The organism is Citrobacter sp. RHB35-C17 (genome assembly GCF_013816795.1).
Taxonomy (GTDB): domain Bacteria; phylum Pseudomonadota; class Gammaproteobacteria; order Enterobacterales; family Enterobacteriaceae; genus Citrobacter_A; species Citrobacter_A amalonaticus.
In genome coordinates this window covers 3684082-4145454 of sequence record NZ_CP057150.1, presented here as the reverse complement: position 1 = coordinate 4145454, position 461373 = coordinate 3684082, and the positions used below count along the sequence as shown (strand labels likewise).

The window sequence follows — 461373 nt, the reverse complement described above, 5'->3', positions numbered from 1 at the left end:
GCTTCTTTGTGCGTCTGGACGAACTGTTCATCGATGGCCTGGTCCACGTTTCTTCGCTCGACAACGACTACTACCGTTTTGACCAGGTTGGGCAGCGCCTGACCGGCGAATCCAGCGGCCAGACTTATCGTCTTGGCGATCGCGTGGAAGTGAAAGTCGAAGCTGTAAATATGGATGAGCGCAAGATTGATTTCAGCCTGATTTCCAGCGAGCGTGCGCCGCGTAACGAAGGTAAAACGGCGCGTGAAAGAGCGAAGAAAGGCGATGCGGGTAAAAAAACCGGCCGCCGTCGTCAGGTTGGTAAGAAAGCCAATTTCGAGCCTGACAGCGCTTTCCGTGGCGAGAAGAAACAAAAACCAAAGGCGGTGAAGAAAGAGGCCAGAAAAGCGAAAAAGCCTTCTGAGAAAACGCAAAAAATAGCGGCGGCGACAAAAGCAAAGCGTGCCGCTAAAAAGAAAACGGCACAGTAAGCCGGACAGTGTAAGCCGGGGAAGCATTGCGTCACCCGGCATGATTAACTATTAACGAGTGATTTCATGAGTGAAATGATTTACGGCATCCATGCGGTGCAGGCCCTGCTAGAGCGTGCTCCTGAACGTTTTCAGGATGTCTTTATTCTCAAAGGCCGTGAAGATAAACGCCTGCTGCCGCTGATCCATGCTCTGGAAGCACAGGGCGTGGTCATCCAACTGGCAAACCGTCAGTTTCTGGATGAGAAAAGCGAAGGAGCCGTCCATCAGGGCATTATCGCTCGCGTGAAGCCGGGTCGTCAGTATCAGGAAAACGATCTACCGGATCTGATTGCTTCGCTGGATCAACCGTTCCTGCTGATCCTTGATGGCGTGACCGATCCGCATAACCTCGGTGCCTGTCTGCGTAGCGCCGATGCCGCTGGCGTTAATGCGGTGATCGTGCCGAAAGATCGTTCTGCGCAGTTGAATGCCACGGCGAAGAAAGTCGCCTGCGGTGCAGCGGAAAGCGTCCCGTTGATTCGGGTGACTAACCTGGCGCGTACCATGCGTATGTTGCAGGAAGAGAATATCTGGATTGTCGGCACGGCGGGTGAAGCTGACCATACTCTCTATCAGAGCAAAATGACCGGCCGTATGGCGCTGGTGATGGGGGCGGAAGGTGAGGGGATGCGTCGCCTGACGCGTGAACATTGCGATGAGCTGATCAGCATTCCAATGGCCGGAAGCGTCTCTTCGCTCAACGTTTCTGTCGCGACAGGCATCTGTCTGTTCGAGGCTGTGCGGCAGCGCAGCTAATAGACGATTTCTGAAGCCATCCAGCAGGATGGCTTTTTTGTGCCCTCCTTTCCAGGCATTCTCCCCTCAGACTGACCATACTTATTGAGATGCCATTGAAGGAGGGAAACACAATGCACTGGCAAACTCACACCGTTTTTAATCAGCCGTTACCCCTGAATAACAGCAATCTGTTCCTGTCTGATGGCGCGCTCTGCGAGGCCGTAGCGCGTGAGGGGGCAGGCTGGGACAGCGAACTTCTCGCCAGTATCGGTCAACAACTTGGCACTGCGGAATCGCTGGAGCTGGGACGGCTGGCGAATACCTGGCCGCCAGAATTGCTACGTTACGATCCCCAGGGGCAGCGTCTGGACGACGTTCGCTTCCATCCCGCGTGGCATCTGTTGATGCAGGGACTGTGTGCCAACCGTATTCACAATCTGCCCTGGGTAGAGGCGGCGCGAGACGGATCGTTTGTCGCCCGGGCAGCCCGCTTTGTCCTGCATGCGCAGGTGGAAGCCGGCACGTTATGCCCCATCACCATGACTTTTGCCGCGACACCGCTATTGCAGCAAATGTTGCCCGCCGTATTTGCCGACTGGCAAACGCCGCTACACAGCGATCGCTATGATTCGCATCTTGCGCCGGGGGGCCAAAAACGTGGCCTGCTGATCGGCATGGGGATGACGGAAAAACAGGGCGGTTCTGATGTGTTGAGCAACACCACCCGCGCCGAGCGTCTGGCGGATGGGTCGTATCGGCTGGTGGGACATAAATGGTTTTTCTCTGTGCCGCAAAGTGATGCCCATCTGGTGCTGGCACAGGCAAAAGGTGGCCTCTCCTGTTTCTTCGTCCCGCGCTTTTTACCTGACGGCCAGCGCAATGCGATCCGCCTTGAACGGCTGAAAGACAAGCTGGGGAATCGTTCCAATGCCAGCGCGGAAGTCGAGTTTCAGGATGCCATCGGCTGGCTTCTTGGTGATGAGGGAGAGGGCATTCGTCATATCCTGAAGATGGGCAGTCTGACGCGTTTTGACTGTGCGCTCGGCAGTCACGGACTGATGCGCCGCGCCTTCTCGGTGGCGATTTACCACGCGCACCAGCGTCAGGTGTCCGGCAAGCCGCTGATTGAGCAACCGATGATGCGTCAGGTGCTTAGTCGTATGGCGCTCCAGCTGGAAGGACAAACCGCATTATTGTTTCGTCTGGCCCATGCCTGGGATCGGCGTAGCGATGCCAAAGAGCGACTCTGGGCGCGTCTGTTCACGCCTGCGGCAAAATTTGCCGTTTGTAAAGGCGGCATTCCGTTCGTGGCGGAGGCAATGGAAGTGCTTGGCGGCGTAGGATATTGCGAAGAGAGCGAACTGCCGCGACTGTACCGGGAAATGCCGGTCAATAGTATCTGGGAGGGATCCGGTAACGTCATGTGTCTCGACGTCTTGCGGGTTATCAACAAGCAAACCGGGGTCGATGAGATGCTGAGTGAGGCATTCTCTGAGGTCAGGGGGCAGGACAGGCATTTTGATCGCGCGGTACGCCAGCTTTTGCCGCGACTGCGCAAACCTTCCGAAGAACTGGGTCGTGAGATCACCCAGCAGATTTTCCTGTTGGGATGCGGAATAGAAATGTTACGGCACGCATCACCGCCTGTTGCCCAGGCCTGGTGTCAGATGATGCTGGATACGCGCGGCGGAATGCGGTTATCAGAACGGGTACAGGACGCGTTGCTGCTGCGGGCGACGGGGGGATTGCGCTGATACGTTGCCGGATGCGTTTACGCCATCCGGCAATCTGTTATGCGTAGAGTATGGCTTGTACGCGCCAGTTATCAGGCTGCTGCTCTTCATACATCTGAATAATGCGATACCACGATGCGCCTTGTTCATCGGCTTTTAACGCGACAATACGCTCCACATCCTGTGGGTTTCCGGAAATATTACTGACAGAGATCAGGCCAATTTCATTGAGGCCAGTCACGCAATCCGCACTCGCGAATTCAGCAGACTGCGCCGTCGTACTCACCAGTCCGGCAGTTAACAGCAGTGAGGATAAGGCAAGAGATTGTTTCATCGTCAGCTCCATTTTACGTTTCCCCGCAATGCGCAGGGCATTCCATCGCCGAAATAAACGTCCAGCCTCCTGCTGTCGGTTTATTGTGCACAGGTAAACGTATAGAGGCGTAAAGCTACGTGAAATTGGCTTAAATTCCATCAATGATTATTTACGATATAAGACGGCCTGTGAGTACCACTGACCCGTCACGATAGTTTCATCAACCATGACAATAACGTAATAATCGGCTTTCGCTGCGGCGGCTTTCGCTCTGACTTCATCAACTGCATCATCCGGAGAGCCTCTGACCAGAGAGGTCACGGTTCCCATTCGCTGCAACCCTTGTGTCTGGTCGCGACGAATTTCCTGCGGATGATCGGCGACGGGCGGTGCTGGCTGTGGCGTTCCCTGAAGAATGCTACATCCACTTAACAGCATCACCAACATCAAAGAGGTAAACCGACGCATCACTCTATCTCGTTTCCTGATAGCCATAGTGTAGTGCCTTATTAATTTCCCTTTGGGGGAATGTTCCCAAAATGTTACCTTCCGCGCGATTTTCGAATGAAAATGTCGTGAAAGCGTAATCCAGTTCTCAACATTATGAATCGTTGTTGAATACGTCACCTTGTTTAATAATGTGACCTATAGCATACCCGCGCCAAAAGAGGTGCAAATGATTGAAATTGAAACATGTCAACTGGCGGAACATCATCTGCTTCACGCCTTTCCTTCGGGGCAACGCAGTACACTTTTGCCGTGTATTGTTTTCTACCACGGGTTTACCTCTTCCAGCCTGGTCTACAGCTATTTTGCCGTGGCGCTGGCGCAGGCCGGATTTCGGGTCATTATGCCAGACGCCGCCGGGCATGGGGCGCGTTTCAATGGTGACGAACAGGCGAGAATGGGCCACTTCTGGCAGATTTTGCAGCAGAGCATGCAGGAGTTTACGGCGTTACGTGCGGCACTGCGTGCAGAAAACTGGCTGCTGGAGGAACGTCTTGCGGTTGGCGGCGCATCGATGGGGGCAATGACTGCGCTGGGGATCATGACTCAGCATCCGGAGGTCAAATGTGTCGCCAGCCTGATGGGCTCGGGTTATTTCACCCGTCTGGCGCGAACGCTGTTTCCCCCTTGTGCCCTGGACACGCCCGCCCGTCAGGAGGAATTCACGCATATCATTGCGCCGTTGGCGAAGTGGGATGTGTCGCAGCAGCTCGCCCGACTGGCCGACAGACCGCTGTTGTTATGGCATGGCCAGGACGATGATGTGGTGCCAGCGGCGGAAAGTTTCCGTTTACAGCAGGCAATGATTCAGGCCGGCCTGGACCACAATTTGACCTGTCAGTGGCAAGCAGGCGTACGCCATCGCATTACGCCCGAAGCCCTGGCCGCAACGGTGTCGTTTTTCCGTCAGCATCTCTGACGCAGGCGCTAGCTAGCCATACGTCATCATGCAAAAAAAAGCCCCCTGAACAGGGGGCAAGTCAAGCTATGGCTTTCTTTTCGTTGGACTTTCCTGGTGCTAGCGATAAATATCCGCGCTGGCGTGGATGTTGCCGTTACTACCGGGTTCCCGCATCAGGATCACGTGGTAGTACGTTGCGCCCTGCGCATCGGTCTCTTCATTCAGGGCCCTTTCTGCATCACTTTCAGTGGCGAAGTTATGATTGATGTAAATGACGCCTAAGCTCTGCACATCATCCATGTTTCGGGCTTGCTGGTGGTCTATTTCAATGGCGGCGAATGTATTTGCACTGAGCAACAGTCCCGCCAGAAGGGTGACAAAACGGATTCGCATACCTACCTCCTCGACAGCTGACTCTGGTTAGCGATTTCTCCTGTTAGTCGATAACGTCTGATTTAATTTTAATCGCTACTTTGTCGGTCGATAGCGACCATTTCTGATGCAGTTGTTCAAAAAATTACCGCGATCCGTTCTTTCTGAATGTAAACAATCGGCTAGCCCGTTTTGCTGTGGCGAAAAATACCTGTTTTTCTGACAAGAACACTTACCGAATCGTCAATATCACTGTCGGCCATCGCCGCTTATAGTGAGCCGAAACATAAAGCTAACTTTATGATAATAAGGAAAAAAGATATGGATATTTCATTCATGAATTTCAGCTACTTCGCCATTATGTTTATGGTGGCGCTGATAGCGGGTTTTATTAATGTAGTTTCAGGCGGCGGTGGGTTTTTATCGATTGGAGCGCTATTGCTCTCAGGATTGCCGCCAGCCAATGCGCTGGCCACCAATAAGATTCAGGCGCTGGGCAGTTCATTGACGTCGGGGATCTACTTTCTGCGTCGCGGACATATCAACATCCAGCAGCATAAGTATGTCTTTTTATCCGCGTTTGTGGGATCGGCTCTGGGGACGACGCTTATCCAGTTCATTGAACCGGAACTGCTGAAAAAACTGTTACCGGTACTCATCATCGCGGTAGCGCTGTACTTTATTTTTGCCCCCAATCTCACTGAACCAAAAAAGAAGCAGCAGGTGTCACTGTTTCTCTTTTCCCTGATAGGGGGAGGGTGCGTTGGTTTCTATGATGGATTCCTCGGCGCCGGGGCCGGTTCCTTTTATACCCTGTGCTACATCCTGCTGTGGGGATACAGCATCGATAAAGCGCAAATTCACTCTAATTTCATTAATCTTGCGTCCAACATCGCCTCTATTCTGTTCTTCATTTTCGGTGGCAAAATGATCTGGTCGCTGGGACTGGTGATGTTCGCCGGGCAGGCGCTTGGCGCACGCCTGGGGGCGACGGTAGTCCTCACGCGCGGCAAGAAAGTGATCAGGCCGATGATCGTGATTGTCTCTATCTGCATCAGCGGCAAAATGCTATTGGATATGTATTAAGGGCGTCCTGACAAATATTCCTGGAATCACCTTGAGTTTGCGGCCTGACACCAGTATTATGATGCGTCAATTTTTCAGCCGACCTTTAACACGTTCCTTGCCTCCATGGGCCGCGGCTGACCCAGACAGGAGGCTGAATAATCCGTAAGGAGCAATTCGATGCGTCATTACGAAATCGTTTTTATGGTCCATCCTGACCAGAGCGAACAGGTTCCGGGTATGATCGAGCGTTACTCTGCTGCCATCACTGGTGCAGAAGGCAAGATCCACCGTCTGGAAGACTGGGGCCGCCGTCAGCTGGCTTACCCGATCAACAAACTGCACAAAGCTCACTACGTTCTGCTGAACGTTGAAGCACCGCAGGAAGTGATCGATGAGCTGGAAACAACTTTCCGCTTCAACGACGCCGTTATCCGCAGCATGGTAATGCGTACTAAGCACGCTGTTACCGAAGCATCTCCGATGGTTAAAGCGAAAGACGAGCGCCGTGAGCGTCGCGATGATTTCGCAAACGAAACCGCAGATGATGCTGAAGCTGGGGATTCTGAAGAGTAATTTCTGATGACCAACCGTCTGGTGTTGTCCGGCACCGTGTGCAGGACCCCCCTTCGAAAGGTCAGTCCATCAGGAATTCCGCACTGCCAGTTCGTGCTTGAGCATCGTTCTGTGCAGGAGGAAGCCGGATTTCACCGGCAGGCGTGGTGCCAAATGCCCGTGATTGTTAGCGGACACGAAAACCAGGCCATTACTCACAGTATAACGGTCGGTAGCGCAGTGACCGTTCAGGGGTTCATCTCTTGCCACAAGGCAAAGAACGGCCTGAGCAAAATGGTTCTGCATGCCGAGCAGATTGAATTGATAGATTCTGGAGACTAGCCATATGGCACGTTATTTCCGTCGTCGCAAGTTCTGCCGTTTCACCGCGGAAGGCGTTCAAGAGATCGACTATAAAGATATCGCTACGCTGAAAAACTACATCACCGAAAGCGGTAAGATTGTCCCAAGCCGTATCACCGGTACCCGTGCAAAATACCAGCGTCAGCTGGCTCGCGCTATCAAACGCGCTCGCTACCTGTCTCTGCTGCCGTACACTGATCGTCATCAGTAATCGGTCACGGTCCATTAATACGACTTTGAGAGGATAAGGTAATGCAAGTTATTCTGCTTGATAAAGTAGCAAACCTGGGTAGCCTGGGTGATCAGGTTAACGTTAAAGCGGGCTATGCTCGTAACTTCCTGGTACCACAGGGTAAAGCTGTTCCTGCTACCAAGAAAAACGTTGAATACTTCGAAGCACGTCGCGCTGAACTGGAAGCTAAACTGGCTGACGTTCTGGCTGCTGCAAATGCACGCGCAGAGAAAATCAACGCACTGGAAACCGTTACCATCACGTCTAAAGCAGGCGACGAAGGTAAACTGTTCGGTTCCATCGGTACCCGCGACATCGCTGATGCTGTAACTGCAGCTGGCGTTGAAGTGGCTAAGAGCGAAGTTCGTCTGCCGAACGGCGTTCTGCGTACCACTGGTGAGCACGAAGTGGACTTCCAGGTTCACAGCGAAGTATTCGCTAAGCTGACCATTAACGTTGTTGCAGAATAAGTTTTTATTCTGATAACGTCGTAAGAAACGCCGACCTTGTGTCGGCGTTTTGCTTTTCTGCTCCCCTCATTTTTCGCTCTGGCTATTCTTTGTCCTTTTCGGGATAATCACTAAAAATAAAACATAATTTCAATCTGGTGATGAATGGATACTCCGCACCCGCAACCTTTGTTTGCGCGTAAAAATGTTGTCTGGCTGAGCGCGGCGTTTTGTTGTCTGCTCTGGGGCAGCGCCTATCCGGCCATAAAGAGCGGTTATGAGATCTTCCAGATCGCCGCTGACGATATTCCGTCCAAAATTGTTTTCGCTGGTTACCGCTTCCTGTTCGCAGGTCTGCTGTTACTCTTGCTGGCGATAGCGCAGCGTAAGCCGATTGGCCGCCTGAGTTCCCGGCAGTTCGGGCAATTGACGCTGCTGGGAGTGACGCAGACCTCGCTGCAATACATCTTCTTTTACATCGGTCTGGCGTTCACTACCGGCGTGAAGGGATCGATCATGAATGCCACGGGCACCTTCTTCAGCGTGCTGTTGGCGCACTTCATCTATCAGAACGACAAACTGAGTTACAACAAAACGCTGGGATGCATTCTCGGTTTTACCGGCGTGATGGTGGTGAACTTCAACAGCGGGCTGCTGGATTTTAATTTTACCATGGCGGGCGATGGCTCGATTGTGCTGGCGGCATTTATTCTCTCCGCCGCGACGCTTTACGGTAAGCGACTCTCTCAGACGGTCGATCCAACCGTGATGACGGGGTATCAGTTAGGGATTGGCGGGCTGGTGTTGGTGATCGGTGGTTATGTCTTTGGCGGCACACTGGCGGTTCACGGTCTCGCATCGGTGGCGATTCTCGGTTACCTGACGTTGCTCTCTTCAGTGGCGTTCGCGCTGTGGAGTATTTTGCTTAAGTATAACCGTGTGGGGATGATTGCACCGTTTAACTTCCTGATCCCGGTCTCCGGCGCGGTGCTGTCCGCGATTTTTCTCGGTGAGAATATCCTGGAGTGGAAATACGCGATTGCGCTGGTTCTGGTGTGCTCGGGGATCTGGTGGGTTAATAAGGTGAAGCGGTAACGCCGCCAATGCCGTGGTAGGCCGGATAAGGGCAAGCCGCCATCCGGCACGGCGCTGATGTGCCTGATGGCGCTACGCTTATCAGACCTGGCAGACCCCGGCACGATGAATTAACGTACGCGGATAAAGCTGCCGTCAGGTTGACGAGTAAACAGTACCTGCTGATTGTTGCCGGTGTCGATAGTCAGTCCGGTCACCACGCCATTCGCGTTCTGGCGAATTTGCACCATCTGCCCGCTCTGGAGAGTGCTTAGCGGTTTCCCCGCACCTTCAACCTGCGCCATCGCATAAACATCTGTAGGTGGCAGTCCGTGGTCGCGGAACAGTTGTGCCATGGTTTTACCGGGCTCTACGCGATAGGAGCGCCATTGCTGCTCAATGCCGCTATCCTGCTGGAAAGGCTGGGTTTGCGGTTGCTGTGACTGAGGTTGCTCTTCCGGTTGCCCTTCCTGAATGGGTTCCGGCGCAACGGGAGCGACCTGGCCTGGATCGTTTTGCGGGGCCACAAGCTGGGCCTGAAGCTGCGCTTCCGTCGGGGGTTGAGACTGCGACTGGAGATCCAGTTGCGCGTTACGGGTTACCGCTGGCGTATCGTTCGTGTCGCTTGAGGGGAGAAGGAAACCGACGACCAGCACAATCGCTGCAATGATAATGCCGCGGCGATGCATAGACGGAAGCGGATCCATAATGCGAAAATTGTCCGGTGCATGCCAGATTTTCGCCAGGGTTGATTTTAATTCAAAGCGCCCGGGCATGGCTTTCCTCCTGCTCCGCGTCTCGTTCCTCAATCATAGAGTATAGACAGCTAACGCTATGATGTTCGTGATATTCCCCGTTTTTGGCACATATACAGGGGGATATCCCTATTGTTTCTTTTTCGTCGTGATTTGTCATCCACCCCGAGACAACATTTTACCGGGAGAAGCCTGGCTGTTATGCTGCCCGCTACTTTTTTATATCCGATGAAAGGAAATACGATGGCAACCCCGACTTTTGACACTATCGAAGCGCAAGCAAGCTACGGCATTGGTTTGCAGGTAGGACAGCAACTGAGCGAATCCGGACTGGAAGGGCTGTTGCCTGAAGCGCTGGTTGCCGGTATTGCTGACGCGCTGGAAGGCAAGCAGCCAGCCGTGCCGGTTGATGTGGTACACCGCGCGCTGCGCGAGATCCATGAACGTGCGGATGCCGTACGTCGCGAACGCTTCCAGGCGATGGCCGCAGATGGCGTGAAATATCTGGAAGAAAACCGTGAGAAAGACGGTGTGAACAGCACGGAATCTGGTCTGCAATTCCGCGTCCTGACTCAGGGCGAAGGCGCTATCCCGGCTCGTACTGACCGCGTTCGTGTGCACTACACCGGTAAACTGATCGACGGTACCGTCTTTGACAGCTCTGTTGCGCGCGGCGAACCGGCTGAATTCCCGGTAAACGGCGTGATTCCTGGCTGGATTGAAGCGCTGACCCTGATGCCGGTTGGCTCTAAATGGGAACTGACCATTCCTCAGGAACTGGCTTACGGCGAACGTGGCGCCGGTGCGTCGATCCCGCCATTCAGCACCCTGGTGTTTGACGTCGAACTGCTGGAAATTCTGTAACTAGTCACTTCTGTTCCCCCTCCACGCCGGAGGGGGACGAAAAATGCGCAATAACGCTGCTCGATTGCCGGGTATCGGAGTTTTATCTTGCAAATGCATCAGTTGCGTGTATTTTTGTGAGCTAATTCGCGTTACCAGAGTGATATGACACTCACTTTAAACATATAATTAACATAATATCTAAATCTTAGTATTCATCCCGCCGATTCTTACCTAATATCGATAAGTCCTGAAAACAGGATCGTCGTATCATAGATGCACAACAGACGCATTAAAGGCCGCAGAGCCCGCACAACACAGACAGGTACAGGAAGAATAAAATATGGTAGATCAGGTAAAAGTCGCCGCCGACGAACAGGCTCCGACTGAACAGTCGCTACGGCGCAATCTTACAAACCGACATATTCAGCTTATCGCCATCGGCGGTGCCATTGGTACGGGCCTGTTTATGGGGTCGGGTAAAACGATCAGTCTCGCCGGGCCGTCGATCATTTTTGTTTATATGATCATTGGTTTTATGCTTTTTTTCGTGATGCGCGCAATGGGAGAATTGCTGCTCTCGAATCTGGAATACAAATCTTTTAGCGACTTTGCTTCGGATCTGCTGGGACCGTGGGCAGGTTATTTCACCGGCTGGACCTACTGGTTCTGTTGGGTGGTGACCGGGATGGCGGATGTCGTCGCTATTACGGCCTACGCGCAGTTCTGGTTCCCCGGTCTTTCCGACTGGGTCGCCTCGCTGGCGGTAGTGATCCTGCTGCTGAGCCTTAACCTTGCCACCGTGAAAATGTTCGGTGAGATGGAGTTCTGGTTCGCGATGATCAAAATCGTCGCTATCGTGTCGCTGATTATCGTCGGCCTGGTGATGATTGCCATGCACTTCCAGTCGCCAACCGGTGTGGAAGCGTCGTTTGCTCACCTGTGGAATGATGGCGGCTGGTTCCCGAAAGGCATTAGCGGCTTCTTTGCCGGTTTCCAGATTGCCGTGTTCGCCTTTGTCGGGATCGAACTGGTCGGGACGACGGCGGCGGAAACGAAAGATCCGGAGAAATCGCTGCCGCGCGCCATTAACTCGATTCCGATTCGTATCATCATGTTTTACGTCTTTGCGCTGATCGTCATCATGTCCGTAACGCCGTGGAGTTCAGTGGTGCCGGATAAGAGCCCGTTCGTTGAGTTGTTCGTGCTGGTAGGTCTGCCTGCCGCTGCGAGCGTGATTAACTTCGTGGTCCTGACGTCCGCTGCTTCCTCTGCAAACAGTGGCGTGTTCTCTACCAGCCGTATGCTGTTTGGTCTGGCGCAGGAAGGTGTGGCGCCGAAAGCATTCGCTAAGCTGTCTAAACGCGCGGTTCCGGCGAAAGGGCTGACCTTCTCCTGTATCTGCCTGCTGGGCGGCGTCGTGATGCTGTATGTCAACCCAAGCGTGATTGGCGCATTCACCATGATCACGACAGTGTCGGCGATCCTGTTTATGTTCGTCTGGACTATCATCCTGTGCTCATACCTGGTGTATCGCAAACAGCGTCCACATCTGCATGAGAAGTCAATCTACAAAATGCCGCTTGGCAAGCTGATGTGCTGGGTGTGCATGGCGTTCTTCGTCTTCGTGCTGGTACTGCTGACGCTAGAAGATGATACCCGTCAGGCGCTGCTCGTCACGCCGCTGTGGTTCATTGCGCTGGGTCTGGGCTGGTGGCTGATTGGTAAGAAGCGGATGGCAGGCGTTCGTTAAAAAAAGAGCCGCGACGCGGCTCTGCAATTACATGAATCAGGGCGCTCTCGGGCGCCTTTTTTATTCGCCTGCGAGGGCGCGCGGGAACAACACATTATTTTCCAGACTGATGTGTTCCATCAGATCATCAATCATCTCATTGATGCCGTTGTACATCGCTTTCCAGGTGGTGCACGCTTCTGGCGGGATCGTCACGTTCTGGGTGGTATGTTTAATCACTTCCAGCAGTTCCCCCGCTTCATCATGCTCACTTTCCATGACGCTGATCGGCCCCATCGCCTGGCTACCCATGCCCTGTTTGATCATCGGGAACAGGATCTGCTCCTCTTTCATCATGTGGCTTGAAAGCTCCTGATGCAGCATGGTCAGATACTTCGCCAGACCTTTTGGTACGTTGGGCTTATCAGCATGAACGCGTTCAACTTTGGTGGCTTGCAGGATCAGTTCCGGCAGTTGCTCGCGGTGTCTGTCGTGATAACGCACGATGATGTGGTCGATAATTTCGGCCAGCGGCGCGGTACGCCAGTCTTTATCGATCGGTTGTTCTGCCAGTTGTGCCAGTTGCGCTTCGATAGCATCAACGTCCAGCTCTTTACGGGCGGCAGCACGCGCCAGCGTCTGCTTACCGCCGCAGCAGTAATCCATATCGTACTTACGAAACAGGGCCGACGCGCGAGGGATAGAGAGCGCCAGTTCACCTAAAGGTTGATCGCGATAAGCCATAGCCATTACCTCATTCTCAATAATATAAGGTGCATTTTAAATGCACCTTTAATCGAGCGCTATAACCCTTTCGAGGGGGGGGGACGGATTAACGGCCTGGCTCTGAAAGCGGAATGACGCGTGGTTTTTCCGGTTTTGCTCTGACTGCCACCACCACGCCGATAACCAGCAAAGCGATACCGCTGAGCGTCAGCACAGGGGGAAGGGTCTGGCGCAAGATGAAGGTGTAGAGCAAACCCGCCAGCGTTTCGAACACGATCAATGGGCCGAGGATCACCGTCGGTAATCGCTGGCTGGCAATGTTCCAGCACAGCGCGCCTACCCATGAGCACAGCACCGCAATCGCCACCATTAGGCCTACAAACACCGCAGGGCGCGGGCCGAACGGCAGGGCGAAGTCGGGCATTTTCCCATGCAGCCAGAAGCAGGCGACGAGGTAGCCCAGCAGCGAAACGGGCAGGGTTACCAGCGCCTGCGCCGTCGCCCACATCATCGGGTGTTTTTCCGGGTTCTCCCGCAGCCAGCGGGCATTACGCAGCGCATACCAGGCCCAGCACACCACTGATACCAGCGCCAACGCGATGCCAGAACCGTAGCGCCAGCCGCTAAAATCAGGCAAGTCCTGGTTGAGTTCCGCAATGTTCACGCACAGCAATCCGATGCCTATCAGCAGCAGTGCTGGGGCCAGCCGTAGCCAGGAGAGCCTGCCATCGCGCTGGCTGTACAGCAGGTTGGCAAATACCGGAATGACGACCGGCAGCGTGCCGATGATCATCGTTGAGACCGGTGCGCCGGTGCGCTGAATGGCGCTGGCAAGGCAGACGTAATAAATCAGGTTGCCCATCATGGTCAGCGCCAGCGCGGTCAGCCAGTCTTTCGCCGAAAGCTGCCGCAGGCGCATACGTCCGAGCCATGCCAGCGGCAGGGCAATCAAGCCTAATGCCAGATAACGCCCCATCGACTGCAGCACCGCCGGATATTCCGGCACGATCAACGGTCCGACAAAAATCAGTCCCCACATCAACCCTGCCAGCAGGGCGTATAACACACCGCTAATCATGCTTTACATCCACATCGTTAAACATGACGCAAAGTGTAGGCAGGGAACCGGGGCGCGTATTGTATGAGCTTGCGCATTAGCGTGAATAAACCTGCTTTTGATAGCGAACGGGAGTGATGCCGTAGCGATGGGTAAAGGCGCGGGTGAGATGGGATTGATCGGTCAGGCCGGTCGCGGCGGCAACGTCCGCAGCGGGCATACCGAGAGTCAGAAAACCTTTTGCCCGCCACAGACGGATCGCCATCAGCATCTGGTGCGGCGTCACGTGGAAATGGGCTTTGAACTGACGTTGAAAGTGCCAGGGGCTTAGCGAGGCAACGCGTGCCAGTTCATCGAGGGTGACCGGGCGCATGTAGTTGTCATGCAAATAGTCGCGCACGCGCTCAAAGCGATGCGCGCCTTCCCGTGGCACCGGGGCATGACGTGCCAGCGGCTGGAAGGTGTCGATCAGATCCAGCAACAATCCTTTTTGCGCTAAAGGATCGTCAGTGTGCCATAGTCCGTGGATCAGCGAACAAATCTGACGGGAGCGGCGCGGATCGTGACGCGTGACGTCGTGAAACCACCAGTGACGAATGCCGGTCACCTCTTCCAGCAGGTCGGGCTCCAGATAGATCATCCGGTAACGCCAACCGTCGGCGGTTTCGGCCTCGCCGGTATGCAGCTCATCCGGATTCATCGTCACGACCGAGTGGGCTGGGGCAACGTACTGCGTGCCACGATAGCGAAAGCGCTCGGCACCGGCTTCTATCGCGCCAATGCCGAACGCTTCGTGGGTGTGTGGCTCAAAGGCGTAGCGTGAAATATGGGCGTGATACAACTCAACGCCCGGCACCTGCGCCAGATGGCGAAAGCGGGCGCTGTCTTTTTCATCGCTAAACTGCTCGGGTACACCTTGCACGTTGTCTCTCCCCACGCATCGTCCTGTCATTATCAGAGAGGATGCGCGGGGATGCCACCATAATTAACCGATTTTTAACACTTACAGAATACCGTTGACGCTTTCGGCCAGCGACGTGGTCGGACGACCAATCAGCTTGCTCAGCGTGTGGCTGTCATCGAACAGACCGCCTTTGGATGCCCCGATGTCTGAATCGGCCAGCATCTCCGCCAGTCCTGCTGGCAAACCGACCCCTTTCAGCACGGCGGCGAAATCGGCTTCGCTCATGTTCTGATAAACGACAGGTTTGCCACTCTGTTTACTCAGTTCTGCGGCCAGCTGGCTTAGTGTCCAGGATTCATCACCCGCCAGTTCATACACTTTCCCGGCATGGCCTTCGGTGCTGATGACCTGTGCGGCGGCAGCGGCGTAATCCGCACGCGTTGCACTGGCAATTCTGCCCTCGCCCGCCGCGCCGATAAATACGCCATGCTCCAGCGCAGCAGGGGCGCTGGCGAGATAGTTTTCGGTATACCAGCCGTTACGCAACAGCGCGTAGGCAATACCGGAGTCAGCCAGCATCTTCTCGGTATCGACGTGTTCAACGTGCAAAGCGAGGGGAGAGCGGTCGGCATGCAACAGGCTGGTGTAGGCGATAAATTTTACTTTCGCCGCCTTTGCCGCATTAATGACGTTACGGTGCTGAGCGGCACGCTGGCCGACTTCGCTGGAGGAGATCAACAGCAGCTTGTCCACACCCTGTAACGCCTGGGTAAATGCCGCTTCGTCACTGTAATCCGCCTGACGTACGGTGATTCCCTGTTGGCTTAACGCGGTGGCCTTCGCCGGGTTGCGAACGATGGCCACAATCTGGCTGGCAGGAACGGTTTTCAGTAGGTTCTCAATAACGTGTTGGCCCAGTTGGCCCGTCGCGCCGGTAATAGCAATCATGAGGTGACTCCTTAATGTGTCGCTTGTGTTTTATAAAGCTAGCACTTAAACTTACTTTTAGTAAGTACGTACAAAAAGGTAAGTATAAAGATGAGTGCATCGACTCTTTCTCAACAACTGCGCGACGGCAATTTGTTTGCCGAGCAGTGTCCGTCGCGTGAGGTGTTAAAGCATGTGACCAGTCGCTGGGGCGTCTTGATCCTGGTGGCGCTACGTGACGGCACACATCGCTTCAGCGATTTGCGGCGTAAAATGGGCGGCGTGAGCGAGAAGATGCTGGCGCAGTCGTTGCAGGCGCTGGAGCAGGATGGGTTTATCAACCGGGTTTCGTATCCGGTCGTGCCACCGCACGTGGAATACAGTTTGACTCCGCTGGGCGAGCAGGTCAGTGATAAAGTCGCCGCGCTGGCGGACTGGATTGAGCTGAATTTGCCGCAGGTGTTAGCACAACGGGAAGAACGGGCAGCGTAAAACGTTGCCGGATGGCGGGATGTCATCCGGCATTAACGTTACTTGCTTAAATCCATCTGATAAATTGCGAAACCGATCTCATCGGTCGCCACTTTTTGCATCGGGTACTGGCCTTTCTCTTTGATAAACGCAGCGGCTTTATCCCCCGGTGAGGTTTCGAAGCGGATATCCAGTTTTTTCTCACTGTGAATCGGCGCCAGACGCCAGTTGTTATCGGCCGCCGGATGAATTTCCCCGGCGCGTTGAGATTCCGCGCCCATCCATGCCGCCAGCACCGAGCGATTCTCATCCGGTGACGCAAAGGCAATATGGTTGTCGCCGGTTCCGGCAAACTTACCGCCATAGGCGCGATAGTTATTGGTAGCGACAAGGAAAGTGGCATTCGGGTCAATCGGCTTGCCGTTGAAGGTCAGATTTTTAATCCTTTCTGCGGACGGATTTACCGTCTGGCATTCACCGTCATAGCGTGCGGGCTGTGAGACATCAATCTGGTATTCCACGCCGTCGATCACATCGAAGTTATAGGTGCGAAATCCATCCCAGTTGATGAGCGATTGCGGTTTGCTACTGGTGACATCGATCTGATTAAACTGTCCGGCTGAGCATTCCAGCCACTCTTTCACCTCTTTACCACTGGCTTTAACGACCACCAGGGTATTCGGGTACAGGTAAAGGTCAGCGGCATTGCGGAAGGTCAACGGGCCTTTTTCGACTTCGACAAAACTGGCCGGATCGTTCTTGCGTCCGCCAACTTTAAACGGAGCGGCGGCGGAAAGCACCGGCAGTTTCGCCAGATCCGGATCGCCCTGAATGAAATGTTCGACATAGGCTTTCTGTGCGTTATTGACCACCTGAACGGTCGGATCGTCCTGCACCAGCGCCAGATAGCTGTACATGTTATCTGCGGATTTGCCGATCGGCTGGCTGACAAATTCGCGCGTCGCGTCGTGGTCGGCTTTCAGAATCTCCGCCAGTTTGCTGTCTTCGGCAGCGAGTGATTTCTTCGCAGCGGTGTCGTAAATGGGGCGCGCTTCGGCTTTGGCCTGCGTTACCTGCCATTTGCCGCTGTCGTTATTGAGCACCAGATCCACCACGCCCAGATGATCGCCCCACATGCCTGGCATCACCGCCGGCACGCCGTTCAGCGTCCCTTTTGCGATATCCGCGCCTTTGATGTTGGCAAAGTCTTTACCGGGGAAGACCGCGTGGGCATGACCAAACATAATGGCATCCACGCCGGGCACTTCACTGAGATAATAAACCGAGTTCTCGGCCATGCTCTGGTACGGGTCAGCAGAGAGTCCTGAATGCGCGATCACCACCACCACATCGGCCCCTTTTTCACGCATTTCTGGGACATAGCGACGTGCGGTTTCGGTAATGTCGTTAACCGTCACTTTGCCGCTCAGGTTCGCTTTATCCCAGGTCATGATCTGCGGAGGGACAAACCCGATATAGCCGATTTTCAGCGTCTGCTTATGGCCTTCCTGATCGACGACATCCGTCTCTTTAATAAGATAAGGGGTAAACAACGGCTTTTTGGTCTTAACGTCGATGATATTGGCGTTAACGTAAGGGAATGACGCGCCTGCCAGCGCTTTTTGCAGATATTCCAGCCCGTAGTTGAACTCATGGTTACCGAGGTTACCAACCGCGTAATCCAGTGTATTCAGCGCTTTGTAGACCGGATGGATCTCGCCTTTTTTCAGTCCCTTTGCCGCCATATAATCGCCCAGCGGACTGCCCTGAATCAGATCGCCATTGTCGACCAGCACGCTGTTTTTGGCTTCATCGCGCGCGGCGTTAATCAGGCTTGCGGTGCGTACCAGTCCGAATTTTTCGGTTGCGGTATCTTTGTAATAATCGAAATCCATCATGTTGCTATGCAAATCAGTGGTTTCCATTATCCGTAGATCAACGGTCGCGGCATTCACGCTGGCCGCGATCAGCGTGGCCAGAAGCGTTGCACTAAACTTAATCATCAGAGGGCATCCTTTTAAGATCTGAAACACAGTAAAAAATGTATTTATATCTTCTTGCTTACAGAACTGTGAAGCATGCATCAGTTTAGCAAGCAAAACCGCAGACACTATCACAGTTGGCGGATTCGCTTTTGATCGGGTATAAGTAAAACAATGAGTTAAGACCACTGCCACAAATGAGGTGGAGAATGCTAGAACACGTATGCCAGCTTGCACGGAACGCGGGCGATGCCATTATGCAGGTTTATGATGGAGTCAAACCGATGGAGATTACCAGCAAGCCGGACGACTCCCCGGTGACAGCGGCCGATATCGCGGCGCACGCGGTGATTCTTGAAGGGTTGACGCAATTGACGCCAGATATTCCAGTGCTCTCCGAAGAGGACCCGCCAGCCTGGGACGTGCGTCGGCACTGGCAGCGCTACTGGTTAGTCGATCCGCTGGATGGCACCAAAGAGTTCATCAAACGCAACGGCGAGTTTACCGTAAATATTGCGCTTATCGAGAAGGGCAAACCGGTACTGGGCGTGGTCTACGCGCCGGTGATGAAAGTGATGTACAGCGCGGCGGACGGCAAAGCCTGGAAAGAAGAGTGCAATGTGCGCAAGCAAATTCAGGTCCGTGACGCGCGTCCGCCGCTGGTGGTGATTAGCCGCTCCCACGCAGACAACGAACTGAAAGAATATTTACAACAGCTGGGCGAGCACCAGACGACGTCGATTGGTTCGTCGCTGAAGTTCTGCCTGGTCGCGGAGGGACAGGCGCAACTGTACCCGCGCTTTGGACCGACCAACGTCTGGGACACCGCTGCGGGCCATGCTGTCGCGGCGGCAGCCGGGGCGCACGTTCACGACTGGCAGGGTAAACCGCTGGACTACACCCCGCGTGAGTCGTTCCTCAACCCCGGCTTTCGGGTCTCTATTTATTGAGTAACTTATGCAGCAGGGTAATCACCTGCTGCACCTCTTCCTGGGTTAGCGCGCCGTCTTTTGCCCACTGTACGCGACCGTCTTTATCAAGCACCGCGATAGCAGAGCTCTCTTCATCCAGTTGCCAGGCTTTACGGGCCACGCCGTTGCTGTCGACAATAAACTGCGACCACGGGTAGAGCTTCTTATTGCTCTCGAGGCTGCTGCGCACAAACATACCGGAGCCAGGAATCGCGTCGTCAGTGTTGACGATCGTCGTGGTCTGGTAAACGTCATGGGGCAGTTTTGCTGCTTTGATCGCTTCAATCAGCGTTGCATTTTTTTCTTTCGCAGAGGTGCGTCCGGCGATGTGCTGAAGGATTCGCACCTTCCCGGGCAACTGTGCGCTGTTCCAGCTTTTATAGCTGAACTTATCATTTTCAAGAATCAATTCGCCGCGATCCGCAATCCCTACCGGCGGGACGCGCTGGCCCGTTTCGAAGCTATGCGCGGAGGCCATCATTGGCGCTAACAGGCACGCCAGCGCGAGAATCTTACGTAAGGTCATGGTGTTTCCTTCTTATTGTTTGCAGGTGATCCGACCACTTGGGTCTGATTTTTAATCATATGTGCGAATGATGCTTTTTCCCGCAAGAGTGATGCCAGTTTGCGGACGGGCGCACAAATCCTGCGAAAAACGAAGGCTTATACTGAGGACCGCACCCTGATTCAGAGATGATTCTGATTAACTGTAATGAAAAGGTAAATAAACTTATACGCGCTGGAAACATCGTACAGATAGTCTATAGTCAAATGGCATTAAATTTTGCGCCTTAGAACGGTTGGACCGATTGTGGGACCACAAGGGCGTGACTTAAGCAGGAGATAACAATGAAAATTTTCCAACGGTACAACCCACTGCAAGTGGCGAAGTACGTGAAGATCCTGTTCCGTGGACGGTTATATATCAAGGACGTTGGCGCTTTTGAGTTTGATAAGGGCAAGATTCTTATCCCAAAAGTGAAGGATAAACAGCATCTGTCTGTGATGTCCGAAGTTAACCGTCAGGTTCTGCGTCTGCAAACTGAGATGGCTTAACCAAAGTGCTATGCAGTAGTTTAAAAAACGGCTCCCATTGGGAGCCGTTGATGTTTCTGGAGCAGGCAGAATAAGCGAATACTACGCTTTAACGTCTCCCTGAACGTCCGGCAGTTTCGGCACCAGTACGCTTGGTTTACTGTCCAGGCGGGTCACCAGCAACTGATCGATACGGTAGTTATCGATATCCACCACTTCGAATTTGTAGCCCGAGAACTTCACGGAGTCGGTCCGTTTCGGGATTTTACGCAGCATGAACATCATAAAGCCGCCAATCGTTTCGTAGTTACCTGATTGCGGGAACTCGTCGATATCCAGCACGCGCATCACGTCATCGATCGGCGTACCGCCGTCAATCAGCCAGGAGTTCTCGTCGCGCGCCACAATCTGCTCTTCCAGACCCTGGCCGACCAGATCGCCCATTAGCGTGGTCATCACATCATTCAACGTGATGATCCCCACGACCAGCGCGTATTCGTTCATGATCACCGCAAAGTCTTCACCGGCGGTTTTGAAGCTTTCCAGCGCTTCAGAAAGGGTCAGCGTATCCGGAACAATCAGGGTGTTGCGGATCTGCACGCCGCTGTTCAGCGCCATGCTCTGATTCGCCAGAACACGATTCAGTAAATCTTTCGAGTCAACGTAACCAATGATGTGGTCAATATCTTCGTTACAGACAAGGAACTTGGAGTGCGGATGTTCCGCCACTTTGTTTTTCAGGCTCTGCTCGTCTTCATGCAGATCGAACCAGATCACGTTTTCACGCGACGTCATCGATGACGGCACAGTGCGCGACTCCAGCTCAAACACGTTCTCAATCAGCTCATGTTCCTGTTTACGCAATACGCCTGCGAGCGCGCCAGCTTCCACTACCGCATAAATATCATCAGACGTGATGTCATCCTTGCGCACCATCGGCAATTTGAAGATGCGAAAGATCACGTTCGCCAACCCGTTGAAGAACCACACCAGCGGCGTGAAAACGAACAGACAGAAGCGCATCGGGTTGATGATACGCAAAGCCACAGCTTCTGGTGCAATCATACCGATGCGTTTCGGGGTTAAGTCCGCGAAGAGGATAAACATACCGGTGACCAGCGAGAAGGAGAGAATAAAGCTCAACTGCTCAGAGAGTTCCGGCGACATATAGCGAGAAAATAACGAGTTAAAAGCGGGAGAAAATGCGGCGTCACCGACGATACCGCCAAGAATGGCGACCGCGTTCAGACCGATTTGCACCACCGTGAAGAACATCCCCGGGTTTTCCTGCATTTTCAACACGCGTTGCGCATTGAGATTGCCTTCATCGGCCAGCAGTTTGAGCTTAATTTTACGTGAGGCAGCAAGTGAGATCTCGGATATCGAGAAGAACGCACTCACAGCGATCAGGCAAAGAATAATGAAAATACTGTTTAACATATCTTATCCGGCGTCACGCCAGATCCTCGGAAGGGAAGTTGATAAATCCATGTGGTAAAACTTAATGAAAACCGGCCCGTGGAGGTGAGCCGGAAAGTTCAGGGGCTAGTATAGCGTAAGGGCGGGGCAGGCCGCTAGCGGTGGGTAAACGTCGATCTCTTTCTGTTGGCAAGTGAGAAAACCATCAGCGATAAATCATATCAAATGTCGCCGTTGCGTTGACGTCTCCGGCCTCGATGGCATCGCTCAGACGAATCAGCCACGCCTGAAAAGGCAAGGTAATCGTCGTTGAATCTGCATTGCTCAGTAAATAAACCTCTTTTCCGAATGTGACGGGCTGGTAGTTATACATCACTTGTACGCCAACACCGCGAGCGGAGGAACTCTGATTAGGATTATCCAACGCCAACGTCTTTTTTTGACCGTCGGTGGTGGTGCCGTCAAATTTTATGTTCACATTCGTGCCCTGTTCGCAATTTAGAACAATATCAAAGCTTACGGGAGAGGTGGTGTTGCCGGAACGAGGAAGTGATGTGATAGCAATCCCCTGTGATCCTGTTAATGGGACGGTAATATCTTTGGTTTCAATATCACAGCCAACAGATTGCACGAACACCGAGGTTGGATTAAAGGACATTAAATACTGACGGGCAGAGCCAAACACACGTTCAACGCTGTAATTAGTTAAATTCAGGACACCGGTAGTAATTCGTGACCCGGTAGCAATTAATTGAACTTTAAAGTAATTTTGTTGCTTGTAAGCGTAACTCGCCTTAGCTTGCTCAGTCCCATGCGGCCAGGCCATGGGGATTAAATTGGACATATCCTGACCGGCCAGGATTTTTATACCAATGCCAGGATTGTTCGTTTCATAAACATAGGAAGTAGAAATGTCACTTACCGGTGTCTTTGCTGATTGATCGCCTGATTCAACCACTTGATCAGTATAACAATAGATATCCGCCATAGTGGAGGCAGTGATAACGGGGCTTTCCCAAAGAATAGTATCTGCCGGGTTAGTATAATTTAACCTTAATGCAGGTATATTGATTTGCTGTAAAACGGTACTTGTACCGTTCCTCAGGGTACAATCTGCCCATGCTGAGCAGGATAAAGATATTGCACAGACACTAAAGAAAATACGCAGTATCCAGGTCAGTATAAAACGTGAAATCATAATTAATCCGTAAAGTAGTAACGCTAAATCATATCGAATGTCGCCGTTGCGTTGACATCTACGGTCTTAATAGCGCGGTTAAGTCTATTAAACAGGTCTGACAGGACAAGGTCACTTGTGTTGTTATGTGAGTTAATAAATCATATTGTCCAATGAAATAAACAGGTTGGATATTGGATGGAATTTGAATACCGCCCCCTTGAGCAGAGGAGGGTATATCAACATTATCTAACTGAAGCATAGTGTTTTTTCCATTTATCGTCGTACTATTAAATTTTATGCTGGTACGAATCATTTTCAGACAGGTAACATTAATATCGGCGCGTACCGGTGTTGTGGTATCTCCATGAGGAGAAAGAGACGTTATCACGGTGCCACGGACTCATTCTTTATTTCGCATCTTGTCACCTGGCAATATTAATGGCATTCCAGCGAGAGGCGCATTACGGTCGCTTCGCTGTCAGCGCTTTCGGATAATGAGGGGACGTGCGTCTCACAAGTATGATCACTGCCATTTCCCCATAGGGCCACCAGTTTCATCCCTTTGGAGACACCGGTGATATAAACCTGACCATGATCGTCGACGAGGCTGGTTGGGTTCTCTTCCTCTTGCGGGGTTGAGACCAGAGCGCCAAAGGGAACAGTACTATTACCGTGCAGCAATGTAAAAAGCACACGTGCTCCGCTGCGCACTTTATAATCCGCGAGAGCCACTGCACCACGAGTCGGTACGACAGTTTTTACCGGATCGCTAATATCACTATTTCTACTGCCACTGGTATTCAGCGATATAGTGTTTTGCCGATAGGGATTACTGTAAGGAACTACGGCATAACCACGTTTATCCGTATAAATACCTGATGCGCCGCTGACGTTAATATTTGCGGCACCGGGTGCGCGAACTAATGTCATGGTTTCCGGTAAGGTTTGCGCTAAGGTTACACCAAAAGGATGAGCGATTATGCCGCCCTGTGCACTGTAATTCACGCGCTGACTATTATTATCATAACTGTAACCACCGCTCAGTGTACCGGATGAGCCGCGATAAGCGGCATTCATGCTGCCGCTTGTTGCGTTGTTCTGCTCTGAGTATGACTGTTGTATATTGTAAGTTAAGTTATTGTCTTTCAGCGCAATGCCATTAATACCAAGCTGGTGTCCCGCATTGCCTTGCTGTGAAGAGTTAAGTGCATAAGTCGCCCAGGTTTGCGGCAACCATTTATCCAATGGAATACCAATGGTTAATAAATATTGCGTATCCGTTTGGCTGGTGGGCATCTGCGTTTGTGACGCGTTAAATGAGTACGAAACATTATTGAGCATCACGTTATAGCCTAACGTGAAATTACGCTCAGACTTATTCAGTTTCCAGTAATCCTGCTGATAAGCCGACAGATATAAGCTACCCCATTCTCCCAATGCTTGACTGATGTTGATTTGTGCACGGCTCCGGCGGTTATAGAGATCTCTGTAGGAGTACATATCATCGGCTATATCCGCTGAGTCTCGATGGTTAAGTGTTTCCGCAAAAGTGTAAAAATTTGCAGAAGAATAGCGATAACTGGCGATAGTCAGGTTAGTGTTAGTCGCATCTATGTTTTTCGCATACTGAAGACGGTATGACATACCGGTTTCATTTTGATCATCATTAAGCTGGCTTTTGGCCTGAGTGGCATCAAAAGAAATTGAGCCCACAGCGTGCAAATCCATACCAATACCCAGAGCAGCAGACTGATATATATCGGTACCAATCAGCCCACCATAGACAGTCATTCCCCATGGCATACCATAAATAAGCTGAGCCTGGCCGAAATCAGGCGCGTCGGAAACATCATTGCTCTGATATTTGCCGTAGGCCACGCTATAACTATAACTGCCACTACGCAGCATGACCGGTAAGGAGGAAGACGATTGGGTAAAAGTATGTTCGCTGCCGTCAACTTCGGTCACGATAACGTCGAAGTCACTCCCGGATGAAACCTGATTAATATCCCGAATTTCAAACGTGCCAGGAGCGACGTAGGTTTCGTAAATTTTATAGCCATTTTGTTTGATGGTGACTTTAGCATCACTGTGCGCGATACCACGAATCAGCGGCGCAAATCCTTGCTCGCTATAAGGATGCATAGTGGAATCAGAATAGACTCTGACGCCGCGAAACTGAATGCTATCAAAAATGTCCGAAGGTGTGCTGCTGTCCCCGGCTAAAAATTGGCTGCGCAACGTTTTAATATCATGCGTCAACGTTGTTGAAAGCTCGTCCCACTTTTCGCCGGAATAGTTCGATACATTGCGCAGCCGCCATCCGCCAAGATTAGCACCCGAGTTTAAACTTAAAAAATTACTGTTTGTATTTCCGTCGCTACTGTTTCGGGCGTACAACTGTGATCCACTATAATAGTAGCCTAACAGGAGGGCAGGTAAGCCATCATCCCATAATTCGGGTGAGACCGCGTCTTTCGCTTCCTGATTTAAGGCTATCTGTGGTACGCGGATATCCAGACGCTGCGTTTTCTCGCTATAGGTATAACTGGCACCGTCTATATATTGCCCAATATTCCCAATGGTGTCTTCGTCCTTCACTTTTTGAAAGCCTGAGAGCACATCAACGTTGACACCGTAACGACGTAAATCTGCTTTGGTGAGAGCAGGAACAAGTCGGTTTCTATCTGTAGAGAGTTTGTAGTTGATTTCTTTTTTCTCTACATAATTAGAATTAAAATAAATAGTTGATAAAAAACTGCCTTCCAGCATTTCGTTATCGGCAATATACTTTTGCAGGATATTGCTGTCGGCGAGTGGCGTATCATGGCTTAAGGCGTTCAGATTAAACTGGTCTTCCGCAACGGCATAAGTGCTCAAGAGCATTACCGCTAAGGCTAATGCAGAATAAGCAAACCTTTCCGAACGATTTTGACTGCTTATATCGCCTCTGGCCATTCTATTCAACCTTATTTTAATACAGATTCTTTACTCGGTGTGGCGCTGCCGTAATCGCTAATAGCGTTCCATTTGATCACTGAATTCGCTTTTAATGCTGCTGGCAGTGAAATATGCCCATACGGTGCCACCATCATTGTCATGGCTGTTAAGGTATCTTTTGGGGCAGTGACAGGTTTGCCATCAACAGTAATAGAGTTAAATGTCACATAAAAAGGGGTTGGGTTGGTTATATTCAGTGCATTACCCTGCCTTGAAAAATTAATTTTTTCGTAGGCGCTAAAAGCCTCGTTATCCTTAAGAGATGTCGGGCGATAAAAAAGTTTAATGCGCGTTCTGGATGCAATCTGCAATTTACTCTGATCGCGCATGTTTTCAGGCGTGCTGGCGATAAATTTAATATTAGCCCAGAATACGGACTCCCTGTCTTTAGGAAGTTCAGCTCCTTTTTTGGCATAAATAAAATGGAAAATAGTTTCCTGGCCTGCTCCAAGCTTCATAAGAGGGGGGGTAGCAATAAAAGGCGCATCACCTTGATCGTCTATATTACTTACCCATGCCTGAACCAGATGATTCGTTGATGTGTTTTTACTTTGAACAGTCAACTGAACCTCATCACTATTGGATGGGTACACAATACGGGTTGCGCCAACCTGCACACCTGAAATCGCTGGCGCGCACGTTAATATAGATGTTAACAAAAAGGAATTACGTATTAATTTTTTCATCATTCACAAATCATAAGGCAAGCCAGAAAGGCATATCATTCAATATGCCTTCTCTACGCTTTTATCATTAAGGATAGGAAATGGTATAGGTTGTATCTGCCGTGAAATCGCCACCTTTGATATCCGCTGGCGTGACAGTTGCAACAACTTTAGCCTTATAATTAAACGCCAGGTCACTGGCTTCACCGGCTGGCGTGGTTTGTGCAAAGGCCGCATCCGGCTTGTTGTCAAAAACAACTTTTGTACTGGCTGCACTGCCAGTTCCATACATGACAATACCGACACCCGTGGCATCCGAACCTGTCATTGCTTTCAGCTGATCGCTGGTCGTGGCAGTCGCACCAGAGAACGTCAGGTTGATGGTGGTATCGGCTGGACAGGATTTCAGATTAATCACTACGTCCTGGGTTTGCGGATTTTCAGAGCCGATAGCGGCAAAGGTAGTTGCGACCATAGGCGTGAAAGTCACGTTTACCGTCTTTGAATCTGTTGATACTTCACAGGGCGGATTAATAATTTTCCCCTGGAAATGTACAGTTCCCTGATCATCCGTCAACGCAGCATGCGCATTACCGATGGCAACTGATGATAATACCATTGCTGATATTAATTTTAATTTTCTATTCATAGCCTGGCTCCATAGAATAATATATAAGTGATATCGTGATCGTATGTTATTTCCATAAGGTGTATCTATGGGTGGCAATATGGAAAAATCCCATGCTCACTTGAAGTTTTGTAATTAAGTGTTTCTGTTTGAAAATTAAATTATGACATTCTATGTAAACCATTCAAGGAGATTATAATCTAATTTTGGATGAAATTATTATTGCTATATGGTTGGTTTACTTGATTATTACAATTTTGCAGCGAGGTGTTAAAATTTTATATTTGTTATCTACGATGTTGGATGAGCCCATCATACAGACGTTCAAGGGGTAATCGGGCCTGGTGCACGAGGCATGATGGCAACGAATGATTAATTGCAATAGCTAATAAATATATAGTTATTTTTTAGTTATTGCTTTGTAGGGGAAGTGAACAATCTGTTGGTTCAAATGGTATGTAGAGTATTGAAAATAGTTATTAACTATTAGTTTTGTCTATTTGTTTATCTGAAACGCGGCTGGCGATGGCTCATGGAGAGAATGCCATTAATTATCGCTTACGGGGCTGATGAAAAAGAAAGGGTCCCTCAGGACCCTGATAATCTCTATTTTGTTCCAGGCGGTAAACAGACGCCAATCCCGCCGATACCGCAGTAGCCGTACGGGTTTTTGTGCAGATACTGCTGATGGTCTTCCTCAGCGTAATAGAACGGTGTCGCGTTGCTGATTTCGGTGGTGATAGGACGGTCGTCGCCCGCTGCGCGCATGGCTGCCTGGAAACGCTCCAGGCTTGCGCGCGCGGCGCTGTCCTGTTCCGGCGTCAGCGGATAGATAGCCGAACGATACTGAGTGCCGTGGTCATTGCCCTGCTGCATGCCCTGTGCCGGATCGTGGTTTTCCCAGAACACCTGCAGCAATTGCTCATAACTGATGACCGCCGGATCGTACACCACGCGCACCGCTTCGGCGTGGCCCGTTTCACCGGAGCAGACTTCCCGGTAGGTGGGGTTGGGCGTATAGCCACCGGTGTATCCTGCCGCGGTGCTGTAAACGCCAGGCAGTTGCCAGAACAACCGCTCTACGCCCCAGAAACAGCCCATGGCGAAAATGGCGATTTCCATCCCTTCGGGGACATTTGTCATCGAGTGTTCGTTGACGGCATGCAGCGTCGCCACGGGCATCGGGGTATTGCGCCCAGGGAGGGCATCTGACGGTGAAATCAGATGCTTTTTATCAAATAAACTCATGGTGCCGTTCTCCCGAAAATCAGTAATTGGGGTTAAGGTTGTAACAAGACGCGTATTTGCACACAATAACCGTTACGAATACGTCTACAGTAAACATAAGAAATATTTGGGGTGTCGTCTGTTTTTCAACCCCAATTGTTGGGTTTTTGTTAAGCCGTGGAGCGGCGTTATGATTTTTTTCCAGGGGTGGAAATAAGGGATTTCAGGAGAAAAAGTGCCACATATCCGTCAGTTATGTTGGGTGAGCCTGCTGTGTTTGAGTAGTTCTGCTTTTGCCGCGAACGTCCGTCTACAGGTCGAAGGGCTATCAGGAGAACTGGAGAAAAACGTCCGGGCACAACTCTCAACTATCCAGAGTGATGAAGTCACGCCGGATCGGCGTTTTCGCGCGCGCGTGGATGACGCTATCCGCGAAGGGCTGAAGGCGCTCGGTTATTATGAACCGACCATCGATTTCGATCTGCGTCCGCCTCCGGCGAAAGGGCGTCAGGTGCTGGTAGCCAAAGTGACACCCGGTGAACCGGTGCGCATTGGCGGAACAGAAGTCATTTTACGCGGCGGCGCGCGTACCGACAGAGATTACCTGGATCTGCTGAAAACGCGTCCGGCAATCGGTACGGTGCTCGATCATGGGGATTATGACGCCTTTAAAAAATCCCTCACCAGCGTGGCGCTACGTAAAGGGTATTTCGACAGCGAATTTAATAAGAGCCAGTTGGGTATTGCGCTTGATCGCCATCAGGCGTTCTGGGATATCGATTACGACAGTGGTGAACGTTATCGCTTTGGTCACGTCTCCTTTGAAGGTTCGCAGATCCGCGAGGAGTATCTGCAAAATCTGGTGCCCTTTAAAGAAGGGGATGCATACGAGTCAAAAGATCTCGGCGAGCTGAACCGTCGACTCTCGGCGACTGGCTGGTTTAATTCCGTGGTTGTGGCGCCCGAATTCGACAAAGCGCGAAAAACCAAAGTACTGCCGCTGAAGGGTGTGGTTTCACCGCGAACGGAAAACACCATTGAGACCGGGGTGGGGTATTCCACCGACGTGGGGCCGCGCGTGAAGACCACGTGGAAAAAACCGTGGATGAACTCCTACGGTCACAGCCTGACGACCAGCGCCAGTATCTCATCGCCTGAACAGCAACTGGATTTCAGCTACAAAATGCCGCTGCTGAAGAACCCGCTGGAGCAGTACTATCTGGTACAAGGCGGCTTTAAGCGTACCGATCTCAACGATACCGAACAGGACTCCACCACGCTTGCGGTTTCCCGCTACTGGGACCTTTCCAGCGGCTGGCAGCGCGCCATTAACCTGCGCTGGAGTCTCGACCACTTTACGCAGGGGCAGGTGACGAACACTACCATGCTGCTCTATCCCGGCGTGATGATCAGCCGAACCCGTTCGCGCGGCGGACTGATGCCCACCTGGGGCGATTCCCAGCGTTACTCTATTGATTATTCCAACACCGCCTGGGGCTCTGATGTCGACTTCTCGGTCTTTCAGGCGCAAAACGTCTGGATCCGTTCCCTGTACGATCGTCATCGCTTCGTGATGCGCGGCAATCTTGGCTGGATCGAAACCGGTGATTTCGACAAAGTGCCGCCGGATCTGCGTTTCTTCGCCGGGGGCGACCGCAGTATTCGTGGCTACAAATATAAATCCATCTCACCAGAGTACAGCAACGGCGATCTGAAAGGGGCCTCGAAGCTGGTGACCGGATCGCTGGAATACCAGTACAACGTGACCGGTAAATGGTGGGGGGCGATGTTTGTCGATAGCGGTGAAGCGGTCAGTGATATCCGCAAAAGCGATTTCAAAACCGGCGCCGGGGTGGGGGTACGCTGGCAGTCTCCGGTCGGGCCGATCAAGCTCGATTTTGCCGTGCCGGTCGGCGACAAAGAGGAACACGGTTTACAGTTTTACATCGGTCTGGGGCCTGAATTATGAGTTTATGGAAGAAGATAAGCCTCGGCATCCTGATTTTTATCCTGCTGTTGCTGGGAACGGTGGCGTTTCTGGTCGGAACAACAACCGGCCTGCATTTGATCTTCAATGCGGCGAATCGCTGGGTACCGGGGCTGGAAATTGGTCAGGTCACCGGCGGCTGGCGTGATTTGTCGCTGAAAAATATCCGCTTTGACCAGCCTGGTGTAGCGGTTAACGCCGGGGAAGTGCATCTGGCGGTCGGGCTGAATTGCCTGTGGAACAGCAGCCTGTGCGTGAACGATCTGTCGCTCAAAGACATCAATGTGGCGATCGACAGTAAAAAAATGCCGCCTTCTGAGCAGGTAGAGGAAGAAGAGGACAACGGGCCGCTGAATCTCTCCACGCCGTATCCGATCACGCTTTCTCGCGTGGCGCTAAATAACGTCAATATTAAAATCGATGACACCATCGTGTCGGTGATGGATTTTACCTCCGGCTTGCACTGGCAAGAGAAGGATCTGACCCTGAAACCCACGTCGTTACAGGGATTGCTGATCGCACTGCCGAAAGTGGCGGAGGTGGCTCAGGAAGAAGTGGTCGAGCCGAAGATCCAGAACCCGCAGCCGGATGAAAAACCGCTTGGTGAAACGCTGAAAGATCTGTTTTCGCAGCCTGTTCTGCCGGAGATGACGGACGTTCATCTGCCGCTCAATCTCAATATTGAAGCGTTTAAAGGCGAACAACTGCGTATCACCGGCGATACTGACCTGACGGTGTATAACCTGCTGCTGAAAGTAAGCAGCATCGACGGCAACATGAAGCTCGATGCGCTCGATATCGACTCCAGTCAGGGTACGGTGAATGCCAGCGGTACGGCCCAGTTGACCAATAACTGGCCGGTAGACATCAGCCTGAACAGCACGCTGAACGTCGATCCGCTGAAAGGCGAGAAGGTGAAGCTGAAGGTGGGTGGGGCGCTGCGTGAACAACTGGAAGTGGGTGTTAACCTTTCCGGGCCGGTGGACATGGATCTGCGTGCCCAGACGCGTCTGGCGGAAGCCGGCCTGCCGCTGAATCTGGAGGTGGTCAGTAAGCAGATTTACTGGCCCTTTACCGGCGACAAACAGTTCCAGGCCGACGATATCAAGCTCAAGCTCACCGGCAAGATGACGGACTACACGCTGTCGATGCGTACGGCGGTGAAAGGGCAGGATATCCCGCCGGCGACCATTACCCTTGATGCGAAAGGCAACGAACAGCAAATTAATCTCGATAAACTCAGCGTGGCGGCGCTGGAAGGGAAAACCGAGCTGAAAGCGCTGGTGGACTGGCAACAGGCGATCAGCTGGCGAGGCGAGTTGACGCTGGACGGCATCAACACCGCGAAAGAGATTCCGGACTGGCCGTCGAAGCTCAATGGCCTGATCAAAACCCGGGGCAGCCTGTATGGCGGCACCTGGCAGATGGACGTGCCGGAGCTGAAACTGACCGGGAACGTTAAGCAGAACAAGGTTAACGTCAACGGATCGCTGAAAGGCAACAGCTATTTGCAGTGGACCATTCCGGGCCTGCATCTGGAACTGGGACCAAACAGCGCCGATGTGAAAGGCGAGCTGGGCGTAAAAGATCTCAATCTGGATGCGACCATCGACGCGCCGGGACTGGACAACGCGCTGCCGGGACTCGGTGGTACGGCAAAAGGGTTGGTCAAGGTGCGCGGTACCGTCGACGCTCCGCAACTGCTGGCGGATATCACCGCCCGCGGGCTGCGCTGGCAGGAACTGTCCGTGGCGCAGGTGCGTGTGGAAGGCGATATCAAATCGACGGATCAGATTGCCGGTAACCTCAATGTACGGGTTGAACGTATTTCGCAGCCCGACGTGAACATCAACCTTGTGACCCTGAACGCCAAAGGCAGCGAGAAGCAACACGAGTTGCAATTACGTGTTCAGGGCGAGCCGGTCTCCGGCCAGCTCGATCTGGCGGGGAGTTTTGATCGTAAAGAAGAGCGCTGGAAAGGATCGCTGAGCAATACCCGTTTCCAGACGCCGGTCGGGCCATTGACCCTGACTCGCGCCATCGCGCTGGACTACCGTAACAAAGAGCAGAAAATCAGTATCGGGCCGCACTGCTGGGCCAACCCGAATGCTGAACTGTGCGTGCCGCAAACCATCGATGCGGGTGCCAAAGGGCGGGCGGTAGTGAATCTTAACCGCTTTGATCTGGCGATGCTGAAACCGTTTATGCCGGAGGCGACGCAGGCCAGTGGTGTATTTACTGGCAAAGCGGACGTTTCGTGGGACACCACCAAAGAAGGGCTGCCGCAGGGTAATGTTACGCTCTCCGGGCGTAACGTGAAGGTAACGCAGACGGTGAACGATGCGCCGCTGCCGCTGGCGTTCGATACCCTAAACGTGACAGCCGATCTGCGCAACAATCGAGCAGAACTGGGCTGGCTGATCCGCCTGACCAATAATGGTCAGCTTGACGGACAGGTGCAGGTGACCGATCCGCAGGGGCGTCGTAACCTGGGCGGCAACGTCAACATTCGCAACGTGAATCTGGCGATGGTCAACCCGATCTTCGCGCGCGGCGAAAAGGCGGCGGGGATGCTGAGCGCTAATCTGCGTCTGGGCGGCGATGTACAGAGCCCGCAAATGTTTGGGCAACTACAACTAAGCGGGCTGGATATCGACGGCAACTTTATGCCGTTTGATATGCAGCCGAGCCAACTGGCGATGAATTTCAACGGTACCCGCTCGACGCTTGCCGGGGTGATACGAACCCAGCAGGGGCAGATCAACTTAAGCGGCGACGCGGACTGGAGTCAGATCGACAACTGGCGTGCGCGTGTGGCGGCGAAAGGCAGCAGGGTACGTATCACCGTACCGCCGATGGTGCGACTGGATGTTTCTCCGGATGTCGTGTTTGAAGCGACGCCGAGTCTGTTCACTCTCGATGGCCGGGTGGACGTGCCGTGGGCGCGTATTGTGGTTCATGACTTGCCAGAGAGCGCGGTGGGCGTCTCCAGCGATGAAGTGATGCTCAATAACGACCTGCAACCTGAGAAGCCGCAGAGCGCCGGGATCCCGATCAACAGCAATCTGATTGTGCATGTGGGTAACAACGTGCGGATGAATGCGTTTGGTCTGAAAGCCCGTCTGACAGGCGATCTGAACGTGGTGCAGGATAAGCAAGGGCTGGGGCTGAACGGACAGATCAACATTCCGGAAGGCCGTTTCCACGCCTACGGTCAGGATCTGATTGTGCGGAAAGGCGAACTGTTGTTCTCTGGACCGCCGGACCAACCGTTGCTGAATATCGAAGCTATTCGTAACCCGGAAGCCACCGAAGATGACGTGATCGCGGGTGTTCGCGTCACCGGAACGGCAGATGAACCGAAGGCTGAGATCTTCTCTGATCCGGCAATGTCGCAGCAGGAAGCGCTCTCTTATCTGTTGCGCGGCCAGGGTCTGAGCAGCGATCAGAGCGACAGCGCGGCGATGACCTCCATGCTTATTGGCCTGGGGGTTGCACAAAGTGGTCAGGTTGTGGGTAAAATCGGGGAGACATTTGGCGTAAGCAATCTGGCACTGGATACTCAGGGGGTGGGCGACTCCTCCCAGGTGGTCGTCAGCGGATACGTACTGCCAGGTCTGCAGGTGAAATATGGTGTGGGTATATTTGACTCACTGGCGACACTCACGTTACGTTATCGCCTGATGCCTAAGCTATATCTGGAAGCCGTGTCTGGCGTAGATCAGGCACTGGATTTGCTCTATCAGTTTGAGTTTTAGCAATGCGAATATTTGTCTACGGCAGTTTACGAACCAAACAAGGCAACAGCCACTGGATGACCAACGCCCAGTTGCTGGGCGATTACAGTATCGATAACTACCAGTTGTATAGCCTGGGCCACTATCCAGGCGCAGTTCCGGGGAACGGAACGGTACACGGTGAGGTTTATCGTATTGATAACGCCACTCTGGCCGAACTGGATGCGCTGCGCACCCGCGGCGGTGAATACGCGCGCCAGTTGATCCAGACGCCGTATGGCAGTGCATGGATGTACGTGTACCAGCGCCCGGTGGAGGGATTAACACTGATCGAAAGCGGTAACTGGTTAGACAGAGACCAGTACTGAGTAGCGCGCAGGGTAGGCCTGATAAGCGTAGCGTCATCAGGTATTTCCTTGTTTGCCAGCACTTTTATCACGCCACCTTCGGGTGGCGTAGTTTTTTGTGTCGGTGACTCGCGTTTACGGACACAAAAAAGCCCCGACATGCGGGGCTTCGCTCGACAGGACGAATTACTTCTTCGCCGCACGCTCGAAGGAGGCAACGATTTCAGCTTTCGCCGCTTCAGCGTTGTCCCAACCGTCGACTTTCACCCATTTGCCTTTTTCGAGATCTTTATAGTGCTCGAAGAAGTGCGTGATCTGCGCTTTCAGCAGTTCCGGCAGGTCGTTCACATCGTTGATGTGATCGTACTCTTTGCTCAGCTTGGTGTGCGGTACAGCAACCAGTTTCGCATCTTCACCGGATTCGTCGGTCATTTTCAGTACGCCAACCGGACGGCAACGGATAACGGAGCCTGGCTGCAGCGGATACGGGGTCGGGACCAGTACGTCAACCGGGTCACCGTCCAGGGACAGGGTGTGGTTGATGTAACCGTAGTTGCACGGATAGAACATCGCGGTGGACATGAAGCGGTCAACGAACAGTGCGCCGCTCTCTTTGTCGACTTCGTATTTGATCGGATCGGCGTTAGCCGGGATCTCGATAACAACGTAGATATCTTCCGGCAGGTCTTTGCCCGCAGGGACGTTGAGTAAGCTCATGTCTGTTTCCTTTAACTGTGTCGTAAACAAGTGGCGAGTATTATAGCTATCTCGCGCTGAATGTCTCCGCCTGATTTCGTTTTCACTCGTCTCCCGCTGGTCTTTTCAGACCACTCGCATGACAGAAAAATCCATATCTTCAGCCGCTTTTTTCATAGGTAAATGAAAGCGATTACAAACTTGTGATTAACGTTCTATTTACTTTTTTGAAGTGTGATGTAACGCAATCCGTTACATGTTCGATTGTCTATAGTTTTTTCGCGACTGTTTCTTAACCAACAATAACCTACCCTACGAGGACACAGTTATGTGGAAGCGCTTACTTATCGTCACAGCAGTTTCGGCAGCCATGTCGTCTATGGCCATGGCCGCCCCATTAACCGTAGGATTTTCGCAGGTCGGCTCTGAGTCCGGCTGGCGCGCCGCAGAGACCAACGTGGCGAAAAGCGAGGCCGAGAAGCGCGGCATCACGCTGAAAATCGCTGACGGTCAGCAAAAGCAGGAAAACCAGATTAAAGCCGTGCGTTCCTTTGTCGCTCAGGGCGTCGATGCCATCTTTATTGCGCCGGTAGTGGCAACAGGGTGGGAGCCGGTGTTGAAGGAAGCGAAAGATGCTGAGATCCCGGTCTTCTTGCTCGATCGTTCTATCGATGTCAAAGACAAATCTCTCTATATGACCACCGTCACTGCTAACAACGTGCTGGAAGGTCAACTGATCGGCGACTGGCTGATCAAAGAGGTGAACGGCAAGCCGTGTAATGTGGTTGAGCTGCAGGGTACCGTCGGGGCCAGCGTGGCGATTGACCGTAAGAAAGGGTTTGCTGAAGCCATCGCCAAAGCACCAAACATCAAAATTATCCGCTCTCAGTCCGGCGACTTTACCCGTAGTAAAGGTAAAGAGGTGATGGAGAGCTTTATCAAAGCCGAGAACAACGGCAAGAACATCTGCATGGTTTATGCCCATAACGATGACATGGTGATCGGGGCTATTCAGGCGATCAAAGAAGCGGGGCTGAAACCGGGCAAAGATATTCTGACCGGTTCTATTGACGGCGTACCGGACATCTACAAAGCGATGATCGACGGTGAAGCGAATGCCAGCGTTGAACTGACGCCGAACATGGCAGGCCCGGCCTTCGACGCGCTCGAGAAGTTCAAGAAAGATGGCACGATGCCTGAGAAGGTCACGATCACCAAGTCGACGCTGTATCTGCCGGATACCGCGAAAGAAGAGTTAGAGAAGAAGAAAAACATGGGCTACTAAGTTCAGACCCTTTCTGGGGGCATACCTAACACCGTAGGCCTGATAAGCGAAGCGCCATCAGGCAAAGGTTCTGCCGGATGGCAACGTAACCGCCTTATCCGGCCTACGGGCCTCCAGAGCCACACTCTTGTCGCGGAGGGCTATTATGATCGCGGAACAACACCAGGAGATCCTCCGTACAGAGGGATTAAGTAAATTCTTTCCTGGCGTCAAAGCGCTGGATAACGTCGATTTCAGTCTGCGTCGCGGCGAAATTATGGCGCTGCTCGGTGAGAACGGGGCCGGAAAATCCACGCTCATCAAAGCACTGACCGGCGTCTATCATGCCGATCGCGGTAGTATCTGGCTGGAAGGCAGTGCCATCTCCCCCAGAAATACCGCACATGCCCAACAGCTGGGCATTGGCACGGTGTATCAGGAAGTGAACCTGCTGCCGAATATGTCGGTGGCGGATAACCTGTTTATTGGTCGTGAACCGCGTCGATTTGGCCTGCTACGGCGCAAAGAGATGGAAAAGCGCGCTACGGCGCTAATGGCGTCTTACGGTTTTTCCCTCGACGTGCGCGAACCGCTGAACCGCTATTCGGTGGCGATGCAACAGATCGTCGCGATCTGCCGGGCTATCGATCTTTCCGCCAAAGTTCTGATCCTTGATGAACCTACCGCCAGTCTCGATACGCAAGAGGTTGAGATGCTGTTCGGCTTAATGCGGCATCTGCGCGATCGCGGCGTGAGTCTGATCTTCGTCACTCATTTTCTTGATCAGGTTTATCAGGTCAGCGATCGGATCACCGTCCTGCGTAACGGCAGTTTTGTCGGCTGCCGGGAAACCCGCGAGCTGCCGCAGATTGAACTGGTCAAAATGATGCTGGGACGCGAGCTGGACACTCATGCGCTACAGCGTGCGGGACGTACCTTATTGAGCGATAAACCGGTGGCCGCGTTCAAAGGTTTCGGTAAGAAAGGGACGATCTCCCCGTTCGATCTCGAAGTACGACCTGGTGAGATCGTCGGTCTGGCGGGACTGCTTGGATCCGGGCGCACCGAAACGGCCGAGGTGATTTTCGGTATCAAACCGGCGGACAGCGGCAGCGCGCTGATCAGAGGAAAACCGCAGACGCTGCGATCCCCTCATCAGGCATCATGCCTGGGGATCGGTTTTTGTCCGGAGGATCGCAAAACGGACGGTATTATTGCCGCCGCCTCGGTGCGCGAAAACATCATCCTGGCATTGCAGGCCCAGCGCGGCTGGTTGCGGCCGATTGCACGCAAAGAACAAAACGACATTGCCGAGCGGTTTATCCGTCAGCTTGGCATTCGCACCCCCAGCGCAGAACAGCCGATCGAGTTTCTCTCCGGCGGCAACCAGCAAAAAGTGCTGCTATCGCGCTGGCTGCTGACTAAACCACAGTTTCTGATCCTCGATGAACCGACGCGAGGGATCGACGTAGGCGCGCATGCCGAGATCATCCGCCTGATCGAAACGCTGTGCGCCGATGGTCTGGCGCTGCTGGTGATCTCCTCGGAGCTGGAGGAACTGGTAGGCTATGCGGATCGGGTGATCATCATGCGTGACCGCAAACAGGTGGCGGAGATCCCGCTGGCTGAACTGTCCGTTCCGGCGATCATGAACGCCATCGCGGCGTAAGGAGACTCTTGTGATGCCCCAATCTCTCCCGCAAACCACGCCGCCAAAGCGACGCTTTCGCTGGCCGACCGGTATGCCGCAGCTGATTGCGCTGCTGCTGGTGCTGTTGGTGGACAGCCTCGTCGCCCCCCACTTTTACCAGATTATCTTGCAGGACGGTCGTCTGTTCGGCAGCCCGATCGATATCCTGAATCGCGCCGCTCCCGTCGCGCTGTTGGCGATAGGGATGACGCTGGTTATTGCCACCGGCGGCATTGACCTTTCCGTTGGCGCGGTGATGGCGATTGCCGGCGCCACGACCGCGGCGATGACCGTCGCCGGTCACAGCCTGCCAGTGGTCCTGCTTGCCGCATTGGGGACCGGCGTGCTGGCTGGCCTGTGGAACGGCGTCCTGGTGGCGATCCTCAAAATTCAGCCGTTTGTCGCCACGCTAATCCTGATGGTGGCGGGTCGCGGCGTGGCGCAACTGATCACCTCTGGACAGATTGTCACCTTCAACTCGCCCACGCTCTCCTGGTTCGGCAGCGGCTCGCTGTTGTTGTTTCCCACGCCGGTGATTATCGCGCTGATCACGCTGCTGCTGTTCTGGCTATTGACCCGGCGAACGGCGCTCGGGATGTTTATTGAAGCGGTGGGGATTAACATCCGGGCAGCGAAAAATGCCGGCGTCAACACACGAGTCATCGTTATGCTCACCTATGTGTTGAGCGGGCTGTGCGCAGCAATTGCCGGGATTATCGTCACGGCGGATATTCGCGGTGCCGATGCCAACAACGCCGGCTTGTGGCTGGAGCTGGACGCCATTCTGGCGGTGGTGATCGGCGGCGGTTCCCTGATGGGCGGGCGCTTTAATCTGCTGCTGTCAGTGGTGGGCGCGCTGATCATTCAGGGGATGAACACCGGGATCCTGCTGTCCGGGTTTCCGCCGGAGATGAACCAGGTGGTCAAAGCCATCGTGGTGCTGTGCGTACTGATTGTGCAGTCACAGCGCTTTATCAGTTTGCTAAAAGGAGTGCGTGGTCGTGATAAAACGTAATTTACCGTTAATGATCACCCTCGGGGTTTTCGTGCTGGGCTATCTCTATTGTCTGACGCAGTTTCCCGGCTTTGCCTCCACGCGCGTGATCTGCAACATTCTGACCGATAATGCCTTCCTGGGGATCATCGCCGTGGGGATGACCTTTGTGATCCTCTCCGGCGGGATCGATCTCTCCGTGGGATCGGTGATCGCCTTCACCGGCGTATTCCTGGCGAAGGCCATCGGCTACTGGGGGATCTCGCCGTTACTGGCGTTTCCGCTGGTGTTGGCGATGGGCTGCGCGTTTGGCGCGTTCATGGGGTTGCTGATTGATGCGCTGAAGATCCCGGCGTTTATCATCACGCTTGCCGGTATGTTTTTCCTGCGCGGGGTCAGTTACCTGGTATCGGAAGAGTCGATCCCGATTAACCATCCCATCTATGACACGCTTTCCAGCCTGGCGTGGAAAATCCCCGGCGGTGGGCGTCTGAGCGCGATGGGCCTGCTGATGCTGGCGGTGGTGGTCATTGGGATTTTCCTCGCGCATCGCACCCGGTTTGGCAATCAGGTGTATGCCATTGGCGGGAATGCGACATCGGCGAACCTGATGGGGATTTCCACCCGTAGCACCACGATCCGCATTTATATGCTGTCAACCGGGCTGGCGACGCTGGCCGGGATTGTCTTTTCTGTTTACACCCAGGCTGGCTACGCGCTGGCGGGAGTGGGCGTAGAGCTGGATGCGATCGCTTCGGTGGTGATCGGTGGTACGTTGCTGAGCGGTGGGGTCGGTACGGTTCTTGGAACGCTGTTTGGCGTGGCGATTCAGGGGCTGATCCAGACCTACATTAACTTCGACGGCACGCTCAGTTCATGGTGGACGAAAATTGCCATTGGCGTTTTGTTATTTATTTTCATTGCGTTGCAGCGCGGTCTGACGGTGCTTTGGGAAAATCGACAGAGCTCGCCGGTAACACGAGTCGGCCCGGCCGCGACGCCGAAGTGAGACACAGATTTTACTTAAACACCTAAACTTTTTCCGGTTGTTGTCGATAGTTTCTGTATATCTTACAACCGGAAAATAACGATGCCAAAATCCCTCTCCCTACGAAATACCCTGTTGGTTTTATTGTCGCTTATTACCCTGTTACTGCTGCTAACAGGCAGCATGGGGATTTACGCCTCCACGCGAATCATTACCTCATGGATTTATTACGGAGTGATGACCGCGACGACGCTGACGGCCATCGCCCTGTTGGCAGTGGTCTGGCTGTTATTGCGTAATAAGCTGCTGAAACCGCTCGATAATGTGGTTGAACAACTGGAACGCCTGGCAACGGGAGATTTGTCGGCGGCAGAAAGCCGTTATGCCAGCGCCGAGTTTAATCGCCTGCAGGCCGCGCTTGAAGGGATGCGCATGGCGCTGAGTGAATCTGTCAGACGCGTTCGCGATGCCAGTTCGCAGATAGACACCGGCAGTCGTGAACTGACGGCGGGCAATATTCATCTGGCGACACGCACCGAATCGACGGCGACCTCGCTGGAACAAACTGCCGCCAGCATGGAGGAGCTTACCGCAACGGTGAAACAGAATGCGGAAAACGCCGATCAGGCGCATCAACTGGCGAAATCGGTTTCTGATACCGCCGATCGCGGCAGTGAAATGGTCTGTTATGTCATTGAAAAAATGCGCGACATTTCCGGGAGTGCTAATCGTATCGCCGATATTCTTGGCGTGATCGACGGGATTGCGTTCCAGACCAATATTTTGGCGCTGAACGCCTCGGTTGAAGCGGCGCGCGCGGGAGAGCAGGGACGCGGTTTTGCCGTGGTGGCGGGCGAAGTGCGCAATCTGGCCAGCCGTAGCGCGGAGGCCGCAAAAGAGATTCGTACGCTGATTGGCGACTCGCAGTCACAAGTGGGAGAGGGCAGCGATCTGGCGATGCAGGCAGGCGAAACGATGGATGAGATTGCCAGCGAAGTCATGCGGATGACCAAACTGATGCGGGAAATCGCCAGTGCGTCGCAGGAGCAGAGTCGCGGTATCGAACAGGTGAATATCGCGGTGAGTCAGATGGATGAAACGGCGCAGCAGAATGCGGCGCTGGTACAACAGTCTTCTGCGGCAACCCGTTCCCTGGAAGAGCAATCGCATGCGCTGATTGAAGCGATGGCGTCGTTTAAATTGCAGACCGCCTGACAGAAAAACGCCTCTCCGGGGAGAGGCGCTTAGTGTGTAGTTGGATAAAGCGTCAGCCTATCCGGCAAGGGTTTTAGGCGTCCGGGAATTCCCGGATAAAGCGTTCTACATCTTCAACCATATGGTTGTTGCCGACGAAGAACGAACGACGCTGGTGCAGGCTTTCCGGCGTGATATCCAGAATACGCTCTTTCCCGTCGCTCGCCTTGCCGCCCGCTTGCTCCGCAAGAAACGCCATTGGGTTGCACTCGTACAGCAGACGCAGTTTACCGTCCGGGTGGCTGGCGGTGCTTGGGTAAAGGTAGATCCCGCCTTTCAGCAGGTTACGATGGAAGTCAGCAACCAGTGAGCCGATGTAGCGCGAGGTATACGGGCGCTGCGTGGATTTATCCTCTTCCTGGCAGAACTTGATGTACTTCTTCACGCCATTCGGGAATTTGATGTAGTTGCCTTCGTTAATGGAGTAGGTGTTGCCTTTCTCCGGGAAGCGCATCCGCTCCTGACACAGGCAGAACACACCCAGCGACGGATCGTAGGTAAAGGCGTGGACGCCGCAGCCGGTGGTGTAAACCAGCATGGTGGAAGAGCCGTAAACCACGTAACCCGCAGCAACCTGCTTGTTGCCTGGTTGCAGGAAATCTTCTTCCGTGACCGGCGTGCCGACAGGCGTCACGCGGCGGTAGATAGAGAAAATGGTCCCGACAGAGACGTTAACATCGATGTTGGACGATCCATCCAGCGGGTCCATCAGCACCACGTATTTCGCGTGTTCACAGCCTTCGAAAACGACGATTTCATCTTCTTCTTCAGAGGCAATACCCGCGACAATATCACGCGCCTTGAGTGCAGCTTTCAGTTTTTCGTTCGCGAACAGGTCGAGTTTCTGCTGAACCTCACCCTGTACGTTCTCAGCACCGCTGGCACCCAGGATATCGACCAGACCGGCCTTGTTGATATCGCGGTGGATGATCTTGGCGCCCAGCTTTATTGCCGACAACAACGCAGTGAGCTCACCTGTAGCATGAGAGAACTCGTGCTGCTTCTCGACAATAAATTCACCTAACGTTTTCATAACACTTTCCCTGCAATTAATATGGAGTAAAGCGACCGTAACAATCTTAACAAATATTTCAGTGGCTGCGCTCAGGTGAATCGCGCCAGCAAACTACGGATTATCCTGAAATGCGTTTCTCACTTGGCTGACATATGCGTAAAATGCCCCCTGGGTTAAATTAGGATAGTGACGTATGCGCATTCATATTTTGGGAATTTGTGGCACGTTCATGGGCGGTCTGGCGATGCTGGCGCGCTCGCTCGGTCATGAAGTAACGGGTTCGGACGCCAATGTGTATCCGCCGATGAGTACCTTGCTTGAGAATCAGGGCATTGATTTGATTCAGGGTTATGACCCCAGTCAACTCGACCCGCAGCCGGATTTGGTGATCATCGGCAATGCCATGACCCGTGGGAATCCGTGCGTTGAGGCGGTGCTGGAGAAAAACATTCCGTTCATGTCCGGCCCGCAGTGGCTGCATGATTTTGTGTTGCGCGATCGTTGGGTGCTGGCCGTTGCGGGAACGCACGGTAAAACCACGACCGCCGGCATGGCGACCTGGATTCTGGACGCTTGCGGTTACAAACCCGGTTTTGTGATTGGCGGCGTGCCGGGGAACTTTGACGTTTCTGCGCGTCTGGGCGAAAGCAACTTTTTCGTGATTGAAGCGGATGAGTACGACTGCGCCTTCTTTGATAAACGCTCCAAATTCGTACATTACTGCCCGCGTACGCTGATCCTCAATAACCTTGAGTTTGATCATGCGGATATCTTTGACGATCTGAAAGCGATCCAGAAGCAGTTCCACCATCTGGTCCGCATTGTGCCTGGGCAGGGGCGGATCATCTATCCTGAGCACGACATTAACCTGAAGCAGACGATGGCGATGGGCTGCTGGAGCGAACAGGAGCTGGTGGGCGAGCAGGGCCACTGGCAGGCGAAAAAGCTGAACGTCGATGCTTCTGAATGGGAAGTGTGGCTGGACGGTGAAAAGGTCGGCGTTGTGAAGTGGTCGCTGGTCGGTGAGCACAACATGCACAACGGTCTGATGGCAATCGCCGCAGCCCGTCATGTTGGCGTACAACCGGCGGATGCGGCTCAGGCGCTGGGATCATTTATTAATGCCCGTCGCCGCCTGGAACTGCGCGGTGAAGCAAACGGCGTCACGGTGTACGACGATTTTGCCCATCACCCAACGGCGATTCTGGCAACGCTTGCGGCGCTGCGCGGAAAAGTAGGCGGCACGGCGCGCATCATCGCCGTGCTGGAACCGCGTTCCAACACCATGAAGATGGGGCTGTGCAAAGACGACCTGGCACCGTCATTGGGCCGCGCAGATGAAGTGTATCTGCTGCAACCACCGCATATTCCGTGGCAAGTCGCGGAAGTGGCGGACGCCTGCATTCAGCCTGCTCACTGGAGCGGGGATGTGGATACGCTGGCAGAGATGATCGTGAAAACGGCGCAGCCGGGCGATCACATTCTGGTGATGAGTAACGGCGGATTTGGTGGAATTCACCAGAAACTGCTGGATGGTCTGGCGAAGAAAGCCGAAGCGGAAGCTGAAGAGTAAGAAAAATGCCCGGTGGCGCTGATGGACTGCCCCCCAAAAGTTGGACACTCAACTGAGTAAGGTGCAGTTTTTTATGGCAAAGCCAAAATATTCCCCTGAAACAAAACTGGCTGTGGTTAATCATTATTTGTCCGGAAAAGACGGAGAAGAGCGTACAGCCGACCGTTTTGGTGTTGAAAGAACTTCCGTCCGTCGCTGGGTCAGGGCGTGGCAACTCCACGGTATGGAAGGGCTGTCAGGGAAAAATAAACATCATTCAGCTGAATTTAAACTCGTCGTCGTCCGGGCGGTTATCCGTGACCACCTGACGATGCGTGAAGCAGCTGCCCGGTTTAATCTCTCTGCAGAAACGCTTGTCCGACACTGGGTCTGCGTGTACAACGATGCCGGAGCGGAAGGACTGCTAAACATTCAACGCGGACGGCCTGGAAAAATGACAAAACAAAAAATCCCCCCATCCCCTACAGATAAAGAACTGGAAAAACTCTCCCCCGAAGAACTCCGGGCTGAACTCCGTTACCTGCGGGCAGAGAATGCCTATCTAAAAAAGTTGAAGGCCTTGGTTCAGAGCGAAAAAAACGGCAGCAAGCCCTGATAATCAGTGAACTGAGGCATAAGCACGCTCTGCGAGACCTCCTGCGCGCGGCAGGCATGTCCCGCAGTACATGGTATTACAATATGAATGCCCTGAAGCAGGTGGACAGGCATGCCGGGCTGAAAGATAAAATCCGTGAGATATACGCCTGGCACAAAGGCCGTTATGGCTACCGCAGGATCACGCTTTCGCTGAGAAAGCAGGGTCTGCTGGTGAACCATAAAACCGTGCAGCGGCTGATGACAGAGCTGTCGCTCCGGTCTCTGATAAGGGCGAAGAAATACCGCTCATGGAAGGGGGAAACAGGCAAGGCAGCCCCCAATATCCTGAGCAGGAACTTCAGTGCATCAAAAGCCAATGAAAAATGGGTTACGGATGTTACAGAGTTCTCGCTGCAGGGTAAAAAGCTGTACCTGTCGCCGGTACTCGATCTTTTTAACCGGGAAATAATCTCCTACAGCCTGTCGGAAAGGCCGGTGATGGAGATGGTTAATACCATGCTGCGGGATGCGTTCTTAAAGCTCGGACCAGACGACGCCCCCTTGCTGCACACAGATCAGGGCTGGCAATATCGGATGGCAGGCTATCAGGCAAAGTTAAAGGCGCAGGGCATGACGCAAAGTATGTCCCGAAAAGGAAACTGTCTGGATAATGCCGTGATGGAAAACTTCTTCGGGACGCTGAAATCGGAGTGTTTTTACCTGAGTCAGTTCAGCAATATCAGCGAACTGAGGAAGGCGATAGAGGATTATATCCGTTACTACAACAACGAGCGGATAAGCCTGAAACTAAAAGGCCTGAGTCCGGTAGAGTACCGGGCCCAGGCTCTGAAGGCCGCTTAATATAAACTGTCCAGATTTATGGGGTCAGTCCATGACGCTTACCGGGCCTATTTAGCGTACGGGATTACTCTTCGTTTTCCGCCAGTTCGCGCAGATACTGGAAGATCTGACGTGCGGACTTCGGCGGCTTATTCCCTTCTTTCTCTTTCTTCGCATTGCGGATCAGCGAGCGTAACTGCTGACGATCGGCGTGCGGCCACAGATTCAGCACCTCTTCTACCGCGTCATCGCCTTCATCGATCAGACGATCGCGCAGATGCTCAAGCTTGTGAAACAACACCACCTGCTGGTTGTGGCGGTTTTTCAACTTATCCAGCGCCTGACGGATAGGATCCACCTCGCGTTGGCGCAGCATTTTACCAATCAACTGCAACTGGCGGCGGCGACCTTCCATCTTGATACGCTGGGCCAGCTCAATGGCGGCACGCAGGTCCGCATCAAGCGGGATTTTGTCCAGCGCGTTTTTCCCCAGATCCACCAGTTCCGCGCCCAGGCGTTTTAGCTCCTCGGCGTCGCGTTTAATTTCACTTTTGCTGACCCAGATAATTTCATCGTCTTCGTCTTCGATGTCATCACCGGGAACGTCGTCGAGCCAGTCTTCGGGCTGCTTTGTCATGTCAGGCTCCTTAAAAAAAGAGGCTAATGTTACCAGTTAAGATGCGCACTGAAAAACGGTTCTCTGTTAGACTTCAAAGAAACTCTCTCTACATTATGGCATTTGCGATGAAAGTAATCTCACAAGTTGAAGCGCAGCGTAAGATTCTGGAAGAAGCAGTTTCGACAGCGCTGGAGTTAGCCTCAGGCAAATCGGACGGGGCGGAAGTCGCCGTAAGCAAAACGACCGGCATCAGTGTCAGCACCCGTTATGGTGAAGTGGAGAATGTCGAATTCAATAGCGATGGTGCGCTGGGGATTACCGTCTACCATCAGAACCGTAAAGGCAGCGCCTCATCGACCGATTTAAGCCCACAGGCGATTGCCCGTACCGTCCAGGCGGCGCTGGATATCGCACGCTACACCTCACCGGATCCGTGCGCCGGTGTAGCCGACAAAGAACTGCTGGCTTTTGACGCGCCGGATCTGGACTTGTTCCACCCGGCTGACATTTCCCCGGACGAAGCCATCGAACTGGCAGCGCGTGCTGAACAGGCCTCTTTGCAGGCCGACAAACGCATCACCAATACGGAAGGCGGCAGTTTTAACAGCCACTATGGCATTAAAGTGTTCGGCAACAGCCACGGTATGTTGCAGGGCTATTGCTCCACCCGCCATTCACTGTCCAGTTGCGTAATTGCCGAAGAAAACGGCGATATGGAGCGTGATTACGCCTACACCATTGGTCGCGCGATGGGCGATCTACAAACGCCGGAATGGGTAGGCGCAGACTGTGCTCGCCGCACGTTATCCCGCCTGTCTCCGCGTAAACTCTCGACCATGAAAGCGCCGGTGATTTTTGCTAACGAAGTGGCGACCGGGCTGATTGGACATCTGGTTGGCGCAATTGCGGGCGGTTCGGTGTACCGCAAATCCACATTCCTGCTGGATTCGCTGGGCAAACAAATTCTGCCTGAATGGCTGACCATTGAGGAGCATCCGCACCTGCTGAAAGGACTGGCCTCCTCACCGTTTGACAGCGAAGGTGTGCGCACGGAACGTCGTGACATTGTGAAAGACGGCGTTCTGACTCAATGGCTGCTGACCAACTACTCCGCACGTAAGCTGGGGCTGAAAAGCACCGGTCATGCGGGCGGCATTCATAACTGGCGTATTGCCGGACAAGGGCTGAACTTTGAGCAGATGCTTAAAGAGATGGGCACCGGTCTGGTGGTCACTGAACTGATGGGCCAGGGCGTGAGCGGCATTACCGGGGATTATTCCCGCGGCGCAGCCGGTTTCTGGGTTGAAAACGGGGAAATTCAATACCCTGTGAGCGAAATTACCATCGCCGGAAATTTAAAAGAGATGTGGCGCAATATTGTGACGATTGGTAACGATATTGAAACACGTAGCAATATACAGTGTGGTTCAGTACTGTTGCCGGAGATGAAAATCGCCGGGCAGTAAACATCCATGGCGCGACCTGCCGCGCCATAACAATAAAAAAAGGAAGTGAGCAATGCGTAAACATCTGTTAGCAATCATCGCAGCTTCAACGTTAGTTTTGGGCTCTTCCGTGTTCGCCGCTGATCTGGAAGATAATATGGAAACGCTTAACGATAACCTGAAGGTAATCGAAAAAGCGGATAACGCGACGCAAGTGACCGATGCGTTAACCAAAATGCGCGCCGCTGCGCTGGACGCGCAAAAAGCGACGCCGCCAAAACTGGAAAGCAAGGCCTCAGATAGCCCGGAAATGAAAGATTTCCGTCATGGTTTCGACGTTCTGGTCGGCCAGATCGACGGGGCGCTGAAGCTGGCAAACGAAGGGAAGGTCAAAGAAGCGCAGGCCGCGGCGGAACAATTCAAAACCACCCGCAACGCGTATCACAAGAAGTATCGTTAATTAGTAATAAGGCGGTGATTTCACCGCCTTATTCGTTTATTCTTTATTTAAATCCCTTTTCTATTATTCAAAAAATTTATAGGTAAACGACTTTACTAAGGAAAAGTATAATGGAATATGCGATATTTATCGTTGTAGCATTGTTTGTTATTTTCTTCGTGAATAAAAAAACCGCCAAGAAGAAATATTTAAATTATATCGATCCGACGAATCAGTTATCCATTGTTGCTCAGGGTGACTTTTATAAGCGTAAGCTTATGAATAAAGAGGAATCATACCTTTACAGAAAGCTTGAAAACACGATAAAGAGAAACAAATTAGAACATATGGTTTTCGCTCAGGTAAGTTTTGGAGAAATTATAGGCTCGAAAGATAAAGCGGCCTATGGTTGTATTAACAGCAAACGTGCTGACTTCGTTATCGTTACGCGATATGGCGATCCTCTTGCGGTTTTTGAATATCAGGGCGGTGCTCATTATCAGGGAAATGCCATTCAACGTGATGCAGTTAAAAAAGAAGCTTGCCGTAAAGCTGGTATCGCCTATTTTGAAATTACGCCTGGATATAGTGACAGTGATATTGATATATGTTTGAAACGTATCACGGTTTAATACCTTAACTTATGTCCCAGACACTCAAAAACGTTCTGGGTCATAAGGCATTCTTATCAAGAACCTCAATCCCCTCCTGAAGTCACAATTTTGCTTTTTTTTTAACGCTCGTAAATTCGTAGTCAGAGCTAATAATCTGTGAATAAAATCACACTTTTCCAGCGATAAATCATCAAAACCCCCTTTTCTGTGGAACAGATCACTATTGCCACTCGCCTTTCCACTTCGAAGTGGAAAACAACTCGCTACAAACTTTTTACCCCCACCGCTAGTTTTAACTCAGAGCCATTAACGGGGTAAGACGAGTGAATAACGGAGCAGTAATGAACGACATGGGGGAACAGGTGGCGCAGATTGGTGAACTGGCCGATCGCATGCTGGCGCAAGTGTATGCCTTGCTGCGTGAACATCACATCATTCCCAACGCCGTACAGGAACAAATGCTGACGTCTCACGTTCGCGCCATGGCGCACCGGTCGGTGACCGGCGAGCCTTTGCCGGAAGTGGAAGCCAGTTTGTTTGATGAAATTTCAGCCGACTCAATGGCGCTTGCCCGCGACGTGGTCGCAGCGTTTGGCAACCTTCCCGAGGAAGAAGCCTGGCTGCTGTCCGTCCACTTTGAAGTCGCGAAAGACAACCTTTAAGGAGCAACAACATGGAACAGATTACAGTCGTGATTGGCGATCGTCTGGGTAAAGGCCAGAAAGTGGCGGCAGGCGTCGAGAAAGCCGGTGGTCGTGCGGTGGTAGTACCGGGCGTTGCCGCGGATATGAAACTGGGGGACGTGATGAAAGCGGAAAACGCCACGTTCGGCATCTCTTTTTGCGGCAGCGGCGGCGCGGGCGCCATCACTGCACAGAACAAATACGGTTACAAAGCCAAATACGGGATGCGCTCTGTGGATGAAGGCGTAACGGCGATTAACGAAGGCTGCAACGTGCTGGGGTTCGGCTTTATGGATAAAGAAGAGCTTGGCGAGCGCCTGGTCCAGGCGTGGCAGAAAAAATACGGCGCGTAAGTATGAAAGAACAATTCACCACAACGGTGAGAGTCACCGGTAAAGGCGAAGCCAAAGCGCGCGCCTTTGCCGATGCCCTGAACCACGTTCAGGCCGCGGTCATGAAGGCATCGCCGCACATTTTACTGCGTATTGAGCCACAGGATGTGCAGGTTGTTCAAGCGCGTGAAGCGGTGCGCAAAGAAGCGTTTTTGTTCTTCTTTCTGCGCCGGGAACGACGCACTTACAGCGTGGAGCTGGATGTGACCATCAACGTGACAGCCATCAATCTGGACAAGGTGGATTTTGTCTCGCAACGCTGATTCTTGTTAAGAAGGCATAATTATGTTCCTGATAATTTTAATAAAATCGCTCATCATCGGTGCCCTCGTCGGCGTGGGTGTGGGGGCCGGGGCTGCACGCATGTTTCATGCGCCTACCACACAGGGGATGGGTGCGTTTCGAACTCTGGGGGAACTGAATTCCTGCGAAGGGGATCCGGCTTCTCACTTCTCGTTTGGTCTGGGCTTTTTCTTCAACGCCTGGGCCTCATCCGTTGCGGCGGGCTCGTTCACACAGGACGTGGATCACCGCATCATTCCTAACTGGGGCGCGGCAGCGCTGATGATCAAAAACCGTAACGTCGGTGAAACGCTGCATGACCCGAAAAAAATGGCGATTGCGTGCGGCGTCATCGGCATGATCGTCGTGACCTTCCTGAACCTCACGGCTTCTTCCGTACCGGAAGCGTTGCAGGTGACCGCCGTTAAGGTGCTGGTCCCTGCGGCAAACCTGCTGGTCAACACCGTGATGCCGGTGATCTTCTGGCTGGCGGCGATCGATGCCGGTAAGAAATCAGGCTTCTGGGCAACCGTTTTCGGCGGCGCGGCACAGTTGATCATGGGTAACGCCGTACCGGGTCTGGTCCTCGGCATCCTGATTGGTAAAGGCGTTGAAGAGAGCGGCTGGAACCATGTGACCAAAGTGATGATGGCGGCCATCGTTCTGCTGTTCGTCCTGAGCGGCTTCTTCCGTGGCTTCGACATGAAGATGATCGAATCCTTCCACATGACCGTGCCGAACTGGCTCGAACTGATCCACAACTCGCTTAGCGGCAAATAACGGAGGCCACAATGGAACAGAATAAAGGTTTTTGGTTTGCCGACTGGTCGTTCCCGATCTTCGTTGGCCTGCTCTCCTCCGGTGTGTTTGCCGGGACGCACATGTACTACCTGTACGGGATTGGCGCGTTTAACGAAGTGGCGTTCGTGGCCATGCTGAAAGCGGGGATTGATACCGGATCGTACGGCGCAGTGGCCGCGTTTGGTGCCAGCTTCCTGTTCGCCCGCATTATCGAAGGCTCCCTGGTGGGGATTCTGGATATCGGCGGTGCGATTCAGACCGGCGTTGGTCTGGGGGTTCCGGCGCTGTTGTTGGGCGCAGGCATTGTGTTCCCGGTTGAGAACTTTATCGCTTCTCTCGCTACGGGGCTGGCGATTGGCCTGGCGATTGGTTACGTCATTATCCTGGCGCGTAAGTTCACCATCAATCAGAGTGACTCGACCTACGGGGCGGACGTGATGATGGGGGCCGGTAACGCCTCGGGGCGTTTCCTCGGCCCATTGATCATCCTCAGCGCGATGACGGCGTCGATCCCTATCGGCGTGGGTTCTTTGGTCGGCGCACTGCTGTTTTACATCTGGCAGAAACCGATCACCGGGGGCGCTATCCTTGGCGCCATGATTTTAGGTTCAATCTTCCCGATTGCGATTAGCTAATTACCTGATGGCAAAGCGCTTATCAGGCCTACGGATAAGCGCGTCTTTGTTGGCCGGATAGGGTGGTTATGCCGCTATCCGGCAAAAGGAGAGAGACATGTTTGATTTACTCCTTCGCCGTGCGCGTCTGGTTGACGATACGGTCTGTGATATCGCCCTGAAGGACGGCAAAATCGCCGCGTTAGGCGAGATAAACGACCCGGCGGTGAAAACCGTTGAGCTCAACGGCGAGTACTACGTCAGCGCCGGATGGATTGATTCACACGTTCACTGTTATCCAAATTCCCCGATTTATCACGACGAACCGGACAGCGTAGGCATTGCCACCGGCGTGACGACCGTTGTGGATGCGGGCAGTACCGGTGCCGATGATATTGATGATTTCTATGCCCTCACGCGCGACGCCGCGACGGAAGTCTATGCACTTCTGAATATCTCCCGCGTCGGGCTGATTGCACAAAACGAACTGGCGAATATGGCCAACATCGATGCCGACGCGGTACAGCAGGCGGTGAAACGCTACCCTGATTTCATCGTCGGCCTGAAAGCGCGTATGAGCAGCAGCGTGGTGGGTGAAAATGGCATCACGCCGCTGGAACGCGCCAAAGCGATGCAGCAAGCGAACGGTGATTTGCCCCTGATGGTCCACATTGGCAATAACCCGCCGGATCTGGATGAGATCGCGGAGCGCCTGACGGCGGGCGATATCATCACCCACTGCTACAACGGAAAACCCAATCGCATTCTGACGCCGGAGGGTGAACTGCGCGCCTCGGTCACCCGGGCGATTCAGCGCGGCGTGCGTCTGGACGTCGGGCACGGCACGGCCAGCCTGAGTTTTGCGGTGGCGAAACGTGCCATCAGCTTAGGCATTCGGCCGCACACCATCAGTTCTGATATCTATTGCCGCAACCGTATTAACGGCCCGGTGCATTCGCTGGCGAATGTGATGTCGAAATTCCTCGCCATCGGGATGTCGCTGCCGCAGGTCATCAACTGTGTGACGGCGAATGCCGCCGACGGCTTGCGTCTGAAATCCAAAGGTCGCCTCCAGCCAGGTCTGGACGCTGACTTAACCCTCTTTACGCTGAAGCGTCAGCCAACCGTGCTGATCGATGCCGAAAATGACAGCTTACAGGCTGAAAAACTGCTGGTGCCGCTTGCCGCAATACGTGCGGGCAAGGGCTATATGACCGAACAAGGGAGCGCGGAACATGCCTTCGATTTTTGAGAAATACCATTTAAAGCAGGTAATTAATACCTCCGGACGAATGACGGCGCTGGGCGTGTCCACGCCGCGCCCGGAAGTGGTGGAAGCGGCGATAGCCGGTATGAACCAGTACTTTGAGATGAAAGATCTGGTGAATAAAACCGGGGAATACATTGCGAAGCTGCTGGATGTGGAAGGGGCGACGGTGGTTTCCTGTGCGTCTGCGGGCATTGCTCAGTCGGTGGCCGCCGTGTTGGTCCAGGACAGCGACTGGCTGCTGGAGAACCTGCACATCACACCGATTGAGAATAACGAAATCGTGCTGCCGAAAGGGCACAACGTTAACTTTGGTGCGCCGGTTGGCACGATGGTGGCGCTGGGCGGTGGCAAGCTGGTGGAAGCCGGATATGCCAATGAATGCTCTGCCGCACAGCTGGCGGCGGCAATCACCCCGCGCACGGCGGCGATTCTTTACATCAAATCCCACCACTGTGTACAAAAAAGCATGCTCAGCGTTGAGCAGGCCGTCGTCGTGGCGCGTAAACACAATCTGCCGCTGATTGTTGATGCGGCGGCGGAAGAAGATCTGCAGTGCTACTACCGTTCGGGGGCCGATCTGGTGATCTACAGCGGCGCGAAGGCGATCGAAGGCCCTACCAGCGGACTGGTCATCGGCAAAACCCAGTACGTCGAGTGGGTGAAACGCCAGACGGCGGGTATTGGTCGGGCGATGAAGGTCGGCAAAGAGGGGATTCTCGGCCTGACCTGTGCCATTGAACTCTATTTGAATGCGCAGAAAGAGAGCGGCGCGGAGATGGTGGAAAAAATGACGCCGTTTATTGATGCGCTGAATGTGCTCAACGGTGTGACCGCTCGCGTGGTGTGGGACAGCGCGGGACGGGATATCGCCCGCGCAGAAATTAAGTTTGATGAAGCTGTTACCGGCATCGCGACAGGCGAACTGGTGGATGCGCTCAAGCAGGGTGAATACGCGATTTACTTCCGTGGTTACAAAGCCAACGAAGGAATTATTGAAGCAGATGTGCGCAGTGTTGATCGTGCACAGTTGGACATTGTGGCGCGCCGGATTGGCGACGTGATTAATCAGGAGAAACAAGCATGAAATTGACCCCGAACTTTTATCGCGATCGCGTCTGCCTGAATGTACTGGCCGGCTCGAAAGAGAACGCGCGTGACATTTACGACGCGGCGGAAGGTCATGTGCTGGTCGGTGTACTCTCCAAAAATTACCCGGATGTCGAAAGCGCGGTGGCGGATATGCGTGACTACGCGGCACTTATCCACAATGCGCTCTCCGTAGGGCTGGGGGCGGGCGATCCGAACCAGTCGGCGATGGTCAGTGAAATCTCTCGCCAGGTTCAGCCGCAACACGTCAACCAGGTGTTCACCGGCGTGGCAACCAGCCGCGCCCTGCTCGGGCAGAGTGAGACGGTGGTCAATGGTCTGGTATCGCCAACCGGTACGCCAGGTCTGGTCAAAATTTCCACCGGGCCGCTGAGTAGCAAAGCGGCGGACGGCATTGTCCCGGTCGAAACGGCTATCGCGCTGCTGAAAGATATGGGCGGTAGCTCGATCAAATACTTCCCGATGGGCGGTCTGAAATGCCGTGACGAGTTTAACGCGGTGGCTGAAGCCTGTGCGCGTCATGATTTCTGGCTGGAGCCAACCGGCGGGATCGATCTGGAAAACTACGCTGAGATTCTGCAAATTGCCCTCGACGCTGGCGTCAGTAAAATCATTCCTCACATTTATAGTTCTATTATTGATAAGGTAAGCGGAAACACCCGTCCGGACGATGTGCGCCAGTTGCTGGCGCTGACCAGGGCGTGTGTAGGTTAAAAACGAGGAGAGTGATGTGCGATTCCCCAACCAACGTTTGGCGCAACTATTTACGATGTTGCAAAACGAGACGCTGCCGCAGGATGAGCTGGCGCAGCGGTTGTCGGTTTCCACACGAACTGTTCGTGCTGATATTACAGCGCTCAACGCCCTGCTGACTCAGCACGGCGCGCAGTTTATCCTCAGCCGGGGCAACGGTTATCAGCTCAGGATCGATGACCCGGCAAGCTATCAGTCCCTGCAATCGCAGCAGCCCAGCGCGCTGCGAATTCCGCGCACCAGTCAGGAACGCGTACATTACCTGATGGTACGTTTTCTGACATCCGCCTTTTCTCTCAAACTCGAAGATTTAGCTGATGAATGGTTTGTCAGTCGGGCGACGCTACAAAACGACATGGCAGAAGTGCGTGAATGGCTGCAACGCTATCATTTGACGCTGGAAACGCGTCCGCGCCATGGCATGAAACTGTTCGGCAGCGAGATGGCGATCCGCGCCTGTCTGACTGACCTTCTCTGGACGCTGGCGCAGCAGGATCCCGCTAATCCGCTGGTGACCGAAGAGGCGCTGTATGCCGGGGTGCCATCGCAGCTTCAACCGCTGCTTGAGGAGATTTTCAATCGCTTCCATATTCGCCTTACTGACGAAGGCGAGCTGTTTTTACGTCTGTACTGCGCGGTCGCGGTACGCCGTATCAGCGAAGGGTATCCGTTGTCGGAATTCACCAACGAAGAGGTGGAAGAGAACGTGTGCCTGGCGGCGCGTGAGATTGCCGCTGTCGTGCAGCATCTGGCAAATCATCCGCTCTCGGTGTCGGAAGAGAACTGGCTGAAGGTACATATCGCGGCGCGGCAGGTGCAGGAGATTGCGCCCAGTGCGATCAATGCCGACGACGAGGAGGCGCTGGTCAATTACATCCTGCGGTTTATCAACAGCCAGTACAACTATAACCTGTTGAATGATAACCAGCTTCATGCGGATTTACTCACTCACATCAAAACGATGATCACCCGGGTGCGCTATCAGATCATGATCCCGAACCCGCTGTTGGAGAACATCAAGCAACACTATCCCATGGCATGGGATATGACCCTGGCGGCAGTCTCCAGTTGGGGTAAATACACCCCTTACGCCATCAGCGAAAACGAGATCGGCTTTCTGGTGTTACACATCGGCGTTGGGCTTGAACGTAGTTACAACATCGGTTACCAGCGGCAGCCAAAAGTTCTGCTGGTCTGCGACACGGGAAATGCGATGGTGCGGATGATTGAAGCGGTACTGGCGCGCAAATATCCGCAGATCGAGATTGTAAACACGCTGACGCTGCGTGATTACGAACAGCGCGAGAGTATCGCGGAGGACTTTGTGATCGCCACGGCGCGGATCGGTGAGAAAGACAAGCCGGTCGTGCAGATCGCCCCGTTTCCTACCGACTATCAACTGGAGCAGATCGGTAAGTTAGTGCTGGTGGACAGAACCCGTCCGTGGATGCTGAACAAATACTTCGATGCCGCGCATTTTCGTATTATCGAAGGCGAGATGGACCAGCAGACGCTGTTTAAAACCTTGTGCGATCAGTTGCAGCGTGAAGGGTTTGTCGACGCGGAATTCCTCGATTCGGTGGTGGAACGTGAGGCGATTGTCAGCACGATGCTCGGTGACAGCATTGCGCTGCCGCACGCCCTCGGACTGCTGGCGAAAAAAACGGTGGTCTACACGGTGCTCGCCCCGCAGGGTATCGCCTGGGGGGACGAAACCGCACATGTGATCTTTTTACTCGCTATCAGTAAAAGCGAGTACGAAGAGGCAATGGCCATCTACGATATCTTTGTCACTTTCCTGCGTGAACGCGCTATGACGCGACTGTGCGGCAGCCAAAACTTCGCCGAGTTTAAAGCGGTGGCAATGGAGTGTGTGAGTCGTTTTTGATGGGAGGGGCAGGAAAGACGGAAAGCAGATGCTGTCCGCCATAGTGTTTACCGTAAATGATGGACAACCTGGTTGCTGCTGCCGCGCCAGATCAGCGCCGGGTCTTTCAGATCCTGCACAAATTTGCCGTCCACCAGCACGTTAATGAGGTCCACAACCTGCAGTTGCGCGGCGTTGAGTTCATCCAGCTTATAGCCGGTCCACACCCAGATATCTTTACCTGCACATTCAGCACGAATGCGCTGCACCAGCTTCAGGATATCCGGTACGTTCTGCGGATGAAGCGGATCGCCGCCGGAAAGGGAGATCCCCTGGCGGTGGATCCGCGTATCGTTTAGATCGCTAATGATCTGGTCTTCCATTGCTTTTGTGAATGGCTGACCGGAATTCAGCCGCCAGGTGCTTTTGTTGTAGCAGCCAGGGCATTCGTGCACGCACCCTGAAACAAACAGGGTGCAGCGGGTACCGGGGCCGTTAACGATATCGACGGGATAATACTGGTGATAATTCATTTTTCCTCGTTGCATTTGGCGCTGTAGCTGTGTTGGCCGCTCTCACTCACCCGGGTCACTTACTGATGTAAGCTCCCCGGGATTCGTTCGTTTGCCGCCTTGCTACAACACCAACTGCTTAGAGGAAAACCACGACATTGGAACTGTAGTTAGCGGTAGTAGGCCGGATAAGGTGCTTGCACCGCCATCCGGCAACATTGTGATGCCTGATGGCGACGCGATGGCGTCTTATCAGGCCTACGGCCTTTGCAAACGGAAATTAACCGATCTGCCCATTCCCTAAATGTTTAACGCGACGCTTCACTTCTTCTTGTTTACCGGCGTTAAACGGACGTGCGTCCGGGCTGCCTAAATAACCGCAGACGCGGCGGGTTACCGACACGCGTGCCGCGTCGTGATTACCGCATTTCGGACAGGTGAAGCCTTTGCTGGTGCATTCGAACTCACCGGTAAAGCCGCACTCGTAGCATTCATCGATTGGCGTATTGGTGCCGTAATACGGCACATGCTGATAGCTGTAGTCCCAGACATCTTCCAGCGCTTTCAGGTTGTGCTGGATGTTCGGGTATTCGCCATAGCAAATGAAGCCACCGCTCGCCAACGGCGGGTAAGGCGCTTCAAAATCGATTTTGTCGTACGGGTTCACCTTCTTCTCCACATCAAGGTGGAAACTGTTGGTGTAGTATCCTTTATCGGTGACGCCCGGCACGACGCCAAACTCGGCGGTATCCAGACGGCAGAAGCGGTCACACAGGTTTTCACTCGGCGTGCTGTACAGGCTAAAGCCGTAGCCGGTCTCTTCTTTCCATTTATCGACGGCCTGACGCAGATGCTCAACAATGGCAACCGCTTTCGCGCGCAGCGCTTCGCTGTCGTAGACATGCGTATCACCAAACAGGGCGTTGATGGTTTCGTGGATACCAATGTAGCCCAGTGAAATCGATGCACGACCGTTTTTGAAGATTTCCGCGATATCATCATCGGCTTTCAGACGTACGCCGCAGGCGCCTTCCATATAGAGGATCGGCGCGACGCGAGCCTTAACGCCTTCCAGACGGGCAATACGGGTCATTAGCGCTTTACGCGCCAGCGTCAGACGATCGTCCAGCAGTTTCCAGAACGTCGGCTCATCACCACCTGCTTCCAGCGCGATACGCGGCAGGTTAAGGCTTATCACGCCGAGGTTGTTACGCCCATCGTGAACCTGTTCGCCTTTCTCGTTTTCCCACACGCCGAGGAAGCTGCGGCAGCCCATCGGGGTTTTGAACGAACCGGTGACTTTCACGACCTGATCGTAGTTCAGGATGTCCGGATACATGCGCTTGCTGGCACACTCCAGCGCCAGTTGTTTGATGTCGTAGTTCGGATCGCCAAATTTGTGGTTCAGGCCGTCACGAATCGCAAACACCAGTTTCGGGAACACGGCGGTTTTGCGATTTTTGCCCAGACCGGCGATACGGTTACGCAAAATGGACTGCTGAATCAGGCGCGATTCCCAACTGGTGCCCAGGCCGAAACCAAAGGTCACAAATGGCGTCTGGCCGTTGGCGGTATGCAGCGTATTGACCTCATACTCCAGAGACTGGAAGGCGTCGTAGCACTCTTTCTCGGTACGGGAATGCGCGTAGCCGTCGGCATCCGGAATTTGCCACTCTTCCGCCGTCTTACGGTGCTTGTTAAAGCTGGCAGTCACGAATGGCGCCAGTACTTCATCAATACGGTTAATGGTGGTGCCGCCGTAAATATGGCTGGCGACCTGCGCGATGATTTGCGCGGTCACGGCGGTGGCGGTAGAGATGGATTTTGGCGGCTCGATTTCTGCGTTACCCATCTTAAAGCCCTGCGTCAGCATCCCTTTGAGATCGATAAGCATGCAGTTGAACATCGGGAAGAACGGGGAATAGTCGAGATCATGGTAGTGAATATCACCGCGCTCGTGCGCCTGTACCACATCACGCGGCAGCAGATGCTGACGGGCGTAGTGTTTGGCGACGATACCGGCCAGCAGGTCGCGCTGGGTCGGGATGACTTTACTGTCTTTATTGGCGTTTTCATTGAGCAACGCGGAATTGGTCTGTTCTACCAGGCCGCGAATTTCCTGGTTCAGACGACCGCGTTTCTCTCGCTGAATATCACGGTCATGGCGATATTCAATGTAGGCGCGCGCCAGCTGCTTGTAAGGGCCTGACATCAGTTGGTTTTCAACCGCCGTCTGGATCTCATTAATATCGACCTGGCTACGCGCGTCCATCTGACTGCTAACGACTTCTGCGACGGTGGCGCAGTAATCTGCGTCATCGACTCCCGCTGCTTTAGCTGCACGCAGAATGGCTTCTTTGATGCGCTCTGATTTAAACGGCACTTTACAGCCATCTCGTTTCATCACATGCGGTGTCATGATCACTCCATAATGTATAAGAACAGGTTATCCACAGAGGCTCGGGAGGCGTTGATATGGTTATTCATCTCTCTATCCAATCACTTCCCGCAATCCAGTCCCATGTTATCCACAAAGTCACCTTGACTGTGGACATCATTGTTGTTGTAAATGTAGTTGATTAATACAACATGTTGGGGCGGATTGCATTTTAAGTTCTATATATAGTGATTTGCATCAAAAGTGTTTGCGATTTTTTTGATATAGCGCAAGGTAAAAAGCAGAGCGTACAGTTGGCGGGCGTTATAGCGATTGTAAATTGTGATATAGAAAAATCTGATTATTTATTCAACAAAAACAGTAAGCTAACGCGGGGCGACCTTTTTGCCCGGCATCGAGAGTTTGCCGGGCAAAATGTGTTCAGTTTATGACTTCTGCAACCACCAGATCGCTTCGAAAGGACGCAGCGTCATCGCCGTTGGCAGTGGTGAAACTTCATCATAGTTGTGCATCAACACCTGCCAGTTACCCCGGTACGATTCCGGGAACCAGGCCTGACATTCACCGCTCAGATTGGCAATGACCAGCAGCCGCTGTCCTTGCCACTCGCGCTGATAACACCATACGTGTGGGCTGTCTGGTAACAGATCCTGATAGTCACCCCAGGTCAACACAGGTTCGGATTTACGCAGCGCAATCAGCCGTTGATAGGTATAAAACACAGACGAATTATCGCCGAGCGCGTTCTCCACGTTGATGTCCGCGTAGTTATCGCACAGGGAGATCCACGGTTCACCCTGGCTGAAACCGGCGTTCTTGCGGTTATTCCACTGCATTGGCGTACGGCTGTTGTCACGGGATTTACTGGCCAGGATTGCCAGCAGTTCATTGGCATCGCGACCCTCCGCCCGCAGCCCGGCAAACATGTTATGGCTTTCCACATCGCGGTAGTCGGTGATCCGGGTGAAGTGAGGATTGGTCATGCCGATCTCTTCCCCTTGATAGATGTACGGTGTGCCCTGCATACCGTGCAGCACCATCGCCAGCATTTTCGCGGCCGGCACCCGATATTCGCCTTCGTCACCAAAGCGCGACACAATGCGCGGCTGATCGTGGTTACACCAGAACAGCGCATTCCACGCGACGTTGTGCATTCCTTGCTGCCAGTGGCGGAACAGGGTCTTCAGTGCGACAAAATCGGGCTTCGCCAGCGTCCATTTCTCTCCATTGGGATAATCGACCTTCAGGTGATGAAAATTGAAGGTCATCGACAGTTCGCTACCGTCCAGCGCGGCGTAGCGCTGGCAATGTTCCAGCGTGGTGGAGGACATTTCACCGACCGTCATCAGCTTGCGCGGCGTAAAGACGTCGCGGTTCATCTCATGCAAAAATTCATGCGCTCGCGGCCCATCGGTATAAAAACGGCGACCGTCGCCGTCCAGATCATTGGGGAAGCGCTGATCTTTGGAGATCAGGTTGACGACGTCCAGGCGCAGGCCATCCACGCCGCGATCGGCCCAGAATTCGCAGACTTTTTTCAGCTCGGCGCGGACGGCAGGGTTTTCCCAGTTCAGGTCCGCCTGTTCCGGGGCGAAGAGGTGCAGATAATACTGTTCGCTCTGGGCATGCCATTGCCAGGCGTTGCCGCCAAACTTGGAACGCCAGTTATTGGGCAGCGCATCAGGCGTGCCGTCGCGCCAGATGTAAAACTCGCGATACGGGCTGTCTTTGTCGAGCGCTTCACGAAACCAGGCGTGCTGCGTGGAGGTGTGGTTAAACACCATGTCGAGAATAATGCGGATGCCGCGTGCTTTTGCCTGGGCGACCAGTTCATCGAAGTCATCCAGCGTACCGTAAGCGGGATCGATAGCGGTGTAGTTAGCGACATCGTAGCCATTATCCACTTGCGGTGAGATATAGAACGGGGTCAGCCAGAGGGCATCTACGCCCAGTTTATGCAGGTAATCGAGGCGCTGAGTCACGCCGCGTAAATCGCCGGTGCCGCTGCCGGTCGTATCCTGAAAGCTTTTGGGATAGATCTGGTAGATGACGCCGTTTTGCCACCAGTGGGGAAGGGTATTCATAGTCAATTCCTGGTTATGCGAGGGGCGCAAGTGCGCCCCGAATAAAATCAGACAATCTGTAACGTGCCCTGACGGAATTTGCGCTGGTAAACCATAGAAGTCAGCACGATCGGGATGACAATGGCGATGGCTATCGCGACGGCGTAGACCTGCCAGTAAGTCGGTTGGATAGAAAGGATGCCCGGCAGGCCGCCAACGCCAATACCGTTCGCCATCACCCCGTACAGGCCGCAGAGCAGACCGGCGAGACCGGAGCCGATCATTGCGCAGAGCATCGGGAAGCGGTATTTCAGGTTGATACCGTACATTGCTGGTTCAGTGACCCCAAGATAGGCGGAGATCGCGGCAGGAACGGAGATCTCGCGTTCGTTCTGTTTACGGCTGGCGATAATAATGCCGACCACCGCAGACGCCTGCGCGATGTTGGAAAGGGCAATCAGCGGCCATACCGGCGTTCCTCCCATGCTCTGGATCATCTGCATGTCGATGGCGAGCGTGGTCTGGTGCACGCCGGTAATCACCAGTGGGGCGTACAGGAAGCCAAACAGCGCGGCACCAATCGGCGCGAAGCTGCCGGTCATCAGATGGCGAACCGCAAAGGCCACACCGTCGCCAATCAAGCGGCCAAACGGACCGATCAGCGCATGAGCGAGGAAGACCGCGAGGATCAATGAACACACCGGCACCACCACGAGATACAGATAATCCGGCACGATGCGTTTCAGGCGCGTTTCAATCACGCCCAGCGCCAGGCCAGCCAGCAGCGCCGGAATGACCTGCGCCTGATAGCCTACTTTCGCGATGGTGAACAGGCCGAAGTTCCATACTTCCGGTACCTGCTGCCCCAGCAGATACGCGTTCATCAACTGTGGCGATACCAGCGTAACGCCAAGCACGATGCCGAGGATCGGCGTACCGCCCATTTTTTTCACCGCCGACCAGCAGATGCCCACTGGCAGATAGAAAAAGATGGCTTCGCCAATCAGCCACAAGAAGTCATAGATCGTTTTCAGCGCTGGATACATCTGCGCCAGCGTCTGACCGTTGCTCATTGGCAGGTCGCCAATGACGTTGCGGAAACCTAAGATCAAGCCTCCGCTAATCAGCGCCGGCAGCAGCGGGAAGAAGATTTCAGCGAAATGGGAGATGAGTTGCTCATGCCATTTCATGTTCTGACGAGCCGCTTTTTTCGCCTGCTCTTTATCGGCGTGTGCCTGCCCGGTGGTGGCCAGCAGCGCCTTGTAATAATCGCCAACCTCGGTGCCAATCACCACCTGGAACTGACCGGCGTTGGTAAAGCAGCCTTTAACCATCGGTAAGGCTTCAATTTCTTTCGGTCTGGCGTTTGCTGGCTGATTCAGCACAAAGCGCAGGCGCGTAATACAGTGACTCACGGTGGCGATATTCTCTCGCCCGCCTACCAGCTCTATCAGCCGGTCAATATCCGCTTGTTTAACTTTGCTCATCATGAAGCCTCGTGGCGATGACAGTGAAAAGGGGGGGTTATGCGATGGCCACAGAGTATATCCGGGATAAAAAATTAAAAATGGGAACGTTCCCGAAACGCAGCGAAGATCACAAATTATCGTTCAGAAAGCGATCAGCAATGCTTCAGGAAAGGGTGGAAGGAATGACGATCTGGCGCAGCTCGCTGCGTCCGTTGATCTGCTCGATCAACTGGGAAGCCGCCTGGCGTCCGGCTTCGGCATAGCCGGGATCGACCGTGACGATCTCCGGATGCAGGAATTTCATCAACGGCGTATTACCGACGCTCGCCAGTTGCAGATTATCGACCCGCTGTTCTTGCAAATACTTACTGGCACCGAGCGCGAGAGTATCCGTGGCGCAGACCAGCGCGGTAGTGTCTGGTGTAATGACGCTCGCGGCATGCTCATAGCCTTGCTTCATCGCCAGACCCGGCAGGGCCGCGACGGGATGTAACTTATGTTGTTTGCAAAACGCGAGATAGGCGTCATGGCGGCGTTTCCCGGTGGTGACGTCACTGTGCGGCACACCGAGAAAGCTGATGTGGCGATGCCCCTGATCGTACAGACGTTGCATGAGGATTTTAATCGCCCCGTCGTCGTCGTAGCAGACGGAGGCAAAGCCTTTCGCATCACGAGCCAGCAGCACCAGCGATGCCTGCCACGGGGCGATCATCGTGTCCGTGATGCCGGTAAAACCGAACAGCACCACGCCGTCGATATTGCGGCGTTTCAGCATACCTAAGTGTTCTTCCACTTTTTCCGGGGAAAACTGACTTTCCATCATGATCGGATCGTAACCCTGCTCATAAAACACCGGCAGCATCGTCTGTACGGCAAGGTTTTCCGACAGGGAGTCGAGACGGGTCACAATGATGGCGACGACTTTATCGCTCTGGCCCCGCATGGCGCGGGCTGAACGGGAAGGAGAAAATCCGTGCTGATTCATCACGGCTTCGACACGCTCGCGAGTCCGTTCACTGACGCCGCTTTCGTTGTTCAGCACACGGGAAACAGTGGATTTCCCCACGCCGCTTAAGCGGGCGATGTCTTTGATAGTCAGCCGATTTTGCATCCTGTTTTCCCGTGGTACGCAACAAAAGATGATAAGAGGGTAACTTTACTTATAGAAACCACAATGGGCAAAGTCTGGTTTATACACGTCATCCTTCACGCTGCTTTTGCGTTGGCGTCGTTCATTTTCTGCCGGGATGCGAACCGAATGATTTTGCGTATATGTTTTGTTTAATTGCCGGGGGTTATTATAACGCCATAAATGCCACAAATATTATGATCTACAACTTATTATCTGTGAGCTAACTCATTCAATTACCGGAGGCTTTATGGATCCCGATCCCACCCCTCTCCCGACCTGGAGAACACGCGCTTTCCGGTAAGCCTGCCTTTCGCTGTCTTACCGGTGATGTAAGACAGTGACGCATTAACGTCCCTGTTTAAAAATGATGTTACCTGTCAGGTAAGGTTTTGCCACGCCTGAAGGATATTTCTGCGTCTGTCTTATTGGCGCGGAGGGGCTTCCTATGTTTAAAAATATCACTCGCCAGCTGTTTGCCCGGCTTGGACGCCATTTGCCCGATCGCCTGGTGCACCGCGATCCATTACCTAATGCACAGTCGATTGCCAGCACCCCGATACCTTCTTCACTGAGTGAACACTGCCTGAAAGTGGCCGTGATGGATGAAAAGACGCTATGGAAAACGTTTCATGCGCATCCGGAAGGACTCAATGTGGCAGAGGTGAACGCCGCCCGCGAACAACACGGTGAAAACCTTCTGCCGACCCAGAAACCGTCACCGTGGTGGAAGCATCTGTGGACCTGTTATCGCAACCCGTTCAATATGTTGCTGACTCTTCTGGGCGCGATCTCGTATGCCACGGAAGATCTGTTCGCCGCCGGGGTGATCGCTCTGATGGTGGTGATTTCCACGCTGCTTAACTTTGTCCAGGAAGCGCGCTCCACCAAAGCGGTAGACGCGCTGAAAGCGATGGTCAGCAACACCGCGACGGTGCTGCGGGTCATCAATGAGAAAGGGGAAAACGGCTGGGTGGAGCTGCCTGGCGATCAACTGGTGCCCGGCGACATCATCAAGCTGTCGGCGGGGGACATGATCCCGGCCGATCTGCGGGTGATTCAGGCGCGAGACCTGTTTGTTGCTCAGGCGTCATTAACCGGCGAATCGCTGCCAGTGGAGAAAGTGGCGCACACCCGCGACGCCAGCCAAAGCAACCCGCTTGAGCGCGATACCCTGTGCTTTATGGGCACTAACGTGGTGAGCGGCACGGCGCAGGCGATGGTTATCGCCACCGGCGCCCATACCTGGTTTGGTCAACTGGCGGGGCGCGTCAGCGAACAGGAAAGCGAGCAAAACGCGTTCCAGAAGGGTATCAGTCGCGTCAGTATGCTGTTGATTCGCTTTATGCTGGTGATGGCACCAGTGGTGCTGCTCATTAACGGTTATACCAAAGGTGACTGGTGGGAAGCGGCGCTGTTTGCGCTCTCCGTCGCCGTAGGCCTGACGCCGGAAATGCTGCCGATGATTGTCACTTCGACGCTGGCACGCGGCGCGGTGAAACTGTCCAAGCAAAAAGTGATCGTCAAACATCTGGATGCCATTCAGAACTTCGGCGCGATGGACGTTCTGTGCACCGATAAAACCGGCACGCTGACCCAGGATAAAATCGTGCTGGAGAATCATACGGATATCTCCGGTAAGCCCAGTGAACGCGTTCTGCACGCGGCATGGCTGAACAGCCATTACCAGACCGGACTGAAAAATCTGCTGGATACCGCCGTGCTGGAAGGTGTGGATGAAGGCGCTGCGCGCACGTTGTCTACCCGCTGGCAGAAAATTGATGAGATTCCGTTTGATTTTGAGCGCCGCCGGATGTCGGTGGTGGTGGCAGAAGAGACGGATGTGCATCAACTGGTGTGCAAAGGCGCGTTGCAGGAGATCGTCAGCGTCTGTACGCAAGTACGTCATAACGGCGAAATTGTGCCGCTGGATGACAACATGCTGCGTCGAGTGAAGCGCGTGACTGATACGCTGAACCGTCAGGGGCTGCGCGTGGTCGCCGTGGCGACCAAATACCTGCCAGCGCGGGAAGGGGATTACCAGCGTATTGATGAATCCGATCTGATCCTTGAAGGTTACATCGCCTTCCTCGATCCGCCGAAGGAAACGACCGCACCGGCACTGAAAGCGCTGAAAGCCAGTGGCATTACCGTGAAGATCCTGACCGGCGACAGCGAACTGGTCGCCGCGAAGGTATGCCATGAGGTAGGTCTGGATGCCGGAGAGGTGATTGTCGGAAATGATATCGAAGACATGAGCGACGACGTGCTGGCCGCGTTGGCTCAGCATACAACGCTGTTCGCACGCCTGACGCCGATGCATAAAGAGCGGATCGTCCGCCTCCTCAGACGTGAAGGGCACGTGGTGGGCTTTATGGGCGATGGAATTAACGACGCGCCAGCGCTACGTGCGGCGGATATTGGCATTTCGGTGGATGGCGCGGTCGATATCGCCCGTGAAGCGGCCGATATTATTCTGCTGGAAAAGAACCTGATGGTGCTGGAAGAAGGCGTAATTGAAGGGCGTCGTACGTTCTCCAATATGCTGAAGTATATCAAAATGACCGCCAGTTCTAACTTTGGTAACGTCTTTAGCGTGCTGGTGGCGAGCGCCTTTTTACCGTTCCTGCCCATGTTGCCGCTGCACTTGCTGATTCAGAACCTGCTGTACGATGTATCTCAGGTGGCGATCCCGTTTGATAACGTTGATGATGAGCAGATCCAGAAACCGCAGCGCTGGAATCCGGCGGATCTGGGCCGTTTTATGCTCTTTTTTGGCCCGATCAGCTCCATCTTCGACATTCTGACATTCTGCCTGATGTGGTGGGTATTCCACGCCAATGTGCCGGAAGCGCAAACGCTGTTCCAGTCTGGCTGGTTTGTGGTGGGGCTGCTGTCGCAAACGCTGATTGTGCATATGATTCGTACGCGCCGCGTGCCGTTTATTCAGAGTCGCGCTGCCTGGCCGCTGATGCTGATGACGCTGGTGGTAATGATTGTGGGAATTGCGCTACCGTTCTCACCGCTGGCAGGTTATCTGCAATTGCAGGCGTTACCGCTGAGTTATTTCCCTTGGTTAGTGGCGATTCTGGTGGGATATATGACGTTAACGCAATGGGTTAAAGGCTTCTATAGCCGCCGCTACGGCTGGCAGTAAACAAAATAATGGCTGCTTCGGCAGCCATTCTCTTTTTTATCGCGCAAGAATATATTCTTTCCCTCCGTCGTGTTTTATTTTTTTTGAAAAACCAAAGAGGTGTGGTCGATCACAATTTAAGCCCGCTTCAGGACATCTTTTTTCCAGGAAAAAGACCTTCATTGCAAAAATGAAACAGCGTGCTAAAAAAAATTCCATCCATCGTCATTTTATGAACATAATCATCGTAATACTTTGTTACACCGACGAGTCTGCCTGGGCAATGTCATTCCTTACTGTCCCTTTTAATTAAGGCGGCCCTCTATCCTGCAAGTCGTTTGTATTAATGAAAATTATAAACCTCTGGAGATGGAAAAATGAAACTGACCAAAACCTTGTTAAACCTGTGCGTGGGGACTGCTTTAGTGCTGGCAGCGCAGGCGGCGTCTGCACAAACGCTGCGTGCGGCAGATGTCCATCCGGCGGATTATCCGAACGTAGTTGCTGTGAAGCATATGGGCGAAAAACTCAGCGCTGCGACCGACGGACGTCTGGATATTAAAACCTTCCCGGGCGGCGTACTGGGGGATGAAAAGCAGATGATTGAACAGGCGCAACTGGGCGCGATTGATATTATTCGCGTGTCGATGTCTCCGGTTGCCGCAATATTGCCAGAGATTAACGTCTTTACGCTGCCCTATATCTTCCGCGATGAAGATCACCTGCATAAGGTTCTGGATGGGGCAATTGGTCAGGAAATTGGTGACCGGCTGACCGCCAACAGCCAGTCCCGACTGGTGTTTCTCGGCTGGATGGATGCCGGAACGCGTAACCTGATTACCAAGGCTCCGGTGGTGAAACCGGAAGACCTGAAAGGGATGAAAATCCGTGTTCAGACCAGCCCGGTCTCGCTCGATACCTTAAAAGCGATGGGCGCGAATGCGATCGCCATGGGAACCAGTGAGGTGTTCAGCGGGATGCAGACCGGGGTTATTGATGGCACAGAAAATAACCCGCCGACCTTTGTCGCGCATAACTATCTGCCGGTCGCCAAAAATTACACCTGGAGTAAGCATTTCATTATTCCTGAACTGTTCCTGTTTTCAAAAGCCAAGTGGGACAAGCTGAAAAAAGAAGATCAGGAATTAATTATTAAACTGGCAAAAGAAGCGCAAATAGAACAACGTCAACTCTGGGAAGCCTATAATGCGAAATCACTGGAAACCATGAAAGCAAATGGGGTGAATTTCCATGACATCGATACGGATTATTTTTATAAAGCCACACAGCCCGTCCGGGATCAATACGGTAAAGACCACCAGGATTTGATCAAGCGAATTCAGGATGTGAAGTAATTCATCAGGCGGATGACGGAGGTCATCTGCCTGAATCGGTTATTCGTTCGAGGTGATGATTATGGGTGAAGGTTATTCATCGGTAATGGATGTGCTGTATCGAATTTCAATGTGGATTGCCGGGCTGGCTTTATTGGTGATGGTGGCGGTTATTCCCGTGGGGATATTCGCGCGCTACGTGATGAACAGCGCGCTGTCCTGGCCCGAGCCGATCGCCATATTGTGCATGGTGACGTTCACTTTTATTGGCGCGGCGGTTAGCTATCGTGCGGGTTCGCATATTGCGGTCAGCATGGTAACCGATCGTCTTGGTGAAATGGGGCGCCGGATCTGTTTTATCGGTGCCGATTTGATGTTGCTGGCGATCAGTATTTTTATTCTTTGGTACGGTTCGACGCTCTGTTATGAGTTGTGGCAACAACCCGTGGCAGAATTCCCAATTTTGACTGCCGGGGAAAACTATCTTCCGCTCCCTATCGGTTCGGCGATCATGCTGCTTTTCATCATCGAGAAGATCTGCCGTGGCGCTCAGTATCAACGTCCTGTGGTCATGCTGGGTTCAACCAGTTGATGACCGAACCGACTTCATAGGGGAAAGCAAATGGATGCATTTATTCTCGTTTTTACGCTCGGCATCATGCTGGCGATTGGGGTGCCGGTGGCGTACGCGGTGGGGATCAGCGCGATCGTCGGGGCGTGGTATATCGATATCCCGCTGGAAGCGGTGATGATCCAGTTGACCAACGGCGTGAACAAATTCTCATTGTTGGCGATCCCGTTCTTTATTCTGGCCGGGGCTATTATGGCGGAAGGGGGCATTGCGCGCCGGTTAGTCAACTTTGCCTATATCTTTGTTGGCTTCATTCGCGGTGGTCTGTCGCTGGTGAACATTGTCGCATCAACCTTTTTTGGCGCGATCTCAGGATCGTCGGTGGCGGATACCGCATCGATCGGTTCAGTGATGATCCCTGAAATGGATAAGAAAGGTTATCCGCGAGACTTTGCCGCAGCGGTCACCGCCAGCGGTTCCGTGCAGGCAATCCTGACGCCGCCCAGCCATAACTCGGTGATCTACTCGCTGGCGACGGGCGGTACTGTGTCGATTGCCGCGCTGTTTATTGCCGGGATCCTGCCTGGGCTATTGCTGAGTTTTACCCTGATGGTAATGTGCGTGGGCTTTGCGCATAAGCGCGGCTACCCGAAAGGGGAGCGCGTGCCGTTCCGACAGGCATTGAAGATCTTTCTCGATACGCTGTGGGGGCTGATGACGGTCGTCATCATTATGGGCGGGATCCTTTCCGGTATTTTTACCGCGACGGAATCGGCGGCGATCGCCTGCCTGTGGGCGTTTTTCGTCACCATGTTTATCTACCGCGACTATAAGTGGTCTGAACTGCCGAAACTGATGTATCGCACTGTGAAGACCGTGACCATCGTGATGATCCTGATCGGTTTCGCGGCAGCGTTTGGCGCCATCATGACCTATATGCAACTGCCGATGCGCATTACCGAAGCGTTTACCAGTATCTCGGATAACAAGTATGTCATTCTGATGTGTATTAACATCATGCTGTTGCTGATTGGTACGCTGATGGACATGGCGCCGTTGATTCTGATCCTGACCCCTGTGCTGCTGCCGGTCACCAACGCCCTCGGCATTGATCCGGTACATTTCGGGATGATTATGCTGGTGAACCTGGGAATTGGCCTGATCACACCGCCGGTAGGGTCGGTGCTGTTTGTTGCCAGTGCGGTGAGTAAACAGAAGATCGAGCAGGTGGTGAAGGCGATGCTACCGTTCTACGCGGTACTGTTCCTTGTGCTCTTGCTGGTGACTTATATCCCGGCGATTTCGCTGTTCCTGCCGAAATTCTTTGGCGTGATGTGATAGTGATGCAGTGACGAAAATCCGGGCTGGTATGCCCGGATTTTTTTATCGCTTAACGACGAACGGCGATCGCTTCGATCTCGATCTTCACGTCTTTTGGCAGACGCGCGACTTCCACGCAGGAACGTGCCGGGAAGGTGGCGTTGTGCTCGGTGAAGAACGCTTCGTAAGTGGCGTTGACGGTCGCGAAATCGTTCAGATCTTTGACAAATACGGTTGTTTTCACGATGTCGCCTACTTTCAGGCCAGCGGCTTCAACGATAGCTTTCACGTTTTCCAGCGACTGACGCGCCTGCGCGGAGACGTCGTCCGACACGCTGCCGGTTTTCGGGTCAACCGGGATCTGACCGGAAGTGATGATCATGCTGCCCAGATCTACGCCCTGAACATATGGACCGATTGCTGCGGGTGCATTTTCCGTCGCGATAGTTTTGCTCATGATTTCTCCTGAAGTACAGCGGTTAATGAAATTTCTCTGGCATTATAGGGAGCCACGAATTTTTAACCAACTGCAATTAGTTGGCCAGCACCACATAATGAGAAAACTCTTTTTCGCAGTATTTGCATTTAAGCGCGATGTCATCCGCGCGTTTTTTCACTGAAAAACTGGAAGAAACCGGTTCAGCGTGGCTGATGCAGTTACTGTTCGGGCAGACCAGCACGCTGTCGATGTGATCCGGCAGGCTTGGACGCGATTTACCCACCACGTCGTAGTTGTCGATACGGTTGACAGTAGCCTGTGGCGCATACAGTGACAGTTGATTAACCTGTTCGGCGGTCAGGAAGGTGTTCTCGATCTTAATCAAGTCTTTACGTCCCATTTCACCGGAAGGCAGATTAAGGCCGATAGTGATGCGCTGGTCGGTTTCGGTTAGCTTGAACAGAGTCAGCAATTTAAAGCCGATTTGCGCGGGAATATGGTCGATTACGGTGCCGCATTTGATCGCTTCAACCTGCAGTTTATTATCGTGTGTCATCTCGTTATCTCCCCTTACAGTGCCAAATCGCTAGTCAGAACCAGTGCCAGTAACGCCTGGCGCGCGAAAATCCCGTTGCCTGCCTGCTGGAAATACCAGGCGTGAGGCGTTTTATCCACGTCCGTGGCGATTTCATCTATACGCGGCAGCGGATGCAGTACCTTCATGTTTTCCCGTGCTCCCACCAGGTCGCTGGCGCGCAGGACAAACTGGGCCTTCACGTTGGCGTATTCTGAAGGGTCCAGACGCTCTTTCTGTACGCGGGTCATGTACAGAATATCTACCTCCGCCATCACCTCTTCGATAGAGGCGTGCAGGCTCCAGGCAATGCCTTTTTCGTCGAGCATATCAAGAATGTACTGCGGCATTGCCAGCGCATCCGGAGCGATGAAGTAGAAGCGGTTGCCGTCAAACTTCGCCAGCGCCTGCGTCAGGGAGTGCACGGTACGGCCATATTTCAGGTCGCCGACCATCGCCACATGCAGGTTGTTCAGACGCCCCTGCGTTTCCTGAATGGTGAACAGATCCAGCAGCGTCTGGGTCGGATGTTGATTTGAACCGTCACCCGCGTTCAGTACCGGCACCTTACCGGAGAATTCGGTCGCCAGACGCGCCGCGCCTTCCTGTGGGTGACGCATCACGATCGCGTCAACATAGGTGCTGATCACCGAGATGGTATCTGCCAGCGTCTCACCTTTCTTACCCAGCGACGTGTTGGCGCTGTCGGAAAAGCCGACCACGCTGGCGCCCAGGCGGTGCATGGAGGTTTCAAACGACAGGCGGGTACGGGTCGAGGCTTCAAAGAAGCAACTGGCGATGACCTTGTGTTTGAGCAGCTCCGGTTGAGGGTTCGCTTTTAATTTCGCCGCCGTCGCCAGCACCAGATTGAGGTCGTCGCGACTGAGGTCGTTTATGGAAATGATGTGTTTTTGATATAGCGGGTTAGCCATGTTTATCTCCTGACGCCAGGGCAAAAAAAAAGCCCCTCATTTGAGGGGCTGGGAATAGGTGATCAACGGAAAGAAAAACGGCAGGCCAGCGTCTGTTTTCAGACGCGGTAAGACAGAATGTCGTACACACTGGACCATACTTCCTCCCGGCAAATTGTCCGCGATTATACTCAGCTCCGTTTGTGGATCAAGCAAAAAATGCCGTTTTTATTCAACGCAAACGGTTTTAATGAATATTAATTCATTTTTAGTAAATAGTTAATCTGTTTGTGGACAAGGCCAGTGCGCTGCACCACCCGTGGCGCAACCCAGACAATACTGCTACCCGCTACCACACCCAGGATTTCCGGCAGGGCATGATAATCGAGGATCCGGGCGACGGCGCGGCCATAGCCTGCCGCCGTATGGATAAGGATAAATTCGCTGTTATGCTCCACGCTCACCACCATTTCAGAAATGGAACGGGCGGCATCGGGGGCTGGACGCAATTGCGGATTGACGGAATAAATTTTTTGTCCTTTCGTATTTCTAATTTTTATGACGCCAAGAATTTTCAGCAGGCGGGAAACCGTTGACTGGCTGATGGTTTCAAAGCCGTAGTTTTGCAGATCGCGGCGGATCTCCTCCTGTGAGAGATAGCTTTTTTCGCCAATCAGGCGCTGACAAACAGAGAGTTGTAGTTCTTCTTTTTCTGAAGCGGGTTGGTAAAGTTTCATCATCAGTTAGTCCAGTGTAATCAGCCGAAGATAACAACCTGTAGATCTGCCCAATGTTTCTATTTTTATTTGATGACGCACTAAGCAAATGTTCTCCATTTCAACCGGGATGTGTTTGATCGGCTTATTGAAATTTGACTGGAGCGCGCTTCAGCATCCTGACGGATGGCATCTGCATGAAAAAATATTCCACTTAGTCGTCTAAGGGAAGGCGGAGTTTTGCCGCTTCGTCTTCCCTGTGTTGACGTGCATCAACTGAGCGTGAGCACGCCGGTCGCCAACAGATAGACCGCGTAGATCCCTGCGACCACCACCATAATAGCCAGAACGATCTCTATTGGATTGAAAAGTCTTCCATTTTTCTCTTTCCTCGCCCAGACATAAAAAACGATACCGAGGGCGTAGAGGATCATCGACAGCAGCAGATATTCCATCCCGGCGGCATAGACCAGCCAGGCACCATAGAGTGTTGCCAGCGCGCCGATGATGATGTCGCGGGTGATGGAATGCTGTTCATCACGGTTATAACCGTCCTTCTGCCACGCCACTTTCAGGGCATACAAACCGCTGAGAAAATAGGGGATCAGGATCATTGAGGTGGCCAGCAGCAGCAGCGCAAGATACCCCGCCTGTTGAAAATGGGCGATGATCAGGAACAGTTGGGTCAGCCCATTGGTCAGCAGCAGCGCATTGACCGGCGCTTTGTTGGCGTTTTCTTTGCCCAGGAATTTGGGCATGGTGCCGTCTTTACCGGCCATATACGCCGTTTCCGCAGACAATAACGTCCAGGCCAGCAGCGCGGCGCCGACGGAAACGATAAGACCGATATTCATCAGGGCTGCGCCCCACGGCCCGACCGCCGCTGCCAGTACGCCTGCAGTAGAAGGGTTCTTCAACTGTGCGAGTTCTGGCTGAGACAGAACGCCGAGCGACAGCACCGAGACGGCGACAAACAGCAGGATTGAGATGAAAAATCCAATCATGGTGGCTTTACCCACGTCTGATTTTTTCATCGCCCGGCCCGAGTACATGGCGGCGCCTTCAATACCGATGAAAACCCAGGTGGTGACCAGCATGATGTTTTTCACCTGGTCCATAACAGAGCCAAGCTGTTCATTGCCCCAGAATTCAATCTTAAAGGTGCGAACCTGAAAGGCGACGCTGACCAGCACAACAAACATGATCAGAGGAACCACTTTCGCGACCGTGCCGATCAGATTGAGCAGGGCGGCACCCTGTACGCCGCGACAGATCAGGAAATGCAGACTCCAGAGCAGAATTGATCCCACAATCAGCGCAGAAAGGGTGGTGCCATCGCCAAAGAAACCGAGCGCGCTGAAGGAGCCGAGTGCGGAACAGATCACCACATAGTATGAAACGTTGCCGATCCACGCCGAGATCCAGTAACCCCAGGCGGAGTTAAAACCGATGTACTCGCCAAAACCCGCGCGGGCATAACCATACACGCCGCCTTCCACTTCGCTTTTACGGTGCGCCAAGGTCTGGAAGACGAAGGCGAGGGTTAACATGCCGATAAAGGTAATTCCCCAGCCGATCAGAATCGCGCCAGCGCCTGCTTTGGCCGCCATGTTCTGCGGCAGAGAGAATACCCCGGCGGCGATCAGCGCGCTGACCACAAGCGCCGTTAGCGCCGGAAGTTTGAGCTTACCTTCGGACTGGGAGGTCGAAGCGTCCGCAGCCGGTTTGCTGGTATCAAGAGTAGTCATGAAGAGAGTCCTCAATCTGACAGAAAGTGATTTTTTAGAAGTAGCTGTATTGTTTGCCGACGTATTCGGAGGTCATGCACTGCAAGACGCCGCTGTATCCCAGGGAGAAATAGACGATGTCGCCCACCTGATATCCCGATGCGGCGTGGGTGACGTCGAGGATCAGGTGATCGGAACTGGCGCCGAGCACTTTGACGCCGGGATCAAATGGCCGGAGCTGGGAGAAGGAGACGTCCTGTTCGCCGAGCGCGGCCAGCGCCCGGTGATGTACGCCAAGATCTTCGAATACCGGCTTTCTCCCCATGGCATCCAGCGCCGTGGAGTGTTGCGGAACGGAGGGCTTGTCTTTCAGCTCGATGATCTCCACGCCGAGCTTGATAGCGTCCTGGCGGGTGTCGGGGATAGGCTCGTCATTCAGGCCGAACCCCATGATCAGCGACGCGCCAAGTCGCAACTGGTTGACGCCCGTCGGCAGCCCACCGTTGATCAGCAGGAACAGGGCGGCGGAGCTGGCGCCGGAAATCGTGCGCAGTGCAATACCCAACTCGTCTTCGATCTGATGGGCGAGATCGACCAGCGCCTGTTGGTTTTCGGTGGTGGGTTCCACTCCGCCGTAGCAGGCAAGATTGGCGCCCAGACCTTCCAGCGTCAGCCCCGGCAGTTCTTTGTGTACCAGACGCGCAAGGCGTCGTGTCTCCAGCGGATCCACGCAGCCTTCGCGCAGATCGCCCAGGTCATGCATCAGAATGACCCGGTGCGTTTTGTTCTGCGCTATGGCTGCCGCAGAGAGCGCCTGCAACGTATGTTCTTCGGAGTTCAGCGAGATATCCGCATAGGCCACGATGTCGTGCGCAAGGCTTATCTGCGGCAGACGCAGCAGCAGTTTGTCGACGGGCAGATCGGCGATTTTTTTGAGATTCTGGATGCGGGAATCTGCAATCGTGCTGATTCCTGCATCAATCATGGCTCTGGCGACATTTGCCGCTTCGCAGCTCAGCTTATTGACGCCGACAGGCTCTACCCCGTGCTGGCGACATAGCGCAATCAGCGTCCGGGTGTTGTCACGAATGACCGAAAGATTAACGAAGAGGCAGGGAAAGTCCTGATTTCGCATAATGGGTCTCCTAACGTGGGCGCGGGTCAGGAAGGCACCCGCACCCGGTGCATTCGGTTCAGTCGCTATCGTGTGAGTGAGTCGCCGAGCGTCGCCACCATCACCGCTTTGATGGTGTGCATGCGGTTTTCCGCTTCGTCGAACACGATGGAGTGTGCGGATTCGAAAACGTCTTCCGTCACTTCCAGCCCTTTCAGGCCGTAGGCGGCTTCAATTTCACGACCCACTTTGGTGTGTTCGTTATGGAAGGCGGGCAGGCAGTGCATGAACTTCACGTTTGGGTTGCCGGTGGCGTCGATGACCTTCTGGTTGATCTGGTACGGCGTCATCAGGCTGACGCGCTCAGCCCAGGCCTCTTTCGGTTCACCCATGGAGACCCAGACGTCGGTGTACAGAAAATCGACGTCGTAGACGCCTTCTTCCACGTCGTCCGTCAGCGTGATGCGTGCCCCGGTGGTGCTGGCGATGCTGCGGCATTGCGCAACCAGCGCTTCATCTGGCCAGAAGGATTTTGGCGCGACGAGGCGAATATCCATGCCCATCTTCGCGGCGCCGACCATCAGGGAATTGCCCATGTTGTTGCGCGCATCGCCAAGGTAGGCGAAGCTCAGTTCGGGCAGCGTTTTCCCCGGCGCGTGCTCCAGCATGGTCATCAGATCCGCGAGGATCTGCGTGGGATGGAATTCGTCGGTCAGACCGTTCCACACCGGCACTCCGGCGTATTGCCCCAGTTCCTCAACGATCTGCTGACCGAACCCGCGGTATTCGATGCCGTCGTACATCCGACCCAGTACACGAGCGGTATCTTTCATCGACTCTTTATGACCGATCTGCGAGCCGCTTGGGCCGAGGTAAGTGACCTGCGCGCCCTGGTCGAATGCCCCAACTTCAAAGGCACAGCGGGTGCGGGTGGAGGTTTTTTCGAATATCAGCGCAATGTTTTTCCCGATCAGCGTTTGCTGTTCGCGACCGGCTTTTTTCGCCGCTTTCAGTTCAATCGCCAGATCGATAAGGAACTGGATCTCCGCTGGCGTAAAGTCGAGAAGTTTTAAAAAGTTTCTATTTTTCAGTGAAATAGCCATCAATGTATCCTTGTTAAAATGAACTGCCTGATGACGCTGCGCTTATCAGGCCTACGGACGTGAATCGGTGTAGGCCGGATAAGGCGAGGCCGCCATCCGGCAAAAAAGCCTTAAGCGTCAACATCGGCGGTTTCGCGCCGAATCAGGGTGCCTTTATCGCCGGCGAGAATGGCCGGGCCATCGGCCAGCGAACCGATGCCCGCAATGCCGTGGCAGCGGCTGACAAAGTCGGCGCAGGCGCTGACTTTTGGCCCCATCGAACCGGCGTCAAATTGCATTTCGCTTAAGCGTTCCGGCGTCACCTGTGCCAGCGGACGTTGGGTCGGTTTGCCCCAGTCGAGGTACACCGCGTCGGCGTCGGTCAGGATCAGCAGCGCGTCAGCGTGGATCTGGCTGGCGAGCAGCGCGGCGGAAAGGTCTTTGTCGATCACCGCTTCCAGGCCGTGGTAACCGTCTGCTTTCTCGACGACCGGCACACCGCCGCCACCGTTACAGATGACCAGATGATCGCGGGCGATCAGCGCCTGGATGGCGTCGCTCTCTACGATGCGTTTTGGCTGTGGTGAAGGCACCACACGGCGGAACGCTTTGCCATCCGCTTTGAAGACCCAACCTTTTTCAGCCTGCAACGCGTCGGCCTGGGCAGGGTCATAAACCGGACCGATATACTTGGTCGGGTTATGAAAGGCCGGATCGTCAGGGTCCACTTCCACCTGCGTGAGCAGGACACTGATTTCGCGCTGCGGCAGTTGGTTCTTCAGCGCCTGTTGCAGCATGTAGCCGATCATTCCCTGGCTTTCTGCCCCGAGAATGTCCAGCGGGTAGGGGGTGACGCCGTCGTAGGCGCTGTTTTGCAATGCCAGCAGGCCCACCTGCGGCCCGTTGCCGTGAACCAGCACCACCCGCCATTGCTGTGTGAGTTGGGCGATGGTTTTCGCCGCCAGGACGATGTTCTTGCGCTGGATGTCGGCTTCCAGCGGTTCGCCACGCTTGAGCAACGCATTGCCGCCGAGGGCAACAACCAGAGTCGGTTTGTTTTGCATGGTGGGTTCCTTAAATGCCATCGCGTTCCAGTGGGCAACTCATGCAGCGTGCGCCGCCGCGTCCGCGCCCCAGTTCATCGCCAGGGATTGGCAGCACGGTGATGCCGGCTTTGTCATATTTCTCGTTGGTCCAGATGTTGCGCTCGTAGCCCACGACGACGCCGGGGCGCAGCGTGAGGACGTTGTTGGCGTCGTTCCACTGCTCACGCTCGGCTTCAAAGGCGTCGCCGCCGGTGGTAATCAGACGCACCTGATCGATGCCGAGCGCTTTCTCAATGGCGTTAATCAACGTGCGTTCTTCGGTACGTTTCAGGCCACCGCGCCCGTCTGGCGTTAAGGTCCAGCACTGCACGTCCTGGCGCACCACTTCCGGGTAGACGGAGAAGGTGTCGATATCGATGTGGGTCATGACGGTGTCGAGGTGCATACAGGAGCGGTGTTTGGGAAGCTCAACGGCAATCACCCGTTCGGCCTGACGATGGTTAAAAAGCGACTGGGCAAGGAACTCAATTCCCTGCGGCGTCGTGCGTTCAGACATGCCGATTAGTACCGCACCGCGCCCGATGACCAGCACATCGCCGCCTTCTAAGGTGGCATGGTCGTAATTGATATTCTCGTCGCCGAAATATTTAATAAAATCGCCGTCAGCAAATTGCGGATGCCAGCGATAGATGGCCCGCAGATTATTCGTTTCACGCTGGCGAGCCGGTTTAGCCATTGGGTTAATTGATACGCCGTTATATATCCAGCAGGAGGTATCGCGGGTAAATAAATGGTTTGGCAATGGCTTCATAATAAAGTCATTAATATCGTGGGTATCCACCACCATATTTTTAATTGAGGCGGGAATTTCACCGTAGGTGAGTCCGCCGCTTAAATGACGGGCCAGTTCCCGGTGCGGCATATCGGCCAGCCAGGCGCGGATGTCGGTGGCGAAAGTCGGGCCAAGTCGGTAATCCGAGATTTGCGTTTCCAGTAGCCAGCTTTTGGCATCCGCGATATCCAGAGTTTGTGTCAGTAAATCAGTCAGTAACAGAACTTCGATACCCTGCTCGCGTAACGTGTTGGCGAAAATATCATGCTCTTCACCTGCACGTTCGACGGACAGTACGTCATCAAACAGCAGCTCCTGGCAGTTAGACGGCGTGAGGCGTTTCAGGCTGAGATTAGGGCGATGCAACATCACACTGCGTAGTTGGCCGATTTCAGAACCGACATAATGTTTTTCCATTACGATACCTTTCACTCTATTTCAGGAATAAAAAGGGGGTGGCTGCGAATAATGAAAATGCTCGCAGTCATAACTGTTCCGATATTTTTCGAGAGGCATCATTGAATTATTTAGAAGTCAGGAATGTGATGAATTTCACATCCATTCGGTTATTTGTTTTTTCTTAATTAATATATGACGGAGGTCTGAGAAATAACAAAAATAAAAAGTCTTTACCTGAATTACTACGCATTTATACGTCAGATTATTCTTTTGTGTTAATTGTTTGTTGGCTAAAGCAAAGAATGATGTCAATGTAACATCATGATTTTTATAGACTAATAATAATTTACTGCATAGATATGCGTATTGTGAATTATATTATTTTCGCTATAAAGTAAATTGAGCAATAAATATGGCGATTGTCATTGATTAAGCAGTGGAAATGAATTGTGATCGACTAATGGTTTTTCTTGTAAATCCTTATATAACAATAGCTTGATAGCATTGTCTATTGGGCGTGTTTACATTTTATGCATTAAAGATGCATAGATCGCTGTTTAGCGTTAACAGACAGTCAACAACTTCAGCGATAAACATGCGCTGACGCAAAACTTTGCATGATAGCGATGGCACGCTCGGGTTTTTTTCCGTATAACAACTAAAATTGAAACGATGTTTTGAATGAGGGGTATGAGATGATCGTTGGTAATATTCACCATCTGCAATCCTGGCTTCCTGAAGAACTCCGCCAGGCGATTGAGTACATTAAGGCAAACGTCACCGAGGCGACGGAGAAGGGGAAACATGAGATTGACGGTAGCCGTCTGTTCTACCTGATTTCTGAAGATATGACCGAACCGTTCGAGAAGCGTCGTGCGGAGTATCACGCGCGCTATCTGGATATTCAGATCGTGCTGAAAGGGCAGGAAGGAATGACCTTCAGCGTACTGCCTGCCGGTAAACCGGATACCGACTGGCTGGCTGATAAAGACATCGCCTTTTTAGCGGAAGGGGAGCAGGAGAAAACGTTGATCCTGAATGAAGGTGACTTTGTCGTCTTTTATCCGCAAGAAGTGCACAAACCGCTGTGCGCCGTCGGCACGCCTGCGCCGGTGCGTAAAGCGGTGGTTAAACTGCTGGTGGCTTAAACAGAAAGGCAGGCATTGCTCAGCCGCTCCGTGAATCGGAGCGGCTGTCCTTTTTATGATTGATCCTGCATTCGTCCGTAACGATCCTTGCGTCTGCGCATGCGGTAAAAATAATAAACTGCATTTATCTTCATTCAGATGTTAACCGAACGGTAAAAACGGTTTATTTCAGGCATTAATAGTGCACCGCGATCACATTATTTACTTATGTATTTAAATATATAACGGTGGCTTGATTTTAGTTAGTCGTTATATATTTAATTTCATATCGCTATCGCCATAACTTCAGTCACAACATACCGTTAGCTGTAACCTTTCCTGTTAACTTTCAAAAACTCGATCAAAAGCACGTTTAACTCTTTCTGGTTAATAACACTTTTGTGTTACATCAATTCTTGTTGAAAAATCATCCAGCAAAATACATTACACAAAATTAAATATTAACTTTTGAATTAATTTCAGGGCAAGGTATGAATAAAAAATGGAAGTGGATAGCGGGTCTTGTATTCGTGGGCATTCTGCTGGGGGGAGCACTCGTGCTGTCATCTATGTGGATGATGCATAAAACGTCAGACACCTCGTTTTGTCTCTCCTGCCACACAATGCAAGCACCCTATGAAGAGTACCAGGGATCTGCGCACTTTATGAACCAAAAAGGTATCCGTGCGGAGTGCCGTGATTGCCACATTCCGCAATCGGGTATGGATTACCTGATCACCAAAGTTCGGGCCAGTAAGGATATCTGGCATGAGTTTGTCACCGGCAAAATTGATACACCGGAAAAATATGAGGCGCATCGCCTTGAGATGGCGGAGACCGTCTGGGAGCAGATGAAAGCTAACGATTCGGCGACCTGCCGCTCGTGCCATCAGTTTGACGCCATGGATCTTCAAAAGCAGAGTGCCGATGCACAGAAAATGCATGCGCTGGGTATTAAAGAAAAACAAACCTGTATTGATTGCCATAAAGGTATCGCGCACTTCCCGCCTGAAATCACCATTGACACCAAAGCGCATGATGCGCTGATGGAAAACGCACGCCAGACGCCGGTTGATGCGAAAGAAGTGTACCCCGTCGCGCCTGCCGCACTGGGTAACCTGGGCACAGTTTATCCGGCCACCAAACTGAACGTGGTGGGACATTCCGGCGATGCGCGGGAAGTGGAGATTATCGGTAGCCAAATGCAAGGCGCTGAACAGGTGATTTACTTCGCGGTGGGTCAGCGTTTGGTCCTTGCCACACTTACCGACGAAGGTCAAAAAGCGCTCAAAATCTCCAGCGACTGGGAAAAGGATCCCTACGGAAACGCATGGCGCAATGTGTCTCTACGCGCACCTCTGGCTGAACCCGCACTGAGTAAACCCGACGTGATCTGGGATTACGCCAAAACTCTCGACAAAACGTATTGTTCCGGATGTCATGCGCCGATTTCCTCCGAACATTACACCTTAAATGCCTGGCCTTCCGTAGCAAAAGGGATGGGCGCGAGAACGGATATTAGCGCCGAGGATTTAGACATCCTGACTCGCTGGTTCCAGTATCACGCCAAAGATTTTACCTCTAAGGAATAACTAACAATTACGATTAAAGGAAAACCTATGAACCTTACACGACGTAACTTTATTAAGTATGCTGGCGGTTCCGCTGGCGCGATGATGATTACCTCGGCAATCCCGATGCCAGCGTGGGCAGCAGACGCGCCGGGTAATGCCATCCTGACCGCAGGACGTTGGGGGGCGATGTACATCGACGTTAAAGACGGCAAAATTGTGTCGTCGCGCGGTGCGCTGGCGAAAACGATTCCCAACGATCTGCAAACTACCGCACCCGATCAGGCGCATACCCCGTGCCGTATTCAATCTCCGATGGTACGTAAAGGCTTCCTCAATGCGCCGGGCAAACCGGATGGCAATCGTGGTAAAGACGAATTCGTCAAAGTGTCATGGGAAGACGCTCTGAAGCTCATCCACGAGCAGCACGCCCGTATCCGTGCCGAGCATGGCCCATCTTCCATTTTTGCGGGATCTTATGGCTGGCGCTCCAGTGGTGTGCTGCACAAAGCGCAGACGCTGCTGCAGCGTTACATGAGCATGGCGGGCGGCTATACCGGGCATACCGGCGACTACTCCACTGGCGCGGCGCAGGTGATCATGCCGCACGTCGTCGGCTCGGTAGAAGTTTACGAACAGCAAACGGCATGGCCGCTGATCCTCGAACATAGTCAGGTGGTGGTCCTGTGGGGTCTTAACCCACTGAACACCCTGAAAATTGCCTGGACCAGTACGGATGAGCAAGGCCTCGAGTACTTCAATAAACTGAAAGCGTCCGGCAAAACTGTTATCGCCATCGATCCGCAACGCTCAGAAACTATCGATTTCTTCGGTGATAAAGCACAGTGGATTGCGCCGAATATGGGTACCGACGTGGCGCTGATGTTAGGTATTGCGTCCGCGCTGGTAGAAAAAGGACTGCATGACAAAGCCTTCCTCGATAAATACACCACTGGCTATGGCGAATTCGAAGCGTATCTGACGGGTAAAAACGACAACACGCCGAAAAATCCGGCCTGGGCCGAGAAGATTTGCGGCGTTCCGGCGAAGCAAATGGAAATTCTGGCGGAAATCTTTGCCAAGAATAAAACCATGCTGATGGCGGGTTGGGGCATTCAGCGTCAGCAGTATGGTGAACAGCGCCACTGGATGCTGGTTACCCTGGCGGCGATGCTCGGCCAGATTGGTACCGAGGGCGGCGGTTTTGGTTTCTCTTACCATTACTCTAACGGCGGCAACCCAACTCGCAGTGGCGGAGTGCTGTCGGCCATTTCAGCGACAATCGCAGGCGGCTCGTCTGCTGGCAACGACTGGGCAACCTCCGATGCGGTGGAAGCGTTCCCGGTTGCGCGTATCGTTGAAGCCCTGGAAAACCCCGGCGGCAAATATCAACATAACGGTAAGGAACAAACCTTCCCCGATCTGCGCATGATCTGGTGGGCCGGCGGTGGCAACTTCACTCATCATCAGGATACCAACCGCCTGGTAAAAGCCTGGCAAAAACCGGAACTGGTGGTGATCTCCGAGTGCTACTGGACGGCTGCCGCCAAGCACGCGGATATTGTTCTGCCGATCACCACATCGTTTGAACGTAACGATCTGACCATGACCGGTGACTACAGCAACCAGCATCTGGTGCCGATGAAACAAGCCATCCCCCCACAGTTCGAAGCCCGCAATGATTTTGACGTGTTCGCGGATATGGCTGAGCTGCTGAAACCAGGCGGTAAAGCTGTTTATACCGAAGGCAAGAGCGAAATGGACTGGCTGCGCGAGTTCTACGACGTGGCGCAGAAAGGCGCGCGCCAGCAGCGCGTCAATATGCCGCAGTTCACCGCCTTCTGGGAAGCGAACAAGCTGATCGAAATGCGTAAGAACCCGAAAGAAGAAGTTTTCGTGCGCTATGCCGATTTCCGCAAGGACCCGGTGATGAACCCACTGGGTACGCCGAGCGGTAAAATCGAGATTTACTCGAAAACCATCGAAGGTTTCAACTATAAGGATTGCCCGGCGCATCCGACCTGGCTGGAACCAGACGAATGGGCTGGCAACGCTAAAGAGGGTGAACTGCAGCTGTTGACCGCGCACCCGGCGCACCGTTTACACAGTCAGCTTAACTATGCGTCGCTGCGCAAACAGTATGCGGTGGCCAACCGCGAGCCGTTATACATCCATCCAGAAGATGCGAAAAAACGTGGCATTGCCGACGGCGATTTGGTGCGTGTCTGGAACACGCGTGGACAGGTGTTAACCGGCGCGAAGGTTACTGATGGCATCAAGCAAGGTGTGGTATGTATCCATGAAGGCGCATGGCCGGATCTGGATTACGCAGGTACCGGGATCTGTAAAAACGGTGGAGCTAACGTGCTTACCAAAGACATCCCGACCTCGCGTCTGGCGAATGGCTGCGCGGGCAACACTGCGCTGGTGATGGCGGAGAAATACACCGGACCGGAGCTGGAACTTACCGCGTTTACGCCGCCAATGGGCGCATAATTCACGGTTGTAATACTGGGCGAAAATGGTGATTTTCGCCTCAGACTGGTGATGAACCCCACAGTGTTATGTCGGGTTTTTGTTTGCGAACAATATTACTGCGCCAGCGTCGCCACCATCACTGCTTTAATGGTGTGCATCCGGTTTTCAGCCTGGTCAAACACAATACTGGCCGGGGATTCAAACACCTCATCGGTGACTTCCATTCCGCCGTGCAGACCAAATTCCTCCGCCATTTTTTTACCGAGCGAGGTCTGATCGTCATGAAATGCGGGCAGGCAGTGCAGAAACTTCACCTGCGGATTCCCGGAAAGCGCCATCATCTGGCTGTTGACCTGATAGTCGCGCAGCATGGCGATACGTTCCGCCCACATCTCTTTCGGTTCGCCCATCGACACCCAGACATCGGTGTAGATAAAGTCCGCCCCTTTCACGCCCGCCGCGATATCTTCGGTGAGCGTAATGTTACCGCCATTTTTCTTCGCCATTGCGCTGCATTCTGCGACCAGCGACGCTTCCGGCCAGCAGCTTTTGGGGGCCACCAGACGCAGGTCCAGCCCGGTGAGCGCGGCGGCTTCCAGCATTGAGTTACCCATGTTATTGCGCGCATCGCCCGCGTAAACCAGCGTCATCTCGTTAAACGCTTTACCTGGTAGATGTTCCTGCATCGTCAGCAGGTCAGCCAGTAATTGCGTAGGATGGAACTCGTTGGTCAACCCATTCCATACCGGTACACCGGCATATTCGGCCAGCGTTTCGACCACTTCCTGACCGTAACCGCGATACTGAATGCCGTCATACATCCGGCCCAACACGCGCGCGGTGTCTTTAATTGACTCTTTATGCCCAATCTGGCTGCCGCTGGAACCGAGATAAGTGACGCGAGCCCCCTGGTCGTAAGCGGCAACTTCGAAAGAGCATCGTGTACGGGTCGAGTCTTTTTCGAAGATGAGCGCGATGTTTTTGCCAGTAAGCTTTTGTTCTTCTTTGCCATTTTTCTTATCAGCTTTCAGTTTTGCGGCAAGTTGGACGAGTGCGGTGAGTTCAGCAGGGGTGAAATCGAGTAACTTTAAAAAATGCTTCTGATAAAAACCTGACATAGTTCCCTCCTATGGCGAATGCCATCTATTGAATTAAAATTCAATTTATATGGATGATTATGCATTTGCAACCCCGTTTCACAAATCTTTTCTGGAAAGGTGGAGGCAATGACGGCGGTATGTGACAATAAGAGTATCGGCAGGACATTATGAGGAACGAGCCATGGCAAACCCGGAACTACTGGAAGAGCAGCGTGAAGAGACGCGCCTGATTATTGAAGAATTACTGGATGATGGTAGCGACCCGGACGCGCTGTACACCATCGAACACCACCTTTCCGCAGACGATTTCGAAACCCTGGAAAAAGCGGCGGTAGAAGCGTTTAAACTCGGCTATGAAGTCACTGAGCCAGAAGAGCTGGAAGTCGAAGAAGGCGACACTGTGATTTGCTGCGATATCCTCAGTGAATGTGCGCTGAAAGCTGACCTTATCGACGCGCAGGTTGAACAGTTGATGAACCTGGCCGAGAAATATGACGTCGAATACGATGGCTGGGGCACCTACTTTGAAGATCCGAACGGTGAAGACGGTGAAGAGGGCGACGACGAAGACTACGTCGACGAAGATGACGACGGCGTGCGCCACTAAGATTACCAGGCGTTAAAAAGTACGGCAGCGCCTGCTGTCGTACTCTTCCAACAGGTTACTCATGAACTACCCGCAAATACTTTCTCCGGTGCTTAACTTTCTGCACTGTCCGACCCCGCAGGCATGGATTGACCAGGCGCGCGATCCGCAAAACCTCCCTCTGCTGCTCACCGATCATCTGATATGCGAACTCAAGGCGGCGCAAACGGCGATGCTATTGGTGCGTAAGTATGTAGCGGATAAACCGGGTGCGGATGCGCTGCTCGCCTGGCTACAGCCGTATGAAGCCTTTGCCTTCCGGGAAGGGCCGGAACCGGACTTTGTTGCGCTCCATAAACAGATTGGTAAAAGCGTAATGCCGGAAACGGACGATCCGTGGGGCCGCCAGCTTATCGACAGCATGGTGTTGTTGATAAAGGAAGAATTGCACCATTTCTGGCAGGTGCGCGAAGCGATGCAGGCCCGCAACATTCCTTACGTGAAGATCACCGCCAGTCGCTACGCGAAAGGGATGCTGAAAGCGGTGCGCACGCACGAGCCGCTGACGCTGATTGATAAGCTGATTTGCGGTGCTTACATCGAAGCGCGCTCCTGTGAACGCTTCGCCGCGCTGGCTCCGTTTCTCGATGACGATCTGCAAAAGTTCTATCTGTCGCTGCTGCGATCCGAAGCGCGCCACTATCAGGACTATCTGGCGCTGGCGCAACAGGTTTCGCAGGAAGATATTTCTCCCCGCGTCCGCTATTTTGGCGACGTGGAAGCGGCGCTGATCGTCTCGCCGGACAACGAGTTTCGCTTTCACAGCGGTGTCCCCGTCGCCTCTTAATTTCGGTAGTTCTGCCCGCCGCAAGGTGACATCCCGACGTGGGCAGTGAAAAATGTCTCTTTTTCAGGGCAAGGAATACCAATACCGATGAACTGGACACATGTACTTCTCGCAGGCTACGTCGGCGCGGTCATCGCCGCGGTGATAGGGCTCATGCGTAAAAAAGGCTGGGTAGGGAAGGCTTCTGGCGCGGTGCTGATGATTGTGGCGATCGTCGCGTGGAACCTGTTTGACGTGCACTACCTGATCCCGCGAGAAAAAGCGGCGTCCGGTCAGACGGAAGAGCAGCAGTTTGATGCCGCGCTACTGCAAATGCCGACGTTTCAGGTACTGAAGGAACAGGAGCCGGCATTTTGGGTCCATCTTCGCACCCAGGCTCTGCAGCTGAAAAATGAAGGCAAAACCGAACAACAAATAATCGATACCATTCAACCGCAGGTGCTGCAAATTCAGATGTCGCGTTTACAGCAGGCGCCGGACAGTAATGTCATTGACTATATGAAGATCAATCTCGAACAGACTGCGGCGGTGCAGAAAAAAGGCGACGATGAGTGTTTCCGCTTTCTCTTCCCGCAGGTCAAAGGCGGCATTAACCCGACGCGTCTGATCTCACCGGATATTCTGAAACGGCGTATGGAAGGCGATGCGGCGATGATGCGAGCGGCATACGGTCCTAATAAACACACGGTAACCGACACCGAGAAGCAGCAGGCCATGCAGGATCTGCAAAGCGTCGTACCAGTACTGGTGCAGCGCTACGGGCAGGATGTTCAGCTTATGGCTGAGCCGGAGAAGGGGATCGGGAAAGAAAAGGTCGTCTGCAATCTGGTGCAGGATATGTGGACGGAAGTGCTGAAATTGCCAGCCGCGCAGGCCGCTGGCGTGATTCGACTTTCGGTATCGCCTGAGATGCAATAGTCGGTATTACAGGGGTTTGAGCATCCGCACTTCGCAATCGACGTGCCCGGTGCAGCCAAGCGGTTCGCTGATATGCTCAAACCCTAAATGTTCGTACAGACCAATCGCCTCGCGTAAAAAGGCGGTCGTTTCCAGATAGCAATGTTTAAATCCCAGCGCGCGGGCGTGATCCATCGCCATCAGCGCCAGCTTTTTCGCCATGCCTTGTCCTCGCGCCACGGGTAAAAAGTACATTTTTTGCAGTTCGCAAATATCGGGTTCGCTACAGGTTAACGGCGCAATTCCGCCGCCCCCCACCACTTCGCCATTACGCTCCACCACCCAATATGCATGTCCTGGTTGCGAGTAGAGCTGATACAGCTCATCAAGATTTGGATCGGCAACGGTATAGCCTTTATCAGCGGTAAGGCCATATTCGGCGGAAACCTGACGGATAACGGCAGCGATGACCTGGTTATCCCCGGCCGTCAGGCGACGTAACGTGAGCGCGTCAAAAACATTCATTTTACTACCCGGTTAAACAATACTAATAATTTGAACTAATAGCATCCCCGGCCAGGTGATGCAAGCACCTTATAACATAGCGGGTGGATGTTATTTATGCAGATAATAAGGTAATATCTCTATTGGCTGGTATTTCTATTGCCTGCTAATAATGTGTATTTTTAAGGATGATTAACGACAGGGATTTATTATGCAGGAATATCTTATAAAAGAAGAGGCACCATCACACGCTTTTGAATTTCGTGGCGATGGCGGAAGTTATTTTCTTATTTGTCTGGTCAATTCGTTGCTGGTACTGGTGACATTAGGAATTTACCTGCCGTGGGCATTAATGAAATGCCGTCGCTATATTTATTCCAATATGACCTTAAATGGACAGCCGTTTAGCTGGAAGGTGACAGGTGGCGATGTGTTCCTGAGCTGGTTTATGCTGCTGGTGATTTATATTGCAGGCATGACATTGATAAGCATGGAATATTTTGTCATTGGCGCGGCCTTACTGGCAGCACTGATCTTAGCAATACCTGTCCTGGTGATGAAAAATCTGCAATATCAGGCAGTGAAGACCTCGTTAAATAGTATCCGTTTTGGTTTTCGTTTCTCTGCGCTTAAGGCATTCTGGAATATTCTGTGTCTGCCCATGCTGTTGCTTATGGCGCTGGGGGTGGTGATATTTTGCCTGCTACAGGTGTGTCCAACAGAAAGCCCGGGAGAAGTGATTTTCACGGTAATCGTGCTGGGGCTGACGGGCCTTGCCGGCGTGGGAGTGGTCAGCGGGGTGACGTACAGTCGGTTGATGAGGATGGTGGGGGATGGCGGCCGCTTTGGTGTCCACGCATTCTCTGTGCAGATAAATGTCTGGCATTGTATTAAATCCGCGATTCTGGCCATGGCAGCGCTGCTGCCTTTTCTCGCCGTGGTCGGTTTTATCGCGATCGCGCTGTTTAAATCGATATACGAACTCGATGTGACGGGGATGGCGGAAGAGGAAATTGAAGCGTTAATCCTCATCGAATATCAACGACAGATTGTGATAAGCCAGATTATCTATTATCTGGGCATTGCCATTTCAATGAGTTATTTGATTGTGGCGTTTCGTAATCACTTTCTGAATAACCTGCAACTCGCCGACGGACACATTCGTTTTCGTTCCACGCTGACTTTCCATGGCATGGTTTATCGCCTGGGGGGGTTATATGTGATTTCTGCTATCACTGGTGGGCTGGCGTATCCACTGCTGCGCATGTGGCTGATTACCTGGCTGGCGAAAAATACGTACGTGGTGGGCGATCTCGATACGTTACCACTTGCTGACAGCGATGAGCGCGTGGATAACGGTCTGGTATCGCGACTCTCACGCGGCGTGATGCCGACGCTCAATTTTATGTAGTGATAAAAAAGGCCGGAGCAAGCTCCGGCCTTTATACATTATCGCTTTCCGCGATTACAGCGCGGCGATAACCGCCTGCTGCTCAATCAGTTTCGCTTTCGCCTCGGCATAACCTTCCAGCTTCTCACGCTCTTTGGCGATCACCGCTTCCGGCGCACGCGCCACAAAGCCTTCGTTAGCGAGTTTGTTTTCGATACGGCTAATTTCGCCTTCGATTTTCGCCACTTCTTTCGCCAGGCGCGCCAGTTCATCGTCTTTATTGATGAGACCCGCCATCGGGATCAGCAGTTCGGCGCCGTCGATGATTTTAGTCACGGAGACCGGACCCTTGTCATCAGCAGGCAGTACGGTGATGCTTTCCAGACGCGCCAGGTTCAGCAGGAAGCTGCGGTTGTCGTTTACGCGACGCATCGCGTCATCGCTGCAACCCCGCAGCAGCAGCTCAAGCGGTTTGCCCGGCGCAATGTTCATTTCCGCACGGATGTTACGTACGGCAACGATCGCCTGCTTCAGCCATTCGGTGTCCGCGAGTGCGGCTTCATCAACCTGTGCGGCGTTATATTCCGGGAACGGCTGCAGCATGATAGTGTCAGCGGTAATGCCGGCAATCACTTTCACACGCTGCCAGATGGTTTCAGTGATGAACGGGATGATCGGGTGCGCCAGGCGCAGCAGACCTTCCAGCACGGTCACCAGCGTATGGCGGGTGCCACGCAGTTCAGCTTTCGTTCCGCCGGTCATGACCGGTTTGGTCAGCTCCAGGTACCAGTCACAGAACTGGTTCCAGGTAAACTCATACAAAATGCCCGCGGCGATATCGAAGCGGAAGTTATCCAGTGCTTCACGGTACGCTTTGGTGGTCTGGTTGAATTCCGCGAGGATCCAGCGGTCCGCCAGCGACAGTGTCATCTCGCCGCCGTTGAATCCGCAATCCTGTTCTTCGGTGTTCATCAGCACAAAACGGCTGGCGTTCCACAGCTTGTTACAGAAGTTACGGTAACCTTCCAGGCGCTTCATGTCCCAGTTGATGTCGCGACCGGTCGAAGCCAGCGCGGCGAGGGTGAAACGCAGGGCATCGGTGCCGTGCGGTTCAATGCCGTCCGGGAACTGTTTTTCGGTACGTTTGGCAATTTTTTCAGCCAGTTGTGGCTGCATCATGTTGCCGGTACGTTTTTCCAGCAGTTCCGGTAACGAAATACCGTCGACCATATCCAGCGGGTCAATTACGTTACCCTTGGACTTGGACATCTTCTGGCCTTCGTCGTCCCGGATCAGACCGGTCATGTAGACGGTTTTGAACGGAACCTGCGGCTTGCCATTTTCATCTTTGATGAAGTGCATGGTCATCATGATCATGCGGGCAATCCAGAAGAAGATGATGTCGAAGCCGGAAACCATCACGCTGGTTGGGTGGAACTGACGCAGCGCGTCGGTGTTTTCCGGCCAGCCGAGGGTGGAGAAGGTCCACAGCGCGGAGGAGAACCAGGTATCCAGCACGTCGTCGTCCTGACGCAGGGCAACGTCTGCGCTCAGGTTGTTTTCCTTACGCACTTCGTCTTCGTTGCGACCCACATAGACGTTACCGTCGTTGTCGTACCATGCAGGAATACGGTGACCCCACCACAGCTGACGGGAGATACACCAGTCCTGAATATCGCGCATCCAGGAGAAATACATGTTTTCGTACTGCTTCGGCACGAACTGAATATCGCCGTTCTCAACGGCTTCTACCGCCGGTTTTGCCAGTACATCGGCACGGACGTACCACTGGTCGGTCAGCATCGGTTCGATGACCACGCCGCCACGGTCGCCGTACGGGACGGTCAGGTCGTGCGGTTTAATTTCTTCCAGCAGGCCCAGCGCGTCGATCGCCGCAACCACCGCTTTACGTGCGGCGAAGCGCTCCAGTTTCTGGAATTCCGCCGGAATTTCGTTGGAGTAGACGTCGGACTCATTGCCTTTGGTGTCGTACACTTCCGCCGTTTCGCGGATATCGCCATCAAAGGTGAAGATGTTGATCATTGGCAGGGCATGACGACGACCGACTTCGTAGTCGTTAAAGTCGTGCGCCGGGGTGATTTTCACGCAGCCGGTGCCTTTTTCCATGTCGGCGTGTTCATCACCGACGATCGGAATGCGGCGGTTCACCAGCGGCAACACCACGAATTTGCCAATCAGATCTTTATAACGCGGATCTTCCGGGTTAACGGCCACGCCGGTATCGCCCAGCAGGGTTTCCGGACGGGTGGTCGCCACCACCAGGTAATCTTTGCCGTCAGCCGTTTTTGCGCCGTCGGCCAGCGGGTAGCGGATGTGCCACATCGAGCCTTTAGACTCGCGGTTTTCCACTTCCAGATCGGAAATGGCGGTGCGCAGTTTTGGATCCCAGTTCACCAGGCGTTTGCCACGGTAAATCAGATCTTCTTTGTACAGGCGGACAAAGACTTCTTTCACGGCATTGGAAAGACCTTCGTCCATGGTGAAGCGCTCGCGCTCCCAGTCCACGGAGTTGCCGAGACGACGCATCTGACGGGTGATGGTACCGCCGGATTCCGCTTTCCACTGCCAGATTTTATCGATAAAGGCATCGCGACCGTAGTCGTGGCGGGTTTTTCCTTCTTCAGCGGCAATTTTACGCTCAACCACCATCTGGGTCGCGATACCGGCGTGATCGGTCCCGACCTGCCACAGGGTATTTTTCCCCTGCATGCGCTGATAGCGGATCAGCGTATCCATGATGGTTTGCTGGAAAGCATGACCCATATGCAAACTGCCGGTGACGTTCGGCGGCGGGATCATGATGCAGAAGGACTCTTTGCTTTCATCGCCGTTAGGCTTGAAATAGCCCTGCTTTTCCCAGTGCTCGTAAAGCGGCTGTTCGATATCTTGGGGGTTGTATGTCTTTTCCATTATTTCCAGGTTGCCGTATTCAGGTTAAAACCAGCCACGCGGTAGGCTTTGTAGCGTTCGCGTGCCGATTGTTTCAGAGAATCTTCGTAAGGGACGAAGTCTATCACTTCTGTGAAAGCGGTGGCAAAATCTGCAAAGCCAACGCGCAGGCTGATGAGCAGATCGCGCGGACTGCTGTTGCGTTTTTCCGGCCAGGCGATTTCTACCGGCGCACCGCCGCGCGGCCCTTCACCGGCCAGATTGTGCGGGACGAAACGGTCAGCCGGTCTGGCCCATAGCGCCTCATCCAGGCGAATCGCCTGTTTTTCGTCTTCGCAGGCAATCAACACGCGTTTGCCGCTGCGCCAACGTTCTGCGGCAATCTCACACACCAGTTGCTCGACGGCGCTAAGGCCATCGTGTTGTGTGTCGTTGTCCAGAAGATAGAACGTTGCGTTTCTCATGATATGGGGCTTCTTGTGGTGGATTTAAATGCGTTGTCTTCTTGCACACCGTAGGCCGGATAAGCGCTGCGCTTATCCGGCCTACGGGGCAATTTCAAACTTACTCTTCGCCAGAAAAACCGGCACGATTGAGCAGGAACTGCGACAACAGCGCCACCGGACGACCGGTTGCGCCTTTGGCTTTCCCGGAACGCCATGCGGTACCGGCGATGTCGAGGTGCGCCCAGTTGTACTTGCGGGTAAAGCGCGACAGGAAACAGCCTGCGGTGATTGCGCCGCCAGGACGGCCGCCGATATTCGCCATATCCGCGAAGTTGGATTCCAGCTGTTCCTGATACTCATCACCCAGCGGCAGACGCCATGCGCGGTCGCCCGCTTGTTCGGACGCGCCGATCAGCTCGTGCGCCAGCGGGTTATGGTTCGACATCAGACCGGTAATGTGGTGGCCCAGCGCAATCACGCAGGCGCCCGTCAGGGTCGCCACGTCGATTACCGCTTCTGGCTCGAAACGCTCAACGTAGGTTAAGACGTCGCAGAGTACCAGACGGCCTTCGGCATCGGTGTTCAGCACTTCAACCGTCTGACCGGACATGGTCGTCAGCACGTCGCCCGGACGATAGGCGCGACCACCAGGCATGTTTTCACAGCCTGCCAGCACGCCGATGACGTTGATTGGCAACTGAAGCTCCGCCACCATGCGCATTACGCCATACACTGCCGCCGCACCGCACATGTCGTACTTCATCTCGTCCATGCCTTCAGCTGGCTTGATGGAGATACCGCCGGAGTCAAAGGTGAGCCCTTTACCGACCAACACAATCGGACGCACGTCTTCGGACGGACTGCCTTTGTACTCAATCACTGACATCAGCGATTCATTCTGCGAACCGTGACCGACGGCGAGGTATGCGTGCATTCCCAGCTCTTTCATCTGCTGTTCGCCGATGACGCGGGTGACCACATTCTTGCTGTAGCTGTCAGCTAACTGGCGCGCCTGAGAGGCTAAATAGGCGGCGTTACAGATGTTCGGCGGCATGTTGCCGAGATCTTTCGCGGCCTTAATGCCGGCAGCAATGGCCAGACCGTGCTGAATCGCACGCTCGCCGCTGGTCAGCTCACGGCGGGTCGGCACATTGAAGACCATTTTACGCAGCGGGCGGCGCGGCTCGCTTTTGGTGGTTTTCAGTTGATCGAAGCTGTACAGCGTCTCTTTGGCCGTCTCGACAGCCTGACGCACTTTCCAGTAGTTGTTGCGGCCTTTGACGTGCAGTTCGGTCAGGAAGCAGACGGCTTCCATTGAGCCGGTATCATTCAGAGTGTTGATGGTTTTCTGAATCACCTGCTTATACTGACGTTCATCCAGCTCGCGTTCTTTGCCACAACCGATGAGGAGGATACGCTCGGACAGTACGTTGGGGACATGGTGTAACAACAGGGTCTGACCCGGTTTGCCTTCCAGTTCGCCACGACGCAACAGGGCACTGATGTACCCGTCGCTGATTTTATCGAGCTGTTCTGCAACCGGAGAAAGGCGGCGTGGTTCAAAGACGCCCACGACGATGCAGGCACTCCGCTGTTTCTCCGGGCTACCGCTTTTTACACTAAACTCCATGCACTACGCTCCTGAATCTTAAAGACAACGGCGGCGCCTGCGGTTAGAATTGCAAGCTTTCGTAACTCATATCCGCAGTTGCGGTGACTTCGTGTTAATCTTAACGTTATTACGGCATTGGCACATCAGAACGCGTTCTGAGTGGCGAATCCGCTGAGTATAATAATTTTAGCGACGATTTCGACGACTCAAGAGAATAAATGACGTTTAAGCCATGAAACAAGCTAAATTCCTGCAAAAGACGAGTTTTTACGGGCGTATTTAAAGTGATAATCATAAGATATCTGGTGCGGGAGACGCTCAAAAGCCAGCTTGCCATCCTCTTCATTCTGCTTTTGATCTTCTTTTGTCAAAAGTTAGTGAGGATCCTCGGCGCAGCGGTTGACGGTGACATTCCGGCAAATCTGGTGCTCTCGCTGCTGGGCCTCGGCGTGCCTGAAATGGCGCAGCTTATCCTGCCGCTCAGCCTGTTCCTCGGACTGTTGATGACGCTGGGCAAACTGTATACCGAAAGTGAAATTACGGTGATGCACGCCTGCGGTCTGAGCAAGGCCGTGCTGGTGAAAGCCGCCATGATCCTGGCGTTGTTCACCGGGATCATCGCCGCCGTTAACGTCATGTGGGCGGGGCCGTGGTCGTCAAAACATCAGGATGAAGTGCTGGCCGAGGCGAAAGCCAACCCCGGTATGGCCGCACTGGCGCAGGGGCAGTTCCAGCAGGCCACCAATGGCAGCTCGGTACTGTTTATTGAAAGCGTTGACGGTAGCGATTTCAAGGATGTGTTCCTCGCACAAATTCGCCCGAAAGGTAACGCCCGTCCTTCTGTGGTGGTCGCCGATTCCGGACATCTGTCGCAGATGCGCGACGGTTCGCAGGTGGTCACGCTGAACAAAGGCACCCGCTTTGAAGGCACCGCACTGCTGCGTGATTTCCGTATTACCGACTTCCAGGACTATCAGGCGATTATCGGTCACCAGGCGGTGGCGCTGGATCCGAACGACACCGACCAGATGGACATGCGCACGCTGTGGTCCACTGATACCGATCGCGCCCGTGCGGAACTGCACTGGCGTATCACGTTGGTATTCACCGTATTTATGATGGCGCTGATGGTCGTCCCGCTGAGCGTGGTCAACCCGCGTCAGGGCCGCGTGCTGTCGATGCTGCCCGCGATGCTGCTCTATTTGATGTTCTTCCTGATCCAGACCTCCCTGAAATCCAATGGCGGGAAAGGAAAGCTGGACCCGGTTATCTGGATGTGGGTGGTCAACCTGCTGTATCTGGCGCTGGCGGTGGGTCTTAACCTGTGGGATACAGTGCCGGTGCGCCGTCTGCGCGCCCGTTTTTCGCGTAAAGGAGCGGTGTGATGCAGCCATTTGGTGTCCTTGACCGCTATATCGGTAAAACCATTTTCACCACCATCATGATGACGTTATTCATGCTGGTGTCGCTTTCCGGCATCATCAAGTTCGTCGACCAGCTGAAAAAAGCCGGGCAGGGGAGCTACGACGCGTTGGGCGCGGGGATGTACACCCTGCTCAGCGTGCCGAAAGATGTGCAGATTTTCTTCCCGATGGCGGCATTGCTTGGTGCGCTATTGGGACTCGGGATGCTGGCGCAGCGCAGCGAGCTGGTCGTGATGCAGGCGTCGGGTTTTACCCGTATGCAGGTTGCGTTCTCGGTGATGAAAACCGCGATCCCACTGGTGCTGCTGACCATGGCCATCGGCGAGTGGGTTGCGCCGCAGGGCGAGCAGATGGCGCGTAATTACCGTGCGCAGGCGATGTACGGCGGTTCGCTGCTTTCCACCCAGCAGGGGCTGTGGGCGAAAGACGGCAATAACTTTGTTTACATCGAACGAGTGAAAGGTGACGAAGAGTTAGTCGGCATCAGCATTTATGCCTTCAACGATCAGCGTCGTCTGCAATCCGTGCGCTATGCTGCGTCGGCGAAGTTTGACCCGGAACAGAAGGTCTGGCGTCTGTCGCAGGTGGATGAGTCGAATCTGACCGATCCGAAGCAGATCACCGGTTCGCAAATGGTGAGCAGTACCTGGAAAACCAACCTCACGCCAGACAAACTGGGCGTGGTGGCGCTGGACCCGGATGCGCTCTCTATCAGCGGTCTGCACAACTATGTGAAATACCTGAAGTCGAGCGGCCAGGAGGCCGGGCGCTACCAGCTCAATATGTGGAGCAAAGTCTTCCAGCCGCTGTCCGTTGCGGTGATGATGCTGATGGCGCTGTCGTTCATCTTTGGTCCGCTGCGTAGCGTGCCAATGGGTGTGCGGGTGGTGACGGGGATAAGCTTTGGTTTTGTTTTCTACGTGCTGGACCAGATCTTTGGCCCGTTGACGCTGGTGTACGGTATTCCGCCGATTATCGGCGCCCTGCTGCCGAGCGCCTCGTTCTTCTTGATCAGTCTCTGGCTGATGATGCGTAAGTCATAATCGTTCGCCGCCATCCGGCAACGTAAAGCGCAGTGCCTGATGGCGCTGCGCTTATCCTTGGTACTAGCGTTTTCTGCCGCCCATCAGGCTGCCTAACATCCCGCGAATGAGCTGATTGGTGACCTGACGCGCTGCGCTTTTTGCCACGCTCTGCACTACGCCATCGCGCTTGCCACCGCGCGGTCCGGTACTGCCGAAGAGAATATCCTTCAGCCCGCCGAGGATCCCGTCGTCAACCGCCACCTCTTTGCCTTTCGCCGTCGGGTTACTTTGCGCTTCGGTCGTCGCCTTGACACTTTTTTGCAGCATTTCAAACGCGGATTCACGATCCAGGTCGTCTTCATATTTGCCATAAACCGGAGAGTGGTTGATAAGCCCATTGCGCTCATCATCCGTCACCGGTCCCATCCGTGAGCACGGGGCGATCACCATCGCCCGCTCGACGACCGATGGACTGCCTTTCGCATCGAGGAATGAAACCAGTGCTTCACCGGTGCCCAGTTCCTGAATCGCTTTCTCTGTATCAAACGCCGGATTGGCGCGCATGGTCTGCGCGGCGGTTTTCACCGCCTTCTGATCTTTCGGCGTAAAGGCGCGCAGGGCATGCTGAACGCGGTTGCCCAACTGACCGAGGACGTTATCCGGAATATCCGCCGGGTTTTGCGAAACAAACCAGACGCCAACCCCTTTCGAGCGGATCAGACGGATCACCTGTTCAATTTTATCCAACAGCACCTGCGGGGCGTCGTTGAACAGCAGATGCGCTTCGTCGAAAAAGAAGACCAGCTTCGGTTTTTCCAGATCGCCGGCTTCCGGCAGTTGCTCGTAAAGCTCGGAGAGCATCCACAGCAGGCTGGCTGCGTAGAGTTTTGGCATCTGGTAGAGCTTCTCGGCGCTGAGAATATTGATGATCCCTTTGCCACTGGCATCGGTCCGCATCCAGTCTTTGATGTCGAGCATCGGCTCGCCAAAGAAGTGCGTCGCACCTTGCTGTTCAAGCGTCAGCAGCCCACGCTGGATCGCTCCGACTGAAGCGCTGCTGATGTTGCCATACTGATTCTGGAAGGATTTAGCGTTATCGCCGATGTATTGCGTGATGGCCCGCAGATCTTTGAAATCCAGCAGCAACAGACCCTGGTCATCGGCAATACGGAAGATAATGTTCAGCACGCCGGACTGCACCTCGTTGAGGTTCAGCAGACGCGCCAGCAGCAGCGGCCCGAGGTCTGAGACCGTGGCGCGAACCGGATGACCTTTTTCGCCGAAGATGTCCCACAGTACCACCGGATTGCTGTGCGGTTGCCAGTCGGTAATGCCGATATTTTTCAGTCTGGCGAGCAGTTTTTCGGAAGCCTGGCCTTCGGCAGCGATGCCCGTTAAGTCACCTTTTACATCGGCCATAAAAACCGGTACGCCAATTTCCGACAGCGACTCGGCCAGCTTCTGTAGCGTGACGGTTTTCCCGGTCCCGGTCGCCCCGGTAATCAGCCCGTGGCGGTTCGCCATCCCGGGGAGTAAAAACAGTTCAGTGTCTGGCGTGCGGGCAATCAGCAGGGGTGAGCTCATGAGATTTCCTCCATTTATCCTGCGTCGAGTATAGGCAATGTGAGTGCAAGAGAATATGCGCCGGGGAGAGAAAATCACTTATAGCGTATTGCCGTGGTAAATCTGGTATCCCAAATCGATCGTATTGTGGTTGTGGTCGTTGTTCTTGATTTTGCTCAGCAACATCTGCGCCGCCATGCGGCCAATGTCAAAGCGGGGGGTGATGACGCTGGCAAGACTTGGGATCATCTGTCGGCCCATCTCCAGACCGTGGAAACCGGCAATGGAGACCTGTTCCGGCACGGACAGGTCGCGTTCCCGGCAAAACAGCAGCGCGCCCATCGCAATATCATCATTGGTGCAAAACACACCGTCTAAATCCGGGTGGGCAATCAGCGCGTCGCGCATCAGTTGCATGCCCAGACGAATCGACGAGATCGCTTTCGGGTTCACGCGCAGCGGCGTCAGGCCTCGCCGCGTCATCGCATCGCAGTAACCGCGAAAACGCTGTTCATCACGGATATCGTCTTTCGAGCCGAGATAAAGAATTTTGCGCCGCTGGCGTTTATCCAGCATGGTGCTGACCATATCAAATGCCGCCTGGCGGTTATCAAACCCGACTTCCATATCCAGCCGATCGCCCTGAATATCCATTAGCTCGATAATGGGAATGGCCGCCGAGCGCAGGAATTTCACCGTGCGCAGGGTGTGATACTTCTCGGAAAGAATGATGCCGTCGATATTGTAGGAGAGCAGATTGATCACCGACTCTTCTTCCGACTCACGATCGTAGTTGTAGTTGGCAATCAGCGTCTGGTAGTTATGGTCGGACGTCACCGATTCGATACCGGCAAGAATGTCGGCGAAGAGCTGGTTCTGAAAGGAGGGAATGAGCACGCCAAGCGTGTAGCTTTGCGCGTTCAGCAACATGGCTGGCGCACGGTTCGGGATGTAGTTGATCTCCTCCATGATCTGCGCGATACGCTCGCCAGTTTCCTTTGCGACCTTTTTCGGCGAGCGGATATAGCGGCTCACCGTCATTTTGGTCACGCCCGCGAGCGTGGCGATGTCCTGCAAAGAAATTCTGTGGTTCCTCATCTTCTCTCCGGTACCGGGGAGCGGCGGCGACATCGCCCCCCGGTGGTTAATCACGCCTTAATGCAGAACCGCATTCAGTGCCAGCACGCCCAGCAGTCCCATGATTGAAATCAGCGTTTCCATCACGGTCCACGTCCGCAGCGTTTCACCGACGCTGAGGTTAAAGTAGCCCTTGAACAGCCAGAATCCCGGATCGTTTACGTGCGAAGCGATTACGCTACCGGCCCCGGTCGCCAACACCATCAACGCCGGATCGGCATGGGTGACGTTAATGATCGGCAATACCACGCCAGCGGTCGTGATCGCGGCGACGGTCGCTGATCCCAGAGCAATACGCAGTAACGCGGCCACTGTCCAGCACATCAGCAGCGGCGACAACGAGGTGCCGGTCATCAGGTGCGAGATATACTGACCTACGCCGCTGTCCACCAGAACCTGTTTAAACGCGCCGCCACCGGCGATGATAAACACAATCATGGCGATGGCACCGATAGAGTCACCGACGATATCCATGATCTGTTCAATCGTCCTGCCATTGCGTCGGCCGAGAGTGAAAATCGCCAGCACGATGGCGATAAACAGCGCGACGGCAGGGTTCCCGATAAACTCAAAGAATACCCGTACCGAGTTGGTTTTGGGCAGTGTAATTTCGCACACGGCGGCAACGGCCATCAGTATGACGGGGATCACCGCCGCAAAGATACTGTTCCAGAAGGACGGCATCTCCTCTTCGGTGAACAGGTGCGGGTTAAACAACCCTTCCGGCGGCGCTTTTTCAAAGCGGGTCAGCAGTTTTGAAAACAGTGGGCCTGCGACAATCACCGTAGGAATGGTGATAATAAACCCGTACAGCAACGTGGTGCCGAGGCTGGCTTCAAAAATCGTCGCAATGGCTGTCGGTCCCGGATGCGGTGGCAGGAAGCAGTGGGTGACCGAAAGGGCAGCGACCATCGGCACGCCGACATACAGCAGCGGCAAACCGGATGAGGCCACCACCGTAAATACCAACGGCAGCAGCAGTACAAAGCCGACTTCGAAGAACATCGCCAGCCCAACGACCAGTCCGGTGACGACCAGCGCCCACTGCACGCGTTTTTTACCAAACGTTCCGATCAGGGTGGTCGCGATGCGTTGCGCGGCCCCCGTATCAGAAATCAATTTTCCCAACATTGCGCCAAAACCGAGGATCATCGCCAGCCCGCCGAGCGTGCCGCCGATCCCGTTTTGAATGGAATGTAAAACGGCCTGTGCGTCCATCCCTTCGGCGAATCCCACGACGGCTGCGACCAGGACCAGGGCGATGAAGCCATTGACTTTAAAGCCAATCATCAGGACCAGAAGCAGCGCGACGCCTGCCGCAATTATGATTAATGGCATAATCTTATCTCTTATGTGTGCCAAAAAGGCAGCGCTGGCGCGCTGCGTAGGGTTGTTCAGTGGTTACACTGCGACCAGCATGCCGCCGTCGACGAACAGCAAGTGTCCGTTGACGAAGTCCGAGGCTTTGGAGGAGAGGAATACCGCCGCGCCAATCAGCTCCTGCGGATCGCCCCAGCGGGCGGCAGGGGTACGTTTGCATAACCATGAGGTGAAGGCTTCATCTTCCACCAGCGCTTTAGTCATTTCCGTTTTGAAGTACCCCGGTGCGATGCCGTTAACCTGGATGTTATGGCGCGCCAGTTCAACGCACATACCGCGAGTCAGCATCTTCACCGCACCTTTCGAGGCGGCGTACGGGGTGATGGTGTCGCGACCCAGTTCACTTTGCATCGAGCAGATGTTGATCACTTTCCCGGCCTGGCGCTCCACCATTCGGCGGGTTACCGCCTGGGAGACGAGGAACACGGCGGTCTGGTTAACGGCGATCACGTCGTTCCATTCCTGTTCCGGAAATTCGGTAAACGGATGACGGCGCTGGATCCCGGCGTTATTGACCAGCACATCAATCGGGCCAATATCTTTTTCGATATGATCAATTGCGGCGTCAATATCCTGTTTATGCGTCACGTTAAAAGGAGCGGCAACGGCACGGATCCCTTCCTGCTGCAGTTTAGCAACCGCGGCTTCTGCCCGCTCTGACGTAATATCGTTGACGATAATCTGCGCACCATACTGACCAAGACCCGTTGCCAGCAAATAACCGATCCCCTGGGCGGAACCGGTGATCAGAATATTTTTACCTGCCAGTGAAAAAAGATCGTTCATGATGTTATTCCTTATTTTTCATTCTCAAAGACGAGCTGAACTTTCGCCGCCTGGGTTTTGTCGCTGGCGAAAATCAGCGCCTGTTCCAGGTCGGTAAACGGATATTCCGCACTCAGTAGCGGCAGCGGATCGATAACGTTATGCGCCAGCCAGGAGACTGCGGTGTTAAATTCAGTGGTAAAGCGGAACGAGCCTTTCAGGGCGATCTCTTTGCCGATCAGCATCATCATCGGGAAGTCTGGAACGGCACCACCCATACCAACCTGCACCATCACCCCTTTTGCGCGGGTGACTTCCAGACAGGTGGTAATGGAGGAGGGATGACCGGAGACCTCGAAACTGATATCGAAATAGCCCTTCTCCGTTTTCCACTGGTCGAGCGCGTCATGCTGGGGATTAACCAGCGTATCCGCGCCCATTTGTTGAGCCAGCGATAGCGAACGGGGGCTGACATCGGCACAGACCACTTCCGCTGCACCCAGCGTTTTCACCGCGCTGACGATCAGGCAACCGATGGGGCCGACGCCGGAGATAAACACTTTCTTACCCTGGAGATCGCCAGCCTCATGCGCAGCATGGATGGCAACGGCCAGCGGTTCAGCAAAGGCCATGACCTTTTCGTCCGCCTGTTCCGGGTAAGGAATACACTGGGCGGTATCGACCGTTTTAAACTGGGTAAAGCCGCCGTCGACGTGCGGAAAATACATCGCACTGCCAAAAAAGCGCATTTCAGTGCACTGGTTTTCTTCATGTTGAAGACAGTATTTACAATGACCGCATGGTTTAGACGGATTAATGGCAATCGACTGCCCTTCGCGTAATGTTTCTGAATCGCTATGGACCACTTTACCAATAACTTCATGGCCTAAAATCATCGGTGCTTTGACGGTAAAATTACCGACTTTACCTTCCTGATAATAATGTAAGTCGGAACCGCAAATTCCTCCGCGGGTTATTTTTACGAGCGTGCCTTTATTATTCCATTCGATATTCTGTTGTGTTACGGCAACAGAGCGCTTACCCGCGACAACGCAGGATTGAGTTTTCACTTCCATAAATGCCTCACTGGGTCAGGTCTTCATCTCCGGTGCATTTAAGCGGTTTTAATTGTCCTTATTTGTGAGTTAGATCACACTGGAAAATTGTTACACTACAATGTTACGCATAACGTGATGCGCTTTATAATTCTCATCTATAGAAACAAAAAAGCGTGAAATTGCCGATTGTGCAGGCGTAATATCGCGCCATGAAATATGACGCAGAGGGTTTTACATGGCCGGGGAAAGCTATATTTTGATGGGCGTTTCAGGAAGTGGTAAATCGTTAATTGGTAGTAAGGTGGCGGCATTATTATCGGCGAAGTTTATTGATGGCGACGATCTCCATCCCGCCAAAAACATTGATAAAATGTCCCAGGGAATACCGTTAACTGATGAAGATCGACTGCCGTGGTTAGAGCGCTTAAATGATGCGTCTTATAGTCTGTATAAAAAGAATGAGACCGGATTTATTGTCTGTTCATCATTAAAAAAACAGTATCGCGATTTTTTACGTAAGGGCAGTCCTAACGTCCATTTTCTCTGGCTGGATGGCGACTACGATATTATTCTGGCACGGATGCAGCGTCGGGCAGGGCATTTTATGCCGGTTGGTTTGCTGAAAAGTCAGTTTGATGCGCTGGAGTGCCCATTGGCGGAGGAGGCCGATATCGCGCGTATCGACATTAATCATGATATTGAGAATGTGACGGCGCAGTGCCAGCAGGCGGTTCTGGCGTTTCGCCAGGCACGAGAGCGACTCAGCGCCTCACTCTGAGCAGGGAGGCGCTGAGTCAGACCGTCAGAAATCGGCTTTCAGTACCACGCGATAACGGGCTTTACCGTCTCGCACGTGCTGGATTGCCTCGTTGATTTTCGACATCGGGAACAGCTCGGTGGTCGGCGAGACCTTGCTGCGTCCGGCAAACTTCATCAGCTTACGAAGTTCATACGGTGTACCAGTCGCCGAACCGGAGACGCTGCGATCGCCTGCAATCAGCGTGAAGGCAGGAACCGGAAGCGGCTTCAGCACTGCGCCGACGGTATGGAAGTTGCCGCCGTAGGCCAGCGCTTCGAAGTAGGGCTGCCAGTCGAGATCAACATTGACGGTATTGATGATGAGATCGAACTGGCCCGCCAGCGCCGTTAATGCCTGCGGATCGCGGCTGTTCACCACTTTATCGGCACCCATCGCCAGCACTTCTTTCTCTTTCGCCGGGTTAGAGCTGAACGCGGTGACTTCACATCCCATTGCATGCAACAGCTTGATAGCGATATGTCCCAGTCCGCCAATACCGATCACCCCAACGCGGCTGGTGGCAGTGACGTGGTGCATCAGCAGCGGTTTAAACACCGTGATACCGCCGCACAGCAGCGGACCGGCGGATTCAATATCGATGCATTCTGGAAGCGGGATCACCCACTGCCAGTCTGCGCGCAGCTTCTCGGCAAAGCCGCCGCGATTAAGAATGGTGGGCACCGCTCCTTCCAGGCAGTTGATCTGATTACCGCTGATACAAGCATCGCAGTGACCACAGCTGCGCGCCGTCCAGCCAATCCCCACGCGCTGGCCGATCTTCAGGCCTTTCCCCTGCGCCGCGCTACCGAGGGCGGCCACGCGACCAATCACCTCATGTCCGGCAACCAGTGGATACTGAGAGAATCCCCACTCGTTGTCGATCATCGACAAATCGGAATGGCAGATACCGCAGTAATCGACCTGCACCTCGACATCTTCCGGCTTGAGTTCGCCTGCATCGTATTCAAAGAGTTCGAGTTCGCTGCCCGCCTCTTTTGCGGCATAGCTTTTAATCATCGACATCGTGTTTCCCTCAGTGTGGTGTTGAACAGAAAAGTGTAGAGCATGGGAAACGGCGTCGCTTTGCAGAAGGGGGGATTAAGAAGAGCGCGGGATGGATGTATGCTGATTTTTTCGACACTTAACGGAGAAGACACACGCTAGCGCTTGCATGGTTGCGTGCTACAGGTATAATCCACAACGTTTTCCGCATACCTCTTCAGTGCCGAAGTGGCGAAATCGGTAGACGCAGTTGATTCAAAATCAACCGTAGAAATACGTGCCGGTTCGAGTCCGGCCTTCGGCACCATACAAAGCTTTTTTTAAGTCTACCAACGTCTACTTTAGTCCATAAAAACAGTAAGTTAAGCAGGGTTTTGGCCTTTCTTAGTCTGTTCACGTCTACTTACTTCTATCCACATATACCAACGAATGATGGTATAACTGGTGGTATCTTCGGTTCGATTGATTTTGATACCAACAGCGGAGGTATCAACTGATGGCACTTACTGATATCAAAGTTAGGACTACCAAGCCCTCCGACAAACCTTTCAAACTCACAGATGGGCAGGGTATGCACCTGCTGATCAACCCCAATGGTTCAAAATACTGGCGACTCCAATACCGTTTCGATGGCAAACAGAAAGTTTTAGCATTGGGGGTTTATCCAATAGTCTCTCTTGGTGAAGCTCGCAGGAAACGAGATGAGGCCAAAAAGTTGGTATCTGATGGTATCGACCCTTCCGAGAAGAAAAAAGCCGACAAGATCGAGCAGAGCGAAGCTCTTACTTTTGAATCTGTTGCCAGGGACTGGCATAAGGCTTGTAAAAGAAAATGGTCAGATTCCCACAGCGAGAGAGTTCTAAAAAGCATGGAAGATGGTCTCTTTACTGCCATTGGTAAAAGAAAAATATCCGAGCTTAATACCAGAGATCTTCTTGCCCCTATCAAGGCTGTTGAAGCTTCCGGGCGATTGGAAGTTGCTTCCCGCCTACAGCAAAGAACAACAGCAGTAATGCGATATGCCGTCCAAAATGGGCTGATAGATTACAATCCTGCTCAGGAGATGGCAGGAGCTATTGCGGTAGCTAAAAGAGTCCACAGGCCAGCTTTACCATTCGAACGATTCTCAGAACTTTTAGAACGAATTGATAGTTTCAAGGGTAGAAAACTCACGAAGTTAGCCGTGAAACTCACATTGCTCATTTTCATTCGGTCAAGTGAACTCCGGTTTGCTCGTTGGTCCGAGATAGATTTCGACAATGCCATGTGGACTATCCCTGGGGAACGTGAGCCATTGCCAGGGGTCAAACATTCTCATCGAGGCTCAAAAATGAAGACCCCACACCTCGTGCCGTTAAGTCGTCAGGCTTTAGAACTCCTCAAAGCTATCAGAGAAATCAGCGGTGAATGTGAACTTGTGTTCATTGGTGATCATGATTTTAGAAAGCCTATGAGTGAAAACACGGTAAACAAGGCTTTAAGGTCTATGGGCTACGACACTACTGTTGAAGTATGTGGACATGGTTTTCGTGCGATGGCATGTAGTGCGTTGATCGAATCGGGAAAATGGTCAAGGGATGCTGTTGAACGGCAGATGAGCCACCAAGAGCGAAACTCCGTTCGTGCTGCCTACATTCATAAAGCAGAACACCTTGATGAAAGAAGGCTTATGTTGCAGTGGTGGGCTGATTACCTTAATGCCTTGAAAGATAGGTTTATCAGTCCCTTTGATTTTACAACAAAGTAGCTTGATCAACGATTAACTATCCACTGGCATAGCCGTGTGATATGATTACAATGGCTATATTTTTAATATAAATTTAATAGGTAAAAAATGTCCACAATTAACCCCGCAATTTTTTCTTTTTTCTCTGGTTCAGGATTTCTTGATCTTGGATTTGAAAAAAATGGTTATGAAGTGGTTTTCGTGAATGAATACCATGCTCCGTTTATGGATGCATATAAACATTCGAGGAAAAAATTAAATATAGCACCACCTCGTTTTGGGTATGCAGAGTGCAGTATTGAAGATGTAGAACATGAAAAAATTAAGTCTTCTATGCTTCAACTTAAAAATGAGGGGCGATTGACTGGATTTATTGGTGGTCCACCATGCCCGGATTTCTCTGTAGCGGGTAAAAATAAAGGTCGAGATGGTGAAAACGGTCGGCTTTCACAAAGCTATATTGATATCATTCTTGAAATGAAACCAGATTTCTTTCTTTTTGAGAATGTTAAAGGTCTATACCGCACCAGTAAACATAGGGAGTTTTTTGACCATTTAAAAACTCAATTAGAATCGGTTGGTTATTGTTTGCATGAAAAACTAATAAATTCTATTGAGTATGGTGCTCCTCAAGATAGGCAACGAATCATATTGATTGGTTTCCTTGATGAAAAATATGCAAGTCAGTTCAATTGGGGGCAAAGAGTCTACCCTGAAAGAACTGCATTTGAATATAAATGGCCGACGACAAACCAATTTTCAGAAAACACTTCTGTTATAAAACCAAAGGGTATCCCAGAAGAGTTAACAGTAGAGCATTGGTTCAAGAAAAACCAGGTTGATAATCATCCAAATGCAAAGCATGTATTCGCGGCAAGAGCAGGGCTTGCGAGGTTTTTGACTGTCGAAGAAGGGGACGATAGTAAAAAATCCTATAAAAGGTTGCATAGATGGAGATTTTCACCAACTGCTGCTTATGGTAATAATGAGGTACATTTACATCCTTATAAACCAAGAAGAATTACTGTTGCCGAAGCATTAGCAATTCAGTCTTTACCAAAAGAATTTGAATTACCTGCTTATATGACTCTGTCTAATATGTTTAAAACAGTCGGTAACGGTGTACCCTACTTAGCAGCGGCCGGTATTGCCAAATCTATTATAGAGCATTTAGGAATCGAATATGAGAGTAACTGCGGCGAACTTAGCACAGGCGATTGCCAATCTACCAAGAAACACGCAGTTTAATTATGTAAATGTGCGAAATTCGGGAAGAATCATTGTAACGAATGTCCAACTTCCCGAAGGCCCAATAGAATTTAAAAGATTCGATCCAAAAAAGGGTGAGACACTACATAGTTCTAAATCGGAAAGCATCTCCACACAAATGCTGTGGAGATTGGCTAATGCTTTACAGGAAGATGTCCCTGTCAATTTGGATCGTATTTTTGGTGCAAGCTATAATACACGTGCTGTTCTCGAAAGCCTTTTGGCCCATACTCCTGAGTTTTATTGGTGTAAGCTTGATCGCCTTGAGGTAATGAACACTCAGAAAAACATTAAAAAAGGTCACAAGCACCTTATTTATAGACCAAATGACCCACATGAAAATGGTGTAGCAATAGAACATATTACTAATGTTATAATTTCTGAAATGAATTTAGATGTTGTCCATCAATCAGTTGATATAGAGACAATCTTACCTACTAAAGGAATGACGATTGAGGAAAAAAGACGTCATGCACAAATTCAAATCTCATTAGTAAAAATAGGTCATTACTTAGGTTATCGAACATGGGTTGCAGCAAATGATCGAGGCCTCCAATATAATGGAAAATCTATAGCCCAAATGGATGGGGTCATAGATAATTTAAGAAATGAACAAGTGCTTCAATCATATGATAAAGCTATCAAGGAAGCTCGGCTTATAGATTGCATTTGGTTTCGAAATGGAAAATTAATGCCTGCAGTTATGGAGATTGAACATAGCACTGGTATTAAAAGTGGTTTGGTAAGAATGAAACAATTTTATGATTATGCACCACAGTTAAAAAATATACGTTGGACCGTTGTGGCACCTGACGAATATAGAAATAAAGTTATAGAGTTTTCTAATATGCCACAGTTTAAAGAATTAGATACTCGATTCTTCCCCTATTCAGCTGTAGAGGAACTCTATTCATTATGTGCAAGAAGGAATCCTCAAGGAATTACAGACGATTTCCTCGATGCATTCATGGAAAAGTGTGTGACACATTAGTACTCCATAATCAGTTACCAGAGCAAATTACTTTGCTCTGGTTGGTTAACTGAAAATTAGTATTAAAATATGGAGGTGTTTATTTTATAAATAAATATCAAATTTAATGTTATTTTCAATAATTATTTCTAAGAGCGGTTTATGAGAGCAATTAGCCCCTTTGAGGAATTGAAGAACTGGTTTAATCTTGATAACTACGAACCGATAAAATCGTTTACAATCAAGGAACTACATAGAGAAATTGTCTTTAGAGAAGTGATTTTTGATAGCATAAATTTTGAATGGGAAGATGAAAATCAAAATTTGAAGTCAATCCTTGACGGTAATCCCATTTTAAGTAGACAAGAAAATTATTATGATCCCTATGTTAAGGGACAAAAACATGTTGTACAGATAAGTTTCGGTGATATAGAAAAATTAGAGAAAAAACTAATAATGTTTGATATGGATTTCTTTGAAAAGAATGGTGATTTCAAGAAAGAATTAAAAAATAAACCCATAACACAAACCATGAGAGACTTTTTTCTCAACAAAAATAGCAGCAAGATGTATGTATCATTTGATTTGGGGTTATCTAGTGATGAGGAAATTATATCAGCCCTGCAAACTATGCTTCCAACTCTAAGGAAAGAATACGAGATTGATCCAGTAAAAACAGAAAAGATAGGGCTCGCAAAAATAAGAAAACTTGTCGATTACAACATTATTCCTATGATGGACCTACTAATTTGGTCAAAATTCAAAAAAGCAAAAATCTCAAATATGGTCTTGTCTCGTGTGTTGTATCCTGATTTCACTCACGAGATTAGAGGCGAAGATCACATTAAAGATACAGATAGGCCCGTTGCTGAGAAGGCTTTAAATGGAGAGATAACTCGTAGTTTGGAGTACTTTCTTAGTAAAAACAGTCATCTCATCAACATACCGATTTCAGAACTCGGATCTCTCTAGCTATAAATCATCATGCAATTGTCAAGGGGATGGCGAAAATATTTTTCTTCCCCTAAATTTCTCTCCATTCTTCCCTCATCTAAATTTTCAGTTATCAGCACTCCCTTCATAGATACAAATCTGTGTGGCTAATATCTCCTTAACGGAAGCGGAGGAGACAGCCAAATGAATACAACTAATCAAAGCTTAATTCGTTTACCAGAAGTCTTGAAACGAACTGGTTTCGGCAAGGCCTGGATCTATCGTCTGATCAGTGAAGGTCGGTTTCCGGCACCCGTTAAGATCGGAGTTCGTGCCGTTGCTTTTGTCGAGAGTGAAGTTGACGAGTGGATTCAATCAGTTATCGAAGCAAGCAGAATTAAAGTTGCTTAATTAAACCTGGGAGAGATTTTTATGAATATAGAAGAATTTATGAATGAAGAAAACCATATGTGCAATTTAGGCGAGGATCTTTTTTGCAAGATCTTCGAACCCGGAGCGATTTATGATTTGCCGAATAGCGATTTTAATAAAGAAATCATTTACTGGCTCAGTCAGTATCTTGTCGGAAATTTGAGACAGCCTTTAGACGCGATCTCTGAGCTTGATATTTTCGAGCAGTTTTATGTTTATGAGACATGGTTCTCACTAATTAAATGCCCAGATGAAATTAGAAATTTATCGAAGCGAATAATCCAATACCACATTGGATTGAGAACTCTTTTGTGAAAATGTAAAGTTTTACTCCATATTTTAACTTAAAACCTTACAAAATTACTTACATTATTTTGGATGCCGTTTATTAGCAAGGCAGTGAGATAGTTTCCCAAGTATTAGGTGTACATAATCTATACTAGATCTACCAGATGATAATTTGACAGGAATAATCGCCTATCTCACTGTTTTAATTTAAATAAATAGTTCTAACGATTCAAATAAATTTGTAAAACTACGAAATGCTTATTATTAATATATTGGAATTATACTTTTTGTAAGGTTTAGGAGGAAAATATGAGCAGTATTTGTGTAGATTCGTTTATGTTGGAAAATGGGGAGAGGTATTGTCATGTTGTAAATAAAAAAACTGGTGAGCCATTGTATTATCCAAATTTGTATATAACAACACAAGTCAGAAATCGGTCAGAGTCTATATCAACAATGAAAGTTATTGCCGGTAGCATTTCATTGTTATATCGATTCTTTATGAGGAAAGAGATCAATATTGATGAAAGAATTCAGAAAAGGATATTTCTGGCTCATCATGAAATTGATGATTTGATTGAGTTTACTTCATTCAATTTTAAAAGTGGTGTAGATAGTTATTTTGGCGTTTCAAATGTCAAAAAACCAACTAAGTATTTTCGGATTACAACAATAGCTAACTATCTGGAATGGCTATGTAAAATACTTCTTTCTCATACAGGTCAGAAAGATACAATTAAAGAGATACTTGTTTTCATTAACAACATAAAAAGAAAGAAACCAAGAAACAATGACAAATATGTTATGGATATCGAAAAGAGCTTAGACAAAGCTCAACTGGATTCTTTGTTTAGCATTCTTTCGCCAGGAAGTAACTTGAATCCGTTTACGGAAATAGTACAAAAAAGAAACAACCTAATATTCCTATTATTACATTGCTTTGGCATGAGAGCCGGTGAACTTTTGAATCTGCGAATTGGTGACATAGATTTTGCAGAATCAACAATAGCAATAAGGAGGAGAGCAAATGATAAAACAGATTCACGAGTTTATCAGCCATTAGTGAAGACTTGTGAGAGGAAGTTAATTGCTGATCCGAACCTTATATATGAAATTTCAGATTATATCTTGAATGATCGTAGGAAAGTCAAAAATGCTAATAAGCATGACTTTCTTTTTATTACCTACAAAGAAGGGAAGACTCAAGGGCAACCGCTGTCATTTTCATCATACCATAAGATAGTGAGTGTTGTTCGTCAATCATCCTCGCTTTTAAGTGGATTAACAGGCCATAAATTACGACACACATGGAATTATGAGTTCTCGAAAACAATAGATAAGGCTAAGGACATATCCGACGAAAAAGAGCAACGAATCCGTTCTTATCTAATGGGATGGTTACCAGGTTCAGACACTTCAATAATCTATAATCGCAGGCATATTTTTGAGCTATCGAAAAAAACTGCACTTGAGCAGCAAGAGCAACTATTCAAAGGAGGATTTGATGAATAATTTAATTAAACAAAACTCTGATAAAATGTCAATTCATGAACAAAAAGTCGTCACTTTGATTGAGAGCTATGGAATCAATATTAGAGACTTGATATGTGTTATGAACAAAAATTTGGTTTGTGGATTTGTGAATACATTACAGTATTATTTTTGTAGTAAAAGCCATTTGTATGTAAAAACAATAGTTAAAAATATGAAGAATTTTATTAACAATGTTTCTCCTAATTACATTGATGATAAAGTAATAATCCAATATCAAAATATGCAATCAGCAAATAAACTATCATATTTTCGAGGTTTACGGCCATTTTTTACTAAATGGTTTGAATTAGGATACCCCGGAATAGATGAAAGTGCTGTTGAAATAGCAAAGCATTTTGACCTAAAAATAAAAAAAGCTGGTCAACCTATATTACAAGATGATCCAACTGTGGGTCCACTGACTAAAGAGGAACACACTTCCTTGATCAAGGCTATGAGTCACGCATATAGCATAGGTGAACTGTCACTGTCAGATTATGCGATATCGCTATTAATAAGTCTTACCGGTAGAAGACCTCAGCAGTTAGTTATGTTGAAATATAAAGACCTTCTTCAAAAGAAGTTAGATAATGGTAAAGTAGAATATTTAATTTCAGTACCACGAGTTAAACAAAGGGGTAAACAACTACAATATCGAGAACTGCCAATAATCTCAGAGGTTGCATCAATTGTTCAACTTCAAGCTAATCATTCCGTGAGGCTTGTTGAGCAAAACCTTGGCAAAACCCTTGATGATCATGCCAAAGGCAAGGTTCCAGTTTTCTTGAACGAGGAAAAACTGCTTGATTTAGCCATAATAGATATTAACTTCCTGGAATCTAATAAAATATATGCAAAACCAACAATTGCTAATCGAGCATTAAAGAATATTGTTAATACTGGGAACTTAATTTCAAATCGTACAGGTTCTCTACTCAATGCTACTCCTCGCAGGCTTCGTTATACAATAGCAACTATGCTGGCTAAGGATGGTCATAATGCCAATACTATAGCTGAGTTGTTGGATCATTCTTCTACTTCAAGTACGGGAATTTATATTAAAAATCTTGCTGAGAGTGTTGAAAGGATTGATTCCGCTGTTTCAGAACAATTGTCATTTGTGGCTGAAATTTTTATGAATGGAATAAAGTCAAAAGAGATGACGAATTTCAAGTTTTGCTCTTCTAGAAAATGCCAAAGTCAGAATTTAAATGTAAATTTTCCTTGTAATGAATGTGCTTTCTTTATGCCAGTTGATATTGACGAGGTAAATCCCCGATGAACAATATTATTTTATTTAAATCTAAAAAACAACTTACGGCCGAAAATAATTATAATGAATTCATAAATTTTTGTCGCTATCAACTATCAGGACTCACCCAAACTCAGGATTGGGAACAATATGTCTGGAAAGGGTATGTAACCTTTAGAAAGATAGGGGTTGGACATAAAGCATTTAACTCCAAAGATGCAATGCATGAAGATTTTCTCGATTTTGCAAAAGCATATATCAGATATCAACACTCATTGAAACCCTTGAAAAATTATGGGGCTACAATGATGGCTTTGAGATGTCTCGAACAGGCTCTTTTGCAAGTTCTGAACAGTGGTCTCATTTATAATGTTACAGCCGTTGTTTTTGATGAGGCAATGCAAATCGGAAGTAAATATTTTGAAGGTAATGTTCTCGCTCAATGTGGGATACAGCTTGAAAAATTATCAAAATTTCTATGTGAACATAACCTTGTGAAATCAGGATACATATCTTGGAAAAACCATGTGAAGCAGAAGGTCAAAAACAACTATCTTCCTGAGATTGAGGACTATCACAGAAATGATAAGTTACCCGATGAAGCAGCATTACTTGCCATTGCTGATATTTTTTCTAAAAATGATGAGCTACTGAGTCCAAGGGATAAATTCACCAGTGCAGTATTTGCACTTCTGCTTTGTTGTCCGAGCAGAATTTCTGAGATTTTAGCCTTACCTGCTGATTGTGAGATTACACAAAAAGATGAGAAGGGTATCGAAAGATATGGTCTGAGATTCTATTCGGTTAAGGGGTATGGCCCCAATATCAAGTGGATTCCACAGGTTATGATACCAGTTGCGAAGAAAGCGATTAGAAGATTGCTTTCCTTATCACAAAATGCAAGGGAGTTTGCTCAATGGTGCGAAAAATATCCTGATAAATTTTACCAACATGAACTTTGCCCAAAAGTTGATGAAAAATCAAAGTTGACAGTTATACAGGTTTGTCATGCACTTGGTTACCCTTTACATGATCACAAATCTTGCGTTCTAAAAATTAAAAAGACAAGTCTGGATGGTGGGAAAAGTTTCTTAAACCCCAATGATTATAACTATTCATTGAGTGAGTTATGGGAAATGATTATCTCTGGTTTTAGTAAAGACTTTCCTTGGTATGATGAAGAAAAATCCATAAGATTTAGCAATGCATTATGTTTATTAAATCCTCGCCAATTTACTTTATCCCAAATGATTGATATCTACTTATTTCATAAGCCAACTAAAGGATTCTTTTTTAATGATATCCAAAATAAAAAACGTAATGAGCATGGATTTAAAAATATTTTCGCACGACACGGGTATTATGATATTGAAGGTCAGCCACTACTTATTCGCTCACACCAACCAAGACATCTTTTAAACACAATAGCCCATTATGGTGAAATGTCTGAACTGGATATAGCTAAATGGTCTGGTCGTGTCAATGTGAATCAGAACAGAGTTTATAATCACGTGTCAGAAGAAGATATGTTAGATAAAATCAAAACTATTAAATTGACCATGGAAAATTATTGTCAAAGGAAGTCAATACCCACAAATGAATTGACAGTTGATTTTGATAACCTGAATCAAGGAGCAATTCACTTAACAGAATTTGGCTACTGTGTGCATAACTATTTAGTTCGTCCTTGTACTAAAATCAATGAATTTATAGAATATGATAATAAAAGACTGGACATGAAACCAGTAGATAGAATTAGACTGGAATCAATCCGAGAAAAATTAGTGAAATTGATAAATATAACTCAGATCGCTTTTGAAAATGGTGACTATGGGGCTGATAAATGGTTGCAGCACCACGAAAAAAACTTGGAAAGAATTAATAAACTTTTGAATAATTGAAACAGGAGATGCATATGGCAAAACATTTAAACAGGAGTGAAATAAAAGCAATTACACACATGATATTGACTTGGGACGGCAAAATCACATGGAGTGATTTATGTGAATCAGTTTATAAAAATTTAAACAGAACTATCACAAGGCAATCTTTAAGTGCTCATGATGAAGTTGTTGAAGCATATAGAACAAAGAAAAATTTGTCCAATTTGAAAAAATCAGGCTTAAAGAAACCAGCCAATTTAACAATTGCGGCACAACAAATATTAAATCTTAAAGCCGAAAATGAAATGTTGAAAAAACAGAACAATAGATACAAAGAGCAATTTAGCTATTGGCAGTACAATGCTTACAGACACGGTCTTACTATGGAACAGTTGAATCGGCCATTTAATAAAAAATGACAATTGATAGGTTACGTCTATTGACAAGCTAAATAAATACGATAAATATAAATATATGGTCAGGAAGACTATTTCAATTATGCAAGGATGCATTTTATGGACAAAAGCAACATCAATCCAGAATTTACTCTGGAAGAGCAACTTATTATTATTGTCGATAAGTATATCTCAAAAAGATACCAGCCAGGCGATAAAAGTTTTTCATACCAGCTTTACTTAATTTTTGTGGGATACCATTTAAAATATTTCTACCCTAAAAGGATTTATTCCAAATCCAATCGTAATATTGATAACATAATGGCTATGTTTAGCTCGGTATACAAAAGTCTGACAAGCAATCTATTACAACGATTAAATAACAAAGAAGGGGTCCTAAGAGAGCTAAACTCGCTTGTGAATTTCATAGATAACAATCAGGAAAAAGCAGAAGAAGTTTATGCTGTTGTAAGAACACAGTATGAAGTGAAGGTTATCGAGAAAGAGTTAACCCATGAGGTTGTTAGAGCAAGAAATGTTAGATTATAAAAGCTCCCGAACGGGAGCTTCATTTTACTAATTTACTTTATTAATAACTTCCTACTTGCCAGCCATCATCTGATTTTATTAATTTAACTGTTCCAGCTTGCTTTGTTCCGCTCATATCCATAATTATATTGCACTTATAGCTTTTATCAGATTCTTTTGTGCAATCTACTTTTTTTACTGAAGTCAGATAGCTTCCAGTCCATTTTCGCATAGCTTTAAAAATATCATCTTGGGAAGGCTCACTGCTACATGCAGTGAGAACAAATGCAGAAATAATAACAGCAAGGACCGAAGATATTTTCATTAGACTTGTTCCTGATTAAGTATTTTACTGGAGAATGCCAGATTTTGTATTGTTATTATCAGTAGAGAATGTCCATTTGCCTACGGTTTCTCCATTGAAGTAGATTTCGAGAGTTCTAGACTGAGTCTGGGAACCGCCAGTTAGCAAACCGACAACAGGGATAAAAGTCGAGGCATTGAACTGATTGTTATACATGAAATATCTCCATTGCTCGTTGCCATCGTCAAGAGTCGTTCTAGTGTCAGGCTCACCAAGTTGAGCAAGTAGCTCTGCCTTAGTTGTTTTGTTTTTAATTATTTTTGATTGTAGACTTTGAGCAGTTTCATTTTTAATCTTTTGGTTCCCGGATGTTGAGCAGCCAGAAATTAAAAATATTGCAATGAAAAAGGCGGTAACAATAGATTTATTCATTCTATCTTCCTTATTATATTTGGTCAGGGTTAACTTTTATGTGTGAAAACGGCTCTGTGGGCAAATTTCTTGCGTAAATAAAATCTTAAAGAAATTGCTGAGGCAAAATAGATAACGACAGTTAATATAAAACTTTGACTGATAGCGAATATGAAGAAAGCAATTACTAACAGCACAATTCCTATGAGTAAAGCTAACCAGGCCGAAGGTTCACCATAATTTATTGTTGCGTGACAGCCGATACAGACACGAACTCCGAACGGACTCTCTTTGAAGCAGAACGGGCACTTAATGGTCTCTTTACTCATACAAACTCCGTTTATTCAACAGGTTCCTGATACTACAAATTGTTTAAAAATCATCAGGTTCTTTTCAGGGATTCTCGATGAATAATTATCTTTAGTAAAATCACTTGTACCGATCGATGTTTGAATCACGATAGGTAAAAGCTATCATAACTAGATTATCGATCTGTATTAACGATCAATAATTTCTTGACATAATATAAATTAGTTACTGTATAGTTAAGAGTGTTTGAGAGTAATCAATGCAAGTGATTGTCTATAAACGAATTTTTATCGCCTTGTTTAAAGGTTTCATTGCGTAGATATTTGAGAAGGTCGTGTGTGTTTTGTGAAGAATGGTCTTACCAAAGCTTCTCAGAAGCTCGATGTAATGCTTTATGGAAGCAAGCCACTCTACGAATCTGAGATGCTTTTGCCGTTGTACTGCATTTTTTCGAAGAATCTTTCCTACGATTTCGTTTCGTTTGTCTTCTCTAAGCCGTAATTCCAGTTCTGCAATTTTTTCAACGATACTTTCCTTTCTCTCAGTGGTTTTCAACACTGTTGCAGGAGCAGGAGCAGGAGCAGGAGCAGGAGCAGGAGCAGGAGCAGGAGCAGCAGGTTGGTCTTTTATCGATATGTCGCTTCGCAGAGCTTCTAAGTGGTCGGGGTTGTAGTTAAGCCGATTACTGAGATTTGCCCAGGAGTAGCTCTTGCCCAATTGTGAAGCTTTGAAAGCTATGCCTGTGTATTCGAAAGAGAAGCCGTTCATTTTACCGGTAGAGGCAATATTGGCCTTCAAAGATACTTCAGCTTCTTCCAGCCTCTTGATAAAAGTTAGAAGGTCCGGCTTATCAGATAAACTTTTATCAAGTATCTGCTGCAGAGCTTCTCTTGGTGAAAGCACCCCGGTTCGTTCCGATAGCATTTTCTCATTACGGGACACTCTCTTCCGCTTCGGTTGTGCTTGCGAGGGGGGAGATGCAGTTTTGGTCACTGTCAGGCCATGAGCGATTTCGAGTTTACTGATGATCTGTGTGCTGATGAGGTTTTCGTTCCTACCCAAGTAGAGCTTCCCACCATTGAGATCTATGCGACTTGCGATAATGTGTATGTGCTGACCAGCCGGATCGTCATGAAGCACATAGCAACAGAGGTGAGTATCACTAAACCCCATCTTTTTCATATAGTCGTCAGCTATCTTTGCCCATTGGTCATTCGATAGTGATTCACCATCAGGTAAGCGAAGCGAGTTGTGCCAAACTGGTTTTGCGACATCCTGGCGAAGATACTTGGTGCTATCGAATTCAGCGATCAGTTCAAGGGCTGAATCACCTAACATGTTCCCGCCAATGACGACTGGATCACTTTTGTGGTGTGCTCCCGGTTTCAATGCGTATTGGACCACACCAGTAAAGTTCTTACCCCTGCGAATCTTCCGCATACCCTTCATTCGGGAGGCTCCATATACCGTCACTTAGAAGGTTTCTGCGAAGCTCTTCCAATTGTCGCTTCACAGCGAACAATTCAGTATGAGTAAGTTGACTGTCTTTGCTTTTACAATCTATATGTTTCGCAATTCGATTTAGCTTTTGTGATATGTCAGTTAAAGCTTTCCAGGTTTCGGTATTGATAGTTGGTATAACAGGAGGTGATTTTTGAAGTAATACCATACGGAGCCATTCACCTTTACTATATCTTTTACGCTGAGAATTGAGTATATCTAATTCTTTTTCATTCAACCTTACACTAATACAGTGAGTTCTCAAACTTGTAATGCTTTTAGTCTCAATATCCTTATCTTTTTTATCAAAGTGAAACTTTTCATTACTGTTTTTATTATTTTTATCTTGTCTCATTATATAAACTCCTTTTTATATTTTCAATAATCCCAATTAATTGTGGTGGTAATGTAAAATATAGTTTAAATAATAGCTTGTCAATAATGTGTAATTAATTATACTTAGTAATAGTTTCGAATTAAGCACATAATTATTTTCATAGTATGTTATTCACAATAGAGACATATCACAGCAATCGAAAAGGTTAGTACAAGTAAAAATGTTTACCATTGATCTTAATGGTGTTATAAATAATCCTCTGGATGAAAAGTGACATACTTTGATCGTAAAAGACTACGCAATATTTCTCGTTGGTAATTATTAGCTTGCTTATTGTTGTGTTTATCAAGCTATGACCTTCTACAAGGATATATAATGTACTCATTAGCCCCTTACTTTATCCGTTGCTACAACAAGAATAATGAATCGAAAAATGTTGAAGAACGTTACGATTTTTTGAACAGAATAGGCCAGTATGATTTATTCTCTTTACTCGAACAATTTATGTTGTTGCATAAAGATTTTGAAAAAATTGACGATAGCAAAGAAACATATAAGTTTCATCATGTCACTTCGAAACCTAAAGAAAGATTCATTTCGGGCTGGATGAGTTTAGGCCATTATGGTATTAAAAATGATATTATTAATACTGATGATAATCAATTAGCTTTCTCTAAGGAAGAAAATCATGCTGATGTCAAAAACTATTATTTCCGGTTTTATATTCCTTTAGAGTCAAGAAAGGGTATCTGTCTGTTATATGCTTATAAGAAGGATGGTATAAAATCGATTTTCCAGACAGAGTTCTCTAAGTTTTTCAATGCTATGACAAATAAAAACATTCAAATAAATCCACTTACATATGATAAAGCCGTGCTTCCTTGGCTGGAAGCCGAAACAAAAGAAATAAGAGTTATTGGATTTACTGCCCCCCGGTCTATTGAAGATAGTATTTCATCGCTTGGTGACATTGATAGAGAATATGTTTTAAAACCGAAAAAGAATGGTACCTTTGGTAAATTTAAAAAGTTCAAAAATAAAGGGAGTGAGCAAGGCAAACTGATCGAGATGTTGAGTGAAGAATCAACTCAAATTAAAGTTAAAGTTGTTATGGAGGGGGGGACTAAAACTTTCAATGTTGGGAAATCAGAAAGAAGCACTATGTGCCAAATTGAGATTGATTTAGAAAAGGTTAAAGTAATTGCGGGTAATCCTGAGTTTGACTCATTGGATTCCTGGGCATCTGATTTAATAAAAGACTTACGTAAACAAATTGGTCTATAAAGGGCTTCTATAATGAGTAATAAAATTAACATATTATGTATTGTGAAAGCACACTTCAATACATTGAAAGATATTTCAAAGAAAGGAATATCAAAGTTAGATATTACTACGTTTATTATTATGCCAATATCACTGTCTCTCTTTTCGGCTTATAAAAACTTCAATCTTAATAAAGACCTTGATTCCCTTTTAGTGAATTTTGGGGCTATTTTTACGGCTTTATTGCTTTCTGTTATTGTATTGATTTATGATCAAGAGAATAGAACTATAGAAAAGGTTAGAAATAATGCTGATAGTGTTGGTGAAGTTTCTCAAAATAAATTACTTTTATTGAAAGAACTATATCATAACATTTCGTATGCGATTCTATGTTCACTCGCCTTGGTAGTTTTAACTTTTATACATTCAACTCTTCCCCCAGTGACTCCAGAAATCATAGAAAACAGCCGGGTTTTTATAGATTACAAGATTAGAGGTTTTAGTATTAACTTCAGTTTTACATTTACATGGGCAACAACAATAATATCTCCATTGATAATATTTGTAACTGCAAATATCGTCCTTACAATCGTAATGATTGTCAAAAGGCTTTATCTCATTTTAATAAATAACACAAATTGAAATTTTCCATTTTGATGAAGATTGAAAAAAATTATCGAATGGAGAAAAGGATAAATAATATTATTATTGCTTATTTCTTTTTCAATCGAAGAGCGGAAAAAGCAAGACGACCAAAAGAAGCTCCGCTTCTTTTGGTTAGCTCTTGCTCTTATAAAATATTTTATGCCAAATCAATAATAAGTTTTCGGCCTGATATAGTCACGATTTTTGGCCCGGAAATTTCATTTAACGAGGAAATGAATTTCTTTAATTTAGTTTTGCGTCTTAACGTAAGATTGACACTCTTCGCTCTATTTCTGAAAATATCTAGTGCTTCTTTTGTAGCAAGGGATTTAGCTTTAGAAATTATCTTTTTGGATCTAATGAATTCAATTTTGTCTGTTGATATGATTTGAAGCAATTTTTCAACGGAGTCAATTTTTTTATTGATAAAGTTTAAAGCTTCGACTTCATTTGTTATCCCCACACCTTTCCATAAAGGCTCATGATGTGATAATCTATTACGGAATGGTCGTAATTCACTTACCAAACCAAATACAGCATTTCTAGTATCCTGTGAACTTTGATATGGCCAGTTTTCAAAAACAGAAGTTAATAGAAGGGGCCACAAAAATTTAGAACCAGTTGGGGGAGATAATTTATAAAAACAACTATGAAGTGCAAATTCCCATGTACTAAAATCAGTTTCTGCAACCACACAATTAAAATCGGGTTTATGATTATTAGGAAGTTTAACCAGCCCGGCAGATAATCTTCTTTTGTTTTCTTTGCGTAGCCAGTTTTTCCTAGCTTCCTCAAAATTTGATTTTAAATTAGTATAATTATAATCATCACTACCGCTAAAATGAGGCACATGATCGATTAATTCATGCCAGTATGGACCAAATTTGCTAACTGCTGCATTATTAATGGTATTTCTAATGGTGATCTCAACAGCCTGTAGTAGGGGGTATATAGCTCCACATAATACTTTATTCCAAATATAGACACCGTAAATTTCTTCTTCAGTATGATCTACAAAAAAGTTTTCATACGTACCGATTCTTGGTGCTGAGAGGAGCTTCTTCAGTTCAATGTAATGATAGTTCATAAACTTTCTGCTATAGTAATTTATCTAAGTTATTGGATAGATAATATCTAGACTTCTAATGAATCGCCAGCAATTTATCAAAAAAAACTCTCTTATGTGTTGACATCCTGAGTGAGAGCAAGTATATTGTAACTCAGCTAGTGCAGATCCCTCATCTCGCGATGAAATCTGGCACAATGGCAAAGGTTCAAAAACAAAGAAATTTTAGCTGGTGTGGAACCCTGCGTAAGCATTTCCGACACAATGGCACAAGAGGCAAGCCCCCGCACAGAGATGTGCGGGGGCTTTGTCTTTGTATAAGCCAATGATATTAATAATTTCACGTTGAAATAAAATTCGCTCAATATTCCAATAATTCAGCTAACCGTATCGTCATTTTTCTAAGCATATGCTTCAAAGATGATTACCTATATGTGCAATGGCTATTCTCGGTATTGATCCTTTAATTTTATTGATGAATCCAAAATAGATTCTATTCCCGCTATATCGTTTTCCTCTTCTATTCATTCCGTCTTCATAAAGAAGTTTATAATGAAATTCGCAATTTACATTTGTATACATCACATTATCTATAACAAAATCCCTATTTAACTCACCAGCTTTACGAGCCGATTTACCACCACCTTCTTCACATACTATATATATGAGTGCTGCATTCATATTTTTTAAGTTTTGAATTGAGTCCCCTGGGATTACTTGGTAGTTATTGCAGAAGAACAAGAAATCGGTTATGCTTTTATGAAATAACTCAAATCCTCCTTCAATCTTATCCATATTATTGAAGGTCTTAAACTTAGGATGTGCGTTATTTTCAAGGAAAATCAAATTTTTGAATATATCCTTTATGTGCTCTCCATATTCAACGGAATTTCTTGGGTATTTATCGAGAATATAACGACATATCCTAACTAATTCTTCTTCATTTAATATGGTTGATTCTCTGGTTTTTGTTGATGTAGTATTACCTATACTGTTATACATATACAACATTCTTGAATTGTATACGGGTGGTTCGCTATCAATGATTTTCATTAAATCATCGCAATTCATTGGTAGGATATCTATCTTACCTATATCATAAAATTGTCCCATCATCCAAGCCATGTCAGGTGATGTTGAATAAAACATTGTTGCTAATTTACAATCATATTCATTTGATTTATAGAAGTTTATGAATTCAGAATTCATTCTCGCCATCAAGCCTCTTAAATGAGATAGCTGTTCGAGAATAATTTTTTCTCCCTTATCTAATGAGAAACTTTCTAAGAATAAGCAGACACCAGCTTTCATGGAATATCCTTATTTCATTGAGTCAGGAGTATCAAAAGAGCCTGTCATAATTGTGTACATATCAATCGATTGCTGGTCAAAGAATCCTTTCGGCCAACTTGAAAGTTTTCCATCTTTGCCAATAGATATCTTTTCTGCAGTAGATTCATTATTCTCATGTGAAATATAAAATAACGAAATTAGCTCAGGTGAAAAGTCAGGAGATGTTCTTGCTACGACACGGATTCCGTTGAGAAGGTGATCGCTATGAGTTTCTATCAATACCTGTACTCCCGCTTGAGCAGTGTAAGCTATTAATCTACCCATATAGCTTTGTCCTCTAGGGTGCAAATGGGCTTCCGGGTTTTCTAAAACTACTAATTCGCCCGGTTTTGCTAAAAGTAATGCTGAAACAATACTCAAAGCATAGCTATAACCAAAACCAATGTTTTTGGGTTTAGTTTGTTTTCCTGACTCAGCCTGTATTGTGTTATAAGCAATGTTTGCACTAACTTCCAATTTTGGCTGTATTTTATAATTTGGGGATATTTCATCCATCCATGCCTGTATATTATTCGCAACCCTGACATTATTATAATTATGATGTATTCTTGGGTCGTCTTTGTTTGGATTACCATCTTTCAGTATTAGTCTATCTTGTCTATTCATTATATTGTCTAATACTTCGATGACATATTCACCTTTTTTCCCCAACCAATCGCTATGAAAATTGTGTTGTGATAAAGAAATATTGTCTCTTGGACCAATACGTTCGGCTTCAATATATTGAAAATTACTTGCATTTATAAAGTCTTTAATTTTTTTAATGCTATCCATACCTGAAATACATGGAAGTTCATTACGAAGATTTGCTGAGTCCTCTTGTGTAACCCCCCAACTGACTTCACATTCTTTAACTGATAGAGTGATTTTCAGTTGATCATCATCTGAAATAAAGTCATTAATAATATCGTCAATACGACCAATGTTTATCAGTTCACCATTTAACTTTATATCATTTTTACTACCAAAATCAGACTGTAACACCATACCTATGGCTTGCATTACTGTACTCTTACCGACAGAGTTATTACCACAAAATACATTTAGACCTGACAAATCAAAAGATTGCTCTTTGTATGATTTAAAATTTTTGAGTTTTATCGATTTAATAGGGAGCATTATCAATTACCCTCATTAGCATTAACAATCTTAATGCCTGTGCTTTGTTCAAGAATTTTCGCAAAAGAATTGAATCTATATAATATAGTTATTTTCTTTCCTGTTGAGGTAGAGATAGAGTCCTTAAACCCTCGCTCTGCTTCAATGTAAGTCTGTGAATCCCATGTGGCATATTCTTTTGAATTGCTATCAATAGCAGAATAAAGGGTATCAACCAATTTATCAGAATTTTTAAGCAATAATTCTTCTTGTTCCTCAGTAACATAATAGAAATAGTAAATTATCACTTCATAAAGTTGCTTACTTATAGGCGATGTATTAGAGCCAATCTCTTTTATGAAAGCTAAATCACCGAAAACATCATAGGCGAGGTTTAAAGCCCTCAAATATTTTCTTTCTATTTGAAGATACTCGTTGCATTCATTCGAAATGTACGCACTTCCTAAATCTATTTCTTTTTCGTTTAATAAGTTTAGTTTATATAGATTTAAGTTTTCCATGGCTTTTGATAAAAACTTATCATAGGAATTAAAATTATAATTTTTAAAGCCAATATTTATAAATGCAAGAGCAGCAAGGCAAAGCTCCATATCCTTTTGTCTATCAGGCTTAACCTTACCATGCGTTGCTTGTTTGAATTCGTTTTTGGATGCCAGATACCGTAAAAACTTAACACTTGAACCTTGATTCAGGGCCGAACGAATTTCTTGATCACTTAACTTAACACCATATGTATTGATACGGTGGAATAATTCAACTATGAGATCAGTGCTATCTTTATTCATTTCTATAAAGTAAGCCGTGATTTCATATTCTCTTATGGCTCTTTGTTCAGTGCGAGTAAGCTCACCAAACTCTTTACCATTTAAATCCTCAAGGATATCAAGTTTAGAAAGTTTAAATTCTCCACTCATAAAATCATAAATTGTTGTGATCCGTTGTAAACCATCAACAACGACCCACTTATCTTCTGCGATTCGATTACCAAAATAAAATACAGGAAGTGGGAGTTTTAAGAGAATAGACTCGATTAATTTAGACTTCTTCTCATTATTCCAAATACGATCTTTTCTTTGGAAGTCAGGTTGTAGTTCAATATCACCAAAATGAACCCGATCAAAAATGAGAGATAAAACCGGAGTCTTGGAGGTAATTCTTGCAACACCAAGTTTAGCTTGTAGAGTTTTTAATTCCAAGTTCAACTGTGATGATGTTGTATCATTTTCACCCTCATCTACTCCATAAGTATTGGGTGACTCTATAAGTTCTTCTACAGTAGTATTATTACTAATTTTTAATGTTGGCACCTCTATATTATAATCAAGAGTCACAACTGAGTTAGCCATATCTGCGGAAAGCTCTTTAAATCTATTAAGAGTAACCTCAACCTTTTTTGAAGCAATTTCAGATGGGAATTTCTTCAAAACTATTTGATAAGCATCATCAAGGCTTTGAACTAATTCAACCTGCTGTTCATAAATTTTCCCAAGATTCAAGTTGAGAAAATTATCAATTTTTTTTCTTAAAACCCTAAATTCAGAGCCTTGAACTTCTGATAATGTCGCTGCCTCATGGACATTATGACTACGCAATAACAGATGTTTTTTGTTTTCATACTTGAAATGTTGAATATAGGGTAAGTTAGCAAATATTGTTTCTGGTTGGTTCCTGCTCGAAGAACTACCGTAAAGAACCTGCTCTACATTACAAAAACCTCTAATATTTAAATTGCTGTAAATCGATTCAAGCTCTGATAATGAACGTGTTTTAGATTCAGAATTAGAAGAGACTTTATATTTACCGTTTTCACGATCAATGCTTATAATACATAGTGGAGGCGTCGAAGGATTAATTGGCTGTAGCTGTTTGCCAAAAAGAAGATTTTCGATGTCGTTTAGCACTTGTTCAAAGTTAAGCATTAGTGCTTCCTAAATCCATGTTAGAATTGAAAACCATCCTGTAGGATACCATCATTTGGGTATTGGTTCAATTTTTATCTTTACTTCAATAAAAAATTGCGTTATGCGTTTAAATGACTATGTTGCGTGATGGTATTTATGATGGTATTGATTATATTGTATTCAGAAAATGACATATAAACCAATGAGGTAAGTGCGATGTTCGAGTCCGGCCTTCGCACCAAATCTAAATATAAAGCCCTTAAAAGCAGTTTTTGTACCTTAAATCCGCGCCACGCAAGATTTCTCTTTCAATCTTAGCCAGCTTTCATCCTTGTCAAAAAAATTAAACGAATTCATCAAGGTACTGCCCAAAAACGCCCCATCCAGCAGACCCCCTCATCACCCCTTTGCTGAATGTATCGTCATTAGCCAGTGAGTGATGTTTTCATTCAACGCATCGTTTTTGAAGAGGGCGCTGCCGGATACTACGCGATCGACGCCGCTGGCGATTATCTCCGGCAGTTCTTCCAGTGCTAGCGAACCGTCGATGGCCAGCAGAATGGAATCCCGCTTCCCGGACGCATTGAGTAATGCGACAACCTGAGCGATGCGCCTGAGTAAGGCAGGCTTGCTGAGCTTGCTCCCGTAGCCCGGATTGACCGCCAGAATTTGTACGATTTCAACGTCTTCAATGACCGGCAGAAAGTGTTCCAGCGGTGTTGCCGGGCACAGACTGACTCCTCGCAACACCGGCATTGTGCCGCCGGAGACTTCCGCATTTTGCTCACCCAGCCAGTGGAGCATATGGTGCAGATGCGGCGAGTTTTCTACCTGCAACGTGACGCAGTGTGCTCCCGCCTTTACGCTTGCCTGCACGACGGCCCAGGGATTATCCACCATCAGGTGAACATCCTTAATTATCTGCGCTGGTAATTGCGTGATAGCCCAGGGACCGACGGTGAACTGAGGGCAAAAATGCCCGTCCATCAGATCCAGGTGAAGAACGGGTTGTTCAAGCGCGCGAAGCGTTTGCAGGTACTCACCGAGTTTGAGCCACTGACCGGCAAGAATACCGATGCTTAACGGGTAACGCTTCATTAACGAGACGCACTCTGCGCGATTCAACCCGGAAAAGGGACGGTTCATTTTGAGATCCTTATGGCATCAATCCATTGAAGACGCGTTTTTTTCGGGGGCAGCTCATCAGCGATTCCAGTTTTTCCACGCAGGCAAGGTAGTGGGGCGTGGTTTTATGGAACGCAACGGCGGCTTCATCCTTATAGGCTTCATAAATATAAAAGCGGCTCTTCACTTCCGGATCCTGTAACACGTCGAAGCGGAGATTTCCCTCTTCACGCACCGATCCCAGATGATTGAGGCGAAAGACGTCGATAAATTCATCGACTTTATCGTCGTGGACGTTAATTTCCACCAGAGTGACATGCATACTGTTCTCCTTGAAACGCATGGGCCCGCCTGGCAGGCCCATGACTTCTTAGTTTTTCTCGCTCAGATAGAGTTCATACGCGCGGTCTGCGGTTTCATTACGATGTACCACCGCGTGGACGGCCTTCATCATGGCGACAGGGTGTTCGGACTGGAAGATGTTACGTCCCATATCGACACCGGATGCGCCCTGGTCGATGGCCTGCCAGCACATCTCAAGCGCTTCGCGTTCCGGTAATTTTTTACCACCGGCGATAACAATCGGAACCGGGCAACCTGCGGCGATGCGCTCAAAACCTTTATCGACGTAGTAGGTTTTGATGATCTGAGCGCCCATCTCTGCGGCGATACGCGTGGCGAGCGAGAAGTAGCGCTGATCGCGCACCATGTCTTTCCCCACGCCAGTTACCGCCATCGTCGGCATGCCGACCTTGATACCGGCATCAATCAACTGAATGATATTTTTGATCGACTGGTGCTCATACTCACTGCCGATATACACCTGTGCCGCCACGGCGCAGCTGTTGAGACGAACCGCGTCATCGATGGAGAGCGCAACCGCCTCATTGCTTAACTCGGTGAGAATCGAGTTAGCGCCTGAGGCGCGCAGGACTACCGGTTTGTTGGTGGCGGGCGGTACCACACTGCGCAGGATACCGCGTGTGCACATCAGCACATCGGCGAGCGGGAACAGGGGAGCGATATTGATATCGATACGTTCCAGTCCCGTCGTCGGCCCCTGAAAATAGCCGTGGTCAAACGCGAGCATGACCGTTCTTCCCGTCTCAGGATTAAAAATGCGCGACAGTCGGGACTGCATCCCCCAGTCAAGTGCGCCGCACCCCTTTAATGTGAATGGGGTATTGCGTTGCGGCGTATCGGTATGGAAATCCTTACCATCTTTGATGTCATCTAAATCAGCCATTTTTTACTCCACGGTTAAGGAATGAAACTCAAAAATCGTACTTATCGATATTCTCTTTGGTGAACACCACGCGCTCAGGCAGCAGCACAATGCCGTTGCCTTTCGCCTCATAGCTGTAGCCCTGTACGCTGTTCGGCGAGACTTCAACCTGGCCCACGCCCGGAATGTCCAGCTTGTCGCCGGTATTCATGTCGCCTTTTTTCAGCAGCGCGTCAGCCACGTACACGGAGATCTTGCCCTGCTGGACCACGTCCCAGAGGCCAAACTCTTTCACCGTGCCGCGCTCAACATAAGGGCGCATCACGTTTGGCGTGCTGAAGCCGACAATCGCCACGCTGGTGTTTTTCAGGTTTTCAGCAGCCTGAGCGGCGGCGGGAAGGGCGTTGGCATCCGGCGCGATGATGGCGTCGAGATCGGCATAAGCCTTAATAATGCCTTCTGCGGTTTGCAGCGATTTGGTGGCGTCGTTATAACCAAACTGCGTGGTGACGACTTCCCAGCCCGGATGATCTTTGGCGATCTTGTCTTTCGCTTCTTTTACCCACTGGTTTTGATCGGTCACGGTCGGACTGGAGTAGAAGAAGGCCACTTTGGCTTTCTCTTTTTTGACCTGATTTGCGGCCATATCGACCAGCATGCCGCCTAACTGGGCAGGAGTGCCCTGGTTGATGTAGTACGACCGGCATTCCGGTTTGGTGTCAGAATCCCAGGTCAGCACCTTCACGCCGCGCTGCATGGCACGCTTTAACGCCGGGCATAAGCCATCAGGCGACACGGCGGACACCACAATGGCGTTATACCCCTGGTTGACGAAGTTATTGATGAGCTGAACCTGGCCGGACACGCTGGGCTCCGTCGGGCCATCGTAGGTGACATCGACGCCCAGCTCTTTGCCTGCCTCGAGGGCGCCGTTACCGCCGCTGGTAAAGAATCCCACGCCAACCAGTTTTGGGATAAACGCGATTCGCTCTGCGGCATAAGCGTTGAGAGTGAACGCCGCCAGGCTAAGGGTACTGATTACGGCAATTTTTTTAATGCTCTGAATAGTCATGTACTTTTCCTTTATGGCAATGGGTTTTAGGCCTGCCGGATAGCGCGACGACGCGCCAGCCAGTCTTTGATTTGCTGACGATGCAGGCTGACAGAACGACCTACGACAACGACAATGAGCAATGCGCCGGAGAGGGCGCTGGATACCTGATTGGGCACGCCAGCCATCTGCAATCCCTGCTGCAGATAGCCCACCAACAGCGCGGCGATGGCGGTACCGAGAATTGACCCGGAGCCGCCGTAGATATTGGCGCCGCCCAGGACGACCGCTGTAATGGCTGGCATCAGGAAAGAGGCGCCCAGATCGGAACGTGCAGAGCCGAAGTAAGAGACCAGCAGCACCGCCGCGACCGCCGACGCAAAGCCGGTCATCGCGTACAGCGCGTACAGCGTCCGGTTCACCGGGATAGCGCTATACAGCGCCACGCGGGGGCTCTGCCCAATCAGGAAGACATTGCGTCCGGCGTGGGTCCGGTGCATCAGCAACCAGAAAAAGATCACGCTGACGAGAAAGAAGATCAGGGGGACGGGCAGACCCAGCACATCGAGATTGGCAAAATCGGTGAAGCCCTGCGGGAAGCCGCCGATACCTTCATAACCGGTCGCTCCCGCCATCCCCGACAACAGCAGTGCGCTGCCGCCGAACAGGTATAACGTTCCCAGGGTGATGACCAGCGGGTTCACACCAGTGTAGATAATCAGTCCGGCGTTGATCAGTCCGCACAGTGCGCCCAGCGCGAGCGTCAGAATAATGGCCAGCGGCAGCGGTACGCCGCCCTGGAACATCACGCCCAGCGCGATGGCGCACAACCCCATCGTCGAGCCAAAGGAGATGTCGATCCCGCCGCTGACGATCACCATGGTTAAAGGCAGGGCGACAATGCCAATGCAGATAAAGTCGCTGGTGCTGAACAGCAGGACGTTCAGATCCAACAGGCGTGGGTTCAGGGCGCCGAATCCCAGAATTTCAATCACCAGTAGCGCGGCGAGCGCCAGTTCCCAGCCGTAACGATGTAAACGAGTCATCAGGCAACCTCACGTTTTTTGGCAGTGCGCACAGAGTCGGTGTTTTTTGCCGACGGACGCGGTTGGGGCGGCGGCGTGAAGCGGGCATATTTTTGCCGACGGATATTGCGTTCCAGCGCGCAGCGCAACCGGCCGTCAAATACCAGCACCGCCAGCAGGACCAGACCGGCAATAAAGTCATTCCACCACGCCGGAATGCGCAGCAGGACCAGTACGCTGTCGATTTGCGTCAGGAAATAGGCACCGAGCACGGCACCAATGATCGTCCCGGAACCGCCCAGCAGGCTGATGCCCCCCAGCACGCAGGCGGCAATGGCTTTCATTTCCAGCCCGGTTCCCGTCTGATTCGGGATAAAGCCAATCTGTGAGGCAAAGACGATCCCGGCCAGCGCTGCCATGCAGCCATTGAGCGAAAAGGCCAGAATCCGAATGGCTTCGGTACGCACGCCCAGTTGCCGCGCGCCCTGTAAATTATCCCCGGTGGCATAAAAACAGCGACCAAAAGCGGTTTTTGCCAGCAGCCAGGCCATCAGCAACATCAGCAGCAGGGTCAGCCAGCCAATGGCGGAGATACCGAGGAAAACCGGGGCGGAGAGTTGCTTGAGTTGTGCCGGTAATCCTTCAATCCATTTACCGCCTGTCCACAGCAGCATGACGCCGCGATACAAGCCAAGCGTGCCCAGCGTGGCGACAATCGCCGGGATCTTCAGCCAGGCGACCAGCACGCCGTTGATAAACCCTGCCAGCAGTCCCAGCAGCAGCGTCGTTAGGCAGGCCACCGGCAAGGGATACCCCGCGTTCAGCAACAGCCCCAGCAGTACCGCGCACATCCCGGTGATTGAGCCGACTGACACGTCGATGTTGCGGGTCAGCATCACCAGCGTTGCGCCCATCGCCAGCAGCATGAGGATTTGGGCGCTGCTGAAAATCATTGTCAGCGTCTGAACGCTGAGGTACTGGCTGTCCAGCATCCCTGGCAGCACGAACAGCAGCAGCACGGCTAACAGGGCGGTGGCCTCGCGGTTATTCTGGATAAATTTCAGCATGGCGCCTCCCCGGAATGTGGTGTAGCCCCTGACGTGCGGTCGCCGAACGCCACGTGCATGATGGTGTCGACATTAATCTCGTCGCCTTGCAGAGCATCGTTGCCCGTTTCTCCCTGGTGCATGACGTAAACGCGATCGGCCATCTGTTCTATCTCCTCCAGATCAGAAGAGATGAACAGCACCGCGACGTTCTGGGCGGCAATACTGCGGAGCAACTGATAGATGTCATTACGCGCCGAGACGTCCACACCGCGCGTCGGCTCATCCACGATCAGCACCTGCGGCGAGGCTTCAAGGCATTTGGCGATCAGGATTTTTTGCTGATTACCGCCAGAGAGCGTGCGGGCAGGCTGTTCAGGATCGTTGAGCTTGATATTAAGCGCGCGGCGATAGCGTTCGAGCGTGGCGCTGTCTTTGGCCGGATTAGCCCAGAAACCGCTGTGGTTGTGGGTTAATGCGCAAACATTCCACGCCAGCGAGGCATCCAGATTCAGCCCTGACGATTGCCGGTCCTCCGGCAAATACACCAGACCGTGCTGTAGACGTTCGCGGGTGGAAAGTGAGGAGATATCCTTGCCGCCGAGTACGATGCTTCCGGCCCGTAGCGGTCGTAGCCCGTAAAGCGTTTCGGCAAGTTCGGTACGTCCGGCGCCGACCAGACCGGCCAGCCCTAAAATTTCCCCGGCGCGAACCTCGAAACTGACGTTCATAAACCCTTCGCCGGTCACATTCTCAAGACTCAACACCGGCGTGCCCGCCTCGTGCTGCGGACGGTTGCCGGGCAATTCCAGCCACAGTTTTTGCGTCGCGCTCAGCGCGTTGGTGCGTGAGGCAGGCGTGATGGCCTGGATAATCTCGTCAGTGGTCAGATCCGCCGTTTTTCCGGATAGCGCAATGATGCCGTCCCGCATCACGCTAATGTAATCCGCTATCTGGCGTATCTCTGGCAGCTTGTGGGAGATAAAGACGATCCCTACGCCAGTGCTCAGCAATTCACGCAGGCGGCTGAATAAACGATCGGTTTCCGCAGGCGTCAGTGAGGCGGTGGGTTCATCGAGGATCAAAATTCGTGAATCGCGCATCAGTCCGCGCATGATTTCGACCATTTGCCGGTCGGCCACATCCAGTGAACCCGCCGGGCTGTTGATATCAAACTGGCAACCCAGCGCGGTCAGCATCGCCGCCATTTTTTGCGCCGAGCTCTGGTGTTTGGGCAGGCCAAAGAGAATATTCTCCTTTACCGTCAGGCTGGGGAAGAGCAGAGGCTCTTGCGGGACAAGGTAGATGCCTAACTGATGCGCCAGAATGGGCGTCAGTTTTGTACAGCGGGCTCCCTCAATCTCAATGATTCCGCTATCCGCAGGGGTAATGTCGGCGATGATTTTCATCAGCGTGGATTTCCCGGCGCCATTCCCGCCCAGGAGCGCATGGACTTCGCCTTTGCGTAAGACAAAATCAATCCCTTTCAGGACGTTGACGCCGGAATACTGCTTGCAGACAGACTGCGCGCTGAGTAGTGGGGCGATCTTTTCTTGACTCATTTGCATGCCACCTCCGTTCGGCCTGGGTAGAATCAGGTTGAACAAATGTATTGTGCGATTCGAATTGTTCATAACCTTATGACCTAACTGCTCATAAAACCGACGAATAGATCACGTTTCATGCTAAAATGATCGTCAATATTAAATTTGTTCAAACGAAAGCCACTGAATTGTGGGTTTAATCACAGTTATTAACGACCAATGAATGAACAATTGTGTTCAGAAATTCGATATGTTCAAAGTGAAGACAGAATGATGACTATTAATGACCCGATGATTTCCGAGCAAGGGATGTGTGAAGAAGAGCTGGTGGCACGTATTGCGTGGTTCTATTACCACGACGGTATGACGCAAAGCGACATCAGCAACAGACTGGGGTTGACGCGGCTTAAGGTGTCGCGCCTGCTGGAAAAGGGGCATCAGTCCGGGATTATTCGCGTACAGATTAATTCTCGCTTTGAAGGCTGTCTGGAATATGAAACCGAATTACGTCGTCGCTTTGACCTGAATAATGTGCGGGTCATCCCGGGACTTCCCGGCGCGGATGCATGTGTTCGCCTGGGGATCGGCGCTGCGCATATGTTGATGGAGTCACTCCAGCCACAGCAGATTCTGGCGGCGGGCTTCGGCGAAGCGACCATGAATACCTTAAAACGGCTCAGCGGGTTTATTTCTGCTCAGCAAATTCGCCTGGTGACGCTGTCGGGTGGCGTGGGGCCTTACATGACCGGGATTGGACAACTCAACGCGGCCTGTCCGGTCAGTATTATTCCGGCGCCGCTTCGCGCCTCTTCTGCGGAGATTGCCCGGACGTTAAAAAATGAAAATAGCGTCCAGGATGTCCTGCTGGCCGCCCAGGCAGCCGATGCGGCCATTGTCGGTATCGGCGCTATCAACCAGAAAGATGAAGCCACCATTATTCGCTCAGGCTATATCACGAAGGGTGAACAACTGATGATTGGCCGCAAAGGCGCGGTGGGCGACATTCTGGGTTACTTCTTCGATGGTGAAGGGCAGGTGATCCCGGAGATGAAGATTCACGATGAACTGATTGGGTTAACCCTCAATACCCTGAAGACGATCCCGACCGTGATTGGCGTCGCCGGGGGCGTGAATAAAGCGGAAGCGATCGCCGCCGCGATGAAAGGGGGCTATATCAACGCATTGGTCACCGACCAGGAAACTGCCGCCGCCATTGTCAGCGGACAGTAATGCGTATCTGTCGTGCAGGCGTACGGCAGGGGAGTAACAGAATTTCCGTTTGTACCGTGGAGAAAGCATTGACGACCTGACAGATATAATAAGCCGAGGACTAAAACGATGGCCCGACTCTGTACCCTCTCTGACTCAGAACATTACCTGATGGCACTGGACGCCGGAACTGGCAGCGTCCGCGCCGTGATTTTCGACCTGGAAGGCAAACAAATTGCGGTGGGACAAGCGGAATGGCGACACCTTGCCGTACCGGATGTGCCCGGCTCGATGGAATTTGATCTGGGAAAAAACTGGCAACTGGCCTGTGATTGCATTCGCCAGGCACTGCATATCGCCGGTATTGCGCCGGAAGCAATAGCTGCCGTTTCCGCCTGTTCGATGCGCGAAGGCATTGTGGTCTATGACGCAGAGGGAACGCCGGTCTGGGCCTGTGCCAACGTGGATGCCAGAGCGGCACGGGAAGTCAGCGAGCTTAAAGAGATCCACGACTACACCTTCGAAAGCGAAGTCTATCGCAGCACCGGCCAGACGCTGGCGTTGAGTGCCATTCCGCGTCTGCTCTGGCTGGCGCACCATCGTTCGGACATCTATCGTCGCGCCTCGACGGTCACGATGATCAGCGACTGGATGGCCTATATGCTCAGCGGCGAGCTGGCGGTCGATCCTTCCAATGCCGGAACCACGGGCCTGCTGGATCTCAAAACGCGCGACTGGAAACCCTCACTACTGCAAATGGCCGGACTGCGGTCGGATATTCTCTCGCCGGTCAAAGAGACCGGCACGCTGCTGGGTAGGGTGACGGCTCAGGCTGCAGCCCTGTGCGGGCTGAAAGCCGGCACGCCGGTGGTGGTGGGCGGCGGGGATGTGCAGTTGGGCTGTCTCGGCCTTGGGGTTGTTCGTCCGGCGCAAACCGCCGTACTGGGTGGCACATTCTGGCAGCAGGTGGTGAATTTACCCGCGCCGATTGTTGATCCTGAGATGAACGTGCGCGTTAATCCGCACGTCATTCCGGGGATGGTACAAACCGAATCGATCAGCTTTTTTACCGGCCTGACGATGCGCTGGTTCCGTGATGCCTTTTGTGCCGAAGAAAAGCTGATCGCCGAGCGCCTGGGCGTCGACACTTACACACTGCTGGAGGAGATGGCTTCCCGGGTACCGGCAGGGGCATGGGGCGTGATGCCGATTTTCTCCGACCGGATGCGTTTCAAGAGCTGGTATCACGCGGCCCCCTCATTCATCAATCTGTCCATCGACCCGGAAAAATGCAATAAGGCCACGCTGTTTCGCGCGCTGGAAGAGAATGCGGCCATTGTCTCGACCTGCAATTTACAGCAAATCGCCGATTTTACCGGGATCCATCCCACGTCGCTGGTGTTTGCCGGGGGAGGCTCGAAGGGCAAACTCTGGAGCCAGATTCTGGCGGACGTGTCAGGGCTGACGGTCAACGTTCCGGTCGTCAAAGAGGCGACGGCGCTGGGCTGTGCGATTGCCGCTGGCGTGGGGGCCGGGATTTGGTCATCCATGGCTGAAACGGGCGAACGACTGGTGCGCTGGGAGCGGGAGCATGTTCCGGACAAGGAGAAACATGCGCTTTATCGGGAATCGCGCGAGAAATGGCAGGCGGTATATCAGGAACAGTTAGGTCTGGTCGATCACGGGTTGACGACCTCTTTGTGGAAAGCGCCGGGTTTATAACAGGAGATCGTCATGATTAAATCGAATGAAGCGCAGCATGAGTATCGTTTTGGCGACAGTGGCCCGAAATACCTCATTCGTGGCCCGGTATGTGACATGGGCGTCGTCATGCTCCAGCCCGGTCAGTCTTTTCCCAATCATCGCCACATCGAGGCCTGCGAAATTTTTTATACCCTGGCAGGCGAAGTGACGCTGTACCTGAACGGTGAACCCTACACATTAGGCTCGGGAGACGTGATGCACTGCGATCCCGGTGAAGCGCATTTTCTGGTGAACAAAGGGGAAGTGCCGTGGAAAGGGGTCTTTGTGAAATCGCCTCATATACCGGGTGACAGTCATCCGGTTGAGCCTGCCGGGTATTAGCTTTCGGGATCATCAACGGTCGGATAGTCAGTGGCTGTCCGACCATTTCGTTAGCGTAACCTTCTCGTTACATTTCGTTGCTTACCGTTTTGTGATCAAGGCTAAAAAACGCACAGCCTGCTCCTCTCTCTGATTTACCTCTACGCATGGCCTGCATTACAGTGAATCTATAAATAAGAACGTTGTTCTATAATGTAGAACAATAATGGAGCGACCTGAACCCCGACGCTCGGGAGAGTGAGACAATGTCTATCAACACCATTTTTACGCCGCAGGATGAACCGTTCTATGCGGTGAAAACCCACGCTGCCGGCCCCCAGGGGGCATTGCCGCTGACGCCGCAAATGTTACTGGAGTCTCCCAGCGGTAACCTTTTCGGCATGACGCAAAATGCCGGAATGGGCTGGGATGCTAACAAACTCACGGGCAGAGAAGTGTTATTGATTGGCACGCAGGGTGGTATTCGCCATTCAGATGGCCGCCCTATTGCTCTCGGTTATCACACCGGGCACTGGGAGATTGGCCTGCAAATGTCGGCGGCGGCAAAGGAAATTACCCGTCTCAGTGGCATTCCTTTCGCGGCATTTGTCAGCGATCCGTGTGACGGTCGTTCGCAGGGGACGCACGGCATGTTTGATTCGCTGCCTTATCGTAACGACGCGGCGATTGTCTTTCGCCGTTTGATTCGTTCGCTACCGACACGGCGGGCGGTCATTGGCGTGGCGACCTGTGATAAGGGGTTGCCCGCAACGATGATTGCGCTGGCGTCAATGCACGATCTGCCGGTGATCCTCGTACCGGGCGGGGCGACATTACCGCCCACCTTCGGCGAAGATGCCGGAAAGGTACAAACCATCGGTGCTCGTTACGCTAATAATGAGTTGAGTTTGAAAGAGGCATCCGAACTGGGGTGTCGCGCCTGCGCGTCGCCCGGCGGCGGATGCCAGTTCCTGGGGACCGCAGGGACATCACAGGTAGTGGCGGAAGCGTTAGGACTGGCGCTGCCGCACTCAGCGCTGGCGCCGTCGGGCCAGGAGGTGTGGCTGGAGATTGCGCGTCAATCGGCGCGGGCAGTGATGGCGCTGGATGAAAAAGGGATTACTGCCCGCGACATCCTCACCGACAAAGCGATAGAGAATGCGATGGTGGTGCATGCGGCCTTCGGAGGCTCGACGAATCTGCTGCTGCATATACCGGCGATCGCCCATGCCGCCAGATGCCGCCTGCCGGATGTGGCGCAGTGGAGCGCGATCAACCGCAAAGTGCCGCGCCTGGTCAGCGTGTTGCCCAACGGCCCGGATTATCACCCGACGGTGCGTGCATTCCTGGCGGGGGGCGTGCCGGAGGTGATGCTGCACCTGCGTCGACTGGGACTACTGCATGAAGATGTGATGACGGTAACCGGGCAAACACTCGGTGAAAACCTCGACTGGTGGGAGCACGCCGAACGTCGGGCGAAATTCCGTCAGTGCCTGCGCGATCAGGACGGTGTGGATCCTGATGACGTAATCCTGTCGCCGGAAGGGGCAAAAGCGAAAGGGATGACCTCCACAGTGGCGTTCCCGGTGGGTAATATCGCGCCAGAAGGGTCAGTGATCAAAGCGACGGCGATCGACTCGTCTGTGGTGGATGATGACGGTGTTTATCGCCATACGGGCAAGGCGCGCGTATTTGTCTCGGAAGAGGCGGCGATCAAAGCCATCAAACAAGGGCAGATCCAGCAGGGCGATATCATGGTGATTATCGGCGGTGGGCCATCCGGCACTGGCATGGAGGAGACTTACCAGCTCACTTCGGCGCTGAAGCATATCTCATGGGGGAAAACCGTATCGCTCATTACCGATGCCCGTTTTTCCGGCGTATCCACCGGCGCTTGCCTGGGGCACGTTGCGCCGGAAGCGCTCGCGGGCGGGCCGATCGGCAAATTGCGCACGGGGGATGTGATTGAAATTGTGGTCGATCGCTTGTCATTGAAAGGAAGCGTGAACTTTATCGGCAGCGCACAAGCACGACTGACACCGGAAGAGGGCGCGACAGTTCTGGCGGAGCGCGAGTTACATCCCGACCTGAAACCCCATGACTATCTGCCTGACGACACCCGACTGTGGGCTGCATTGCAGGCGGTAAGCGGTGGAACCTGGAAAGGGTGCATCTACGATACGGATAAAATTATTGAGGTGATTAACGCTGGGAAAAAAGCACTTGGGCTTTGAATAATTAAAATTAATTAATCAGTCGCCGGAACACTATTTTCGGCGACGAATAATATTGTCCTGAAATATATTATCCTTCACGGGAGGATGTCTTTTTTTTATTTTCTTGAAAAGTGCATCGTTATCACAGAAGTTAAAATACATAACCGCTAAAGCAAATATGACAATTGTTGTCTCATCGAATCCCTCTCTACAATCTTCCTCGTAAGCATCATCTGGTAAGCATACGGATAAAGGGTGTATTCCTCACAAAGTTCACGTTCAGATATTTAATTTTGTAGGTCCCGGTCATTCGGAACGTATTTCTCTCATATTCTCTGGAGGTAGAAATGCAGTTAACAATGAAAGATAAAATTGGTTATGGACTGGGGGACACCGCCTGCGGTTTCGTCTGGCAGGCCACGATGTTTTTACTGGCCTACTTTTATACCGATGTTTTTGGTTTGTCGGCAGGCGTAATGGGCACATTATTCCTGATTTCACGCGTGCTGGATGCGATAACCGATCCATTAATGGGGTTAATGGTTGACCGAACGCGTACCCGCTACGGCCAGTTTCGTCCCTATTTGTTGTGGGGAGCGATCCCGTTTGGCATTGTCTGCGTATTAACATTTTATACGCCTGATTTCTCCGCTCAGGGCAAAATCATTTATGCCTGCGTCACCTATATTTTATTGACGCTGGTTTATACCTTTGTGAATGTCCCTTATTGTGCCATGCCCGGCGCCATTACCGCTGACCCAAAAGAGCGCCATGCTTTACAATCGTGGCGTTTTTTCCTGGCCGCTGCCGGTTCATTAGCCATTAGCGGCATTGCCCTGCCGTTGGTAAAAATTATTGGCCAGGGGGATGAACAGGTCGGCTATTTCGGCGCGATGTGTGTATTGGGTATTTGTGGCGTAGTGCTGCTGTTCGTGTGTTTCTTTACAACGAAAGAGCGTTATACGTTCGAGATTCAACCTGAATCATCGGTTAAGAAAGACCTTAAATTGCTGATGGGGAATAGCCAGTGGCGAATTATGTGCGCCTTTAAAATGATGGCGACCGGTTCGAACGTGGTTCGCGGCGGCGCAACACTCTATTTTGTCAAATACGTGATGGACCATCCTGAGCTGGCAACGCAGTTCCTGCTCTATGGCAGCCTGGCGACGATGTTTGGTTCTCTTTGTTCGTCTCGTCTGCTTGGCAGATTCGATCGCGTGACGTCGTTTAAGTGGATCATCGGCATTTATTCACTGATCAGCCTGAGTATTTTCTTTATTCCGTCGGACAATATCGCGCTGATATTTGCGCTGAATATTGTGTTCCTGTTTGTCTTTAATACCACCACACCGCTGCAATGGTTAATGGCCTCTGATGTGGTCGATTACGAAGAGAGCCGAAGTGGACGTCGCCTCGATGGTCTGGTGTTCTCTACCTATCTCTTCAGCCTGAAAATCGGTCTGGCCATTGGCGGCGCGCTGGTGGGCTGGATCCTTGCCTTCTCCAGCTACTCGGCAAGCAACGCCGTGCAGCCAGATAACGTCCTGATGACCATCAAAATCCTCTTCTGCATCGTACCGGTTGTGCTTTACGTCGGTATGTTCACACTGCTTTCGTTCTACAAACTGAGCAGCAAGCGTGTGGAAGAGATCAGCCAGCAGCTGCAACGTCAGCGCACCGCGCAGCCTGAGAGCAAACCTGCCGATGCCGCTGTGGCAGTGAACTGAGGAGAGAACCATGTATCAGATTGAAAACCCGATCCTGACCGGCTTCAACCCGGACCCGTCGCTGTGTCGTGTGGGCGAGGATTACTATATCGCCACCTCAACCTTTGAATGGTTTCCCGGTGTGCGAATTTACCATTCTCGCGACCTGAAACACTGGTCTCTGGTCAGTACTCCGCTCGACAGCGTGGCGCTGTTGGATATGAAAGGCAATCCGGATTCTGGCGGCATCTGGGCGCCTTGCCTGAGCTATGCCGATGGCAAATTCTGGTTGCTGTATACCGACGTAAAAATCGTTGATTCGCCGTGGAAAAATGGCCGTAATTTCCTGGTTACCGCGCCCTCTATTGAAGGGCCGTGGAGCGCTCCTGTGCCAATGGGTAACGGCGGGTTTGACCCTTCACTCTTTCATGATGCGGATGGACGAAAGTATTACATCTATCGCCCGTGGGGGCCGCGTCATCACAGTAATCCTCATAACACCATTGTGTTGCAGGAGTTTTTTGCTGACACGCAAACCCTTTCGCCGCAGCGTTCAACGCTCTTTACGGGTACTCCATTGGGCTATACCGAAGGGGCGCATATTTATCGTCGCGAGGGCTACTACTATCTGATGGTGGCGGAAGGGGGAACCAGTTACGAACATGCCGTGGTGGTATTGCGGGCAAAAAATATTGATGGGCCGTACGAACTGCATCCCGATGTGACGATGATGACCAGTTGGCATCTGCCGGAAAACCCCCTACAGAAGAGTGGTCACGGTTCACTGCTGGAGACCCATACCGGCGAATGGTATCTGGCGTATTTGACCAGCCGTCCGTTACATCTTCCGGGAATTCCGCGATTAGCGGCGGGCGGGCGGGGATACTGTCCGCTCGGGCGTGAGACAGGGATTGCGCGTATCGAGTGGCGTGACGGTTGGCCCTATGTTGAAGGGGGCAAACACGCGGCGCTGACGGTGCCGGGGCCACGTATGACAGAGCAGGCGAGCGTTGGAACGGGAGCGTGGCGAACGGATTTTGACAGTGAAAGGCTCGATCCGGAATTGCAGACCCTACGTATTCCGTTTGATGACCAGCTTGGCTCGCTGACCGCCCGACCTGGATTTTTACGTCTGTATGGCAATGATTCGCTGAACTCCACCTTTACCCAGTCAACGGTCGCTCGCCGTTGGCAGCATTTCTGTTTTCGTGCTGAAACGCAGATGGCCTTTTCCCCGCGCTACTTCCAACAAAGTGCGGGGCTAACCTGTTACTACAACAGTAAAAACTGGACGTACTGCTTTATGGACTGGGAAGAGGGGCGCGGACGAACGCTGAAGATTATTCAACTCGATCACAACGTGGCGCACTGGCATCTTTACGATAATCCGATTCTGGTGCCGGAGAATGCGGAAAACGTCTGGCTGCGAGTGGATGTGGACAATCTGGAATACCGCTATAGCTATTCATTTGACGGTGACCAGTGGCAGACCATTCCGCTAACGTTTGAGGCGTGGAAACTGTCGGATGACTATATTGGCGGCAGAGGCTTCTTTACCGGGGCATTTGTTGGTTTGCACTGTGAGGATATTAGCGGCGACGGCTGCTACGCCGATTTCGCCACCTTCTCTTATCAACCGAAAGTTTAGCGAGACACAGGGTCAGGGTTGACGATAGCCCAGCGTTATCGACAGCCCCAGCCCGGCATCCATCAGTTTCTGACGCCAGGCGGCCAGCTCGGCGTCGTTTACGCGAGAAGTGAGAGTGGAGAGGCTAAGGGCTGCGATAACCCGTGATTCATGATTCCAGACCGGTACCGCGACGCAGCGCACGCCGGGCTCATTCTCTTCGTTATCCATCGCATACTGGTTATGGCGGGTTTCTTTCAGCGCGGCAAGTAGCGAGGCGCGATCGGTAAGGGTGGCGGGGGTAAAGCCATTGAACTGATACCCCTCCAACACCGCAGCAAGTTCTTCCTCATCCAGCCAGGCGAGCAATACCTTACCGATAGCCGTGGCGTGAACAGGCAAGCGGCGACCAATTCGTGAATAAGCGATGGCAGCCTGCTTACCTTCTATTTTCTCAATATAGACGCCTTCGTTGCCGTCCAGAATACCCAAATGGGTGGTTTGTCCCGTTTCCTGCGAGAGCCGGATCAACCAGCTTTTTGCCTTCTGGCGAATATCCATTGTGCCAACGACAAAGTGGCCACGCTCGACCAGTTTCATTCCCAGACGGTATTTTCCGTTTTCCGGGTTCTGATCGATATAGCCATGCAACTGAAGCGTTTTAAGAAGAGAGTGGAGGGTACTTTTGCTCAATCCCATCAGTTTGCTTATCTCGGTGATTTTGAGTTCCGTAGCCTGTTCATTAAACAAGTCGAGGATCTGCAAAGCACGTTCAACAGACTGAATTATTGGCATAATTTTCCACCGTCCACGAAGAATTCTTCTTGTGTGACCGTACTATTTTCGAGGGTGAAAAGCAATGCCGGACATGCTTGCATGATGCAGGTTTCAGGCCGGATAAGTGCAGAATTCCCCGGCGTTTTTGAAATGATCCTGGAATATATCATTGCTCTCCCACATCAATAACATTCTGATTATATTTTCGCCATAAACTCATTTTGCTGATCCCCAGATGGGCGGCGACTTTCTCTTGATCCTGTTCAAAAAGATCCATGTAGAACGCAATAATCTGTCGCTCGAGATCTTTAATGATGACTTTCAGTTGTCCTTTACTCAGATCCGCGACGATCCTCCCATTTGTCTGTGACGCGTTGCAGGATTTAAGCGCGTTAAAACCGGTCAGATTTAATATCTCAAACAGCGAAGCGTCCGGAAATCCGGCCGATAATAGTGCCAGCCGCTCAATAATAAAATTCAGTTCACGCACGTTTCCCGGCCAGTTGTAAGTGGAAAACAGGGCGATGAACTGCGCCAGTTTATGCCCGCAGCCCGATTTTTCGAGGAAGTGCCCAGCCAGAAAACGGACGTCGCCGTCTCTTTCCCGTAGCGGCGGCACCATTAGCGGTAAGACGTTCAACCGATAGTAGAGATCGCCGCGAAACGAGCCTTCCTCCGCCATTTTTTCCAGCGATCGATTAGTGGCGCCGATAATACGCACATCGACAGGGATAATATCCTTTCCCCCCACCCGCATAATTTCGTATTCCTGTAAGACGCGTAACAGGCGGCTCTGAATAGGCAGTGGCAGTTCACCAATTTCATCGAGAAATAAGGTTCCCTGGTGCGCCAGTTCTATCAGACCTTCTTTTCCTTCGCGCCGCGCGCCGGTAAAAGAGCCCCCTTCATAGCCAAACAGTTCGCTTTCCAGCAGGGTTTCCGGAATGGCGGCGCAGTTAATGGCGACAAATGGACCCCGGTGGCGTTTACTCTGGTTATGAATACTCTGCGCGAATAGCTCTTTACCGGTGCCGGATTCCCCATAAATCATCACCGGGGAGTGGGTATTGGCATAAATTTTTGCCAGATGAATGACCGACTCCATGTGTTTATTTTGCGTGAGGATATGCTCAAACCGGTAACGGGCAGTGAAGCCTTTTTTCATCAGCTTGCCGCGAATAATCCGCTCCACTTTTTGGATTTGCGGCGTATCGGTAAACGAACACACCACCCCAATACACTGCGTACCACGAAATATTGGCACCCGGCTGGTAATGATGGAGGTATTGTCCAGATCCATAATCTCCCGGATCTCGGGGGATTTTGTCAGCAATACCTGGTTAATCCGCGTATTTTTAATGACCGTATCCACCGGTTTGCCAATCACCTGCGAGGCCATCAGGCCAAATATGTTCTCGGCGGATTTATTGAAGATCTGGATCTCGTTATTTTCGTTGGTGACGATGATCCCTTCCGTAATTGAAGAGAGGATGATCTCCAGTCGCGCCATATCCTGCTGCTTGCGACGGGTCGTCTCCACGATTGCCATCGCTTCGCGTAGCGCGCTGTTCACCGATTCCAGACCATTTTCGATCAGAATCCCGTGCATCTCATAGTGTTCCGCCGTGTCTGAAACCGGTAATCCTCCCGCCACCGTCTGGAAATTACGTGCACGGCATTTTTTGAGTTTATCGACCATATCGGCGTGCGACAGGAAGATAAATTCTTCGATCTCCACGTCCAGCGCGGTTGCCACCAGATTTACGTCAGATAAATAGTTCTGATAATTAAAAAAGGCGATTTTATGCGGATGTTTTTTCAGTGGCGTGAGCGATTTAAGCAAATCCAGCGCGGACGTGAGAATACGTACTACCGGAATTTTGGTTACGCGATCGATATAGTCCGCCGTACCGCCACGGCTGATAATGATGTCATAAAAATCAGGGTCGAGATTTCGCGCAATCCCCGCGGCTTTTTCCAGGCTTCCGTGAAAAACATGGCAGTTAAAAATACCGGCGCACTGCTCAGTCACCACGGCTGCCAGTGCCGGATAGGGGGTTATTAAGGCCAGATTCGGTAACGTTTTATGTGACATAAATCACCATGGAAAATTTGTGGCTATCATAAACCAATATCACAACTGTTATGAATTTCAAAATTGAAAGCCATTTTTCTTTCTCTCAGATAAATAGCAAAATGCAATAAATGTATTTGTTTCATTTGGTTAGATTAAATACTTCCGATTTATTCATTCCTGGCACACATATTGGATTAGACAATCTATAAGGCAAGCGGCCTTGTGCTTTATCTACTAAAAAGTGAGGGAAGGAATGAACAAACAGTCTGGTGTATTAAGCGGTGTTCGTGTGCTGGATTTAACCCGGGTGCTGGCTGGCCCTTATTGCGGAATGATGCTGGCGGATTTCGGCGCGGATGTGATTAAAATCGAATTGCCGGGGAAAGGAGATGATTCGCGGGCCAATGCGCCGCAAATTAATGGCGAAAGCGCCTACTTTATGAATTTAAACCGCAATAAGCGCGGAATGACGCTGAATCTTAAATCTGAAGAAGGTCGGCAGATATTTCTCGATTTAGTTCGCGACAGCGATGTGGTTCTGGAAAACTACCGTCCGGGTGTGATGGAAAAACTGGGACTTGGCTATGAGGATTTGCGTAAGGTGAATCCGGCGATTATTTACGGCGCCGTTTCCGGCTTTGGTCATACCGGCCCGTATTCGAAACGCGCGGGTTACGACATCATCGGCCAGGCCATGAGCGGACTGATGAGCACCACCGGTTGGCCTGATACGCCGCCTACGCGCACCGGGACAGCTATTGCGGATGTGGTCGGGGGGATGAGTTGCGCTATTGGCGTGCTTGCCGCTTACGTCAATCGCCTGAAAACCGGTGTCGGCGAAAAAGTGGATATTGCGCTGGTCGATTCGATGGTGTCGTCGCTGGAAATTATCAACATTATTTACCTTAATACAGGACGTATTCCGACACGTATTGGTAACCGCTATGAAGCGATTTACCCGTATGACTCTTTCCAGGCGCGTGACGGTTACGTCATTATTGCCTGCGGCAACGACAAATTATATGGCCTGCTGAAAAACGTTCTGCAAATCAGCGCGCTGGAAGATGAGAAATTTAAATCTAACCTCGACCGCGTCGCTCATCACGCCGAGCTGAAAGACATTATCGAATGCTGGACCCGCGATTTAGATATCGACACCATCGTGTCGATGCTACTGGATGCCGGTATACCTTCTGCGCCGATCAATACCATCGACCGCGTGACTCAGGATCCGCATATTGCTGGTGCCCGCGAAATGTTTGTCGATATTGAACACCCCGTCGCCGGGAAAATTACCATGACCGGCAATCAGGTTAAATTCACGAACAACAAGGCGACAATCAGAATGCCTGCGCCCACGCTTGGTCAACATAATTACGAAGTGCTTAAAGAACGTCTGGGCTATTCAGATGAAAAAATTGAGCAGCTTATTCGTTCCGGCGTTCTGTAAGGGGTTCTGCCATGTCGACATTTATCCAGATTACTGAAGTCGGGCCAAGAGATGGTTTTCAGAACATCAAAGCGTTTATTCCTACCGATTTAAAAATAAAAATTATCGATCGTCTGGTCGAGTCGGGGATCGGCGCGATGGAAATCACCTCGATGGTTAGTCCTAAGGCGATTCCACAAATGAGCGATGCCCGTGAGGTTATTCAGCATGTTCTGAACACGCATCCGCATATTATTCCGTCAGTGTTAGTACCGAACGTGAAGGGGGCCAGTCTCGCCAGTGAGGCCGGCATTAAAAATATTAACTATGTGGTTTCGGTCAGTCCGGCGCATAACAAGGCCAACATTAACCGGACGCATGCCGAGTCGCTGGAGGATCTTTATAAAATTCGCCACACGTTCCCGGATATGACTATTACGCTGTCGCTGGCGACGGTATTTGGCTGCCCGTTTATTGGCGAGACCAGTCGTGAAACGCTGATGGATATGATCAAGTTTGCCGATGATCTCGGGATTTCGGCGGTAACCCTGTGCGACACCATCGGCGTCGCCAATCCGACTCAGACATTATCTGTACTGCGCGGGATCCAGCAGAAATTCCCCAAAATGGACATTGGTTTGCATCTGCATAACACCCACGGTATGGCGCTGGCCTGTATGTTTGCTGGCGTTCAGTCGGGCATAACGCGCTTTGAGACCGCTGTCGGTGGACTGGGCGGGTGCCCGTTTGCGCCTGGGGCCGCCGGTAATGCCGCCACCGAGGATGCGGTGAATATGTTTAACCGAATGGGGTTCGATACCGGTATCTCACTGCCTGACCTGCTGGATATCGCAAACCTGATCCGCAGCACGATTGAACCGACGTTGTTGAGCAGTCTTTCGCGAGCCAGAACCTACAGTGAATTTGATTTTTGCAGCGAAAAAATCTGACCTCTGATACGGAAACAGACATGATGAATAATAATATCGGGAAGCCGAAGATGACCCATTACAGATGGTGGGTCATGAGTTTTATTTTTGTAACCTACACCGTAGCTAACGCCGATCGCGCAAATATCGGCTTTGCTATTCCGTTTATTCAGGAAGAATTTCAAATCTCAAATACCATGGCAGGACTGTTAATCAGCCTGTTCTTTGCCGGCTATGCGTTTTTTCAAATTCCTGCCGGGTACTTGATTAAGAAGTTCGGCATGCGTAATGCATTTGCGATGGGGATGTTATTAACCTCCGTATTTACGGGGTTGATGGGGATGGTGAATAACATTTTCCTGCTGAAGATCCTGCGTTTTATGGTGGGCGTCTGTGAGTCACCGGTGGTTATTGGCTCGACGGTGACTATCAACCAGTGGTTTCCCCCGAAGGAAAAAGGGACGGCAACCGGGCTGTTTCTGGCAGGATCCAAGTTTGGTCCACTGATCGTCCCGCCACTGTGCGCCTGGATCATCACCGTCTGGGGATGGCGCTATATCTTTGTCTTCTTTGCCATTCCGGGCTTGCTGTTGGCGATCTTCTGGTATCTGATGGTTCGCAATAAGCCGGAAGAGAGCCGCTTCGTGAATGAGCAAGAGGTCGCTTACATCCGCGAAGAACAGCTTCCGGCGACGACTCAGGAAGCCGCCGCTCCGGCCGTTCCTGAGTTCAATTACTGCTGGCTCGACAAGCTAATTCGCACAAAGCAGGTTGAAGAACTCTCCTGTTCAAAACAGGTCTTCCGCTGCTGGGATATTTATGGCGTCGCGCTGGGATACTTCTCGATGGTGGGGATTGTCAGCGTGCTGATGTCATGGCTGCCCAAGTATCTGATCACCGAACGCGGATTCGATCTGACGAGTTCTGCCGCACTGGCAGCCGCACCGTTTCTCGGGACGGTCATGGGCAACTTTATTGGCGGCGTGCTCTCTGACCGGGTGCTGAACAAGCGTCGTAAACCGCTGATGTTGCTCAGCGCCGGGGCGACGATCTTCACCATGTACTCACTGGTTTATGCGCCAGAAAGCAAAATCGTTCTGTCGCTGATGCTGTTCCTGCTGGGGCTGATGCTGTCGCTGGGCTATTCGGCTTACTCGGTCTACGCGATGGGGCGGGCGAATAAAGACATTTATCCGATCGCTTACAGCGTGATCAACATGGGCGGGCAACTGGGTGGCATGTGTATGCCGCTGATCGTGGGTATTATTCTGGATGCTTACAACTGGGATGCGGTATTCATGGCGATGACCGGGTTCTGTGTTCTGTGCTTTATTCTGGTCTCCACGGTCATTGAACCGTTGTCGAAAAATATGAAGGTCAACTACCGGTAACCCGTAAGATACTGTGCGGGTAAGCGCGTGGGCTGCTTACCCGCACGTTGAACGGCGCATCTGTAGGCGCTATCGCGTCAGGTCAATGAAAGGTATGAAACGGCACGCGCTGATTACAACTTTCCTGTTATGGAGCGCGGCCGCAGAGTTCATAAAAATTAGTGTTACCCCTTCTGTTCGTCATCGTTTTATCCGGGCGGCCTTTGGCGGCCTGCATAACTGTGTTTGCGCAAAGGTGATGATGTATGGTTGATCGAATGTGCGTTCCGCCACTGGCTTCACGACGGGTGAAGCGAACTCAAATTCGCTCACGCGATAAATGGGTTGAAACGGAGCTGTTTGTTGAGCAGGGCGTCAGGTATTTCTTTCATGTCACCGGAAAGTGGTGCGATATGGGGCATTATTGTGACGCGAACGGTTACACCGTCGGCTATTTGAATTTTGCCCGACTCTGGCTGCGTTGCCGCCACGAATCTGCGACCTGGTTTACCCTGATTGGTACTATTGATAAATCAACCGATACCATGTTTGTGATTGGCGACGGCACCCGGCTCAATAATGGCTGGATTGCGCCCCGCAGCGGTGAGTTAGTGGTGTTTGCAAATGATATGTCGGGGATGTACTGGAATAACTTTGGTTCCGTCGTGCTGGAAGTGTGGCGATGAAAAGTAAAGTCAATATCACCCGCGGATGACAGGCATGTCTGGTGGCGTAAAATTTAGTGTACAAAAGCAGTCGGTATTTGTGCGCTTCATCAGATTCTTACCAAAATCTGGCAAAATTCAGCTTTTAAAATTGATCCATATCAATTGATACGCACTTAATTTGCGTCGTTAAAAAATGTCCTTATTTACGACTTGTTTACCTTTATTGCGTTTATGGTGGCGGTGGTAAGACGTCTGATAACAAAGAAAAGAAGTGACGTTAGCGAAAATTATTGAAAGAGATCGTCGTAACTCTCTCTAAAAAAGCCAGTTATTGCCTTCAAAGTAAACATTTATCCTGTAAGTAACTTATTGGCGCATAGGAATTTTCAATAATCGTGGTGAATGTTTTGCCGGAAGCGCAGGGGCTGAAATGCACTGAATTAATCAGAACATGTAAATAAACCCTGACATCATTAGCCTGCTACGGGCTATCTTTCACTTGAAACAGCGTTCCATTTTAAGGCGTTTTCTTAACATTTCTATCACCCGGCTGCTGAAATTTTGTACGTTGACTTGTTATTCGACCAACTGCATATTCCTCCCCAGTTAAGACGACATAGCCTTCAGGAGCCGACGATGCCTTCCCGCGATTATCCCGATACCCGTAAAGCCAGGGGAACCCGTTCTAAAGATATGGTGCTGTTAAGCGCCCGTGTTGAGACTACGCTATGGGACTACGTTCGGGCGTTGGCGTTAGAAACGCGTAAAAGCAAACAGGACATTATTGCCGAAGCGCTCATGCTGCATCGCACCGCCAATGAAGGCGGCCGTGAATAAGTGCGGGCGGATTTTACAGGATGATGTTTTTACCTCTCTGGCGCGCCATGGCGTGTATTACCGTCACCGCATTAGGACTGACCCTGGTCGTGACAACTGTCTCGCTCATGACGTGGGAACTCAGCGTAACGCTCTTTCCCTGGTCAACCGCGACAACCAGTAAAATCGTCACGGCTTCGCTGCTTTACGAATTACTGGAGTGGATCCACCAGGTCCCCCGTATTATGGTCAGCGCATGTCTTTGATGCGGCACGTCAACAAACGCTTTTGTTTATAGAATTGCAGGGCGCTGATCGTCGCGGCGATAAATAACGCCAGCGCGCCGCACAGCGTGGCATCGGTAATCGCCTGCGTGCCACTGCCTAACAGCGTGGTTAACAGCGGACCCAGAATCTGGCCGATACCGTAGGTCAGCGTCACAAACCCGAGCAGGTTGAGGTTTCCCGGCACAATAAGCTGTCGCGCGAGGGTCATGACCAGCGAGGTGGTGCCCATAAACGTTGCGCCGAACCCCACGCTGCTCAGCACCAGCAACAGCGGAGAGCCGCTGGCCAGCGTCAGGATCACACAGGCCCCCTGAATCACCAGGTTTGCCGTCAGGCATTGCAGCACTCCCCAGCGTTTCGCGGCCCACAGCCAGGCGAAGCAGCCCGGCACAATTGAGACACCGACCAACGTCCACAGATGAACCGTCAGCAGTGGAGAACCCACCCCTTTCGCCATAAGCGGTAAATAGGTGGCAACGATGATGTAACCGAATCCTGCCAGTCCGTAGAGCAGCGCCAATAGCCACCAGCGCATCGGCTGTGGGTCACTTTTTGCCTGGGTGGCGGCAGGCAGCGTGTGGGCGTGGGACGGAAGCAGCAGCACCAGCAACATCGCCAGGACGGCCGAGAAGGCCACCGCCCCGATCCACAGCGCGTGGGAGGAGAGCGCAAAGTGCAGACCAGCAATCACGTACTCGTTACCCAGCGCAATCCCGACGCCGACGCCAGAAAACAGCGAGGCAATGACAAAAGGATTGCGGGTATGTTGTAGCACCAGCGTGGAGCCAAAGATCAGCATCCCGGCGCTGGCGACTCCCGCCAAAAAGCGCACCAGCATCACCACCATGGGATTGGAGAATAGCGCCATCGCGAGGATCAGTGCGCCGGTCGCCACCGCTGAACTCAACAGCATAGGGCGTAAACGTCCCGGCAGATGAAAAAGCCCGAACGAGAACAACAGGCTGCCGACCAGGTATCCCGCATAGTTGACGCTGGCTATCCACGACAGTTCGGAAAACGTGAAGCGCCCCTCAGCCAGCAGTACGGGCAGCATTGGGGTATAGAGAAAACGGCCAATTCCCATGCCCAGCGCGAGGACCATCATCCCGAAAAGGGCGGTGCGCAGTGAATACCGGTCTGCGATGTGCGGTTGCTGGCTCATGCCGTACCCATTGTTATTTGTCGTGAGCGAAATGCGAGAGTAACAAATTTATAACAAATGGGTAAGGCGATGGCGGTATTATTGTGCGCTCTCAGACGTGAAGCGGTAAAACAGGTTGGGCTCTGCCACGATAAACAGCGTCCCCTGGTTATCCATCGCGATCCCTTCAGCCTGCTGTATGGTGTGCGCCAACCCGTGGTGACCTTCGGTTAGCGGCATGACGCCGAGAACGTTGCCGTCGGTTCTGACCTCTTTGAGCACTCGTGATTCGTGAGATAGGATCAGCAGGCTGTTCCGCTGCGGATCAAACTCCGCGCCTGAAATATCCTGCACACCTAGCTGTTGTTGCAGCGCATGGTCTTTACTGATGGTCAGATTGTCATTATTGAGCAGCCCCGTCACTTTATAGATCCCAATCGGTCTCTTTTCTTTAAAAAACCAGAATGTCTCTTTTTCACGTGACCAGGCGAGGCCCTCAAAACCGTCGTTGGTCGGGGTTTCATAGAGATTAAGTGTTAACTTTTTGACGATGTTGACCTGTGACTGCGCATTGAGGGTAATCACGTAGATGGAATAGTCACTTTCATCGCTGATGACAAATGTGTCGTTACCAATGAACTCGATCGTCTCCAGATCGCGAATAAAATCGAGTGGGATGGTACGCAGCAGTTGACCCTGGCGGGTTAATTCAATAATCGCGGCGGGTTTATTGATTGTGCTGAACAACGTATTCGTTTTATCGGACCAGGTGAGTGAGGAGACATTTTTTTTCACGCCCGCGATCTGTTTAGCGTCTATCGTCGCGCGATAATCGGCAAGGGAGTTATTGTCATTGTCGGGCATGGCGTTACCCGATATGACATAACTCGCCCCCGCAATGAGTAAAGTAAGAAGAAGCATGATTCTCAGAGGTGAATTCAGATATCGGGCGGACAATCTCATTATTCTTCCTTAAATAAAATCAAAGACATTAAGGGAGAAAGTATAAAGATTAATCTTAATGAATCCTTAAACGGGTGATAATTGCATAGTGACATTTATCGTGGTTTCGCGGGGCAACGTGCTGGCGCGTCGAAGGTTGCCACACATTGCCAGTCGCCCTGCTCAAGGCGGTAGATTGATTCGGTGTGACCGGGGATCACCCACCGATCTTGTTCACCGGGCTGGCAATGCAGGTAGACGCACAGTCCGCAGCCCCCGCGCAACTGGCGGGGAATGTCGGCGACCCGAAAGGTCACGCCTGCGGCCTGCAACGCTTTGCGGGTCTGGATCACGCCAACCGTCGAATGAAATAAAAACAGGTATTCCGTCATCCGCGCGTTCTCTGCCGCTGGCCGATCAGCGCCGCGCCGATGGCGCCGGCAAACTGCGCGTCCGGGTGGGTGTTTACCGGGATACCGACATGGCCTTCCAGCATCCGGGCAAACGCTGCACAGTGGCTGACGCCGCCGGTAAACAGCAGTGGCCCTTCTGAAGAGAGTCGACCAATGAAATTGGCGCTGCGTCGCGCCATGGCATTGATCACCCCCGCGAGGATCGCTTCCGGAGCGATACCCGCAGAGCGCAGGCTAATCACTTCGGATTCGGCAAAAACGGTGCACATACTGCTGATGGCGTGCGGCGCAACGCCAGCGGTAATGGTATCGAGTTGCTCCACGCTGGCGCCCAGGGTGCGTGAAATGACCTCCAGAAAGCGCCCGGTGCCCGCCGCGCATTTGTCATTCATCAGAAAGTCGGTGAGGTTACCATCGTCATCCAGTTGGATCACCTTGCTATCCTGTCCACCGATGTCAATGATCGTGCGGGTGGCAGGTGCGAGCAGCCGCGCACCCAGTCCGTGACAGGAGATTTCCGTCACCTGCTTGTCGGCAAAATCAACCAGCTGGCGGCCATAGCCGGTTAAGGTCAGGTAGGGGCGCGTTTCCAGACCTTCCGCGAGAACCTCCCAGGCCTCGCGGATGGCATCGGCAGGGCGGAATGGCGTCGGGCACAGGAAACGGCGCTCAATCACACCGCCGGTGAGTAAAATGCCTTTGGTCGCCGTCGAGCCGGAATCAATTCCTATCGAATACGTCACGCCTGCTCCTCACAGCATTTCAATAAAGGCCGCGACGCGGGTGCTGAGCTGGCCGACATCCGAGGTAGAGTAGTCGGTTTCAATGGCGATATAAGGAATGTTGTGTTGCTGGCGAACATGGCGCTTAATTGCCAGTGATTCAACGGCATAGGTATGACAGGCCTGCAAAATCACGTCCACCACGCCGTCTGCATGGTACTCTTCCACCATCTGGCTGAGCAGCGTCAGGCGCTGATCGTTTGGAGAGATGCACGAACAGCCGATGGCGAGATATTTGTCGGTGAGCGCCTCGTATACGTCACCAGTTTCCGCGACGCACTGCTCGGTCGCCTTCGCGCCGGTACAGTTTTCGTATCCCACCACCCAACCGCCGTTTTCCTCAATGGCGCGCACCACTTTTTCTGCCGCGCCGCCGATCGGACAGCCGGTGATCAGAATACGCGGACGGGCGTCCAGTCGTTTACCATCCTGCCATGCCTGGCGCACGCGTTCAGCCATGCTGTTCAGTTCGTCGATAAGGGCTTCTTTATCAAAGCGGAAGGTCGCGCCGTACACCACTTTCAGGATATCGCTGCCGCTCAATGCAGGGGGATTAAGCTGCCCGAGACGATAGAAATTCGCCAGCGCACGACGCTCACGGTTTTTGAGGACAATGGCGTCACGCAGTGCCGCTTCGGTAACCGGCGTCCCAAAGCGTGCTTCCACAGCCTGTTGCAGACGCAGAATTTCTGCTTTCCACAGCGCGCGTGAGGCGGCATCCTGGCTGCTGTTTGGCAACTGCATGACGTGAACGGCTTTGAACTCCGCCATATATTCGTACATTTTCTTTTTGCCATCGCAGGTGGTTTCACCCACTACCAGGTCGGAAAAGTAAAAATAGGGGCATTTGTCGGTTTTGCCGAAGCCGTAGCTGCTTTTGATCAGCGGGCAGAGGTTGCGCGGTAGATCTTTTTCGGCTTCTTCGATGGTTTCATCCGACGTTGAACACAGCGAGACCACCACCGCACCCGCCGCCATCGGGATCTCCTGCGGCATGAAGGTGCAATAGATTCCCACCAGCGGGATACCCTGCTCTTTGAGATCCATCACGGTGAGAAAGCCTTTCTGGCGGGCTTCAGAGAACTGGTCGAAAATGGCGGGCAGATCGGTGATAAGCGACATGGATTTTCCTTCCCCGTGACACGGGAGATGTTAAAAGTGCTCGCATTATAACCATGTCAATGTTATGGGTTTATTGATCTCCCGCCAGGTAAGGCATTATAAAATCTTCTTCAGATCCATCTCTTCCTGGATGCGCTCGCTCCAGGCCAGATGCGTGCGAATCGCCTCCTCAATGCCCGCGTTGTAGTACACAGGCCCTAGTTTTTCGCTAATGAAATCAATAAAAAACTCAGCGTCGAACTGTTCCAGCTCCAGTTCGAAATGATCGCGGCAGTAGTCTCTGAGCGCATCGCGCAGACCGTCGCGCTGCGTCGGGGAAAGGGTAATGTCAGCCATTTTTTCTCCTTAAAAAGTGGACAGTGCGGGCAGCAGTGAGGGAAGTTGCGATAACAGGTATAAGACCAGCCCGATCGTCCCGCCCACCAGCGTGCCGTTGACGCGGATAAACTGTAAATCTTTCCCGATGTTAAGTTCAATCTGCCGCGACATATCGCGGGCATCCCAGCTTTTCACCGTATCGCTGATGTGGCGGGTCAGGAAGGCGGCAAACTCCGGCGCCACCCGATGGGCGGCCTGCTCCAGATGGCCGTTGAGCGAAGCGCGCAGCGCATCGTCGGCGATCAGCGTTTCGCCAAACCACTGTCCGGCATGGGCGATTCGCTGCTTCACCCTGGAATCGTCGGCGTTGATATCCTGCTTCAGCCACTGACGTAAATCTGCCCACAGCTCGCCGAGGTAGCGGTTAAAGGCTTCATCTTCTTTCAGGTAATCTTTGATGCTTTCTGCCCGGTTCGCCATCTCCGGATCGTTTTTCAGTTTGTCGATAAGCCTGAACGTGGCGCGATCGAAGGCGTGGCGGATTTGATGCGCGCGATCGTGGCTGATGTCGTCGAGCAGCGAGTTCACCGCTTCCGATACCAGCTCCGCGCTGTGCTCGCCCAGCCATTCGGTAGGCAGAATTTTAGCCTTCAGCGGATGCTCGGTCTCCAGCCAGTGGACGATTTGCCGGGCGATAAAGGTCCTCGAACTGTCGCGCTGTAGGAGGGATATCAACTGGGCGATCAGCGTATCGAGCAGAACCTGATGTCGATCGTTTTTGGTCATGCTTTCCAGCATCAGGGCGCTGGTGCCGGAGAGATCGACCTTATCAATCGCCTTATGCACCGCCCGTTTTAGCAGGCGCTGGATACGGGCATCGTCGGTCAGTTCCAGAAAGCCGCTCATGATCTGCAACAGATGCTGTCCGACCCGCTGGGCGTTTTCCGGCTGGCTGAACCAGTTGCCAATCAGCAGCGCGGGTTGATGGCGGCGGATCAGCGCAACCAGGGACTGGGTGTCGAGGAATTTCTCCTGCACAAACTGCCCCAGATTCTCGCCGATGCGGTCCTTATTGCGGGGAATAATCGCCGTGTGCCGCGAAATGAACGGGAGAGGGACGCGGCGAAACAGCGCCACCACCGCGAACCAGTCCGCCAGGGCACCGACCATCGCCGCCTCGGCAATGGCTTTGATCCCGCTGACCCAAAAACCAGGCGGCAGGAAGAGGGTGATGACGAACGTGGTGGCCGCGATCAGCAGTAACGAAAGCGCCAGCAGTTTGGCGCGTTTGAGTTCAGCAATTTTATTCATACGCTTAAGGATAGAGCCAGACGGAGGGATCGTGCAAAAACAACCGGGGATCAGCCGGGGATCCAGTTGTCCCACGCTGGCAGTGTCCCTAACTCCGCGACCAAAAAATCAATAAACGAACGCACCTTCGGATTGCTGTATTTGCTGGGGAAATAGAGCGCGTAAAGGGTGTGCGTTTCGCAGGCGATCGTGCCGTCGAGCATCAGCGGGGTGATCTCCTCTTTCTGGATATGATCGCCAATCAGATAGGTCGGCAGATAGGCCACGCCCTGATCTTCCAGCACCGACTTCAGCAGGACCAGGCTGCTATTGGCCTGGATCGGCATATGCAGTTTTAGCTGATGCAGGCGATCCTGCTCGTCGGCAACCTTCAGAACCGGGGTCAGGCCAGGATAAACCAGACAATCGTGATCGACCAGATCGGTACGACGCAGCGGCATCCCTTTCTTCGCGAGGTAACCGGGGGAGGCGCAGTACGCCCAGCGGATCGGCACCAGTTTACGCGTGGCATAGTTTTGCGGCGGGGCGGTGGAGATGCGCAGGGCGATATCGAAATCCGTGTCGTTCAGATTGACGAAGTTATCGTTGAGATCGATATACAGGTTCACATCCGGGTACTGGGTGCGATATTTGTCCACCAGATTGACCAGTCGGGAATAGCCGAAGGCAATCGAACAGGTAATGCGTAATTCACCCTGCGGATTATGATAATAACCAGAGGTGGTATTAAGCGTTTCATCAAATTCTTTCAGTAATTTATTGGCCCGGTTAAACAAATATTGCCCGGCGTCGGTCAGCGTAATACTGCGGGTCGTGCGCTTAATTAATGTTGTCCCCAGCGTATCTTCCATTGCCGCCAGACTTTTACTGACCGCGGACGGTGACACGTTAAGTTGCACCGCGGCTTCAGATAAACCTCCGCAGTCCACAATCCGGACAAAAAATTCTAAGTGCTTGAGAGAAATGGGTGCGCTCATTGTTTCCTTTTGCTCATAAGTGATTTGCAAAAACGGTACGAATAGGCCGTTACATTGGGTTTTGAAACATGTAACTATTGAATCACAGGAAACGACATGCGCACAAAATGAAAAAATAACAACTTAAGTGAGGTGCGTCACAAATAGTAAGGAGGCAAAAACAGAACGTCGCCAAATTGTGAATTTACTCTCATTTAATTCCATTCTTATAAAAGGTACCGATTATGTGGACACGACTCGAACCCTACAAATCGTCAATTATTTTATTACTTGCTCTGGTGGCAGGTGGTTTATTAGGGATTTTAGCCCCCGCGTTTGCCAGTAAACTCCAGCCAATAGGTCAGATTTTCCTGAACCTGTTATTTATGATTATCGTTCCGCTGGTGGGAATCAGCGTAATGTCCTCTATCGCCAGTATGACCGACCTGAAACGCTTAGGGCGAATTATGGCGATTATCTTTATCGTTTCCATCGCGATGGCGTTTATTCCGGCGGCCGGCATCGTGGCGTTAGCCCTGTGGTACAACCCGGCGCAGGGGGTCACTATCGATCTCTCGCAGTCTGTGCAGGCGGGCAGCGGCAAGATGGATTTTGTCAGCATGATCACCACCAACGACTTTATTGGTCTGTTTTCTAAGTCGAATATTCTCGCGCTGATCGTGATGGCGATCATTGCCGGGATCGCGATTGGTCAGTCAGAACAGCCGGGTAAACGTATTGCCTCGCTGCTGGACGATGCCAACACCGTCATTATGAAGATCGTGTCGATCATCATGAAGGTCGCGCCGCTGGGGCTCGGTTGCTACTTTGCGGCGACGATGGCCAGCCAGGATTCCGGACTGCTGCTCACCTTTGCCCGGGCAATTGTTCTGTTCATGGTTGCCACGCTGGCTTACTACATTTTCGGCTCTATTCTCTACTCTTACATTGGCGGCGGCATACCGGCGGTGAAGGCCTTCTGGCGTCACGCCATTGAGCCTTCTGTCACGGCGCTGGGTACCTGTTCTTCGCTGGGCACGCTGCCGGTGACGCTGCGCGCGGGCAAAGCGATGGGGATTAACCCGGAAATTGTGGATGTCTCGATCCCACTGCTGGTCAACCTGAACAAAGGCGGCGTGGCGATGATTGCGGCGCTGAAGATCGTCTTTATTTACTCGGTGCTGGGGATCCCATTCACCACGGAAACCTTCTTCCTGACCATGCTGATTGCCGTGCTTTCCGCGATTATCGTCGGCGGCGTACCGGGCGGGGCGTTCCTTGGGGAGATCTTTATCGTCACCACGCTGGGACTGCCGATGGAAACCATTCCGATGTTGGTGGTGCTGGGTACCATTACCGATGCCCCGGCGACGCTAATTAACGTGATTCATGATTTGAATGCGGCACAAATTGTAGAACGCTTCTCCGGGAAAAAGTCGGTGAATGCAGAGATGAATGCGACGGCGACGGCCGCCGAGGTTTAACGCACGGATTAAGGATAAGAAGGTTATGAAAGATTCAGTGAAACTCGAAACCCAGTTGGTCATCGCCGGACGCGATAAACGCTATACTCAGGGCGCGGTAAACCCGGTTATCCAGCGCGCCTCTTCGCTGGTGTTTGATACCGTGAAGGACAAAAAATTCGCCACCGCCAATCGCGCAAACGGTGAGTTGTTTTATGGTCGTCGCGGCACTTATACCCACTTCGCGTTTCAGAAAGCGATGAGCGAACTGGAAGGCGGCGTCGGCTGTGCGCTCTATCCGTGCGGTGCGGCGGCGGTGACAAACGCGATCCTCGCGTTTGTACAACGTGGCGATCATCTGCTGATGACCGGGGCGGCATATGAACCAACACAGGATTTCTGCAATAAGATCCTGAGCAAATTCAACGTCGAAACGACGTACTACGATCCGATGATCGGCGCCGGAATTGTCGATCTGATCCGCCCAGAAACCAAAGTGGTGTTCCTTGAATCACCGAGCTCGATCACCATGGAAGTGCAGGATGTGCCGGGAATGGTGAAGGCTATTCGTGCGGTGAACCCGGAGATCGTCATTATGATCGACAACACCTGGGCGGCTGGTGTGTTGTTTAAGGCGCTGGACTACGGCGTGGATATCTCGATTCAGGCAGGCACCAAATACACGATTGGTCACTCTGACGGCATGCTGGGAACGGCGGTATCCAACGCCCGTTGCTGGGACCAATTGCGTGAAAACTCGTATCTGATGGGGCAAACGCTGGATGCCGATACCGCGTATAACGGCAGTCGCGGCCTGCGTACGCTGTCGGTGCGTCTGAAGCAGCATCAGGAGAGTAGCATTCAGATTGCCAGTTGGCTGTCGGCACGCGCAGAAGTGGCGCGGGTGAATCATCCGGCACTGCCGGAATGTCCGGGCCACGAATACTTCACGCGTGATTTCAGCGGCAGTTCTGGTTTGTTCTCGTTCGTGCTGAAAAAGCGACTGACGGATGAACAGTTAGCGAACTTCCTCGATAACTTCTCGCTGTTCCACATGGCTTACTCATGGGGCGGATTTGAGTCGTTGATTCTGGCGAACCAACCGGAAGAGTTGAACAGCATTCGCCCGGCCGGTGAGGTTGATTTCAGCGGGACGCTGGTGAGGGTGCATATCGGCCTGGAAGATGTCGGCGATTTGATTGCCGACCTTGAAGCCGGATTTGCCCGCATTGCTTAAAAAAACGGCCCCGCATGGCGGGGCCTGATTTTACTTCTCTGTTGCCAGTTCCGTTGCGTGATACTGGCGTACCCGCGTTAACAACCCTTTCAACGTGAATACCACCGCCACTCCCGCAATGACTGCCAGCAGGTGAAACGGGATCCGGCCGCCGTTAAACCACAGTCCGCGACCGATTTCGACGGAAACGGCCATCACCGCCAGAATGACCATGTTCAGCGAGGCCGACACGGTTCCTTTCGGCAGGTTGTTGGTAAACAGCGTGAAGCGGAACAGCGTCGGGAAGATTAGCCCAATGCCAAACGCATACAGACTGGTGCCCAACACCGACCACAGCCACACGTGAGGCCAGAGCAGGTTCCCGGCGATCAGTACAAACAGGCCGCTGAGCTGAATGGGCACCGCACGCCAGATAAAGCGCGGGTTGGTCGGATCTTTCACAAAACGAGCAACGACCATGTTGGCGACGATGACCGCACCGAACACAGGAACCTGTACCCAGGCGAACTGGGAGGACGTCATGCCACCCGCGTCGATCAGGATCACCGGGGAAACGGCGACCCAACTCATCATTGGGATGTAACTTAGCGAGATCGTGGCGACGCCAAAGAGGAACACGCGGTTGCGAAAGACATCGCGAAAATCGCGTACGACGCTGATCGCACTAAACGGCACCGCGCCGCGCTGGACCGTCTCCGGCATCGCCAGCAACAGGCCCATAAAGGCGATAAAACCCATTACCGCAATAATGGCGAACAGCACCTTCCAGTGGACGAAGTGCATCAGCGCCGCACCGGAAAGCGGGCCAATGATCGGCGCTACCAGCACGATAGAGGTGATGATTGCCATCAGCTTGATGGCTTTCGTTTGTCCGAACGCCTCCTGCACCGTGACGTAGCCGACCGTCGCGATAAAGCAGATGCTGGTGCCCTGCACCACGCGCGCGACCAGAAACTGTGTCATTGAAGTGGTGAACAGCGTGGCGGTACAGGCGAGGGAAAAAATGAGCGCCCCCGTGACCAATACCGGACGACGACCGATCCGGTCGGAAAGCGGCCCCAGCAGCCATTGCAGCGCCATCCCTCCGGCGAGATAGAGACTGACCGCCGTCGGTGCCAGACTGACATCGGCGTCAAACTCACGCACGACGTTGATGATGCCCGGCTGAATCAGGTCCGTCGACAGATAGGCGGCAAAATCGTACAGAATCAGCGCCATCGGAAAGAACAGCGTCGTGGCGTGCCGCTTAAAAAACTCAATAATCCATTGCATACAAAACGAACTCCATGTGGAGAACCCCTTAACGGGAACAACGAAATTCAATACTGTCACAGGGACATCAGGCAGAAAAGAGAGAACAGCAGACTGCGGATGTACTGAATTTCATGTAATCAAAAGCACTGCCCATGAGAATCACAGACAGGGGAACACATTCTGACGCTTGTCAGAATGTGTAGCGATTACAGATGGTTATCAGCACATCACACCTCGGGAAAAGTAAGTTGAACGGAAAATATACACCTTAAGTGTCATTATAATTTGATGTTAGTCAATAGAATGGGCTGAATTCATTCAGTATCTCAATGAGCTACGGGAAGAGAAAGCGCCAGACGATCCCGCAGCCAAAGGCGATCAACACGACCCCGGCGAGACGTTCGATCCACACGATCCCGTGGCTTAGCCGTCGCTGGATAAACGGCAGGCCAATCCCCATCACAATCAACAGATCCCAGCACAGTACGACGCTGGTCATCCAGATCCCGCTGACGGCCTGCTGCACCAGCGTCACTGACGGGCCAAGCAGGGCGGTCATCAGCGCCAGATAGAACAAGGCGTTTTTCGGGTTGAGCAGCGACGAACCCAGCCCCAGCAGCACTTGTTTGCCCAATCCCGGACGCGTGGACTGGGCATCTGCGCCCGTCAGCGTTTGCGGACGACTGCGTAGCAGCAGGCTGCCGATCCACATTAAATAAAGTGCGCCCAATAGTGCGATCAACGTGAAGAGCTGGGGAAGCTGACGGAGGATCCCCCAGCCGGCAATCGCCAGAAGGATATAAATGCCGTTACCGGCGGCGATCCCCAGGCACAGCCCGGCGCTGCCGCGCAGTCGATAGCGAACGGCGTAGCCCACCAGTAAAAAGAAATCCGGTCCGGGGCTGAGCAGCGCCACAAAGTGAGCCAGCGCCAGGGCGGGAAAGGCAGGGGGAAAGAGTACAGACAACGGTTCCATAGTGACCTCAGTGTGTAAACCTGAGTTCACGCTACGCCCGGTGAAACGCTAATTATTGTCTGATATTGATCGCCCCCGCGCATACTGACGCGGTGTGGCGGCGGTATAGCTGACAAAGGTGCGGTGGAAATGGCTCTGGTCGGCAAAACCACTCTGATAACCGACGTCGGCGATATCGTCTCCGGCGCGCAGTCGCGTCCTGGCAAAATCGATCCGCGCGATGTTCAGATAGCTGCCCGGCGTCAGACCGGTGTCCTGCTTAAAGGTGCGAATCAGCGTCTCTTTGCGCATGCCGAACTCTTGCGCGACATCATCTAGCGACGGTGGAGAGAGCAAATTGTTGTGCAGCCGCGCTTTCAGAGACTGACTGGTCGCTCGCGTGCGCGGCGGATTTCCTGACTGCAAGGGGAGTGCGCGCAGCAGGAAACGGACGGCATCGATAAGCGGCGCGGTTTGTCGTTTCTCCATTAACGCCACAAGGTCGAGAAAGTGCTGAAAGCGTTGTGGATCGCGGATCACCGGGTTCGGGGCGAAAAACGGTGCAGGGATTGTCTGTTCGGGCAACTGGGCAACACACCAGTCCGCGTCCAGGTAGAGCATATGGTAGCTGCGACACTGTCCATCGACCGGATTACAGCTGTGCGGCACATGCGGTGGGATCACAATCAGATCGCCTGCCTGCAAACGGTATTCTTTGCCATCGCTGACACAGCAGGTTTCACCTTCCAGAATGGCCCCAATGGAGAGCTGCGGATGATGATGGCGCTTATAGGCCTGATGGCTGCGCCAGGTGCTGCGCAGCTCCAGCCATGCAAGTCGCTCATCGCGCCAGAACGATTGTGGAATATCTCGGGTGTGGGTCACAATTAGTGCCTCCGGCATAGTCATGCTTTGTTATATCACGGTACAAAGACTTACCGGACTTTCCGCAGAAGAGCTGCAGAGTGTGATTCACTGAATACGTTGTGTCGCGTTCAGGCCGTCCGGTAAGTCGAATGTTTACTCCATCGCGACTTTGATCGCCTCGCCCAGCTTCTGCATCACGTCCCGGTGCTTCTCGCTGGGCGGGAGCGCACAGTTTATGCGCACACAGTTGCGGTATTTCCCTGATGCGGAAAACAGTGAGCCCGGCGCGACCTGAATTTTCAGGCGGCAAAGCTGTTTGGCAACGCAAACCATATCCACTTGTTCCGGCAATTCGACCCACAGCATAAAACCGCCTTTTGGTCGCGTAACGCAGATGCCGCAGGGAAAATATTCCCGCGCCCAGCAGGTATAAATCTCCATATTACGCTGATAAATCTGGCGCATACGCCGGACGTGGCGATGGTAGTGTCCTTCCCGGACAAACGTCGCAGCCGCCAGTTGTGTGGCGGGAACGTTGGTGCCAATGACCGCATATTTCATATGCAGTAATTTGTCGTGATAACGACCCGGAGCGACCCAGCCGACGCGCAGGCCAGGGGCGACCGATTTAGTGAATGAACTGCAAAGGATAACCCGACCGTCGATATCCCAGGAGTGAATGGTTCTGGGGCGGGGATACTCTGTCGCCAGTTCACCGTAAACATCATCCTCGAAAATCACAATGTCGTGGCGTTGAGCGAGCGCCAGCACCGCCCGCTTACGGGCGTCCGGCATGATAAAACCGAGCGGGTTATTGCAATTGGGCACCAGGATAACGCCTTTGATCGGCCACTGTTCAAGCGCCAGCTCCAGCGCTTCAATACTGATGCCGGTATCCGGATCGGTCGGGATCTCAATCACTTTGATCCCTAAACCGCGCAGCAATTGCATGGTGCCGTAATAAGCCGGGGATTCCACAGCGACAATGTCTCCTGGCTGGCAGACGGCCAGCAGGGCCAGTGACATGCCGCTTTGACTGCCGCTGGTGATCACCAGATCGTCGGCGTTAACCACCGATCCGCCATCCAGCATCAGCCGGGCGATTTGCTGGCGTAGTGCGAGGCTGCCAGCCAGTTCATCGTAGCCCAGAACCGCACTCAGATTGTGTTGTGCTACGCGACTGAGTTCGCGCCAGAGCGGTTTCAGGCTGGGTTGGCTAACATCCGGAATACCGCTGCTAAGCGGGATAACCGATTGGTCGTGATGGCCTTCCAGCATGTTCAGTACCTGCTCCCATTGGGTAATCTCAACCGGACGCTGTACCGGACGCGACATCGGCGGGACCGGCGGCAGCGCTTTCTGAGGCGCGACGAAGTAGCCTGAACGGGGCTGCGGCGTAATGAGCTGCAATGATTCCAGTACCTGATACGCCTGCTGTACGGTGCTGATACTGACACCGTGCTCCTGACTCAGACTGCGTACTGACGGCAATTTCTCTCCGTGACGATACAGCCCTTGTTCAATACGCTCGGTCAGCAGGTTGGCCAGATGTTGGTAACGGGTCATGCTGTATCCCTCGAAGATGCCATACAGATGTAAAAACCAGTACAGACAGGTGCAAAATGTGCGATGCAGAGACAGTATTAGCGAATCTGTATGTTAAATAAAAGCTGTTTTTGAATCTGTATTGATCCACTCGAAAACCGCCAGAATACAGGCTCTGGTATGAGAGGGGGTGGAGTATGGAATTTCATGAAAACAAAGCAAAGCAGCCGTTTATTGGTTTTGTCCTGATCTGGCGAGCGTTTAAAAAATGGCATCTGCAGGCGCAAACCCGACGGATCCTGCAACAGATGAGTGATGAGCGACTCAAGGATCTGGGATTACGCCGGGATCAGATTGAATAGCGTGACTGTAGCAGTCAGAGGCTGGAGGTTGAACCCGTCCGGCCTTTGTTACATTCATAAAATTTATCAATTCATGCTTACAGACAGTGTGTTTCTTGATACTTATCATGATAAGTATTATTTTCCTTTCGCTTAGAGAGGAAAGAGACATGACTGAAGATGAGCTGTTTGCCCGCCGCCCGTTGGGGATGCGTATGGCGATGGTCGTGCGTCAATGGCGGGCCATTATTGATGCGGCTATTACCGATACCGGCCTGACCCAGTCCAGCTGGACGGTGCTGATGCAACTGTATCAACTGGGCGATAACGTTTCGGTCAGTGAACTGGCACAGGTGCAGGGTATTGAACTGCCACCGCTGATGCGCACGCTCACACAACTGGAAAATCAGGGCTATCTGGTGCGTTCCACATCGCCTTATGACAAACGCATCCGTCTGCTAATGCTAACTGCGGAAGGCCGTGCCCGGCTGGTAGAGTTGAACCGGATGATTGAAGCCTATCAATGTCGCGTCACGCGTACCATTCCTGAAGCAGATCTCGCTTCCTTCAGCGCCACCTTAAATGTAATCGCCTGCAATCTGCGGACAATCCGCGAAGAAGATAATCAACACTAAAAACTATGATGACCCCAGAACAAAAATTTGCCCGTTGGGTAAGGGTGAGTATTGCCGCTTTCCTTGCCATATTCGCCTGGTTTATCGTTGCCGATATTTGGATCCCGCTGACGCCAGATTCCACGGTGATGCGTACAGTTACGCCGGTTTCAGCACGCGTTTCCGGGTATGTTTCTCACGTCTACGTGCAGAACAACAGCACGGTAAAAAAAGGCGATCTGCTTTACGAGCTGGATCCCACGCCATTTATCAACAAAGTCGAGGCCGCGCAAATCGCCTTTGCGCAGGCCAGACTGAGCAATCAGCAACTGGATGCACAGATTGCTTCTGCCCGCGCCAACCTGCGTACTGCTGAATATACGGCGCGTAATGACAAACTGACGTTCGATCGTTATCAGCGGCTAAGCGCGATGCAAAACGTCTCGCAGGCGGATCTCGACAGGGTGCGGACGACCTGGCAGACCAGCGAACAGTCGGTAACCGCGCTGCATGCCAACATCCAGAATCTGCTGATCCAACGCGGCGAGCGCGAAGACAGCCATAACGTGACGCTGCAAAAGTATCGCAACGCGCTGGAAGAGGCGCAGTTGAATCTGGCATGGACAAAAGTGCGCGCAGAGACGGACGGAACGGTGAGTAATCTCCAGCTTAACGCCGGGCTTTACGCTACCGCCGCCACGCCACTGCTGGCGCTGGTCAGTAATCAGACGGATATCGTGGCCGATTTCCGCGAGAAGAGCCTGCGACATACCCGCGTCAATACCGATGCCGCCGTGGTGTTTGATGCCATGCCGGGTAAAGTGTTCCGTGCGCGTGTGACCAGCAGCGATGCGGGGATCCTCGCCGGACAGGAAGAGGTCAACGGTCAACTGTCGCAGCCAGAGCAATCCACCCGTTGGGTGCGCGATGCGCAGCGGATGCGTATTCACGTGACGCTGAGTGAACCACTGGACAAACCGTTACCGACCGGTGCCCGCGCCACGGTGCAGTTGTATAACAGCGAAGGCCCCTTTGCCCGTACTTTTGCTGGCGCGCAAATCCGCCTGGTCAGTTGGCTGCATTATGTCTATTAACACCCTGGCGCGCGTATTCACGCCACATGACAACATCGTCTATACAGCCAACGACTTTCACCAGACTCTGCGGATAGCCGTTGCCGGGACGATCGCGCTAAGTATTTCGACCTTTTACAACGTCCAGTACGGCGTTTTCTTCGTGGTCTATCCGTTGATGCTGATGTCGCTGGTACCGGTGTTTAACCGCCACGTAGCGCGGCAGTTTGTGTTCAGTGCGGCGGTGAACTGCGTCGAAATGGTATTGATTGTCGGTTATCTCTCGCAGTGGCCAGTGATCATGACGCTGGTGGTGTTTGGTCTTTACGTGATGCGCTTTCGCTTTATGAGCAAGGGGCCGCTGTTTCTGCTGGGGTCAATGGGTGTGGTCTGCCAGAGTACGATGCTCAATTTTATGAGCTATCCCACCACAGACTGGCACACGCTGATGTTTTCCAACATGGAAGCCTGCGTGATGGCGGTAGCGCTGAGTGCGCTGCTGCACTATTTGATCCCCGATGTGGAACCGCGTAACTCGCCGCCGCGCATTGAGAAAGACGACGCCCGCATTCGCCACGAATCGCTGCTTTCCGGCACCGTGGCGACGATGATCTTTGTGATCTTCCAGATTTGCGATCTGAGCGATTCGCTGTCAGCGCTGATGGCGGGGATTTTGATCCTCTTTCCGATGCACTATCGCGGCGCGGTCCTGAGTTCCCTCTGGCGCGTCGTCGGTGTGGTACTGGCCTGTCTCTATATTCTGGTGGTGCAGTTACTGATTTATGATTTCAGTAATCACATGCTGTTAATGATGCCGCTGATCGGTCTTGGATTGGCTTTTAGCGCCCGTCTGCACGTCATGGAAAAAGTGGGTGCAGGCGTGGGGTTCGCCAGCATCACCACAATCGGTATTATGTTCGGCCAGAACCTGCACCCGAACAGCGATTTAGTGTTCAGCGACCTGTATCGCATCACCTCAGTCACCGTCGCGCTGCTGGCAACGCTGACGATGGTCTTTCTGGTCCACCGAATACTGAACTGCTTTGCGGCGACGCGATTTGTGGTGGAGTGAGTGTCGGATGGCTGCCGCCCGGGGAAGAACCGTAGGCCCGTTAAGCGTAGCGCCATCGGGCACGGGAATCACGACTTCTTCAGCCCCGCAAAGGCGGCTCTGATGTCGTCTTCCGGCAACTGAATGCCGATAAACACCAGCGTGCTGTGCGGTTGTTCGTCGCCCCACGGGCGGTCCCAGTCGGCGCTGTACAGGCGTTGCACCCCCTGGAACAGCAGACGGTTCGGTTCGCCTTCAATCCACAGCATACCTTTGTAACGCAGCAGTTTTTCGGCGGATTCCAGCAGCAGGTTTTCCATCACGCGGGAGACGTCGCCGATATCCACCGGATAATCCAGTTCCACCACAATGGAAGAGATATCGTTCTGCTTGTCGGCGATAAAGTGAAAGCGCGGTTTGGCGCTGACGACGTTCTCTTCCAGCATAAAACCGTTGGTGTCGAATAGCAGAGAAAGATCGATATCGCCGTGCGTAACGGTATACACCGGGGCGCGGGCGTTGATGCGCGCCAGACGTTCGCGAAGCTTTTCACTTTCGCCAGCGACGTCGGTTTTAGTCAGCAGAATGCGATCGGCATAGCCGACCTGCGACTGGGCGATGGTGAACTGGTTCATTTGATCGTCGGCATGGACCGCATCAACCAGCGCAATCACGCCGTCCAGCAGATAGCGCTGACAAATCACGTCGTGGGAGAAAAAGGTCTGAATAATCGGGCCGGGGTCGGCCATGCCGGTGCACTCGATCACCAGACGATCAAAATTGATGGCGCCCTTATCGAGGTTATCGAGCAGGTCTAACAGCGCGTCTTCCAGCTCGTTGGAACGGGTACAGCAGATGCAGCCGTTGGTCAGGGTTTTGATCTGCGTGGCGCGATCGCCAATCAGCTGATCGTCCACGGACACTTCGCCGAATTCGTTTTCGATAACGGCAATCTTGTAGCCGTGTTCTTCGTTGAGGATGTGGCGTAGCAGGGTGGTTTTACCTGCGCCAAGAAAACCGGTGAGTAGGGTGACTGCAATCGGGGTCATTCACTTCTCCTTCTAACAGCAGCGCATGCCGCCTTTACCGTCGCCGCCGTAGCGCGCCTGCTGGCGCTCGCGGAAGAATTCTTCATAGCTCATGTACGGCTTGTCCGGATGGTTGGTTTGCATATGCTCGACATAGTTGTCGTAGTCTGGAATACCAATCAACATCTTTGCCGCCTGGCCGAGATATTTTTTTGCCTGACCTAAGTTACCAAACATTGTGCCGCCTCGTGAATGATTAAAGCCGGATGGCGGCTTTCGCCTTATCCGGCCTACGCTTACAGCATTTTGTAGGCCGGGTATGCGAAGCGTTACCCGGCATCAGCTTAGTGATGTGAAGAGGTCTTCACGCCGCCTTCAGGAATCGGAACGTACGGTGTTTCTTTATCGGTACGCTTGTCGACGTTGCGCACATTCATCCAGGTTTTGAAACCATAGAAGATGATGCTGTACACCACCACCAGGAACAGAATACTCAGGCCGGCGTTGGTGTAGTTGTTCACAACGATGTGATTCATGTTAGCAATCTGCTGTGCGGTCAGTTCGCCGCCGTTGGCAATCTTCTCTTTGTACTGGTTAGCCATGTAGAAGAAGCCTTCCATCTGCGGGTTGGAGCTGAACAGTTTCAGGCCCAGCGCCCAGGTGGTGCAGATCAGCAGCCATACTGCCGGGATAACGGTCACCCAGATGTATTTGGTGCGCTGCATTTTAATCAGTACCACGGTACCCAGAACCAGCGCCACGGCTGCCAGCATCTGGTTAGAGATACCGAACAGAGGCCACAGGCTCTTCACGCCGCCCAGCGGATCGACCACGCCCTGATACAGCAGGTAACCCCACAGACCCACGCAGCCCGCCGTACCGATGATACCGGCAACCAGAGAGTCGGTTTTCTTCAGGAACGGCACGAAGTTGCCCAGCAGGTCTTGCAACATAAAGCGACCAGAACGGGTACCGGCATCCAGCGCGGTCAGGATGAACAGCGCTTCAAACAGAATACCGAAGTGGTACCAGAAGCCCATGTCCGCCATCGGCAACACTTTGTGGAACACGTGCGCGATACCTACCGCCAGCGTCGGTGCACCACCAGCACGGTTCAGAACGGACGGTTCGCCGATGTCTTTCGCCGTTTGCAGGATCTGCTCTGGCGAAATCACGAAGCCCCAGGAACTGACGGTTGCCGCCGCATGCGCGGTCACGTCTTTCAACTGTGCCATAATCAGCGGCGCGTTCTCACCCCCCATTTCATGCAGGTTCGGCATGGTAATGCCCAGGCCTGCCGGTGGGGTGTTCATTGCAAAATAGAGACCCGGCTCGATAATGGAGGCTGCAACCAGCGCCATGATCGCCACGAAGGATTCCATCAGCATCGCGCCGTAACCGATGAAGCGGGCGTCTGTTTCACAGGCCAGCAGTTTCGGCGTGGTACCGGAAGAGATCAGGGCGTGGAAGCCAGAGACCGCACCACAGGCGATAGTAATGAACAGGAACGGGAACAGTGCACCTTTCCACAGCGGACCGGTACCATCGATGTACTGGGTCATGGCCGGCATTTTCAGCTCTGGGTTGAGGATCACGATACCCAGCGCCAGGCCGACGATCACGCCGATTTTCAGGAAGGTGGCCAGGTAGTCGCGTGGAGCGAGGATCAGCCATACTGGCAGCAGTGCAGAAACGAACGCATAGCCGATCAGTGCAAAGGTAATGGTGGTGTCTTTAAAGGTCAGCGCCGGGCCCCAGTACGGGTCGTGAGCAATCACGCCGCCGAAGTAAATAGACGCAACCAGCAGAACAATACCAATCACCGACACTTCACCCACACGCCCCGGACGCAGGAAGCGCATGTAGATCCCCATGAACAGCGCGATAGGTACGGTGGAGCAAACGGTGAAGACCCCCCACGGGCTTTCGGCCAGCGCTTTTACGACGATCAGCGCCAGTACCGCGAGGATGATGATCATAATTAAGAAGCAGCCAAACAGGGCAATGGTCCCCGGCACGGAGCCCATCTCTTCTTTAATCATCTCGCCAAGCGACGCGCCGTTACGGCGAGAAGAGATAAACAGTACCATGAAGTCCTGGACCGCACCCGCCAGCACCACACCCGCCAACAGCCACAGGGTACCAGGCAGGTAACCCATCTGCGCCGCCAGAACCGGACCGACCAGCGGACCAGCGCCCGCGATTGCGGCAAAGTGGTGTCCGAACAGGACATAGCGGTTGGTCGGAACGTAGTTCAGGCCATCGTTATTGATGACCGCAGGTGTCGAACGTGTAGGGTCGAGCTTCATCACCTTCTGGGCGATGTACAGGCTGTAGTAGCGGTAAGCCACCAGATATACCGACACGGAAGCGACCACGATCCACAGGGCGCTGACGTGTTCACCCCGGCGTAAGGCGACAACCGAGAGGCAGAATGCCCCGATGATCCCGAGGATCACCCAGGGTATGTGCTTGAATATCTTTTTCGTATCCATAGTAAAACCTGGTTTTATAAGATGAATAATTGGCCGAAGCCGTTTGGTTTGGGTTGCGTTTGAAGAGGTAATTTGACTGCTATGTTGGTGACGATCTTGCCAGAGAGTCGCGCGTGTAAAGTAAGGTAAATAAGTGAGCGGTCAAATGGTGAGTTAAGCGGTCAGAAGTGTCAGTAAGCGGTAAAGAGGATCGCCGGGCGGTAAATATTATGTGACTGAGATCACAAAGAAAAATCCGCCAACGAAGGGTGAATACCGACTACGCTTATTGCCGACAACATTCTAAGGAGAACAACATGGAAACAGTAAACCTCACTTTATCTGAGGCTTACACGCTGGCGCGTGAGGTGCTGAGCAGCAACGGCTTTAGCGCGGAACATGCGGATGCTATCGCGCGCAATGTGACGGCGGGCGAGCGCGACGGCTGCGCGTCTCACGGGTTATGGCGCTTGCTGGGGATCGTCGAGACCCTGCGTAAAGGAAAAGTCTCCGCTGATGCCCGTCCGCAGATTTTCGATCAGGCGCCCGCTATCGTCAAAGCAGATGCTGGCGGCGCGTTCTCGCTGGTGGCCTATGAACAGGCGCTGCCGTTGCTCATCAGTAAAGCCAGCGCATGCGGAATTGCGGCGCTGGCGATCAACCGCTGCGTTCACTTTTCCGCATTATTTGCAGATATTGAACCTCTGACGGACGCCGGACTGGTGGGCTACGCCTGTACGCCAAGTCACGCCTGGGTCGCACCGTCAGGCGGTACGCGTCCGCTGTTTGGCACCAATCCCATCGCGTTTGGCTGGCCGCGCAAAGGCAAACCGCCTTACATTTTTGATATGGCGACCAGCGCGGCGGCGCGCGGCGAGATCCAGTTGCATCTGCGAGCTGGAAAAGCGATTCCGGAAGGGTGGGGTATCGACAGCGAAGGGCGACCGTCAACCGATCCTCAGGCGGTATTAAATGGCGCGATGCTGACCTTTGGCGGACACAAGGGCTCGGCGTTTGCGGCAATGGTTGAACTGCTGGCAGGGCCGCTCATCGGTGATATGACCAGTGCGGAATCGCTGGCCTGGGATGAGGGGGCAGGCGGTCTGCCATACGGCGGCGAGCTGATTCTGGCACTTGACCCGTCCCGGTTCCTCGGGGATGAGGCGCATCATCATATGGATCGCGCCGAAACCCTGTTTGCCGCAATGCAAGAGCAAGGCGCACGCTTACCAGGAGAAAGACGCTTCAGTTCGCGTGAGAAATCGTTGCTGGAAGGGGTGACGATTACCCGTTCCCTGTTTGAGGACATTTCCGCACTGAGATAAGGCAGAACGGGCGAGGCATCCTCGCCTGATTCCCGTTCGGGTAGAGGGTAATCGCATTTTTTGCCAGTTAATTGAACAAATTTCCTGTGATACCCCTCGCGATTGCATAAAGTTTTCTCGTTCCAGGCCGACAACCAGAGTATCTGTCTAGCGGAAAGAGAAAACATGTTAAAACGTATCAAGATTGTGACCAGCTTATTGCTGGTTCTGGCTTTATTTGGCCTTTTACAACTCACTTCGGGCGGTTTGTTCTTTAACGCATTGAAAAATGACAAAGAGAATTTCACCGTTCTGCAAACTATTCGCCAGCAGCAGTCTACGCTGAACGGCAGTTGGGTGGCTCTGCTGCAAACGCGTAACACCCTTAACCGTGCGGGTATCCGCTACATGATGGATCAGAACAATATCGGCAGCGGCGCGACCGTTGCGGAGCTGATGCAGATTGCCAGCGCCTCTTTGAAACAGGCGGAGAAAAACTGGGCGGACTATGAAGCGTTACCGCGTGACCCACGTCAAAGCGAAGCGGCATCGGCGGAAATTAAACGCAATTACGATATCTATCACAACGCGTTAGCCGAACTGATCCAGTTGCTGGGGGCCGGGAAAATCAACGAGTTTTTCGATCAGCCAACCCAGGGGTATCAGGATGGTTTTGAGAAGCAGTATGTGAACTACTTGCAACAGAACGACCGTCTGTATGACCTGGCGGTAGAGGACAACAACAGCTCTTACAGCCAGGCGATGTGGGTTCTGGGCAGCGTGTTGTTAGCGGTGCTGGTGGTCATTATTGCCGTCTGGTTTGGCATCAAACTGTCGCTGATCGCGCCAATGAACCGCCTGATCGCGAGCATTCGTCACATTGCCAGCGGCGATCTGGTGAAGCGGATTGATGTAGAAGGCACCAATGAAATGGGCCAACTGGCGGAAAGCCTGCGCCACATGCAGGGTGAACTGGTGCGTACCGTGGGTGATGTGCGTAACGGCGCGAACGCCATTTACAGCGGTGCCAGCGAAATCGCGATGGGTAACAACGATCTCTCTTCCCGTACCGAGCAGCAGGCGGCCTCTCTGGAAGAGACGGCGGCGAGCATGGAAGAGTTGACGGCGACCGTTAAGCAAAACGCCGAAAACGCCCGTCAGGCCAGCCATCTGGCGCTGAGCGCGTCCGAAACGGCGCAAAAAGGCGGAAAAGTGGTGGATAACGTGGTGCAAACCATGCGCGATATCGCCTCCAGTTCACAGAAAATTGCTGACATTATCAGCGTGATCGACGGCATTGCCTTCCAGACTAACATTCTGGCGCTGAACGCAGCGGTCGAAGCGGCACGTGCAGGTGAACAGGGACGCGGCTTTGCGGTGGTTGCCGGTGAAGTACGTAACCTCGCGCAGCGCAGTGCGCAGGCAGCGCGCGAGATCAAGAGCCTGATTGAAGACTCCGTGAGCCGTGTTGACGTCGGTTCTACGCTGGTAGAAAGCGCCGGTGAAACCATGGATGAGATTGTGAATGCGGTAACCCGCGTGACCGACATCATGGGCGAAATCGCGTCGGCTTCCGATGAGCAAAGCCGTGGGATTGACCAGGTCGGTCTGGCCGTGGCGGAAATGGATCGCGTAACTCAGCAGAACGCCTCGCTGGTGGAAGAGTCAGCCGCCGCCGCTGCGGCGCTGGAAGAGCAGGCCAGCCGTCTGACGCAGGCCGTCGCCGTGTTTCGTATCCAGCAGGAACAGCAGCGTGCGCGTGACGTTGCCAGCGTGAAGTCCGTTTCCACAACGGTTCAACCGCGTAAAGCCGCTGTAGCGGAAACCGGGGATAACTGGGAAACGTTTTAATTAAGCATCAGGCGCATGGCACAACGCGATTCAAACGGGATGCCATGCGCCGTTTCTTCCTCTCGCTTCTGGCGTAATGCCGCCGGCCACGCGTTCTCTTCCAGTATTTCAAATCCCAGATGTTGATACAGCGGTGCGTTCCAGGCGACATGGCGAAACGTGGTGAGCGTCAGGGAGGTAAAGCCCTGCTCACACGCCCATTGCGCGACGGTGTTGATTAACTGGCGGCCAATGCCTTTACCTTGCCACGCCAGATGCAGCGAAAATTCGGCAATATACAGCGACGTCTCCATCGCTTCGCCCAGCAGAAATCCAACGGGCCGATCGTCAACCAGCGCCAGCCAGCTCAATCCTTTAGCGGCATATTCACGGTGCAGTTCCGCACTGACAATGTGATCGTCCGCGATCCATGCCAGCGCTGGCACCGTTAAAAAACGCTGTCCTGCTGAGCGTTCAATCGCAGGCAGAACGGCAGCGTCTGCCAGTGTAGTGGGGCGAACCGTAATGTGCATAACGATACCGGGAATAAGGTGACAATGAGGGCAGTATAACGCGCTGTCCGGTCACAGGGAAAAGTCCCCGCGAGCGGGGACACTATGGGGTTAACAGATTAGACGAGAAATAACGAAATAGCCGGTATGTAGGTCACCAACATCAGCATGAGTAACAAGGTACCCAGTAACGGTAGAGACTGGCGGAAAAACTGACCGACGGAAACCTGCGTAATATTGCAGACCAGTAACATGACGGTACCAACCGGCGGCGTGAAGGCGCCAATAGAAAGGTTGAAAATCATGATGATACCGAAGTGTACCGGGTCGATTCCAAAATGCGCCACGACAGGTTTAAGCAAGGGAACCAGAATCAGCAGAATGGCATTCCCTTCAAGAAACATCCCCAGTGTTAGCAAAAGAATATTGATAATTAACAGGAATATGTATTTGTTTTCTGTCAGCGTCGTGACAAAGTTCGCCACCGCGACGCCAGCATGTTCCATTGAGAAGATCCAACCGAGCGCGGCACTTGCCATGATGACTAACATGACCGATGCCGTTGCCCGTGCCGTTTCTCCCAGCGCTTTCACGACATGGCCGAGAGTCATTTGACGATAAATGAAGAAACCGATAATCAACACGATGAGCACCGCTGCCGCACCGGCTTCTGTTGGGGTGAAGATATTGGCGCGAATCCCCCCGACGACGGCAAAAATCAAAAACAGAGCGGGCCATGCCTGCCCAAGCGAGAAGAGCGCTTCCTTACCGGTAGGCCAGGTGTCGCGTGAGGGCTTAGCGTTGGTTTTACGGGCAACCAGATAAACCGTAAACATTAACAACACCGCACAGAGCAGGCCCGGAATCAGACCAGCCATGAACATTTTCCCGATGGAGACGTCTGCCACCAGCCCATAAATAATCAGGGCAATTCCCGGTGGGATAATCGGGGTGACAAGCGAGCCCCCGGCGGTGATCGCCGCTGCAAAGGCGCGGTTGTAGCCTTTACGCTCCATCTCGGGGACCATCATGCGTGACAGCATCGCTGCGTCGGCCAGGTTTGAGGCGCTGACCCCTCCCATCATGGTACTGACCAGAATATTAGCGACACCGAGTCCGCCCCGCATTTTACCGACCAGAATATTCGCCACCTGCAGGATACGTTCTGCAATACCGGTATAACTCATCAGCGTACCCAACAGGATAAAGAAGGGTATTGCCAGCAGGGATGGGCTTTGGGTGGGCGCAATCAAACGCTGAACCGCAATTTCAATCGGAACCGTGGAAAAGAAGAGGAAATAGGCAATAATGCCGATAAACATTGCCAGATAAACACGAATATTCAGAAATAAGCACACGATCATTAGTGGAATAATTAATAACCAGCTCATTGTTTTTCCTCACCGACATCGGCCTGTTTAACGTCATTAATTAACCAGTAGAGCGTGTACGCTGCCGTTGCCAGGGTACCGACCGGAACGGCGACATCAATCCAGAACCAGGACACTTTTAAGATTTGCGTGACCTTGTACTGCGCCATTTCCGCCAGTCGATAACCCAGCCAGGCCATATAAACCAGCAATCCGATGGACAGCACGGCAACCAGCGAGGCAATAATGCGTTTGATTTTATGCGGGAGCATATCGACGACAAAAGGAATCGTCAGATGCGCCCGGTCGCGCTCAGCCACCACGCCCCCCAACATCACTACCCAAATCATCAGCAGTCCGGACATTTCCTCGGTCCATTGAATGGGCTGTCCGACAAAATAGCGCATGAATACGGCGGCAATGGTCATTATCACCAGGATAAACAGTGCCAGTGCTGCGCTCAGTTCTACAAGCTTGCCAAAGAAACGCATTAATCCTCCTTCAGAGAGTCGCCCTGGCCTTGAGAAAAAAAGGTTTAGGGCGATCTGGGCCTGTATTTATTGCAGTTGCTGTTGAATGGTTTCATACAAACCCGGCGTCCACTCCGGGAATTGCGTGTACACGTCGCGAGCTTTCTGGCGGAATGCTTCAGTATCCGGGTAAATTACTTCGACGCCTTCCGCTTCCATGGCCTTCAGCATTTCGGCGTCGCGTTCAATCGTTAATTTCTGGCTATAGAGACCTGCTTCATAACCCGTTGAGTGAATCAATTCCAGCTGCTCAGGAGAGAGCGTACTGAAAAAGGCTTCGCCACCAATCCATACCGAGGTGTTGGTCAGGTAATTGACCATCGACAGATATTTTGCCTGCTCAAACAATTTTTGCCCTTGCAGAACAGAAATCGGGTTTTCAACGCCATCAATAACGCCCTGAGTCAGTGCAGGGTAAACTTCACCCAGCGGCATAGGGGTTGGCGTGGCGCCCATTGCCTGAATGGCTTTAATTTGCATGACGTTATTTGGTACGCGGATTTTCATCCCCGCCAGATCTTCCACTTTGCGAATCGGTTTTTTAGAAATAATCTGACGGGTGCCGTACAGATAATTGTTCATCACCACATGAATCCCTTTTTTCTTCAGGTCTTCATTTTTTTGACGGAACCAATCGCTCTCATAGATTTTGAAGAGTTTTTGCGGATCGTCAGTCAGATAAGGTCCAAACAAAATACCTAAATCAGGTTCATAATCGGCAAGGAAAGCCACGTCGGTGAGCGTGATGACGTTCATTCCCATCATGGCTTGTTCAGTCACATCTTGTTTTGACCCTAGCTGTGAGCTGGGATAGAGAACCAGGGTTATTTCTCCATTACTTTTTTTATTCAGAATGTCAGCCCAGTAGCGCATCACCACATCTAATGGCTCGCCTGGATTATTCTCATATGCGACTTTAATAGAAAGCGGTTTAGCCTGAATGGTGAATGGCAGAAAAAAAGTACAAACAGTAATCAGCACGGCTATTATCTTGTTCATTTTCTACTTGCTCCCAGGGGTCAACGAATAAAACCAACTTTTTTACTGGCGAAAAAATTCAGAGTGAATCCTGCCTAATCAGAAAGTAAGCAGAAAGTCATCATGGTGCTGTATGCGTTGTATGAAATCGTGCTCTTGCTAAAGGTTTGTTGTTTTTAATGTGTTTTTAATTTACTCGTTTTCTTGTCGAATAGAGCGAATCATCGATTGCTTCGCCGTATTCAGGTGGTTACGCAGTGCAAGGAGCGCATCGAGATCGCTGCGGCAAATCAGCGCGCTGAGGATGGTCATGTGCTCATCAATGGCGATGATATTGCGTTGTTTAAGATCGCGCTCATCCCACTGGTAATGGAAATGGAAGATCACTGAAATAATCTCAAGCGATTGATTAAAAAATATATTATCGGCAGCGGAGAGCAGCAGTGCGTGAAAATCACGGTCCAGCAGGGAGAACATACGGAAGTCGCTGCCGACGCTGTCGCGCAGCGTACGGTGGCGTTCCAGCAGCATTTTGGCCTGCAGCCAGCGCGGATCGTCATCCGGCAGATTGAGAAAATGCTGTAGCGCATGGGTTTCCAGCATCTCACGCAGCTCAAAAAGCTGTTCTGCATAGGACTGATCGAACTTTTTCATGCTCCATTGGCCGCGTTTCTCGCTCTGGATGAGATCGTAACGTCCAAATTTTAAAAGGTATTCTCGTACCACCACCGGGCTGACCCCAGCCGCTCTGGCCAGTTGAAGTTCAGAGAACGTCTCGCCAGCGCGAAGCTGGCGTTGGTTAATCATCGTATAAAACGCCTGCTCAAAAATACGGTTCTGCTCGGCCATGGAGGCGGTGGTACAGGCAAAACCATCATCATGTTCGGGGCTTCGGGTAATGACGTGGTCGTTGCCGACCAGAGTCAGCACGCCGCACTCGCTGAGGTGGTTCAGCATGTGGCGCACGGTGGTACGGCTGATGTTGTACATCTCAGCTAAGGCGCTTTGCGACGGCAACGGTGAAGGAAGGTGGCCGCGCGCCATATCATCGATCACCTGGTTAATAACATTGTGACGTAAATTTTGCGAACGGCTCATCGGGATCTCCTTTTGACTGCATTAAAACCCGATTTAAAACATTTTAATGCGCAGAGTTTCACAAATTAGCTTTCTCGTTACGCGGCTATTTCTATTTTCATCAATATCTGAAGCAACAAAGAAACAGGAGCGCATAACGATGTCCACAATGAATATGTTGATTTGCCAGGAACCCAAAAAATTAATTCATGAGAAACGCGAAATTCCAATTCCGGATAAACAGGAAGCGCTAATTAAAATTAAGTCTGTCGGTATTTGCGGAACCGATATTCATGCCTGGGGAGGTAATCAACCTTTTTTTAGCTATCCGCGCGTGTTAGGCCATGAAATATGTGGGGATATTGTGACGCTCGGCGAGAAGGTGACGCAGTTTAAAGTGGGTCAACAGGTAGCGGTGATCCCGTATGTCGCCTGTCAGCAGTGTCCGGCGTGCCTGGGAGGACGAACGAACTGCTGCGAGAAGATCTCGGTGATCGGCGTGCATCAGGATGGGGGGTTTAGCGAGTATCTCAGCGTGCCGGCGACCAATCTGCTGTTGGCGGAGGGGATTGATCCTCAGGCTGCGGCGTTGATCGAGCCTTACGCGATTAGCGCGCATGCGGTACGCCGTGCCGCTATCGCCCCCGGTGAGCAGGTATTGGTCGTCGGAGCCGGACCGATTGGGATTGGCGCGGCGGCCATTGCCAAAGCAGAAGGGGCGCAGGTGGTGGTGGCCGATACCAGCGCTGCACGTCGCGAACACGTTGCTTCTCGTCTTGACCTGCCGGTAGTGGATCCCTCTGCGGCAGATTTTGAGGCTCAACTGCGCGCGCTGTTTGGCGGTTCACTGGCGCAGAAAGTGCTTGATGCGACGGGGAACCCGCATGCCATGAACAATAGCGTTAACCTGATCCGCCACGGCGGCACCATCGTTTTTGTCGGGCTGTTTAAAGGCGACTTGCAGTTCTCTGACCCGGAATTTCACAAGAAAGAGACCACCATGATGGGTAGCCGTAACGCCACGCCGGAGGATTTTGCGAAAGTGGGACGACTGATGGCAGAAGGCAAACTGAGCGCTGAAATGATGCTTACGCATCGCTATCCGTTCAGCCAGCTTGCGAAGATCTTCGAACAGGATGTGATTAACAACCGGGCGTTGATCAAAGGAGTGATTACGTTCTGACGATTGCCATGCAGCGCCCGGAGTGGTGTTGGGCGCTGTTTTTTTTATTGTCGGTGGTCAGCCCTGAGCGCTGACCACTTTGATTTCAACCATTCCGATCCCCAGCTTACGCGGCGAGTGACCGAGGATGTTGCCTTCGTTGGTCGGGACCGGATCGGGCGGGACAATCACCAGCGTATCGGCCTCTGTCGGGTTGTCGAAATGCAGCGTGGTGGTGGTGACATCGTGACCTAGCACCAGCGTCTGCTCTTCCTTGCCTACGCGCACCGGAATGGGGCGATTCGCATTGTCGCCGAAGGCTTTCGCGGTGATCACCAGATCGAATTTTTTCGGCAGCGGCTGTTTGTACTCGATCTTCACTTCTTCTGCCAGTTGCGCGTTAGACCAGCGTCCCCAGGATTCCGGACGAGAAATCCCGCTGAACTGCTTCACCTCTTCCGGCGCGCCTGCCACGTTGAAGATAAAGCTGTCGGCTTTATAGCGGATGTCGTTGTCGACAATTTTCAGGGTATCGACGTTGCCTTTATAGCGTTCCATGTCGATCATTGTGTCTTTAAAGGCCGTCCTACCTTTCCACTGCGCTTTATCAACATGCTGGACGATTTGCTCGCCGCCAAGCTGCCCCTGCGAGACACACCAGTCGGTTGAGAGCGCCAGTTCCGGTGACCACAACTGGCCCATCTTGTAGCAGCGATCGACCCAGACGAAGTTATCGCGTGGGGCAAAGTCGGCAAGCTGGTAGCGCAGCGGAGCGGAGTATTCACTTTCCGGCAGTGGCTCGACGCGCTTATCCGACACCCGCAGCAGCAGCGGCAGACGGAAATGGCTGCCGGAGAAGGCGATCATATTTTTATCCCGGTCGACGGTGAAATCTTTCATCTCTTTCGGGAAGTTCCACAGGCGAATGATGTCCGGCTTCATGGCGAGGATCTTTTCTTTGCTGTTGAGGAACACTTCCGACATCGACTGACCTGACAGGCTACTACGCCCCAGGCCAATAAAGTTATCGCCGCCGAGAATATCCAGCACCGTGGCGCCGTTATCCATGGTGTTACGTTTGACCGCCAGCGTCTCCTGCTGAGGCTTGTCGCCACGAATCACGAAAAACAGATTGTTGCGGTCCTGTTTGTTCAGGTATTTCCATGCGCTGTTGTTCATCGCCAGATGGTCCGAAGAGACCACGATCACCGTATCTTTAAACCACGGTGATGCTTTGATTTTATTGATAAATGCCGCGATATTTTCCTGGCTACAGCTGACGGCGCTAAAAGACTGGTTAGGTTTACCGTCGAAATCATAGCGTTTTCGCTGACAGGCACGTGAGATAAAGCCGTCCGGATGATGGGTATCGACGGTCAGGGTAAACAACGAAAAACGCTGGCCGGAACGGGAGAGCTCTTCGAACTTCTTCCACGCTTCATCCAGTACCGTATCGTCATAGAAGCCCCAGTCATTGCGGTAATTCGGATCGGCGACGACGCTTTTTAACTCTTCGGCGCCATACAGATAATCGAAGCCGTGGGACTTCAGGAACACGTCTTTCCCGGCAAAACGCAGGTTTGCCCCTTGCACAAAGTGGTTTTGATAGCCGGAGTTTTTCAGGATATCCCCGAGGCAGATATTTTGCGGGAAGAAGCTGGAGACTGACGCTGACGCGTTGCCTTCAAACGGCGCGAACAGGGGAATGCCGCACTGGGAAGCGACCATTCCGGCGATGGTGTAGTCTGTACCCGGTAACTGCTGGGTATGGCTGAAATCCATGCCTTCGTTTTTCAACGCGCCGAGTTCCGGGGTGAGTTCCGGGAAGGCCTCATTGTCGAAATAGGTACGCTCCAGGCTTTCACCGTAGATGTACACCAGATTCAGTTTCGGATTGGGGATGCTTTTCGCCGGTTCTTTATAGTAGGCCGCGAAATCGGGATCGCCCTCGCGGGTTTGAGATTTAACCAGCTCGCTTATCTGACGAAATGCCGGGCTGGCATCGACGGAGCCCAGCGCCAACAGCAGTGCCAGCAGGCTGTAACCAAAATGGTGGGGATGATGGCGACGACGACGCAGCACCCAGCCCAGCGTGCCAAAGACCACCACGAGCGCTAATGCAATGCCGATGCCCGGCAGAATGTATTTGCCGACACCGGCCCCTGTCAGACTGTTCGTCAACGTGTAGAGTACGGCATCGTTAATTCCATCACCGGTGAAATAGTCGCTGGCGAAAAGCGTGATATTCAGAATCACAAAAAGTCCCAGCACCGTCAGGGTAGCGATAAACCACCAGGTGTTGCGACCCGCTTTGCAGGCATAAATCAATACAGAGGCAAGAAACAGCGCGATGGAGAGTAACTCAGACAACGGACGATCCTCACAAATAGCCTTGTGATTAGGCTTTAAACCAGGCCTTCGACTGGCAGATTAGCGTTTACAGAAAGTACAATGTAATGGGGTTGTCACTTAGCTGCAATTCTAGTGACATTTAATTACCTTGTTATTCAGAATTGGTTTAGAAAGAGGCTTTTTTGATCGCCGTCACTTCCCGCCATGCCTGGGATGAGCATGAAAGAAGGGCGAAAAGGGGGGAGAAGCGCCGCGACTGGCGGAAAACGACCAAAACGCGGCGTCGGGGATCAGGAAATAAAGTTCATACCCTGTTTGAGTACCAGGTCGCAGGCTTTGGTTTTCACCTTTTCTGCGAGCGGCGTGCTGCCGATATTGTTCAGGTTAAGCTGCTGACCGTCTTTGGTATTGAGCAGACCCTGAATGCCGTCCAGATAGTTGGTGTCCTGCTTTTGCTCGGTAGCGCCGAGGCCAAGCTTATCCAGTACCTGATTTTTCACATTTTCCGCATCGGTAACGGACGCCAGCTTCTGCTTCGCGCAGTATTGCAAAATCCCGGCGGCGTTATTCATATTGTTCGCACTCAGCGCCTGGTTGCCGCCGTTCAGCAGGCTGGTCAGGGAAGAGAGCGAGGTGCCGCTTTGCGATGAGGTGGTACTCTGCTTGCTCAGTTCGCTGGCGGCGCTGGAGAGCGAGTCTTGCCATGAGGCGGCGAAAGTACTGGCTGCGAAGCAGGCGCTGGCCGCGATCGCGCAGCACAGCAAACGTTTTGTCGTTTTCATTGTGATTACTCGTGTATAGAACTTTGTCGGAGTATAGCGCCGCTCAGTCTAAGAATGGTCTTAATACTCTTTGCCGGTTACCCGACTGCGGAAACTGTCCCAATCGAAAGTTACCCACAAGCTGTTGCCCAATCGCATGCGATCCATCACGCGTTCACCCAGCAGTTTGGTCATCTCTTCCATACTACTGTTAGTGAGCATGCCAGTCGGGCGCTTTGAAGAGGAACGACGATCGACGATCTGGTTGATGATCACCTTTTCATAGCGTGATTCGGTTTGCATACCAATTTCATCGATGACCAGCAGATCAACATTGCTCAAATCGTTGAGCAACTGCTCTTCGCTGGTTTGGCGATTGCTGAACGTCTCTTTCATCGCCGACATGATGTCCGCCACGGTGATTATCAGCACTGACTTCCCGCGCAGCAGCAGCTCGTTGCAGATTGCCGCAGCCAGGTGGTTTTTCCCAGTACCTGGTTTACCATAAAAAATAAAGCCCGCTATATTACCATCGAAAGCTTCAACATATTGTCGTGCTTTGCTTAAGGCATTCATCTGACCATCATTCTCAACGTGGTAGTTATCGAACGAGCAGTTTTGATGTAATGGACGGATGCCGGAACGGTTAAAAGTGCGCTGCATTTTCATCGCCCGGTTTTCGCGAGCCAGTGCGGCGGCACGAATTTCACCTTGCTCCTTCTGCCATGCCAGCAGCTCTTCACCCGTTTTGAACGCCGGTTCGATATGGGCGGGCATCATTTTTTGCAGACGTTTCATTAGATCGCCAACGTTTTTCATTATTACCCCCTAAAGCCTGGCGGAATACGAGTATCAATTTCCGAGATCGTGTTCACATCGCGCTTCGGCAGGCCGCCGTTGCTTGCGCGGCCGATCTGGACGCTGCGCGCCAGTTTTTGCTGCCACTGCACATGATGAAACACTTTGCCTTCCGCTTGCCAGTAAGTCACGAACGAAGCCAGCTCTTCAGCGGTGACCGGCTCTCTTAACGCCACGCCCCACAGTGCGGCCTGACGCTGAAAGTCGGCATCCGGCTGCCAGGCGGGATACATGGCGAATTTCCCCAGCGGTACGGCGACCGGCACCGGTTGCGGTTCTTCATAAAACTGTGCATCCAGCGTCACATCGCTCCCAGGACGAGCGAGCTTTTCTTCGAGCGCCAGCAGTTGCGCCAGGCGTGCGGGGGTCAGCGCATAAAAAGCCGGGGCGTTATTGGCAAACACCGCCACCGCGCCAGCTTCAGACTTCGCCAGCACCGTCTGGTGATCGTGTAATAAGGCGTCAATACCAATGACGTCCGGGGTCAAAATTCTGGATGACATAACGTTTCTCAATACCGACTACAACCGAGAAGGGACACTGCTTCTATAGTAACACACCGATGAGGAGGAGCGGCAGGGATGCGCCTGCCGCGGCGATTAAACGCGTGGGCGTTTTCGGTAGAGCCACAAGCCGGGCACGGAGAGTCCGATCGAAAGCGCGCCCACAATCGACGAGGCTTTCAGGAAATTGGTCAGCAGCGTAATCATCAACGGTTCGCTGTAGCCGAAGTGGCCGATTTTCACCGCAGAGATCATTGCCGTGTAGGCTGAAATTCCGGGGAACATCGGGATCACCGCCGCAACGGTAAACACTTTGGGATGCGCCAGATACCAGCGCGACCATTGGATGCCGATGCTGCCGACAAGCAGCGAGGCAACAAACGTTGACCATTCAATATTAAACCCGGCGGTCATCATCACCATACGCGAACCGTGACCGAGCGCACCGAGCAGCGCGCACCAGGGCAGGGCGCGGTGGGGGACGTTAAAGACCATCGCAAACCCCAGTGCCGGGATCGCGGAAAGCAGCATGTCCTGCATCAGCGCGAGAATGAAATCGATTATACCCATCCGCGAAGCCCCCAAAGTGTCAGCGCCATGACCACGCCCACGCAGGTTGCGAGCGTCAGCAAGCTGGCGATCGCCCAGCGCGCCAGACCGGTATTGATGTGTCCTTTAAACATATCCGCCACCGCGTTGATCAGCGGAAAACCGGGAACCAGCAGCAGGACGCTGGCGGCCATCGCCACCGTGGGCGTCTGGCTAAAGGCGGGAAGGTGTAACATCAGGCCGGAAATGGTGGTCGCGACAAAAGCCGTGACGCAAAAGTTGATCTGTGGATGCAAATGACGATGCGCCAGGATTTGACGAATATACATAGCCACCATGCTGGCAAAAAAGGTAATCACCGCGCCGTCCCAACCGCCGTTATTCAGCTTACAGAAGCAGGCGCAGGAGAGACCGACCATCAACGCGACCAGCCAGCGCGGATAGCGCAGGGGCCTGACCTGGCTGAAACGTTTCTCGACGCCTTTGTAATCCAGCAGCTTATGTTCGGCGAGAATGACGATGTGCTGAACCTCAGTGACCACATGCATATTAATGCCGCGATCCTGGTTTTTTCGCGTGGAGGTCAGGCATTGCCCATCTTTAATAGTGGTCAGAACGATAGCATTGGAGGAGATAGCGCTTTCGACGCTGTCCATCCCCAATGCCAGCCCAAGTCGGGTAGAGAGTTCATCAACCAACGCGCTCTCCGCGCCGTGTTGCAGTAAAAAAAGCCCACACTGAATGCATAACCGTGTAACCGTTCGCTGTAATGACTGCTCTTCTTGCATGACTCGCCCTGGCTGAAAAGACGCGTTACGTACTGTCGAATGACGAAAGACATCTTTGTATCACGAAGTGCGCGTTTTTTGGCTCCGGCTGAGATCAATCTTTCTGTTGAAAAAAGAACCCGCTCTACGGCGGTCGGAATTTGAACTGCGCCACAGTTTTGCTAAATCGGTGAAAAGTGCAATTTTTAACCGCATTTAGCCCTTCTTTTTCTGTGTCTGCTTATCAAAAATGCAATTTGAAACTTTTATTCAACATTGATTAAACAAATAATCAACGATGCAGACGAGGAATGTGATGAAAACTCAGGTCGCAATTATTGGGGCAGGACCTTCCGGCCTGCTACTGGGGCAATTACTGCATAAGGTGGGGATCCGCACACTCATCATTGAACGTCAGACGCCGGAGTATGTGCTGGGGCGCATCCGGGCGGGGATCCTCGAGAGTGGGACGGTTTCGCTTTTGCGGGAAGCTGGTGTGGCGCAGCGCATGGACAGCGAAGGTCTCGTACATCATGGCGTTGAGTTTATTTTTGATGGCAAACGCATTCCCGTCGCGCTGAGTGAATTGACCGGCGGCAAAAGCGTGATGGTCTACGGACAAACGGAAGTCACACGGGACCTGATGCAAGCGCGTAGCGACTGTGGTGCGCCTACGATTTATGGCGTTCAGCAGGTAGACATTCACGGTGCTAAAAGTGACCGTCCTTTTGTCACGTTTGAGAAAGAAGGGGAGAAGTGCCGCATTGAGTGCGACTTCATTGCCGGGTGTGATGGATTCCACGGCGTTTCCCGACAAAGTATTCCGCGTGATGTCATTCGCGAATACGAAAGCATCTGGCCGTTTGGTTGGCTGGGGCTGCTGGCCGATACGCCGCCAGTCAATCCGGAGTTGATTTATGCGCATCATGAGCGCGGATTTGTACTTTGTAGTCAGCGCTCACTAACACGAAGTCGCTACTATTTGCAGGTCCCGCTCAGCGAGCAGGTGGACTCCTGGAGCGATGAGCGTTTCTGGGGCGAGCTGAAACGGCGTCTGCCTGATGAACTGGCCATGAAGTTAGTGACTGGTCACTCACTTGAAAAGAGTATCGCACCATTACGTAGCTACGTGGTGGAACCGATGCAATATGGCAAGCTCTTTCTGGTTGGTGATGCGGCGCATATCGTGCCGCCGACCGGTGCAAAGGGACTGAATCTGGCCGCGTCTGATGTGAATTATTTATGGCGTATTTTGACGCAGTACTATCAGCACGGGCGTAACGACCTGCTGGCGACCTATTCCCGACTGGCCCTGAACCGGGTATGGAAGGGGGAGCGTTTCAGCTGGTTTATGACCCATCTGCTGCATGATTTTCAGGGAAAGAGCGATTTTGATCGCAAGATGCAGGAGGCGGACCGTCAGTACTATCTGGGCTCGCAAGCGGGACTGACGACGATCGCGGAGAACTATGTCGGACTGCCTTACGAAAAGATTGGTGAGTAATGAGGAAAAATGATGCCACCGGCTGACATTGTCCCTGTTTTTAAATTGTATGGTGAACACCAGGGATGGCCCACTCCCGACCTGCTGCACTGCGAATCAATTCATCAGCGCAGCAGTTTATATGAGTGGCATATTCGGGTGCATCAGCATGCGGAGATCGTCCAGTTGCTCTACTTGCATCGGGGGGAGGCAACGATTGAAATCGAGGGGCAGACGACGGTGATGCGTGATGCCTGTATTCAGGTCGTCCCTGCGCTTTGTGTCCACGGTTTTCGCTTTTCCCCCGGAACGCAAGGTTACGTTCTTTCTCTGGCGTTACCGCTGATTGGCCGCCTGGAGTCTCAGTTCCCACAGCCGTTGTCATTGCTCACTACCCCTCAGTGCGTGCCGGTGGCTCAGTCTCGCAGCCACATCCGCACGTTGTTTTCCGCCTTGCAGAGGGAGTATCAGACGGATAACGAGGCGCGGGAAATGATGCTGTTTTCATTGCTGAGCGCGCTGCTGGTCTGGCTTCGTCGGCAGCGTCTGCCGGTTCAGCCACCGAATGACACCCTGGCGCGCCGGCGTAGCGCAATACGCCTTTTTGCCCGGCAGATTGAGAGCCACTATCGCGAACATCTTCCCCTTGCAGAATACGCGCATCGAATCGGGCTTTCCGCAAATTACCTGAATCAGTTATGCCGTGAATTTCATCATTGCAGTGCATTAAGCGTTTTGCATCAGCGGTTGATGCTCGAAGCCAAACGTAGCCTGCAATATACCAGCATGACGGTAAGCCAGATCTCCGACTATCTGGGATTCAGCGATGTTACCTATTTTTCCCGCTTCTTTAAAAAACACGCCGCGTTGTCTCCGAAGGCATACCGGGAATATATTAAGAATAAATAGCTTGTCCAAATTTGGATAAATAAAAAATTCATATATAAAATAAGAATGTTTAATATCCTGTTCTGGAATGCGACGTATCTATCGACAATATCGACTTGTATTATACCCCGTGATAGTTGTATAACCGCATTTTACGGAATTAACGTTAAAACACCAGGGATAAACAATTCATATTGTCTATTGTTTTGTTTTTTGTATTGCATAATTGTATGTGTTAATTCAAATGCGATTCATTAATAACAGAAAGATAAAAGCATATGAATATGGAGGATATATGTTGCCAGGATGCTGCAAAAACGGAATTGTCATCAGTAAAGTTCCCGTGATACAAGCGGGACTCCACGGGGTTATGCAACTGCATTTCCCGGAGTATGAACTCACCATCTGTAGTGTCGTAGAAGAACTCACGCCACTACAACTGCGTCGGACGGAATTGGTGATCGTGGATTTAACCGGTGACTGCCATCACCCGCGCACTGTCTGCGAGCGATTCTACGCACTTCTTTCTCAATACCGTGATATCCACTGGGTTTTCATGGTGTCGCGCGCGTATTACGCGCAGGCGGTCGAATTGTTGATGCGCCCCTCCAGTACGCTGCTGTCTGATGTCGAACCGATTGAGAGTCTGGTAAGTACTATCCGCTCGGGACACAGCAGCCCTGACCGAATCAGCAAAATGCTGTTGTCACCCCCAGAATTAGAACCTCTGGAATTTGGTTCTCACGCCATTCTTTTAACGCTATCAGAGCGAAAAGTACTGCGCCTGCTGGGGAAAGGTTGGGGGATTAATCAGATTGCGGCATTACTTAAAAAAAGTAACAAAACCATCAGCGCCCAAAAAAATAGCGCGATGCGCCGATTATCAATACACAGTAATGCGGAAATGTACGCATGGATTAACAGTTCTCAGGGAGCCAGGGAGCTGAATTTACCTTCAGTATATGGAGAGACAGCAGAATGGAAAATAGAAACTGTACGCGAAATGTCGCACTCATAGAAAAATGTGTTATGAGTGGTATTGGTATTCAGAGTTTATTTAACGCAACGTTTGATAGCCAATATAAATTACACCTCTATTTGACGCTGGATGATTTTCAACAGGCGATGGGTACGACTGCTTTTTCTGCCATTATTTTCTCTCTCTCCTCGATCAGAAAAGACAGGCGGGTGGGGTTGATGAGTCTGATCGAACTGGCTGAAAATTATCCCGGCATGCGTCGCCTGGTGATCGCGGATGATGATGTTGAAGCGCGTTTAATCAGCGCACTGTCGCCCTTACCGTTGGATGGCGTACTGAGCAAAGCCGCTTCGCTCCCCGCGCTGCAGGAGGCGTTATTTACTGCGCTAGGCGGTACGCGGCGGATCAGCGAAAGTAACAGCAATCTCTGGTATCTCAATCAGAGTCGTATGCTGAGCCCGACAGAGCGTGAGATTTTGCGCTTCATGTCCTGCGGTTATTCAATGCCGCAAATCGCGACAGAACTGGCGCGAAATATTAAAACCATCCGGGCGCACAAGTTTAATGTGATGTCGAAACTGGGCGTCAATTCTGACGCCAGTTTACTGCATGCGGCGGATATTCTGCTTTAATCGCCGCGAAAGCAAAGGGTTGATGTTTACTGGCACACATCAACCCAGGTGGCGGAAGTCAGCTCAGCCATGCGCTCTGGCGTAATACGCACTGCGCTATGAGTGGCACCGGCGGCCGGAAGGACTTCGGTGAACGATCGTAAAGAGACGTCACAATAAACAGGCAACGGGGTTTCCAGCCCGAAAGGACAAACCCCGCCAACGGGATGTCCTGTCGCGTTGACGACTTCATCACTGCTCAGCATACGGGCTTTGGCACCGAAAGTGCTTTTGAGTTTTTTATTGTCCAGTCTTGCATCGCCTTTGGCGACGACCAGGATGATAGCGTCCTTAACCTTCAACGAAAGGGTCTTCGCTATCTGTCCGGGCTGTACGTTATGCGCTTTTGCCGCCAGCTCAACCGTCGCGGTGCTTTGATTTAATTCAATGATTTCAATATCCGGGGCATGTTCGGCTAAAAATTGCCGTACCGATTGCAGACTCATTTGATTCTCCTGACACCATTTCTACAGTCCTCAACGCTTCAGAAAACTGCTGGCGTAATTTGGCATAAGTCTTCCAGTACTGTAAATATTTTAATGTAACAAACCAGCAACATGGGCGATTTTTCGATCCTCTTCACATTCACGGAAACCGGTTACCGTAACCGGTTGCAGTCCTCGAAAGAGCGATTAATACTGGAGCTGTCACTTCCTCTGTATCACATAAAAAGAGCCACTTATGAAATCTACCAACCATGCAGTCTTTAATGTGATTTTCCGGTTTGTTGAAAACTATGTCAGCCCGATTGCCGGGCGCATTTCTTCACAGCGTCATGTTATGGCTATCCGTGACGGCTTTATCTCTGCGATGCCATTTATGATTGTCGGATCGTTTTTGTTGGTATTTGCCTATCCTCCGTTTTCACCCGATACCACCTGGGGCTTTGCCCGGACCTGGCTGGATCTGGCGAAGCAGTTTGAAGGGCAGATCCTGACCCCCTTTGATATGACCATGGGGATCATGTCGATCTACATCTGTGCCGCCATTGCCTATAACCTGGGCAAACATTACGTCAAGTCATATCAGTTGGACCCGTTCATGTGCGCCATGCTCTCTATCATGGCGTTCTTACTGGTCGCCGCGCCTAAAACAAAAGGCACTCTGCCGGTGGACAGCCTCGGCGGAACGGGGATTTTTACGGCGATTCTGGTGGCGCTTTACTGCGTAGAAATGATGCGCTTTCTGAAAGCGCATAACATCGGCATTCGTTTACCCGATCAGGTCCCGCCGATGATCAAAAACTCATTCGATCTGCTGATCCCGGTGCTGGTGGTGGTGTTGACATTATACCCACTCAGCCTGCTGATTCAGGCACAGTTCGACATGCTCATCCCACAAGCCATTATGTCCATCTTCAAACCGCTGGTATCCGCTGCCGATTCTCTGCCAGCGATTTTACTGGCGGTACTGATTGGTCATCTGTTGTGGTTTGCCGGTATTCATGGTGCGGCGATCGTCTCCGGGATGCTGCAAATGTTCTGGCTGACCAACCTGGGTATGAACCAGACTGCGCTGGCGCAGGGGGCACCGTTACCGCATATTTTCATGGAGGCATTCTGGACGTTCTTCATCGTGATTGGCGGGTCGGGTGCGACGATGGGGCTGGTGATTTGCTATCTGCGCAGTCGTTCCGTACATCTGCGCTCAATAGGCCGACTGAGCGTAGTACCCAGTATCTTTAACATTAACGAGCCGGTGATTTTCGGTACGCCAATTGTTATGAATCCGGTGTTCTTTATTCCTTTCCTGTTAGCGCCGATGGTGAACGCCGTGCTGGCATGGGCGGCGATGAAACTGGATCTGATTGGTCGTGTAATTTCGGTTGTGCCATGGACTGCGCCAGCGCCAGTCGGAGCCGCGTGGGCATTAGGCTGGGATTATCGTGCTGCAATTCTGGTGGTGCTTCTGGCAATCGTTTCAGCCGTCATCTACTTCCCGTTCTTTAAAGTGTACGAGAAGCAACTGCTGGAACAAGAGGCGGAAGAGGCACAACGTTCAGACGCGGAAAACGAGCAGATTGCGTAGTTATCATCAGGGGGCGAACGCTCCCTGACTACTTCAGCGTACAGTCACCACACTGCTGAACGTCCGGCAGACGATAACGCTGACAGCATGTTCTGCGTACCAAGACGCCTTCACGAGGGACGACCGTACGCCAGAGCGGGTTGTCAGCCCCACAGGACAACTGCTTTTCAAAGAAGCAGGTCTGGCGCAGCGTATTCAACAATGTTTCACCCAGCAGCGGTTTCATTTCAGTGAGATACCAGTTAATCAGATAGCCGGTATTGCTCCAGATAAGTTTGCCGTTGATCTCTCCGGTCGCCTCTAGTGCCTGGATGACCGGCGTCAGCGCCTGCTTAACCAGCGTTTCCATGCGTGCCTGCGGGGATTGCGTTGTCGCCAGTTGATCCTGATGTACGTCGATCCAGAAGCACGCAGCACGCCCGGTTTCGTGAAACTCAACGTGGATATGTTCGGGCGAGACATCAATGGCTGTTTCCTGCGTGAGCAGGGCTAGCATGAGGGGAGGTACCATCAGACCGATGTACCACTGCGCCCACAGCGAGATTAGCGGCTTATTTTCGCGCGACTGCGTGGGATGGTTACGATAAATATGATCGGAGTAAATTGCCAGCAGAGACTGAAGCTCGCTGGGGCGACACCATTGTGCCAGCGTCATCGCACTTTGTGGTGCGGGTTCATCCAGACGGATAAAATCCAGCAGATGCTCACGCGTCTGGGCTATGGTTGCGCGTACGGCTTCGGCCAGCGAGGGCATCTGTGGCTGGAGATGCGTTCGCCAGATGACATCGTCAATGATCGGTGCGGAACGATAGGCCATAGTCTGGATAGTAATCTAAATGATAATGATTGCCAATCCTAACGATAGCGATAACCGATAGCAAGATCTTTGTCAGCTGACGTTTAACGGCGCACGAATGCGCCATCGTTCGTCAGGCGATACCCGGATCGTCACTGACTAAAATATGGTTACGACCCAAATCCTTAGCTTTATAGAGCGCCTGATCGGCATGAAGAATGGCTCCTTCGACATCGCTCCCCACCAGAGGCGCAATACCGATACTGATCGTGACGTGAGTTGCGACGCTCTCATTGAACATATGGGGAATTTTGAGATCGTAAACATTCTGTCGGATGCGTTCCGCTACCGTGCGGGCGGTTTGTGGGTCGATCGCCGTCAGTAACACCATAAACTCTTCTCCCCCAAACCGGGCGACGACATCACGTGAACGCACAGCGTTGCGGATCGCAGCAGAAACGCGGATCAGCGCCTGATCGCCCATCATATGCCCATAGTGATCGTTGTAGGCTTTGAAATGGTCGATGTCGATCAGTAAAACGTAATGTTCATGCGTGTCGAGTTCCAGCACGGCTTTCAGCTTATGCTGGAGTCCCCGCCGATTGTACAGGCCCGTTAATGGGTCAAGCATGCTCAGGTCAGTCAGTGTCTCTTTTTCGGCGAGCAGTTTGAACATCAGTTGCTGGGCGAAGTCGTCATAGCGCTTTTGAATCACATGCTGAATCGCGATACCGGCCATGGGCAGGGCCATAAAAAAGAGTAACTGCAGGCCATGTTCGTGGCCGTTTAGCCATAAACAGACGAATAAGGATGGCAGCGAATGAAGGGTGAAAGCGATGATATTATTGGCAAAAGCAATTGAGCCAATAAATAACACCGTCAGCAGTGCAACCAGCAAAAAAGAATAGTCAGGATTCTGCTGAGCCAGGTATTTCAGCGTAATGTGCGCTGCCCATAACCCACCAAAGAGTAGCGAGATAGCATGGAGATTAATCCGCTTCTTCGCATACTTTACATGCCATGTCAGTAACGCAGTGCTCAGCACAAGGATGAGAGATCCTGGTGTGGAGATGGTTTTACTGGGAAAGATCGGAAAGGCTACGGCAAACAACGCGGAAACAGCGTTGAGAAACAAAAAGAGTCGCAGAGAGAGTTGGTATTTTTTCGTGCGCAGAGTTTGCCAGGATTGTGCAGTCATATCTTAACGTCATTATTTATCTAACAATTACACTGTTCAGGTCACACAAATAATGGGCGAGAAGATGCTCGCTTAAGTTCAGATTATTGTGTCTCTATGTTTACCGCTGTGCAATTTATCACCTTAAATAATTCGTGTCATCATTACTTAAGTAAAGCTCATGTAAGTGGTCTATGGATTACTGACAAATGAGAAAATTTATCATATGATATTGGTTATCATTATCGGTATGAGAGGTGAAACCATGTTGCAACGGGCGCTGGGCAGTGGATGGGGAGTCTTGCTGCCGGGGATCGTGATTGCCGGGCTGGCGTTTGCCGATCTTTCTCTCGGGGCATGGAAGACCATTATTGTATTCGGGTTACTGCTGACACCGGCTATGCTTTATCACAAACATTTGCGGCACTTTGTATTGTTACCATCATGCGTTGTGTTGATCGGCGGAATGATGCTGGTGATGATGAACTGGAATCAGGGATGAATTTTGGAGAGGAAGGTAAGATAATTGGTGCGAGGGGGGGGACTTGAACCCCCACGTCCGTAAGGACACTAACACCTGAAGCTAGCGCGTCTACCAATTCCGCCACCTTCGCACAGTCATCTTACTTTTTGATATCGCCTCGTTGGTGCGAGGGGGGGGACTTGAACCCCCACGTCCGTAAGAACACTAACACCTGAAGCTAGCGCGTCTACCAATTCCGCCACCTTCGCCCAGTGCGAGCAATATCAACGTGGTTTATGGTGCGAGGGGGGGGACTTGAACCCCCACGTCCGTAAGGACACTAACACCTGAAGCTAGCGCGTCTACCAATTCCGCCACCTTCGCATACCATCGATTCTTAAAAAGAATCGCTACCACGGAGGCGCATTCTAGTGGTTTTCAGTTTTTCGTCAATAGTTAATTACGTAGGATAGCGGTGATTGCTGCAAAAACGGCCATTCGCATGGCCGTTCAGGCTACTGACAAAGAAGGAAAAAACGTGGTTTTTCCTTCTTTGTGGTTATCAGACGAAAATCAATGAGTTGATTTTCCTTGTTTTTAATGAGGTGATCTCTGCTTGTTCGGTATCGGGATGAGGTTTGTCATCCCTCTCAACGGCCATTCGCATGGCCGTTATCGCGACTAGGCTTTTTTCGCCTGGCGGGTCATGACCGTACGATACACTTTGAAGCGTCCGGTTTGGGCGATGACCTCGTGGAAGCCAAAGGTCTCATCCAGTACCTGCGGATACGGCAGGAAGGCGTTAGCAACAATGCGCAGTTCGCCACCACTGTTCAGATGACGTACGGCACCGCGAATCAGAGATTGTGCGGCATCAAGGCTGGTTTGCATGCCGTCATGGAACGGTGGGTTAGAGATGATCATATCAAAGCGCCCCGTCACTTCAGAGAAGACGTTGCTGGCAAAGACTTCGCCCTCAATGCCATTCGCCGCCAGGGTGGCGCGACTGGCTTCCACCGCCGGCGCGGCGACGTCACAGAGCGTTAAACGCACTTTCGGTGAGTGACTGACCAGCGCGACAGAAAGTACACCTGCGCCACAGCCGACGTCCAGCACTTTACCTTTAGTGTGTGGTGTCAGCGTGGAGAGCAGTAACTGGCTGCCGACATCCAGACCATCGCGGCTGAAGACGCCAGGCAAGGTTTTGATCGTCAGCCCATCAACGTGGTACTCGCCCCAGAATTTATCGGCATCAAACATCGGCTGCGTTTCCAGACGACCATGATACAGGCCGCAACGACGCGCGCTGTCAATTTTGTTCAGCGGGGCATATTCCGCCAGCATTTGCTCGGCGCTACGTACGCCACTGCGGTTTTCACCGACTACGAAAATGTCGGTTCCCACAGGAAGCAGCGACAGAATATTCATCAACTGGAACTGGGCTTCCGGCTTGTTTTTCGGCCAGTAATAGATAAAGGTGTCACAGTCGGCAACGTCTTGCGCTTGTGCGACAAGGCTGAAACGTGCGTTGTCGCCCATCTGGCGGCTCAGCACCTGCCAGTGGTGGAACTGTTGGGTATGCACGCGGCGGTCTGCGCTTTCAAAGCGCGCGGGCAGGTCATCCTGCAAGTCTCCGGCAAACAGAATACGGCTTTGTTCGAAATCATCACTGTGGCGCAGCAAGACTTCACTTGCCGGGGTAAAAGCAGACATGGAAAACTCCTTAATTCATACAGCGGGCGATTATAGACGTTTGATGGCGTCTATTCGACTAATTTGCTATATTTGCGCCCCTGAATACAGGAGCGATTCGCTATGACAACCCGACGAGACTGGCAGTTACAGCAACTGGGCATTACCCAGTGGTCGCTGCGTCGCCCCGGCGCGTTGCAGGGAGAGATCGCGATTTCCATTCCTGCGCACGTCCGTCTGGTGATGGTCGGTGAAACACTGCCGCCGCTGACAGAACCTCTGGTCAGTGACATTCTGCGAGCCTTAACGCTGAGCCCCGATCAGGTATTGCAGGTGACGCCCGAACGCGTCGCGATGCTGCCGCAGGGCAGCCGCTGCAACAGCTGGCGACTGGGTACAGATGCGCCGCTGACGCTGGAAGGCGCGCAGATTGCAACGCCGGCATTTGATGAATTGCGGGTAAACCCAACGGCACGCGCCGCACTATGGCAACAAATCTGCACACATGAACACGATTTCTTCCCTCAGTCAGAGTGATTTACCCGCCGCGTTTCAGATTGAAAAGCGCGCCCATGCGTTTCCCTGGAGTGAGCACACGTTTGCCAGTAATCAGGGGGAGCGTTATCTCAACTATCAATTGACGGTAGAGGGGAGAATGGCGGCGTTTGCCATTACGCAGGTAGTGCTGGATGAAGCTACGCTGTTCAACATTGCCGTTGATCCCGATTTTCAGCGCCGGGGATTAGGGAAAGCGCTGCTGGAACATCTCATTGATGAATTAGAAAAACGCGGCGTCCTGACGCTGTGGCTGGAGGTTCGCGCTTCCAACGTTGCCGCCATCGCACTGTATGAAAGCTTAGGCTTCAACGAGGCAACGATTCGCCGCAATTATTATCCGACCGCTGACGGTCGTGAGGACGCCATCATAATGGCACTGCCAATCAGTATGTAAAAGAAGGTGTAATGATGAAGTGGGACTGGATTTTCTTTGATGCCGACGAAACGCTGTTCACGTTTGACTCGTTTACTGGCTTACAGCGGATGTTTCTCGACTACAGCATCACCTTTACCGCTGAGGATTTTCAGGACTACCAGGCCGTGAATAAACCGCTATGGGTGGATTATCAGAACGGCGCGATCACCTCATTACAGCTTCAGCATGCCCGCTTCCAGAGCTGGGCAGAACGGTTAAAGGTTGAGCCGGGCTCGCTTAACGATGCCTTTATGAACGCGATGGCCGAAATTTGCGCGCCGCTGCCAGGGGCCGTTTCGCTGCTCAATGCGATACGCGGCAAAGCCAAAATTGGCATTATTACCAACGGTTTCACCTCCTTACAGCAGATCCGCCTGGAGCGCACGGGACTACGCGACTATTTTGATTTGCTGGTCATTTCTGAAGAAGTGGGCGTGGCGAAGCCGGATCCGAAGATTTTTGATTACGCCCTGGCGCAGGCGGGCAATCCCGATCGTGATCGGGTGCTGATGGTTGGAGATACCGCCGCGTCCGATATTCTTGGCGGCATCAACGCCGGGCTTTCTACCTGCTGGCTGAATGCGCATCATCGCGAGCAGCCCGAAGGCATCGAGCCGACCTGGACCGTATCGTCATTACACGAACTGGAGCTGCTCCTGTGTAAACACTGATTGCCTCCCCCCCGCTGATGGGTAAAATAGCCGCAATTTTTCGTATTCAACATGCGCGGTGCGATGCCGCGTTTACTCAAGAAGAATGAACTATGACGTTGTCTCCTTATTTGCAGGAGGTGGCCAAGCGCCGCACTTTTGCCATTATTTCTCACCCGGATGCGGGTAAAACGACTATCACTGAGAAGGTGTTGCTGTTCGGACAGGCGATCCAGACTGCCGGTACGGTAAAAGGCCGTGGTTCCAGCCAGCATGCGAAATCAGACTGGATGGAAATGGAAAAGCAGCGTGGGATCTCCATTACCACCTCCGTGATGCAATTTCCGTATCACAACTGCCTGGTTAACCTGCTGGACACCCCGGGGCACGAAGACTTCTCCGAAGATACCTATCGTACCCTGACGGCAGTGGACTGCTGTCTGATGGTGATCGACGCCGCGAAAGGCGTCGAGGATCGTACCCGTAAGCTGATGGAAGTCACCCGTCTGCGCGATACGCCGATCCTGACTTTTATGAACAAACTCGACCGCGACATCCGTGACCCGATGGAGTTGCTGGACGAAGTTGAGAACGAGCTGAAAATCGGCTGTGCGCCGATCACCTGGCCGATTGGCTGCGGCAAGCTGTTCAAAGGGGTTTATCACCTCTATAAAGATGAAACCTATCTGTATCAGACGGGTAAAGGCCATACCATTCAGGAAGTGCGCATCGTTAAAGGTCTGGATAACCCGGATCTCGACGCGGCCGTTGGCGAGGATCTGGCGCAGCAGTTGCGTGACGAACTGGAACTGGTGAAGGGCGCCTCTAACGAGTTTGATAAAGCGCTGTTCCTGGCGGGCGAAATTACCCCGGTCTTCTTTGGTACCGCACTGGGTAACTTCGGCGTTGACCACATGCTGGATGGTCTGGTGGAGTGGGCGCCAGCGCCAATGCCACGCAAGACCGATACGCGCGTGGTGGAAGCGGAAGAAGAGAAGTTCACTGGCTTTGTCTTTAAAATTCAGGCCAACATGGATCCGAAACACCGTGACCGCGTGGCATTCATGCGCGTTGTTTCCGGCAAGTACGAAAAAGGCATGAAGATGCGTCAGGTCCGTATCGGCAAAGACGTGGTGATCTCTGACGCGCTGACCTTTATGGCCGGTGACCGTTCGCATGTAGAAGAGGCTTACCCGGGCGATATCCTCGGTCTGCACAACCACGGTACAATCCAGATTGGCGATACTTTCACCCAGGGTGAAATGATGAAGTTCACCGGTATACCGAACTTCGCGCCGGAACTGTTCCGTCGTATTCGCCTGAAAGATCCGCTGAAGCAGAAACAGTTGCTGAAGGGGCTGGTACAGCTTTCCGAAGAAGGTGCGGTACAGGTGTTCCGTCCGATCGCCAATAACGATCTGATTGTGGGCGCGGTCGGGGTACTGCAGTTCGACGTGGTTGTTGCCCGTCTGAAGAGCGAGTACAACGTTGAAGCCATTTATGAATCTGTCAACGTGGCGACGGCACGCTGGGTGGAATGTGCTGATGCGAAGAAATTCGAAGAGTTTAAGCGTAAGAATGAAGTTCAGCTGGCACTGGATGGCGGTGATAACCTGACCTACATCGCACCGACGATGGTGAACCTCAACCTGACGCAAGAGCGTTATCCAGACGTTCAGTTCCGTAAGACGCGCGAACACTAATTACCCCTTCAGGGCGCGGCTGTCGCTGCGCCCTGCGACTTTTCCAGCCTTATTATCCCCTTGCGGAATGTTCTTAAATCCCTCTGTTTTGCTTATGACTGCCTGTTTTTTATGCAATCCTACGCGCTTTTTCAAAATTGTGATCTATATTTAACAAAGTGATGACATAAACATTGGCTTTAAATACCGTTCAACTCGTGAATATAAGTAGTTAAAGCTAATGTCTGGTGTAGTCACGATATTAATAACTGACTCAGAGGGGCACCTGTCAGCGTATCATCATCACCTTTTCTGTTGCGTGATTGTGACCGCCGCCATTGACTTCTGAGCTGGGTGAATTTTTCACCACATTCAGCAATGCAACCTTATGTTGCCTGAGCTCAAATTATGAGCAAACCATACAGGAAAAAATCGATGACTATGACAAGACTGAAGATTTCTAAAACTCTGCTGGCCGTGATGTTGACCTCCTCTGTGGCAACGGGTTCTGCGTATGCAGAAAACACCACAATGGATAAAGCGCAATCCGGTGTAGAAAGCGCAGGGCAGAAAGTCGATAGCTCTATGAATAAAGTCGGTAATTTCATGGATGACAGCGCCATTACCGCCAAAGTGAAAGCGGCACTGGTGGATCATGAAAACATTAAGAGCACCGATATTTCCGTCAAAACCGAGCAGAAAGTCGTGACGCTGAGCGGCTTCGTCGAAAGCCAGGCGCAGGCGGAAGCGGCCGTGACCGTGGCGAAAGGTGTTGAAGGCGTAACCTCCGTCAGCGACAAACTCCACGTGCGCGACAGCAAATCAGACTCCGTGAAAGGCTATGCCGGCGATACGGCAACCACCAGTGAGATCAAAGCGAAACTGCTGGCGGATGACATCGTTCCTTCTCGCAAAGTGAAAGTAGAAACGACCGATGGTGTGGTCCAGCTTTCCGGCACCGTGGATTCCCAGGCGCAAATCGAGCGCGCTGAGAGCATCGCGAAAGCCGTTGATGGCGTAAAAAGCGTCAAAAACGATCTGAAAGCGCAGTAAGTCTTCGTTTTCTCCTCCGGCCCCGGTCGGAGGACGTCATGAGCACTAGCACTACACAAACAATAGCGTGAATGAGCAGCCTGAGCGCTCATATCAAGCGGTCGACATTAACTATGGTAAAGGAGAAGCGTATGTTTCGTTGGGGCATTATATTTCTGGTTATCGCGTTAATTGCCGCCGCTCTGGGATTTGGTGGACTGGCCGGTACGGCAGCGGGCGCGGCGAAAATTGTCTTCGTCGTCGGGATTATTCTCTTCCTGGTCAGCCTGTTTACAGGGCGTAAGCGGCCCTAGCGCGTAAGGCGTACAATGATTTTGCTGTCAAGCCAGTCCAGTGGACTGGCTTTTTCGGTTTTAGCCGCCGTCTATTTGCGTTATTTTGACACATTACGTAATAAGAAACAGGAAGGCAGAGGTGGGGCAGCGTATACCCGTCACGCTCGGCAATATTGCGCCGTTGTCATTAAGAAGGTTCAAACCGGGTCGCCTGGCGTTGGTCTGCGAGGGCGGCGGGCAGCGTGGCATCTTTACCGCAGGTGTACTGGACGAGTTCATGCGCGCGCAGTTTAATCCGTTCGATCTCTATTACGGCACCTCGGCGGGGGCGCAAAACCTGTCGGCCTATCTGTGCAACCAGCCCGGCTACGGGCGCAAAGTCATCATGCGCTATACCACCAGACGGGAATTCTTTGACCCGGTACGCTTCGTGCGCGGTGGGAATCTGATCGATCTCGACTGGCTGGTGGAATCTACGGCCAGTCAGATGCCGTTACAGATGGATACCGCCTCGCGCCTGTTCGAAACCGGGAAATCGTTTTACATGTGCGCCTGTCGGGGTGATGACTACACGCCCTACTATTTCTCTCCCAATACGCAAAACTGGCTCGATCTGATCCGGGCGTCCAGCGCGATCCCAGGGTTCTATCGTAGTGGCGTATCGCTGGAGGGGATCAATTACCTGGATGGTGGGATCAGCGATGCCATTCCGGTGCGTGAGGCCGTGAAGCAGGGGGCGAAAACGCTGGTGGTGATTCGAACGGTGCCTTCGCAAATGTATTACACCCCGCAGTGGTTCAAGCGGATGGAGCGCTGGCTGGGCGAAAGCAGCCTGCAGCCGCTGCTCAATCTGGTTCAACACCACGAAGCCAGCTATACGGAAATTCAGCGATTCATTGAAAAACCGCCGGGCAAGCTGAAGATCTTTGAAATCTACCCGCCGAAGCCGCTAAAAAGTATGGCGCTGGGAAGCCGGATTCCGGCATTGCGGGAAGATTATAAAACCGGGCGGCTGTGTGGGCGCTACTTCCTGGCGACCGTGGGAAAACTACTGGCAGCGGAACCGCCGTTATCACGCCATCTGCCGCAAATCGTCACGCCGACGCCAGTGGTGGTTCCACCAGCACCGGTGGCCAACGATACCCATGCGGCGGTGGTGAGCGATGCGCCGCAGGCTAACGATACGACATTCAGCAATGAGGATCTGGCGTGAGTTTTCGCTTTATCGATACCCACTGTCACTTTGATTTTCCGCCTTTTACCGGGGATGAAACCCACAGCCTGCAACTCGCGGGTGAGGCGGGCATTGAGAAGATCATCATTCCGGCCACCGCAGCGGAAAACTTTGCCCGCGTGCAGGCGCTGGCGGAACGCTTTTCCCGGTTGTATGCCGCGCTGGGGCTGCATCCCATCGTGATTGAGAAACATACCGATGAGGATCTTGCACGTCTGCAGCAGGCGCTGGCGACGCGCCCGACAAAAGTGATCGCCATTGGTGAGGTTGGCCTGGATCGGTATCGCGACGATCCGCAGTTCGCGAAGCAGGAACGGTTTCTGGAAGCCCAGTTGCGGTTAGCAAAACGCTACGATTTACCGGTGATCCTGCATTCCCGACGTACGCATGACACGCTGGCGATGCACCTTAAGCGCCAGGATTTGCCGCGTACCGGGGTGGTACATGGTTTTGCTGGCAGCCTGCAGCAGGCAGAACGTTTTGTGCAACTGGGCTACAAAATCGGGGTGGGCGGGACGATTACCTATCCGCGCGCCAGTAAAACCCGTGACGTGATGGCACGATTGCCGCTGGAGGCGCTGCTGCTGGAGACCGACGCGCCGGATATGCCGTTGAATGGTTTTCAGGGGCAGCCAAATCGTCCGGAACAGGCGGCGAGAGTGTTCGATGTGTTATGCGAACTGCGCCCGGAACCCGCAGAGGCGATCGCTGAGACGCTGTATCGCAATACGACAGCATTATTTACTCTAGAGATATAGTGCAGGGAAGATAAGCTCAGTCACGCCGCGTTCCCGTAATGCCTGCGCCAGCGTCTCCACCTCTTGTGGCGTCGCGCTCGGCCAGGATTTTGCCTCACCGTATACCCCGTGCGCATGAAAGGCATTCAGTCGTAGCGGGACATTTCCCAGTTGTCCGATGAATGCGGCGAGTGAATCAATGTGCTGCAGATAATCCACCTGCCCGGGGATGACCAGCAGGCGCAGTTCTGCCAGCTTTCCTCGCTGCGCCAACAGCGTAATACTGCGCTTGATCTGCGCGTTATCCCGACCGGTGAGTGCGATGTGGCGCTCACTATCCCAGGCTTTGAGATCGAGCATCACGCCATCGCAAACCGGTAGCAGTTTCTGCCAGCCGGTTTCGCTCAACAGCCCATTGCTGTCGACCAGACAAGTCAGCGACCGGAGCTGCGGGTCGGCCTTAATCGCCGTAAACAAATCCACAACGAAAGGCAACTGCGTCGTGGCTTCGCCGCCGCTGACGGTGACACCCTTAATGAACAATGATGCTTTGCGGATCTGGCGCAATACCTCGTCCACGCTCATTGTTTGCGCCATCGGCGTTGCCTGCTGCGGGCACATCTGCAAACAGGTATCACACTGTTTGCAGGCCTCGGCATGCCAGACAACATTCCCGTCACTGAAACTCAGCGCCTGGTGCGGGCACTGCGGAACGCATTCGCCGCAGTCGTTGCAGCGTCCCATGGTCCACGGGTTATGGCAATTCTTACAGCGCAGATTGCACCCTTGCAGAAAGAGGGCCAGACGACTGCCCGGCCCGTCCACGCAGGAGAACGGGATAACCTTACTGACTGAAGCGCATCTGCTGTTCATGACTGACGACACGAGGTTGGCGTTCCTGAATATGCGTATTGCGTGCGGCCTCTTCCCCCAGCCAGGTGGTATTGGTCCGCGAGCCTTCGGCGCGGTATTTTTCCAGATCCGACAGGCGCACCATGTACCCGGTAACGCGGACCAGATCGTTGCCGCTGACGTTGGCGGTAAACTCGCGCATTCCCGCTTTGAACGCGCCCAGACAGAGTTGCACCAGCGCCTGCGGGTTACGCTTGATGGTCTCATCGAGCGTCAGAATGTCGCTGATACCGGACTGATAATGCGCGTGGTGTGGTGCGACGGTTTGCAGGTGGGTGATCGGATCCGGTTCATCGCCATAGGGCAAACGTGCGCCCGGCGTAGTGCCAATATCTGAACTGATCCCCGACTGGGCATGCAGCATGGCGCGCTGCTGCCAGCCATATTTCACCGGCGTGTTTTCGACAAAATCCGCAAGCTGGGCGCTGATGCGATAGCCCAGATCGTTCGCCGTCTCATCTTTGCCGTAGCGCGCATTCATACCCGCTTTTTCGCACAACAGGTTAACCGCCTCCGCCAGGCCGTACATACCGAACATCGGCACAAAACGTTGTGGATCGATCAGACCTTCTTGCACCAGGAAGCTATTCTCAAAGAAATGTGATTTTTCATAGAGGAACTCACATCGCGCATCGATGATGGCAATTTGCTGCTGACAATAGTACGGCAGTGTGCGGTTAAAGAAGTCATAGACAGAAGTGCTGCGCTCGGCAATGGCTTTCAGATTGAGACGAACCAGCGTGCTGCCGCCACCGGCAAGCGGCAGAGAGTTGTAACAACTGACAATACCATAATGACCTTTTGTGAAAATTTTATCATTTGCCGGCCCATTGGAAATATGCGGCTTGCTGCATTCACAGATGTTTGTTGCCACTTCCAGCAGCAGATCATCGGGGGTGATTTCCGGGTCGTAGATGAACGTCAGATTAGGCGCAACCTGCTTTAACTCTGCGTCGGCGCGTAAAATAGCCCGGGTGATGGGGGTATCTGCCGGGCCAATGTTGGCGTGCATAAAAGCGTCAGGCAGCGTTCTGTCGAGATACCGCCAGAAACGTTTTATTCGAATATCGATCGCTTCTTGTGTTAGAATTTTCACATATGGTTGCAGCAGCGTATCCAGTTGCCCCAGGTAAACCGGCATCGATGTGACGGAAGGCACGTGGTGATACAGAATGGTCAAAAGAGACAGTGCATCGTCCAGATCTTTCGCCCCTTCCAGTTCCAGCCATGCTGAACCGTTGGCCAGAAAACGCGCGTAATCGGGAAGCACATAGCGCGGTTTATACGGTGCGTGACCTTCGAACATATCGCAGATAACCCCGTCGTCCAGCGCCTGGCGCGCCCCGGCGGGCAGTGAAGGGTAAGGCAGGTTGTTCTCTGCTTCCAGCGCGAGAAAATGACGTTTCTGTTCCGGACTGAGGAGTGAGCTGGTGACGATTTGTTGGCAACGTTGTTGCAGCGCGGTTTCATGGGTCGTAGGCATCGTAATTCCTTTATAGGCCGAAGATCATAACGTCATTGTAGAAAGATGTGCTGTCAGCACTTTGATCCTGATGCGCCTGAGTGGAGAAGAAATCGACAGAAAAGGACTATTTTTTGAAGTTGATCTCATTACAGTAATGCAAATTTGTACGTAGTTTTCATTAACTGTGATGTATATCGAAGTGTAACGGTGAGTCGATGTTAGAATACTAACAGACTCGCAAGGTGAGAATTTTATACGGCGACGCCGTTGGAGAATGTTATGAGCGATTTAACTGCAAGCAGCCTGCGCGCACTGAAACTGATGGACCTGACCACCCTGAATGACGACGACACCAATGAAAAAGTGATCGCCCTGTGTCATCAGGCGAAAACTCCGGTTGGCAACACGGCAGCAGTCTGCATCTATCCGCGTTTTATCCCGATTGCGCGTAAAACGCTGAAAGAGCAGGGCACCCCGGATATCCGTATTGCGACGGTGACTAACTTCCCGCATGGCAACGACGATATTGAGATCGCGCTGGCGGAAACCCGCGCGGCGATTGCTTACGGGGCGGATGAAGTGGACGTGGTCTTCCCGTACCGTGCGCTGATGGCTGGTAACGAGCAGGTCGGCTTCGATCTGGTGAAAGCCTGTAAAGATGCGTGCGCGGCGGCAAACGTGCTGCTGAAAGTGATCATCGAAACCGGTGAGCTGAAAGAAGAGCAGCTTATTCGTAAGGCCTCTGAAATCTCTATCAAAGCAGGTGCGGATTTCATTAAAACCTCTACCGGTAAGGTACCCGTAAACGCCACGCCGGAAAGCGCTCGCATCATGATGGAAGTGATCCGCCATATGGGCGTATCCAAAACTGTGGGCTTCAAACCTGCGGGCGGCGTGCGTACCGCCGAAGATGCTCAGCAGTTCCTGGCTATCGCTGATGAACTGTTCGGTGCGGACTGGGCGGATTCTCGTCACTATCGCTTTGGGGCATCCAGCCTGCTGGCAAGCCTGCTGAAAGCGCTGGGTCACGGCGATGGTAAGAGCGCAAGCAGCTACTAAATTTGAATTGCCCATCGTAGGCCGGATAAGGCGTTAGCCGCCATCCGGCATCAATACGACTCGCCGGGGAGCACATGGCTTACCCGGCCCTAATCGGGAGGTTATCGTGTTTCTCGCACAAGAAATTATTCGTAAAAAACGTGATGGTCATGCGTTGAGCGATGAAGAAATTCGTTTCTTTATCAATGGTATTCGTGACAATACCATCTCAGAAGGGCAGATCGCCGCCCTGGCGATGACCATTTTCTTCCACGATATGACGATGCCAGAACGCGTTTCGCTGACCATGGCAATGCGGGATTCAGGAACCGTCCTGGACTGGAAGAGCCTGAATCTGAACGGCCCGATCGTGGATAAACACTCCACCGGCGGTGTGGGCGACGTGACGTCGCTGATGCTCGGCCCAATGGTCGCGGCCTGTGGCGGCTACATTCCGATGATCTCGGGTCGCGGACTGGGTCATACCGGCGGTACGCTCGACAAACTGGAAGCTATTCCGGGCTTCGATATCTTCCCGGACGACAACCGTTTCCGCGAAATCATTAAGGACGTGGGTGTGGCGATCATCGGGCAAACCAGCTCGCTCGCACCGGCGGACAAACGTTTTTATGCCACCCGCGATATTACCGCAACGGTGGATTCCATTCCGCTTATCACCGGCTCCATTCTGGCGAAAAAACTGGCGGAAGGGCTGGATGCGCTGGTTATGGATGTGAAAGTCGGCAGCGGCGCGTTTATGCCGACCTATGAGCTCTCTGAAGCGCTGGCGGAAGCGATTGTGGGCGTGGCGAACGGTGCTGGCGTGCGCACCACCGCGCTGCTGACCGACATGAACCAGGTACTGGCGTCCAGCGCGGGTAACGCGGTGGAAGTACGCGAAGCGGTGCAGTTCCTGACCGGCGAATACCGCAACCCACGCCTGTTCGATGTGACGATGGCGCTGTGTGTTGAAATGCTGATCTCCGGCAATCTGGCGAAAGACGACGCTGACGCGCGGGCGAAATTGCAGGCGGTGCTGGATAACGGTAAAGCCGCTGAGATCTTTGGCCGGATGGTTGCCGCCCAGAAAGGCCCGACCGACTTCGTGGAGAACTACGCGAAATACCTGCCGACGGCAATGCTCAGTAAAGCGGTTTACGCTGATAGCGAAGGGTTCGTCAGCGCGATGGATACGCGTGCGCTGGGTATGGCGGTGGTGTCGATGGGCGGCGGTCGTCGCCAGGCGTCGGATACCATTGATTACAGCGTCGGCTTTACCGATATGGCGCGTCTTGGCGACAGCGTAGACGGGCAGCGTCCGCTGGCGGTGATCCACGCGAAAGATGAAGCCAGCTGGCAGGACGCGGCGAAAGCCGTCAAAGCGGCAATTATCCTTGACGATAAAGCGCCTGAAAGCACACCAACGGTCTATCGTCGTATCACCGAATAGCTATATACTGATCTGATCGCTTTTTTGCAGCGCAGATGAATGGAGAACAAGATGAAACGTGCATTTATTATGGTGCTGGACTCCTTTGGTATTGGTGCGACGGAAGACGCAGATCGCTTTGGCGACGTAGGTTCCGACACCATGGGGCATATCGCTGAAGCCTGTGCCAAAGGCGAGGCTGACAAAGGGCGTAAAGGCCCACTGAATCTGCCAAACCTGACCCGCCTGGGTCTGGTGAAAGCGCATGAAGGGTCTACCGGTAAAATCGCAGCCGGTATGGACGCTAACGCACAAGTGATTGGCGCATACGCCTGGGCGCATGAGCTCTCTTCCGGTAAAGATACGCCGTCTGGCCACTGGGAAATCGCCGGTGTGCCGGTTCTGTTTGACTGGGGTTATTTCAGCGACCACGAAAACAGTTTCCCGCAGGAACTGCTGGATAAACTGGTCAAACGTGCGAACCTGCCGGGCTATCTCGGTAACTGCCACTCTTCCGGTACGGTGATTCTGGACCAGTTGGGCGAAGAGCATATGAAAACCGGTAAACCGATTTTCTATACCTCCGCGGATTCCGTGTTCCAGATTGCCTGCCATGAAGAGACGTTTGGCCTGGATAAACTTTACGAGCTGTGCGAGATCGCCCGTGAAGAGCTGACCGAAGGCGGTTACAACATCGGTCGCGTCATCGCGCGTCCGTTCATTGGCGACAAAGCGGGTAACTTCCAGCGTACCGGCAACCGTCACGATCTGGCCGTTGAACCGCCAGCGCCGACCGTGTTGCAGAAACTGGTTGATGAGAAAGACGGCCATGTAGTTTCCGTCGGTAAAATCGCGGACATCTACGCCAACTGCGGCATCACTAAAAAAGTGAAAGCCACCGGCCTGGACGCGCTGTTTGACGCCACTATTAAAGAGATGAAAGAAGCGGGTGACAAGACGATTGTCTTCACTAACTTCGTTGACTTCGACTCCTCCTGGGGCCACCGCCGTGATATCGCCGGTTATGCGGCCGGTCTGGAATTGTTCGACCGCCGTCTGCCGGAGCTGATGGAGCTGGTGGGTGAAGATGACATTCTGATCCTGACCGCTGACCATGGCTGCGATCCGAGCTGGACCGGTACCGATCACACCCGTGAACACATTCCGGTGCTGGTGTACGGCCCGAAAGTAAAACCGGGCTCGTTAGGCCACCGCGAAACTTTTGCGGATATTGGTCAGACTCTCGCTTCGTACTTTGGCACGTCGCCAATGGAATACGGTAAAAACATGCTGTAATACCCGTTGTCTTTCGCGCTGTAGATGCGTTGACTTCATTCGCTCACCCCGGTCACATAGTTAATCTATGCTCCCGGGGATTCACGAATTCGTCGCCTTCCTACAACGCGAAATCCTTAGGGTATTTGAATACATTTTGTAGGCCTGATAAGGCATAGCCGCCATCAGGCAATAACAACGAAATAAGGATAAAAGATGGCAACTCCTCACATTAATGCAGAAATGGGTGATTTCGCTGACGTCGTTTTGATGCCGGGCGACCCGCTGCGCGCAAAACACATTGCGGAAACTTTCCTTGAAGATGTACGCGAAGTAAACAACGTTCGCGGCATGTTAGGTTTCACCGGGACTTACAAAGGCCGTAAGATCTCCGTCATGGGTCACGGTATGGGTATCCCGTCCTGCTCCATCTACACCAAAGAGCTGATCACTGATTTCGGCGTGAAGAAAATCATTCGCGTAGGGTCCTGTGGTGCTGTGCGTCCGGACGTAAAACTGCGTGACGTGGTAATTGGTATGGGTGCCTGCACCGATTCCAAAGTGAACCGCATTCGTTTCAAAGACCATGATTTTGCCGCGATTGCTGATTTCGGCATGGTACGTGACGCGGTTGACGCGGCAAAAGCACTGGGTGTGGACGCACGCGTTGGCAACCTGTTCTCTGCGGATCTGTTCTACTCTCCGGACGGCGAAATGTTCGACGTGATGGAAAAATACGGCATCCTGGGCGTGGAAATGGAAGCGGCGGGTATCTACGGCGTGGCGGCAGAATTTGGCGCGAAAGCACTGACTATCTGCACCGTGTCTGACCACATCCGTACGCACGAGCAGACGACGGCGGCTGAACGTCAAACCACGTTCAACGACATGATTAAAATCGCGCTGGAATCCGTTCTGCTGGGCGATAAAGCGTAAGACCTGGGTGCCGGGGGGAGGCTTCGCCTCACCCGGCCTACGGTTTTCCAGGCCCGCTGAGCAGTGCCAGCGGGCTTTTTATTAGCGCACCGCCTGTGCAATCCACGCTGACAATTCCCGCAACTCTTTTTCCTGCTCCGGAAAATCCCTCGTCAAAGATTCGCACTCCTGCTGTACGACACTGGCACGATACAGGCAGCCCTCAAGACGTGCGGCCAGCGCTTCTAGCGGTGCCGGATTGAGACTGTCCGTAAACACCTGCGCACGGGTGATATGCCCTTTCTCAACGTCAAAGTGCAGTTCGACGCCTCCCCAGGTAAAACGTTCATCCAGCAGATGCGAGAAGGCCGGTGCCTGCCCGAAGTTCCACTCCCAACTGCTCTGGCGGGCGAAGGTTTCGACAAAGTTCGGCAGATCGGGCGTGTTGTCCGGGGAGATCACCTCCGCTTCAACGCGTTCGCCGTAGTGGGCAAAAAAGGCCTCGGTTACCGCCGCACACACCTGATCATGGGTGATGCCTGGCAACAGTTCGGTGAGATTCGCCACGCGCGAGCGTACAGAGGTAATGCCTTTGGCCGCCAGTTTCTTTTTGTCTGGATTCAGGTAGTTTGCCAGTCGGCTGAGATCGGCGTTCAACAATAGTGTGCCGTGATGAAAACCGCGATCTTTGGTTTCGCGGTAGGCTGAGCCAGAAACCTTACGGTCGCCATCCGCCGTTTTCACCACCAAATCGTTACGTCCTGAAGCTTCAGCCGTCACGCCCAGTGCGTTAAGCGCATTCAGGACAATGGACGTCGAGATGGTCTTATCGTATTCCGGCTTCCCGGCCATAAAGGTGAAACAGGTATTGCCGAGATCGTGGAAGACCGCGCCACCGCCGCTGCTGCGGCGCGCCAGGCGCACGTTGTCCTCTTCCATCCGCCGCGTATTGCACTCTTTCCACGGGTTTTGCGCACGCCCAATGACGACCGTATCGGCATTGCGCCACAAAAACAGCACGCGCTGAGTGGCGGGCATCTGACGAAAAATACACTCTTCGACCGCCAGGTTAAACCAGGGGTCATAAGAGTCAGAAATAAGCAGGCGAAGTGTCGACATGTCAGTTTTCCTTTCCTGTAACGAATGACTCTTTTTTCTCGCTCTCTTCCTCTTCCGGCACCGACTTGTTGGCGGTGAGCAGGAAGGGCGATTGCTGCCAGCGGGTTCGTTTACCCTGCAGCAGAGTGCGGGTCAGCACTACGCCGATGGCCAGTGAAAGCAGCAGCATCAGGCGTAAAATGTTGGTGGTATTATCCACCTGCCGGGCTTCAGTGGCTAAGGTATGCGTATCCAGCGTCAGGCGCAGATAGCCCAGTGGGCCATTTTTCCCCTGGATGGGTTCTACAATCTGCTGGTTGAAGTAGCCGCCGGCTTTTTTACCGTCCAGCGCCAGACGGTCGCGCACATTTACGCTTTCGCCTGCGCGGGCAATCATATCGCCTTGTTCATCATAAACGCCGGCATCAAGTATGCGGCTTTCCTTCGTCAACTGCTGCAGAATGGTCTTGATGCGTTTTTCGTCAGGCGTTTCGGTACGCATCAGCGGCGCGATGTTCAGCGTGACCTGGTGCGCCAGCGTGCGCGCCAACTCTTCAAGCTGCGGATTACGCTGTCTCTGGTGATTTTGACTGAACCAGGAGGCGCCCTGCATGAGCGCAACAAGCAGTGCGAGACAGAACAATACAATCACTGCACGATGAAGTCGGAATTTCAGTTTTGCGCGAGCCATATTCCACCTGCTGAAAATTTGAGGCTTAATGTTGCCAGAAGCGATGGTTACAGGGTAGCCTCATGCGTTATTTTCCCCGTGAACCTTCCCGGCCCGAACGATTTTACAGGAGCTTTAATGCCTAACATTACCTGGTGCGATTTGCCTGAAGATGTCTCTTTATGGCCAGGTTTGCCCCTTTCTTTGAGTGGTGACGAGGTGATGCCACTGGATTACCACGCTGGACGTAGCGGCTGGCTGCTGTACGGACGCGGGCTGGATAAACAACGTCTCACTCAGTACCAGAGCAAACTGGGCGCGGCGATGGTGATTGTCGCGGCGTGGTGTGTCGAGGACTATCAGGTCATTCGCCTTGCCGGTTCGCTCACGCCTCGCGCGACGAAACTGGCGCATGATGCGCAATTAGACGTTGCGCCGTTGGGGAAAATCCCGCATTTGCGTACGCCTGGCCTGTTGGTGATGGACATGGACTCCACCGCGATTCAGATCGAGTGCATTGATGAGATCGCCAAACTGGCCGGTACCGGCGAAAGGGTCGCGGAAGTGACCGAACGGGCGATGCGCGGTGAACTCGACTTCACCGCCAGCCTGCGCAGTCGTGTGGCGACGCTGAAAGGCGCGGATGCCAATATTTTGCATCAGGTACGTGAAAGTCTGCCGCTGATGCCAGGCCTGACGCAACTGGTGCTGAAGCTGGAAACGCTGGGCTGGAAGGTGGCAATCGCCTCCGGCGGCTTTACCTTCTTTGCCGAGTATCTGCGTGAGAAACTGCGGCTAACGGCGGCAGTGGCGAATGAACTGGAGATCATGGACGGTAAATTTACCGGCAACGTGATTGGCGATATCGTCGATGCGCAGTATAAGGCCAAAACGCTGACCCGACTGGCGCAGGAATATGAAATCCCGATCGCGCAGACCGTGGCGATTGGCGATGGCGCCAACGATCTGCCGATGATCAAAACGGCGGGGCTGGGGATTGCGTACCATGCCAAGCCGAAAGTGAATGAAAAGACGGAGATTACTATCCGTCACGCTGACCTGATGGGGGTGTTCTGCATTCTCTCCGGCAGCATGAACCAGAAATAATTGAGATACCGGCTGGTATTAAGGTGTAGGCCGGGTAAGGCGCCGCCGCCATCCGGCACACAGGCGGTACAGAGATAACGAGGTAAACCGTGGCAAAAGCTCCAAAACGCGCCTTTGTATGTAATGAATGCGGGGCGGATTATCCGCGCTGGCAGGGGCAATGCAGCGCCTGTCATGCCTGGAACACCATCACCGAGGTGCGCCTGGCTGCATCGCCGACGGTGGCGCGTAATGAGCGACTGAGTGGTTATGCCGGGAGCGCTGGCGTTGCAAAGGTTCAGAAGCTTTCCGATATCAGCCTGGAAGAGCTGCCGCGTTTTTCCACCGGTTTTAAAGAGTTTGACCGCGTGCTGGGCGGCGGCGTCGTTCCCGGCAGTGCGATTCTGATTGGCGGTAACCCCGGCGCGGGTAAATCCACGCTGTTATTGCAGACGCTGTGCAAGCTCGCGGAGCAGATGAAAACCCTGTACGTCACCGGGGAAGAGTCCCTGCAGCAGGTGGCAATGCGCGCGCACCGTCTCGGTTTGCCGACCAACAATCTCAACATGCTTTCGGAAACCAGTATTGAGCAGATTTGCCTGATTGCAGATGAAGAGCAGCCGAAGCTGATGGTGATCGACTCCATTCAGGTTATGCACATGGCGGATATCCAGTCATCACCCGGCAGCGTGGCGCAGGTGCGTGAGACGGCGGCCTACCTGACGCGCTTTGCCAAGACGCGCGGCGTGGCGATTGTGATGGTGGGCCACGTGACCAAAGACGGCTCGCTGGCCGGGCCAAAAGTGCTTGAGCACTGCATCGACTGCTCGGTATTGCTGGATGGCGATGCCGATTCCCGTTTTCGTACCCTGCGCAGCCACAAAAACCGTTTTGGCGCGGTGAATGAGTTAGGGGTCTTCGCGATGACCGAACAGGGACTACGCGAAGTGAGCAACCCTTCGGCGATCTTCCTGAGTCGTGGCGATGAAGTCACCTCCGGCAGTTCGGTGATGGTGGTCTGGGAAGGGACGCGACCGCTGCTGGTGGAGATCCAGGCGCTGGTCGATCACTCGATGATGGCCAACCCGCGTCGCGTCGCGGTGGGGCTGGAGCAGAACCGTCTGGCGATTCTGCTGGCGGTGTTGCACCGTCACGGCGGTCTGCAAATGGCCGATCAGGACGTGTTCGTTAACGTGGTGGGCGGCGTCAAAGTCACAGAGACCAGCGCGGATCTGGCGCTGCTGCTGGCGATGGTCTCCAGCCTGCGCGACAGGCCGCTGCCGCAGGACCTGGTAGTGTTTGGCGAAGTGGGGCTGGCAGGAGAGATTCGCCCGGTGCCCAGCGGTCAGGAGCGTATTTCCGAGGCCGCAAAACATGGTTTCCGTCGCGCGATTGTTCCGGCAGCTAACGTGCCGAAAAAACCGCCGGAAGGGATGCAGGTTTTTGGTGTCAAGAAGCTGGCGGATGCGTTAAACGTGTTTGACGACTTATAATGAGTGAAACGGAGGTTACCCATGTCGTCATTTGATTATCTGAAAACCGCGATCAAGCAAAAGGGCTGTACCCTGCAACAAGTGGCGGATGCCAGTGGAATGACCAAGGGCTATCTCAGCCAACTTCTCAATGCCAAGATCAAAAGCCCCAGCGCGCAAAAGCTGGAGGCGTTGCACCGTTTTCTGGGGCTGGAGTTTCCCCGGCAGCAGAAAAATATCGGTGTGGTGTTCGGCAAATTTTATCCGCTGCACACCGGTCATATCTATCTGATTCAGCGCGCCTGTAGCCAGGTGGACGAGTTGCATATCATCATGGGCTATGACGATACGCGCGACCGCGCGCTGTTTGAAGACAGCGCCATGTCCCAGCAACCGACCGTGCCGGATCGTCTGCGCTGGCTGTTACAAACGTTCAAATATCAGAAAAATATCCGCATTCATGCCTTCAACGAAGAGGGGATGGAGCCGTATCCGCACGGCTGGGACGTCTGGAGTAAGGGCATCAAAGCGTTTATGGCGGAGAAGGGGATTGCGCCAAACTGGATCTATACCTCAGAGGAAGCCGATGCCCCGCAGTACCTGGAACATCTGGGTATCGAAACGGTGCTTATCGACCCGAAACGGACCTTTATGAGCATCAGCGGCGCGCAAATCCGTGAAAACCCCTTCCGCTACTGGGAATATATTCCTACCGAAGTGAAGCCGTTCTTCGTGCGTACCGTGGCGGTGCTGGGCGGAGAATCGAGTGGGAAATCGACGCTGGTCAATAAGCTGGCGAATATCTTCAATACCACCAGTGCGTGGGAGTATGGCCGGGATTATGTCTTCTCTCACCTCGGGGGGGATGAGATGGCGCTACAATATTCTGACTACGATAAAATCGCGCTGGGCCACGCGCAGTACATTGATTTTGCAGTGAAGTACGCCAATAAAGTGGCGTTTGTCGACACCGACTTCGTCACGACTCAGGCCTTCTGCAAAAAGTACGAAGGGCGAGAACATCCGTTTGTGCAGGCGTTGATCGATGAATACCGCTTTGACCTGGTGATCCTGCTGGAAAATAACACGCCGTGGGTGGCGGACGGTCTGCGCAGCCTCGGTAGTTCAGTGGATCGCAAAGAATTTCAGACGCTGCTGGTGGAGATGTTGCGCGAAAACAATATCGACTTCGTGCATGTCGAAGAGGCGGATTACGATGGCCGTTTCCTGCGTTGCGTCGAGCTGGTCAAAGAGATGATGGGTGAGCAGGGGTGATCCTCGCCAGGGGTGAACGCGATGTTTAAGCACTTGCAGGATATGGCGCTGTTTGCCCTGGTCGCCGAACACGGCAGTTTTACCGTCGCCGCGCAAAAGGCGGGGCTGCCGAAGTCGAGCGTCAGTCAGCGTATCAGCCAACTTGAGCAGCACGTTGGCATTCGCCTGATCAACCGTACCACCCGCAAACTGAACCTGACCTACGCCGGTGAACACTATCTGGTGCACTGCCGGGAAATACTCGCTGCCAGCGAACGCGCCGATTATGCGGTTCAGCGCCTGCGCGACAACCCCAGCGGACGATTGCGCATCACGTCGCCGGCGGGCATTGGCGCGACACTGCTCGCGCGCCTGAACACGCAGTTCCAGCAACGCTACCCCGATGTTTATCTTGAGGTCAGTATCTCCGATGAACTGCTGGATTTGGTGGACAGCGGTTTTGACGTCGCGTTGCGCACTGGTAAGCCGCAGGATTCCTCGCTGATCGGACGTATGATTGGCCATTGCCCGCGCTATTTGCTGGCCTCGCCCGATTATCTGTCACGTTATGCGCCGTTGAACCATCCCCGTCAACTGGTCGAACACCATTGCATCGCGCACAAAGCCTGGGCTGAGTGGTTATTTCATCGCGGTGATGAAGACTATCAGTACATGCCTGAGCGGGTGCATCTGACGGATAATTTGGTCTATGCCCGCGAAAGCGCCATCGCAGGGGCGGGGATCACACTGCTGCCGGCGTTTATGCTGGAAGATAAAATCGAAAAGGGCGCTCTGATACCGGTACTGGCGCCATGGACAGTGGCGGGAAACGATCTCTGGCTGGTGTATCCCAGCCGTAAGCTGAACTCTCCCGCGCTGATGAGCTATATCGAATTTGCCATGCAGTTCGATGAGCTCAGACACTTCTACACCGCAGAATGAGACCGGCTCAGTCCTGACGCAGCACCTTGTGACCGTAGGCCAGCAGCGCGTCGGTGACGTTGCGCATCATGCGGCTTTCAGGCGCAAACCGATGCCAGTAGAGCATCCGGCGCTGAAACAGGCCTGGCGTGAGATCGATCAGTTCACCGCTTTGCAGCTCTTTTTCAATCTGCAGGTGCGGGATCATACAGCAGGTGGTGCCCTGACGCGCCAGTTGCACAAAGGCTTCCGAAGAGTTGACGATGTGGCACGGAACGCTGCCCGGCGGCAGATCAAAGTTCTGTTGCAGGAAGGCCTGGTGCATATCGTCCAGATGGTCAAACGCCACCGCAGGCGCTTTCAGTAGCGCGGAGCGGGTGACACCGTTCGGGAAGTAGCGTTCGGCAAACGCTTTGGATCCCACAAACAGATAGTCGAGCGCGCCGAGTTTATCCACCAGACAACTGGGCAGCGCCTGATGCTGAATACTCACCGCGCCTACCACTTCGCCGCGACGCAGACGTTCCTGGGTGCGGGTTTCATCTTCCACCTGCAGGTTAAGACGAATAGGGGAGTCAGCCAGTACCGGCGCCAGGGCCGGTAACAGCCAGGTCGCCAGACTGTCGGCGTTAACCGCCAGCGACAGCAGCAACGGCGTGGAACCGGTCTGCTCATCGCCCAGCCATTCCTCTTCCAGCAGTTCGACCTGACGAAGCAGCGCCAACAGTTTTTGCCCCTGCTCGGTCGGACGCGGCGGAACGGTGCGGACCAGCAGCGGTTGTCCGAACATATTCTCAAGCTGCTTGATGCGTTGCGAAACGGCAGATTGGGTGATGCACAGCTTTTGCGCCGCGCGCTCAAACCCGCGTTCACGTATAACGGCATCCAGTGCTTGTAGTGTTCTGTAGTCCGGACGTTTCATTGATCTGACACACTCCTGAAATTTTTGCTTATTCTGCACTATGACATAAATTTGCATTGGGTAAAGACGAAATCCGTAGCCTGCGAGCGGGTCGGGAAGATTTTTCCGCGCAATGGTCTATAATGCGCGTGAATTTTTCTCCACAAAGGCGAGACAATCATGACGCAGGATGAACTGAAAAAAGCAGTAGGATGGGCGGCACTTCAGTATGTACAGCCCGGCACCATTGTAGGGGTAGGTACCGGTTCAACAGCCGCGCACTTTATTGACGCGCTGGGCACCATGAAAGGTCAGATTGAAGGCGCGGTTTCCAGCTCGGATGCCTCAACCGAAAAACTCAAAAGCCTCGGCATCCCTGTGTTTGATCTCAACGAAGTGGACAGCCTTGGCGTTTACGTTGATGGCGCGGACGAAATTAACGGTCACATGCAGATGATTAAAGGCGGCGGCGCGGCGCTGACCCGTGAAAAAATCATTGCCTCCGTGGCGAAGAAATTTATCTGTATCGCCGACGCGTCCAAGGAAGTGGATATTCTGGGTAACTTCCCGCTGCCGGTTGAGGTTATCCCAATGGCGCGCAGCGCAGTGGCTCGCCAGTTAGTCAAACTGGGCGGTCGTCCGGAATACCGTCAGGGTGTGGTGACTGACAACGGTAACGTGATCCTTGATGTGCACGGCATGGAGATCCTCGATCCGGTGGCGATGGAAAATGCCATTAACGCTATTCCCGGCGTGGTGACTGTCGGCCTGTTTGCTAACCGTGGCGCGGATGTGGCGTTAATCGGGACCGCTGACGGCGTCAAAACCATCGTGAAATGATCTGACCAGGGGAGCGCTTCCCCGGTTAAAATTTTTTTGCAGGGCAAATTTGGTGACATGTATCACGTTTTGAATCTTGCCCTGCTGATTTCTCCAAAGAAAAACTTATCCCCAGCATTTTCCTCTGGCATTTGCCACTGAATGAACGTTCCTCAACAGAGCGACGCAAACGTTCATATTGCCGCAATAATTATTTTTGATATGTTGAAAGGCGGATGCAAATCCACACACACAATATCAGATTGCATAAAAAGACAGGGTCGGGAAATGGCAAAGGTATCGCTGGAGAAAGACAAGATTAAATTTCTGCTGGTTGAAGGCGTGCATCAAAAGGCGCTGGATAGCCTTCGGGCAGCAGGTTATACCAACATCGAATTTCACAAAGGGGCACTGGATGCTGAAGAGCTGAAAGAGTCCATCCGTGATGCCCACTTCATTGGCCTGCGATCCCGTACCCATCTGACAGAAGAGGTGATCAACGCGGCGGAAAAACTGGTCGCTATCGGTTGTTTCTGTATCGGCACCAACCAGGTAGACCTGAAGGCGGCAGCAAAGCGCGGTATTCCGGTGTTTAACGCGCCGTTCTCTAACACCCGTTCTGTGGCGGAGTTGGTGATTGGTGAGCTGCTACTGCTGCTGCGCGGCGTACCGGAAGCAAACGCCAAAGCGCACCGCGGTGTGTGGAATAAACTGGCTGCCGGTTCGTTTGAAGCACGTGGTAAAAGACTCGGCATTATTGGCTATGGCCACATCGGGACTCAGTTGGGTATTCTGGCGGAATCGCTGGGGATGCACGTTTACTTCTACGATATTGAAAACAAGCTGCCGCTGGGTAACGCCACTCAGGTTCAGCATCTGTCTGAACTGCTCAACATGAGCGACGTGGTCAGCCTGCACGTGCCGGAAAACGCCTCAACGAAGAACATGATGGGCGCGAAAGAGATCGCGCTGATGAAGCCTGGCTCGCTGCTGATCAACGCCGCACGTGGCACCGTGGTAGATATTCCCGCGCTGTGCGATGCGCTGGCGACCAAACACCTGGCAGGGGCAGCAATCGACGTGTTCCCGACCGAGCCGGCAACCAACAGCGATCCGTTCACTTCACCGCTTTGTGACTTTGATAACGTGATTCTGACGCCGCATATCGGAGGTTCCACTCAGGAAGCGCAAGAAAACATCGGTCTGGAAGTGGCAGGTAAACTGGCGAAGTATTCCGATAACGGCTCTACGCTTTCTGCGGTTAACTTCCCGGAAGTGTCGCTGCCGCTCCACGGCGGGCGTCGTCTGATGCACATCCATGAAAACCGTCCTGGCGTGCTGACTTCCCTGAACCAGATTTTTGCCGAGCAGGGCGTCAACATTGCCGCGCAGTATCTGCAAACGTCGGCGCAAATGGGCTATGTCGTTATCGATATTGAAGCGGATGAAGCAGTCGCCGAGAAAGCACTGTTGGCGATGAAGGCCATTCCGGGCACTATTCGCGCGCGCCTGTTGTACTGATCCTTACCGATGCGGGCAGGCGCTGAGTCTGCCCGTCATTTCTTCCTTTCTCCCTTCGTTTTCCCGACATCGCCATCCCTTGTTGTAACGCATACATCCTGTTTTCGAGCCTTGCCGCAATTGATGATTAAAGGCTTCGCTACGCGTTGTACATCAACAAAAGGAATTTACGATAGAGGCGCAGCACAGCGCTGAAACGGGAAAGCCCCTACCGAAGCAGGGGCTCTAAAAAGGAAAGGGACGATGATGAGTTATGTCATCATGCTGCTTATCCTGTTAATCATCGCCTGGCCAGCATATTAACAGCGAAAACGCAGGAGGGAGGTTCGCCTCCCTCACCCTTACCGAGGAAATTTAGGTCAAAAAAACGGCGGTGTCAATCAGCAAAGAAGCGCTTACCACTCCCACACTTTTGACGGCGTTACGACGGCCGGTAAGGGGACATCCCACTCTTCTGCCGGCAATTTCTCCACACGCTGACAGTCGTGGGCATACCCTACGGGCGTCAGACCATGCTGTTGCCAGTTTTGCAAGGTGCGATCGTAGAATCCGCCACCCATCCCTAAACGCTGACCGTACTCATCAAACGCCACCAGTGGCGTGACCAGCACGTCCAGTTGCGAAAGCGGCAGAACATCACGAACGTCGAGTTTAGGTTCCTGAATCTTCAGCCGATTAGTGATCAGTTCACTGTGCGGGTGATAGTGCAGAAACAGCAAATTACCGGGGCTGAATGGGTGCAGGACCGGGAGATAGACGCGTTTTCCCGCGTGCCAGAGTTGTTCGATTAGGGGCTGAGTATCGAGTTCGCCATCAAATGACAAAAACACGGCGACCGTGTGCGCCATCACTACGGGAGGGTATGCAAGCATGCGTGTTGCGGCCTGCTGACCGAAGGTGATTTGCTGCGAAAGTGTGAGCGCACGACGACGTTGCCTAATCATCTGGCGAATGGTTTGTCGTGATAAAGGGAGTTCAGAAAGTAATGTCATGGCTGTCGCCAGGTAGAAGGAGAATCTCCGAGATGCCGCCGCAGGCTGTAACCCTTGAACCCTTGGTTCAAGGTGAATGCGTCGTCACAGTTTTAAGGCTTCTCGGACGGACCGAGCATGCTCACCAACCATGGATCGCCACATTCTTGTGGTATGAAATATCGGCTCAGGGGACTGGCCCGCTTGCAAACATCTCAGAGAAATTTTTGTCTTCACGGTCACTCTACCATAGTAAACCGAAAAGTGTTATTCAAAGTTTTGGTTCGTTTTTTCGGTTATGCGACCCTGATCAAGCAGTGCCTGTTCAATGGTCTGTTGGAGCATCCGAATACGTTGTTCCATGCTCGCCGCGTAGTCGCGGGTCTTCGCTTTTTCCTGAGCCAGTTCGTAGCTAATATTCAGTGCAGCAATGAATACCAGTTGCTCAGTATTTGTGACTCTAGTGCGAACTTTCAGATCTTGCAACCGCTGATTCAGATCGTCCGCAGCCTGATTCAACGCATCCCTTTGTTCAGGCGGGCAATTCACTCGCAGTGAACGGCCAAATATTTGGATATCGACGGGTTGTGCAGACATGCCACCTTCCTGCTGATTGACTGTGCTGCCTTCGTCTCCAGACCCTGGGTCCGCGAAGGGGCGACACTATAGCTACCCTGGTGTGAAGATACAAGCCCTATTCTGGTTCACCAGGGTCCAAAGTGGTAGCATACCATGAATATCCTCCCTTTGATGACGAATGCTTATGTCTATACAGAACGAAATGCCTGGTTACAGTGAAATGAACCAGTATTTGAACCAACAAGGGGCCGGACTGACCCCAGCGGAAATGCACGGTTTGATCAGCGGGATGATTTGCGGTGGTAATAACGACAGCTCCTGGCAGCCGCTGCTTCACGACCTGACGAACGAAGGGCTGGCCTTCGGTCATGAACTGGCTCAGGCGCTGCGTAAGATGCACTCCGCGACCAGCGACGCGCTGGAAGATGATGGTTTCCTTTTTCAGCTTTATCTGCCTGAAGGCGATGACGTGAGCGTTTTCGATCGTGCAGACGCACTGGCGGGATGGGTTAATCACTTCCTGCTTGGCCTCGGCGTTACGCAGCCGAAGCTCGATAAAGTGACCGGAGAAACGGGCGAAGCCATCGACGATTTGCGCAATATCGCGCAGCTCGGCTATGACGAAGATGAAGATCAAGAAGAGCTGGAGATGTCGCTCGAAGAGATCATCGAGTATGTGCGTGTCGCGGCGCTGCTGTGCCACGATACCTTCACTCGTCAGCCGCCGACCGCACCGGAAGTGCGTAAACCGACCCTACACTAAAAAGTAAAACGATAATGGAGGCCACGTCATGACACCGCAGGAATACCAACGTCGTCGCCAGGCACTGCTTGCGCAAATGCAGCCAGGCAGCGCCGCGCTGATTTTTGCCGCGCCGGAAGTCACGCGCAGCGCGGACAGTGAATACCCGTATCGCCAGAGCAGCGATTTCTGGTATTTCACCGGTTTTAACGAACCGGAGGCCGTTCTGGTACTGATTAAAAGCGACGATACCCATAACCACAGCGTGTTGTTCAACCGCGTTCGCGATCTGACTGCAGAAATCTGGTTTGGTCGACGTCTGGGGCAAGATGCCGCGCCGGAAAAACTGGCGGTGGATCGCGCGCTGGCCTTCAGCGAAATTAATCAACAGCTTTTTCAACTACTTAACGGTCTGGACGTGGTGTATCACGCGCAGGGCGAATATGCGTATGCGGATGAGATTGTCTTCACCGCGCTGGAAAAACTGCGCAAAGGCTCACGCCAGAACCTGAAAGCGCCGTCGACCCTGATCGACTGGCGGCCGATGGTGCATGAAATGCGCCTGTTTAAGTCGCCTGAAGAGATTGCGGTGATGCGTCGCGCCGGAGAAATTACGGCACTCGCGCATACCCGGGCGATGGAGAAATGCCGTCCGGGGATGTTTGAGTATCACCTGGAAGGCGAAATTCACCACGAATTTACTCGCCACGGCGCACGCTATCCGTCCTACAACACCATTGTGGGCAGCGGTGAAAATGGCTGTATTCTGCATTACACCGAAAATGAAAGTGAACTGCGCGACGGCGATTTGGTGCTGATTGATGCAGGTTGTGAGTACCAGGGCTATGCCGGGGATATCACCCGAACGTTCCCGGTGAATGGCAAATTTACCCCGGCGCAACGTGAAATCTACGACATCGTCCTGGAATCACTGGAAACCAGCCTGCGTCTGTACCGTCCGGGCACCTCGATTCAGGAAGTCACCGGCGAAGTCGTGCGCATTATGATTACCGGGCTGGTGAAGCTGGGTATTTTGCAGGGCGAAGTGGATCAACTGATCGCCGATAATGCGCATCGTCCGTTCTTTATGCACGGTCTGAGCCACTGGCTGGGGCTGGATGTCCATGATGTCGGCGAATATGAGCAGGATCGTTCCCGCATCCTGAAGCCAGGAATGGTGATTACCGTTGAACCAGGGCTGTATATTGCGCCTGATGCCGATGTCCCGGAAGCGTATCGGGGGATCGGGATCCGTATTGAGGATGACATTCTGATCACCGAAAACGGCAACGAAAATCTGACCGCTGGCGTCGTCAAAAAGGCGGATGAGATTGAAGCGTTAATGGCGGCGGCGAAAAAGGCATGAGCGTGATCATTGTTGGCGGTGGCATGGTGGGCGCGACGCTGGCGCTGGCGATTTCCCGGTTGAGTCAGGGGACGCTGCCGGTTCATCTGATTGAAGCGACTGCCCCCGAAGCGGACAGTCATCCCGGGTTTGATGCCCGGGCGATTGCGCTCGCGGCGGGGACCTGCCAACAACTGGCACGCATTGGCGTCTGGCAGGCAATTGCCGACTGCGCCACCGCGATCAATACCGTCCACGTCAGCGATCGGGGTCATGCCGGTTTTGTGACGCTCCACGCTGAGGACTATCGCATTCCGGCGCTGGGTCAGGTGGTTGAGCTGCATGACGTGGGGTTACGCCTGTTTGCTCTGCTGCGAAAAGCGCCTGGCGTCACGTTGCACTGCCCGGATCGGGTTGCCAGCGTGTCGCGTACCGAAGACCAGGTGAATGTCACGCTGGAGACGGGCGAAACGATCGTCGGACGCGTTCTGGTGGCAGCGGATGGTACCCGTTCAGCGCTGGCCACCGCCTGCGGCGTTGACTGGCAACAGGAACCCTATGAGCAGTTGGCGGTGATCGCTAACGTCTCAACCGCCGTTGCACATAATGGCCGCGCGTTTGAACGGTTTACGGCGCATGGACCATTGGCGATGCTGCCGATGTCTGAAGGGCGCAGTTCGCTGGTGTGGTGCCATCCGCTGGAACACCGTGAGGAGATTCTGAGCTGGTCAGATGAACGTTTCTGTCGCGAACTCCAGACGGCATTTGGCTGGCGGTTGGGGAAAATCACGCACGCAGGCAAACGGAGCGCGTATCCGCTGTCGCTCACCACGGCGGCGAAGGCATTCACGCACCGTACCGTGCTGGTGGGTAACGCCGCGCAGACGCTGCATCCGATTGCAGGGCAAGGGTTCAACCTCGGACTGCGCGATGTCATGAGCCTCGCCGAAACGCTGACTGAAGCGCAGGCAACGGGCAGGGACGTCGGTGATTACGCCGTGCTCTCGCACTATCAACAGCGTCGTCAGGGGGATCGCCAGGCTACGGTCGGCGTGACGGACAGTCTGGTCCATCTGTTTGCCAACCGCTGGGCGCCGCTGGTTGTTGGGCGCAACATGGGACTGATGACCATGGAATTATGCCCTCCCGCCCGCAATGCGTTTGCGCAGCGGACGTTAGGCTGGGTGGCGCGGTAAACATCTCCAGACCGGATAAGCGAAGCGCCATCCGGTATTTATACGAACATGACGCCCGATGGCGGTTTCCGATTTCCAGGAGTAAACAGTGCAAAGTGTTGATGTAGCAATCGTGGGTGGAGGCATGGTTGGCCTGGCTGTCGCGTGCGGGTTACAGGGCAGCGGTTTACGTGTCGCTGTGCTCGAACAGCGTGAACCGCAGCCGTTGGCGATGGATGCCGATCCTGCGCTTCGCGTGTCGGCAATCAATGCCGCCAGTGAAAAACTGCTTACCCGTCTGGGCGTCTGGTCAGACATTGTGGCTCGTCGCGCCAGTTGTTATCACGGGATGGAAGTGTGGGATAAGGACAGCTTTGGCCGCATTGAATTTGATGACCAAAGCATGGGCTACAGCCATCTGGGCCATATCGTAGAGAACGCCGTGATCCATTACGCGCTGTGGCAAAAAGCGCAGCAATCCTCCGATATCACGCTGATGGCGCCTGCCGAATTGCAGCAGGTGGCGTGGGGGGAAAACGAAGCCTTCCTGACGCTGAAAGATGGCGCAATGCTCACCGCGCGTCTGGTGATTGGCGCCGATGGGGCGAATTCGTGGCTACGCAATAAGGCAGACATCCCGCTGACCTTCTGGGATTACCGCCATCATGCGCTGGTCGCGACTATTCGCACCGAAGAAGCGCACGGTGCTGTTGCCCGTCAGGCGTTTCACGGTGAAGGCATTCTGGCGTTTTTGCCGCTCAGCGATCCGCATTTGTGCTCCATCGTCTGGTCGCTTGCGCCGGAAGCGGCTGGACGGATGCAGCAGCTTAGCGATGAGCAATTTAATCAGGCGCTGAACATCGCCTTTGATAATCGTCTGGGGCTGTGTCAGGTGGAAAGCGACCGCCAGGTGTTTCCGCTGACAGGACGCTATGCGCGCCAGTTTGCCGCGCATCGTCTGGCGCTGGTGGGCGACGCTGCGCATACTATCCATCCGCTGGCCGGACAGGGCGTAAACCTCGGTTTTATGGATGCAGCAGAACTGGTGGATGAACTCAAACGTCTGCATCGTCAGGGTAAAGATATCGGTCAGTACCTTTATTTGCGTCGCTATGAGCGTAGCCGTAAGCACAGCGCCGCGATGATGCTCGCGGGCATGCAGGGATTCCGCGAGCTGTTTGCGGGGACGAATCCGGCGAAAAAACTGTTGCGTGATATAGGGCTGAAACTGGCTGATACGCTCCCTGGCGTTAAACCGCAACTTCTCCGTCAGGCAATGGGATTAAACGATCTGCCTGAGTGGCTTCGCTAAGCATTCCCTCTTTTTAAAGAATTTGAAACCCGTCACATTTCCTTCTCCCGGCGTCTTCGCCGGGAGGTTTCCCTCATTTGAAATAAACTAATTTCACTCTTCTTTTCGCATTATATTTTCTAATGTCATGATTTTCTCGCAACGCCAGTTTTGACATTTTTTTAGCGTTTAATATTGATATGTGCGGCTGTTATGGATGAGTGCTTATCATTTATCTGTATTAATGGCCTTTTCAATGGTTTTTTATGCTGATGGTGTTTTGGCGGTTTTTGGTCATAAGCTAATGTGATGGTTAATTTTGTTTTATGGTTTAGCGTGGATTTCGGTGGTAAGTTCAGGGGCAAAGAGAACGTTTGCGTCGGAGTCCAGGAGTGACGTCGATGCCGGGTTTCGTGGCGACAATTTTCGCTGCGAAAGGGTGGTCAGCCCCGCTTATTCAATGAGGACAAGATGGCTCAACAGACGCCTTTGTACGAACAACACACGCTATGCGGCGCGCGCATGGTCGATTTCCACGGCTGGATGATGCCGCTGCATTATGGTTCTCAGCTCGATGAACACCATGCGGTTCGCACCGATGCCGGAATGTTTGATGTGTCGCACATGACCATCGTCGATCTACGCGGCAGTCGCACTCGGGAGTTCTTGCGTTATCTGCTGGCGAACGATGTGGCAAAGCTCACGAAAACCGGCAAGGCGCTTTATTCCGGTATGCTTAACGCCTCGGGCGGCGTGATAGATGACCTGATTGTCTATTACTTTACCGAAGACTTCTTCCGCCTCGTTGTTAACTCCGCCACTCGCGAAAAAGACCTCTCCTGGATTACCCAACACGCTGAACCTTATGCCATCGACATTACCGTGCGTGATGACCTGTCGCTGATCGCGGTGCAGGGGCCTAACGCGCAGGCGAAGGCGGCATCTCTGTTTACTGATGAGCAGCGCAAAGCCGTTGAAGGCATGAAACCGTTCTTCGGCGTGCAGGCCGGCGACCTGTTTATCGCCACGACCGGTTATACCGGTGAAGTGGGCTATGAGATTGCGATGCCGAATGAAAAGGCGGCGGATTTCTGGCGTGCGCTGGTGGAAGCGGGGGTGAAACCGTGTGGTCTGGGCGCGCGCGATACGCTGCGTCTGGAAGCGGGTATGAACCTGTATGGCCAGGAGATGGATGAGGGGATCACTCCACTGGCGGCTAATATGGGCTGGACTGTTGCCTGGGAACCCGCCGATCGCGACTTTATCGGTCGTGAAGCACTGGAAGCGCAGCGTGAAAAAGGCCACGAACAGTTGGTTGGCCTGGTCATGACCGAAAAAGGTGTGCTGCGTAACGAACTGCCGGTACGTTTCACCGATGCCCAGGGCAATCAGCAGGAAGGCGTTATCACGAGCGGTACCTTCTCACCGACGCTGGGCTACAGCATCGCGCTGGCGCGCGTCCCTGAGGGAATTGGCGAAACGGCCATTGTGCAGATTCGCAACCGCGAAATGCCGGTAAAAGTCACTAAACCTGTTTTTGTGCGTAACGGCAAAGCCGTCGCGTGATTCATCCTTTTCTGGAGATTGATTGATGAGCAACGTACCAGCAGAACTGAAATACAGTAAAGAACACGAATGGCTGCGCAAAGAAGCTGACGGCTCTTACACCGTTGGCATTACCGAACACGCTCAGGAACTGTTGGGCGACATGGTTTTTGTTGACCTGCCGGAAGTCGGCACGACCGTGAGCGCGGGTGATGACTGCGCGGTTGCCGAATCGGTCAAAGCCGCTTCTGATATCTATGCGCCGATCGGCGGTGAGATCGTGGCCGTTAACGATGCCCTGAGCGACTCCCCGGAACTGGTGAACAGCGAGCCGTACGCCGATGGCTGGATTTTCAAAATCAAAGCCAGTGATGAGAGCGAACTGGACTCGCTGCTGGATGCCACTGCGTACGAAGCATTGTTAGAAGACGAGTAAATCTGCCTTTGCCGGATGGCGCTGCGCTTATCCGGCCTGGAAGGCATGCGTAGGCCCGGTAAGCGTTAGCGCCACCGGGCTCGCAGACAGAGACAATCACGATTCACTGCACGTTTCAGGAACCATCGCCCATGACACAGACGTTAAGCCAGCTTGAAAACAGCGGCGCTTTCATTGAACGCCACATCGGACCGGACGCCACGCAACAGCAAGAGATGCTGAATGTCGTTGGTGCCGGGTCGTTAAACGCGCTGATCGGCCAGATTGTGCCGAAAGACATTCAGCTCGCAACCCCGCCGCAGGTGGGCGAGGCGGCGACCGAATACGCCGCGCTGGCAGAATTAAAGGCCATCGCCGGGCGTAACAAGCGCTTCACGTCATACATCGGCATGGGTTATACCGCCGTGCAACTGCCACCGGTTATCCTGCGTAACATGCTGGAAAACCCGGGCTGGTACACCGCCTATACGCCTTATCAGCCGGAAGTGTCTCAGGGCCGCCTGGAAGCACTGCTGAACTTCCAACAGGTGACACTGGATCTGACCGGTCTGGACATGGCTTCCGCTTCGCTGCTCGATGAAGCCACTGCGGCTGCAGAAGCGATGGCAATGGCGAAGCGCGTCAGCAAACTGAAAAACGCGAACCGTTTCTTTGTTGCCGCAGATGTGCATCCACAAACGCTGGATGTTGTTCGTACGCGTGCGGAAACTTTTGGTTTTGACGTGATTGTGGATGATGCGGCGAAAGTGCTGGATCACCAGGATGTGTTCGGCGTGCTGTTACAGCAGGTGGGTACCACCGGTGAAGTTCACGACTACAGCACGCTGATTAGCGAACTGAAATCACGCAAAGTGATCGTCAGCGTTGCTGCCGATTTTATGGCGCTGGTGCTGCTGACCGCGCCGGGCAAACAGGGCGCGGACATTGTTTTCGGCTCTGCGCAACGCTTTGGTGTACCGATGGGCTATGGCGGTCCACACGCGGCATTTTTTGCTGCAAAAGATGAATTCAAACGCTCCATGCCGGGTCGTATTATCGGCGTATCGAAAGATGCGGCGGGCAATACCGCGCTGCGTATGGCGATGCAGACGCGCGAGCAGCATATTCGCCGCGAGAAAGCGAACTCCAACATTTGTACCTCACAGGTACTGCTGGCAAACATCGCCAGCCTGTATGCCGTGTATCATGGCCCGGTTGGCCTGGAACGCATTGCGAATCGTATCCACCGTCTGACCGATATCCTGGCCGTGGGCATGCAACAAAAAGGGCTGAAACTGCGTCATGCCCACTATTTTGACACACTGTGCGTGGAAGTGGCGGACAAAGCCGCAGTGCTGGCGCGTGCGCAAGCGGCAGAAATCAACCTGCGCAGTGATATCCATAACGCAGTCGGCATTACGCTTGACGAAACCACCACCCGTGAAAATGTCTTGCAGTTGTTTACGGTTCTGCTGGGTGACGGCCACGGTTTGAACATCGACACCCTGGACAAAGAGGTGGCGCACGACAGTCGTTCAATTCAGGAAAATATGCTGCGTGATGACGCCATCCTGAGCCACCCGGTATTCAATCGCTATCACAGTGAAACTGAGATGATGCGCTACATGCACTCGCTGGAGCGCAAAGATCTGGCGCTGAATCAGGCGATGATCCCGCTGGGTTCCTGCACGATGAAGCTGAATGCGGCAGCGGAAATGATCCCAATTACCTGGCCGGAATTTGCCGAACTGCATCCGTTCTGCCCGCCAGAACAGGCGGAAGGCTACCATCAGATGATTGGTCAGCTTTCTGACTGGCTGGTCAAACTGACCGGTTACGACGCCGTCTGTATGCAGCCGAATTCTGGTGCGCAAGGGGAATACGCCGGTCTGCTGGCGATCCGCCATTATCACGAAAGCCGCAATGAAGGGCATCGCGATATCTGCCTGATTCCGGCCTCTGCGCACGGGACTAACCCGGCTTCCGCACAGATGGCAGGGATGCAGGTAGTGGTCGTGGCCTGTGATAAGAACGGGAATATCGATCTTGGCGATCTGCGTGAAAAAGCCGCTCAGGCGGGCGAAAACCTCTCTTGCATCATGGTGACCTATCCGTCTACCCACGGCGTTTACGAAGAGACGATCCGCGAAGTGTGCGAGATCGTGCATCAATTCGGTGGTCAGGTTTATCTCGACGGCGCAAATATGAATGCTCAGGTGGGTATCACCTCGCCGGGATTTATCGGCGCTGATGTTTCGCACCTGAACCTGCACAAAACCTTCTGCATTCCGCACGGCGGCGGTGGCCCAGGCATGGGACCGATTGGCGTGAAATCGCACCTTGCGCCGTTTGTACCAGGCCACAGTGTGGTGCAGATTGAAGGGATGCTGACCCGTCAGGGCGCGGTGTCTGCCGCACCGTTCGGCAGCGCATCAATTCTGCCAATCAGTTGGATGTACATCCGCATGATGGGCGCTGAAGGACTGAAGCAGGCAAGTCAGGTGGCGATTCTGAATGCCAACTACATTGCCAGCCGTCTGAAAGACGCATTCCCGGTGCTCTATACCGGTCGTGATGGGCGCGTGGCGCACGAGTGTATTCTCGACATTCGTCCGCTGAAAGAAGCGACCGGCATCAGTGAACTGGATATTGCCAAACGCCTGATCGACTACGGTTTCCATGCGCCGACCATGTCGTTCCCGGTCGCGGGTACGCTGATGGTTGAGCCAACGGAATCGGAAAGCAAAGTGGAACTGGATCGCTTTATTAACGCGATGCTGGCGATTCGTGCGGAAATCGATCGCGTGCAGAGCGGCGAATGGACGCTGGAAGATAACCCACTGGTTAACGCGCCGCATACCCAAAACGAGCTGGTAGCAGAGTGGAATCACGGTTACAGCCGTGAAGTGGCGGTCTTCCCGGCGGGTGTAGCGAACAAGTACTGGCCAACCGTGAAGCGTCTTGATGACGTTTATGGCGACCGTAACCTGTTCTGCTCCTGCGTGCCGATGAGCGAATACCAGTAATTTTGCCACGGTAGTAAATCATTTGTAGGCCGGGTAAGGCGAAGCCTCCACCCGGCTTTTTCATATCGGGAGAACGCTATGGGAATCGCACTGGTTACCGGCGGCAGTCGTGGCATTGGGCGCGCGACCGCGTTGCAGCTGGCAGATGAGGGTTACACGGTTGCCGTTAATTTTCATCATAATATTCGGGCTGCCACCGAGGTGGTGAATAAGATAGTCGCCGCTGGCGGGAACGCGTTTACCCTGCGCGCAGATATCAGTGACGAAGCGCAGGTCGTGGCGATGTTCGAATCGATCGACCGTGAAAATGAGCCGCTGGTGGCGCTGGTCAATAATGCCGGAATTTTGTTTGAACAAAGTACAATCGAAAACCTCTCTGCCGAGCGGATTAACCGCGTGTTAGCGACCAACGTGACGGGGTATTTCCTCTGCTGTCGCGAAGCGGTCAAGCGGATGTCGCACAAACACGGCGGTCACGGCGGGGCGATTGTGAACGTGTCGTCAGCGGCGTCGCGGCTGGGCGCGCCGGGGGAATATGTTGACTATGCGGCGTCGAAAGGGGCTGTCGATTCTCTGACGACGGGACTGGCGCTGGAGGTGGCGGCGCAGGGTATACGGGTCAACGGTGTACGTCCGGGGTTAATTTACACCGAAATCCACGCCTCCGGTGGCGAGCCTGGACGGGTGGATCGCGTGAAGTCGATGTTACCTATGCAGCGCGGCGGACAGCCGGAAGAGGTGGCGCAGGCCATAGCCTGGCTGCTGAGCGAGAAAGCGTCGTATGTCACGGGCAGTTTTCTGGAACTGGCGGGCGGGAAGTAATGTAATGTTTGCCGGATAACGCTGCGCGATATCCGGCTTATATTCCCTTTCCCGAAAGAGCATGTAGGCCGGATAAGGCGTTTACACCGTTATCCGGCAAAAGCTCACAGCACCTCGCCGTTGCTGGCGATCACGGCTTTGTACCAGTCGAAACTCTTCTTGCGTGAACGGGACATGTCACCCGTGCCGTCGTCGTGCTTGTTCACATAGATAAAGCCATAACGTTTGCTGTACTGGCCGGTGGTGAAAGAGACGCAGTCGATACAGCCCCATGGCGTGTAACCCATCAGATCCACACCGTCATACGTGACCGCCTTCATCATCTCTTCGATATGGGCGCGCAGATAGTCAATGCGGTAGTCGTCGTTAATGCTGCCATCGTCTTCTACTTTATCGTAAGCGCCAAAGCCGTTTTCAACGATGAACAACGGTTTCTGGTAACGTTCATACAGTTCGCACAGCGAGTAGCGTAGACCCACCGGGTCAATCTGCCAGCCCCAGTCGGAGGCTTTGACGTGCGGATTCGGTACGCTGCCTTCGAACCCCGAAATGGCATCGCCACTGCCGCCTTCGGCCTTCACTGCGTTGGTCATGTAGTAACTGAAGCCGAGGTAATCGCAGGTACCTTCACGCAGAATCGCGGTATCGCCGTCTTCCATTTTAATGTTAAAGCCGCGACGCTCCCACTCGTTGAGGACATAGGACGGGTAGTAACCGCGCAACTGAACGTCAGTGAAAACATAACGCTCGCGCATGGATTCCTGTGCGAACATGACGTCTTCTGGCTTGCAGGAGAATGGATACAGCGCGACCATCGCCAGCATACAGCCCACCTTCATCTCCGGATTGATGCGACGCGCCGCCTTCACGGCTAACGCGCTGGCAACAAACTGGTGGTGCAGCACCTGGTACATGGTCTCTTCCGGGTTTTCGTGCTCGGTATAAACAACGCCAGAGCAGCAATAGCCAAACAGCGGCGCACGCCAGTTGCGCTGGTTGTTGATTTCGTTGAAGGTCATCCAGTATTTGACCTTATGCTTATAGCGTTCAAACACCACTTCGGCAAAACGAACAAAGAAATCAACGACCTTGCGGTGAGTCCAGCCGCCGTACTGCTGAACCAGGTGCAACGGCATTTCAAAGTGAGAAAGGGTAATGACCGGTTCGATATTGTACTTGAGCAATTCATCAAACATGTCGTCGTAGAATTTCAGCCCTTCTTCATTTGGCTGTGTTTCGTCACCTTGTGGGAAGATTCGGGTCCAGGCGATGGACGTGCGGAAGCATTTAAAGCCCATTTCGGCAAACAGCTTGATGTCTTCTTTATAGTGACCATAAAAATCGACCGCTTCGTGGTTCGGGTAATATTTACCCGACACCACCTGCTGAGTGATTTCACGGGGTACGCCATGCGCGCCGCCGGTCAGAACGTCACAAATGCTCGGTCCTTTACCGCCTTTGCTCCAGCCGCCTTCAACCTGATGTGCAGCAACCGCGCCGCCCCAGAGAAAATCTTTTGGTAAGGTGAGTTTTTTCATCGTTGCGTCATCTCAAATTAATACAAACTGATTTGAGTCTAACAAAGGGAAGGTAAATGTCACGATATAACAAAATAGCGAAACGGTAATTTGTTACCGCCAAAAAACAGTCTGTTTTTTTACGCTATTTTTTTCGCCAGCTTTCGGCCAAGGGATTCGAGAATATAAATAACGGGAATTTGCGTGGTGATATCGTACACGCCAGCAATGCGGGTTTGCGGCACATGCCAGGAGAGATTAAAGTCCGCCAGTTTGGCGAGGCGCGAGTGTTCATGGCTGGTAATCGAAAGCACTTTGCAGTTATGCAGGCTGAACTGGCTGGCAAAGCGCAGGATCTCTTCGGTTTCGCCAGAGACCGATAACACAATCGCCAGCGCATTACGTGCCATATCGTTCGTCACCGGGAAATAAGGATCATCAATGTGGTTGCTGAATTTCCCGACGTTTGAGAAAAAACGCGCGCCATATTTCGCCAGGGCACCTGAGGTTCCGGCACCGACAAATATAATGCGCTCGGACGATAAAATAATCTCTACAGCCTGATCGAGTAATTGATCAAATTCATCGTTATTTACGCCTTTAAAGAAACTGATAATTTCGCTGGCGCCAAAATTAGCCTGTTGCGGTTCGTTCTGCTCTAAATATAATTTAAAGCGTACGCGAAATTCAGAGTAGCCTTCACAATTAAACTTGCGACAGAAACGCAACACGGTGGTGGTCGATACTCCCGCCGCTTCAGCCAGCTCCCGAATGGTCATGTACATGACTTTGTCACGGTTCTTGATGACATAGTTGTAGACCAACATCTCAATGTTGTTGAGACTGGCGATGGCAGCGTGGGAGAACATACTCACTATGGCAATACTCACTCATCAGATTTTACCTAAAGGGAATAATAACATGCAGCCAAATGACATCACTTTTTTTCAGCGTTTCCAGGACGACATTCTGGCAGGGCGTAAAACGATCACTATTCGTGATGAGTCAGAATCTCACTTCAGGACCGGTGACATTCTGCGGGTAGGGCGTTTCGAGGACGATGGCTATTTTTGCACAATTGAGGTGCTGGGAACGTCAACCGTCACGCTCGACACGTTGACGGAAAAACATGCACAACAGGAAAACATGACGCTGGAGGAACTGAAGCGGGTGATTGGCGAGATTTACCCGAATCAGTCACAGTTTTATGTGATTGATTTTAAATGCCTTTGAATTAAATGAACAACTGTTAGTTTAAAAGTGCGTTTCAACATTTTGATTTATAACGATTAGTTTTAAAATGATATTTATTTTAGCTAACAGGTGTTCACTGGAACCATTCTCAGTTACGCTAGAGGCGCAATCACGAACAAGTTCGTTTCTCCGGAGTAAGTTATGGTCCAGAAGCCATTAATCGCGCAAGGATATTCACTGGCAGAGGAAATCGCCAACAGCATCAGTCATGGCATTGGGCTGGTGTTTGGTATCGTCGGTCTGGTGTTGTTGCTGGTGCAGGCGGTGGACATGAATGCCAGTGCGACAGCGATTACCAGTTACAGCCTGTACGGCGGCAGCATGATTTTGCTGTTTCTGGCATCGACCCTGTATCACGCGATACCACATCAGCGGGCGAAGATCTGGCTGAAAAAATTCGACCACTGTGCGATTTACCTGCTCATTGCCGGGACCTATACGCCGTTTCTGCTGGTTGGGCTAAATTCACCGCTGGCGCGTGGGCTAATGATCGTTATCTGGAGTCTGGCGCTGCTCGGCATTTTATTCAAACTGACGATAGCCCACCGGTTTAAAGTGCTGTCGCTGGTGACCTATCTGACGATGGGGTGGCTGTCACTGATTGTGGTGTATCAACTGGCGATCAAACTGGCGGCGGGCGGCGTAACGCTACTGGCCGTAGGCGGCGTGGTCTATTCGCTGGGAGTGATTTTCTACGTCAGTAAGCGTATTCCCTACAACCATGCTATCTGGCACGGGTTTGTGCTGGGCGGCAGCGTATGCCACTTTCTGGCCATCTATTTGTACGTAGGACAGGCGTGATGTGATGCTTTACCGTCTTATCCGGACTACGACTTTTCCCCGTAGACCGGATAAGCGAAGCGCCATCAAGTGCTGATGAATTACTCTTCCAGTGAATAGGGCAGCGGTTCGATGTGCAATGTGTTGGCATCGTCGCGCACGCGGAATACGTTGTCGGCCTCCATATCGTTGTTCATCACCACCTGTACCCGTAGCTGACCGTCATCCAGTTGCACTGCCGCGAGGACGGTGCCAGTACGACGCCAGTTCTCACCCATTTTCATTTCAAGATCGTCACCCGCTTCCGGTACACGACTGGCCTTACCCGCCAGAGACCATAACGCGCGTTTGTTCGCCCCGCGGAATTTCGCTCGCGCCACCATCTCCTGACCGGTATAGCAGCCTTTCTTAAAGCTGATACCGCCCAGCGCCTGGAGGTTAGTCGCCTGCGGAATAAACTGCGCGCTGTTCGCGGAATCAATCACCGGCAGACCGGCCTCAATATCCAGCGCCAGCCACTGCTGACTGTTATTCAGTTCGGCTTCACCACGCAGTTTTTCGGTTACAGTTTCTGCGGTTGTGACATCGGTAACCAACAGAAAGCGTTCTACCGGATGTTCAAACCACAGCAGGGTTGTCGCTCCTTCACGCGTGACAGGCTTTCCGCTGTCGGGCAGTTCGCTGAACAGATTCACCAGTGCGGCACGCGCCTGGAAACCCGCCACACCCAGCAGTATGCGTTCGTCGTCTGGGGCAATCGTCACTTTCGAGAACACAGCGTATTTTTTCAGTTCGCCCACCTGCGCATCACGCAGACTACGGCGTTCAATCCAGGCAAAACCGTCGCCGTCGCGGAACAGCCGCAGGTTGCTCCACATTTTTCCTTTAGCGTCGCAGTGGGCGGCCAGGACGTGTTGGTGTTCAGTCAGTTGACTCACGTCAGCTGTCACCTGACCCTGGATATACTTCTCGCTGTCAGCCCCGGTAATCGTGGCCAGCGCCCAGTCATCTAACGTCATCAGCGTCAAGGGCAAACGCGCTGAAGCTGAGGGTTGACGAGGTGGAAATGGAGTAAATGCCATAAAAATGTCCTGATTTGCTTAACGCAGTGATAATGACTAATGGTAAAAGAGCTATGGCCCAATGCAAGCGCTTTGATAGTCCCATTTGTGCCTTATCTTACAGATTGCGAGGCGGCATCCAGAAAACATGAACCCATTGACTTATTGGGGATTTAATTAGCGATCGCGCTTGTGGTTACGGATATTCCCGCAAAACAGGATGAAAAACACGTTACAATAGCCGGGTAGTTCATTTGAGTGAGACAGGAAGAAGAACATGGATATTAACAATAAAGCACGTATTCACTGGGCATGCCGACGCGGTATGCGTGAACTCGATATTTCCATCATGCCGTTTTTCGAACATGAATACGACACGTTGAGTGATGATGAAAAACGTATTTTTATCCGCCTGCTGGAGTGTGATGACCCGGATTTATTCAACTGGTTGATGAATCACGGTAAACCGGCAGATGCTGAACTGGAGCAGATGGTACGACTCATCCAGACACGGAATCGGGATCGTGGTCCTGTGGCAATCTGATCTCCGCGTCTCATGGCGCGCACAGTGGCTATCACTCCTTCTGCATGGGCTGGTGGCCGCGGCTATTCTATTAATGCCATGGCCGCTGAGCTACACGCCGCTGTGGTTGATACTGCTTTCGCTGGTGGTATTTGACTGTGTCCGCAGCCAGCGGCGAATTAACGCCCGTCAGGGAGAGGTCAAACTTCTGATGGATGGACGACTCCGCTGGCAGGGGCAGGACTGGCTTATCGTCAGTGCACCGTGGATGATCAAAACCGGCATGATGCTGCGCTTGCGCTCAGAAACCGGTAAACGCCAGCATTTGTGGCTCGCGGCTGACAGTATGGATAAGGCGGAATGGCGGGATTTACGCCGCCTGATGATGCAACCGTCGACGCAAGGGTAGCGCCGACGAATGCCTGATGGCGGGCAGCTTTAAGGTCTACTATGCGGTGTGTCATGTAGGCCGGATAAGGCGTTCACGCCATCATCCGGCAAAACGGTTATCAGGAATAGTGCTCGGCCATTTCACCGAGAATCTGCTCGCACCACGCCTGAATACGCTCATCGCTGAGATCGTATTGATTGGTTTCATCCAGTGCGAGACCGACGAACAACTGCCCATCGGCAATGACCGGTTTAGGGCTGGTGAACTCGTAGCCTTCGGTAGGCCAGTAACCGACGAATTTGACGCCTTTGGTCGACAGTTTGTCATACAACATGCCCAACGCGTCAAGGAACCACTCGCCGTAGCCTAACTGGTCGCCCATACCGTAAAGCGCGACAATTTTGCCTTCGAGGTTGAGTTCGTCCAGTTGATCCCAGACGGCTTCCCAGTCCTCCTGAATTTCACCGAAATCCCAGGTGGGAATGCCTAAGATCAGCACATCGTACTGCTCCATCAGGGCCGGGGCATCATCTTTCAGATTATGCAGCGTCACCAGTTCCGGGCCGATGATGTCACGAATTTTCTCCGCAGCCATCTCGGTGTAGCAGGTGCTGGAACCGTAAAAAAGACCAATATTCATCGCGTAAACGTCTCAATACTTGCTATGACTTTGCGCGTAGTGTACCAGAAACCCGTATCATTGAGTCATAATGGCAGACTGCAGAATCAAAGGAGCAGATGTGGAACAGGATCTTGCGCGCATCGAACAATTCCTTGATGCGCTCTGGCTGGAGAAAAATCTGGCGGAAAATACGCTGAGCGCCTATCGCCGCGATCTGACCATGCTGGTGGAGTGGCTCGCGCACCGTCAGGTGTCGCTGGAAACCGCGCAAAGTGATGATCTGCAGGCCTTGCTGGCCGAGCGGATGGACGGTGGGTATAAAGCTACCAGTACCGCACGACTGCTGAGCGCGGTGCGGCGGCTATTCCAGCATCTTTACCGCGAGAAAATTCGCACCGACGATCCAAGCGCGACGCTGGCATCGCCCAAGCTCCCGCAGCGTCTGCCGAAGGATCTCAGTGAAGCGCAAGTAGAACGGTTATTACAAGCTCCCGTGGTTGACCAACCGCTGGAGTTACGCGATAAAGCCATGCTTGAGATTTTATATGCCACCGGACTGCGCGTGTCTGAACTGGTCGGACTGACGATGAGCGATGTCAGCTTGCGTCAGGGCGTAGTGCGGGTGATTGGTAAAGGCAATAAAGAGCGTCTCGTGCCATTGGGCGAAGAGGCGGTGTACTGGCTGGAGACGTATCTGGAACATGGGCGTCCGTGGCTGCTGAACGGCGTGTCGATTGACGTGCTGTTTCCCAGCCAGCGCGCGCAGCAGATGACGCGCCAGACCTTCTGGCACCGCATTAAGCACTATGCCGTCTTAGCGGGAATCGACAGTGAAAAGCTGTCGCCGCACGTTTTACGCCACGCATTTGCCACGCATTTGCTCAATCATGGCGCCGATTTACGCGTGGTGCAGATGTTGCTGGGTCACAGCGATCTCTCCACCACGCAGATTTATACTCATGTTGCGACAGCGCGCCTGCGTCAACTTCATCAACAGCATCACCCAAGAGCGTGAATGCTGAGCGAACAGGAAAGGTTATGAAAAAAGGTTTAATGCTGTTTACCCTGCTGACCACTGCGTTTTCCGGCCTGGCACACGCCGACGACGCCGCGATCCGTCAGTCTCTGACGAAACTGGGCGTGCAGAGCACGGATATTCAACCCGCCCCGGTTGCCGGGATGAAAACGGTGCTGACCAACAGCGGCGTGCTGTATGTGACAGAAGACGGTAAACACATCATTCAGGGGCCAATGTACGATGTCAGCGGCGCGACGCCAGTCAACGTGACCAACCAGCTGCTGATGAAGCATCTGAACGCGCTGGAAAACGAAATGATCGTCTATAAGGCGCCGCAGGAAAAACACGTCATTACCGTCTTTACCGATATCACCTGCGGCTACTGCCACAAGCTGCATGAAGAGATGAAGGACTACAATGCGCTGGGCATTACCGTGCGCTACCTCGCCTTCCCGCGTCAGGGACTGGAAAGCCAGGCTGAGCAGGATATGAAGTCCATCTGGTGCGCGCAAGACAAAGCCAAAGCGTTTGACGACGCGATGGCAGGCAAAGGCGTGAAAGCGGCGACCTGTGAGGTGAACATCGCGGATCACTATGCGCTGGGCGTGCAGTTTGGCGTAAGCGGTACACCGGCGATTGTGCTGAGCAACGGCTATGTCGTGCCTGGCTATCAGGGACCGAAAGAGATGAAAGCGTTTCTTGACGAGCACCAAAAACAGACCAGTGGTAAGTAATTCGCGTGAAACAACAGATACAACTTCGTCGGCGGGAAGTCGATGAGTCGGTAGAACTGCCTGCCGACCTTTCGCCGCTGCTACGTCGCCTGTATGCCAGCCGTGGCGTACGCAGTGCTCAGGATCTTGAGCGCAGCGTCAAAGGCATGCTGCCATGGCAGCAACTGAGCGGCGTCGAAAAAGCGGTCGAAATTCTCTATAACGCCTTTCGCGAGGGGACGCGCATCATTGTTGTCGGCGATTTCGATGCGGATGGGGCGACCAGTACCGCCCTGAGCGTGCTGGGTATGCGCGCTCTGGGCTGCGATAACATCAGCTACCTCGTGCCAAACCGCTTTGAGGATGGTTACGGCTTAAGTCCGGAAGTGGTCGATCAGGCCCATGCGCGTGGCGCGCAGCTGATCGTCACCGTCGATAACGGTATCTCTTCCCATGCCGGTGTGGATCACGCCAGGGCGCTGGGGATCCCGGTCGTGGTCACCGATCACCACCTGCCGGGCGAGACGCTGCCCGCCGCCGAAGCCATCATCAACCCGAATCTGCCCGATTGTGATTTCCCCTCGAAATCGCTGGCCGGTGTGGGCGTGGCGTTTTACCTGATGCTCGCCCTGCGTACCTTCCTGCGCGACAAAGGCTGGTTTGACGAACGCGGCATTGCGCCGCCAAACCTGGCGGATCTGCTCGATCTGGTCGCGCTGGGCACTGTGGCGGACGTGGTGCCGCTGGATGCCAACAACCGAATCCTCACCTGGCAGGGCTTAAGCCGCATTCGTGCCGGGAAATGCCGTCCGGGGATCAAAGCGTTGCTGGAAGTGTCCAACCGTGATACGCAAAAACTCGCCGCCAGCGATTTAGGGTTTGCGCTTGGCCCGCGTCTGAATGCGGCGGGTCGGCTGGATGATATGTCCGTCGGCGTGGCGCTGCTGTTGTGCGATAACATTGGCGAAGCGCGGGTACTGGCTAACGAACTGGATGCGTTAAACCAGACCCGTAAAGAGATTGAACAGGGAATGCAGGCGGAAGCGCTGACCCTGTGCGAGAAGCTGGAACGCAGTCGCGAAACGCTGCCCGGAGGTCTGGCGATGTATCATCCTGAGTGGCATCAGGGGGTGGTCGGGATCCTCGCCTCGCGCATTAAAGAGCGTTTTCACCGCCCGGTGATCGCTTTCGCACCGGCTGGCGATGGCACGCTAAAAGGCTCCGGACGTTCCATTCAGGGACTGCACATGCGTGATGCGCTGGAGCGGCTGGATACGTTGCATCCGGGGTTGATGATTAAATTCGGCGGCCATGCGATGGCGGCGGGACTGTCGCTGGAAGAGGCAAAATTCGACCTGTTCCAGCAGCGTTTTGGCGAGCTGGTCACGGAATGGCTGGATCCCTCGCTGTTACAGGGGGAAGTGGTCTCTGACGGCCCGCTCAGCGCCGCGGAGATGACGATGGAGGTCGCGCAACTGCTGCGTGATGCCGGTCCGTGGGGGCAAATGTTCCCGGAACCGCTGTTTGACGGGCGTTTTCGCCTGCTTCAGCAGCGTCTGGTTGGCGAGCGACATTTGAAAGTGATGGTCGAACCCGTTGGCGGAGGACCGCTGTTAGACGGCATCGCCTTTAACGTCGACACTGCCTGCTGGCCGGATAACGGCGTGCGCGAAGTCGAGCTGGCCTACAAACTGGATATTAACGAATTTCGCGGCAACCGCAGTTTGCAGATCATCATCGATAATATCTGGCCCGTGTAATCTGACCAATTTCCCGTCACTATTCTCTATAAATAAGCGCGTGGATTGGGTACAATCCCGCTCTTATCACCGCATTTTGACAAGTCCAATAAAAGAAATCAGACCATGTTTGAAATTAATCCGGTAAAAAACCGCATTCAGGACCTCACGGAGCGCTCTGACGTTCTTAGGGGGTATCTTTGACTATGATGCCAAGAAAGAGCGTCTGGAAGAAGTAAACGCCGAGCTGGAACAGCCTGACGTCTGGAACGAACCCGAACGCGCACAGGCGCTGGGTAAGGAACGTTCCTCGCTTGAAGCGATTGTCGACACCCTCGACCAAATGTCTCAGGGTCTGGAAGATGTTTCCGGCCTGCTGGATCTGGCTGTAGAAGCCGACGACGAAGAAACCTTTAACGAAGCCGTTGCTGAACTCGATACGCTTGACGAAAAACTAGCGCAACTGGAGTTCCGCCGTATGTTCTCCGGCGAATATGACAGCGCCGATTGCTACCTCGATATCCAGGCCGGTTCCGGCGGTACTGAAGCGCAGGACTGGGCAAGCATGCTGGAGCGTATGTATTTGCGCTGGGCAGAAGCACGCGGCTTCAAGACCGAAATTATTGAAGAGTCAGAAGGGGAAGTGGCCGGGATCAAGTCCGTGACCATTAAGATTTCTGGCGAATATGCCTACGGCTGGCTGCGTACGGAAACCGGCGTTCACCGTCTGGTGCGTAAGAGCCCGTTCGACTCCGGTGGTCGTCGCCATACCTCGTTTAGCTCCGCGTTCGTTTACCCGGAAGTGGATGACGATATTGATATCGAAATCAACCCGGCGGACCTGCGAATTGACGTGTATCGCGCATCCGGCGCGGGCGGTCAGCACGTTAACCGTACGGAATCCGCGGTGCGTATTACCCACATCCCGACCGGGATTGTGACGCAGTGTCAGAACGATCGCTCCCAGCACAAGAACAAAGACCAGGCCATGAAGCAGATGAAAGCGAAGCTTTATGAACTGGAAATGCAGAAGAAAAACGCTGAGAAGCAGGCGATGGAAGACACTAAATCCGACATCGGCTGGGGAAGCCAGATCCGTTCTTACGTCCTTGATGACTCCCGCATTAAAGACTTGCGTACCGGGGTTGAAACCCGCAACACGCAGGCGGTGCTGGATGGCAGCCTGGATCAATTTATCGAAGCAAGTTTGAAAGCAGGGTTATGAGGAACCAACATGTCTGAACAACACGCACAGGGCGCTGACGCGGTAGCCGATCTTAATAACGAACTGAAAACGCGTCGTGAGAAACTGGCTGGCCTGCGTGAGCAGGGTATCGCCTTCCCGAACGATTTCCGTCGCGATCACACCTCAGACCAACTGCATACTGACTTCGATGCGAAAGAGAACGAAGAGCTGGAAGCGCTGAACATCGAGGTGTCCGTTGCAGGCCGCATGATGACCCGTCGTATCATGGGGAAAGCGTCCTTTGTGACGTTGCAGGACGTGGGTGGCCGCATTCAGCTGTACGTTGCCCGTGACGATCTGCCGGAAGGTGTTTACAACGAGCAGTTCAAAAAATGGGATCTCGGCGACATCCTCGGCGCCAAAGGAAAGCTGTTCAAAACCAAAACCGGCGAACTGTCTATCCATTGCACCGAATTGCGTCTGTTGACCAAAGCGCTGCGTCCGCTGCCGGATAAATTCCACGGTTTGCAGGATCAGGAAGCGCGTTATCGTCAGCGCTATCTGGATCTCATCTCTAACGATGAATCCCGCAACACCTTTAAAGTGCGTTCTCAGATCCTGGCAGGCATCCGCCAGTTCATGGTCGGTCGCGGCTTTATGGAAGTTGAGACCCCGATGATGCAGGTGATCCCAGGCGGCGCGTCTGCGCGTCCGTTTATCACCCATCACAATGCGCTGGATCTGGACATGTACCTGCGTATTGCGCCGGAACTGTACCTGAAGCGTCTGGTGGTTGGCGGCTTCGAGCGCGTATTCGAAATCAACCGTAACTTCCGTAACGAAGGGATCTCCGTGCGTCATAACCCAGAGTTCACCATGATGGAACTCTACATGGCCTATGCGGATTATAAAGATCTGATCGAACTGACCGAGTCTCTGTTCCGTACGCTGGCGCAGGACGTGTTGGGTAAAACGGAAGTGCCTTACGGCGATGAAGTGTTCGACTTCGGCAAACCGTTCGAAAAACTGACTATGCGCGAGGCTATCAAGAAATACCGTCCGGAAACGGAAATGGCTGAACTGGATAACTTCGACTCCGCCAAAGCGATTGCTGAATCTCTCGGTATCAAGGTCGAGAAGAGCTGGGGTCTGGGCCGTATCGTGACGGAAATTTTCGAAGAAGTGGCCGAAGCGCATCTGATTCAGCCGACGTTCATCACCGAATACCCGGCAGAAGTGTCTCCGCTGGCGCGTCGTAATGACGAGAACCCGGAAATCACCGATCGCTTTGAGTTCTTCATCGGCGGTCGTGAGATCGGTAACGGCTTTAGCGAGCTGAACGATGCGGAAGATCAGGCGCAGCGCTTCCAGGATCAGGTTGACGCGAAAGCGGCGGGCGACGACGAAGCGATGTTCTTCGACGAAGACTACGTTACCGCGCTGGAGCATGGTCTGCCGCCGACCGCGGGTCTGGGTATTGGTATCGACCGTATGGTGATGCTGTTCACCAACAGCCACACCATCCGCGACGTGATCCTGTTCCCGGCGATGCGTCCGGTCAAATAAGCTTCACGGCGACGGCTAATAAAAAAATCCCCGGCTGACATGCCGGGGTTTTTTATTGCTGACGGCTAAAGTTAAGGAGTGACGCTCGCGCCGTATCGTTTGACGCCTGCATCACCATCCACGGACTGAAAGCCCACGGCGTCGCGTCAATTCCGCGTAAAACCGCCTCCAGATCGCTCCACTGATAATCCATCACCTCATCGCGATTGACCTGCAGTTCACTGGTCACCCGTGCTGCATAGACCGGGCAGACCTCATTCTCGACGATCCCACTGGGATCGGTCGCGCGATAGCGAAATGTCAGGTAGACGGGAGTCAGACTGGCAATCTCTACGCCCAGCTCATAACGACAGCGGCGGATAACAGCCTCTTCGTGACTTTCACCTTGTTGAGGGTGGCCGCAGACCGAGTTAGTCCAGACGCCTGGCCACGCTTTTTTTTCCAGCGAACGGCGAGTCACCAACAGCTGTCCCTCTGTATTGAACAGCCAGGAGGAGAAGGCGAGATGCAATGGTGTGTTAACGGTGTGGGCGGTATATTTTTCCAGCGTGCCGGAAGGGGTGTCCTGTGCATCCAGTAAAATGACGTGTTCCTGTCGCATAATGTCTCACTGTCAATCTCAAGCGCACACCAGTATATGAGATCTCACGATGAAATGATTAACGCCGGGAGCGTTTAACACAGGAATGTGACATCCGCATCTTGCGGTACGGATGTCGGGAGCGGGGCGTGATTTTAGAAAAACAGCAGCATAAACCGGAAGCGACTTTCGATACCCAGCGCAATGCCGTCAGAAATGGCGGGTATCGACATCAGCATGAGCAACAGCAAGGTAATCAGGCAGCGCCAAAAGAGATTCATACTATTCATCCTGCTGATTTTTTTTCAACTTGCGCATCAGTAACCACATTCGAACCGTTCTGACCTTCAGGTTTTTATCCGAGACGGATTCCTGCACCAGCCCGGTATGGTGGTGGTAGCCATTGAAAAACAGATTCAGTACGACAGCGCTGAAGGTGGCAAGCATAATTCCGCTGTGCAGTAACGGCTGGAGAACGGCAGGCAGGCGAGAGAAAAAGTCATGCGATAACGTCGGCGTCATGCCGACGCCCAGGCTGATGGCCACAATGTAGAGGTTGTAACGGTTCGTGGTGTAATTGCAGCGCGAGAGAATGCGGATCCCGGTTGCCAGTACCATACCAAACATCACCAGACCCGCGCCGCCGAGGACGAACTGCGGAATGGAGGCGACCAGAACCGCCATTTTCGGCACCATGCCAAACAAAATTAAGATGACGCCGGAAGCGATGCAGACCCATCGACTGTGCACGCGCGTGACGCTGACCAGGCCAACGTTTTGGGAAAATGAAGTGTGGGGAAAGCTGTTAAACAGTCCGCCAATCATTGTCCCGACGCCATCCACGCGCAGGCCGCGAATGATATCCTGCGATGAGAGTTTGCGACCGACGATTTCGCCGAGCGCCAGGAACATCCCCATCGATTCAATAAACACAATGATTAACACAGCCGTCATGGTCAGAATCGACACCGGATCAAAGACAGGGGTGCCGAAGGCCATCGGTGTGACAATCGCGAACCACGAGGCATCGTGCAGGCCTGACAAATTCACTTCATTCATCATCCATGACAACGCAAAGCCAAAGATGATCCCCAGCAGGACCGCGACGTTGGACATGAAGCCTTTGGCAAATCGGGTGATTAATAAAATAAAGATTAAGACCGCAAATGAAATCCCTAAATAGACCGGATTCCCATACTCAGGATTACCTTTTCCGCCAGCAGCCCAGTCAACGCCCACCTGAATAATGCTCAGACCAATCGAGGTGATCACCACGCCCGTTACCAGCGGTGGAAATAAGGGCATCAGGCGACCGACAAGCGGCGCTAAGAGTGTGGTGATCGCGCCAGCGGCAATGGTTGAGCCAAAAATGCCCAACAGACCGATATCCGGATTGATGCCAATCGCAATCATCGGCGTCACCGCGGCAAACGTCACCGACATAATCACGGGCAGGCGAATCCCCATAAAGCGACCGATGCCAATACATTGCAGCAGGGTCACGATCCCGCAGCAGAAGAGATCCGAGCTGATTAACAGCGCAATAGCTTCTTTGCTGAGGCCGAGTCTGTCGCCAATCATCAGCGGTACAGCGACCGCGCCCGCGTACATGACCAGCACATGTTGCAGACCGAGGACGACCAGCTTGCCAGGCGATAATATACGGTCGACCTCATCGGTGGCGCGGCCCTGCCCCGACGGTGAGGGAAGTTGGGAATCTATGGCGCTCATGCGTTTTCTCCTGAATGGCGAGGCCGATAGAACAGCTCCGCGCGCGTTGGCGCGGAGCCTCGCTTAAATAGCCCATCCGCCGGCGTAAAACGCCACCAGCGCGACGGTAATGATGACGGTACCGATGTTCAGCTTCTGCCATTCCCGGGCAAAAACGCGACCGACAACCAGCGTCACGAAACCGAGCATAATGCCGGTGACGATATTGCAGGTCAGGACGATAAAGACCGCGCAGACCAGACCGGCCATCGCATCGATGAAGTCATTGAAATCCAGTTTTGAGACATTACTGAGCATCAGTAAGCCGACGTACATCAGCGCAGGCGCCGTCGCATAGCCGGGTATCAGGTAAGAGAGAGGCGATAAGAACAGGATAAGCAAGAACAAACAGCCGACGATGGCGGCGGTCAGTCCTGTTTTTCCACCGGCGGCGGTTCCCGCAGCGGATTCAATATAGACGGCGGCCGGCGCTGCGCCCACCAGACCGGAGAATACGGAGCTGATGGAGTCGCTGGTCAACGCTTTACCGCCGTTGATGATTTGGTTGTCTTTATCCAGCAGATTCGCTTGTCCGGCGACGGCGCGAATGGTGCCGGTGGCATCAAATACCGCCGTCATCACCAGCGCCAGTACGCTGGGCAGCACCGCAGGCTGTAAGGCGCCCATGATATCAAGACTGAAAATCAGAGACTTACCGTCTTCACCGCTCAGGCTGGGCATGGCGACCAGGCCGTGATATTTAACGGCAGGGTCAAATATCAATCCGATAATCGAGATGGCGATAATCACCAGCAGGATCCCGCCAGGGACGCGGCATTTCTCCAGCCCGAAGATGACCGCCAAACCCAGCAGACTCATCAGAACCGGAAAAGAGGTAAATGCGCCGAGTGCCACCGGAAGCCCTTCCAACGGGTTTTTAATCACCATACCGACGCCGTTCGCCGCGATCAGCAACAGGAACAACCCGATGCCAATCCCTGTGCCATGCGCGATACCCATGGGTAAGTTTCGTAAGATCCAGGTCCGGACGCCGGTGACCGAGATAGCGGTAAAAATGACCCCCATCAGGAAAACCGCGCCGAGGGCGACAGGAATCGAAATGTGTTGTCCCAGCACCAGGCTGAATGCGGTGAAGGCGGTCAGCGAAATAGCACAGCCAATCGCCATCGGCAGGTTGGCCCACAGGCCCATCAACAGCGAGCCGAAGCCTGCGACGAGGCAGGTGGCGACAAAGACGGCGGCGGGTGGGAATCCCGCTTTCCCCAGCATTCCGGGCACGACTATGACCGAATAGACCATCGCCAGAAAGGTGGTCAACCCGGCCAGTATTTCCTGACGCACGGTACTGCCACGCGCCGTAATCTTGAAGTAATTATCCAGCGCGCTGCGTGGTTTCGACGCGCCGGGGGTTTGCAGAATATCTCCAGACATAATGATGTCCTCAGCAGGATGTTAGCGTTCTGTCAGGTCCGTTCGTACACCAGACGTCCGTCGACGTAAGTGCGGTAAATTGAGCGATCGTCGCCCAGCGTCATCATCACGAACAATTTGTCGACCAGGGATGTTGAGTTGTCATAGCGCAGTTGTTGCAGCGGCGTCGCTGTCGGTTCCAGCACCACAAAGTCCGCCTCTTTGCCCGGCATAAAGTTACCAATCAGATCGTCGAGGCCCAGCGCTTTCGCGCCGCCGAGCGTCGCCAGGTAAAAGGCTTCGTATGCCGAGAGTCGGTACCCCTGTAGTTGCACCACTTTGTAGGCTTCGTTCAGCGTTTGCAGCATGTTGAAGGTGGTACCGGCGCCGATATCGGTTCCCATACCGACGTTGATCTTCTTCCTCCAGGCTTTTTGCAGATTGAACAAACCGCTGCCGAGGTAGAGGTTTGAGGTCGGACAAAAGGCGATGCTGGAGTGGGTTTCGCTCAGGCGATCCCACTCTTTCTCTTCCAGATGGACACAGTGGGCGAAGACGCAATTTTTGCCGGTCAGCCCGTACTGGTGGTACACATCCAGATAGCCGTCATGTTCAGGATAGAGTTCTTTAACCCAGGAAATTTCGTCTTTGTTTTCACAGAGATGGGTATGTACCCAGGTGTCGGGATATTCTTCCCGCAGACGCTGCGCCATCGCCATCTGTTGCGGTGACGAGGTCGGGGCAAAGCGCGGCGTGATGGCATACAGCAGGCGGCCATTTTTATGCCACCGCTCAATCAACGCCTTACTTTGCAGGTAGCTGCTCTCGGCGTCGTCCAGAAGGTAATCCGGCGCGTTACGATCCATCATCACTTTGCCGGCGATCATGCGCATATTGATATGGCTGGCGGCTTCAAATAGCGCATCCACGGACTGTGGATGCACCGTGCCAAAAACCAACGCGCTGGTGGTGCCGTTACGCAACAGTTGCTTGATGAAAAAAGCTGACATCTCGCGTGCGTATTCCAGATCCTCATAGCGTCTTTCGGTCGGGAAGGTGTGCTTATTCAGCCATTCCAGCAGCTGTTCGCCATAGGCACCGACCATTTCGCTCTGGGGGTAATGGATATGCGTATCAACGAATCCCGGCACGACCAGTTTTCCGCGATAGTCACGGACACGGATGGCGTCAGGGATCCGCTGTTTTCCTGCTTCCCACTCACCAAACCATTCGACTTTTCCCTGGCGAATCAGCAGCAATCCGTCTTCCAAAAATCGCAGCGCTGAGGCGATCTCTTCCGGGTTTTCAACGGTGCGGATGACATCAATAAAGCTGCCGCGTACCGCTTTCAACGTGTGTTCTCCAGACATCGTAAACTCCTTTACCGTTAATCCGTTTCCTCCGGGGAGACGATGCCCGGCAGCACTTCTTCAGGCCGGTAGCCTCCTGGGAGAATGATATTCAGTAGAATGGCGGTCAGACCGCCCGCGCAGATGGGGTTTTCCACCAACACATAAATTGAGGCCGGCAGGATTTTGAATATTTCCGGGTCATAGGAGACGCCCAGCCCCAGTCCCAACGAGGTGGCAACAATCAGCGTTTCACGGCGCTTAAGCCCGTTCGTGATGATGATGCGGATCCCGGCGATTGCGATCATCGAGAACATTAGCGTCATCGCGCCCCCCAGCACCGCCGAAGGAATAGTGGTAAAGAAGCCGCCAATCATGGGAAACAGTCCAAGCAGCACCAGCATGACGGCGATGGTACGGCCGATATAGCGAGAGGCGACGCCGGTCATCTGGATAACGCCGTTGTTTTGCGCAAAGGTCGTCAATGGCAGTGAACCTACCGCAGAGGCAATAACGGAGACCAGCCCATCGGCCAGCACGCCGCCCTTCAGGCGTGACTGGTATTCATCTCCCTGAATGGGGCGTCTGGACACCATCGCGGTCGCGGTAATGTCGCCGACGGCTTCCAGCACGCTGAGCAGATAAATGGTCCCCACCACCAGAAAGTGATGAAAGTTGAACTGGAAACCGTACTTAAAAGGGGTCGGGATGGTGACCCACGGCAGATTGCGCATACTGCTGAAATCCACCATGCCCAGGCACAGAGAGACGATATAACCCACGCACAGCCCGATCGCGATACCGCCCATTCTCAGTAACGGACTGCGGCAGCAGTTAAAACCGATCACCACGATCAGCACCAGCAACCCGACGCCGATATTCTCGTAATTTCCGTAGGTGCCGCTGCTTTTCGCCGCAAAGCCGCCGCCAAAATCGATAATCCCGACTTTAATCAGGCTCAGGCCAATCATCAGCACCACAATGCCGCTGACGGTCGGCGTGATGACCCTGCGTAAGTAAGGCAAAATGAAAGACGAGCCCACCACCAGAAATGCCCCGACAAATGAAACGCCGAGCAGCGATGACATGATCAACTCTTCGTGGAATCCATCGTTTTTCATCCCGCTGCCCAGTGCAATCATCACCGTAACAAACGAAAAGTTGACCGACTGAATCGAGAGTAAGCCGGAACCGACCATGCCATAGCGATTGACCTGCAGCCAGGTGCCGATGCCAGATGCAATCATCGCCATTGAGACCAGATAGGCGGTGGTTTCCGTTGAGAGCTGTAGCGCGGTGCCAACAATTAATGCGGGCGTGACCATGGGGACAAAGATGGCCAGCAGGTGGGTGATCGCGCCGATAATAGACTGATGAAAGGGAGGGCGATCCTCCAGTTCGTAAATCAGATCTGAGCCTGCACGTGATATATCAGACATCCCTTCACTCCTTAATAAGTAAATTTGATCATCTGAATCAGCAGAATTAAATTCTGCGAATTTGAGGCGCAGGTTGCCCTGAGAACGGCTTATCTCATTTCCGCAGACGGCATTTAATCGTTATTGAGTCATGTGAGCGGGCCGCCTGAGCGGCCCACGTTGTTACATTTTTTCCAGCGCGGTCAGTATTTTCTCCGGTGTGAAATGCCATTCGCGTAACCATACGCCACAGGCATCATGAATAGCGGTGGCAATGGCCGGTGCCGCGCCGTTAACGCCAATTTCTGAGATCGATTTGGCACCAAAGGGGCCAACCTTATCGTCGCTTGGCACCAGAACGGCACGAAAATCCCGAGGGATGTCGCCAATTTTTGGCGCACCGTAACTGCGCAGATCGCGGGTCAGCGGATGGCCTTCGGCATCATAGAGGATCTCTTCGCTCAGACTATGGCCAATGGCCCGCATTGACGCCCCGTAGATTTGCCCGAGTGCGAGTTCCGGGTTGACCGGTGTGCCACAGTCCAGCAGTGCGTAGAACTTGTCGAGACGGATTTCGCCGGTTCGGGTATTCACCGCGACTTCGGCGAAGTTCGCCCCATACGGAAATGCGAAGTCTGCGGTGATGTAACTGGCCGTGGCGACCAGCGTGCCAAAACCAGTTCCCGTCTCCGCTTTGTGCGCGATCTCAACGTAACTCACTTCGCCCTGCTTGCCGCGTACAACGCCAGGTGCTACCAGTTGAACGTCAGCAACGGGTTCACCCAGCATCTGCGCCCCATGAAAGAGGATTTTCTCACGCAGGTTTTCTGCTGCCTTACGCGCCGCGTTCCCCGAGAAGCAGGTGCCGGATGAGGCGTAAGCGCCTTTGTCGAAGAGTGCATGGTCAGTATCGCCGGAAATGACATGCACTTCCTCTGGCGCACAGTGCAGCACTTCCGCCGTCAGTTTAGTGACAACCGTATCCAGCCCGGTGCCAATATCTGCGCCGCCGGAGTGGACGATGAAAGTGCCATCGGACTCCAGTTTGATCATGCAGTTCGCCTGATCGATGTCCGGGATCCCTGATTTCTGCATAATAATGGCGACCCCGCGACCGGTACGCCAGTCACCGTTCTGTGGTTTGGGCGACGACCAGTCGATCATCTTCCGTCCCTGACGCAGGATCGCTTCCAGTGCGCAACTGGCGGCGGAAGGAACGGAGGTTGGCGCTTTCCCTTCACCGATCGCGCCGAGAATTTTCAGTTCCTGTCCCTCGTGAACCCGATTGCGCTCGATGATCTCCAGTTGATCAATGTGCAGTTGTTCGGCAAGTTCGGCTAACGCCATCGTCATCGCAAAGGTGCCTTTCGGCGCGCCATAGCCCTGATACGCCCCCGTCGGACAGATATTGCTGTAGTAGGTGGTGACCTGGAAATCGACGTTGTCGCAGGGGTACAGCGGTAACGAGAGCGCCGGGCCGTTGCTCGGCACGGTCAACGAATGGTTGCCATATGGGCCAGTATTGGCGCGGAAGTCCATTTTGACCGCCGTCAGGCGACCATCTTTCTTCGCGCCAAGTTTGACCGTGACTTTTGCAACGTGACGGGAGGTATTGGCAATAAACTCCTCTTCACGGGTATAGCGGAAATAGACCGGGCGTCCGGTCACGCAGGTCGCCCATGCGCAGACTTCTTCCAGCAGGATGTCCTGTTTAGAACCAAAGCCGCCGCCGACGCGTTCCTTAATGACGTGGACTTTGTGCTGCTTCATGCCAACGAGACGGGCAACCTGGCGGCGAAGGTGCCACGGTACCTGAGTTGAGGCGTGAATGATCAGGCGATCGCCGTCCATGCGCGTAAAACAGATGTGAGGCTCTGCCGGACACTGCTGCGCCTGTGTGGAGTGATAAGTGCGCTCGATGATCACATCCGCTTCGGCAAACCCTTTCTCCATATCGCCGATATGACCATGAATGCTGGCGGCGATATTTTTCCGCGGGCGTGAACCAATCGGGAAGTTGATGACCATGTGCTCGCCACGTTGGGCGGCATGGCGGTTATCTTCTTCCAGTGTCTGTGGCGCGCCTGCGACGTACACCACCGGTTCATCGTGTACGACGGGTGCATCGTCTGCCATGGCTTCGTCTATCGACAATACCGGCTTAAGAACATCATATTTCACATCAATGAGTTCGAGCGCAGCCAGCGCAATCTCTTCGCTCTCTGCAACCACGGCGGCAACACGATCGCCGACATGGCGCATTTTTTTGCCGAACATGCGGCGGTCAAGCGGGGAGGGTTCCGGCGCGCTCTGCCCGCCGGGCGTATAATAGATGTCCGGGCAGTTGCGGTGGGTGATCACGTGAACCACGCCAGGCAATGCTTCGGCTTTGCTGACGTCGAGATGAGTGATCAACGCATGGGCGTGCGGACTGCGCAGCATTTTAATTACGCAGGCGTCTGGGGTGATACGGTCTTCCACATAGCAGGGTTTGGCCTGGACCATTTTGGCCGCATCGGTTTTTGGCCAGGGTTTACCAATCACCGCGAGATCGTCGCGGAAAGTGGGGGCGACAGTCATACGGGCTTGCGGATCGTTTTTACGCGCCACCGCCAGTTCGATCACCTGATAATATTGCTGCCAGCCCGCATCACGACTGAACAGGCCGGACAACGCATCGTCAATCTCTTCACGGGTAGGATTCGCGATTCGTTCCAGCAGATCGGTGATGATCAATGCGGCCGCCGGATCGTTATAACCGGACTGCACGACGCCGACATCCACCATCGCCTGTTGTACCAGGCTCAACGCATTCCATTGACCGAGTGATTCGCTGGTGCGGATCTCCGCGTGATCCAACTGCGCGGCAATCAGTAATGAGGCATTGACGATGCGACCGTTGTAGAGAATCGCGTCCGAACCGGCGAAACCGAATCCGTCGTCACTGTTGCGCACGGAGTGCATGCCGAGGCTAAACAGCAGCTTCTGTACGTTTTCGCCCGGGTTAATCTTCATTTCACGGGCCATGCCGTTCAATGTGAAGTGAATCATCATACAACGTCCTCCCCGGCCATCAGACAGTCGGCATACAGATCGGCGACAACCACGCCGGTGATATAGCGCTTATAGGCCGCGCTGCCCCGAATATCATCCTGTGGGAACAGGGCGTTTGCGACCGCCTGTTCCAGTTCCGTACCTTCTCGCGTTTGTGTTTCCACGTCACGCAGGCGCAGTGCTTTGTCCGCCACGCCGTCCAGCGCGATGCACATGCCACCGTGTTCAGTCAACGCGACCGCCGCTGTCACGACGGTTAATCCGGCCTGTGAACGGCTCACTTTGCGCGTGGCGCAAGGGCGGAAGGGATCTTTAATGATAATTTCGGTGAGCAGGCGATCGCGTGGATCGACGAGATAGCTTTCCAGCGACAGAGTTTCGCCATCACCACACACCAACTGGGCGTCCAGCGCCAGCAGGACGGGGAGTAACACGGACTCTTGCTGTTGCGCGGCAATCTCGCCGCCGAGGGTCGACTGGTTGCGAAGATGGCGGGAGTAGATAAAGCCTATCGCCTCACGCAGTGCCGCCGGGAGATAGCGGGCGTCATGCAACGGTTGCAGGCGAGTCATCGCCCCGATACGCAATGCGCCATTGTCCCAGTCGATCCACTCCAGTTCCAGATCCTGCAATGAAATGGCAATCCGCTTATCGGTACGCGTTGGCGTGGCGTTAAGTTTGCTGCCCCCGGCAAACCAGACGGCGTCCTCCTGATAGCGGCGCTTGAGTTCCAGCGCCTGGTCAACGGAGTCGGGCCTGAAAAATTGTTCAATCATCATCATTCCTCATCACTCCCTCTCCCGTTCAGGAGAGGGTATGGGCTATGCCAGCGCATCCATTCGCCGCCACATGTTGGCGGCGGCTTTTCGGGCCTGCGCATAAATGGAATCGGTATCGAAAGTGAACTGACGGTCTTCATACACCATCACGCCATTCACCATCACGCTGTGCACGCTGCCTGAACCGAGACCGAAAGCGATATGCCCGGCAACGTTTTCAGCGATCAGCGGCGTCGGCGACGAATAGTCGAGAAGGGTTAAATCGGCTTTATAACCGGCTTCCAGTTGGCCAAATTTTTCTCCGAAGTTGCGGTGCAACAGTTCGTTGCCGTTCGCCAGTGCTTTCGCAAAGCTGTCAGGCCACAGAGGACCGCCCGCGTCGCGATGTTTGAAGAAGGCAAATTTCATCTCTTCAAGCATGTCGGAGCCGATACCGTCCGTCCCCAGCGCCAGATTGCGAATATGGGTAAGGTGGTGGTTATAGCCCACATGGTTATTCATGTTGGAGCGGGCATTGTGTACCAGGAAGGCATCTTGCTGATTCAACAGCGCGATATCTTCAACTGACAGGTACAAGCCGTGTGCGACCAGCGTTTTACGGTCAATGAGCCCATATTCCGCCAACCTGACCAGCAGGTCTTTACCGTACAGATGATGACTGTGGGAGACATCGTAGCGGTCTTCCGCCGCATGGATGTGCAGCCCGCGCCCGGTCGCGTTGATGGCCTCGCGTAGCATCTCCAGACCGGCATCGGGCACGGTAAAGGGGGCATGCGCGCCAATGTGCGCTTCCACCAGGTACGGCTCGCTACCGCTCTCTCGCGCATGGTCTATCTGACGGGCGAAGCGAATATTCTCTTCGACGCCTGCCTGTAGCTCTTTGATACCTTCGTTACGGTCGGTGGTTTCAAAGCAGGTCATTGCCCGAAGACCGACTTTTAAAAAGGCTGAACGCAGCGTAGAGAGCGAGCCCTGGATGTAGCCCGGTGAAGCATGGTGATCGATAACCGCAGAGCATCCGCTCTTAATCGCCTCCAGCGAGCAAATTAGTCCGCTGTAGTAGAGCGACTCTTCGTCCAGCGCCCGATCCAGACGCCACCACAGGTTTTTCAACGTTGAGATAAAGTCCGGGCTGGGGGCGATATTGGCCTGGATCCCGCGCGATAAACCGGAGTAGAAGTGGTTATGCGCACAGACCAGGCCTGGCATCACGATTCGCCCATGCATCTCTTTCCATTGCGCTTGCGGATAGCGCTGCGTCAGGGCGTCACCCACCTCAACAATAACGTCTTTGTCGATTGCAATATCCACCCCTTCACGCACGCTGGCCGGATGAAGTTGTACGGCGGTGACATTTTTCAGAATCAACATGATTACCCCTCCACGCGGCCTAACAGGTAATGGTGATGCTGGTGGACATAGCTAATGACGCGGCACATGTCATCCAGTTCCGGCGGGATGCTGGCGAACTGCCCATCATGGCTGATGTTTAATACCCAGATTTGGTCATTCAGCCGGACCCTGACCCGATCGTCTTCCACCAGGAAACCCGGGTTACTGCTGTTGTCGAAATCCTGTGGCAGGCTAAAGAGCGTGACTTTGTCTTTATACGGCTTGCCCTGCCACGGACAGAATTGAGCGCAGTTACCGCATTCGTTGCAGTAAGCATCCAGATGTAGCGTCTGGAAGCGATTCTGGAATCCCGGCACGGGAATTGACACATTGGCGCGGTTCGGACAGACATCCACGCATTTGCTGCAGACATAGTTGCATTCAAGGCAGCGGGCCGCTTCCTGGGCGACAAAGGCGTCACGGTCATCTTTATCGACCTTCGCGACCGCGATCTCGCCTTTACGCTGATAGATTTCAGCGGGGCTAACGTTATTCCAGCGTTTATCGCCATGGTGGGAGCGGATATTTTCCCGCCAGAGGATGGTATCCGTGGCCCGACGCGCAGAGCCGATGGCGGCAACAATGGATGATGGACCACGCTGGACGTCGCCAATCATGAACACGTCGGTGAGGCGGGTTTCGCCGTTGTGATTCACCTCTGGCCAGCCTTTGCTGTCAAGCGGAACACCCATTGCATTCAGTGCTTCGGTATCCTGCTGTTCACCAATGGCGGTAATCAGACTATCGATGTACAGCGTCAGCGTTTCGTCGGTTTCAACCGGGCGGCGCCGTCCTTTCTCATCCGGCTCTCCGAGCGTCATGACGCGCAGGGTGAGTGTGCCATCCGCATCAAAACGTTCAGGGTTGTTGAGAAAACGGAACTCAACCCCATCGTGCAGGGCTTCTTCATACTCTTCACGCCAGGCGGGCATCTCCTGCAACGAACGGCGGTAGACCACGGTGACTTTCTCCACACCCGGCACGCGCAGTGCCGCACGGGCACAGTCCATCGCCGTGTTGCCCGCGCCGACGATCGCCACATGCTTACCGAGCGTCAACGCAGTTCCCTGATTGTATTCACGCAGGAAGGGAAGCGATTTCCAGATGTTGGGGTTATCGCCGTCGAGCTTCACGCCGCTGTTTTTATCCGTACCGGTTGCGATCAGAACGTAGTGGAACCCCTTTTCTTTCAGGCTCTGTACGGTCAGATCTGGCGCACAGCCATATTCGAACTTCACGCCGTGATCGGCGACAAAATCGATATCGTGCTGGATGAGTTCTGCCGGAATACGGAACTGAGGAATGATATTTTTCACCACGCCGCCCGCGTTGGCTTCGCGTTCAAATAGCGTCACCGGGTGTCCTGCCCGGGCAAGGAAGTAACCGGCCGCAAGCCCGGCCGGACCCGCACCGATGACTGCAACCGGATGACGTGAGCCTGAGCCTGCGGGTTTGTGCCAGCGCTGTTTGTATTCATCCCACCCCTTTTCCAGCGCCACTTTTTTCAGTTCACGGATGTTCAAAGCGCTGTCATAGTCCAGACGGGTACAGTTGTACTGACACTGATGATCGCAGATATGACCGGTGATTGCCGGGAGGGCGTTTCGCTGATAAATCAGTTCCAGCGCGTCGGCATAACGCTGCTCGCCCAGCAGGCGAATATACTCCGGAATGTCCTGTTTGATGGCGCAGGCCGTAATACACGGGGCGACGTAGCAGTCGGTCAGCGGCAAGCCGCCGGCCACGTCAATGCGCTCTTCAGGTTTCCAGTGTTTTTGGGTATAGGCCATCGTGACGGCCTCTTCCGCCAGTCGATTCAGTCGTTCGACATCGACATGTTCCATTCCCCACGCATCTGAAGACTCCAGCTCACGCATACAGGCGCTGAGTCGCAGGTAACCGCCTGGCTTTAACAGGTCGGTCGCCATGGTGATCGGACGAATGCCGGTGTCAAAGATATCGCGGATGGTCAACTGGCTGGCGCCGCCGGAATAGGAGATGGGCAATTGGCCGTCGAAGGCCCGGGAAAGCACTGCCGCCACGTTGATTGAGAGCGGGAACAGCGCCCGGCCAGACATATACATCTCTTCGCCGGGAAGCGCACCTTTGTTATTGACGGTGCCCAGGGTGTTGGTGAGTTTTACGCCAAAACCCAGCGACTTTTCTTTTGCCAGCGCCATCAGGCGCTGCAACATTTCCAGCGCCTGGGTGAGCTTCAGATCGTGCTCAAATGACTCTTCTTTTAAGCCGATATAACCGAAGCCACAGCTGTCCAGAATTTCACGTACGCGTGAATAGCCCAGCAGCGTCGGATTCAGCTTCACAAAGGTATTCAGCCCTTTTTCTTCCAGCATATAGCGGCAGATGGCTTCGATTTCGTGCGGTGGGCAGCCGTGCATCGTGGACAGCGTGACGCCCTGCACCAGTTTTGTGGGAATGCGTCCCGGCAGCGCCTGTAGACGTTCCCGATGTGCGTTCAACCCGTGGCGCGCGAGGAATGTTTCATCATGCAGCCATCGCTGTAGCGTGTCGCGGTACTGCACAAATTTAGGGTGCGCGGATGCGTCCATCATGTTGTCGATGAACGCCTGCATGGGCGGTTGCTTGATGCCGTCGAGGTTATACCCGACGCTCATATTAAAAATGAACGATTTACCGGTCTCGCTACCTGAAGGTTGCAGCAGTTGCTCCAGTAAATGCAGGGCGAACCAGGCTTTAAGATACTCATCCCATGCTTTCAGCAGGGTAAATTCCGTCGACCATTCGGTATTGAAGCACTCATCTTCCGCATCAATACAGGGTTTTTCCAGTTCGAGCCGATCGAGAATTTGCACTGTTTTGAGTTCAATAAACCGACCGCCAGTCAGCCAGGAGGTGATGATATTTTGTGCGAGCTGGGTGTGCGGGCCGGCGGCGGGGCCGACGGGGGTGGCACAGGTTTCACCAAATACGCTTATCGATTTGCCTTTTTCCGGTGAATAGAACTGCTGCTCAGGAATACCAAAGATCGAGCGCTGCTGCTGATATTCATCAAATAGGCGCGTCAAAAGTTCCTCAAACGGAATCGGACGCATTATATCCCCCATACCCCTCTCCTTAGCTTTACTCGGCTTTCTTCAGGTCGTGGCAAGACAACCGGAAGGTGCGCGTGTTCATAGATGTCATTGGTTGACCGGGACTGATAAAGCCGGCGGTTTGGAGAAATAGAGCAACATTCGCACCACTACTCACAAAGCAGAGCCATAAAAATATAATTTTGTGAGGCGCTTCTAATCTTAAGTCTGCTTTGTGAAATATCTCACAAACGCTAAATGAGAATGAAAATCAGCCGGGAGAGGTATGGCGATAAGGTATTTCATCATCGCATTCTGTTTTCTCAAAAATGGCGATCGCTTATCATTATGATAAGTGAAAAATGAATCGGGAAATATTTGAACGCAATCGTTTAACTCCGTATTTCCTATTTATCTGTGTCGATTCTGCGCATTGATAAAATCCTCTGGTGTATCAATATCCAGAGTGATTCGGGCATCGTTTATTTCAATAAGATTATGTTTTCCGCGCAGCAATGCCTGACGCATATTGCTGACATCCGGTTGTGAGATGGCCTGCAACAGGCATTTTTTGGAAAGTAATACAGGATGGCCGGGCTGGCCCTGATAGCAAGGGATAAGTGCGTTATCGTTACGTAACGCCCAGATTTTATGGAAAATATCGTTATTCAGTTCAGGCATGTCACCGTGCGTGATGAAGCAGTGCCCGCTGTTCACGGCGGCAGCGCCAACCTTAATTGACGTAAATAAACCCTGAGCATAATCCGGATTGTACGTAATAATAATATTAGGCTGATTCGCATAGCGATTATGTATCTCCGTGGCGCGGTAACCGGAAACTAATATCACCCGGTTACAAAATTGCAGCGCGTTTTTGATACTTGCATCAAGAATTGTTCCTGCGTGCCAGGGTAACATCATTTTCCATTTTCCCATTCTGGATGATAACCCAGCAGCAGTAATTATACAGTCGACGACAGGCATGGCGATTCCATAATGTCTATTAGATGTTATCTCACTTCAGAGAGGCTTATGAGTATACCGGGGCATGCTTCTTTATTCTTTGATTTAGGTGCACAGAAACGGCCAACGGTGATTTCAATTATCGGTGCGGGTGGGAAAACCAGTACACTTTTCTGGCTCGCTCATCTCTTTCAATTATCAGGTCGACGGGTATTCATCACCACGACGACGCATATGTTTCTGCCTGACCACTCCTGGCCGACCCTTTTCTGTCGGGAGCCCGCCGGGTTGCCGTATCACGTGTTAATGCAACCCATCATTACCTGCTTTCGGTCGTGGAAAGCCCCATTGGGAAAAGCACGTGGTTTCTCACCCGACGCCATCGATGCCTTAGCCAGACGATCGGAATGTGACGTGGTTCTCGTGGAGGCAGACGGCGCCCGCGGAATGCCGCTTAAAGCGCCAGATGAGCACGAACCTTGCATACCTGAAAGCAGTTGCTGCGTGATTGCCGTGATGGGTGGACACCTGCTGGGGAAACGCGTGGGGGCAGAGCAGGTGCATCGCTGGTCTCCGTTCGCCGGGATGACAGGCCTGACGGAGGGATCCCCCTTATCGCTGAAGGCGCTGGTTCGTCTGGTTCAGCATCCACAGGGGGCATTCAAAAATGCCCCGCCAGCCAGTCGACGCGTCTGGTTTCTCAATCGTTTTTCTCAATCTGAGAATGCCATTGATGAACGCGAGCTCATCCAACTGTTGTCAGACGGTGATGTGCAGGCTATCTGGCTCGGGAATGCACAGGAAACGCCTGCAATCACGCGCAGATTTGTGAGATAGCGACGCCGGGAACACCGGGTTCCTGAAAAGATATCCATTGAGGTCTGTATGAATATTTTCACAGAGGCTGCAAAACTTGAAGAGCAAAACCGCCCATTTGCGTTGGCGCAGATTGTCGATAGCCGGGGGTCCACGCCCCGCCATTCGGCACAGATGCTGGTACATCAGGATGGGTCTATCGTCGGGACTATCGGCGGAGGCATGGTGGAGCGCAAGGTGATCGACGAAGCGCTGCTGGCGTTACAGGAAAGAAAGCCGCGTATGTTTCATGGCCGGATGGCCCGCAACGGCGCCGATGCCGTTGGCTCGGACTGCGGCGGCGCGATGTCGGTTTTTATTAGCGTGCACGGCCTGCGCCCGCGACTGGTGTTAATCGGCGGCGGGCATGTCAACCGGGCGATTGCCCAGGGGGCAGCGCTGTTAGGGTTTGATATTGCCGTAGCGGATGTTTATCGCGAAAGCGTTAACCCGGACGCTTTTCCTCCCTCGGTACAGTTGTTACATGCCGATTCTTTTACCGCGGCAGTGGATGCGCTGGAGATCCGTCCGGACAACTTTGTGCTTATCGCGACGAACAATCAGGATCGGGAAGCGCTGGACAAATTGATCGAGCAACCCGTCGCGTGGCTGGGCTTGCTGGCAAGCCGTCGCAAAGTACAGTTGTTTATGCGTCAGTTGCGGGAGAAGGGCGTCGGTGAAGAGCACATTGCCCGCCTGCATGCGCCGGTGGGTTACAACATTGGTGCTGAAACGCCGCAGGAGATTGCGGTCAGCGTGCTGGCGGAGATCTTACAGGTTAAAAATAATGCGCCCGGTGGACTGATGATGCGCACCGCGCATCCGTCCGGCCATCAGCGGGTGGTGATTCGTGGCGCGGGAGATATCGCCAGCGGCGTGGCGCTGCGATTGTTCCATGCCGGTTTCAAAGTGATCATGCTGGAAGTGGAGAAACCGACCGTCATTCGCCGTAGCGTTGCGTTCGCGCAGGCCGTCTTTGATGGTGAAATGATCGTGGAAGGCGTGACGGCAAGACTGGCCACCTCGTCAGCAGAAGCGGCGGCGTTAGCTGAGCGTGGTTTTATTCCGATTCTGGTCGATCCTGCCGGTTCGCTGATTGACGCACTGAAACCCGTCTGCGTGGTGGATGCGATTCTGGCAAAACAAAATCTGGGTACGCGAAAAGATATGGCTCCCGTGACCATTGCGTTGGGACCTGGATTTTCTGCGGGTGAAGACTGCCATGCGGTGATTGAAACAAATCGTGGACACTGGCTGGGGCAGGTGATTTACGCCGGTTGTGCACAGGAAAATACCGGGATACCCGGCAATATCATGGGGCATACCGCACGACGGGTGATTCGTGCACCCGCCGCAGGCATCATGCGCGCCAGAGTGAAATTAGGCGATCTGGTAGAAGAGGGCGAGGTGATTGCCTGGATTGGCGAAAACGAAATCAAGGCGCCGCTGTCGGGGATGGTGCGCGGCCTGTTAAGTGACGGGCTGGCGGTGGTGGGCGGTTTTAAAATCGGCGATATCGACCCGCGCGGCGAGACGGCGGATTTTACCAGCGTCTCTGATAAAGCGAGAGCGATAGGCGGCGGAGTGCTGGAAGCGCTCATGATGCTGATGCATCAGGGGGTGAAGTCAACGAATGAGGTGCTTGAAGTGGCGTAATGCGAATGACCAGATGGCGCTATGTTTATCCGGCCCGGGAGGCGCCAGGCCGGGTACGCAAAGCGCCCCGGCGAATAAAACGCATCAGATTACTGGCAGATAACCGTTCCGGTTTTTCCCTCAATCCCTTCTTTCGCTTTACTGAGCACCGTGATCAGGGCTTCCCGACCGGGACGGGAGCGGGCGAACGACGCTGCGGCCTCCACTTTCGGCAACATAGAACCTTTAGCGAAATGCCCTTCGCTGATAAAGCGTTCCGCATCGCTCAACGACAGGCGATCCAGCCATTGCTCATTTTCTTTACCGAAGTTAATAGCCACTTTTTCGACCGCCGTCAGGATGATGAGCATATCCGCGTCGATCATCTCTGCCAGGCGGGCACTGGCCCAGTCCTTATCGATCACCGCGCTGGCCCCCCGCAGATGGTTGCCTTCGCGAATCACCGGAATACCGCCTCCGCCCACGGTAATAACCACCTGTCCGGCCTCAACCAGCGCCTTAACGGTTTCTTTCTCAATGATGTCCACCGGCTTAGGCGAGGCCACGACACGACGATAACCACGTCCGGCATCTTCTCTAAGCGTATAACCTTGTTTTTCCAGCTGTTCCGCTTCCTGCTGTGTGAAGAATGAACCGATGGGTTTGGTGGGGTTCAGAAACGCAGGATCGTGGGCGTCGACTTCTACCTGCGTCACCAGTGTGGCGACAGGTTTGTGCATCCCGCGTGAGAGCAATTCTTCGCGCAGCGCGTTTTGCAGATCGTAACCGATATAGCCCTGGCTCAATGCCACGCAGACGGACATCGGTAGCATTGGCGAGTGCGCCTCTGTTTTTGCCGCGGCTTCGAATGCCTGGTTGATCATACCCACCTGCGGCCCGTTACCATGAGTCACGATAACCTCATGACCCTGCGCAATGAGATCCACAATGGCCTGCGCGGTGATTTTGACGGCCTGCATCTGTCCGGCCAGATCCTCACCCAACGCGTTACCACCCAGCGCGAGAACAATTTTCTTCCTCATTTTTCCTCACTTATCATACACAGTTATCTGTTTCACCCACGCCGGGCGGGGTAAACGGCTTACGTCGTAAGAAGCGGCCCCGGCCTGCTTTCCCTGTAAAGACGCCATCGCAGAAGATCGTTTCACCACGCGACAGCGTTCTGACAATCGCACCCTGACAGCGGAACCCCTCCCAGGGCGAATAATCAGCGTTATCGTGCAGGTGAGCATGATGGATCGCCTGGCTCTGGCGGGGATCGATAATCACCACATCGCCATCAGCGCCAGGTGCCAGTTGCCCCTTCTGCGGCCATACGCCGAACAGCCTGGCAGGCGTCGCGCTGGTTAACGCGACAAAGCGTTCAGGGGTAATTCGCCCGCTCATCACACCTTCAGAAAAGAGCAGTTGCAGGCGGTTTTCCACGCCGGGCAAACCATTCGGGCAGCGGCTGAAATCGCCGCCTGAGATCTGCTGGCGCTGCGCCATTGAGAAGGTGCAGTGGTCAGTCGCCACCACGTCAATGGCGCCGTCACTGATGCCGCACCAGAGCTTGTCCTGCTCGCGTACATTGCGTAACGGCGGGCTGAGAATGAAGTTCAGACCGTCTTCCCCGTCATAACGGCGTTCATCCAGTAGCAGATATTGCGGACAGGTCTCTATCCACACGGGCTGATGATTCGCTTTCGCCAGGCGTAAATAGTCCAGTCCCAGGCCATTGGACAGGTGGACGATATACAACGGTGCGTTTCCCGCTAACTGCGCAAGGTTAATCATCCGGGCGATGGCTTCGGCTTCACATTCCAGCGGTCTGCTCAGGGCGTGATAGCGTGGCGACGTTAAGCCAGCGGCAATGAATTCGGCCCGTTTACTGGCGATGGCGGCGTCGTTTTCCGGGTGGACGGTGGTCAGCGCGCCGGACTTGTGCAAACGGCGCAGCACCTGCAAGGCTTCATCATCGTTGAGTTTGTACTGGTAGGTCAGATAGAGCTTGAAGCTGCTGATGCCTTCTTCCACCATCATCGGGATCTCGTCGAGGATGGCATGATTGACGTGCTGAATGACGCCATGGAAACTGTAGTCGATCGCCGCTTTATGCGCGGCGTACCCCTGGTAGACTTCCAGTTGATGGCGCAAGCGACAGCCTGACGGGCCAAATCCCATATGGTCAATAATGGTTGTTGTACCGCCACACGCCGCGGCGCGGGTGCCGGTAAAAAAATCATCACAGCTACGGGCGAGGCCGGTGTCGATATTGAAATGCGTATGTACATCCACGCCGCCGGGAAAAACGTAACATCCCGCAGCATCAATCACTTCACACGAAGGGGGCGGCGTAATCTCCGCATCCCGTTGACGAACGATACCGTTCTCAATCAGCAGGTCCTGTTTAGCCTGTCCGTCGGCGTTAACGACAATGCCATTTTTAATCAATACGCGCATAGCACACTCCAGAAATCCCCCGGTAAACCGGGGGAGACAGATGGATCGTTATTTCGTTGCCAGCCAGGACAGTGGAATGGCAGCGTACATCGCGGCGCAGGTCACCAGATGTGATTTCCAGGTTTTTTCATTTGGCGCGTGGGCTTCGGGTTCTTTACCCGGACCAAAACCGATCACCGGAATACCGTGACGTCCCATAATCGATACGCCGTTGGTGGAGAACGTCCACTTGTCGACCACCGGTGCTTTGCCGAACAGACCTTCATAGGCATTGACCAGCGCTTTGACGGTGAAGTGATCTTCTTCCACTTTCCAGGTTGGGAAGTAGCATTCGGTCGGGTAAACCAGCCCGGTCCAGGAAGGGCGGTCATAGTTGTACATCGAGACCACCGCATTGGCTTTTTTTACAGCCGGCAGGGCGCGAATCTCTTCCAGCGCGCCTTCCCAGGTTTCACCCCAGGTCAGACGACGGTCGATGGAGACGGCGCAACTGTCCGCCACTGCACAGCGGCTTGGCGAGGTGAAGAAGATTTCGGAAACGGTTAAGGTCCCTTTACCGAGGAATTCGTCATAAGCCAGATGTTGTGACAATTCCTGTAACTCGTTGAGGATTGGTCCCATTTTAAAAATGGCGTTATCGCCGCGTTCCGGGGCGGAACCGTGACAACTGACTCCCTGCACATCAATACGTATTTCCATGCGCCCGCGCTGTCCACGATAAACCTGGCAATCAGTCGGTTCGGTACTGACAACAAACTCCGGACGGATACCGGATTGCTCAATGATGTACTGCCAGCACAGACCATCGCAGTCCTCTTCCTGTACCGTGCCGGTGACCAGCAGCGTGTACTCATCTTCCAGACCGAGATCTTTAATGATCTTCCCGGCGTAAACCATGGACGCCATGCCGCCTTCCTGGTCAGACGTGCCGCGTCCACCGATCAGTTCATCGGTCTCCATCCCTTCATAGGGATCAAAATTCCAGTTGTTGATGTTGCCGATACCGACCGTGTCGATATGCGCGTCCATTGCGACCAGGCGCGGGCCATGGCCGATGTATCCCAGAATGTTGCCCATCGGGTCGATCTCGACTTTATCGAAACCGACTTTCTCCATTTCTTGTTTGATGCGATGGATAACCCGTTTTTCATCGCAGCTTTCGCTGGGAATGGCGACCATGTCGCGCAGGAAACGCGTCATGTCTTCTTTGTAGTCGTTTGCTTTTTCAAGAATCAGTTTAAAAGGAATGTGCTTAGCCATGACTTTTCTCCAGTGTTCGCTCCCGAATCTCCTGGGGAGCGTTTTCCAATAGGGGGTTACAGTGCGACCGGATGTTTGCCTTCCCAGACCACTTCCCGGTAGTGCTTCACATCGGTATCGCCTTCGGTACTGATGACCAGCACAACGGCATCTTTATCTAACGCCAGTTTGTCCATCAGGGCCTGGCGCTGTGGGTGATGATGGACGGCAGCCAGAACGCCCAACCCTACGGCGCCGGACTCGCCGGAGATCACCCGTGGGTCGCTGCCAAAAGGATTACCCAGCACGCGCATGCCCAGCGCGGCGACGCTGTCCTGGCAGGAGATAAATTGGGTGGCGCAGTTGCGCAGAATTTCCCAGCCGAGCGGGTTAGGTTCACCACAGGCCAGACCGGCCATGATGGTTGCCATATCTCCCCCAACGTTGACGATGTCGCCTTTCACGCCGGAACGATAAATGCAGTCCGCTTTGTCCGGTTCGACGATAATGCTGTGCAGGTTTTGCGGGCCATAGACGTCGACCAGATAGCCCAGCACGCCGCCCGCCATGGCGCCAACGCCAGCCTGTAACAGCACGTGGGTCGGTGTGACGTCCAGGGCGCGCATTTGCTCAACGGCCTCATCGGCCAGCGTGGCGTAGCCCTGCATAATCCAGGTGGGGATTTTGGTGTAACCTTCCCAGGCGGTGTCCTGCACCACTTCCCAGCCGTTTTGTTGGGCGTGCTGCATGGTCAGACGAACGGTATCGTCATAGTTCATGTCGGTGACAATGCACTCCGCGCCGAGGTTGAGAATGGCGTCCACGCGTTCTTGCGCTGAGCCTTTCGGCATGTAAATCACCGCATGTTGTCCGAGCTGTTGTGCCGCCCAGGCAATACCGCGACCGTGGTTACCGTCGGTGGTAGTGGCAAACGTCATTTTTTCGCCGATGGCGTTTTTGAGCTGTTCGAAAGAGAGCGTCTCAATATCAAGATGATATTTCTCACACAACAGGCAGGCGATGGCAAAAGCCCCGCCGAGCATCTTGAACGCGTTCAGTCCAAAGCGTTTTGACTCATCTTTGACGAGGATTTTCTTCACGCCAAATAGTCGGGCGAGGTCATCCAGCGCACAGAGCGGCGTTGGATGGTAGCCCGCGATCTTTTGATGGAACTGGCGAGCCACTTTGGCCTGTTTTTGCGAAAAAAGGGGCGATGTTTCACCGTTGTAAAAGCGGTTATCGGCAATATCGATCTTCAGTGAGAAAACGGACATATCCTATCCTTTTGGCCTCCGGAAAGGAGAGCCGACCGGCAGGTCGGCTCAGGGGGTTATTTCACGCGCGGTTGCGCTTCTTTCAACAACTGCTCCAGCAGTACGCCAGGCTTCGGATATTTGCGGGAGAGGATCATCGCGGCGATGATGTAGGGCTTCCAACTGGCTTCTTTGTACGTTGCGATGCGGTATTTTTCGAATACGGCGTCGGTGACTTCCCCTTCTTTGCAGGAGACGCCGCTGATATCCGCGGGCAGGCAGTGCATATACAGCGCTTCGCCGTCGCGGGTGAGTTGCATCATTTCTTCAGTGCAGTGCCAGTTTTTATGCTTTGCGTTTTGCTCAAGACACTGTCTTTCCAGCTCTTTCAGGGCCGCGTGATCGTTAGCGCGCAGAAGTTCGGTACGTTCTTCCATTACTTTGTAAGGCGCCCATGATTTCGGATAGACGATGTCGGCATCTTTGAAGGCTTCTTCCATGCTGGTGACCTGGCGGAAGCTGCCGCCGGACGCGTTCGCATTGTTTTTCGCCACTTCAATCACGTCCGGGATCAGGTCATATCCTTCCGGATGCGCCAGGGTGACGTCCATACCGAAGCGGGTCATCAGACCGATAATGCCTTGTGGCACAGAGAGGGGTTTGCCGTAGCTGGGTGAGTAGGCCCAGGTCATGGCGATTTTTTTACCCTTAAGGTTTTCCAGCGAACCAAAATGTTCACGTAGCCAGGCCAAATCCGCCATCGCCTGTGTTGGATGGTCGATATCGCATTGCAGGTTAACTAACGCCGGACGCTGCGGCAGCACGCCCTGTTTGTAGCCGTCATCCAGCGCGGCGCCGACTTCACGCATATAGGCGTTGCCCGCACCAAGATACATGTCGTCGCGAATACCAATGGCGTCGGCGCAGAAGGAGATCATATTGGCCGTTTCGCGGACGGTTTCGCCGTGCGCGATTTGTGATTTTCCTTCGTCCAGATCCTGCTGAGCCAGGCCGAGCAGGTTAAGGGCGGACGCGTAAGAAAAGCGGGTACGGGTGGAGTTATCGCGGAAAACGGAAATCCCTAATCCACTATTGAAGACTTTGGTCGCGATGTTTTCGGCACGCAGCATCTTCAGCGCAGCAGCGACGTCCAGGACTTGTTTCAGTTCATCCGGCGTCTGTTCCCACGTAAGCAAAAAATCCTTCTCGTGAAGGTGTGAGGTCAGCGAATTGATATCCTTTATCAGCTCATTAACAGTTTTCATTGTAAGGTCCTGGTAGTGGAATGACGGCAAGGTGGCTTATTCGCGGTAATGACAAGCGGCATCACCGATATACCAAAGACAAACAATAAGCGTGCCAAAATGAATCCGACGGCGGATAAATAGGAAATCATCAGGCAATATGTGGCACTGATCACAGAATAAAGCTATCTGTAATTCGTCATGAATATACGAAAACGTTTGGCTTAATAAATAACGCAATGTGTCAATGAACTGACTGACAGAATAATACCCGGATGAAGAGTAAATACCGTCAGTTTGATAAACTCACTGCGCTGATTCTCATATTGATATAGAAATGTGATTTCTCTTGCATATTTTCATTATAAAATGATAAAGAGCCTGTGTTTTTATCAAAGCAAATTTTGTCTGAGTTAGTATCCTTATATTCTACGAACCATCAATGTCTTCAATGATCAATCATTTAAGTGATTCCGGAAGGTAAGACTATGGTGCTTGCAACAACGCAGTCCATTTTGATGCAGATTCAACCTACCATTCAGCGTTTCGCCAGAATGCTTGCCAGCGTTTTGCAACTCGAAGTTGAGATCGTCGATGATAACCTCTGCCGCGTCGCGGGAACCGGCGCTTACGGGAAATACCTCGGACGCCCGTTGAGCGGTAACTCCAGACTGTTGCGCTATGTGCTGGAAAGTAAAAAAGAAAAGGTTGTGACGCATTCCCGCTTTGACCCGCTCTGTGAAGGCTGCGATAGCAAAGATAACTGTCGCGAGAAGGCTTTTCTGGGAACCCCCGTCATTCTGCAGGACCGCTGTGTAGGAGTGATCAGTTTGATTGCCGTAACGCATGAACAGCAGGAACATATCAATGACAACCTGCGCGAGTTTTCAGACTATGTTCGCCATATATCCACTATTTTTGTTTCAAAACTTCTTGAAGATCAGAGTGGGAGTGACAACATCAGTAAAATATTTTCGACAATGATCGAGAATATGGATCAAGGTGTATTGGTCATTGATGAAGACAACCGCGTACAGTTCGCGAATCAAACCGCGTTAAAAATTCTTGGTGCGGTGCAGAATAATATGGTGGGAAAGTCGGTCAGGTTTCGGCCATTAACGTTTGAAAGTAATTTCACGCACGGGCATATGCAGCATATCGTCTCCTGGGATGATAAAAGTGAACTGATCATTGGTCAGTTGCATCATGTGCAGGGACGGCAGTTATTCCTGATGGCCTTCCATCAGTCGCATACCAGTTCCTCTGTATCGATTGCCACCGATGAACCGCATATTGAACAACTGGTGGGTGAATGCCGGGTTATGCGCCAGCTTAAGCGGCTGATCGGCCGTATTGCCCCCAGTCCGTCCAGCGTCATGATTGTGGGGGAGAGCGGCACCGGAAAAGAGGTGGTCGCGCGCGCCATTCACAAACTCAGCGATCGACGCAATAAACCGTTTATCGCCATCAACTGTGCGGCGATACCGGAACAGTTGCTGGAAAGTGAACTGTTTGGCTATGTTAAAGGCGCATTCACCGGCGCCTCCGCCAATGGGAAAACGGGCCTGATTCAGGCGGCAAACAGTGGAACGCTATTTCTCGATGAAATTGGCGATATGCCCTTGATGCTACAGGCTAAACTGCTCAGGGCGATTGAAGCGAGGGAAGTGTTGCCGCTTGGCGCGAGCAGTCCGGTTCAGGTCGACATCCGCATTATTTCAGCTACCAATCAGAACCTCGGGCAGTTTATCGCCGAAGGCAAATTCCGCGAAGATCTGTTCTATCGACTGAACGTCATCCCACTGACTCTGCCCCCGCTACGTGAACGACAGGACGATATTGAGCTACTGGTGCACTATTTCCTGCATCTGCATACTCGCCGTTTAGGGCTGGTCTATCCGGGGATTGCACCGGATGTAGTGACCCTGCTCAGACACCATCAGTGGCCAGGAAATCTGCGTGAATTAAGCAACCTGATGGAATATCTGGTCAACGTGGTCCCTTCAGGCGAGGTGATCGACAGTACGCTTTTACCGCCAAATCTGATCAACAACGGTAAAGCGCCGGAATCCGTTGGAGCGGTCGCTCATGCGGCGCAGTTGCTGTCTGAGGATACCGGCGGAACCGCGCTGGAAGAGATGGAAAAGCAGATGATTCGCGAAGCGCTATCTCGCCACTCCAACAAAAAACAGGTGGCGGATGAGTTAGGCATTGGGATTGCCACGCTTTATCGCAAAATTAAAAAGTACGAGCTGCTGAACGCATAACTCAACGCACAACCGCGTTCAGGTTGCATCAGGGGGCGAGTATGTGAACGCTACTGACCCGGAGGCAGCCTGAAGGATGCGGTGTTAATTATTCAGGCTCAGTGCAGCGCTGGACGGTATCGACAATCATCTGATAGCCAGTACAACGGCACAAATTCCCCGCCAGACCACGACGGATCTCCAGAATGGTTAATGGTTTTTCCCGCGGTTTTGCCAGCAATGCGGTGGTCGCCATAATCAGACCCGGCGTGCAAAAACCACACTGCACGGCACCGGATGTCGCATAAGCCATCTGAACACGCGAGAGCTGACTGCCAGCCGATTCACCTTCCAGGGTACGGATCTGTTTTCCGGCTGCCCACGCGGCAAGGTACAGGCAACTGTCGATGGCCGTACCGTCAACCAGCACCGTACAGGCTCCGCATTCACCGACACAGCATCCCTGTTTGACGCTCAACAACCCTTGTTCGCGCAGGAGTTCAGAGAGCGGCATCCCCGGCATGATGCTGAGCTGAAAAGGGTGATCATTAATGACGCATTCCAGCGTGATTCGGTTAGTGTCATTCATTGCAGCTTTCCTCCCGCCGCGACAACGGCTTCAGTAACCACTTTCCGGGTCATCGTCTGGATGAGATGCAGACGAAATTCCTTACTTGCCCGCCAGGAAGATCGCGGGGCGACGTCCTGCAGAACGGATTCAGCGATCGCGTCCAGCGTCTGGTGGGTCAATGGCGCATTTTGCGCCGCGCTCTCCGCATGCTGACAGCGAACTGGCGTCGGAGCCGCAACGCCGAATGCCAGACGAAGTTCTTTAAAACCGCCGTTATCCAGTTGGCATCGTGCCGCACAACCAATGGTCGAGATGTCCATCGCATCGCGCATGGCATATTTAAAATGCGCGCTGCCAGTATGCGCCCTCGGCTGCGGTGGAAAATGAAAGGCGACAAGGATTTCATCTTGCTCGAGAGCAACTTTTCCGGGGCCGGTGTGAAAACCGTTGATGCTGGTAAAACGCACCCCTTTTGGCGAGGCGATCTCAAGCGTGGCGTCATAAATCAGCGTTGGCGTCGCCGAGTCTGCGCTGGTTGCGCCATTACAGATATTCCCGCCGTAGGTCGCGACATTACGGATTTGCGGTCCGGCGATGGAGGTAGCTGCCGCACACAGGGCTGGCAGATGTCGTTGCGCGACGGGATGCTCGATAATCTCGCTAAAGGTGGTGGCGGAACCGATACGCAGCCTTTCTTCCTTCGACAGGGTAATGCCTCGTAATTCTGGCAGATCATGGATATCGACGATATGACGGTAACGCGCATTGTGATGATGAAGTTGGATCAGTACGTCGGTTCCGCCGGCGAGCAGTTTCGCCTGCGGATAGCGCGCCAGCAGGCTGACAGCCTCGGCAATGTCTGAAGCGCGATGATAAGAAGCAAAGTCAAACATGATCATATCCTCAAATCAAGCCAGCCTGGTGGAACTCCGCATATAACCGTTTTGGCGTCAGTGGCAACGTATCAATTGCAACGCCTGTGGCCATTTTCACTGCGTTACGAATGGCGGCAGCAACAGGAATAATGGGCGGCTCGCCGAGGGATTTATGTCCATACGCCGACTGCGGCTCCTGCGTTTCAACGAATGCGCTCTCCAGTTGCGGCAGGTCAGGCATGGTCGGCATTTTGTAATCAAGGAGATTCGGGTTACGCACCAGACCACTTTCCCCATCGATGATCATCTCTTCAAACAGCGACCAGCCAATGCCCATTCCCATCCCGCCATGCACCTGACCTTCCGCCAGTTGAGGGTTCAGAATATGGCCGGAATCGTGGACATTGAGGATGCGGTTGATGGTGACCTTGCACAGGGCGATATCGACGCTCAGATCGACAAACGTGCAGCCAAACGCCGGTGGGTTAGTGGTGGTTTTCACCGAGCATTCCGCAGACAACTGACCGCCGCGCTCCGGATGATAAAACGCATCCATCGCCAGCTCTTTTAAGGACACCAACGGTGAGTCCGGGCGATCGATAAGGACGATGTGGCCTGCCGTCAGCGTCAGGCTCATGACGGACTGATGCAGCATGTCGGCAGCGTGAAGAAGGATCTTATCGCGCAGTTGAAGTGCTGCCTTGCGCAGTGCCGGTGCAGTGACATAGCTTTGGCGAGAGGCGAAGGCGCCAGGGTCGAAGGGGGTAATGTCGGTATCCTGGGTGGAAATAACGTGCACATCGCTGACCGGTACGCCGAGAGTTTCCGCCACCATCTGTGAGAAAATGGTATCCGCCCCCTGACCGATTTCCGTCGCTCCGCTCTGCACGTTGATCGTTCCGTCCTGATTCATCAGCAGACGGGCACCGGCGATCTCCACGCCGACCGGCCAGGTGTTGGAGGTATAACTAAAACAGGCGACGCCGACGCCCCGGCGGATGTTGCCTTGCTGGTGCAGACATTCAGCGCGACGGGCGTCCCACTCAAACAGCGCGCGGCCTTTTTGCAGACATTCCGGGAGCCCCGCGCTGTAGATCCGTTTGCCAGTAATCGGGTTCGTGTCGCCTTCGCAGGCCGCATTGCGCAACCGAACCTCGACCGGATCGAGACCCAGCGCCGTCGCGGCGTCATCCAGCATCGATTCTACGGCAAAGATCACCTGCGGCGCGCCGTAGCCGCGCATCGCGCCAGCGGAAGGTAGATTGGTATAGCAGGTGGTGGAACGGTAAGCGTATGCGCTACGGGGATAGAGGTAGGCCACTTTGTTGCCGCCCGCCGAGGCGATGGAATGCCCGTGTGAGGCGTAAGCGCCAGTATTTGACAGAACATCCAGACGATAGCCTTGCAACGTGCCGTCGCGATTGAGCCCTATCTGTCCATCCATCGTGAACGCATGGCGGGTACGGGAAGCGAGAAAACATTCTTCACGGCTGAGAGAGACTTTCACTGGAATACCGCCCAGTTTGCGCGTCAGGAAAGCGGCCATGGGTTCTTCCAGCACATCCTGCTTGTTTCCAAATCCGCCGCCGACGTAAGGTTTGATAACCCGCACGCATGACCACGGAATGCCCAATGCCTGGCCCACGACCCGACGTACGATGTGTGGGATCTGCGTGCTGGAGACGATGGAGATTCGCGAGTCATCTTCCATCCAGGCCAATGAAGTGACGCTTTCCATATGGCAATGTTGAATCACCGGCGTCTGGTAATGTCCCTGGAGTTGGTAATCAGCGGCATCAATGGTCTGCTGGACATTCCCGGTGGTCATTTCACTGCGATTGAGCAAATTACCGCCTGGGTGAATAGGGACAGCATCATCCGCCAGAGCTGCTTCTGGCGTGGTGATCACCGGGAGTTTTTCCCATTCCACATTCACCAGTAAGGCCGCTTTCTCTGCGGTTAACGCGTCCCTTGCCACAACAATCGCGACCGCATCGCCATGATGGCGTACGTGGCGGGTCAACAGAAAACGGTCGGCGGTGTCACGTTTGTTCTCATCCAGCGTCCAGGCGTGCCCTGCCGTGGCGAAGGGAATATCCGGTACATCTTCCCAGGTAAACACGGCCAGTACACCGGGCAGGCTTTTCGCCTCGTCACAGTTGATGCTGGTGGCGTAACCGTGGGCAATCGGACTGCGAACGTATTTGGCATAACACATGCCCGCCATCATGTAATCATCAGTATATCGAGCCCGCCCGGTCACTTTAGCGATGGCATCCACGCGCATGCATGACTCTCCGGTAGCGGTTGCTTCCCGCGCATCCATAAACGTCCCCTTGATTTAACAATTCGGTTCCTGAACAACCGTTAAATCAGGCAAGAATTACGCCAGAAGCGCAAAGTTGCGCCGTGAGAAAAGGGAAGTGTGACGGAGATAATAATATGGTCTGTCGGGAGAGGGATCCGACCTTTGACGATGAGCACTTTGCGTATCATTATGAGTTTAATCAACTCATTGTGATACACGGTAAGTGGCGGTGATAGCGTTTATCAGGCGGTCAATGAGGGGACTTACCGATTCAATAAATTTGGCATCCGGATTATGGCTGTTATCATATGGCGTCTGTGAATATTGCGAGGAACGGTTTTGAGCGCAGGACGCCTGAAGAAAAATAGCCTGGGTATTGCCATGCTGCTTTGTGCGGGATTGCTTGTCGTGGGCTGCTCGGGGAGCAAATCGTCTGATTCTGGCGCCGTTTATACCGTCAAACGGGGAGATACCCTTTACCGTATTTCACGCACGACAGGCACCAGCGTCAAAGACCTTGCGCGTCTGAACGGCATTTCGCCGCCGTACACCATTGAAGTTGGGCAAAAGCTGAAGCTCGGTGGTTCGAAAACGGCCTCATCGAAATCCACTAAAAAGTCGTCTACCAAAACAGCCTCCGCGAGACCGTCTTCTTCCGTGCCGCAATCGTCCTGGCCACCGGTAGGGCAACGTTGTTGGCAGTGGCCTGCCAGCGGTAAGGTGATCCTGCCTTATTCCACTGCGGATGGAGGGAATAAGGGGATCGACATTTCCGCTGCCCGCGGTACGCCGGTTTATGCCGCCGGGGCAGGGAAGGTGGTCTACGTGGGCAACCAACTGCGGGGCTACGGTAATCTCATTATGATCAAACACAGTGAAGATTACATTACCGCCTACGCTCACAACGACACGATGCTGGTGAATAACGGGCAAAGTGTGAAGGCGGGACAGAAAATCGCCACGATGGGCAGTACTGATGCGGCCTCGGTGCGGTTGCACTTCCAGATTCGCTACCGTGCGACGGCCATCGACCCGCTGCGTTACCTGCCGCCGCAGGGCAGCAAACCGAAATGCTGACGGTGAATTAATCGCCAGTCAGCTGGTCTGTCCCTTGCCAACAAGAGCGTAAGGTTTATAATGCCTTACGCACTCCAAAGCGGGCGTAGTTCAATGGTAGAACGAGAGCTTCCCAAGCTCTATACGAGGGTTCGATTCCCTTCGCCCGCTCCATGACACTTCATACTTAAAACTCTCCAGTTTACTGAATCCAAAGGGAAATAGCTTAAAGCCTCTTTGCTGAGTTCCTTACTGTAACCGACGGTATAACCCTCACAGGGTCAGTGAGAAGTCTTGCTTTATTCATATATGGAAATTCAAATATAATTTGACACTGTACGGTTACAGCGAGATATTGCGAAACAATAGCCGGGGGGACTTATGCCACAATTATCATCTCTACAACTCTTCAAAAACCTCTCCGATGAAACCCGCTTGGGCATTGTGTTGCTGCTCAGGGAGATGGGAGAGCTGTGCGTGTGCGATCTCTGTACGGCACTGGAACAGTCTCAGCCTAAGATTTCCCGCCATCTGGCGATGCTTCGGGAAAGTGGTCTATTGCTGGATCGTAAGCAGGGGAAATGGGTTCATTATCGCTTATCCCCGCATATTCCTTCCTGGGCCGCTCGGGTGATTGAGCAGGCCTGGTTAAGCCAACAGGACGACGTACAGGCCATCGCCCGTAAGCTGGCATCGGCAAACTGCTCGGGTAGCGGTAAGGCTGTTTGTATCTAAAAAATTTGCCTGTACATATATGTTTTTACGGATGTGAGGTGTTAAAGATGAAAACGTTAACCGTGTTTGATCCTGCGATGTGCTGCAGTACCGGCGTTTGTGGTTCAGATGTTGATCAAGTTCTGGTTGATTTCTCTGCGGATGTGCAGTGGCTGAAAGGACGTGGCGTACAGGTTGAACGTTACAACCTGGCGCAGCAGCCCATGAGCTTTGTTCAGAACGAGAAAGCGAAAGCATTCCTCGAAGCATCTGGAGCAGAAGGGCTTCCGCTGCTGCTGTTGGACGGCGAAACGGTGATGGCAGGGCGATACCCAAAACGCGCTGAGCTGGCTCGCTGGTTCGGCATTCCGCTGGAGAAGGTTGGGTTAGCGCCCACCAGCTGCTGTGGTGGTAATACTTCCTGTTGCTGAGTATGTCAGGAGGACATATGAAATTCTTACAGAACATCCCGCCTTACCTGTTTTTTACCGGTAAGGGAGGTGTAGGAAAAACGTCCATTTCCTGCGCGACGGCTATCCGCCTTGCCGAACAGGGGAAGCGGGTTTTGCTGGTCAGTACCGATCCGGCTTCCAATGTCGGCCAGGTATTCGATCAGGCTATCGGTAATACCATTCGCCCAGTGACAGCAGTTCCTGGACTTTCCGCTCTGGAGATCGACCCGCAGGAAGCCGCCCAACAATACCGCGCCAGAATCGTTGATCCTATCAAAGGTCTTCTGCCTGATGACGTTGTTAACAGTATCAGCGAGCAGCTTTCAGGAGCCTGTACCACTGAGATTGCGGCGTTTGATGAGTTCACCGGCTTATTGACAGACGCTTCCCTGCTGACCCGCTTCGATCACATTATTTTTGATACAGCGCCGACGGGCCACACGATTCGCCTTCTCCAGCTTCCCGGTGCCTGGAGTAGCTTCATTGAAAGTAATCCAGATGGTGCTTCCTGTCTTGGCCCAATGGCCGGTCTGGAAAAGCAGCGTGAGCAGTATGCTCATGCAGTAGAGGCGTTATCCGATCCTGAACGTACCCGCCTGGTTCTGGTTGCACGACTGCAAAAATCTACGCTGCAGGAAGTCGCCCGCACCCATGAAGAACTGGCTGCAATTGGCCTGAAAAACCAGTATCTGGTGATTAATGGTGTGCTGCCTAAAGCCGAAACTGAATATGACGCCCTGGCCGCTGCGATATGGCAACGTGAGCAGGAGGCACTGGCAAATCTTCCTGCCGGTTTATCTGAGCTACCGACAGATACCCTATTACTACAGCCAGTCAATATGGTTGGTGTTTCAGCATTGAAGGGACTGCTGGATACCCGTTCTGAGGCATTACCGCTCCCGGTAACGAACGTCCTGTACACGCCTGAAAACTTATCGCTCTCTGGCCTGGTCGATGATATCGCTCGCAGTGAACACGGCCTGATTATGCTGATGGGCAAAGGTGGCGTAGGGAAAACCACGATGGCTGCTGCCATCGCCGTCAGGCTGGCAGACATGGGATTTGACGTGCATCTCACGACCTCTGATCCTGCTGCGCACCTGAGTACAACGCTGAACGGCAGCCTCAAAAACCTGCAGGTCAGCCGCATCAACCCTCACGATGAAACCGAACGCTATCGCCAGCATGTTCTTGAGACGAAGGGAAGAGATCTGGACGAAGCAGGGAAACGGCTACTGGAAGAGGATTTACGCTCTCCCTGTACTGAAGAAATTGCCGTGTTTCAGGCCTTCTCCCGCGTGATTCGTGAAGCGGGTAAGCGCTTTGTTGTTATGGATACCGCCCCTACGGGACACACGCTTTTACTGCTGGATGCGACCGGGGCTTATCATCGTGAGATTGCTAAGAAGATGGGGGATAAAGGTTATTTTACTACCCCAATGATGCAGCTTCAGGACCCGGATAGAACCAAAGTTCTGCTGGTTACGCTTCCTGAAACCACACCGGTGCTGGAAGCGGCAAACCTGCAGTCTGACCTTGAAAGAGCGGGGATTCATCCGTGGGGCTGGATTATCAATAACAGCCTTTCCATTGCGGATACGCGTTCTCCGTTGCTTTGCCAGCGCGCCCGGCAGGAACTGCCTCAGATTGAGGCTGTTAAGAATCAGCATGCTGACCGTATAGCGCTCGTTCCGGTATTGGCGTCAGAGCCCGCCGGTATTGAAAAGCTCAGAGAGTTGATGAGTTAATTTTTTTGTATTTACAGGGCGGCAAAGTCGCCCTGTCAGGAGGATGTATGTTACTGGCAGGCGTTATTTTTGTCCTGACCATTGTTTTGGTTATCTGGCAGCCTAAGGGTTTAGGGATCGGCTGGAGCGCGACGCTGGGCGCAGGACTGGCTTTGATTTCTGGCGTTGTGCATGTAAGCGATATTCCGGTGGTGTGGAATATCGTCTGGAACGCGACGGCAACATTTATTGCCGTAATTATTATCAGCCTGCTGCTCGATGAATCTGGTTTTTTCGAATGGGCGGCACTGCATGTTTCACGTTGGGGTAATGGTCATGGCCGTTTGCTCTTTACGTATATCGTTCTGCTCGGTGCGGCGGTGGCGGCACTGTTTGCCAACGATGGTGCGGCATTGATTCTGACGCCGATAGTCATCGCCATGCTGCTGGCATTAGGGTTCAGCAAAGGCACCACGCTGGCATTCGTCATGGCTGCCGGGTTTATTGCCGATACTGCCAGCCTGCCGCTTATCGTGTCGAACCTGGTGAATATCGTCTCGGCGGACTTCTTTGGTCTGGGATTCACTGAATATGCATCGGTGATGGTGCCGGTGGATATTGCCGCTATTATCGCCACGCTGGTGATGCTGCATCTGTTCTTCCGCAAAGATATTCCACCGACTTACGATCGGGCTCTCCTTAAGGCACCGACAAAGGCGATTAAAGATCTGGCAACCTTCAGAACTGGCTGGATAGTGTTGATTCTTCTTCTGGTTGGCTTTTTCGTCCTTGAGCCGTTGGGTATCCCGGTCAGCGCGATTGCTGCTGCAGGCGCTGTCATTCTGTTTACTGTGGCGAAACGAGGCCATGCCATTAACACCGGCAAAGTGCTGCGCGGTGCGCCATGGCAGATCGTCATCTTCTCACTGGGGATGTACCTGGTGGTCTACGGTCTGCGCAACGCCGGACTAACCGAATACCTTTCAGGTGTGCTGAACGTACTGGCGGATAAAGGACTCTGGGTCGCGACGCTGGGGACTGGCTTCCTGACAGCAATCCTGTCTTCCATTATGAACAACATGCCTACGGTGCTGGTTGGCGCGCTCTCTATCGAGGGAAGCACTGCCACCGGCGTTATTAAAGAGGCGATGATCTACGCTAACGTGATTGGCTGCGATCTGGGGCCGAAAATTACACCTATTGGTAGCCTTGCAACGCTGCTCTGGCTGCATGTACTTTCACAGAAGAATATGACCATCACGTGGGGATACTATTTCCGCACAGGGATTATTATGACTCTGCCTGTGCTGTTTGTAACGCTGGCGGCGCTGGCGCTACGTCTCTCTTTCACTTTGTAATGAGATACTGATATGAGCAACATCACCATATATCACAACCCGGCCTGCGGCACGTCGCGTAATACGCTGGAGATGATCCGCAACAGCGGTAATGAACCGACCGTTATTCATTACCTTGAAAATCCACCGTCTCGCGATGAGCTGGTCAAACTTATCGCAGATATGGGGATTACAGTACGGGCGCTGCTGCGTAAAAACGTCGAGCCTTATGAAGAACTGGGGCTTGCGGAAGATAAGTTTACTGACGACCAATTACTAGACTTTATGTTGCAGTATCCGATCCTGATTAACCGTCCGATTGTGGTGACGCCGTTGGGAACGCGTCTGTGTCGTCCTTCCGAGGTGGTTCTGGATATCCTTCCAGATGCTCAGAAAGCGGCTTTCGCTAAGGAAGATGGCGAGAAAGTCGTTGATGAAACAGGTAAGCGATTGAAATAAAGATGAAGGGGGCTGATGCTCCCTTATTCCTGCCTCAGAGCATAAGACCCGAATCTTCTGGCAGAGTTCTATTCCCTTCACCAAGTTGCAGTTGCAGCAAAACTGTGTCAAGCCAGCGGCCATGCTTGAAACCATCCGGAGGTTCGGTTTCGAAGCGACCTGTACCATGCAGGACATGGGGCCGTAGCCCCATCTATTAGCCTGCCAATTTTGCTGGCAGAGCCGTAACTCATATTCTCAGACGGTCTGATTCAGATGTTGCTGGCGTAGTTTTAACAAACGAAAAACCAGTATCATGACGATAATTCCTGCCACCATCGCCAGAAAATGGAAAGCTATCCTGCCACCAGCCTGAAAATAGAACCAGCGGGCCAGCTCTACTGAGGTCGCCATAAAACTTAATGCAATAATGTTAATGGTTGCTGATACGGTGCCTTTAGGCAGGGAATGAGAAAAAAGCGCAAAACGGAACAGGACGGGATACAGCATTCCTGTCCCGAGGGCATAAATACTTATTCCCATCACCGACCATAACCAGACATGCGGCCAACCCAGATTACCAAGCAGAAGGATACACAGCCCGCTTAGTTGAATTGGAACGGTACGCCAGATAAAGCGCGGTGAAGTGGGGTCTTTGATAAAATTCGCGACGATGATGCTGGCAATAATCACCCCGCCAAATACAGGTACCTGAGTCCAGGCATACATACCGGGTGACATCCCGCCATCCTCAATCAGGATCACCGGAGAGAGAGCGACCCAGGTAATCATCGGCAGGTTACCGAACGACAGGGCCAGGGCACCCGTCAGTACCACCGGATGTCTGAAGGCGCTGATAAAATCGGATAATACATCTCCAGGATGAAACCCCTGGCCCTGACGTTTGACTGTCTCCGGCATTTTAAACATCAGCAAGGCCCAGGCCATCAGACTCATCCCTCCGATGATCGCAAATAACAGCTTCCAGTGCATAAAGGACATCAAACCTGCTCCAGCCAGTGGGCCGATGACAGGCGCAAGCAATACGATTGAGGTCAGCGCCGCCATGATACGGATGGAGTCCTTTTCATCAAAGGCCTCCTGTATTGACACATAACCAACGGTGGAGATGAAGCAAATACTGGTTCCCTGTATAAAACGGGCAATAAAATATTGCTCGATCGTGGTGACAAACATCATGCCCAGACAGGCCAGGGCAAAGATCATTGCACCAGTGAGCAGGACGGGACGGCGACCAATCCGGTCAGAGAGAGGACCGAGGAGCCACTGGAGCGCCAGACCTCCGGCCATATAAAGACTGACAGAGGCAGGCGCGAGAGTGATATCAGCCTGAAGCTCACGGATGATGTGGATGATGCCCGGCTGGATGAGATCCGTGGTCAGATAGGCTGAAAAATCGTAGATGACCATCGCCAGTGGAAATAATAGAACGCTGCCATACCTGTTAAGGCGTCCCGTAAATGGCTTCATAAACGGGTTCTCCGTTTTTTATAATCCCTTGATTTTAATCAACTCAGATCGTGCAGTTCTTTATCCATCGCAGGAGTCAGTCTGAGATCAAGAAATTCTACCTCCAACCCCTGGCGCTGAGGTGTACAACACATGACGCCCGTTCTTACTGGGCCCATGGGAAAATAACATAAGCGAAGTAATGGCCAGTGTTGTCCATCTGACGAGTACTGCAATCGTAACGCATCTTTCTTACGGGTCAGACGCAGCCAGAATTCCTTCGGATCCCCGGGAAAGAGTCCTGTAGCCCAGTCGGAATATCCCTGCGTGAGTACACTCCCGATTGCAGGTGCTCCATCGTTAAATTCGATGCCAGCTTTGAGCCAGTGCTGTTCGTCAGAGAGAATCATAATTCCGGCCTGGTCATAGAGTGTGGTGAAGTCTGCGCGGATCCTGACCTGAAAAGTAAAATCATCTGTTACGTCAGTGGCGTAGATATGACCTGAAAAACGCTCAAACCCGTACCAGGTATGACGCCAGAAATCGGTGTGATCATCAGTGATTACCGACAGGGTATTATTCCCGTAGTGCCATTTAGCGGGCTCATTGATCCATTCAAACTTGCAACTCATCATTATTCTCCTGTCATCCGGAATGCAGCATAACGATAGTTTAAAATGTCAGTTCCATCTCAAACTGGCATAACGGTTCAGCCTGATAACCCGCCGCAGTAAATAATGGTGCCAGCATTTCTGGCATAGATACATCAGCATTGTTTTGCCAGTCCCTGGCTCCGGTACTCGGGCAGCACACCAAATTCGGTCAGACGCGCTTTGTCCATTCTGTGGGTTACGATGGCTATTGCCACCGGGTTATCATTGATCAGCCAGACAAACGAGTCTTTAGCTGATACCGGAATAACGGTCATAGATAAAGCTCTACATTGCGGTTTTCGGGAGCTACAGGGGGAAAATATGCTCCCTGTTTTCTCAGACAGTGAAGCTGATTTCTACAGAGCGGGCACTGCGATCGCCCTCACCATGGTAAACAGCTTCAATATTGTTACCGTCCGGATCCAGAACAAAAGCGGCATAGTATCCGGGATGGTAGGTTCGTTCGGCGGGGGCGCCGTTATCACGTCCGCCATGATTTAGCGCTGCGCGGTAAAATGCGTCCACCGATTCACGGTCTGTGGCCTGAAAGGCCAGATGGTGCCGTCCTGTAGGCACCCCTCCAGGCCCCGAACTTTTTACCGATGAAATGACCAGTTCGTCAGCCCAGATATAATCGTCATCTGTGATAACCAGGGGGATCTTAAGTTCCGCCAGCACAGCAGTGTAAAATGCTTTGCTTGCGTCAAAGTTGTTTACCACGAGCTGGATATGGTCGATAAGTCTGCCACGATGAAGCGTATAGTTTTCCACGGCTCATTTCCTTATTCACACTCTGTCAGTCAGGCCTGTATCTGTGAAATTGAACAAAGGTACAACCCTACGTATAACTTATATTGCTGAAAAAATACGTTAATATTTGTGCTCTGTACCCGACAGGTATCAGAAAATCATTCCAGATTGAGTCTTTGGACAGGAATTACTATTCTGCTATTCGCTTAAGAGCAGGCTCTCAATTGCCAGTTGTAAAATAAATAGCAGAGATGAGATGAGAGCAAGCCATTTTAGGGGGCGCAGTTTACGTTCAGGTATAGAGAGCGTATGGAGTATGGCATGACGCTTCATTTTATTGAGTGGCATGCCACCTCCTTGAAAAAGAGCCGCCTGCGCAGGCGGCTAAGCAATGAAAACAAGAGTTATTCCACAAACCAGGTCACTGTGAGCAAGGCCAGTTGTCATGGGGCTAACATAACGGTTGGGACGGTAGGAAAAAAGGCCACGGGTGGCCAAAAGTTTTCCATTTCGAGTCGACAGCTTCCTCCAGGAGTGCTGTTCGTTTGTTAGCCAGAACAGCTTAACGGATAAAAGCAGTATCTCCATGTTAAATGAGTGGTTGTTTAGCGTTTATTTAAACAATGCCGATCAAATAATACGTACTCAAATAATAAACCGAGCAGGACTATCCAGTCCTGCTAATTGACATGCGTTCATGAGAACTGGAGAAATAATTCCTTCTGATGTGCCACAATGCAATCACACCCCGGTCAGGGGATTCCCGGGTTTAAGTAGCGTGATTAACCGGCACTGTATCTGAAAGTTATCACTTAACGAATAACGGCGTTCTTTTTTCAGCGTACTGAAGAACGATTTGACCACCGCAGTATCCCAGCAGTTACTACGTCGGCTCATACTGGAGGCCAGGTTATTGGTCCAACAGAACCGCCGCCAGTCGCCACTGTCGTACTGGCTGCCCTGGTCTGAGTGCACGATAACCTCGTCGTCAGGTTTATGTCACCAGACTGCAATCAGCAGCGCATCCAGTGCCAGCGAGTGGTTCACTTGCTTAATTATGCCTGATACATTGCATTGACAGCTCCGTCTGTAACGTTACACTAAACCGTTGTAGTTCATAATTCCTGAGAAGATGGCGATGCCGGGTATGTGTGTCTTCCGCCATTCATCGATTGCCGCAAAGGAGATGTATGGCGAATATTCGTGATGTCGCAAAGCATGCTGGCGTTTCCGTCAGTACGGTATCCAATGTGCTCAACGGTCGGACCGATCAAATGCGGGCTGAAACCCTGGCGCGTATCCAGCAGAGCATGCAGACGCTGAATTACTTTCCAAACCGGGTGGCGCAACAGCTCAAGACCGGTCAGGCCAAAATGATTGGTTTGCTGGTGCCGTCCATTGTGAATCCCAGCTTTGCTGCCCTGGCCCGTGAAGTCGATCTGGCCGCCAAAAAGCGCCAACTGCGGGTGCTGATTGGAAATACCTACCGACAAATTGAAGAAGAAGAAGCCTTTCTGGACGACATGTTTTCCCACGGCGTCCGCGGGATTATCGTTGCCGCCTGCGATATTGAAAAAGCGCATTTTGCGCAAGCGGCAGAGCAGGGCATGGTGATGGTGAACTATGATGGCCGTATGCCTGTGCGTGCTCAGTCGGGTCATTTTGCGCTGGACAGTGTATCAATGGATAACATTGAGGCCGGGCGAATGGCAGCAGAACACCTGATTGCACAGGGGTGCCGTCGCCTCGCGTTTGCCACGGTGGAAGGGATGACCCCCAGCCGTGCGCACAAAATTGAGGGCTTTCTCCGCGCGGTGCAAGACCACGGGCTTTATCGGGAAGGGATGATCGTTGAAGGCCAGGCCATGGCGGCCTATGGCGATACAGAAATGACAGAACTCGGGCGGGCGCTGGCGTTAAAAATCAGCCAGCAGCCGGTGTTCCCGGATGGTATTGTCGCGATCAACGATGCGTTGGGCATTGGGCTGATGGCTGGTCTGCATCAGGCCGGGATCCATGTGCCGGAACAGATCTCTATTGTGGGCATCGACAATATTCCGCTCTCCGGACTGGTTTTCCCTGGCCTGACGTCCATCATGCCGCCGCTTCGGGAGATGGCAGAAGTGATGGTGGAGCGGTTGATCGAGCGGACTGAAAATCCGGCCATTCCGCCAGCGGAGTTTCTGTTCCCTCCGTCGCTGGTTTCCCGACAATCGGTACAGTAGCGGCGAGGCACGAGAAGAACGATACGTTCTTCTCGCTCTGTCATACCAGCGTTGGGGCTACGGTCAGCAGAATATTGGCGAAGCGGCGGGTTTCGCCGGAGGCGATGACCAGGAGCGTGTCAGACGATTTGGCCAGCGAATAAAACGCGTTACGTTCAACATGTTCAACCTCGATCGCCTCAGAAAGCATGCCACGGTATTCACGCTCGACCGTATTATCAAAATCCGCCGGGCTTGCCATTAACGTGGCTTTTTCCACATTAATATAGCCAAGGATTTTCTCCAGAATGACGACGCTCCCGATCATCCCTGGAGTGAAATTAAGCCAGATAATCCGTGCCTGCGCAGAAGTATTGGTTAGAAAAGAGTAATTGGCATCGGTGATTAAAATATTCGCCTTGTGTCCGCACTGTGCCAGCGCCTGTAATAAATCAGGATGAATAATATCTGACTTGATCATATGTCATACCTTTTAAAACTGGCGGGCATTATCGCCCGCCGCATTTTTATGCCCGGTAAATACCGCCGTTAATATCGATGGTGGCACCGGAAACGAAGCCATCATATTCAGAAGCGAGGAAACAGATGACCCTTGCCACATCTTCCGGGGTGCCCGCGCGTCCCAGAGGAATGGCCTGGATTGTCTGCTCGGCAGAGGCCTGCGTAGTATGCTGATTATGAAAACGCGTGCCGAGAATCAGTCCCGGCGCAACGGCATTGACGCGGATGCCGTGTTCACCGAGCTCCGCGGCAAGCGAGCGAGTCCAGGTCAGCACCGCGCCTTTGGTGGTGGAGTAGACCAGAGAACCCGCATGGCCGCCAGAGCGCCCGGCCAGGGAGGCCAGGTTAACAATACTGGCGCCGTCTGGCGCGGCCTTCAGCCACGGTAATGCCTGCTGAGTGACATTCAGCATCGTCGTCATATTGACGTCGATCACCGTGCGCCAGAAATGTGGCTCAATCTCACCCAGCCATTTGCGGGCAATAATGCCGCCAACGTTATTGATCAGAATATCGATACCGCCGAGGAATTCCGCTGCCTGTGCCACACAGCGGGCTGCATCTTCTTCATCGGTTAAATCGGCGAAACCACAGGCCGCGCGACAGCCTTGCTGTTCGGCGAGCGCCATTAATTCCCGTGGGCCTTCTTCGCCACTGAAATAATGAATATAAATATCGCATCCCGCCTCAATCAGTTTTTTCGCGCTCTCTTTACCAATGCCTTGTTCTGCACCTGTAATAAACGCTTTTTTACCCGTTAATAATCCCATTTCATACTCCCATTATTCATATTTAAACGGCATCAGGTAATGACGTGACATCGTTTTACCGTTTTTTGTGCGTGGATATCCCTGCCACCTGAGCGTGGCAAATACAGGACTTCATTATCAGTAGCCGGCCAGTCCGGGCAGCCAGGTGGTTAATGGTGGCGCCATGGCGACAATAATGATGCCGACAAAAACCACCGCCAGATATTTCGCCATCGGTTTGATGACGTGCTTCATCTCCACGCCACAAATGGCGCAGGTGGTATACAGACCCAGGCCGATCGGCGGTGAGAACAGACCAAAGCCCATCGCCATGATCATCACAATGCCAAAGTGCAGCGGGTTAAAGCCAAGCTGAATGGCTATTGGCACCAGAATCGGGGCGAAAATGATCAGCGCAGGCGCACCTTCAAGAACCGCGCCAAAGATGATCAGAATAACAATGGTCAATATCAGGAACAGCCAGGCCCCTTGCTCCATGCCAATGCCAACCAGCAGTTCCGCGATCTGTTGTGGGATCATTTGAATGGTCAGGGCATAAGAAAGGCTGGTCGCACAGGCCACGATGAACAGCAAGACGCCGGACATTGCCGCAATATCAACGAACATTTTCACTGTGGCTTTCAGCGTCAGCTCACCAAACGCCAGGCGACCCACCACAATGGCGTAGATCACTGCGAAGGCGGAAATTTCCGTGGAGGTGGCGATCCCCATCATGACCCCGCGGCCAATCATGAAGATCATGACCAGACCGACAGCGGCACCGAGGTAAAGCTGAGTCCGCGGGCGTAATACCGGATAGGCTTCGCTGACGTTAATTTTCCCGCCGAAACGGTTGGCGGCGACCATTAACAGTACCAACAGGCAAGCTGCAGGGATGAGGCCTGCGATAAACAACGCGCCGATGGAAATATTGGCGACAAAGCCCATCACGATCAGGTTCACGCAGGGTGGAATGGTTTCCGCCATTACCGCGGAGGCGGCAAATACCCCGGCGGCTTCTTCGCTGTCCTGCTTCGCGCGACGTACCGCAGGCATTAACACTCCGCCGACGGCGGCCACATCCGCCAGTTTGGAACCGGAGATGCCTGAGAAAAAGGCCATCGACAGTACGGTGGTCATGTTCAGACCGCCGCGAAAGCGTCCCATACCACGCACAATCAGTTCGACCAGACGCGTGGACATGCCGTTGATTTCCATTGCCGCACCGGCGAGTAAGAAGAACGGAATCGCCAACAGAACAAAGTGGTCAACGCCCGCCGCTACCTGCTGGGAGAAAAAGACAAACGGCAGGGAAGGGTCGCAGATAAAAAAGACCATTGCCGACATGCCGAGTGTGAAGGCGATTGGCACACCGGCCAGAATGCCAAGCACGAAGCAAATCAGCATCAGGCCCGCCGCCGCGCTGGCCGGATCGGCCATCAGCGACAGTTTCAGATAACCCAGCGCCGCCAGCACAATGATCCCTGCGCCGCTAAGCAACACCACTTTTGCGCGTTCATGCAGCGCATGTTCCAGCGCAGCCACCATCATCACCACGGAACCGATTAATACCGGAATCACGTAAATGGTCTGCGGCAGGCCCGTCTCGGTGGTTTGCAGTCGCGCGGCCTGCACCAGATCGTAACTGGAAACGACCAGTCCAACGGAGACCAGAAACAGGATCCAGCGGCTGGCATGAACAACGTAAGGGCGAACGCTTTCAGGCAGGAAGCGTAAGAACAGATCGACGCCAATGTGTCCGCCTCGGCCGGTTGAGGTGGCGACGCCAAAAAAGACCAGCGCAATCATCAACGCTCGCGCCACCTCTTCCGCCCAGTGGATCGGTGAATGCAGGGCGTAGCGCCAGATCACCGAAGCAAATACCACCAGCACGTTGATAAACAACACCAGCGCTCCGGCCCAGGACGTTAACGTGGTCAGAAATCGACTCAGCCGCCCCAACAGCGTCAACAAAGACTTTTCATCCTTTGTTTTCATCGGGATATCAGCCATGATGAACTCCTTTCATGGTTTGTGTGGGCAACATCGCCGACCCGCTAAACGCCACAGGCCGACGATGCTCGGCTTATGGTTTGTCGCTCGGCGCGGCGGCGCTGATCTCGTCCACCATCGGTTTCAGATCCGGGTATTTATCCAGGAAGGCTTTCCAGACAGGCTGTACGGCCTGTGCGAAGAACGCGCGATCGGTTTCCCGGAAAGTGACGCCTTTCGCCTCCAGGTTTTTAATCGCTTCCAGTTCTTTCTGGCTGGCCTGCTGGCGTTCGTATTCCGTGGCCTCTTTCGCTGCGGCCAGCACGTCGGCACGTAATGACTCTGGGATCTGCTCGAAGCTCTTCTTGTTCATGGCAATCATCAGCGGGTTATAGCTATGGCGGGTCAGCGTGCCATTTTTGATGATTTCATAATATTTGCTGGCGTAGATGGTGGGGGCATCATGTTCGACACCATCGATCACGCCCATTTGCAGGCTGGAATAGACTTCCCCGCCCGGCATGGGAATGGCCACCGCCCCCATGTGATTCAGCGTGGCGATAAAGTTAGGCACCGGCAGTACGCGGATTTTCAGATTCTTTAAATCCTCCGGCTTTTCAATTGCCTTTTTGGTGTACACGTTGCGCGCGCCAAGGTTATAGCCATAGCCCAGCACCATTACGTTTGCTTTATCCATCATCAGTTTAGAAAGCTGCTCACCGGCTTTGCCGTCCAGCGCTTTCCCGACCTGGTCATAGTCTTTAAACAGATACCCCAGATCCAGCACACCGACTTCCGGCACCAGCGTGGCCCAGATTGAGGTCCCTGAAATCATCATGTTAATGGCGCCGATACGGACCTGCTGTGTTGCATCGGCTTCTTTTCCCAGCATGGCGTTGGCAAAGTAATTAAGCTTAATCTGTCCTTTTAACTTCTCGTTTTTATTAAGGTTTTCCTGGAAGCGGTTGAACCAAATATAGTGCGCAGAGGAGTCATCTCCTGGCAGAGACGAGTAAACACGAAAATTGATGGCTGCCTGTGCTGAAGTGCTCAGCACACTGCCTGCAATCAGGGCGCTACTGAGGCAAGCGAGTGCCAGAAAACGTCTGGCTGAACGAAACGGGGTTGTTTTCATCATGATTATCCTTTCTCACAGTGTAGAGGTCGTGATAACGCCATCTGGCAAGGTGGACGCAGCCAGCTGGTTTAACGAAAAAGTCGCTGATTCTGTTTTCTGTAACGTTTTAGTGTAACGTTACAGACGCTATCCGACTCACTGTGCAAATGCAATATGCTTCCTTTCATCAAGATGAGTGATATGTGAATTTTGTGGCGGGTATCGCTAATTTCCGGGCGCGTGTTACAAAACCGAAACGGGGTGTTCGCTGTTTAGTCACTGTTTAGTGAGGCAGGCTACAGAAACCGGTACGTCGTTGGTGCCCGGGAGCGCAGACAGCAGTCTGTGTAAACCGATTCGCGTCTGTCAGGTGATAACTTTTACGCATAGCTGCTTAGAAAATGGCATTTTTTACATAAGCATCAAGGTGATAGTGTCAATTGAAATGACAGAGAAAGCACGGTGCAGATGATGAAACATACCATTGGGATTCTGGGCGGCATGGGGCCCGCAGCAACGGCGGACATGCTGGAAAAATTTGTTGAATTGCGCAGCGCCAACTGCGATCAGCAACATATCCCGCTCATCGTTAGCTCAATCCCGGACATTCCCGATCGTACAGCCTGTCTGCTTTCTGGCGGCCCCTCTCCCTTGCACTATCTGGAGCGTTATCTGCATATGCTGGAAGATGCAGGGGCTGAGTGTATCGTCATACCCTGTAACACTGCACACTACTGGTTTGATGATTTACGGGCAGTGGCAAAGGCGGAAATGATCAGCATTCTGGATGCCACGCTGAGTGAGATTCCTCCCGGCGTGACTCGCGTCGGCCTGCTGGCAACAAACGCCACGCTTGCGACAGGGTTATACCAGAAAAAAATGACTGCGCAGGGGCTCTCACTGATTCAGCCGGAAGAGGCGGGGCAGGCGCAGGTGATGCAGGCAATTTACGCATTGAAAAGCGGAGATAAAGCCACCGCGCAAAGGTTGCTGTTTCCACAAATTGAGCGACTGATTTCCCATGGCGCGCAGATCATTATTATGGGCTGCACTGAGATCCCGTTAATTGTGGCCGGGCATGAGAGCAATTTTGGGTGCCGGTTTATTGACTCAACCGCGTCTCTGGTACACGCCGCCATTCGCTGGTATGAGTCATGGCCAGATACGCAGATGGATGAGCCTGTGCAGCAGGTTGCCTGCGTTTAAATTGCGCTCAGGGGACAGTATGCAGATGGTGCAGTTCTTTCCAGAACCGCTCCGCCAGGGGCGTCATCCGCGTATCCATCCGGTAAGCATAAGCCTGAATAGGAATAATCAGCTCGTCCTGGTTCAGCACAATGAGCTGTCGATTACGAATCTCCTGACGAATCGCATACTCCGGGAGCCAGGCGATTCCACAACCGTCCAGCGCAACCTGCTTAAGCAATTCACTCATCGAAGAGACAAAAAATGTACTGAAACTCAGCTCGGTATAGCGGGTTAACGTTCGGTTGATAAGCCGCCCCATATAGGAGTTCTGGCTATAGTTGAGCAACGGGAACGCGGGTTGGTCGAGTGTGTATCGCGGTTTTCCGTTTTCATCGCTTGCACAGACGGGAAACAGTTGTGACTCAAACAAGTGAATATTGGCAAACGGTGGCTGGAGCAGGTTTTCGTCATAATAAGAGAAGATAAAGTCGCTTTGCCCCTCCCGCAACATATCGACCGCCTGATCGACATCGATCGCCTCAACCGACCAGGTAAACTGGGTTGGCATCTGGCTGACGATACCGGGTAACAGCCCCAGTGAAAGGGAGTGCGCAGCGGCAATCTTAATTTTACGCAGTGTGAAATCGCTGCCGCCACGGAGTTCAGCCAGGTTACTTTCCAGCTGTTGTAGCAGATGACGTATCTGAGAGTGAAAGATTTTGCCCTGTTCGGAGAGTTGCAGCGGCGAGACCTGACGATTGAACAATTCAACCCCGACCGCGTTTTCCAGGGCGCGAATACGACGGCTGAAGGCGGGTTGCGAGACATTACGAATAATCGCGGCCTGGGAGAAGTTTCGGCACTTTTCCAGCGTCAGAAAGTCATAAAGCCATTTCGTTTCAATGTTATACAAACCTGCACCACTCACATCCATTTATCATCACCTGTCAGCCGTCTGTCTGCGCCATTTTACGGGCATTCACACGGCTGACAACCGATTGCGCTTACTCGAAAGTACCCTTCACGCAGGCTTTCCCGTCAACCACCATGCGTTTGCCGTGAGCATAAACCTGCTCAATACACAATTCCGGCGTCATCACCAGCAGGTCGGCATCCTTACCGGGGGCGATTTCGCCTTTAGTGGACAGGTTAAGAAAGGTAGCCACACTGGTCGTCAACGGACGCAGTGCGTCGGTCAGGGTAAATCCGTAATCGTTGATTAGCGATTGCACGGTTTCAAGCAAGCTCTCGAAGCCCGCCACGCCAATTCCGGTGAGTTTTCCGGCATCATCAAACAACGGCTGACTACCATTACCATCAGAACTGACCGTTATCCGGGCAAGCGGTACACCGGCTTTGACTGCGCGAGCAACCCCCTCAGCCGGTGCAACCGGATCGGGGATACCGCTGGTGATGTCGATGGTGCCGCCCTTGAGCGCAAAGGCCAGTGCTTCTTCGAACAACGCCTCATTGCGGTTTACGTGGGTGGGAAGCAGCTTACTCATCGGCACATCGCTATTTTCGAGAATGTCGTACAGCGGTTTGAGCCCCTTTTTACTGTCGCCCATATGGAACACGCTGACACCCGGTTTGCCGCCCAGCAGGCCACCCACACGAGATTCTGCTGCCATGTTTGCCAGTTGATAATCGCCAGGCGCGGCAGAGCGGTGGTCAGAGACGGCGCATTTTACGCCGATAACGCGATCGATCAGCGCCACATCTTTTTCGACGGAACCGGTGATCGTCGGTGAAGGGACATGATAAGCGCCGGTTAGCATCCAGGCGGTGATCCCTTCTTCATTCAGCGCCCGGGTTTTCGCCAGCAGTGATTCCGGATGACGGGTTACGGAGTCGGTGCCGAGCAAACCAATGACGGTCGTGACCCCGGCTTCGGTCAGTCTGCTCAGTCTGACTTCTGGTGTTCGGGTCGTGGGGCCCGCTTCACCACCGCCACCAATCAGGTGTACATGCTGATCGATAAAGCCAGGACACAGGATCCGTCCCTGGAGATTGATAACCTTACAATCCGGCACAATGTGAGGCGAGATATCGCGTGCAACGGCAATAATCTTGCCGTTGGCGAGAAACACGTCGCAAATCCCCTGATCTTCAGGGGTATAAAGGTGCGCACCTTGCAGTAACGTAAATTCTGCGAAGGATAAATCAGGCATGATAATTCCCTTTTTAAACAATAAGCTGCATAACCCAGATCGACAGTAATGCGTTGATGGCACATACCGCAATGATGTGGGGGTAATATTTGGCGTTCACTTCGGCGGTACCGAGGCAGCGACCCACGTTTTGTACCGGGTTACCCATCAGGTATATCGCCGGGAGCAGAACCGTGACGTCGTGACCATTTAATGCTCCTGCAGTGAGCAAACTGGCGGAAACGCCTACCGCGCCGCCCATACTCATCAGCGACGCTAACAGCACGGTGGCGGCTTCACCAGGAAGTCCCCAAAGTGCCATGACGGGCTGACAAATGTGTCCAACCCAGTCAAGTAAACCGGTGATTTTCAGCGCCTGAATAATGACGAACGCCATCACCACGTTTGGCAGCAGGTTAGTGGTGGCAATTGTAAAGCCGCGGCGGGCACCGTCGATAAACATGTCCATGACATTTTTGCGTACCTGAATGGTCATGCTTGTGCTCCTTGCGTTGGGTTACGGCGTTCTTCAAAGTTGATCCAGATACGTAGCAGGTTGGCGCCGACAAATTTAAACACCAGAATCACGGCCAGCGGGACGATAACAGACGTTCCCAGAAACGCGAAGACGGCAACGCCAGAGGAAAAATAGTTGGTAATAATCGCGCTGCCGCTGGTCTGGTATGCGGCAAAAATGACTTTATCGCGCTCGGTGATTTCACCATCCTGCGCCAGTTCTTTCGTCATACCTGCAGCCGCATCGGTATTTTGTAAGTTAGCGATAAGCGCCAGCGAGCAGATGCCCGGAATGCCCAACAGCGGCTTCAGGATCGGCGTCATCAGTTGTTGCGCCGCACGCAATCCGCCAAGACCGTCGGTGATAGAAATAATGCCCAGTGACAAAATGACTGACGGCGCAAGTTCCAGCGCGAAAAGAAAACCATCTTTTGCGCCCGTACCGCCCGCGCCCCGGAAGGTGACGGTCGTTTGTGCCGCGCCATTCGCGATCTGGCCAAACGAACCGTTCAGCACGCTAAAATCAAAAACACGCCACCAACCTTCCGTTCCGGAAAATACGCCGGAAAAGAAAATGATGGTCAGAAAAAATGCCAGATATCCCTTAAGTCCGACCTTTTCTGTTGCAAGCGGCAGCGCCGCCTGTTCCCCTTGTTGCGCCATAGCGAACCCCGTTATTTTTTTGATAATGTGTGTTTGTTGCGACAGGCCAGAAGTGGCCCGAACTCAATGACCTTACCAGCCATAGGGATATGGGGAAAATGCCAGAATGTTTCGCGCTATGCGTTTCTTGCATAGGGTGACAGAAATATCAGGATTAAAACGACCCGCCAATTTCTGCCTCGTTTTAACATTGCCAGATAATTTCTTTTCCATTTTTGTAAGGATAGTGGATTCAACGGCATGGTTTTAAACATTCAGAACATCGCTTCATGATGTGCAATAGCCTCAGTCATCACGATCGCATATGAGTGAGTATCCAGTGAAATATATACAGCCAGGGTGGGGGAAGTGATGAGAACAGTGAAGTACTCCGCACGACAAAGGTTAATGTAGAGGGTAATCTACCGTATCGTTTACGCTATTATTAATGACATAGCGTGTTTAGAACATCACGATCTTTGGGGGAATTATGAGTGGAATGCGTTCCCGCACGGCAATTATCGTGGACGACCATCCTCTGGCGCGTATGGCTATTCGTGGTGTACTGGAGAAAGATCGCGTTACGGTTCTCGGAGAGTATGAGGACGGGGCGATTGCGCTGAAGAGTTTGCTAAAAACGACTGCGGATATTGTGGTTATTGACGTTGAGATCCCCGGCGTCAATGGGGTAGAGCTGGTGGAGAAACTCAGAGCGAATCACTATCACGGCGTGTTAGTGGTCGTCTCAGCGAAAAACGATCGTTACTTCAGCAAGCGCTGTGCACAGGCGGGAGCGAACGCGTTTATCAGTAAAAAGCAGAACATGGATAATATCCTGGCGGCCATTAATGCCGCACAGAATGGGTATACCTATTTTCCATTTTTCTCCGAAGAAGCCTCCGAAATCCTCACCGATGCGCAGCGTCTGGAATCCCTTTCGACACAAGAGATGAAAGTCATGGGGCATGTGCTTAACGGTCTGGACAATTCGCAAATTGGTGAGGCGATGCATATTAGTGGTAAAACCGTCAGTACTTATAAAACGCGGCTCATGGAAAAACTCGGCTGTAAATCATTAATCGAACTGCTCTCGTTTGCTCATCAGAATAAGCTGACATGATGATAAATAAATGGCTGATGGCGGTGCTCATTATTTTATCCATCGGCGGGCGTGCTGTTTACGCACAACTAAGACTTCCCGTTGAGCTGGAACTATCAGGATTCAATTATATATCGCCTGTACCGGTTTATTTGAGTGAGGATGACAAACGCTGGTTGCAGCAGAAAAAAAGTCTCAGAGTCGCCGTTTATGAGCCCGTTCAGCCGCCGCTTGTTATGACAACGCTGACTGGACGTTATCGGGGAATGAATGCTGATTATCTGGCATTGATTCAACATTCCCTTAATACACGAATAAGTGTGATGGCGTATCCGGATCAGGCTGACGCTGTTGAGGCGTTAAAAAAGGGAGAGGTCGATATGGTATTGACCGGGCTGGAGAGTCAATCCTGGCGTGAAGCAAGTGTTCAGGTTTCTCTGCCACTGATTCATTCCTGGCCCAATTTAGTCACCTCTCTTGGCAACGTTATGGCGCCATTGCAGAGCGCACAACGTACGGGGGTAGCGATTGTTAATCACTATCCAGATGTCGATTTTATCCGCCAGTCCTTTCCCGATGCCGAGATCGATAACTATGGCAGTTACCAGGAAGCGCTGAATTCTGTTAATAATGGGCGCAATGCCTGGTTTTTCGGCGATTCACTCACGACCAGCACCTGGCTTTCCCAGGAGTTCAGTCTTGCGCTGACAACGGTGAAGTATTGGCCTGCGCCACAGAGAAAGAGCTACTTTTTATTTTTGCCCGCACAGCAACGGCTGCGGGAAATTGTGAACAATACCCTTAGCGCAATTGATGAAAACATCCATGGGCAAATTGCCCAGTCGATGATTGATAAAGGCAATCTCTCCTTCCTGATTGAACCTCTGGACCTGACGCCACGCGAAAAGCAGTGGTTAAATAATCACAAAACACTCCGTGTGATTATCAATCCCTGGTTTGCCCCTTACACGATGGTTGATGGAAGCCAGCAAACGCGGGGTATTGTTGGCGATGTCCTTAATTTGATTGGCTTACAAACGGGGATTCAGTTTGAGACGGTGGTCGTCAAATCGAATAAAGAGATGGTCGCAGAGATGAAGAAAGGTAACTGGCATATTGTGCAGGCAGCTACCTATGATCTCAGCCGAGAAGATTATCTCTCTTTTACGCATCCATTTATCACCACACAGTTCGTGGCCGTGATCAGAAAAGAGGAAAGTAAAGAGCATGCGCTGCGGCCCGGTAACCATGTTGCAATCAGCGCCGATCACACTTTACTGGCCACACTGAAGGCGAAATATTCAGGCATTGTGTGGGAAGAGGTGGAAAATTCCAGCGTGGCATTGAATCTGGTCGCAACAGGAAAAGTGGATGCCGCCATTTCGAATCAGCTGACCGCGCGTTATCTGAGCGAGCATTACTATCCCGATCAGCTTTCCTGGATACCGCTTACCGGAGAAGAACCCGCGGCAATCAGTTTCGCGGTGCCCCGCTCTGAGCCGGAGTTACGGCAAATTCTGGATAAAGCGTTAGATGATATTCCGCAAAAAGAGGTCCTGCAGATCGTCAGTAAATGGATTCGTCTGCCGGATGTCAAAATAGATACATGGGAATTATATAACAGGCCTTTTTATCTGGTGGCTACCTTAGCGTCGTTACTGGTACTCAGCACCTTGTTATGGGCAGTCTATCTGGTGCGGGAAGTTCGTATCAGAAAACGTTCTCAACGCTTACTGCAAGAGGAACGAAACCGGGCTCTCAGGGCCAATGAAGAGAAGCGGGAATTTCTTTCTCACATGAGCCATGAGATACGAACCCCGGTAAGTGCCATTATGGGATTTCTTGAACTCCTGCAATTTTCTCCTGCGAAGTTTAGCCCGGAAGATAAAGCATCAGTGGACCAGGCGGCCCAGGCCTCACGTTCGTTATTAAAACTTATTGGCGAGATCCTCGATCTGGAGAAGATCGAATCGGGCTTATTAGAGACCGTTCCCCAGTGGAAATATCCGGACAGCCTGATACAAGACAACATTGCATTATTCAGCGCGCTGGCGGCGCAAAAAGGGATCGCGCTACGTTACGATTCTCGTTTAGAGGCACGCGAGGCGATGCGACTGGATCCCCAATTACTGGGGCAGGTTCTCACCAATATTATCGGTAACGCGGTGAAATTTACCGAACGTGGTGATGTGCGAATTTCTGCGGTCAAGCATGAGCAAACGCTGGTGATCTCAGTGCGTGATTCTGGGCCGGGAATGAGCGAAGAAGAACAACGTCGTTTATTCACCGCCTTTAGCCAGGGAATAGCGGGAGAACATCACCGCGGTTCGGGGCTCGGATTAGCCATTAGTCGGGGATTAATGAGGCAAATGGGAGGGACAATCGAACTGCAAAGTGAGGTGAATCGGGGGACGACCGTTACGTTGAGCCTACCAGTCCAGACGTCGTTTGATATCACGCCTACCGTTGCGGACGTTGACGCGCCTCTGCCAGTATTGCAAGGAACAACACTCCGGGTATTAATCGCGGATGACCTTCCTTTCAGCCGATTACTTTTGAAACGTCAGCTTATGACGCTGGGTATCATCGCTGATGAAGCCGACAATGGCGAGATTGCATTGCATTATCTTCAGCAAGGAAATTATGACTTGTTGATTACCGATCTCAATATGCCGGTTATGGATGGTATTGAGCTTGCCCGCCAGGTCAGAAAAAGTAATACGACGCTTGTCATCTGGGGGCTCACGGCAACGGCGCAGGAGCACGAGCGCGAACGTTGTCTGTCGGCGGGCATGAATGCTTGTCTTTTCAAACCCATCACGTTGTCACAACTCTCTCATTTACTCTCCGGCGTCAGTGATACCCACGACACGGCATTTGATCTCGAAAGACTGGCGATGCTGGCGCAAGGGAATCGGGCATTGATGCTTCGCGCATTAAAAGATGCGCAGGAAGAAAATCGCTGTGATTTAACGGCGGCTTATAACGCCAGTGAGTCTGGTGATTATCGTCTGGTTAAACATCATATTCATCGCATTAACGGGACTGCTCAGTTATTGGGGGTTGAGACTTTAATGAAGGCTTCACAGTCTCTGGAGGATAAACTCCCGGACGCAATGACTGTCACCGAACTGCCTGCTGAGCTTGAGTATATCCAGACATTACTGGACGAGCTGGAGCAGGCAATCGAGAAATTCACACCTTAATTTCCCTTCCTACACGTGTAGGTGGTGCCTGACAGAATAATAAGGCACCGCTGATGTTGCTCCTGTGTTAACCAGGTAAAATAAGCCCTGTTCCGACAGAATAAAATTAGTTAATTAAACCTGGTATATTTCCTAAGAAAAATCCATGTTTTGGTTTATTACAAGTTTCAACTATCAAACCTGCCTGAATCATTAAACTAAACCTATCCATATAGCTAGTGTTTAATTCTGTTTTTTGTTGCATATCCTGGGTTTTTGTTTTGATAAAAATAGTCAGGTATGGATCGTTGTTCTTTTGAAAGTAAAAAGATAGTAGAAACGATCGTTTTTATGTTTTCTTACGAAATCCACGACTTTTGTGATGTCATGCTGAATTATTTTCTGTAAATTTTACAGCGAAACATGTGGCGACTTACAGACGTTAAAACAGCAAGCAGGAAGTGTCGAAAAGGGAAGTTCTATGAAATTGTCAGACTCCGTTTTTTCTGATGATTATTTTTTTATTGTCGGCATAAGTGCGTTGTTAACGCCGGAGTTAATTGATGAAAATTACACTATAGTCGATGTCGATGAGTCGCTCCTTCAACGGAGTACAGAGTATTTGTTTCCTGGCAGGAAGATCATTGCATTTATCACCAATGATCTCGACTACTACGCGTTATGCCATTTGAGAGATATAACTTTCATTGATAAGAGACGCCGGATAAATGAAATCCTCTCATGCCTGTTTGTCAATGACTCCAGGTATGCTTATCGGGTGAAATACACGCTTTCATTCCGGGAAAGTGAAGTTCTTGATTGTATACAAAAAGGAATGGAGGCGAATGAGATTGGTGAGTTATTGGGCATGTCGATGAAGACATTCTATGCACACCGTCGCAGTCTGATATTTAAACTTCAACTCGGTAATCGTGTATCTCTGTATCGAAATATCGCGCGAATAAGAATGTGCAAACCCTGTGTTCATGAGCCTGACCTTACATAAATTGTTGCGTTAATGTCGGGAAACGAGAATATGCAGAGGAGGTGAGTGCAGAAATAATTGTTTTTAACATCAACGCTTTTAATTAAATATTAACTTAACTATCAGGATTTTACGATATGAAAAAATTAGCACTGATTTCTGCGATTTTATCGCTGTCTGCTCTACAGGCGACATATGCAGCCGATGGCGTAATTAACTTTAACGGAACCATTACGGGAACGGCGTGTGTGGTGGATCCTTCCGCGATTTCACAACCCGTTGAGCTTGGAACCGTTTCAACGGCGGCATTTTCTGGTGGAAGTGGTGCAACAGCTGCCGCTAAGCGCTTCAACATTGTGCTGAAATCCTGTCCGGCAAGTGTAACCAGCGCCAGTGTTCGATTTGACGGTACCACCAATACGACTAACCCTTCGATTCTGGCGTTGACCACAGGTCAGACTGCGACAAATGTTGGCGTCGCTATTTATGAACAGGACAGCGCGACATTGATCCCGGTCGGTACTTCTTCGGCTAGCGTGGCATTGCAGGAAGACATCGATAATACGTTGACCTATTTCGCGAAATATATGGCCACAGGCGTTGTCGGAGCAGGGTCGGCCAAGTCGTCAACCTCTTTCACCGTAACTTATCAGTAAAAGCAGGGCCACTCGTGGCCCTGAGTAATTAAGCAGGAATTCTCATGTTTCAGCAATTATATAACACGGTTGCTATAGGGATGATATTTATCTCAACAGCGGCAATTAGTGGTGTTGAAATAGGCGGTACTCGTCTTATTTATAATGGTAATGCCAGTCAGGCTGCAATCAGTGTTAAAAATCCGGACAATAAACCGTATTTAATTCAGTCATGGGTGAGTAAAAGTGAAAATGGTGATGAGAGTGGTAGCGAATTCACTACTACACCACCTTTGTTTAAATTAAATCCAAATGCGCAGAACTCTGTTCGCGTCATGTTGGCTGAAAATAACTTACCAACCGACAGAGAAAGCGTTTACTGGCTGAATATCAAAGCGATTCCCTCATCCTCACCGGATGCGAAAAATGAATTGTTGATCGCGGTAAAAAGCAAAATGAAGCTGTTTTATCGTCCCACCGGGTTAAAAGGCGATCCGTCATTGGCATACCAGCAGTTAATTTTTTCACGTGAGGGTGGGAAATTAACTGTAAATAATCCAACGCCTTATAGCGTGTCGCTCAATGAAATAAAGGTGAACGGCAAGACGATCACTAAGCCTCCAATGGTATTACCATTTCAAACCGTCACGCTACCGCTATCGGGGATAAACGGCGGTGACGTATCGTGGCGTGCGATTAATGATTTTGGAGGCGTCACGACTGAACAAAAAGTTAAAATGTAGGTTAAATGCTTATGCTCCAGCTCAATACGGTTTCAGGTTTTGCAACGTTAACGAAATTATCAGTCATGGTCTATCTGTTTACACAAGCATCAACCGTGTTGGCTGAGGATTATTTTTCACCCGATCTCATTGAAACCCGAGGGAATATTCCACGTGATATTGATATCTCCCGTTTCAGCAAAACTGACGGACAGGTTCCCGGTATTTATCACATTGATGTCTATCTGAACGGAAATTATATCGAATCTCGTGATATCAGCTTTCTGGGTAAAGAGAGTGAATTGGCACCATCCTTAACCTACGCCGATTTCGTGAAATGGGGTGTGAAGCGTAACGCACAGCCTGACTGGATGAGTATGGAGGATTCCGCGACCATCGATAATATTGGTGCGTTACTCCCCGGGAGCCAACTCAATTTTCAGTTTGATGGGATGCGTCTGGATATTTCGGTGCCGCAAGAATATATGCAGCGCGATCCACGCGGCTCCGTTGCACCGGAACAGTGGGACGATGGACTGAATATGCTGTTCCTGAATTATAACTTCTCTGCTGCCAACAGCCATGGCAAGGGAGATTCGCGTAATGACAGCTATCTAAACCTGCGTAGTGGGATTAACGTCGGTCCCTGGCGGTTGCGTAATTACTCGACATATAACAATAACGAAGGGGACGGGCGCTGGAATACCCTCAGCACGTCACTGGAGCGTGATATTAAAGTGCTGAAAAGCCAGTTCAGTATGGGGGATGGTTATACGCAGTCTGGTGTATTCGACAGTGTTCACTTCCGTGGCGCGCAAATTTATTCGGATGACACCATGTTGCCGGAAAGCGTTCGGGGGTTTGCGCCTGTAGTCCGTGGCATTGCGCAAAGTAACGCACAAGTCACCATTCGTCAGGGCGGGAATATTATCTGGCAGTCTTATGTTCCGCCAGGCCCGTTTGTGATTGATGATCTCTATCCTACTGCTGCCAGCGGTGATCTTACCGTGGTTGTGCGTGAGGCAGATGGTTCGGTGCATCAGTTTATTCAGCCATTTTCGGCTGTGCCGATCATGCAGCGTGAGGGCCAGTTTAAATATGCTCTGGCAGTGGGAAAATATCGTGCATCAAACAGTACAGATAAAGAACCGGATTTTCTTCAGACCACAATGAGCTACGGGTTGCCGTGGGACACCACAATATATGGCGGCACGCTGGCGTCGAGAGATTACCAGGCCGGGGCTATTGGTATCGGCAAAGGATTGGGCGATTTCGGTTCGTTCTCTTTTGACACCACCTTTGCTCATACGCAGATGCCAGGCAAAACGGAAGGCGGTATCTCGCTTCGCGCGCAGTATGCCAAAGATTTTTCATCAACGGGCACCTCGCTGAGTCTGATGGGATATCGGTATTCCTCTTCCGGCTTTCATGATTTTCAGGAAGCGAATGGTGATGTCAATAAATACCGGATGGCGAGCGATAACGTTCTGGAAGGCAATGACTGGCGTTATCAGCGTAACAAACGCAGTAAGGCACAGGTGACATTGAACCAGCAGCTTGGCGATTTCGGGAATATCAACCTTTCGGCCTGGCACCAGGACTATTGGGGCGGTGATACCGAGCGTAACGTCAGTCTGGGTTACAACACCAGTATTAACAATATTAATTATGGCCTGAACTATAGCTATTCCCGTGGTCCCTGGAACAACGACAACGATCATATCGTCTCTTTTACGATGCAGATTCCGTTCTCACGTTTCTTGCCAAACAGTTGGATGACGCTATCGGCAAACGCGAATAAAAAAGGCGACGCCACTTCACAGGTTGGGCTGTCCGGTACCGCGCTGGAAGACAACAATCTGAACTGGAACGTACAGCAGGGATACAACAGTAAGGGTGCAGATGTGACGGGCAGTGCGTCGGCGAATTATAAGGGCCGGCATGGTGAATATCAGCTTGGTTATAACTACTCTCGCGATAATCGTCAGGTCTCGGTTGGCGCAATGGGGGGACTGGTGGTTCATCCGTATGGCGTCTCCGCGACTCAACCTCTTGGCGAGACAATGGCGTTGGTGAAGGCCGAGAATGCCGCTGATGTGAAAGTGGCAAATAACAGCGGCATTTACACAGACAGTAAAGGTTTTGCCGTTGTGCCGTACGTTGCGCCATATCGACAGAACAGTCTGACGCTAAATACCGACAGGTTGAACAACAATACGGATGTGTTGAATGACACGCAGACCGTCGTACCAACAAAAGGCGCGCTGACCCTGGCCGATTTCCCGACCGTTACCGGCTACCGAATCCTGCTGCAATTGACGGGCAAAACGATTCCGTTTGGGGCGACGGCCACAATTAACCATCGCGACAATACACCAGAAGGGATTGTTGACGATCGTCAGCGAGTCTGGTTTAGCGGCGCACCGGAAAAAGGCTCCGTGGTGGTGAACTGGGCTGGGGAAAGTTGTCTGGCAAATTATCAGATTGCGCAGGCTTCTGACAAAACGCATAACGTCACCGCAGAGTGCAGGTAAGTGGAGAGTAAGATGAATCGAATTATAGTGAGTTTATTGTGGGTGGCTCTGGGACTGTTTTCACGGACTGCGCTGGCGTGGGATTGTTCGACGGTCACGCCATCAACAACCTTATCGCCGCAGAATATCACTATCTCCAGGGATTTGCCGGTGGGGGCCGTTATTGGTACGCAGATAATGACGCCGACAGTGAATGCGTTCAGTTGTTTTGATTCAGCGGACGGGGTTATTTCCAATCAAACATTTGGCGTAAAGGCGATAGGTACCTTCGATTCGATGGTCAATGGGGTACGGGTCTATAAAACCAACGTTGACGGTATTGGCTATGCGATTTCCGGCTCGACGGCAAAGTGTGCCGGAGGGAATGCCGCCGTAACGGGGGCGAATACGATTCGGGGCGATATTAACACCGCCAGGCTTTGTCAAAATACCACGGGAATGATAAGTCCCGGATTGAATGGTTCGGTCACGGTGACATTTTATAAAACGGCGACGGAGACCGGTTCTGGTACGATATCGGCAAGAATGGTGGGGTCGTTGATATTGCTGAATAACTCGCTGCTCTGGCAATCCCCAGAAGCCGCAGTCAATATCAATGCGTTCACGGTGACCACGCCAGCCTGCAAACTGACCACGGCATCCATCCCTGTCGATATGAAAGAGGTTGATAAAAACGCCTTTAATGGCAAAGGAACGACGCCGGGAGAGACATATACCCAGTCATTCAATTTGCCGATGACCTGCAATGCCGGAACCGCCGTCAGCGTCAGGATGGAAGGCGATATTAATGACGCAACGAAAGGCGTCATCAATACGACCAGCGGGAGTAACGCCGCCACAGGGGTCGGGATCCAACTGCTTTATAACAACCAGCCAATGAGGTTAGGCTCCGATGTGGCGGCTGGGACATCGAGCACAGGGGGCGGTTTCACGGTCCCGCTTAAGGCGCGTTACTACCAGACGGGCGATCACATCACCACAGGGACGGCGAATGGCGTACTGTCTTTTACGATGACATACCAGTAGTTGCCGAATAACTAACATATGGATGAACAGCAGAACAGATTAACCTCAACCTGTTCTGCTGTTCATCACGACATATTTAATGCGGCTACGTTGGTGATGTCGTGGGGGATAGAGTAAGCCGCCAACGGCAGGTCTGTTCTGTCTTCGCCATTACAAAATCATCTGTGCCAGTAAAAAGCCAAATGGTACCGAGAAGATAATCGATAAACATCCCGGCAGGAAGAAGGGGTGATTAACGATCTTTGAGCCATTCCAGCGCGAACTGAGAAATGAACCCGTATCATCAGTGGCTATCGCAAACGCGGTTGTCGGGTAAATATTCGTGATATAAAGTGCGCTGACCGCGACAAAACTGGCTAATATTGCCTCCGGGCTAATTCCGATGGAAGCGGCGATAGGCATCAGCAATGCGCTGGTTGCCCCCTGGCTAAACAGCATGGCGCTGGTACAGAAAAATACCGCCGCCAGTAAGAACGGCCAGGCGCGTAATATGTCGCTGGCTTCCATTTTGATCTCATCGATATGGGCACCAATCAGCGTGCTGCTCAGCCAGACAATCCCTAATACCACCACCAGTGATTCCGCGCCGGATTTAAATATCGGTGAGTTCTTCAGCTCTTTCATGTCCAGCTTGCAGGTGAAAATAATGATCGTGGACACGACAAACATCGTAATAATGATTAAGTCGCGGGAATTAATGGTATGCCCAATCAGGGATTTAAACAACAACATACAGACCACGAAGACCACTCCCACCAGAAATATGGCAACCGAGGATTTTGCTCCGGCGGGAATAGGGCGGCTGGCATATTTATTCAGCACAATTTTATTTTCCTGCATGATTTTTTGACACACAGGATCGTCGGCCAGTTTGGCACCTTGTCTGCTGGCAATGAACGCCGCGATCAGCATGGCAAATAACGCGGTGGGCAGGATAATCAGCATTGCATCGCCGAAGCTCACGCCCATCACCTCAACGGTGCCGTACATAATCGCCGTGGCGGCAGAGATCGGGGAGGCGGTAATCCCGAGTTGCGAAGCCACAACCGCAGAGCTTAACGGCTGGCTGGGTCGGATACCGTTGTCTTTCGCCACTTCCTGAATCACGTTCATCACCGACATGGCGGTATAACCAGTACCGGACAGTACCGTCAGAATAAACGTTACGGTGGGGGCAAGAATATTAAGATAGCCGGGATTATGGCGCAGTAATTTTTCGGTCAGGGTGACGAGATAATCCATTCCGCCGGCCTGTTGCATGGCTGAGAGCGCCACAATGGTAGATAGAATAATCAGCATCACGTCGACAGGTGGAGAACCTGCCGGAACGCCAAAAATAAATACCGAAATCGCTAATCCGATCCCGCCGGCAAACCCGACGCCAATTCCGCCCCAGCGGGCGGCAAGCATGATGGTTCCCAGTAATAAAACGACATGTAATATCACCATATAATTAACCTGCTCTTTGTTATATTTTATTTATCGGCAACGAGAGGGCGAGGTAATGAATAGGGAATATTCATTACCTGCAGTTAACGCTTATTTCTCGATAACAGATGATTACGACATATTCATTTCTGTTTGATAACGTTTAATCGCTGCCGTACTCTTTTGCGGATCGGTCATATTCATCGGATCAAGCAGATAATCCGCCTGTTCCGGTGTCAGCAGTTTTTCTGCCAGCACGACCTGCTTTACGCTGCACTGCTGTTGATACGCGGTTTTTGCAATTCGCGATCCTACCTGATAGCCAAACAGGGTTGCCACGACGGTGGCCAGCGCCGTACTTTCCTCTGCGTAGCGAGCACTCACTTCTTCATTTATCGCGATATCTTTCAGACATTTATCGATGAACAGCGGTATCCCCCGACTCAGTAACGAGCAGGATTCGAAGAGCGCCTTTAGCAACACCGGTTCCCACACGTTCAGGTCAAGCTCGCCGCCCTCAACCGCCATGGTTACCGTGACGTCATTACCGATAACCTGATACGCAATTTGATTCATCAGTTCGGGCATGACCGGGTTAATTTTGCCCGGCATGATGGACGAACCCGGTTGCACGGCAGGGACAATAATTTCATTAAAACCGGCGCGCGGCCCTGAACCCTGAATACGAAAATCGGTCGCCATTTTAGAGAGAAAGGCGGCGATTTTCTTGAGCTGTGCGGAGAATTCAATATAGAAGTCACCGTGTTGCAGACCATCGAAAAAATCCGCTTCCGGGCGATATTGCTCGCCAGTGAGGGTCTCCAGCCATTGATACACCGCCGGAAGATATCCCTCATGGGTGGACAACCCCGTACCAATCGCCGTCGCTCCCAGGGGTAAATACAGCGCCTCCTCGTTGACCTCGGCCAGTTTTTCCCTAAGCCGGTTGACCTGTGTGCGATAGGCGCCAAACTGTTGGCCAAACGTCATTGGCACCGCATCCTGTAAGCAGGTGCGGCCTAATTTCACTTTGTCGGCAAACTCACGGCTTTTATCCGCCAGTACGGCTTCCAGTTTTTCCAGTTGCACCAGCAAATGCTTGATATTCATGCGACTGGTCATTTTCATCGCCGCAGGAATGACGTCGTTGGTCGACTGTCCCATATTAACGTGCGTATTTGGGTGAATCGCATCATATCCCCGTACGCCGGTGAGCAGTTCATTCGCGCGGTTAGCCACCACTTCATTCATGTTCATATTGGTCGAGGTGCCGCCGCCGCCCTGAAAAATATCAATCGGGAAATGGGCGTCAAAATCGCCGTTCATCACCTCCTGCGACGCCGTCACGATGACGGCGGCTTTCTGCTGATCCAACGCGCCAATTTGCGCGTTGGCCTGAGCGGCCGCCTGTTTTATCGCGGCGATTGACCACAGGAAATGCGGAATGTCCCCGGCCGTTTTCCCCGAAACTGAAAAATTCAGTACCGCCCGTTGCGTTTGAATACCGTAGTAGGCTTCCTCCGGCACCATTAACGTTCCTAATAGATCCTTTTCTTCACGCATCGTTATGTCTCTTCCTGTATTAAGGTGTATCGCTACCTTAATTGGCTGGCAGTACAGATAATTTGAAGTGGCTCAAAGAAAAAAAAGCATTGAAAAGATAAATACTCATTATTAAAAAATGTAATAGTAGAGGCAGTAATGAAGGATATTAACTTCGATTTTAAGCAGTTACAGGCGTTTTTAGCAGTCATTGAGACGGGGTCATTTACCGCTGCGGCAAAGAAACTCAACCTGACTCAATCCTCGATTTCTCAGCAGATCGCGAATCTGGAAAATGGCTTAAAGACTGAAGTGATTAACCGTTCACAGCGACCCATTCAGATGACGATAGCCGGGCAGGCGCTGTACCCGCTGGGAAAAAAGATTATCGATAGCGGTGTTTATCTGCAGGAACATATCAACGCGATCAGTCACGGGCATATTTCACATTTGAAAATCGGCTTTGTGGATTCGATCGGTAAATCTATCGGCCTGGATATCCTGACCTTCCTGCAACCGCAGGTGAAACATATTTTTCAGGTTACCGGTACAGCATCGGGGCTGCTTTCCGCGCTGAATACGGGCAGCATTAACCTGGCCATCACGATGCTGCATACCGAGATGCCGCCTAATGTCAGAATGTACCCGCTGATTGAAGAGGAGTTTCTGTGCGTTTGTCCCAAAGCCTGGCCGGAAACGCGGCTGGAAGAGTTGTGTAAAAACAGGGACTACATCGCCTATACCCGCAATACGCCGACCGGCATCCAGACGCTCAACTGGCTGAAATGGAATAACCTGTCTCCGTCTATCCAGTTTGAAATGGATAATGCTGATGACATTCTGAAATTAATTTCCTGCGGCTACGGATGGACGCTGACCACGCCGCTGTTTATTACCACACTTCCCGCCTTTACTGACTCGCTGAAGATCATCCGGATCAACAATCGCAAAGAACGCCGCAAAATTGTCCTGCTCTGTAAGGATGATGAACTGTCTGAGTTCTATAAAAACCTGGCGATTGAGGTCCAGTCAATACTGGAAACGAAACTGGAACAGGGGTTCTACAATAAGCTCAATGCGGATGTGCCGTCATGATCCCTAACCAGGCATGATTCGGTCTTCAGCGAAGTATTGCCCGGTACTTACCGCTAAAGTAGCGGAAATGCTAACCCAGGAGATTGTTATGATAGCGGTGATTTTTGAAGCGGATGCAGTACCGACTCAGCAGGAGCGATATTTACAGCTTGCCGCTGAACTCAGGAACGAACTTGTTAATATTGAGGGCTTCATTTCGATTGAGCGTTTCAAAAGCCTGAGTACGGAAGGGAAGATTTTATCGCTTTCCTGGTGGGAGAGTGAAGACGCCGTCGCGGTGTGGAAGAGCAACATGAAACACCGGGCAGCGCAAAGGGAAGGCCGGGAGTCGATATTCTCTTTTTACCGCATCCGCGTTGCGCACGTTCTGCGAGATTATTCATCGGAAGGATAAAATTCGACCATCTTACGGAAGCGTAACTTCCGCTGATCTCACGCAATCTTTGCAAACAGGACTATTTTATTACAAGAGAGAAATAAGGATGGAGGTAGAGGGACAGAAAGAGAAAATGGCGCGTGATGTAAAAGGATGTGATCGAGCGAGGAACAGCATTGAGCTTAATAGTTAACTCAACCTTAAATATTACCCCTTGAAAATACAAGGGGCAATATAATAAGGTAAAATATTTGATATTTGTCGTGTTTTAATAGTTTTTTATTGATTAAGTGCTTATTGCATTCTGTACCCGGGAGTCTAAATGTTAGATAATCTCGGGTGGATTTATCCCTGGTGTTACGTTGGTCTTTGACCGCCTGACTAGTATGTGCCGCGAGCGCTATTAGTCAGGTATTTTTTAAGTATAAGGAAGACCCGACCTGAAAAAAAGCTGTCCTAAAAGACAGGGGATAATAATTTCGGAATGTTATTATCAGGAATGAATAAATGAACTCTTTTGTTGAGTTTTTTTTGCTTGATCGCGATGAGTTGCCGTCAGGTTTTGCCACTGAACTCTACCGCCTGAGAAACCGAACATTTCGTGAGCGGCTCAACTGGAAAGTAGAATGTACTGATGGCCTGGAAAAGGATCAATTTGATAACGAAAACACGACTTACCTGTTAGGGATGCATGAGGGAGAAATCCTGTGCGGCGCCCGATTTATCGATGCCACGCAACCGACGATGATCAGCGAAATATTCCATGAGTACTTCGATAATATTACGCTCCCTACGGATATTCCCTGCTGTGAAGTGAGCCGCCTGTTTTTAGATAAAGAGAGACGTGATTGCGGAAACCTTCGTGGGATGCCCGCCAGTAAGGCACTGTTTCTGGCAATGATCGTCTATTGCATGAAGAAACAGTATCGGGGCATGTTCGCCGTTGCCAGTCGCGGTATGTATGCCATTTTCCGTCATGCGAACTGGAAAATTGACGTGATTCAGAAAGGACTTTCTGAGAAAGGTGAAACTATCTACTATATTTTTATGCCGGCGAGTGAAAGCGCAATTGAGAGCATCATCAGCAAAGATAAGGCCAGCCACTGGCTCCGCGAGATACTTCAACAACTTCGCCGTCTGTAATCCCGCACGGAGTTCAGTTATCCAGTAATCTGAGCTCCATTCCAAGTTTTACCGCATGCCTGGCGTTGTTTACGCCCAGCTTTTTCATTGCATTGCTCATATGAAATTTCACGGTTCGCTCTGCAATTGACAATATAACCGAGACTTCGGCATAGGTTTTACCCGCACTAACCCACTTCAAAATTTGTCGTTCGCGCGGTGACAAAAAAACGTTCTTTTTCTGATGCACTTTACTGTAGAGATTAAGGGTCTTTTGATGTAACTGAATGAGAAAATGCATGAAGTGCGCGCGGCAGGCTTCCATCTCAATCCCCGAATCCTTCTGGCTGATGATGGATAATACGACAAGATTATTCAGATAGTCATGCAGGGGAAACGTCTGACCCTGATAAATATTGTGTTCAGAACTTTCACTGAAAATGCGCGTCAGGTTATAACCGTTCGCCAGCAGCACCTTGTTCTCCCAGAAAAAATCTTCAACACTGCTTAAAGCCCTAATAATAACAGGGTCAATAAACTGGTATTTTCTTTCAAGATAGATGTTAAACCACTCAGGATTATTATTGATAATCTGCATTTGCGAGGGATCTTTCTTGTTCATAATCGCATATGCGTAGATCGTATTTTTGTAGTCCTTAATGAACGCATTCAGTTCATTCTGGATTAACGCATTGATCCCTTCATCGTTGTAATACATATCCTTCACGCCAGTTGCTGCCTTTGAGATGAGTGTTTGAAAGAGTATAGCCTGCCTCGTTACCTGACAAAATGGACTTACCCCACAACAGTCGATATTTCCTGCCCTTATGTCAAATTGTGTATAAAAACACCAGGGCTTAGGTTCACGGAATGACCGTCAAGTTGGCCCTAAGGTTCGTTGAGCCGAGCGGCACAATCGGATGCCAGACATCACGAACAGAGGAGCGTAAAAACAGAGTGTGGGCCAATGTCAGGCCATTGCGCCACCCGTACTGTCGGTGGCGGAAATTGAACCAGGGTCACAAATATGAATATTGTCCAGCGGCGCGTTTAATCAATGCCGGTTACGGCTGCGGAATAAAAACTGAATAATTACAAAATATTATTTACCCACGCGATGCGCAGGCGCGGGGGATTATAGGTTTTTACTATAGGTTCAGGATGCAAACAATTGTCGTCCCGAGTCTCTCTTTTTTAACAATAAGGAGGCCATACAAAATACAAGGACAATAAAATGGAACGTCTGACGGTCTCTGACAAACTCTGCTACGCGATGGGGGGCGGATTTGCCTCCAACCTCAGTTTTTACGCGATGCTGGTTTTCTTTATTACCTATGCTTCTGATGTCTATGGTGTGAATCCGGCCACGGTGGGCGCCATCACGCTTGCCGCACGGGGGATTGATGCGTTTATCGATCCGGTGATGGGCGCGATGGGTGACAGAACCCGGACGCGACTGGGTAAATACCGCTTCTGGATAATCACATCAGCACCGGTACTGGGTTTTACAACCTGGATGGTTTTTGCCTCTCCGGATTTCTCCGCGACGGGCAGGGTGGTTTATATCGCCTGCGTTTATATGCTCTACTCCCTTGTCTCTACCGTGTCGAATATCCCGTACCACTCATTAACGGCCTACATTACAGACAAGGTCAATGAACGCAGTAATATTGTGTTATTCAAGCAATTTACCGGGATTATCGCCCAGTTTATCGTCAGCGCGGGCGGCATTTATATTTTATCTGCATTCAGCCAGTCCCGGGATGCGACGGGCAATGTGGTGGTTGATTTTCATAGCTATCACTACCTCGGCATTTTATTTGGGGTCGTGACCACGCTGGGATTCTGGATTTGCGCTTACGGCGCCCGTAGACAGGATAACTGGCAACGTATTGTGCACGATGAAAAGGGATTACAGACCGACCCGGCGGGTGAACAGCAGAATATTGTGGTGGCCGTTTTCAAACAGCTGTCGCTGGCTTTTCGTAGTCGTTCACTGGGATGCCTGGCGTTGGCCTCTTCGGCGAACACGCTGTCCTTAGCGATTACCGCCGGGGTGACCGTTCAGTTTTATACGTGGGTTCTCCACAATACAAAGCTGGTTGCGACGGGAGCATTACTGAATATGCTGTTTGGCGCATCAATATATCTGCTGGTTAAGTGGTTAGTATCTCGCTATGGAAATAAAACGGCATTTGTGATCATCTGTTTTATTGCCATGGTTCCCTCGCTGATACTCTGGCTCACCTTCTCGCCTGAAAATGTCACCTTTACTTTGATACTTCTCGCCTGCGTGATGGCGTTTTGTCAGGGCGGGTCGCTGATTACCTGGATGATGGTCACTGATTGCGCGGATGAATTACGCTGGAAAACGAAAAAGAATGCCGCCGGAATTGCCTCCTCCACATTAACGTTCTCCAACAAATTTGGTTCTGCGCTGGGTGCCTTTGTGCTGGGCGGCGTCCTTGATCTTATTGGATATCTACCCGGCGCGCAGGCGCAAACGGCGGGAACATTACATGGATTGCTTATTTTGATGGTCCTGACGCCGGTTTGCGGGCAACTCCTGTCACTGTTTTCGATGATTTTTTATACCCTGAACAAAAAAAATCATCAGGCGATCTGCATGAAACTGCTCGGGGATGGAGAGTAATATGAAAGTTGTTATGCTGATGTTTGATACCCTGCGTCGTAATAAGCTCCCGGCTTATCAGGCCGACGCATTTCCTCTGCCTAATTTTAAACGACTGGAGGGGAAAACCGTTCGTTTTGATAATTTCTATGTTGGCTCAATGCCCTGCATGCCAGCCCGACGCGATTTGCATACCGGACGGCTGAATTTCCTGCATCGCAGTTGGGGGCCGCTGGAACCCTTTGATGACTCTATTTTTGAAATCATTAAAAAGCACGGCGTCTATTGCCATTTAATTACCGACCATCAGCACTACTGGGAAGATGGCGGGGCGACCTACCATAATCGCTACAGCAGTTATGAGTTTATGCGCGGGCAGGAGGGGGATCTCTGGAAAGCGAAGATTGGCTTCGACGGCGCCCGTGAACTGGATTCATGGAAAAACGCCGAACCGCTGCGCCGTAATATGATCGAGCACGATCAGATTAACCGCAGTTATATGCGTGAAGAGAAAGATTTCCCGCAGGCGCGCTGTTATCAGGCCGGGCTGGCTTTCCTGGCGGAAAACTATCAGCAGGATAACTGGTTATTGCAAATAGAGAGTTTTGATCCGCATGAGCCCTTTTATGTGCCGGATCGTTTCAAGCGCATGGTCGATCCTGAACTGGTCAATAACCCTGACGACTGGCCGGAATACAGTTCGACAGAGAGGATCAATAATCCGCAGAAAGTGGTGAACGGTGAAAAGCATTATCAGGCGCTGATGTTGATGTGCGATGAATATCTTGGCCAGGTGCTGGACTTTTTCGACGCACATCATCTGTGGCAGGACACAATGCTTATTGTGAATACCGACCACGGCTTTATGTTTGGTGAAAAAGAGTGGTCGGGGAAAAGCGTTATGCCGGTGTATAACGAGATTGCGCATGTCCCCTTCTTTATTTGGGATCCCAGAAGTCGACGGGCTGGCGAGTCGCGAACCCAACTGGCGCAGATGCACGATCTGGCGGTGACGTTGCTGGAGGCGTTTGGCATTGAGAAAACGCACAACATGACAGGCAAGGCATTGTCTCCGGTCATAGCGCGACAAATGCCGATTAAATCAGAGGCTATTTTTGGCTATTTCGGCGCGCATGTGTCGATCACCGATGGTCGCTATGTCTATATGAGAGGGAGCCAGTCGCCGGAAAATAGCCCGCTATACGAGTACACGCTGATGCCGATGCGCATGCGCAGGATGTTTAATCTCGCTGAATTGCAGGAAGCCACTCTGCATCCTGGTTTTGTCTTCACCCGTGAGACACCGGTGCTGAAAATCCCGGGTTCCGCCGGTTTTTACAGTTCTTATGCGCACGGCAATTTGCTGTTCGATTTAGCTCACGATGCGAAGCAGGAGCATCCGCTCTGCGATCCTGAACGTGAAGCGCTGTTTATCCGCAAACTGTCGCAGGCAATGCGTGAGGCGCAGGCTCCGGAAGATGAATGGCGGCGTCTGGGGATCCCCGTCGACGACGCGCATATTGACGCGGAGTTCGTGCGACAGGAACATGAAATGCGCAAACGGGTGATGCAGCAGTATTTAGGCTCTCTTGCCTGCCTTGATATGCATCCGGATACCCGGGCATTGCTCCTTGAGATAGCGGCCTGCCCCGGAGGGGATAAATTCCTTCAGGATCTGGCAACGATCTCCGGGCAGCGCAGCATCACCAAGCAGGCGGTGAAAGCGCTGTATGACAGCGGTGATTATGAGTCGGCACTTTACGGACTGTTCAATAAACCCTACTGAGTCTGCATGCCTCACTCATCCGGGAGCCCGATTTTGCCGGAGCTCCCGTCTATCTTCATCGCTACGCATCAGGCAGGCATCATCAATCCCGGAAACCGTGGTGAGGCGAATGTATTTACACAAATTAATTTTTCAGTTCAAAGTGCTGGTAGATAAAAAGACCTTTACCTCGGCGGCGGAAAGTCTGTTTATCTCTCAACCGACCCTAACCCAAAATATGCAACGACTCGAGTCGGAGTTGGGGATCCCTTTGTTGTTCCGTGAGGGGAAAAAGATTTCCTTAACGGTTTATGGCGAAAGCCTGTATCAGCATGCCTGCCTGCTGGATCGCAATTACCAGCAGGCTTTACTCAGTATTGATGCGATAAAGCATAGCCACAGACAGCAACTGGTGATCGAGTGCGGGCACGCGTGGAGTCATGGCGTCTTATTTCATCTGATGAAGGACTATGTGAGGCTGTATCCGCAAATCCGGATGGTGATCAAAAACAGTAATACTGCACTGGGGCAACAGCATTTACTGAAAGGCGAATGCGATCTTGCGTTAGGGGCGATACCCGCTGCGGAAAACAGAATTGCGGCAATAAATTACCTTCCCATCTTCACGACCCGGTTTGTCCTGTATTGCGCGAGCGATCATCCGCTTGCGTATGTGCCGCAGATTACCGAAGCGCAGCTTAATCACTGTGAGTGGGTCATTCTTAAGCATGAATCGGAAAACGAAGAGTTTAACGATCCTTTGCTTTGTCCTATTTCGCCAGAAAAGGTCAGATTTGAAGTCTGTTCGGTATCGAATGCTATTGCGCTGGCGAAACAGACGCAATGCATTCTGGCGCTTTCCATACATCTGGAAGCCGAAGCGCGTCACCGTGGTCTGCGTCGCCTCAATCTGGCGAAGAACATTCCCTCTTTTGATACCGGCATCATGTACATAGACGATGTGCTGAAGTATGACCATAAGAAAAAATTTATTGAGACCATCATTTCGTCAAAAAGCATGTTTGATCAGAATGATATGTAGCGGTCCACAAACCGTTCAAGCATATTCCCGCCTACCGGCGGGGAGATGAGATATCCCTGAAAGCGATCGATACCTAATGCTTTCAATATCGTAAATTTCTCTTCACTGTCGACCCCTTCGGCAACGCAGCGACTACCGGTCAGCATACAGTAATAGTTCAGGCTTTTTATCAGCGCCAGCGCGTGTGGATCGCGTTGCATCTCATTGATAATACACATATCCAGCTTATATTCGTTAAACTGGATCTGCCTGACCGGAAACATCACGCTACCTTGTGAGAAACAGTCATCGAGCATAATCCGAAAGCCGAGCCGTTTTAATTTGTCGATGTTCGCGGCGGTTTTTCCCCTTTGACTGAACTCGATGGTCTCAGCAAATTCCAGCACCAGTCTGTCCGTTTGCTGTGGCGACACCAGTTGCTGTTTCGCCGCTTCCAGCATTCGTGGAAGGCATTCATGGCTGGCGAGGGCGGCAGGGACATTAAGTGAGAAATAAAACTCCCCGGGATGCTGGTTGATTTTCTGTATCGCTTCCTGCAAAACAAATGCGGTCAGCACCTGCCAGGCGTATTCAGCACGTATTTGTGGCAAAAATGCGCCGGGTTGCAGGACCGTACCCTCGCGCCGCCAGCGTGAGAGTATTTCCATCCCTTGTAAACGGTGGTGGCTATCCACAATCGGTTGAAACACCGGAAAGAGTTGCCGGCAACGGATGGCATGGACGAATTCACGTTCGAAGGCGGATAACGCATCGCTACCGCTTCTGTTCAGCCGCGTTTCTGGGTTGCCGGGAAAGTGTGTCGCCAGTTGCGGGAAATGTTCCGCCATCTTTTTAAGTCCTGAAGTTCTCTGATTATAAAGGGTTTTTTGGCTTATGCCTCGCTGTTGCGCCCGTTCAGGGATGTTGTATCCGTGCAGCAAATCCACAATGGCGTTGAGCTCTGGTTTGCTGAGGCCGATTGTCGGCTTGCCATAAATCAACGTCTGGTTATCTGCGCATTGGCCCAAAGGAGGGACATCCTGCAACCCGTGCCCGCGCAATAGCGCGGCAATGCAGCGTGTCGGTAAATCCGAGGCGACGGCCCGGATTTCCGTCAGTAGACGGCGACGCGTCACAAGATGCTCCAGCGTGTGCCACAACCAACGGTCAGGACAGCGGCTGAGGATAAGCATCGGCAGGGGGACAGCGGCCTGTTCCAGCAGAAGCGCCGCCTGCTGCAACGTGGTGAGCAGCCAAAGGGGATCGTCAGGAAGAAACACCACGATCCGGCGTGCTGACGCCAGTGCAGGAAGCGTTGAGATATCCAGCGACGGTGAGTTAAACAGCACCAGACGCTGGCGGTCTGGCGTCATCATCCTCGCGAGACCTTCGGCGGCACAGGGGCAGGGGGACAAAATGTAGTCCATCCCCGGCTTTCCCACATCACTGATAAACAAACGTCACCCCAATGATTGACTGAACATTGCCAGCCGTCACTTGTCCGCTGGTTCGCGCGTAGTTAGCCGTTAAGCCGAGGCTCACGGCAGAGGTGCCGACTGTGCCTAATGACACGGTGCTGTTGGCGGGGACGATGGTACCGTTGCGCGTGAGCTGAACACCGATGCCCTTCGCGGGCGAAGACGACGCGGTATTGGTAAAGATCGAATTGGCGGAATCTGCGGTGGTGCCGGAGAGGTAATACGTCAGATTTTGGCTCTGCGCGCAGTAGACCGTCAGCGGAACGGGGGCGGAGCCCGGATAGTCCGGCAGCGTAACCGTGACGTTGCGGGAGGAGACATCGCAGCCGCCAGTCGGAATGACCACACTATTGTTCGCATAAATGCTCCAGACGAACTGAAAGTCATCGCTGTTTTTGTTGTTGGTCTGGCGGAGAATGAGTTTAGCAATAAGCGTTCCTGCACTGATTGCGACGCCGCCCGCAGAGCTGATTGGCGTCAGATACAGGACGGTCGGCCACGGCTTATCGACTCTCGAGTCATAGATCATCCGTGCGGTTTCGCTGGTGGTCGGAAACGGGTAGCTGGAGCCGTTGTATCTTACGGAGCCGGAAAAACTCGATAACACGCCGCCGTAAGCGGACCCCTGCTGAAGGGTGACATAGTCAGTGATGGTTTCGGGATAATCGTTATGACAAAAAATCTGCGTTGAGAGGTCGACCACCAGGTTTTGCCCGACGTTAACCGCAGGCGAGAGATCAACGTAGACGTTCGCGCTACCACCGCCAATGGGAATGGTCGCGCCGCTGGCGGTTTTGCACGCAAAGGACCAGGCATTGATTGACCAGCCCATCAGCAACAGTGTCGTCAACAGGGTTACGACTCTTTTCATCAACATACTCTCCTGGTCATGCATAGGTATAGGTCACGTTAATCACCGCCTGGATCGTGCCCTGGGTTGCGCCGCCGTTGACCGATAACGCTCTGACCTGCAAAGGAAAACGGGCGGATTGCGAGGCGTCATCCACCACCACTGATTTTGTCGCGCCGGTGTTCAGTCTGTTACCGCTGTCATCCTGGAGTTCAAGCTGGATATTTCCGGCAGTCCCCTGGTTTTTGTAGTAGCCCGTGCTGTCGGCGGTACCGCTGAAGCTGGCGGTGACGCGCGAGGTGCCCACCGGACAATTGCTTAGCTCAAGCGCCACGCTGTGCCACGCGGAGGAGGAACCGGCATTGACCAGACTGAAGGTGTAGAGATCGCCCAGTTCGACGGTGGCAGTGGTGGTCGACACCGTGCACGGTTTGGCGACCACTTTCCCGTTCACGGTAATGGTCACGTCAGCCGCCTGCACAACAGCAGAAGCGGCAAGGATGACTGTCAGTAGCCACCGGGGTTGAAACCATTTCATCAAAGCCTCCGCTTACTGAAATTCAAGAGTGAACGTCGCTGTTGCATTGACGTGTCCCGGCGTGACGGGGAGCTGCGTTGCCATCAGGCGGGCATAAAAGTTAAGCGTATTGGTCTGACCGGGCGTCAGGGTCGTCCACGGAAGGGTGGCGGACCCGGCATTCAGCGGCAGTGTCGTTTGCTGGCCGTTGAGGATCTCGATTCCCATCCCTGCCGCCGCCGATGTTCCGCTGTCGAGTTTCAATAAGCGGGTGTTATCGTTGTCGGCAATACCGATAAAACCGACTTTTACCGCCGTGACCGACGTGCCGCAGGGAGAAAGCACAATACGAAACGGGACGACAGGCGTGGTGGCGCCGATATGGCTGAACTGTTTAGCGGCGTTATCCAGCAAATCGACGGTAAAATCTTTCGATTCGCCCGCCACGGCGCAGGCGTTATCCCTGACATATCCGCTGATCGTGATTGTGCTGTCGGCGGCGAACGCACTGGCGCTGACCAGCGAGAAGATGGCACCCAGCAGATAAAGACGTTTGTTCATCATCTTGTCCTTAGCGGCATTGCGCCGTGAGCTGGCTGAGCAACTGTTGTTGGTTTTCTGCGGATAAGCGGTACTCCGCCACACAGCTGGCGTTTGCGCCGTCACCCCATTTCACCCGAACCTTGCCTGCCAGCGGCATACCGCTCAGATAAACCTGACCGTTATCGGCGACGATGCTGCTGCTTTGGCTGCTGTCGGCGGTTACCATTGCGCCGAATGGCACCGGCTTGCCGTTATGGATGAGCGTCATTAGCAGTTTCATCCCGACGTGGGCGTTAAATTCCGCCCGGACGATCGCGCCGTGCGTGGGGACGACGTTGACCACTGCCTCATCCAGATCAACGTTATCGGCGAGCGTATTGGTATCCAGCGCCACCCGGTTTTCCCGGTACTCGGTGGCGTAAGGCAGCACCGCATAGCCACGCCAGTCAGTGCGTACTCCGGTCTGGTTTTCCACTTTCGCGCCCTCAGCGCCGGGAGCCTTAATCAGCACAACCGTGTCATTGAGTGGTTGACTCAGCGTGACGCCATTAGCATGTGCCAGCACGCCGCCGCTCATCCCGTAATAGAACTGTTTGAGTCCGTCGCTACGGCTGTAACCGACGTTGGCATTGCCAGAATCGCCGCGATAGTTCAGCGTGGCATAGCCAGTGCTGCTGCTGTTACCTTCACCACCGCCCGCATAGCCGGTTTGCACGCTGTAGCTGAGGTTATTGTCTTCCAGCACGGTGCCATACAGCCCCGCCAGGTTGGTCATTCGACCGTTGAGGTCATTCGACATGCTGTAGCTGGCGCTGGCGTGTCGCCAGACGGACTGACTGTCCGAGCGCAGCCAGTGGCTGAAAGGAATATTGACGTTAATAGCCAGCATCTGGTCGCGACCATCCTGCCAGGCGTTTTTGGTCAGGCTGTAGCTCAGCGTCCAGTTGATATCGCCGATGGCGGTATTCAGACCGGCCTGCAATTGTTCATCAGCGCTGTCGGTGCCCCAGTAAGTCTGGTGACTTCCGCTCAGATAGAGCGTGGCGGTGCGGCCTAACTGCTGGGTCAGGCTCACCTGCACTTTGCCGCGCTTGTTATAGGCGAGGTTGTAGTAGTCCGTGAATTTCGGCTGAACCTGAATCACGCCATCCTGCGTTTCGACGTCATGGCCGCTCATCCGACGGTAAGTGGTATCGGCAAAGCTAAAATATCCGCGTGTGGAGTAGCGATAGCCCACCAGTTGGATATTCGTGCCAACGTCGCTGAGTGATTTGTTATAGAGGAAACGCACCGATTGTCCCTGATGTTTGCTGTCATCGGGCAGAGTGGCATTGGCCTGAGTGATGTCCACCGACAGCGCCCCCAGCACCCCCATGTTTTTCCCCACCCCCAGATTGAAGGCGCGGTAGCGGTCTGCCAGTTGTGTACCGCCGTACAAGGTCCAGCCAGCCGGGAGGCCGTGGAGTATGGTGCTCTGAAAAAAGGTCGGTTCTTCCTGCTGATCGTTACCGCTACGATACTCTCCGGCGGTGACGGCATAGCGGGTATGGCCTTCACGTTGCAATACCGGGACTGAGGAGTAAGGAACGGTGAAGTTCTGGCTGCTCCCGTCGGCTTCCTTGATGGTAACCTGCAGATCGCCGCCGTTACCCGCGGCATACAGGTCGCTAATGCTGAAGGGGCCAGGCGGTACCGTACTGTGATAGATCTCATAGCCATTCTGTTTGATGGAGACCTGTGCCGTCCCGCGCGCAATCCCATGGATCACCGGGGCAAAGCCTTTCTGGCTGTCCGGCAGCATATTGTCATCAGATGCGAGCTGCGCGCCGCGGAAGTTAATACCGTCAAAGACATCGCCGTTGGTATAGCTGTCGCCGAGTGTCAGGCGTGAGCGCAACGGCGTGATGTCTCTTTCCAGCCAGGTATTAACGTGCTGCCATTTGTTTTCATTGCTCGAGGCACTCCCGCCGCTGCTGTAGCTCCAGGTGGTATTGTCGCGCAGACGCCACGCGCCCAGATTAAGGCCACTTTGCAGGTTTAAGTAGGCGTAGTTGCTGCTGCCGCCGACGTCGTTCTGGACATTGTTGCCGGTGAAGTTGTAATTCAGTAGCCCGGCGGTAATCCCATGATCCCAGCGTTCCGGCGGGATATAACCGCGAGCCTGATTTCCCATAAAGGCCTGAGGAATCGTCAAATACAACCGCTGCTGACCCACATCTAAACGGGTGGTGGCGTCAGGGATCATTTCCGTTAACGGGACACAGGCATCCGCTGCCAACACGTTCATTCCACTGACGGCAGCGGTGTTCAGCCCCATTGTGGCGAGCTGTTCACGCGTCAGGCACGGGGTTAGTTCGCGGTGGTTGTCGCTGGCATGAAAAGTGACGTCGCGGGTGGTCATAAACCCCTCGTTCAGATAAATATCGACGCGATACGTGCCGGGGGGGAGCTCATGTCCCTTTTCAAAACCGGAAAGATCCGCGACGGCAGCCGGATCGTCCGCCAGAAAGCGCGGGTTAAAATAGAGTTCTGCCTGCGCGGAAAATGTGTGTGAGGCAAGCAAAAAGGCAAAGGGGATCTGCGCCATTGCGCCTGACAAAAGTGGTGCATAACGCCGCCTGTGGACGAGTCCAGGTTTCAGATATGACATAGTCCCTCCGGTTCAAAATCGCCCGGCTGTCAGTTCTTTTTTTATTCAGGGATCACGCGGATTCCCTGTTCGTTATCGCAGTGCGCCTTTCATGCGCGGCGTGAGTGCGCCATAGTCATTAATGGTTTTATAAGTAATCTCGCTGCCCGCATCGGCTGGCAACTTCACGCGGGCTTCGCCCAGGGGAGGCACAAGGGCATTTTCCAGTACCCGGGTGCCGGCATTGAGTTCGGTCACCGTCAGGTAGTACGGCGTTGGGTTGATCAATGTGAGCGTGCCTGCGCTGCGGCGGAAAGTGAGTTTTTCTGCGGCCTGATCTGGCGGCAGCGCGAGACCGGCTGGACGGTAATACAGCTTGATACGGCTGATAATGGCCAGTTGCAGGGTGTTATCGCTGAGCCTGGATTTGTCCATCGACGGAATGGCTTTGACGTTCATCCAGAACAGACTCTCGCGGTCCTGTGGTAACTGATTGTTGGTTGCATCAAGGATGCGTAAGGTGTTCTCCTTTTTTCCCTGCATGGCAAACAGCGGTGGTGTGACCACAAAACGTCCGTCTTTGACGCCCTCGGCATTTTCTACCCAGGACTGGATCAGATACGTGCTGCTGTCATCATTATTGGTGACCGCCAGTTGCACCTGTTTTTGACCCGCCGGATAAATCACCCGTGTTGCCCCCAGCGCAACGCCAGCTTCAGCCGGTGTGAATAATCCCATGACGGCTATCATCAGCATCCCGCCCAGCAGGTTGCGCATCATGGTGCGTGTTTTTTTCATGTTTATCCTTGCTGTATTCACCGTCGTTTCCTGTATTTGCTATCTCTGCGGGGTTGTTACTGGTAGGTCAAAGAGAACCAGGCTTGTGCATTCGCGACCCCACCGGTGACCTGACGTCCGGTAGAACGGTATTTCGCAACGAAATGCAGTGTGGTTGGCCCGGAGTAAAGCCGTGCCCAGCTCGTCGGTGGGCCGTTAAGTGGGAGTTGGCTACCCTCTTTATCAAATAACGCTATCCCGATACCGCTGGCGATCCCCGGACCTTCTCCTACGGAGAGAACGTCAGGGTTTTTACCATCCGCGACGCCATGAAATGCCACGCCGACGCGTTGACTTACGGCGGTACTGCACTCCTGAAGCTGAATATCGAAAGAAACCGGATTGATATCCTCCCCTGGCGCATGAAATCGATTGCTGCTGATCTGCCCCATTTGCACGGTCATCTGGCGATCGCCAGCTTCAACGCGGCAAGATTCGGCAATAATGACCCCCTGGAAACGCATGTTTCCGCCAGGTAACGTCACGTTCCACTTGTTGCCGGCCAGCGCGCAGGCGGGAAGTAAAAGCATCAGCAGACCTGATTTCATCCTTTGCATCGTTATCACCTCAGTCCCATTACGGATAACAGGCCTTCCTGGCCCCTGGTGCATCCTTGCGTGATGAATTACTCGTATTGAACTTTGAAGGTGGCGTCTGCGTTAGCGGTACCGGCAGTTGCGGCGCCCGTGGCGTAGTAACGTGCCTGGAACGGGATGATATTCGTGCCATCGTTCAGGGTTGTTGCTGCGCTAAAGGTTGCGCCGTCCAGCGCCAGTGGGGTGCCTTTGTTGTCGAGGATCTGGACGCCAACGTTAGTGGCGCTACCGGCAGCAGAGCCCTGCAGTGCCAGTACGGTGTTGTTGGTGGTATCAACGGCCGTGCCAGAAAACGCGACAGAGGCTTTGGTTGACACGCTGGTATCACAATCATCAAGCTGAATGTTGAAACCGACCGCAGAACTGGTGCTGCCCGCAGTAGCCAGTTTTGCCGAACGAACCTGACCAAGCTGAACGGTTTGTTCGACTGAACCGGCGTCGACGGCGCAGGCTGCGTTAACGACTTCTCCTTTAAAATGCACTGTACCGCCGTTTACCGTGGTGGTATCGGCCAGAGCCGCCGCGGAGGTCAGGGACAGGGCTGACATAGCAACGATAGCCAGTGTTTTAATTTTCATGCTGTTTTCCTTTAAACAATGTCGATATCACGAACCGAAATGGCCAGTCGTTGTGCCTTCCAGGCATTCCATATTTCAGCCGAATGGGGCGACTGCCGGTTCTGCACAGTTTTTACCCAATGAATGAGTCAATTGGGGCCATTTTGACTCGTTGGTATAAACGGCTTTAAATGGCATATTATTTCTTTATTATTGGTTTTTTGTTTCTTATGGTTGCAATTTTTTGATATAAAAAACTGAAAAATAGTTTTATGTAGATGACTGAAATGGTGCAGGAGTCAGGTGGAGAAATGGTGAAAGCGCGTAAACGGCGGTGGTAAATGTGAAAAAATGTTGGAGGTAATACTATTCTAATCAATGAGATAAAGAGTGTTTATCGATAATTCCTAACTTGTTAGTTGCAAAGCTTTACTAATTCTTTTTATGATATAAACAGTTTGGCCCCAATTGACCTGTTCAGGTAAAGACTTTCCTTTTTATATCAATCCGTTAGCTTATTTCTTTTTCTCCTGCGAAATGACCTCTAACAGGCTGCTTCTCTCCCATAATCCGGCGAAACGTGCGGCGTTGCTGGCGGTATAACGGACGGTATGACGAATATTTCGATGGCCAAGATAATCCTGAATCAGTCGCGTATCGGCTCCCCGTTCGGCAAGTTCATAACCGCAGGCGTGACGGAGCATATGGGGGTGAGTATGGGTAACGGTGCCAGCATCAACCCCCGCAGCCCGAATAATGCGATATGCCTGCTGGCGAGAAAGCGGTGTCCCCCGGCGGGAGATAAACACGGCGTCAGTGCGGCCTGCGCCTCTCCAGCCTGCGCGTTCCTGACTCCAGCGTTCAACGGCCTCACGCTCATCAAAACGCAGTGGATGAATGGTGGAAAATCCGTTTTTCAGTCGACGGACATTGATTCGTCCCTCGTTGAGATCGAGGTCGCGATAATGCAAATCGAGGAGTTCACTGATGCGCATGCCGTGACGGAACGCCAGCAAAATAAGACAATAATCTCGCTCTCCGGTTGCGCCATGTCGGGCAGCCTGCATCATGGCTTGTACTTCTTTGCCAGTAAGATAACGACGTCGATTCACAATGCATTACTCCTGAAATATGTTTCTGTTAATGAACACCTGTAGAAAACATCATGCGATTAAAAAATAATCCACGATGTTAAAGGCATATTATATTTGAGGGATTAATCACCGTTGGTGATTACATCACTTTTACATACGTAGCTATTATTACCACGTGATAAGTCTTATTTTTATTGATTTTATCAGGTGCGACAATAGCGGCTGTTGTAGACAAAGTCAGGTGTATAAATTTAAACGAAAAATAGTTACAGAGGTGAGAAGGTGGCGAAGGTTTGTTTGACGAAAAGGTCATGTTGAAAAAAGTATCCTGATTCATTACATGGATATAATAAAACTGTTTAATTCTGCTGCAAATAAGGATGGAAGTGAACAATAAGCATAATAAATATATGGTTAAATATTATTAATGCTTTGTTTATCGTGGTTTTAACACCATCCATGGTGTTGTATCTGTCACAGTGAAATAGCATTATGCTGTTTGAGTTTAGCGTCATCCCAGATACCGTAAAATCGACCAGCGTTACTGGCGGTGTACCAGACGGTATGGCGAATGTTACGGTGTCCCAGGTAATCCTGGATGAGACGGGTGTCGATCCCCATATTGGCTAATGCAAAACCGCATGAGTGACGAAGCATATGCGGATGAATTTCAAGCGGGAGCCCAGCGTGATCGCCCGAGGCTGAAATGATTTGATAAAACTGTTGGCGAGAAAGAGGGTTTCCTTTTCTTGATAAAAATAGCCACTCACTGTTGGCATGAGGATAGTCAGTTCGTATAGTCAGCCAGTTTTTTAACGCCTGAATTTCTTCTCTTAATAATGGATGTGTTGTCGAAAAACCTTTTTTCAGGCGGTGAATGTAAATACATCGAGATTTAATATCAATATCTGATATTTGCAGGCGACAGATTTCACTGGCACGAAATCCATGAATAAAACACAATAAGGTCAGACAGTAATTGCGGGCAGCGTGTGGTCCCGTGTTTGCTGCTTTGAGAAGTGACTCTATTTCATTTTGAGTCAGGAAATTCCTCTTCTTATTATCGGCGTTATTTTTCATTAGGTTCCCTTTTGATTGCAGGTGCGCAAGCGTTCTGCTGATTTCCATTAATCCAATGGTCTTATCCGGTTTTAACTCATGATTTATTTGTACTGCACGGTAGGCGCTAATCGTATGCAACGTTGCTTCGCTACAGAAGGACGTAAGCGGATAATGAAAATGGCTGTATGTTGTTTCGTCATAACGTCGTGACATTATCGACTGGGTGCCTCCTCTGGTCTTGTGTTTTTGCTTATCTTACTGAATCAATAAACGTTATTGCTGTTCTACGATCGAGCCCATTCCGGAATACCCCGAATGATGAGCAAAAGGCTTTGCTAAGGACGAAAAACGACATGGCAACCTCGCTAGCATTCACTGTAGAACTACAACAATGAGTAAACAATACTGCAAAAAACACGGTGAGAATAGCAATAATAAGTCATATAACCGCTTTAGAGGCGGGGGCTGGTATTTAGCCGTGAGCAGATTGATTCCCGTTAACCCGCAGGAATTGCATTAGTACGGGTATATTTGGCGGATGAGGGCGTGTGGCTGAAATTAGCCTGTCTTTAAGTGATGAAATGTTTTGCGACAAATAAAATGCGAGCGAGGGAATAATAACGCCTGAAACTACTCTTATTCATCTAAGGCGTTTATGCGTATCGTTCTGGTAATTACTGGAAATCACCTGGTCAGTACTTTCATCTGGCCGATCTCACATAGTGTATTGAGCCCCTTTGCATTATGCTGTTTCGACATTGAGTGAATGAAGATTTACGGATTAAGTAATTCCCAAAGGAAATTATATGAAGTCTATCGGTATTTTTTGCGGTTCATCTGAAGGCCATTCTTCGGTTTATATGCAGGCTGCGCGCGAAGCCGGAACCTATCTGGCTCAGGCCGGGCTGGGCATTGTTTATGGCGGTGGCCGGGTCGGATTGATGGGGGCCGTGGCGGATTCCGCCCTGCAACACGGCGGGCACGTGACGGGGGTGATGCCCGTGTCTTTGGTTGAACGTGAAATTGCGCATACCGGGCTGACTGATTTGCAGGTCGTTGAGAACATGCACCAGCGTAAAGATCGCATGGCGGCATTGTCTTCTGCTTTCATCGCCTTACCCGGCGGGGCAGGCACGTTGGAAGAGATTTTTGAGCAGTGGACGTGGGGACAATTAGGCATCCACCACAAGCCCTGTGCGTTTTATAACATGAACAATTTTTATCAACCGCTGCAGGTCATGGTACAGAAAATGGCCGATGAAGGTTTTATGAAGCAGAGCTACGTGGATATGCTGTTTTTCTCCGATTCGTTGCCGGAAATTGTTGAATATTTTTCGACATATACGCCGCCGACCTCCAAGTGGACCGTGACCCAGAAATAAGACGACTCATTGTGCTCCTGAAGAGCAGAGGATGACACCTGTCACTGACATGCCCCCGCCCAGGCTATGGCCTTCCGGGGGCATTTTTACGCCGGATTCATATCGATGGTTAAAAGGGTGCTTCCCCCCAGGAATATTCTTAATTTCACTTAGGCCAGATGCCCGTCGGGCAAAAAAAAGCCCAGAAAATGATCTCTTTTCTCTCTATATGTTGCCATTATGTTTATTTTAACCGTTGCCCCAGGGGATGTTGATACAGTTAATAAAAAAATGGCCGCGAATATTAATGTAGACTTTTATCTTACGGTGTTGGAGAAAATTCAGTGGTATTGCAATTGGTAACATAGAAAAATATTATTTTAATCACGGCTAACATGGCAGCGATGCAAGTTTTTATTAAAAGGCCATGTTTTGTCTTTGCCACATTACCACAGTAAGTAAAGCCTCGTATTATCACGACGGGATTGTGAATATTATCAGCAGGAGCATGCGAAGGGAGAAACGCCAGAACAATTTTTGTATTGGCGAAAGTAAACATTAATAATACGTTTAAATGAGCGAAATAATGAAGAGTCAAATTCGTATAGCCGCGTTTCTGGTCAGCGCAATGGCGTCTGGTGTCGCGCTGTCAGCGGTTTCTGGGGTGCAGGGGACCGGTGGTACAGTGGAATTTTCCGGTGAGATTGTCGACAGTTCCTGTAATGTCACTACGGGGTCAAAACATCCCACCGTGGATTTAGGTCGATGGGCAAAAACCTTTTTTACCGGTACAGGGGTGGAAACCACGAAAACGCCTTTTACCATCAGCGTAGATAATTGTCCGGCGTCGGTGAAAACGGTGGCCGTGTTATTTACGGGGGTGACAGATGCGAATAATCCCGCACTGCTGGCATTGAATTCCAGCTCCATCGCAACAGGTGTCGGTATCAAATTATATAACGCCGGTAGCGCGCCTACGCCAATTACGCTGGGCTCAGTGTCTGCCGCTGCGAATGTGGTATCAAATAAAGCCGACCTGAAATTTATGGCCGATTATGTTTCCACGACCACGAATGTGACAGCGGGCAGCGCTAACGGCACTGCTGACTTCCTGATGGTATACAACTGATCGACACTCTGAGCAGGCTTCCGGTCTGCTCAACTCTTTTTTCTTCTTTTCCTGATGGTCACACTTCATGAAACAGTTTATCGCCGCAATGACGGCATCGTTAATTCTGCTGAGCGCTACCGCGCAGGCAGGCATTGTCATGGGTGGAACCCGTGTTGTTTATCAGGAAGGGAAGCGCGAAGCCACCATGACGGTGACGAATGCCGATACGCAGACGCCGTATCTGGTGCAATCATGGGTGGAAAACGCGAACGCAGAGGATAAGCGGCCAGTGCCGTTCGTGGTCACGCCGCCGCTGTTTCGTCTTGAGCCAGAACAGCAAAACGTCCTGCGTATTACGTTTACGGGGGGCGCATTGCCTGCCGATCGGGAGTCCATGTTCTGGCTGAACATTAAAAGTATCGCCCCGACGCAAAAAGAGGACGCCAATAAACTGCAGATTAACGTGAAGTCTCGCTTCAAACTTTTTTATCGCCCGCAGGGGCTGAAAGGCGAGGCAAAAGACGCCTGGACACAGTTGACCTTTACCGTGCAGGGAAACCAACTGGTGGCGAACAACCCGACGCCGTATCACATCTCCTTGTTCTCCCTGACCGTGGGCGGCAAAGCGCTTGCCGAGCCGGGGATGATCGCCCCGTTGAGCACGCGTCGCTGGACGATCAACGGCAGCGGCCCGGTGACATGGCGGGCAATCAATGATTTTGGCGGCGTGACCGACTCCGCGCAACAGTGATGTCAGGCAACCTTCCCGTGAAAAAGAGAACCGTCCTGTTATCGGCGGACAGCGCGACGCTGCTGCTGACGATCATCCCTGGCGTTTTACTGCTGTTTTGCGATCAGCGTCAGGCGTGGGCGGATGACTATTTTGATCCTGCCGCGCTGGAATTACGCGATCCGCAACAGAAACTGGCGGACCTGCGCTATTTTGCCAAAGCGGGCGGACAGCAGCCCGGAACGTACCCGGTCAGTGTCTGGCTCAACGAACAGGAGGTCACACAGCAGAATGTGACGTTTGTCGAGGAGAATGGGCAACTGAAACCGGTGCTCACCCCTTCGCAACTGGCGGAATACGGGGTTAACGTCAGCGCGTTTACCGCCTTCAGTCAGTTGCCTGATGGAGGCACTTTCACCGATATCGAACGCTACATTCCCGATGCCCGCAGCCAGTTTGATTTCTCCACTCAGCGTCTGAACCTGAGCATTCCGCAGGCGGCGATGAACGTGCAAAGCCACGGTTATGTCGATCCCGCGCGTTGGGATGACGGCATTCCGGCCGCCTTCGTCGATTACACTTTTTCCGGCTCGCAGACCCGGCAGTCAACGGATGACGGGCGTTCCAGTTATCTGAACCTGCGCAGTGGCGTTAACCTCGGCGCATGGCGCCTGCGTAACATCTCGTCGATGCAGTACGATAAAACCCGACGCTGGGACTCGCAAAGTACTTACCTGCAGCGCGATATTGTCTCACTGAAAAGTCAGCTGCGGATGGGGGATACCTACACCCGTGGCGACGTCTTTGACAGCGTGCAATTTCGCGGTGTGCAACTGATGTCTGATGACGAAATGCAACCGGACAGCATGAACGGCTTTGCTCCGATTGTGCGCGGCGTGGCGCACAGTAATGCGAAAGTAACCATCGCGCAGCACGGCTATGTGATTTATGAAACCTACGTGTCGCCGGGGGCATTTGCCATTCAGGATCTCTATCCCACCGCCCAGAGCGGCGACCTGGAGGTCACTGTTAAAGAGAGCGATGGTTCTGAGCGGCGCTGGACACAGCCGTTTGCTGCGGTTCCATTTATGCTGCGTGAAGGACGCGCCAGATTCAGCCTGAGCGCCGGGCGCTACCACTCGACCTCGCAACGCAGTCGTTCGCCGACGTTTATGCAGGGAACGCTTTTTTATGGTCTGCCCGCTGAGTTCACCTTCTATGGCGGTTCGCAGCTGGCTGAAGATTATCATGCCGTCGCGGCAGGGCTGGGGCGTGGTTTTGGCCTGCTGGGCGCGCTGGGGTTGGATACGACCTGGGCGGCGACCACGACGCCTTCAGGTAAGCGTTATACCGGTCATTCGCTGCGCGCGCAGTACCAGAAAAGCGTTGCGCAAACGGGGACCTCGTTCAGTCTGGCCAGCTATCGTTACTCTTCCAGCGGATATTACGATTTTAGCGAAGCCGCGATGCTGGAAAGCCGCTACGGTCAGACATGGAGCAAACGCAGTCGCGAAGAGATTTCCGTTAATCAGGCGCTGGGAGGGGTGGGTACGCTTTCGCTGTCAGCGTATTCGCAGGACTACTGGCATAACGCGGATCGCGATCAAACCCTGCACGCCGGATTTTACAGTACCTGGAAGCGTGTTGCCTGGAGCGTCGGCTATTTCTACACCAAAACGACAGGACACAGCGCGCCGGATCGCTCATGGTCATTGAACGTCACGCTGCCGCTGGGCGGCGCGTGGTCAGACAGCACCGTAAGCTACAACACCTCTTCCGATAATCACGGCTACACCTCGCAACAGGTGGGGATATACGGTGCGCTGCCGCAGAACCAAAACCTCTACTATTCGGTACAGCAGGGGATTGCAAATCAGGGGCAGGGTAGCAACAGCAGCGCATCGCTGGACTATCACGGTGGATATGGGACGACGCAACTGGGGTATCGCCGCGATCGCGACAGCAGCCAGATGACCTGGGGGGCGTCTGGCGCTCTGGTGGTACATCCGCACGGCATCACGCTCGGACAGAACGTCGGTGACAGCTTCGCCATTGTTCGCGTGCCGGGCGCGGCAAACGTCGCGATTCAGAACGCAAACAATGTTCATACCGACTGGCGTGGTTATGCCGTGGTGCCCACGCTTACGCCCTATCACAAAAACGTGATCGCGCTGGATGCCCAAACGTTACCGGATGATGCGGATGTCGAGTTGCAGGGGGCGACGGTGATCCCTGGCGGCGGCGCAGTGGTGGAAGCACATTACCAGACGCATATCGGCAACCGCGTACTGTTCACGCTTCGCCGCAATCAGGATGTGGTGCCTTTTGGTGCCAGCGCCCGGCTGGTCGGTGATGGCGGTACCGCCAGCGCGATGGTGGCCGAACGCGGGCAGGTCTACCTGAGCGGGGTGCCGACGGCAGGCACTCTTGCGGTGAAATGGGACGACGCGGGCGTGAGCCGCCAGTGCGTACTGCATTTCCGGATAGCGGATGCACAGGACCGGAACCCGGTGAAAGAGGTGGCGGGACAATGTTTATGAATCATGAGGAACTGACGATGTCAGGGGTTTTTCGTCTTATTTGCGGGTTAATGCTGCTGGTAGCGAGCCTGTTTAGCCAGTACGTTCAGGCCGAAACCTGTCAGGGTAATACCGGACAAATGACCCTGAACTTTCAAAACATCAAATATCTGCCGACGCTGCGGGTCAATACTCAGATGAGCAGTATTATGCCGGTGAACGGTGGGGGGATTCGCTTTACCTGCGATCGGCAAGGGACGACATCGTCGTGGAAAAAAATCGTCTATCAGCAGTTGAATACCCAGGGTGGGCAGATAATTGACGGACATGCGGTGTTCAATTCGGCCTTGCCCGGGATCGGCTACTCACTCAGTTTCCAGTGCGACGGGGGGCCGATCCATTTCCTGGAGTCAGTGGGCAGTCGGTCGGTTACGGTTTGCGACAGCACAGAGAGCCCGTCGATGCTGACGCAACGGGAAGTGGAGGTGAAAGCGTGGGTGACCTTCTATAAAACCGCTGATATTCAACTGGTAAGTAATAACCATGCTTTCGCCAACACGCTGGCAAATGTCGGGAACCTGTCGATGACGTACCCGAATGCGGGGGGAAATGGCGATCAGGTCAGCAGGCCGGTGATTCTCGATCTTGCGGCGATGAACGTGGACATCGGCAGTCGCGGTAGCTGTAGCGTCACCCGCGCCAGTATTTTTGTCGATCTGGGCAAAGCGAACCGGAGCGATTTCAAAGGCCCGGGTACCTCTGGCGGTTCGGCGGTGCCGTTTAGCATCCCTGTGTATTGCGCTACGCCCACGGATATCCGTATTGGCTTCTTCGCGACCCCGGCGACGACCGGGGCGACGGATACGCTGGATATTACGCACTTTCCCGGTGGTGCGGACGGCGTCGGGATCCGGATCCGCTATGGCGATAATGGTGGTAACGGGCCGGTAAAGGGAACATCGGTGACGCTGAATGAGCCCGCAAATCTGCCAGTGGTACAGAAAGTTCCCGCTTCCAGCGCCGCAACGGCAGTGCCGGTCAATTTTATGGCACAGATGGTGCAGACAGGATCGACGGTCACCGCGGGACGGGCAAATGGCACTGCCACCTTTGTGCTGGAATATAACTAAGAAGCCATAAAAGCGTGCGGTAAGGGGTGAAAAATATTTACGTAGTGAATATAAAAACGTAGTTTCTTTATGGCTACCCAGGCGCCCGACGTGGGCAAGAACGGCAAGGAAGCAGGAGAACGGATGAAATTTATCGCCACCATTACCGGGCAACACATCGATTACGGTGATATTCGACCGGAGCATATTGTGATTGAAGATATTGCGGTCGCCCTTTCGCACCTCTGTCGCTTTGCCGGACATGTGCCTGAATTTTACAGTGTCGCCCAACACGGGGTTCTGTGCAGCCAGTTAACGCCACCTGAGTTCGCGCTTGAAGCGCTGCTGCACGATGCCGCTGAGGCCTATTGTCTGGATCTTCCCTCACCGTTAAAGCGCTTGCTTCCCGCGTACAAAGAGATTGAAGCACGGCTGGATAACGCCATTCGTCAGCGTTTCGATCTTCCTCTCACCCCGAGCAAGGTGATTAAACAGGTGGACCTGATGATGCTGGCAACCGAGCGGCGCGATCTCAATCTGGATCCCGGTAATGACTGGCCGATGCTGGCAGGGATCTCGCCCACGACGCGGTTGACCGTCACGCCACTGATGCCACGAGAGGCGTGCGCGCTTTTTTTATCCCGCTTTCAGGAACTGACAACCGGTTAAAGATGGTATGCCGTCACGGTTCGGCGCGTGCCGGTCAGTGAATCGAACACCTCGACATCTGACGCCAGAATCGGCATGCCTGACGCGCGGAGTCGCTGAATATCGGCGGCAATACGCTGGATCCCCAGCCAGAACAGCCCATCCAGGGCGTTAACCTGCAAACCACTCTCCAGTGCCAGGCGAAGCCGTTCCTCGGGATGCTTTGTCTGACTGGCAACCTGCTGATAGGGCGCCGTGGTAATGGTTTCCTCATCCATACGGCGGATACGCGACGACAGACGATAGCGAAAGGCATCGGGGACGCGACTGAGATCGGCATTGATGCTGTAAACCTGGCCACGGCGTTTATCATTAATCAGCACATTTTTCTGGGTGAGGGCAAATTCTTTCCGCAGCTTGTCGATCAGTTGCGGAGTACGGGTGAGGAGCAAACGGAAGGGCAGTTCAAAGCTGGTTACGTAATCGACATTAAGCAGCGCAATACGCAGTCGTTCTTCAACACCGGCATTTTCTTGTTGGCACTCCGCCAGAACCTCTTTCCATTGGCTGGCAATGCGCGGCGACTCGTTGATTTCAGTGAAATGATATTTTTCAATCAGGTAATCGATACGCCTGGTCATTTTTTTCCATCCCATCCGCCCGTTCGCTAATGGCACAACATAACATAGAGAAAGAGACAGAATACAGAGACAAACGAATAATTGTCTACTTAAGAGTGTTTAAGAAATTTAATTAAAATGCACATTATCAATAAGTTATAAATGTCACACCAGTTAAGACTATTTAATTGTATTATTCGTAAGCTTATCAATATAATTTTTTACATGTCTCGCTAAAGCTGGATATAGAAGAACGGAAACGACCTGTGAGTTAAATTATTAATACGGAAATAAAGCGATGGCGATATATATTATAAGTAATGATAACTATTTGCAGGAGGGTATTGTCTTATTGGCAAAAGAGGCCAACCTGGAAATCGTGAAAGAAACCATGCCTCATTTACCTGTTGAAAGACTCACATTCGACGATACCGTGATTTTGCATCTTAATTTGTTCAACAAATGTTGTGCTAAAGAAATCTCCAGACTCAACAAAAAATGTAAGTTGCTGGTTATACTGGACTCAGAGCGGAGTGCATTGGTCCTGGATGCCGATGTGATTGTCAGCGCACAGCAGTCTCTGCTATCGCTGATAATGATCATTACGCGTCTGGTCGGTATGGAAAAACGCCAGGCTATCAGGAATCATGTTCTCAATCGTGTTGAAAAAAGGATTATTTGTGAATCGCTGTTGGGTAAAGATATTAACCTGATTGCCGAATCATTGGCGCTACCGCCGAAACGGGTATACACCTATCGCAACCTTGCGTGTAAGAAATTAGGTGGGCACCGGGTTCACGATCTACTGCTGATCAAAGAGAATTTACTCGAAGAGAGTATGTTTCTTTAAAACGCGTCAGCCCTGTTGAGCACAGAGCTGACGGTTTTCTCCCGTTTATCGGGCGCAATAGAGCAGGGGACGTTTCCCGATGGTGAACAGGAACCCGTGAACACCCTGATTGAGAATGGAGTAACTCACATCTTTATCGGGGTAAACGTAAAAATCAGGCAGAATATCGGCTAGCAGATCATCCGGCAACGTTTCGATAATTTCGAACTTGTTGATTCTGCTTGAGTGTAAGTGATACGAATCCTGATTTTCTGTCCAGTTATAGGCCACATCTCGTCTGATGCGCCCTTTCAGTTTGTTATCTTCAATATAGGTTCCGCTGACGGCTACGATGCCGTTCTGGTTTTTCAGCGAATACATGTAGTTCAGCGTGATATTTGCGCGGGCGTTTTTATGAAACACCACCAGCGACATCGAACATTCCTGTTTATCGTAATGTTTTGACAATAAAAAATTGTATAACGCGCTGATGAGCACACCCGCGAGTAAAAATATGGCACTCATCGTTATGACTGTTCTTTTACTCACTTCCTACTCCACGAAAAGAGAGTGTAATACAACCTGGAATGGCTGATTTCAGGTAGTTCTGGCGGCAGACAAGAACCGCTAAGCCTGGCGACGTTTGTGATAGCGGGAAGTACACCCAGGGGTACTTTTCGCAATCGAGTCCAGAACCCAGAATCAGCGCCTTAAAGTGTGCAAAGCTGTTTTTGTTATCGTGGCTGTCATCTTTGGTATAGAAACGACAGCCTTTGTCTTGCTCGACGAAGGTGTAATCAGCGAAGAATGGCTTCGTATCGCTAAAGTGCCAGAAATAGTTCATGCCGATAGCGCCAATAAAAAATGCCGCTACCATGGCGAGAATGCTAACGAAGAGCGGCAATCTGCTGCTCTTACTTACCGTCATCGCACGGGCAGGAGGGGCGATTTCTTCTGGCGTAAGCGCGGGATCCGCCTCAGTGCGGTACTCCACATCCAGTTCATCTTCACCCTGCAGAGAATCAGGGGCCACTTCAGCCTCCTGAACCGCAGCAACGCGAGTAATTTTAACGCTTTTGTCGATTTGGAAACCTTTGCGCGGGACTGTGGCGACGAGGATCCGGTCAGTCTCGCCAACGGCGCGTAAGCCTCGACGGACAATAGAAATATTTTGGTAAAGGGTGTTGGCAGGCACCAGCATGCCTTCATCTTCCCATACCTTTTTAAAAAATTCCTGCTGAGTGACGACGTCCGGTGAAGCGTCAAGCAGCAAAAGCAGACAACGACTGGCAGGCGTTGTCAAAATCACGTTAATTTCTGGGTTAGTGACAGAAATTAACTTTTTACTGTCTGGTCTGAATTCAATATTATCGTTAATAATCCAGTACATATGGGTTCACGGTGTTCGAAAGTTATAAACAGTAGAGACTTAATTGTAGAAAATTCTGAACATACTATTACGTATAGTATAAATGAGTTCAGTAAGTCGTTTAATTTATGAAACTAATGTTTTTGTTCTGAAGTTTCACATAAGTGCATATAAAACAAAGCAATTTATTAACAAGGTCGGTGGATTCTGCCGCAATGAATAATCAGCTACTGTAATCATTTAAACATCCCAATGCCGCATTCCGGAGAAATTATGGCCTGATTATCAACAAAGTGGCGTTGAAATCTGTTTCAACGTCGTGATTTAAGATTCGGTATCAGACAGGTATACTTTTCTGTAACTCACTATTTTTAATGAGTATTCTTGAATAAAAACAGATTTTTTTAATGAGTCATTTGAAAGATTTATTATGCCGACCTGATGTTAAATAGTCAATTAGAGCGAATAACCTTAAATATCATTAAATGCATAATATAAAATCTTAAATGCCACTATAATTGGTTTTTTATGCTTAAACATAAGGAGCAGATGAGTATTTACTCATCTAACATTAAAGTGGTGGCGGGTGATATTCACGCGCTATGCTTAAGGGATAAACAAAAAATGAGGCAATGTCATGGATAAGCAACTTGAGGATGCGGGTTATCGCGTCTATACCGGTGAGAAAATCGATGTCTACTTCAATACAGCAATTTGTCAGCACTCTGGAAATTGTGTACGCGGTAGCGCCAGACTTTTCAATCTGAAACGTAAGCCGTGGATTATGCCTGATGAAGTGGATGTCTCAACGGTGATCAACGTTATCGATACTTGCCCAAGCGGGGCGCTACAATATCGTCGTAAATAAGCGAGGGGAAAATGGAAATACTGGAAGGTCACAATAAATTCTATGTCAATAATGATCAGGGGAATCAGGTCGCTGAAATTGTTTTTGTTCCAACCGGTGAGCATTTAAGCATTATTGAGCATACCGATGTCGATGCCAGCCTGAAAGGTCAGGGGGTCGGAAAACAGCTGGTGGCGAAAGTCGTGGAGAAAATGCGCCGCGAAAAACGCAAAGTTATTCCTCTTTGCCCGTTTGCCAAACACGAGTTTGATAAAACTCGCGAGTATGACGATATTCGGGCCTGAAATATGCCGGGCAAGGCGCGTAAGCCGTCCGCTACGGGAGACGCGAGACGGCTTTATTGTAATGCCACAGGGTACCCTGGTCGTTAATGACGTCATAGCGGACCGATGAACATGGTGCTCCTTGTCCCTGTAGCGGGACCGATACCGTCGTCAGCGGCGCAATCATGATGCCGCTTGCACTGCCGGACTCACAGCTTATTCCGGCCAGCGTGATATGCCACGGGGTGGGGTTGGTTAACTGCAACTGATTTTGCGCCCCGGCGTATATCACGTGCAGCTTCTCCGCATCGCTTTCCTTAAGCGCACCGACGCCTTTCGGGCGAATGAACACCTTCATGCGGATGCGTAACGGCAGAACCACTTTCTGCACCACCTGGGCGTCGGTCTGCGTCATGGGCGGGATCTGATACACGTTCAGCCAGTAAAGCGCTTCGCTATCGCGCGGCAGTACCGAGGTGTCGGTCAGTTGCAGCGTAATGCTGCGCAGTTCGCCGGGCTGCATTTTAAATACCGGCGGTAGTACGATGACGGGCGTCGTCTCCTCATTGGGCTGGCTCGAGGGATTACCCGTATCGGTCCAGACCTGAACCAGGGCTGGCTGCTGCGGGGAATTGATCAGCGCCAGCGAAGCGCTTTTGTCACCCGCATTAAAAATTACCCGGGTCACTTCGCTATTCACCACCGCATGAGCGGAGAACGGCAGAACGTTCAACAGCAACGCGCTACTGAAAACTAACCACCACCTGAAGTTGTGCATAAACCGATCCTGCTGTTATGGCTTCGCCTGGAATGGCTTCCAGCGAGGCGGTGAATTCCCCGTTATACAATTCGGTCGAACCGCTTGTTGAAGTTTTACTGGTTAAATCGGCATAGCCGTACCATCCTCCGGTGTTGCCCGTGGCGGTTGACGTCAGATTTGGCAGCAGGTTGATAGCGCTACCGCCCAGTTTTTCGCTGTAGATGCGAATGCCCACGCCGGACGCCACGCCGCTGACGCCATAGTGGTTATCGAGCAGCCAGGTCCAGGCTCCCGATCCGGTCTTAAGCCCTAACTGATTTGCCGCATTCGCCGCCGTCTGGTTATTCACCAGAAAACCCATCGCCACGTTCGCTTTGCTGGTTGTCGAGACCGCGGTGCCGGAAATCGCGCCGGTTTCGCATTCGACGGTAATGTTAAACGGGGTCTGCGCTGTGCCGCCGCCGCTCAGCTCACCGACGCTGATCGGCGGCAGACGGACAATAGCGGGATAGTCATCGATTCGACAGGCGGCGCCGCGCACAAAGTAACTCTGGCTGGTGAGCGTCCAGCCGCCAGGCCACTGCATGGCGCCCCAGCCGTCGTAGTTGGTTCTGCTGTCAGCACCGTCAAACAGCCCGGAGCTCATGCCGCCGCCGTGGAAGGCGATATAGCCAGCCGGCCCGGCGTAGGTATAACCATAGCGGTTTGAACCGTTCACCCCTTTTGATGCGTCATCAACCCGAAACAGCTCAACGAAAACATCGCTGAAGGCGCTGCCCGGGATGTAAATGTAGGTCCCATCATTGAACATCTCGTTTTCAGGGATGAGGCGTGTTTGCCAGTAGCGCGAATAGTATTGCCCGGTTTTCAGGTTTGTCAGTCTGAGCGCCACGTTTTTGACGTAGGTGTAGTAAGCGCCTTCAATCCCGGCAACCGCTTCTCTGCCGCCCCAGGCATCATCGCCGTTGGTGGCGTAATACTCATACACCTTGCCGATTTCGGCGACGTCGCAGCGAAAATAGATCTGATTGGCGTTGACGCCCTGGGTGCGACCATTAGGCACAAAGCTGGCCGTCGAACTGGCGAGCAGTGTGCCTTCCGTTTGAAATCCGGCGCCGCTGCTTAAGGTGATAACGCCAGGCAACCCCAGTTTGCCTTTGACTTCGCTATCGCCAACGCCTCCCCAGCTGGCGCCGATGTAACCGGCATCTTTCGCTGTCTGAGACAGATCGTTGGCAGAGGTTACCCTTTTACAGGCAGACCATGCCGGCTGTGCCAGTACGACGCCAACTAACAGCAGCGGGAAAAAAGAAGATAATTTCATAAGCCATCACTCCTGGCGGCAAGGTAGCGTAAGTTGGTACAGCGGCGCGTCGCGCGTCGTTGGCAATTGATACCAGACCTGGCACTGCTGGGCGGCGGTTTTACCCCACTTAACGAACAGCACGCCGGACTGAGCGGCGAGTCGGGCGTAGATTTGCCCGCCCTGGCCCATGATGCCCACGGCTTCGCCATTGCTGTCCGTGACGTCCGCGCCCATCGGTGGCTGGCTGCTATCGGGCAGAGTGGTGTTAATCAACGTTGCTTTCCCGTGAGTGGTCTTAAACGTTACGCGAGAAATTGCGCCCGCATAGGGGACCAGCCGCTTGCTGCCGCCCTGAAGTTCGACGTCATCGGCCATATTCTGGCTGTCGAGACTAATGGTGTTATAGCGGTAGGGCGTTAATGACGGGAGGATCGCGTAGCCGAAACGGTCCACCGTCGCGCCCTGCCCATTACGAATCTCGGCTCCGCGTGCACCGGGAGCCTCCACCAGTGCGAAGGTGTCGCTGGTATACGGACCGGCGGTAATCCCACCGCGATGGGCGACCAGCGTACCGGACATCCCCAGTCCATACTGCTGATAACTGTCGCCCCGGGAGGCATAAGCGCGGAAGGCGCCGACGGAGGTGCGATGTTCAATATTTCCGCCCCAGGTCGAGCTGTCGCCACTGTCGTTGTTGTGCTCAATGCCGCTGTAGAGCGCCCACGAGGTAGAACTCTTTTCACCCGTCGTCCCGCTCATCCCAACCGTGGCCGTCCGGCTGTCGCGACTGCGGTTCATGTCGAGGTTGATTTGCGAGCGGCTGGAACCAAAGTCGAATGGAATCGAAATCCCCAGCGATACGGTGTTTTCCGTGTATTTTCGCTGGTTTTCGTTATCAAAATCGCGATCGTTGACGCTGCTGAAGTAGCGGCTGGAGTAGGTACTCCGCTGGCGTGCGGCGCTGATATTGAAGCTGATGTCACGCCAGCTATTACTGTAACCGAGTTGCAACTGGGTGATGCGTGAGGCGTTATTATAGTAATCCGAGGTGCTGCCGGTAAAGCTCAGCATGCCCCAGTCACCCATCGGCTGGCTGACGGTCGCCGAGAAGTTGTTCCGCTGATTGAGCGTATCAGAGTAGTAGAGGGTGCCGTTTTTCTCCTGGCGACGTACGCCGAGTACGTCCTGCAGATCGCGATAGCCGCTGGTGGAATAGCGATAGGCCGCGAGGACCAGGTTGGTGCCGGTGGTGAAGGTTTTACTGTAGCTTGCCTCGACGCGCCAGCCTTGTTGTTTTTCGTTATTTTCTACATGAGCGCTGGAAAAAACCGTGTTCAAACCGAATGCGCCGACGGAGGTTGCCAGCACGCCGCCGGCGAGGAAGGCCTGATAATTATCTGCCAGTCGTGAACCCATGTTGGCCGTCAGCACGTTGCTCATCCCGCGCTGCAGTACACCTTCAATAAACTTATTTTCTACGCTGTAGTACTGACGAACGTAGCCCATCGCCAGTTCGTAATTCCAGTTACCGGGACGAATCGAGTCCGGTACGGCGGAATAGGGGACGGTGAAGCGCGAAACTTGTCCGTTTGCTTCAACGACATCCACCGTCAGATCGCCCTGGCCGCGGGTGTTGTACAGATCGTTAATCACGAAGGCGCCGGGCGCGACGGTAGTTTCGTAAATCACTTTTCCCTGCTGGCGTACAACCACACGGGCCGTCGTGGTGGCGACGCCGCGCACTTCCGGGGCATAGCCTCGTTTACCCTGTGGCCACATGCGTTGGTCAGTGCTGAGCTTGACGCCATTGAATGACAGATTGCCAAACAGACTGCTGTTGGTGTAGTTGTCGCCGAAGGCAATGATGCTGTCCAGTTGCGGTAAAGGCCGTTGTACCGAGGTGGCAACCGCATTGTATTTATAGTGTCTTCCCGTCTGATTGTCATCGGCGTAGCGCAGGTTGCCCTGATGGCGAACCTGCCACAGGCCAAGGTTGAAGCCAGCATTGATGTTGCTCCACAGATAGTCATAGCGCAGATGGCTGTCTGTGTTTTCGGTGTGGTAAAAGTTGGTATTGTGGCGCAGAAACAGCGCGGTTTCCCCGGCGTCCCATTCGGAGACCGGGATGAATCCTCGTGGCGAATGTAACAGCCCCGCCTGGGGAACCACCATGTTCAGGCGCAGCGAGCTTAAATCCACCTCCCAGCTGATTTTCGGGCCCAGAGCGTCGATCGGCAGACAGATGTTAGGGGTTACATTTTGCGTCGTACGTATGGCGCTGAGGGCAATCAGTTCCGGTGACAGGCAGGGTTGCACATCAGTTTTGTCGCCTTCGGGTTTGACCAGGGCGATCGATGCCTGGCGACGAATCAACTGGTTGTTAAGATATACGTCGAGCACATAGTCGCCTGTCGGAAGGGCGTTGTCCCGCTGATTAAAACGATCCAGATCCAGTGACTTACCAAAATCAGAACCCTGCAAAAGCGCCGGGTCAAAGTAGTATTCCGCACACGCCGTCGCCGGAACTAACGCCAGGCCGATCAGGGGCGCGACGACGGTGTTACAGCGGATAGTCGGCACTGATGCGTGCTCCCTGATCGTTGATCAAGGTAATGCGTACGCGCTGCGCGTCAGCGGTTCGCGGAAAGTGAAACGTTTCGCTGGCAAAAGGCGAGATCATGTCATTTTTAGGGTGCTGGATTTGCGACGACCCGCCAGGTTGCAGGGCCGCGACCGTAACGAAATAAGGCTGATTGTTCTTAATACTTATCGCCAGTTCTTTATTTCCGTTAATCCGTTTGACCTGCAGATTCTCCAGCATTTTTTGCGGATCGCCGACCAGTCCTGCCGGGCGATAAAAAAGTTTGACCCGATTGCGCAACATAATCAGCAGGCTATTTTGTTTTTCGGTTTGGCTCGCTGATTGTCCGGCATTGGCGGGAGGAATTTGCATGAAATTAAAATAGACCAGTGACTCCCGGTCCTGTGGTAATTTTTTCCCGTGAGTGTAAACAATACGAATGATTTGTCCTTCGCCTGGTTGAATGCGAAATGCCGGAGGCGTGGCAATAAACGGAACCTGCGCAGACTTTTCCGGGCCATCGGCCATATTACCGTTATCGAACCAGCTCTGGACAACATAAGGAATGGCATCTTTATTTTTTAGATGCACATCAGTCGATTTCGCCGCACCATCATAAATGATACGCGTTCCTGTCATCGTAATACTGGCATTGGCATGGCTACAGCATGCGACTAAAAAAAGAAACAGGCAGCCTGAAATAAGCGTGCGATGACGATGAGAGGTTCGCATAGTATTTTCCCTGAATGTGGATGGCGGGAGTACATTCCCGCCAGAACGACGTTTACTGATAAGAAACGGCGTATTGCAGTGAAGCCAGTACTGTACCGGTCGTGGCCGCGCCGGCGCTGTAATACTGGGCTTTATAGGTCGCGCTCGCTGAGGTCTGGTTAGCCGCGAGAGAGAGGTCGCCGGTGCCGGTAAAGGCGCTGCGGAAATCAATTTCGGCATCACTGGTATCGAGAATTTGGATCTCTACATTCGTCGCAGAACCTGTGCTGCCAAGGTTTCCGGTAGCAGAACTGATGTTGTTACCCACGAAGACCGTCGAGATCTGCACGCCAGAAGACGAGCCAGTACAGTTGCTCACACCGACATCAAATGTCGTTGCGCCAGCCACCTGATTGGCATTCAGTTCGGTAGCCGTCACGGTCGGCAGTAATACCACCGGAGAAGCATCAGAGCCATTTACCGATATTGAACAGGTCTCATCACTCACTTCGCCCATAAACGTAATGGTATTGTCAGAGGCCAGTGCATTCGTGGAAAAAAGCGCAGAAGCCATCAGCGCCGAAAGGAAGGCACGATTTAAGGTCATAATATAAAACTCCATTTTTTATCAGTCGTGTTGATTTACCCTGTGAGTCAGGGTTCTTCCATGCGCAGGGACATTTATCGTGATGGCTCTGTGCGGGAATGAAGACAAAATAAAATTATTGGTAATTTTCTTAAAGGTGAGTTTTTTTGCGCTGAGAATATCTTCAACACCATGATTTTATTCTCGTGGCGAGATTCATTTCACCCGAATGAATAAATTAATTTGTCTGTGAGGATATTAGCCGGAAAATTCCTGGAGAGGAAAATCGTTTAAAACGAACAGATGGAATACTCGTGATAGGTTGGGTCTATTGAAATCTGGAAATAGATCGGCTGTAACTTCTTTAGGAATTTTAGATTATTAGATGATTAATATTGAAGTGTTGAGCCGGACGTAAAACGTATTACGACTTAATTGATTGCCAGGTTAAGATAATTCACATTTAATGCATAAGGAAAAATGAATGATTAACCGTGCTAACCATTTTTATGATGCTATGCCGGGATAAGAATTTTATGTGATTACCTGTCTTCTTTTGGAAGCTAAGTAAGATGGGTTCCAATAATAGCGGGTTGTTTGACATCAAAAAATGGGAAAAAAATTTTTGCTCTGTAATTGATATTGAGATGCTTTCCTCATTTTCATCGCAATAAACAGTAAGAACCAGCCCTGAAAATGGTCACTGACAAGGGATTTTCAGCCCAACGTGGTGTGCCTTATGGTGATGCAAGGAAATATTTATCGAGAAAATAGTTGCAACTCGCAACTAAATGGATGGTTTTTTGGAAAGGGAAGTGAGCACAGCGGCAGGCGCTGTGCGTCAGAAATATGTGTTCAGGAGGTGTGAACAATCCCCATGTAGCCGTGAATTCCCATATACAGACCGACCAGACCGATCAGCAGGCTGGAAAAATAAGGCGCTTTTCTTGCCAGTGCATTGAATCCACTCCAGCGTTTAGCGACCTGATGGACGCTGACTGCTGCGCCCACGCCGACGGTCACCAGCGTAATCGCCAGCCCCAGGCTAAAGCCGAGCACCATTGTTGCGCCGAGCGTGAAGGCCTTTAACTGGATACAAATCAGCAGTACGGTAATCGCGGCTGGACAGGGGATCAGTCCGCCGGTCAGACCGAACAATAAGATTTGCCCATTGGTCACCTCTTTGTCGTGAAAGCGGCGTTGAATATCGCTGGCATGCGCGCGTTCATGGGCATCCTGATATGCTTTCGACCCCTCAGTCAGTCCCGCCAGATCGCAGTGGTCATGATGATGGTCGTGATCGTGGTGTTCGTGGTGTTCGTGGTGGTCATGATGATCGTGATGCGCATGATCATGGTGGTTATGGTGGTGATCATGCTGCGTGGCGGTGAGCCAGTTTCGCTCACCCTGCCATGTCCGCCGGAACATCCAGGTTGCGGTGCCCAGAATAATAAACGCGGAAATCAGTTGCAGCCAGGGCTCCACAGATTCTGCGGTAAACGCCCGACTGATGTACATGCCACCGAGGGCGATCAGCCAGACCACGGCGGTATGGGAGAGCGTTGCCGCCAGTCCCAGCATCACCGCCTGCTTAATGGTTCCTTTAATGGCGATGATAAATGCTGCCATCATCGTTTTCGAGTGACCGGGTTCCAGTCCATGCAGCACGCCGAGAAGAATCGCGCTGGGAATGAAAAACCACGCGTTACCTTGCTGAAGAAGTGTTGAAAATTCACCCATGATAATGATTCTTAGTTGCTTGTCTTTGCCCGATTCTACTCCCCCCCAGTACTAAATACTACCCCCCAGTAGATACATAATGCTATAATTCACCACGTTTTATGTTAAGGAGGTGTTGCGATGTCACACACAATCCGGGATAAACAGAAGCTTAAAGCCCGAACCAGCAAAATTCAGGGGCAGGTGGTTGCGCTGAAAAAAATGCTCGATGAACCCCATGAGTGCGCCGCTGTGTTGCAACAGATCGCCGCAATACGCGGAGCCGTGAATGGTTTAATGCGAGAAGTGATTAAAGGGCATCTGACCGAGCATATCGTCCATCAGAGTGATGAAGAGAAGCGGGAAGAAGATCTGGACGTGGTACTGAAAGTTCTGGACTCCTATATAAAATAGTCGGGAACGCTGTCCCGACTCGGTGTCTTAGCAATACACGACCGCCTGATTCCGTTGGGCAATATAGCGCTCAACGTGCTTATAGCCACTGATCGATTCCAGTGCATGCAGCAGGCAGCAAACCGCCCGGGCATTCGTCCGATCGGCTTCGTCTTCACTATGACTTTGCAACGCCTCTTCACACAACCTGCGAACAGCAGGCGGGAAGGCGAGTTTTTGCAGAGAGCACTCCAGCTCACCGAAAGCTATCTCAGCACGGGCCGTAAACAGTGATAACAGTACTGCACTCAGCGCGCGCGTTTCTTCTTCGTAGTATCCCACTTTATAATCCTTGTCCATTTCGTTCCCTGTTGTCGGACTCATCTGCGTCTTTGCAAATGCACTGCTGTACCATCCATCTCTTTGAGCAACAGCGGATAAGACGACTTATCGCCAGAAACCGCATGAGAGTGAATAAACAACGAATTGATTCGTCCACCCATTCTTTTTTCAATTCGTTGCTTGTAGGCGTAGATGCTGCGGATATCCATGTTCAACAGTTGAGCGATCTGGTGCGGATTACTGCCTGCAACCATGTGGCCCAGAATGGTGAACTCCATCTGCGTCAACGTATTCCCCTTGGTGAACGACAAATGCCGTCCGATAAACACCTGCCTGATCTTCTCATTGGCGACATCCAGTCCGTCATCATGGTAAATGATAGCGGAAACAGCAGGATGATTTTTGCGCCAGTAGTTGGCGAGCGACTGCATGTTGCGATCGCTGATCAAAATAATGCCCATGCGGGTGCTTGCGAGATATTCTATCCACTCTTTATCCAAAAACAGGCGTAAAAAGCTAATAGAGAAATCCACAAAAATATAACCACTAAGTCTGGCGTTGTGATTGTGATTTAAAATACCTTCAATGACCCCTTTATTAAAATAAATGCTTTCTTCTGGCCACATGCAAAAACAGGCATTGGCGCAATACTGTAAGCGGGGTGATTTTTCGGGCATTATTTTACAATGCAAGGTACAACTGCTGCATGTCAAATTCTTTAATTTAACGTCCAGCCCCATATTGAGAGCCTCCCTATCCGTAGATGATTTCATAATTTCATCCGTTTTAAAACATGTCAATACTCTACAAAATGCAACTTTGATAGAGAGGAAATCCGAAATTTTATTTATTGCTATTATTCTTAATCACGAATTTTTTAAGGGTTTTCCCTCTGTATCAATTCAGGTTTCTGGCGGGGTCATTGTTCCGTTGAGGAAGCATGAAAAAAAGCCTCCAGGAATTTTGTAACAACCACCAGGAAAATCTATATTGCAAAAATGTTTAAGTTTTATCGCTAAATGGCATTAATGGCAAAAAGTTGATCTTATGTTAAATTCTCTGAAAAAATTGTAACAATGCTATTGTCTTTTATTAAGTAATGCTATTTATCTGTTTGTCCGCTTTTTAAACGTGAAACTATAATAATGAGTGCTGAGTGATAACGCACCTAAAATGGTCTTAATTAAGAACACCTGATCTTTTTCAGATTGAAGTGTATTGATTTATAAGAATTTTTGTTTGTAGGTTATGAGCGTCCAAACATATCTATTATATATTTAGTGATCTCTGTATAAGATTTTTGTAGCATGACATTCATCATGTAAATGCGAGAACGCACACAGTGTTTGAGAAGTACACACACACTACAGTATACACAATTAATAACCTGGTTGACTTTCACCCGGGTGACAGAAGTCTGACGAATAAAAATACGCAAAAAACTGTCATTCTTCAAAATCCTGCGAGTTTCATCCTTTTATATCTCCTTACAAATTGTGGGGTTGTTATTCCGCAAGCCCAGCTCGTAAAGATTGGCTGGGGTGATAAAAACACTATCACCTCCGTCAATACGTTATATCAGACGGTGCTCATGCTCAGAAATGCATTATCGGAGGTTGGGTTGCCGCGCGACCTGATTAGAACCGTCGCCCGGCGGGGTATGATGATCACCGCAGAGATTCAACGTACGGAGACGGAATCGGTTGAAAATGTGGAAGAGGGCGAAAGCAGGGAGGAGCCTGTATGGCCTGCTCTGACAGCGGTAGCGCTTAAATTACGGCCTTCAAGAACAACACTAAAGATGGGGGCTATTTTACTGTCGGCATTGCTGATCGGTGTCAGCGTTTCTTTTGGCTTTTTATATCCGACGGCCGAATCGCTGTTCTCTTCCTATGCCATTGTTGACTCTGTCTCCTTTTCATCCTGTACCCTGTTAATGAAAAGCAAAAGTACCTTTAATACTCGCTATACGGTATTCCTGACGAGACACCCGGATATCTGTCAGAATCATAACTATGTCTATCTCTCGGGAATGAGCAGCGCGAAGAATATTGCGGCAATTGCTTGTCAGTTGGATATAAGGGAACATCCTCTAACAAAATGTACGACCTGGTATTCAATTAATGATAAAAACTAAAATAGTTATCTTCATTGTATTGGTGGTAATAGTAACCCTGGCCGGTGTGGGGTTCTGGTATGCACATAAAAGCAAAAATAATATTGATTGCGAGGGGCGTGTGGTATGGGAAATTAATAATGAGGAGTTTCGGGGAGATGTAGCCTATCAAATGCAAAATAATCAGGGGATCGTCACGATTACCGGTGATTTGCATACGCCGCAAAATAAAAAATTTAAAATTAGCCGGATTGTGTATTTCACCTATTATAAGGTTCGTGACAACTATATTATCAGCACCAATAACCTCGTGCGGTTTCCGAGCGACAATTTAGAGGTGAACAAAGGATACCGTTCGTTGCCTGCGCTTTATCTCACTGAGCGCGCTTCTTTCTCGCTATCGATTAAACGCTATCGGGAAGGGTGGGCCTTTACGACGGTAGGCGCCCCCTCGTTGTTATGCCGCAGTAGTGAGTAAACGGCCCGGACGAGCCGTTTACGCCAGTATTAGCCAAGGAACATCACGGACACGCACAGCAGGCCGACAATCAGGGTGACCAGATTGCCGAACGAACGGTGCGGTTTTAACGCCGGGATCAGGTATGTCGACAGGGTCGGCATAATGAACAAAATCATGGCAATGAGCGGCCCGCTGATGGCGTAAATCATCGAGATCGCATTCGGATTGATGCAGCAGATAATAAAGGTGATGGTCGATACCATCATGATCGACAGGGCGCGGTTAAAGGCCCGGCTTTTCTTCACCCCAACCTGTTGCAGACCAGTTTTGACCACCTCGGTTGCCCCTTCGATGACGCCAAAGTAGGTGCCGAGAAAGGATTTCGACATCGCCACCACGGCGACGATGATACCTGAAATCGAGAGCCACGCCGGGGCGGCAGGCATCATGGATAAGGCCGAAAGAATGGTGACACCTTCATTTTTAGCGGCTTCGATGTACGATGTCGGAATCGACAGCAGGCAGCTAAAGACGAAGAACAGCACGCTTAAGCAGATGATAAGATACGCTACCTTCATGATTTTTTTGCATTTACCCATGGCCAGCTCACCATATTTCTCACGTCTGTCGATGGCAAACGTAGAGATAATAGGCGTATGGCTAAAAGCAAAAACCATCACCGGAATTGATATCCATACCTGATGCAGCGTGTGCTGATCGAACGCCATTTGTCCGGTAAGCAAAGAGGGTTGCCAACTGCCGGTCAGATATAGCGAGAGAAACAGGAAGTAAGCGATCAGCGGGAACACCAAAAAGCCCATCACTCGTATGGTCGCATGGCGGCCCATCAGGAAAATCAGGTTCAGGATCAATACCACGCCAAGGCTGACTCCCATGCGGATGCCGAGGCTAATCTCAAGATAGCGGGCGAGCTGTTCTGTCAGGGAGTTGGTGATGGCGACGGCATAAATCAGAACCACCACGAAAAAGGCAATAAAGTACAGCGTGGTAATCAGGCTGCCGATCTTCTTACCGTAATAGTGCGTCACTGCACCGGTGATCCCTTCTCCCGCAGAGGTTTTCGACGAGAGAATGAACTGACATAACGCTTTATGCGGCCAGTATGTGAGAGGCCAGGCGACCAGAGCGGTGACAAACAGGACAATCGCGCCCGCGGAGCCTAGCTGGATGGGGAGAAACAGGGTTCCTGCGCCCACGGCAGTTCCATATAACGCAAAGCTCCAGAGCGTCTCTTCTTTTGACCAAATTTTAGACATTTCTTGAACGTATCAACTATAAAATAAACAAAAAGAAGCGCAATTTACCATAAATGAGCGGGTGGGCGTGAGGACTGAACGGGAGAAGGGGGGCAACAGGTTTTGCCGGAACCGCGTGGATTCCGGCAAAAGTGTGAGTTATCAGGCAGTCACGCGCGGTTCGCGACGCCTCACAAAGCGTACGCGCAACGTGTCATAAGCCCAGTTATAGAACATGGTGTAGGGCAGGAAGAACAGGAAGAAGCCGATCTCCAGCGTAAAGGCCTGTATCAGGCTAACGTTCAGTACATACGCCACGATACTCACGCCGATGACGATAAAGCCGCTTTCAAACCCCAGCGCGTGAAACGCACGCACTTTCGCCGTTCGTGTCACCAGATGTGAAGGCCAGAAACGGTCAAACAGCGCGTTGTAGATGATGTTCCAGATCATCGCCGTGGTCGCCAGCAGGATCGTCAGTCCGCCCATTTTCAGCACCGATCGTTGCATCAACCAGGCCGTGGTGGGAGCCAGGATCGCCGTAGCGATCCCTTCAAAACAGACGGCGTGAAAGACACGCTCCAGTAATGAACGACGTTGAACTGCATTGTGTTGCATAACTTACCTATCTTGAAAACGCCCGGATAACGGAATAGGGGGAATTTTATCGTTTTATGTGATATCTAAAAGATAGTATCCATCGATAAAGTAGATAGTTCATGCGTTACTCACCTGAAGCCTTAACCGCATTTGTCGAGACCGTTTCCTGTGGCTCTTTCTCGGCGGCGGCACGCAGACTGCGGAAAAGTCAGTCCACCATTAGCACGGCGATCGCTCACCTTGAAGCCGATCTTGGCGTTTCGCTTTTTGACCGCTCTTCGCGTCAGCCGTTGCTAACGGAAGAAGGCAAGAAAGTACTTGGTTACGTTCAGGCGATTCTGTCGGCCAGCGAACGTCTCGATGAGGTGGCGCTTTCGCTGGCTGGCGAAACCGAAGCGCGTCTGACGTTTGTGCTCTCCGACACGTTACACCCCGACGTGCTGGAGGAACTGATGGTGCAGTTTGATCGCCAGTTTCCACATACCGAATTTGAATGTCTGATTGGTGAGGATGTGGACGTTATCGATCTGCTGCAAAAAGAGCGGGCGCAGGTTGGTTTGATTGAAGCCAGAGACCACTATCCCACCGATATCGGTGCGACGCGCTTGCCGATGCAAACGTGGATGGGACTTTACGTTGCCGCGTCCCATCCGCTGGCGAAAGAGAAGAAACTGCAATGGGATCAACTGCATACCTGGCGTGAATTGCGCCTTAACACCTATATCGACCATGGTGCCCAGCTTGCCCGCGGCCCGGTCTGGTCTGCGCCGAACTATTTGTTGTTGTTGAGTATGGCGGTACAGGGGTTTGGCTGGTGCGCGCTTCCGTGTGCACTGGTGGAGGAGTTCGCGGCGGAAAAACCGCTGGTGCAACTGGCTGTCCCGGGATGGCCGAAAGCGATCGCCATCGATCTGCTCTGGAACAAAAAATCCCCGCCCGGTGTGGCAGGGAGTTGGCTGAGATACCATTTACAGCAAGGCAGTGTCCCGGGCAGAGAGGCGTGATAACGATTTCCTTTGTGATAAAACTCACCTTTCTTAAACAATCAGGATAACTATTTTTAACAATCCTCTACTATTGCGGTGTTATTTTGCGCTGAGGTCGTAATGAAAGAGGTGGTGATCGTCGGGGCGTTGCGTACGCCAATTGGTTGTTTTCAGGGGACGCTGGCGCGTCATTCTGCCGTTGAACTGGGCAGTATGGTGGTCAAAGCGTTGATTGAAGGCAGCGGCGTGAATGCGCATGCCGTTGATGAAGTGATCCTCGGACAGGTGTTGACGGCGGGGGCGGGACAAAACCCGGCGCGTCAGTCAGCGATCAAAGGGGGATTACCGAACACGGTTTCTGCTATCACCATTAACGACGTCTGCGGCTCGGGGCTGAAAGCGCTGCATCTTGCCACGCAGGCGATCCAGTGCGGTGAAGCGGATATTGTGATTGCCGGTGGGCAAGAGAACATGAGCCGTGCGCCACATGTACTCACCGACAGCCGAACCGGCGCGCAACTGGGCAACAGCCAGCTCGTCGACAGCCTGGTACACGACGGCCTGTGGGATGCCTTCAATGATTATCATATGGGTGTGACCGCAGAGAATCTGGCGCGTGAATATGGCATCAGCCGGGAACTGCAGGATGCGTATGCGCTCAGTTCACAGCAAAAGGCACGCGCGGCCATCGATGCTGGTCGCTTTAAAGCGGAAATCGTCCCGGTCACCACCCAGCGTAATGGGCAAACCGTGATCATTGATACCGATGAGCAGCCGCGTACGGATGCCAGCGCAGAAGGCCTGGCGCGTCTGGATCCGGCGTTTGAACTGCAGGGGTCGGTAACCGCCGGCAATGCCTCTTCTATAAACGATGGCGCGGCAGCGGTAATGATGATGAGCGAGTCCAAAGCGCTGGAGTTGAACCTGCCTGTGCTGGCGCGCATCCGCGCCTTTGCCAGCGTCGGCGTGGATCCTGCGTTGATGGGGATCGCCCCCGTGTATGCCACTCGCCGTTGTCTGGAGCGGGTCGGCTGGCAACTGGCCGATGTGGATCTCATTGAAGCAAATGAGGCGTTTGCCGCCCAGGCGCTTTCGGTTGGCAAAATGCTGGAATGGGACGAGCGACGGGTGAACGTCAACGGCGGCGCGATTGCCCTTGGCCACCCGATTGGCGCTTCCGGCTGTCGTATTCTGGTTTCTCTGGTTCACGAAATGGTCAAACGTAATGCCCGCAAAGGTCTGGCAACGCTGTGCATTGGCGGCGGGCAAGGCGTGGCGTTAGCCATTGAGCGCGATTAACGACTCTTTTTTCTCCTCTTCACTCCCCCCGTTATGCCGCACGATAATCGTGGCGGCATGGCTGCGTTTTGTTTCTCCTTCCTTCTGATTTTCGCGTTAAGCGAATGAACTGACAGCCGTTTACCCGCAAGTCAGGGCGTCGAAAACTCAGGGGTAACGCCTATTTCCTTGTTTTTCTATACCATTTTCCTCCTGCTCTTAATCACGGAATGAATCGATCGTGATCGGAATTACACTTTTGATAATAAGATGCAGAAAAAGTGAAACGATGTTTTATTTGTAATTGAAAACGGTTCCCCGGAAGACTATCATGGGCGCATAACGTAAAACGGAACAGCGTTTCGCTCTCCGTTGAGGGATTCCCGCTCAGTACATCACTGGAGGTAAATGTGGACGTAAGACAAAGTATTCACAGCGCGCACGCCAAAACACTGGATACCCAGGGGCTACGCAAGGAGTTTTTGGTTGAGAAAGTGTTCGTGGCTGACGAATACACGATGGTTTACAGCCACATTGACCGCATCATCGTCGGTGGCATTATGCCGGTGGCAAAAACGGTCTCCGTTGGCGGTGAAGTCGGTAAACAGCTTGGCGTAACCTATTTTCTGGAACGTCGAGAACTGGGTGTGATCAACATCGGCGGCGCGGGCACTATCACCGTCGACGGTCAATGCTATGAGATCGGCCACCGCGATGCGCTGTATGTTGGCAAAGGGGCGAAAGAAGTGGTTTTCGCCAGCGTCGATAGCGCAACGCCAGCCAAGTTCTATTATAACTGCGCACCGGCGCATACCACGTATCCCACCAAAAAAGTGACGCCTGCTGATGTTGCGCCTGTGACATTAGGTGACAATCTCACCAGCAACCGTCGCACCATCAATAAATATTTCGTGCCGGATGTACTGGAAACCTGCCAACTGAGTATGGGCCTTACCGAACTGGCACCGGGCAACCTGTGGAACACCATGCCGTGCCACACCCATGAACGCCGTATGGAAGTGTACTTCTATTTCAATATGGAAGAAGACACCTGTGTCTTCCATATGATGGGGCAGCCTCAGGAAACGCGTCATATCGTTATGCATAACGAGCAGGCCGTCATTTCGCCAAGCTGGTCGATCCATTCCGGGGTGGGCACCAAAGCCTATACCTTCATCTGGGGCATGGTCGGTGAAAACCAGGTCTTTGATGATATGGACCACGTTGCGGTGAAAGATCTGCGTTAGTCGCGGGCGCTCATAACGCCTGTCCGTGACAGGTATGAAAAACTAAGGATTTACAATGATTTTGAATGCATTCTCTCTCGAAGGTAAAGTCGCTGTCGTGACAGGTTGTGATACCGGTCTGGGCCAGGGCATGGCGCTCGGTCTGGCGGAAGCGGGCTGCGATATCGTCGGGATTAACATCGTTGAACCGACCGAAACCATCGAGCGTGTGACCACTCTGGGCCGTCGTTTTTTGAGTCTGACCGCCGATCTGCGTCAGATCGACGGGATCCCGGCACTGCTGGAGCGTGCGGTTGCTGAGTTCGGCCATATCGATATTCTGGTCAATAATGCGGGTCTGATCCGCCGCGAAGACGCGATCAATTTCAGCGAAAAAGACTGGGATGACGTGATGAACCTGAACATCAAGAGCGTGTTCTTTATGTCTCAGGCGGCGGCCAAACACTTCATCGCACAGGGTAACGGCGGCAAAATCATCAATATCGCCTCCATGCTCTCCTTCCAGGGCGGTATCCGCGTCCCGTCTTACACGGCTTCCAAAAGTGGCGTAATGGGGGTGACCCGTCTGATGGCGAACGAGTGGGCGAAGCACAACATCAACGTCAACGCGATTGCACCGGGTTACATGGCGACCAACAATACCCAGCAACTGCGCGCCGATGAGCAGCGTAGCGCTGAAATCCTCGACCGTATCCCGGCAGGACGTTGGGGTCTGCCGAGCGATCTGATGGGGCCGGTGGTCTTCCTGGCCTCCAGCGCATCTGATTATATCAACGGCTATACCGTGGCGGTTGACGGTGGTTGGCTGGCACGTTAATTCGCGCCCGCTTGCTGACAAAACCCTGCCTTCGCGCAGGGTTTTTTTATTGATGAAATCAGGCGTTGAGAAAATCTTCGCGAACCGGCGTAAAGGTATCCAGCAGTGTTCCCGGCTTCAGGCAGACACAGCCGTGAACGATATTTGGCTGCTTATACAACGTATCTCCCGCGCGTACCACCTGCTTCTCGTCACCGATAGTAAATTCAAATTCACCGGATAACACGTAGGTCAGTTGTTCATGTGGATGGTGATGCAGCGGGCCAATCGCCCCTTGCTCAAAGTTAACCTCGACAGCCATCAGTTTGCCGTTATGCGCGAGGATACGGCGAGTGACGCCATTACCCAGATCGTCAAGCGTCGTCTCGTTATGGAAAACAAACATGTGGGATCCTATTGTTTGAAACAATGTTTCATTAAAGCTAACTCAGGTGCGTGGCAAAGAAAATGGGAGATCAAATGAACTGGAAACTTGATCACAAGTTTGCTTCACTGCTGTAAATCACTGATGAAGGAGCAGGTAATGAAGACGATCGGCTTGTTGGGCGGGATGAGTTGGGAATCGACCATCCCGTACTACCGGTTAATTAACGAAGGGATCAAACAACAACTGGGTGGGCTTCATTCTGCGAGTCTGCTGTTGCACAGCGTTGACTTCCACGAGATCGAAGCGTGCCAGAGTCGCGGTGAGTGGGATAAAGCCGGAGACATTCTTGCGCAGGCCGCGATCGGGCTGCAGCAGGCGGGGGCGGAAGGGATCGTCTTATGTACCAACACGATGCACAAAGTGGCGGAGGCCATTGAATCGCGCTGCTCGCTGCCTTTTTTACACATTGCTGATGCGACCGGGCGCGTCATCTCCGCGCAGGGAATGCGCCGGGTTGCGCTGTTGGGAACGCGTTACACGATGGAGCAGGATTTTTATCGCGGCCGCCTGGAACAACAGTTTGCCATTGAGTGCCTGATACCCGATGCGGATGCGCGGGCGACGATCAACCAGGTCATCTTTGATGAGCTTTGCCTCGGACAGTTTACCGAAGCGTCACGTCAGTACTATGTGGAAGTGATTGAAGCCCTGGCGGCACAGGGGGCTGAGGGCGTCATTTTTGGCTGCACGGAGATTGGTCTGTTGGTGCCGGTGGAGCGTAGCCCGATCCCGGTGTTTGACACCGCCGCGATCCATGCCGCAGACGCCGTGACGTTTATGCTGTCGTAACCGGCCCGAGGATCTGCTCCAGCGCTGTCACCAGGAGGTGATGGCGGGTTTGCAGATGATGGCTGAAGGCCTCGACCAGCGCGGAGGCGGGTCGGTGAATGGGACGCACCAGGCTGACGGTAAACGGCACGGAAATACTGAAACGGCGCACCACCACGCCACTCGCCGCATAATCCAGAGCGGTGAACGGGTTTACCACCGAAAGACCGGCTCCGGCGCGCACCATGGCGCACACTGACGCCGCGCTGTGAGTCTCCACCACCATCCGCCGTTTAACGTCGTGCTCATTAAACAGGGTGTCCAGTAGTTGCCGATAACTGTCCGTGCGCGACAGGCTGATGTAATTCTCCCCCTGAAAATCCTGCGGCGTTAATACTGACTTTTCCGCCAGCGGATGCCCCGGCGGCAGCACGCAGACTTCATCAAGCGAGAAGAGCTCCGTACGTTCAGTACCGGCAGGCGTGTGCAGTGTTTCCGTCAACCCCAGATCGTGGCGCTGGGCAGAAAGCCACTCTTCAAGCAGCGGTGACTCCTGCGGGACAATATTCAGGCTGACGTCCGGATAGCGGGCGAGAAACGGCTGAATCAACGTGGGCAGCAGCGACTGCGAAAAGACCGGCAGGCAGACTATCGACAGTTCCCCCTGGCGAAACTCCCGCAGGCTTTCCGCTGCGCTGACGATCCTGTCCAGCCCGTACCAGGATCGCTGGACTTCTTCGAACAGACGCAACCCCTGAACCGTCGGATGCAGGCGACCGCGCGTACGTTCGAACAACGTTAATCCCAGCACTTTTTCAAAGCGCGCCAGTTCACGGCTGACGGTGGGCTGTGACGTATGCAGCAACCGCGCGGCTTCGGTCAGGTTTCCGGCGGTCATGACCGCATGAAAGATTTCAATATGACGTAAGTTAACGGCAGCCATCATCACCTCGCAGGATTAAAACCATATCATTTTTGCATAAAGTCGGTATAAAACGATATTTTTTATTCTCTTCGTACTGTGGCGTAATCATAAAAAACGTCATGTCCGGAGCCTGTTATGCCTCATTCACTGTATTGCACCGATACCGATCTCACCGCAGAAAACCTGCTCAGGTTGCCAGCCGAATTTGGTTGCCCGGTCTGGGTTTACGACGCGCAGATCATCCGTCGTCAGATTGCGGCACTGCAACAGTTTGATGTGGTGCGCTTCGCGCAGAAGGCCTGTTCCAATATTCATATTCTGCGCTTAATGCGTGAACAGGGCGTCAAAGTGGACTCCGTATCGTTAGGCGAAATTGAGCGTGCGCTGGCGGCGGGATATGATCCGCAAACGCATCCGGATGACATCGTATTTACTGCCGATGTGATTGATAACGCCACCCTGGCCCGCGTCAGCGAATTACGCATTCCGGTCAACGCCGGTTCCGTTGATATGCTCGATCAGCTTGGACAGGTCTCTCCGGGCCATCGCGTCTGGCTGCGCGTTAATCCGGGCTTTGGTCACGGCCACAGCCAGAAAACCAATACCGGCGGCGAAAACAGCAAACACGGTATCTGGCATACCGATTTGCCGCAGGCGCTGGCGGTGATGCAGCGCCATCAACTGAAGCTGGTGGGTATCCACATGCATATTGGTTCAGGTGTTGACTATGGTCATCTGGAGCAAGTGTGCGGCGCGATGGTGCGTCAGGTGGTGGATTTCGGCCAGGATCTGGAGGCGATCTCCGCCGGCGGCGGTCTGTCGATCCCTTATCACGATGACGATGAGGCGGTGGATACCCGGCATTACTTTGGTCTGTGGAATGCCGCGCGCGAGCAGATCGCCCGTCATCTGGGGCATCACGTAAAGCTGGAAATTGAGCCAGGACGTTTTCTCGTCGCTCAGTCAGGCGTGCTGGTCACTCAGGTTCGCAGCGTGAAGCAGATGGGCAGTCGTCATTTTGTGCTGGTGGATGCGGGCTTTAACGATCTGATGCGCCCGGCAATGTATGGCAGTTATCACCATATTACCGCGCTGGCGGCGGATGGTCGTTCACTGGAGAACGCGCCGCGGGTCGACACGGTCGTCGCAGGACCGCTGTGTGAATCCGGCGACGTCTTTACCCAGCAGGAGGGCGGCAAGGTGGAAACCCGCGCGCTGCCAGCGGTGGTGCCGGGCGATTATCTGGTGTTGCATGATACCGGCGCCTACGGCGCCTCAATGTCGTCGAACTACAATAGCCGTCCGCTGCTGCCGGAAGTATTATTTGACAACGGTCAGGCGCGACTGATTCGCCGTCGCCAGACCATTGAAGAGCTGTTGGCGCTGGAAGTGTTTTGATTTCTTGTCGGGCGGCGGCTTATCCGATCTGCGGAGTTACCGTCGTCTGCAGGCCTGATAAGCGAAGCGCCATCAGGCCTTGCATCGCGCAGATAGCGTTACGATTTATGCCTTAAAATACGGCCCGGTGGTGACCGAATCACGCAACACCAGCGTGCCGGTAAAGGGCGGGATCGGTTCAATTTCTTCGCCATTGACCATGCGGATCGCCTGATCGATGGCTGTGGTGATCATCGTGTCGATGGGGAGATAAACCGTCGACAATCCCGGTTCAAGCCATTTTGCACTCGGCGCATCGTCAAACCCAAACAGCGACACATCCTGCGGAATGTTAAGCCCGGCCTGGTGCAGGGCTTTCGACGCACCCAGCGCCATGTCGTCGTTACAGGCAAACAGGGCGCTGAACGTTACCCCTTCCTGCAACAGTTCATTACAGGCGTCATAGCCGCGCGTCATGCTGGAATCACCATATTTCACCTTCGCCGGATCCCAGTCGATACCGTTTTTTTCCAGTGCCTTGCGATAGCCCATCAGACGCGACTTCCCGGTCGGGGTGTGTCCCGGTACGGTAATACAGGCTATCTCGCGATGTCCTTGCGAAATCAGGTAATCCACCGCCTGAAATGCCGCGTCTTCCTGTTCAAAAAAGATGGCGCGTTCGCGGGCCAGGCTGACATCGCGGTTAATGATAATCAACGGCATCGTGATCGAATCCGCCAGCGCGAGGATCGCTTTTTCGCTCATGTAACGGGTGTAGAGAATGATGGCGTCGCACTGTCGATCGGCCAGCATCTGCACCGCTTCTTGTTCGCGCTCCGGCGTATCGTGACCATCGGTCACAATCAACTGCTTGCCGTGAGATTCAGTCTGCCGCGAGGCCTGCTGTAGCAGGCGGCCAAAGTAGAAGCCATCAAAGGTCGACACAACCAGCCCAATGCTGTTGCTGGTTCGGTTCGCCAGCGAGCGGGCCAGAAAGTTCGGACGATAATCCAGCGCCTGCATCGCCTTAAACACTTTCTGACGCGTACTTTCTTTGACCTGACCGGTGCCGTTCAGCACACGAGAAACGGTGGCTTTCGAGACACCGGCACGACGGGAAACATCCAGCATTGTTATCATGACGCGATCCTGATTACTCGTTTGATGACGCATTGCCCGGCTCCGCTGGCGTCGTCACGGAATGGCGACGGACCAGGGTAGGGCTGAAAACATGGGTGACATCCGGTAGCGGGCGCTTTTCCGCCAGCGCGAGCGCCAGTTCTGCGGCCTGTGTCGCCATTGTCACGACAGGATAACGCACGGTGGTCAGGCGCGGACGAACGTAGCGCGAAACCAGCACGTCATCAAAGCCTATCAGCGAGATCTCTGCCGGGACGTCCACACCATTATCATTTAGCACGCCCATCGCGCCAGCGGCCATGGAGTCGTTATAACAGGCCACCGCGGTGAAGTTTCTGCCGCGGCCTAACAGTTCGGTCATCGCCTGCTCACCGCCGCTTTCGTCCGGTTCGCCAAACGTCACAAGGCGATCGTTGACCGGGAGATGGCTCTCTTCCAGAGCATCGTAATAGCCTTTGAGACGATCTTCCGCATCCGAAATAGAGTGATTCGAGCAAAGGTAGCCAATGCGCGTGTGGCCCTGTTGGATCAGATGACGGGTCGCCAGCCAGGCGCCGTAGCGGTCATCCAGCGCCACACAGCGCTGTTCGAAACCGGGCAGGATCCGGTTGATTAGCACCATGCCGGGCATTTGCTTCATTAATGATGCCAGGTCGGCATCCGGGATCATCTTGGCGTGAACGACGAGCGCCGCGCAGCGGTGACGAATAAGCTGCTCGATTGCCTGACGCTCTTTTTTTTCATTATGGTAGCCGTTGCCAATCAGTAAAAAATTGCCGGTGTTATAGGAGACCTGTTCGACGGCTTTCACCATCGCGCCGAAAAAAGGGTCAGAAACATCGCCAACCACCAGACCAATCGTTTCGGTGGACTGCTGCGCGAGCGCGCGTGCATTCGCATTGGGATGGTAGCTGAGCGACTCCATCGCACTGGCCACCGCCAGGCGCGACGCCTCGCTGGCTTTGGGGGAATCATTGATGACGCGGGAAACGGTGGCGACTGATACACCAGCCAGTCGGGCTACATCCTTTATGGTCGCCATGACAGTACCTATTGTGGGTAAACGCTTACATTCTGTCAGTGTTACGGAAAACGGCTGCTGGTTCAAGCAGATTGCCTGTTGCGACGCGGCAAATGTGAGCAAAATCCTTGGAATTACGCCAAAAATCGAATGATGCAAACCATTAGTTACACTTTGCGAAGGGCTGTTGCGATTGTTCGCTGGCGACGCTTCCTGGCAGCTTGATAAAGTTGAGATCCCAGAGGTATTGATAGGTGAAGTCAACTTTCGGGTTGAGCACACGAATTACACCAACCTGCGCAGTCGCGCAGGTTTTTTTTTACTGTTTCGGCAATCTGTAACAGTAAGCGAGAATTTACACAACTGGTTGCATTTCCCTTCATTCCTTTGCGTTTTCTCGCTGGCGAAGCGGTCATGCACAGACCACAATCAAGATCCCAGAGGTATTGATTGGTGAGATTATTCGGTACGCTCTTCGTACCTTGTCTCTTGCACCAACCTGCGCGGATGCGCAGGTTTTTTTTCGCCCCGAGTTTACTGTCGCTCCTGTTGCCTTGTTCGTGTAATCTGCCACCATTATTTTACCGAATCGTGCGCAAAGGGAGTTGAAATGTTATTTAGCTTTTTCCGTAACCTGTGCCGCGTGCTCTATCGGGTTCGCGTGACGGGGGATATGCAGGCGTTGCGGGGAGAACGCGTCTTAATCACCCCCAACCATGTCTCGTTTATCGACGGCATTCTGCTGGCGCTATTTCTACCGGTACGTCCGGTGTTTGCGGTTTACACCTCGATTAGTCAACAGTGGTACATGCGCTGGTTAACCTCGCTGATCGATTTTGTGCCGCTCGACCCAACGAAGCCGATGGCGATTAAACATCTGGTTCGACTGATTGAGCAGGGTCGCCCGGTGGTGATTTTCCCGGAGGGGCGCATTTCGGTGAGCGGCTCGCTGATGAAAATTTACGACGGCGCCGGATTTGTCGCCGCGAAATCTGGCGCGACGCTGGTACCGGTACGGATTGAAGGTGCAGAACTCACCCATTTCAGCCGCCTGAAAGGGCTGGTGAAACGCCGATTCTTCCCGCGGATCCACCTGCATGTTTTACCACCCACTCATCTGCCTATGCCCGATGCGCCGCGCGCGCGCGATCGCCGTAAAATCGCCGGTGAAATGCTGCATCAGAAAATGATGGAAGCACGGATGGCGGTGCGTCCGCGCGAAACGCTGTATGAATCGCTGCTGGCGGCGATGTACCGTTATGGCGCGGGCAAGCACTGTATCGAAGACATCAACTTCAAGCCGGACAGCTACCGACAGTTGCTCACTAAGACGCTTTTTGTCGGGCGTATTCTGGAAAAATATAGCGCGGAAGGCGAAAAAATTGGCCTGATGCTGCCCAATGCTGCGATCAGCGCGGCGGTGATTTTCGGCGCGGTGTCTCGCCGTCGTATCCCGGCAATGATGAACTACACGGCGGGCGTCAAAGGGCTGACCAGCGCTATCACCGCTGCGGAAATCAAAACCATTTTTACCTCCCGCCAGTTCCTGGATAAAGGCAAACTCTGGCACCTGCCGGAGCAACTGGCGCAGGTTCGCTGGGTCTATCTGGAAGATCTCAAAGCCGATGTGACCACGGCGGACAAACTGTGGATCTTTGCGCACCTGCTGATGCCGCATCGGGCGCAGGTCAAGCAGCAGCCGGAAGAGGCGGCGGTGATCCTCTTTACCTCGGGTTCCGAAGGTCATCCCAAGGGGGTGGTGCATAGCCACAAGAGCCTGCTGGCTAATGTCGAGCAGATTAAAACCATTGCTGACTTCACCGCCAATGACCGTTTTATGTCGGCACTGCCGCTGTTTCACTCGTTCGGTCTGACGGTAGGGCTTTTTACGCCGCTGCTCACCGGCGCTGACGTGTTCCTCTATCCCAGCCCGCTGCATTACCGCATTGTGCCGGAACTGGTTTATGACCGGAACTGCACGGTGCTGTTCGGTACCTCCACGTTCCTCGGCAACTATGCGCGTTTTGCCAATCCGTATGATTTCTATCGTCTGCGCTATGTGGTGGCGGGAGCGGAGAAACTCCAGGAGAGTACAAAACAGCTCTGGCAGGATAAGTTTGGTCTGCGGATTCTCGAAGGCTATGGCGTAACGGAGTGTGCGCCCGTGGTTTCGATTAACGTCCCGATGGCGGCGAAGCCTGGTACCGTTGGGCGGATCCTGCCCGGCATGGACGCGCGTCTGCTGGCGATCCCGGGTATTGAAGAGGGCGGTCGTTTGCAGTTGAAAGGGCCAAACATCATGAACGGTTATCTGCGCGTGGAAAAACCGGGCGTACTGGAGGTGCCGGTGGCGGAAAACGCCGCCGGGGAACTGGAGCGCGGCTGGTATGACACCGGCGATATCGTGCGCTTTGATGAGCAAGGATTCGTGCAAATTCAGGGACGCGCCAAACGCTTTGCGAAAATTGCCGGTGAAATGGTCTCTCTGGAGATGGTTGAGCAACTGGCGCTCGGCGTGTCGCCGGAAAAAATGCACGCGACGGCGATCAAGAGCGATGCCAGCAAAGGCGAAGCGCTGGTGCTCTTTACCACCGATAGCGAGCTGACGCGTGATGTATTACAGCAGTATGCCCGTGCGCACGGCGTGCCAGAACTGGCGGTGCCGCGCGATATCCGTTACCTGAAGCAACTCCCGTTACTCGGCAGCGGTAAGCCGGATTTCGTGATGCTGAAAAGTTGGGTTGATGATCCGGAAAAACAAAATGCCTGAGTCAGTACATACCAATACCTCTGTCTGGTCGAAAGGAATGATGTCGGTTATCGCGGCGCAGTTTCTCTCTGCGTTTGGCGATAACGCCCTGTTGTTTGCCACGCTGGCGCTGCTGAAGGAACAGTTCTATCCGGACTGGAGTCAGCCGATTCTGCAAATGGTGTTTGTGGGCGCGTACATCCTGTTTGCGCCGTTTGTGGGGCAGATCGCTGACAGCTTTGCCAAAGGCCGGGTGATGATGTTCGCCAACGGCCTGAAACTGCTGGGGGCGGCAACGATCTGTTTTGGCTTCAATCCGTTTATCGGCTATACGCTGGTGGGGATTGGCGCGGCGGCTTACTCGCCGGCCAAATACGGCATTCTGGGGGAACTGACGACCGGCGATAAGCTGGTGAAAGCGAACGGCCTGATGGAAGCATCCACGATTGCGGCGATCCTGCTTGGCTCGGTGGCGGGCGGCGTGCTGGCCGACTGGCATGTTATTGCCGCGCTGGTTGTCTGTGCGCTGGCCTACGCCGGAGCGGTGGTGGCGAACCTGTCTATTCCCAAACTGGCTGCCGCTCGTCCTGGGCAGTCCTGGCATCTGATGAAAATGACTCGCAGTTTCTTCTGCGCCTGCGTTTCACTGTGGCGCAACGGCGAAACGCGTTTTTCGCTGGTGGGCACCAGTCTGTTCTGGGGGGCGGGAGTCACGCTGCGTTTTCTGCTGGTCCTGTGGGTACCGGTGGCGTTAGGCATTACCGATAACGCCACGCCAACCTACCTGAACGCGATGGTCGCGATCGGTATTGTGGCCGGGGCCGGAGCTGCTGCCAGACTGGTCACGCTGGATACCGTGGTGCGTTGTATGCCAGCAGGGATCCTGATTGGCGTCGTGGTGCTTATTTTTTCTCTTCAACACGCGCTGTTGCCTGCCTATGCGCTACTGATGCTGATCGGTGTGCTGGGCGGTTTCTTTGTCGTGCCGCTGAATGCGTTGTTGCAGGAGCGCGGTAAAAAGAGCGTCGGGGCGGGTAATGCGATCGCGGTACAGAACCTCGGTGAGAACAGCGCGATGCTGTTGATGCTGGGGCTCTACTCGCTGGCGGTGTGGGTAGGAATTCCGGTTGTCGCCGTGGGTATCGGTTTTGGCGGTCTGTTTGCGCTGGCGATAGCGGCGCTGTGGATCTGGCAGCGCCGCCAGGCATAATCAACGCGCCGGAATTCCTCCGGCGCGCTTCTGTTACGGTGCAGGATAGGTGTAAACCTGATGCACCGCTTCAATCTCTGCCAACACCTCTTCGCTTAATTCGAGATGCAGACTCTCGACGTTGGTTTTCAGCTGTTCCATGGTGGTGGCGCCCAGCAGTGTACTGGCAACAAACGGTTGACGACGAACGAACGCCAGCGCCATCTGCGCCGGATCAAGGTTATGCCGTCTGGCGATATCGACATACGCCGCCACGGCTTTTTGCGTCTGCTCGCCGCTGTAGCGGGTAAAGCGGCTAAACAGTGTATTGCGCGCACCGGCAGGTTTCGCGCCATTCAGGTATTTACCGGTCAGCGTGCCAAATCCCAGGCAGGAATAGGCCAGCAGTTCGACGCCTTCATACTGGCTCACTTCCGCCAGCCCCACTTCAAAGCTGCGGTTGACCAGGCTGTAAGGGTTCTGGATGGTGACAATGCGCGGCAGATCATGCTTATCCGCCAGATGTAGATAACGCATCACGCCAAAGGCCGTTTCATTCGAGACGCCAATGTAGCGGATTTTGCCCGCCCGCTGGAACTCGGCCAGCGCATCCAGCGTATCCAGTAGCGACACCACCGGGGCGGCGTCACTCCAGCTATAGCCGAGTTTGCCAAAACAGTTGGTGGGGCGCTGCGGCCAGTGAACCTGGTAAAGGTCCAGATAATCGGTTTGCAGACGTTTCAGGCTGTCGTGCAGCGCTTCACGAATGTTTTTACGATCCAGTGCCTGATTCGGGCGAATACTGTTGTCATTATTGCGCGACGGGCCGCTCACTTTGGAGGCGACAATCAGCTTTTCTCTATTGCCATATTTGGCCAGCCAGTTTCCGACGTAAGTTTCGGTAAGCCCCTGGGTTTCCGGGCGTGGCGGGACCGGGTACATTTCGGCCACGTCGATCAGGTTAATGCCGTTGGCGACGGCATAGTTGAGCTGTGCATGTGCGTCGGCTTCGCTATTTTGTTCACCAAACGTCATTGTGCCCAGCCCCAGTGTACTGACTTCAAGCGAGCTGTGGGGTATACGGTGATATTGCATAGCCGTTTCCTTTTTATAATCACGACATAAGGATTATAAAAATGGCTGAGGGAAGGGAAAAAGGGAAGAAAAATTGTTAAGGCCAGCAGCGCGGCTGACCTCAATCTTCAACGTTCAATGATTTGAGAAACGTCGTCGCGGTTAATTTGCATGGCGTTGCCCTGCTGGTCGTGGTAGCTCACCAGACCGGTATCGTCATCAATCTCGGGTTTCCCGTCGGTCAGGATCATCCGACCATCTTTGGTCGCCATGACATAATCGCTGCTACAACCGGAAACAGCAAAAGCCAGTCCTACTGCGGAAATTATCACTGCCCATTTTTTCATCCATTTATCCTCACGTGGCCTGCGTCTGATAACAGTCTAGTAATAACCTGAAGTTGTGGGCAGGAAAAGCAGGAAAATCTTAATCTGAGAGGAGAAAAGGGGAGAGGTTCGCTCCCCGCAGGGAGCGAAAAGGACAATTACAGCGGGTTCTTTTTGTTTCGCAACAAGTTCAGGCTCTCAACCGCAATCGAGAAGAACATGGCGAAATAGATATAACCCTTCGGCACGTGAACGTCGAAGCTTTCCAGGATCAGGGTGAAGCCCACCAGTATCAGAAACGACAGCGCCAGCATCTTCACGGACGGGTGCCTGTCGACAAACTCGCCTATAGGACGCGCCGCAAACATCATTACGCCAACGGCAATTACCACCGCCGCCATCATGATGAACAGATGATCGGACAAGCCAACCGCCGTGATCACCGAGTCCAGACTGAAGATGATGTCGAGCAGCATGATCTGCACGATGGCCCCCAGAAAGGAGCTGACGCGCATGTTCACCCCTTCTTCTTCACCTTCAATGGATTCGTGGATCTCCTTACTCGCTTTCCAGATCAGGAACAATCCGCCGAGCAGAAGGATCAGGTCGCGGGCGGAAATGGCTTCACCAAACACCTCGAACAGCGGATTGGTCAGCCGGGTCACCCAGGCGATGGAGGCCAGCAGCGCCAGTCGCATGATCATCGCCGCTGCGAGACCGAGACGACGGGCGTGCGCGCGTTGCGCAGTCGGGAGTTTTGCAACCACCAGTGAGAGGAAAATAATATTATCGATCCCAAGCACGATCTCCAGCAGCGTCAGCGTACCGAGCGCAAGCCAGGCGTTAGGATCGGTTATCCATGCAAATAACATTGAACAAAGTCCTGCCAAAAAAAGAAACGCTAATTATATGCTTCCCGGACACAAGGCGAAAGTCTAACGCTGCTGTAACAAAAAGTGGCGTTCCAGCAGGGCGCGCGTGAAGTTCTTTTTCAGGTAAAAACCACGCGGCAACGTCAGTATTGGCTCGCCCTGGGCGCCGATCGCCTCGGTGAGCGCTTTGGCGTTTGCCGCCTTCGGTCGTAGTTGTAAAAATTCGCCATGGCGGGCAGTGATACGTTCAACCTGACCGAGCACAATCATGTCCATTAATTCTTCCCAGTCGAGCCGTAACTGACGGTCTTCTTCTTCATCAGGGCTCCACAGTACTGGCGATCCCACCCGCCGCTGCGCGAGGGGAATGCTGCGTTCGCCTTCTACCGGGATCCACAGTACCCGCTTCAGTTTGTGTCGTACGTGACTGGTTTCCCACGTCACGCCGCTGTTTCCGGTCAGCGGTGCAACGCAGACAAAGGTGGTTTCAAGCGGCCGGCCGAGGCTATCCACAGGAATGGTTTTCAATTCGACGCCTAATGCGGCGAAATCCTGTTCAGGCTTACTTCCGGCGCTGGCCCCCAACCAGAGTTCCAGTAATACGCCGATCCAGCCTTTGTCCCGCTTGAGATCTTTCGGTGCAACAATACCTGCCATCGCCGCCAGTTCGCCCAGCGAATAGCCTGAAAGCTGCTGCGCTTGCTGGAGCAGAAGGGCTTCAGATTTCGGTGGAAAGCGTAAAGGATGGAGTCCGGACATGGCGTTACACCTTAGGTGAAAAAATGAACAAGGATTTTATACCGTGAGAAAGAAGTTTATCGTTTTCCACATGTCATATTCAATGTCATGATTTATATTGGTTTTTAGTTTCTGACGTCACGTGTTGCGCAACATAAGAATGGGTTTTCCATTTCTGGTCACTGAATTTAAACAGGATCTTACACCATGTTATCCACAGAAAGATGGGATAACTGTGAAAAACCCCGACTACTGTTTCCATTTACAGCCTTGACGTGCGACAAAAATCGAATTTTCACACAATTTGTGTTTAACTTATTGGCACAATCTGTGGATAAAGTCGGCGCTGTTCGATCTTTCATCAGCCTGAGGATCGTCAGTGTGATGGCTATCACCTTTTTGCCTGGTTATCGCTAAAGCGAGCCAGTAACCTCATGAATAAAAGAAAATATTTTTTTCACCCTCTTGTCCGTTTATTCAGACTGTTCCGGGTTTTCCCGGAGTAATTCCGTACTTCTTCACAACTCTATCCACAGAAAAGGTGAATAAAATCGCCCGAATGGGTGAGTGTCTGTTTATAACTTTGTCTTTAACTGTGAGTTATTCAATTGTTATTAGATGCACACCGCCGTAACTCAGTGGTTTACCGTCTGTCAGGAGTGTGAAACAATCATTCTCATATAAGGTTTATGTTGAGGTAGTCCGGTGATTGATGACGATGGCTACCGCCCAAATGTAGGTATCGTAATTTGTAATCGTCAGGGGCAAGTGATGTGGGCCCGGCGGTTTGGTCAGCACTCCTGGCAGTTCCCACAGGGTGGGATAAATCCAGGAGAATCAGCAGAACAGGCGATGTACCGGGAACTGTTTGAAGAAGTAGGGTTAAGCCGTAAAGATGTGCGAATCCTTGCCTCTACTCGCAACTGGTTGCGTTACAAGTTACCGAAACGTTTGGTGCGTTGGGATACAAAGCCGGTGTGTATCGGCCAGAAACAAAAGTGGTTTCTTTTGCAGTTGATGAGCGGGGACGCGGAAATCAATATGCAAACCAGCAGCACTCCTGAGTTTGACGGCTGGCGTTGGGTAAGTTACTGGTATCCGGTCCGGCAAGTGGTTTCATTTAAACGCGATGTCTACCGCAGGGTGATGAAAGAGTTCGCAAGTGTTGTGATGGCGCTTCAGGAAGCGACGCCAAAACCGCAAAATACACCTGCTTATCGACGTAAAAGAGGTTAAGCCACGCAAATTATGCTCACCCGCCTGCGCGAAATAGTCGAAAAGGTGGCCAGTGCTCCGCGTCTTAATGAAGCGCTGAATATTCTGGTTACTGACATCTGTCTTGCGATGGATACAGAGGTCTGCTCGGTTTATCTGGCCGATCATGACCGGCGTTGTTATTACCTCATGGCGACGCGGGGGCTTAAAAAACCGCGCGGTCGTACTGTCGCACTCGCATTTGATGAAGGTATCGTCGGCCTGGTTGGCAGGCTGGCGGAACCTATTAACCTCGCTGATGCGCAAAAACACCCCAGTTTTAAATACATCCCCTCGGTAAAAGAAGAACGCTTCCGTGCCTTCCTCGGGGTGCCGATCATTCAGCGTCGTCAACTGCTGGGCGTCCTCGTTGTACAGCAGCGCGAACTGCGCCAATACGATGAAAGCGAAGAATCTTTCCTGGTGACACTTGCCACGCAGATGGCAGCGATTTTGTCACAATCTCAGCTTACCGCCCTGTTCGGCCAGTATCGCCAGACGCGAATTCGTGCGCTACCGGCGGCGCCGGGCGTGGCGATTGCCGAAGGCTGGCAGGATGCGACGCTACCGCTGATGGAGCAGGTGTATCAGGCCTCGACGCTGGATCCCGCTCTGGAGCGTGAGCGCCTGACCGGTGCGCTGGAAGAGGCGGCAAATGAGTTTCGCCGTTACAGCAAGCGGTTTGCCGCTGGGGCGCAGAAAGAGACCGCCGCGATATTCGATCTCTATTCGCACCTGCTTTCCGATGCCCGCCTGCGACGCGAGCTGTTTGCCGAAGTGGATAAAGGGTCTGTGGCCGAATGGGCGGTCAAAACGATCATCGAAAAGTTTGCCGAACAGTTTGCCGCGCTGAGCGACAACTATCTCAAAGAACGTGCAGGCGACCTGCGTGCGCTGGGCCAACGCCTGCTGTTCCATCTCGATGATTCCATACAAGGGCCAAATGCCTGGCCAGAACGCTTCGTGCTGGTGGCTGATGAACTCTCGGCCACCACGCTGGCGGAAATGCCGCAGGACCGGCTGGCGGGCGTTGTTGTCCGCGACGGGGCGGCCAACTCCCATGCCGCGATCATGGTCCGTGCCATGGGGATTCCCACCGTGATGGGCGCCGATATTCAGCCATCGGTGCTGCACCGGCGTACGTTGGTGGTGGATGGCTACCGCGGTGAGCTGCTGGTCGATCCTGAACCGGTATTGATCCAGGAATATCAGCGGCTTATCAGCGAAGAGAACGAGCTCAGCCGACTGGCGGAAGATGACGTCAATTTACCCGCACAGCTGAAAAGCGGTGAGCGGATCAAAGTAATGCTGAACGCGGGACTCAGCCCGGAACATGAAGAAAAGCTGGGCAGTCGTATCGACGGCATTGGCCTGTATCGCACCGAAATTCCCTTCATGCTGCAAAGCGGTTTCCCTTCGGAAGAAGAGCAGGTGGCGCAGTACCAGGGCATGTTGCAGATGTTTAATGACAAGCCGGTGACGTTACGAACGCTGGACGTTGGCGCGGACAAACAGCTGCCGTACATGCCAATCAGCGAGGAGAATCCCTGCCTGGGCTGGCGAGGCATCCGCATTACGCTCGATCAGCCGGAAATCTTCCTTGTCCAGGTGCGGGCGATGCTGCGCGCCAATGCGGCGACGGGCAACCTGAGTATTCTGCTGCCGATGGTAACCAGTATCGATGAGGTGGATGAAGCGCGCCGCCTGATTGAACGTGCGGGCCGCGAAGTGGAAGAGATGATTGGGTACGCGATCCCGAAACCGCGTATCGGCATCATGCTGGAAGTACCGTCGATGGTCTTTATGCTGCCGAATCTGGCGAGTCGTATCGATTTTGTCTCCGTCGGGACTAACGATCTGACCCAGTACGTGCTGGCGGTGGATCGCAACAATACGCGCGTTGCCAGCATTTATGACAGTTTGCATCCAGGAATGCTACGCGCGCTGTCGATGATTGCGCAGGAAGCTGAGCGTAGCGATATCGACCTGCGCGTATGTGGCGAAATGGCGGGCGATCCGATGTGCGTCACCATCCTGATTGGACTGGGTTTCCGCCATCTTTCAATGAACGGTCGTTCTGTGGCGCGCGTAAAATACCTGCTGCGTCGCATTGATTACGAAGAGGCAAAAATCCTTGCCCAACGCAGCCTTGAGGCACAACTGGCAACGGAAGTGCGCCATCAGGTGGCAGCGTTTATGGAGCGTCGCGGCATGGGCGGCCTGATTCGAGGGGGGTTGTAAAAGCGCTATACAGATCTTTTACATCTTCCCGACAGCCTCACAGAACCTCGTATGCTATCATTCGCTCCTTTGGAGCGCCTGTAAGTAGTGGGTGTGCATATCGCTTGCTGAAATTTTTCAGCGAAATAACAAGAACTTGTGGTGACAGATGACCAGTAGCTATCTGCATTTTCCGGAATTCGATCCGGTCATTTTCTCAATTGGACCCGTCGCACTTCACTGGTACGGTTTAATGTATCTGGTCGGCTTTATTTTCGCGATGTGGCTGGCGACGCGCCGAGCCAACCGTCCGGGCAGTGGCTGGACCAAAAATGAAGTCGAAAACTTACTTTATGCAGGTTTCCTCGGGGTCTTCCTCGGGGGGCGTATTGGCTATGTACTGTTCTATAACTTCCCGCTGTTCCTGGATAATCCGCTGTACCTGTTCCGCGTCTGGGACGGAGGTATGTCCTTCCACGGTGGGCTGATTGGTGTGATTCTGGTGATGATTATCTTCGCCAAACGCACGAAGCGCAGTTTCTTCCAGGTCTCTGATTTTATTGCGCCGCTGATCCCCTTTGGGCTGGGGGCCGGGCGTCTGGGCAACTTTATCAATGGCGAACTGTGGGGCCGTGTCGACCCGAATTTCTCTTACGCAATGCTGTTTCCCGGGTCGCGCACTGAAGACATTCTGCTGCTGCAAACCAACCCGCAATGGCAATCTATTTTTGATACCTACGGCTCTTTACCGCGCCATGCGTCTCAGCTCTATGAGATGGCGCTGGAAGGCGTAGTGCTGTTTATCATTCTTAACCTGTTTATTCGTAAACCGCGTCCGATGGGGTCAGTCTCCGGGCTGTTTTTGATTGGTTACGGCGCGTTTCGTATCATTGTTGAATTCTTCCGTCAGCCGGATCAGCAGTTCACCGGTGAATGGGTACAGTACATCAGCATGGGACAGATCCTCTCGATTCCGATGATTGTCGCTGGTGTGATCATGATGGTTTGGGCCTATCGCCGTCGCCCACAGCAACACGTTTCCTGAGGAACCATGAAACAGTATTTAGAACTGATGCAAAAAGTGCTGGATGAAGGCACACAGAAAAACGACCGTACCGGAACCGGAACGCTTTCCATTTTTGGTCATCAGATGCGTTTTAACCTGCAGGAAGGATTCCCGCTGGTGACGACAAAACGTTGCCACTTGCGCTCCATCATCCACGAGCTGCTGTGGTTTCTGCAAGGTGACACCAACGTGGCCTATCTGCACGACAATAACGTCACCATCTGGGACGAATGGGCGGATGAAAACGGCAACCTGGGCCCGGTGTATGGCAAACAGTGGCGCGCCTGGCCAACGCCGGACGGTCGCCACATTGATCAGATCACGACGGTACTGAACCAGTTGAAAAATGATCCTGATTCGCGCCGTATTATCGTTTCGGCGTGGAACGTCGGCGAACTGGACAAAATGGCGCTGGCACCATGCCACGCGTTCTTCCAGTTCTATGTCGCGGATGGCAAACTCTCTTGCCAGCTGTATCAGCGCTCCTGCGATGTGTTCCTCGGCCTGCCGTTTAACATCGCCAGCTATGCGTTGTTGGTGCATATGATGGCGCAGCAGTGCGATCTGGAGGTCGGCGATTTCGTCTGGACCGGTGGTGACACGCATCTGTACAGCAACCACATGGAGCAGACGCATCTGCAACTGACTCGCGAACCGCGCGCACTGCCGAAACTGGTGATTAAACGTAAACCTGATTCCCTCTTCGACTATCGCTTCGAAGATTTTGAAATCGAGGGTTACGACCCGCATCCGGGGATAAAAGCGCCGGTTGCTATCTGACGGCTTTATCCTGTCATAACCGACGCCTTTGCGCGTCGGTTTTTTTTACCCAAATTTTGGTTTTTCGGCGCGGGTTCCTGAAATGATGCAACCTGCTGTAACAGAGTAAATTTCTTTCGTAACGCGCCGAAAAACCTGAATTCTCGCCTCGTGATAACCTCCCGACGCGTCATACTGCCGCCATGAATACACAACAGGGCTATACGCTCATTGAAACGCTGGTCGCGATGCTTATTATTATCAGCCTGAGTGCAACAGGACTCTATGGTTGGCAGCAGTGGCAGCAACAGCAACATCTCTGGCAGACCGCCTGTCAGTTGCGCGATTTCTTGCTGCAGCTACGGGAAGATGCCAACTGGCATAACCGCGATCACATCATTACCGCCATCAGGGAGGACGCGTCATGGTGTCTTGTCAGTTCGACAGCCTCACGAAATACCTGTACGCCGCGCTCGGCGCTCGTTTTTGTGCCGCTCTGGCACGATGTCGAGCTCGTCGGGATTACGGCTTCACTGACGTTTTATGGTCAGCGCAATACCGCGTGGCCGGGGAATATCCGTCTGAAAAATGCGACAGGCGAATGGCGGGTAGTGGTTTCACCGTGGGGACGCATCCGCTTGTGCGAGCGCGACGATACCCAGGGTTGTCGGTGAGTGAACGCGGTTTCTCTCTGCTTGAGGTGCTGATTGCAATGGCGATCAGCAGCGTACTGTTGCTGGGAGCCGCCCGTTTTTTACCGGCATTACAGCGCGATATTTTGCAGCAGACCCGCAGACTCGCGCTGGAGGATGACATGTGGCAGCGGGTGTACACCATTGCGAAACACCTCCAACGCGCAGGATATTGCCACGGTAGCTGTAGTGGTGATGGAGTAAACATTACCAACGCGGGACAGTGTGTCATCGTTCAGTGGGACGCCAACGCGAATGGCGTCTGGGAAAGCGAGCCGGTAAAGGAAGCTGAACAAACCGGGTTTCGCCTGAATGATAACGTGCTGGAGACGCAGCGCGGCGCGAAAACGTGCAGTGGAAAAGGATGGGATAAAATGACCGATCCTGACGTCGTACACATTACGGCATTTGAGGTTGTGCCTCAGGATATCGCGGGCTTTGCACCCGAATTGACCATACATCTGCGCGGCATTAGCCGGAGGGATCCGCAAACCGTGGTCGATGCACGCTACAGCGTTACCGGGTTTAATTTATGAACCACGAACGGGGCGTCTCCTCTCTGGCGCTGGTTCTGCTGCTGTTGGTCCTCGGCAGCTTACTGTTGCAGGGCGTTAACCAGCAGCAGAGCAGTTTTGCTTCACGGGTGACGATAGAAAGTCAGGCTCTGCAACGCCAGGCTGTCGTACAGTCAGCCATGGAGTGGGGCAGGATGCAGCCATGGTCGATAAGCTCGTATAAACCGTGTCGGTACTACGGGGAGGCTAATGTCCCCGTCTGCCTGCGCAGACTCGCCAACAATCGCGTTTTGCTTATTGCCAGCTATCAGGGAACCTCCCTATGGCGAGAAGGCGAGCAACAGGAGGAAAACGTCGTCTTTTCTCTTCATGGCTGGAGCGATTTCTGTCCGCTACGGGAGGTCGCGCTATGCCAGCTCCCCTGAGCCGCCAGTGCGGATTTAGCCTGCCAGAGGTGATACTGGCAATGGTTCTTATGGTGATGGTGGTGACGGCGCTTTCCGGATACCAGCGCGCGCTAATGAACGGTTTTTTCATCAGGAGCCAGTACCTGCAACTCTGGCGTCAGGGCTGGCAGCAGACGCAACTGCGTTCGTTTTCGCCACCTGTTAACTGGCAGGTTAACCGGATGCAGACAACGCAGGCGGGATGTGTCAGCATCAGCGTTACGCTATCTTCACCTCAGGGCAGGCAGGGGAAAATGACGCGCCTGCACTGCCCAAACCGTTAGTTGCCAGGAGTCTCTATGTTAAGGGTCTACCACTCAAATCGTCTGGATGTGCTGGAAGCATTGATGGAGTTCATCGTCGAGCGCGAGCGGCTGGACGATCCTTTTGAGCCGGAAATGATTCTGGTACAGAGTACCGGGATGGCGCAGTGGCTACAGATGACCCTTTCGCAGAAATTTGGTATCGCCGCCAACATAGAATTCCCACTCCCGGCAAGTTTTATCTGGGAAATGTTCGTCCGCGTACTGCCGGAGATCCCCAAAGAGAGCGCTTTCAGCAAACAAAGCATGAGCTGGAAGTTGATGACGCTGCTCCCGCAACTGCTGGATCATGATGATTTCGCGTTACTACGCCACTATCTGACGGACGATACGGATAAACGTAAGTTGTTTCAGTTGTCGTCGCGCGCGGCGGATCTTTTCGATCAGTATCTGGTGTACCGACCGGAATGGCTAACCCAGTGGGAAGCGGGGCGAATGGTCGACGGGTTAGGAGAGGCGCAAAGCTGGCAGGCGCCGCTATGGAAAGCGTTGGTGGAATATACCGATGCGCTGGGACAACCGCGTTGGCATCGTGCCAATCTCTATCAACGGTTTATCCAGACTCTCGAAAATGCTGAACGCTGCCCGCCAGGACTTCCTTCTCGTGTGTTTATCTGCGGGATCTCCGCGCTGCCACCGGTATACCTACAGGCACTGCAGGCGCTCGGTAAACATATCGAGATTCATCTGCTCTTCACCAATCCCTGCCGCTACTACTGGGGCGATATTAAAGATCCGGCGTATCTGGCAAAACTGCTGGCACGTCAGCGGCGACACAGTTTTGAAGACCGTCATTTACCGCTGTTTCGTGACAATGCGAATGCCGAAAGTTTGTTTAACGGCGATGGCGAACAGGATGTCGGTAACCCGATGTTGGCCTCGTGGGGGAAACTGGGGCGCGACTATATTTATCTGCTCTCTGAACTGGAAAACAGCCAGGAGCTGGATGCGTTTGTCGACATTACGCCGGATAACCTGCTGCATAACATCCAGGCCGATATCCTTGAGCTGGAAAACCGCGCAGTGGCGGGCGTGAGTCTGGAAGAGTATTCCCGCAGTGACAATAAGCGACGCCTTGATCCAAACGACACCAGCGTCACCTTCCATGTCTGTCATAGCCCCCAGCGTGAAGTCGAAGTCCTCCACGATCGTCTTCTGGCAATGCTGGAGGCAGACCCAACGCTCACCCCGCGTGACATCATCGTGATGGTGGCGGATATCGACAGCTATAGCCCGTTTATTCAGGCCGTCTTTGGCAGCGCCCCTGCGGAGCGTTATCTACCTTATGCGATTTCCGATCGTCGGGCGCGTCAGTCACATCCGGTGTTGCAGGCGTTCATCAGCCTGCTGTCATTGCCTGACAGCCGTTTTGTTTCTGAGGACGTGCTGGCGCTGCTGGATGTCCCGGTGCTGGCGGCACGCTTCAATATCAGCGAAGAAGGATTGCGTTACTTGCGGTTGTGGGTCAATGAATCGGGCATTCGCTGGGGTATTGATGACGACAATGTGCGCGAACTGGAACTTCCGACAACGGGACAGCATACGTGGCAGTTTGGCCTGACGCGCATGCTGCTGGGCTATGCCATGGAAAGTGCGCAGGGCGAGTGGCAGTCCGTTCTGCCTTACGATGAGTCCAGCGGACTCATCGCCGAACTGGTAGGGCATCTGGCGTCGTTACTGATGCAGCTTAATCTCTGGCGTCGTGGCCTGGCACAGGAACGTCCACTGGAAGAGTGGCTGCCAGTGTGTCGCGAGATGCTCAACGATTTCTTCCTGCCTGACGCTGAAACCGAGGCGGCCATGACGCTGATTGAGCAGCAGTGGCAGGCGACCATCGCCGAAGGTATAGAGGCTAAGTATGGTGATGCGGTTCCGCTATCCCTGCTGCGCGATGAACTGGCGAAGCGGTTGGATCAGGAGCGAATTAGTCAGCGCTTTTTAGCCGGGCCGGTAAACATCTGTACGCTGATGCCGATGCGCTCCATTCCTTTCAAAGTGGTCTGTCTGCTGGGAATGAACGACGGTGTTTATCCGCGCCAGCTTGCGCCGCTCGGTTTTGATCTCATGAGCCAGAAACCAATGCGTGGGGATCGCAGTCGTCGTGATGATGATCGTTATCTGTTCCTTGAAGCCTTAATTTCTGCCCAGCAGTCGCTTTACATCAGCTATATCGGGCGCTCGATCCAGGATAACAGCGAACGGTTTCCTTCCGTGCTGGTGCAGGAGCTGCTCGATTACATCGGACAAAGCCACTACCTGCCGGGTGACGACGCGTTAACCAGCGATGAGAGCGAGAAACGGGTGAAAGCGCATATCGCCCGCCTGCATACCCGTATGCCGTTCGATGCGCAAAACTTCCTGCCCGGTGAACAGCAGAGCTACGCCAGCGAATGGCTACCGGCGGCAAGCCGTCGTGGAGAAGCCCATAGCGATTTTGTGCAGCCGTTAGCCTTTGATATGCCAGAGACGCTGAGTCTGGAAACGCTGCAGCGCTTCTGGGCGCATCCGGTGCGGGCGTTTTTCCAGCAGCGTCTGCAGGTTAATTTCCGCTCCGAAGAGCGTGAGATCCCGGACACCGAACCGTTTACCCTGGAAGGGCTGACCCGTTATCAGCTCAACCAGCAGTTACTGAATACGCTGGTTGAACAGGATGATGCCGAACGTCTGTTCCGTCGCTTCCGTGCGGCGGGGGATCTGCCGTATGGGGCCTATGGCGATATCCTCTGGGAAGCTCAGCATCAGGAAATGCAGACGCTGGCGGACAGGATCGTGGCTTGTCGTCAGCCGAGCCAAAGCCTGGAGGTTGATCTGCACTGCAATGGCGTACAGTTGACGGGCTGGCTGTCGCAGGTGCAAGAAGATGGTCTGTTGCGCTGGCGGCCTTCGTTAATCAGCATTTCACAAGGCGTGCAACTTTGGCTCGAACACCTTGTCTATTGTGCCTGCGGAGGAAAAGGTGAAAGCCGGCTGTTTTTGCGAAAAGACGGAGAGTGGCGATTCCCTCCGCTGGAGCAAGAGCAGGCATTGGGGTATCTGGCGCAATTGATTGACGGATATCGCGAAGGGATGTCCACACCGCTGCTGGTGCTACCGGAAAGCGGCGGCGCGTGGATAAAAACCTGTTATGACGCGGCAAATGATGCCATGTTAGATGACGATGATACGCGTCAAAAAGCCCGCGTGAAGTTTATGCAGGCTTACGAAGGCAACATGGTCGTGCGTGGCGAAGGCGAGGATATCTGGTATCAGCGCCTGTGGCGACAACTGGACTCTGAAACCTTTGAGGCCATTATTTTGCAGTCACAACGTTACCTGCTTCCGCTTTTCAGATTTAATCAGTCGTGATGATTGTATAAAAATTGCGCAATTTTGATGCTTCCTTTATGATGCGTTGCCCTGCTCAGAGAAGCATCCAATGTGTCTTTGCGCAGAAAGAAAGTTAATGATGAGGTTCTTGAATGCCCCGCAGCACCTGGTTCAAAGCGTTACTGTTGTTGGTCGCCTTTTGGGCGCCTTTAAGTCAGGCAGATACCGGTTGGCAGCCCATTGCGGAAACCATCCGTAAAAGCGACAAAGATACCCGCCAGTATCAGGCCGTCCGTCTCGATAATGGTTTGGTGGTATTACTGGTATCCGACCCGCAGGCGGTGAAATCGCTTTCTGCGCTGGTGGTGCCCGTGGGGTCTCTGGAAGATCCCGATGCGCATCAGGGGCTGGCACATTATCTTGAACACATGTGTCTGATGGGATCGAAAAAGTACCCACAGGCCGATAGCCTTGCGGAATACCTCAAATTGCATGGCGGCAGCCACAATGCCAGCACTGCGCCGTACCGCACGGCGTTCTATCTGGAAGTGGAAAACGACGCGCTTACTGGTGCCGTTGACCGCCTGGCCGATGCCATTGTTGAACCGTTACTGGATAAAAAATATGCCGAGCGTGAGCGCAATGCAGTAAACGCTGAGCTGACGATGGCGCGTACCCGTGACGGGATGCGAATGGCGCAGGTGAGCGCGGAAACCATCAACCCGGCTCACCCCGGTTCACGTTTTTCCGGCGGCAACCTGGAAACCTTAAGCGACAAACCGGGTAATCCGGTGCAACAGGCGTTGCGCGATTTTCACAGCAAGTATTACTCCGCCAATCTGATGAAAGCGGTTATCTACAGCAATAAGCCGTTGCCGGAACTGGCAAAGATTGCTGCAGAGACCTTTGGGCGAGTGCCCAACAAGAATATCGAAAAGCCGGAAATTACCGTTCCGGTCGTCACTGATGCGCAGAAGGGCGTTATCATCCATTACGTACCTGCGCTGCCGCGTAAAGTGCTGCGCGTTGAGTTCCGAATCGACAACAACAGCGCGCAGTTTCGCAGTAAAACCGATGAACTGATCACCTATCTGATCGGTAACCGTAGCCCGGGTACGCTTTCTGACTGGCTGCAAAAACAAGGGCTGGTGGAAGGTATTCGCGCGGACTCCGATCCGGTAGTCAACGGCAACAGCGGTGTGTTAGCCATTTCCGCTACCCTGACCGACAAAGGGCTGGCGAACCGCGAAGAAGTGGTCGCGGCTATTTTCAGCTATCTCAATCTGTTACGCGAAAAGGGCGTCGATAAACGCTACTTTGACGAGCTGTCGCATGTGCTTGATCTGGACTTCCGTTACCCGTCGATCACCCGTGATATGGATTACGTCGAATGGCTGGCGGATACCATGATCCGCGTGCCGGTGGCGCATACTCTGGACGCAGTGAACATTGCTGATCAATACGATGCGAAAGCCATTCAGGCGCGTCTGGAGATGATGACGCCGCAAAATGCGCGAATCTGGTACATCAGCCCAAAAGAACCTCACAACAAGACCGCTTACTTTGTTGATGCTCCTTATCAGGTCAATAAAATCAGCGAGCAGACGTTCAGCGAGTGGCAGAAGAAAGCGCAGGAGATAGCCCTGTCTCTGCCGGAACTGAACCCTTACATTCCTGACGATTTCACGCTGATCAAGCCGGAAAAGAAATACGACCGTCCGGCGCTGATTGTCGATGAGCCTAATTTGCGCGTGGTATACACCCCGAGCCAGTATTTCGCCAGCGAACCGAAAGCGGACGTGAGCGTCATTCTGCGTAATCCACAGGCGATGGACAGCGCCAGAAACCAGGTCATGTTTGCGCTGAACGATTATCTGGCGGGAATTGCGCTCGATCAGTTAAGTAACCAGGCGGCGGTGGGCGGCATCGGTTTCTCAACCAACGCCAACAATGGCTTAATGCTCAATGCTGACGGCTATACGCAGCGTCTGCCGCAACTTTTCCAGGCATTGCTTGCAGGTTATTTCAGCTATACCGCAACTGAAGAACAGCTTGAGCAGGCGAAATCCTGGTATAGCCAGATGATGGATTCTGCCGAAAAGGGGAAAGCCTACGAGCAGGCAATTATGCCGGTGCAGATGATCTCTCAGGTGCCTTATTTCTCCCGTGACGAACGGCGTGCATTGCTGCCGTCGATCACCCTGAAAGAGGTGATGGCCTACCGTGAAGCATTGAAAACGGGCGCTCGTCCGGAGTTTCTGGCGGTTGGCAACATGAGCGAAGCGCAGGTCACGACGATGGCGCGGGATATCCAGAAACAGCTGGGGGCGAACGGTTCCGAATGGTGTCGCAACAAAGATGTGCTGGTGGATAAGAAACAGTCTGTCATTTTTGAAAAAGCGGGCAGCAGTACCGACTCCGCGCTGGCGGCAGTCTTTGTCCCTGCCGGTTATGACGAGTATGCCAGCTCGGCCTACAGCGCCATGCTGGGCCAGATTGTCCAGCCGTGGTTCTACAATCAACTGCGAACGGAAGAGCAGTTAGGGTATGCGGTGTTTGCCTTCCCGATGAGCGTCGGACGCCAGTGGGGAATGGGTTTCCTGCTGCAAAGCAGCGATAAACAGCCGCCGTATCTCTGGGAACGCTACAAGGCGTTTTTCCCCACGGCGGAAGCAAAACTGCGGGCAATGGAACCGGAAGAGTTCGCCCAGATTAAACAGGCGATCGTCGCGCAGATGTTGCAGGCACCGCAAACGCTGGGCGAAGAAGCGTCGAAATTAAGCAAAGATTTCGATCGCGGCAATATGCGTTTCGATTCACGTGATAAAATTGTGGCTCAGATAAAACAGCTGACGCCGCAAAAGCTTGCTGATTTCTTCCATCAGGCGGTGGTCGAGCCGCAAGGCATGGCGGTACTGTCGCAGATTTCCGGCGGTCAAAACGGGAAGCCGCACTATGTGCACCCGGAAGGCTGGAAAGTGTGGGACAACGTCAGCGCGTTGCAGCAAACTTTGCCCCTGGTGAGAGAACAGAATGAATGATGTCGCCGAGTCCCTTGATCCCCTGCGCTTGCCCCTCACAGGCGAGCGCCTGATTGAAGCCTCTGCGGGCACCGGCAAAACCTTTACTATCGCGGCGCTCTATCTGCGCCTGCTCCTCGGGCTCGGCGGGTCTTCCGCCTTTCCCCGTCCCCTGACCGTTGAAGAACTGCTGGTGGTAACCTTTACTGAGGCCGCCACCGAAGAGTTGCGCGGGCGTATCCGCAGTAATATTCATGAGCTGCGTATCGCCTGCCTGCGCGAATCGACTGACAACCCCCTTTATGCCCGTCTGCTGGATGAAATCGACGATAAAAAGCAGGCGGCGCAGTGGCTGCTGCTCGCCGAAAGACAGATGGATGAGGCGGCGGTATTCACCATCCACGGTTTTTGTCAGCGCATGCTGAGTCTGAATGCCTTCGAATCCGGCATGTTATTTGAACAACAGCTGATCGAGGATGAATCGCTGCTGCGTTATCAGGCCTGTGCGGATTTCTGGCGCCGTCACTGTTACCCCCTGCCGCGTGAAATTGCCGAGGTGGTGTTTGAAACGTGGAAAGGGCCACAGGCGCTGCTGGCGGATATTAACCGTTACCTGCAAGGGGAAGCGCCGGTTATCAAAGCGCCACCGCCGGATGACGAAACGCTGGCGTCCCGTCATCAGCAGATCGTGCAGCGAATCAATGCGCTTAAGCAACAATGGTGTGATGTGGTGGGTGAACTTGAGGGATTGATGGAAGCCTCAGGCATCGACCGGCGTAAATTTAACCGTGGCAACCAGGGCAAATGGATTGAGAAGATCAGCGCCTGGGCGCAGTCCGCAACGCAAAGCTACCAGTTGCCAGAGGCACTGGAGAAATTCTCTCAGCGTTTCCTTGAGGACAGAACCAAAGAAGGCGGCGTTGTGCCGCAGCATCCGCTGTTTGTCGCGATTGATGAATTACTGGCGGAACCGCTGACGCTCAGAGATCTGATGATCACCCGCGCGCTGGCGGAGATCCGTGAAACGGTGGCGAAAGAAAAACGCCGCCGGGGTGAACTGGGGTTTGACGATATGCTCAGCCGACTGGATAGCGCGCTGCGCAGTGAAAGCGGCGATGCGCTGGCGGCGGCGATCCGTACCCGCTTCCCGGTAGCAATGATCGATGAGTTCCAGGATACCGATCCGCAGCAATACCGTATTTTCCGTCGCATCTGGCAGCATCAGCCAGACACCGCGCTGCTACTGATTGGCGACCCGAAGCAGGCGATTTATGCGTTTCGCGGCGCGGATATTTTTACCTATATGAAGGCCCGCAGTGAGGTCAGCGCGCACTATACCCTCGACACCAACTGGCGTTCCGCACCAGGCATGGTGAACAGCGTCAACAGGCTGTTCGGCCTGATGGACGACGCCTTCATGTTCCGCGAGATCCCGTTCCAGCCGGTGAAATACGCTGAAAAAAACCAGTCGCTGCGTTTTGAATTTTACGGCGAAACTCAGCCCGCAATGACGATGTGGTTGATGGAAGGAGAAAGCTGCGGAATAGGCGATTATCAAAGCTATATGGCGCAGGTGTGCGCTGCGCAGATCCGCGACTGGCTGAAGGCCGGGTTGTGCGGAGAGGCGATGCTTATCAGCGGTCACGACGCGCGTCCGGTGAGCGCGGCGGATATCAGCGTGCTGGTGCGTAGCCGCCAGGAAGCGGCGCTGGTACGCGATGCCCTGACACAACTGGCGATTCCGTCCGTCTATCTTTCCAACCGCGACAGCGTGTTTGAAACGCTGGAAGCGCAGGAGATGCTCTGGCTATTACAGGCGGTGATGGCACCGGAAAAAGAAAATACGCTACGCAGCGCGCTGGCGGCCTCAATGATGGGGTTGAACGCGCGCGACATTGACATGCTCAATGGCAATGAAAACGCCTGGGATCGGGTAGTTGACGAGTTTGTCGGCTACCGTCAAATCTGGCAAAAACGTGGCGTGATGCCGATGCTGCGTGCGCTGATGTCAGCGCGACAGATTGCGGAGAACCTGCTGGCAACGGCGGGAGGTGAGCGTCGCCTGACCGATATTTTGCACATCAGTGAGCTATTGCAAGAGGCCGCTTCGCAACTGGAAAGCGAGCATGCGCTGGTGCGCTGGCTCTCGCAGCATATTCTTGAGCCTGACAGCAATGCTTCCAGCCAGCAAATGCGTCTGGAAAGCGACAGCCATCTGGTGCAGATCGTCACCATCCACAAGTCAAAAGGGCTGGAGTATCCGCTGGTCTGGCTGCCGTTTATCACGAATTTCCGCGTTCAGGATCAGGCGTTTTATCACGACCGCAACTCGTTTGAAGCTGTTCTGGATCTGAGCGAGGCGGACGAAAGCGTGGCGCTGGCGGAAGCCGAAAGGCTGGCGGAAGATTTGCGTTTACTGTACGTGGCGCTGACGCGTTCAGTCTGGCACTGCAGTCTGGGTGTCGCACCTCTGGTTCGTCGTCGGGGCGATAAAAAGGGCGATACCGATGTGCATCAGAGCGCGCTGGGGCGTCTGCTGCAAAAAGGCGAACCGATGGATGCCGTCGGGCTACGCTCGGCGATAGACGCAGTTTGCGATGAGAACATCGTCTGTCGTATCCCGGACGCGGTCAGTATGGAGCCGTTGCCTGGCACCGTTGCGAGCGAGGCGTCTCTGAATGCCCGACGGGTACAACGAACGCCGGGCGACAACTGGCGGGTGACCAGCTATTCCGGCCTGCAACAGCGTGGTCACGGCATTGCACAGGATCTGATGCCGCGACTGGATATCGATGCGACAGGCGTGGGTGAAGTGGTTGAGGAGCCGGAACTGACGCCGCACCAGTTCCCACGCGGCGCATCGCCAGGAACATTTTTACACAGCCTGTTTGAAGATCTCGATTTTACCCAGCCGGTTGAGGCTGCCTGGGTGCAGGAAAAACTGGAGCTTGGTGGCTACGATGCCGACTGGGAACCGGTCATCACCGCGTGGGTGACGGCGATTCTCCATGCGCCACTCAATGAGACTGGCGTCAGTCTGAGCCAGCTTTCTGCGCGTGAAAAACAGGTCGAGATGGAGTTTTATCTGCCCATTAGCCAACCGCTTATTGCGGAAAACCTGGATGCGCTGATCCGCCAGTTTGACCCGCTCTCGGCGGGCTGTCCGCCACTGGAGTTCACCCAGGTTCGCGGGATGCTGAAGGGCTTTATCGATCTGGTATTTCGTCACAACGGGCGCTATTACCTGCTGGATTACAAATCGAACTGGTTGGGAGAAAACAGTGCCGCTTACACCCCAGAGGCGATGGCGGCGGCCATGCAGGCGCATCGCTATGATTTGCAGTATCAGCTCTACACCCTCGCGCTGCACCGGTATCTGCGCCATCGCATCGCAGATTACGACTACGAGCGCCATTTTGGCGGCGTGATTTATCTGTTCCTGCGCGGCGTGGACAGCAAACAGCCGCAGCAGGGGATTTACACTACACGCCCGGCGGGTGAGTTGATTACCCGGATGGACGAGATGTTTGCCGGGGTGGCGCTGGAGGAGGCATCATGACGCTACAGAAGCGATTGCTTGAGGCCGTCGGGCAGAAGCAACTGCGCCCGCTGGATGTGCAATTCGCGCTGGCGGTGACCGGCGAACATGAACCTGCCGTGACGCTGGCAGCGGCGTTACTCAGCCGGGATGCCGGAGAAGGGCACGTCTGTTTACCGCTTTCTCAACTGGCGCTGAATGCAGATAATCCCCCTTTCTATTCTTCATGCCTTAGCGACATTGGCGAACCCGAGAACTGGGAAGAATGCCTGCTCGCTTCCGACGCCGTCAGTCATGGAGAGCGGCCATCGCCGATGGTCCTTTATGGCGACCGTTTGTATCTGAACCGGATGTGGTGCAACGAACGTACCGTTGCTCATTTCTTTAGCGAGGTGAATCGACCCATTGAGGTGGATGAAACCTTGCTGACGCAAACGCTGGAAGCGCTGTTCCCGACGACAAACGAAATCAACTGGCAAAAAGTCGCCGCGGCGGTCGCGCTGACCCGCCGTATTTCGGTGATTTCAGGCGGGCCGGGAACGGGGAAAACAACCACCGTGGCCAGGCTGTTGGCGGCGCTGATCCAGATGGCGGAAGGCGAGCGTTGCCGTATTCGCTTGGCGGCGCCGACGGGTAAAGCAGCGGCGCGTTTGACGGAGTCCTTAGGCAAGGCGCTGCGTCAGTTGCCGCTGACGGATGAACAAAAGAAACGCATCCCGGATGATGCCAGCACTCTGCACCGGTTGCTGGGCGCGCAACCCGGCAGTCAGCGTTTACGCCATCACGCGGGCAACCCGCTACATCTGGATGTGCTGGTGGTGGATGAGGCGTCTATGATCGACCTGCCGATGATGTCGCGCTTGATCGACGCATTGCCGTCGCACGGGCGTATCATTTTCCTTGGCGATCGCGATCAGCTTGCTTCGGTCGAGGCGGGGGCGGTGCTGGGGGATATCTGTGCCTGGGTGAATGCGGGCTATACCCCTGAACGGGCACAGCAACTGGCTCGCCTGACGGGGATGCCCGTTCCGGCAGGTGCTGGAGAAGACGCCGCCACGCTACGGGACAGCCTCTGTCTGCTGCAAAAGAGCTACCGTTTTGGCAGCGATTCCGGCATCGGGCAACTGGCGGCGGCGATTAACCGTGGCGATAAGGCGGCGATAAACGACATTTTCCTGCAAGGCTTCAGCGATATCGATAAACGGACGCTGGAGAGCAGTGAAGATTACACCGCCATGCTTGAAAACGCACTGGCAGGTTATGGACACTATCTGCAACTGCTTCAGGCGCGCGCGGAGCCTGCATTAATCATTCAGGCATTCAATGAGTTCCAACTGCTGTGCGCGCTGCGCGAAGGGCCGTTTGGCGTGAGCGGACTGAATGAACGTATCGAACTGGCTATGCAGCAAAAGCGCAAAATTCATCGCCTGCCACATTCCCGCTGGTATGAAGGACGGCCAGTGATGATTGCCCGTAACGACAGCGCGCTGGGCTTGTTTAACGGCGATATCGGTGTGGCGCTCGATCGTGGGCAAGGATTAAGGGTCTGGTTTGCGATGCCGGATGGCAGTATTAAGTCTGTGCAGCCCAGCCGCCTGCCGGAGCATGAAACGACCTGGGCAATGACGGTGCACAAATCTCAGGGCTCGGAGTTCGATCATGCCGCGCTGGTGTTACCCACGCAGCGCGCGCCGGTGGTGACACGGGAACTGGTGTATACCGCCGTGACCCGCGCACGTCGCCGCCTGTCGTTATATGCCGATGAACGCATACTTGGCAGTGCGATTGCCACCCGAACCGAACGACGCAGTGGGCTGTCGACGTTGTTTAAATGAGAGGTTGCCGGATAAGCCGTTTGCGTCGCTATCCGGCAATGCGATAACCACTACCCCAGATCCGCCATCAGGACTTTGGATTTCCGCTGATAGTTGTACATCTCTTTCTTGCTTTCCGGCAGCAGGTCGATATCCACCGGCGTGAAGCCGCGTTCCTGGAACCAGTGAATGCTGCGGGTCGTCAGGACGAACAGCTTGCTCAGGCCAATCTGCTTCGCCTGGGCGGCGATCCGCTCCAGTAGCACTTCTCCCCTAGAAGAACTGCGGTAGTCCGGATGGACAGCCACGCAGGCCATTTCGCCGATTTTTTCTTCCGGGAAGGGGTACAGTGCGGCACAGGCAATGGTCATATTATCGCGCTGGATAATGGTGAACTTGTCGATCTCCATTTCCAGTTGTTCGCGTGAACGACGCACCAGAATGCCCTGCTGTTCCAGCGGGCGGATCAGCTCCAGGATCCCGCCGATGTCGTTAATGGTGGCGCGGCGGATCTGCTCGGCGCTTTCCATCACAATTTGTGTCCCGATACCATCGCGCGAAAACAGCTCCTGCAACAACGCGCCATCTTCCTGATAGCTGATCAGGTGACACCGACGGACGCCGCTGCGACAGGCTTTCACCGCGCCACGCAGAAAGCGTACGGTACCCGAGTTGTAATCGCCTTTTTCTTCCTGTGCTTCTACGCGCGCCTGGGCCTCGTTCGGGAACAGTTCGGAGACGATATCACCGTCGTCGTTGGTCACCCCTTGCGAAGAACAGAATCCGATCATCTTTTCGGCTTTCAGTTTGATCGCCAGTTGTGTGGCGATCTCTTCTGAAGTCAGGTTAAAGCTTTCGCCAGTGACAGACACCGCAACGGGGCCCATCAGCACAATGGCGCCGCTGTCCAGTTGACGATGGATCGCCTCTTCATCGATGCGACGGATACGTCCGCTGTGGCAGTAATCTACGCCGTCATCGACGCCCAGCGGCTGCGCAATGATAAAGTTGCCGCTGACCACGTTGATATGCGCCCCCTGTAGCGGCGTATTGTTCAGGCTCATCGACAGGCGAGCGGTGATATCCAGTTGCAACGTTCCCGCCGCCTGCTTTACCAGCTCCAGCGTTTTGGCGTCGGTGACGCGGGTATTTTTGTGATACATCGGCTCATGGTGATGAGTGGCGAGGTTGGCGTCAATTTGCGGACGCGCGCCATAAACCACGACCAGGCGAATGCCGAGGCTGTGAAGAAGCCCAATGTCATTGACGATGCTGGAAAAGTTTTCATGCTCAATGGCTTCGCCGCCGAGCATAATGACAAACGTTTTTCCCCGATGGGTATTGATATAGGGAACAGAATGGCGGAATCCCTGTACCAGTTCGGTTCTACGCTCCTTCACCACGGCATATCCTCATTGCATGATTATTCGTAATTAGTGTATTTTTATTCTGTTTTTCCGCCGCGCGCAAGTGCAAATTTTGACCCTGACAAAGTTTTTTCTCAGTAATACCGTGAATACAATAAGAATGTTTACCCTTTTATAGATGACAGATTATGCGTCATTCGTTAAAGTTTCCGGTCAATTTAGACGTTTACTATCTCATCACCAATACGTTTTATTTTGCTCGGGAGAAGCATGTCAGGATCCAATCCACCTATTAGCCGCCGTCGTTTACTGCAAGGGGCGGGCGCCATGTGGCTATTGAGCGTCAGTCAGGTCGGTCTGGCTGCGGTCAGTCAGGTCATTGCGGTTCGTATTTGGCCAGCATCCAGTTACACCCGTGTGACGGTGGAATCGAATCAACAGCTGAAGTACAAGCAGTTTGCGCTGAGCAATCCTGAACGTGTGGTGGTGGATATTGAAGGTGTGAACCTGAATTCCGTGCTGAAAGGCATGGCGGCGCAAATTCGCCCCGACGATCCTTACATTAAGTCGGCACGCGTGGGACAGTTCGATCCGCAGACCGTGCGCATGGTGTTCGAACTGAAGCAAAATGTGAAACCACAGCTGTTCGCGCTGGCACCGGTGGCGGGTTTTAAAGAGCGTCTGGTTATGGATCTCTATCCGGCCAATGCGCAGGATATGCAGGATCCGCTGCTGGCGCTGCTGGAAGATTACAACAAAGGCGATCTTGATAAGCAGGTACCGCCCGCGCAGAGTGGGCCTCAGCCGGGCAAAGCGGGGCGCGATCGCCCGATCGTGATCATGCTCGATCCAGGGCATGGCGGTGAGGATTCTGGCGCTGTCGGTAAATACAAGACGCGTGAGAAAGATGTGGTGTTGCAGATTGCCCGTCGGTTGCGCGCGTTAATCGAGAAAGAAGGCAATATGAAGGTCTATATGACGCGAAATGAAGATATTTTCATTCCGCTCAAGGTGCGCGTGGCGAAGGCCCAGAAGCAGCGTGCGGATCTTTTCGTCTCGATTCATGCGGATGCGTTCACCAGTCGCCAGCCCAGCGGTTCGTCCGTGTTTGCGCTATCGACCAAAGGGGCGACCAGTACGGCGGCGAAATATCTGGCGCAAACGCAGAACGCCTCGGATTTGATCGGCGGCGTGAGCAAAAGCGGCGACCGCTACGTCGACCACACCATGTTCGATATGGTGCAATCGCTGACCATCGCCGACAGCCTGAAGTTTGGTAAAGCGGTGCTCAACAAACTCGGCAGGATTAACAATCTGCATAAAAATCAGGTGGAACAGGCCGGGTTTGCGGTGCTGAAAGCGCCGGATATCCCGTCGATTCTCGTTGAAACGGCGTTTATCAGTAACATCGAAGAAGAGCGAAAGCTGAAAACAGCCACCTTCCAGCAGGAAGTGGCAGAGTCGATTCTGGCTGGGATCAAAGCGTACTTCGCCGATGGGGCGACGCTGGCGAGAAGGGGATAATAAAAAAGCGCTGAAAAGCGCTTTTTTTACGAACCGCAGATACAAAAAAACACCCGTTAAGGTGTTTAGTATTGGTTGCGGGGGCCGGATTTGAACCGACGACCTTCGGGTTATGAGCCCGACGAGCTACCAGGCTGCTCCACCCCGCGTCCGTCTTCCTGCTTCGCATTTTTAAACTGCTTTGCAGAATTAGATACTGCATCAAAATTTGATTGGTTGCGGGGGCCGGATTTGAACCGACGACCTTCGGGTTATGAGCCCGACGAGCTACCAGGCTGCTCCACCCCGCGTCCGCCATTCTGCTGCGCATTTTAAGCTGCTTTGCAGAAGCATGTACTGCATCAAATTTTAATTGGTTGCGGGGGCCGGATTTGAACCGACGACCTTCGGGTTATGAGCCCGACGAGCTACCAGGCTGCTCCACCCCGCGTCCGTGGATGCGCACTATACTCTGCTAACATTTTCATGCAACCCTTTTTTCACCTGGATCACGGTTTCGGGATGAAAATGAACAAAAACAAGGCATTTCAGTTTAAATAATGTGCAAAATTTGCGTCTGGGCAGCGGTGCTCGTTTCATTAGCGGGCCGGGTTTGTTATCTTCATGACGCATGATTTACAGCTAAAAGAAGAGAACAATGAAAGGACGTTGGGTAAGTTACCTTCTCATGGGCGCGGTGGTTGCAATGCTGGCTGCCTGTTCCTCTAAACCAACCGATCGCGGACAGCAGTATAAAGACGGGAAGTTTACCCAGCCTTTCTCACTGGTGAACCAGCCGGATGCCATCGGCGCACCGATCAACGCCGGCGATTTTGCCGAGCAGGTCAATCAGATCCGCAGTGCTTCTCCGCGTCTGTACGGCAATCAAAGCAACGTTTATAACGCGGTGCAGGACTGGCTGCGCTCTGGCGGCGATACGCGCACCATGCGCCAGTTTGGTCTCGACGCCTGGCAGATGGAAGGTGCCGATAACTACGGCAACGTGCAGTTTACCGGTTACTACACGCCGGTGATTCAGGCGCGCCATACGCGTCAGGGCGAATTCCAGTACCCAATCTATCGCATGCCGCCGAAACGGGGACGCTTGCCGTCTCGCGCGGAGATTTACGCGGGCGCACTGAGCGAGAACTACATTCTGGCGTACAGCAACTCTCTGATGGATAACTTCATCATGGACGTGCAGGGTAGCGGCTATATCGATTTTGGCGACGGCTCCCCGTTGAACTTCTTCAGCTATGCCGGGAAAAATGGGCATGCCTATCGCAGCATCGGCAAAGTACTGATCGATCGCGGTGAAGTGAAGAAAGAAGATATGTCGATGCAGGCGATTCGCCACTGGGGCGAAACCCACAGCGAAGCAGAAGTGCGTGAGCTGCTGGAGCAGAATCCGTCATTCGTCTTCTTTAAACCGCAATCTTTTGCCCCGGTGAAAGGCGCCAGTGCTGTACCGCTGATTGGTCGCGCGTCGGTGGCGTCTGACCGCAGTATTATTCCGGCAGGCACCACGCTGCTCGCCGAAGTCCCGCTGCTGGACAACAACGGGAAATTTAACGGGCAGTATGAACTGCGCCTGATGGTGGCGCTGGATGTCGGCGGGGCGATTAAAGGCCAGCACTTTGACATTTACCAGGGCATCGGGCCAGACGCCGGACACCGCGCAGGCTGGTACAATCACTATGGTCGCGTGTGGGTGCTGAAGAGCGCACCGGGCGCAGGTAACGTGTTCAGCGGCTAGTTGTCGGATGGCGCTTCGCTTATCCGTCTACATCATCGGGTAGGCCTGATAAGGCGCAGCCGCCATCAGGCAGTCATACCGTTCGATATTAATGAATTTGAGGTGTTATGTCTGTGGTTATCAGTGATGCCTGGCGTCAGCGTTTTGGCGGCACCGCGCGTCTGTATGGTGAAAAAGCCCTGCAATTGTTTGCCGATGCGCATATCTGCGTGGTTGGGATCGGCGGCGTCGGTTCCTGGGCGGCAGAAGCTCTGGCGCGAACCGGGATTGGCGCGATTACGCTCATCGATATGGATGACGTGTGCGTGACCAACACCAACCGCCAGATCCATGCTCTGCGCGACACTGTTGGGCTGGCGAAAGCCGAGGTGATGGCTGAGCGTATCCGCCAGATTAACCCCGAGTGCCGGGTGACGGTAGTCGATGATTTTGTAACGCCGGATAGCGTCGCAGAATACATGAGCGCAGGCTTTAGCTATGTGATTGACGCGATTGACAGCGTGCGGCCAAAAGCGGCGCTGATTGCGTACTGTCGGCGCAATAAGATCCCGCTGGTGACCACCGGCGGCGCGGGTGGGCAGATCGATCCGACGCAGATTCAGGTTGTTGACCTGGCGAAAACGATTCAGGATCCGCTGGCGGCGAAACTGCGCGAACGACTGAAAAGCGATTTTGGCGTCGTGAAAAACAGCAAAGGCAAACTCGGCGTCGACTGCGTGTTTTCAACGGAAGCGCTGGTGTATCCGCAGTCTGATGGCAGTGTGTGCGCCACGAAGGCGACGGCGGAAGGACCCAAACGAATGGACTGTGCGTCGGGGTTCGGTGCGGCAACGATGGTTACCGCCACGTTCGGTTTTGTAGCAGTATCCCATGCGTTAAAAAAGATGATGGCAAAAGCGGCGCGTCAGGGCTGAGATTCACTTGCGCGGGGCAATGCGTCGCAGGCCGGAAGACGAGCCTGCGTCGTCATCCGGCAGCGTGAGCCGCTTCGACGATCGCTTCATTGAGTGCCTCCAGCCCCTGACTGCGCGACGCGCTGAGCTGAGTGCGTAATCCCAGTTCATCAAACAAGGCCAGCGGCGAATGGGCCAGCAGTTCCGCTGCGGTTTTCCCTTCTGCGGCGGTCAGTAATACCGCCAGCAGTCCGCGCACGATGCGACCTTCACTGTCGCCGAAAAAGTGTAAAGTGCCCTTTTCAGAGCGCGTATATCCCAGCCAGACGCGATTTTCGCAGCCCGCGATCTCTTTAGCCTGCGCTTTGAGATCGTCGGGCAGTGCCGGCAGCTGTTTACCGAGCAAAATCAGCTGTCGATATTTGTCTTCCCACTGGGTCAGCGGGATAAAGGTATGACGCAACGTCTCTTCGGTTACGGTTGTGCCAAACGGGTGTCCGGCAAACATTGGGCTAGTCATTAATCCACCAGTATTTCCAGGGCGCGATCAACGGCGTTGATCAACGCATCCACATCACTTTGGGTATTATACGGTGCGAATGAGGCACGTAGCGTACCCGAGACGCCAAGTTCAGCCAGCAGCGGCTGCGCGCAGTGCTGACCGGCACGTAGCGCAATACCATATTCCGCCAGCAGGGTGACCATATCGCTATGATGAACACCAGCAAAATCAAAGGCCAGCAGACTGGAGTCCTGACAGCGAAATGAGCGAAATCCCGGACGCTGGGCCAGCGCCTCTTCCGCCAGTGTAGCCAGCCCCCGACTCCAGCTTTCCGCCTGGGTGATATCAACATCGGCTAGCCATTCCAGCGCGGCGCTCATGCCAATCACGCCAGCGACGTTAGGGGTACCTGCTTCAAGCTTCCACGGTGCGGCCTGGGTAGTGAAGCCCTCGAAACTGACGTCGTTGATCATCTTACCGCCACCGAGCCATGGCGACATGGCCTCCAGCAGCGCCGGTTTGCCGTAAAGCACGCCGATACCGGTTGGACCGTACAGCTTATGGCCTGAGAAGGCGTAGAAATCGATGTCGAGCGCCTGGACATCCACCGGGAAATGGACGGCTCCCTGCGCGCCATCCACCATCACTACCATGCCCGCGGCATGGGCGAGGGTAATGGCACGGGCTAAGTCCGGGCAGCCGCCGGTCACGTTCGACATCTGCCCCAGCGCGAGAATTCGGCTGCGCGGGGTGATGGTTGTCTGCAGACGTTCAACGTCAGGCAGGTGCTGGGCATTGAGCGGCAGCTTGACCACTTTCGCCCCAGTTTGCTCTGCGAGCATCAGCCACGGCACGAGATTCGCGTGATGCTCCGCGACGCTGACGATGATTTCATCGCCCGGTTGCAGGCGAGGGCGGGCATAACTCTGCGCCACCATATTGATGGCCTCCGTCGTGCCCCGGGTCCAGACGATGGTTTTGTCATCTGGCGCATTCAGCAAATGCGCCACTTTTTCCCGTGCGGCCTCATAGCGCGCGGTCAGGCGCTGGGCTTCGGCGAACTGGCTGCGATGGACGTTGCCAGCGCTCAGGCTATAGAACTGCCGGGTCGCCTCGATGACGGCCTGCGGTTTAAGGGCCGTCGCGGCGCTATCCAGATAGACGCCCGCGTCAGCGAGTGCCGGAAATTGCGCGCGAAACTGCGCGGGATTGAAAGCGTTCATGGTATTCCTCGGTTCAGTAATCCGATCGTGGCGCAAATTGGTCGTTGATTCAAGAAGTGTACGGTCACCAGGAATCTTCTGGATGTTGTGGCGAAATCAGACCAGTAGCTTATGCTGAATTATGTTAGGCAAATCTTTTTGCCTGTTACGGAGTACGTTTTTAATAGCATAAACAGCTTTAAGGAGAAGAAGATGAAAAAGACTGCCGCAATTATTTCCGCATGTATGCTGACTTTTGCCCTGAGCGCCTGTTCCGGTCCGAACTACGTGATGCACACCAATGACGGGCGTAGCATCGTTGCGGACGGTAAGCCGAAAACCGATGATGAAACCGGGATGATTTCGTACAAGGACGCTAATGGCAACAAACAGCAGATCAATCGTACCGATGTGAAAGAGATGGTCGAGTTGGATCAGTAGTCGGTAGAGAGTAGGTAAAAAAAAGCACCGCAAATTGGCGGTGCTACATTAATCACTATGGACAGACAGGGTAAATGTACAGGAAGTGAAAAAGGGTAGCGTTGCTACCGTGGTCTGAATCGCAGACCAATTGCAAACACAACAACACAACATCACAACCGTAAGCCAAAAGCCCACCAGAACACGCATTCCGATAAAACTTTTCGTTCCGGCTCAGGAAGTGCCGCCACTATAGGTATTTGCTGGTAGTTCCTCAACGGACAAATTATAATGGCTCAGATTAAAAAAACTAATAGGTTACACAGTGTAGCTTAATTGTTAAATTCTTTTAACATCAAAGTTTAAAAGCCATGTCAAAACGACTTCCACCTCTGAACGCATTACGTGTTTTTGATGCCGCCGCACGGCATCTGAGCTTCACCCGCGCAGCAGAAGAGCTTTTTGTGACGCAGGCCGCAGTAAGCCACCAAATCAAGTCACTTGAGGATTTTTTGGGGCTTAAGCTGTTTCGCCGACGCAACCGTTCTCTTCTTCTTACTGAAGAAGGACAGAGCTACTTTCTCGACATAAAAGAGATTTTTTCGCAATTAACCGAAGCGACGCGTAAACTTCAGGCGCGAAGTGCAAAGGGGGCGTTGACGGTCAGTTTATTGCCCAGTTTTGCGATTCAGTGGCTGGTGCCCCGACTCTCTAGCTTTAACTCAGCTTATCCGGGAATTGACGTCAGAATCCAGGCCGTGGACCGTCAGGAAGACAAACTGGCGGACGATGTTGACGTGGCGATTTTTTATGGTCGCGGTAACTGGCCTGGACTGCGCGTAGAGAAATTGTACGCCGAATATCTGTTGCCGGTGTGTTCGCCGTTGCTGTTGACGGGCGATAAACCCCTGAAATCGCCAGAGGATTTGGCTTCGCATACTTTGCTACATGATGCCTCACGTCGTGACTGGCAAACTTACACGCGACAGCTAGGGTTAAATCACATCAACGTCCAGCAGGGCCCTATCTTTAGCCACAGCGCGATGGTGCTGCAGGCCGCTATCCACGGACAGGGCGTAGCGCTGGCGAATAACGTGATGGCGCAGTCAGAAATTGAAGCGGGGCGACTGGTCTGCCCGTTTAATGATGTACTGGTCAGTAAAAACGCATTTTATCTGGTTTGTCATGACAGTCAGGCAGAACTGGGTAAAATAGCCGCCTTCCGTCAGTGGATACTGGCGAAAGCGGCCACGGAACAAGAGAAATTCCGCTTTCGTTACGAACAATAACTTACGTAGGGTATTACCATGACCAGCCGTTTTATGCTGATTTTTGCCGCTATCAGCGGCTTTATTTATGTCGCTCTGGGGGCTTTCGGTGCGCATGTCCTGAGCAAAACCCTCGGTGTGGTTGAAATGAGCTGGATCCAGACCGGCCTGCAATATCAGGCGTTTCATACGCTGGCGATATTCGGGCTGTCGGTTGCGATGCAACGCCGGATCAGCATCTGGTTTTACTGGAGTAGCGTTTTCCTCGCGCTAGGAACGGTGCTGTTTAGCGGCAGCCTGTATTGCCTGGCACTGTCTCATCTGCGCCTGTGGGCGTTTGTTACCCCTGTCGGCGGCGTCAGCTTCCTGGCAGGTTGGGTGCTGATGTTAATCGGCGCTATCCGTTTGAAGCGTAAGGGCGTAGTTCATGAATAAGGTTGTGTTGTTGTGTCGCCCGGGCTTTGAAAAAGAGTGTGCCGCAGAAATCACCGATAAAGCAGGGCGTCGGGAGTATTTCGGTTTTGCCCGCGTCAAAGAAAATGCGGGCTATGTCATCTATGAATGCTATCAGGCCGAAGACGCCGAAAAAATTATCAGCGAGCTGCCATTCAGTTCGCTGATTTTTGCACGCCAGTGGTTTGTGGTCGGCGAGTTGCTCCAGCACTTGCCGCCGGAAGATCGCATTACGCCGATTGTCGGCATGTTGCAGGGCGTGGTGGAAAAGGGTGGCGATCTGCGCGTGGAAGTGGCGGATACGAACGAAAGTAAAGAGCTGATGAAGTTCTGTCGCAAATTCACGGTGCCGCTGCGAGCCGCCCTGCGCGAGGCTGGCGTGCTGACGAATTATGAGACGCCGAAGCGCCCGGTGGTGCACGTCTTTTTTATCGCGCCAGGCTGCTGCTATACCGGTTACTCGTATGCCAGTAATAACTCGCCGTACTATATGGGCATTCCGCGCCTGAAGTTCCCGGCCGATGCGCCCAGCCGCTCGACGCTGAAGCTGGAAGAGGCGTTGCACGTGTTTATTCCGCAAGATGAGTGGGATGAGCGTCTGGCAAACGGGATGTACGCGGTGGATTTAGGTGCCTGCCCCGGCGGCTGGACCTATCAACTGGTCAAACGCAATATGTGGGTGTATTCGGTCGATAACGGCCCGATGGCGCAAAGTCTGATGGATACCGGACAGGTTACCTGGCTGCGCGAAGACGGCTTTAAGTATCGCCCCAACCGCAACAACATCTCGTGGATGGTGTGCGATATGGTTGAGAAGCCGGCGAAAGTGGCGGCGTTGATGGCGCAGTGGTTGGTCAACGGCTGGTGCCGGGAAACTATCTTTAACCTCAAGTTGCCAATGAAAAAACGCTACGAAGAGGTCTCGCAGAATCTGGCCTATCTCCAGGCGCAGCTTGATGAGCATGGTGTGAATGCGCAAATTCAGGCGCGGCAGTTGTACCACGACCGTGAAGAAGTGACGGTGCACGTGCGTCGCCTGTGGGCCGCCGTAGGCGGACGTCGCGACGAGCGCTAGCTCGCGCCGTTGCAGATCTGATGCACTGTTGTTCATCAGGTCTGCAACCCATTCCCGTTAGTGGTTATGACTGCGGCGTGTCCGACACAATATGCGTTACGTCGTCCAGATGACCGAGTCGGGCTTCTCCGGAACGATTGAATTTGCTTTTGTCGATCAGCAATAACGACTGTGACGCGCGTTTCAGCAGGACTGATTTGAAATCCGCGTTGAAGGTGCTGGAATCCCACAGTACGCCGTGGCGGTCGATCCCTTCGCAGGAAAAAATGAACAGATCGATATCAAGAAATTTGAGTTGTGAAATGAGTGCGGGGTTGACGTAGCAGCCGTGTTTGCGCTCCAGCCTGCCACCAGAACTGATGAGCTGAAGTTGTTGGCGTTTGCCGAGCTCCTGACAAATCGGCTGGCTGTTGGTGAAAACCTGTATATTGATATCCGGTAGTTGCCGCGCCAGATACCAGCAGGTGGAGCTGGCATCCAGCGCAATCACCATCCCTTCTTCAATCCAGCTCAGCGCCTTTCGGGCAATATCGGCTTTGTGCGCGTAATGGCTCTTCAGCCGTATATGGAAGGGATCGCCACTGTCCGGGTTTTCCCGGGCGATTCTTTTAACGCGCCCGTGGTTGCGCAGAACCTTCCCTTGTTCCTGTAGTTCACTGAGATCGCGGCGGATCGTCTCTTTACTGACGTTGAGCTGAACGGCCAGTGCTTCGGTGGTCAGGCTTTTATGCTGACTGAGCAGATCCACAATCGTCTGCTGGCGTGCCGCTTTCATCTCTTCTCACCTCTCAATCAAATGCCCTGACCGCGATTGAGATTACGGGGTTACCCCTTTTTTTAAAAGAATATTCCCGTACTTTGCGCACTCGCCGGTGATAACAATGGCAAAGGCCTTTTGTGCACGGGCGTAGAAGGCGAAACGATCGATTCGCGCGATCTCCGGGCATGGCGCCTGTAGGGAAAGCGCTTCGCGATAGCGTGTTTCAACGTGCGGGTCAAGGGTATCGCCCTCGACGGCAGCCATCATCACCAGCGGTGGCGCATAGCTGTCGAGTTCAAACAGCGGGATCACGGCTCGCAGTAAGTCGCTGACGCTGAGACCATCCGCACGGATCACCTGCGGTCCCATGCTGTGCGCCGGGAAGTGCGCGTCTGAGAAAATAATCTCATCGCCGTGTCCCATTTGCGCCAGTACTTTAAGTAACTCCGGCGAAATGAGGGGAGAAATCGTTTTAAGCATGCGAGATTCCTTTACAGTGTTTCGGGATAGAAATAACGGTACTGGTAGCGCACTTGTTCTCTGGCCTGTTGCGGGCTGGAAAACGCACCGATACCGTACCAGCCGTACATCGCCGCGCCGGCAACGGTGGTTTCTGCGTCATCCAGCACTTTGATGGGGATCTCCAGGGTGTTGGCCTTAATCTGATTCCATAGCGTATTGCGACTCCCACCTCCGACCAGCAGCAGTTCTGTGGCGTTGAACTGGCCAATTTTTTCCAGCGTATGCAGGTTATGTCGCAACTGGTCCGTTAATCCTTCCAGCGCCGCGCGATAGAAATGACCGCGGGTGGTATTCAGGGTGACGCCACGCCAGCCTGCATCCACAGAGGAGAGCAGCTCGCACTGCATCCGCACGCCATCGGCCCCGGCGGGAACCGCTTGCGCTTCCGCAATCAAGGTTTGCCACGGGGTTTCGGGTGTCCACAGCAGCTTGCGCACCCATTCAAGGATGCCGGAGGCAAGCCATTGCATCCCCGGATTGTAAAGCCCCGGCTGGCTGTCCAGTTCACAGGTTGAACCGGCATGACTGCTCAGTAACGCTGTATTGACTCTGGTGCTACGCACCATCAGGATTTCCCACGTGCCGGAAGAGAGAACTGGCTCATCTTGCCCCGCACCGGCGCCAAACAGCGCGAACTGGGTATCGTGTCCGGCAGAGATCACGGGAATTCCCGGTGGGAGACCGAGCATCGTTGCCATTGCGGGCCGCAACGAACCTACCAGTTCACCGGCTTCCACGAGTCGCGGGAAGAGCCGTCTCGGCAACCCTGCGGCCTGCAAGATATCGGCGCTGAAATCCCGCTGCTGAATATCCAGCATTTGGCTGGTGCCCGCCATGGTGATGTCAGTGGTGAATTCGCCGGTCAGGCGATGAGTAATGAGTGAGGAGATAAACAGCCAGGCGTGGGCTTGATCCAGCCGTTGCGGGTGATTTTCTTTAAGCCAAATCAGCTTATATAAGGTGTTGAAGCTGAATGCGCCGACGCCGGAAAGCGTCTGCAACTGACGCGGCGGCATAAAGCGGCTGATATTTTCCATTATCGCGGCAGTGCGCGGGCATTTCCAACTGATGATTGGGTAGAGCAATTCGCCGTTTTCATCGACCAGCGCGCCGTCAACGCCAAAGGTGGTGACGGTGATAGCGCGGATCTGAAAGGCCGAAAGTTCAGCCGACAGTGTCCGGCAGCACTGTGCGAAACGTTGCAGGATGGCGTCCAGCGACCACTGATGCCAGGCGGTGTTTTCCGTGGCTACCTCGCTGGCATTAGCAACCGCCGCACGAGCAACGATGTGTCCCTGACGATCTACGGCAATGGCCCGCACGTTGGTCGCGCCACAGTCGAGAACCAGGATGATTTCATTTTTCATAATGACTCCCGTTGCCGGATGGCGCTGTGCTTATCCGGCCCACGAGTCATTCCCCGTAGACCAGATAAGATGTGCCAGCGTCGCCATCAGGCAGTTGCGCGATCCTTAACGTTTATACAGTGGCCCGTAGTTCTGACAGGCGCGGTAGTCCTGGCCTTCTGTATCCATCCCGTGTGCGGCCCAGGCGGAAGGGCGGTAAATTTTCGCCTCTTCCACATTGTGCATGCAGACTGGAATGCGCAGCATCGCGGCGAGGGTGATGAAGTCTGCGCCGACGTGGCCGACGGTCAGCACGCCGTGGTTTGCCCCCCAGTTCGCCATCACGGAATAGACGTCGGAGAACGGTCCTTTGCCGGTAAGACGTGGCGCAAACCAGGTGGTAGGCCAACTGGAGTCGGTGCGTTTGTCGAGGGTGTCATGGACCTCTTTTGGTAGCTCGACGCTCCAGCCTTCCGCAATTTGCAGCACTGGTCCCAGGCCGTTGATGATGTTCACGCGGGTCATAGTGAACGGCACGCCGCCTTCGGTCAGGAAGCGTGATGAATAACCGCCGCCGCGAAAATATTCATGGATTGCCGGACACCACTCGGTTGCCGCGAGGCAGGCGTCAGCCTCCTGCTGCGTGATCTCCCAGTGTGGTTTCATCGTCGGTTTTCCTTCGCTGTCACGCTGTTTACAGGTGCCATCCAGCGCGGCGGAACCGGAGTTGATCAGATGGATAATGCCGTGTTCTGCCCGTCCGGTCAGCGGCTGACCGGTCACGCGTTCAACCGCTTCTGGTGACCAGTAGGTACGCACATCGGCAAAGACCTGCGCGGTGCCGGTCAACTGATGTCCCAGCAGCATGGCTACGCCGTTCAGACTGTCGTTTTCGGTGGCGACAACAAACGGTTCGCGTACACCGTTCCAGTCAAAAGAACTGTTCAGTAGCGCTTCGGCGGTATCACCGTTGGGATATTGATCGGTCCAGTGACGCTGTCCCTGGAAGCCTGCGGCAATCGCGTTATAACCGAGTGACTCCTCCACGCGTCCCATCTCCGCGAGCTTAGGATTTCCTTGCATCATGTCGCGAATGCACATTGCCATCAGCAGGCTTTCCCGCAGGATGGCTCGGCTCTGTTCGGCGTTGCGTTGATATTGCTTCGCGTTTTTATCTTCACCGTAGCGGAAGTGTTTATCCGCCCACGCCAACGCCATTTCCAGCTCGGCTTCGTCATAGATTTTTTGATCGATGCGGCGGCGCAGTTCGGTCATATCGACGGACTGGACCTTCATCCCCAGCCAGGACTCAAAGAAATGATGATCGACGATGGAACCAGCGATCCCCATCGACACCCCGCCCAGCGAAAGGTAGCTTTTTCCCTTCATGCTGGCGACGGCGAGCCCTGCCCGGGCGAATCGCAGCAGTTTTTCCTCAACGTCGGCTGGGATCGATGTATCTCCGGCATCCTGTACATCCTGGCCGTAGATGGAGAACGCTGGGATCCCTTTTTGGCTATGCGCTGCCAGCGCGGCAGCCAGGTAGACCGCGCCCGGACGTTCGGTACCGTTAAAGCCCCAGATGGCTTTCGGGCGCAGGGGATCCATATCGATGGTTTCGCTACCGTAGCACCAGCACGGTGTTACGGTGATTGTCAGGCCGACGTTTTGACTGCTGAACTTTTCCTCACAGGCGGCGGATTCTGCCATTCCGGCAATACAGGTGTCGGCAATAACGCAGTCAACCGGGGTGCCACAGGCGTAGCGCAGTTTTTCTGTCAGCAGGGCGGCAGTGGCCTTTGCCATATTCATCGTCTGTGCTTCCAGAGATTCACGAACGCCCATTCGGCGTCCATCAATAACCGGACGAATACCAATTTTCGGCAGGCTGATCTTCTTCATTCGGGGTTCCTCATTTCACGTATAGGCGTGCTGCTCAGGTGGATGACAGGGCACCACCGCAGCAGTCGGCTGAAACAGGTAAATCTGCTAACTCGAGTTAGCTTAGGTATTGGCGTGTTTTTTACACAACTTTTTTCTGATGGGATTGTGAGGGGCTTCACGAGAAGTGGTTAAAATTCGATCTGCATCAAATAATTAAATGACAGTCAAATTTAGTAAAATATTTAAAATCAGATGCTTATAAATAAATGTCTGTGCGGTATCACAGTTTTAACCCAAATGATTTGGCTATTTTTGGTGGCTAAAATAGCTTTAAAGGGCAATTCGCTAACTCGAGTTAGCAATATCTGGCAACATATCGACGTGACGTAAACGTGTTTTCAGGAAGTATTCACATTCATGGTGACGCTCGCTCCCTGAGAATGCACTTCGCCTGATTCACTGCCTGCAGTTTCTGATTATTGAGGAAAGCAGCAATGTCCGAAACATTTTTACAGATGAATCATATTACCAAACGCTTTCCCGGCGTATTAGCGTTGAGTAATGTGAACTTTACTCTTCGCAAGGGCGAAGTGCATGCGCTATTAGGTGAAAATGGTGCAGGCAAATCCACGCTGATGAAAATTTTGTCCGGTGTTTATCAACCGGATGAAGGGGATATTATATTTGAGGGGAAGCCTGTGTCATTCAGCGATCCGCTCAGCGCGCAGAATGCCGGGATTACCATTATTCATCAGGAATTTAATCTCTTTCCTGAATTAACCGTGGAAGAGAATATCTTTATCGGCAGAGAGTTTTGTAAAAATAACCGTTGGCGGCTGGATGAAAAACAGCAGCGACAGGCGGCAACCGAGATTTTGCAGAAATTAAACCTGAATATTTCGCCAGAAACGTTGGTGTCAGACCTGACCGTGGCGCAACAGCAGATGGTGGAGATCGCGAAAGCGATATCCGTCAATGCCAAAATCCTGATTATGGATGAACCCACCGCGGCGCTGACGGAAACAGAAATAGAAAGCTTATTCCAGGTGACCCGCCTGCTTAAAGCGCAGGGGACCGGGATTGTCTACATCTCGCATCGCCTGGAAGAGTTAGCGCTGATTGCCGATCGAGCGACGGTTATGCGCGACGGTCAATACATTGATACCGTTGATTATGAAACCGTGAAGATCAGTGAGCTGATTGCGATGATGGTCGGGCGTGAACTGGGGAATATCTATCCTCGCCGGGAAGCGCGGACGCATCAGGAACCGGTGCTGGAGGTTAACGGCCTCACGCGCAAAGGCGTGCTCAATAACATCGACTTTACGTTGAACCGGGGCGAGATACTGGGTTTTGCCGGGTTGATGGGCGCCGGGCGTACGGAGCTGGCGCGCGCCATTTTTGGCGCCGACCCCATCGACAGTGGAACCATTAAGTTGAACGGTAAGACCATTGTGATAAAGGGGATTTCTGACGCCATTGCGCAAGGCATTAGCTATTTAACCGAAGACCGTAAAAAAGAGGGACTGGCGCTTAATCTGTCCGTTGAGCGCAATATTATGTTGGGAAATTACCCTGAATATGCCGACCGTTTTGGTCACGTTGATTCGAAACGCTGCCAGCAAAAGAGTGAAGAGCAGGTCAGGACGCTCAGAATCAAAACGCCACACCTTGAACAGGCGGCCCTGAATTTGAGTGGGGGAAATCAGCAAAAAATTATTATTGCCCGTTGGGTGTGCAAAGATACCGATATTCTTATTTTTGATGAACCTACACGTGGAATTGATGTCGGCGCTAAGCTGGAAATCTATGAATTAATGAATCGCCTCGTGGCAAAAGGGAAATCGATCATTATGATTTCTTCGGAATTACCGGAGGTGCTGGGTATGTGCGATCGTATCTTAGTTATGCGCAGTGGTCGTATTACCGGAGAATTAACTGCTGATAACGCCACACAAGAAAAAATCATGCAATATGCGACGTTAGAGGATTAAATCATGACCATCTCTGTAACCTCTTCAGACAGCAATAATAAGAAAATAAAAATTAATAAAGAACTTTTAATGCGCCTTGCACCGCTTTTTAGTTTGATTATCCTGGTTGTCTTTTTCAGTTTCAGTTCGCCGTTTTTCTTTAATACCGAAAATATTATGACAATTGCGCTGCAAACGTCGGTTATCGGCATTATGGCCATTGGCGTAACGTTTGTGATTATCACCGCAGGGATCGACCTCTCTTTAGGTTCGGTGGTGGCGTTTTCCGGCGTTGCGGTCGGCATCTGCGCGACGCTCGGATTGCCGTTGCCGGTCTGTATTTTGGCAGGCGTGCTGGCAGGAGGGTTGTGTGGCTACGTGAATGGTCTGCTGGTGACCAAAATGACGATTCCCCCGTTCATCGCCACGCTGGGTCTGATGATGTCCGTTCGGGGAATGAACATGGTGATGACGGATGGGCGCGCTATCTATTTCGCCGATTATCCCACCTTCAAATTGCTGGCGCAGGGGCGTTTATTCGATGTGCTGCCGTATCCCGTGTTTTATCTGGTGATTGTGGCGCTGGTCGCCGGCTACATCCTCAAGAAAACGGTAATTGGTCGCTATGTCTATGCCGTGGGCAGTAATGAAGTGGCGGCGCACCTTTCCGGGATCAACGTTCAGCGCGTCAAAATCTTTGTCTATGCCTTCTGCGGCCTGCTGACCGGCATTGCCGGGGTGATTCTGGCCTCGCGTCTAAACTCCGGTCAGCCAACGGTCGGCGTCGGTTATGAACTGGAAGCCATTGCCGCAGTGGTGATCGGCGGCACCAGTCTGATGGGCGGAATTGGCACTATTGGCGGCACCATCATCGGTGCATTCATTATGAGCGTATTGAAAAACGGCCTGAACCTGATGGGGGTCTCTCAGTTCTGGCAAATGGTTGCGATGGGCATTGTGGTCGTCGCCGCTGTCTACCTCGATACGTTACGCAAAAAGATTCGTTGATTTACGCTCCCGGCAGTCACGGGGAACACTGACCCTGACGTTAAGGGTGACACACTCACAACGGAGTACAACAATGAAAACCAGGCATTTTGTCTATGCGTTATCCCTGCTGGCGTGCATCACTTCCAGTGCGCTAGCGAAAGATTTGAACCTTCCGGTCATCAGTAAAGGCTTCCAGCATGAATTCTGGCAAACCGTGAAAATGGGGACGGAAGCAGCAGCGAAAGAGTTGGGCGATAAAACCAGCTATGTCGGACCTGCGGACGAAACTCAGATTGCGGAACAAATTCAGCTGGTTGAAAACGCCATGGCGCAAAAGCCGAACGGTCTGCTGCTGGCGGCGCTGGATGCCAATGCGCTTGCTCCGCTGGTGGAAACGGCGAATTCGCGTGGTATTAAGGTTGTCACCTTTGACTCCGGCGTAAACTCGGATATTCCGGTTAGCTTCGTGGCGACCAATAACCGCAAAGCTGGCGCTGAAGCGGCGGACGCGCTGGCGGCGCAAGTGAATAATAAAGGTAAAGTCGGCATTATCGCTCATGTCGCCGGGACGTCGTCAGCGATTGAACGCTCGGAAGGGTTCATTGCCCGCATGAAGGAAAAGTATCCGGATATCAAGGTGCTGCCCGTACAGTACAGTGATGGCGATCCACAAAAAGCGATGGATAAGACCATTGATATGATTCAGGCCAACCCCGATCTGGCCGGGATTTATGGCACCAATGAAGGCTCAACGCTGGGCGTCGCCAACGCTATCGACAGTCAGAATCTGAAAGGGAAAGTGAAAGTCATTGGTTTTGACAGTACCGAAGCGATTATTCACTTCCTGAACACCGGTGTGATCCAGGGCTTTGTCGTCCAGGATGCTTATCAGATTGGTTACCAGGGGATTAAAACCCTGAATGCGGCACTGTCCGGGCAAACGGTCGCGAAAGAGATCGATATCCCGGTGAAATTTGTGAGCGCCCAGAACATCAATACGCCGGAAATAGACAAGTTGTTACATCCTTTCGGTAAGAAATAAACCGGCAGGGGGCGGTATCTTCGCCCCCGCTTACCAGGTGAGATCAACGGCGTGCGCTTAACCGACTGATGCGGTAAGACAAAAGTGTAAAATGCTTTTATGATTGTCAATTGACGCTTGGACGGTGACTGGGGCACATACATGGCTAAAACAGTAGAACAGATAGCCAGCGACCTGAATTTATCGGTGACAACCGTGAGACTGGTGCTAAACGGAAAAGCTGAACAGTATCGAATCAGCCTCAAAACGCAAACGCGTATTAATGAATATGTTGAGCGATATGGTTATGTGATTAACCATTCCGCCCGCAGCCTGAAGCTGAATAAAACGGATACGCTTGGCCTGATTGTTCCCAATATTTCTAACGTCTTCTTTGCCACATTGGCAGAGAAACTCGAGCAGCGCTGCCGCCGATCCGGTTATCAGCTGATGATTAGCTGTACTTATGATGATGTCGATTACGAAAACAAAATCACCAAGGCTTTAATTGCCCGTAATGTGGACGGTCTTTTTATTGTCCCGTCAACGTTAGAAAACCAGCAGCATCATTTACGTCAGGTGAGAAAACCGATGGTATTGCTGGACCGTGATTTTAAATACACGGATAACGCGCTGGTGGAAAGTCACAATATTTCAGGCGGTGAACATTTAACCCAAAGTTTGCTGGATGCTGAAAAGTTACCGGTCTGGTTTCTGGTGGGCGATACCGGTTTGCCCAGTATCAGCGACCGTCTGACGGGTTACCTGAATGCGCTCAGTAAAAAAGGGATTCATCATCGTGACTGGGTGCGCGAAGGGCCGGTGAACACCCCGGAAGGGGGATACCAGATCATGCAGGCTTTGATCGACGAAGCAGGATGTCCGCAGGCGTTTATCGCCTCGTCATTACCGGTGCTGGAAGGGGCAGTAAGAGCCATTCGTGACCGTTTTGGCGTTATTCCGCCCGAGATCAATATCGGTACGTTTGACGAACATCCGATGCTGGGATTCTTGTCCAATAACGTGTGGTCAATGCAGCAGGATGAGAACGCCTGGGCGGAAAAAGCGTTCACAATGATGCTCAACGCCATCGAAGATCGCCCTGTTCATGAGACGGTAAAAGTTGAAATGAAATTAATTAAGCGCTTAAGACAAAAATAATACGCGCGACAAAAAGAGTGTTATCAGTCATTGAACCGAGTACCCCGGAGAACTGAGATGGAAAGAACTCGTTTATCTCGAGAAATTATTGAAACCTGTCTTGAAATGACGCGCCTGGGATTAAACCAGGGGACGGCGGGAAATGTGAGCGCGCGTTATCAGGACGGTATGTTGATTACCCCGAGCGGCATTCCTTATGAACGTATGACCGAACAGATGATTGTCTACGTGGATAACGACGGCAAATACGAAGAGGGGAAATTACCGTCCAGCGAATGGCGCTTTCATCTGGCGGCTTATCAGACTCGCCCGGAAGCGAATGCTGTTGTGCATAACCACGCCATTCATTGTACCGCAGTGTCTATTCTCAACCGGCCGATCCCGGCCATCCACTATATGATTGCGGCGGCGGGAGGGAATTCCATTCCCTGCGCGCCCTACGCCACTTTTGGCACTCGCAAACTCTCAGAACATGTGGTCGTGGCGCTGAAAAATCGCAAAGCCACGCTGCTGCAACACCACGGTTTAATTGCCTGCGAGGAGAACCTGCAAAAGGCACTGTGGCTGGCGCACGAGGTGGAAGTGCTGGCGCAACTCTATATGAAGACGCTGGCGGTGATGGATCCGGTGCCGGTGTTATCCGATGAAGAAATCGCCGTAGTGCTCGAGAAGTTTAAAACCTACGGATTACGTATCGAAGAATAAGCGGTGCAGAGTCGTCGTGGTTTGTGTGCCGGGTCGGACGGTCTGCGCCATCCGGCCCGCAATGCTATCGTGCCAGACGCAACTGTTGCAGGTTTCCGTCAAGCTGCAAATCGGTTTGCAACCGTGCGATATCACGGCATAAGAATGCCATCTCCCGGTGAGCCTCCAGCTTCTTACGCCATTTTACCGGCACTTCATCCAGATGTGCGTAGAGACCTTCCAGCGTCTGAAACTGCACCAACAGTTGGGTGGCGCTTTTCGGGCCAATACCGGCGACGCCGGGTACTTTTGAACTGCTGATCCCCGCCAGTCCCCAGTAATCCGGCAACTGCTGCGGTTGAACGCCAAACTCTTTTTCAATGAACGGCGCATCCAGCCAGCGTTTCTGAAAGTAATCGCGAATGCGTAACGTCGGAGAGAGCAACTGGCAATAGCCTTTGTCAGTCGACACGATAGTCGCCTGGTGGCCCGCTTGTGTGACTTTTACCGCCAGGGTTGCCGCCAAATCATCGGCTTCATTGCCGCTCGACACCCAACACGCGACGCCACACTGTTCAAAGGCCGTGCGCAGGGTGGGCATCTCATTGTGCAGTTCATCCGGCATCGGTGGACGACCGGCTTTGTAGTCCGGAAGACGCTGGTGACGCCATCCACTGTTACGCGCTTCATCATCAAACACCGCCACGGCGTGGGTGGGCTGGCTGTGGACAATCAGCTGGTCAAGCGCGTGCAGACAGGTCTCCACACAGGGCGAACCCTGAACGGCGTGGATCCGGCGAATTAAATTGAGTGCGTCGACGATGAGCAGATGGACAGCCACGGTGTTCTCCCTTACCAGTCAGCGTGTAGGGTAACATTCAGGACGGAAGCAGGCTATTGCAGGAGGCTAAGACGGGAAGAGGCCTCGCAAAATGAGGCCTCTGAGTGCACGATTAATCGCAGGTGACAATCTTCATGGCCAGGCCGCCGCGAGAGGTTTCGCGGTACTTGGCGTTCATGTCTTTACCGGTTTCGTACATGGTTTCGATGACTTTATCGAGACAAACGCGAGGTTCGCTGGTACGGCGCAGGGCCATACGTGCTGCGTTGACCGCCTTGACGGATGCAATGGCGTTACGCTCAATGCACGGTACCTGAACCTGTCCTGCAACTGGATCGCAGGTCAGACCGAGGTTGTGTTCCATACCGATTTCCGCAGCAATACACACCTGCATCGGACTGCCGCCCAGCAGTTCTGCCAGACCGGCCGCCGCCATCGAGCAGGCCACACCGACTTCGCCCTGACAGCCCACTTCCGCGCCGGAAATGGAGGCATTCATCTTGTACAGTGAGCCAATCGCACTGGCGACCAGCATGTAGCGAGCCAGCGAGTTAGCGTTCACTTCGCGGATGAATTTGTCGTAGTAGGCGAGCACGGCTGGCACGATACCACAGGCGCCGTTCGTCGGTGCAGTAACCACGCGTCCGCCAGCGGCGTTCTCTTCGTTTACCGCCAGAGCGAACATGTTGATCCAGTCAACGACCGCCATCGGATCGGTGGTGGTTTTGTCGCTGCTCACCAGCATACGACGCAGCGCTGCCGCACGGCGGGGAACGCGCAGTTTTCCAGGCAGAACGCCCTCGGTGGTGATGCCGCGCTCAATGCCGCTGCGCATTACCTCCCAGACGTTAGCAAAGTGCTGTTCCAGCTCTTCTTTGCTGTGTAATGCCAGTTCGTTTTGCATCATCAGACCGGAAAGGGAAAGTCCGGTTTCCTGACAGTGTTTTTGCAAATCGGCAGCCGATTTGTACGGATACGGTACGTTGACCGGCGCACTGTTCGGTAAACCGAAATGTTCTTCATCAACGATGAAACCACCGCCAATGGAGTAATAAGTCTGGCTGTAGAGGACGTTATCGCCCGCCAGCGCGGTAATGCGCATCCCGTTCTCGTGCAGAGACAGGTTATCGGCATGGAAATTCATGCACTTATCAACCGGGAATTCAACTTCATGCTGACCGTTCGCCAGCAGCAGTCGCCCGTGGGTGTTCACATCCTGGATGAAGCCCGGGATGGCGTCGATGTCGACGGTATCCGGCAGATTTCCCGCCAGACCCATGATAATCGCGATATCGGTGTGGTGGCCTTTACCCGTCAGCGACAGGGAGCCATACACATCCACCACCACGCGGGTGACATCCGTCAGAATATGGCGGGCAATCAGATCATCCGTGAATTGTTTGCCAGCTTTCATTGGTCCAACGGTGTGTGAACTGGAAGGGCCAATGCCGATTTTGAAAATATCGAATACGCTAATCATAGGGCATCCATTGCGGTTATATCAGGGAGGAAGCGCCGCCCGAAAGCGGCGCTAAACAACTTAGCTGAACAGGGAGTAGAAAATCGCGGAGATAGCAATCAGACCCATCACGACAACAAACACGTTGCTGATGTGACCGCTGTATTTACGCATTGCCGGTACTTTCTGGATTGCGTACATCGGCATCAGGAACAGGATCATCGCGATGATTGGACCACCCAGGGTTTCAATCATACCGAGGATGCTCGGGTTCAGGGTGGCGACAATCCAGGTCGTTACCAGCATGAACAGCGCAGTGATGCGGTTCAGTTTGTTGATTTCGATAGACTTGCCTTTACCACGCAGAGATTTGATGACCATCCCGTTGAAACCTTCACGCGCGCCCAGGTAGTGGCCGAGGAAGGATTTGGTGATAGCAATCATTGCGATGATCGGTGCCATCCAGGCGATGATCGGCGCATTAAAGTGGTTTGCCAGGTAAGACAGAATCGAGATGTTCTGCTCTTTCGCTGCCGCCAGATCCGCCGGAGTCAGACTCAGTACGCAACTGAAGACAAAGAACATCACCGTCAGCACCATCATGATGTGAGCGAATGCCAGAATCTTCGAGCATTTTTTCTCTGCCGCGTCGCCGTATTCTTCACGCTTCGCTACCGCGAAAGAAGAGATAATCGGAGAGTGGTTGAAAGAGAACACCATCACCGGAATCGCCAGCCACAGGGTCATCCACAGACCGTTGCCAGTCGTAGCCGCAGAATCAAAGGACAGGGTTTCCAGCGCAGCACCGCTCCACTGTGGGATCAGGTACAGTGCCAGCAGCATCAGTGCAGCGACAAACGGGAACACCAGGATGCTCATTGCCTTCACGATCATCTGCTCACCGAAGCGAACGATAGTCATCATCCCGACAATCAGGATCAGCGACAGGATCGCACGCGGTGGCGGGGTGATGGATAACTGGTGAGTCAGGAAGCTCTCAACCGTGTTGGTGATCGCGACACTATAGACCAACAGAATCGGGTAAATCGCGAAGAAGTACAGCAGGGTAATCAGTTTACCCGCGCCGATACCAAAGTGCTCTTCAACTACTTCTGTGATGTCTTCACCCGGATTTTTGCCGGACAGCACAAAGCGAGTCAGACCACGGTGGGCGAAGAAGGTCATCGGGAAGGCGAGGATTGCCATGATGATCAGTGGGATCATCCCACCGACACCTGCGTTGATTGGCAGGAACAATACGCCCGCACCGATAGCCGTGCCATAAAGGCCCAGCATCCACATGGTATCGGTCTTGCGCCATGCGCTTCGTGATTCAGTCGAAGCAATTGTGCTGGTTTGAATGGTTTCCATCTATTTCTCCTGGAGGAAGCTAAAAATCAGGAAAATGTTCCTGACCGTAAAACGAAATTCTTGCAGCGACGATTTTTATAAAATTTTTAACCGTAGTAATTTGCGGGCAGAAAGATACATTTAACTAATGAATCTATCAGTGATCGCGATCTCAAATGCAATAATCCACTTCTAATGTGGATATTTTTGGATCATTGGTCTGTTAAAAAAACATCACAGCGAATTTACGCGTGCGAAGGCTAGCATTAACAACATATTGACAGAAAGGATTGCCAGACAGATGCGGAGGTTACGTTGTAAAAAGCGATCTTTATAGTGGTTTGTTGTGACTAATTTAAATTCTGGATGATAAAACGCGGTTGCATTAGCGAGGTAATCGTTTGCGTAGCGATATTTTTTGTATGATGTATTAGCAGGCTTAATAAAGTGAACGTGTTATCTCATTGGTAATTATAGAAAAACCGGAAGGGCCATTCGCCGCTCCCGGTCCATGAAACGCTTTTCGCGTCAGGCGCAAATTTCGTAGCAGGGGATATAGGCGGTGCCTGGCAGCTTCATACGGTGCTGCGCAACAAAACCTTGCAGGAGATCGTCCATGCGACGCATCATTTCACTGTCGCCGTGGATTTTGTATGGCCCAAACTCTTCGATGGCGCGGATACCCACTTCCTTAACGTTACCCGCTACAATGCCGGAGAAGGCGCGACGCAGGTCTGCCGCCAGTACCTCAACCGGTTGGTCAGGGTACAGCTTCAGGTTGGCCATGTTCTCGTGGGACGGTTCGAACGGCATTTGCAGTTCCGGCGTGATACGAATCGACCAGTTGAAGCTGTAGGCATCACCGGTATCACGACGGTTCTCTTTCACCAGCGGCATCGCTTTTTTCATCAGGCGCGCCACTTCTGCTGCGTCATCAATGATAATGCGGTAATGCGTGCGCGCGGCTTCTCCCAGCGTATGCACGATGAACTCATCCAGCACGCGGAAGTAATCAGCGCTCTCTTTCGGGCCGGTGAGGATGAGCGGTAGAACCTGATCTTTGTTCGCCGGATTCATCAGGATCCCCAACAGATACAGTAACTCTTCCGCTGTACCGACACCGCCCGGGAAGATGATAATGCCGTGGGCGATACGCACGAAGGCTTCCAGACGTTTTTCAATGTCCGGCATAATGATCAGTTCGTTAACCAGCGGGTTCGGTGGTTCAGCGGCGATAATCGACGGCTCAGTCATCCCAATAAAACGGCTGTCTTTATAACGCTGTTGCGCATGGCCCACCGCGGCACCTTTCATCGGCGCTTCCATTGCGCCAGGCCCGCAACCGGTACAGATGTTCAGCTCGCGCAGACCTAACTGTGTCCCGACGCGTCGGGCGTACAGGTATTCGTTTTCATTAATCGAGTGGCCGCCCCAGCAAACCACCATGTTTGGCGCTTCGCCCACGTGCAGCGCTCTGGCATTACGCAAAATAGAGAACACCAGGTTAGTAATGTGCACGGAGCTTTCGAGATCCAGATGCTGGAAACGGCCCGCGTTATGAATCTGCCCGTTAACAAACAGAATATCGCGCAGCACGGCAAACAAGTTCGCCTGCAGTGCGCGAATGATACGGCCATCGACGAAGGCATCTTCTGGCGGGTTGATCAGTTCCAGCTTCACGCCGCGTTCGCGACGCAGCACGTTAATGTCGAAACTTTCAAAGCGGGACAGCAGCTCTTTGCTGTTGTCAGTCAGACTGCCGGAGTTTAAAACGGCAAGCGAACAGTTACGAAACAGTTGATACAGGTCGCTGCTGGCCGTGCGTTTAAGCATATCGACTTCCAGTTGCGACAACATGTCCATTGAGCCAAGCGGGCTAATATGTGTAATCAAGTAAACTCCTTATGGGACGCAAAACGTCATTCCCTGTAGAGTACAATAGCCCTGGCTTATGACCTTTCACAACCTTACGCGTGGAATCCGACCCGCAAAATTGTGAAATAATTCACTGTCGAACTAATCTGCCGGTTGCCGGAACGAAGTCGGTGTTGCTCCGCCATGGGTTAATATCCAGACCACCACGGCGCGTATAGCGTGCATAAACGCTCAGTTTTTCCGGCTGACAGAAGCGTAGCAGGTCGTTGAAAATGCGTTCTACGCACTGCTCGTGAAACTCGTTATGATGGCGGAAAGAGATCAGATAACGGAGTAGTTTTTCGCGATCGATCTTGCGTCCGCGATACTGAATTTGTATGGAGCCCCAGTCCGGCTGATGGGTGATCAGACAGTTTGATTTCAACAGATGACTCACCAGCGTCTCTTCTACCACTTTTTCACCGCTGGTGGCGGACTGCAGATAATCGGTAGTGAACTGGTAGTTATCGATGTCAATGTCCTGATCATCAATGCAGGTGCCGTGAAAATGCGCGACCGGCTGTCCTTCCAGCTCATCGAGACGGTATAGCGCAACGGTCACTTTCCCTTCAGCACAGGCGCGCAAATCGTTTTCCAGCGTCTGTTGTACCGCTTCCCAGGAGTCAAACCGCGTCTGGTTAAAACTGTTCAGATACAGCTTAAAGCTTTTGGATTCAATCAGATTGAGGCTGGTGTAATCCAGTTCCACATGACCCACCGCCACCTGTGGTAATCCCCTGGCATTCAGCCATGACAGTTCATACAGTGTCCAGATATCGGCACCGTGAAACGGCAGGCTGTCAGCTTTTAGACCCAGCGGGTCGCGATTCAGACTGCGAGGCACGCCCTGTAACAGGCTGGGGTCGTAAATATCCCGGTAATCCGTTGATTTACCGAGCGTCAGGCCATCAAGAGCCTGATGGTTTTCATAAGAAGACATGTTTCACCGTCATAAACCAGATACACTATGCGCCAAGTGTATCCTGGCTTTTATGAAGAGAGAAACCGGTGGACGAACAGACAGCTTTAGCCCTGAAGGATTTTACGGCGCGTTACTGTGACGCATGGCATGCAAAAAACGGCAGTTGGCCGATGAGCGAAGAATTGTATGGCGTGCCTTCTCCCTGCATTATCTCGACTACCCGTGATGCTGTGTACTGGCAACCGCAGCCGTTTGAAGGTGAACAGAATGTAAACGCGGTTGAACGCGCCTTCGATATTGTGGTACAACCTGCGCTTCACGCATTTTATACCACGCAGTTTGCCGGGGATATGCGCGCGCAGTCAGGCAGCGAAACGCTGACGCTGTTGCAAACCTGGAGCGAGGATGATTTCAGACGGGTTCAGGAGAACCTGATTGGTCATCTGGTGACGCAGAAACGTTTGAAACTGTCGCCGACCCTTTTTATTGCCACACTGGACAATGAACTGGAGGTCATTTCGCTCTGCAATCTGTCGGGGGAAGTGATCAAAGAAACGCTGGGAACCCGTAATCGTTCCGTTCTGGCCCCTTCTCTTGCGGATTTCCTTACGCACCTTAATCCTCTTCTGTAATCCATTTCACTCATGAATATGTGAGAGATCTCTTACAAGCCCTGTAGGAGATCGCCAGGTAGTAAATGAAGATATCACGAAGTAAAAATGGCTAATAACCTAATAAATCATCGAGTTAATGATTTTATGTCAACTTTCATATGAAATTTTCCTTAAGGCATTGCCTGTAAGCATCTTGTAAGACGGCGTGAAAAAGGCGATTCTATGTACGTCGACAGGGAGTCGCACAACGAAGTGAACATCAGGATGATGACACTTCAGCAGGACACACCAGGACGGTGTTACAGGGAAAGGCTTCAGGATGAAGTGAAGAGGATAACGCGGGAATGCGTTAAAGGACACCTCCAGGAAGGAGAACGAGAGCCGGTCAGGATAGTCGGTGGGTCAGGATGGCCAGGATGCTTCAGGATGAAGTAATCACATCGGGGTGGTGTGAGCAGGATGCAAAATGTTCAGGATGAACAACAGGTCGCAAGACCAGAGGAAAAGTTGTCACGGATGAGCAGGGAGCACAAAAAGTAGCTGGAATGCTGCGAAACGAACCGGGAGCACTGTTTTTACAGTGCTCCCTTTTTTTGCTTCTCATTTTACTGGTGGTATCCTTCGCGCCAGATTTTTCATCATTGAGGTGACTTTCATGACGACTCATGACCGTGTGCGTCAGCAGCTTCATGCACTTGAAGCGTTGCTGCGTGAGCATCAACACTGGCGGATGGATGAACCCGAAGCCCACCTGTTTACCAGCACCCAACCGTTTTGTATGGATACGATGGAACCCATTGAGTGGCTGCAATGGGTCCTTATCCCCCGCATGCATGCGCTACTGGACAGTGCGCAACCGCTGCCCGAGGCGTTTGCCGTCGCACCTTATTACGAAATGGCGCTGACCGCCGATCATCCGCAGCGCGAAATCCTGCTGGAGGCGTTGCAGGCGCTGGATGCGCTTTTTGCGCAAGATAAATCCTGATGCTGGAAATTCTGTATCAGGATGAATGGCTGGTTGCGGTCAACAAGCCTTCCGGCTGGCTGGTGCACCGCAGCTGGCTGGATCGAGACGAAAAAGTGGTGGTGATGCAGACCGTGCGTGACCAGATTGGTCAGCATGTGTTTACCGCGCATCGCCTCGACAGACCAACATCCGGCGTCCTGCTGATGGGCTTATCCAGTGAAGCCGGACGCCGTCTCGCGCAGCAGTTTGAGCAACACCAGATCCATAAGCGCTATCACGCCATTGTCCGTGGTTGGTTAATGGAAGAGGCGGTACTCGATTATCCGCTGGTGGAGGAACTGGATAAAATCGCCGACAAGTTTGCCCGCGAAAACAAAGACCCACAGCCTGCGGTAACTCATTACCGTGGCCTCGCCACCGTTGAAATGCCCGTGGCAACCGGGCGTTATCCGACGACTCGTTACGGACTGGTGGAACTGGATCCGCAAACGGGACGCAAGCATCAGCTCAGACGTCATCTGGCGCACCTGCGCCATCCGATTATTGGCGACAGCAAGCATGGCGATTTGCGGCAGAACCGCAGTGCAGCGGAACATTTTGGCTGCAACCGACTGATGCTGCATGCCAGCCAGCTTTCGCTGACTCATCCGTTTACCGGTGAACCGTTGACGATTCATGCCGGGCTGGATACGGTCTGGATGCAGGCGCTATCACAGTTTGGCTGGCAGGGACTTCTCCCTGATAATGAAAGGGTTGAGTTAAGTGAGCCAGCAGGTCAGGATGAACGCATACGTTCTTCATTCAGGGAGTAATTAAGCATGGCGGAAATCGGGATTTTTGTCGGGACAATGTACGGTAACGCGCTACTGGTGGCCGAAGAGGCCGAAGCGATCCTGACGGCCCAGGGGCACAATGCGACTGTTTTTGAAGATCCTGAACTGACGGACTGGCAGAAATATCAGGATAAAATCGCGCTGGTGGTCACCTCAACGACCGGGCAGGGCGATTTACCTGACAGCATTGTGCCGTTGTTTCAGGGAATCAAAGACCAACTGGGTTTCCAGCCAAATCTGCGTTACGGCGTGATTGCGTTAGGCGACAGCAGCTACGTCAATTTCTGTAATGGCGGTAAACAGTTTGATGCCCTGTTACAGGAGCAAAGCGCGCAGCGCGTGGGGGAAATGTTGCTGATTGATGCCAGTGAGCACCCGGAGCCCGAAAGCGAATCCAATCCCTGGGTTGAACATTGGGGCACACTCTTATCCTGAGAGTGAACCCTCCCCCTACCGGGAGGGGCTCTCTTATGGTGCCAGGCACGGGAACAACCTGATGCTATGCTACCCATACTGAATCGAGTTAGCCTCGGGCAAACGCCCCTAAATACCCTCAACATAGAAGGGTTTTTAGGGGCGTTTTCATAGGGTCAAGCGACCTGTTTCACACTCCTGCCTTTTCCACGTAAGTCCCACGCGATTTCCGTTACAGGTTTTCAATTCCGTGAAGTCGCTTCCATCACCCTGGGCTTTTGCCATAAACATAAGTGATACATCACCTAAATGTTGGGTTCTTGCACGGTGAGCAAGAACCGGGTGCTTTTTATACTTCTCCTGCCAGTTATAAAAAATGCAGTTAGCAAGGTGAACGACCTAATAAAAGCTGCAATAAAAAACACGAAACGTCACCTCTGATCCCCTACCAGTTGTGCTGTTCAGAGTGAGCGTGACTAACGCGAAAATTCAGGAGTGCAACAATGAGTTCATTAAGTCAGGCTGCGAGCGGTGCGGAAAAACGCACCAATGCCCGCTACTGGATAGTGGTGATGTTGTTTATCGTCACCTCCTTCAACTATGGCGACCGCGCCACCTTATCCATTGCCGGTTCGGAGATGGCCAAAGATATTGGTCTGGATCCGGTCGGTATGGGTTACGTTTTCTCTGCGTTCTCATGGGCCTACGTTATCGGGCAGATCCCGGGCGGCTGGCTGCTGGACCGTTTTGGTTCCAAACGCGTTTACTTCTGGTCCATCTTCATTTGGTCCATGTTTACCCTGTTACAGGGCTTCGTCGATATCTTCAGCGGATTCGGCATTATCGTCGCGCTGTTTACCTTGCGCTTCCTCGTCGGTCTGGCGGAAGCGCCATCCTTCCCCGGCAACAGTCGCATCGTCGCGGCCTGGTTCCCGGCACAGGAGAGGGGAACGGCGGTCGCAATCTTTAACTCTGCGCAGTACTTTGCCACCGTTATTTTTGCCCCAATCATGGGCTGGCTGACGCACGAAGTGGGTTGGTCGCATGTGTTCTTCTTTATGGGCGGCCTTGGGATTGTCATCAGCTTTATCTGGCTGAAAGTGATCCACGAGCCAAACCAGCATCCGGGCGTGAACAAGAAAGAGCTGGAATACATAGCAGAAGGCGGTGCGCTGATCAACATGGATCAGAAAGACACCAAAGCCAAAGTGCCGCTCAGCGTGAAATGGGGACAGGTCAAGCAGTTGCTGGGTTCCCGCATGATGATCGGTGTGTATATCGGTCAGTACTGCATTAACGCGCTGACCTACTTCTTTATCACCTGGTTCCCGGTTTATCTGGTACAGGCTCGCGGTATGTCGATCCTGAAAGCGGGCTTTGTGGCCTCGGTTCCTGCGGTGTGTGGATTTATCGGCGGGGTGCTGGGCGGCATTATCTCCGACTGGCTGATGCGTCGGACCGGCTCACTGAACATTGCGCGTAAAACGCCTATCGTGATGGGGATGTTGTTGTCGATGGTGATGGTGTTCTGTAACTACGTCAACGTCGAGTGGATGATCATCGGTTTCATGGCGCTGGCGTTCTTTGGTAAGGGCATCGGTGCCCTGGGCTGGGCGGTGATGGCTGATACAGCGCCGAAAGAGATCAGCGGCCTGAGCGGGGGTCTGTTCAACATGTTCGGCAACATCTCTGGCATCGTGACACCCATTGCCATTGGCTACATCGTTGGCACGACCGGCTCCTTCAACGGTGCGCTGATTTATGTGGGCGTGCATGCGTTGATCGCGGTACTGAGCTACCTGGTGCTGGTGGGGGATATTAAACGTATCGAACTGAAACCGGTCGCAGGACAACTATCATGACGACACAATCCAGCCCCGTTATCACGGACATGAAGGTCATTCCGGTCGCCGGACATGACAGTATGCTCCTCAACATTGGCGGTGCGCATAACGCGTATTTTACCCGCAATATCGTGGTGCTAACCGATAACGCCGGGAACACCGGCGTCGGTGAAGCGCCGGGCGGAGAGGTTATCTACCAGACGCTGGTTGATGCCATTCCGATGGTGCTCGGTCAGGAAGTGGCCCGACTGAATAAAGTGGTCCAGCAGGTCCACAAAGGCAATCAGGCCGCTGACTTTGATACTTTTGGCAAAGGTGCCTGGACATTCGAACTGCGTGTCAATGCGGTGGCCGCGCTGGAAGCCGCGCTGCTTGATATGCTGGGCAAGGCGCTCAACGTGCCGGTCTGCGAACTGTTAGGGCCAGGCAAGCAGCGTGATGCAGTGACCGTGCTCGGTTATCTTTTCTACGTGGGCGACAGAACCAAAACCGATCTGCCTTATCTGAAGACCACACCGGGCAACCACGACTGGTATCACCTGCGCCATCAGGAAGCACTCAACAGCGATGCCGTGGTGCGTCTGGCGGAAGCCTCGCAGGATCGCTACGGTTTTAAAGATTTCAAACTCAAAGGCGGCGTGCTGCCAGGTGAGCAAGAGATCGATACCGCTCGCGCGCTGAAAAAGCGATTCCCGGATGCGCGTATTACCGTTGATCCCAACGGTGCCTGGCTGCTTGAAGAGGCGATCACGCTGTGCAAAGGGTTGAACGATGTGCTCACTTACGCAGAAGATCCGTGTGGCGCCGAGCAGGGCTTTTCCGGGCGCGAAGTGATGGCCGAATTCCGTCGCGCCACGGGATTGCCGGTGGCGACGAACATGATCGCCACTAACTGGCGCGAAATGGGCCATGCGGTGATGCTGAATGCCGTCGATATCCCGCTTGCCGATCCGCATTTCTGGACGCTTTCCGGTGCGGTACGTGTGGCACAGTTGTGCGACGACTGGGGGCTGACCTGGGGCTGCCACTCTAACAACCACTTCGATATTTCACTGGCGATGTTTACCCACGTTGGCGCGGCAGCGCCGGGTAAACCGACCGCCATCGACACGCACTGGATCTGGCAGGAGGGCGATTGCCGCCTGACGAAAAATCCTCTTGAGATTAAAAACGGAAAAATTGCTGTCCCTCACGCGCCTGGACTGGGTGTTGAACTGGACTGGGATCAGGTGCAGAAGGCGCATGACGCTTACAAAAAACTGCCAGGCGGTGCGCGAAATGACGCCGGTCCGATGCAGTACCTGATCCCCGGCTGGACTTTTGACCGTAAACGTCCCGTTTTCGGCCGTCACTGACTTGTATAAGGACTCAACAATGAACGCACAATTTACTACTCCTGTTGTTACGGCAATGCAGGTTATTCCGGTTGCGGGCCACGACAGTATGCTGATGAACCTGAGCGGAGCGCATGCCCCGTTCTTCACGCGTAATATTGTGATTATCAAAGATAATTCCGGTCATACTGGCGTGGGTGAAATCCCCGGTGGCGAAAAAATCCGTAAGACGCTGGAAGACGCGATCCCGCTGGTGGTGGGTAAACAGCTTGGTGAGTACAAAAACGTGCTGAATGCGGTGCGCAATACTTTTGCCGATCGTGACTCAGGCGGCCGCGGTCTGCAAACGTTTGACCTGCGTACCACCATCCACGTAGTCACCGGCATTGAAGCTGCGCTGCTGGATCTGCTGGGACAACATCTGGGCGTAAACGTGGCGTCTTTGCTGGGGGACGGTCAACAGCGTAGCGAAGTAGAAATGCTCGGCTATCTGTTCTTCGTCGGTAACCGCAAAGCCACACCGCTGCCGTATCAGAGCCAACCGGATGAGCAATGCGACTGGTATCGTCTGCGTCATGAAGAAGCGATGACACCCGATGCGGTCGTCCGTCTGGCAGAAGCGGCGTATGAAAAATACGGTTTCAATGACTTCAAACTGAAAGGCGGCGTGCTGGCTGGGGAAGAAGAGGCGGAGTCGATTGTGGCGCTGGCAAAACGCTTCCCACAGGCGCGCGTCACACTGGATCCTAACGGTGCCTGGTCACTGAATGAAGCGATCAAAATCGGTAAATACCTGAAAGGTTCGCTGGCCTACGCGGAAGATCCGTGTGGTGCTGAGCAGGGCTTCTCGGGTCGTGAGGTGATGGCGGAGTTCCGTCGCGCCACCGGTCTGCCGACCGCGACCAATATGATCGCCACCGACTGGCGTCAGATGGGCCATACGCTGTCATTACAGTCGGTGGATATCCCGCTGGCTGACCCGCACTTCTGGACGATGCAGGGTTCTGTGCGCGTCGCGCAGATGTGCCATGAGTTCGGTCTGACCTGGGGTTCACACTCCAATAACCACTTTGACATTTCGTTGGCGATGTTTACCCATGTGGCTGCGGCGGCGCCGGGCAAGATCACGGCGATCGACACTCACTGGATCTGGCAGGAAGGCAACCAGCGTCTGACCAAAGCGCCGTTTGAAATTAAAGGCGGTATGGTGCAGGTACCGGCGAAACCGGGTCTGGGCGTTGAACTGGATATGGACCAGGTAATGAAAGCTCACGAGCTGTATCAGAAGCATGGTCTGGGCGCGCGTGATGACGCGATGGGGATGCAGTATCTGATCCCGAACTGGACGTTCGATAACAAACGTCCATGCATGGTTCGTTAAGATGTCGACCGGTCCCAAAAGGACCGGTTATTTTTTATTGGTAAACCGGGTGTATGCTTAGCTGAGTCAACATGCGTAAGGACGGCTTATGAAAATAGTGATCGCACCGGACTCGTATAAGGAAAGTTTGAGTGCTCTCGAGGTGGCGAACGCCATTGAGCAAGGTTTTCGTGAAATCTGGCCCGATGCGGATTATGTAAAACTTCCGGTTGCTGATGGCGGTGAAGGAACAGTTGAAGCCATGGTGGCGGCGACGGCGGGACGCATTGTTGATGTCGACGTCACGGGTCCGCTGGGGAAAACCGTCACCGCGTTTTTCGGCTTATCCGGCGACGAACGCACGGCTTTCATTGAGATGGCGGCAGCCAGCGGCCTGGAGCAGGTGCCTGTCGCGTTACGCGATCCATTAAAGACAACCTCCTGGGGAACCGGGGAGTTGATTCGTCATGCGCTGGATGCTGGCGTAGATCATATTATTATCGGGCTCGGCGGCAGTGCGACCAACGACGGCGGTGCGGGCATGGTGCAGGCGTTGGGGGCAAAATTGCTCGATGCCCGGCAGAATGAAATTGGTAAGGGCGGAGCAGTGCTCGATGCGCTTACACGGATCGATATCAGCCAGTTGGATCCGCGTCTTGCCGCATGCCGTATTGAAGTCGCGTGTGATGTGACTAACCCGCTGACTGGTAAAGAGGGGGCGTCAGCGGTGTTTGGCCCACAGAAAGGGGCGACGGTAGAGACGATCGATCGTCTGGATACGGCACTGGCGCATTATGCGCAGATTATCACCCGCGATCTGGAGGTGGATGTCCTTGAACTGGCTGGCGGCGGTGCGGCAGGCGGTATGGGCGCGGCGCTGTATGCGTTTTGCGGTGCGCACCTGCGACGCGGAATTGAGATAGTCACCGATGCGCTACAACTGGATGCATGCGTTGCGGATGCCGATCTGGTGGTGACCGGCGAAGGGCGCATGGATAGCCAGACGATCCACGGTAAAGTTCCGGTAGGGGTGGCGAAGGTGGCAAAGCGCCACCACAAACCGGTGATCGGTATTGCCGGTAGCCTGACGGCCGATGTCGGCATCGTCCATGAACATGGGCTGGATGCCGTCTTTAGCGTGATTTATACCATCTGTACGCTGGACGATGCGTTGAAGAACGCCGCAGAGAACGTGCGCATGACCGCGCGCAACGTCGCGGCGACGCTCAAAATGGGACAGACGCTACGCTGATCGACAGGCCGGATGGCGCGCTGCCTGTCTGGCCTACAACAGCCATTTTCGCGCTTCACGCGCCACGTTATCCATCTCGTCCAGCAGTTCCAGAAACTCGGGTTCCAGATCTTCTTCTGGCGTCCCTTCGCGTAACTGGCTTTCCAGCAACTGACACAAATTCTTCATGCGCGGTACGCCGCTATAACCGCAACTGCCATGCAGCTTATGAATCAAATCGATTAATCCTTGTGGATTTTCCCCTACCAACTGCTCTTCGATTTTATTACGCACTTCCGGCAGAAAATCGATCAGCATTTGCAGCATATCGCGTGCCAGATCGGGTTTTCCGGCGGCCTGGCGTAGCGCCAGTTGCCAGTCCAGCGTGGCATTTGGGTTGAAAACCGGTTCGATCGGTTCAGCGCTAAGCCGGCGTGTCGGAACACTTGCGCCTGGTTTGTAGCGTTGCAGCAGATTAAACAGCTTCTCTTCTTCGATCGGTTTTGCCAGATAGTCATTCATTCCGGCACTCAGCAATTTCTCTTTCTGGCCTGCCATCGCGTGCGCGGTGACGGCGATCACCGGGGTTTGCTGTTGATGAGGAAGCTGGTGGATCAGTTCGCAAGCCCGAATGCCATCCATGTCCGGCATCTGAATATCCATCAGGATCAGATCAAACTGCATCTGCTTCGCGCGATCGACCGCCTGTTGGCCGCTATCACACAGCTCAACATGTTGAACCAGATCGTCCAGTAGTGCGCCAATCAGCTTCAGGTTGGCTGGATTATCATCAACCGCCATAACCGTCATGGCAATTTTGCTTTCGTCTGAGACCAGCGCGCTTTCGGGGTGATTCTGACGACACAAATCCACCAGCGCGGGCAGCAGACGCGTGGAGGTCAGGGGTTTTAGCAGACAACTTGCCACACCGTCCTGTTTGAGTTTCTCGGCGTTCACCTGAGCGTGGCACGGCAGCGCCAGCATCAGGAATTCGGTCATTTTGGTTGCCTGAATCAGCCGCTCGTGCTGCATTGTCAGCGGCTCTTTGAAGGTGACGGCAACGCCAAGCAGCATAAAGTCGTAGTGCTCAACGGCCAGTGCGGAAAACGTTGGGCTATAAATCACCTCCAGCGGCGTTTCGCTAAGAATATCCAGCGTACACTGCGCGGCGGCGGCATTTGGCTCGATGTAGGCAATACGTTTACCCACCAGGCAGGTGGTCGCCGGGCCATCCTTAATCACATTCGGATTCAGATCGAGATTGATGTGGAACCAGAAGGTTGAGCCGCGATTCGGCTGGCTGTGGAAGGAGATATCGCCGCCCATCTCGTTAACCAGCTTCTGCGTGATCACCAGCCCCAGTCCGGTACCGCCGTGGCGACGGGAAATACTGGCATCGGCCTGACGGAAAGCCTGGAACAGGCGTGACTGGTCGCGCTCGGGGATACCGATGCCGGTATCGCGGATCTGCACTTCGATCTGCACTTTGGTGTTACTCAGCGAACGCTTTTCCACCAGAATGTCGATGTTGCCGCTCTCGGTGAATTTAATCGCGTTACCGACCAGATTAGTGATGACCTGCTGTAAACGCAGCGGGTCGCCAATCACGTTATCCGGTACGTCATTCTTAATATTGAGCGTCAGCTCCAGCCCTTTGTCGTGCGACGAATGCGCCAGCAGCGTCACCACTTCATCGAGCGTATTGCGCAGGGCAAAGGGAATGCTTTCGAGAATAAGTTTACCCGCTTCCAGCTTAGAGAAATCGAGAACGTCGTTGATGATTGCCAGCAGGTTATTTGCCGAACGCTCGATGGTATTCAGGTGGTCGCGCTGGGTGGTATTCAGCTCGGTTTTCAGCGTCAGGCGCGTAAAGCCGATCACGCCGTTCAGCGGGGTGCGCAGCTCATGGGACATGTTGGCCAAAAATTCAGACTTGATGCGCGCGGCTTCCTGCGCACGCTTTTTCGCGAGATCCAGCTCGACGTTCTGGATCTCCATCTGCTCGAGCGTTTCACGCAAATCGGAGGTCGCCTGATCGATATTGTGCTGCATCTCTTCGTGATAGGCCGCGAGCGACATGGCCATTGAGTTAATGCCGTTTTTCAACACATCCAGCTCGCCGAGCATAAAGCCCTCCACGCGGCTGTCGAGTTGCCCCCGGCGGATGCGGTCAACCGTATTGACCATGTTGCGAATCGGCCCTGTCACATCGCGCATCAGACGCCAGCCAAAGATCAGCGCAATGCCGATACAAAACAGCATCATGACGGAAGAAATGAAGATTTCTTTATACTGTTGTAAGCGGACCGACTTGAGATCGAGTTCAAGCGCCACATATCCCAACATATTACCCGCGTTTTTCGCATCAGTGGCCGGGGATTCGTCAAGCGAATAGCTTTCTGAAATGATCGGCGTGCGCAGGATTAAAATATCGCCCTGACCCTCAACGCTCAGTCGGCGGGGAAACGGTGAGCCCGGAGGCAGTTGCATTTCCGACGGATTGAGATTGAAATTCGAGGTGACGAAGAGGTGATTGTTCTCGTCGTAGACCGAAATCGCCCGCACAATCTCTGAGTGGCGGCGATGCAAAACGCTAATGAGCTGGCCGATGGATTCGCGGTTTTGCAGGTTCATACCGTATTCGGTAGAGACCGCGAGAGGCTCGATGATACTGGCACCGGCATCTTCCAGTTGACGCTGCAAGTCGTGGTAGCGATGCACAACGAAAAAGATACTGAGCAGTAAACCGATAAGCACGGTCGGGGCCAGGATCAGAATCATCATGCGAGCGCGCAGGCTGTAGTTGGTCATGGAGTTCCGTTATGGGACAATTAGGGTCACACTGTTAAATTGAGAATATTCTCGTCGATGGCGCAATTCTACTCTGCAAAACGGCGCGTGACGACGCGCCAGATCATAACCGTTACCGTCAATGACCTCGATTCTTTTGGTCAGGGCGTTGCGCGACACAACGGAAAAACGTTGTTTATCCCCGGATTGTTGCCGCAGGAAAGTGCGGACGTGGCGATCACTGAAGATAAAAAACAGTACGCGAAAGCTCAGGTTAAGCGCCGTTTGAATGATAGCCCGGATCGCGTCACGCCGCGCTGTCCGCACTTTGGCATTTGCGGCGGCTGTCAGCAACAGCACGCGAGTATCGAACTGCAGCAGCGCAGTAAAAGCGCCGCGCTGTCACGCCTGATGAATAACGATGTCACCGAGGTGATCGCCGATGCGCCGTGGGGCTATCGCCGTCGCGCACGTTTAAGTCTCAACTTCCAACCCAAGACCCAGCAGTTCCAGATGGGGTTTCGCAAGTCAGCGTCCAGTGACATCGTTGATGTCAGACAGTGCCCCATTCTGGTGCCCCAACTTGAAGCATTGCTGCCCGATCTCAGGGCATGCCTTGGCAGCCTGCAGGGAATTCGTCATCTGGGACATGTTGAACTGGTGCAGGCAGGCAGCGGTACGCTGATGATTCTGCGCCATACCGCGCCGTTAAGTCGCGCGGATAACGAAAAACTGGAACGCTTTTCGCATTCAAAGGGACTGTCTCTGTATCTGGCACCGCAAAGCGAGATACTGGAAACGGTTTCTGGTCAGACGCCCTGGTATGAATCAAACGGGCTACGCTTAAACTTCAGTCCGCGTGATTTTATTCAGGTCAATGCAGGGGTGAACCAGAAAATGGTGGCCAGCGCGCTGGAATGGCTGGACGTACAGCCTGGCGATCGCGTGCTGGATCTCTTCTGCGGGATGGGCAATTTCACACTCCCGTTGGCAACCCGGGCGGCAAGCGTTGTCGGGGTGGAAGGCGTGCCTGCGCTGGTGGAAAAAGGGCGCGAAAATGCACAACAAAATGGATTACACAATGTGACATTCTTTCATGAAAATCTTGAAGAGGATGTTACCCGACAGCCGTGGGCCAAAAACGGTTTTGATAAAATCTTGCTCGACCCTGCGCGCGCAGGGGCTGCGGGCGTGATGCAACATATTATAAAATTGCAGCCTGGCCGCGTTGTTTATGTATCCTGTAATCCTGCCACGCTGGCGCGGGATAGTGAGGCGTTATTACGCGCAGGATATCAAATACAACGGCTGGCGATGCTTGACATGTTCCCCCACACGGGACACCTGGAATCGATGGTATTGTTTGAGCATTCATAATGAATCACGACTTGTCGACTTCGACAGGTCACGTCCCTTAAGGAGAGGACAATGGTTGCGGTAAGAAGTGCGCATCTAAACAAAGCTGGGGAATTTGACCCGAAAAAGTGGATCGAAAGTCTTGGGATCACCAGCCAGCAGTCATGTGAACGCTTAGCCGAAACCTGGGCGTATTGCCTGCAACAGACACAGGGGCATCCGGATGCGGAACTGCTGCTGTGGCGTGGCGTGGAGATGGTGGAAATCCTCTCGACACTAAGTATGGATATCGACACGCTGCGGGCAGCGCTGCTGTTCCCTCTGGCAGATGCCAATGTCGTTAGCGAAGATACCCTGCAGGAAAGCGTAGGTAAGTCTATCGTCAATCTGATTCATGGCGTGCGTGACATGGCGGCCATTCGCCAGTTGAAAGCGACCCATACCGATTCCGTCTCCTCCGAGCAGGTCGACAACGTGCGGCGCATGCTGCTGGCGATGGTCGACGATTTCCGCTGCGTGGTCATCAAACTTGCTGAACGAATCGCCCATCTGCGCGAGGTGAAAGACGCACCGGAAGATGAGCGCGTGTTGGCGGCAAAAGAGTGCACTAACATCTATGCGCCGCTGGCGAACCGATTAGGTATCGGTCAGCTGAAATGGGAGCTGGAAGATTATTGCTTCCGCTATCTGCATCCTGCCGAGTACAAACGCATTGCCAAACTGCTGCATGAACGGCGTATCGATCGTGAGCACTACATTGAAGAGTTCGTGAGTCATTTGCGCTCAGAGATGAAAACGGAAGGCGTAAAGGCGGAAGTGTATGGACGCCCGAAACACATCTACAGCATCTGGCGAAAAATGCAGAAAAAGCATCTGGCATTTGATGAGCTGTTTGACGTGCGCGCCGTGCGTATCGTCGCCGAGCGCTTGCAGGACTGCTACGCCGCGCTGGGCATTGTCCACACGCACTATCGCCATCTGCCGGATGAGTTTGACGACTATGTCGCCAACCCGAAACCGAATGGCTATCAGTCGATTCACACCGTGGTGTTGGGGCCCGGCGGCAAAACGGTAGAGATCCAGATTCGTACTAAACAAATGCACGAGGACGCTGAGCTGGGCGTCGCCGCGCACTGGAAGTATAAAGAAGGCGCAGCCGCAGGCGGGGCGCGTTCCGGCCATGAGGACCGCATTGCCTGGCTGCGTAAGCTGATCGCCTGGCAGGAAGAGATGGCGGACTCTGGCGAAATGCTCGACGAAGTGCGCAGTCAGGTGTTTGACGATCGGGTCTACGTCTTTACACCGAAAGGCGATGTTGTGGATCTGCCCGCGGGCTCTACGCCGCTCGACTTTGCGTATCACATTCATAGTGATGTGGGGCACCGTTGTATTGGGGCGAAAATCGGTGGGCGCATCGTGCCGTTTACCTATCAGTTGCAGATGGGCGATCAGATCGAAATCATCACCCAGAAACAGCCGAACCCGAGCCGCGACTGGCTGAATCCGAATCTGGGCTATGTGACGACCAGCCGTGGGCGCTCGAAAATCCACGCCTGGTTCCGTAAACAGGACCGCGATAAGAACATCCTTGCCGGACGGCAGATTCTGGATGACGAGCTGTCGCATTTAGGGATCAGCCTGAAAGAAGCGGAAAAGCATCTGCTGCCGCGCTACAACTTCAACGAGCTGGAGGAACTGCTGGCGGCGATTGGCGGGGGCGATATCCGTCTGAACCAGATGGTGAACTTCCTGCAATCGCAGTTCAACAAACCGAGCGCCGCCGAAGAAGACGCCGCCGCGCTGAAACAGCTTCAGCAGAAAACGCATGCGCCGCAGAACCGGCGTAAAGACGATGGGCGTGTTGTTGTGGAAGGCGTAGGTAATTTGATGCATCACATTGCCCGTTGCTGCCAGCCGATTCCAGGCGATGAGATTGTTGGGTTTATTACCCAGGGCCGCGGGATTTCCGTCCATCGGGCGGACTGTGAGCAACTGGTCGAACTGCGTGCGCATGCGCCGGAACGCCTTGTGGACGCCGTGTGGGGTGAAAGCTATTCGGCGGGATACTCGCTGGTAGTGCGCGTACAGGCCAACGATCGCAGCGGTTTATTGCGTGATATCACGACGATTCTGGCGAACGAGAAGGTCAATGTGCTCGGCGTTGCCAGTCGTAGCGATACCAAACAACAGCTTGCTACTATCGATATGACAATTGAAATCTACAACCTGCAGGTGCTGGGACGCGTGCTCAGCAAGCTGAATCAGGTACCTGATGTGATTGACGCGCGTCGTTTGCACGGCAATTAATTTTTCTTTCCAGGCCCGGTGGCGCCTCGCTTATCGGGCCTGTGTTTTCAGGATGTTCCAATGACCCAAATTGACCGCCTGCTTGGCATCATGCAACGCCTGCGCGACCCGAAAACCGGCTGTCCGTGGGATAACGAACAGACTTTCGTCACGCTCGCCCCTTACACCCTTGAAGAAACCTACGAAGTGCTCGACGCGATTTCCCGTGAGGATTTTGACGATCTGCGCGGTGAGCTGGGCGATCTACTGTTTCAGGTCGTGTTTTACGCACAAATAGCCCAGGAAGAAGGGCGCTTTGATTTCAATGATATTTGTGCCGCCATCAGTGACAAACTCGAGCGTCGCCACCCGCATGTTTTTGCGGATGCCCAGGTCAACAACAGCACTGAAGTGCTGGCCCGCTGGGAACAAATCAAAACCGGCGAACGAGCGCAAAAAGCGCAGCATTCTGCCCTCGATGATATTCCGCGCAGTTTACCAGCGCTAATGCGGGCGCAGAAAATCCAGAAGCGCTGTTCGAATGTCGGTTTTGACTGGACGACGCTGGGACCAGTGGTCGATAAGGTGTATGAAGAGATCGACGAGGTCATGCACGAGGCCCGGCAGGTCGTTGTCGACCAGGCTAAACTGGAAGAGGAAATGGGCGATTTGCTGTTTGCCACCGTCAATATGGCCCGTCATTTAGGCACCAAAGCGGAGACCGCTCTGCAAAAAGCCAACGAAAAGTTCGAGCGGCGTTTTCGTGAGGTCGAACGGATTGTGGCGGCGCGCGGCCTGGAAATGACCGGTGTTGACCTGGAAACGATGGAAGAAGTCTGGCAACAGGTAAAACGGCAGGAAATTGATCTCTAAGGGAATTGCGCGGTCAAGGGCGTTTTGTGTGATTTTTTAAATAACAAGCGCTTGATTTGCGTCAAAAACATTTACTTCAAAGAGGCTATTTTCTCTTCCCGTTATGTTGATGAGACACCGTGTATACTGCTTCTTCGAGTTATTCGAGTCGCAACACGGCGGCGACTGAAAGAATCCCCAGAAACATAGAAATGCTATGTGACTGGGGTGAGTGAAGGAAGCCAACACCGGTGCGGCTTGAAGAACGAAGGAGAGGGGATAATGAAAGTTTGTGGCGTACGTCATGTTCGGGTATACTACTTTCCCGTCCTGGTTATTCCATCGTTTCACCCTAACTTCTCAGGTTCAGCATGACAACGAACTATATTTTTGTGACCGGCGGGGTCGTATCCTCTCTGGGTAAAGGCATTGCCGCAGCCTCCCTCGCAGCCATTCTTGAAGCCCGTGGCCTCAACGTGACCATCATGAAACTGGATCCGTATATCAACGTCGATCCTGGCACCATGAGCCCAATCCAACACGGGGAAGTGTTCGTTACTGAAGACGGCGCTGAAACCGACCTGGACCTGGGTCACTACGAGCGTTTCATTCGCACCAAAATGAGCCGCCGCAACAACTTCACCACGGGTCGTATTTACTCTGACGTTCTGCGCAAAGAGCGCCGTGGCGACTATCTGGGCGCGACCGTACAGGTTATCCCGCACATCACCAATGCCATTAAAGAACGCGTGCTGGAAGGCGGCGAAGGCCATGACGTTGTGCTGGTCGAAATCGGCGGTACCGTTGGTGATATCGAATCTCTGCCGTTCCTTGAAGCGATTCGCCAGATGGCCGTTGAAATTGGCCGTGAACACACACTGTTTATGCATCTGACGCTGGTTCCGTACATGGCAGCGGCAGGTGAAGTGAAAACAAAACCGACGCAGCACTCTGTAAAAGAGCTGCTCTCTATCGGTATCCAGCCAGATATCCTGATTTGCCGCTCTGACCGCGCTGTCCCGGCTAACGAACGTGCGAAAATTGCATTGTTCTGTAACGTTCCGGAAAAAGCGGTGATTTCTCTGAAAGATGTCGATTCCATCTATAAAATTCCAGGCATGTTGAAATCACAGGGCCTGGACGATTATATTTGTAAACGATTCAGCTTAGAGTGTCCGGAAGCTAACCTGGCCGAATGGGAACAGGTAATTTACGAAGAAGCGAACCCGGCAGGCGAAGTCACGATTGGGATGGTCGGCAAGTACATTGAACTGCCGGATGCCTATAAATCCGTGATTGAAGCGCTGAAACACGGCGGTCTGAAAAATCGCGTGACCGTCAACATCAAGCTGATTGATTCGCAGGATGTTGAAACGCGCGGTGTCGAAATCCTGAAAGATTTGGACGCTATCCTGATCCCTGGCGGCTTCGGCTACCGTGGTGTAGAAGGCAAGATCGCGACTGCACGCTATGCGCGTGAGAACAATATTCCTTATCTGGGCATTTGCCTGGGTATGCAGGTTGCGTTGATTGAGTTTGCGCGTAATGTCGCCGGTATGGACAACGCCAACTCGACGGAATTTGTGCCAGACTGTAAGTACCCGGTTGTGGCGCTGATTACCGAATGGCGTGACGAAGACGGTAACGTTGAAGTCCGTACCGAGAAGAGCGATCTGGGTGGCACCATGCGTCTTGGCGCGCAGCAGTGTCAGCTTGGCGACGATAGTCTGGTCCGTCAGTTGTACGGCACGCCGACTATTGTTGAGCGTCATCGCCATCGTTACGAAGTCAACAATATGCTGTTGAAACAGATTGAAGCTGCGGGTCTGCGTGTTGCAGGCCGTTCCGGTGATGATCAGTTGGTCGAGATCATTGAGGTACCGAATCATCCGTGGTTCGTGGCCTGTCAGTTCCATCCGGAATTTACTTCCACGCCACGTGATGGACATCCGCTGTTTGCTGGCTTTGTGAAAGCCGCCAGCGAGCATCAGAAGCGTCAGGCGAAGTAAGAAGTAAAAAAAGTTAGAACGGCAACGCGTACCAAAGGTACGCGTTGTTTGTCTGGAGTTTTAGTTTAACTTGTACTGAGGAAAACCTAATGTCCAAAATCGTTAAAGTCATCGGTCGTGAAATCATCGACTCCCGTGGTAACCCGACTGTTGAAGCCGAAGTACACCTGGAAGGTGGTTTCGTCGGTATGGCAGCAGCTCCGTCAGGTGCTTCTACAGGCTCCCGCGAAGCGCTGGAACTGCGCGATGGCGACAAAGCCCGCTTCATGGGTAAAGGCGTACTGAAAGCTGTTGGCGCGGTTAACGGCCCGATCGCTCAGGCTATCCTTGGCAAAGATGCCAAAGATCAGGCTGGCATCGACAAGATCATGATCGATCTGGACGGTACTGAAAACAAATCCAACTTCGGCGCGAACGCCATCCTGGCTGTGTCTCTGGCTAACGCCAAAGCTGCTGCTGCTGCTAAAGGCATGCCGCTGTACGAGCACATCGCTGAGCTGAATGGTACTCCGGGCAAATACTCCATGCCGGTTCCGATGATGAACATCATCAACGGTGGTGAGCACGCTGACAACAACGTCGACATCCAGGAATTCATGATTCAGCCAGTTGGCGCGAAAACCCTGAAAGAAGCCGTACGTATGGGTTCTGAAGTGTTCCACAACCTGGCTAAAGTGCTGAAAGCGAAAGGCATGAACACTGCTGTGGGTGACGAAGGTGGCTATGCGCCGAACCTGGGCTCCAACGCTGAAGCGCTGGCTGTCATTGCTGAAGCGGTTAAAGCTGCTGGCTACGAGCTGGGCAAAGACATCACTCTGGCGATGGACTGCGCAGCATCTGAATTCTACAAAGACGGTAAATACGTTCTGGCTGGCGAAGGCAACAAAGCGTTCACCTCTGAAGAATTCACTCACTTCCTGGAAGACCTGACCAAACAGTATCCGATCGTTTCTATCGAAGACGGTCTGGACGAGTCTGACTGGGATGGTTTTGCATACCAGACCAAAGTACTGGGCGACAAAATCCAGCTGGTTGGTGACGACCTGTTCGTAACCAACACCAAGATCCTGAAAGAAGGTATCGAAAAAGGCATCGTTAACTCCATCCTGATCAAATTCAACCAGATCGGTTCTCTGACCGAAACGCTGGCTGCAATCAAGATGGCGAAAGACGCTGGCTACACAGCTGTGATCTCTCACCGTTCCGGTGAAACTGAAGATGCTACCATCGCTGACCTGGCTGTGGGTACTGCTGCAGGCCAGATCAAAACGGGTTCTATGAGCCGTTCTGACCGCGTTGCTAAATACAACCAGCTGATTCGTATCGAAGAAGCGCTGGGTGAAAAAGCACCGTACAACGGTCGTAAAGAGATCAAAGGTCAGTAATTTATTACTGTCGCTTTACACTCTAAGAAACCCGCTTCGGCGGGTTTTTTTATGTCTGTAATTTATTCTTGATTGAATATTTTAATAAACGATTTGATCTTTGTCACTTTGCTATTATTTTACGAAGAGTAATTTAAAGGTGTGATTATTGCTTGTATATATTTTTTATATTTATCATCAACAAATGATGGAAATATTGAATGGATAATGAATTGGAAGAGATGCTGGCGAAAGCGGGCATGAAAAGGAAAGATGCTACTATCCTGATGAAACAGGCGAAAGTAAAAAATATCAGCTTAAGTCGGGCATTTTTTCTTTATGCCTGGACATATTACGCCTGGAGTATAGCCTTACTATTGTCAGTAATTTTCGCATCACTTTCTGAGGGAATAGAGTTCTTTATAGTAAACGTTCTCTTTTGTATCGCTGTAACTTTCATTTCACTCTTCTATACACCGTTTGTCATAAATTTACTTTGGAGTATTAAGATTCAATATAAGTTGCTCGGTAAATAACAGGAGGTTATTTTGAGTAGTTATGGATTAATGAATTTGAAACGTGAAAAAGAAAGGATTGACCGGCTTGTCTATGATATCGGCTTTCAATATATTCATGATTCAGCTATACGTACAAAATATATGATAGAGGAACGTAGATTTACATCAGGTTGCCTTGATGAATATCGATACGGGAAATTGGATTTCGGTAGAACAATGGATAGACTACGTGAATATCATAATTCTTTAATTAAGTATCATATGAACTTGAGAATGGGGAGTGTTAAATTATATGTAATAGCTGAGCGTGAAAGAGAAAGGCATTCTACTCTTACTATAGCATTAAAACAAATCGGATTTGTTAGTGGGGCAATGCAAACAATCGGTGGTTTTGGTTTATGTAAAGCAAGCCTTGGTGCTGCCTGTAAAAGTTATGGGATTCCTTTAATGATGCAGGGAAGCGAGAATGTTTGGGAAAATGGTTATTATTTATTATATCATGATGACCCTAAGAAAATGCCTTTGCGGTATGCCTACCGTCAGGCAGCAAAGCTATTGGGTGGGGATGATAAGGTTGGTGATATTGCTTTTTCAACGGGAGATCTTGTTCTTTCTTTAGGCTCGGTTTCAACGCTGACGCTGAGGACAGATTCGTGGAAATTATTCCGCTATATACAGGAAGACTATATTCGGAACTGGACAACCCTTGGAGCTGTTGGGGGGGCTAATGAGTTAACCGGTGATGCAGCTAGTGGATTCACTATTTATCAACTTCTTGGTGGAGAAAGCACTAACTGGTCAGATTTGAGGGAATAAAGCCATGTTCTTCAAAATATATGATCAAAATGATAAGGCTTTAACTGAGAGTATTAGACTTGCGGGTTTAAGTGAGTATAAAACACAGAAACTTATCCGCGTTGCTAATGAAAATAAGATAAGCTTACAAAAGGCTTATTTATTAACTGATGCAAGTGTCATTAAAGTTGATATTATCTTGCTTTTTGTTATGTCATTTTTTATCTTTTCAATTGCACAAAAAGATTTCAATGAGTTATGGGCGTTTTTTTTAATATTTGGGTTGTTATTTTTTGTTATCGAGTTAACCTGTCGGCTTCATAAAAATTACTTTAAGATTTGGAAAGTTTATATCAAATTACGAGGGCTTTAAATGATTGTCTGGTGTTACTTTAATGAGACACTGGATAGTATTTTTGTATGTTCTAATTATTTTAATTGATGGTTGTTATGAATAACGACATAAAGACAATACTCGTGAATGCTGGGATGAAAGAAAAAAACATTCGTTTCTTGCTTAAGTTAGCGAGAAAGAAAAACATCAGCGTAAGCCGCGCTTTTTTTCTCCATGCCTGGAAGTACTATGCATGGGGTGGCGCGTTATTTTTCTCCATGCTTTTTCCTGCAACAATGGGAGGGGTTGAGCTATTTATAGTGTTTATACTTTGCTGCCTCCTCTTAGCCTTGATGTCAGTCTTTTTTAACCCTTTCTTTATCAATCTGGTTTGGAGCATCAAGTTACAGATTAAGCTAATGGGTAAGCGGTAGAGGAATTAAGCTCGATATATGTTTTGCGGCAAACAGGTAAATCTTACCTTACACAAGCGCAGTGCATGACCGTTTCCGGAATCTGTGAAAATTATTGCTTATCTTCATACTGAGAACGCCAACAGGATACATTCAGGAGATGTTCCAGCCTCTGCAAGAAGAGGGGATTTTACCGGCGTCCCCACCATGATTATTTGTAAGCCTGTTCTTTAATTCTTAACGTAAAAAACCGCTTCGGCGGGTTTTTTATGTCTTTAAAGCAGTAGCGGCAGGGTCGCGCTGGCTGTTTTCTGGCTTACATCGCTGTACTTTTCATCCAGTGCGATTAGCGATGTGGTGAGCAGTTCTATCAACAGCATCACACCCACCTTGGCGTTTAGCGCGCCGGCACTCAACGGACCTTCTGGTTTGGCTGCGACCAGTTGAATATCACTAAGCGATGCTAACGGGCTGCGCGGCGTATTACTCAGCGCCACTACGCGCACACCTTGTTTACGCGCTAGCTTTACAACATGCAGCAGATCGCGTGTGGAGCCTGAACTGGAAATTGCCACTACGAGCGTGTTTTTACTAAGCGTTGTGGCGTTCATGGCAGCACGGTGCATATCGCTGAACAATTGTGCGGGTTTACCCAGACGCAGGAGTTTGTAATGTAAATACTCCCCCAGAATGGCACTGGCTGCTACACCATAAATCTGCACTGACTGAGCCTGATGCAGTGCAAGCGCGGCGGCTTCCAGTAAGGTCCTGTCGAGTAATTTTGCTGTGTCCTGCAGCGCCTGGACGGATTCATTGACCACATTGTCAATCTCATCGCCGCTGTGCTCGACAGACTGTCCTTGTCGGAGATCGAGTGCCAGCGCCATTTTGAATTCGTTATAGCCCTTACACCCTAGCGTTCGACACAGACGTGTGACGCTAGCCTCGCTGGTGCCGCTTTCACGCGCCAGTTCGGTAATCGTCAGGTAGACCACTTTTGCCGGATCGCTGAGTACAAACTCGCCTAGCTTCTGTTGTGTTCGGCTGTATCCATCAACACTCTGCCGCAATCTCAGCAGCAGGTTTTCATTTTCAGACATGCAAAATCCTTAATGCGTTTATCTGTTGATAGTGTGGCGGAAAGCAGGGGAGAGATGCCAGACATTTTAAAAAAGTATGATCGGCTTCCTGGATTTTGATGATAATTTTCATTTATAAAAATTAATATGGTAAAAATTTTCATCAATAATCGAGGAGATGAAAAAATGATGCATATGTTTAGCGGCGCCTCATCCGGGGGATGGTTTGAAAAAGCGCAGCGGTTTGGCAAATCCTTCATGCTGCCGATTGCGGTATTGCCCGCAGCAGGGCTGTTGTTAGGGATTGGTGGCGCGTTGTCCAATCCAAACACATTGACGGCTTATCCGTTTTTAGATGTCGACTGGCTGCAGGCCATCTTCACGATCATGACCAGCGCAGGTTCCATTGTGTTTGCCAATCTGTCGGTACTCTTTGCGGTCGGTGTCGCCGTGGGGTTGGCGAAAACAGATAAAGGCACTGCCGGGCTTGCGGCATTGCTGGCTTTTCTGGTGATGAACGCCACCATCAACGCCTTATTAACGCTTAACGGAACGCTGGCGCAAGAGAACCCCGGTGCTGTTGGCCAGGGGATGACGCTTGGTATTCAGACGCTGGAAACGGGCGTGTTTGGTGGGGTGGTGATGGGTCTTGTCACCTGCGCGTTGCATAGCCGTTTCAATAAAGTCTCACTACCTCAGTTCCTCGGTTTTTTTAGCGGTTCGCGTTTTGTACCGATTATCAGCTCTCTTGCTGCGATTGTAGTGGGTGCGGTTATGACGGTGGTGTGGCCGCATTTCCAGAAACTCATTTTTGGACTGGGCGGTCTGGTGGATGCGACGGGCTATCTGGGGACGCTATTGTACGGCTTCATCCTGCGTATGCTTGGCCCACTGGGTTTACACCATATCTTTTATTTGCCGTTCTGGACGACGGCGCTGGGCGGCAGCGAAATCGTCAACGGCCAGTTGGTGGAAGGTACGCAGCGGATTTTCTTTGCCCAACTTGCCGATCCGAATACGCAGCAGTTCTATGCGGGTACCGCGCGCTTTATGTCCGGTCGCTTTATCACCATGATGTTTGGTCTGCTTGGCGCATGTCTGGCGATGTACCACACCGCAAAGCCGGAGAACAGAAAGGTTGTCGCCGGACTGCTTCTGTCGGCCGCCCTGACCTCTTTCCTGACGGGAATCACTGAACCTATTGAGTTCTCCTTCCTGTTTGTCGCGCCCATTCTATATGTCATTCACGCCTTCTTCGATGGTCTGGCGTTTATGATCGCCCATATTTTACATATCACGATTGGGCAAACCTTTTCAGGTGGACTTATCGATTTCCTCCTCTTCGGCGTGTTACAGGGAGAAGCTAAAACCAACTGGATGTATGTCCCCATGGTGGGAATACCGTGGTTCTTCCTCTACTACTTCACTTTCCGCTATTTGATCACCCGCTTTGGCTGGCTGACGCCAGGACGTGAGAACGCAACCCCGGTTGAATCCGGCTTGTCTCAAAGTGAACGCGCAGTGGCAGTCATCGCTGGGCTGGGAGGCAAAGAGAATTTGGAAGAGGTGGACTGTTGCGCCACGCGCTTACGCGTGACGGTGAAAGAGAGCAGCAAAGTAGATGAAGCGGCGCTGAAAGCGACCGGAGCCCGTGGCGTGATTATTCGTGGCAACGGTGTTCAGGTGATTTATGGCCCGCATGTCACCATCATTAAAAACGAAGTCGAAGAGATGTTATCGTCATGAAAACTGTACTGGATCCCCTGAAAGGTAAATTAATCGTCTCCTGTCAGGCGCTGGAAAATGAGCCTCTACACAGTCCGTTTATTATGTCTCGTATGGCGCTGGCGGCAGCACAAGGCGGTGCGGCAGGTATCCGTGCGAACAGCGTGGTGGACATTCGTGCTATCAAAGAGTGCGTCTCCCTGCCGGTGATTGGGATAATCAAACGCGATTACCCTGGCAGTGAGGTGTTTATCACGGCCACTCTCCAGGAAGTGGATGAGCTGATGACCGTTGAGCCGGAAATTATTGCTCTGGATGCCACTGCGCGGCCGCGCCCCGGTGGGCAGACGCTGGAAGAGTTGGTCACGCAGATCCGTGCTCGCTACCCGTCCGTACTACTGATGGCGGATATAGCCACCGTAGACGAGGCGGTGACAGCCGAGCGTCTGGGTTTTGACTGTGTGGGCACCACGCTTTACGGCTATACCGCAGAAACCGCCGGGCATGTGCTGGTGGAAAATGACTGCGGATTCTTACGTGAAGTGTTGGCTGCGGTCAGCGTTCCGGTCGTGGCGGAAGGGAACGTCGATACCCCGGAACGCGCCGCACGCTGCCTGGCATTAGGCGCTCACACCGTGGTGGTTGGCGGGGCAATCACTCGTCCGCAGCAGATAACGGCACGCTTTATCGCGGCGATCGCCTCGTAAAGCACCGATGGGGCATGATACTTTGGTGGGGATCTGCGATAATTATCGTTTATCCCCATATTGAGAGCGCTATGCAGTACCCGATTAACGAGATGTTCCAGACCCTGCAAGGTGAGGGTTACTTTACCGGCGTCCCCGCCATTTTTATTCGTTTACAGGGATGCCCGGTTGGCTGTGCCTGGTGCGATACCAAACACACCTGGGATAAGCTTGAGGATCGGGAAGTCTCCCTGTACAGCATCCTGGCGAAAACCAAAGAGAGTGATAAATGGGGCGCGGCAAGCAGTGAAGATCTGCTGGCGGTGATTGGCCGACAAGGCTACACCGCGCGTCATGTGGTGATCACCGGCGGTGAACCGTGTATTCATGACCTGATGCCCCTCACAGATTTGCTGGAAAAGAACGGTTTTAGCTGCCAGATAGAAACCAGCGGTACACACGAAGTGCGCTGCACGCCAAATACTTGGGTGACCGTGTCTCCGAAGGTGAACATGCGCGGTGGTTATGACGTTCTGTCTCAGGCGCTGGAACGCGCGAATGAGATTAAACATCCGGTCGGGCGCGTGCGTGACATTGAAGCGCTGGACGAACTGCTCGCCACGCTGAGCGACGACAAACCGCGGGTGATTGCGCTGCAACCTATCAGCCAGAAAGAGGATGCCACACGCCTGTGCATTGATACCTGTATCGCGCGCAACTGGCGCCTGTCGATGCAGACGCACAAGTATCTGAATATTGCCTGATAAAAAGCCGGATACATAATCCGGCTTTTTTGACCTTAAGCGTTTGACCAGCTTTGTATTGCGTCCACCTTACTTAAATCGCCGTGGAACACTTCATACGATTTTTTCAGAATCGGATCGGTATGTTTTGTTAATTCCCGGAAGATCCCTTTGTTCATGGCTTCATAGCGTGCTGCATGTTCAGGAATCGGGATAAACACATCTTTCACCCGTACCATATTCTCAACCGCTTTCTGATAGGACGGATAAAGACCAAGCCCCACCGCCGTGTTAATGGCTGCTCCCAGGCTGGCACAGCCGTTAATGACGTTTCGGCGGGCAGGAAGGTTGAACACATCAGCAAAGATCTGCATAAACAGATCGCTGTTTGAACCGCCACCGGTGATGATCACATGTTTAGCAAAGTGGTTCATTTCATTGCACATATTGTCGTAGTTGTTTTTAAGCGTCAGCGCAATGCTCTCCAGAATAGATCGGTAAATCCACGCGTAATCCATACTGGAATCAAAGCCAATCATGATCCCGCGTTTGTACGGTTCCCAGGGATTAGTCAGCCAGTCCAGCACGGTCATCAGGCCATTACAGCCTGGCGGCACGCATGCGGCTTTCTTATTCAACAGGTCCTCAGGTGAGAGCCCCTGATTTTTAGCATCCTGGATTAATGATTCACCTAACATGTCGCGCAACCAACTGACCGTCCACATCCCCTTGCGGATGCCATAACCTTCATAGAGCAGGGTTTCCGGAATGGAAGACATAATCGGCCAATAGGCGGACGGATCGTTGGGAAGCGCCTTGCCATTCATCATGAGGGCAATATAGGTACCCAACGAAATCACTGCCGTTTCATCGTCCAGTAAACCTGCGCCAAGGGCTTCGACTGGTTTATCGCTGGTCGTACAGATGACGGGCAATCCAGCCGGAAATCCTGTCACCTGTGCGGCATCGGTTTTCAGATGACCAAGCAGAGTGCCTGGCATCTGGAAATCAAATAGCATTTTGCGCGGAATATTGAATTTCTTAATCACTTCATCATCATCACTCCATGACCAGGTGGTGTAATCCACCGGCCATTGCCCAAAGTAGTTGGCAATATTGTCTTTAAACTCGCCAGTTAAGCGATGCGCCAGATAACCTGAAAATGAGGTGACGTAAGCGACATCCGGGTTGGTATGCTCATAGGGGCGCGTTACGCGTGCATCCTGCCAACTAATCAGCGGGGCTGCTGGCGTTCCATCGGCTTTGAGTAGGGCGCGACAGCAGCGTATGGACCCCAGACCAATTCCGACAATGTCTTTTTTGTCACCCGAGAATTGATTCATTAAGTCTTTGCCGGCAAGACATAAAGAGGTCCATAAATCATCATCCGGATGTTCCGCGGTATCAGCATCGGGGGTATACATCGGGTGCAAAACGCCTTTCCCTTCACAAACGACGTTTCCCTCCAGATCGTACATCACCACCTTGGTACTCTGGCTTCCCCCATCAATTCCAATGATGTATTTTTTCGACATTATCATGCTCCTTTCGTTTTCCGTTTTCACTCGCCGGAGATATCTGCGGTCAGTGATGTCATTTTTTCCGGTCTGGTATGGGTGGTTCGAATTTTACGAAACAGTAAGAAAGTAAAGAGGATTACCGTGCACAAGGCGGCCAGCCCCATCAACCACATATTGCGATAGGCCTCTGCTGCAGGAAGCGTATCCTGCCAGTGACCCACAATTGGATAGACAAAGACATCAGGAAGAAAACCAATAACCGAGCAGATGCCCACAGTGGTTCCCATGATGTAAGGCGGCGTTCTGGCTTCCCCTGGACAGGCCCAGTAAAGTCCACGTGAGGCATAGCAGGTGAATCCCAGTAATAGAATAAGACCGATCCCCATAACGACAGATTGCGGGTTTGAATTGGTTATCAGCAACGCTATCAGGGCGAGAGCGCCCACTATTGAGAGCAATTGGATCACGCGCGTCGGTGACTTTATTTTGCTGTAGGTGGTGATAATGCCACCCAAAGGCCCGCAGAAAGCACGGAAAATTTTGTTGATGACGATCCCCATATAGCTCGCAGCGACCAGTGACATGCCATACATTTCAGTCAGATAATTTGTGGAATAACTGAGGATGGCATAGATAGTAAAAACGCCAAAAATGACCATACTGCAGTACCAGGTTGTACTGATTCGCAGAACCGTCAGAATATCGCTGAACTCGAACGCCTTTTTTTCTTCTTTTACGCTGTCAATGTGCTGGGGACCGTCGCTGACAAAGAACCAGCACAGAATCCCTAACAGGATATAAACCACGCTGTAAATCAGGATCACGGCTTTCAGGCTGTTGCTGTCATCTGGCGCAAAACGGGAGAAGACCCACATGGTAAAGACTGCCAGAGACATGACGCCAACCCCTCGCAGCCCTTCCATCCAGCCCATAATTTTCCCTTGTTCACTGTGATCTCCCAGCAATGACGCGGCTTTGATCGAGACTGACCACAGCATCAAAATTGTGGTGACGGCAAAGGCGACCTGGATAAAGAGCATGACCCACAATGGCGGGTACGTCATCATCACTAAACCGAGCAATCCAGTAATAATCATTGCGGAGGTAATCATTTTACGATGAGAGAATTTATCAGCAATGACGCCGCTGGGGGCATATAGGATAATAGCGGCAATACCAAATGTACTCATTATTAATCCAATCTCGGTATTGCTAAATCCCATGAATTTTGCCATGGGAATTTGATATATATAGCGTAAATAAGCCAGGTCAAAACTGACGCCGCCGCTAAAACTAATAATAGCGAGCGTTATCCAACGGCGATATGAGTTATGTTGCATATCGAATTCCCATTTTGCGTAGACAAAAAAAAGAGAAAAGTAAACCGCCTTTGCAGGAGGATTACTTTTCTCAGGTCTCTAGTAATTACAATTAGGAATAGCACGGAAGGGAGGGATATAGTGTGAGAATAATCACGGTTCTTGTTTTTAACCATAATAACAAAATGAAAGAGGCTTCTGTGAGAATGATCACATTAGGTATTTTGTCACTGTGCTAAAAATTCATTCCAGTTACCAGAGATAATGAGAAAGGTAACTTCCCTCACGCGGGGGAAGTTACCTTTCTTTTTTTTTGCCTTAAGAAATTTGGAGCTTACTTATGTCGATCGAATCACTCAACGCATTTTCAATGGATTTTTTCTCTCTGAAAGGAAAAACGGCGATTGTAACGGGCGGGAACAGCGGTTTGGGTCAGGCTTTCGCAATGGCACTGGCGAAAGCTGGCGCGAACCTGTTCATACCAAGCTTTGTAAAAGATAGCGGTGAAACGAAGGAAATAATTGAAAAACAAGGTGTTGAAGTGGAGTTTATGCAGGTGGATATTACCGAAAAAGGAGCACCTCAGAAGATTATCGCCGCCTGCTGCGAGCGTTTTGGTACCGTTGATATTTTGGTAAACAATGCGGGAATTTGTAAGCTGAATAAGGTCCTGGATTTTGGTCGTGCCGATTGGGATCCCATGATTGATGTTAACCTGACGGCGGCGTTTGAGCTGAGTTATGAAGCCGCGAAAATTATGATTCCACAAAATAGCGGTAAAATTATTAACATTTGTTCTTTGTTCTCCTGGCTTGGTGGTCAGTGGTCTCCGGCTTATGCGGCAACCAAGCATGCCCTTGCTGGATTTACTAAAGCGTATTGCGATGAACTGGGTCAATATAATATTCAGGTTAACGGTATCGCACCTGGATATTATGCAACAGATATTACGTTAGCGACCCGGAGTAATCCTGAAACAAATCAGCGCGTACTGGATCATATCCCTGCCAATCGTTGGGGTGATACCCAGGACCTAATGGGGGCGGCGATTTTTCTTGCCAGTCAGGCTTCAAATTACGTTAACGGTCATTTACTTGTTGTCGATGGCGGTTATTTAGTTCGCTAATTTTGTCAGGTGGCTTCTGTTTTTATTAATTATTCCAAGTTAATTATCAGGAAGGTATGACTATGTCTTTATCTCGAGAAGCGATTGTTGACCAGTTAAAAGAAATTGTCGGGTCCGAACGCGTAATCACCGATGAAACCGTGTTAAAGAAAAACAGTATTGACCGTTTTCGTAAATATGCGGATATTCACGGTGTTTATACGCTACCCATTCCTGCTGCCGTGGTGAAGTTGGAGTCCACAGGAGACGTTTCCCGCGTTCTGGCGTTTATGAATCAACATAAAATCAACGGAGTACCTCGCACTGGTGCCTCGGCAACGGAAGGAGGGTTGGAAACCGTAGTTAAAAATTCCGTGGTGCTGGACGGTGCTGGCATGAACCAAATCTTGAGTATCGACATTGAGAACATGCAGGCGACGGCACAGTGCGGCGTTCCGCTTGAGATTCTGGAAAACGCGCTGCGTGAAAAGGGTTATACCACCGGGCATTCTCCACAGTCTAAACCGCTGGCACAGATGGGGGGACTGGTGGCGACCCGTAGTATCGGGCAGTTCTCTACACTGTATGGTGCCATTGAGGACATGGTGGTTGGTCTGGAAGCTGTGCTGGCGGATGGCACGGTAACCCGTATTAAGAACGTGCCGCGGCGGGCGGCTGGGCCGGATATCCGCCACATTATCATCGGTAATGAAGGTGCGTTGTGCTATATCACTGAAGTTACCGTGAAAATATTTAAGTTCACGCCGGAGAACAACCTTTACTACGGTTACATTCTGGATGACATGAAAACCGGTTTTAACATCCTGCGTGAAGTGATGGTCGAAGGTTATCGTCCCTCCATTGCGCGTCTGTACGACGCAGAGGATGGCACTCAACATTTTACCCATTTTGCCGACGGCAAATGCGTGCTGATCTTTATGGCTGAGGGGAATCCTCGAATGGCAAAGGCAACGGGTGAAGGTATAGCGGAGATTGTAGCGCGTTATCCGCAGTGTACTCGCGTGGACAGTAAGCTGATTGAGCACTGGTTTAATCATCTCAACTGGGGCCCGGAAAAAGTGGCGGCTGAACGTGTACAGATCTTAAAAACGGGCAATATGGGCTTTACGACTGAGGTTTCCGGCAGTTGGAGCTGTATCCATCAAATCTATGAAAATGTGATTAATCGTATCCGCGATGAGTTCCCGCATTCGGATGACATCACCATGCTGGGTGGTCACTCTTCCCACAGTTATATCAACGGTACCAATATGTACTTCGTTTATGACTACAACGTAGTGGACTGCAAGCCAGAAGAGGAGATTGATAAGTACCATAACCCCCTTAACAAGATCATCTGCGAGGAGACGATCCGTCTCGGTGGCTCAATGGTGCATCATCACGGCATTGGTAAGCACCGTGTCCACTGGAGCAAGCTGGAACATGGGAGCGCATGGGTGCTGCTGGAAGGTCTCAAACTCCAGTTTGATCCAAACGGCATCATGAACGCGGGGACGATCTACCCGATTGAGAAATAAAGAATAAACGGCTTCTCATTCGGGAAGCCGTTACTTTACCGGACAATGAAGGGGTAGATATGAACACTTCACCGGTGCGTATGGATGATTTACCGCTTAATGGTTTTCACTGCCGTATTGCTGCACTCACGTTTGGCGCCCATCTGACTGACGGATATGTACTGGGCGTCGTGGGTTACGCCATTATCCAGTTGACTCCTGCCATGCAGTTAACGCCGCTTATGGCCGGGATGATCGGTGGCTCGGCATTACTTGGGCTTTTTCTTGGCAGTCTGGTGTTGGGCTGGGTGTCTGATTACATCGGGCGGCAAAAGATATTTACCTTTAGTTTTGTCCTTATCACCATTGCCTCTTTTTTACAGTTTTTTGCGACGATGCCGGAGCAGCTCATCGTATTACGCATCCTGGTAGGCATTGGACTCGGGGGGGATTATTCCGTGGGGCATACCCTGCTGGCAGAGTTTTCTCCACGTCGCCATCGGGGGGTTTTGCTGGGCGCGTTCAGCGTGGTATGGACTATTGGTTACGTGCTGGCAAGTGTGATGGGGCATCATTTTATTTCTGACAGTCCGGAAGCCTGGCGTTGGCTGCTCGCCTCGGCGGCGCTGCCAGCGCTCTTGATTACACTGTTACGTTGGGGAACGCCGGAATCACCGCGTTGGCTGCTGCGCCAGGGGCGCTTTACTGAAGCTCATGCTGTGGTACATCGCTATTTTGGCCCACATGTGCTGCTCGGTGATGAGATAGCCGCCGCATCCAGCAAGCATATTAAGACCCTTTTTTGTGCCCGCTATTGGCGGCGAACCGTTTTTAACAGCGTATTTTTTGTCTGTCTGGTGATCCCGTGGTTTGTTATTTATACCTGGCTGCCGACCATTGCTGAGACCCTCGGTCTTGAAAATGCACTGACAGCCAGTTTGTTACTGAACATGCTATTAATTTTCGGCGCATTGCTGGGGCTTGTATTGACGCATTTACTGGCGCACCGACGGTTCCTTCTCGGGAGTTTTCTCCTGCTTGCCGTAACGCTTATTGTGATGGCTTTTTTACCGTCTGCTAGCCCGCTGACGCTGTTGCTGTTTGTGCTGTTCAGTACAGCCATATCGGCCGTCAGTAATCTGGTGGGGATCCTGCCGGCAGAGAGTTTCCCGACGGATATTCGATCTCTGGGGGTGGGATTTGCGACGGCTATGAGCCGCCTTGGTGCGGCAATCAGTACCGGACTGTTACCCTGGACGCTGGCTCAATGGGGAATGCAAGTCACGTTGCTGCTGCTGGCTGGCGTATTACTGACAGGGTTTGTCGTGACCTGGCTATGGGCGCCTGAAACGAAAGCATTACCGTTGGTGGCAGCGGGGAACGGGGACAAAAAACAGGGAGGTGTGAATGAACATTCTGTTCGCGTTTAAGTCAGAACCGGATCCCAGCATGCTGGCGGAAAAGGACTGGCAGGCTGCGACAAAAGAGACCTGCGGGCCGGATACGTCGTTGTTGCGTTGTTCTCCGGGGGCAGATGAGCAGGCGGCTGCCGCGTTGTTGTTAGCCCAACGCCATAAAGGGTGTGAGATGAAGTTGACAGCACTCAGTATTGGTGATGAACGTTCGCTACACTGGTTGCGCTATTTTATCGCGCTGGGTTTTGACCGGTCCGTGTTGTTAGAGACAAAAGGCGATTTGCGCTTTGCGCCGGAATTTATCGCCAGGCAGATTGCAGACTGGCAGCGTAAGCACAATGCTGACGTGATCGTGACAGGCTGCCAGAGTAGTGAAGGGCAGAACGGGCAGACACCGTTTCTGGTGGCTGAAATGCTGGCGTGGCCTTGCTTTACCATGGTTGAGCGTTTTACGTTTGAACCACCTTTTATTGTCCTTGAGCAGAGAACCGCGACTCGCGTTCGCCGATGTCGGGTACGGCTTCCTGCGGTGATTGCGGTCAGACAATGCGGTGAGGTTGCGCTCCCCGTACCGGGTATGCGTCAGCGTCTGGCGGCAGCAAAAGCCGAAATAATTCGTCAGACAATCTCTTGCGATGAAGTACCTGTCAGGGAGTGTCAGTTGTTGACGCGACCGGAACAATGCCGTCGCGCTACCCTTATTGACGGTGCAACGGCACAGGAAAAAGCAGGGATTTTGTGGCAAGACTACTTACGCCAAAGGATGAAACCATGAAGATAGTGATGGTGTCGGCGTCTGGCGAATGCGGCGCATTGACTGACTGGATCATTGAAAATGGACCAGGTTCGGCAGAACTAGAGCGTTGGATTATCGATCCGGTGCCGGATGTCGCAGATCAGGTACTGGATACACTGGAAGCCCAGTGGTTACTGACACCTGCCGATGTCCTGGTCTTTGCGGCCAGTCCACTTGGCGATGAGTTGGCAACACGACTGGCCTGGCGACTGGGGGGCGGCAGTATTTGTCAGGTGAGAACGCTGGATGCGCAACAAGGTCTGGTCACTAAATCCCACTGGGGCAATGCGTTAAACGCTACGTTGAAAATTGCCGCATCCCCGTTATGTTTATCACTGGCGCGACAGGCTGAAGAGCGCGTTTCGCATGATCCTCTGCCCACCATGATTGAACGCCAGCTTGAGCTTATGGCGCGTCCGGGCTGGCTGGAAACGGTGGAAACCATAGAAAAGGTCAGCACTCATCCTCTGTTACAGGCTCAATACGTGCTGGTTGTCGGTCAGGGAAACCGTGACGTGAACGAAAAGGCCATTTTCGCTCTGGCACAGTCGATGAAAGCCGAAGTAGGGTACAGCCGCGCGCGGGTGATGAATGGCGGGTATGACGCTGAACGTGTGATTGGGATCTCCGGGCATTTACTCTCACCGGATGTCTGTATTATCTCGGGGGCCTCTGGTGCGGCGGCGTTGATGGCCGGAGTTCGCCACAGCCAGTTTGTCGTGGCGATAAATAGTGATCCCAATGCCCCGGTTTTCTTCCAGGCTGATGTCGGCGTTGTCGATGACTGGCTACCGGTGCTGGAGGCGTTGGCAGCCTTCGCCGAAACCTAATTCAGCTTTTTGGCTAACGTCCAGACATCGGTGTTAGTGGTGGAAAGCGCCGCAACTCCTGCTTTCATCGCATTGCGGGCATCTTCTTCATCACATACCAGGCCACCGGCAATCAGCGGCTGGCGTATTTTTTCCGTTACCCATCCCAGCACTTTTGGCATGCACCCCGGCAGAATTTCAATACAGTCCGGGTTTGATTGTGCCACCTGTTTATCGATGCTATGAAAAGAGATGGAGTCAACGATAAACAGGCGATGGATGCAGAAAAAACCCTCCGCCCGTGCAGCTTTCAGCATTGCCGCTTTAGTACTGATGATTCCGTCCGCTTCGGTAACCAGTTTCAGAAACTGAATGACCACCTCTTTATTTGATGCCCCTTCCAGCAGGTCTACGTGGATAAATGCGTATTTCCCGGCGTTCTTAATTTTCTTCACGATGTTACTGATAGTACAGATGTTGCCGTACAGAACAGAAATGAACTGACATTCAGAATCGATGGCGAGTTGCAGACTGGCGTTGTCTTTTACGGCGGCAATTACTGGATTCTGTCGGAGCAGGTGTAACAGAGGCATAGATTATCCTTATTATTTAACCAAAGCGGTAAATGATGCCAAAACCCGACGGTGGGTAGCGCCACTGTTGTAGCGTTTTTTCATCACACAGAAGTCGACAGGTTCCGCATTCCAGACAACCACGAAAATCGACCCGCAGTTCTCCTTCCGGCGTAAGGGAAAAAAGTCCTGCCGGGCAAGATGTGATCAGCCGTTCTGCAACGTCGCAATCGACACGGTTAGCAGGAACAATAGGAGACATGCCGGGAGGGTGCCAGACGTTGTGGGCTACAGGCATCGTAAGCTCCTGATAATATCGCCTGCCAGGTGACGCAGGCCGTGACGACGAAAATGACGCCAGACAATCTGGCGCAGAGGGGCGACCGGGCGCTCGCCCTGGTGCCAAATCTCACGAGAAATATCGTCCATCAGCGCGGGCCACTGGTTATACCATCCCTGACGCTGCAATAGCGTGGGCATCTCGCGATAGCGGTGCATAACGTCCCACAACAGACTACGCTGAATAGCGTGATGATAGGCTGGAAACAGGTTTTGCGGCGCGCATTTCAGACAAGCGTTGATGAGTGTTTGGGAGGCGGCCTGCGCGCCGATGAGTGCCATATCCATCCCGCGTACGGAGAAACCCGTATTGACGCAACTGCGCAGCGCATCTCCCACTAACAGCCAGCCTTCTCCCGCGTACTGTACGGGCAGGCTGTGTAATCCCCCTTCCGGCACCAGATGAGCGCCATACTCCAGCGTTTCACTCCCTTTGAGCAACGGATGTAGCGCCGGATGCAATTTGAGCCTTTCCAGCAGTTCGACTGCCGGTATGTCGCTTTGAGCAAGCGTAGAGAGCGGACATACAACACCAAAAGAGAGCGTTTCTTTATTGGTGTAAAGAAACGCACCGCCGGGCAGAGCGCCACACACTTCTCCACTGAACAGCATTGCGGCGCCTTCTTGTGCAGATAACCGGAATCGCTCTTCAAGAATCTGTTGATCCAGCGCCAGGGTCTCTTTCATTCCCAGCGCCATTGCGGTTGTTGATGGTCGTGGCTGAAAACCATAGCGTTCAGCCAGAACACTATTTGCCCCTTCCGCGAGAACGACATAACGGCCGCGAAGCGTTTCATCATCGGCAATGACGCCGCAGACTCTACCCGCTTCAATAAGTAACGCATCAACCGTTATGCCGCTGACAAATTGCACACCTTCCGCTTCCGCCTGGGCGACGAACCACGGATCGAAACGGGCACGTAGTAAACTCCACGAATCTCCCTCCGGACGAAGACTGGTGTAGGTTGTCGCACCGTGACGAGTTAACAGCGTGAGATTTTCTTGGGTAATGCGGCGTTCAAGTGGGGCTGACAGATGGGCATCGGGAAGGAGTTCGGTAAGAGCATGACAGTACAGACGTCCACCCGAAAGGTTTTTACTGCCAGGTAACTCGCCGCGTTCAAGAAGCAGAACCGATAGTCCGGCGCGTGCACAGCGTAAAGCACACGCGGTGCCTGCTATTCCTGCACCGATGATAATAATATCAAAATCGTCAGACATATCGTGCTCCAGATATCCAGAGCACATAACCCTAACAGAATGTTAGTTAAAGAATATTGACCCTCAGCACATCCGCTGGAATCACTCGCCGCGATAGACACAGCCCGCCGTACAGGTCTCTTTCACCATCACCGCGCTCAGCAGAGGAACTGCCGGTTTGACCTGATCCCAAATCCATTTCGCCAGTACTTCGCTGGTCGGGTTTTCCAGACCGGGAATATCGTTCAGGTAGTAATGATCAAGCCTCTCATACGTCGGCTTAAATGCGGCTTTTAACTCGGCAAAATCCATGATCCAACCGGTATGCGGGCAGACTTCACCGGTAATTTCAAGACGCACCATAAATGAGTGACCATGCAGGCGGCCACATTTATGCCCTTCCGGTACGTGTGGCAGGCGGTGAGCGGCTTCGAAGGTGAAATCTTTAAACAAGGTGGTGGACATTATTGACTCTCAAGAATGCAAAAAACGCCGTAGGGTACCGTAAAGTACAATTTTTAGCATTAGTTAAAAGGGCGCTGAGCAGCAGAATGCCACATATTGATGGCAAATATTAAATAATCATTTATATATCATGTGGTTATTTAATCGTTTTTGTCGTTAATAACTATAGCTAAAACAGGTTAGTTCATTTGGTTATTTGTTATTTCCATCCCTTCTTTAATTGTTACTATCACCGCCGTTACCCTTATCTTCAGTTTGGGTTTTATTGCTTAAATCCGCTTTGCTTACTGGAACATAACGACGCATGACGACACAGGCCCCACCTTCCGCTTTGCTTCCGCTGAACCCGGAGCAGCTGGCACGCCTCCAGGCGGCCACCACCGATCTTACGCCCACGCAGCTTGCATGGGTTTCTGGCTATTTCTGGGGTACGCTGAATCAGCAACCTGGCGCAGCCGTTGCAACACCCGCTCCCGTGGCGGAAATGCCGGGCATCACGCTAATCTCTGCATCACAAACGGGCAATGCGCGTCGTGTGGCGGAAGCGCTGCGTGATGATCTGTTGGCAGCAAAACTCAGCGTCACGCTGGTTAACGCAGGCGACTACAAATTCAAACAAATCGCCAATGAAAAGTTGCTGGTTATCGTCACGTCTACGCAGGGAGAGGGTGAACCCCCGGAAGAAGCGGTCGCGCTGCATAAGTTCCTGTTCTCTAAAAAAGCCCCCAAGCTCAAAAACACCGCCTTTGCCATTTTTGGTCTGGGTGACACGTCATATGAATTTTTCTGCCAGTCGGGCAAAGATTTTGACAGCAAGCTGGCGGAACTCGGCGGTGAGCGTTTGTTGGATCGCGTTGACGCCGATGTGGAATACCAGGCCGCCGCCGCCGAATGGCGTGCTCGTGTGGTTGAGGTATTGAAATCACGAGCGCCGGTTGCGACTCCGGTTCAGTCAGTTGCCAGCGGAGCGGTAAATGAGATCCACACCAGCCCGTATACCAAAGAAGCGCCGCTGAGCGCCACGTTGTCCGTGAATCAAAAAATCACCGGACGCGATTCAGAGAAAGATGTGCGCCATATTGAAATCGATCTCGGTGATTCGGGTCTGCGCTACCAGCCTGGCGATGCGCTGGGTGTCTGGTATCAAAACGATCCGGCGCTGGTGAAAGAAATCGTAGAACTGGTCTGGCTGAAAGGCGATGAGCCCGTTACGGTCAATGGCAAATCTCTCCCGCTGTCCGAAGCGCTACAGTGGCATGTTGAACTGACCGTAAATACCGCCAATATCGTTGAAAACTATGCCACCTTAACGCGCAGTGAATCGTTGTTGCCGCTGGTCGGCGATAAGGCACAGTTGCAGCATTACGCCACCACGACGCCTGTTGTCGATATGCTGCGCTTCTCGCCCGCACAACTGGATGCACAAGCGTTAGTCGATCTGTTGCGTCCGTTAACGCCGCGTCTGTACTCCATTGCGTCTTCACAGGCCGAAGTGGAGAGCGAAGTGCACATCACCGTGGGGGCGGTGCGTTATGAAGTGGAAGGCCGCGCGCGTGCCGGTGGCGCATCCAGCTTCCTCGCCGATCGCGTCGAAGAAGAGGGCGAAGTGCGTGTGTTCATCGAACATAACGATAACTTCCGTCTGCCGACGAATCCTGAAACCCCGGTGATCATGATTGGTCCGGGGACAGGCATCGCGCCGTTCCGCGCTTTCATGCAGCAGCGCGCTGCCGAGGGAGCATCAGGCAAGAACTGGCTGTTCTTTGGCAACCCGCACTTTACCGAAGATTTCCTCTACCAGGTGGAATGGCAGCGTTACGTCAAAGAAGGCGTACTGAGCCGTATCGAGCTGGCCTGGTCACGAGACCAAAAAGAAAAAGTCTACGTACAAGACAAACTGCGCGAACAGGGCGCAGAACTGTGGCGCTGGATTAATGACGGTGCCCACGTTTATGTCTGCGGCGACGCCAATCGCATGGCGAAGGACGTTGAGCAGGCATTGCTGGAGGTGATTGCTGAATTCGGCGCGATGGACGCGGAATCAGCGGATGAATTTTTAAGTGAGCTGCGCGTTGAGCGCCGTTATCAGCGAGATGTCTACTAATGAGCGAAAAACATCCAGGGCCCCTGGTGGTCGAAGGTAAACTGACCGACGCCGAGCGTATGAAGCTGGAAAGCAACTATCTGCGCGGCACTATTGCTGAAGATTTAAATGACGGTCTCACCGGCGGTTTCAAAGGTGACAACTTCCTGCTGATCCGTTTTCACGGGATGTACCAGCAGGATGACCGCGATATCCGCGCCGAGCGTGCCGAGCAGAAGCTGGAGCCGCGTCACGCGATGTTACTTCGCTGCCGTCTGCCGGGGGGCGTTATCACCACCAAACAGTGGCAGGCGATTGATAAATTTGCCGCCGAGAACACGATTTACGGCAGCATTCGCCTGACCAACCGTCAGACGTTTCAATTTCACGGGATTCTGAAGAAGAACGTGAAGCCGGTGCACCAGATGCTGCACTCCGTGGGGCTGGACGCGCTGGCGACAGCCAATGATATGAACCGTAACGTGCTGTGCACCTCGAACCCGTATGAGTCCGAGCTGCATGCCGAAGCCTACGAGTGGGCAAAGAAGATCTCCGAGCACCTGCTGCCGCGCACACGCGCTTATGCGGAGATTTGGCTCGATCAGGAAAAAGTCGCGACCACGGACGAGGAGCCGATCCTCGGTCAGACTTATCTGCCGCGTAAGTTTAAAACCACGGTCGTGATCCCGCCGCAGAACGATATCGACCTGCACGCCAACGACATGAACTTCGTGGCGATTGCTGAAAACGGCAAGCTGATTGGCTTTAACCTGCTGGTGGGCGGCGGTCTTTCTATCGAGCACGGTAACAAGAAAACCTATGCCCGTACGGCCAGCGAATTTGGCTATCTGCCGCTCGAGCACACGCTGGCCGTGGCGGAGGCGGTGGTCACCACCCAGCGCGACTGGGGAAACCGTACCGATCGTAAAAATGCGAAAACCAAATACACGCTGGAACGCGTAGGGGTTGAGACGTTCAAAGCGGAAGTGGAACGTCGTGCAGGCATTAAATTTGAGCCGATTCGTCCGTATGAATTCACCGGGCGCGGCGATCGGATTGGCTGGGTGAAAGGCATCGACAATAAATGGCATCTGACGCTGTTTATCGAAAATGGCCGTATTCTCGATTATCCGGGACGTCCGCTGAAAACGGGCCTGCTGGAGATTTCGAAAATCCATAAAGGCGAGTTCCGTATTACTGCGAACCAGAATCTGATCATCGCTGGCGTACCGGAAAGCCAGAAAGCGAAGATAGAGAAGATCGCGCAAGAGAGCGGTCTTATGAACACCGTGACGCCACAGCGTGAAAACTCCATGGCCTGCGTGTCGTTCCCGACCTGTCCGCTGGCGATGGCGGAGGCCGAACGTTTCCTGCCGACGTTTATCGACAAGATTGATGGCCTGATGGCGAAGCATAACGTGAGCGATGAACACATCGTTATGCGTGTAACAGGCTGCCCGAACGGCTGCGGTCGCGCGATGCTGGCGGAAGTCGGTCTGGTCGGGAAAGCGCCTGGCCGCTATAACCTGTATCTCGGCGGTAACCGAATCGGCACGCGTATCCCGCGGATGTTTAAAGAGAATATCACCGAACCAGAAATTCTCGACTCGCTGGACGAACTGATTGAGCGCTGGGCGAAAGAGCGCGAAGCGGGTGAAGGCTTCGGCGACTTTACGGTGCGTGCGGGCATTATTCGCCCGGTGCTCGATCCCGCACGGGATTTCTGGGAATAACCCATCCTTTGCCCGGTGGCGCTGCGCTTACCGGGCCTACGGGTTTTGTAGGCCGGGCAAACGCAGTGCCACCCGGCAAAACAGGCAAACGAGGTTCTTATGTCCGTACTCGATCTAAACGCGCTTAATGCATTGCCGAAGGTAGAGCGCGTGATGGCGCTGGCTGAAACCAACAGCCAACTGGAAAAACGTGACGCTGAGGGGCGTGTGGCGTGGGCGCTGGATAATTTGCCTGGCGAATACGTCCTCTCATCAAGCTTTGGGATTCAGGCGGCAGTCAGCCTGCATCTGGTCAATCAGATCCGCCCGGATATCCCGGTGATCCTGACCGATACTGGCTATCTGTTCCCGGAAACTTACCAGTTTATTGATGAGTTAACGGACAAACTCAGGTTGAACCTGAAGGTCTACCGGGCGAATGAAAGCCCCGCCTGGCAGGAAGCGCGCTACGGTAAGCTGTGGGAGCAGGGCGTTGAAGGCATTGAGAAATACAATGAGATCAACAAAGTCGAACCGATGAACCGGGCGTTGCAGGAACTGAACGCGCAAACCTGGTTTGCGGGACTGCGGCGCGAACAGTCCGGCAGCCGTGCGCATCTGCCCGTGCTGGCTATCCAGCGTGGGGTCTTTAAAATGCTGCCGATTATCGACTGGGATAACCGAACGGTTTATCAATACCTGCAAAAGCACGGGCTGAAATACCATCCGCTGTGGGATCAGGGCTATCTTTCCGTCGGCGATACGCACACCACGCGAAAATGGGAACCCGGCATGGCAGAAGAAGAGACCCGCTTCTTTGGCCTGAAGCGCGAGTGCGGGCTGCACGAAGGGTGAAACAACCCCTCTTCAGCGGTCCGACAGTATGGCCAGATAAGGGCATTGCCTTATCCGGCCTTATGATTAGCTCGCTTTCGCTAATTCTTTTACGAGCGGCAGCATAATGCGCATTACGTCGCGGTTGCGATGTTCAATGCGTCCGGGCAGGGCTTTATCAATGTGCTGTTGATTATCCAGACGTACATCGTGCCAGCTATTTCCCGCCGGGAAAGAGGCGGTTTTGGCGCGCTGTTGGTAACCATCTTTCTTGCCAAGATTCCAGTTCGTTGCCTCAACGGATAGCACCGAAATTCCCGCTTTATCGAAAACCTCTGCGTCATTGCAGCAACCGGTGCCTTTGGGATAGTCCTTATTCAGGCCTGGATTAGTGGTGGCGGTAATGCCATGATGACGCGCAATCGCTAATGCCCGGTCGCGGGTTAATTTACGCACCGCTTCCGGCGTGCTCTGCCCGCTATTAAAATACAGTTTGTCGCCGACGATCAGGTTATCGAGATTAATCACCAGCAGCGTGTTTTTCTTCTCCGCCGCGCTCATGCGCTTCAGCAGGTTTTCAGCCCCCAGTTTTCCCTCTTCCTCGCCGCTGGTGGCAATAAAGCGAATACCATATTCCGTCGGCACATCTTTCAGGCGTTCTGCCAGTTCGAGCATAACGCCCAGACCAGCGGCGTTGTCATCTACCCCTTGCAGAGTGAGCCCGCCAAGATTCGCGTCGGTGTCGGCGTCACTTTGCGGCGCGTAGGTGTCCAGGTGCGCCATGATAATAATCTGCTGCGGGGCTTTGCCTTCGTGGGCGGCAATAACGGTACTGCCGGTGACGTTATGCCAGTTTTTGCGGTTATTTTTGGCGGTATAAATATAGCGACTATTGAACGTGCGGATATCACTGCGATAGCCCATCTGCTCAAACTGCTGGCGTAAATAGTCGGCAGATAACATTTCTGCCGGCGAACCGGTCATCCTTCCCGGGAAAACGGTCGCAATATGACGGGTCTGCATTGTTGCAAATTCGCCCGGTTTTGGCGATGACGCCTGAGCGGGGACAATAAAGCATACGCCGAGCGCCAGGAGGGCGGAAAGACGGCGCGTTGCGGAAAACATAGTGAATCCTTAATAGCCAGCGGGGGAGCCCTGAATACAAAGCAAAAATTTCAACCCATCTAGTATGAAACGGTGACTTCGCTAAAACAATTTCATTTGCTCTTAAATGCCCGAATTCCGGTGGGTTAAGCACTTTTTGATATTTGCTTTGCCAGATCGTTATTCCTTTGAGGAACTACTCATTCCAATTCGTAATTTCATTCGTTCTCTTGCGCTCCCTATAGTCGGGTTATCTGACGCGCTCGACATTCGCGGTATTGTAAAGGAACGGTTATGGACCAAAAACGACTCACCCACCTGCGACAGCTGGAGGCCGAAAGCATCCACATCATTCGCGAGGTGGCAGCAGAATTTTCGAACCCGGTAATGCTGTACTCCATCGGTAAAGATTCCAGCGTCATGCTGCATCTTGCCCGTAAGGCGTTCTACCCGGGATCGCTGCCGTTCCCGCTGCTGCATGTCGATACCGGCTGGAAGTTCCGCGAGATGTATGAATTCCGCGATCGTACTGCCAAAGCGTACGGCTGCGAGCTGCTGGTACATAAAAATCCGGAAGGTGTGGCGATGGGTATCAATCCCTTTGTCCACGGCAGCGCCAAACACACTGACATTATGAAAACCGAAGGGTTGAAGCAGGCGCTGAACAAATACGGTTTTGATGCCGCCTTTGGCGGTGCGCGCCGCGATGAAGAAAAATCGCGGGCGAAAGAGCGCATTTACTCCTTCCGCGACCGCTTTCATCGCTGGGACCCGAAAAACCAGCGTCCTGAACTGTGGCACAACTACAACGGGCAGATTAACAAAGGCGAAAGTATCCGCGTCTTCCCCCTGTCCAACTGGACGGAACAGGATATCTGGCAGTACATCTGGCTGGAAAACATCGAGATCGTCCCGCTGTATCTGGCGGCGGAGCGCCCGGTGCTGGAGCGCGACGGCATGTTGATGATGATTGATGACGATCGCATCGACCTGCAGCCTGGCGAAATGATCAAAAAACGGATGGTGCGTTTCCGTACTCTCGGCTGCTGGCCGCTGACCGGCGCCGTCGAGTCAAACGCACAAACGCTGCCGGAAATTATTGAAGAGATGCTGGTCTCGACCACCAGTGAACGTCAGGGCCGCGTGATTGACCGCGACCAGGCGGGCTCTATGGAGCTGAAGAAACGTCAGGGGTATTTCTAAGGAGCCGCCATGAACACCACACTTGCCCAACAAATCGCTAATGAAGGCGGCGTCGAAGCCTGGATGGTTGCCCAACAACATAAAAGTCTGCTGCGCTTTTTAACCTGCGGTAGCGTGGATGACGGCAAAAGCACCCTGATCGGTCGCCTGTTGCACGACACGCGGCAGATTTATGAGGATCAGCTTTCATCGTTGCATAACGACAGCAAACGTCACGGTACGCAGGGTGAAAAACTGGATCTGGCGTTGCTGGTGGATGGGCTGCAGGCCGAGCGTGAGCAGGGGATTACCATCGACGTGGCGTATCGTTATTTCTCCACTGAGAAGCGCAAATTTATCATTGCCGATACCCCTGGGCATGAGCAATACACCCGCAATATGGCGACCGGCGCGTCTACCTGCGATCTGGCGATCCTGCTGATCGACGCCCGTAAAGGCGTGCTGGATCAGACCCGTCGTCACAGCTTTATTTCTACACTGCTGGGGATCAAACACCTGGTGGTGGCGATCAACAAAATGGATCTGGTCGATTACAGCGAAGAAACCTTTGCGCGTATTCGTGAAGATTATCTGACCTTTGCCGAACAGTTGCCGGGGAATCTGGATATCCGCTTTGTCCCGCTCTCCGCGCTGGAGGGTGACAACGTCGCCTCCCAGAGCGTCAGCATGCCATGGTACAGCGGCCCGACCTTACTTGAAGTGCTGGAGACAGTTGAGATCCAGCGCGTGGTCGACAGTCAGCCAATGCGCTTCCCGGTGCAGTACGTAAACCGTCCAAACCTCGATTTCCGCGGTTATTCCGGCACGCTGGCTTCCGGGCGCGTCAAGGTAGGGCAGCGCGTGAAGGTGCTGCCGTCCGGTGTGGAATCCAGCGTGGCGCGGATCGTCACCTTTGATGGCGATCTGGACGAAGCCTTTGCCGGAGAAGCCATTACCCTCGTCCTGAAAGACGAGATTGATATCAGCCGCGGCGATCTGCTGCTGGCGGCGGAGGAGAGTTTACCTGCCGTACAGAGCGCCGCCGTTGACGTGGTCTGGATGGCGGAACAGCCACTGGCACCGGGGCAGAGTTACGAAATCAAAATCGCTGGTAAAAAGACCCGTGCGCGCGTTGATCATGTTCAGTATCAGGTAGATATCAACAATCTGACGCAGCGTGAGGTAGACACTCTGCCGCTGAACGGTATTGGCCTGGTGAATCTGACCTTTGATGAGCTGCTGGTGCTGGATACCTATCAGCAAAACCCGGTGACCGGCGGGCTGATCTTTATCGATCGTCTGAGCAATGTCACCGTCGGTGCCGGTATGGTCCGCGAACCGATTGTGCAGGAGACCGCTACGCCATCAGAATTCAGCGCCTTTGAGCTGGAACTGAATGCGCTGGTACGTCGTCACTTCCCGCACTGGGGTGCTCGCGATCTGCTGGGAGGAAAATAATGGCGCTGCATGACGAAAACGTCGTCTGGCATGCTCATCCCGTCACGCCGCAACAGCGTGAGCAACACCACGGTCATCGTGGTGTTGTGCTGTGGTTTACCGGGCTTTCCGGGTCCGGTAAGTCGACCGTCGCCGGGGCGCTGGAAGAGGCGCTGCATCAACTGGGCGTCAGTACCTATTTGCTGGATGGCGATAACGTTCGCCACGGCCTGTGTAGCGATCTGGGGTTCAGTGATGCCGACCGGAAAGAGAACATCCGTCGCGTGGGCGAAGTCGCAAACCTGATGGTGGATGCGGGATTGGTGGTACTGACGGCGTTTATTTCTCCGCACCGTGCAGAGCGGCAAATGGTGCGCGAACGCGTCGGTGAGGGGCGCTTTATTGAAGTGTTCGTGGATACGCCACTGGAAATCTGTGAAGCCCGCGATCCAAAAGGATTATACAAAAAAGCGCGGGCTGGCGAATTGCGCAACTTCACCGGAATTGATTCCGTTTACGAAGCGCCTGAATCGCCAGAGGTTCATCTCAATGGCGAACAATTAGTAACAAATTTGGTCGCCCAATTATTAGACCTGCTCAGACAGAGCGATATTATCAGATCCTGAGACACCTGACCGCTGTGTACGGTCAGTCAAGGTTACAGGATTCACTATGCGCAATAGCCAGAACATCACACTCACAACGACAGACGCGTTTGCTACTGATGACGAAACCACCTGGTCGCTGCCGGGCGCGGTGGTGGGCTTCGCGTCATGGCTGCTGGCGTTGGGGATCCCCTTTCTGGTGTATGGCCCTAACACGTTATTTTTCTTTATCTACACCTGGCCTTTCTTCCTGGCGTTGATGCCCGTTGCGGTGGTTGTGGGTATCGCGCTGCATTCCCTGCTCAACGGCAAATTGCGCTACAGCATTGTTGCAACGCTGCTGACCGTTTGCGCAATGTTCGGCGCACTGTTTATGTGGTTGCTGGGCTAAAGCGCGACGGCTGTCCATAATTCAAACCGTAACTAACAATGAGATGATGTTCTCAGGGTTCTGGGTATACGTTATAAAGGGCAATTGTGGTACATTTGCCCGCGTTGTTGCGGCTTTCCCGTCTGCAAACGTCGTGTCGTTTGCGGAAGTATGGGAGGATGATGCCGTTTTTCAGGGGGCAGGATGGGTAAACTAACGCTGCTGTTGCTGGCTTTACTGGTCTGGCTACAGTATTCACTGTGGTTCGGTAAGAACGGCATACATGATTACAGTCGCGTCAATGATGACGTGGCGGCGCAGCAGGCGACGAACGCCAAACTTAAAGCACGTAACGATCAGCTGTTTGCCGAAATTGACGATCTCAATGGCGGTCAGGAGGCTATCGAGGAGCGTGCACGCAACGAACTCAGCATGACTAAGCCGGGCGAAACGTTTTATCGCCTGGTGCCCGACGCGTCTAAACGCGCGCAAACTGCGGGGCAAAATACTCGTTAAACCAGCCCAGGAAATCACATGGCAGCCACTTTATTGGATGTTTGCGCCGTGGTGCCGGCGGCCGGATTTGGCCGCCGTATGCAAACGGAATGTCCGAAGCAATATCTCTCGATCGGCAATAAAACCATTCTCGAACACTCGGTCTTTGCGCTGCTGGCGCATCCCCGGGTGACCCGCGTGATCATCGCGATAAGCCCTGGCGACAGCCGCTTTGCCCAGCTCCCTCTGGCGCAGCATCCGCAAATTACCGTCGTGGACGGGGGAAATGAACGTGCAGACTCTGTGCTGGCCGGATTGCAGGCCGCCGGAGACGCCGAATGGGTGCTGGTGCATGATGCGGCGCGTCCCTGCTTACATCAGAATGATTTAGCACGTCTGCTGGCGCTTAGCGAAACCAGTCGCACTGGCGGGATCCTTGCCGCACCGGTGCGCGACACGATGAAACGCGCAGAGCCGGGCAAAACCGCCATCGCCTATACGGTCGAACGTAACGATTTATGGCACGCGCTGACGCCGCAATTTTTCCCTCGCGAGCTGCTGCATGACTGCCTGACACGCGCACTGAATGAAGGGGCGACGATCACCGATGAAGCCTCGGCGCTGGAATATTGCGGCTTCCATCCACAGCTTGTTGAAGGACGGGCTGATAATATCAAAGTAACCCGTCCGGAAGATTTAGCGCTGGCTGAATTTTACCTGACCCAAATAATTCACCAGGAGAAAGCATAATGCGAATCGGACACGGTTTTGACGTACACGCCTTTGGCGGGGAAGGCCCCATTATCGTTGGTGGTGTGCGTATTCCCTATGAAAAGGGGCTGCTGGCGCATTCTGATGGCGATGTTGCGCTGCATGCGCTCACCGACGCGCTGCTTGGCGCGGCGGCACTGGGTGACATTGGCAAGCTGTTTCCGGATACCGATCCGGCGTTTAAAGGCGCAGACAGCCGTGAGCTGTTGCGTGAAGCCTGGCGTCGGATCCAGGCAAAAGGTTACACCCTAGGCAACGTCGATGTGACCATTATTGCTCAGGCGCCGAAGATGCTGCCGCACATCCCGCAAATGCGTGTGTTTATTGCTGAAGACCTCGGTTGTCACATGGATGATGTGAACGTGAAGGCCACCACCACGGAAAAACTCGGTTTTACCGGGCGTGGGGAAGGGATTGCCTGCGAAGCGGTGGCGTTACTCATTAAGGCCGCGAAATGACAGAGTTTGAAAATCTCACTTATCTCCACGGTAAGCCGCAAGGCTTCGGTCTGCTGAAAGCCAGTCCGGAAGATTTTGTGGTGGTCGAAGATTTAGGTTTCGAACCCGATGGCGAAGGTGAACACATTCTGGTGCGTATTCTTAAAAACGGCTGCAACACCCGTTTTGTGGCTGACGCGCTGGCGAAGTTTCTGAAAATTCATGCCCGTGAAGTGAGTTTTGCCGGGCAAAAGGATAAGCATGCGGTCACCGAACAGTGGCTGTGCGCGCGCGTACCAGGCAAAGAGATGCCCGACCTGAGCGCTTTCCAGCTTGAAGGCTGCAAGGTGCTGGAATATGCGCGTCACAAACGCAAGCTACGTTTAGGCGCGCTGAAAGGCAATGCGTTCACGCTGGTGCTACGGGAAATCAGTCATCGTGATGAAGTGGAATCCCGTCTGCAAGCGATAAACGCTGGCGGCGTACCGAACTATTTCGGCGCTCAGCGTTTTGGTATCGGCGGAAGCAATCTGCAAGGTGCGCTGCGCTGGGCGCAAAGCGATGCACCGGTCAGGGATCGCAATAAACGCAGTTTTTGGTTGTCGGCGGCCCGCAGTGCGTTGTTTAATCAAATTGTCAGCGAGCGTCTGAAAAAAACAGACTTTAATCAAGTTGTTGACGGCGATGCGCTACAATTAGCGGGACGCGGAAGCTGGTTTGTCGCCACGCAAGAAGAACGGGCGGAATTACAGCATCGTGTCGATGAAAAAGAACTGATGGTGACGGCTTCGCTTCCCGGCAGCGGCGAGTGGGGAACCCAGCGGGATGCGCTGGCGTTCGAACAGTCCGCGATTGCCGAGGAGACCGCGTTGCAGTCGCTGCTGCTGCGTGAAAAAGTTGAGGCGTCGCGAAGAGCGATGCTGCTCTATCCGCAGCAATTAAGCTGGAACTGGTGGGATGATGTCACCGTCGAGTTACGTTTTTGGCTGCCGGCGGGGAGCTTCGCCACCAGCGTTGTGAGGGAACTGATCAACACAATGGGTGATTATGCGCATATTGCTGAGTAACGATGATGGGGTCCACGCGCCCGGTATACAAACGCTGGCGAAAGCCCTGCGGGAGTTTGCTGATGTACAAGTCGTCGCCCCGGATCGGAACCGCAGTGGTGCGTCAAATTCGCTGACGCTTGAATCCTCTCTCCGGACGTTTACTTTCGAGAACGGCGATATCGCCGTGCAGATGGGCACACCCACTGACTGCGTATACTTGGGCGTCAATGCACTCATGCGCCCGCGTCCGGACATCGTGGTCTCGGGAATTAATGCCGGCCCCAACCTGGGGGATGACGTTATCTATTCCGGCACCGTCGCGGCGGCAATGGAAGGGCGACATCTTGGCTTTCCGGCGCTTGCCGTGTCGTTAGACGGGCACCAGCATTA

At 52.5% G+C, this 461373-nt stretch carries 420 protein-coding genes, 8 tRNA genes, 1 other RNA gene and 3 pseudogenes (2 of these 432 cut by a window edge); 234 read left to right on the top strand and 198 right to left on the bottom strand.

Annotation, left to right across the window (positions count from 1 at the left end; translation table 11 throughout):
• The 3 genes from rnr to HVZ37_RS19745 all read left to right on the top strand — a co-directional run.
• Positions 1-470 carry the end of a ribonuclease R gene (gene rnr, locus HVZ37_RS19755; protein WP_181627909.1) on the top strand. It extends 1972 nt beyond the left edge of the window, so the window shows 470 of its 2442 coding nt (coding positions 1973-2442); the start codon falls outside the window, past its left edge; the stop codon is at positions 468-470.
• A gap of 66 nt (positions 471-536) precedes the next feature.
• Entirely contained in the window at positions 537-1268 is a 732-nt protein-coding gene (gene rlmB, locus HVZ37_RS19750; protein WP_042321448.1) for a 23S rRNA (guanosine(2251)-2'-O)-methyltransferase RlmB, read from the top strand.
• 113 nt (positions 1269-1381) lie between these two features.
• A complete protein-coding gene (locus HVZ37_RS19745) occupies positions 1382-3004 on the top strand; it encodes an isovaleryl-CoA dehydrogenase (protein ID WP_181627908.1) in 1623 nt (540 codons plus the stop codon).
• 37 nt (positions 3005-3041) lie between these two features.
• Here HVZ37_RS19745 and yjfN read toward each other — a convergent pair whose 3' ends face one another.
• Positions 3042-3317 (bottom strand): DUF1471 family protease activator YjfN, encoded by a 276-nt coding sequence (gene yjfN, locus HVZ37_RS19740; RefSeq protein ID WP_072140690.1) that lies wholly within the window; start codon positions 3315-3317, stop codon positions 3042-3044.
• Between the two features lie 147 nt (positions 3318-3464).
• Positions 3465-3794, bottom strand: coding sequence for a biofilm peroxide resistance protein BsmA (gene bsmA / locus HVZ37_RS19735; protein ID WP_042999188.1), 330 nt, complete (start codon positions 3792-3794; stop codon positions 3465-3467).
• A 181-nt stretch (positions 3795-3975) separates the two neighbouring features.
• On the opposite strand from bsmA, the gene yjfP reads away from it, so the two are divergent.
• The gene (yjfP, locus tag HVZ37_RS19730) at positions 3976-4725 is read left to right on the top strand and encodes an esterase (RefSeq protein ID WP_042999189.1); all 750 of its coding nucleotides are present in this window, start codon (positions 3976-3978) and stop codon (positions 4723-4725) included.
• Between the two features lie 99 nt (positions 4726-4824).
• Here yjfP and yjfY read toward each other — a convergent pair whose 3' ends face one another.
• A complete protein-coding gene (gene yjfY, locus HVZ37_RS19725; protein WP_044257220.1) occupies positions 4825-5100 on the bottom strand; it encodes a DUF1471 family protein YjfY in 276 nt (91 codons plus the stop codon).
• Between the two features lie 300 nt (positions 5101-5400).
• Between yjfY and HVZ37_RS19720 the strand changes: the two genes are divergently transcribed.
• The 6 genes from HVZ37_RS19720 to HVZ37_RS19695 all read left to right on the top strand — a co-directional run bounded on the left by HVZ37_RS19720 (position 5401) and on the right by HVZ37_RS19695 (position 8838).
• Positions 5401-6165 (top strand): TSUP family transporter, encoded by a 765-nt coding sequence (locus HVZ37_RS19720; RefSeq protein WP_044257219.1) that lies wholly within the window; start codon positions 5401-5403, stop codon positions 6163-6165.
• Positions 6166-6324: 159 nt separating this feature from the next.
• Entirely contained in the window at positions 6325-6720 is a 396-nt protein-coding gene (rpsF, locus tag HVZ37_RS19715) for a 30S ribosomal protein S6 (RefSeq protein WP_042321529.1), read from the top strand.
• 6 nt (positions 6721-6726) lie between these two features.
• On the top strand, positions 6727-7041 hold the full coding sequence (gene priB, locus HVZ37_RS19710) for a primosomal replication protein N (protein ID WP_042321531.1): 315 nt from the start codon (positions 6727-6729) through the stop codon (positions 7039-7041).
• A gap of 4 nt (positions 7042-7045) precedes the next feature.
• Positions 7046-7273 (top strand): 30S ribosomal protein S18, encoded by a 228-nt coding sequence (gene rpsR, locus HVZ37_RS19705; protein ID WP_000135199.1) that lies wholly within the window; start codon positions 7046-7048, stop codon positions 7271-7273.
• Between the two features lie 41 nt (positions 7274-7314).
• Complete coding sequence (rplI, locus tag HVZ37_RS19700) at positions 7315-7764, top strand: 50S ribosomal protein L9 (RefSeq protein ID WP_042999192.1); 450 nt, start codon at positions 7315-7317, stop codon at positions 7762-7764.
• A 144-nt stretch (positions 7765-7908) separates the two neighbouring features.
• The gene (locus HVZ37_RS19695) at positions 7909-8838 is read left to right on the top strand and encodes a DMT family transporter (protein ID WP_181627907.1); all 930 of its coding nucleotides are present in this window, start codon (positions 7909-7911) and stop codon (positions 8836-8838) included.
• Positions 8839-8948: 110 nt separating this feature from the next.
• Here the strand turns inward: HVZ37_RS19695 and HVZ37_RS19690 are convergent, their stop codons facing one another.
• Complete coding sequence (locus HVZ37_RS19690) at positions 8949-9593, bottom strand: OapA family protein (RefSeq protein WP_181627906.1); 645 nt, start codon at positions 9591-9593, stop codon at positions 8949-8951.
• A gap of 222 nt (positions 9594-9815) precedes the next feature.
• Between HVZ37_RS19690 and fklB the strand changes: the two genes are divergently transcribed.
• Both fklB and cycA read left to right on the top strand, forming a co-directional pair.
• The gene (gene fklB, locus HVZ37_RS19685; protein ID WP_042999195.1) at positions 9816-10436 is read left to right on the top strand and encodes an FKBP-type peptidyl-prolyl cis-trans isomerase; all 621 of its coding nucleotides are present in this window, start codon (positions 9816-9818) and stop codon (positions 10434-10436) included.
• A gap of 322 nt (positions 10437-10758) precedes the next feature.
• The gene (gene cycA, locus HVZ37_RS19680) at positions 10759-12168 is read left to right on the top strand and encodes a D-serine/D-alanine/glycine transporter (RefSeq protein ID WP_042999196.1); all 1410 of its coding nucleotides are present in this window, start codon (positions 10759-10761) and stop codon (positions 12166-12168) included.
• A 60-nt stretch (positions 12169-12228) separates the two neighbouring features.
• On the opposite strand, the gene ytfE is transcribed toward cycA, so the two are convergent.
• From ytfE to HVZ37_RS19660, 4 genes are all read right to left on the bottom strand, one after another.
• Entirely contained in the window at positions 12229-12891 is a 663-nt protein-coding gene (ytfE, locus tag HVZ37_RS19675; RefSeq protein ID WP_044257213.1) for an iron-sulfur cluster repair protein YtfE, read from the bottom strand.
• An 88-nt stretch (positions 12892-12979) separates the two neighbouring features.
• Positions 12980-13951: a DMT family transporter gene (locus HVZ37_RS19670; protein ID WP_181627905.1), complete on the bottom strand. Its 972-nt coding sequence runs from the start codon at positions 13949-13951 to the stop codon at positions 12980-12982.
• A gap of 76 nt (positions 13952-14027) precedes the next feature.
• Positions 14028-14852 carry an AraC family transcriptional regulator gene (locus HVZ37_RS19665; RefSeq protein WP_156595818.1) on the bottom strand — a complete coding sequence of 275 codons (825 nt, stop codon included), beginning with the start codon at positions 14850-14852 and terminating at the stop codon, positions 14028-14030.
• 81 nt (positions 14853-14933) lie between these two features.
• Positions 14934-15782, bottom strand: a complete 849-nt coding sequence (locus HVZ37_RS19660; protein ID WP_181627904.1) for an SDR family oxidoreductase — start codon at positions 15780-15782, stop codon at positions 14934-14936.
• 90 nt (positions 15783-15872) lie between these two features.
• On the opposite strand from HVZ37_RS19660, the gene HVZ37_RS19655 reads away from it, so the two are divergent.
• A complete protein-coding gene (locus tag HVZ37_RS19655) occupies positions 15873-16253 on the top strand; it encodes a helix-turn-helix domain-containing protein (protein ID WP_042321550.1) in 381 nt (126 codons plus the stop codon).
• 38 nt (positions 16254-16291) lie between these two features.
• Here the strand turns inward: HVZ37_RS19655 and cpdB are convergent, their stop codons facing one another.
• Positions 16292-18235 carry a 2',3'-cyclic-nucleotide 2'-phosphodiesterase gene (cpdB, locus tag HVZ37_RS19650; protein WP_181627903.1) on the bottom strand — a complete coding sequence of 648 codons (1944 nt, stop codon included), beginning with the start codon at positions 18233-18235 and terminating at the stop codon, positions 16292-16294.
• Between the two features lie 188 nt (positions 18236-18423).
• On the opposite strand from cpdB, the gene cysQ reads away from it, so the two are divergent.
• Positions 18424-19164, top strand: coding sequence for a 3'(2'),5'-bisphosphate nucleotidase CysQ (gene cysQ, locus HVZ37_RS19645; protein WP_042999202.1), 741 nt, complete (start codon positions 18424-18426; stop codon positions 19162-19164).
• Here cysQ and HVZ37_RS19640 read toward each other — a convergent pair.
• On the bottom strand, positions 19154-19711 hold the full coding sequence (locus HVZ37_RS19640; RefSeq protein WP_042999203.1) for a YtfJ family protein: 558 nt from the start codon (positions 19709-19711) through the stop codon (positions 19154-19156). The genes cysQ and HVZ37_RS19640 overlap by 11 nt on opposite strands.
• A 323-nt stretch (positions 19712-20034) precedes the next feature.
• Between HVZ37_RS19640 and HVZ37_RS19635 the strand changes: the two genes are divergently transcribed.
• A complete protein-coding gene (locus HVZ37_RS19635; RefSeq protein ID WP_004857160.1) occupies positions 20035-20241 on the top strand; it encodes a DUF1107 domain-containing protein in 207 nt (68 codons plus the stop codon).
• Positions 20242-20322: 81 nt separating this feature from the next.
• On the opposite strand, the gene HVZ37_RS19630 is transcribed toward HVZ37_RS19635, so the two are convergent.
• From HVZ37_RS19630 to msrA, 6 genes are all read right to left on the bottom strand, one after another.
• Positions 20323-21660, bottom strand: a complete 1338-nt coding sequence (locus HVZ37_RS19630; protein ID WP_042999204.1) for a hemolysin family protein — start codon at positions 21658-21660, stop codon at positions 20323-20325.
• A gap of 184 nt (positions 21661-21844) precedes the next feature.
• Positions 21845-22837, bottom strand: coding sequence for a fimbrial protein (locus HVZ37_RS19625; RefSeq protein ID WP_181627902.1), 993 nt, complete (start codon positions 22835-22837; stop codon positions 21845-21847).
• Between the two features lie 417 nt (positions 22838-23254).
• Entirely contained in the window at positions 23255-25777 is a 2523-nt protein-coding gene (locus tag HVZ37_RS19620; RefSeq protein ID WP_061069562.1) for a fimbria/pilus outer membrane usher protein, read from the bottom strand.
• An 11-nt stretch (positions 25778-25788) separates the two neighbouring features.
• Positions 25789-26508, bottom strand: a complete 720-nt coding sequence (locus HVZ37_RS19615) for a molecular chaperone (protein ID WP_051642297.1) — start codon at positions 26506-26508, stop codon at positions 25789-25791.
• A 64-nt stretch (positions 26509-26572) separates the two neighbouring features.
• On the bottom strand, positions 26573-27133 hold the full coding sequence (locus HVZ37_RS19610; protein ID WP_042999205.1) for a fimbrial protein: 561 nt from the start codon (positions 27131-27133) through the stop codon (positions 26573-26575).
• A gap of 585 nt (positions 27134-27718) precedes the next feature.
• The gene (msrA, locus tag HVZ37_RS19605; RefSeq protein ID WP_042999206.1) at positions 27719-28360 is read right to left on the bottom strand and encodes a peptide-methionine (S)-S-oxide reductase MsrA; all 642 of its coding nucleotides are present in this window, start codon (positions 28358-28360) and stop codon (positions 27719-27721) included.
• 214 nt (positions 28361-28574) lie between these two features.
• Here msrA and tamA point away from each other — a divergent pair, with 214 nt between their 5' ends.
• Genes tamA through HVZ37_RS19590 form a run of 3 tightly spaced genes read left to right on the top strand, consistent with a single transcriptional unit; the run spans position 28575 to position 34431 of the window.
• Positions 28575-30308, top strand: coding sequence for an autotransporter assembly complex protein TamA (gene tamA / locus HVZ37_RS19600; RefSeq protein ID WP_061069563.1), 1734 nt, complete (start codon positions 28575-28577; stop codon positions 30306-30308).
• Positions 30305-34084 carry an autotransporter assembly complex protein TamB gene (tamB, locus tag HVZ37_RS19595; protein WP_181627901.1) on the top strand — a complete coding sequence of 1260 codons (3780 nt, stop codon included), beginning with the start codon at positions 30305-30307 and terminating at the stop codon, positions 34082-34084. Before tamA ends, tamB begins: the two co-directional genes overlap by 4 nt.
• Positions 34085-34086: 2 nt before the next feature.
• Positions 34087-34431 (top strand): gamma-glutamylcyclotransferase, encoded by a 345-nt coding sequence (locus HVZ37_RS19590; RefSeq protein WP_042999209.1) that lies wholly within the window; start codon positions 34087-34089, stop codon positions 34429-34431.
• A gap of 165 nt (positions 34432-34596) precedes the next feature.
• Here HVZ37_RS19590 and ppa read toward each other — a convergent pair whose 3' ends face one another.
• On the bottom strand, positions 34597-35127 hold the full coding sequence (ppa, locus tag HVZ37_RS19585) for an inorganic diphosphatase (RefSeq protein ID WP_042999210.1): 531 nt from the start codon (positions 35125-35127) through the stop codon (positions 34597-34599).
• A gap of 307 nt (positions 35128-35434) precedes the next feature.
• Between ppa and ytfQ the strand changes: the two genes are divergently transcribed.
• From ytfQ to HVZ37_RS19560, 5 genes are all read left to right on the top strand, one after another.
• Positions 35435-36391: a galactofuranose ABC transporter substrate-binding protein YtfQ gene (ytfQ, locus tag HVZ37_RS19580; RefSeq protein ID WP_042999211.1), complete on the top strand. Its 957-nt coding sequence runs from the start codon at positions 35435-35437 to the stop codon at positions 36389-36391.
• 145 nt (positions 36392-36536) lie between these two features.
• Positions 36537-38039 carry a galactofuranose ABC transporter, ATP-binding protein YtfR gene (ytfR, locus tag HVZ37_RS19575; protein WP_042999212.1) on the top strand — a complete coding sequence of 501 codons (1503 nt, stop codon included), beginning with the start codon at positions 36537-36539 and terminating at the stop codon, positions 38037-38039.
• 13 nt (positions 38040-38052) lie between these two features.
• The gene (gene ytfT / locus HVZ37_RS19570; protein ID WP_042999213.1) at positions 38053-39075 is read left to right on the top strand and encodes a galactofuranose ABC transporter, ATP-binding protein YtfT; all 1023 of its coding nucleotides are present in this window, start codon (positions 38053-38055) and stop codon (positions 39073-39075) included.
• The gene (gene yjfF / locus HVZ37_RS19565) at positions 39062-40063 is read left to right on the top strand and encodes a galactofuranose ABC transporter, permease protein YjfF (RefSeq protein WP_042999214.1); all 1002 of its coding nucleotides are present in this window, start codon (positions 39062-39064) and stop codon (positions 40061-40063) included. The genes ytfT and yjfF overlap by 14 nt, the downstream gene beginning before the upstream one ends.
• Before the next feature lie 81 nt (positions 40064-40144).
• The gene (locus tag HVZ37_RS19560) at positions 40145-41257 is read left to right on the top strand and encodes a methyl-accepting chemotaxis protein (RefSeq protein ID WP_072200586.1); all 1113 of its coding nucleotides are present in this window, start codon (positions 40145-40147) and stop codon (positions 41255-41257) included.
• Between the two features lie 73 nt (positions 41258-41330).
• On the opposite strand, the gene fbp is transcribed toward HVZ37_RS19560, so the two are convergent.
• Positions 41331-42329: a class 1 fructose-bisphosphatase gene (gene fbp, locus HVZ37_RS19555; protein ID WP_042999215.1), complete on the bottom strand. Its 999-nt coding sequence runs from the start codon at positions 42327-42329 to the stop codon at positions 41331-41333.
• A 175-nt stretch (positions 42330-42504) separates the two neighbouring features.
• Between fbp and mpl the strand changes: the two genes are divergently transcribed.
• Positions 42505-43884 (top strand): UDP-N-acetylmuramate:L-alanyl-gamma-D-glutamyl-meso-diaminopimelate ligase, encoded by a 1380-nt coding sequence (mpl, locus tag HVZ37_RS19550; RefSeq protein ID WP_099433533.1) that lies wholly within the window; start codon positions 42505-42507, stop codon positions 43882-43884.
• 73 nt (positions 43885-43957) lie between these two features.
• Positions 43958-45321 (top strand): IS3 family transposase gene (locus tag HVZ37_RS19545; RefSeq protein ID WP_249033498.1). Its coding sequence is split into 2 segments (ribosomal slippage): positions 43958-44462 and positions 44462-45321, totalling 1365 coding nucleotides; the frame shifts between segments, so codons are not numbered across the junction.
• 64 nt (positions 45322-45385) lie between these two features.
• Here HVZ37_RS19545 and yjgA read toward each other — a convergent pair.
• A complete protein-coding gene (gene yjgA, locus HVZ37_RS19540; protein ID WP_044264681.1) occupies positions 45386-45937 on the bottom strand; it encodes a ribosome biogenesis factor YjgA in 552 nt (183 codons plus the stop codon).
• A 95-nt stretch (positions 45938-46032) separates the two neighbouring features.
• On the opposite strand from yjgA, the gene pmbA reads away from it, so the two are divergent.
• From pmbA to HVZ37_RS19480, 12 genes are all read left to right on the top strand, one after another.
• Complete coding sequence (gene pmbA, locus HVZ37_RS19535) at positions 46033-47385, top strand: metalloprotease PmbA (protein ID WP_044264679.1); 1353 nt, start codon at positions 46033-46035, stop codon at positions 47383-47385.
• Positions 47386-47437: 52 nt separating this feature from the next.
• Positions 47438-47824 (top strand): cytochrome b562, encoded by a 387-nt coding sequence (cybC, locus tag HVZ37_RS19530; protein WP_181627900.1) that lies wholly within the window; start codon positions 47438-47440, stop codon positions 47822-47824.
• 110 nt (positions 47825-47934) lie between these two features.
• Positions 47935-48435 (top strand): DUF2726 domain-containing protein, encoded by a 501-nt coding sequence (locus HVZ37_RS19525; RefSeq protein ID WP_141227656.1) that lies wholly within the window; start codon positions 47935-47937, stop codon positions 48433-48435.
• Positions 48436-48740: 305 nt separating this feature from the next.
• Positions 48741-49079 (top strand): glycine dehydrogenase, encoded by a 339-nt coding sequence (locus HVZ37_RS19520; protein WP_061075410.1) that lies wholly within the window; start codon positions 48741-48743, stop codon positions 49077-49079.
• An 11-nt stretch (positions 49080-49090) separates the two neighbouring features.
• Positions 49091-49453: an SFCGS family glycine-rich protein gene (locus tag HVZ37_RS19515; protein WP_012134368.1), complete on the top strand. Its 363-nt coding sequence runs from the start codon at positions 49091-49093 to the stop codon at positions 49451-49453.
• Positions 49454-49455: 2 nt separating this feature from the next.
• Positions 49456-49755 (top strand): DUF4312 family protein, encoded by a 300-nt coding sequence (locus HVZ37_RS19510; RefSeq protein WP_044264676.1) that lies wholly within the window; start codon positions 49456-49458, stop codon positions 49753-49755.
• Positions 49756-49777: 22 nt separating this feature from the next.
• On the top strand, positions 49778-50554 hold the full coding sequence (locus HVZ37_RS19505) for a DUF4311 domain-containing protein (protein WP_042999221.1): 777 nt from the start codon (positions 49778-49780) through the stop codon (positions 50552-50554).
• Between the two features lie 11 nt (positions 50555-50565).
• Complete coding sequence (locus HVZ37_RS19500) at positions 50566-51210, top strand: DUF4310 family protein (RefSeq protein WP_042999222.1); 645 nt, start codon at positions 50566-50568, stop codon at positions 51208-51210.
• A gap of 97 nt (positions 51211-51307) precedes the next feature.
• Entirely contained in the window at positions 51308-52441 is a 1134-nt protein-coding gene (locus HVZ37_RS19495; protein WP_181627899.1) for an amidohydrolase/deacetylase family metallohydrolase, read from the top strand.
• Positions 52425-53543: a DgaE family pyridoxal phosphate-dependent ammonia lyase gene (locus tag HVZ37_RS19490; protein WP_130097384.1), complete on the top strand. Its 1119-nt coding sequence runs from the start codon at positions 52425-52427 to the stop codon at positions 53541-53543. The genes HVZ37_RS19495 and HVZ37_RS19490 overlap by 17 nt, the downstream gene beginning before the upstream one ends.
• Complete coding sequence (locus HVZ37_RS19485) at positions 53540-54280, top strand: KDGP aldolase family protein (RefSeq protein ID WP_042999225.1); 741 nt, start codon at positions 53540-53542, stop codon at positions 54278-54280. Before HVZ37_RS19490 ends, HVZ37_RS19485 begins: the two co-directional genes overlap by 4 nt.
• Before the next feature lie 16 nt (positions 54281-54296).
• Positions 54297-56207 (top strand): PRD domain-containing protein, encoded by a 1911-nt coding sequence (locus HVZ37_RS19480; RefSeq protein WP_061069571.1) that lies wholly within the window; start codon positions 54297-54299, stop codon positions 56205-56207.
• Between the two features lie 47 nt (positions 56208-56254).
• Here HVZ37_RS19480 and nrdG read toward each other — a convergent pair whose 3' ends face one another.
• The 5 genes from nrdG to treR form a co-directional block, all read right to left on the bottom strand.
• A complete protein-coding gene (gene nrdG, locus HVZ37_RS19475; RefSeq protein WP_181627898.1) occupies positions 56255-56719 on the bottom strand; it encodes an anaerobic ribonucleoside-triphosphate reductase-activating protein in 465 nt (154 codons plus the stop codon).
• 259 nt (positions 56720-56978) lie between these two features.
• Entirely contained in the window at positions 56979-59117 is a 2139-nt protein-coding gene (gene nrdD, locus HVZ37_RS19470; RefSeq protein WP_042999228.1) for an anaerobic ribonucleoside-triphosphate reductase, read from the bottom strand.
• 404 nt (positions 59118-59521) lie between these two features.
• Entirely contained in the window at positions 59522-61180 is a 1659-nt protein-coding gene (gene treC, locus HVZ37_RS19465) for an alpha,alpha-phosphotrehalase (protein WP_044253228.1), read from the bottom strand.
• A 47-nt stretch (positions 61181-61227) separates the two neighbouring features.
• Complete coding sequence (gene treB, locus HVZ37_RS19460) at positions 61228-62646, bottom strand: PTS trehalose transporter subunit IIBC (protein ID WP_044264669.1); 1419 nt, start codon at positions 62644-62646, stop codon at positions 61228-61230.
• Positions 62647-62791: 145 nt separating this feature from the next.
• Positions 62792-63739 (bottom strand): trehalose operon repressor TreR, encoded by a 948-nt coding sequence (treR, locus tag HVZ37_RS19455; protein ID WP_042999232.1) that lies wholly within the window; start codon positions 63737-63739, stop codon positions 62792-62794.
• A gap of 466 nt (positions 63740-64205) precedes the next feature.
• On the opposite strand from treR, the gene mgtA reads away from it, so the two are divergent.
• From mgtA to HVZ37_RS19435, 4 genes are all read left to right on the top strand, one after another.
• Complete coding sequence (mgtA, locus tag HVZ37_RS19450) at positions 64206-66914, top strand: magnesium-translocating P-type ATPase (RefSeq protein WP_109739526.1); 2709 nt, start codon at positions 64206-64208, stop codon at positions 66912-66914.
• Between the two features lie 356 nt (positions 66915-67270).
• The gene (locus HVZ37_RS19445; RefSeq protein WP_042999234.1) at positions 67271-68248 is read left to right on the top strand and encodes a TRAP transporter substrate-binding protein; all 978 of its coding nucleotides are present in this window, start codon (positions 67271-67273) and stop codon (positions 68246-68248) included.
• Positions 68249-68309: 61 nt separating this feature from the next.
• A complete protein-coding gene (locus tag HVZ37_RS19440) occupies positions 68310-68819 on the top strand; it encodes a TRAP transporter small permease (protein ID WP_042999235.1) in 510 nt (169 codons plus the stop codon).
• A 30-nt stretch (positions 68820-68849) separates the two neighbouring features.
• A complete protein-coding gene (locus HVZ37_RS19435) occupies positions 68850-70136 on the top strand; it encodes a TRAP transporter large permease (protein WP_042999236.1) in 1287 nt (428 codons plus the stop codon).
• 52 nt (positions 70137-70188) lie between these two features.
• Here the strand turns inward: HVZ37_RS19435 and ridA are convergent, their stop codons facing one another.
• From ridA to arcA, 10 genes and pseudogenes are all read right to left on the bottom strand, one after another.
• Entirely contained in the window at positions 70189-70575 is a 387-nt protein-coding gene (ridA, locus tag HVZ37_RS19430) for a 2-iminobutanoate/2-iminopropanoate deaminase (RefSeq protein ID WP_042999238.1), read from the bottom strand.
• Positions 70576-70651: 76 nt separating this feature from the next.
• Positions 70652-71113, bottom strand: a complete 462-nt coding sequence (gene pyrI / locus HVZ37_RS19425) for an aspartate carbamoyltransferase regulatory subunit (protein ID WP_042999239.1) — start codon at positions 71111-71113, stop codon at positions 70652-70654.
• Between the two features lie 14 nt (positions 71114-71127).
• Positions 71128-72063 carry an aspartate carbamoyltransferase gene (gene pyrB / locus HVZ37_RS19420; protein ID WP_042999240.1) on the bottom strand — a complete coding sequence of 312 codons (936 nt, stop codon included), beginning with the start codon at positions 72061-72063 and terminating at the stop codon, positions 71128-71130.
• Between the two features lie 2 nt (positions 72064-72065).
• Positions 72066-72201, bottom strand: a pseudogene (gene pyrL / locus HVZ37_RS19410) (pyr operon leader peptide).
• Positions 72202-72299: 98 nt separating this feature from the next.
• Entirely contained in the window at positions 72300-72779 is a 480-nt protein-coding gene (locus HVZ37_RS19405) for an ArgR family transcriptional regulator (RefSeq protein WP_043001817.1), read from the bottom strand.
• A 251-nt stretch (positions 72780-73030) separates the two neighbouring features.
• Positions 73031-74506, bottom strand: a complete 1476-nt coding sequence (gene arcD / locus HVZ37_RS19400; protein WP_042999241.1) for an arginine-ornithine antiporter — start codon at positions 74504-74506, stop codon at positions 73031-73033.
• A 34-nt stretch (positions 74507-74540) separates the two neighbouring features.
• Complete coding sequence (locus tag HVZ37_RS19395; protein ID WP_042999242.1) at positions 74541-75620, bottom strand: alanine/ornithine racemase family PLP-dependent enzyme; 1080 nt, start codon at positions 75618-75620, stop codon at positions 74541-74543.
• 65 nt (positions 75621-75685) lie between these two features.
• Positions 75686-76702, bottom strand: coding sequence for an ornithine carbamoyltransferase (gene argF, locus HVZ37_RS19390; protein ID WP_044264666.1), 1017 nt, complete (start codon positions 76700-76702; stop codon positions 75686-75688).
• A 110-nt stretch (positions 76703-76812) separates the two neighbouring features.
• On the bottom strand, positions 76813-77745 hold the full coding sequence (gene arcC, locus HVZ37_RS19385; protein WP_181627897.1) for a carbamate kinase: 933 nt from the start codon (positions 77743-77745) through the stop codon (positions 76813-76815).
• A 10-nt stretch (positions 77746-77755) separates the two neighbouring features.
• Complete coding sequence (gene arcA / locus HVZ37_RS19380) at positions 77756-78976, bottom strand: arginine deiminase (RefSeq protein WP_044328867.1); 1221 nt, start codon at positions 78974-78976, stop codon at positions 77756-77758.
• Positions 78977-79653: 677 nt separating this feature from the next.
• On the opposite strand from arcA, the gene HVZ37_RS19375 reads away from it, so the two are divergent.
• From HVZ37_RS19375 to HVZ37_RS19365, 3 genes are all read left to right on the top strand, one after another.
• Positions 79654-80106 (top strand): YhcH/YjgK/YiaL family protein, encoded by a 453-nt coding sequence (locus HVZ37_RS19375; protein ID WP_042999246.1) that lies wholly within the window; start codon positions 79654-79656, stop codon positions 80104-80106.
• A gap of 470 nt (positions 80107-80576) precedes the next feature.
• Positions 80577-81677, top strand: coding sequence for a NapC/NirT family cytochrome c (locus HVZ37_RS19370; RefSeq protein WP_054177067.1), 1101 nt, complete (start codon positions 80577-80579; stop codon positions 81675-81677).
• Positions 81678-81704: 27 nt separating this feature from the next.
• Positions 81705-84152, top strand: a complete 2448-nt coding sequence (locus tag HVZ37_RS19365) for a molybdopterin guanine dinucleotide-containing S/N-oxide reductase (RefSeq protein ID WP_046401402.1) — start codon at positions 81705-81707, stop codon at positions 84150-84152.
• A 95-nt stretch (positions 84153-84247) separates the two neighbouring features.
• Here the strand turns inward: HVZ37_RS19365 and argF (HVZ37_RS19360) are convergent, their stop codons facing one another.
• Positions 84248-85252 (bottom strand): ornithine carbamoyltransferase, encoded by a 1005-nt coding sequence (argF, locus tag HVZ37_RS19360; protein WP_061069577.1) that lies wholly within the window; start codon positions 85250-85252, stop codon positions 84248-84250.
• Positions 85253-85415: 163 nt separating this feature from the next.
• Between argF (HVZ37_RS19360) and rraB the strand changes: the two genes are divergently transcribed.
• The 3 genes from rraB to HVZ37_RS19345 all read left to right on the top strand — a co-directional run bounded on the left by rraB (position 85416) and on the right by HVZ37_RS19345 (position 87585).
• Complete coding sequence (gene rraB / locus HVZ37_RS19355) at positions 85416-85841, top strand: ribonuclease E inhibitor RraB (protein ID WP_042999249.1); 426 nt, start codon at positions 85416-85418, stop codon at positions 85839-85841.
• A 61-nt stretch (positions 85842-85902) separates the two neighbouring features.
• Positions 85903-86667, top strand: a complete 765-nt coding sequence (gene miaE, locus HVZ37_RS19350) for a tRNA isopentenyl-2-thiomethyl-A-37 hydroxylase MiaE (RefSeq protein ID WP_042999250.1) — start codon at positions 85903-85905, stop codon at positions 86665-86667.
• A gap of 87 nt (positions 86668-86754) precedes the next feature.
• On the top strand, positions 86755-87585 hold the full coding sequence (locus HVZ37_RS19345) for a hypothetical protein (protein WP_044253257.1): 831 nt from the start codon (positions 86755-86757) through the stop codon (positions 87583-87585).
• Positions 87586-87591: 6 nt separating this feature from the next.
• Here the strand turns inward: HVZ37_RS19345 and HVZ37_RS19340 are convergent, their stop codons facing one another.
• Entirely contained in the window at positions 87592-88089 is a 498-nt protein-coding gene (locus HVZ37_RS19340) for a GNAT family N-acetyltransferase (protein ID WP_044264657.1), read from the bottom strand.
• Positions 88090-88279: 190 nt separating this feature from the next.
• Here HVZ37_RS19340 and HVZ37_RS19335 point away from each other — a divergent pair, with 190 nt between their 5' ends.
• The gene (locus tag HVZ37_RS19335; RefSeq protein WP_181627896.1) at positions 88280-89479 is read left to right on the top strand and encodes a DUF898 family protein; all 1200 of its coding nucleotides are present in this window, start codon (positions 88280-88282) and stop codon (positions 89477-89479) included.
• Between the two features lie 54 nt (positions 89480-89533).
• On the opposite strand, the gene HVZ37_RS19330 is transcribed toward HVZ37_RS19335, so the two are convergent.
• From HVZ37_RS19330 to pepA, 3 genes are all read right to left on the bottom strand, one after another.
• On the bottom strand, positions 89534-92389 hold the full coding sequence (locus tag HVZ37_RS19330; RefSeq protein ID WP_181627895.1) for a valine--tRNA ligase: 2856 nt from the start codon (positions 92387-92389) through the stop codon (positions 89534-89536).
• The gene (gene holC / locus HVZ37_RS19325; protein WP_042999255.1) at positions 92389-92832 is read right to left on the bottom strand and encodes a DNA polymerase III subunit chi; all 444 of its coding nucleotides are present in this window, start codon (positions 92830-92832) and stop codon (positions 92389-92391) included. The genes HVZ37_RS19330 and holC overlap by 1 nt, the downstream gene beginning before the upstream one ends.
• 100 nt (positions 92833-92932) lie before the next feature.
• Complete coding sequence (gene pepA, locus HVZ37_RS19320) at positions 92933-94444, bottom strand: leucyl aminopeptidase (protein WP_044253264.1); 1512 nt, start codon at positions 94442-94444, stop codon at positions 92933-92935.
• Between the two features lie 153 nt (positions 94445-94597).
• Here pepA and ytgA point away from each other — a divergent pair, with 153 nt between their 5' ends.
• The 3 genes from ytgA (at position 94598) to lptG (ending at position 96893) form a co-directional block, all read left to right on the top strand.
• Positions 94598-94648 (top strand): protein YtgA, encoded by a 51-nt coding sequence (gene ytgA / locus HVZ37_RS23020; protein ID WP_211180521.1) that lies wholly within the window; start codon positions 94598-94600, stop codon positions 94646-94648.
• Between the two features lie 62 nt (positions 94649-94710).
• Positions 94711-95811 (top strand): LPS export ABC transporter permease LptF, encoded by a 1101-nt coding sequence (gene lptF / locus HVZ37_RS19315; RefSeq protein WP_042999257.1) that lies wholly within the window; start codon positions 94711-94713, stop codon positions 95809-95811.
• Entirely contained in the window at positions 95811-96893 is a 1083-nt protein-coding gene (lptG, locus tag HVZ37_RS19310; RefSeq protein WP_054177064.1) for an LPS export ABC transporter permease LptG, read from the top strand. The genes lptF and lptG overlap by 1 nt, the downstream gene beginning before the upstream one ends.
• Positions 96894-96956: 63 nt before the next feature.
• On the opposite strand, the gene HVZ37_RS19305 is transcribed toward lptG, so the two are convergent.
• From HVZ37_RS19305 to idnD, 5 genes are all read right to left on the bottom strand, one after another.
• Positions 96957-98459: a helicase HerA-like C-terminal domain-containing protein gene (locus HVZ37_RS19305; protein ID WP_090048283.1), complete on the bottom strand. Its 1503-nt coding sequence runs from the start codon at positions 98457-98459 to the stop codon at positions 96957-96959.
• A gap of 78 nt (positions 98460-98537) precedes the next feature.
• Positions 98538-99536, bottom strand: a complete 999-nt coding sequence (locus HVZ37_RS19300; RefSeq protein ID WP_042999260.1) for a LacI family DNA-binding transcriptional regulator — start codon at positions 99534-99536, stop codon at positions 98538-98540.
• Positions 99537-99593: 57 nt separating this feature from the next.
• A complete protein-coding gene (gene idnT, locus HVZ37_RS19295; RefSeq protein ID WP_042999261.1) occupies positions 99594-100913 on the bottom strand; it encodes a gnt-II system L-idonate transporter in 1320 nt (439 codons plus the stop codon).
• Between the two features lie 63 nt (positions 100914-100976).
• Positions 100977-101741, bottom strand: a complete 765-nt coding sequence (gene idnO / locus HVZ37_RS19290; protein WP_042999262.1) for a gluconate 5-dehydrogenase — start codon at positions 101739-101741, stop codon at positions 100977-100979.
• 11 nt (positions 101742-101752) lie between these two features.
• A complete protein-coding gene (gene idnD, locus HVZ37_RS19285) occupies positions 101753-102796 on the bottom strand; it encodes an L-idonate 5-dehydrogenase (protein WP_042999263.1) in 1044 nt (347 codons plus the stop codon).
• A gap of 217 nt (positions 102797-103013) precedes the next feature.
• Between idnD and idnK the strand changes: the two genes are divergently transcribed.
• A complete protein-coding gene (gene idnK / locus HVZ37_RS19280; protein WP_054177062.1) occupies positions 103014-103556 on the top strand; it encodes a gluconokinase in 543 nt (180 codons plus the stop codon).
• A gap of 24 nt (positions 103557-103580) precedes the next feature.
• Here the strand turns inward: idnK and HVZ37_RS19275 are convergent, their stop codons facing one another.
• Positions 103581-104600, bottom strand: a complete 1020-nt coding sequence (locus HVZ37_RS19275) for an NAD(P)-dependent alcohol dehydrogenase (protein WP_054177061.1) — start codon at positions 104598-104600, stop codon at positions 103581-103583.
• 201 nt (positions 104601-104801) lie between these two features.
• On the opposite strand from HVZ37_RS19275, the gene HVZ37_RS19270 reads away from it, so the two are divergent.
• From HVZ37_RS19270 to HVZ37_RS19215, 12 genes are all read left to right on the top strand, one after another.
• A tRNA-Leu gene (locus HVZ37_RS19270) sits at positions 104802-104886 on the top strand.
• A 189-nt stretch (positions 104887-105075) separates the two neighbouring features.
• A complete protein-coding gene (locus HVZ37_RS19265; RefSeq protein WP_094883016.1) occupies positions 105076-106326 on the top strand; it encodes an integrase arm-type DNA-binding domain-containing protein in 1251 nt (416 codons plus the stop codon).
• Between the two features lie 87 nt (positions 106327-106413).
• Positions 106414-107553: a DNA cytosine methyltransferase gene (locus HVZ37_RS19260; protein WP_001399625.1), complete on the top strand. Its 1140-nt coding sequence runs from the start codon at positions 106414-106416 to the stop codon at positions 107551-107553.
• The gene (locus tag HVZ37_RS19255; RefSeq protein WP_032301165.1) at positions 107489-108565 is read left to right on the top strand and encodes a hypothetical protein; all 1077 of its coding nucleotides are present in this window, start codon (positions 107489-107491) and stop codon (positions 108563-108565) included. Before HVZ37_RS19260 ends, HVZ37_RS19255 begins: the two co-directional genes overlap by 65 nt.
• 141 nt (positions 108566-108706) lie before the next feature.
• Complete coding sequence (locus tag HVZ37_RS19250) at positions 108707-109516, top strand: DUF6387 family protein (protein WP_094883017.1); 810 nt, start codon at positions 108707-108709, stop codon at positions 109514-109516.
• Between the two features lie 165 nt (positions 109517-109681).
• Positions 109682-109888 (top strand): AlpA family transcriptional regulator, encoded by a 207-nt coding sequence (locus HVZ37_RS19245; protein WP_094883018.1) that lies wholly within the window; start codon positions 109682-109684, stop codon positions 109886-109888.
• A gap of 21 nt (positions 109889-109909) precedes the next feature.
• Positions 109910-110224, top strand: coding sequence for a hypothetical protein (locus tag HVZ37_RS19240; protein ID WP_094883019.1), 315 nt, complete (start codon positions 109910-109912; stop codon positions 110222-110224).
• Between the two features lie 282 nt (positions 110225-110506).
• Entirely contained in the window at positions 110507-111709 is a 1203-nt protein-coding gene (locus tag HVZ37_RS19235; RefSeq protein ID WP_181627894.1) for a tyrosine-type recombinase/integrase, read from the top strand.
• Positions 111702-113012, top strand: a complete 1311-nt coding sequence (locus HVZ37_RS19230) for a tyrosine-type recombinase/integrase (protein WP_094883021.1) — start codon at positions 111702-111704, stop codon at positions 113010-113012. Before HVZ37_RS19235 ends, HVZ37_RS19230 begins: the two co-directional genes overlap by 8 nt.
• Positions 113009-114883, top strand: a complete 1875-nt coding sequence (locus tag HVZ37_RS19225) for a DNA-binding protein (protein WP_094883022.1) — start codon at positions 113009-113011, stop codon at positions 114881-114883. Before HVZ37_RS19230 ends, HVZ37_RS19225 begins: the two co-directional genes overlap by 4 nt.
• Positions 114884-114897: 14 nt before the next feature.
• Positions 114898-115284, top strand: a complete 387-nt coding sequence (locus HVZ37_RS19220) for a hypothetical protein (protein ID WP_001062153.1) — start codon at positions 114898-114900, stop codon at positions 115282-115284.
• 87 nt (positions 115285-115371) lie between these two features.
• Positions 115372-115809: a hypothetical protein gene (locus tag HVZ37_RS19215; protein WP_176452531.1), complete on the top strand. Its 438-nt coding sequence runs from the start codon at positions 115372-115374 to the stop codon at positions 115807-115809.
• Positions 115810-115849: 40 nt separating this feature from the next.
• Here HVZ37_RS19215 and HVZ37_RS19210 read toward each other — a convergent pair whose 3' ends face one another.
• The 4 genes from HVZ37_RS19210 to HVZ37_RS19195 all read right to left on the bottom strand — a co-directional run bounded on the left by HVZ37_RS19210 (position 115850) and on the right by HVZ37_RS19195 (position 118670).
• Positions 115850-116113, bottom strand: coding sequence for a hypothetical protein (locus tag HVZ37_RS19210; protein WP_032291778.1), 264 nt, complete (start codon positions 116111-116113; stop codon positions 115850-115852).
• Positions 116114-116137: 24 nt separating this feature from the next.
• Positions 116138-116524, bottom strand: a complete 387-nt coding sequence (locus HVZ37_RS19205; RefSeq protein ID WP_094883023.1) for a hypothetical protein — start codon at positions 116522-116524, stop codon at positions 116138-116140.
• A 561-nt stretch (positions 116525-117085) separates the two neighbouring features.
• On the bottom strand, positions 117086-118261 hold the full coding sequence (locus HVZ37_RS19200) for a relaxase/mobilization nuclease domain-containing protein (RefSeq protein WP_181627893.1): 1176 nt from the start codon (positions 118259-118261) through the stop codon (positions 117086-117088).
• The gene (locus tag HVZ37_RS19195; protein WP_094883025.1) at positions 118230-118670 is read right to left on the bottom strand and encodes a hypothetical protein; all 441 of its coding nucleotides are present in this window, start codon (positions 118668-118670) and stop codon (positions 118230-118232) included. Before HVZ37_RS19195 ends, HVZ37_RS19200 begins: the two co-directional genes overlap by 32 nt.
• A gap of 354 nt (positions 118671-119024) precedes the next feature.
• Here HVZ37_RS19195 and HVZ37_RS19190 point away from each other — a divergent pair, with 354 nt between their 5' ends.
• Both HVZ37_RS19190 and HVZ37_RS19185 read left to right on the top strand, forming a co-directional pair.
• Positions 119025-119933: a hypothetical protein gene (locus HVZ37_RS19190; RefSeq protein ID WP_024623163.1), complete on the top strand. Its 909-nt coding sequence runs from the start codon at positions 119025-119027 to the stop codon at positions 119931-119933.
• A gap of 12 nt (positions 119934-119945) precedes the next feature.
• A complete protein-coding gene (locus HVZ37_RS19185) occupies positions 119946-120554 on the top strand; it encodes a hypothetical protein (protein WP_001665149.1) in 609 nt (202 codons plus the stop codon).
• A 160-nt stretch (positions 120555-120714) separates the two neighbouring features.
• On the opposite strand, the gene HVZ37_RS19180 is transcribed toward HVZ37_RS19185, so the two are convergent.
• The 11 genes from HVZ37_RS19180 to lsrA all read right to left on the bottom strand — a co-directional run bounded on the left by HVZ37_RS19180 (position 120715) and on the right by lsrA (position 133036).
• Positions 120715-121644 carry an Abi family protein gene (locus tag HVZ37_RS19180; protein ID WP_001399654.1) on the bottom strand — a complete coding sequence of 310 codons (930 nt, stop codon included), beginning with the start codon at positions 121642-121644 and terminating at the stop codon, positions 120715-120717.
• A 393-nt stretch (positions 121645-122037) separates the two neighbouring features.
• On the bottom strand, positions 122038-122934 hold the full coding sequence (locus HVZ37_RS19175) for a hypothetical protein (RefSeq protein ID WP_094883027.1): 897 nt from the start codon (positions 122932-122934) through the stop codon (positions 122038-122040).
• A gap of 9 nt (positions 122935-122943) precedes the next feature.
• Complete coding sequence (locus tag HVZ37_RS19170; RefSeq protein ID WP_001399656.1) at positions 122944-124095, bottom strand: DUF3696 domain-containing protein; 1152 nt, start codon at positions 124093-124095, stop codon at positions 122944-122946.
• Positions 124096-124097: 2 nt separating this feature from the next.
• Positions 124098-126014, bottom strand: coding sequence for a DUF262 domain-containing protein (locus HVZ37_RS19165; protein ID WP_047075945.1), 1917 nt, complete (start codon positions 126012-126014; stop codon positions 124098-124100).
• A 381-nt stretch (positions 126015-126395) separates the two neighbouring features.
• A complete protein-coding gene (locus HVZ37_RS19160) occupies positions 126396-127142 on the bottom strand; it encodes an epimerase (RefSeq protein WP_181627892.1) in 747 nt (248 codons plus the stop codon).
• Between the two features lie 10 nt (positions 127143-127152).
• Complete coding sequence (gene lsrG, locus HVZ37_RS19155; RefSeq protein WP_044264508.1) at positions 127153-127443, bottom strand: (4S)-4-hydroxy-5-phosphonooxypentane-2,3-dione isomerase; 291 nt, start codon at positions 127441-127443, stop codon at positions 127153-127155.
• A 48-nt stretch (positions 127444-127491) separates the two neighbouring features.
• Positions 127492-128367, bottom strand: coding sequence for a 3-hydroxy-5-phosphonooxypentane-2,4-dione thiolase (lsrF, locus tag HVZ37_RS19150; RefSeq protein WP_000774153.1), 876 nt, complete (start codon positions 128365-128367; stop codon positions 127492-127494).
• Between the two features lie 28 nt (positions 128368-128395).
• Entirely contained in the window at positions 128396-129418 is a 1023-nt protein-coding gene (gene lsrB, locus HVZ37_RS19145) for an autoinducer 2 ABC transporter substrate-binding protein LsrB (protein WP_000155278.1), read from the bottom strand.
• 26 nt (positions 129419-129444) lie between these two features.
• On the bottom strand, positions 129445-130443 hold the full coding sequence (lsrD, locus tag HVZ37_RS19140; protein WP_042999273.1) for an autoinducer 2 ABC transporter permease LsrD: 999 nt from the start codon (positions 130441-130443) through the stop codon (positions 129445-129447).
• Positions 130443-131489, bottom strand: coding sequence for an autoinducer 2 ABC transporter permease LsrC (gene lsrC / locus HVZ37_RS19135; protein WP_181627891.1), 1047 nt, complete (start codon positions 131487-131489; stop codon positions 130443-130445). The genes lsrD and lsrC overlap by 1 nt, the downstream gene beginning before the upstream one ends.
• Positions 131483-133036, bottom strand: coding sequence for an autoinducer 2 ABC transporter ATP-binding protein LsrA (gene lsrA / locus HVZ37_RS19130; protein WP_181627890.1), 1554 nt, complete (start codon positions 133034-133036; stop codon positions 131483-131485). Before lsrA ends, lsrC begins: the two co-directional genes overlap by 7 nt.
• Before the next feature lie 249 nt (positions 133037-133285).
• Between lsrA and lsrR the strand changes: the two genes are divergently transcribed.
• The 6 genes from lsrR to HVZ37_RS19100 all read left to right on the top strand — a co-directional run bounded on the left by lsrR (position 133286) and on the right by HVZ37_RS19100 (position 141855).
• Positions 133286-134242: a transcriptional regulator LsrR gene (lsrR, locus tag HVZ37_RS19125; protein WP_043001820.1), complete on the top strand. Its 957-nt coding sequence runs from the start codon at positions 133286-133288 to the stop codon at positions 134240-134242.
• Positions 134243-134350: 108 nt separating this feature from the next.
• A complete protein-coding gene (gene lsrK / locus HVZ37_RS19120) occupies positions 134351-135943 on the top strand; it encodes an autoinducer-2 kinase (RefSeq protein ID WP_042999276.1) in 1593 nt (530 codons plus the stop codon).
• Positions 135944-135955: 12 nt separating this feature from the next.
• The gene (locus tag HVZ37_RS19115) at positions 135956-136306 is read left to right on the top strand and encodes a cupin domain-containing protein (protein ID WP_042999277.1); all 351 of its coding nucleotides are present in this window, start codon (positions 135956-135958) and stop codon (positions 136304-136306) included.
• A gap of 245 nt (positions 136307-136551) precedes the next feature.
• Positions 136552-138519 carry a YjhG/YagF family D-xylonate dehydratase gene (locus HVZ37_RS19110; protein ID WP_054176787.1) on the top strand — a complete coding sequence of 656 codons (1968 nt, stop codon included), beginning with the start codon at positions 136552-136554 and terminating at the stop codon, positions 138517-138519.
• Positions 138520-138848: 329 nt separating this feature from the next.
• The gene (locus HVZ37_RS19105; protein ID WP_042999279.1) at positions 138849-140228 is read left to right on the top strand and encodes a glycoside-pentoside-hexuronide (GPH):cation symporter; all 1380 of its coding nucleotides are present in this window, start codon (positions 138849-138851) and stop codon (positions 140226-140228) included.
• Positions 140229-140238: 10 nt separating this feature from the next.
• Positions 140239-141855, top strand: a complete 1617-nt coding sequence (locus HVZ37_RS19100) for a glycoside hydrolase family 43 protein (RefSeq protein WP_044264505.1) — start codon at positions 140239-140241, stop codon at positions 141853-141855.
• A 12-nt stretch (positions 141856-141867) separates the two neighbouring features.
• Here HVZ37_RS19100 and HVZ37_RS19095 read toward each other — a convergent pair whose 3' ends face one another.
• Together HVZ37_RS19095 and HVZ37_RS19090 are read right to left on the bottom strand one after the other, a co-directional pair.
• Entirely contained in the window at positions 141868-142629 is a 762-nt protein-coding gene (locus tag HVZ37_RS19095; protein ID WP_044264503.1) for an IclR family transcriptional regulator, read from the bottom strand.
• 148 nt (positions 142630-142777) lie between these two features.
• Positions 142778-144706: a sigma-54-dependent Fis family transcriptional regulator gene (locus tag HVZ37_RS19090; protein WP_090048341.1), complete on the bottom strand. Its 1929-nt coding sequence runs from the start codon at positions 144704-144706 to the stop codon at positions 142778-142780.
• Between the two features lie 235 nt (positions 144707-144941).
• Between HVZ37_RS19090 and HVZ37_RS19085 the strand changes: the two genes are divergently transcribed.
• The 6 genes from HVZ37_RS19085 to HVZ37_RS19060 all read left to right on the top strand — a co-directional run bounded on the left by HVZ37_RS19085 (position 144942) and on the right by HVZ37_RS19060 (position 150166).
• Positions 144942-146138, top strand: a complete 1197-nt coding sequence (locus tag HVZ37_RS19085) for a CoA transferase (RefSeq protein WP_042999286.1) — start codon at positions 144942-144944, stop codon at positions 146136-146138.
• A gap of 11 nt (positions 146139-146149) precedes the next feature.
• Positions 146150-147067, top strand: coding sequence for a hydroxymethylglutaryl-CoA lyase (locus HVZ37_RS19080; protein ID WP_044264501.1), 918 nt, complete (start codon positions 146150-146152; stop codon positions 147065-147067).
• Positions 147068-147117: 50 nt separating this feature from the next.
• On the top strand, positions 147118-148437 hold the full coding sequence (locus HVZ37_RS19075) for an MFS transporter (protein WP_225851818.1): 1320 nt from the start codon (positions 147118-147120) through the stop codon (positions 148435-148437).
• A 245-nt stretch (positions 148438-148682) separates the two neighbouring features.
• A complete protein-coding gene (locus tag HVZ37_RS19070; RefSeq protein WP_042999289.1) occupies positions 148683-149102 on the top strand; it encodes a hypothetical protein in 420 nt (139 codons plus the stop codon).
• 618 nt (positions 149103-149720) lie between these two features.
• The gene (locus HVZ37_RS19065; protein ID WP_042999290.1) at positions 149721-149921 is read left to right on the top strand and encodes a hypothetical protein; all 201 of its coding nucleotides are present in this window, start codon (positions 149721-149723) and stop codon (positions 149919-149921) included.
• A gap of 20 nt (positions 149922-149941) precedes the next feature.
• Positions 149942-150166 (top strand): hypothetical protein, encoded by a 225-nt coding sequence (locus HVZ37_RS19060; protein ID WP_042999291.1) that lies wholly within the window; start codon positions 149942-149944, stop codon positions 150164-150166.
• On the opposite strand, the gene HVZ37_RS19055 is transcribed toward HVZ37_RS19060, so the two are convergent.
• The 8 genes from HVZ37_RS19055 to HVZ37_RS19020 form a co-directional block, all read right to left on the bottom strand.
• A complete protein-coding gene (locus tag HVZ37_RS19055; protein ID WP_181627889.1) occupies positions 150150-151349 on the bottom strand; it encodes an MFS transporter in 1200 nt (399 codons plus the stop codon). The two genes, HVZ37_RS19060 and HVZ37_RS19055, sit on opposite strands and share 17 nt — an antisense overlap.
• 78 nt (positions 151350-151427) lie before the next feature.
• Complete coding sequence (locus tag HVZ37_RS19050; RefSeq protein ID WP_230324088.1) at positions 151428-152192, bottom strand: YjiK family protein; 765 nt, start codon at positions 152190-152192, stop codon at positions 151428-151430.
• A 194-nt stretch (positions 152193-152386) separates the two neighbouring features.
• Positions 152387-152662 (bottom strand): DUF3343 domain-containing protein, encoded by a 276-nt coding sequence (locus HVZ37_RS19045; protein WP_042999294.1) that lies wholly within the window; start codon positions 152660-152662, stop codon positions 152387-152389.
• Positions 152659-153426 (bottom strand): putative 2-hydroxyacyl-CoA dehydratase activator YjiL, encoded by a 768-nt coding sequence (gene yjiL / locus HVZ37_RS19040; protein ID WP_181627887.1) that lies wholly within the window; start codon positions 153424-153426, stop codon positions 152659-152661. Before yjiL ends, HVZ37_RS19045 begins: the two co-directional genes overlap by 4 nt.
• Positions 153427-153435: 9 nt before the next feature.
• Entirely contained in the window at positions 153436-154587 is a 1152-nt protein-coding gene (locus tag HVZ37_RS19035) for a double-cubane-cluster-containing anaerobic reductase (RefSeq protein WP_181627886.1), read from the bottom strand.
• A gap of 96 nt (positions 154588-154683) precedes the next feature.
• Positions 154684-154923 (bottom strand): DUF2164 domain-containing protein, encoded by a 240-nt coding sequence (locus tag HVZ37_RS19030; RefSeq protein ID WP_054176782.1) that lies wholly within the window; start codon positions 154921-154923, stop codon positions 154684-154686.
• Positions 154924-154932: 9 nt separating this feature from the next.
• Positions 154933-156216 (bottom strand): DUF445 domain-containing protein, encoded by a 1284-nt coding sequence (locus HVZ37_RS19025; RefSeq protein ID WP_044253863.1) that lies wholly within the window; start codon positions 156214-156216, stop codon positions 154933-154935.
• 50 nt (positions 156217-156266) lie between these two features.
• Positions 156267-157193, bottom strand: a complete 927-nt coding sequence (locus HVZ37_RS19020; protein WP_044264488.1) for a LysR family transcriptional regulator — start codon at positions 157191-157193, stop codon at positions 156267-156269.
• A 224-nt stretch (positions 157194-157417) separates the two neighbouring features.
• Here HVZ37_RS19020 and HVZ37_RS19015 point away from each other — a divergent pair, with 224 nt between their 5' ends.
• The gene (locus HVZ37_RS19015) at positions 157418-158656 is read left to right on the top strand and encodes a dicarboxylate/amino acid:cation symporter (protein ID WP_181627885.1); all 1239 of its coding nucleotides are present in this window, start codon (positions 157418-157420) and stop codon (positions 158654-158656) included.
• A 25-nt stretch (positions 158657-158681) separates the two neighbouring features.
• Positions 158682-159872 carry a cystathionine beta-lyase gene (gene metC, locus HVZ37_RS19010; protein WP_181627884.1) on the top strand — a complete coding sequence of 397 codons (1191 nt, stop codon included), beginning with the start codon at positions 158682-158684 and terminating at the stop codon, positions 159870-159872.
• A 30-nt stretch (positions 159873-159902) separates the two neighbouring features.
• Here metC and mdtM read toward each other — a convergent pair whose 3' ends face one another.
• The 4 genes from mdtM to HVZ37_RS18990 all read right to left on the bottom strand — a co-directional run bounded on the left by mdtM (position 159903) and on the right by HVZ37_RS18990 (position 164514).
• Positions 159903-161135, bottom strand: coding sequence for a multidrug efflux MFS transporter MdtM (gene mdtM / locus HVZ37_RS19005; RefSeq protein WP_181628497.1), 1233 nt, complete (start codon positions 161133-161135; stop codon positions 159903-159905).
• 325 nt (positions 161136-161460) lie between these two features.
• Positions 161461-162102, bottom strand: coding sequence for a LysE family translocator (locus HVZ37_RS19000; RefSeq protein ID WP_181627883.1), 642 nt, complete (start codon positions 162100-162102; stop codon positions 161461-161463).
• A gap of 48 nt (positions 162103-162150) precedes the next feature.
• Positions 162151-162966: an AraC family transcriptional regulator gene (locus tag HVZ37_RS18995; protein WP_181627882.1), complete on the bottom strand. Its 816-nt coding sequence runs from the start codon at positions 162964-162966 to the stop codon at positions 162151-162153.
• A 135-nt stretch (positions 162967-163101) separates the two neighbouring features.
• Positions 163102-164514 carry a PLP-dependent aminotransferase family protein gene (locus HVZ37_RS18990; protein ID WP_044264485.1) on the bottom strand — a complete coding sequence of 471 codons (1413 nt, stop codon included), beginning with the start codon at positions 164512-164514 and terminating at the stop codon, positions 163102-163104.
• Positions 164515-164690: 176 nt separating this feature from the next.
• Here HVZ37_RS18990 and HVZ37_RS18985 point away from each other — a divergent pair, with 176 nt between their 5' ends.
• From HVZ37_RS18985 to HVZ37_RS18970, 4 genes are all read left to right on the top strand, one after another.
• On the top strand, positions 164691-164855 hold the full coding sequence (locus HVZ37_RS18985; RefSeq protein ID WP_071888362.1) for a DUF1127 domain-containing protein: 165 nt from the start codon (positions 164691-164693) through the stop codon (positions 164853-164855).
• A 149-nt stretch (positions 164856-165004) separates the two neighbouring features.
• The gene (locus tag HVZ37_RS18980) at positions 165005-165469 is read left to right on the top strand and encodes a MarR family transcriptional regulator (protein ID WP_042999305.1); all 465 of its coding nucleotides are present in this window, start codon (positions 165005-165007) and stop codon (positions 165467-165469) included.
• 5 nt (positions 165470-165474) lie between these two features.
• Complete coding sequence (locus HVZ37_RS18975) at positions 165475-166542, top strand: HlyD family secretion protein (RefSeq protein ID WP_042999306.1); 1068 nt, start codon at positions 165475-165477, stop codon at positions 166540-166542.
• Positions 166532-167593 (top strand): DUF2955 domain-containing protein, encoded by a 1062-nt coding sequence (locus HVZ37_RS18970; RefSeq protein WP_181627881.1) that lies wholly within the window; start codon positions 166532-166534, stop codon positions 167591-167593. The genes HVZ37_RS18975 and HVZ37_RS18970 overlap by 11 nt, the downstream gene beginning before the upstream one ends.
• A 68-nt stretch (positions 167594-167661) precedes the next feature.
• On the opposite strand, the gene yjiA is transcribed toward HVZ37_RS18970, so the two are convergent.
• The 3 genes from yjiA to btsT form a co-directional block, all read right to left on the bottom strand.
• Positions 167662-168621 carry a GTPase gene (gene yjiA / locus HVZ37_RS18965; protein ID WP_042999308.1) on the bottom strand — a complete coding sequence of 320 codons (960 nt, stop codon included), beginning with the start codon at positions 168619-168621 and terminating at the stop codon, positions 167662-167664.
• A 12-nt stretch (positions 168622-168633) separates the two neighbouring features.
• Complete coding sequence (locus tag HVZ37_RS18960; RefSeq protein WP_024130742.1) at positions 168634-168837, bottom strand: YbdD/YjiX family protein; 204 nt, start codon at positions 168835-168837, stop codon at positions 168634-168636.
• 107 nt (positions 168838-168944) lie between these two features.
• Positions 168945-171095, bottom strand: a complete 2151-nt coding sequence (gene btsT, locus HVZ37_RS18955; RefSeq protein ID WP_042321961.1) for a pyruvate/proton symporter BtsT — start codon at positions 171093-171095, stop codon at positions 168945-168947.
• A gap of 296 nt (positions 171096-171391) precedes the next feature.
• On the opposite strand from btsT, the gene HVZ37_RS18950 reads away from it, so the two are divergent.
• Together HVZ37_RS18950 and tsr are read left to right on the top strand one after the other, a co-directional pair.
• Complete coding sequence (locus HVZ37_RS18950; protein WP_044253886.1) at positions 171392-172399, top strand: Ldh family oxidoreductase; 1008 nt, start codon at positions 171392-171394, stop codon at positions 172397-172399.
• Between the two features lie 165 nt (positions 172400-172564).
• Positions 172565-174229 carry a methyl-accepting chemotaxis protein gene (gene tsr, locus HVZ37_RS18945; RefSeq protein WP_042999311.1) on the top strand — a complete coding sequence of 555 codons (1665 nt, stop codon included), beginning with the start codon at positions 172565-172567 and terminating at the stop codon, positions 174227-174229.
• Here tsr and HVZ37_RS18940 read toward each other — a convergent pair.
• From HVZ37_RS18940 to HVZ37_RS18920, 5 genes are all read right to left on the bottom strand, one after another.
• Complete coding sequence (locus HVZ37_RS18940) at positions 174226-174741, bottom strand: GNAT family N-acetyltransferase (RefSeq protein ID WP_099433756.1); 516 nt, start codon at positions 174739-174741, stop codon at positions 174226-174228. The two genes, tsr and HVZ37_RS18940, sit on opposite strands and share 4 nt — an antisense overlap.
• Positions 174742-174839: 98 nt before the next feature.
• On the bottom strand, positions 174840-176111 hold the full coding sequence (locus HVZ37_RS18935; RefSeq protein ID WP_044253891.1) for a TRAP transporter large permease: 1272 nt from the start codon (positions 176109-176111) through the stop codon (positions 174840-174842).
• Positions 176108-176581, bottom strand: coding sequence for a TRAP transporter small permease (locus HVZ37_RS18930; RefSeq protein WP_042999314.1), 474 nt, complete (start codon positions 176579-176581; stop codon positions 176108-176110). The genes HVZ37_RS18935 and HVZ37_RS18930 overlap by 4 nt, the downstream gene beginning before the upstream one ends.
• Before the next feature lie 66 nt (positions 176582-176647).
• Complete coding sequence (locus HVZ37_RS18925; protein WP_042999315.1) at positions 176648-177619, bottom strand: C4-dicarboxylate TRAP transporter substrate-binding protein; 972 nt, start codon at positions 177617-177619, stop codon at positions 176648-176650.
• 171 nt (positions 177620-177790) lie between these two features.
• A complete protein-coding gene (locus HVZ37_RS18920; protein ID WP_042999316.1) occupies positions 177791-178696 on the bottom strand; it encodes a GntR family transcriptional regulator in 906 nt (301 codons plus the stop codon).
• A 139-nt stretch (positions 178697-178835) separates the two neighbouring features.
• Here HVZ37_RS18920 and HVZ37_RS18915 point away from each other — a divergent pair, with 139 nt between their 5' ends.
• A complete protein-coding gene (locus HVZ37_RS18915) occupies positions 178836-179858 on the top strand; it encodes a zinc-binding alcohol dehydrogenase family protein (protein WP_181627880.1) in 1023 nt (340 codons plus the stop codon).
• A gap of 57 nt (positions 179859-179915) precedes the next feature.
• Here the strand turns inward: HVZ37_RS18915 and opgB are convergent, their stop codons facing one another.
• The 6 genes from opgB to HVZ37_RS18885 form a co-directional block, all read right to left on the bottom strand.
• The gene (opgB, locus tag HVZ37_RS18910) at positions 179916-182207 is read right to left on the bottom strand and encodes a phosphatidylglycerol--membrane-oligosaccharide glycerophosphotransferase (RefSeq protein ID WP_181627879.1); all 2292 of its coding nucleotides are present in this window, start codon (positions 182205-182207) and stop codon (positions 179916-179918) included.
• Positions 182208-182479: 272 nt separating this feature from the next.
• Positions 182480-182971: a DUF2501 domain-containing protein gene (locus tag HVZ37_RS18905; protein WP_109739490.1), complete on the bottom strand. Its 492-nt coding sequence runs from the start codon at positions 182969-182971 to the stop codon at positions 182480-182482.
• Positions 182972-183031: 60 nt separating this feature from the next.
• On the bottom strand, positions 183032-183769 hold the full coding sequence (gene dnaC / locus HVZ37_RS18900) for a DNA replication protein DnaC (protein WP_109739489.1): 738 nt from the start codon (positions 183767-183769) through the stop codon (positions 183032-183034).
• Positions 183770-183771: 2 nt separating this feature from the next.
• Entirely contained in the window at positions 183772-184311 is a 540-nt protein-coding gene (gene dnaT / locus HVZ37_RS18895) for a primosomal protein DnaT (protein WP_109739488.1), read from the bottom strand.
• Between the two features lie 96 nt (positions 184312-184407).
• Positions 184408-184881, bottom strand: coding sequence for a threonine/serine exporter (locus HVZ37_RS18890; protein WP_042999321.1), 474 nt, complete (start codon positions 184879-184881; stop codon positions 184408-184410).
• Positions 184872-185648 carry a threonine/serine exporter ThrE family protein gene (locus tag HVZ37_RS18885; RefSeq protein ID WP_042999322.1) on the bottom strand — a complete coding sequence of 259 codons (777 nt, stop codon included), beginning with the start codon at positions 185646-185648 and terminating at the stop codon, positions 184872-184874. Before HVZ37_RS18885 ends, HVZ37_RS18890 begins: the two co-directional genes overlap by 10 nt.
• 295 nt (positions 185649-185943) lie before the next feature.
• Here HVZ37_RS18885 and pobA point away from each other — a divergent pair, with 295 nt between their 5' ends.
• The 4 genes from pobA to bglJ all read left to right on the top strand — a co-directional run bounded on the left by pobA (position 185944) and on the right by bglJ (position 189609).
• Entirely contained in the window at positions 185944-187131 is a 1188-nt protein-coding gene (pobA, locus tag HVZ37_RS18880; protein WP_181627878.1) for a 4-hydroxybenzoate 3-monooxygenase, read from the top strand.
• Between the two features lie 12 nt (positions 187132-187143).
• Positions 187144-188019, top strand: a complete 876-nt coding sequence (locus tag HVZ37_RS18875) for a helix-turn-helix domain-containing protein (RefSeq protein WP_042999324.1) — start codon at positions 187144-187146, stop codon at positions 188017-188019.
• Between the two features lie 274 nt (positions 188020-188293).
• The gene (locus HVZ37_RS18870) at positions 188294-189016 is read left to right on the top strand and encodes a response regulator transcription factor (RefSeq protein WP_042999325.1); all 723 of its coding nucleotides are present in this window, start codon (positions 188294-188296) and stop codon (positions 189014-189016) included.
• The gene (gene bglJ / locus HVZ37_RS18865) at positions 188977-189609 is read left to right on the top strand and encodes a DNA-binding transcriptional activator BglJ (protein WP_044253909.1); all 633 of its coding nucleotides are present in this window, start codon (positions 188977-188979) and stop codon (positions 189607-189609) included. The genes HVZ37_RS18870 and bglJ overlap by 40 nt, the downstream gene beginning before the upstream one ends.
• Before the next feature lie 26 nt (positions 189610-189635).
• Here the strand turns inward: bglJ and HVZ37_RS18860 are convergent, their stop codons facing one another.
• Positions 189636-190094 carry a YbaK/EbsC family protein gene (locus tag HVZ37_RS18860; RefSeq protein ID WP_044253912.1) on the bottom strand — a complete coding sequence of 153 codons (459 nt, stop codon included), beginning with the start codon at positions 190092-190094 and terminating at the stop codon, positions 189636-189638.
• A 235-nt stretch (positions 190095-190329) separates the two neighbouring features.
• Here HVZ37_RS18860 and HVZ37_RS18855 point away from each other — a divergent pair, with 235 nt between their 5' ends.
• Entirely contained in the window at positions 190330-191676 is a 1347-nt protein-coding gene (locus HVZ37_RS18855) for a PTS sugar transporter subunit IIC (protein ID WP_042999328.1), read from the top strand.
• A gap of 28 nt (positions 191677-191704) precedes the next feature.
• Here the strand turns inward: HVZ37_RS18855 and fhuF are convergent, their stop codons facing one another.
• Complete coding sequence (gene fhuF, locus HVZ37_RS18850) at positions 191705-192493, bottom strand: siderophore-iron reductase FhuF (RefSeq protein ID WP_042999329.1); 789 nt, start codon at positions 192491-192493, stop codon at positions 191705-191707.
• A 112-nt stretch (positions 192494-192605) separates the two neighbouring features.
• Positions 192606-193670: a GGDEF domain-containing protein gene (locus tag HVZ37_RS18845; protein ID WP_042999330.1), complete on the bottom strand. Its 1065-nt coding sequence runs from the start codon at positions 193668-193670 to the stop codon at positions 192606-192608.
• A 244-nt stretch (positions 193671-193914) separates the two neighbouring features.
• Between HVZ37_RS18845 and HVZ37_RS18840 the strand changes: the two genes are divergently transcribed.
• Complete coding sequence (locus tag HVZ37_RS18840; RefSeq protein ID WP_080343205.1) at positions 193915-194151, top strand: DUF1435 domain-containing protein; 237 nt, start codon at positions 193915-193917, stop codon at positions 194149-194151.
• Positions 194152-194176: 25 nt separating this feature from the next.
• On the opposite strand, the gene HVZ37_RS18835 is transcribed toward HVZ37_RS18840, so the two are convergent.
• From HVZ37_RS18835 to rsmC, 4 genes are all read right to left on the bottom strand, one after another.
• Positions 194177-194263: transfer RNA gene (locus tag HVZ37_RS18835), tRNA-Leu, on the bottom strand.
• A gap of 31 nt (positions 194264-194294) precedes the next feature.
• Positions 194295-194381: transfer RNA gene (locus tag HVZ37_RS18830), tRNA-Leu, on the bottom strand.
• A 28-nt stretch (positions 194382-194409) separates the two neighbouring features.
• Positions 194410-194496: transfer RNA gene (locus HVZ37_RS18825), tRNA-Leu, on the bottom strand.
• Positions 194497-194793: 297 nt separating this feature from the next.
• Entirely contained in the window at positions 194794-195825 is a 1032-nt protein-coding gene (gene rsmC / locus HVZ37_RS18820) for a 16S rRNA (guanine(1207)-N(2))-methyltransferase RsmC (protein ID WP_181627877.1), read from the bottom strand.
• Between the two features lie 102 nt (positions 195826-195927).
• Between rsmC and HVZ37_RS18815 the strand changes: the two genes are divergently transcribed.
• The 8 genes from HVZ37_RS18815 to HVZ37_RS18780 all read left to right on the top strand — a co-directional run bounded on the left by HVZ37_RS18815 (position 195928) and on the right by HVZ37_RS18780 (position 202429).
• Positions 195928-196341, top strand: coding sequence for a DNA polymerase III subunit psi (locus HVZ37_RS18815; RefSeq protein WP_042999333.1), 414 nt, complete (start codon positions 195928-195930; stop codon positions 196339-196341).
• Positions 196310-196756, top strand: coding sequence for a ribosomal protein S18-alanine N-acetyltransferase (gene rimI, locus HVZ37_RS18810; protein ID WP_042322031.1), 447 nt, complete (start codon positions 196310-196312; stop codon positions 196754-196756). The genes HVZ37_RS18815 and rimI overlap by 32 nt, the downstream gene beginning before the upstream one ends.
• A 14-nt stretch (positions 196757-196770) precedes the next feature.
• Entirely contained in the window at positions 196771-197448 is a 678-nt protein-coding gene (yjjG, locus tag HVZ37_RS18805; RefSeq protein ID WP_044264694.1) for a pyrimidine 5'-nucleotidase, read from the top strand.
• A gap of 92 nt (positions 197449-197540) precedes the next feature.
• Positions 197541-199130, top strand: a complete 1590-nt coding sequence (gene prfC / locus HVZ37_RS18800) for a peptide chain release factor 3 (RefSeq protein WP_044253949.1) — start codon at positions 197541-197543, stop codon at positions 199128-199130.
• 414 nt (positions 199131-199544) lie between these two features.
• Positions 199545-200162, top strand: a complete 618-nt coding sequence (gene osmY / locus HVZ37_RS18795; protein ID WP_181627876.1) for a molecular chaperone OsmY — start codon at positions 199545-199547, stop codon at positions 200160-200162.
• Positions 200163-200293: 131 nt separating this feature from the next.
• The gene (locus HVZ37_RS18790; RefSeq protein WP_003019081.1) at positions 200294-200455 is read left to right on the top strand and encodes a DUF1328 family protein; all 162 of its coding nucleotides are present in this window, start codon (positions 200294-200296) and stop codon (positions 200453-200455) included.
• A 121-nt stretch (positions 200456-200576) separates the two neighbouring features.
• The gene (locus HVZ37_RS18785) at positions 200577-201650 is read left to right on the top strand and encodes a patatin family protein (RefSeq protein ID WP_042999336.1); all 1074 of its coding nucleotides are present in this window, start codon (positions 200577-200579) and stop codon (positions 201648-201650) included.
• Positions 201647-202429: a metal-dependent hydrolase gene (locus tag HVZ37_RS18780; RefSeq protein ID WP_181627875.1), complete on the top strand. Its 783-nt coding sequence runs from the start codon at positions 201647-201649 to the stop codon at positions 202427-202429. Before HVZ37_RS18785 ends, HVZ37_RS18780 begins: the two co-directional genes overlap by 4 nt.
• On the opposite strand, the gene HVZ37_RS18775 is transcribed toward HVZ37_RS18780, so the two are convergent.
• Both HVZ37_RS18775 and HVZ37_RS18770 read right to left on the bottom strand, forming a co-directional pair.
• On the bottom strand, positions 202418-203281 hold the full coding sequence (locus HVZ37_RS18775; RefSeq protein ID WP_181627874.1) for a YjjW family glycine radical enzyme activase: 864 nt from the start codon (positions 203279-203281) through the stop codon (positions 202418-202420). The genes HVZ37_RS18780 and HVZ37_RS18775 overlap by 12 nt on opposite strands.
• Entirely contained in the window at positions 203253-204803 is a 1551-nt protein-coding gene (locus HVZ37_RS18770; protein WP_181627873.1) for a YjjI family glycine radical enzyme, read from the bottom strand. The genes HVZ37_RS18775 and HVZ37_RS18770 overlap by 29 nt, the downstream gene beginning before the upstream one ends.
• Positions 204804-205064: 261 nt before the next feature.
• Between HVZ37_RS18770 and deoC the strand changes: the two genes are divergently transcribed.
• From deoC to deoD, 4 genes are all read left to right on the top strand, one after another.
• Positions 205065-205844 (top strand): deoxyribose-phosphate aldolase, encoded by a 780-nt coding sequence (gene deoC, locus HVZ37_RS18765; RefSeq protein ID WP_181627872.1) that lies wholly within the window; start codon positions 205065-205067, stop codon positions 205842-205844.
• A 106-nt stretch (positions 205845-205950) separates the two neighbouring features.
• Positions 205951-207273 (top strand): thymidine phosphorylase, encoded by a 1323-nt coding sequence (gene deoA, locus HVZ37_RS18760; protein ID WP_042999341.1) that lies wholly within the window; start codon positions 205951-205953, stop codon positions 207271-207273.
• Between the two features lie 51 nt (positions 207274-207324).
• Complete coding sequence (gene deoB / locus HVZ37_RS18755) at positions 207325-208548, top strand: phosphopentomutase (RefSeq protein ID WP_042999342.1); 1224 nt, start codon at positions 207325-207327, stop codon at positions 208546-208548.
• Between the two features lie 195 nt (positions 208549-208743).
• Entirely contained in the window at positions 208744-209463 is a 720-nt protein-coding gene (gene deoD, locus HVZ37_RS18750) for a purine-nucleoside phosphorylase (protein WP_042999343.1), read from the top strand.
• A gap of 81 nt (positions 209464-209544) precedes the next feature.
• Here the strand turns inward: deoD and lplA are convergent, their stop codons facing one another.
• Together lplA and HVZ37_RS18740 are read right to left on the bottom strand one after the other, a co-directional pair.
• Entirely contained in the window at positions 209545-210561 is a 1017-nt protein-coding gene (lplA, locus tag HVZ37_RS18745; protein WP_104446022.1) for a lipoate--protein ligase LplA, read from the bottom strand.
• Between the two features lies 1 nt (position 210562).
• Positions 210563-211231, bottom strand: coding sequence for a YtjB family periplasmic protein (locus tag HVZ37_RS18740; protein ID WP_042999344.1), 669 nt, complete (start codon positions 211229-211231; stop codon positions 210563-210565).
• 117 nt (positions 211232-211348) lie between these two features.
• Between HVZ37_RS18740 and serB the strand changes: the two genes are divergently transcribed.
• From serB to HVZ37_RS18720, 4 genes are all read left to right on the top strand, one after another.
• Positions 211349-212317, top strand: coding sequence for a phosphoserine phosphatase (gene serB / locus HVZ37_RS18735; protein WP_042999345.1), 969 nt, complete (start codon positions 211349-211351; stop codon positions 212315-212317).
• A gap of 89 nt (positions 212318-212406) precedes the next feature.
• Positions 212407-213789, top strand: a complete 1383-nt coding sequence (gene radA, locus HVZ37_RS18730; RefSeq protein ID WP_181627871.1) for a DNA repair protein RadA — start codon at positions 212407-212409, stop codon at positions 213787-213789.
• Between the two features lie 21 nt (positions 213790-213810).
• Entirely contained in the window at positions 213811-215043 is a 1233-nt protein-coding gene (gene nadR / locus HVZ37_RS18725; RefSeq protein WP_042999347.1) for a multifunctional transcriptional regulator/nicotinamide-nucleotide adenylyltransferase/ribosylnicotinamide kinase NadR, read from the top strand.
• 21 nt (positions 215044-215064) lie between these two features.
• Positions 215065-215964: a LysR family transcriptional regulator gene (locus HVZ37_RS18720; RefSeq protein WP_042999348.1), complete on the top strand. Its 900-nt coding sequence runs from the start codon at positions 215065-215067 to the stop codon at positions 215962-215964.
• Positions 215965-215971: 7 nt separating this feature from the next.
• Here the strand turns inward: HVZ37_RS18720 and argP are convergent, their stop codons facing one another.
• Complete coding sequence (gene argP / locus HVZ37_RS18715) at positions 215972-216865, bottom strand: DNA-binding transcriptional regulator ArgP (RefSeq protein ID WP_042322080.1); 894 nt, start codon at positions 216863-216865, stop codon at positions 215972-215974.
• 159 nt (positions 216866-217024) lie between these two features.
• On the opposite strand from argP, the gene rpiA reads away from it, so the two are divergent.
• Positions 217025-217684 (top strand): ribose-5-phosphate isomerase RpiA, encoded by a 660-nt coding sequence (gene rpiA / locus HVZ37_RS18710; protein WP_042322083.1) that lies wholly within the window; start codon positions 217025-217027, stop codon positions 217682-217684.
• A 267-nt stretch (positions 217685-217951) separates the two neighbouring features.
• Positions 217952-219184 carry a phosphoglycerate dehydrogenase gene (gene serA / locus HVZ37_RS18705; protein WP_042999349.1) on the top strand — a complete coding sequence of 411 codons (1233 nt, stop codon included), beginning with the start codon at positions 217952-217954 and terminating at the stop codon, positions 219182-219184.
• Positions 219185-219579: 395 nt separating this feature from the next.
• On the opposite strand, the gene HVZ37_RS18700 is transcribed toward serA, so the two are convergent.
• From HVZ37_RS18700 to zapA, 3 genes are all read right to left on the bottom strand, one after another.
• Positions 219580-220176, bottom strand: coding sequence for a 5-formyltetrahydrofolate cyclo-ligase (locus tag HVZ37_RS18700; RefSeq protein ID WP_044253985.1), 597 nt, complete (start codon positions 220174-220176; stop codon positions 219580-219582).
• A gap of 20 nt (positions 220177-220196) precedes the next feature.
• A non-coding RNA gene (ssrS, locus tag HVZ37_RS18695) (6S RNA) lies at positions 220197-220380 on the bottom strand.
• A 42-nt stretch (positions 220381-220422) separates the two neighbouring features.
• The gene (zapA, locus tag HVZ37_RS18690) at positions 220423-220752 is read right to left on the bottom strand and encodes a cell division protein ZapA (RefSeq protein WP_042999351.1); all 330 of its coding nucleotides are present in this window, start codon (positions 220750-220752) and stop codon (positions 220423-220425) included.
• A gap of 166 nt (positions 220753-220918) precedes the next feature.
• On the opposite strand from zapA, the gene ygfB reads away from it, so the two are divergent.
• The 8 genes from ygfB (at position 220919) to HVZ37_RS18650 (ending at position 231095) form a co-directional block, all read left to right on the top strand.
• Positions 220919-221497, top strand: a complete 579-nt coding sequence (ygfB, locus tag HVZ37_RS18685) for a UPF0149 family protein YgfB (RefSeq protein WP_086512802.1) — start codon at positions 220919-220921, stop codon at positions 221495-221497.
• A 28-nt stretch (positions 221498-221525) separates the two neighbouring features.
• Positions 221526-222842 carry a Xaa-Pro aminopeptidase gene (gene pepP, locus HVZ37_RS18680; RefSeq protein ID WP_042999353.1) on the top strand — a complete coding sequence of 439 codons (1317 nt, stop codon included), beginning with the start codon at positions 221526-221528 and terminating at the stop codon, positions 222840-222842.
• The gene (gene ubiH, locus HVZ37_RS18675; RefSeq protein WP_044264429.1) at positions 222839-224017 is read left to right on the top strand and encodes a 2-octaprenyl-6-methoxyphenyl hydroxylase; all 1179 of its coding nucleotides are present in this window, start codon (positions 222839-222841) and stop codon (positions 224015-224017) included. Before pepP ends, ubiH begins: the two co-directional genes overlap by 4 nt.
• 88 nt (positions 224018-224105) lie before the next feature.
• A complete protein-coding gene (gene ubiI, locus HVZ37_RS18670) occupies positions 224106-225308 on the top strand; it encodes an FAD-dependent 2-octaprenylphenol hydroxylase (protein WP_181627870.1) in 1203 nt (400 codons plus the stop codon).
• A 450-nt stretch (positions 225309-225758) separates the two neighbouring features.
• Positions 225759-226853 carry a glycine cleavage system aminomethyltransferase GcvT gene (gene gcvT, locus HVZ37_RS18665; protein ID WP_044264424.1) on the top strand — a complete coding sequence of 365 codons (1095 nt, stop codon included), beginning with the start codon at positions 225759-225761 and terminating at the stop codon, positions 226851-226853.
• 25 nt (positions 226854-226878) lie between these two features.
• Positions 226879-227268, top strand: a complete 390-nt coding sequence (gcvH, locus tag HVZ37_RS18660; RefSeq protein WP_042999357.1) for a glycine cleavage system protein GcvH — start codon at positions 226879-226881, stop codon at positions 227266-227268.
• Between the two features lie 131 nt (positions 227269-227399).
• The gene (gene gcvP / locus HVZ37_RS18655; RefSeq protein ID WP_181627869.1) at positions 227400-230273 is read left to right on the top strand and encodes an aminomethyl-transferring glycine dehydrogenase; all 2874 of its coding nucleotides are present in this window, start codon (positions 227400-227402) and stop codon (positions 230271-230273) included.
• A gap of 78 nt (positions 230274-230351) precedes the next feature.
• Positions 230352-231095 (top strand): SDR family oxidoreductase, encoded by a 744-nt coding sequence (locus HVZ37_RS18650; protein ID WP_042999359.1) that lies wholly within the window; start codon positions 230352-230354, stop codon positions 231093-231095.
• Positions 231096-231199: 104 nt separating this feature from the next.
• On the opposite strand, the gene bglA is transcribed toward HVZ37_RS18650, so the two are convergent.
• Together bglA and HVZ37_RS18640 are read right to left on the bottom strand one after the other, a co-directional pair.
• Entirely contained in the window at positions 231200-232633 is a 1434-nt protein-coding gene (bglA, locus tag HVZ37_RS18645; RefSeq protein ID WP_044254006.1) for a 6-phospho-beta-glucosidase BglA, read from the bottom strand.
• A 119-nt stretch (positions 232634-232752) separates the two neighbouring features.
• Positions 232753-233481 (bottom strand): MurR/RpiR family transcriptional regulator, encoded by a 729-nt coding sequence (locus tag HVZ37_RS18640; RefSeq protein WP_109739479.1) that lies wholly within the window; start codon positions 233479-233481, stop codon positions 232753-232755.
• A gap of 52 nt (positions 233482-233533) precedes the next feature.
• On the opposite strand from HVZ37_RS18640, the gene yqfB reads away from it, so the two are divergent.
• The gene (yqfB, locus tag HVZ37_RS18635; protein ID WP_042999362.1) at positions 233534-233845 is read left to right on the top strand and encodes a N(4)-acetylcytidine aminohydrolase; all 312 of its coding nucleotides are present in this window, start codon (positions 233534-233536) and stop codon (positions 233843-233845) included.
• Between the two features lie 162 nt (positions 233846-234007).
• Positions 234008-234667, top strand: coding sequence for a hemolysin III family protein (locus tag HVZ37_RS18630; protein WP_044264418.1), 660 nt, complete (start codon positions 234008-234010; stop codon positions 234665-234667).
• A gap of 80 nt (positions 234668-234747) precedes the next feature.
• On the opposite strand, the gene ygfZ is transcribed toward HVZ37_RS18630, so the two are convergent.
• The gene (ygfZ, locus tag HVZ37_RS18625; protein ID WP_181627868.1) at positions 234748-235728 is read right to left on the bottom strand and encodes a tRNA-modifying protein YgfZ; all 981 of its coding nucleotides are present in this window, start codon (positions 235726-235728) and stop codon (positions 234748-234750) included.
• Between the two features lie 256 nt (positions 235729-235984).
• Here ygfZ and sdhE point away from each other — a divergent pair, with 256 nt between their 5' ends.
• Together sdhE and HVZ37_RS18615 are read left to right on the top strand one after the other, a co-directional pair.
• Entirely contained in the window at positions 235985-236251 is a 267-nt protein-coding gene (sdhE, locus tag HVZ37_RS18620; RefSeq protein ID WP_042322123.1) for an FAD assembly factor SdhE, read from the top strand.
• Complete coding sequence (locus tag HVZ37_RS18615) at positions 236232-236639, top strand: protein YgfX (protein ID WP_044254016.1); 408 nt, start codon at positions 236232-236234, stop codon at positions 236637-236639. Before sdhE ends, HVZ37_RS18615 begins: the two co-directional genes overlap by 20 nt.
• A 100-nt stretch (positions 236640-236739) precedes the next feature.
• Here HVZ37_RS18615 and fldB read toward each other — a convergent pair whose 3' ends face one another.
• Positions 236740-237261: a flavodoxin FldB gene (fldB, locus tag HVZ37_RS18610; RefSeq protein ID WP_181627867.1), complete on the bottom strand. Its 522-nt coding sequence runs from the start codon at positions 237259-237261 to the stop codon at positions 236740-236742.
• Positions 237262-237361: 100 nt separating this feature from the next.
• Between fldB and xerD the strand changes: the two genes are divergently transcribed.
• The 5 genes from xerD (at position 237362) to lysS (ending at position 243465) form a co-directional block, all read left to right on the top strand.
• Positions 237362-238258, top strand: a complete 897-nt coding sequence (gene xerD / locus HVZ37_RS18605; RefSeq protein ID WP_042999367.1) for a site-specific tyrosine recombinase XerD — start codon at positions 237362-237364, stop codon at positions 238256-238258.
• A 23-nt stretch (positions 238259-238281) separates the two neighbouring features.
• Complete coding sequence (gene dsbC / locus HVZ37_RS18600; protein ID WP_054176762.1) at positions 238282-238995, top strand: bifunctional protein-disulfide isomerase/oxidoreductase DsbC; 714 nt, start codon at positions 238282-238284, stop codon at positions 238993-238995.
• Positions 238996-239000: 5 nt separating this feature from the next.
• The gene (gene recJ, locus HVZ37_RS18595; RefSeq protein ID WP_181627866.1) at positions 239001-240734 is read left to right on the top strand and encodes a single-stranded-DNA-specific exonuclease RecJ; all 1734 of its coding nucleotides are present in this window, start codon (positions 239001-239003) and stop codon (positions 240732-240734) included.
• 105 nt (positions 240735-240839) lie between these two features.
• Positions 240840-241938, top strand: a protein-coding gene (gene prfB / locus HVZ37_RS18590; protein WP_099433741.1) for a peptide chain release factor 2 whose coding sequence is annotated in 2 segments (ribosomal slippage) — positions 240840-240914 and positions 240916-241938 — 1098 coding nt in all. Because the reading frame shifts where the segments join, the coding sequence is not laid out codon by codon here.
• A 9-nt stretch (positions 241939-241947) separates the two neighbouring features.
• Entirely contained in the window at positions 241948-243465 is a 1518-nt protein-coding gene (gene lysS, locus HVZ37_RS18585; RefSeq protein WP_044254020.1) for a lysine--tRNA ligase, read from the top strand.
• 52 nt (positions 243466-243517) lie between these two features.
• Here the strand turns inward: lysS and idi are convergent, their stop codons facing one another.
• The 11 genes from idi to mocA all read right to left on the bottom strand — a co-directional run bounded on the left by idi (position 243518) and on the right by mocA (position 259215).
• Complete coding sequence (idi, locus tag HVZ37_RS18580) at positions 243518-244066, bottom strand: isopentenyl-diphosphate Delta-isomerase (RefSeq protein WP_042999371.1); 549 nt, start codon at positions 244064-244066, stop codon at positions 243518-243520.
• A 134-nt stretch (positions 244067-244200) separates the two neighbouring features.
• On the bottom strand, positions 244201-244326 hold the full coding sequence (locus HVZ37_RS23185; RefSeq protein WP_099433739.1) for a hypothetical protein: 126 nt from the start codon (positions 244324-244326) through the stop codon (positions 244201-244203).
• 1 nt (position 244327) lies between these two features.
• Entirely contained in the window at positions 244328-245776 is a 1449-nt protein-coding gene (locus HVZ37_RS18575) for a nucleobase:cation symporter-2 family protein (protein ID WP_044327227.1), read from the bottom strand.
• 63 nt (positions 245777-245839) lie between these two features.
• A complete protein-coding gene (gene ghxQ / locus HVZ37_RS18570; protein WP_042999373.1) occupies positions 245840-247207 on the bottom strand; it encodes a guanine/hypoxanthine transporter GhxQ in 1368 nt (455 codons plus the stop codon).
• A gap of 32 nt (positions 247208-247239) precedes the next feature.
• Complete coding sequence (gene guaD / locus HVZ37_RS18565; protein ID WP_181627865.1) at positions 247240-248556, bottom strand: guanine deaminase; 1317 nt, start codon at positions 248554-248556, stop codon at positions 247240-247242.
• 17 nt (positions 248557-248573) lie between these two features.
• Entirely contained in the window at positions 248574-249974 is a 1401-nt protein-coding gene (locus tag HVZ37_RS18560; RefSeq protein ID WP_042999375.1) for an NCS2 family protein, read from the bottom strand.
• 162 nt (positions 249975-250136) lie between these two features.
• Positions 250137-253007 carry a molybdopterin-dependent oxidoreductase Mo/Fe-S-binding subunit gene (locus tag HVZ37_RS18555; RefSeq protein ID WP_181627864.1) on the bottom strand — a complete coding sequence of 957 codons (2871 nt, stop codon included), beginning with the start codon at positions 253005-253007 and terminating at the stop codon, positions 250137-250139.
• Positions 253004-253783 (bottom strand): molybdopterin-dependent oxidoreductase FAD-binding subunit, encoded by a 780-nt coding sequence (gene ygfM / locus HVZ37_RS18550; RefSeq protein WP_181628496.1) that lies wholly within the window; start codon positions 253781-253783, stop codon positions 253004-253006. Before ygfM ends, HVZ37_RS18555 begins: the two co-directional genes overlap by 4 nt.
• Positions 253784-253828: 45 nt before the next feature.
• Positions 253829-255157 carry a putative aminohydrolase SsnA gene (ssnA, locus tag HVZ37_RS18545; RefSeq protein ID WP_181627863.1) on the bottom strand — a complete coding sequence of 443 codons (1329 nt, stop codon included), beginning with the start codon at positions 255155-255157 and terminating at the stop codon, positions 253829-253831.
• Between the two features lie 2 nt (positions 255158-255159).
• Positions 255160-258264 (bottom strand): putative selenate reductase subunit YgfK, encoded by a 3105-nt coding sequence (ygfK, locus tag HVZ37_RS18540; protein WP_181627862.1) that lies wholly within the window; start codon positions 258262-258264, stop codon positions 255160-255162.
• Positions 258265-258642: 378 nt separating this feature from the next.
• The gene (gene mocA, locus HVZ37_RS18535; protein WP_044264394.1) at positions 258643-259215 is read right to left on the bottom strand and encodes a molybdenum cofactor cytidylyltransferase; all 573 of its coding nucleotides are present in this window, start codon (positions 259213-259215) and stop codon (positions 258643-258645) included.
• Positions 259216-259263: 48 nt separating this feature from the next.
• On the opposite strand from mocA, the gene yqeC reads away from it, so the two are divergent.
• Entirely contained in the window at positions 259264-260031 is a 768-nt protein-coding gene (gene yqeC, locus HVZ37_RS18530) for a selenium cofactor biosynthesis protein YqeC (protein WP_044264392.1), read from the top strand.
• A 48-nt stretch (positions 260032-260079) separates the two neighbouring features.
• Entirely contained in the window at positions 260080-261705 is a 1626-nt protein-coding gene (yqeB, locus tag HVZ37_RS18525; protein WP_181627861.1) for a selenium-dependent molybdenum cofactor biosynthesis protein YqeB, read from the top strand.
• 89 nt (positions 261706-261794) lie between these two features.
• On the opposite strand, the gene arcC (HVZ37_RS18520) is transcribed toward yqeB, so the two are convergent.
• Genes arcC (HVZ37_RS18520) through ygeW form a run of 5 tightly spaced genes read right to left on the bottom strand, consistent with a single transcriptional unit; the run spans position 261795 to position 267904 of the window.
• Positions 261795-262727: a carbamate kinase gene (gene arcC / locus HVZ37_RS18520; protein WP_042999383.1), complete on the bottom strand. Its 933-nt coding sequence runs from the start codon at positions 262725-262727 to the stop codon at positions 261795-261797.
• A gap of 13 nt (positions 262728-262740) precedes the next feature.
• Positions 262741-264147 carry a dihydropyrimidinase gene (gene hydA / locus HVZ37_RS18515; protein ID WP_181627860.1) on the bottom strand — a complete coding sequence of 469 codons (1407 nt, stop codon included), beginning with the start codon at positions 264145-264147 and terminating at the stop codon, positions 262741-262743.
• A gap of 48 nt (positions 264148-264195) precedes the next feature.
• Positions 264196-265407, bottom strand: a complete 1212-nt coding sequence (locus HVZ37_RS18510) for a YgeY family selenium metabolism-linked hydrolase (protein ID WP_042999385.1) — start codon at positions 265405-265407, stop codon at positions 264196-264198.
• A gap of 56 nt (positions 265408-265463) precedes the next feature.
• Entirely contained in the window at positions 265464-266660 is a 1197-nt protein-coding gene (gene dpaL, locus HVZ37_RS18505) for a diaminopropionate ammonia-lyase (RefSeq protein WP_054176750.1), read from the bottom strand.
• Between the two features lie 56 nt (positions 266661-266716).
• Positions 266717-267904, bottom strand: coding sequence for a knotted carbamoyltransferase YgeW (gene ygeW, locus HVZ37_RS18500; RefSeq protein ID WP_042999387.1), 1188 nt, complete (start codon positions 267902-267904; stop codon positions 266717-266719).
• 467 nt (positions 267905-268371) lie between these two features.
• Here ygeW and HVZ37_RS18495 point away from each other — a divergent pair, with 467 nt between their 5' ends.
• Positions 268372-270150 (top strand): sigma-54-dependent Fis family transcriptional regulator, encoded by a 1779-nt coding sequence (locus HVZ37_RS18495; protein WP_042999388.1) that lies wholly within the window; start codon positions 268372-268374, stop codon positions 270148-270150.
• Between the two features lie 88 nt (positions 270151-270238).
• Here the strand turns inward: HVZ37_RS18495 and xdhC are convergent, their stop codons facing one another.
• From xdhC to xdhA, 3 genes are read right to left on the bottom strand one after another with little or no spacing between them, the layout of a single operon-like run.
• Positions 270239-270718: a xanthine dehydrogenase iron sulfur-binding subunit XdhC gene (xdhC, locus tag HVZ37_RS18490; RefSeq protein WP_042999389.1), complete on the bottom strand. Its 480-nt coding sequence runs from the start codon at positions 270716-270718 to the stop codon at positions 270239-270241.
• Entirely contained in the window at positions 270715-271593 is an 879-nt protein-coding gene (xdhB, locus tag HVZ37_RS18485; RefSeq protein WP_181627859.1) for a xanthine dehydrogenase FAD-binding subunit XdhB, read from the bottom strand. Before xdhB ends, xdhC begins: the two co-directional genes overlap by 4 nt.
• 10 nt (positions 271594-271603) lie before the next feature.
• Positions 271604-273901: a xanthine dehydrogenase molybdenum-binding subunit XdhA gene (gene xdhA / locus HVZ37_RS18480; protein ID WP_181627858.1), complete on the bottom strand. Its 2298-nt coding sequence runs from the start codon at positions 273899-273901 to the stop codon at positions 271604-271606.
• A 321-nt stretch (positions 273902-274222) separates the two neighbouring features.
• On the opposite strand from xdhA, the gene actS reads away from it, so the two are divergent.
• The 7 genes from actS (at position 274223) to arsC (ending at position 279628) form a co-directional block, all read left to right on the top strand.
• Positions 274223-274960, top strand: coding sequence for an amidase activator ActS (gene actS, locus HVZ37_RS18475; protein ID WP_042999392.1), 738 nt, complete (start codon positions 274223-274225; stop codon positions 274958-274960).
• Positions 274961-275039: 79 nt separating this feature from the next.
• Positions 275040-275113 (top strand) — tRNA-Gly (locus HVZ37_RS18470).
• A gap of 207 nt (positions 275114-275320) precedes the next feature.
• Positions 275321-275674, top strand: coding sequence for an As(III)-sensing metalloregulatory transcriptional repressor ArsR (gene arsR, locus HVZ37_RS18465; RefSeq protein ID WP_181627857.1), 354 nt, complete (start codon positions 275321-275323; stop codon positions 275672-275674).
• 47 nt (positions 275675-275721) lie between these two features.
• A complete protein-coding gene (gene arsD / locus HVZ37_RS18460; RefSeq protein WP_000855179.1) occupies positions 275722-276084 on the top strand; it encodes an arsenite efflux transporter metallochaperone ArsD in 363 nt (120 codons plus the stop codon).
• Between the two features lie 17 nt (positions 276085-276101).
• Positions 276102-277853 carry an arsenite efflux transporter ATPase subunit ArsA gene (gene arsA / locus HVZ37_RS18455; RefSeq protein WP_181627856.1) on the top strand — a complete coding sequence of 584 codons (1752 nt, stop codon included), beginning with the start codon at positions 276102-276104 and terminating at the stop codon, positions 277851-277853.
• Positions 277854-277900: 47 nt separating this feature from the next.
• Positions 277901-279190 (top strand): arsenite efflux transporter membrane subunit ArsB, encoded by a 1290-nt coding sequence (gene arsB, locus HVZ37_RS18450; RefSeq protein WP_181627855.1) that lies wholly within the window; start codon positions 277901-277903, stop codon positions 279188-279190.
• A 12-nt stretch (positions 279191-279202) separates the two neighbouring features.
• On the top strand, positions 279203-279628 hold the full coding sequence (arsC, locus tag HVZ37_RS18445; RefSeq protein WP_109739471.1) for a glutaredoxin-dependent arsenate reductase: 426 nt from the start codon (positions 279203-279205) through the stop codon (positions 279626-279628).
• A 34-nt stretch (positions 279629-279662) separates the two neighbouring features.
• On the opposite strand, the pseudogene HVZ37_RS23180 reads toward arsC, so the two are convergent.
• From HVZ37_RS23180 to HVZ37_RS18420, 6 genes and pseudogenes are all read right to left on the bottom strand, one after another.
• Positions 279663-279761: pseudogene (locus tag HVZ37_RS23180) on the bottom strand (N-acetyltransferase); the annotation flags it as partial.
• Positions 279762-279865: 104 nt separating this feature from the next.
• Entirely contained in the window at positions 279866-281098 is a 1233-nt protein-coding gene (locus tag HVZ37_RS18440; RefSeq protein WP_181627854.1) for an MFS transporter, read from the bottom strand.
• A gap of 38 nt (positions 281099-281136) precedes the next feature.
• Positions 281137-281709 (bottom strand): DUF1349 domain-containing protein, encoded by a 573-nt coding sequence (locus HVZ37_RS18435; RefSeq protein ID WP_044254070.1) that lies wholly within the window; start codon positions 281707-281709, stop codon positions 281137-281139.
• Positions 281710-281843: 134 nt separating this feature from the next.
• Positions 281844-282005 carry a GNAT family N-acetyltransferase gene (locus HVZ37_RS18430; RefSeq protein ID WP_228530463.1) on the bottom strand — a complete coding sequence of 54 codons (162 nt, stop codon included), beginning with the start codon at positions 282003-282005 and terminating at the stop codon, positions 281844-281846.
• A gap of 61 nt (positions 282006-282066) precedes the next feature.
• Positions 282067-282501: a VOC family protein gene (locus HVZ37_RS18425; RefSeq protein ID WP_044254073.1), complete on the bottom strand. Its 435-nt coding sequence runs from the start codon at positions 282499-282501 to the stop codon at positions 282067-282069.
• Positions 282502-283305: 804 nt separating this feature from the next.
• Positions 283306-283527: pseudogene (locus tag HVZ37_RS18420) on the bottom strand (DDE-type integrase/transposase/recombinase); the annotation flags it as partial.
• A gap of 143 nt (positions 283528-283670) precedes the next feature.
• Between HVZ37_RS18420 and HVZ37_RS18415 the strand changes: the two are divergent.
• Positions 283671-284705 carry a LacI family DNA-binding transcriptional regulator gene (locus HVZ37_RS18415; protein ID WP_044264343.1) on the top strand — a complete coding sequence of 345 codons (1035 nt, stop codon included), beginning with the start codon at positions 283671-283673 and terminating at the stop codon, positions 284703-284705.
• 40 nt (positions 284706-284745) lie between these two features.
• Here the strand turns inward: HVZ37_RS18415 and HVZ37_RS18410 are convergent, their stop codons facing one another.
• From HVZ37_RS18410 to HVZ37_RS18395, 4 genes are all read right to left on the bottom strand, one after another.
• Complete coding sequence (locus HVZ37_RS18410) at positions 284746-285165, bottom strand: RbsD/FucU family protein (RefSeq protein WP_044254078.1); 420 nt, start codon at positions 285163-285165, stop codon at positions 284746-284748.
• 46 nt (positions 285166-285211) lie between these two features.
• Positions 285212-285976: an SDR family NAD(P)-dependent oxidoreductase gene (locus HVZ37_RS18405; protein ID WP_054176822.1), complete on the bottom strand. Its 765-nt coding sequence runs from the start codon at positions 285974-285976 to the stop codon at positions 285212-285214.
• A 117-nt stretch (positions 285977-286093) separates the two neighbouring features.
• Positions 286094-287968, bottom strand: coding sequence for a TRAP transporter large permease subunit (locus tag HVZ37_RS18400; protein ID WP_042999405.1), 1875 nt, complete (start codon positions 287966-287968; stop codon positions 286094-286096).
• 73 nt (positions 287969-288041) lie between these two features.
• Positions 288042-289085, bottom strand: a complete 1044-nt coding sequence (locus HVZ37_RS18395; protein WP_051642301.1) for a TRAP transporter substrate-binding protein — start codon at positions 289083-289085, stop codon at positions 288042-288044.
• A gap of 450 nt (positions 289086-289535) precedes the next feature.
• On the opposite strand from HVZ37_RS18395, the gene HVZ37_RS18390 reads away from it, so the two are divergent.
• Complete coding sequence (locus tag HVZ37_RS18390; RefSeq protein WP_042999407.1) at positions 289536-290270, top strand: amino acid racemase; 735 nt, start codon at positions 289536-289538, stop codon at positions 290268-290270.
• A gap of 7 nt (positions 290271-290277) precedes the next feature.
• On the opposite strand, the gene hypT is transcribed toward HVZ37_RS18390, so the two are convergent.
• The 4 genes from hypT to HVZ37_RS18370 form a co-directional block, all read right to left on the bottom strand.
• Positions 290278-291186, bottom strand: coding sequence for a hypochlorite stress DNA-binding transcriptional regulator HypT (hypT, locus tag HVZ37_RS18385; protein ID WP_042999408.1), 909 nt, complete (start codon positions 291184-291186; stop codon positions 290278-290280).
• A gap of 70 nt (positions 291187-291256) precedes the next feature.
• On the bottom strand, positions 291257-292423 hold the full coding sequence (gene iadA, locus HVZ37_RS18380; RefSeq protein WP_044254084.1) for a beta-aspartyl-peptidase: 1167 nt from the start codon (positions 292421-292423) through the stop codon (positions 291257-291259).
• A gap of 13 nt (positions 292424-292436) precedes the next feature.
• Positions 292437-292898: a YjiG family protein gene (locus HVZ37_RS18375; RefSeq protein WP_181627853.1), complete on the bottom strand. Its 462-nt coding sequence runs from the start codon at positions 292896-292898 to the stop codon at positions 292437-292439.
• On the bottom strand, positions 292895-293581 hold the full coding sequence (locus HVZ37_RS18370; RefSeq protein ID WP_042999411.1) for a nucleoside recognition domain-containing protein: 687 nt from the start codon (positions 293579-293581) through the stop codon (positions 292895-292897). The genes HVZ37_RS18375 and HVZ37_RS18370 overlap by 4 nt, the downstream gene beginning before the upstream one ends.
• Before the next feature lie 469 nt (positions 293582-294050).
• On the opposite strand from HVZ37_RS18370, the gene evgA reads away from it, so the two are divergent.
• The 7 genes from evgA to HVZ37_RS18335 all read left to right on the top strand — a co-directional run bounded on the left by evgA (position 294051) and on the right by HVZ37_RS18335 (position 303746).
• Positions 294051-294680: an acid-sensing system DNA-binding response regulator EvgA gene (evgA, locus tag HVZ37_RS18365; RefSeq protein ID WP_042999412.1), complete on the top strand. Its 630-nt coding sequence runs from the start codon at positions 294051-294053 to the stop codon at positions 294678-294680.
• On the top strand, positions 294677-297865 hold the full coding sequence (locus HVZ37_RS18360) for a transporter substrate-binding domain-containing protein (RefSeq protein ID WP_051642303.1): 3189 nt from the start codon (positions 294677-294679) through the stop codon (positions 297863-297865). The genes evgA and HVZ37_RS18360 overlap by 4 nt, the downstream gene beginning before the upstream one ends.
• Positions 297866-298325: 460 nt before the next feature.
• Positions 298326-298850: a LuxR C-terminal-related transcriptional regulator gene (locus HVZ37_RS18355; RefSeq protein WP_044254092.1), complete on the top strand. Its 525-nt coding sequence runs from the start codon at positions 298326-298328 to the stop codon at positions 298848-298850.
• A 116-nt stretch (positions 298851-298966) separates the two neighbouring features.
• Positions 298967-299485 carry a fimbrial protein gene (locus tag HVZ37_RS18350; RefSeq protein ID WP_042999413.1) on the top strand — a complete coding sequence of 173 codons (519 nt, stop codon included), beginning with the start codon at positions 298967-298969 and terminating at the stop codon, positions 299483-299485.
• Between the two features lie 44 nt (positions 299486-299529).
• Positions 299530-300207 carry a molecular chaperone gene (locus tag HVZ37_RS18345; protein ID WP_042999414.1) on the top strand — a complete coding sequence of 226 codons (678 nt, stop codon included), beginning with the start codon at positions 299530-299532 and terminating at the stop codon, positions 300205-300207.
• A gap of 5 nt (positions 300208-300212) precedes the next feature.
• Positions 300213-302720 (top strand): fimbria/pilus outer membrane usher protein, encoded by a 2508-nt coding sequence (locus HVZ37_RS18340; protein WP_249418372.1) that lies wholly within the window; start codon positions 300213-300215, stop codon positions 302718-302720.
• Positions 302721-302732: 12 nt separating this feature from the next.
• Entirely contained in the window at positions 302733-303746 is a 1014-nt protein-coding gene (locus HVZ37_RS18335) for a fimbrial protein (protein ID WP_181627852.1), read from the top strand.
• Between the two features lie 150 nt (positions 303747-303896).
• Here the strand turns inward: HVZ37_RS18335 and HVZ37_RS18330 are convergent, their stop codons facing one another.
• Both HVZ37_RS18330 and HVZ37_RS18325 read right to left on the bottom strand, forming a co-directional pair.
• The gene (locus HVZ37_RS18330) at positions 303897-305195 is read right to left on the bottom strand and encodes an anaerobic C4-dicarboxylate transporter (protein ID WP_044328019.1); all 1299 of its coding nucleotides are present in this window, start codon (positions 305193-305195) and stop codon (positions 303897-303899) included.
• A gap of 111 nt (positions 305196-305306) precedes the next feature.
• The gene (locus HVZ37_RS18325; protein WP_044264338.1) at positions 305307-306737 is read right to left on the bottom strand and encodes an aspartate ammonia-lyase; all 1431 of its coding nucleotides are present in this window, start codon (positions 306735-306737) and stop codon (positions 305307-305309) included.
• A gap of 138 nt (positions 306738-306875) precedes the next feature.
• Here HVZ37_RS18325 and HVZ37_RS18320 point away from each other — a divergent pair, with 138 nt between their 5' ends.
• The 3 genes from HVZ37_RS18320 (at position 306876) to HVZ37_RS18310 (ending at position 309330) form a co-directional block, all read left to right on the top strand.
• Positions 306876-307811, top strand: coding sequence for a LysR family transcriptional regulator (locus HVZ37_RS18320; protein WP_181627851.1), 936 nt, complete (start codon positions 306876-306878; stop codon positions 307809-307811).
• 88 nt (positions 307812-307899) lie between these two features.
• Positions 307900-308205: an antibiotic biosynthesis monooxygenase gene (locus HVZ37_RS18315; protein WP_042999419.1), complete on the top strand. Its 306-nt coding sequence runs from the start codon at positions 307900-307902 to the stop codon at positions 308203-308205.
• A 489-nt stretch (positions 308206-308694) separates the two neighbouring features.
• Positions 308695-309330 carry an acyl-homoserine-lactone synthase gene (locus HVZ37_RS18310; protein ID WP_042999420.1) on the top strand — a complete coding sequence of 212 codons (636 nt, stop codon included), beginning with the start codon at positions 308695-308697 and terminating at the stop codon, positions 309328-309330.
• Between the two features lie 13 nt (positions 309331-309343).
• On the opposite strand, the gene HVZ37_RS18305 is transcribed toward HVZ37_RS18310, so the two are convergent.
• A complete protein-coding gene (locus HVZ37_RS18305) occupies positions 309344-310027 on the bottom strand; it encodes a LuxR family transcriptional regulator (RefSeq protein ID WP_192926969.1) in 684 nt (227 codons plus the stop codon).
• 516 nt (positions 310028-310543) lie between these two features.
• Between HVZ37_RS18305 and HVZ37_RS18300 the strand changes: the two genes are divergently transcribed.
• The 3 genes from HVZ37_RS18300 to HVZ37_RS18290 all read left to right on the top strand — a co-directional run bounded on the left by HVZ37_RS18300 (position 310544) and on the right by HVZ37_RS18290 (position 314748).
• Positions 310544-311962 carry a glycoside-pentoside-hexuronide (GPH):cation symporter gene (locus HVZ37_RS18300; RefSeq protein ID WP_044264334.1) on the top strand — a complete coding sequence of 473 codons (1419 nt, stop codon included), beginning with the start codon at positions 310544-310546 and terminating at the stop codon, positions 311960-311962.
• Position 311963: 1 nt separating this feature from the next.
• The gene (locus HVZ37_RS18295; protein WP_104446041.1) at positions 311964-313727 is read left to right on the top strand and encodes a sulfatase; all 1764 of its coding nucleotides are present in this window, start codon (positions 311964-311966) and stop codon (positions 313725-313727) included.
• 109 nt (positions 313728-313836) lie between these two features.
• Entirely contained in the window at positions 313837-314748 is a 912-nt protein-coding gene (locus tag HVZ37_RS18290; protein WP_044327020.1) for a LysR family transcriptional regulator, read from the top strand.
• On the opposite strand, the gene HVZ37_RS18285 is transcribed toward HVZ37_RS18290, so the two are convergent.
• The 10 genes from HVZ37_RS18285 to HVZ37_RS18240 form a co-directional block, all read right to left on the bottom strand.
• Positions 314733-316154: an EAL domain-containing protein gene (locus tag HVZ37_RS18285; RefSeq protein WP_181627850.1), complete on the bottom strand. Its 1422-nt coding sequence runs from the start codon at positions 316152-316154 to the stop codon at positions 314733-314735. The genes HVZ37_RS18290 and HVZ37_RS18285 overlap by 16 nt on opposite strands.
• Positions 316155-316170: 16 nt before the next feature.
• Positions 316171-317076, bottom strand: coding sequence for a fimbrial protein (locus HVZ37_RS18280; protein WP_042999427.1), 906 nt, complete (start codon positions 317074-317076; stop codon positions 316171-316173).
• Positions 317077-317092: 16 nt separating this feature from the next.
• Positions 317093-317593, bottom strand: a complete 501-nt coding sequence (locus tag HVZ37_RS18275) for a fimbrial protein (RefSeq protein WP_044254116.1) — start codon at positions 317591-317593, stop codon at positions 317093-317095.
• Positions 317594-317605: 12 nt separating this feature from the next.
• Positions 317606-318133, bottom strand: a complete 528-nt coding sequence (locus tag HVZ37_RS18270) for a fimbrial protein (protein ID WP_042999429.1) — start codon at positions 318131-318133, stop codon at positions 317606-317608.
• Between the two features lie 10 nt (positions 318134-318143).
• The gene (locus tag HVZ37_RS18265; protein WP_249418388.1) at positions 318144-320702 is read right to left on the bottom strand and encodes a fimbrial biogenesis usher protein; all 2559 of its coding nucleotides are present in this window, start codon (positions 320700-320702) and stop codon (positions 318144-318146) included.
• A 135-nt stretch (positions 320703-320837) separates the two neighbouring features.
• The gene (locus HVZ37_RS18260; RefSeq protein WP_051642306.1) at positions 320838-321563 is read right to left on the bottom strand and encodes a fimbria/pilus periplasmic chaperone; all 726 of its coding nucleotides are present in this window, start codon (positions 321561-321563) and stop codon (positions 320838-320840) included.
• Positions 321564-321598: 35 nt separating this feature from the next.
• The gene (locus HVZ37_RS18255; protein ID WP_181627848.1) at positions 321599-322138 is read right to left on the bottom strand and encodes a fimbrial protein; all 540 of its coding nucleotides are present in this window, start codon (positions 322136-322138) and stop codon (positions 321599-321601) included.
• Positions 322139-322206: 68 nt separating this feature from the next.
• Positions 322207-322755, bottom strand: coding sequence for a type 1 fimbrial major subunit FimA (gene fimA / locus HVZ37_RS18250; protein WP_042999433.1), 549 nt, complete (start codon positions 322753-322755; stop codon positions 322207-322209).
• A 494-nt stretch (positions 322756-323249) separates the two neighbouring features.
• Positions 323250-323846: a tyrosine-type DNA invertase gene (locus HVZ37_RS18245; protein WP_042999434.1), complete on the bottom strand. Its 597-nt coding sequence runs from the start codon at positions 323844-323846 to the stop codon at positions 323250-323252.
• Positions 323847-324302: 456 nt separating this feature from the next.
• Positions 324303-324908, bottom strand: coding sequence for a tyrosine-type DNA invertase (locus HVZ37_RS18240; protein ID WP_042999435.1), 606 nt, complete (start codon positions 324906-324908; stop codon positions 324303-324305).
• Between the two features lie 788 nt (positions 324909-325696).
• Between HVZ37_RS18240 and HVZ37_RS18235 the strand changes: the two genes are divergently transcribed.
• The 6 genes from HVZ37_RS18235 to HVZ37_RS18210 all read left to right on the top strand — a co-directional run bounded on the left by HVZ37_RS18235 (position 325697) and on the right by HVZ37_RS18210 (position 332389).
• Complete coding sequence (locus HVZ37_RS18235; protein ID WP_044254122.1) at positions 325697-326272, top strand: TIGR00730 family Rossman fold protein; 576 nt, start codon at positions 325697-325699, stop codon at positions 326270-326272.
• A 565-nt stretch (positions 326273-326837) separates the two neighbouring features.
• Positions 326838-327380, top strand: a complete 543-nt coding sequence (locus tag HVZ37_RS18230; protein WP_042999437.1) for a fimbrial protein — start codon at positions 326838-326840, stop codon at positions 327378-327380.
• Positions 327381-327447: 67 nt separating this feature from the next.
• Positions 327448-328113 carry a molecular chaperone gene (locus HVZ37_RS18225; RefSeq protein ID WP_042999438.1) on the top strand — a complete coding sequence of 222 codons (666 nt, stop codon included), beginning with the start codon at positions 327448-327450 and terminating at the stop codon, positions 328111-328113.
• A gap of 59 nt (positions 328114-328172) precedes the next feature.
• Complete coding sequence (locus HVZ37_RS18220; RefSeq protein WP_249418387.1) at positions 328173-330632, top strand: fimbria/pilus outer membrane usher protein; 2460 nt, start codon at positions 328173-328175, stop codon at positions 330630-330632.
• A gap of 17 nt (positions 330633-330649) precedes the next feature.
• On the top strand, positions 330650-331741 hold the full coding sequence (locus HVZ37_RS18215) for a fimbrial protein (protein ID WP_043001827.1): 1092 nt from the start codon (positions 330650-330652) through the stop codon (positions 331739-331741).
• 123 nt (positions 331742-331864) lie between these two features.
• Positions 331865-332389, top strand: coding sequence for an HD family hydrolase (locus tag HVZ37_RS18210; RefSeq protein WP_181627846.1), 525 nt, complete (start codon positions 331865-331867; stop codon positions 332387-332389).
• Here HVZ37_RS18210 and HVZ37_RS18205 read toward each other — a convergent pair.
• On the bottom strand, positions 332386-333009 hold the full coding sequence (locus tag HVZ37_RS18205) for a hypothetical protein (protein WP_042999441.1): 624 nt from the start codon (positions 333007-333009) through the stop codon (positions 332386-332388). The genes HVZ37_RS18210 and HVZ37_RS18205 overlap by 4 nt on opposite strands.
• A 277-nt stretch (positions 333010-333286) precedes the next feature.
• Here HVZ37_RS18205 and HVZ37_RS18200 point away from each other — a divergent pair, with 277 nt between their 5' ends.
• A complete protein-coding gene (locus tag HVZ37_RS18200) occupies positions 333287-333838 on the top strand; it encodes a hypothetical protein (RefSeq protein WP_044264319.1) in 552 nt (183 codons plus the stop codon).
• A gap of 45 nt (positions 333839-333883) precedes the next feature.
• On the opposite strand, the gene HVZ37_RS18195 is transcribed toward HVZ37_RS18200, so the two are convergent.
• Together HVZ37_RS18195 and HVZ37_RS18190 are read right to left on the bottom strand one after the other, a co-directional pair.
• Positions 333884-334252: a hypothetical protein gene (locus tag HVZ37_RS18195; RefSeq protein ID WP_224267557.1), complete on the bottom strand. Its 369-nt coding sequence runs from the start codon at positions 334250-334252 to the stop codon at positions 333884-333886.
• 106 nt (positions 334253-334358) lie between these two features.
• Positions 334359-335207 carry a transcriptional regulator gene (locus HVZ37_RS18190; RefSeq protein ID WP_181627844.1) on the bottom strand — a complete coding sequence of 283 codons (849 nt, stop codon included), beginning with the start codon at positions 335205-335207 and terminating at the stop codon, positions 334359-334361.
• A gap of 616 nt (positions 335208-335823) precedes the next feature.
• On the opposite strand from HVZ37_RS18190, the gene yjdI reads away from it, so the two are divergent.
• A complete protein-coding gene (yjdI, locus tag HVZ37_RS18185; RefSeq protein WP_042999445.1) occupies positions 335824-336054 on the top strand; it encodes a 4Fe-4S mono-cluster protein YjdI in 231 nt (76 codons plus the stop codon).
• A gap of 11 nt (positions 336055-336065) precedes the next feature.
• Positions 336066-336338: a GNAT family N-acetyltransferase gene (locus tag HVZ37_RS18180; RefSeq protein WP_042999446.1), complete on the top strand. Its 273-nt coding sequence runs from the start codon at positions 336066-336068 to the stop codon at positions 336336-336338.
• Positions 336339-336369: 31 nt separating this feature from the next.
• Here the strand turns inward: HVZ37_RS18180 and HVZ37_RS18175 are convergent, their stop codons facing one another.
• From HVZ37_RS18175 to HVZ37_RS18150, 6 genes are all read right to left on the bottom strand, one after another.
• Entirely contained in the window at positions 336370-337095 is a 726-nt protein-coding gene (locus HVZ37_RS18175; RefSeq protein WP_181627843.1) for a fimbria/pilus periplasmic chaperone, read from the bottom strand.
• On the bottom strand, positions 337061-338401 hold the full coding sequence (gene stbD / locus HVZ37_RS18170) for a fimbrial usher protein StbD (protein ID WP_181627842.1): 1341 nt from the start codon (positions 338399-338401) through the stop codon (positions 337061-337063). The genes HVZ37_RS18175 and stbD overlap by 35 nt, the downstream gene beginning before the upstream one ends.
• Before the next feature lie 6 nt (positions 338402-338407).
• Complete coding sequence (locus HVZ37_RS18165; RefSeq protein ID WP_181627841.1) at positions 338408-340963, bottom strand: fimbrial outer membrane usher protein; 2556 nt, start codon at positions 340961-340963, stop codon at positions 338408-338410.
• Positions 340944-341696 carry a fimbria/pilus periplasmic chaperone gene (locus tag HVZ37_RS18160; RefSeq protein WP_054176836.1) on the bottom strand — a complete coding sequence of 251 codons (753 nt, stop codon included), beginning with the start codon at positions 341694-341696 and terminating at the stop codon, positions 340944-340946. The genes HVZ37_RS18165 and HVZ37_RS18160 overlap by 20 nt, the downstream gene beginning before the upstream one ends.
• A 52-nt stretch (positions 341697-341748) precedes the next feature.
• Positions 341749-342282, bottom strand: coding sequence for a fimbrial protein (locus HVZ37_RS18155; RefSeq protein WP_043001829.1), 534 nt, complete (start codon positions 342280-342282; stop codon positions 341749-341751).
• Positions 342283-343116: 834 nt separating this feature from the next.
• The gene (locus tag HVZ37_RS18150) at positions 343117-344001 is read right to left on the bottom strand and encodes a nickel/cobalt efflux protein RcnA (RefSeq protein WP_181627840.1); all 885 of its coding nucleotides are present in this window, start codon (positions 343999-344001) and stop codon (positions 343117-343119) included.
• 120 nt (positions 344002-344121) lie between these two features.
• Between HVZ37_RS18150 and rcnR the strand changes: the two genes are divergently transcribed.
• Positions 344122-344394, top strand: a complete 273-nt coding sequence (gene rcnR, locus HVZ37_RS18145) for a Ni(II)/Co(II)-binding transcriptional repressor RcnR (RefSeq protein WP_042999451.1) — start codon at positions 344122-344124, stop codon at positions 344392-344394.
• A 27-nt stretch (positions 344395-344421) separates the two neighbouring features.
• On the opposite strand, the gene HVZ37_RS18140 is transcribed toward rcnR, so the two are convergent.
• Together HVZ37_RS18140 and HVZ37_RS18135 are read right to left on the bottom strand one after the other, a co-directional pair.
• Positions 344422-344733, bottom strand: coding sequence for a hypothetical protein (locus HVZ37_RS18140; protein ID WP_042999452.1), 312 nt, complete (start codon positions 344731-344733; stop codon positions 344422-344424).
• A gap of 20 nt (positions 344734-344753) precedes the next feature.
• On the bottom strand, positions 344754-345455 hold the full coding sequence (locus HVZ37_RS18135) for a hypothetical protein (RefSeq protein WP_043001830.1): 702 nt from the start codon (positions 345453-345455) through the stop codon (positions 344754-344756).
• Between the two features lie 602 nt (positions 345456-346057).
• Here HVZ37_RS18135 and HVZ37_RS18130 point away from each other — a divergent pair.
• Entirely contained in the window at positions 346058-346852 is a 795-nt protein-coding gene (locus HVZ37_RS18130) for a winged helix-turn-helix domain-containing protein (RefSeq protein WP_044264308.1), read from the top strand.
• The gene (locus HVZ37_RS18125) at positions 346839-347309 is read left to right on the top strand and encodes a hypothetical protein (RefSeq protein ID WP_044254160.1); all 471 of its coding nucleotides are present in this window, start codon (positions 346839-346841) and stop codon (positions 347307-347309) included. The genes HVZ37_RS18130 and HVZ37_RS18125 overlap by 14 nt, the downstream gene beginning before the upstream one ends.
• A gap of 29 nt (positions 347310-347338) precedes the next feature.
• Here HVZ37_RS18125 and HVZ37_RS18120 read toward each other — a convergent pair whose 3' ends face one another.
• Both HVZ37_RS18120 and HVZ37_RS18115 read right to left on the bottom strand, forming a co-directional pair.
• The gene (locus HVZ37_RS18120) at positions 347339-348568 is read right to left on the bottom strand and encodes an amino acid permease (RefSeq protein ID WP_044254163.1); all 1230 of its coding nucleotides are present in this window, start codon (positions 348566-348568) and stop codon (positions 347339-347341) included.
• 141 nt (positions 348569-348709) lie between these two features.
• Positions 348710-349165, bottom strand: coding sequence for a multidrug/biocide efflux PACE transporter (locus HVZ37_RS18115; protein WP_181627839.1), 456 nt, complete (start codon positions 349163-349165; stop codon positions 348710-348712).
• 101 nt (positions 349166-349266) lie between these two features.
• Between HVZ37_RS18115 and HVZ37_RS18110 the strand changes: the two genes are divergently transcribed.
• The 4 genes from HVZ37_RS18110 (at position 349267) to kduD (ending at position 353475) form a co-directional block, all read left to right on the top strand.
• Positions 349267-350151 carry a LysR family transcriptional regulator gene (locus HVZ37_RS18110; RefSeq protein ID WP_181627838.1) on the top strand — a complete coding sequence of 295 codons (885 nt, stop codon included), beginning with the start codon at positions 349267-349269 and terminating at the stop codon, positions 350149-350151.
• Between the two features lie 102 nt (positions 350152-350253).
• Entirely contained in the window at positions 350254-351432 is a 1179-nt protein-coding gene (locus HVZ37_RS18105) for an acetyl-CoA C-acetyltransferase (protein WP_042999458.1), read from the top strand.
• A 389-nt stretch (positions 351433-351821) separates the two neighbouring features.
• On the top strand, positions 351822-352658 hold the full coding sequence (gene kduI, locus HVZ37_RS18100) for a 5-dehydro-4-deoxy-D-glucuronate isomerase (RefSeq protein WP_042288966.1): 837 nt from the start codon (positions 351822-351824) through the stop codon (positions 352656-352658).
• A gap of 55 nt (positions 352659-352713) precedes the next feature.
• Positions 352714-353475, top strand: a complete 762-nt coding sequence (gene kduD / locus HVZ37_RS18095) for a 2-dehydro-3-deoxy-D-gluconate 5-dehydrogenase KduD (RefSeq protein WP_181627837.1) — start codon at positions 352714-352716, stop codon at positions 353473-353475.
• 58 nt (positions 353476-353533) lie between these two features.
• Here the strand turns inward: kduD and HVZ37_RS18090 are convergent, their stop codons facing one another.
• A complete protein-coding gene (locus tag HVZ37_RS18090) occupies positions 353534-353860 on the bottom strand; it encodes a cupin domain-containing protein (protein ID WP_042999460.1) in 327 nt (108 codons plus the stop codon).
• Between the two features lie 138 nt (positions 353861-353998).
• On the opposite strand from HVZ37_RS18090, the gene HVZ37_RS18085 reads away from it, so the two are divergent.
• Positions 353999-354691 (top strand): aspartate/glutamate racemase, encoded by a 693-nt coding sequence (locus tag HVZ37_RS18085; RefSeq protein WP_044254171.1) that lies wholly within the window; start codon positions 353999-354001, stop codon positions 354689-354691.
• Here the strand turns inward: HVZ37_RS18085 and HVZ37_RS18080 are convergent.
• Positions 354678-355613 carry a LysR family transcriptional regulator gene (locus HVZ37_RS18080; protein WP_042999462.1) on the bottom strand — a complete coding sequence of 312 codons (936 nt, stop codon included), beginning with the start codon at positions 355611-355613 and terminating at the stop codon, positions 354678-354680. The two genes, HVZ37_RS18085 and HVZ37_RS18080, sit on opposite strands and share 14 nt — an antisense overlap.
• Positions 355614-355730: 117 nt before the next feature.
• On the opposite strand from HVZ37_RS18080, the gene lysA reads away from it, so the two are divergent.
• Positions 355731-356993, top strand: a complete 1263-nt coding sequence (lysA, locus tag HVZ37_RS18075) for a diaminopimelate decarboxylase (RefSeq protein WP_181627836.1) — start codon at positions 355731-355733, stop codon at positions 356991-356993.
• 105 nt (positions 356994-357098) lie between these two features.
• On the opposite strand, the gene HVZ37_RS18070 is transcribed toward lysA, so the two are convergent.
• Both HVZ37_RS18070 and galR read right to left on the bottom strand, forming a co-directional pair.
• The gene (locus HVZ37_RS18070; protein ID WP_044254291.1) at positions 357099-358112 is read right to left on the bottom strand and encodes a LacI family DNA-binding transcriptional regulator; all 1014 of its coding nucleotides are present in this window, start codon (positions 358110-358112) and stop codon (positions 357099-357101) included.
• Between the two features lie 13 nt (positions 358113-358125).
• Entirely contained in the window at positions 358126-359154 is a 1029-nt protein-coding gene (gene galR / locus HVZ37_RS18065; protein WP_042999464.1) for an HTH-type transcriptional regulator GalR, read from the bottom strand.
• Between the two features lie 589 nt (positions 359155-359743).
• Here galR and aas point away from each other — a divergent pair.
• Together aas and lplT are read left to right on the top strand one after the other, a co-directional pair.
• Positions 359744-361903 carry a bifunctional acyl-ACP--phospholipid O-acyltransferase/long-chain-fatty-acid--ACP ligase gene (aas, locus tag HVZ37_RS18060; protein ID WP_181627835.1) on the top strand — a complete coding sequence of 720 codons (2160 nt, stop codon included), beginning with the start codon at positions 359744-359746 and terminating at the stop codon, positions 361901-361903.
• Complete coding sequence (gene lplT, locus HVZ37_RS18055) at positions 361896-363092, top strand: lysophospholipid transporter LplT (RefSeq protein WP_044254177.1); 1197 nt, start codon at positions 361896-361898, stop codon at positions 363090-363092. Before aas ends, lplT begins: the two co-directional genes overlap by 8 nt.
• Positions 363093-363125: 33 nt before the next feature.
• On the opposite strand, the gene HVZ37_RS18050 is transcribed toward lplT, so the two are convergent.
• From HVZ37_RS18050 to mutH, 4 genes are all read right to left on the bottom strand, one after another.
• On the bottom strand, positions 363126-364166 hold the full coding sequence (locus tag HVZ37_RS18050) for an NADP(H)-dependent aldo-keto reductase (protein WP_042999467.1): 1041 nt from the start codon (positions 364164-364166) through the stop codon (positions 363126-363128).
• A gap of 107 nt (positions 364167-364273) precedes the next feature.
• Positions 364274-364492, bottom strand: coding sequence for a lipoprotein YgdR (gene ygdR / locus HVZ37_RS18045; RefSeq protein ID WP_000758655.1), 219 nt, complete (start codon positions 364490-364492; stop codon positions 364274-364276).
• A gap of 137 nt (positions 364493-364629) precedes the next feature.
• A complete protein-coding gene (locus HVZ37_RS18040; RefSeq protein ID WP_042999468.1) occupies positions 364630-365343 on the bottom strand; it encodes a TerC family protein in 714 nt (237 codons plus the stop codon).
• Positions 365344-365406: 63 nt separating this feature from the next.
• Positions 365407-366102, bottom strand: coding sequence for a DNA mismatch repair endonuclease MutH (gene mutH, locus HVZ37_RS18035; protein ID WP_042999469.1), 696 nt, complete (start codon positions 366100-366102; stop codon positions 365407-365409).
• Positions 366103-366786: 684 nt separating this feature from the next.
• On the opposite strand from mutH, the gene rppH reads away from it, so the two are divergent.
• The 12 genes from rppH to recD all read left to right on the top strand — a co-directional run bounded on the left by rppH (position 366787) and on the right by recD (position 385055).
• Positions 366787-367317: an RNA pyrophosphohydrolase gene (gene rppH / locus HVZ37_RS18030; RefSeq protein WP_042999471.1), complete on the top strand. Its 531-nt coding sequence runs from the start codon at positions 366787-366789 to the stop codon at positions 367315-367317.
• Positions 367318-367329: 12 nt separating this feature from the next.
• Positions 367330-369576: a phosphoenolpyruvate--protein phosphotransferase gene (ptsP, locus tag HVZ37_RS18025; RefSeq protein WP_042999472.1), complete on the top strand. Its 2247-nt coding sequence runs from the start codon at positions 367330-367332 to the stop codon at positions 369574-369576.
• 148 nt (positions 369577-369724) lie between these two features.
• The gene (lgt, locus tag HVZ37_RS18020) at positions 369725-370600 is read left to right on the top strand and encodes a prolipoprotein diacylglyceryl transferase (RefSeq protein ID WP_042322421.1); all 876 of its coding nucleotides are present in this window, start codon (positions 369725-369727) and stop codon (positions 370598-370600) included.
• 6 nt (positions 370601-370606) lie between these two features.
• Positions 370607-371401, top strand: a complete 795-nt coding sequence (gene thyA / locus HVZ37_RS18015; protein WP_042999473.1) for a thymidylate synthase — start codon at positions 370607-370609, stop codon at positions 371399-371401.
• 182 nt (positions 371402-371583) lie between these two features.
• Positions 371584-372054 carry a prepilin peptidase-dependent protein gene (locus HVZ37_RS18010; protein ID WP_044254186.1) on the top strand — a complete coding sequence of 157 codons (471 nt, stop codon included), beginning with the start codon at positions 371584-371586 and terminating at the stop codon, positions 372052-372054.
• Positions 372045-372608 carry a prepilin peptidase-dependent protein gene (locus tag HVZ37_RS18005; protein ID WP_042999475.1) on the top strand — a complete coding sequence of 188 codons (564 nt, stop codon included), beginning with the start codon at positions 372045-372047 and terminating at the stop codon, positions 372606-372608. The genes HVZ37_RS18010 and HVZ37_RS18005 overlap by 10 nt, the downstream gene beginning before the upstream one ends.
• On the top strand, positions 372605-373012 hold the full coding sequence (locus tag HVZ37_RS18000) for a DUF2509 family protein (RefSeq protein ID WP_054176843.1): 408 nt from the start codon (positions 372605-372607) through the stop codon (positions 373010-373012). Before HVZ37_RS18005 ends, HVZ37_RS18000 begins: the two co-directional genes overlap by 4 nt.
• The gene (locus HVZ37_RS17995) at positions 372997-373317 is read left to right on the top strand and encodes a prepilin-type N-terminal cleavage/methylation domain-containing protein (RefSeq protein ID WP_054176844.1); all 321 of its coding nucleotides are present in this window, start codon (positions 372997-372999) and stop codon (positions 373315-373317) included. Before HVZ37_RS18000 ends, HVZ37_RS17995 begins: the two co-directional genes overlap by 16 nt.
• A gap of 15 nt (positions 373318-373332) precedes the next feature.
• A complete protein-coding gene (gene recC / locus HVZ37_RS17990) occupies positions 373333-376701 on the top strand; it encodes an exodeoxyribonuclease V subunit gamma (RefSeq protein ID WP_181627834.1) in 3369 nt (1122 codons plus the stop codon).
• Positions 376702-376814: 113 nt separating this feature from the next.
• Positions 376815-379703: a pitrilysin gene (ptrA, locus tag HVZ37_RS17985; protein WP_181627833.1), complete on the top strand. Its 2889-nt coding sequence runs from the start codon at positions 376815-376817 to the stop codon at positions 379701-379703.
• The gene (recB, locus tag HVZ37_RS17980) at positions 379696-383241 is read left to right on the top strand and encodes an exodeoxyribonuclease V subunit beta (RefSeq protein WP_181627832.1); all 3546 of its coding nucleotides are present in this window, start codon (positions 379696-379698) and stop codon (positions 383239-383241) included. Before ptrA ends, recB begins: the two co-directional genes overlap by 8 nt.
• Positions 383238-385055, top strand: a complete 1818-nt coding sequence (gene recD / locus HVZ37_RS17975; RefSeq protein WP_044254207.1) for an exodeoxyribonuclease V subunit alpha — start codon at positions 383238-383240, stop codon at positions 385053-385055. Before recB ends, recD begins: the two co-directional genes overlap by 4 nt.
• Before the next feature lie 50 nt (positions 385056-385105).
• Here the strand turns inward: recD and argA are convergent, their stop codons facing one another.
• Positions 385106-386437, bottom strand: coding sequence for an amino-acid N-acetyltransferase (argA, locus tag HVZ37_RS17970; RefSeq protein ID WP_042999482.1), 1332 nt, complete (start codon positions 386435-386437; stop codon positions 385106-385108).
• A 234-nt stretch (positions 386438-386671) separates the two neighbouring features.
• Here argA and amiC point away from each other — a divergent pair, with 234 nt between their 5' ends.
• Positions 386672-387925, top strand: coding sequence for an N-acetylmuramoyl-L-alanine amidase AmiC (gene amiC, locus HVZ37_RS17965; RefSeq protein WP_042999483.1), 1254 nt, complete (start codon positions 386672-386674; stop codon positions 387923-387925).
• Between the two features lie 72 nt (positions 387926-387997).
• Here amiC and HVZ37_RS17960 read toward each other — a convergent pair.
• From HVZ37_RS17960 to HVZ37_RS17950, 3 genes are all read right to left on the bottom strand, one after another.
• Positions 387998-388074: transfer RNA gene (locus HVZ37_RS17960), tRNA-Met, on the bottom strand.
• A 64-nt stretch (positions 388075-388138) separates the two neighbouring features.
• Positions 388139-388215 (bottom strand) — tRNA-Met (locus HVZ37_RS17955).
• Between the two features lie 63 nt (positions 388216-388278).
• Positions 388279-388355: transfer RNA gene (locus HVZ37_RS17950), tRNA-Met, on the bottom strand.
• A 207-nt stretch (positions 388356-388562) separates the two neighbouring features.
• Between HVZ37_RS17950 and mltA the strand changes: the two genes are divergently transcribed.
• Both mltA and tcdA read left to right on the top strand, forming a co-directional pair.
• Positions 388563-389660, top strand: coding sequence for a murein transglycosylase A (mltA, locus tag HVZ37_RS17945; protein ID WP_042999484.1), 1098 nt, complete (start codon positions 388563-388565; stop codon positions 389658-389660).
• A gap of 107 nt (positions 389661-389767) precedes the next feature.
• Positions 389768-390574 carry a tRNA cyclic N6-threonylcarbamoyladenosine(37) synthase TcdA gene (gene tcdA / locus HVZ37_RS17940; protein WP_044254213.1) on the top strand — a complete coding sequence of 269 codons (807 nt, stop codon included), beginning with the start codon at positions 389768-389770 and terminating at the stop codon, positions 390572-390574.
• 52 nt (positions 390575-390626) lie between these two features.
• On the opposite strand, the gene csdE is transcribed toward tcdA, so the two are convergent.
• On the bottom strand, positions 390627-391073 hold the full coding sequence (gene csdE / locus HVZ37_RS17935; RefSeq protein ID WP_042999486.1) for a cysteine desulfurase sulfur acceptor subunit CsdE: 447 nt from the start codon (positions 391071-391073) through the stop codon (positions 390627-390629).
• Entirely contained in the window at positions 391073-392278 is a 1206-nt protein-coding gene (csdA, locus tag HVZ37_RS17930) for a cysteine desulfurase CsdA (protein WP_181627831.1), read from the bottom strand. The genes csdE and csdA overlap by 1 nt, the downstream gene beginning before the upstream one ends.
• Before the next feature lie 192 nt (positions 392279-392470).
• Here csdA and HVZ37_RS17925 point away from each other — a divergent pair, with 192 nt between their 5' ends.
• From HVZ37_RS17925 to rlmM, 4 genes are all read left to right on the top strand, one after another.
• On the top strand, positions 392471-392698 hold the full coding sequence (locus HVZ37_RS17925; RefSeq protein WP_042322452.1) for a YgdI/YgdR family lipoprotein: 228 nt from the start codon (positions 392471-392473) through the stop codon (positions 392696-392698).
• Between the two features lie 350 nt (positions 392699-393048).
• Entirely contained in the window at positions 393049-393966 is a 918-nt protein-coding gene (gene gcvA, locus HVZ37_RS17920) for a glycine cleavage system transcriptional regulator GcvA (protein ID WP_042999488.1), read from the top strand.
• Between the two features lie 18 nt (positions 393967-393984).
• Positions 393985-394380 carry a DUF423 domain-containing protein gene (locus HVZ37_RS17915; RefSeq protein WP_042999489.1) on the top strand — a complete coding sequence of 132 codons (396 nt, stop codon included), beginning with the start codon at positions 393985-393987 and terminating at the stop codon, positions 394378-394380.
• A complete protein-coding gene (rlmM, locus tag HVZ37_RS17910; protein WP_042999490.1) occupies positions 394373-395473 on the top strand; it encodes a 23S rRNA (cytidine(2498)-2'-O)-methyltransferase RlmM in 1101 nt (366 codons plus the stop codon). The genes HVZ37_RS17915 and rlmM overlap by 8 nt, the downstream gene beginning before the upstream one ends.
• A 64-nt stretch (positions 395474-395537) precedes the next feature.
• Here the strand turns inward: rlmM and fucR are convergent, their stop codons facing one another.
• The 4 genes from fucR to fucI form a co-directional block, all read right to left on the bottom strand.
• Entirely contained in the window at positions 395538-396248 is a 711-nt protein-coding gene (gene fucR, locus HVZ37_RS17905) for an L-fucose operon activator (RefSeq protein WP_181627830.1), read from the bottom strand.
• A 42-nt stretch (positions 396249-396290) separates the two neighbouring features.
• The gene (fucU, locus tag HVZ37_RS17900) at positions 396291-396713 is read right to left on the bottom strand and encodes an L-fucose mutarotase (RefSeq protein ID WP_042999492.1); all 423 of its coding nucleotides are present in this window, start codon (positions 396711-396713) and stop codon (positions 396291-396293) included.
• Between the two features lie 11 nt (positions 396714-396724).
• Positions 396725-398122: an L-fuculokinase gene (fucK, locus tag HVZ37_RS17895; protein WP_125339093.1), complete on the bottom strand. Its 1398-nt coding sequence runs from the start codon at positions 398120-398122 to the stop codon at positions 396725-396727.
• A gap of 105 nt (positions 398123-398227) precedes the next feature.
• Positions 398228-400003: an L-fucose isomerase gene (gene fucI / locus HVZ37_RS17890; RefSeq protein ID WP_054176850.1), complete on the bottom strand. Its 1776-nt coding sequence runs from the start codon at positions 400001-400003 to the stop codon at positions 398228-398230.
• Positions 400004-400479: 476 nt separating this feature from the next.
• On the opposite strand from fucI, the gene HVZ37_RS17885 reads away from it, so the two are divergent.
• From HVZ37_RS17885 to fucA, 5 genes are all read left to right on the top strand, one after another.
• The gene (locus tag HVZ37_RS17885) at positions 400480-401979 is read left to right on the top strand and encodes a sugar ABC transporter ATP-binding protein (protein WP_181627829.1); all 1500 of its coding nucleotides are present in this window, start codon (positions 400480-400482) and stop codon (positions 401977-401979) included.
• A 3-nt stretch (positions 401980-401982) separates the two neighbouring features.
• Complete coding sequence (locus tag HVZ37_RS17880; RefSeq protein ID WP_044254230.1) at positions 401983-402966, top strand: ABC transporter permease; 984 nt, start codon at positions 401983-401985, stop codon at positions 402964-402966.
• 73 nt (positions 402967-403039) lie between these two features.
• Positions 403040-403990: an ABC transporter substrate-binding protein gene (locus HVZ37_RS17875; RefSeq protein WP_042999497.1), complete on the top strand. Its 951-nt coding sequence runs from the start codon at positions 403040-403042 to the stop codon at positions 403988-403990.
• Positions 403991-404131: 141 nt separating this feature from the next.
• Entirely contained in the window at positions 404132-405130 is a 999-nt protein-coding gene (locus HVZ37_RS17870) for a LacI family DNA-binding transcriptional regulator (protein ID WP_042999498.1), read from the top strand.
• A gap of 57 nt (positions 405131-405187) precedes the next feature.
• Positions 405188-405835 carry an L-fuculose-phosphate aldolase gene (gene fucA, locus HVZ37_RS17865; RefSeq protein WP_181627828.1) on the top strand — a complete coding sequence of 216 codons (648 nt, stop codon included), beginning with the start codon at positions 405188-405190 and terminating at the stop codon, positions 405833-405835.
• A gap of 64 nt (positions 405836-405899) precedes the next feature.
• Here fucA and xni read toward each other — a convergent pair whose 3' ends face one another.
• From xni to queF, 5 genes are all read right to left on the bottom strand, one after another.
• On the bottom strand, positions 405900-406655 hold the full coding sequence (gene xni / locus HVZ37_RS17860) for a flap endonuclease Xni (RefSeq protein ID WP_125339092.1): 756 nt from the start codon (positions 406653-406655) through the stop codon (positions 405900-405902).
• Between the two features lie 112 nt (positions 406656-406767).
• Positions 406768-408135 (bottom strand): L-serine ammonia-lyase II, encoded by a 1368-nt coding sequence (gene sdaB, locus HVZ37_RS17855; protein WP_042999501.1) that lies wholly within the window; start codon positions 408133-408135, stop codon positions 406768-406770.
• A gap of 60 nt (positions 408136-408195) precedes the next feature.
• Entirely contained in the window at positions 408196-409485 is a 1290-nt protein-coding gene (sdaC, locus tag HVZ37_RS17850) for an HAAAP family serine/threonine permease SdaC (RefSeq protein WP_042999502.1), read from the bottom strand.
• A gap of 507 nt (positions 409486-409992) precedes the next feature.
• Positions 409993-411357: a nucleotide 5'-monophosphate nucleosidase PpnN gene (gene ppnN / locus HVZ37_RS17845; RefSeq protein ID WP_181627827.1), complete on the bottom strand. Its 1365-nt coding sequence runs from the start codon at positions 411355-411357 to the stop codon at positions 409993-409995.
• 112 nt (positions 411358-411469) lie between these two features.
• Positions 411470-412318, bottom strand: a complete 849-nt coding sequence (gene queF, locus HVZ37_RS17840; RefSeq protein WP_044264277.1) for an NADPH-dependent 7-cyano-7-deazaguanine reductase QueF — start codon at positions 412316-412318, stop codon at positions 411470-411472.
• A gap of 68 nt (positions 412319-412386) precedes the next feature.
• Between queF and syd the strand changes: the two genes are divergently transcribed.
• From syd to HVZ37_RS17800, 8 genes are all read left to right on the top strand, one after another.
• Entirely contained in the window at positions 412387-412932 is a 546-nt protein-coding gene (gene syd, locus HVZ37_RS17835; RefSeq protein WP_044328608.1) for a SecY-interacting protein, read from the top strand.
• A gap of 637 nt (positions 412933-413569) precedes the next feature.
• On the top strand, positions 413570-413899 hold the full coding sequence (locus HVZ37_RS17830; RefSeq protein ID WP_042999506.1) for a YqcC family protein: 330 nt from the start codon (positions 413570-413572) through the stop codon (positions 413897-413899).
• On the top strand, positions 413899-414693 hold the full coding sequence (gene truC, locus HVZ37_RS17825) for a tRNA pseudouridine(65) synthase TruC (protein WP_042999507.1): 795 nt from the start codon (positions 413899-413901) through the stop codon (positions 414691-414693). Before HVZ37_RS17830 ends, truC begins: the two co-directional genes overlap by 1 nt.
• A gap of 6 nt (positions 414694-414699) precedes the next feature.
• Positions 414700-415149 carry a flavodoxin gene (locus tag HVZ37_RS17820; RefSeq protein WP_042999508.1) on the top strand — a complete coding sequence of 150 codons (450 nt, stop codon included), beginning with the start codon at positions 414700-414702 and terminating at the stop codon, positions 415147-415149.
• A gap of 482 nt (positions 415150-415631) precedes the next feature.
• On the top strand, positions 415632-416990 hold the full coding sequence (gene gudP / locus HVZ37_RS17815) for a galactarate/glucarate/glycerate transporter GudP (RefSeq protein ID WP_042999509.1): 1359 nt from the start codon (positions 415632-415634) through the stop codon (positions 416988-416990).
• Positions 416987-418327, top strand: coding sequence for an enolase C-terminal domain-like protein (locus tag HVZ37_RS17810; RefSeq protein WP_181627826.1), 1341 nt, complete (start codon positions 416987-416989; stop codon positions 418325-418327). Before gudP ends, HVZ37_RS17810 begins: the two co-directional genes overlap by 4 nt.
• A gap of 19 nt (positions 418328-418346) precedes the next feature.
• Entirely contained in the window at positions 418347-419687 is a 1341-nt protein-coding gene (gene gudD / locus HVZ37_RS17805) for a glucarate dehydratase (RefSeq protein WP_044254254.1), read from the top strand.
• Between the two features lie 88 nt (positions 419688-419775).
• A complete protein-coding gene (locus HVZ37_RS17800; protein WP_181627825.1) occupies positions 419776-420918 on the top strand; it encodes a glycerate kinase in 1143 nt (380 codons plus the stop codon).
• A gap of 33 nt (positions 420919-420951) precedes the next feature.
• Here HVZ37_RS17800 and barA read toward each other — a convergent pair whose 3' ends face one another.
• Positions 420952-423708 carry a two-component sensor histidine kinase BarA gene (gene barA / locus HVZ37_RS17795; protein ID WP_042999513.1) on the bottom strand — a complete coding sequence of 919 codons (2757 nt, stop codon included), beginning with the start codon at positions 423706-423708 and terminating at the stop codon, positions 420952-420954.
• A gap of 57 nt (positions 423709-423765) precedes the next feature.
• On the opposite strand from barA, the gene rlmD reads away from it, so the two are divergent.
• From rlmD to HVZ37_RS17750, 9 genes are all read left to right on the top strand, one after another.
• Positions 423766-425064 (top strand): 23S rRNA (uracil(1939)-C(5))-methyltransferase RlmD, encoded by a 1299-nt coding sequence (gene rlmD, locus HVZ37_RS17790; protein ID WP_181627824.1) that lies wholly within the window; start codon positions 423766-423768, stop codon positions 425062-425064.
• Positions 425065-425115: 51 nt separating this feature from the next.
• Positions 425116-427350 carry a GTP diphosphokinase gene (gene relA, locus HVZ37_RS17785; protein ID WP_042999515.1) on the top strand — a complete coding sequence of 745 codons (2235 nt, stop codon included), beginning with the start codon at positions 425116-425118 and terminating at the stop codon, positions 427348-427350.
• 60 nt (positions 427351-427410) lie between these two features.
• Entirely contained in the window at positions 427411-428202 is a 792-nt protein-coding gene (mazG, locus tag HVZ37_RS17780) for a nucleoside triphosphate pyrophosphohydrolase (protein ID WP_044264270.1), read from the top strand.
• A 350-nt stretch (positions 428203-428552) separates the two neighbouring features.
• Positions 428553-430190: a CTP synthase (glutamine hydrolyzing) gene (pyrG, locus tag HVZ37_RS17775; RefSeq protein ID WP_042999517.1), complete on the top strand. Its 1638-nt coding sequence runs from the start codon at positions 428553-428555 to the stop codon at positions 430188-430190.
• Positions 430191-430279: 89 nt separating this feature from the next.
• Complete coding sequence (gene eno, locus HVZ37_RS17770) at positions 430280-431575, top strand: phosphopyruvate hydratase (protein ID WP_042999518.1); 1296 nt, start codon at positions 430280-430282, stop codon at positions 431573-431575.
• A gap of 200 nt (positions 431576-431775) precedes the next feature.
• A complete protein-coding gene (locus tag HVZ37_RS17765) occupies positions 431776-432090 on the top strand; it encodes a hypothetical protein (RefSeq protein WP_181627823.1) in 315 nt (104 codons plus the stop codon).
• Between the two features lie 12 nt (positions 432091-432102).
• The gene (locus HVZ37_RS17760; protein ID WP_181627822.1) at positions 432103-432888 is read left to right on the top strand and encodes a DUF4225 domain-containing protein; all 786 of its coding nucleotides are present in this window, start codon (positions 432103-432105) and stop codon (positions 432886-432888) included.
• Between the two features lie 4 nt (positions 432889-432892).
• Positions 432893-433240, top strand: coding sequence for a hypothetical protein (locus HVZ37_RS17755; protein WP_054176858.1), 348 nt, complete (start codon positions 432893-432895; stop codon positions 433238-433240).
• Between the two features lie 116 nt (positions 433241-433356).
• Positions 433357-433635: a hypothetical protein gene (locus tag HVZ37_RS17750; RefSeq protein ID WP_235507528.1), complete on the top strand. Its 279-nt coding sequence runs from the start codon at positions 433357-433359 to the stop codon at positions 433633-433635.
• A 254-nt stretch (positions 433636-433889) separates the two neighbouring features.
• On the opposite strand, the gene HVZ37_RS17745 is transcribed toward HVZ37_RS17750, so the two are convergent.
• Positions 433890-434714: a MurR/RpiR family transcriptional regulator gene (locus HVZ37_RS17745; RefSeq protein ID WP_044254266.1), complete on the bottom strand. Its 825-nt coding sequence runs from the start codon at positions 434712-434714 to the stop codon at positions 433890-433892.
• 165 nt (positions 434715-434879) lie between these two features.
• Here HVZ37_RS17745 and HVZ37_RS17740 point away from each other — a divergent pair, with 165 nt between their 5' ends.
• From HVZ37_RS17740 to queE, 3 genes are all read left to right on the top strand, one after another.
• Positions 434880-436439, top strand: coding sequence for a maltose/glucose-specific PTS transporter subunit IIC (locus HVZ37_RS17740; protein ID WP_181627821.1), 1560 nt, complete (start codon positions 434880-434882; stop codon positions 436437-436439).
• Positions 436436-437125: an N-acetylmannosamine-6-phosphate 2-epimerase gene (locus HVZ37_RS17735; RefSeq protein WP_042999520.1), complete on the top strand. Its 690-nt coding sequence runs from the start codon at positions 436436-436438 to the stop codon at positions 437123-437125. The genes HVZ37_RS17740 and HVZ37_RS17735 overlap by 4 nt, the downstream gene beginning before the upstream one ends.
• A gap of 71 nt (positions 437126-437196) precedes the next feature.
• Positions 437197-437868 (top strand): 7-carboxy-7-deazaguanine synthase QueE, encoded by a 672-nt coding sequence (gene queE / locus HVZ37_RS17730; protein ID WP_042999521.1) that lies wholly within the window; start codon positions 437197-437199, stop codon positions 437866-437868.
• Positions 437869-437903: 35 nt separating this feature from the next.
• Here the strand turns inward: queE and HVZ37_RS17725 are convergent, their stop codons facing one another.
• Together HVZ37_RS17725 and HVZ37_RS17720 are read right to left on the bottom strand one after the other, a co-directional pair.
• Positions 437904-439382, bottom strand: a complete 1479-nt coding sequence (locus HVZ37_RS17725) for an FGGY-family carbohydrate kinase (RefSeq protein WP_181627820.1) — start codon at positions 439380-439382, stop codon at positions 437904-437906.
• Between the two features lie 26 nt (positions 439383-439408).
• Complete coding sequence (locus tag HVZ37_RS17720; protein ID WP_042999523.1) at positions 439409-440707, bottom strand: MFS transporter; 1299 nt, start codon at positions 440705-440707, stop codon at positions 439409-439411.
• Positions 440708-441026: 319 nt separating this feature from the next.
• Here HVZ37_RS17720 and HVZ37_RS17715 point away from each other — a divergent pair, with 319 nt between their 5' ends.
• The 5 genes from HVZ37_RS17715 to HVZ37_RS17695 all read left to right on the top strand — a co-directional run bounded on the left by HVZ37_RS17715 (position 441027) and on the right by HVZ37_RS17695 (position 446349).
• Complete coding sequence (locus HVZ37_RS17715; RefSeq protein ID WP_042999524.1) at positions 441027-441812, top strand: SDR family oxidoreductase; 786 nt, start codon at positions 441027-441029, stop codon at positions 441810-441812.
• 62 nt (positions 441813-441874) lie between these two features.
• Complete coding sequence (locus HVZ37_RS17710) at positions 441875-443329, top strand: FAD-binding oxidoreductase (RefSeq protein WP_181627819.1); 1455 nt, start codon at positions 441875-441877, stop codon at positions 443327-443329.
• Positions 443326-444738, top strand: coding sequence for an MFS transporter (locus HVZ37_RS17705; RefSeq protein ID WP_072044205.1), 1413 nt, complete (start codon positions 443326-443328; stop codon positions 444736-444738). The genes HVZ37_RS17710 and HVZ37_RS17705 overlap by 4 nt, the downstream gene beginning before the upstream one ends.
• Positions 444716-445498: an electron transfer flavoprotein subunit beta/FixA family protein gene (locus tag HVZ37_RS17700; protein WP_181627818.1), complete on the top strand. Its 783-nt coding sequence runs from the start codon at positions 444716-444718 to the stop codon at positions 445496-445498. Before HVZ37_RS17705 ends, HVZ37_RS17700 begins: the two co-directional genes overlap by 23 nt.
• The gene (locus HVZ37_RS17695; RefSeq protein WP_054176865.1) at positions 445495-446349 is read left to right on the top strand and encodes an electron transfer flavoprotein subunit alpha/FixB family protein; all 855 of its coding nucleotides are present in this window, start codon (positions 445495-445497) and stop codon (positions 446347-446349) included. The genes HVZ37_RS17700 and HVZ37_RS17695 overlap by 4 nt, the downstream gene beginning before the upstream one ends.
• Here HVZ37_RS17695 and HVZ37_RS17690 read toward each other — a convergent pair.
• From HVZ37_RS17690 to queD, 4 genes are all read right to left on the bottom strand, one after another.
• On the bottom strand, positions 446346-446921 hold the full coding sequence (locus HVZ37_RS17690; protein ID WP_042999529.1) for a glycerol-3-phosphate responsive antiterminator: 576 nt from the start codon (positions 446919-446921) through the stop codon (positions 446346-446348). The two genes, HVZ37_RS17695 and HVZ37_RS17690, sit on opposite strands and share 4 nt — an antisense overlap.
• Before the next feature lie 16 nt (positions 446922-446937).
• A complete protein-coding gene (locus HVZ37_RS17685; protein WP_071888367.1) occupies positions 446938-447198 on the bottom strand; it encodes a ferredoxin family protein in 261 nt (86 codons plus the stop codon).
• On the bottom strand, positions 447189-448460 hold the full coding sequence (locus HVZ37_RS17680; protein WP_054176866.1) for an FAD-dependent oxidoreductase: 1272 nt from the start codon (positions 448458-448460) through the stop codon (positions 447189-447191). The genes HVZ37_RS17685 and HVZ37_RS17680 overlap by 10 nt, the downstream gene beginning before the upstream one ends.
• An 81-nt stretch (positions 448461-448541) precedes the next feature.
• Positions 448542-448904, bottom strand: coding sequence for a 6-carboxytetrahydropterin synthase QueD (gene queD, locus HVZ37_RS17675; RefSeq protein WP_090048506.1), 363 nt, complete (start codon positions 448902-448904; stop codon positions 448542-448544).
• Positions 448905-449208: 304 nt separating this feature from the next.
• Here queD and cysJ point away from each other — a divergent pair, with 304 nt between their 5' ends.
• From cysJ to cysH, 3 genes are all read left to right on the top strand, one after another.
• Entirely contained in the window at positions 449209-451008 is a 1800-nt protein-coding gene (gene cysJ, locus HVZ37_RS17670) for an NADPH-dependent assimilatory sulfite reductase flavoprotein subunit (RefSeq protein WP_181627817.1), read from the top strand.
• Positions 451008-452720, top strand: a complete 1713-nt coding sequence (gene cysI, locus HVZ37_RS17665; RefSeq protein WP_181627816.1) for an assimilatory sulfite reductase (NADPH) hemoprotein subunit — start codon at positions 451008-451010, stop codon at positions 452718-452720. Before cysJ ends, cysI begins: the two co-directional genes overlap by 1 nt.
• A 99-nt stretch (positions 452721-452819) precedes the next feature.
• The gene (gene cysH / locus HVZ37_RS17660) at positions 452820-453554 is read left to right on the top strand and encodes a phosphoadenosine phosphosulfate reductase (RefSeq protein WP_181627815.1); all 735 of its coding nucleotides are present in this window, start codon (positions 452820-452822) and stop codon (positions 453552-453554) included.
• 66 nt (positions 453555-453620) lie between these two features.
• Here the strand turns inward: cysH and HVZ37_RS17655 are convergent, their stop codons facing one another.
• Complete coding sequence (locus HVZ37_RS17655) at positions 453621-454658, bottom strand: aminopeptidase (protein ID WP_058587029.1); 1038 nt, start codon at positions 454656-454658, stop codon at positions 453621-453623.
• A gap of 273 nt (positions 454659-454931) precedes the next feature.
• Between HVZ37_RS17655 and cysD the strand changes: the two genes are divergently transcribed.
• From cysD to surE, 9 genes are all read left to right on the top strand, one after another.
• Positions 454932-455840 (top strand): sulfate adenylyltransferase subunit CysD, encoded by a 909-nt coding sequence (cysD, locus tag HVZ37_RS17650; protein ID WP_042322572.1) that lies wholly within the window; start codon positions 454932-454934, stop codon positions 455838-455840.
• Positions 455841-455849: 9 nt separating this feature from the next.
• Complete coding sequence (gene cysN, locus HVZ37_RS17645) at positions 455850-457277, top strand: sulfate adenylyltransferase subunit CysN (protein ID WP_181627814.1); 1428 nt, start codon at positions 455850-455852, stop codon at positions 457275-457277.
• The gene (gene cysC / locus HVZ37_RS17640) at positions 457277-457882 is read left to right on the top strand and encodes an adenylyl-sulfate kinase (RefSeq protein WP_042999537.1); all 606 of its coding nucleotides are present in this window, start codon (positions 457277-457279) and stop codon (positions 457880-457882) included. Before cysN ends, cysC begins: the two co-directional genes overlap by 1 nt.
• Positions 457883-457928: 46 nt before the next feature.
• Positions 457929-458252: a DUF3561 family protein gene (locus HVZ37_RS17635; RefSeq protein ID WP_042999538.1), complete on the top strand. Its 324-nt coding sequence runs from the start codon at positions 457929-457931 to the stop codon at positions 458250-458252.
• A 183-nt stretch (positions 458253-458435) separates the two neighbouring features.
• The gene (gene ftsB / locus HVZ37_RS17630; RefSeq protein ID WP_042288707.1) at positions 458436-458747 is read left to right on the top strand and encodes a cell division protein FtsB; all 312 of its coding nucleotides are present in this window, start codon (positions 458436-458438) and stop codon (positions 458745-458747) included.
• 18 nt (positions 458748-458765) lie between these two features.
• Positions 458766-459476, top strand: coding sequence for a 2-C-methyl-D-erythritol 4-phosphate cytidylyltransferase (ispD, locus tag HVZ37_RS17625; protein WP_181627813.1), 711 nt, complete (start codon positions 458766-458768; stop codon positions 459474-459476).
• Entirely contained in the window at positions 459476-459955 is a 480-nt protein-coding gene (gene ispF / locus HVZ37_RS17620) for a 2-C-methyl-D-erythritol 2,4-cyclodiphosphate synthase (protein ID WP_042999540.1), read from the top strand. Before ispD ends, ispF begins: the two co-directional genes overlap by 1 nt.
• Positions 459952-461001 (top strand): tRNA pseudouridine(13) synthase TruD, encoded by a 1050-nt coding sequence (gene truD / locus HVZ37_RS17615; protein WP_044268948.1) that lies wholly within the window; start codon positions 459952-459954, stop codon positions 460999-461001. The genes ispF and truD overlap by 4 nt, the downstream gene beginning before the upstream one ends.
• On the top strand, positions 460982-461373 hold the 5' portion of the coding sequence (gene surE, locus HVZ37_RS17610; RefSeq protein ID WP_042999542.1) for a 5'/3'-nucleotidase SurE. The gene runs 370 nt beyond the window's last position; 392 of the gene's 762 nt are visible here — the first part of the coding sequence; its start codon is at positions 460982-460984; its stop codon lies off the right edge, out of view. Before truD ends, surE begins: the two co-directional genes overlap by 20 nt.

Coding starts and splice junctions, on each gene's coding strand:
- rlmB (WP_042321448.1), top strand. CDS start 537: ATGAGTGAAATGATTTACGGCATCCATGCGGTGCAGGCCCTGCTAGAG.
- HVZ37_RS19745 (WP_181627908.1), top strand. CDS start 1,382: ATGCACTGGCAAACTCACACCGTTTTTAATCAGCCGTTACCCCTGAAT.
- yjfN (WP_072140690.1), bottom strand. CDS start 3,317: ATGAAACAATCTCTTGCCTTATCCTCACTGCTGTTAACTGCCGGACTG.
- bsmA (WP_042999188.1), bottom strand. CDS start 3,794: ATGGCTATCAGGAAACGAGATAGAGTGATGCGTCGGTTTACCTCTTTG.
- yjfP (WP_042999189.1), top strand. CDS start 3,976: ATGATTGAAATTGAAACATGTCAACTGGCGGAACATCATCTGCTTCAC.
- yjfY (WP_044257220.1), bottom strand. CDS start 5,100: ATGCGAATCCGTTTTGTCACCCTTCTGGCGGGACTGTTGCTCAGTGCA.
- HVZ37_RS19720 (WP_044257219.1), top strand. CDS start 5,401: ATGGATATTTCATTCATGAATTTCAGCTACTTCGCCATTATGTTTATG.
- rpsF (WP_042321529.1), top strand. CDS start 6,325: ATGCGTCATTACGAAATCGTTTTTATGGTCCATCCTGACCAGAGCGAA.
- priB (WP_042321531.1), top strand. CDS start 6,727: ATGACCAACCGTCTGGTGTTGTCCGGCACCGTGTGCAGGACCCCCCTT.
- rpsR (WP_000135199.1), top strand. CDS start 7,046: ATGGCACGTTATTTCCGTCGTCGCAAGTTCTGCCGTTTCACCGCGGAA.
- rplI (WP_042999192.1), top strand. CDS start 7,315: ATGCAAGTTATTCTGCTTGATAAAGTAGCAAACCTGGGTAGCCTGGGT.
- HVZ37_RS19695 (WP_181627907.1), top strand. CDS start 7,909: ATGGATACTCCGCACCCGCAACCTTTGTTTGCGCGTAAAAATGTTGTC.
- HVZ37_RS19690 (WP_181627906.1), bottom strand. CDS start 9,593: ATGCCCGGGCGCTTTGAATTAAAATCAACCCTGGCGAAAATCTGGCAT.
- fklB (WP_042999195.1), top strand. CDS start 9,816: ATGGCAACCCCGACTTTTGACACTATCGAAGCGCAAGCAAGCTACGGC.
- cycA (WP_042999196.1), top strand. CDS start 10,759: ATGGTAGATCAGGTAAAAGTCGCCGCCGACGAACAGGCTCCGACTGAA.
- ytfE (WP_044257213.1), bottom strand. CDS start 12,891: ATGGCTTATCGCGATCAACCTTTAGGTGAACTGGCGCTCTCTATCCCT.
- HVZ37_RS19670 (WP_181627905.1), bottom strand. CDS start 13,951: ATGATTAGCGGTGTGTTATACGCCCTGCTGGCAGGGTTGATGTGGGGA.
- HVZ37_RS19660 (WP_181627904.1), bottom strand. CDS start 15,782: ATGATTGCTATTACCGGCGCGACGGGCCAACTGGGCCAACACGTTATT.
- HVZ37_RS19655 (WP_042321550.1), top strand. CDS start 15,873: ATGAGTGCATCGACTCTTTCTCAACAACTGCGCGACGGCAATTTGTTT.
- cpdB (WP_181627903.1), bottom strand. CDS start 18,235: ATGATTAAGTTTAGTGCAACGCTTCTGGCCACGCTGATCGCGGCCAGC.
- cysQ (WP_042999202.1), top strand. CDS start 18,424: ATGCTAGAACACGTATGCCAGCTTGCACGGAACGCGGGCGATGCCATT.
- HVZ37_RS19640 (WP_042999203.1), bottom strand. CDS start 19,711: ATGACCTTACGTAAGATTCTCGCGCTGGCGTGCCTGTTAGCGCCAATG.
- HVZ37_RS19635 (WP_004857160.1), top strand. CDS start 20,035: ATGAAAATTTTCCAACGGTACAACCCACTGCAAGTGGCGAAGTACGTG.
- HVZ37_RS19630 (WP_042999204.1), bottom strand. CDS start 21,660: ATGTTAAACAGTATTTTCATTATTCTTTGCCTGATCGCTGTGAGTGCG.
- HVZ37_RS19625 (WP_181627902.1), bottom strand. CDS start 22,837: ATGATTTCACGTTTTATACTGACCTGGATACTGCGTATTTTCTTTAGT.
- HVZ37_RS19620 (WP_061069562.1), bottom strand. CDS start 25,777: ATGGCCAGAGGCGATATAAGCAGTCAAAATCGTTCGGAAAGGTTTGCT.
- HVZ37_RS19615 (WP_051642297.1), bottom strand. CDS start 26,508: ATGATGAAAAAATTAATACGTAATTCCTTTTTGTTAACATCTATATTA.
- HVZ37_RS19610 (WP_042999205.1), bottom strand. CDS start 27,133: ATGAATAGAAAATTAAAATTAATATCAGCAATGGTATTATCATCAGTT.
- msrA (WP_042999206.1), bottom strand. CDS start 28,360: ATGAGTTTATTTGATAAAAAGCATCTGATTTCACCGTCAGATGCCCTC.
- tamB (WP_181627901.1), top strand. CDS start 30,305: ATGAGTTTATGGAAGAAGATAAGCCTCGGCATCCTGATTTTTATCCTG.
- HVZ37_RS19590 (WP_042999209.1), top strand. CDS start 34,087: ATGCGAATATTTGTCTACGGCAGTTTACGAACCAAACAAGGCAACAGC.
- ppa (WP_042999210.1), bottom strand. CDS start 35,127: ATGAGCTTACTCAACGTCCCTGCGGGCAAAGACCTGCCGGAAGATATC.
- ytfQ (WP_042999211.1), top strand. CDS start 35,435: ATGTGGAAGCGCTTACTTATCGTCACAGCAGTTTCGGCAGCCATGTCG.
- ytfR (WP_042999212.1), top strand. CDS start 36,537: ATGATCGCGGAACAACACCAGGAGATCCTCCGTACAGAGGGATTAAGT.
- ytfT (WP_042999213.1), top strand. CDS start 38,053: ATGCCCCAATCTCTCCCGCAAACCACGCCGCCAAAGCGACGCTTTCGC.
- HVZ37_RS19560 (WP_072200586.1), top strand. CDS start 40,145: ATGCCAAAATCCCTCTCCCTACGAAATACCCTGTTGGTTTTATTGTCG.
- fbp (WP_042999215.1), bottom strand. CDS start 42,329: ATGAAAACGTTAGGTGAATTTATTGTCGAGAAGCAGCACGAGTTCTCT.
- mpl (WP_099433533.1), top strand. CDS start 42,505: ATGCGCATTCATATTTTGGGAATTTGTGGCACGTTCATGGGCGGTCTG.
- yjgA (WP_044264681.1), bottom strand. CDS start 45,937: ATGACAAAGCAGCCCGAAGACTGGCTCGACGACGTTCCCGGTGATGAC.
- pmbA (WP_044264679.1), top strand. CDS start 46,033: ATGGCATTTGCGATGAAAGTAATCTCACAAGTTGAAGCGCAGCGTAAG.
- cybC (WP_181627900.1), top strand. CDS start 47,438: ATGCGTAAACATCTGTTAGCAATCATCGCAGCTTCAACGTTAGTTTTG.
- HVZ37_RS19525 (WP_141227656.1), top strand. CDS start 47,935: ATGGAATATGCGATATTTATCGTTGTAGCATTGTTTGTTATTTTCTTC.
- HVZ37_RS19515 (WP_012134368.1), top strand. CDS start 49,091: ATGGAACAGATTACAGTCGTGATTGGCGATCGTCTGGGTAAAGGCCAG.
- HVZ37_RS19510 (WP_044264676.1), top strand. CDS start 49,456: ATGAAAGAACAATTCACCACAACGGTGAGAGTCACCGGTAAAGGCGAA.
- HVZ37_RS19505 (WP_042999221.1), top strand. CDS start 49,778: ATGTTCCTGATAATTTTAATAAAATCGCTCATCATCGGTGCCCTCGTC.
- HVZ37_RS19500 (WP_042999222.1), top strand. CDS start 50,566: ATGGAACAGAATAAAGGTTTTTGGTTTGCCGACTGGTCGTTCCCGATC.
- HVZ37_RS19495 (WP_181627899.1), top strand. CDS start 51,308: ATGTTTGATTTACTCCTTCGCCGTGCGCGTCTGGTTGACGATACGGTC.
- HVZ37_RS19490 (WP_130097384.1), top strand. CDS start 52,425: ATGCCTTCGATTTTTGAGAAATACCATTTAAAGCAGGTAATTAATACC.
- HVZ37_RS19485 (WP_042999225.1), top strand. CDS start 53,540: ATGAAATTGACCCCGAACTTTTATCGCGATCGCGTCTGCCTGAATGTA.
- nrdG (WP_181627898.1), bottom strand. CDS start 56,719: ATGAATTATCACCAGTATTATCCCGTCGATATCGTTAACGGCCCCGGT.
- nrdD (WP_042999228.1), bottom strand. CDS start 59,117: ATGACACCGCATGTGATGAAACGAGATGGCTGTAAAGTGCCGTTTAAA.
- treC (WP_044253228.1), bottom strand. CDS start 61,180: ATGAATACCCTTCCCCACTGGTGGCAAAACGGCGTCATCTACCAGATC.
- treB (WP_044264669.1), bottom strand. CDS start 62,646: ATGAGCAAAGTTAAACAAGCGGATATTGACCGGCTGATAGAGCTGGTA.
- treR (WP_042999232.1), bottom strand. CDS start 63,739: ATGCAAAATCGGCTGACTATCAAAGACATCGCCCGCTTAAGCGGCGTG.
- mgtA (WP_109739526.1), top strand. CDS start 64,206: ATGTTTAAAAATATCACTCGCCAGCTGTTTGCCCGGCTTGGACGCCAT.
- HVZ37_RS19445 (WP_042999234.1), top strand. CDS start 67,271: ATGAAACTGACCAAAACCTTGTTAAACCTGTGCGTGGGGACTGCTTTA.
- HVZ37_RS19440 (WP_042999235.1), top strand. CDS start 68,310: ATGGGTGAAGGTTATTCATCGGTAATGGATGTGCTGTATCGAATTTCA.
- HVZ37_RS19435 (WP_042999236.1), top strand. CDS start 68,850: ATGGATGCATTTATTCTCGTTTTTACGCTCGGCATCATGCTGGCGATT.
- ridA (WP_042999238.1), bottom strand. CDS start 70,575: ATGAGCAAAACTATCGCGACGGAAAATGCACCCGCAGCAATCGGTCCA.
- pyrI (WP_042999239.1), bottom strand. CDS start 71,113: ATGACACACGATAATAAACTGCAGGTTGAAGCGATCAAATGCGGCACC.
- pyrB (WP_042999240.1), bottom strand. CDS start 72,063: ATGGCTAACCCGCTATATCAAAAACACATCATTTCCATAAACGACCTC.
- HVZ37_RS19405 (WP_043001817.1), bottom strand. CDS start 72,779: ATGAAACTTTACCAACCCGCTTCAGAAAAAGAAGAACTACAACTCTCT.
- arcD (WP_042999241.1), bottom strand. CDS start 74,506: ATGACTACTCTTGATACCAGCAAACCGGCTGCGGACGCTTCGACCTCC.
- HVZ37_RS19395 (WP_042999242.1), bottom strand. CDS start 75,620: ATGCGAAATCAGGACTTTCCCTGCCTCTTCGTTAATCTTTCGGTCATT.
- argF (WP_044264666.1), bottom strand. CDS start 76,702: ATGGCTATTTCACTGAAAAATAGAAACTTTTTAAAACTTCTCGACTTT.
- arcC (WP_181627897.1), bottom strand. CDS start 77,745: ATGCAAAACAAACCGACTCTGGTTGTTGCCCTCGGCGGCAATGCGTTG.
- arcA (WP_044328867.1), bottom strand. CDS start 78,976: ATGGAAAAACATTATGTCGGTTCTGAAATCGGCCAACTACGCAGTGTG.
- HVZ37_RS19375 (WP_042999246.1), top strand. CDS start 79,654: ATGATCGTTGGTAATATTCACCATCTGCAATCCTGGCTTCCTGAAGAA.
- HVZ37_RS19370 (WP_054177067.1), top strand. CDS start 80,577: ATGAATAAAAAATGGAAGTGGATAGCGGGTCTTGTATTCGTGGGCATT.
- HVZ37_RS19365 (WP_046401402.1), top strand. CDS start 81,705: ATGAACCTTACACGACGTAACTTTATTAAGTATGCTGGCGGTTCCGCT.
- argF (WP_061069577.1), bottom strand. CDS start 85,252: ATGTCAGGTTTTTATCAGAAGCATTTTTTAAAGTTACTCGATTTCACC.
- rraB (WP_042999249.1), top strand. CDS start 85,416: ATGGCAAACCCGGAACTACTGGAAGAGCAGCGTGAAGAGACGCGCCTG.
- miaE (WP_042999250.1), top strand. CDS start 85,903: ATGAACTACCCGCAAATACTTTCTCCGGTGCTTAACTTTCTGCACTGT.
- HVZ37_RS19345 (WP_044253257.1), top strand. CDS start 86,755: ATGAACTGGACACATGTACTTCTCGCAGGCTACGTCGGCGCGGTCATC.
- HVZ37_RS19340 (WP_044264657.1), bottom strand. CDS start 88,089: ATGAATGTTTTTGACGCGCTCACGTTACGTCGCCTGACGGCCGGGGAT.
- HVZ37_RS19335 (WP_181627896.1), top strand. CDS start 88,280: ATGCAGGAATATCTTATAAAAGAAGAGGCACCATCACACGCTTTTGAA.
- HVZ37_RS19330 (WP_181627895.1), bottom strand. CDS start 92,389: ATGGAAAAGACATACAACCCCCAAGATATCGAACAGCCGCTTTACGAG.
- holC (WP_042999255.1), bottom strand. CDS start 92,832: ATGAGAAACGCAACGTTCTATCTTCTGGACAACGACACACAACACGAT.
- pepA (WP_044253264.1), bottom strand. CDS start 94,444: ATGGAGTTTAGTGTAAAAAGCGGTAGCCCGGAGAAACAGCGGAGTGCC.
- lptG (WP_054177064.1), top strand. CDS start 95,811: ATGCAGCCATTTGGTGTCCTTGACCGCTATATCGGTAAAACCATTTTC.
- HVZ37_RS19305 (WP_090048283.1), bottom strand. CDS start 98,459: ATGAGCTCACCCCTGCTGATTGCCCGCACGCCAGACACTGAACTGTTT.
- HVZ37_RS19300 (WP_042999260.1), bottom strand. CDS start 99,536: ATGAGGAACCACAGAATTTCTTTGCAGGACATCGCCACGCTCGCGGGC.
- idnT (WP_042999261.1), bottom strand. CDS start 100,913: ATGCCATTAATCATAATTGCGGCAGGCGTCGCGCTGCTTCTGGTCCTG.
- idnO (WP_042999262.1), bottom strand. CDS start 101,741: ATGAACGATCTTTTTTCACTGGCAGGTAAAAATATTCTGATCACCGGT.
- idnD (WP_042999263.1), bottom strand. CDS start 102,796: ATGGAAGTGAAAACTCAATCCTGCGTTGTCGCGGGTAAGCGCTCTGTT.
- idnK (WP_054177062.1), top strand. CDS start 103,014: ATGGCCGGGGAAAGCTATATTTTGATGGGCGTTTCAGGAAGTGGTAAA.
- HVZ37_RS19275 (WP_054177061.1), bottom strand. CDS start 104,600: ATGTCGATGATTAAAAGCTATGCCGCAAAAGAGGCGGGCAGCGAACTC.
- HVZ37_RS19265 (WP_094883016.1), top strand. CDS start 105,076: ATGGCACTTACTGATATCAAAGTTAGGACTACCAAGCCCTCCGACAAA.
- HVZ37_RS19260 (WP_001399625.1), top strand. CDS start 106,414: ATGTCCACAATTAACCCCGCAATTTTTTCTTTTTTCTCTGGTTCAGGA.
- HVZ37_RS19255 (WP_032301165.1), top strand. CDS start 107,489: ATGAGAGTAACTGCGGCGAACTTAGCACAGGCGATTGCCAATCTACCA.
- HVZ37_RS19250 (WP_094883017.1), top strand. CDS start 108,707: ATGAGAGCAATTAGCCCCTTTGAGGAATTGAAGAACTGGTTTAATCTT.
- HVZ37_RS19245 (WP_094883018.1), top strand. CDS start 109,682: ATGAATACAACTAATCAAAGCTTAATTCGTTTACCAGAAGTCTTGAAA.
- HVZ37_RS19240 (WP_094883019.1), top strand. CDS start 109,910: ATGAATATAGAAGAATTTATGAATGAAGAAAACCATATGTGCAATTTA.
- HVZ37_RS19235 (WP_181627894.1), top strand. CDS start 110,507: ATGAGCAGTATTTGTGTAGATTCGTTTATGTTGGAAAATGGGGAGAGG.
- HVZ37_RS19230 (WP_094883021.1), top strand. CDS start 111,702: ATGAATAATTTAATTAAACAAAACTCTGATAAAATGTCAATTCATGAA.
- HVZ37_RS19225 (WP_094883022.1), top strand. CDS start 113,009: ATGAACAATATTATTTTATTTAAATCTAAAAAACAACTTACGGCCGAA.
- HVZ37_RS19220 (WP_001062153.1), top strand. CDS start 114,898: ATGGCAAAACATTTAAACAGGAGTGAAATAAAAGCAATTACACACATG.
- HVZ37_RS19215 (WP_176452531.1), top strand. CDS start 115,372: ATGCATTTTATGGACAAAAGCAACATCAATCCAGAATTTACTCTGGAA.
- HVZ37_RS19210 (WP_032291778.1), bottom strand. CDS start 116,113: ATGAAAATATCTTCGGTCCTTGCTGTTATTATTTCTGCATTTGTTCTC.
- HVZ37_RS19205 (WP_094883023.1), bottom strand. CDS start 116,524: ATGAATAAATCTATTGTTACCGCCTTTTTCATTGCAATATTTTTAATT.
- HVZ37_RS19200 (WP_181627893.1), bottom strand. CDS start 118,261: ATGAAGGGTATGCGGAAGATTCGCAGGGGTAAGAACTTTACTGGTGTG.
- HVZ37_RS19190 (WP_024623163.1), top strand. CDS start 119,025: ATGTACTCATTAGCCCCTTACTTTATCCGTTGCTACAACAAGAATAAT.
- HVZ37_RS19185 (WP_001665149.1), top strand. CDS start 119,946: ATGAGTAATAAAATTAACATATTATGTATTGTGAAAGCACACTTCAAT.
- HVZ37_RS19180 (WP_001399654.1), bottom strand. CDS start 121,644: ATGAACTATCATTACATTGAACTGAAGAAGCTCCTCTCAGCACCAAGA.
- HVZ37_RS19175 (WP_094883027.1), bottom strand. CDS start 122,934: ATGAAAGCTGGTGTCTGCTTATTCTTAGAAAGTTTCTCATTAGATAAG.
- HVZ37_RS19170 (WP_001399656.1), bottom strand. CDS start 124,095: ATGCTCCCTATTAAATCGATAAAACTCAAAAATTTTAAATCATACAAA.
- HVZ37_RS19165 (WP_047075945.1), bottom strand. CDS start 126,014: ATGCTTAACTTTGAACAAGTGCTAAACGACATCGAAAATCTTCTTTTT.
- HVZ37_RS19160 (WP_181627892.1), bottom strand. CDS start 127,142: ATGAACCGTCCCTTTTCCGGGTTGAATCGCGCAGAGTGCGTCTCGTTA.
- lsrG (WP_044264508.1), bottom strand. CDS start 127,443: ATGCATGTCACTCTGGTGGAAATTAACGTCCACGACGATAAAGTCGAT.
- lsrF (WP_000774153.1), bottom strand. CDS start 128,367: ATGGCTGATTTAGATGACATCAAAGATGGTAAGGATTTCCATACCGAT.
- lsrB (WP_000155278.1), bottom strand. CDS start 129,418: ATGACTATTCAGAGCATTAAAAAAATTGCCGTAATCAGTACCCTTAGC.
- lsrD (WP_042999273.1), bottom strand. CDS start 130,443: ATGACTCGTTTACATCGTTACGGCTGGGAACTGGCGCTCGCCGCGCTA.
- lsrC (WP_181627891.1), bottom strand. CDS start 131,489: ATGCTGAAATTTATCCAGAATAACCGCGAGGCCACCGCCCTGTTAGCC.
- lsrA (WP_181627890.1), bottom strand. CDS start 133,036: ATGCAAATGAGTCAAGAAAAGATCGCCCCACTACTCAGCGCGCAGTCT.
- lsrR (WP_043001820.1), top strand. CDS start 133,286: ATGACTATTAATGACCCGATGATTTCCGAGCAAGGGATGTGTGAAGAA.
- lsrK (WP_042999276.1), top strand. CDS start 134,351: ATGGCCCGACTCTGTACCCTCTCTGACTCAGAACATTACCTGATGGCA.
- HVZ37_RS19115 (WP_042999277.1), top strand. CDS start 135,956: ATGATTAAATCGAATGAAGCGCAGCATGAGTATCGTTTTGGCGACAGT.
- HVZ37_RS19110 (WP_054176787.1), top strand. CDS start 136,552: ATGTCTATCAACACCATTTTTACGCCGCAGGATGAACCGTTCTATGCG.
- HVZ37_RS19105 (WP_042999279.1), top strand. CDS start 138,849: ATGCAGTTAACAATGAAAGATAAAATTGGTTATGGACTGGGGGACACC.
- HVZ37_RS19100 (WP_044264505.1), top strand. CDS start 140,239: ATGTATCAGATTGAAAACCCGATCCTGACCGGCTTCAACCCGGACCCG.
- HVZ37_RS19095 (WP_044264503.1), bottom strand. CDS start 142,629: ATGCCAATAATTCAGTCTGTTGAACGTGCTTTGCAGATCCTCGACTTG.
- HVZ37_RS19090 (WP_090048341.1), bottom strand. CDS start 144,706: ATGTCACATAAAACGTTACCGAATCTGGCCTTAATAACCCCCTATCCG.
- HVZ37_RS19085 (WP_042999286.1), top strand. CDS start 144,942: ATGAACAAACAGTCTGGTGTATTAAGCGGTGTTCGTGTGCTGGATTTA.
- HVZ37_RS19080 (WP_044264501.1), top strand. CDS start 146,150: ATGTCGACATTTATCCAGATTACTGAAGTCGGGCCAAGAGATGGTTTT.
- HVZ37_RS19075 (WP_225851818.1), top strand. CDS start 147,118: ATGACCCATTACAGATGGTGGGTCATGAGTTTTATTTTTGTAACCTAC.
- HVZ37_RS19070 (WP_042999289.1), top strand. CDS start 148,683: ATGGTTGATCGAATGTGCGTTCCGCCACTGGCTTCACGACGGGTGAAG.
- HVZ37_RS19065 (WP_042999290.1), top strand. CDS start 149,721: ATGCCTTCCCGCGATTATCCCGATACCCGTAAAGCCAGGGGAACCCGT.
- HVZ37_RS19060 (WP_042999291.1), top strand. CDS start 149,942: ATGATGTTTTTACCTCTCTGGCGCGCCATGGCGTGTATTACCGTCACC.
- HVZ37_RS19055 (WP_181627889.1), bottom strand. CDS start 151,349: ATGAGCCAGCAACCGCACATCGCAGACCGGTATTCACTGCGCACCGCC.
- HVZ37_RS19050 (WP_230324088.1), bottom strand. CDS start 152,192: ATGCCCGACAATGACAATAACTCCCTTGCCGATTATCGCGCGACGATA.
- HVZ37_RS19045 (WP_042999294.1), bottom strand. CDS start 152,662: ATGACGGAATACCTGTTTTTATTTCATTCGACGGTTGGCGTGATCCAG.
- HVZ37_RS19035 (WP_181627886.1), bottom strand. CDS start 154,587: ATGTCGCTTATCACCGATCTGCCCGCCATTTTCGACCAGTTCTCTGAA.
- HVZ37_RS19030 (WP_054176782.1), bottom strand. CDS start 154,923: ATGGCTGACATTACCCTTTCCCCGACGCAGCGCGACGGTCTGCGCGAT.
- HVZ37_RS19025 (WP_044253863.1), bottom strand. CDS start 156,216: ATGAATAAAATTGCTGAACTCAAACGCGCCAAACTGCTGGCGCTTTCG.
- HVZ37_RS19020 (WP_044264488.1), bottom strand. CDS start 157,193: ATGAGCGCACCCATTTCTCTCAAGCACTTAGAATTTTTTGTCCGGATT.
- HVZ37_RS19015 (WP_181627885.1), top strand. CDS start 157,418: ATGTGGACACGACTCGAACCCTACAAATCGTCAATTATTTTATTACTT.
- metC (WP_181627884.1), top strand. CDS start 158,682: ATGAAAGATTCAGTGAAACTCGAAACCCAGTTGGTCATCGCCGGACGC.
- HVZ37_RS19000 (WP_181627883.1), bottom strand. CDS start 162,102: ATGGAACCGTTGTCTGTACTCTTTCCCCCTGCCTTTCCCGCCCTGGCG.
- HVZ37_RS18990 (WP_044264485.1), bottom strand. CDS start 164,514: ATGACCCGTTACCAACATCTGGCCAACCTGCTGACCGAGCGTATTGAA.
- HVZ37_RS18985 (WP_071888362.1), top strand. CDS start 164,691: ATGGAATTTCATGAAAACAAAGCAAAGCAGCCGTTTATTGGTTTTGTC.
- HVZ37_RS18980 (WP_042999305.1), top strand. CDS start 165,005: ATGACTGAAGATGAGCTGTTTGCCCGCCGCCCGTTGGGGATGCGTATG.
- HVZ37_RS18975 (WP_042999306.1), top strand. CDS start 165,475: ATGATGACCCCAGAACAAAAATTTGCCCGTTGGGTAAGGGTGAGTATT.
- HVZ37_RS18970 (WP_181627881.1), top strand. CDS start 166,532: ATGTCTATTAACACCCTGGCGCGCGTATTCACGCCACATGACAACATC.
- yjiA (WP_042999308.1), bottom strand. CDS start 168,621: ATGACCCCGATTGCAGTCACCCTACTCACCGGTTTTCTTGGCGCAGGT.
- HVZ37_RS18960 (WP_024130742.1), bottom strand. CDS start 168,837: ATGTTTGGTAACTTAGGTCAGGCAAAAAAATATCTCGGCCAGGCGGCA.
- btsT (WP_042321961.1), bottom strand. CDS start 171,095: ATGGATACGAAAAAGATATTCAAGCACATACCCTGGGTGATCCTCGGG.
- HVZ37_RS18950 (WP_044253886.1), top strand. CDS start 171,392: ATGGAAACAGTAAACCTCACTTTATCTGAGGCTTACACGCTGGCGCGT.
- tsr (WP_042999311.1), top strand. CDS start 172,565: ATGTTAAAACGTATCAAGATTGTGACCAGCTTATTGCTGGTTCTGGCT.
- HVZ37_RS18940 (WP_099433756.1), bottom strand. CDS start 174,741: ATGCACATTACGGTTCGCCCCACTACACTGGCAGACGCTGCCGTTCTG.
- HVZ37_RS18935 (WP_044253891.1), bottom strand. CDS start 176,111: ATGAGCTGGTTATTAATTATTCCACTAATGATCGTGTGCTTATTTCTG.
- HVZ37_RS18930 (WP_042999314.1), bottom strand. CDS start 176,581: ATGCGTTTCTTTGGCAAGCTTGTAGAACTGAGCGCAGCACTGGCACTG.
- HVZ37_RS18925 (WP_042999315.1), bottom strand. CDS start 177,619: ATGAACAAGATAATAGCCGTGCTGATTACTGTTTGTACTTTTTTTCTG.
- HVZ37_RS18920 (WP_042999316.1), bottom strand. CDS start 178,696: ATGAGCCGTTCGCAAAATTTACGTCACAATGTTATTAACCAGGTGATC.
- HVZ37_RS18915 (WP_181627880.1), top strand. CDS start 178,836: ATGTCCACAATGAATATGTTGATTTGCCAGGAACCCAAAAAATTAATT.
- HVZ37_RS18905 (WP_109739490.1), bottom strand. CDS start 182,971: ATGAAAACGACAAAACGTTTGCTGTGCTGCGCGATCGCGGCCAGCGCC.
- dnaC (WP_109739489.1), bottom strand. CDS start 183,769: ATGAAAAACGTTGGCGATCTAATGAAACGTCTGCAAAAAATGATGCCC.
- dnaT (WP_109739488.1), bottom strand. CDS start 184,311: ATGTCATCCAGAATTTTGACCCCGGACGTCATTGGTATTGACGCCTTA.
- HVZ37_RS18890 (WP_042999321.1), bottom strand. CDS start 184,881: ATGGGTATAATCGATTTCATTCTCGCGCTGATGCAGGACATGCTGCTT.
- HVZ37_RS18885 (WP_042999322.1), bottom strand. CDS start 185,648: ATGCAAGAAGAGCAGTCATTACAGCGAACGGTTACACGGTTATGCATT.
- pobA (WP_181627878.1), top strand. CDS start 185,944: ATGAAAACTCAGGTCGCAATTATTGGGGCAGGACCTTCCGGCCTGCTA.
- HVZ37_RS18875 (WP_042999324.1), top strand. CDS start 187,144: ATGCCACCGGCTGACATTGTCCCTGTTTTTAAATTGTATGGTGAACAC.
- HVZ37_RS18870 (WP_042999325.1), top strand. CDS start 188,294: ATGTTGCCAGGATGCTGCAAAAACGGAATTGTCATCAGTAAAGTTCCC.
- bglJ (WP_044253909.1), top strand. CDS start 188,977: ATGGAAAATAGAAACTGTACGCGAAATGTCGCACTCATAGAAAAATGT.
- HVZ37_RS18860 (WP_044253912.1), bottom strand. CDS start 190,094: ATGAGTCTGCAATCGGTACGGCAATTTTTAGCCGAACATGCCCCGGAT.
- HVZ37_RS18855 (WP_042999328.1), top strand. CDS start 190,330: ATGAAATCTACCAACCATGCAGTCTTTAATGTGATTTTCCGGTTTGTT.
- fhuF (WP_042999329.1), bottom strand. CDS start 192,493: ATGGCCTATCGTTCCGCACCGATCATTGACGATGTCATCTGGCGAACG.
- HVZ37_RS18845 (WP_042999330.1), bottom strand. CDS start 193,670: ATGACTGCACAATCCTGGCAAACTCTGCGCACGAAAAAATACCAACTC.
- HVZ37_RS18840 (WP_080343205.1), top strand. CDS start 193,915: ATGTTGCAACGGGCGCTGGGCAGTGGATGGGGAGTCTTGCTGCCGGGG.
- rsmC (WP_181627877.1), bottom strand. CDS start 195,825: ATGTCTGCTTTTACCCCGGCAAGTGAAGTCTTGCTGCGCCACAGTGAT.
- HVZ37_RS18815 (WP_042999333.1), top strand. CDS start 195,928: ATGACAACCCGACGAGACTGGCAGTTACAGCAACTGGGCATTACCCAG.
- rimI (WP_042322031.1), top strand. CDS start 196,310: ATGAACACGATTTCTTCCCTCAGTCAGAGTGATTTACCCGCCGCGTTT.
- yjjG (WP_044264694.1), top strand. CDS start 196,771: ATGAAGTGGGACTGGATTTTCTTTGATGCCGACGAAACGCTGTTCACG.
- prfC (WP_044253949.1), top strand. CDS start 197,541: ATGACGTTGTCTCCTTATTTGCAGGAGGTGGCCAAGCGCCGCACTTTT.
- osmY (WP_181627876.1), top strand. CDS start 199,545: ATGACTATGACAAGACTGAAGATTTCTAAAACTCTGCTGGCCGTGATG.
- HVZ37_RS18790 (WP_003019081.1), top strand. CDS start 200,294: ATGTTTCGTTGGGGCATTATATTTCTGGTTATCGCGTTAATTGCCGCC.
- HVZ37_RS18775 (WP_181627874.1), bottom strand. CDS start 203,281: ATGAACAGCAGATGCGCTTCAGTCAGTAAGGTTATCCCGTTCTCCTGC.
- HVZ37_RS18770 (WP_181627873.1), bottom strand. CDS start 204,803: ATGCCTACGACCCATGAAACCGCGCTGCAACAACGTTGCCAACAAATC.
- deoC (WP_181627872.1), top strand. CDS start 205,065: ATGAGCGATTTAACTGCAAGCAGCCTGCGCGCACTGAAACTGATGGAC.
- deoB (WP_042999342.1), top strand. CDS start 207,325: ATGAAACGTGCATTTATTATGGTGCTGGACTCCTTTGGTATTGGTGCG.
- deoD (WP_042999343.1), top strand. CDS start 208,744: ATGGCAACTCCTCACATTAATGCAGAAATGGGTGATTTCGCTGACGTC.
- lplA (WP_104446022.1), bottom strand. CDS start 210,561: ATGTCGACACTTCGCCTGCTTATTTCTGACTCTTATGACCCCTGGTTT.
- HVZ37_RS18740 (WP_042999344.1), bottom strand. CDS start 211,231: ATGGCTCGCGCAAAACTGAAATTCCGACTTCATCGTGCAGTGATTGTA.
- serB (WP_042999345.1), top strand. CDS start 211,349: ATGCCTAACATTACCTGGTGCGATTTGCCTGAAGATGTCTCTTTATGG.
- nadR (WP_042999347.1), top strand. CDS start 213,811: ATGTCGTCATTTGATTATCTGAAAACCGCGATCAAGCAAAAGGGCTGT.
- HVZ37_RS18720 (WP_042999348.1), top strand. CDS start 215,065: ATGTTTAAGCACTTGCAGGATATGGCGCTGTTTGCCCTGGTCGCCGAA.
- argP (WP_042322080.1), bottom strand. CDS start 216,865: ATGAAACGTCCGGACTACAGAACACTACAAGCACTGGATGCCGTTATA.
- rpiA (WP_042322083.1), top strand. CDS start 217,025: ATGACGCAGGATGAACTGAAAAAAGCAGTAGGATGGGCGGCACTTCAG.
- serA (WP_042999349.1), top strand. CDS start 217,952: ATGGCAAAGGTATCGCTGGAGAAAGACAAGATTAAATTTCTGCTGGTT.
- HVZ37_RS18700 (WP_044253985.1), bottom strand. CDS start 220,176: ATGACATTACTTTCTGAACTCCCTTTATCACGACAAACCATTCGCCAG.
- zapA (WP_042999351.1), bottom strand. CDS start 220,752: ATGTCTGCACAACCCGTCGATATCCAAATATTTGGCCGTTCACTGCGA.
- ygfB (WP_086512802.1), top strand. CDS start 220,919: ATGTCTATACAGAACGAAATGCCTGGTTACAGTGAAATGAACCAGTAT.
- pepP (WP_042999353.1), top strand. CDS start 221,526: ATGACACCGCAGGAATACCAACGTCGTCGCCAGGCACTGCTTGCGCAA.
- ubiH (WP_044264429.1), top strand. CDS start 222,839: ATGAGCGTGATCATTGTTGGCGGTGGCATGGTGGGCGCGACGCTGGCG.
- gcvT (WP_044264424.1), top strand. CDS start 225,759: ATGGCTCAACAGACGCCTTTGTACGAACAACACACGCTATGCGGCGCG.
- gcvH (WP_042999357.1), top strand. CDS start 226,879: ATGAGCAACGTACCAGCAGAACTGAAATACAGTAAAGAACACGAATGG.
- gcvP (WP_181627869.1), top strand. CDS start 227,400: ATGACACAGACGTTAAGCCAGCTTGAAAACAGCGGCGCTTTCATTGAA.
- HVZ37_RS18650 (WP_042999359.1), top strand. CDS start 230,352: ATGGGAATCGCACTGGTTACCGGCGGCAGTCGTGGCATTGGGCGCGCG.
- bglA (WP_044254006.1), bottom strand. CDS start 232,633: ATGAAAAAACTCACCTTACCAAAAGATTTTCTCTGGGGCGGCGCGGTT.
- HVZ37_RS18640 (WP_109739479.1), bottom strand. CDS start 233,481: ATGTTCTCCCACGCTGCCATCGCCAGTCTCAACAACATTGAGATGTTG.
- yqfB (WP_042999362.1), top strand. CDS start 233,534: ATGCAGCCAAATGACATCACTTTTTTTCAGCGTTTCCAGGACGACATT.
- HVZ37_RS18630 (WP_044264418.1), top strand. CDS start 234,008: ATGGTCCAGAAGCCATTAATCGCGCAAGGATATTCACTGGCAGAGGAA.
- ygfZ (WP_181627868.1), bottom strand. CDS start 235,728: ATGGCATTTACTCCATTTCCACCTCGTCAACCCTCAGCTTCAGCGCGT.
- sdhE (WP_042322123.1), top strand. CDS start 235,985: ATGGATATTAACAATAAAGCACGTATTCACTGGGCATGCCGACGCGGT.
- fldB (WP_181627867.1), bottom strand. CDS start 237,261: ATGAATATTGGTCTTTTTTACGGTTCCAGCACCTGCTACACCGAGATG.
- dsbC (WP_054176762.1), top strand. CDS start 238,282: ATGAAAAAAGGTTTAATGCTGTTTACCCTGCTGACCACTGCGTTTTCC.
- lysS (WP_044254020.1), top strand. CDS start 241,948: ATGTCTGAACAACACGCACAGGGCGCTGACGCGGTAGCCGATCTTAAT.
- idi (WP_042999371.1), bottom strand. CDS start 244,066: ATGCGACAGGAACACGTCATTTTACTGGATGCACAGGACACCCCTTCC.
- HVZ37_RS23185 (WP_099433739.1), bottom strand. CDS start 244,326: ATGAATCTCTTTTGGCGCTGCCTGATTACCTTGCTGTTGCTCATGCTG.
- HVZ37_RS18575 (WP_044327227.1), bottom strand. CDS start 245,776: ATGAGCGCCATAGATTCCCAACTTCCCTCACCGTCGGGGCAGGGCCGC.
- ghxQ (WP_042999373.1), bottom strand. CDS start 247,207: ATGTCTGGAGATATTCTGCAAACCCCCGGCGCGTCGAAACCACGCAGC.
- guaD (WP_181627865.1), bottom strand. CDS start 248,556: ATGTCTGGAGAACACACGTTGAAAGCGGTACGCGGCAGCTTTATTGAT.
- HVZ37_RS18560 (WP_042999375.1), bottom strand. CDS start 249,974: ATGTCTGATATATCACGTGCAGGCTCAGATCTGATTTACGAACTGGAG.
- HVZ37_RS18555 (WP_181627864.1), bottom strand. CDS start 253,007: ATGATGATTCACTTCACATTGAACGGCATGGCCCGTGAAATGAAGATT.
- ygfM (WP_181628496.1), bottom strand. CDS start 253,783: ATGATTGAACAATTTTTCAGGCCCGACTCCGTTGACCAGGCGCTGGAA.
- ssnA (WP_181627863.1), bottom strand. CDS start 255,157: ATGTTGATTCTGAAAAATGTCACCGCCGTACAACTTCATCCGGCCAGC.
- ygfK (WP_181627862.1), bottom strand. CDS start 258,264: ATGGGGGATATAATGCGTCCGATTCCGTTTGAGGAACTTTTGACGCGC.
- mocA (WP_044264394.1), bottom strand. CDS start 259,215: ATGCCTGTCGTCGACTGTATAATTACTGCTGCTGGGTTATCATCCAGA.
- yqeC (WP_044264392.1), top strand. CDS start 259,264: ATGAGTATACCGGGGCATGCTTCTTTATTCTTTGATTTAGGTGCACAG.
- yqeB (WP_181627861.1), top strand. CDS start 260,080: ATGAATATTTTCACAGAGGCTGCAAAACTTGAAGAGCAAAACCGCCCA.
- arcC (WP_042999383.1), bottom strand. CDS start 262,727: ATGAGGAAGAAAATTGTTCTCGCGCTGGGTGGTAACGCGTTGGGTGAG.
- hydA (WP_181627860.1), bottom strand. CDS start 264,147: ATGCGCGTATTGATTAAAAATGGCATTGTCGTTAACGCCGACGGACAG.
- HVZ37_RS18510 (WP_042999385.1), bottom strand. CDS start 265,407: ATGGCTAAGCACATTCCTTTTAAACTGATTCTTGAAAAAGCAAACGAC.
- dpaL (WP_054176750.1), bottom strand. CDS start 266,660: ATGTCCGTTTTCTCACTGAAGATCGATATTGCCGATAACCGCTTTTAC.
- ygeW (WP_042999387.1), bottom strand. CDS start 267,904: ATGAAAACTGTTAATGAGCTGATAAAGGATATCAATTCGCTGACCTCA.
- HVZ37_RS18495 (WP_042999388.1), top strand. CDS start 268,372: ATGGTGCTTGCAACAACGCAGTCCATTTTGATGCAGATTCAACCTACC.
- xdhC (WP_042999389.1), bottom strand. CDS start 270,718: ATGAATGACACTAACCGAATCACGCTGGAATGCGTCATTAATGATCAC.
- xdhB (WP_181627859.1), bottom strand. CDS start 271,593: ATGTTTGACTTTGCTTCTTATCATCGCGCTTCAGACATTGCCGAGGCT.
- xdhA (WP_181627858.1), bottom strand. CDS start 273,901: ATGGATGCGCGGGAAGCAACCGCTACCGGAGAGTCATGCATGCGCGTG.
- arsR (WP_181627857.1), top strand. CDS start 275,321: ATGCCACAATTATCATCTCTACAACTCTTCAAAAACCTCTCCGATGAA.
- arsD (WP_000855179.1), top strand. CDS start 275,722: ATGAAAACGTTAACCGTGTTTGATCCTGCGATGTGCTGCAGTACCGGC.
- arsA (WP_181627856.1), top strand. CDS start 276,102: ATGAAATTCTTACAGAACATCCCGCCTTACCTGTTTTTTACCGGTAAG.
- arsB (WP_181627855.1), top strand. CDS start 277,901: ATGTTACTGGCAGGCGTTATTTTTGTCCTGACCATTGTTTTGGTTATC.
- arsC (WP_109739471.1), top strand. CDS start 279,203: ATGAGCAACATCACCATATATCACAACCCGGCCTGCGGCACGTCGCGT.
- HVZ37_RS18440 (WP_181627854.1), bottom strand. CDS start 281,098: ATGAAGCCATTTACGGGACGCCTTAACAGGTATGGCAGCGTTCTATTA.
- HVZ37_RS18435 (WP_044254070.1), bottom strand. CDS start 281,709: ATGAGTTGCAAGTTTGAATGGATCAATGAGCCCGCTAAATGGCACTAC.
- HVZ37_RS18430 (WP_228530463.1), bottom strand. CDS start 282,005: ATGACCGTTATTCCGGTATCAGCTAAAGACTCGTTTGTCTGGCTGATC.
- HVZ37_RS18415 (WP_044264343.1), top strand. CDS start 283,671: ATGGCGAATATTCGTGATGTCGCAAAGCATGCTGGCGTTTCCGTCAGT.
- HVZ37_RS18410 (WP_044254078.1), bottom strand. CDS start 285,165: ATGATCAAGTCAGATATTATTCATCCTGATTTATTACAGGCGCTGGCA.
- HVZ37_RS18405 (WP_054176822.1), bottom strand. CDS start 285,976: ATGGGATTATTAACGGGTAAAAAAGCGTTTATTACAGGTGCAGAACAA.
- HVZ37_RS18400 (WP_042999405.1), bottom strand. CDS start 287,968: ATGGCTGATATCCCGATGAAAACAAAGGATGAAAAGTCTTTGTTGACG.
- HVZ37_RS18395 (WP_051642301.1), bottom strand. CDS start 289,085: ATGATGAAAACAACCCCGTTTCGTTCAGCCAGACGTTTTCTGGCACTC.
- HVZ37_RS18390 (WP_042999407.1), top strand. CDS start 289,536: ATGAAACATACCATTGGGATTCTGGGCGGCATGGGGCCCGCAGCAACG.
- hypT (WP_042999408.1), bottom strand. CDS start 291,186: ATGGATGTGAGTGGTGCAGGTTTGTATAACATTGAAACGAAATGGCTT.
- iadA (WP_044254084.1), bottom strand. CDS start 292,423: ATGCCTGATTTATCCTTCGCAGAATTTACGTTACTGCAAGGTGCGCAC.
- HVZ37_RS18375 (WP_181627853.1), bottom strand. CDS start 292,898: ATGACCATTCAGGTACGCAAAAATGTCATGGACATGTTTATCGACGGT.
- HVZ37_RS18370 (WP_042999411.1), bottom strand. CDS start 293,581: ATGGCGCAACAAGGGGAACAGGCGGCGCTGCCGCTTGCAACAGAAAAG.
- evgA (WP_042999412.1), top strand. CDS start 294,051: ATGAGTGGAATGCGTTCCCGCACGGCAATTATCGTGGACGACCATCCT.
- HVZ37_RS18360 (WP_051642303.1), top strand. CDS start 294,677: ATGATGATAAATAAATGGCTGATGGCGGTGCTCATTATTTTATCCATC.
- HVZ37_RS18355 (WP_044254092.1), top strand. CDS start 298,326: ATGAAATTGTCAGACTCCGTTTTTTCTGATGATTATTTTTTTATTGTC.
- HVZ37_RS18350 (WP_042999413.1), top strand. CDS start 298,967: ATGAAAAAATTAGCACTGATTTCTGCGATTTTATCGCTGTCTGCTCTA.
- HVZ37_RS18345 (WP_042999414.1), top strand. CDS start 299,530: ATGTTTCAGCAATTATATAACACGGTTGCTATAGGGATGATATTTATC.
- HVZ37_RS18340 (WP_249418372.1), top strand. CDS start 300,213: ATGCTTATGCTCCAGCTCAATACGGTTTCAGGTTTTGCAACGTTAACG.
- HVZ37_RS18335 (WP_181627852.1), top strand. CDS start 302,733: ATGAATCGAATTATAGTGAGTTTATTGTGGGTGGCTCTGGGACTGTTT.
- HVZ37_RS18330 (WP_044328019.1), bottom strand. CDS start 305,195: ATGGTGATATTACATGTCGTTTTATTACTGGGAACCATCATGCTTGCC.
- HVZ37_RS18325 (WP_044264338.1), bottom strand. CDS start 306,737: ATGCGTGAAGAAAAGGATCTATTAGGAACGTTAATGGTGCCGGAGGAA.
- HVZ37_RS18320 (WP_181627851.1), top strand. CDS start 306,876: ATGAAGGATATTAACTTCGATTTTAAGCAGTTACAGGCGTTTTTAGCA.
- HVZ37_RS18315 (WP_042999419.1), top strand. CDS start 307,900: ATGATAGCGGTGATTTTTGAAGCGGATGCAGTACCGACTCAGCAGGAG.
- HVZ37_RS18310 (WP_042999420.1), top strand. CDS start 308,695: ATGAACTCTTTTGTTGAGTTTTTTTTGCTTGATCGCGATGAGTTGCCG.
- HVZ37_RS18305 (WP_192926969.1), bottom strand. CDS start 310,027: ATGTATTACAACGATGAAGGGATCAATGCGTTAATCCAGAATGAACTG.
- HVZ37_RS18300 (WP_044264334.1), top strand. CDS start 310,544: ATGGAACGTCTGACGGTCTCTGACAAACTCTGCTACGCGATGGGGGGC.
- HVZ37_RS18295 (WP_104446041.1), top strand. CDS start 311,964: ATGAAAGTTGTTATGCTGATGTTTGATACCCTGCGTCGTAATAAGCTC.
- HVZ37_RS18290 (WP_044327020.1), top strand. CDS start 313,837: ATGTATTTACACAAATTAATTTTTCAGTTCAAAGTGCTGGTAGATAAA.
- HVZ37_RS18285 (WP_181627850.1), bottom strand. CDS start 316,154: ATGGACTACATTTTGTCCCCCTGCCCCTGTGCCGCCGAAGGTCTCGCG.
- HVZ37_RS18280 (WP_042999427.1), bottom strand. CDS start 317,076: ATGAAAAGAGTCGTAACCCTGTTGACGACACTGTTGCTGATGGGCTGG.
- HVZ37_RS18275 (WP_044254116.1), bottom strand. CDS start 317,593: ATGAAATGGTTTCAACCCCGGTGGCTACTGACAGTCATCCTTGCCGCT.
- HVZ37_RS18270 (WP_042999429.1), bottom strand. CDS start 318,133: ATGAACAAACGTCTTTATCTGCTGGGTGCCATCTTCTCGCTGGTCAGC.
- HVZ37_RS18265 (WP_249418388.1), bottom strand. CDS start 320,702: ATGGCGCAGATCCCCTTTGCCTTTTTGCTTGCCTCACACACATTTTCC.
- HVZ37_RS18255 (WP_181627848.1), bottom strand. CDS start 322,138: ATGCAAAGGATGAAATCAGGTCTGCTGATGCTTTTACTTCCCGCCTGC.
- fimA (WP_042999433.1), bottom strand. CDS start 322,755: ATGAAAATTAAAACACTGGCTATCGTTGCTATGTCAGCCCTGTCCCTG.
- HVZ37_RS18240 (WP_042999435.1), bottom strand. CDS start 324,908: ATGAAAAATAACGCCGATAATAAGAAGAGGAATTTCCTGACTCAAAAT.
- HVZ37_RS18235 (WP_044254122.1), top strand. CDS start 325,697: ATGAAGTCTATCGGTATTTTTTGCGGTTCATCTGAAGGCCATTCTTCG.
- HVZ37_RS18230 (WP_042999437.1), top strand. CDS start 326,838: ATGAAGAGTCAAATTCGTATAGCCGCGTTTCTGGTCAGCGCAATGGCG.
- HVZ37_RS18225 (WP_042999438.1), top strand. CDS start 327,448: ATGAAACAGTTTATCGCCGCAATGACGGCATCGTTAATTCTGCTGAGC.
- HVZ37_RS18215 (WP_043001827.1), top strand. CDS start 330,650: ATGTCAGGGGTTTTTCGTCTTATTTGCGGGTTAATGCTGCTGGTAGCG.
- HVZ37_RS18210 (WP_181627846.1), top strand. CDS start 331,865: ATGAAATTTATCGCCACCATTACCGGGCAACACATCGATTACGGTGAT.
- HVZ37_RS18205 (WP_042999441.1), bottom strand. CDS start 333,009: ATGACCAGGCGTATCGATTACCTGATTGAAAAATATCATTTCACTGAA.
- HVZ37_RS18200 (WP_044264319.1), top strand. CDS start 333,287: ATGGCGATATATATTATAAGTAATGATAACTATTTGCAGGAGGGTATT.
- HVZ37_RS18195 (WP_224267557.1), bottom strand. CDS start 334,252: ATGTCGCTGGTGGTGTTTCATAAAAACGCCCGCGCAAATATCACGCTG.
- HVZ37_RS18190 (WP_181627844.1), bottom strand. CDS start 335,207: ATGTACTGGATTATTAACGATAATATTGAATTCAGACCAGACAGTAAA.
- yjdI (WP_042999445.1), top strand. CDS start 335,824: ATGGATAAGCAACTTGAGGATGCGGGTTATCGCGTCTATACCGGTGAG.
- HVZ37_RS18180 (WP_042999446.1), top strand. CDS start 336,066: ATGGAAATACTGGAAGGTCACAATAAATTCTATGTCAATAATGATCAG.
- HVZ37_RS18175 (WP_181627843.1), bottom strand. CDS start 337,095: ATGCACAACTTCAGGTGGTGGTTAGTTTTCAGTAGCGCGTTGCTGTTG.
- stbD (WP_181627842.1), bottom strand. CDS start 338,401: ATGAAATTATCTTCTTTTTTCCCGCTGCTGTTAGTTGGCGTCGTACTG.
- HVZ37_RS18160 (WP_054176836.1), bottom strand. CDS start 341,696: ATGCGAACCTCTCATCGTCATCGCACGCTTATTTCAGGCTGCCTGTTT.
- HVZ37_RS18155 (WP_043001829.1), bottom strand. CDS start 342,282: ATGACCTTAAATCGTGCCTTCCTTTCGGCGCTGATGGCTTCTGCGCTT.
- HVZ37_RS18150 (WP_181627840.1), bottom strand. CDS start 344,001: ATGGGTGAATTTTCAACACTTCTTCAGCAAGGTAACGCGTGGTTTTTC.
- rcnR (WP_042999451.1), top strand. CDS start 344,122: ATGTCACACACAATCCGGGATAAACAGAAGCTTAAAGCCCGAACCAGC.
- HVZ37_RS18140 (WP_042999452.1), bottom strand. CDS start 344,733: ATGGACAAGGATTATAAAGTGGGATACTACGAAGAAGAAACGCGCGCG.
- HVZ37_RS18135 (WP_043001830.1), bottom strand. CDS start 345,455: ATGGGGCTGGACGTTAAATTAAAGAATTTGACATGCAGCAGTTGTACC.
- HVZ37_RS18125 (WP_044254160.1), top strand. CDS start 346,839: ATGATAAAAACTAAAATAGTTATCTTCATTGTATTGGTGGTAATAGTA.
- HVZ37_RS18120 (WP_044254163.1), bottom strand. CDS start 348,568: ATGTCTAAAATTTGGTCAAAAGAAGAGACGCTCTGGAGCTTTGCGTTA.
- HVZ37_RS18115 (WP_181627839.1), bottom strand. CDS start 349,165: ATGCAACACAATGCAGTTCAACGTCGTTCATTACTGGAGCGTGTCTTT.
- HVZ37_RS18110 (WP_181627838.1), top strand. CDS start 349,267: ATGCGTTACTCACCTGAAGCCTTAACCGCATTTGTCGAGACCGTTTCC.
- HVZ37_RS18105 (WP_042999458.1), top strand. CDS start 350,254: ATGAAAGAGGTGGTGATCGTCGGGGCGTTGCGTACGCCAATTGGTTGT.
- kduD (WP_181627837.1), top strand. CDS start 352,714: ATGATTTTGAATGCATTCTCTCTCGAAGGTAAAGTCGCTGTCGTGACA.
- HVZ37_RS18090 (WP_042999460.1), bottom strand. CDS start 353,860: ATGTTTGTTTTCCATAACGAGACGACGCTTGACGATCTGGGTAATGGC.
- HVZ37_RS18085 (WP_044254171.1), top strand. CDS start 353,999: ATGAAGACGATCGGCTTGTTGGGCGGGATGAGTTGGGAATCGACCATC.
- HVZ37_RS18080 (WP_042999462.1), bottom strand. CDS start 355,613: ATGGCTGCCGTTAACTTACGTCATATTGAAATCTTTCATGCGGTCATG.
- lysA (WP_181627836.1), top strand. CDS start 355,731: ATGCCTCATTCACTGTATTGCACCGATACCGATCTCACCGCAGAAAAC.
- HVZ37_RS18070 (WP_044254291.1), bottom strand. CDS start 358,112: ATGATAACAATGCTGGATGTTTCCCGTCGTGCCGGTGTCTCGAAAGCC.
- galR (WP_042999464.1), bottom strand. CDS start 359,154: ATGGCGACCATAAAGGATGTAGCCCGACTGGCTGGTGTATCAGTCGCC.
- aas (WP_181627835.1), top strand. CDS start 359,744: ATGTTATTTAGCTTTTTCCGTAACCTGTGCCGCGTGCTCTATCGGGTT.
- lplT (WP_044254177.1), top strand. CDS start 361,896: ATGCCTGAGTCAGTACATACCAATACCTCTGTCTGGTCGAAAGGAATG.
- HVZ37_RS18050 (WP_042999467.1), bottom strand. CDS start 364,166: ATGCAATATCACCGTATACCCCACAGCTCGCTTGAAGTCAGTACACTG.
- ygdR (WP_000758655.1), bottom strand. CDS start 364,492: ATGAAAAAATGGGCAGTGATAATTTCCGCAGTAGGACTGGCTTTTGCT.
- HVZ37_RS18040 (WP_042999468.1), bottom strand. CDS start 365,343: ATGTTATTTGCATGGATAACCGATCCTAACGCCTGGCTTGCGCTCGGT.
- mutH (WP_042999469.1), bottom strand. CDS start 366,102: ATGTCCGGACTCCATCCTTTACGCTTTCCACCGAAATCTGAAGCCCTT.
- ptsP (WP_042999472.1), top strand. CDS start 367,330: ATGCTCACCCGCCTGCGCGAAATAGTCGAAAAGGTGGCCAGTGCTCCG.
- lgt (WP_042322421.1), top strand. CDS start 369,725: ATGACCAGTAGCTATCTGCATTTTCCGGAATTCGATCCGGTCATTTTC.
- thyA (WP_042999473.1), top strand. CDS start 370,607: ATGAAACAGTATTTAGAACTGATGCAAAAAGTGCTGGATGAAGGCACA.
- HVZ37_RS18010 (WP_044254186.1), top strand. CDS start 371,584: ATGAATACACAACAGGGCTATACGCTCATTGAAACGCTGGTCGCGATG.
- HVZ37_RS18000 (WP_054176843.1), top strand. CDS start 372,605: ATGAACCACGAACGGGGCGTCTCCTCTCTGGCGCTGGTTCTGCTGCTG.
- HVZ37_RS17995 (WP_054176844.1), top strand. CDS start 372,997: ATGCCAGCTCCCCTGAGCCGCCAGTGCGGATTTAGCCTGCCAGAGGTG.
- recC (WP_181627834.1), top strand. CDS start 373,333: ATGTTAAGGGTCTACCACTCAAATCGTCTGGATGTGCTGGAAGCATTG.
- ptrA (WP_181627833.1), top strand. CDS start 376,815: ATGCCCCGCAGCACCTGGTTCAAAGCGTTACTGTTGTTGGTCGCCTTT.
- recB (WP_181627832.1), top strand. CDS start 379,696: ATGAATGATGTCGCCGAGTCCCTTGATCCCCTGCGCTTGCCCCTCACA.
- recD (WP_044254207.1), top strand. CDS start 383,238: ATGACGCTACAGAAGCGATTGCTTGAGGCCGTCGGGCAGAAGCAACTG.
- amiC (WP_042999483.1), top strand. CDS start 386,672: ATGTCAGGATCCAATCCACCTATTAGCCGCCGTCGTTTACTGCAAGGG.
- mltA (WP_042999484.1), top strand. CDS start 388,563: ATGAAAGGACGTTGGGTAAGTTACCTTCTCATGGGCGCGGTGGTTGCA.
- tcdA (WP_044254213.1), top strand. CDS start 389,768: ATGTCTGTGGTTATCAGTGATGCCTGGCGTCAGCGTTTTGGCGGCACC.
- csdE (WP_042999486.1), bottom strand. CDS start 391,073: ATGACTAGCCCAATGTTTGCCGGACACCCGTTTGGCACAACCGTAACC.
- csdA (WP_181627831.1), bottom strand. CDS start 392,278: ATGAACGCTTTCAATCCCGCGCAGTTTCGCGCGCAATTTCCGGCACTC.
- HVZ37_RS17925 (WP_042322452.1), top strand. CDS start 392,471: ATGAAAAAGACTGCCGCAATTATTTCCGCATGTATGCTGACTTTTGCC.
- gcvA (WP_042999488.1), top strand. CDS start 393,049: ATGTCAAAACGACTTCCACCTCTGAACGCATTACGTGTTTTTGATGCC.
- HVZ37_RS17915 (WP_042999489.1), top strand. CDS start 393,985: ATGACCAGCCGTTTTATGCTGATTTTTGCCGCTATCAGCGGCTTTATT.
- rlmM (WP_042999490.1), top strand. CDS start 394,373: ATGAATAAGGTTGTGTTGTTGTGTCGCCCGGGCTTTGAAAAAGAGTGT.
- fucR (WP_181627830.1), bottom strand. CDS start 396,248: ATGAAAGCGGCACGCCAGCAGACGATTGTGGATCTGCTCAGTCAGCAT.
- fucU (WP_042999492.1), bottom strand. CDS start 396,713: ATGCTTAAAACGATTTCTCCCCTCATTTCGCCGGAGTTACTTAAAGTA.
- fucK (WP_125339093.1), bottom strand. CDS start 398,122: ATGAAAAATGAAATCATCCTGGTTCTCGACTGTGGCGCGACCAACGTG.
- fucI (WP_054176850.1), bottom strand. CDS start 400,003: ATGAAGAAGATCAGCCTGCCGAAAATTGGTATTCGTCCGGTTATTGAT.
- HVZ37_RS17885 (WP_181627829.1), top strand. CDS start 400,480: ATGTCCGAAACATTTTTACAGATGAATCATATTACCAAACGCTTTCCC.
- HVZ37_RS17880 (WP_044254230.1), top strand. CDS start 401,983: ATGACCATCTCTGTAACCTCTTCAGACAGCAATAATAAGAAAATAAAA.
- HVZ37_RS17875 (WP_042999497.1), top strand. CDS start 403,040: ATGAAAACCAGGCATTTTGTCTATGCGTTATCCCTGCTGGCGTGCATC.
- HVZ37_RS17870 (WP_042999498.1), top strand. CDS start 404,132: ATGGCTAAAACAGTAGAACAGATAGCCAGCGACCTGAATTTATCGGTG.
- fucA (WP_181627828.1), top strand. CDS start 405,188: ATGGAAAGAACTCGTTTATCTCGAGAAATTATTGAAACCTGTCTTGAA.
- sdaB (WP_042999501.1), bottom strand. CDS start 408,135: ATGATTAGCGTATTCGATATTTTCAAAATCGGCATTGGCCCTTCCAGT.
- sdaC (WP_042999502.1), bottom strand. CDS start 409,485: ATGGAAACCATTCAAACCAGCACAATTGCTTCGACTGAATCACGAAGC.
- queF (WP_044264277.1), bottom strand. CDS start 412,318: ATGTCTTCTTATGAAAACCATCAGGCTCTTGATGGCCTGACGCTCGGT.
- HVZ37_RS17830 (WP_042999506.1), top strand. CDS start 413,570: ATGACGACTCATGACCGTGTGCGTCAGCAGCTTCATGCACTTGAAGCG.
- truC (WP_042999507.1), top strand. CDS start 413,899: ATGCTGGAAATTCTGTATCAGGATGAATGGCTGGTTGCGGTCAACAAG.
- HVZ37_RS17820 (WP_042999508.1), top strand. CDS start 414,700: ATGGCGGAAATCGGGATTTTTGTCGGGACAATGTACGGTAACGCGCTA.
- gudP (WP_042999509.1), top strand. CDS start 415,632: ATGAGTTCATTAAGTCAGGCTGCGAGCGGTGCGGAAAAACGCACCAAT.
- HVZ37_RS17810 (WP_181627826.1), top strand. CDS start 416,987: ATGACGACACAATCCAGCCCCGTTATCACGGACATGAAGGTCATTCCG.
- gudD (WP_044254254.1), top strand. CDS start 418,347: ATGAACGCACAATTTACTACTCCTGTTGTTACGGCAATGCAGGTTATT.
- HVZ37_RS17800 (WP_181627825.1), top strand. CDS start 419,776: ATGAAAATAGTGATCGCACCGGACTCGTATAAGGAAAGTTTGAGTGCT.
- barA (WP_042999513.1), bottom strand. CDS start 423,708: ATGACCAACTACAGCCTGCGCGCTCGCATGATGATTCTGATCCTGGCC.
- rlmD (WP_181627824.1), top strand. CDS start 423,766: ATGGCGCAATTCTACTCTGCAAAACGGCGCGTGACGACGCGCCAGATC.
- relA (WP_042999515.1), top strand. CDS start 425,116: ATGGTTGCGGTAAGAAGTGCGCATCTAAACAAAGCTGGGGAATTTGAC.
- mazG (WP_044264270.1), top strand. CDS start 427,411: ATGACCCAAATTGACCGCCTGCTTGGCATCATGCAACGCCTGCGCGAC.
- pyrG (WP_042999517.1), top strand. CDS start 428,553: ATGACAACGAACTATATTTTTGTGACCGGCGGGGTCGTATCCTCTCTG.
- eno (WP_042999518.1), top strand. CDS start 430,280: ATGTCCAAAATCGTTAAAGTCATCGGTCGTGAAATCATCGACTCCCGT.
- HVZ37_RS17765 (WP_181627823.1), top strand. CDS start 431,776: ATGGATAATGAATTGGAAGAGATGCTGGCGAAAGCGGGCATGAAAAGG.
- HVZ37_RS17755 (WP_054176858.1), top strand. CDS start 432,893: ATGTTCTTCAAAATATATGATCAAAATGATAAGGCTTTAACTGAGAGT.
- HVZ37_RS17750 (WP_235507528.1), top strand. CDS start 433,357: ATGAAAGAAAAAAACATTCGTTTCTTGCTTAAGTTAGCGAGAAAGAAA.
- HVZ37_RS17745 (WP_044254266.1), bottom strand. CDS start 434,714: ATGTCTGAAAATGAAAACCTGCTGCTGAGATTGCGGCAGAGTGTTGAT.
- HVZ37_RS17740 (WP_181627821.1), top strand. CDS start 434,880: ATGATGCATATGTTTAGCGGCGCCTCATCCGGGGGATGGTTTGAAAAA.
- HVZ37_RS17735 (WP_042999520.1), top strand. CDS start 436,436: ATGAAAACTGTACTGGATCCCCTGAAAGGTAAATTAATCGTCTCCTGT.
- queE (WP_042999521.1), top strand. CDS start 437,197: ATGCAGTACCCGATTAACGAGATGTTCCAGACCCTGCAAGGTGAGGGT.
- HVZ37_RS17725 (WP_181627820.1), bottom strand. CDS start 439,382: ATGTCGAAAAAATACATCATTGGAATTGATGGGGGAAGCCAGAGTACC.
- HVZ37_RS17720 (WP_042999523.1), bottom strand. CDS start 440,707: ATGCAACATAACTCATATCGCCGTTGGATAACGCTCGCTATTATTAGT.
- HVZ37_RS17715 (WP_042999524.1), top strand. CDS start 441,027: ATGTCGATCGAATCACTCAACGCATTTTCAATGGATTTTTTCTCTCTG.
- HVZ37_RS17710 (WP_181627819.1), top strand. CDS start 441,875: ATGTCTTTATCTCGAGAAGCGATTGTTGACCAGTTAAAAGAAATTGTC.
- HVZ37_RS17700 (WP_181627818.1), top strand. CDS start 444,716: ATGAACATTCTGTTCGCGTTTAAGTCAGAACCGGATCCCAGCATGCTG.
- HVZ37_RS17695 (WP_054176865.1), top strand. CDS start 445,495: ATGAAGATAGTGATGGTGTCGGCGTCTGGCGAATGCGGCGCATTGACT.
- HVZ37_RS17690 (WP_042999529.1), bottom strand. CDS start 446,921: ATGCCTCTGTTACACCTGCTCCGACAGAATCCAGTAATTGCCGCCGTA.
- HVZ37_RS17685 (WP_071888367.1), bottom strand. CDS start 447,198: ATGCCTGTAGCCCACAACGTCTGGCACCCTCCCGGCATGTCTCCTATT.
- HVZ37_RS17680 (WP_054176866.1), bottom strand. CDS start 448,460: ATGTCTGACGATTTTGATATTATTATCATCGGTGCAGGAATAGCAGGC.
- queD (WP_090048506.1), bottom strand. CDS start 448,904: ATGTCCACCACCTTGTTTAAAGATTTCACCTTCGAAGCCGCTCACCGC.
- cysJ (WP_181627817.1), top strand. CDS start 449,209: ATGACGACACAGGCCCCACCTTCCGCTTTGCTTCCGCTGAACCCGGAG.
- cysI (WP_181627816.1), top strand. CDS start 451,008: ATGAGCGAAAAACATCCAGGGCCCCTGGTGGTCGAAGGTAAACTGACC.
- cysH (WP_181627815.1), top strand. CDS start 452,820: ATGTCCGTACTCGATCTAAACGCGCTTAATGCATTGCCGAAGGTAGAG.
- HVZ37_RS17655 (WP_058587029.1), bottom strand. CDS start 454,658: ATGTTTTCCGCAACGCGCCGTCTTTCCGCCCTCCTGGCGCTCGGCGTA.
- cysD (WP_042322572.1), top strand. CDS start 454,932: ATGGACCAAAAACGACTCACCCACCTGCGACAGCTGGAGGCCGAAAGC.
- cysN (WP_181627814.1), top strand. CDS start 455,850: ATGAACACCACACTTGCCCAACAAATCGCTAATGAAGGCGGCGTCGAA.
- cysC (WP_042999537.1), top strand. CDS start 457,277: ATGGCGCTGCATGACGAAAACGTCGTCTGGCATGCTCATCCCGTCACG.
- HVZ37_RS17635 (WP_042999538.1), top strand. CDS start 457,929: ATGCGCAATAGCCAGAACATCACACTCACAACGACAGACGCGTTTGCT.
- ftsB (WP_042288707.1), top strand. CDS start 458,436: ATGGGTAAACTAACGCTGCTGTTGCTGGCTTTACTGGTCTGGCTACAG.
- ispD (WP_181627813.1), top strand. CDS start 458,766: ATGGCAGCCACTTTATTGGATGTTTGCGCCGTGGTGCCGGCGGCCGGA.
- ispF (WP_042999540.1), top strand. CDS start 459,476: ATGCGAATCGGACACGGTTTTGACGTACACGCCTTTGGCGGGGAAGGC.
- truD (WP_044268948.1), top strand. CDS start 459,952: ATGACAGAGTTTGAAAATCTCACTTATCTCCACGGTAAGCCGCAAGGC.